Source organism: Vibrio sp. B1FLJ16, from assembly GCF_905175385.1.
In the GTDB taxonomy this organism is placed as follows: domain Bacteria; phylum Pseudomonadota; class Gammaproteobacteria; order Enterobacterales; family Vibrionaceae; genus Vibrio.
Genome location: NZ_HG992750.1, coordinates 57672 through 519044 on the forward strand (window position 1 = coordinate 57672; position 461373 = coordinate 519044).

General features: G+C 44.5%; 389 protein-coding genes, 6 tRNA genes, 3 rRNA genes, 12 pseudogenes and 1 riboswitch (1 of these 411 cut by a window edge). Of the genes and pseudogenes, 229 read left to right on the top strand and 181 right to left on the bottom strand.

The window, feature by feature from the left end; translation table 11 throughout:
• The 9 genes from KHN79_RS14355 to KHN79_RS14395 form a co-directional block, all read left to right on the top strand.
• Positions 1 to 338 carry the end of a methyl-accepting chemotaxis protein gene (locus tag KHN79_RS14355; protein WP_182010560.1) on the top strand. Its footprint begins 1669 nt before the window's first position, so only the last 338 of its 2007 coding nucleotides appear in the window; the start codon falls outside the window, past its left edge; it ends in the stop codon at positions 336 to 338.
• 229 nt (positions 339 to 567) lie between these two features.
• Positions 568 to 1572, top strand: coding sequence for a LacI family DNA-binding transcriptional regulator (locus tag KHN79_RS14360; protein WP_182010561.1), 1005 nt, complete (start codon positions 568 to 570; stop codon positions 1570 to 1572).
• 23 nt (positions 1573 to 1595) lie between these two features.
• A complete protein-coding gene (locus KHN79_RS14365) occupies positions 1596 to 2843 on the top strand; it encodes an extracellular solute-binding protein (RefSeq protein WP_182010562.1) in 1248 nt (415 codons plus the stop codon).
• A gap of 64 nt (positions 2844 to 2907) precedes the next feature.
• Entirely contained in the window at positions 2908 to 3897 is a 990-nt protein-coding gene (locus KHN79_RS14370; RefSeq protein WP_182010563.1) for a sugar ABC transporter permease, read from the top strand.
• Position 3898: 1 nt separating this feature from the next.
• Positions 3899 to 4783 carry a carbohydrate ABC transporter permease gene (locus KHN79_RS14375; RefSeq protein ID WP_182010564.1) on the top strand — a complete coding sequence of 295 codons (885 nt, stop codon included), beginning with the start codon at positions 3899 to 3901 and terminating at the stop codon, positions 4781 to 4783.
• A gap of 23 nt (positions 4784 to 4806) precedes the next feature.
• Positions 4807 to 6156 (top strand): GH1 family beta-glucosidase, encoded by a 1350-nt coding sequence (locus KHN79_RS14380; RefSeq protein ID WP_182010565.1) that lies wholly within the window; start codon positions 4807 to 4809, stop codon positions 6154 to 6156.
• Positions 6156 to 7250, top strand: a complete 1095-nt coding sequence (gene ugpC, locus KHN79_RS14385; RefSeq protein WP_182010566.1) for a sn-glycerol-3-phosphate ABC transporter ATP-binding protein UgpC — start codon at positions 6156 to 6158, stop codon at positions 7248 to 7250. The genes KHN79_RS14380 and ugpC (KHN79_RS14385) overlap by 1 nt, the downstream gene beginning before the upstream one ends.
• A gap of 160 nt (positions 7251 to 7410) precedes the next feature.
• On the top strand, positions 7411 to 8400 hold the full coding sequence (locus KHN79_RS14390; RefSeq protein ID WP_211907311.1) for a substrate-binding domain-containing protein: 990 nt from the start codon (positions 7411 to 7413) through the stop codon (positions 8398 to 8400).
• A 185-nt stretch (positions 8401 to 8585) separates the two neighbouring features.
• Positions 8586 to 9926 (top strand): MATE family efflux transporter, encoded by a 1341-nt coding sequence (locus KHN79_RS14395; protein ID WP_182010568.1) that lies wholly within the window; start codon positions 8586 to 8588, stop codon positions 9924 to 9926.
• A gap of 88 nt (positions 9927 to 10014) precedes the next feature.
• On the opposite strand, the gene KHN79_RS14400 is transcribed toward KHN79_RS14395, so the two are convergent.
• A complete protein-coding gene (locus tag KHN79_RS14400) occupies positions 10015 to 11694 on the bottom strand; it encodes an RluA family pseudouridine synthase (protein ID WP_182010569.1) in 1680 nt (559 codons plus the stop codon).
• Positions 11695 to 11843: 149 nt separating this feature from the next.
• On the opposite strand from KHN79_RS14400, the gene KHN79_RS14405 reads away from it, so the two are divergent.
• Positions 11844 to 12644, top strand: coding sequence for an HAD family hydrolase (locus tag KHN79_RS14405; RefSeq protein WP_182010570.1), 801 nt, complete (start codon positions 11844 to 11846; stop codon positions 12642 to 12644).
• A gap of 96 nt (positions 12645 to 12740) precedes the next feature.
• Here KHN79_RS14405 and KHN79_RS14410 read toward each other — a convergent pair whose 3' ends face one another.
• The 4 genes from KHN79_RS14410 to KHN79_RS14425 form a co-directional block, all read right to left on the bottom strand.
• A complete protein-coding gene (locus KHN79_RS14410) occupies positions 12741 to 13838 on the bottom strand; it encodes a GGDEF domain-containing protein (RefSeq protein ID WP_182010571.1) in 1098 nt (365 codons plus the stop codon).
• Positions 13838 to 14299 (bottom strand): oxidoreductase, encoded by a 462-nt coding sequence (locus KHN79_RS14415; protein ID WP_182010626.1) that lies wholly within the window; start codon positions 14297 to 14299, stop codon positions 13838 to 13840. Before KHN79_RS14415 ends, KHN79_RS14410 begins: the two co-directional genes overlap by 1 nt.
• Before the next feature lie 656 nt (positions 14300 to 14955).
• A complete protein-coding gene (fghA, locus tag KHN79_RS14420; protein ID WP_182010572.1) occupies positions 14956 to 15795 on the bottom strand; it encodes an S-formylglutathione hydrolase in 840 nt (279 codons plus the stop codon).
• A gap of 79 nt (positions 15796 to 15874) precedes the next feature.
• A complete protein-coding gene (locus KHN79_RS14425) occupies positions 15875 to 17023 on the bottom strand; it encodes an S-(hydroxymethyl)glutathione dehydrogenase/class III alcohol dehydrogenase (RefSeq protein WP_182010573.1) in 1149 nt (382 codons plus the stop codon).
• Between the two features lie 434 nt (positions 17024 to 17457).
• Here KHN79_RS14425 and kduI point away from each other — a divergent pair, with 434 nt between their 5' ends.
• From kduI to KHN79_RS14460, 7 genes are all read left to right on the top strand, one after another.
• Positions 17458 to 18300 carry a 5-dehydro-4-deoxy-D-glucuronate isomerase gene (kduI, locus tag KHN79_RS14430; RefSeq protein WP_182010574.1) on the top strand — a complete coding sequence of 281 codons (843 nt, stop codon included), beginning with the start codon at positions 17458 to 17460 and terminating at the stop codon, positions 18298 to 18300.
• 322 nt (positions 18301 to 18622) lie between these two features.
• Positions 18623 to 19606 carry a TRAP transporter substrate-binding protein gene (locus tag KHN79_RS14435; protein WP_182010575.1) on the top strand — a complete coding sequence of 328 codons (984 nt, stop codon included), beginning with the start codon at positions 18623 to 18625 and terminating at the stop codon, positions 19604 to 19606.
• Between the two features lie 51 nt (positions 19607 to 19657).
• Positions 19658 to 20197 (top strand): TRAP transporter small permease, encoded by a 540-nt coding sequence (locus tag KHN79_RS14440; RefSeq protein WP_211907295.1) that lies wholly within the window; start codon positions 19658 to 19660, stop codon positions 20195 to 20197.
• A 1-nt stretch (position 20198) separates the two neighbouring features.
• Positions 20199 to 21506: a TRAP transporter large permease gene (locus KHN79_RS14445; protein ID WP_182010576.1), complete on the top strand. Its 1308-nt coding sequence runs from the start codon at positions 20199 to 20201 to the stop codon at positions 21504 to 21506.
• Positions 21507 to 21572: 66 nt separating this feature from the next.
• A complete protein-coding gene (locus KHN79_RS14450; protein ID WP_182010577.1) occupies positions 21573 to 22337 on the top strand; it encodes an IclR family transcriptional regulator in 765 nt (254 codons plus the stop codon).
• A 176-nt stretch (positions 22338 to 22513) separates the two neighbouring features.
• The gene (locus KHN79_RS14455; RefSeq protein WP_182010578.1) at positions 22514 to 23257 is read left to right on the top strand and encodes a dienelactone hydrolase family protein; all 744 of its coding nucleotides are present in this window, start codon (positions 22514 to 22516) and stop codon (positions 23255 to 23257) included.
• Positions 23258 to 23422: 165 nt separating this feature from the next.
• Positions 23423 to 24292, top strand: a complete 870-nt coding sequence (locus KHN79_RS14460) for a LysR family transcriptional regulator (protein WP_182010579.1) — start codon at positions 23423 to 23425, stop codon at positions 24290 to 24292.
• A gap of 58 nt (positions 24293 to 24350) precedes the next feature.
• Here the strand turns inward: KHN79_RS14460 and KHN79_RS14465 are convergent, their stop codons facing one another.
• The 3 genes from KHN79_RS14465 to kdgR form a co-directional block, all read right to left on the bottom strand.
• The gene (locus KHN79_RS14465; RefSeq protein WP_182010580.1) at positions 24351 to 25061 is read right to left on the bottom strand and encodes an exonuclease domain-containing protein; all 711 of its coding nucleotides are present in this window, start codon (positions 25059 to 25061) and stop codon (positions 24351 to 24353) included.
• A gap of 3 nt (positions 25062 to 25064) precedes the next feature.
• Positions 25065 to 26927, bottom strand: coding sequence for a DUF294 nucleotidyltransferase-like domain-containing protein (locus KHN79_RS14470; RefSeq protein ID WP_182010581.1), 1863 nt, complete (start codon positions 26925 to 26927; stop codon positions 25065 to 25067).
• 79 nt (positions 26928 to 27006) lie between these two features.
• Positions 27007 to 27789, bottom strand: coding sequence for a DNA-binding transcriptional regulator KdgR (kdgR, locus tag KHN79_RS14475; RefSeq protein WP_182010582.1), 783 nt, complete (start codon positions 27787 to 27789; stop codon positions 27007 to 27009).
• Between the two features lie 255 nt (positions 27790 to 28044).
• Here kdgR and kduD point away from each other — a divergent pair, with 255 nt between their 5' ends.
• From kduD to KHN79_RS14510, 7 genes and pseudogenes are all read left to right on the top strand, one after another.
• Entirely contained in the window at positions 28045 to 28806 is a 762-nt protein-coding gene (gene kduD / locus KHN79_RS14480) for a 2-dehydro-3-deoxy-D-gluconate 5-dehydrogenase KduD (protein WP_182010628.1), read from the top strand.
• Between the two features lie 15 nt (positions 28807 to 28821).
• Positions 28822 to 29349 carry a YgjV family protein gene (locus KHN79_RS14485; protein ID WP_182010583.1) on the top strand — a complete coding sequence of 176 codons (528 nt, stop codon included), beginning with the start codon at positions 28822 to 28824 and terminating at the stop codon, positions 29347 to 29349.
• A gap of 7 nt (positions 29350 to 29356) precedes the next feature.
• A pseudogene (locus KHN79_RS14490) lies at positions 29357 to 29678 on the top strand (cupin domain-containing protein).
• Positions 29679 to 29718: 40 nt separating this feature from the next.
• Positions 29719 to 30354, top strand: a complete 636-nt coding sequence (locus KHN79_RS14495) for an RpiB/LacA/LacB family sugar-phosphate isomerase (protein WP_182010585.1) — start codon at positions 29719 to 29721, stop codon at positions 30352 to 30354.
• Positions 30355 to 30429: 75 nt separating this feature from the next.
• Complete coding sequence (locus KHN79_RS14500; RefSeq protein WP_182010586.1) at positions 30430 to 31335, top strand: alpha/beta hydrolase; 906 nt, start codon at positions 30430 to 30432, stop codon at positions 31333 to 31335.
• Between the two features lie 98 nt (positions 31336 to 31433).
• Entirely contained in the window at positions 31434 to 32363 is a 930-nt protein-coding gene (locus KHN79_RS14505) for a sugar kinase (RefSeq protein ID WP_182010587.1), read from the top strand.
• Positions 32364 to 32374: 11 nt separating this feature from the next.
• Positions 32375 to 32998 (top strand): bifunctional 4-hydroxy-2-oxoglutarate aldolase/2-dehydro-3-deoxy-phosphogluconate aldolase, encoded by a 624-nt coding sequence (locus KHN79_RS14510; protein ID WP_182010588.1) that lies wholly within the window; start codon positions 32375 to 32377, stop codon positions 32996 to 32998.
• A gap of 301 nt (positions 32999 to 33299) precedes the next feature.
• On the opposite strand, the gene KHN79_RS14515 is transcribed toward KHN79_RS14510, so the two are convergent.
• A complete protein-coding gene (locus KHN79_RS14515; protein WP_182010589.1) occupies positions 33300 to 35027 on the bottom strand; it encodes a transporter in 1728 nt (575 codons plus the stop codon).
• A gap of 131 nt (positions 35028 to 35158) precedes the next feature.
• On the opposite strand from KHN79_RS14515, the gene KHN79_RS14520 reads away from it, so the two are divergent.
• From KHN79_RS14520 to KHN79_RS14530, 3 genes are all read left to right on the top strand, one after another.
• Entirely contained in the window at positions 35159 to 35833 is a 675-nt protein-coding gene (locus KHN79_RS14520) for an oligogalacturonate-specific porin KdgM family protein (RefSeq protein ID WP_182010590.1), read from the top strand.
• A gap of 467 nt (positions 35834 to 36300) precedes the next feature.
• Positions 36301 to 38070, top strand: coding sequence for a sodium:solute symporter family protein (locus KHN79_RS14525; protein ID WP_182010591.1), 1770 nt, complete (start codon positions 36301 to 36303; stop codon positions 38068 to 38070).
• A 67-nt stretch (positions 38071 to 38137) separates the two neighbouring features.
• Positions 38138 to 39304: an oligogalacturonate lyase family protein gene (locus tag KHN79_RS14530; RefSeq protein WP_182010592.1), complete on the top strand. Its 1167-nt coding sequence runs from the start codon at positions 38138 to 38140 to the stop codon at positions 39302 to 39304.
• A gap of 60 nt (positions 39305 to 39364) precedes the next feature.
• Here KHN79_RS14530 and KHN79_RS14535 read toward each other — a convergent pair whose 3' ends face one another.
• A complete protein-coding gene (locus KHN79_RS14535; protein ID WP_182010593.1) occupies positions 39365 to 40138 on the bottom strand; it encodes a siderophore-interacting protein in 774 nt (257 codons plus the stop codon).
• A 129-nt stretch (positions 40139 to 40267) separates the two neighbouring features.
• Positions 40268 to 40852: a LysE family translocator gene (locus tag KHN79_RS14540; RefSeq protein WP_182010594.1), complete on the bottom strand. Its 585-nt coding sequence runs from the start codon at positions 40850 to 40852 to the stop codon at positions 40268 to 40270.
• Between the two features lie 125 nt (positions 40853 to 40977).
• Between KHN79_RS14540 and KHN79_RS14545 the strand changes: the two genes are divergently transcribed.
• Both KHN79_RS14545 and KHN79_RS14550 read left to right on the top strand, forming a co-directional pair.
• Positions 40978 to 41418 carry an Lrp/AsnC family transcriptional regulator gene (locus KHN79_RS14545; protein ID WP_182010595.1) on the top strand — a complete coding sequence of 147 codons (441 nt, stop codon included), beginning with the start codon at positions 40978 to 40980 and terminating at the stop codon, positions 41416 to 41418.
• 205 nt (positions 41419 to 41623) lie between these two features.
• Entirely contained in the window at positions 41624 to 42802 is a 1179-nt protein-coding gene (locus tag KHN79_RS14550) for a lytic polysaccharide monooxygenase (protein WP_182010596.1), read from the top strand.
• Positions 42803 to 42846: 44 nt separating this feature from the next.
• Here KHN79_RS14550 and KHN79_RS14555 read toward each other — a convergent pair whose 3' ends face one another.
• Entirely contained in the window at positions 42847 to 43158 is a 312-nt protein-coding gene (locus KHN79_RS14555; protein WP_182010597.1) for a cupin domain-containing protein, read from the bottom strand.
• A gap of 356 nt (positions 43159 to 43514) precedes the next feature.
• On the opposite strand from KHN79_RS14555, the gene ompW reads away from it, so the two are divergent.
• Positions 43515 to 44159, top strand: coding sequence for an outer membrane protein OmpW (ompW, locus tag KHN79_RS14560; RefSeq protein WP_182010598.1), 645 nt, complete (start codon positions 43515 to 43517; stop codon positions 44157 to 44159).
• Between the two features lie 154 nt (positions 44160 to 44313).
• Here ompW and KHN79_RS14565 read toward each other — a convergent pair whose 3' ends face one another.
• The 3 genes from KHN79_RS14565 to KHN79_RS14575 form a co-directional block, all read right to left on the bottom strand.
• Positions 44314 to 44559, bottom strand: coding sequence for a Rho-binding antiterminator (locus KHN79_RS14565; protein WP_182010599.1), 246 nt, complete (start codon positions 44557 to 44559; stop codon positions 44314 to 44316).
• Positions 44560 to 44644: 85 nt separating this feature from the next.
• Entirely contained in the window at positions 44645 to 45160 is a 516-nt protein-coding gene (locus tag KHN79_RS14570; RefSeq protein WP_182010600.1) for a macro domain-containing protein, read from the bottom strand.
• A 38-nt stretch (positions 45161 to 45198) separates the two neighbouring features.
• Positions 45199 to 45627 carry a VOC family protein gene (locus tag KHN79_RS14575; RefSeq protein WP_182010601.1) on the bottom strand — a complete coding sequence of 143 codons (429 nt, stop codon included), beginning with the start codon at positions 45625 to 45627 and terminating at the stop codon, positions 45199 to 45201.
• A gap of 214 nt (positions 45628 to 45841) precedes the next feature.
• Here KHN79_RS14575 and KHN79_RS14580 point away from each other — a divergent pair, with 214 nt between their 5' ends.
• The 3 genes from KHN79_RS14580 (at position 45842) to KHN79_RS14590 (ending at position 52079) form a co-directional block, all read left to right on the top strand.
• The gene (locus tag KHN79_RS14580) at positions 45842 to 46936 is read left to right on the top strand and encodes a methyl-accepting chemotaxis protein (protein WP_182010602.1); all 1095 of its coding nucleotides are present in this window, start codon (positions 45842 to 45844) and stop codon (positions 46934 to 46936) included.
• A 456-nt stretch (positions 46937 to 47392) separates the two neighbouring features.
• Positions 47393 to 48424 (top strand): OmpA family protein, encoded by a 1032-nt coding sequence (locus tag KHN79_RS14585; protein ID WP_182010603.1) that lies wholly within the window; start codon positions 47393 to 47395, stop codon positions 48422 to 48424.
• A gap of 31 nt (positions 48425 to 48455) precedes the next feature.
• Positions 48456 to 52079: an Ig-like domain-containing protein gene (locus KHN79_RS14590; RefSeq protein WP_182010604.1), complete on the top strand. Its 3624-nt coding sequence runs from the start codon at positions 48456 to 48458 to the stop codon at positions 52077 to 52079.
• 107 nt (positions 52080 to 52186) lie between these two features.
• Here the strand turns inward: KHN79_RS14590 and KHN79_RS14595 are convergent, their stop codons facing one another.
• The 3 genes from KHN79_RS14595 to KHN79_RS14605 are packed head-to-tail and all read right to left on the bottom strand — an operon-like array spanning position 52187 to position 54980.
• Positions 52187 to 52519 carry a DUF4144 family protein gene (locus KHN79_RS14595; protein ID WP_182010605.1) on the bottom strand — a complete coding sequence of 111 codons (333 nt, stop codon included), beginning with the start codon at positions 52517 to 52519 and terminating at the stop codon, positions 52187 to 52189.
• Positions 52520 to 52544: 25 nt separating this feature from the next.
• Positions 52545 to 53081: a DUF924 family protein gene (locus KHN79_RS14600; protein ID WP_182010606.1), complete on the bottom strand. Its 537-nt coding sequence runs from the start codon at positions 53079 to 53081 to the stop codon at positions 52545 to 52547.
• 51 nt (positions 53082 to 53132) lie between these two features.
• The gene (locus tag KHN79_RS14605) at positions 53133 to 54980 is read right to left on the bottom strand and encodes a M3 family metallopeptidase (RefSeq protein ID WP_182010607.1); all 1848 of its coding nucleotides are present in this window, start codon (positions 54978 to 54980) and stop codon (positions 53133 to 53135) included.
• Between the two features lie 320 nt (positions 54981 to 55300).
• On the opposite strand from KHN79_RS14605, the gene KHN79_RS14610 reads away from it, so the two are divergent.
• The gene (locus KHN79_RS14610) at positions 55301 to 55666 is read left to right on the top strand and encodes a hypothetical protein (RefSeq protein WP_182010608.1); all 366 of its coding nucleotides are present in this window, start codon (positions 55301 to 55303) and stop codon (positions 55664 to 55666) included.
• A 53-nt stretch (positions 55667 to 55719) separates the two neighbouring features.
• Here KHN79_RS14610 and KHN79_RS14615 read toward each other — a convergent pair whose 3' ends face one another.
• The 3 genes from KHN79_RS14615 to KHN79_RS14625 form a co-directional block, all read right to left on the bottom strand.
• Positions 55720 to 55956 carry a hypothetical protein gene (locus KHN79_RS14615; RefSeq protein WP_182010632.1) on the bottom strand — a complete coding sequence of 79 codons (237 nt, stop codon included), beginning with the start codon at positions 55954 to 55956 and terminating at the stop codon, positions 55720 to 55722.
• Positions 55957 to 56369: 413 nt separating this feature from the next.
• Positions 56370 to 56834, bottom strand: coding sequence for an HAD family hydrolase (locus tag KHN79_RS14620; protein WP_182010629.1), 465 nt, complete (start codon positions 56832 to 56834; stop codon positions 56370 to 56372).
• A gap of 25 nt (positions 56835 to 56859) precedes the next feature.
• Complete coding sequence (locus KHN79_RS14625) at positions 56860 to 57378, bottom strand: GNAT family protein (protein ID WP_182010609.1); 519 nt, start codon at positions 57376 to 57378, stop codon at positions 56860 to 56862.
• Positions 57379 to 57646: 268 nt separating this feature from the next.
• Here KHN79_RS14625 and KHN79_RS14630 point away from each other — a divergent pair, with 268 nt between their 5' ends.
• Positions 57647 to 58741: a NapC/NirT family cytochrome c gene (locus KHN79_RS14630; RefSeq protein WP_182010630.1), complete on the top strand. Its 1095-nt coding sequence runs from the start codon at positions 57647 to 57649 to the stop codon at positions 58739 to 58741.
• A 22-nt stretch (positions 58742 to 58763) separates the two neighbouring features.
• The gene (locus KHN79_RS14635) at positions 58764 to 61211 is read left to right on the top strand and encodes a molybdopterin guanine dinucleotide-containing S/N-oxide reductase (protein ID WP_182010610.1); all 2448 of its coding nucleotides are present in this window, start codon (positions 58764 to 58766) and stop codon (positions 61209 to 61211) included.
• A 50-nt stretch (positions 61212 to 61261) separates the two neighbouring features.
• Here the strand turns inward: KHN79_RS14635 and thiE are convergent, their stop codons facing one another.
• The 7 genes from thiE to thiD form a co-directional block, all read right to left on the bottom strand.
• Complete coding sequence (thiE, locus tag KHN79_RS14640) at positions 61262 to 61876, bottom strand: thiamine phosphate synthase (RefSeq protein WP_182010611.1); 615 nt, start codon at positions 61874 to 61876, stop codon at positions 61262 to 61264.
• Between the two features lie 64 nt (positions 61877 to 61940).
• A complete protein-coding gene (gene thiM / locus KHN79_RS14645; RefSeq protein ID WP_182010612.1) occupies positions 61941 to 62738 on the bottom strand; it encodes a hydroxyethylthiazole kinase in 798 nt (265 codons plus the stop codon).
• 13 nt (positions 62739 to 62751) lie between these two features.
• Positions 62752 to 63420 (bottom strand): thiaminase II, encoded by a 669-nt coding sequence (gene tenA, locus KHN79_RS14650; protein WP_182010613.1) that lies wholly within the window; start codon positions 63418 to 63420, stop codon positions 62752 to 62754.
• 18 nt (positions 63421 to 63438) lie between these two features.
• Positions 63439 to 64389 (bottom strand): ABC transporter substrate-binding protein, encoded by a 951-nt coding sequence (locus tag KHN79_RS14655; RefSeq protein WP_182010614.1) that lies wholly within the window; start codon positions 64387 to 64389, stop codon positions 63439 to 63441.
• A gap of 23 nt (positions 64390 to 64412) precedes the next feature.
• Complete coding sequence (locus tag KHN79_RS14660) at positions 64413 to 65213, bottom strand: ABC transporter permease (RefSeq protein ID WP_182010615.1); 801 nt, start codon at positions 65211 to 65213, stop codon at positions 64413 to 64415.
• Positions 65206 to 65964: an ABC transporter ATP-binding protein gene (locus KHN79_RS14665; RefSeq protein WP_182010616.1), complete on the bottom strand. Its 759-nt coding sequence runs from the start codon at positions 65962 to 65964 to the stop codon at positions 65206 to 65208. The genes KHN79_RS14660 and KHN79_RS14665 overlap by 8 nt, the downstream gene beginning before the upstream one ends.
• The gene (gene thiD / locus KHN79_RS14670) at positions 65954 to 66823 is read right to left on the bottom strand and encodes a bifunctional hydroxymethylpyrimidine kinase/phosphomethylpyrimidine kinase (protein ID WP_182010617.1); all 870 of its coding nucleotides are present in this window, start codon (positions 66821 to 66823) and stop codon (positions 65954 to 65956) included. Before thiD ends, KHN79_RS14665 begins: the two co-directional genes overlap by 11 nt.
• A 97-nt stretch (positions 66824 to 66920) precedes the next feature.
• A riboswitch (TPP riboswitch) is annotated at positions 66921 to 67028 on the bottom strand.
• A 373-nt stretch (positions 67029 to 67401) separates the two neighbouring features.
• Between thiD and KHN79_RS14675 the strand changes: the two genes are divergently transcribed.
• Together KHN79_RS14675 and KHN79_RS14680 are read left to right on the top strand one after the other, a co-directional pair.
• A complete protein-coding gene (locus KHN79_RS14675) occupies positions 67402 to 68787 on the top strand; it encodes a TldD/PmbA family protein (RefSeq protein WP_182010618.1) in 1386 nt (461 codons plus the stop codon).
• A complete protein-coding gene (locus KHN79_RS14680) occupies positions 68787 to 70130 on the top strand; it encodes a TldD/PmbA family protein (RefSeq protein WP_182010619.1) in 1344 nt (447 codons plus the stop codon). Before KHN79_RS14675 ends, KHN79_RS14680 begins: the two co-directional genes overlap by 1 nt.
• A gap of 83 nt (positions 70131 to 70213) precedes the next feature.
• Here the strand turns inward: KHN79_RS14680 and trmY are convergent, their stop codons facing one another.
• Positions 70214 to 70813: a tRNA (pseudouridine(54)-N(1))-methyltransferase TrmY gene (trmY, locus tag KHN79_RS14685; RefSeq protein WP_182010620.1), complete on the bottom strand. Its 600-nt coding sequence runs from the start codon at positions 70811 to 70813 to the stop codon at positions 70214 to 70216.
• A 158-nt stretch (positions 70814 to 70971) separates the two neighbouring features.
• Between trmY and KHN79_RS14690 the strand changes: the two genes are divergently transcribed.
• The 9 genes from KHN79_RS14690 to KHN79_RS14730 all read left to right on the top strand — a co-directional run bounded on the left by KHN79_RS14690 (position 70972) and on the right by KHN79_RS14730 (position 77588).
• Positions 70972 to 71496 carry a DUF3087 domain-containing protein gene (locus KHN79_RS14690; protein ID WP_182010621.1) on the top strand — a complete coding sequence of 175 codons (525 nt, stop codon included), beginning with the start codon at positions 70972 to 70974 and terminating at the stop codon, positions 71494 to 71496.
• Between the two features lie 506 nt (positions 71497 to 72002).
• Positions 72003 to 73555: ribosomal RNA gene (locus tag KHN79_RS14695) — 16S ribosomal RNA — on the top strand.
• Positions 73556 to 73645: 90 nt separating this feature from the next.
• Positions 73646 to 73721, top strand: a tRNA-Glu gene (locus KHN79_RS14700).
• 2 nt (positions 73722 to 73723) lie between these two features.
• Positions 73724 to 73799: transfer RNA gene (locus tag KHN79_RS14705), tRNA-Lys, on the top strand.
• A gap of 32 nt (positions 73800 to 73831) precedes the next feature.
• Positions 73832 to 73907, top strand: a tRNA-Ala gene (locus tag KHN79_RS14710).
• A gap of 14 nt (positions 73908 to 73921) precedes the next feature.
• Positions 73922 to 73997: transfer RNA gene (locus KHN79_RS14715), tRNA-Val, on the top strand.
• A gap of 310 nt (positions 73998 to 74307) precedes the next feature.
• Positions 74308 to 77199, top strand: a 23S ribosomal RNA gene (locus KHN79_RS14720).
• Between the two features lie 94 nt (positions 77200 to 77293).
• Positions 77294 to 77409, top strand: a 5S ribosomal RNA gene (rrf, locus tag KHN79_RS14725).
• The 16S, 23S and 5S rRNA genes sit together here with 5 tRNA genes alongside, the layout of an rRNA operon.
• Before the next feature lie 88 nt (positions 77410 to 77497).
• Positions 77498 to 77588 (top strand) — tRNA-Ser (locus tag KHN79_RS14730).
• A 388-nt stretch (positions 77589 to 77976) separates the two neighbouring features.
• Here KHN79_RS14730 and KHN79_RS14735 read toward each other — a convergent pair.
• Entirely contained in the window at positions 77977 to 78333 is a 357-nt protein-coding gene (locus tag KHN79_RS14735) for a YibL family ribosome-associated protein (RefSeq protein WP_182010307.1), read from the bottom strand.
• Between the two features lie 90 nt (positions 78334 to 78423).
• Positions 78424 to 79419: a 2-hydroxyacid dehydrogenase gene (locus tag KHN79_RS14740; RefSeq protein WP_182010306.1), complete on the bottom strand. Its 996-nt coding sequence runs from the start codon at positions 79417 to 79419 to the stop codon at positions 78424 to 78426.
• A 212-nt stretch (positions 79420 to 79631) separates the two neighbouring features.
• Here KHN79_RS14740 and KHN79_RS14745 point away from each other — a divergent pair, with 212 nt between their 5' ends.
• The gene (locus tag KHN79_RS14745; protein WP_182010305.1) at positions 79632 to 80114 is read left to right on the top strand and encodes a L,D-transpeptidase family protein; all 483 of its coding nucleotides are present in this window, start codon (positions 79632 to 79634) and stop codon (positions 80112 to 80114) included.
• A gap of 38 nt (positions 80115 to 80152) precedes the next feature.
• On the opposite strand, the gene KHN79_RS14750 is transcribed toward KHN79_RS14745, so the two are convergent.
• Positions 80153 to 80863, bottom strand: coding sequence for a glycerophosphodiester phosphodiesterase family protein (locus tag KHN79_RS14750; RefSeq protein WP_182010304.1), 711 nt, complete (start codon positions 80861 to 80863; stop codon positions 80153 to 80155).
• Between the two features lie 315 nt (positions 80864 to 81178).
• Between KHN79_RS14750 and KHN79_RS14755 the strand changes: the two genes are divergently transcribed.
• The 8 genes from KHN79_RS14755 to KHN79_RS14790 all read left to right on the top strand — a co-directional run bounded on the left by KHN79_RS14755 (position 81179) and on the right by KHN79_RS14790 (position 88922).
• Entirely contained in the window at positions 81179 to 82132 is a 954-nt protein-coding gene (locus tag KHN79_RS14755; RefSeq protein ID WP_182010303.1) for an L-lactate dehydrogenase, read from the top strand.
• A 477-nt stretch (positions 82133 to 82609) separates the two neighbouring features.
• The gene (locus KHN79_RS14760; protein WP_182010302.1) at positions 82610 to 83377 is read left to right on the top strand and encodes a DUF3450 domain-containing protein; all 768 of its coding nucleotides are present in this window, start codon (positions 82610 to 82612) and stop codon (positions 83375 to 83377) included.
• Entirely contained in the window at positions 83378 to 84745 is a 1368-nt protein-coding gene (locus tag KHN79_RS14765; protein WP_182010301.1) for a MotA/TolQ/ExbB proton channel family protein, read from the top strand. It begins immediately after the preceding gene.
• A complete protein-coding gene (locus KHN79_RS14770; RefSeq protein WP_182010300.1) occupies positions 84745 to 85299 on the top strand; it encodes a MotA/TolQ/ExbB proton channel family protein in 555 nt (184 codons plus the stop codon). The genes KHN79_RS14765 and KHN79_RS14770 overlap by 1 nt, the downstream gene beginning before the upstream one ends.
• The gene (locus KHN79_RS14775) at positions 85296 to 85700 is read left to right on the top strand and encodes a biopolymer transporter ExbD (RefSeq protein ID WP_182010299.1); all 405 of its coding nucleotides are present in this window, start codon (positions 85296 to 85298) and stop codon (positions 85698 to 85700) included. The genes KHN79_RS14770 and KHN79_RS14775 overlap by 4 nt, the downstream gene beginning before the upstream one ends.
• Entirely contained in the window at positions 85700 to 86320 is a 621-nt protein-coding gene (locus KHN79_RS14780) for an energy transducer TonB (protein ID WP_182010298.1), read from the top strand. Before KHN79_RS14775 ends, KHN79_RS14780 begins: the two co-directional genes overlap by 1 nt.
• Complete coding sequence (locus tag KHN79_RS14785; protein ID WP_182010297.1) at positions 86317 to 87480, top strand: tetratricopeptide repeat protein; 1164 nt, start codon at positions 86317 to 86319, stop codon at positions 87478 to 87480. Before KHN79_RS14780 ends, KHN79_RS14785 begins: the two co-directional genes overlap by 4 nt.
• A gap of 467 nt (positions 87481 to 87947) precedes the next feature.
• Complete coding sequence (locus tag KHN79_RS14790; protein WP_182010296.1) at positions 87948 to 88922, top strand: porin; 975 nt, start codon at positions 87948 to 87950, stop codon at positions 88920 to 88922.
• A 166-nt stretch (positions 88923 to 89088) separates the two neighbouring features.
• Here the strand turns inward: KHN79_RS14790 and KHN79_RS14795 are convergent, their stop codons facing one another.
• From KHN79_RS14795 to speA, 3 genes are all read right to left on the bottom strand, one after another.
• Positions 89089 to 91254: a S9 family peptidase gene (locus KHN79_RS14795; RefSeq protein WP_182010295.1), complete on the bottom strand. Its 2166-nt coding sequence runs from the start codon at positions 91252 to 91254 to the stop codon at positions 89089 to 89091.
• A gap of 247 nt (positions 91255 to 91501) precedes the next feature.
• Complete coding sequence (gene speB / locus KHN79_RS14800; RefSeq protein ID WP_182010294.1) at positions 91502 to 92422, bottom strand: agmatinase; 921 nt, start codon at positions 92420 to 92422, stop codon at positions 91502 to 91504.
• A gap of 1 nt (position 92423) precedes the next feature.
• The gene (speA, locus tag KHN79_RS14805) at positions 92424 to 94334 is read right to left on the bottom strand and encodes an arginine decarboxylase (RefSeq protein ID WP_182010293.1); all 1911 of its coding nucleotides are present in this window, start codon (positions 94332 to 94334) and stop codon (positions 92424 to 92426) included.
• A 438-nt stretch (positions 94335 to 94772) separates the two neighbouring features.
• Here speA and KHN79_RS14810 point away from each other — a divergent pair, with 438 nt between their 5' ends.
• Positions 94773 to 95528 (top strand): MBL fold metallo-hydrolase, encoded by a 756-nt coding sequence (locus tag KHN79_RS14810; RefSeq protein WP_182010318.1) that lies wholly within the window; start codon positions 94773 to 94775, stop codon positions 95526 to 95528.
• A 48-nt stretch (positions 95529 to 95576) separates the two neighbouring features.
• Here the strand turns inward: KHN79_RS14810 and KHN79_RS14815 are convergent, their stop codons facing one another.
• The 3 genes from KHN79_RS14815 to KHN79_RS14825 form a co-directional block, all read right to left on the bottom strand.
• Positions 95577 to 96005: a RimK/LysX family protein gene (locus KHN79_RS14815; RefSeq protein ID WP_182010292.1), complete on the bottom strand. Its 429-nt coding sequence runs from the start codon at positions 96003 to 96005 to the stop codon at positions 95577 to 95579.
• 242 nt (positions 96006 to 96247) lie between these two features.
• Complete coding sequence (gene rimK, locus KHN79_RS14820) at positions 96248 to 97153, bottom strand: 30S ribosomal protein S6--L-glutamate ligase (protein ID WP_182010291.1); 906 nt, start codon at positions 97151 to 97153, stop codon at positions 96248 to 96250.
• A 1746-nt stretch (positions 97154 to 98899) separates the two neighbouring features.
• Complete coding sequence (locus KHN79_RS14825) at positions 98900 to 99238, bottom strand: 50S ribosome-binding protein YggL (RefSeq protein WP_182010290.1); 339 nt, start codon at positions 99236 to 99238, stop codon at positions 98900 to 98902.
• Between the two features lie 315 nt (positions 99239 to 99553).
• Here KHN79_RS14825 and KHN79_RS14830 point away from each other — a divergent pair, with 315 nt between their 5' ends.
• Both KHN79_RS14830 and lhgO read left to right on the top strand, forming a co-directional pair.
• Positions 99554 to 101596, top strand: coding sequence for a PhoX family phosphatase (locus tag KHN79_RS14830; RefSeq protein WP_182010289.1), 2043 nt, complete (start codon positions 99554 to 99556; stop codon positions 101594 to 101596).
• Positions 101597 to 101998: 402 nt separating this feature from the next.
• Positions 101999 to 103240 carry an L-2-hydroxyglutarate oxidase gene (gene lhgO / locus KHN79_RS14835; protein WP_182010288.1) on the top strand — a complete coding sequence of 414 codons (1242 nt, stop codon included), beginning with the start codon at positions 101999 to 102001 and terminating at the stop codon, positions 103238 to 103240.
• 41 nt (positions 103241 to 103281) lie between these two features.
• Here lhgO and KHN79_RS14840 read toward each other — a convergent pair whose 3' ends face one another.
• The 4 genes from KHN79_RS14840 to KHN79_RS14855 all read right to left on the bottom strand — a co-directional run bounded on the left by KHN79_RS14840 (position 103282) and on the right by KHN79_RS14855 (position 105982).
• Positions 103282 to 103893 carry a DUF2913 family protein gene (locus tag KHN79_RS14840; protein WP_182010287.1) on the bottom strand — a complete coding sequence of 204 codons (612 nt, stop codon included), beginning with the start codon at positions 103891 to 103893 and terminating at the stop codon, positions 103282 to 103284.
• Between the two features lie 32 nt (positions 103894 to 103925).
• Positions 103926 to 104009: transfer RNA gene (locus tag KHN79_RS14845), tRNA-Leu, on the bottom strand.
• Between the two features lie 225 nt (positions 104010 to 104234).
• Complete coding sequence (locus tag KHN79_RS14850) at positions 104235 to 105332, bottom strand: DUF3541 domain-containing protein (RefSeq protein WP_182010286.1); 1098 nt, start codon at positions 105330 to 105332, stop codon at positions 104235 to 104237.
• A 41-nt stretch (positions 105333 to 105373) separates the two neighbouring features.
• Positions 105374 to 105982: an alpha-ketoglutarate-dependent dioxygenase AlkB gene (locus KHN79_RS14855; protein ID WP_182010285.1), complete on the bottom strand. Its 609-nt coding sequence runs from the start codon at positions 105980 to 105982 to the stop codon at positions 105374 to 105376.
• Between the two features lie 128 nt (positions 105983 to 106110).
• Here KHN79_RS14855 and KHN79_RS14860 point away from each other — a divergent pair, with 128 nt between their 5' ends.
• A complete protein-coding gene (locus tag KHN79_RS14860; RefSeq protein WP_182010284.1) occupies positions 106111 to 107493 on the top strand; it encodes a diguanylate cyclase in 1383 nt (460 codons plus the stop codon).
• 351 nt (positions 107494 to 107844) lie between these two features.
• On the opposite strand, the gene KHN79_RS14865 is transcribed toward KHN79_RS14860, so the two are convergent.
• Entirely contained in the window at positions 107845 to 109401 is a 1557-nt protein-coding gene (locus KHN79_RS14865) for a DUF3612 domain-containing protein (RefSeq protein WP_182010283.1), read from the bottom strand.
• Between the two features lie 174 nt (positions 109402 to 109575).
• Here KHN79_RS14865 and KHN79_RS14870 point away from each other — a divergent pair, with 174 nt between their 5' ends.
• Complete coding sequence (locus KHN79_RS14870) at positions 109576 to 110154, top strand: hypothetical protein (RefSeq protein WP_182010282.1); 579 nt, start codon at positions 109576 to 109578, stop codon at positions 110152 to 110154.
• Between the two features lie 103 nt (positions 110155 to 110257).
• On the opposite strand, the gene KHN79_RS14875 is transcribed toward KHN79_RS14870, so the two are convergent.
• Positions 110258 to 111271, bottom strand: coding sequence for a diguanylate cyclase (locus KHN79_RS14875; RefSeq protein ID WP_182010317.1), 1014 nt, complete (start codon positions 111269 to 111271; stop codon positions 110258 to 110260).
• A gap of 170 nt (positions 111272 to 111441) precedes the next feature.
• Here KHN79_RS14875 and KHN79_RS14880 point away from each other — a divergent pair, with 170 nt between their 5' ends.
• Both KHN79_RS14880 and KHN79_RS14885 read left to right on the top strand, forming a co-directional pair.
• Positions 111442 to 112986 (top strand): cryptochrome/photolyase family protein, encoded by a 1545-nt coding sequence (locus tag KHN79_RS14880; protein WP_182010281.1) that lies wholly within the window; start codon positions 111442 to 111444, stop codon positions 112984 to 112986.
• Complete coding sequence (locus KHN79_RS14885) at positions 112986 to 113693, top strand: SDR family oxidoreductase (RefSeq protein WP_182010280.1); 708 nt, start codon at positions 112986 to 112988, stop codon at positions 113691 to 113693. Before KHN79_RS14880 ends, KHN79_RS14885 begins: the two co-directional genes overlap by 1 nt.
• A 6-nt stretch (positions 113694 to 113699) precedes the next feature.
• Here the strand turns inward: KHN79_RS14885 and KHN79_RS14890 are convergent, their stop codons facing one another.
• Together KHN79_RS14890 and msrB are read right to left on the bottom strand one after the other, a co-directional pair.
• Positions 113700 to 113852: a DUF2256 domain-containing protein gene (locus tag KHN79_RS14890; RefSeq protein WP_182010279.1), complete on the bottom strand. Its 153-nt coding sequence runs from the start codon at positions 113850 to 113852 to the stop codon at positions 113700 to 113702.
• A 271-nt stretch (positions 113853 to 114123) separates the two neighbouring features.
• Positions 114124 to 115263, bottom strand: coding sequence for a peptide-methionine (R)-S-oxide reductase MsrB (gene msrB / locus KHN79_RS14895; protein ID WP_182010278.1), 1140 nt, complete (start codon positions 115261 to 115263; stop codon positions 114124 to 114126).
• 224 nt (positions 115264 to 115487) lie between these two features.
• Here msrB and KHN79_RS14900 point away from each other — a divergent pair, with 224 nt between their 5' ends.
• The 4 genes and pseudogenes from KHN79_RS14900 (at position 115488) to KHN79_RS14915 (ending at position 117744) form a co-directional block, all read left to right on the top strand.
• Positions 115488 to 115886, top strand: coding sequence for an OsmC family protein (locus tag KHN79_RS14900; protein ID WP_182010277.1), 399 nt, complete (start codon positions 115488 to 115490; stop codon positions 115884 to 115886).
• Positions 115887 to 116019: 133 nt separating this feature from the next.
• A complete protein-coding gene (locus KHN79_RS14905; protein ID WP_182010276.1) occupies positions 116020 to 116574 on the top strand; it encodes a sugar O-acetyltransferase in 555 nt (184 codons plus the stop codon).
• A 307-nt stretch (positions 116575 to 116881) separates the two neighbouring features.
• Positions 116882 to 117245 (top strand): annotated as a pseudogene (locus KHN79_RS14910) (DUF805 domain-containing protein).
• A 22-nt stretch (positions 117246 to 117267) separates the two neighbouring features.
• Positions 117268 to 117744, top strand: coding sequence for a GNAT family N-acetyltransferase (locus KHN79_RS14915; RefSeq protein WP_182010274.1), 477 nt, complete (start codon positions 117268 to 117270; stop codon positions 117742 to 117744).
• A gap of 120 nt (positions 117745 to 117864) precedes the next feature.
• Here the strand turns inward: KHN79_RS14915 and KHN79_RS14920 are convergent, their stop codons facing one another.
• The gene (locus KHN79_RS14920; protein ID WP_182010273.1) at positions 117865 to 118269 is read right to left on the bottom strand and encodes a nuclear transport factor 2 family protein; all 405 of its coding nucleotides are present in this window, start codon (positions 118267 to 118269) and stop codon (positions 117865 to 117867) included.
• A gap of 163 nt (positions 118270 to 118432) precedes the next feature.
• On the opposite strand from KHN79_RS14920, the gene KHN79_RS14925 reads away from it, so the two are divergent.
• From KHN79_RS14925 to KHN79_RS14940, 5 genes and pseudogenes are all read left to right on the top strand, one after another.
• Complete coding sequence (locus tag KHN79_RS14925) at positions 118433 to 119617, top strand: ABC transporter substrate-binding protein (RefSeq protein ID WP_211907297.1); 1185 nt, start codon at positions 118433 to 118435, stop codon at positions 119615 to 119617.
• A 47-nt stretch (positions 119618 to 119664) separates the two neighbouring features.
• Positions 119665 to 120534 carry a branched-chain amino acid ABC transporter permease gene (locus KHN79_RS14930; RefSeq protein ID WP_182010272.1) on the top strand — a complete coding sequence of 290 codons (870 nt, stop codon included), beginning with the start codon at positions 119665 to 119667 and terminating at the stop codon, positions 120532 to 120534.
• A gap of 2 nt (positions 120535 to 120536) precedes the next feature.
• Positions 120537 to 122245 (top strand): annotated as a pseudogene (locus KHN79_RS14935) (branched-chain amino acid ABC transporter ATP-binding protein/permease); the annotation flags it as partial.
• Between the two features lie 64 nt (positions 122246 to 122309).
• Positions 122310 to 123014, top strand: a complete 705-nt coding sequence (locus tag KHN79_RS21810) for an ABC transporter ATP-binding protein (protein ID WP_310648668.1) — start codon at positions 122310 to 122312, stop codon at positions 123012 to 123014.
• On the top strand, positions 123014 to 124288 hold the full coding sequence (locus KHN79_RS14940) for an amidohydrolase family protein (protein ID WP_182010270.1): 1275 nt from the start codon (positions 123014 to 123016) through the stop codon (positions 124286 to 124288). The genes KHN79_RS21810 and KHN79_RS14940 overlap by 1 nt, the downstream gene beginning before the upstream one ends.
• Positions 124289 to 124362: 74 nt before the next feature.
• Here the strand turns inward: KHN79_RS14940 and KHN79_RS14945 are convergent, their stop codons facing one another.
• Positions 124363 to 125064 carry a GntR family transcriptional regulator gene (locus tag KHN79_RS14945; protein ID WP_182010269.1) on the bottom strand — a complete coding sequence of 234 codons (702 nt, stop codon included), beginning with the start codon at positions 125062 to 125064 and terminating at the stop codon, positions 124363 to 124365.
• A 169-nt stretch (positions 125065 to 125233) separates the two neighbouring features.
• Positions 125234 to 126139: a LysR family transcriptional regulator gene (locus tag KHN79_RS14950; protein WP_182010268.1), complete on the bottom strand. Its 906-nt coding sequence runs from the start codon at positions 126137 to 126139 to the stop codon at positions 125234 to 125236.
• A gap of 125 nt (positions 126140 to 126264) precedes the next feature.
• On the opposite strand from KHN79_RS14950, the gene yjjG reads away from it, so the two are divergent.
• Entirely contained in the window at positions 126265 to 126939 is a 675-nt protein-coding gene (gene yjjG, locus KHN79_RS14955) for a pyrimidine 5'-nucleotidase (RefSeq protein ID WP_182010267.1), read from the top strand.
• A 58-nt stretch (positions 126940 to 126997) separates the two neighbouring features.
• Here the strand turns inward: yjjG and KHN79_RS14960 are convergent, their stop codons facing one another.
• Positions 126998 to 128977, bottom strand: coding sequence for a hypothetical protein (locus tag KHN79_RS14960; protein WP_182010266.1), 1980 nt, complete (start codon positions 128975 to 128977; stop codon positions 126998 to 127000).
• A gap of 265 nt (positions 128978 to 129242) precedes the next feature.
• Between KHN79_RS14960 and KHN79_RS14965 the strand changes: the two genes are divergently transcribed.
• Positions 129243 to 129782 (top strand): NUDIX hydrolase, encoded by a 540-nt coding sequence (locus KHN79_RS14965; RefSeq protein WP_182010265.1) that lies wholly within the window; start codon positions 129243 to 129245, stop codon positions 129780 to 129782.
• Between the two features lie 93 nt (positions 129783 to 129875).
• Here KHN79_RS14965 and KHN79_RS14970 read toward each other — a convergent pair whose 3' ends face one another.
• The 3 genes from KHN79_RS14970 to KHN79_RS14980 form a co-directional block, all read right to left on the bottom strand.
• On the bottom strand, positions 129876 to 130268 hold the full coding sequence (locus tag KHN79_RS14970; protein ID WP_182010264.1) for a hypothetical protein: 393 nt from the start codon (positions 130266 to 130268) through the stop codon (positions 129876 to 129878).
• A complete protein-coding gene (locus tag KHN79_RS14975) occupies positions 130259 to 131326 on the bottom strand; it encodes a LysM peptidoglycan-binding domain-containing protein (protein ID WP_244812733.1) in 1068 nt (355 codons plus the stop codon). The genes KHN79_RS14970 and KHN79_RS14975 overlap by 10 nt, the downstream gene beginning before the upstream one ends.
• A 319-nt stretch (positions 131327 to 131645) precedes the next feature.
• The gene (locus KHN79_RS14980) at positions 131646 to 132080 is read right to left on the bottom strand and encodes a hypothetical protein (protein ID WP_182010263.1); all 435 of its coding nucleotides are present in this window, start codon (positions 132078 to 132080) and stop codon (positions 131646 to 131648) included.
• 316 nt (positions 132081 to 132396) lie between these two features.
• Here KHN79_RS14980 and macA point away from each other — a divergent pair, with 316 nt between their 5' ends.
• From macA to KHN79_RS14995, 3 genes are read left to right on the top strand one after another with little or no spacing between them, the layout of a single operon-like run.
• Positions 132397 to 133569, top strand: a complete 1173-nt coding sequence (macA, locus tag KHN79_RS14985; RefSeq protein WP_182010262.1) for a macrolide transporter subunit MacA — start codon at positions 132397 to 132399, stop codon at positions 133567 to 133569.
• A gap of 1 nt (position 133570) precedes the next feature.
• Positions 133571 to 135520, top strand: coding sequence for a MacB family efflux pump subunit (locus KHN79_RS14990; protein ID WP_182010261.1), 1950 nt, complete (start codon positions 133571 to 133573; stop codon positions 135518 to 135520).
• Between the two features lies 1 nt (position 135521).
• Positions 135522 to 136913: an efflux transporter outer membrane subunit gene (locus tag KHN79_RS14995; protein ID WP_182010260.1), complete on the top strand. Its 1392-nt coding sequence runs from the start codon at positions 135522 to 135524 to the stop codon at positions 136911 to 136913.
• 86 nt (positions 136914 to 136999) lie between these two features.
• On the opposite strand, the gene phnX is transcribed toward KHN79_RS14995, so the two are convergent.
• The 3 genes from phnX to phnW are packed head-to-tail and all read right to left on the bottom strand — an operon-like array spanning position 137000 to position 140399.
• Positions 137000 to 137815 carry a phosphonoacetaldehyde hydrolase gene (phnX, locus tag KHN79_RS15000; RefSeq protein ID WP_182010259.1) on the bottom strand — a complete coding sequence of 272 codons (816 nt, stop codon included), beginning with the start codon at positions 137813 to 137815 and terminating at the stop codon, positions 137000 to 137002.
• 54 nt (positions 137816 to 137869) lie between these two features.
• Positions 137870 to 139264 (bottom strand): aspartate aminotransferase family protein, encoded by a 1395-nt coding sequence (locus tag KHN79_RS15005; RefSeq protein WP_182010258.1) that lies wholly within the window; start codon positions 139262 to 139264, stop codon positions 137870 to 137872.
• A 10-nt stretch (positions 139265 to 139274) separates the two neighbouring features.
• On the bottom strand, positions 139275 to 140399 hold the full coding sequence (phnW, locus tag KHN79_RS15010) for a 2-aminoethylphosphonate--pyruvate transaminase (protein WP_182010257.1): 1125 nt from the start codon (positions 140397 to 140399) through the stop codon (positions 139275 to 139277).
• A gap of 266 nt (positions 140400 to 140665) precedes the next feature.
• Between phnW and KHN79_RS15015 the strand changes: the two genes are divergently transcribed.
• The 9 genes from KHN79_RS15015 to KHN79_RS15055 all read left to right on the top strand — a co-directional run bounded on the left by KHN79_RS15015 (position 140666) and on the right by KHN79_RS15055 (position 150958).
• Complete coding sequence (locus tag KHN79_RS15015) at positions 140666 to 141676, top strand: putative 2-aminoethylphosphonate ABC transporter substrate-binding protein (RefSeq protein ID WP_182010314.1); 1011 nt, start codon at positions 140666 to 140668, stop codon at positions 141674 to 141676.
• A gap of 209 nt (positions 141677 to 141885) precedes the next feature.
• Positions 141886 to 143004, top strand: coding sequence for a putative 2-aminoethylphosphonate ABC transporter ATP-binding protein (locus KHN79_RS15020; protein ID WP_182010256.1), 1119 nt, complete (start codon positions 141886 to 141888; stop codon positions 143002 to 143004).
• An 8-nt stretch (positions 143005 to 143012) separates the two neighbouring features.
• Complete coding sequence (locus KHN79_RS15025) at positions 143013 to 144737, top strand: putative 2-aminoethylphosphonate ABC transporter permease subunit (RefSeq protein WP_182010255.1); 1725 nt, start codon at positions 143013 to 143015, stop codon at positions 144735 to 144737.
• A 9-nt stretch (positions 144738 to 144746) separates the two neighbouring features.
• Positions 144747 to 145451 (top strand): phosphonate utilization transcriptional regulator PhnR, encoded by a 705-nt coding sequence (phnR, locus tag KHN79_RS15030; RefSeq protein WP_182010254.1) that lies wholly within the window; start codon positions 144747 to 144749, stop codon positions 145449 to 145451.
• A 67-nt stretch (positions 145452 to 145518) separates the two neighbouring features.
• Complete coding sequence (locus KHN79_RS15035; protein WP_182010253.1) at positions 145519 to 146421, top strand: multidrug transporter; 903 nt, start codon at positions 145519 to 145521, stop codon at positions 146419 to 146421.
• Positions 146422 to 146694: 273 nt separating this feature from the next.
• Positions 146695 to 147051, top strand: coding sequence for a DUF3316 domain-containing protein (locus tag KHN79_RS15040; protein WP_182010252.1), 357 nt, complete (start codon positions 146695 to 146697; stop codon positions 147049 to 147051).
• A 235-nt stretch (positions 147052 to 147286) separates the two neighbouring features.
• Entirely contained in the window at positions 147287 to 148687 is a 1401-nt protein-coding gene (locus tag KHN79_RS15045) for an FAD-dependent oxidoreductase (protein ID WP_182010251.1), read from the top strand.
• A gap of 112 nt (positions 148688 to 148799) precedes the next feature.
• A complete protein-coding gene (locus KHN79_RS15050; RefSeq protein WP_182010250.1) occupies positions 148800 to 149924 on the top strand; it encodes a carboxypeptidase family protein in 1125 nt (374 codons plus the stop codon).
• Between the two features lie 164 nt (positions 149925 to 150088).
• Entirely contained in the window at positions 150089 to 150958 is an 870-nt protein-coding gene (locus KHN79_RS15055; protein ID WP_182010249.1) for a LysR substrate-binding domain-containing protein, read from the top strand.
• 69 nt (positions 150959 to 151027) lie between these two features.
• Here the strand turns inward: KHN79_RS15055 and KHN79_RS15060 are convergent, their stop codons facing one another.
• Entirely contained in the window at positions 151028 to 152398 is a 1371-nt protein-coding gene (locus tag KHN79_RS15060; RefSeq protein ID WP_182010248.1) for an L-serine ammonia-lyase, read from the bottom strand.
• A 147-nt stretch (positions 152399 to 152545) separates the two neighbouring features.
• Here KHN79_RS15060 and KHN79_RS15065 point away from each other — a divergent pair, with 147 nt between their 5' ends.
• Positions 152546 to 153394 carry a YdcF family protein gene (locus KHN79_RS15065; RefSeq protein ID WP_182010313.1) on the top strand — a complete coding sequence of 283 codons (849 nt, stop codon included), beginning with the start codon at positions 152546 to 152548 and terminating at the stop codon, positions 153392 to 153394.
• On the opposite strand, the gene KHN79_RS15070 is transcribed toward KHN79_RS15065, so the two are convergent.
• Together KHN79_RS15070 and KHN79_RS15075 are read right to left on the bottom strand one after the other, a co-directional pair.
• The gene (locus KHN79_RS15070) at positions 153360 to 154040 is read right to left on the bottom strand and encodes a hypothetical protein (RefSeq protein ID WP_182010247.1); all 681 of its coding nucleotides are present in this window, start codon (positions 154038 to 154040) and stop codon (positions 153360 to 153362) included. The two genes, KHN79_RS15065 and KHN79_RS15070, sit on opposite strands and share 35 nt — an antisense overlap.
• Positions 154041 to 154257: 217 nt before the next feature.
• Positions 154258 to 154503, bottom strand: a complete 246-nt coding sequence (locus KHN79_RS15075; protein WP_182010246.1) for a DUF333 domain-containing protein — start codon at positions 154501 to 154503, stop codon at positions 154258 to 154260.
• A gap of 251 nt (positions 154504 to 154754) precedes the next feature.
• Between KHN79_RS15075 and KHN79_RS15080 the strand changes: the two genes are divergently transcribed.
• Positions 154755 to 155273 (top strand): NUDIX hydrolase, encoded by a 519-nt coding sequence (locus tag KHN79_RS15080; protein ID WP_182010245.1) that lies wholly within the window; start codon positions 154755 to 154757, stop codon positions 155271 to 155273.
• A gap of 402 nt (positions 155274 to 155675) precedes the next feature.
• Here the strand turns inward: KHN79_RS15080 and KHN79_RS15085 are convergent, their stop codons facing one another.
• A complete protein-coding gene (locus KHN79_RS15085) occupies positions 155676 to 156338 on the bottom strand; it encodes a lytic transglycosylase domain-containing protein (RefSeq protein WP_182010312.1) in 663 nt (220 codons plus the stop codon).
• 348 nt (positions 156339 to 156686) lie between these two features.
• Between KHN79_RS15085 and KHN79_RS15090 the strand changes: the two genes are divergently transcribed.
• On the top strand, positions 156687 to 158477 hold the full coding sequence (locus KHN79_RS15090; RefSeq protein ID WP_182010244.1) for a sodium:proton antiporter: 1791 nt from the start codon (positions 156687 to 156689) through the stop codon (positions 158475 to 158477).
• A 15-nt stretch (positions 158478 to 158492) separates the two neighbouring features.
• Here KHN79_RS15090 and KHN79_RS15095 read toward each other — a convergent pair whose 3' ends face one another.
• On the bottom strand, positions 158493 to 159296 hold the full coding sequence (locus tag KHN79_RS15095) for a DUF4886 domain-containing protein (protein WP_211907298.1): 804 nt from the start codon (positions 159294 to 159296) through the stop codon (positions 158493 to 158495).
• Between the two features lie 654 nt (positions 159297 to 159950).
• Between KHN79_RS15095 and fni the strand changes: the two genes are divergently transcribed.
• Both fni and KHN79_RS15105 read left to right on the top strand, forming a co-directional pair.
• Positions 159951 to 160988: a type 2 isopentenyl-diphosphate Delta-isomerase gene (fni, locus tag KHN79_RS15100; RefSeq protein WP_182010243.1), complete on the top strand. Its 1038-nt coding sequence runs from the start codon at positions 159951 to 159953 to the stop codon at positions 160986 to 160988.
• A gap of 183 nt (positions 160989 to 161171) precedes the next feature.
• On the top strand, positions 161172 to 161435 hold the full coding sequence (locus KHN79_RS15105; protein ID WP_182010242.1) for a DUF3012 domain-containing protein: 264 nt from the start codon (positions 161172 to 161174) through the stop codon (positions 161433 to 161435).
• Between the two features lie 74 nt (positions 161436 to 161509).
• On the opposite strand, the gene KHN79_RS15110 is transcribed toward KHN79_RS15105, so the two are convergent.
• Entirely contained in the window at positions 161510 to 161860 is a 351-nt protein-coding gene (locus tag KHN79_RS15110) for a rhodanese-like domain-containing protein (protein WP_182010241.1), read from the bottom strand.
• Positions 161861 to 161973: 113 nt separating this feature from the next.
• Between KHN79_RS15110 and KHN79_RS15115 the strand changes: the two genes are divergently transcribed.
• Positions 161974 to 162336 carry a VOC family protein gene (locus tag KHN79_RS15115; RefSeq protein WP_182010240.1) on the top strand — a complete coding sequence of 121 codons (363 nt, stop codon included), beginning with the start codon at positions 161974 to 161976 and terminating at the stop codon, positions 162334 to 162336.
• Between the two features lie 73 nt (positions 162337 to 162409).
• Here KHN79_RS15115 and KHN79_RS15120 read toward each other — a convergent pair whose 3' ends face one another.
• Positions 162410 to 163372 carry a helix-turn-helix domain-containing protein gene (locus KHN79_RS15120; RefSeq protein WP_182010239.1) on the bottom strand — a complete coding sequence of 321 codons (963 nt, stop codon included), beginning with the start codon at positions 163370 to 163372 and terminating at the stop codon, positions 162410 to 162412.
• A gap of 183 nt (positions 163373 to 163555) precedes the next feature.
• Here KHN79_RS15120 and KHN79_RS15125 point away from each other — a divergent pair, with 183 nt between their 5' ends.
• The 3 genes and pseudogenes from KHN79_RS15125 (at position 163556) to eat (ending at position 167266) form a co-directional block, all read left to right on the top strand.
• Positions 163556 to 164968, top strand: coding sequence for an ethanolamine ammonia-lyase subunit EutB (locus KHN79_RS15125; RefSeq protein ID WP_182010238.1), 1413 nt, complete (start codon positions 163556 to 163558; stop codon positions 164966 to 164968).
• Complete coding sequence (gene eutC, locus KHN79_RS15130) at positions 164961 to 165830, top strand: ethanolamine ammonia-lyase subunit EutC (RefSeq protein ID WP_182010237.1); 870 nt, start codon at positions 164961 to 164963, stop codon at positions 165828 to 165830. The genes KHN79_RS15125 and eutC overlap by 8 nt, the downstream gene beginning before the upstream one ends.
• 31 nt (positions 165831 to 165861) lie before the next feature.
• Positions 165862 to 167266, top strand: a pseudogene (eat, locus tag KHN79_RS15135) (ethanolamine permease).
• A gap of 105 nt (positions 167267 to 167371) precedes the next feature.
• On the opposite strand, the gene KHN79_RS15140 reads toward eat, so the two are convergent.
• The 4 genes from KHN79_RS15140 to KHN79_RS15155 form a co-directional block, all read right to left on the bottom strand.
• Positions 167372 to 167848: a peptide-methionine (S)-S-oxide reductase gene (locus KHN79_RS15140; RefSeq protein ID WP_182010235.1), complete on the bottom strand. Its 477-nt coding sequence runs from the start codon at positions 167846 to 167848 to the stop codon at positions 167372 to 167374.
• 105 nt (positions 167849 to 167953) lie between these two features.
• Positions 167954 to 168310, bottom strand: a complete 357-nt coding sequence (locus KHN79_RS15145; protein ID WP_182010234.1) for a VOC family protein — start codon at positions 168308 to 168310, stop codon at positions 167954 to 167956.
• A gap of 29 nt (positions 168311 to 168339) precedes the next feature.
• Positions 168340 to 168993, bottom strand: a complete 654-nt coding sequence (locus tag KHN79_RS15150; protein ID WP_182010233.1) for a nicotinamidase — start codon at positions 168991 to 168993, stop codon at positions 168340 to 168342.
• A gap of 32 nt (positions 168994 to 169025) precedes the next feature.
• A complete protein-coding gene (locus KHN79_RS15155; RefSeq protein ID WP_182010232.1) occupies positions 169026 to 169751 on the bottom strand; it encodes an NUDIX domain-containing protein in 726 nt (241 codons plus the stop codon).
• A gap of 299 nt (positions 169752 to 170050) precedes the next feature.
• Here KHN79_RS15155 and pncB point away from each other — a divergent pair, with 299 nt between their 5' ends.
• The 3 genes from pncB (at position 170051) to KHN79_RS15170 (ending at position 172685) form a co-directional block, all read left to right on the top strand.
• Positions 170051 to 171361, top strand: coding sequence for a nicotinate phosphoribosyltransferase (gene pncB / locus KHN79_RS15160; RefSeq protein ID WP_182010231.1), 1311 nt, complete (start codon positions 170051 to 170053; stop codon positions 171359 to 171361).
• Positions 171362 to 171594: 233 nt separating this feature from the next.
• The gene (locus KHN79_RS15165; RefSeq protein WP_182010230.1) at positions 171595 to 171954 is read left to right on the top strand and encodes an acyl-CoA synthetase; all 360 of its coding nucleotides are present in this window, start codon (positions 171595 to 171597) and stop codon (positions 171952 to 171954) included.
• 212 nt (positions 171955 to 172166) lie between these two features.
• Positions 172167 to 172685 carry a glycine zipper 2TM domain-containing protein gene (locus KHN79_RS15170; RefSeq protein WP_182010229.1) on the top strand — a complete coding sequence of 173 codons (519 nt, stop codon included), beginning with the start codon at positions 172167 to 172169 and terminating at the stop codon, positions 172683 to 172685.
• Positions 172686 to 172738: 53 nt separating this feature from the next.
• On the opposite strand, the gene KHN79_RS15175 is transcribed toward KHN79_RS15170, so the two are convergent.
• Complete coding sequence (locus KHN79_RS15175) at positions 172739 to 173647, bottom strand: DMT family transporter (protein WP_182010228.1); 909 nt, start codon at positions 173645 to 173647, stop codon at positions 172739 to 172741.
• A 92-nt stretch (positions 173648 to 173739) separates the two neighbouring features.
• Here KHN79_RS15175 and KHN79_RS15180 point away from each other — a divergent pair, with 92 nt between their 5' ends.
• On the top strand, positions 173740 to 174624 hold the full coding sequence (locus KHN79_RS15180) for a LysR family transcriptional regulator (RefSeq protein ID WP_182010227.1): 885 nt from the start codon (positions 173740 to 173742) through the stop codon (positions 174622 to 174624).
• A 118-nt stretch (positions 174625 to 174742) separates the two neighbouring features.
• On the opposite strand, the gene KHN79_RS15185 is transcribed toward KHN79_RS15180, so the two are convergent.
• Entirely contained in the window at positions 174743 to 175273 is a 531-nt protein-coding gene (locus KHN79_RS15185) for a copper resistance protein NlpE (protein ID WP_182010226.1), read from the bottom strand.
• Between the two features lie 211 nt (positions 175274 to 175484).
• Between KHN79_RS15185 and KHN79_RS15190 the strand changes: the two genes are divergently transcribed.
• Complete coding sequence (locus KHN79_RS15190) at positions 175485 to 175679, top strand: hypothetical protein (protein WP_182010225.1); 195 nt, start codon at positions 175485 to 175487, stop codon at positions 175677 to 175679.
• 114 nt (positions 175680 to 175793) lie between these two features.
• Here the strand turns inward: KHN79_RS15190 and fusA are convergent, their stop codons facing one another.
• Entirely contained in the window at positions 175794 to 177818 is a 2025-nt protein-coding gene (gene fusA, locus KHN79_RS15195; protein WP_182010224.1) for an elongation factor G, read from the bottom strand.
• Positions 177819 to 178159: 341 nt separating this feature from the next.
• Positions 178160 to 179371 (bottom strand): MFS transporter, encoded by a 1212-nt coding sequence (locus KHN79_RS15200; protein ID WP_182010223.1) that lies wholly within the window; start codon positions 179369 to 179371, stop codon positions 178160 to 178162.
• 95 nt (positions 179372 to 179466) lie between these two features.
• Here KHN79_RS15200 and soxR point away from each other — a divergent pair, with 95 nt between their 5' ends.
• A complete protein-coding gene (gene soxR / locus KHN79_RS15205) occupies positions 179467 to 179898 on the top strand; it encodes a redox-sensitive transcriptional activator SoxR (RefSeq protein ID WP_182010222.1) in 432 nt (143 codons plus the stop codon).
• Positions 179899 to 179905: 7 nt separating this feature from the next.
• Here the strand turns inward: soxR and KHN79_RS15210 are convergent, their stop codons facing one another.
• Both KHN79_RS15210 and KHN79_RS15215 read right to left on the bottom strand, forming a co-directional pair.
• On the bottom strand, positions 179906 to 180301 hold the full coding sequence (locus KHN79_RS15210; protein ID WP_182010310.1) for a DUF2391 family protein: 396 nt from the start codon (positions 180299 to 180301) through the stop codon (positions 179906 to 179908).
• Between the two features lie 5 nt (positions 180302 to 180306).
• Positions 180307 to 181158 (bottom strand): hypothetical protein, encoded by an 852-nt coding sequence (locus tag KHN79_RS15215; protein WP_182010221.1) that lies wholly within the window; start codon positions 181156 to 181158, stop codon positions 180307 to 180309.
• Positions 181159 to 181395: 237 nt separating this feature from the next.
• On the opposite strand from KHN79_RS15215, the gene KHN79_RS15220 reads away from it, so the two are divergent.
• A complete protein-coding gene (locus KHN79_RS15220) occupies positions 181396 to 181866 on the top strand; it encodes an ASCH domain-containing protein (RefSeq protein WP_182010220.1) in 471 nt (156 codons plus the stop codon).
• A gap of 49 nt (positions 181867 to 181915) precedes the next feature.
• Here the strand turns inward: KHN79_RS15220 and KHN79_RS15225 are convergent, their stop codons facing one another.
• Positions 181916 to 183424, bottom strand: a complete 1509-nt coding sequence (locus KHN79_RS15225) for a phospholipase D family protein (RefSeq protein ID WP_182010309.1) — start codon at positions 183422 to 183424, stop codon at positions 181916 to 181918.
• A gap of 730 nt (positions 183425 to 184154) precedes the next feature.
• On the opposite strand from KHN79_RS15225, the gene KHN79_RS15230 reads away from it, so the two are divergent.
• From KHN79_RS15230 to KHN79_RS15245, 4 genes are all read left to right on the top strand, one after another.
• Positions 184155 to 185312: an efflux RND transporter periplasmic adaptor subunit gene (locus KHN79_RS15230; RefSeq protein ID WP_182010219.1), complete on the top strand. Its 1158-nt coding sequence runs from the start codon at positions 184155 to 184157 to the stop codon at positions 185310 to 185312.
• A gap of 13 nt (positions 185313 to 185325) precedes the next feature.
• Positions 185326 to 188484: an efflux RND transporter permease subunit gene (locus tag KHN79_RS15235; RefSeq protein WP_182010218.1), complete on the top strand. Its 3159-nt coding sequence runs from the start codon at positions 185326 to 185328 to the stop codon at positions 188482 to 188484.
• Positions 188485 to 188780: 296 nt separating this feature from the next.
• The gene (locus KHN79_RS15240) at positions 188781 to 189047 is read left to right on the top strand and encodes a hypothetical protein (protein WP_182010217.1); all 267 of its coding nucleotides are present in this window, start codon (positions 188781 to 188783) and stop codon (positions 189045 to 189047) included.
• 685 nt (positions 189048 to 189732) lie between these two features.
• Positions 189733 to 190437 (top strand): PEP-CTERM sorting domain-containing protein, encoded by a 705-nt coding sequence (locus KHN79_RS15245; protein WP_182010216.1) that lies wholly within the window; start codon positions 189733 to 189735, stop codon positions 190435 to 190437.
• Between the two features lie 103 nt (positions 190438 to 190540).
• On the opposite strand, the gene KHN79_RS15250 is transcribed toward KHN79_RS15245, so the two are convergent.
• The 3 genes from KHN79_RS15250 to KHN79_RS15260 form a co-directional block, all read right to left on the bottom strand.
• Positions 190541 to 191200, bottom strand: a complete 660-nt coding sequence (locus KHN79_RS15250; RefSeq protein ID WP_182010215.1) for an HAD family hydrolase — start codon at positions 191198 to 191200, stop codon at positions 190541 to 190543.
• A 241-nt stretch (positions 191201 to 191441) separates the two neighbouring features.
• On the bottom strand, positions 191442 to 193025 hold the full coding sequence (locus KHN79_RS15255; RefSeq protein WP_182010214.1) for a BCCT family transporter: 1584 nt from the start codon (positions 193023 to 193025) through the stop codon (positions 191442 to 191444).
• A 246-nt stretch (positions 193026 to 193271) separates the two neighbouring features.
• Positions 193272 to 193526 (bottom strand): hypothetical protein, encoded by a 255-nt coding sequence (locus tag KHN79_RS15260; RefSeq protein WP_182010213.1) that lies wholly within the window; start codon positions 193524 to 193526, stop codon positions 193272 to 193274.
• A 227-nt stretch (positions 193527 to 193753) separates the two neighbouring features.
• Between KHN79_RS15260 and KHN79_RS15265 the strand changes: the two genes are divergently transcribed.
• Complete coding sequence (locus KHN79_RS15265) at positions 193754 to 194788, top strand: spermidine/putrescine ABC transporter substrate-binding protein (protein ID WP_182010212.1); 1035 nt, start codon at positions 193754 to 193756, stop codon at positions 194786 to 194788.
• Between the two features lie 93 nt (positions 194789 to 194881).
• Here the strand turns inward: KHN79_RS15265 and KHN79_RS15270 are convergent, their stop codons facing one another.
• Both KHN79_RS15270 and ppsA read right to left on the bottom strand, forming a co-directional pair.
• Positions 194882 to 195661 carry a hypothetical protein gene (locus KHN79_RS15270; protein ID WP_182010211.1) on the bottom strand — a complete coding sequence of 260 codons (780 nt, stop codon included), beginning with the start codon at positions 195659 to 195661 and terminating at the stop codon, positions 194882 to 194884.
• Positions 195662 to 195852: 191 nt separating this feature from the next.
• Positions 195853 to 198222: a phosphoenolpyruvate synthase gene (ppsA, locus tag KHN79_RS15275; protein ID WP_182010210.1), complete on the bottom strand. Its 2370-nt coding sequence runs from the start codon at positions 198220 to 198222 to the stop codon at positions 195853 to 195855.
• 340 nt (positions 198223 to 198562) lie between these two features.
• On the opposite strand from ppsA, the gene KHN79_RS15280 reads away from it, so the two are divergent.
• Positions 198563 to 199396, top strand: a complete 834-nt coding sequence (locus tag KHN79_RS15280; protein WP_182010209.1) for a pyruvate, water dikinase regulatory protein — start codon at positions 198563 to 198565, stop codon at positions 199394 to 199396.
• Positions 199397 to 199494: 98 nt separating this feature from the next.
• On the opposite strand, the gene KHN79_RS15285 is transcribed toward KHN79_RS15280, so the two are convergent.
• A complete protein-coding gene (locus tag KHN79_RS15285; RefSeq protein ID WP_182010208.1) occupies positions 199495 to 200148 on the bottom strand; it encodes a DsbA family oxidoreductase in 654 nt (217 codons plus the stop codon).
• 144 nt (positions 200149 to 200292) lie between these two features.
• Between KHN79_RS15285 and KHN79_RS15290 the strand changes: the two genes are divergently transcribed.
• Entirely contained in the window at positions 200293 to 200967 is a 675-nt protein-coding gene (locus tag KHN79_RS15290; RefSeq protein ID WP_182010207.1) for a haloacid dehalogenase type II, read from the top strand.
• A gap of 127 nt (positions 200968 to 201094) precedes the next feature.
• Here the strand turns inward: KHN79_RS15290 and KHN79_RS15295 are convergent, their stop codons facing one another.
• Positions 201095 to 202351 (bottom strand): adenylosuccinate synthase, encoded by a 1257-nt coding sequence (locus KHN79_RS15295; RefSeq protein ID WP_182010206.1) that lies wholly within the window; start codon positions 202349 to 202351, stop codon positions 201095 to 201097.
• Positions 202352 to 202457: 106 nt separating this feature from the next.
• Between KHN79_RS15295 and KHN79_RS15300 the strand changes: the two genes are divergently transcribed.
• Positions 202458 to 203324, top strand: a complete 867-nt coding sequence (locus KHN79_RS15300) for a LysR family transcriptional regulator (RefSeq protein ID WP_182010205.1) — start codon at positions 202458 to 202460, stop codon at positions 203322 to 203324.
• Positions 203325 to 203670: 346 nt separating this feature from the next.
• Positions 203671 to 205203, top strand: a complete 1533-nt coding sequence (pelA, locus tag KHN79_RS15305; RefSeq protein ID WP_182010204.1) for a pectate lyase — start codon at positions 203671 to 203673, stop codon at positions 205201 to 205203.
• Positions 205204 to 205311: 108 nt separating this feature from the next.
• On the opposite strand, the gene KHN79_RS15310 is transcribed toward pelA, so the two are convergent.
• The gene (locus KHN79_RS15310; RefSeq protein WP_182010203.1) at positions 205312 to 206217 is read right to left on the bottom strand and encodes a LysR substrate-binding domain-containing protein; all 906 of its coding nucleotides are present in this window, start codon (positions 206215 to 206217) and stop codon (positions 205312 to 205314) included.
• A 152-nt stretch (positions 206218 to 206369) separates the two neighbouring features.
• Between KHN79_RS15310 and hisC the strand changes: the two are divergent.
• The 3 genes and pseudogenes from hisC to KHN79_RS15325 all read left to right on the top strand — a co-directional run bounded on the left by hisC (position 206370) and on the right by KHN79_RS15325 (position 208823).
• Positions 206370 to 207466 (top strand): annotated as a pseudogene (hisC, locus tag KHN79_RS15315) (histidinol-phosphate transaminase).
• A gap of 14 nt (positions 207467 to 207480) precedes the next feature.
• A complete protein-coding gene (locus KHN79_RS15320) occupies positions 207481 to 208254 on the top strand; it encodes an ABC transporter substrate-binding protein (RefSeq protein WP_182010201.1) in 774 nt (257 codons plus the stop codon).
• 176 nt (positions 208255 to 208430) lie between these two features.
• Complete coding sequence (locus KHN79_RS15325; protein WP_182010200.1) at positions 208431 to 208823, top strand: ribosome recycling factor family protein; 393 nt, start codon at positions 208431 to 208433, stop codon at positions 208821 to 208823.
• 124 nt (positions 208824 to 208947) lie between these two features.
• Here KHN79_RS15325 and KHN79_RS15330 read toward each other — a convergent pair whose 3' ends face one another.
• The 7 genes from KHN79_RS15330 to xdhA form a co-directional block, all read right to left on the bottom strand.
• Entirely contained in the window at positions 208948 to 210339 is a 1392-nt protein-coding gene (locus KHN79_RS15330) for a nucleobase:cation symporter-2 family protein (RefSeq protein WP_182010199.1), read from the bottom strand.
• 361 nt (positions 210340 to 210700) lie between these two features.
• The gene (locus KHN79_RS15335; protein ID WP_182010198.1) at positions 210701 to 211930 is read right to left on the bottom strand and encodes a urate hydroxylase PuuD; all 1230 of its coding nucleotides are present in this window, start codon (positions 211928 to 211930) and stop codon (positions 210701 to 210703) included.
• A gap of 146 nt (positions 211931 to 212076) precedes the next feature.
• Positions 212077 to 212400 carry a hydroxyisourate hydrolase gene (uraH, locus tag KHN79_RS15340; protein WP_182010197.1) on the bottom strand — a complete coding sequence of 108 codons (324 nt, stop codon included), beginning with the start codon at positions 212398 to 212400 and terminating at the stop codon, positions 212077 to 212079.
• The gene (locus tag KHN79_RS15345) at positions 212397 to 212888 is read right to left on the bottom strand and encodes a 2-oxo-4-hydroxy-4-carboxy-5-ureidoimidazoline decarboxylase (protein ID WP_182010196.1); all 492 of its coding nucleotides are present in this window, start codon (positions 212886 to 212888) and stop codon (positions 212397 to 212399) included. The genes uraH and KHN79_RS15345 overlap by 4 nt, the downstream gene beginning before the upstream one ends.
• On the bottom strand, positions 212888 to 213781 hold the full coding sequence (gene xdhC, locus KHN79_RS15350) for a xanthine dehydrogenase accessory protein XdhC (protein ID WP_182010195.1): 894 nt from the start codon (positions 213779 to 213781) through the stop codon (positions 212888 to 212890). The genes KHN79_RS15345 and xdhC overlap by 1 nt, the downstream gene beginning before the upstream one ends.
• The gene (gene xdhB, locus KHN79_RS15355) at positions 213765 to 216161 is read right to left on the bottom strand and encodes a xanthine dehydrogenase molybdopterin binding subunit (RefSeq protein ID WP_182010194.1); all 2397 of its coding nucleotides are present in this window, start codon (positions 216159 to 216161) and stop codon (positions 213765 to 213767) included. The genes xdhC and xdhB overlap by 17 nt, the downstream gene beginning before the upstream one ends.
• Positions 216154 to 217566: a xanthine dehydrogenase small subunit gene (xdhA, locus tag KHN79_RS15360; protein WP_182010193.1), complete on the bottom strand. Its 1413-nt coding sequence runs from the start codon at positions 217564 to 217566 to the stop codon at positions 216154 to 216156. The genes xdhB and xdhA overlap by 8 nt, the downstream gene beginning before the upstream one ends.
• A 556-nt stretch (positions 217567 to 218122) precedes the next feature.
• On the opposite strand from xdhA, the gene KHN79_RS15365 reads away from it, so the two are divergent.
• The 3 genes from KHN79_RS15365 (at position 218123) to KHN79_RS15375 (ending at position 222668) form a co-directional block, all read left to right on the top strand.
• Positions 218123 to 218764 carry a TetR/AcrR family transcriptional regulator gene (locus tag KHN79_RS15365; protein WP_182010192.1) on the top strand — a complete coding sequence of 214 codons (642 nt, stop codon included), beginning with the start codon at positions 218123 to 218125 and terminating at the stop codon, positions 218762 to 218764.
• Between the two features lie 413 nt (positions 218765 to 219177).
• Complete coding sequence (locus KHN79_RS15370) at positions 219178 to 221217, top strand: EAL domain-containing protein (protein ID WP_182010191.1); 2040 nt, start codon at positions 219178 to 219180, stop codon at positions 221215 to 221217.
• A 23-nt stretch (positions 221218 to 221240) separates the two neighbouring features.
• Positions 221241 to 222668, top strand: coding sequence for a GGDEF domain-containing protein (locus KHN79_RS15375; protein WP_182010190.1), 1428 nt, complete (start codon positions 221241 to 221243; stop codon positions 222666 to 222668).
• 203 nt (positions 222669 to 222871) lie between these two features.
• On the opposite strand, the gene KHN79_RS15380 is transcribed toward KHN79_RS15375, so the two are convergent.
• Entirely contained in the window at positions 222872 to 223678 is an 807-nt protein-coding gene (locus tag KHN79_RS15380) for a hypothetical protein (RefSeq protein WP_182010189.1), read from the bottom strand.
• Between the two features lie 656 nt (positions 223679 to 224334).
• On the bottom strand, positions 224335 to 225237 hold the full coding sequence (locus KHN79_RS15385; RefSeq protein ID WP_182010188.1) for a LysR family transcriptional regulator: 903 nt from the start codon (positions 225235 to 225237) through the stop codon (positions 224335 to 224337).
• A 255-nt stretch (positions 225238 to 225492) separates the two neighbouring features.
• Between KHN79_RS15385 and hutH the strand changes: the two genes are divergently transcribed.
• The 7 genes from hutH (at position 225493) to KHN79_RS15425 (ending at position 235242) form a co-directional block, all read left to right on the top strand.
• Complete coding sequence (gene hutH / locus KHN79_RS15390) at positions 225493 to 226986, top strand: histidine ammonia-lyase (protein ID WP_182010187.1); 1494 nt, start codon at positions 225493 to 225495, stop codon at positions 226984 to 226986.
• A 5-nt stretch (positions 226987 to 226991) separates the two neighbouring features.
• Entirely contained in the window at positions 226992 to 229004 is a 2013-nt protein-coding gene (locus KHN79_RS15395; RefSeq protein ID WP_182010186.1) for a urocanate hydratase, read from the top strand.
• A gap of 336 nt (positions 229005 to 229340) precedes the next feature.
• Positions 229341 to 230147 (top strand): PEP-CTERM sorting domain-containing protein, encoded by an 807-nt coding sequence (locus KHN79_RS15400; protein ID WP_182010185.1) that lies wholly within the window; start codon positions 229341 to 229343, stop codon positions 230145 to 230147.
• Positions 230148 to 230574: 427 nt separating this feature from the next.
• Positions 230575 to 231393, top strand: coding sequence for a PEP-CTERM sorting domain-containing protein (locus KHN79_RS15405; protein WP_182010184.1), 819 nt, complete (start codon positions 230575 to 230577; stop codon positions 231391 to 231393).
• Between the two features lie 460 nt (positions 231394 to 231853).
• Entirely contained in the window at positions 231854 to 232666 is an 813-nt protein-coding gene (locus KHN79_RS15410) for a PEP-CTERM sorting domain-containing protein (protein ID WP_182010183.1), read from the top strand.
• 614 nt (positions 232667 to 233280) lie between these two features.
• A complete protein-coding gene (locus KHN79_RS15415) occupies positions 233281 to 233781 on the top strand; it encodes a hypothetical protein (protein WP_211907299.1) in 501 nt (166 codons plus the stop codon).
• Between the two features lie 660 nt (positions 233782 to 234441).
• Positions 234442 to 235242 carry a PEP-CTERM sorting domain-containing protein gene (locus tag KHN79_RS15425; protein ID WP_182010181.1) on the top strand — a complete coding sequence of 267 codons (801 nt, stop codon included), beginning with the start codon at positions 234442 to 234444 and terminating at the stop codon, positions 235240 to 235242.
• A 249-nt stretch (positions 235243 to 235491) separates the two neighbouring features.
• On the opposite strand, the gene KHN79_RS15430 is transcribed toward KHN79_RS15425, so the two are convergent.
• Positions 235492 to 235959, bottom strand: a complete 468-nt coding sequence (locus KHN79_RS15430; protein ID WP_182010180.1) for a hypothetical protein — start codon at positions 235957 to 235959, stop codon at positions 235492 to 235494.
• A 338-nt stretch (positions 235960 to 236297) separates the two neighbouring features.
• Positions 236298 to 236735 carry a DUF3859 domain-containing protein gene (locus KHN79_RS15435; protein WP_182010179.1) on the bottom strand — a complete coding sequence of 146 codons (438 nt, stop codon included), beginning with the start codon at positions 236733 to 236735 and terminating at the stop codon, positions 236298 to 236300.
• Between the two features lie 279 nt (positions 236736 to 237014).
• Here KHN79_RS15435 and KHN79_RS15440 point away from each other — a divergent pair, with 279 nt between their 5' ends.
• Positions 237015 to 237731: a carbonic anhydrase gene (locus KHN79_RS15440; protein ID WP_182010178.1), complete on the top strand. Its 717-nt coding sequence runs from the start codon at positions 237015 to 237017 to the stop codon at positions 237729 to 237731.
• 82 nt (positions 237732 to 237813) lie between these two features.
• Here the strand turns inward: KHN79_RS15440 and KHN79_RS15445 are convergent, their stop codons facing one another.
• A complete protein-coding gene (locus KHN79_RS15445) occupies positions 237814 to 238917 on the bottom strand; it encodes a mechanosensitive ion channel family protein (RefSeq protein WP_182010177.1) in 1104 nt (367 codons plus the stop codon).
• 217 nt (positions 238918 to 239134) lie between these two features.
• Here KHN79_RS15445 and KHN79_RS15450 point away from each other — a divergent pair, with 217 nt between their 5' ends.
• A complete protein-coding gene (locus KHN79_RS15450) occupies positions 239135 to 239482 on the top strand; it encodes an XRE family transcriptional regulator (protein WP_182010176.1) in 348 nt (115 codons plus the stop codon).
• A 125-nt stretch (positions 239483 to 239607) separates the two neighbouring features.
• On the opposite strand, the gene lldD is transcribed toward KHN79_RS15450, so the two are convergent.
• Together lldD and KHN79_RS15460 are read right to left on the bottom strand one after the other, a co-directional pair.
• Positions 239608 to 240747, bottom strand: a complete 1140-nt coding sequence (lldD, locus tag KHN79_RS15455; RefSeq protein ID WP_182010175.1) for an FMN-dependent L-lactate dehydrogenase LldD — start codon at positions 240745 to 240747, stop codon at positions 239608 to 239610.
• Positions 240748 to 241048: 301 nt separating this feature from the next.
• Entirely contained in the window at positions 241049 to 242740 is a 1692-nt protein-coding gene (locus KHN79_RS15460; protein ID WP_182010174.1) for an L-lactate permease, read from the bottom strand.
• Between the two features lie 174 nt (positions 242741 to 242914).
• On the opposite strand from KHN79_RS15460, the gene KHN79_RS15465 reads away from it, so the two are divergent.
• Entirely contained in the window at positions 242915 to 243814 is a 900-nt protein-coding gene (locus tag KHN79_RS15465; RefSeq protein WP_182010173.1) for a LysR family transcriptional regulator, read from the top strand.
• 128 nt (positions 243815 to 243942) lie between these two features.
• Complete coding sequence (locus tag KHN79_RS15470) at positions 243943 to 245976, top strand: prolyl oligopeptidase family serine peptidase (protein WP_182010172.1); 2034 nt, start codon at positions 243943 to 243945, stop codon at positions 245974 to 245976.
• A gap of 325 nt (positions 245977 to 246301) precedes the next feature.
• Here the strand turns inward: KHN79_RS15470 and KHN79_RS15475 are convergent, their stop codons facing one another.
• Entirely contained in the window at positions 246302 to 246799 is a 498-nt protein-coding gene (locus KHN79_RS15475; RefSeq protein ID WP_182010171.1) for a hypothetical protein, read from the bottom strand.
• 194 nt (positions 246800 to 246993) lie between these two features.
• Here KHN79_RS15475 and KHN79_RS15480 point away from each other — a divergent pair, with 194 nt between their 5' ends.
• Complete coding sequence (locus KHN79_RS15480) at positions 246994 to 249357, top strand: ATP-binding protein (RefSeq protein ID WP_182010170.1); 2364 nt, start codon at positions 246994 to 246996, stop codon at positions 249355 to 249357.
• A gap of 106 nt (positions 249358 to 249463) precedes the next feature.
• Here KHN79_RS15480 and KHN79_RS15485 read toward each other — a convergent pair whose 3' ends face one another.
• Positions 249464 to 250207 carry a flagellar brake protein gene (locus tag KHN79_RS15485; protein ID WP_182010169.1) on the bottom strand — a complete coding sequence of 248 codons (744 nt, stop codon included), beginning with the start codon at positions 250205 to 250207 and terminating at the stop codon, positions 249464 to 249466.
• A 116-nt stretch (positions 250208 to 250323) separates the two neighbouring features.
• Between KHN79_RS15485 and KHN79_RS15490 the strand changes: the two genes are divergently transcribed.
• Both KHN79_RS15490 and KHN79_RS15495 read left to right on the top strand, forming a co-directional pair.
• Positions 250324 to 250599: a GNAT family N-acetyltransferase gene (locus KHN79_RS15490; RefSeq protein WP_182010168.1), complete on the top strand. Its 276-nt coding sequence runs from the start codon at positions 250324 to 250326 to the stop codon at positions 250597 to 250599.
• A 9-nt stretch (positions 250600 to 250608) separates the two neighbouring features.
• Positions 250609 to 251598, top strand: coding sequence for a phosphotransferase (locus KHN79_RS15495; protein ID WP_182010308.1), 990 nt, complete (start codon positions 250609 to 250611; stop codon positions 251596 to 251598).
• A gap of 24 nt (positions 251599 to 251622) precedes the next feature.
• Here the strand turns inward: KHN79_RS15495 and KHN79_RS15500 are convergent, their stop codons facing one another.
• The gene (locus KHN79_RS15500; protein WP_182010167.1) at positions 251623 to 252123 is read right to left on the bottom strand and encodes a GNAT family N-acetyltransferase; all 501 of its coding nucleotides are present in this window, start codon (positions 252121 to 252123) and stop codon (positions 251623 to 251625) included.
• A 397-nt stretch (positions 252124 to 252520) separates the two neighbouring features.
• Here KHN79_RS15500 and napG point away from each other — a divergent pair, with 397 nt between their 5' ends.
• The 3 genes from napG (at position 252521) to KHN79_RS15515 (ending at position 255470) form a co-directional block, all read left to right on the top strand.
• Positions 252521 to 253291: a ferredoxin-type protein NapG gene (gene napG, locus KHN79_RS15505; protein ID WP_182010166.1), complete on the top strand. Its 771-nt coding sequence runs from the start codon at positions 252521 to 252523 to the stop codon at positions 253289 to 253291.
• Entirely contained in the window at positions 253291 to 254145 is an 855-nt protein-coding gene (gene napH / locus KHN79_RS15510) for a quinol dehydrogenase ferredoxin subunit NapH (RefSeq protein WP_182010165.1), read from the top strand. The genes napG and napH overlap by 1 nt, the downstream gene beginning before the upstream one ends.
• A gap of 143 nt (positions 254146 to 254288) precedes the next feature.
• A complete protein-coding gene (locus KHN79_RS15515; protein WP_182010164.1) occupies positions 254289 to 255470 on the top strand; it encodes an MFS transporter in 1182 nt (393 codons plus the stop codon).
• An 86-nt stretch (positions 255471 to 255556) separates the two neighbouring features.
• Here the strand turns inward: KHN79_RS15515 and KHN79_RS15520 are convergent, their stop codons facing one another.
• Both KHN79_RS15520 and KHN79_RS15525 read right to left on the bottom strand, forming a co-directional pair.
• Entirely contained in the window at positions 255557 to 256690 is a 1134-nt protein-coding gene (locus KHN79_RS15520; RefSeq protein WP_182010163.1) for an HlyD family secretion protein, read from the bottom strand.
• On the bottom strand, positions 256690 to 257070 hold the full coding sequence (locus KHN79_RS15525) for a DUF3302 domain-containing protein (protein ID WP_182010162.1): 381 nt from the start codon (positions 257068 to 257070) through the stop codon (positions 256690 to 256692). The genes KHN79_RS15520 and KHN79_RS15525 overlap by 1 nt, the downstream gene beginning before the upstream one ends.
• Before the next feature lie 297 nt (positions 257071 to 257367).
• Here KHN79_RS15525 and KHN79_RS15530 point away from each other — a divergent pair, with 297 nt between their 5' ends.
• Positions 257368 to 258255, top strand: a complete 888-nt coding sequence (locus tag KHN79_RS15530) for a DMT family transporter (protein WP_182010161.1) — start codon at positions 257368 to 257370, stop codon at positions 258253 to 258255.
• Positions 258256 to 258290: 35 nt separating this feature from the next.
• Here KHN79_RS15530 and KHN79_RS15535 read toward each other — a convergent pair whose 3' ends face one another.
• From KHN79_RS15535 to deoD, 4 genes and pseudogenes are all read right to left on the bottom strand, one after another.
• Positions 258291 to 259874 (bottom strand): GGDEF domain-containing protein, encoded by a 1584-nt coding sequence (locus tag KHN79_RS15535; protein ID WP_182010160.1) that lies wholly within the window; start codon positions 259872 to 259874, stop codon positions 258291 to 258293.
• Between the two features lie 200 nt (positions 259875 to 260074).
• Complete coding sequence (locus tag KHN79_RS15540; RefSeq protein ID WP_182010159.1) at positions 260075 to 261607, bottom strand: hypothetical protein; 1533 nt, start codon at positions 261605 to 261607, stop codon at positions 260075 to 260077.
• Between the two features lie 162 nt (positions 261608 to 261769).
• A pseudogene (locus KHN79_RS15545) lies at positions 261770 to 263256 on the bottom strand (lactate dehydrogenase).
• 52 nt (positions 263257 to 263308) lie between these two features.
• Positions 263309 to 264019: a purine-nucleoside phosphorylase gene (gene deoD / locus KHN79_RS15550; protein WP_182010157.1), complete on the bottom strand. Its 711-nt coding sequence runs from the start codon at positions 264017 to 264019 to the stop codon at positions 263309 to 263311.
• 395 nt (positions 264020 to 264414) lie between these two features.
• On the opposite strand from deoD, the gene KHN79_RS15555 reads away from it, so the two are divergent.
• From KHN79_RS15555 to KHN79_RS15570, 4 genes are read left to right on the top strand one after another with little or no spacing between them, the layout of a single operon-like run.
• Complete coding sequence (locus tag KHN79_RS15555) at positions 264415 to 265365, top strand: DUF523 and DUF1722 domain-containing protein (protein ID WP_182010156.1); 951 nt, start codon at positions 264415 to 264417, stop codon at positions 265363 to 265365.
• On the top strand, positions 265355 to 266161 hold the full coding sequence (locus KHN79_RS15560) for a MerR family transcriptional regulator (protein WP_182010155.1): 807 nt from the start codon (positions 265355 to 265357) through the stop codon (positions 266159 to 266161). The genes KHN79_RS15555 and KHN79_RS15560 overlap by 11 nt, the downstream gene beginning before the upstream one ends.
• A 9-nt stretch (positions 266162 to 266170) precedes the next feature.
• Entirely contained in the window at positions 266171 to 267586 is a 1416-nt protein-coding gene (gene phrB / locus KHN79_RS15565) for a deoxyribodipyrimidine photo-lyase (protein ID WP_182010154.1), read from the top strand.
• Between the two features lie 6 nt (positions 267587 to 267592).
• Complete coding sequence (locus KHN79_RS15570; RefSeq protein WP_182010153.1) at positions 267593 to 268519, top strand: L,D-transpeptidase family protein; 927 nt, start codon at positions 267593 to 267595, stop codon at positions 268517 to 268519.
• A gap of 36 nt (positions 268520 to 268555) precedes the next feature.
• On the opposite strand, the gene KHN79_RS15575 is transcribed toward KHN79_RS15570, so the two are convergent.
• On the bottom strand, positions 268556 to 268801 hold the full coding sequence (locus KHN79_RS15575; protein WP_182010152.1) for an Lpp/OprI family alanine-zipper lipoprotein: 246 nt from the start codon (positions 268799 to 268801) through the stop codon (positions 268556 to 268558).
• Positions 268802 to 269346: 545 nt separating this feature from the next.
• Here KHN79_RS15575 and KHN79_RS15580 point away from each other — a divergent pair.
• Positions 269347 to 270678: a DEAD/DEAH box helicase gene (locus tag KHN79_RS15580; RefSeq protein ID WP_182010151.1), complete on the top strand. Its 1332-nt coding sequence runs from the start codon at positions 269347 to 269349 to the stop codon at positions 270676 to 270678.
• Between the two features lie 72 nt (positions 270679 to 270750).
• Here the strand turns inward: KHN79_RS15580 and KHN79_RS15585 are convergent, their stop codons facing one another.
• Positions 270751 to 272394, bottom strand: coding sequence for a methyl-accepting chemotaxis protein (locus KHN79_RS15585; RefSeq protein ID WP_182010150.1), 1644 nt, complete (start codon positions 272392 to 272394; stop codon positions 270751 to 270753).
• 340 nt (positions 272395 to 272734) lie between these two features.
• On the opposite strand from KHN79_RS15585, the gene KHN79_RS15590 reads away from it, so the two are divergent.
• The 4 genes from KHN79_RS15590 to pstB all read left to right on the top strand — a co-directional run bounded on the left by KHN79_RS15590 (position 272735) and on the right by pstB (position 276284).
• Positions 272735 to 273556, top strand: coding sequence for a phosphate ABC transporter substrate-binding protein (locus KHN79_RS15590; protein ID WP_182010149.1), 822 nt, complete (start codon positions 272735 to 272737; stop codon positions 273554 to 273556).
• 99 nt (positions 273557 to 273655) lie between these two features.
• Positions 273656 to 274588, top strand: a complete 933-nt coding sequence (pstC, locus tag KHN79_RS15595; RefSeq protein WP_182010148.1) for a phosphate ABC transporter permease subunit PstC — start codon at positions 273656 to 273658, stop codon at positions 274586 to 274588.
• A gap of 22 nt (positions 274589 to 274610) precedes the next feature.
• Complete coding sequence (pstA, locus tag KHN79_RS15600) at positions 274611 to 275474, top strand: phosphate ABC transporter permease PstA (RefSeq protein WP_182010147.1); 864 nt, start codon at positions 274611 to 274613, stop codon at positions 275472 to 275474.
• 60 nt (positions 275475 to 275534) lie between these two features.
• Entirely contained in the window at positions 275535 to 276284 is a 750-nt protein-coding gene (pstB, locus tag KHN79_RS15605) for a phosphate ABC transporter ATP-binding protein PstB (protein ID WP_182010146.1), read from the top strand.
• A 78-nt stretch (positions 276285 to 276362) separates the two neighbouring features.
• Here pstB and KHN79_RS15610 read toward each other — a convergent pair whose 3' ends face one another.
• The 6 genes and pseudogenes from KHN79_RS15610 to KHN79_RS15635 form a co-directional block, all read right to left on the bottom strand.
• Positions 276363 to 278009: a BatD family protein gene (locus KHN79_RS15610; RefSeq protein ID WP_182010145.1), complete on the bottom strand. Its 1647-nt coding sequence runs from the start codon at positions 278007 to 278009 to the stop codon at positions 276363 to 276365.
• A 4-nt stretch (positions 278010 to 278013) separates the two neighbouring features.
• A complete protein-coding gene (locus KHN79_RS15615) occupies positions 278014 to 279762 on the bottom strand; it encodes a VWA domain-containing protein (RefSeq protein WP_211907301.1) in 1749 nt (582 codons plus the stop codon).
• The gene (locus KHN79_RS15620) at positions 279755 to 280759 is read right to left on the bottom strand and encodes a VWA domain-containing protein (protein WP_182010756.1); all 1005 of its coding nucleotides are present in this window, start codon (positions 280757 to 280759) and stop codon (positions 279755 to 279757) included. Before KHN79_RS15620 ends, KHN79_RS15615 begins: the two co-directional genes overlap by 8 nt.
• Positions 280752 to 281229, bottom strand: a pseudogene (locus KHN79_RS15625) (DUF4381 domain-containing protein). Before KHN79_RS15625 ends, KHN79_RS15620 begins: the two are co-directional and overlap by 8 nt.
• A gap of 29 nt (positions 281230 to 281258) precedes the next feature.
• Positions 281259 to 282184, bottom strand: a pseudogene (locus tag KHN79_RS15630) (DUF58 domain-containing protein).
• 14 nt (positions 282185 to 282198) lie between these two features.
• Positions 282199 to 283155: a MoxR family ATPase gene (locus tag KHN79_RS15635; protein ID WP_182010755.1), complete on the bottom strand. Its 957-nt coding sequence runs from the start codon at positions 283153 to 283155 to the stop codon at positions 282199 to 282201.
• A 377-nt stretch (positions 283156 to 283532) separates the two neighbouring features.
• Between KHN79_RS15635 and KHN79_RS15640 the strand changes: the two genes are divergently transcribed.
• The 7 genes from KHN79_RS15640 to KHN79_RS15670 all read left to right on the top strand — a co-directional run bounded on the left by KHN79_RS15640 (position 283533) and on the right by KHN79_RS15670 (position 290525).
• Positions 283533 to 283733: a restriction endonuclease subunit S gene (locus tag KHN79_RS15640; RefSeq protein WP_182010754.1), complete on the top strand. Its 201-nt coding sequence runs from the start codon at positions 283533 to 283535 to the stop codon at positions 283731 to 283733.
• 173 nt (positions 283734 to 283906) lie between these two features.
• A complete protein-coding gene (locus KHN79_RS15645) occupies positions 283907 to 284575 on the top strand; it encodes a LuxR C-terminal-related transcriptional regulator (RefSeq protein ID WP_182010753.1) in 669 nt (222 codons plus the stop codon).
• A 322-nt stretch (positions 284576 to 284897) separates the two neighbouring features.
• Complete coding sequence (locus tag KHN79_RS15650) at positions 284898 to 285554, top strand: LuxR C-terminal-related transcriptional regulator (protein ID WP_182010752.1); 657 nt, start codon at positions 284898 to 284900, stop codon at positions 285552 to 285554.
• A 215-nt stretch (positions 285555 to 285769) separates the two neighbouring features.
• The gene (locus tag KHN79_RS15655) at positions 285770 to 286366 is read left to right on the top strand and encodes a calcium-binding protein (RefSeq protein WP_182010751.1); all 597 of its coding nucleotides are present in this window, start codon (positions 285770 to 285772) and stop codon (positions 286364 to 286366) included.
• 62 nt (positions 286367 to 286428) lie between these two features.
• Positions 286429 to 288150: a type I secretion system permease/ATPase gene (locus KHN79_RS15660; RefSeq protein WP_182010750.1), complete on the top strand. Its 1722-nt coding sequence runs from the start codon at positions 286429 to 286431 to the stop codon at positions 288148 to 288150.
• Positions 288122 to 289462 carry an HlyD family type I secretion periplasmic adaptor subunit gene (locus KHN79_RS15665; RefSeq protein WP_182010749.1) on the top strand — a complete coding sequence of 447 codons (1341 nt, stop codon included), beginning with the start codon at positions 288122 to 288124 and terminating at the stop codon, positions 289460 to 289462. Before KHN79_RS15660 ends, KHN79_RS15665 begins: the two co-directional genes overlap by 29 nt.
• A gap of 217 nt (positions 289463 to 289679) precedes the next feature.
• Positions 289680 to 290525: a mechanosensitive ion channel family protein gene (locus tag KHN79_RS15670; protein ID WP_182010748.1), complete on the top strand. Its 846-nt coding sequence runs from the start codon at positions 289680 to 289682 to the stop codon at positions 290523 to 290525.
• A gap of 64 nt (positions 290526 to 290589) precedes the next feature.
• Here KHN79_RS15670 and fhuB read toward each other — a convergent pair whose 3' ends face one another.
• The 4 genes from fhuB to KHN79_RS15690 are packed head-to-tail and all read right to left on the bottom strand — an operon-like array spanning position 290590 to position 296410.
• Positions 290590 to 292557 carry a Fe(3+)-hydroxamate ABC transporter permease FhuB gene (fhuB, locus tag KHN79_RS15675; RefSeq protein WP_182010747.1) on the bottom strand — a complete coding sequence of 656 codons (1968 nt, stop codon included), beginning with the start codon at positions 292555 to 292557 and terminating at the stop codon, positions 290590 to 290592.
• Positions 292554 to 293483, bottom strand: coding sequence for an iron-siderophore ABC transporter substrate-binding protein (locus KHN79_RS15680; protein ID WP_182010746.1), 930 nt, complete (start codon positions 293481 to 293483; stop codon positions 292554 to 292556). Before KHN79_RS15680 ends, fhuB begins: the two co-directional genes overlap by 4 nt.
• Positions 293474 to 294259, bottom strand: a complete 786-nt coding sequence (locus KHN79_RS15685; RefSeq protein WP_182010745.1) for an ABC transporter ATP-binding protein — start codon at positions 294257 to 294259, stop codon at positions 293474 to 293476. The genes KHN79_RS15680 and KHN79_RS15685 overlap by 10 nt, the downstream gene beginning before the upstream one ends.
• Before the next feature lie 54 nt (positions 294260 to 294313).
• The gene (locus KHN79_RS15690) at positions 294314 to 296410 is read right to left on the bottom strand and encodes a TonB-dependent siderophore receptor (RefSeq protein ID WP_182010744.1); all 2097 of its coding nucleotides are present in this window, start codon (positions 296408 to 296410) and stop codon (positions 294314 to 294316) included.
• A gap of 140 nt (positions 296411 to 296550) precedes the next feature.
• Between KHN79_RS15690 and KHN79_RS15695 the strand changes: the two genes are divergently transcribed.
• The gene (locus KHN79_RS15695; RefSeq protein WP_182010743.1) at positions 296551 to 298377 is read left to right on the top strand and encodes an ABC transporter ATP-binding protein; all 1827 of its coding nucleotides are present in this window, start codon (positions 296551 to 296553) and stop codon (positions 298375 to 298377) included.
• Between the two features lie 127 nt (positions 298378 to 298504).
• Here KHN79_RS15695 and azu read toward each other — a convergent pair whose 3' ends face one another.
• Both azu and KHN79_RS15705 read right to left on the bottom strand, forming a co-directional pair.
• Positions 298505 to 298957: an azurin gene (azu, locus tag KHN79_RS15700; protein WP_182010742.1), complete on the bottom strand. Its 453-nt coding sequence runs from the start codon at positions 298955 to 298957 to the stop codon at positions 298505 to 298507.
• 288 nt (positions 298958 to 299245) lie between these two features.
• Positions 299246 to 299896 (bottom strand): HAD family phosphatase, encoded by a 651-nt coding sequence (locus tag KHN79_RS15705; RefSeq protein ID WP_182010763.1) that lies wholly within the window; start codon positions 299894 to 299896, stop codon positions 299246 to 299248.
• Positions 299897 to 300098: 202 nt separating this feature from the next.
• Here KHN79_RS15705 and KHN79_RS15710 point away from each other — a divergent pair, with 202 nt between their 5' ends.
• A complete protein-coding gene (locus KHN79_RS15710) occupies positions 300099 to 300974 on the top strand; it encodes an NAD(P)-dependent oxidoreductase (protein WP_182010741.1) in 876 nt (291 codons plus the stop codon).
• Between the two features lie 274 nt (positions 300975 to 301248).
• Here the strand turns inward: KHN79_RS15710 and yqfB are convergent, their stop codons facing one another.
• The 12 genes from yqfB to malK all read right to left on the bottom strand — a co-directional run bounded on the left by yqfB (position 301249) and on the right by malK (position 314474).
• Positions 301249 to 301578, bottom strand: coding sequence for a N(4)-acetylcytidine aminohydrolase (yqfB, locus tag KHN79_RS15715; protein WP_182010740.1), 330 nt, complete (start codon positions 301576 to 301578; stop codon positions 301249 to 301251).
• 65 nt (positions 301579 to 301643) lie between these two features.
• Positions 301644 to 302039 carry a VanZ family protein gene (locus KHN79_RS15720; protein WP_182010739.1) on the bottom strand — a complete coding sequence of 132 codons (396 nt, stop codon included), beginning with the start codon at positions 302037 to 302039 and terminating at the stop codon, positions 301644 to 301646.
• Positions 302040 to 302041: 2 nt separating this feature from the next.
• A complete protein-coding gene (locus KHN79_RS15725) occupies positions 302042 to 303349 on the bottom strand; it encodes an oligosaccharide flippase family protein (RefSeq protein ID WP_182010738.1) in 1308 nt (435 codons plus the stop codon).
• A 24-nt stretch (positions 303350 to 303373) separates the two neighbouring features.
• Complete coding sequence (locus tag KHN79_RS15730; protein ID WP_211907302.1) at positions 303374 to 304405, bottom strand: glycosyltransferase; 1032 nt, start codon at positions 304403 to 304405, stop codon at positions 303374 to 303376.
• A complete protein-coding gene (locus KHN79_RS15735; protein WP_182010737.1) occupies positions 304402 to 305235 on the bottom strand; it encodes a putative capsular polysaccharide synthesis family protein in 834 nt (277 codons plus the stop codon). The genes KHN79_RS15730 and KHN79_RS15735 overlap by 4 nt, the downstream gene beginning before the upstream one ends.
• Entirely contained in the window at positions 305232 to 306485 is a 1254-nt protein-coding gene (locus KHN79_RS15740; protein ID WP_182010736.1) for an O-antigen ligase family protein, read from the bottom strand. Before KHN79_RS15740 ends, KHN79_RS15735 begins: the two co-directional genes overlap by 4 nt.
• On the bottom strand, positions 306451 to 307503 hold the full coding sequence (locus tag KHN79_RS15745) for a glycosyltransferase (protein WP_182010735.1): 1053 nt from the start codon (positions 307501 to 307503) through the stop codon (positions 306451 to 306453). The genes KHN79_RS15740 and KHN79_RS15745 overlap by 35 nt, the downstream gene beginning before the upstream one ends.
• 43 nt (positions 307504 to 307546) lie before the next feature.
• Entirely contained in the window at positions 307547 to 309727 is a 2181-nt protein-coding gene (locus KHN79_RS15750) for a polysaccharide biosynthesis tyrosine autokinase (protein ID WP_182010734.1), read from the bottom strand.
• 15 nt (positions 309728 to 309742) lie between these two features.
• Positions 309743 to 310276: a polysaccharide biosynthesis/export family protein gene (locus tag KHN79_RS15755; RefSeq protein ID WP_182010733.1), complete on the bottom strand. Its 534-nt coding sequence runs from the start codon at positions 310274 to 310276 to the stop codon at positions 309743 to 309745.
• A 12-nt stretch (positions 310277 to 310288) separates the two neighbouring features.
• Entirely contained in the window at positions 310289 to 311509 is a 1221-nt protein-coding gene (locus tag KHN79_RS15760; RefSeq protein WP_182010762.1) for an outer membrane beta-barrel protein, read from the bottom strand.
• Positions 311510 to 311521: 12 nt separating this feature from the next.
• Positions 311522 to 312922 carry an undecaprenyl-phosphate glucose phosphotransferase gene (locus KHN79_RS15765; RefSeq protein ID WP_182010732.1) on the bottom strand — a complete coding sequence of 467 codons (1401 nt, stop codon included), beginning with the start codon at positions 312920 to 312922 and terminating at the stop codon, positions 311522 to 311524.
• A 436-nt stretch (positions 312923 to 313358) separates the two neighbouring features.
• Positions 313359 to 314474 (bottom strand): maltose/maltodextrin ABC transporter ATP-binding protein MalK, encoded by a 1116-nt coding sequence (malK, locus tag KHN79_RS15770; RefSeq protein WP_182010731.1) that lies wholly within the window; start codon positions 314472 to 314474, stop codon positions 313359 to 313361.
• 674 nt (positions 314475 to 315148) lie between these two features.
• Between malK and malE the strand changes: the two genes are divergently transcribed.
• The 3 genes from malE (at position 315149) to malG (ending at position 318883) form a co-directional block, all read left to right on the top strand.
• Positions 315149 to 316327 (top strand): maltose/maltodextrin ABC transporter substrate-binding protein MalE, encoded by a 1179-nt coding sequence (gene malE, locus KHN79_RS15775; RefSeq protein WP_182010730.1) that lies wholly within the window; start codon positions 315149 to 315151, stop codon positions 316325 to 316327.
• A gap of 78 nt (positions 316328 to 316405) precedes the next feature.
• Positions 316406 to 317980, top strand: a complete 1575-nt coding sequence (gene malF, locus KHN79_RS15780; RefSeq protein WP_182010729.1) for a maltose ABC transporter permease MalF — start codon at positions 316406 to 316408, stop codon at positions 317978 to 317980.
• A 12-nt stretch (positions 317981 to 317992) separates the two neighbouring features.
• Positions 317993 to 318883, top strand: a complete 891-nt coding sequence (malG, locus tag KHN79_RS15785) for a maltose ABC transporter permease MalG (protein ID WP_182010728.1) — start codon at positions 317993 to 317995, stop codon at positions 318881 to 318883.
• Between the two features lie 452 nt (positions 318884 to 319335).
• On the opposite strand, the gene KHN79_RS15790 is transcribed toward malG, so the two are convergent.
• Positions 319336 to 319581 (bottom strand): hypothetical protein, encoded by a 246-nt coding sequence (locus KHN79_RS15790; protein ID WP_182010727.1) that lies wholly within the window; start codon positions 319579 to 319581, stop codon positions 319336 to 319338.
• A gap of 159 nt (positions 319582 to 319740) precedes the next feature.
• On the bottom strand, positions 319741 to 320226 hold the full coding sequence (locus tag KHN79_RS15795; protein WP_182010726.1) for an acyl-CoA thioesterase: 486 nt from the start codon (positions 320224 to 320226) through the stop codon (positions 319741 to 319743).
• 483 nt (positions 320227 to 320709) lie between these two features.
• Here KHN79_RS15795 and KHN79_RS15800 point away from each other — a divergent pair, with 483 nt between their 5' ends.
• A complete protein-coding gene (locus tag KHN79_RS15800; RefSeq protein ID WP_182010725.1) occupies positions 320710 to 321594 on the top strand; it encodes a DMT family transporter in 885 nt (294 codons plus the stop codon).
• Between the two features lie 165 nt (positions 321595 to 321759).
• Here KHN79_RS15800 and KHN79_RS15805 read toward each other — a convergent pair whose 3' ends face one another.
• Entirely contained in the window at positions 321760 to 322074 is a 315-nt protein-coding gene (locus KHN79_RS15805) for a DUF496 family protein (RefSeq protein WP_182010724.1), read from the bottom strand.
• A 217-nt stretch (positions 322075 to 322291) separates the two neighbouring features.
• Here KHN79_RS15805 and KHN79_RS15810 point away from each other — a divergent pair, with 217 nt between their 5' ends.
• From KHN79_RS15810 to KHN79_RS15845, 8 genes are all read left to right on the top strand, one after another.
• Positions 322292 to 322507, top strand: coding sequence for a hypothetical protein (locus KHN79_RS15810; RefSeq protein WP_182010761.1), 216 nt, complete (start codon positions 322292 to 322294; stop codon positions 322505 to 322507).
• A gap of 91 nt (positions 322508 to 322598) precedes the next feature.
• Positions 322599 to 323246 carry a YceH family protein gene (locus KHN79_RS15815; RefSeq protein WP_182010723.1) on the top strand — a complete coding sequence of 216 codons (648 nt, stop codon included), beginning with the start codon at positions 322599 to 322601 and terminating at the stop codon, positions 323244 to 323246.
• Positions 323243 to 323554 (top strand): GIY-YIG nuclease family protein, encoded by a 312-nt coding sequence (locus KHN79_RS15820; RefSeq protein WP_182010722.1) that lies wholly within the window; start codon positions 323243 to 323245, stop codon positions 323552 to 323554. The genes KHN79_RS15815 and KHN79_RS15820 overlap by 4 nt, the downstream gene beginning before the upstream one ends.
• Positions 323555 to 323798: 244 nt before the next feature.
• The gene (locus KHN79_RS15825) at positions 323799 to 324896 is read left to right on the top strand and encodes an autoinducer 2-binding periplasmic protein LuxP (protein ID WP_182010721.1); all 1098 of its coding nucleotides are present in this window, start codon (positions 323799 to 323801) and stop codon (positions 324894 to 324896) included.
• Positions 324896 to 327463 carry a quorum-sensing autoinducer 2 sensor kinase/phosphatase LuxQ gene (gene luxQ, locus KHN79_RS15830; RefSeq protein WP_182010720.1) on the top strand — a complete coding sequence of 856 codons (2568 nt, stop codon included), beginning with the start codon at positions 324896 to 324898 and terminating at the stop codon, positions 327461 to 327463. The genes KHN79_RS15825 and luxQ overlap by 1 nt, the downstream gene beginning before the upstream one ends.
• Before the next feature lie 210 nt (positions 327464 to 327673).
• On the top strand, positions 327674 to 328129 hold the full coding sequence (locus KHN79_RS15835; RefSeq protein ID WP_182010719.1) for a MarR family transcriptional regulator: 456 nt from the start codon (positions 327674 to 327676) through the stop codon (positions 328127 to 328129).
• A 33-nt stretch (positions 328130 to 328162) separates the two neighbouring features.
• Entirely contained in the window at positions 328163 to 329221 is a 1059-nt protein-coding gene (locus tag KHN79_RS15840) for an HlyD family secretion protein (RefSeq protein ID WP_182010718.1), read from the top strand.
• 12 nt (positions 329222 to 329233) lie between these two features.
• Positions 329234 to 330271, top strand: coding sequence for a DUF2955 domain-containing protein (locus KHN79_RS15845; protein ID WP_182010717.1), 1038 nt, complete (start codon positions 329234 to 329236; stop codon positions 330269 to 330271).
• An 81-nt stretch (positions 330272 to 330352) separates the two neighbouring features.
• Here the strand turns inward: KHN79_RS15845 and KHN79_RS15850 are convergent, their stop codons facing one another.
• A complete protein-coding gene (locus KHN79_RS15850; protein WP_182010716.1) occupies positions 330353 to 331279 on the bottom strand; it encodes a DMT family transporter in 927 nt (308 codons plus the stop codon).
• A gap of 148 nt (positions 331280 to 331427) precedes the next feature.
• Here KHN79_RS15850 and KHN79_RS15855 point away from each other — a divergent pair, with 148 nt between their 5' ends.
• Complete coding sequence (locus KHN79_RS15855) at positions 331428 to 331883, top strand: Lrp/AsnC family transcriptional regulator (protein WP_182010715.1); 456 nt, start codon at positions 331428 to 331430, stop codon at positions 331881 to 331883.
• A gap of 106 nt (positions 331884 to 331989) precedes the next feature.
• On the opposite strand, the gene KHN79_RS21815 is transcribed toward KHN79_RS15855, so the two are convergent.
• Both KHN79_RS21815 and KHN79_RS15860 read right to left on the bottom strand, forming a co-directional pair.
• The gene (locus KHN79_RS21815; protein ID WP_310648671.1) at positions 331990 to 332223 is read right to left on the bottom strand and encodes a hypothetical protein; all 234 of its coding nucleotides are present in this window, start codon (positions 332221 to 332223) and stop codon (positions 331990 to 331992) included.
• A gap of 155 nt (positions 332224 to 332378) precedes the next feature.
• Positions 332379 to 332936: an ATPase gene (locus KHN79_RS15860; RefSeq protein WP_182010714.1), complete on the bottom strand. Its 558-nt coding sequence runs from the start codon at positions 332934 to 332936 to the stop codon at positions 332379 to 332381.
• 104 nt (positions 332937 to 333040) lie between these two features.
• On the opposite strand from KHN79_RS15860, the gene KHN79_RS15865 reads away from it, so the two are divergent.
• From KHN79_RS15865 to secF, 4 genes are all read left to right on the top strand, one after another.
• Positions 333041 to 333709 (top strand): SH3 domain-containing protein, encoded by a 669-nt coding sequence (locus tag KHN79_RS15865; RefSeq protein WP_182010713.1) that lies wholly within the window; start codon positions 333041 to 333043, stop codon positions 333707 to 333709.
• Between the two features lie 134 nt (positions 333710 to 333843).
• The gene (locus KHN79_RS15870; protein WP_182010712.1) at positions 333844 to 334323 is read left to right on the top strand and encodes a hypothetical protein; all 480 of its coding nucleotides are present in this window, start codon (positions 333844 to 333846) and stop codon (positions 334321 to 334323) included.
• Between the two features lie 333 nt (positions 334324 to 334656).
• Entirely contained in the window at positions 334657 to 336495 is a 1839-nt protein-coding gene (gene secD / locus KHN79_RS15875; protein WP_182010711.1) for a protein translocase subunit SecD, read from the top strand.
• 2 nt (positions 336496 to 336497) lie between these two features.
• Positions 336498 to 337400: a protein translocase subunit SecF gene (gene secF, locus KHN79_RS15880; protein WP_182010710.1), complete on the top strand. Its 903-nt coding sequence runs from the start codon at positions 336498 to 336500 to the stop codon at positions 337398 to 337400.
• 148 nt (positions 337401 to 337548) lie between these two features.
• Here the strand turns inward: secF and KHN79_RS15885 are convergent, their stop codons facing one another.
• Entirely contained in the window at positions 337549 to 338169 is a 621-nt protein-coding gene (locus KHN79_RS15885) for a LysE family translocator (RefSeq protein ID WP_182010709.1), read from the bottom strand.
• Positions 338170 to 338893: 724 nt separating this feature from the next.
• On the opposite strand from KHN79_RS15885, the gene KHN79_RS15890 reads away from it, so the two are divergent.
• The 6 genes from KHN79_RS15890 to KHN79_RS15915 all read left to right on the top strand — a co-directional run bounded on the left by KHN79_RS15890 (position 338894) and on the right by KHN79_RS15915 (position 345707).
• The gene (locus tag KHN79_RS15890; protein WP_182010708.1) at positions 338894 to 339634 is read left to right on the top strand and encodes an SDR family oxidoreductase; all 741 of its coding nucleotides are present in this window, start codon (positions 338894 to 338896) and stop codon (positions 339632 to 339634) included.
• Positions 339635 to 339645: 11 nt separating this feature from the next.
• Complete coding sequence (locus KHN79_RS15895; RefSeq protein ID WP_182010707.1) at positions 339646 to 340854, top strand: acetyl-CoA C-acetyltransferase; 1209 nt, start codon at positions 339646 to 339648, stop codon at positions 340852 to 340854.
• A gap of 45 nt (positions 340855 to 340899) precedes the next feature.
• A complete protein-coding gene (locus tag KHN79_RS15900; protein WP_182010706.1) occupies positions 340900 to 341247 on the top strand; it encodes a phasin family protein in 348 nt (115 codons plus the stop codon).
• 77 nt (positions 341248 to 341324) lie between these two features.
• Positions 341325 to 343094, top strand: a complete 1770-nt coding sequence (gene phaC, locus KHN79_RS15905; protein ID WP_182010705.1) for a class I poly(R)-hydroxyalkanoic acid synthase — start codon at positions 341325 to 341327, stop codon at positions 343092 to 343094.
• 474 nt (positions 343095 to 343568) lie between these two features.
• On the top strand, positions 343569 to 344486 hold the full coding sequence (locus tag KHN79_RS15910) for a hypothetical protein (RefSeq protein ID WP_182010704.1): 918 nt from the start codon (positions 343569 to 343571) through the stop codon (positions 344484 to 344486).
• 111 nt (positions 344487 to 344597) lie between these two features.
• Positions 344598 to 345707 carry a GGDEF domain-containing protein gene (locus KHN79_RS15915; protein WP_182010703.1) on the top strand — a complete coding sequence of 370 codons (1110 nt, stop codon included), beginning with the start codon at positions 344598 to 344600 and terminating at the stop codon, positions 345705 to 345707.
• 452 nt (positions 345708 to 346159) lie between these two features.
• On the opposite strand, the gene KHN79_RS15920 is transcribed toward KHN79_RS15915, so the two are convergent.
• The 6 genes from KHN79_RS15920 to napF all read right to left on the bottom strand — a co-directional run bounded on the left by KHN79_RS15920 (position 346160) and on the right by napF (position 350760).
• Positions 346160 to 346294, bottom strand: a complete 135-nt coding sequence (locus KHN79_RS15920; protein WP_182010702.1) for a TIGR02808 family protein — start codon at positions 346292 to 346294, stop codon at positions 346160 to 346162.
• Between the two features lie 12 nt (positions 346295 to 346306).
• The gene (locus tag KHN79_RS15925; protein ID WP_182010701.1) at positions 346307 to 346885 is read right to left on the bottom strand and encodes a NapC/NirT family cytochrome c; all 579 of its coding nucleotides are present in this window, start codon (positions 346883 to 346885) and stop codon (positions 346307 to 346309) included.
• Positions 346886 to 346913: 28 nt separating this feature from the next.
• Positions 346914 to 347369, bottom strand: coding sequence for a nitrate reductase cytochrome c-type subunit (locus KHN79_RS15930; RefSeq protein ID WP_182010700.1), 456 nt, complete (start codon positions 347367 to 347369; stop codon positions 346914 to 346916).
• Positions 347370 to 347447: 78 nt separating this feature from the next.
• Entirely contained in the window at positions 347448 to 349937 is a 2490-nt protein-coding gene (gene napA / locus KHN79_RS15935; RefSeq protein WP_182010699.1) for a periplasmic nitrate reductase subunit alpha, read from the bottom strand.
• The gene (locus KHN79_RS15940; protein ID WP_182010698.1) at positions 349934 to 350242 is read right to left on the bottom strand and encodes a chaperone NapD; all 309 of its coding nucleotides are present in this window, start codon (positions 350240 to 350242) and stop codon (positions 349934 to 349936) included. The genes napA and KHN79_RS15940 overlap by 4 nt, the downstream gene beginning before the upstream one ends.
• 32 nt (positions 350243 to 350274) lie before the next feature.
• Positions 350275 to 350760, bottom strand: a complete 486-nt coding sequence (gene napF / locus KHN79_RS15945) for a ferredoxin-type protein NapF (RefSeq protein WP_182010697.1) — start codon at positions 350758 to 350760, stop codon at positions 350275 to 350277.
• A 265-nt stretch (positions 350761 to 351025) separates the two neighbouring features.
• Here napF and narQ point away from each other — a divergent pair, with 265 nt between their 5' ends.
• Both narQ and KHN79_RS15955 read left to right on the top strand, forming a co-directional pair.
• A complete protein-coding gene (narQ, locus tag KHN79_RS15950; protein WP_182010696.1) occupies positions 351026 to 352762 on the top strand; it encodes a nitrate/nitrite two-component system sensor histidine kinase NarQ in 1737 nt (578 codons plus the stop codon).
• Positions 352749 to 353381 (top strand): response regulator, encoded by a 633-nt coding sequence (locus KHN79_RS15955; protein WP_182010695.1) that lies wholly within the window; start codon positions 352749 to 352751, stop codon positions 353379 to 353381. Before narQ ends, KHN79_RS15955 begins: the two co-directional genes overlap by 14 nt.
• A 42-nt stretch (positions 353382 to 353423) precedes the next feature.
• Here the strand turns inward: KHN79_RS15955 and KHN79_RS15960 are convergent, their stop codons facing one another.
• On the bottom strand, positions 353424 to 353597 hold the full coding sequence (locus tag KHN79_RS15960; protein ID WP_182010694.1) for an RNA helicase: 174 nt from the start codon (positions 353595 to 353597) through the stop codon (positions 353424 to 353426).
• 518 nt (positions 353598 to 354115) lie between these two features.
• Here KHN79_RS15960 and KHN79_RS15965 point away from each other — a divergent pair.
• Positions 354116 to 354979, top strand: a complete 864-nt coding sequence (locus KHN79_RS15965) for a DUF6279 family lipoprotein (RefSeq protein ID WP_182010693.1) — start codon at positions 354116 to 354118, stop codon at positions 354977 to 354979.
• 123 nt (positions 354980 to 355102) lie between these two features.
• The gene (gene pepT / locus KHN79_RS15970; protein WP_182010692.1) at positions 355103 to 356332 is read left to right on the top strand and encodes a peptidase T; all 1230 of its coding nucleotides are present in this window, start codon (positions 355103 to 355105) and stop codon (positions 356330 to 356332) included.
• 90 nt (positions 356333 to 356422) lie between these two features.
• Here pepT and KHN79_RS15975 read toward each other — a convergent pair whose 3' ends face one another.
• A complete protein-coding gene (locus tag KHN79_RS15975) occupies positions 356423 to 356887 on the bottom strand; it encodes a cytidine/deoxycytidylate deaminase family protein (RefSeq protein ID WP_182010691.1) in 465 nt (154 codons plus the stop codon).
• A 389-nt stretch (positions 356888 to 357276) separates the two neighbouring features.
• On the opposite strand from KHN79_RS15975, the gene vmeY reads away from it, so the two are divergent.
• Positions 357277 to 358404 carry a multidrug efflux RND transporter periplasmic adaptor subunit VmeY gene (gene vmeY / locus KHN79_RS15980; protein ID WP_182010690.1) on the top strand — a complete coding sequence of 376 codons (1128 nt, stop codon included), beginning with the start codon at positions 357277 to 357279 and terminating at the stop codon, positions 358402 to 358404.
• 8 nt (positions 358405 to 358412) lie between these two features.
• Positions 358413 to 361566 (top strand): annotated as a pseudogene (vmeZ, locus tag KHN79_RS15985) (multidrug efflux RND transporter permease subunit VmeZ).
• Positions 361567 to 361672: 106 nt separating this feature from the next.
• Here vmeZ and KHN79_RS15990 read toward each other — a convergent pair.
• Positions 361673 to 363442: a methyl-accepting chemotaxis protein gene (locus KHN79_RS15990; protein WP_182010688.1), complete on the bottom strand. Its 1770-nt coding sequence runs from the start codon at positions 363440 to 363442 to the stop codon at positions 361673 to 361675.
• Positions 363443 to 363487: 45 nt separating this feature from the next.
• On the bottom strand, positions 363488 to 363901 hold the full coding sequence (gene arfB / locus KHN79_RS15995; RefSeq protein ID WP_182010687.1) for an alternative ribosome rescue aminoacyl-tRNA hydrolase ArfB: 414 nt from the start codon (positions 363899 to 363901) through the stop codon (positions 363488 to 363490).
• 76 nt (positions 363902 to 363977) lie between these two features.
• On the opposite strand from arfB, the gene KHN79_RS16000 reads away from it, so the two are divergent.
• On the top strand, positions 363978 to 364580 hold the full coding sequence (locus KHN79_RS16000; protein WP_182010686.1) for a beta-phosphoglucomutase family hydrolase: 603 nt from the start codon (positions 363978 to 363980) through the stop codon (positions 364578 to 364580).
• A 121-nt stretch (positions 364581 to 364701) separates the two neighbouring features.
• Here the strand turns inward: KHN79_RS16000 and KHN79_RS16005 are convergent, their stop codons facing one another.
• Together KHN79_RS16005 and KHN79_RS16010 are read right to left on the bottom strand one after the other, a co-directional pair.
• On the bottom strand, positions 364702 to 365925 hold the full coding sequence (locus KHN79_RS16005) for a response regulator (RefSeq protein ID WP_182010685.1): 1224 nt from the start codon (positions 365923 to 365925) through the stop codon (positions 364702 to 364704).
• A gap of 284 nt (positions 365926 to 366209) precedes the next feature.
• The gene (locus tag KHN79_RS16010; protein ID WP_182010684.1) at positions 366210 to 367184 is read right to left on the bottom strand and encodes an OmpA family protein; all 975 of its coding nucleotides are present in this window, start codon (positions 367182 to 367184) and stop codon (positions 366210 to 366212) included.
• Between the two features lie 450 nt (positions 367185 to 367634).
• On the opposite strand from KHN79_RS16010, the gene aroG reads away from it, so the two are divergent.
• The 3 genes from aroG (at position 367635) to KHN79_RS16025 (ending at position 371770) form a co-directional block, all read left to right on the top strand.
• Positions 367635 to 368687, top strand: coding sequence for a 3-deoxy-7-phosphoheptulonate synthase AroG (gene aroG / locus KHN79_RS16015; protein WP_182010760.1), 1053 nt, complete (start codon positions 367635 to 367637; stop codon positions 368685 to 368687).
• Between the two features lie 129 nt (positions 368688 to 368816).
• Positions 368817 to 369989 (top strand): MFS transporter, encoded by a 1173-nt coding sequence (locus KHN79_RS16020; protein ID WP_182010683.1) that lies wholly within the window; start codon positions 368817 to 368819, stop codon positions 369987 to 369989.
• A 212-nt stretch (positions 369990 to 370201) separates the two neighbouring features.
• Positions 370202 to 371770 (top strand): PAS domain-containing methyl-accepting chemotaxis protein, encoded by a 1569-nt coding sequence (locus tag KHN79_RS16025; RefSeq protein ID WP_182010682.1) that lies wholly within the window; start codon positions 370202 to 370204, stop codon positions 371768 to 371770.
• A gap of 121 nt (positions 371771 to 371891) precedes the next feature.
• Here KHN79_RS16025 and tkt read toward each other — a convergent pair whose 3' ends face one another.
• Together tkt and tal are read right to left on the bottom strand one after the other, a co-directional pair.
• Positions 371892 to 373883, bottom strand: a complete 1992-nt coding sequence (gene tkt / locus KHN79_RS16030; RefSeq protein ID WP_182010681.1) for a transketolase — start codon at positions 373881 to 373883, stop codon at positions 371892 to 371894.
• 82 nt (positions 373884 to 373965) lie between these two features.
• The gene (gene tal, locus KHN79_RS16035) at positions 373966 to 374916 is read right to left on the bottom strand and encodes a transaldolase (RefSeq protein WP_182010680.1); all 951 of its coding nucleotides are present in this window, start codon (positions 374914 to 374916) and stop codon (positions 373966 to 373968) included.
• A 464-nt stretch (positions 374917 to 375380) separates the two neighbouring features.
• On the opposite strand from tal, the gene KHN79_RS16040 reads away from it, so the two are divergent.
• The 4 genes from KHN79_RS16040 (at position 375381) to KHN79_RS16055 (ending at position 380824) form a co-directional block, all read left to right on the top strand.
• Positions 375381 to 376382, top strand: a complete 1002-nt coding sequence (locus tag KHN79_RS16040) for a sugar-binding transcriptional regulator (RefSeq protein ID WP_182010679.1) — start codon at positions 375381 to 375383, stop codon at positions 376380 to 376382.
• A 126-nt stretch (positions 376383 to 376508) separates the two neighbouring features.
• Positions 376509 to 377804 (top strand): glycoside hydrolase family 18 protein, encoded by a 1296-nt coding sequence (locus KHN79_RS16045; protein WP_182010678.1) that lies wholly within the window; start codon positions 376509 to 376511, stop codon positions 377802 to 377804.
• Between the two features lie 170 nt (positions 377805 to 377974).
• Positions 377975 to 378904, top strand: coding sequence for a TAXI family TRAP transporter solute-binding subunit (locus KHN79_RS16050; protein ID WP_182010677.1), 930 nt, complete (start codon positions 377975 to 377977; stop codon positions 378902 to 378904).
• A 27-nt stretch (positions 378905 to 378931) separates the two neighbouring features.
• Positions 378932 to 380824 carry a TRAP transporter fused permease subunit gene (locus KHN79_RS16055; protein ID WP_182010676.1) on the top strand — a complete coding sequence of 631 codons (1893 nt, stop codon included), beginning with the start codon at positions 378932 to 378934 and terminating at the stop codon, positions 380822 to 380824.
• A gap of 107 nt (positions 380825 to 380931) precedes the next feature.
• On the opposite strand, the gene KHN79_RS16060 is transcribed toward KHN79_RS16055, so the two are convergent.
• From KHN79_RS16060 to moeA, 3 genes are read right to left on the bottom strand one after another with little or no spacing between them, the layout of a single operon-like run.
• A complete protein-coding gene (locus KHN79_RS16060; RefSeq protein ID WP_182010675.1) occupies positions 380932 to 381762 on the bottom strand; it encodes a sulfurtransferase in 831 nt (276 codons plus the stop codon).
• 40 nt (positions 381763 to 381802) lie between these two features.
• Positions 381803 to 382552, bottom strand: coding sequence for a molybdopterin-synthase adenylyltransferase MoeB (gene moeB / locus KHN79_RS16065; RefSeq protein ID WP_182010674.1), 750 nt, complete (start codon positions 382550 to 382552; stop codon positions 381803 to 381805).
• Positions 382553 to 382561: 9 nt separating this feature from the next.
• On the bottom strand, positions 382562 to 383797 hold the full coding sequence (gene moeA, locus KHN79_RS16070; protein WP_182010673.1) for a molybdopterin molybdotransferase MoeA: 1236 nt from the start codon (positions 383795 to 383797) through the stop codon (positions 382562 to 382564).
• Positions 383798 to 384141: 344 nt separating this feature from the next.
• Between moeA and folE the strand changes: the two are divergent.
• Together folE and KHN79_RS16080 are read left to right on the top strand one after the other, a co-directional pair.
• A pseudogene (gene folE, locus KHN79_RS16075) lies at positions 384142 to 384795 on the top strand (GTP cyclohydrolase I FolE).
• Positions 384796 to 385043: 248 nt separating this feature from the next.
• Positions 385044 to 386282, top strand: a complete 1239-nt coding sequence (locus tag KHN79_RS16080; protein WP_182010672.1) for an NRAMP family divalent metal transporter — start codon at positions 385044 to 385046, stop codon at positions 386280 to 386282.
• Between the two features lie 46 nt (positions 386283 to 386328).
• Here KHN79_RS16080 and KHN79_RS16085 read toward each other — a convergent pair whose 3' ends face one another.
• Together KHN79_RS16085 and clcA are read right to left on the bottom strand one after the other, a co-directional pair.
• Entirely contained in the window at positions 386329 to 387294 is a 966-nt protein-coding gene (locus KHN79_RS16085) for a TDT family transporter (RefSeq protein WP_182010671.1), read from the bottom strand.
• 243 nt (positions 387295 to 387537) lie between these two features.
• Complete coding sequence (clcA, locus tag KHN79_RS16090; protein WP_182010670.1) at positions 387538 to 388941, bottom strand: H(+)/Cl(-) exchange transporter ClcA; 1404 nt, start codon at positions 388939 to 388941, stop codon at positions 387538 to 387540.
• A 525-nt stretch (positions 388942 to 389466) separates the two neighbouring features.
• Between clcA and KHN79_RS16095 the strand changes: the two genes are divergently transcribed.
• Positions 389467 to 390003 (top strand): hypothetical protein, encoded by a 537-nt coding sequence (locus tag KHN79_RS16095; RefSeq protein WP_244812739.1) that lies wholly within the window; start codon positions 389467 to 389469, stop codon positions 390001 to 390003.
• On the opposite strand, the gene KHN79_RS16100 is transcribed toward KHN79_RS16095, so the two are convergent.
• Positions 389990 to 390415: a helix-turn-helix transcriptional regulator gene (locus KHN79_RS16100; protein WP_182010669.1), complete on the bottom strand. Its 426-nt coding sequence runs from the start codon at positions 390413 to 390415 to the stop codon at positions 389990 to 389992. The two genes, KHN79_RS16095 and KHN79_RS16100, sit on opposite strands and share 14 nt — an antisense overlap.
• 95 nt (positions 390416 to 390510) lie before the next feature.
• On the opposite strand from KHN79_RS16100, the gene KHN79_RS16105 reads away from it, so the two are divergent.
• The 4 genes from KHN79_RS16105 to KHN79_RS16120 all read left to right on the top strand — a co-directional run bounded on the left by KHN79_RS16105 (position 390511) and on the right by KHN79_RS16120 (position 396589).
• Positions 390511 to 391419 (top strand): aldo/keto reductase family oxidoreductase, encoded by a 909-nt coding sequence (locus KHN79_RS16105; RefSeq protein WP_182010668.1) that lies wholly within the window; start codon positions 390511 to 390513, stop codon positions 391417 to 391419.
• A gap of 168 nt (positions 391420 to 391587) precedes the next feature.
• Complete coding sequence (locus KHN79_RS16110) at positions 391588 to 393114, top strand: NAD(P)H-hydrate dehydratase (RefSeq protein ID WP_182010667.1); 1527 nt, start codon at positions 391588 to 391590, stop codon at positions 393112 to 393114.
• 399 nt (positions 393115 to 393513) lie between these two features.
• Positions 393514 to 394557 (top strand): GMP reductase, encoded by a 1044-nt coding sequence (locus tag KHN79_RS16115; protein ID WP_182010666.1) that lies wholly within the window; start codon positions 393514 to 393516, stop codon positions 394555 to 394557.
• A gap of 574 nt (positions 394558 to 395131) precedes the next feature.
• Entirely contained in the window at positions 395132 to 396589 is a 1458-nt protein-coding gene (locus KHN79_RS16120) for a DUF3360 domain-containing protein (protein WP_182010665.1), read from the top strand.
• Between the two features lie 202 nt (positions 396590 to 396791).
• Here the strand turns inward: KHN79_RS16120 and KHN79_RS16125 are convergent, their stop codons facing one another.
• A complete protein-coding gene (locus tag KHN79_RS16125; RefSeq protein ID WP_182010664.1) occupies positions 396792 to 397283 on the bottom strand; it encodes a VOC family protein in 492 nt (163 codons plus the stop codon).
• 449 nt (positions 397284 to 397732) lie between these two features.
• On the opposite strand from KHN79_RS16125, the gene KHN79_RS16130 reads away from it, so the two are divergent.
• Positions 397733 to 398863 carry an AI-2E family transporter gene (locus KHN79_RS16130; RefSeq protein ID WP_182010663.1) on the top strand — a complete coding sequence of 377 codons (1131 nt, stop codon included), beginning with the start codon at positions 397733 to 397735 and terminating at the stop codon, positions 398861 to 398863.
• 95 nt (positions 398864 to 398958) lie between these two features.
• Here the strand turns inward: KHN79_RS16130 and KHN79_RS16135 are convergent, their stop codons facing one another.
• Positions 398959 to 399420 (bottom strand): hypothetical protein, encoded by a 462-nt coding sequence (locus KHN79_RS16135; RefSeq protein WP_182010662.1) that lies wholly within the window; start codon positions 399418 to 399420, stop codon positions 398959 to 398961.
• Positions 399421 to 399428: 8 nt separating this feature from the next.
• On the bottom strand, positions 399429 to 401354 hold the full coding sequence (locus tag KHN79_RS16140; RefSeq protein WP_244812780.1) for an alkyl sulfatase dimerization domain-containing protein: 1926 nt from the start codon (positions 401352 to 401354) through the stop codon (positions 399429 to 399431).
• Between the two features lie 448 nt (positions 401355 to 401802).
• On the opposite strand from KHN79_RS16140, the gene KHN79_RS16145 reads away from it, so the two are divergent.
• Entirely contained in the window at positions 401803 to 402816 is a 1014-nt protein-coding gene (locus tag KHN79_RS16145) for an aldo/keto reductase (RefSeq protein ID WP_182010660.1), read from the top strand.
• A gap of 120 nt (positions 402817 to 402936) precedes the next feature.
• On the opposite strand, the gene KHN79_RS16150 is transcribed toward KHN79_RS16145, so the two are convergent.
• The 3 genes from KHN79_RS16150 to ugpC (KHN79_RS16160) form a co-directional block, all read right to left on the bottom strand.
• Positions 402937 to 403935 carry a glycosyl hydrolase 53 family protein gene (locus tag KHN79_RS16150; RefSeq protein WP_182010659.1) on the bottom strand — a complete coding sequence of 333 codons (999 nt, stop codon included), beginning with the start codon at positions 403933 to 403935 and terminating at the stop codon, positions 402937 to 402939.
• A gap of 241 nt (positions 403936 to 404176) precedes the next feature.
• Entirely contained in the window at positions 404177 to 405184 is a 1008-nt protein-coding gene (locus KHN79_RS16155; RefSeq protein WP_182010658.1) for a LacI family DNA-binding transcriptional regulator, read from the bottom strand.
• 92 nt (positions 405185 to 405276) lie between these two features.
• Positions 405277 to 406380 (bottom strand): sn-glycerol-3-phosphate ABC transporter ATP-binding protein UgpC, encoded by a 1104-nt coding sequence (ugpC, locus tag KHN79_RS16160; RefSeq protein ID WP_182010657.1) that lies wholly within the window; start codon positions 406378 to 406380, stop codon positions 405277 to 405279.
• A gap of 218 nt (positions 406381 to 406598) precedes the next feature.
• Between ugpC (KHN79_RS16160) and KHN79_RS16165 the strand changes: the two genes are divergently transcribed.
• The 8 genes and pseudogenes from KHN79_RS16165 (at position 406599) to KHN79_RS16200 (ending at position 420008) form a co-directional block, all read left to right on the top strand.
• The gene (locus tag KHN79_RS16165; protein ID WP_182010656.1) at positions 406599 to 407834 is read left to right on the top strand and encodes an extracellular solute-binding protein; all 1236 of its coding nucleotides are present in this window, start codon (positions 406599 to 406601) and stop codon (positions 407832 to 407834) included.
• A gap of 98 nt (positions 407835 to 407932) precedes the next feature.
• Positions 407933 to 409237 (top strand): sugar ABC transporter permease, encoded by a 1305-nt coding sequence (locus tag KHN79_RS16170; protein ID WP_280519669.1) that lies wholly within the window; start codon positions 407933 to 407935, stop codon positions 409235 to 409237.
• A gap of 4 nt (positions 409238 to 409241) precedes the next feature.
• Entirely contained in the window at positions 409242 to 410084 is an 843-nt protein-coding gene (locus KHN79_RS16175) for a sugar ABC transporter permease (protein ID WP_025789580.1), read from the top strand.
• Positions 410085 to 410271: 187 nt separating this feature from the next.
• Positions 410272 to 411332 (top strand): annotated as a pseudogene (locus tag KHN79_RS16180) (glycosyl hydrolase 53 family protein).
• A complete protein-coding gene (locus KHN79_RS16185; RefSeq protein ID WP_182010654.1) occupies positions 411332 to 413398 on the top strand; it encodes a beta-galactosidase in 2067 nt (688 codons plus the stop codon). The pseudogene KHN79_RS16180 and the gene KHN79_RS16185 overlap by 1 nt, the downstream one beginning before the upstream one ends.
• Before the next feature lie 156 nt (positions 413399 to 413554).
• Positions 413555 to 414817, top strand: a complete 1263-nt coding sequence (locus tag KHN79_RS16190; RefSeq protein WP_182010653.1) for a maltoporin — start codon at positions 413555 to 413557, stop codon at positions 414815 to 414817.
• 175 nt (positions 414818 to 414992) lie between these two features.
• The gene (locus tag KHN79_RS16195) at positions 414993 to 416726 is read left to right on the top strand and encodes a methyl-accepting chemotaxis protein (RefSeq protein WP_182010652.1); all 1734 of its coding nucleotides are present in this window, start codon (positions 414993 to 414995) and stop codon (positions 416724 to 416726) included.
• A 249-nt stretch (positions 416727 to 416975) separates the two neighbouring features.
• The gene (locus tag KHN79_RS16200) at positions 416976 to 420008 is read left to right on the top strand and encodes an EAL domain-containing protein (protein ID WP_182010651.1); all 3033 of its coding nucleotides are present in this window, start codon (positions 416976 to 416978) and stop codon (positions 420006 to 420008) included.
• A 31-nt stretch (positions 420009 to 420039) separates the two neighbouring features.
• Here KHN79_RS16200 and KHN79_RS16205 read toward each other — a convergent pair whose 3' ends face one another.
• Positions 420040 to 420954: an EamA family transporter gene (locus tag KHN79_RS16205; protein WP_182010650.1), complete on the bottom strand. Its 915-nt coding sequence runs from the start codon at positions 420952 to 420954 to the stop codon at positions 420040 to 420042.
• Positions 420955 to 421051: 97 nt separating this feature from the next.
• Here KHN79_RS16205 and KHN79_RS16210 point away from each other — a divergent pair, with 97 nt between their 5' ends.
• The gene (locus tag KHN79_RS16210; protein WP_244812742.1) at positions 421052 to 421975 is read left to right on the top strand and encodes a LysR family transcriptional regulator; all 924 of its coding nucleotides are present in this window, start codon (positions 421052 to 421054) and stop codon (positions 421973 to 421975) included.
• 52 nt (positions 421976 to 422027) lie between these two features.
• On the opposite strand, the gene KHN79_RS16215 is transcribed toward KHN79_RS16210, so the two are convergent.
• From KHN79_RS16215 to KHN79_RS16260, 10 genes are all read right to left on the bottom strand, one after another.
• Positions 422028 to 422348 carry a DUF1840 domain-containing protein gene (locus KHN79_RS16215; RefSeq protein WP_182010648.1) on the bottom strand — a complete coding sequence of 107 codons (321 nt, stop codon included), beginning with the start codon at positions 422346 to 422348 and terminating at the stop codon, positions 422028 to 422030.
• A gap of 264 nt (positions 422349 to 422612) precedes the next feature.
• Positions 422613 to 423644, bottom strand: a complete 1032-nt coding sequence (locus KHN79_RS16220; RefSeq protein WP_182010647.1) for an aldo/keto reductase — start codon at positions 423642 to 423644, stop codon at positions 422613 to 422615.
• 166 nt (positions 423645 to 423810) lie between these two features.
• Entirely contained in the window at positions 423811 to 425070 is a 1260-nt protein-coding gene (locus KHN79_RS16225) for a gallate dioxygenase (protein ID WP_182010646.1), read from the bottom strand.
• A gap of 40 nt (positions 425071 to 425110) precedes the next feature.
• Positions 425111 to 426355 carry a 4-hydroxybenzoate 3-monooxygenase gene (gene pobA / locus KHN79_RS16230; protein WP_182010645.1) on the bottom strand — a complete coding sequence of 415 codons (1245 nt, stop codon included), beginning with the start codon at positions 426353 to 426355 and terminating at the stop codon, positions 425111 to 425113.
• Positions 426356 to 426366: 11 nt separating this feature from the next.
• Positions 426367 to 427665, bottom strand: coding sequence for a TRAP transporter large permease (locus KHN79_RS16235; RefSeq protein WP_182010644.1), 1299 nt, complete (start codon positions 427663 to 427665; stop codon positions 426367 to 426369).
• Positions 427665 to 427976, bottom strand: a complete 312-nt coding sequence (locus KHN79_RS21620) for a TRAP transporter small permease subunit (RefSeq protein ID WP_244812744.1) — start codon at positions 427974 to 427976, stop codon at positions 427665 to 427667. The genes KHN79_RS16235 and KHN79_RS21620 overlap by 1 nt, the downstream gene beginning before the upstream one ends.
• Positions 427977 to 428260: 284 nt before the next feature.
• A complete protein-coding gene (locus KHN79_RS16245; protein ID WP_182010643.1) occupies positions 428261 to 429295 on the bottom strand; it encodes a TRAP transporter substrate-binding protein in 1035 nt (344 codons plus the stop codon).
• Between the two features lie 135 nt (positions 429296 to 429430).
• Positions 429431 to 430381 carry a Gfo/Idh/MocA family oxidoreductase gene (locus KHN79_RS16250; protein ID WP_182010642.1) on the bottom strand — a complete coding sequence of 317 codons (951 nt, stop codon included), beginning with the start codon at positions 430379 to 430381 and terminating at the stop codon, positions 429431 to 429433.
• Positions 430382 to 430413: 32 nt separating this feature from the next.
• The gene (locus tag KHN79_RS16255; RefSeq protein WP_182010641.1) at positions 430414 to 430908 is read right to left on the bottom strand and encodes a hypothetical protein; all 495 of its coding nucleotides are present in this window, start codon (positions 430906 to 430908) and stop codon (positions 430414 to 430416) included.
• A gap of 149 nt (positions 430909 to 431057) precedes the next feature.
• Positions 431058 to 432278 (bottom strand): LysR family transcriptional regulator, encoded by a 1221-nt coding sequence (locus KHN79_RS16260; protein WP_182010640.1) that lies wholly within the window; start codon positions 432276 to 432278, stop codon positions 431058 to 431060.
• 153 nt (positions 432279 to 432431) lie between these two features.
• On the opposite strand from KHN79_RS16260, the gene KHN79_RS16265 reads away from it, so the two are divergent.
• The 6 genes from KHN79_RS16265 to KHN79_RS16290 all read left to right on the top strand — a co-directional run bounded on the left by KHN79_RS16265 (position 432432) and on the right by KHN79_RS16290 (position 437362).
• Positions 432432 to 433457 (top strand): amidohydrolase family protein, encoded by a 1026-nt coding sequence (locus tag KHN79_RS16265; RefSeq protein WP_182010639.1) that lies wholly within the window; start codon positions 432432 to 432434, stop codon positions 433455 to 433457.
• A gap of 19 nt (positions 433458 to 433476) precedes the next feature.
• Complete coding sequence (locus tag KHN79_RS16270; RefSeq protein WP_182010638.1) at positions 433477 to 434151, top strand: 4-carboxy-4-hydroxy-2-oxoadipate aldolase/oxaloacetate decarboxylase; 675 nt, start codon at positions 433477 to 433479, stop codon at positions 434149 to 434151.
• A complete protein-coding gene (locus tag KHN79_RS16275) occupies positions 434144 to 435211 on the top strand; it encodes a 4-oxalomesaconate tautomerase (RefSeq protein ID WP_182010637.1) in 1068 nt (355 codons plus the stop codon). Before KHN79_RS16270 ends, KHN79_RS16275 begins: the two co-directional genes overlap by 8 nt.
• A gap of 72 nt (positions 435212 to 435283) precedes the next feature.
• Complete coding sequence (locus KHN79_RS16280; RefSeq protein ID WP_182010636.1) at positions 435284 to 436153, top strand: amidohydrolase family protein; 870 nt, start codon at positions 435284 to 435286, stop codon at positions 436151 to 436153.
• Positions 436154 to 436164: 11 nt separating this feature from the next.
• Positions 436165 to 436518 (top strand): protocatechuate 4,5-dioxygenase subunit alpha, encoded by a 354-nt coding sequence (locus tag KHN79_RS16285; protein WP_182010635.1) that lies wholly within the window; start codon positions 436165 to 436167, stop codon positions 436516 to 436518.
• Positions 436519 to 436522: 4 nt separating this feature from the next.
• Complete coding sequence (locus tag KHN79_RS16290) at positions 436523 to 437362, top strand: class III extradiol dioxygenase family protein (protein WP_182010634.1); 840 nt, start codon at positions 436523 to 436525, stop codon at positions 437360 to 437362.
• A gap of 470 nt (positions 437363 to 437832) precedes the next feature.
• On the opposite strand, the gene KHN79_RS16295 is transcribed toward KHN79_RS16290, so the two are convergent.
• Positions 437833 to 438435, bottom strand: a complete 603-nt coding sequence (locus KHN79_RS16295; protein ID WP_182011722.1) for a PEP-CTERM sorting domain-containing protein — start codon at positions 438433 to 438435, stop codon at positions 437833 to 437835.
• A 202-nt stretch (positions 438436 to 438637) separates the two neighbouring features.
• Positions 438638 to 440716, bottom strand: coding sequence for an EAL domain-containing protein (locus KHN79_RS16300; protein ID WP_182011723.1), 2079 nt, complete (start codon positions 440714 to 440716; stop codon positions 438638 to 438640).
• Between the two features lie 462 nt (positions 440717 to 441178).
• Here KHN79_RS16300 and KHN79_RS16305 point away from each other — a divergent pair, with 462 nt between their 5' ends.
• From KHN79_RS16305 to KHN79_RS16370, 14 genes are all read left to right on the top strand, one after another.
• A complete protein-coding gene (locus KHN79_RS16305; RefSeq protein ID WP_182011724.1) occupies positions 441179 to 442153 on the top strand; it encodes a DUF1852 domain-containing protein in 975 nt (324 codons plus the stop codon).
• A gap of 31 nt (positions 442154 to 442184) precedes the next feature.
• Positions 442185 to 443216, top strand: coding sequence for a methionine synthase (locus tag KHN79_RS16310; RefSeq protein WP_182011725.1), 1032 nt, complete (start codon positions 442185 to 442187; stop codon positions 443214 to 443216).
• A gap of 549 nt (positions 443217 to 443765) precedes the next feature.
• Positions 443766 to 444290, top strand: a complete 525-nt coding sequence (locus KHN79_RS16315) for an acyltransferase family protein (RefSeq protein WP_211907303.1) — start codon at positions 443766 to 443768, stop codon at positions 444288 to 444290.
• Between the two features lie 699 nt (positions 444291 to 444989).
• Positions 444990 to 445547: an SOS response-associated peptidase family protein gene (locus KHN79_RS16320; protein WP_182011727.1), complete on the top strand. Its 558-nt coding sequence runs from the start codon at positions 444990 to 444992 to the stop codon at positions 445545 to 445547.
• Between the two features lie 136 nt (positions 445548 to 445683).
• Entirely contained in the window at positions 445684 to 445968 is a 285-nt protein-coding gene (locus KHN79_RS16325) for a PepSY domain-containing protein (RefSeq protein ID WP_182011728.1), read from the top strand.
• Positions 445961 to 446476, top strand: coding sequence for a cytochrome b/b6 domain-containing protein (locus KHN79_RS16330; protein ID WP_182011729.1), 516 nt, complete (start codon positions 445961 to 445963; stop codon positions 446474 to 446476). The genes KHN79_RS16325 and KHN79_RS16330 overlap by 8 nt, the downstream gene beginning before the upstream one ends.
• A gap of 182 nt (positions 446477 to 446658) precedes the next feature.
• Positions 446659 to 447135, top strand: a complete 477-nt coding sequence (locus KHN79_RS16335) for a PaaI family thioesterase (protein WP_182011730.1) — start codon at positions 446659 to 446661, stop codon at positions 447133 to 447135.
• Positions 447136 to 447363: 228 nt separating this feature from the next.
• Positions 447364 to 447786 (top strand): GNAT family N-acetyltransferase, encoded by a 423-nt coding sequence (locus KHN79_RS16340; RefSeq protein ID WP_182011731.1) that lies wholly within the window; start codon positions 447364 to 447366, stop codon positions 447784 to 447786.
• 302 nt (positions 447787 to 448088) lie between these two features.
• Positions 448089 to 448619, top strand: a complete 531-nt coding sequence (locus tag KHN79_RS16345; protein ID WP_244812749.1) for a GNAT family N-acetyltransferase — start codon at positions 448089 to 448091, stop codon at positions 448617 to 448619.
• Between the two features lie 48 nt (positions 448620 to 448667).
• Complete coding sequence (locus KHN79_RS16350; protein WP_244812751.1) at positions 448668 to 449156, top strand: c-type cytochrome; 489 nt, start codon at positions 448668 to 448670, stop codon at positions 449154 to 449156.
• Positions 449157 to 449314: 158 nt separating this feature from the next.
• Positions 449315 to 450067: an SDR family oxidoreductase gene (locus tag KHN79_RS16355; RefSeq protein WP_182011732.1), complete on the top strand. Its 753-nt coding sequence runs from the start codon at positions 449315 to 449317 to the stop codon at positions 450065 to 450067.
• Between the two features lie 74 nt (positions 450068 to 450141).
• On the top strand, positions 450142 to 450372 hold the full coding sequence (locus tag KHN79_RS16360; RefSeq protein ID WP_211907304.1) for a cysteine-rich CWC family protein: 231 nt from the start codon (positions 450142 to 450144) through the stop codon (positions 450370 to 450372).
• A gap of 63 nt (positions 450373 to 450435) precedes the next feature.
• On the top strand, positions 450436 to 450948 hold the full coding sequence (locus tag KHN79_RS16365) for a GNAT family N-acetyltransferase (RefSeq protein WP_182011733.1): 513 nt from the start codon (positions 450436 to 450438) through the stop codon (positions 450946 to 450948).
• A gap of 5 nt (positions 450949 to 450953) precedes the next feature.
• The gene (locus KHN79_RS16370) at positions 450954 to 451232 is read left to right on the top strand and encodes an antibiotic biosynthesis monooxygenase (RefSeq protein ID WP_182011734.1); all 279 of its coding nucleotides are present in this window, start codon (positions 450954 to 450956) and stop codon (positions 451230 to 451232) included.
• On the opposite strand, the gene KHN79_RS16375 is transcribed toward KHN79_RS16370, so the two are convergent.
• A complete protein-coding gene (locus KHN79_RS16375; protein WP_182011735.1) occupies positions 451229 to 452113 on the bottom strand; it encodes a LysR family transcriptional regulator in 885 nt (294 codons plus the stop codon). The genes KHN79_RS16370 and KHN79_RS16375 overlap by 4 nt on opposite strands.
• A 147-nt stretch (positions 452114 to 452260) precedes the next feature.
• On the opposite strand from KHN79_RS16375, the gene KHN79_RS16380 reads away from it, so the two are divergent.
• Complete coding sequence (locus KHN79_RS16380) at positions 452261 to 453205, top strand: carbon-nitrogen hydrolase family protein (RefSeq protein WP_182011736.1); 945 nt, start codon at positions 452261 to 452263, stop codon at positions 453203 to 453205.
• A 58-nt stretch (positions 453206 to 453263) separates the two neighbouring features.
• Here KHN79_RS16380 and guaD read toward each other — a convergent pair.
• The 3 genes and pseudogenes from guaD to KHN79_RS16395 all read right to left on the bottom strand — a co-directional run bounded on the left by guaD (position 453264) and on the right by KHN79_RS16395 (position 460837).
• Positions 453264 to 454590: pseudogene (gene guaD, locus KHN79_RS16385) on the bottom strand (guanine deaminase).
• 874 nt (positions 454591 to 455464) lie between these two features.
• Complete coding sequence (locus KHN79_RS16390; RefSeq protein ID WP_211907305.1) at positions 455465 to 457987, bottom strand: sensor domain-containing diguanylate cyclase; 2523 nt, start codon at positions 457985 to 457987, stop codon at positions 455465 to 455467.
• A 327-nt stretch (positions 457988 to 458314) separates the two neighbouring features.
• Positions 458315 to 460837, bottom strand: coding sequence for a sensor domain-containing diguanylate cyclase (locus KHN79_RS16395; RefSeq protein ID WP_211907306.1), 2523 nt, complete (start codon positions 460835 to 460837; stop codon positions 458315 to 458317).
• Between the last annotated feature and the right edge of the window lie 536 nt (positions 460838 to 461373).

Sequence of the window (461373 nt, forward strand, 5' to 3'; positions counted from 1 at the left end):
TGCAACATTGTTCCAAACAAGCTGTTTTACAAATTACCCAGTGTGTGGACGATATGTCTAGTTTTGTCGATCAAACACATAGAGTAAATGAGTCGTTGGTGGATGTTCATACTCTCTTAAATCAAATTGAAGATCGCAGTCATCAAATTGCTTCAGCTACAACAGAACATCAGTCTGTAGCTTCTGAAGTTACCGCCAATGTTAGTCGGATTCACAGCTTGGCAGAACAGAACTTGTTACGTTCAGAGCAGTTGGCTTTGCAGGGGCAGCAGCTCGAAAATATGGCATTGCGACAATCTAATCTTACTGAGGAGTTTAAATTGAAAGGAAATCATTAAGTGAAGAAATAAAGCAGTTTCATGAAACAGTTTCATGGAATGAAACGAAACTGCTGACCGCTTCATTCTTTCTGATATTGCCCGAATTTAAAGGGGTTTCGGTGTGATTTCTCTCACGATAACACTTCAGTAGATAAGAAATACTACCTGTCATGAAAGCGGTTTCGGGAGTGTTGTCTGTTCCCAGAAGCAGAATTGAATTTTGAGGCTTAGGCAAAAGAGGTTTCTTGTGGCGACGATTAAAGATGTATCTGAATACGCAGGGGTTTCTCAGGCTACGGTTTCTCGGGTGATCAACGGCACTAGCCGCGTGAGTCACGATAAGAAACTGAAGGTGGAGAAAGCGATTCAAGAACTTGGTTATCGCCCGAATTCCATTGCTCAAGCTTTAGCGTCCAGCCGTACCGGTAGTATTGGTATCATCGTACCGGAGCTCGGGGGACCGTTTTACTCAGGTATTTTGCACAGCATTGAAGAACGTCTGCGTCGTTTCGGCTATCACGTTGTCGTCACGGCGGGTTCTAATTCAGAGCAAAGTCAGCGTGAATCTGTGGAGTTCCTGTTAGGACGTCGTGTGGACGCAATGATTTTGCACACACAAAACCTGACGGATGACTATCTAATCGATCTGCAGGAAAAAGGTGTTCCAGTTGTATTGGTGAACCGCTTTATTCCTGAAATGGCACAAAGCTGCATTGAGATCGATAACGAATTTGGTGGCCAGCTGGCGACCGAATATTTGTTGCGAATGGGGCATCGCAACATCGCGTGTATCACCGGCCCTCTGGACAAATCCGATGCACGGGGGCGTCTGCAAGGTTACCGCAAGGCTCTTGAAGAGGCGGGAATCGAGTATGACGAAGCATTGGTTTCAGAGGCCGGTTTTACCGAAGAGTCCGGAGAAAGCGCAATGCGCAAGCTGTTAAAGCGCGACTGTCATTTTACTGCTGTCTTTGCCTGTAACGATCACATGGCTTTTGGAGCTTATGAAGTACTGAAAGCCCATGGTATTGATGTTCCTGCACAGGTTTCGCTGGTGGGATTCGATGACATTCTGTTTGCGCGTTATCTTACGCCAGCCCTGACGACAGTTAACTTCCCTATTGAGCTAATGAGTGCAGAAGCAGTCCAGCTCGTAATTCAAATTCTCAATAAAAACAAAAGAGATGTGAACTTCAAGCTGTCACCAAATCTGGTGGCGAGAAGTTCAGTCAAAGAACTGCATACCCTATAAAACGATAATTAAGGACAACAACAATGAAACTGAAAACTTTGACGCTTGCGGTGACCGCTGCTTTAAGTTTTGCTGCAACGGCAAATGCCGCTGAGGAATCTAAAATTCGCTTCGATGGTTTTCCGGATTTCGACAGCAGTCTGAAAGTTCTGCTGCCAGATTTCGAGAAAGAAACGGGCATTAAGGTTGATTATCTGATGAATAACCACGGTGATCACCATACTAAGCTGACAACCAACTTGGCAACGGGCTCTGGCGCAGGTGATGTGATTGTTGTTGACGTAGAAAAAATCGGTCCGTTCGTCGCATCCGGAGGCTTGGTGAACCTGTCTGAACAGTACGGCGCAGACAAATACGCAGAAAGCTTCGCACCTTATGCATGGGCGCAAGGCAAAGGAGCGGATGGTGATGTGTATGGTATGCCAGTCGACCTGGGCCCTGGTGTTATGTATTACCGCACCGACATCTTTGGCAAAGCAGGCATTGATATTAACGAAGCGATCAAAGATTGGGACTCATACATTGCAGCTGGTGAAAAACTAAAGCAGCAAAATATCCAGTTAATTGCTTCTGCTGCTGACGTAGCGCAAGCGATTATCTTCACTACCGTACCGGAAGGCGAAGGTTTGTATTTCGATAAAGACGGTAACCCAGTAGTAACCTCTGAGCGCTTTGTCCACGCGTTTGAAGTGGCGAAAGAGATCCGTGATAAAGGTCTGGATGGCCGTATCCTAGCATGGTCAAACGAATGGTATGAAGGCTTCCGTAATGGCACGTTTGCAACTCAGCTTTCCGGTGCTTGGTTACTTGGTCACCTGAATAACTGGATTGCTCCTGAAACGGCAGGAAGCTGGGGCGTATCGCACCTTCCTGACGGTATCTACGGTAGCTGGGGTGGTTCTTTCCTATCAATCCCGACTCAGTCAAAGCACCAGGATGACGCGTGGAAGTTGATCGAATACATGACGACGCGCCGTGAGATTCAGCTTAAACACTTTGAAACTATCGCTGCATTCCCTGCGAACACCACGACTTATGATGACAAATTGTTCGAAGAGAAAGTGGACTTCCTTGGTGGTCAGAAAGCTCGTTTGCTGTTTGCCGACGTAGCGAAAAATATCAAGCCAGTCGCGCCTGCAAAAGGAGACCACGTTGCTCGCTCAATCATTCTAGAGAACGCACTGATGGAAGTGCTGGACGAAGGCAAAGACATCAAAACGGCACTGAAAGATGCAGAGCGCATGATCAAACGCCGTACCCGTAACATGTAAGCAATTCGTTATTTGGTAAGCAAGGAGGGAGGGCACTATGCCCTCCTGATTAGAGGTCGTTACTATGAATCAGACAGCGAGCAAGGTTATGGAGACATCGCAGCGTGAGGGCATTTTTTCTCGCCTGAATTTGAAAGCGCTTACACCGTATGGCTTCCTACTGCCGTTTTTGATTATTTTTTCTGTTTTCGGGATTTTCCCTTTACTGTTTTCAATTTTTCTTTCTTTCCATGAGTGGAACCCTGTTGAGGGGCTGGGCGCGATGGATTACGTCGGGCTGGAAAACTACCACATTGCCCTGACTGACCCGTGGTTATGGCGTTCATTGAAAAACACGTTGTGGCTGGCTATCACATCAGGTGTGGCGCAGCACTTAGTGGCACTGCCTGTCGCGTACATTTTAGTATCACTGGGTGACCGTTTCCGTCACTGGCTGACGTCGGCTTACTTTCTGCCATTTATCACTTCGACGGTGGCAGCATCACTGATCTTCTTCAACATGTACTCGCCAAACTCAGGCATCATCAACCAAAGCCTGATGGCGCTGGCTGACAGCACACTGTTTGGCTGGGCATTCTCTTGGGTTAACGATTTTCAGCCAATCCGCTGGCTGGATGACGCGACGTTGGTGAAACCTTCTATCGCCATCATGGTGTTCTGGAAATACACCGGCTTTAACATCGTGCTCTACACCACGGGCCTGATGACGATTCCTAAAGACATTCTGGAAGCAGCACGTATGGACGGTGCGAACGCGTGGCGTCGATTCTGGAGTATTTCATTGCCAATGATTCGTCCGTTTATCTTCTTCGCGGTCACCATGACCATCATCGGTAACTTGCAGCTGTTCGAAGAACCGTTTGTTCTAACGCGCGGTACCGGTGGTACGGGGCAGTCTGGTTTAACCATCTCTATGTACCTCTACAAAGTGGGTTGGGAATGGTTAGAGATGGGCACAGCATCAGCGATTTCATGGCTGCTATTTATCTTGATTGCAGGCTGTACAGCGGTTCAATTCTTCTTCTTTGGTAAGAAAGGTTTAGGGGAGCAATAAGATGAGTACAAATACGTTACCTGCGGCGCAGCGTTGGCGCCCCAGCGACCGCAGCATAGAGATTTTCACCAAAGTACTGATGGTACTGCTCGGCTTAATCCTGATTGTTTCTGCCATCATGACCGTGTTCCCGTTTATCTGGTCAGCACTGCTTTCAACCCGAGACCGCACGGAGATCTTCGGTACTGGTATCAGCTTTGCTATTGGTGACAGCCTGGCGGTGAACTACGCCAAGTTATTAGAAATCATGCCTTTCTGGCAGGCGATGTTTAACTCTATCTACATCGCGTTTCTGGGCACTGCGATTTCATTACTGTTCTGTAGCATGGGCGGCTATGCGTTCGCGGTATACAAATTTAAAGGTAAAGGCGTGTTGTTTGGCATGCTGGTGGGCTCAATGATGATTCCGCCGGTACTGAGCCTGATTCCATACTTCATGATCGTGAAGTTTCTGGGGCTGCTCGATAACCATTTAGCGGTTTGGCTGCCATTTACTACCACACCATTTGGTATTTTCCTGATGCGTCAGCATGTGGTCGCATCGATTCCTAAAGAGCTGTTAGAAGCGGCGAAGCTGGATGGTGCTGGTGAATTTCGTACTTACTGGAGTGTGGTTCTTCCTTTGATGAAGCCCGCGCTTGCCACACTCGCTATCGTGCAGTTTGTCTTCTTCTGGAACATGTTCATGCAACCTCTTGTGGTTCTGACAACACCAGAGAACTACGTGATTACACAGGCACTGCGAAGCGTACAGGGCATTCCGAATACACCGTGGGGAGCGGTGATGCTGGGAACAACAATTTCAATTTTACCGTTAGTGATTACTTACTTATTTGCCTCAAAGCAGATGATCAGTGGGTTAACCTCTGGTGCGGTTAAAGGTTAAGCAAAATAAAAGGTTTTAGAATAATGAATAAATACCAACTACCACAAGATTCAAAATTACGTAGCCCGGAATTCCTGTTTGGTGTCGCAACCTCTTCTTATCAGATTGAAGGTGGCGCGCAATTAGGCGGACGCACACCGTCTATCTGGGACACTTTCTGTAATAAACCAGGTGCGGTTGATAATGCTGACAACGGTGATGTCGCGTGTGATCACTACCATTTATGGAAACAAGACATCGAGATGATTCAAGATCTCGGTGTGGGTGCATACCGCCTGTCGATGGCATGGCCGCGTATTCTCCCTGAAGACGGCAAGGTGAATGAAGAAGGCCTGAAGTTTTACGAGCAAATCATCGATGAGTGTCATGCCCGCGGTTTAAAAGTATTTGTCACTCTTTACCACTGGGATTTACCGCAATACCTTGAAGACAAGGGCGGCTGGCTAAACCGTGAAACAGCATACAAATTTGCAGAGTATGCAGATGTAGTTAGTGCTTACTTCGGTGATAAGATTGATTCATACGCAACATTGAACGAACCTTTCTGTTCATCTTATTTAGGTTACCGCTGGGGTGAGCATGCACCGGGTTTGAAAGGGGAACGTGAGGGCTTCTTATCTGCCCATCACTTGATGCTTGGTCACGGCCTGGCGATTCCACATATGCGTAAGAACGCGCCAAATGCGATGCACGGTTGTGTATTTAATGCGACGCCAGCTTACCCGTACAGCGAAGCGGATCAGGGAGCAGCTGACTACAGTGATGCGGAAGGTTTCCACTGGTTTATGGATCCGGTATTAAAAGGTGAATACCCGCAGCTGGTACTTGACCGTCAGTCACATAATATGCCAATGATTCTGGAAGGCGATCTAGACATCATCCGTACTGACCTCGACTTTATCGGTGTTAACTTCTACACCCGATGTGTGGTGCGTTACAACGAGCACGGTGATATCGAAACTGTTCCTCAGCCGGATCAGGAGCACACCTTCATTGGCTGGGAAATTCATCCTCAGGCTCTGACCGATCTGTTGCTTCGATTAAACAACCGTTATCCAAACCTGCCGCCGCTGTATATCACGGAAAACGGTGCTGCCGGAGAAGATAAGTTAGTGGATGGTGAAGTGAATGATGAGCAGCGTGTTCGTTACTTCCAGTCGCATTTAGAAGCTGTCGATACTGCAATTAAAGCAGGCGTGGTGGTTGACGGTTACTTCGCCTGGAGCCTGATGGATAACTTCGAGTGGGCATACGGTTATAAGCAGCGTTTCGGTATCGTACACGTTGATTACCAAACGCAGAAACGTACGTTAAAAGCGAGTGCGATTGCTTACCGTAACATGCTGTTGGAGCGAGCAGAGGAAAACAAGTAATGGCAAAAGTCGAATTCAAAAACATCAAGAAATCCTATGATGACGTTGAAGTCGTAAAGCATTTTGACTTCACCGTCGAAGACGGGGAGTTCGTGGTTTTCCTTGGTCCGTCTGGCTGCGGTAAATCGACGACACTGCGTATGCTTGCAGGCCTGGAAAGTATCACCTCTGGCGAGATTTACGTTGGCGATAAGCTGATGAACAAGATCGACGCCAAAGATCGCGATCTGGCGATGGTGTTTCAGAGCTACGCTTTGTACCCGCATATGACGGTTTACGAAAACATTGCGTTTGCGCTTAAGCTGAAAGGCATGCCGAAAGATCAAATTGATACTGAGGTTCGTAAGGCTACGAAAATGCTGGAGTTAGATGCGCTGCTTGATCGCAAACCTAAGGAGCTTTCCGGTGGTCAGCGTCAGCGTGTAGCCATGGGCCGAGCGATGGTACGCACGCCGAAAGTGTTCCTGTTTGATGAACCATTATCGAACCTGGATGCCAAGTTACGCGGTGTGATGCGCGAAGAGATCAAGCAGCTTCATCGCGAGCTTAAAACGACCACGATCTACGTTACACATGATCAGATCGAGGCGATGACACTTGCCGATCGTATCGTAATTCTGAAAGACGGTTATGTGGCGCAGGTTGGTACGCCAACGGAAGTGTTCCAGCGTCCTGCCAATAAGTTTGTGGCACAGTTCATCGGCAACCCGTCGATGAACATGCTCGATGCAAAACTGGTCGGTGATGCAGGTAACTGGGAAGTGGAGTTGGGCGATGTTCGAATTCCGCTGCCAGAACGCTTTAAAGCTCACGCTTCAAAGAATCTTGCACTGCATTTTGGTGTGCGTCCGACCGACATTCATCTGCGTGCAGAGCAAGTGGATCACGATCGCGTGTTGCCGTTCCCGGTCAAAATCAAAGATAAGGAACTGCTTGGCGCGAGCATCCTGCTTAAAACTGAAATCGCAAGCCAGCCGCTGATGGTGGAAACACAGGCAGCTGAAGTGGATGTGGACACACTCACCCTGTACTTAGATTTGGATGCTATCCATCTGTTTGATGCTTTAAGTGAGAATTCGCTGGCGTCCTTTTAATCAAAAACAGGTTAAAGCCAGTGCGATTACGCACTGGCTGACCGCTGGGCTCTCAATTCCTGCGCGCGAACGTTGTCGGTCATGTCGCTACAATTTATATTTTTGTTCTTAGCAGTCGGAAAATTCCTACAATGAAAAAAAACAAAAAAAAGCGACGTCTATCTATGATGTAGCCAGATTAGCCAAAGTTTCTCCCAGTACAGTCTCTCGTTTTTTAAATCGGACCACGTTTGTTTCTGATGATAAAAGCAAGCAAATAGAAAAGGCGATCAAGTCGCTGGGCTATAAGCCTAACTATCAAATGAATCAGGGCAACAATACTCGGTCAATGACCATAGGTGTTCTGGTACAAAATCCGGAAAGCCCTCACACCAGCCGAGTACTCAATGATATGGAGAAAGTGCTTATTGCTCAGGGCTATTCGCTCGTAATAGCAACGGGTCACTGGCAAAAAACTCTGGAATCTCATGCGCTGGAATACCTAGCAAAAAGTAATGTGGACGGTGTGATCATTATTACTGGCAGCTTAAGTGAAGAGCAGATCCTTGAATATGCCAAGAGGATTCCTGTCGTTGCGGTAGGCTATAGTTTTGCGGGAGAAAATGTCCGGACGATTAATGTCGATAATGTTCTTGGTGGTTACATGGCAACCTTGCACCTGATGCAACAGGGCCACGTCAACATTGCTCACGTTAAAGGGTTATTAAACCAGCCTGATGCAGTTGCGCGTTTTGTCGGGTACAAAAAAGCACTGCAGGAAGCCGGGGTAAAAGTTCTGCCTAAGTTGATCAAGCAAGGCGATTTCAGCAGCGAATCCGGATATCAGAGAACGGTAGAACTGATTGAATCAAAGGTTCATTTCTCCGCACTGTTCGCAGCCAATGACCAAACGGCTTACGGTGCGATTAAGGCATTACACGACCATGGTATTCGAGTACCCGAAGATGTGTCTGTTATCGGTTTCGATGACTTACCGACATCTCAGTACTTCACGCCAGCGCTTACTACTATGCGTCAGCCAATTGAAGAGATTGGAGCGGTTTGCGCGGAGTCAATACTGAACTTACTGAGTGGAGAAAAACATGAAGTTCGCCTCCCTCCTATTGATTTGATCGTGCGTCAGTCGACGCTCTCTAAGTTTCGTCAGTGAATGAGGTTCTAGGGGAAACTATTTTTGTTTTCCTGACGAAAATTTGTTGCTGAAGAGACCTTGATACGAATAGAATTTACGCAGTTTCGCAATTTTACGGTCAGTTCAAGACCTAATTATTAATTTTCAAAGCTGCCTCACAGTTTACTGTGAGGCAGTTTTTAATTGTGTGAAGGTTTACAAGCATGCCTAACAGCCAGACCATCAATCAGCGTATGTCGATTGTGACATTAGCATGGCCGATACTTGTGGAAATTTTGCTAAGGACGGCGTTAGGAACCAGTGATGTGTTCATGTTGAGTGGATACTCAGACAAAGCGGTATCGGCGGTTGGGGTGATTACCCAGCTGACGTTTTTTCTCATCATCATCTCAACGTTTGTCAGCAGCGGGACCGGTATCTTAATTGCCCAGTACAACGGAGCAGGCCGGGATAAAGATTCTGTGCATGTTGGCGTTGCCAGCGTGGCGCTGTCAGTGATCATTGGTGTGTTACTCAGCGTTATAGCGGTCTTTATTGCGCTGTACTTCTTGCCCTATTACGGGCTGGAGGCTCAGGTCGAGCTTTATGCTCGCAATTACTTGCTGATCAGTGGTGTAATGACGTTCAACGTCACGATCGGTATTGTGCTGACTACGATTTTACGCAGCCATGGCTATTCGCGCTCGCCTATGGTCGTTAACCTGATTAGCGGTGTTTTCAATGTCATTGGTAACTATATTGCTTTGTACCAGCCATTTGGATTACCGGTTTACGGCGTCGAGGGCGTGGCGGTTGCAACAGTTGTTAGCCAGGTGATTGGTACATTGATGCTGTTGGTGGTTTTGGCTCGTTCTAACATTGCTCTGCCGATGTCGACCATGAAACAAGTGCCAGCTGATATTTACAAGAAAATCCTGAAAATCGGCGGTATGAATGCAGGTGAAGTTCTGTCTTATAACATAGCGCAAATCTGTATTGTCTACTTTGTGGTGCAGATGGGGACTGCATCGCTGGCGGCATTTACTTATGCGCAGAATATTGCCCGTTTCTCATTTGCCTTTGCGTTGGCAATTGGTCAGGCTGCTCAGATTCAGACCGGCTATTACATCGGTAAAGGCTGGGTGAGCAGTATTTTAAAGCGCGTGCAGATCTATTTCTTAGTGGGTTTTGTCGCTTCTACTATCGCTACTATGATGATCTATTTTTTCCGGGAAGATATTCTCCGGTTGTTTACAGACCAGCCCGAAATTCTGGCTCTGGCAGGGTCACTGGTGATGGGGTCGATCCTGCTGGAAGGCGGACGCGTTTTCAACCTGATCTTCATTGCGGGTTTAAAAGGTGCGGGTGACATTAAGTTCCCGGTGCAGATTGGCATAGTGAGTATGTGGGGGTTAGGCGTGCTGTTTTCCTATATCTTAGGTATTCACCTGGGCTACGGCGTGATCGGTGCCTGGATGGCAATCGCGATGGATGAATGGGTGCGTGGCATCATCATGGCAAGACGCTGGCGCTCTCAGGTGTGGACCAAGTTTAAAGTGAGTTAGCCTCACCTCAAAGAAAGTAACCTGATTAATGGGTTAAATAGGCACTGTCCCTGCTATCGGGTAAGAACAGTGCCTTTTTTATGCCTATTTAAAACTCACAATCCGCATGGAAGCTCATTCGCTGTTTGCTGTATGGATGGTCAAGTTCCAGCATTTTTGCGTGCAGGTGCAGACGATCAGCTTTCTCGCCATACAGGCCGTCGCCTACCATCGGCATGTTTAACCCCATATGGTGCGCACTGTGAACCCTAAGTTGGTGGGTTCGACCGGTTTTGGGGTACATGTATACCTTGCTGCGCCCGTTTTTTACTTCAATCAGCTGCCAGTATGTCTCGGCAGGCTTACCATGTTCGAAACAAACCAACTGACGCGGGCGATCTTCTGGGTCACCCCGCATTGGTAATGATATGTCACCTTCTGGCTCAGTAATCTCGCCTTCCAATAGAGCCATATAGCGCTTTTGTACGCCGCGGGTAATGAACTGTTTCTGCAAGCTTTTATTGGCACGTTTCGTTAATGCAAATACCAAAATACCGGATGTCGCCATGTCCAGGCGGTGAATGACAAATGGCCCTTCTACGTCCGGAAACATGGCTTGCAGTCTGGTGTAAGCGGAATCTTTGATGGTTTTGCCCGGTACAGAGAGTAACCCTGATGGCTTATTGACGACGACCATAGCCTCATCTTGGAACAGAATTTCCAGCTCTTTGTCTTCCGCCCAGTTTTCTGCGAGCGGGTTTGGTTCGACGTTGAGACCGTGCATCATGTGGCCGAGAATGGGTTGGCATTTACTGTTGCACGACGGGTAGAACTTTTTGTGCTGGCGGATTTCGGACTTGGGGGATTCTCCCCACCAGAATTCAGCCAGTGCCAGGGGCTTAAAGCCATGTTTAAAGGCGTATTGCAGTAATTTCGGCGCGGCACACTCGCCAGCTCCTGCTGGTGGCACTGGATTTGTGGTGCCGGCGAAGATATCCACGAGATCACGTTCTTTGCCGAGGATATTGAGAAAACGATATTGCCTGTGCAGTTTGTGCTGCAGTGCATTAGAAAGCGTTTTACGGCGCTGTTTTAGCTCAGATAAATGAAGTTTAAGCTCGCTTAAACGTTGTTCCTTGATTGCCAGTTTCTCATCCCACGCCATCTTGAGGTATTTGAGGATGTTTTTCTCGGCGACGCTTTGCTTACCCAACTCATCCAGCAAGGTGGTCAATTCTTCAGGGCTCAGCGTTTGTTCACCTTGTTTCCTTTGCTGCTTACGCTTAGCGCGCCCTTCAATCATAACCTGGCGGTGGGCTTGTTCCTCTTGCAGGTAAGCTTCGCGATCCGCTTTAATCTCTGCTTTCAGTTCAGCCAGCTCCGGATTAGCCAAGAACTGCTTGTATTCGGCATTAATTACGTTGATAGCGTCGGTTTCTGCGCGGAAAAAACCTTCATCTGTCAGCATGTCGTACACAGGAGGAACAAATCCTGGTAGTAAATTCTGGTCAGCGATTTTTCCGGAGAAGGCACTGAGATAGCCTATCTCACCCAGTGAACTTTGCACCAAAAGCACCCCGAACATTTTTCCGCGACCCGCCTGCTTATCATCCAGCCCAAAGTCATGATCAAAGTCGGTCTGCGTGAGTAAGTGCTGCTGTAATTGTTCAGCGGCTAAAACGCAAAGTGGATGGGGCGTGTAGTAGAACGGAAACGTAAACTGCTCTGGCAGGGTATAACCAGATATATCGGCAGCAAAACGAGAAAAGCATTGTTCAGGCGAGTGCATGGCGTGTATCTGTGCAGGTAAAAAATCGAGCAGGGATTGTACCTGTTTGATTCAGGATTGCTATATTGTCAGCATCACTTGAGATTCATTCTGGATCCTGTACCTTAACAGAAATCTCAATTTTCCTGTTTTATTTAGAGTCTTAGTTCATGTCACTAGCTAGCATAAAATTTATCGCCTCCGATATGGATGGCACGTTACTCGATCAGTATGGTCGTCTGGATCCCGAGTTCTTTGATCTGTTTTTACAACTGGAAGAAAAAGGCATCTTGTTTTCAGCTGCATCCGGTCGTCAGTATTATAGCTTGCACGATACTTTTGCTCCGATCCAGGATCGCATTCTGTACGTGGCAGAAAACGGCACTCTGGTGATGCACAAAGACAAAGAACTTTACAGTTGTACCATTCCTAAACCTGAGGTTGCAGAGATCGTCAAAGCTGCACGTGCTATCGAAGGGGCACACATTGTCCTGTGTGGTAAGCACTCGGCTTACATCGAAGTGCAAGGTCAGAAGACTCTGGAAGAATTTCAGAAGTACTATCACCGCTGCAAATACGTGGACGACTTGCTAGAGGTTGACGATGAGTTCCTAAAAGTCGCTATCTGTCACTTTGACGGCTCTGAAGAGTTGCTGTTCCCGGGCATAAACAGCCAGTTTGGTGACTCGCATAAAGTCGTGGTGAGTGCCAAAATCTGGTTGGATGTGATGAACGCGCAAGCGTCAAAAGGCGCGGCAATCCAGCATCTTCAGCAAACTATGAATTTTACACCCGCAGAGACGATGACGTTTGGTGATTACCTGAATGATCTGGAAATGCTGCAGGTAAGTGAGCATTCCTATGCGGTCGCTAATGCTCATGAAGAGATTAAAAAGATTGCCCGTTTTTCTGCCCCGAGCAACCAGGAGGCCGGTGTTCTGACTGTGTTGAAGGCACTGCTTGCTGAGTAAGTTTGTTTTTCGGCCTTAATAAACCGCAAAGCCCCGCATCAGTGCGGGGCTTTGCGTATCAGTTGCCAGCTCAACAGACCCTAATACAGATGCCTTTTAGCGTTGAAACTTCATCTCGTACATGCGCTTATCTGCGATGTTGATGAGCAGGTCTACATTGTCGCTATCGATGGGATATTTTGCTATGCCTATGCTTGTGGAAAGCGAAGCCGCATTTTTATCCCCGAGTACCGGCGTATCAAAAACCGCATTGATATGACGCTTTATCTCGTCTTCTTTAATGCTTCTGTCTTCTGTGACCAGTGCAAATTCGTCTCCGCCCATGCGATATACAGAAAAGCTGTTCATCTCCATAGACTTCAGTCTGTCGGCTACAACTCGTAAAACCTTGTCACCCGCAAGGTGTCCGAGAGTGTCATTAATCTCTTTGAACCCATTTAAATCCATAATGGATAACGAGAAGCTCGTGTTGTTGAGCGTATGTTTTGTCAGAGTTTCAAACAACGCATTGCGGTTACCCAGTTTGGTCAGAGGGTCGCTTAGCGCAAGTTTTCTGTGGAATCGGGATTCCCGATAAAAAAAGTAAATCAAAGACAATGTTGATAAAACAAACGTCGCAAACAGAGCGTATTGCGCTTGTACCAGCCGTTGTGTTTCACCTTTTTGCGCTTCATATACTTTGTCGGTTATACGAAAGTTTTGGTTAACGAAGTCTACTAAATCAAGGTTGATTGCCTGTGCTGCAAGATAAAACTGGGCAGCAGCCTGGTGGTTGCCCTTTTGGGCTTCTATCAGCAGGGGTTCCAGCTGTTTAAATTGTTGAAAGAGATCGACAAAATACTGCTGAATATTGTTGCGTGAGAAGAAAGTGTAAGCATCATCACTATTGATTAGAACATCAAAACGGCTCCAGGCGAGTTCATATTGCAGCTCTGTCGCTTCAAAATTCGATATATTTTCATCTAGTCGGCGAGCCTCGCTATCCAGCTCGGTGAGTTCCTTGGAAAGTTGGAATAAAAACCATGTTGCCTGTTTCTGCTCGTTAGTGAAACTCTGAGTTAATGTGCGGGCTTGTTGAAGTAAGATAATGTTTGCAAGTAATAAAGACAGAGCGAAAACCCAAAGTAACAATTTACTTGTATTGGTTTTGCGCCACTTTTTGGTGGCTATTGTATTAGCTTCTGATAACTTCATTATTCTTGAACTAATGTAATTTCATTGACCTGCCATACCATCTGAGCATGATATTTTGTTCGGTTGAGTTCTGGGTAGAGGTTTAACGGATAAACCACCCAGTAAGGGCCTTTATTTCGGACTTTTACATAGTGCTTGTCTTTTTTATAGGCCAATATTGGTTGATAGTTGATAATATCTTCGCGAGAGATGTTGGAGTGATAATTATTGAGACCTTTGATATCGATTAGTTCGGGAATACTGCCATAAGCCTCAGTTAACAGGGTGCTAAGCTTTATACCGGTAAATTCAGATTTTTCCTTAAGCCAAGGTAACTTTGTTATGTATGTTGTTTCTGGCAAAGATTGAATATCTTCTAACGTCAGGGATATCACCGGCTGTTTCGGAGCACTAAATAAGAGTGGGTGTGCAGAAACAAGCGGCGCAAAAAACAGCAAGCCTAATACAAGTATCTTTTTCATTTTATTCATTGTTGAATTTTCATTCTCTAATACAGTTCGCGTAAAAGCTGCTAGCAATCGCTTATTTATAATAGTGATAACTTAAGTACGTGAGCTGGTTGGTAAAAAATATATTGTGCTTGAAAAATAACCTTACGTTAACTTTTCGTCAAGACTCTTCGCTTGCTTGTTTTATAAAAGCCGTCAGAAATAGCGGAAATGTGGATGTTTATAGGAAATTAACGTGCGTTCAATGCATAATAGATATTATTGTCAATTAATTGTGTTCTATCTTGTATCCTAGTTCGTTGTAATTTTTTAAATCTTTGTATATGTATTCTATTTGGGTAAGTATTCAAGAAATAAAACCACTAAAATTGAGTGGCTTTATTTCCTGTGAGTATATATACCCAAGTGACTTCAAGATGCAGAATTCAGAGCAATGCCACTGATTCAAGTTCAAGAAAAACGATGCTGTGTAATAGCGAGCTCTTTCCAAGTCGTTTGACGATGAAATTGTTTCAGTGGCATGCTCCCAAAGGGCGAGTTGCCTTGGCTTACATACTTTGTTAACGATTTTTGATTTAGAACCACTAGATCATCAAATCGTTGCCTCGTCTGTAAGCCAAGTCATTCTCGCTGAACCGGGCATCTTGAGGTTACTTGGGTATAACTATTTATTCGAATAAGTACTTGGCGTGAAAGTTCAGGTGATCGTCTATAAAACTCGATATGAAGTAATAGCTGTGATCGTAACCCGGTTGCATACGCAGTTTCAATTCTGATTCATGCACTTTAGCGGCTGCGGTTAACGCATCAGGCTTAAGCTGTTCGCTCAAAAAACCGTCTGCATCGCCTTGATCGACCAAAATAGGTAACGGTGAACGGCTTTGCTTTAGCAATTCACTCGCATCGTACTGCTTCCAGTTTTCGATATCCGTACCCAGATAAGCAGTAAATGCTTTCTGACCCCAAGGACATTGCATTGGATTACTGATAGGGCTGAATGCAGAGATAGAGCGGTACTGATCAGCATTTTTCAAACCTATGGTTAAGGCTCCATGGCCACCCATACTGTGACCGGAAATAGACTTCACATCACTGACCGGGAAGTTACTCTCAATAATTGCCGGCAGTTCCCGGGTGATGTAGTCGTACATAGAGTAATGCAGTGACCATGGCGTTTGCGTCGCATTGAGGTAAAAGCCGGCACCCTGACCAAGATCGTAATTTTCATCGTCTGCAACACCTTCTCCGCGCGGGCTGGTATCCGGGGCAATGATTGCTATGCCGAGTTCGGCAGCCATGCGAAATGCGCCTGCCTTCTGCATAAAGTTTTCGTCAGTGCAAGTCAGACCGGATAACCAGTACAGCACAGGCACTGGGTTTGATTTTGTTGCGTTTGGTGGCAGGAAAATAGCGAAGCGCATCGTGCAGTTAAGCGATGTGGATTCGTGGGTGTATTGTTTGTGCCAGCCGCCAAACACTTTGGCCTGACTCACGTTTTCAATCATCATGAAAAAACTCTCAAAAAGTAGAAACGGCAAAGGGCCGTAAATGAATCAGGCTCCCCAAAGGAGAGCCTGTGACTGACAATTATTTGTCCATGTGAATAACGCTACGGATGCTCTTACCTTCGTGCATAAGATCAAATGCTTTATTCACGTCTTCAAGTCCCATTGTGTGAGTAATGAACTCTTGCAGACCGAACTCACCTGCCATGTATTTTTCTACAATCTCAGGAAGCTCAGAGCGGCCTTTTACGCCACCAAATGCGCTACCACGCCATACACGACCTGTAACCAATTGGAACGGACGAGTAGAGATCTCCTGGCCAGCGCCTGCTACACCAATGATTACCGATTCGCCCCAGCCTTTATGGCAACATTCAAGTGCCTGACGCATCACGTTAACGTTGCCGATACATTCGAATGAGAAGTCAACGCCGCCATCTGTCATTTCTACAATGACTTCCTGAATTGGCTTGTCGAATTTCTGTGGGTTAATCACATCAGTCGCACCAAGCTGTTTCGCAAGATCAAATTTGCTCTCATTGATATCGATACCAATGATGCGGCTTGCACCCGCCATACGTGCGCCGATGATCGCAGACAGACCGATACCACCCAGACCGAAGATAGCGACGGTATCGCCTTTCTGAACTTTCGCTGTGTTCAGTACCGCACCCATACCCGTTGTTACACCACAACCAAGCAGGCACACTTCTTCAAGCGGTGCTTCTTTGTTTACTTTTGCCAGTGAAATTTCCGGAAGTACTGTGTATTCAGAGAAAGTAGAACAACCCATGTAGTGGAAAATGGTTTCGCCGTTGATAGAGAAGCGGCTGGTACCGTCAGGCATTAAGCCTTTGCCCTGAGTCTCACGCACAGCTTGGCACAGGTTCGTTTTGCCTGATGTACAGAATTTACACTCACCACATTCTGCGGTGTAAAGAGGAATAACGTGATCGCCTACTTCGACGCTGGTTACACCTTCGCCGACCATCTCAACGATACCGCCACCTTCGTGACCTAAAATTGCAGGGAAGATGCCTTCCGGATCGTCACCAGACAGGGTGAATGCGTCAGTGTGACAAACGCCAGTTGCCACGATACGTACTAAAACTTCGCCTTTTTTAGGCAGTTGTACGTCGACTTCTTCCATTTTTAATGGCTCGCCTGCCGCCCACGCGACTGCCGCTTTAGATTTAATTGATGTTTGACCTGGTTTGATTTCAAGTGCCATTGGACTTTCCTTATCTAATCAATAGGTAGGCTGAGTAATTCAATAGGTAGGATTAGTTATTAAGCCTAGCTGAGCTTGGATTTTTCGCCTGTTGTTTTCTTATGTTTCATTCTATCTATTTCAGTAAGATTGATAATCCGTCCATTTTGAAAATCATTTTTACATATGCGTAATAATTGGTTGTCTTCAGAGTAGGAGGGGCAATTTATCGCATTGTTCATATTTTTAAATTAAACATGCCAAATAAATGAAACGTCGTTTCAAGATCTAACTTTTGAGCCTATTTCAGCCTTAAAAAACGCCTGATGTCACATTTAATTCGGTTTTGACCAGATGCTCATTGCCGGAGATCTCAATTCAATTTAAATCAAATTTGAACGATATTGATCATATATGAACAATCGATACACTTATCTCAAACAAAGGAGAGATAGATGTATACCAATTACAACAGCAATCCGCTGGACGCGAAGCAGTACGATACGCAGCGTTTGCGCGACGAATTTCTCAATGAAAATTTATTTGTTGAAGACAAAATAACCCTGCTTTACAGCCACATCGATCGCGTGGTTGCTCTGGGTGTCTGCCCGAGCTCGAAGCCCCTGAGTCTGGACGAATACATTGATAATGATGTGTTTGGTACTGACTATTTTTTGCAGCGCCGTGAGCTGGGTATGGTGAACCTTGGTCAGGCTCCAATCGAAGTAAGCACAGCAAACAACACCTATAAGCTTGAACATCTTGATGCGCTGTATTTGGGCAAAGATGAGCAGAACGTTACTTTTACGTCATTGAATTCTGAGCAAGAAGCGGTGATGTACTGTCTGAGTGCGCCTGCACATCATGTTTATCCGTCTCGCCTGATCACACGCCAAGACGCAAAAGTGGTTGAGCTTGGCTCGATCGAAACCGCGAACCAGCGCGTGATTAACCAATATCTACATCCTGATGTTCTGCCAACATGCCAGCTGTGCATGGGCGTGACGCATCTCGCGACGGGCAGCGTGTGGAATACCATGCCGGCTCATACTCACGAGCGTCGTATGGAGGCTTACCTCTATTTCAATGTTAAAGCGGATCAGGTGGTTTTCCATTTCATGGGAGAGCCGACAGAGACAAGACATATTGTGGTGCGTGACAAGCAGTTAGTTTTGTCGCCTAGCTGGTCTATTCACTCTGGCTGCGGAACGAGCAATTACAGCTTTGTCTGGGGCATGCTTGGCGAAAACCAGACCTTTGATGACATGGATTTCGTCGATATGAACGCGATCCGATAAAAACAGAACAATCCAAATAAAGAGGGTCTGTTGACCTTTCGAGCTGATTTTTGCTGCAGTTTGTGGGTTCTTGATACAAGGCAGAGGCTTTGAAATGTAGTTGGCCTACCTGATAAGCCGATAACGCAGTAGAAAGGAGCCACAAACGCAGCCCGAAGGGTTCGGCTAAAAGCGTTTTACTCTTTGTTGAGAGGTGTTTGCTTAGAGTGACTAGGCTACAAACCTCTCGTCGCGATTAAAACGCTTTTATCTCGAACAAAAATTAACCACGAAAGATAAACAGACCCTGTACCCTACAAAAATTTTCACAAGGATTTTAGATATGAAAAAAGTACTGAAATTAGCAACGCTGTCTGCTTTGGTAAGTGTTGGTCTGGGCGCAACTTCAATGGCGCAAGCAGCAACTGAAATTAAAGCGGCGTTTAACCAGTCTGATAACCACCCTCAGTATCATGCGCTTCAGGAGTTCGGCAAAAAGCTGAACGAGCAAACAGACGGTCGTTACAAACTGTCTATCTATGCTAACGAACTGCTTGGTGACCAGCGTGCTGCACTTGAACTTGTGCAGAACGGTGCGATTCAAATGGCAGTGGTAGCAAACCCTCTGATTGAAAACTACGACGCTACTTTCCGTGTGATCGGTATGCCTTACGTTTACACAGGTCCTAAGCACCAGGAAGCGGTATTTACTTCGGGTGAACTAGACGATCTGTTTGCTTCAACTCAACGTTTCGGCTTTGAGGTTCTAACGGCTTACACAGCTGGCGCACGTAGCATGTACACCAAGAGCGGGCCGGTAGAAAAAGTTGCAGACATGAAAGGCAACAAGATTCGTGTAATGCAGTCAGAAACTATGATTAAGATGCTTTCCTGTATGGGTGGTACGGGCGTTCCTATGAGTCAGGGTGAGGTTTATACCGCGATTCAACAGGGCGTGCTGGACGGTGCTGAGAACAACGAAATTACTTATGCTGACCTTAAGCAGTATGAAGTAGCGCCTTATTTCTCATCTACCCGCCACCTGATGGTTCCGGATTTAGTGGTTGCCAGCAGCTACTTCATCAACTCAATGTCGAAAGAAGACCAGGCTACTTTCCGTCGCTTAGCGAAAGAAAGCACGCCTGAGCAGTTCAAGATGTGGAATGAGCGCGTAAGTACAGCAATGGAAACAGCGAAGTCACACGGTGCTACTTTCAATGAAGTTGACATCAAACCTTTCCAGGACAGCTGTCAGCCACTACAAAAAGTTCTGACTGAATCTCCTGCTCAGAAAAAGCTATTCGAAAAAATCTCTGCTCTGAGATAAGAGTCAATGTTTTAGGGAGCCAGCGTGCTGGCTCCTTTTTGGATCGTCGTTATGCAAAAAACAAAACTCCAAACGTTATTGTCTGGAATGACAGTGGTTAAACAGTGGGTGGATAAGCTTCTCTCACTGATTTTGATCGTTATTGTGGGCACCATGACCGCTTTAGTGACTTATCAGGTAGCGTCACGTTATTTATTCAACAGTCCGAGTGCCGTCAGTGAAGTGCTTTCCCGTTACTTGTTTATTTGGTTAATTCTATTTGGTAGTGCTTACGTATTTGGTTTACGTGAACATATGGCAATTAGCTTTATCAAAGATAAATTCAAAGCTAAATATCGCTTATGTGCAGAGATGTTCATTGAACTCGTCACTGCAAGCTTCGCTTATGCCATCATGATTACCGGTGGTTACAACAGTGCACTGCGCCAGATGTGGCAGCTTGACTCAGCGCTGCAAATTCCGATGGGTGTCATCTACTCCGCAATTCCTATTTCTGGTGCGCTGATCCTGTTTTATTTCATCTACAACGAATTAAATCTGGTTAATCAGTTCAAGTCACTTAAACACAGCTCAACAGCAGGAGAGGTTTAATATGGATATGGCACTTACAGCCTCACTCGTTATGTTTGCTGGGGCGATATTCTTACTGGTGATTGGTGCGCCGATTGCTATCAGCGTCGGTGCAGCTTCGTTTGCTGCAATGACGGTGATTCTGCCATTTCAGGGTGCGATGACCACATCCGCTCAGCGTATGTTTGTTGGTCTCGACTCGTTTGCACTTCTCGCTATCCCATTTTTCATTCTGGCCGGTAACATTATGAATAACGGCGGAATAGCGATTCGATTGATCAACTTCTCCAAGATCATCAGTGGCTTTTTTCCTGGTTCGTTAGCTCAGACCAACGTTGTGTCTAACATGCTTTTCGGATCGATCAGCGGATCTGGCGTTGCTTCAGCCGCTGCTGTTGGTGGCATTATGTCACCGATCCAAAAGAAAGAAGGCTACGATCCGGCGTTCAGTACGGCGGTTAATATCGCATCTGCACCGACAGGAATGCTGATCCCGCCAAGCAACACGCTTATTGTTTACGCGACTGTAGCGGGCAGTGTGTCTGTTTCGGCTCTGTTTGTTGGTGGTTATATCCCTGGTATTTTATGGGGATTGAGCGTGATGGTGATTGCGGGCTTCATGGCTAAGCGTCGTGGCTATATTGCTAAGCACTCAATGACGCTTAAAGACTGCGCGAATGTGACCTTGCAGGCCGTTCCGAGCTTGTCTCTGATTGTCGTTGTAATTGGTGGTATTCTTGGCGGTGTATTTACTGCGACAGAGGCTTCAGCAATTGCGGTGGTTTACTCGCTGTTTCTGACCTCGTGTTATCGATCCCTGAAGATCAGTGCTCTGCCACAGATTTTCCTGAACACAGCGAAAATGTCAGCGATTGTTATCTTTATGCTGGCAACATCGTCAATCATGTCATGGGTAATGGCGTTTACGCAGATACCGGGAATGATCGCGGACTCTTTACTGTCGCTGACAGACAATCCGTTTTTGATCCTGCTTATCATTAACTTAGTATTGCTGTTTGTTGGTACCTTTATGGACCCGACTCCGGCAGTATTGATCTTTACTCCTATTTTCCTGCCAATCTGTACGTCTCTTGGTATGGATCCGGTGCAGTTCGGTATCTTGCTAGTGTTCAACCTGTCGCTCGGTACTATCACGCCGCCGGTTGGCCCGATTCTGTTTACCGGATGTAAAGTGAGCGGGATCAGCATCGACAGCGTTATCCGCACCTTGTTACCGTTCTTCGTGATGGTGTTTGGTGTACTGATGCTGGTCACTTACGTACCTGCTATTTCACTGACTATTCCGCAATGGATGGGCTTGATTCGCTAAGTAGCACTTTAAAGGAAAATCACATGCTGTCATACTGTTACGCGTGTATGACAGCATCATTCAACCATGACTACGACTAAAAAAAATGAGTATCGGGCACCCGCATTAGAGAAAGGCCTCGATATTTTAGAACTCCTCGCAGCTTCAACCGTTCCCTTAACGAAAAAACAGATTGCTGAAAAACTCGATCGCAGTATCAGCGAGATTTTTCGTATGCTGTCGGTGCTTGTTGAAAGGCAGTATATCGAGTTTGATTCAGACCAGTCGACTTACGCTCTGAGCCTGAGAATGTTTGTACTGTCGAACCAGCACCCACCTGTCGCTCAAATGCTTAAACGCGCAACGCCTATGATGGAAGATCTGTGCTTAAAGGTGAATCAGTCCTGTCATCTCAGCCAGTACAAGCATGGGGAACTGGTGGTAATCAGTGTGCAGGAAAGCCCGTACAAGATGGGATTTGGCTTGCGCTTAGGTGCAACTTTGGATGTCTGCTCTTCAGGTTCTGGTATCGTCCTGCTGGCGTTCTCCAGTGATGAACAGCGCGAGAAAATCCTCAAACAGTCCGGTGCCACAGATGTTGAAATTCAGCATGCGCTTACCAACATTGCTAAAACTCAGAGTGATGGTTATTACCTGGGAGCGAGTCCGCAGATTTCTGGGGTTACCAATATCAGCTTTCCGATCTTTGGCGCGCTGGGTGAACTGATGGCAATCATGACGGTGCCGTACATGACATTAAATTCCCGAACTGTGCATCATCACATTGAAGATATTGAGCAGACCAGGCAAGAGCTTTCTTACGTTGCTAAGTATCTCAGTATGTTTGAATAACTGCCTTACCTGACCGGTTCCCGCTTTATCTCTACTAATCGCGGCAGCGACCTGCCGCGAGACTCTTCTGTCGGTTAACATAATCGAACATTTTTCACAGTGAATTTTTCTGCTCCTTTTGGCCTATGTACTAAGCTTCCTGCGTACCCCTTCAAAAAATACAAAAAGGAATTACTATGAAAATCAAGCTCATTGGACTGGCACTTTTATCAGCTATTGGCTGTTCATCTGCTCTTGCCGGTGAAAATATTCTTTATCAGGTAGACGGTAACTCCTATGAAGGTTATTGGGCGAAAGTGGATGACAGCGCCCCGTTAGTCCTTCTGGTTCATGACTGGGATGGTTTGACCGATTATGAAGAACAACGCGCGGATATGCTAAACAAAATGGGCTACAACGTATTCGCTGTTGATCTGTTTGGTGAGGGTGTCAGACCTACCAAGATGGAAGACAAACGTCAGCACACCGGCGCACTTTATCAAGACCGGACCAAATTAAGACGACTCATGGTTGGCGGGATGGATGTCGCCGGAAAACTCGGTGGTAACTTAGATAACACGGTAGTTATGGGCTACTGTTTTGGCGGCGCTGCGGTGTTGGAATCAGTGCGTGCGGGCATGAAAGCCAAGGGATTTGTTACTTTCCATGGCGGGTTACAGACCCCTGAAGGGCAAAGTTACGGTATGAGTAAGTCGCCGTTGTTAATTCTGCACGGCACAGCCGATGACGCCGTGACGATGCAAGATTTTGCGCAACTGGCCAGTGAACTGGAATCACAAAAGATCCCGCATGAAATGATTACTTACGGCGGCGCGCCGCATGCGTTCACGGTTTGGGGTTCTGACCGCTACCGTAAAGATGCCGATGAGAAGTCCTGGCAGGCGTTCTCGAACTTTTTAGCTGAAAATACCAAATCTTAGTTAGCGTACTCTAAAACTTAAGTGGCCATCTTTATGAGAAAGATGGCCTTTTTAATTTATTCTTCGTTCGATAAGTTTTGATTTGCCATGGTCTACAGAGAAGTTTCTCCCAAACTGGGTTTGTGTGACAATGTTGTCAATACATAGACTTACGGAAATAGAGTAATGGCGAATTGGGAAGGGGTTACTGAGTTTGTCGCAGTGGCAGAAACAAACAGTTTCACAGGTGCTGCCAGTAAACTGAAAACATCGGTTGCGCAGATCAGTCGCCGGGTTTCTGCACTTGAACAGCGCTTAGCAGTAAAGCTGTTACATCGTACAACGCGAAAAGTTTCTCTTTCCGAGGCTGGGCAGCTTTACTATCAGCAATGCAAAAACCTGCTGGAAGGGTTAGAACTGGCCGAGCTGGCGGTGACTCAAATGCAGGCGGAGCCTAAAGGTGTACTGAAAGTCACTGCGCCGGTTACTTATGGCGAAATGAATCTTGCACCGTTACTGCACCAGTTTCTGGAAAAGCACCCACAGGTGAATCTGGACTTGGTTCTGACTAATCAGAGGCTTGATCTGATTGAGCAGGGGGTGGATGTTGCTATTCGTCTTGGTCGCCTGCAAGACTCTAGTATGATTGCTAAACGCCTCTCTTCCCGTCAAATGCATGTTTGCGCCAGTCCCGGTTATTTAGAGCGGTTTGGCGAGCCTCATACGCTCTCAGAGCTTGGACGTCATCAATGTCTGGTGGGGTCCGTCGATTACTGGCATTTCAAAGAGCAGAAAAGGGAAAAGTCCTTGCGGGTTTCGGGGCGAATTAAATGCAACAGCGGATTTGCCCTGGTAGATGCGGCTAAACGCGGACTGGGTCTGGTACAGCTACCGGATTATTACGTTCAGGAAGCATTAGACTGTGGAGAACTGGTCGAAGTACTTGCTGACTACCGTGATGATCGGGAGGGTATTTGGGCACTGTACCCGCCAAGTCACAATCTTTCGCCAAAAGTGAGATTGCTCATCGACTTTTTGGCGAAAGAGTTAGCTTGACCTGAACTAGCGAATCCGACTGCGCTGATTGGTTTTGACTATTTCGGGGTGAGGTGAATTACCGCATTAACTGGCGAAGCGTAACATAAGGTAGCGCAGAGAGCTTTTTACTCTGTACTAAAAACAGCTCCGCACAGGCTAATGCATCACTGGCGGCAGAGTGAGAGTGGTAACCGGGTAGATTATAATGGCTGCGTAAATCATCGAGCTGATAGCTGGTATGAGCGCCAGTTTTACCAGCGTAGCTGAACTGCTTTTCTATCTGCAAGGTGTCGATGTAATAAGTCGGCAGTTCGTCCAGTTGATAGCGGGTAGCAAAATAATGCTGAATAAACGCCTCTTCAATACAGCAGCCATGCGCAAGAACAATTTTGCCTTTAATCCGCTCAAGAAGATGGCTCATACCCTCATCAATCGCTAAGCCATGCGCTAAGTCTTTTGGGGTTAAGCCGTTTATTTCTGCACTTTCTGGTTTGATGAACTGTCCGTGACAAATAAACCATTCTTTTGCACTGGCTATATCAATGCCTTCGAGCGTGAGGTCGACCACGCCAATGGATAATATCTTATCGCCTTTTGCGTCAACACCTGTTGTCTCAAAGTCCAGAGCGACGAAGCTGAGCTCATTCATCGGGGTTTCCCAGTCAATCAACGGGTGCTTTAAGTAACTTTGCAAGGCGCTCGGCCAGGTGTCGATAATATCTATTGCCTGACGTTTTTGTTCCGGACACTGCGGAGCTTCCAACCGTTTAAATAAGCGCTTAATCATGGTTTATCCTTTGAGATACTTCAGTTTCGCTACATCCTGCAGTTCGCTGATGATCTTAAACGCATCTTTGAGGTGTTTACGTTCAAAGCTGCTGAAATCATCAGGTGCAATATGGTTGTCGGGTGTCGAGCCGTTCAGAATGGCGTTCAACTGATGGCGAAAACGTACCTGAGTAATAAACCGGTATGCGCCGATGATGTTTTCCACGCTGTCTTTCGACAGTGTTCCGTGCTCGGCCGAGTAACGAAAACGCTCTTCAGTCCCCGTTAAAGAGCCGCCGGCAGAAAGACTAAAGATGCGGGCCAAATCGATGATCAGATTTAATGCGTATTTTTTGATGTTTAAGGTATTGCTGTTTTCACCGCCTTTTTCCAATACTAAGTGATTGAAAATGCCCAGTGGCGGTTGAGTGTCAATGGCATCGCGTACTAGAGCAGGGATAAAGTTTGGACTTTTCTGGATGCATTGATGCAGGTGTTGCTGGATCTGGTCAACAAATTCGCGGTTACCGTGAATCGCGCGTACCTCTAAAAACACACTGATGCTTAGCAGTTTGTTGTATTCCGGGCTGGCTACCCATTTCTGATAGTACTCTTTCCACACGCGTACAGGCTGACACCACTGAGGCGAGGCGGCCATATACTTACCATCACACAGTGGATAGCCACAGGCGGCTAAACCATTACAAACACGCATCGCAAGATGTTTGAAGTAAAGTTTATCTTCTTTTGTTGCGTCATCGGAAAGGACAATCGCGCTGTCCTGATCTGACAGCATGTGAACTTCATTGCGCGCGTGAGAGCCTGCAACAATCCACGCATAGTCGCACGGTGGAGGACCGAGTAACTCCTCGCTCAGCTGAATGATACGTCGGTTAAAGGCGTCCATGATCATTGACATTACACGCCCCTGGATTTCTGCGCTGACTCCGCTTTCGACCAAGGCCTGGAATATCGTTTGCTTTTCTTCCCGTAGCGAAGCCAGCGCGTTGATGGACTGCGCATATTTGATTTTTTCGATCAAAAATAGCGACTGCGTTTTGTGGTTATGAACCAAATGGGTTGTGGTCAAAAGTCCGGTCACTTGACCATTTTTTAACACTGGCAGACAGCGGACGTTATATTGCAGCATCAGCGAGATCGCCTGCATGACTTTGTCATCGCTTTGCACCAGTACCGGTGAAGTATTCATCACCTCAGAAATAGGCCTGTTGGTATCGATTTCTTTTGCCACCACACTTTTGGTCATATCGCGGTCAGTGACCATCCCTGCTATTTCACCGTTTCGCATCACAACGGCGCACGAGCTACGTTGCTTACCACACATGTTTTGCGCGACACTGCGGATTGAATCATTTACATCAACAATCGCGATATTTTCACTGGCGATCTCACCTACAGGGCGGAAGAAAAGCCCTTTATCCTCTTTACTGACGTACTTCACTGCCGAGCTTAAACGCAGGTTGGCTTGCGCGGCGAAATAGTCAGCGAACTCCGGATGTTCTTCGCTGATGAGTTTGAGCTCTGAGTGCGGGATCAGGTAGAGCAGGGAATCTTCAATCGCTTCGGCCTGATAGCCATCTTCCGCGTTTTGCAGTGGTTCGAGAAATGTAAAACCAAACTGGTCGTCGTGACCGAGACGAGAGCGAAGTTTGCCGTCTGAGGTTCGTTGCTCAATGGCACCGGTTCGGATGATATAGAGGTATCGCTGGTCGCATAGCGCGCTAAAGCTGATGGTTTCACCTTTAACCAGATACTTCACTTTGACTGAGTTAGAGATGCTTTTAACCACGGAGTCTGGCAATTTATCAAAGGGGTCAATTTTGATTAAAAAGTCAAAGATGTTCGGAGTGACGGAAGTGCCCATGGTTAACCTCTAAAATGAACCGGTGTTTCACATTTGTTATGATTGTCAAAAAAAACAGCCTGCTGGCTGCTTTTTCAGATTATGCCGGGTAGTTGTTGTAACCCAACTGCTCAGAGATGTTTTTACCTGCCTGATGCAGCAATCCAACGTACTCTTCCATTCTCTCTTCTTCAAAACGAATAATCGGGAATGAAATAGAAAGTCCTGCAATGATTTGACCGAAACGATCATATATCGGCGCAGCGATACAGCGAAGGCCGGGTTCTTGCTCTTCATTATCTTCTGCATAGTGGAAATCACGAACTTTAGCCAGTTCTTCTAGCACTTGATCGGTGTTTTCCAGTGTTTTCGCTGTGTGTTTAACAAACTCAACATCGCTTAACACTTCACGGACAAAGCTTTCGTCGCGTTCAGAAAGCAGTACTTTGCCAATAGCAGTACTATAAAGAGGGTTGCGACGGCCAATGCGTGACTGCATACGAAGGTTGTAGCCAGAATCGATTTTGTGGATGTAAATGATCGCATTTTCATCCAAGGCTCCCAGGTGCAGAGCTTCATTAGTCAGCTCTGAGATGTGGCGCATCTCTTTGTCCGCCAGTTCAATCAGATCAACATACTCTAACGATTTTGCACCTAGCTCAAATAGCTTAAGAGTCAGGGAGTACTTGTCGTCTTCACCTTCCTGAGAAACATAGCCTAAAGATTTCATTGTTTGCAGAAAACGATAGGTTGTCGCTTTTGACATCATCAGTCGTTGTGAAAGCTCTGAAACACCGATGGACTTTTGTTCACCCAGCGCCTGAAGAATGTGAAACACTTTCAATACTGATGAAACTGCTTCAGGTTGTGTCGACTTTTCCATTGTTACCCCTTTGTTCGTTAGTTTGTTGCATTATATCGTCTAAAATATTTAGAACCAGTTTTTTTAAAATGCCTTTTCAAAAATTTGAAACCGCGCAATAGCGAACCACCAAAAAATAAGATCGCAATCAATATTTTTGAAACGCTTTTTCAAAAATATTTGCCAATGGTTTCTTTTTGGTTCAGTATGAATGCATACAAAGTGACATGGCTAAGTCGCCAAATCACAACATTACCGACTACTGAGGAAAACGACATGATTCTTGATTCATTTAACCTTGAAGGCAAAGTAGCCATTGTTACTGGTTGTGACACTGGCCTTGGTCAAGGTATGGCACTTGGTCTAGCTGCAGCAGGCTGTAGCGTTGTTGGCGTTAACTATGTTGAACCAGCAGAAACGATCGAAAAAATGAATGCAGCAGGTTACAAGTTCCTGGACGTTCGCGCTAACCTACTAAAACAAGACGATATTCCTAGCATCATCGATAGCACTGTGACTGAGTTCGGTAAAGTGGATATCCTGGTAAACAACGCAGGTATCATCCGTCGTGAAGATGCAATCGAATTCTCAGAGCAAAACTGGGATGACGTAATGAACATCAACTCTAAAACGGTTTACTTCATGTCTCAGGCTGTTGCGAAACAGTTCATTGCTCAAGGCACTGGCGGTAAGATCATCAACATTGCTTCTATGCTTTCTTTCCAGGGCGGTATCCGTGTACCTTCTTACACTGCATCTAAGAGTGCGGTTATGGGTATCACTCGCGCAATGGCAAATGAATGGGCTCGTCACAACATCAACGTGAACGCAATCGCACCGGGTTACATGGCTACTAACAACACTGAAGCACTACGTGCTGACGCTGACCGTAACAAAGCTATCCTAGAGCGTATCCCTGCTGACCGTTGGGGTACTCCAGAAGACGTTGCTGGTCCATGTGTGTTCCTAGCTTCTGATGCAGCTTCTTACATCAACGGCTACACTGTTGCAGTTGACGGTGGCTGGTTAGCTCGCTAATCCACTTGTGAGAAGGTGATTGTGGATACCACTTTATTGGCGCAAGCATTAGGGTTTATTAGTTTTGGTTTAGGGATCTCCGTCTTCTACCAGAAAAATGACAGGCTCTTAAAAATCTTAATGCTGGTTTTTAACCTCAATCACCTTCTTCACTTTTTATTACTCGGTTCGATGGTTTCTGCGCTCAGCGCATTGCTGTCGGCACTGAGAACGACCACGGCGATATTTGTCTCGTCGAAACGAGTTGCTGCTGTCTTTATTGCAATCAGTTTAGTCAGCGGTTTTTGGGTCGCAGAGCAATGGCGTGACCTATGGCCTATTCTTGGAACAGTCATAGGTACCTATTCCGTGTTCTGTTTATCCGGTATTCAGATGCGAATCGGCTTTTTACTGGGCGCATCATGCTGGTTAACCAACAATATTCTGGTAGGTTCTATTGGTGGAACTTTACTGGAAATGACCGTGATCGTAATGAATTCTCTGACGATATACCGTTTATATCGTCAGCAATCAGAGTCAATGATTAATCAATCAAGTTATTAGGTGAACCATGTTCGTATTTAACCAAGACATTCCCATGGAAGATCTCGGCGAAGGGATTTCACGCAAAGTACTAGCACACAGCGACAACATGATGTCAGTCGAAGTGCACTTTGAAGAAGGCGCAATCGGCCCAATGCACTCACACCCACATGAGCAGTTAACATACGTGCTGTCCGGTGAATTTGAATTCACCATCGGTGATGAGAAAAAAAATCGTCAAAGCTGGCGACACTATGTACAAACAGCCAGACATCGAGCACGGCTGTGTATGTCTGAAAGCGGGTGTTCTTATCGATACATTCACCCCAATGCGTAAAGATTTTGTTTAAGAATTGATTTTTGAATGCGGTTTATCCGCTGGAGTTATACATGAAAATTGCACTAATGATGGAAAACAGCCAGGCACCTAAAAATGCGATGGTTGCAGCTGAACTTAACACTGTTGCTGGTGGCCTTGGTCACGATGTATTCAACGTAGGTATGACTGACGAAAACGATCATCACCTAACTTACATCCACCTGGGTATTATGGCGAGCATCCTGCTTAACTCTAAAGCAGTAGACTTCGTAGTGACTGGTTGTGGTACTGGTCAAGGCGCTCTAATGTCAAGCAACATGCACCCTGGTGTAGTTTGTGGTTACTGCCTGGAGCCATCTGATGCATTCCTATTCAACCAAATCAACAACGGCAACGCTATCTCTCTTGCATTCGCTAAAGGTTTTGGCTGGGCTGGCGAACTGAACGTTCGTTACATCTTCGAAAAAGCATTCACAGGCGCACGTGGCGAAGGTTACCCAATCGAGCGTGCTGCTCCTCAGCAAGCTAACGCAGCGATCCTTAACGACGTGAAAGCAGCAGTTTCTAAAGATGTGCTAGAAGGTCTGCGTGCAATCGACCAAGAGCTAGTGAAAACAGCGGTAGGCAGCGCACACTTCCAAGAGTGCTTCTTCTCTAACTGCCAAGTGCCAGAAATTGCAGAATACGTGAAGTCTCTACTAGACTAATCACTCATTTATCGGGAAATATGTCAAAGCCAGCCGTTGTGCTGGCTTTTTTCGTTTTAGAGACGGAGATAGTTCATGCAGACAGCGCCGATCACCTCATTACAAACCTGGTTTCCAGGGAAGCAGGTTTTGCCCTTGTGGCCGAATTCCCAGTTATCTTCTCATATACAGCAATGCTACCAAGACAGGAGCGTTAATGCCGGCCTTTCAGATCGCGCGGTGTTTCAGGTAACCAATCCGGAAATCGTGGTGTTTGAGCCTGAAAAACCAAATGGCATCGGTATATTATTACTGCCGGGAGGCGGTTATCGACTTGTCTCTGTTGACAAAGAGGGAGTAGACAGTGCGCGCGTTCTCAATCAAGCCGGTTTTACGGTGTTTGTGATGACCTATCGCATGCCGGACGAAGGGCATGAGTTTGGTTCGATGACGACGCTAGCAGATGCTCAGCGAGGGTTGCGATTAGCCCGTCAACTAGCGCCCGATTTATCATCTGTTGGAGTACTGGGCTTTTCGGCAGGTGGTCACGCAGCCGCAAGCCTAGCGACGGGACACCAACAGGTAATTTATCCTTACCAGGACGAAGCCGACAGGTTATCTGCAAGGCCTGACTTTTGCGCCTTGATGTACCCGGTGATCAGTATGGACAAAAGCATTGCTCATATGGGCTCGCGCACCGAGCTGATTGGTCAATCACCATGCGAATCAGACATCATCCGGTTCTCGATGGAAAAGCAAGTAACGCTGGATATGCCCCCGTGCTTTTTACTCCATGCCAGTGACGATTCTGCTGTGAGCGTTGAAAACAGTGTCGTGTTCTGGCAAGCCCTACGCCAGTATGGCATTGCTACCGAAATGCACTTATTTGAAAAAGGCCAGCATGGTTTTGGTATTCGTGGTGCACAGGGATTACCTGTCTTGGTTTGGCCACAACTTCTCTCGGCGTGGTTACTGAACCTTACTCAGCAATACGTCAGATAGATCAAGCTCACGAAATAAATGAACCATTGTTTTATTTTTATTGTTTAGTGGTTTTGTAATTGCGATAATAGCGACATCAAATACTGAGGAGACCTTCCATGAACCCAATCAGTCGTGTTGCCATCATCGGTGAATGCATGGTGGAGCTGAAGAAAAATGACGGCGCACTAGAGCAAGGCTTTGGTGGCGATACACTAAACACTGCTGTTTACCTGTCACGTTTAACGAAACAACACGGGGTAGAAACCTCTTACGTTACGGGCTTAGGTCAGGACCCGTTTAGCCGTGAAATGCTGGCGGCGTGGCAGGACGAAGGTATCAATACGGATATGGTCTACCTTTCAGAAGACAAGGTCCCTGGTATTTATGCGATTGAAACCGCAGACGATGGTGAGCGTAGTTTCTTCTACTGGCGCAACGATGCGGCAGCAAAATACTGGCTGCGTGATCGCGCGCTGTTGTCATTAGTTAAAGAGCTTTGCCAGCACCAAATGATTTATCTGAGTGGTATCAGCCTGGCGATCATCTCCGATGATACACGTGAGATGTTAATTGAACTGTTGAAGCTGTGCCGTAAAGAAGGCGTGAAAATCGCATTTGATAACAACTTCCGCCCTAAATTGTGGCCAAGTATCGAACAAGCCCGCGAATTCTACTCTAAAATTCTGAGCGTAACAGACATGGCATTTTTGACTTACGATGACGAAGTCATGCTATGGGGCGACAAGCACGAAGACGAAGCAATTAGCCGCACGAAAAACTTTGGTGTTAAAGAGATCATTGTTAAGCGTGGCGCGGACGATTGTTTTGTCGTGACTGAAGACGAACAGCATACCGTTGCAGCAACAAAAGTCGATTCTGTAGTCGATACGACAGCGGCAGGCGACTCTTTCAGTGCAGGTTATCTTGCAAAACGTATTTTAGGCGGAGACATGTCAGAGTCTGCGCTGGCCGGACACAAAGTGGCTGGCACCGTTATTCAACATCGCGGCGCAATCATTCCAAGCGACGTGATGCCTACTATTTAAGGAACGATGAAATGAAAGACCTTAATCAACAACTTTCTGAAATTAAAGTAGTGCCTGTTATTGCTATCAAAGATGCAAACAAGGCAGTAAAACTGGCTCAGGTACTGATTGAAAACGGCCTGCCATGTGCTGAAGTAACATTCCGTACTGAAGATGCCGTACAAGCGATCAAAAACATGCGTCAGGCATACCCTGAGATGCTGATCGGTGCTGGTACAGTACTGACAAGTGCACAAGTTGATGACGCGATTGATGCTGGTGTTGATTTTATCGTTAGCCCTGGTTTTAACCCGACAACAGTAAAGTACTGTCAGCAGCGCAATATCGCGATTGTTCCTGGGGTAAATAACCCTAGCTTAGTTGAGCAAGCGATGGAAATGGGTCTACGTACTCTTAAGTTTTTCCCTGCAGAGCCATCAGGAGGCACGGCAATGCTTAAAGCACTAACTGCTGTATACCCGGTTAAATTCATGCCTACAGGTGGCGTGAGCCCGAGTAACGTCAAAGATTACTTGGCAATACCTTCAGTCTTAGCGTGTGGTGGTACCTGGATGGTTCCTGGCGATTTGATTGACAACGAGCAATGGGAAGAGCTGGCGAAGCTGGTTCGTGAAGTTGCAGGAATTATTGAATAATTCCTACCCCGGTTAGCACCGAAAAACTATCTCTGATAGTCGAACGATCTTTTGGGCAAATTGCCAACGCCTGCGCTCCACGCAGGCGTTTTTTTATTCTTAGTCATCCGCACCCATCCCCACTTTTCCTATCTAATCCCTTAGATACAATAACTCTGAACCCTTATTCCACGTTGACAGCTCAAAAAGCCTTGCGTGATATTGATTAATGCTTACCGCTTAATGTTCATTATCGGGGCAATACAGCGCAGTGATTTACAGAGCGCGACGATAATATCACGCTCTATAAGTGTCTGATTTATTATCGCTGCCAGACTCGTCTGGACTGTTTGGCAGGCTTGAGCAAGAACAAGCTGAACAGTAAAACGATACAGCCTATCGCGACAAAAATCGTTTGTGATGATTCGGCCAGTATGAATCCCGCTAGTATCAACAGTGTTCCGGCCGCTGCAGTAATTGAGCCCACATACAGGCCTTGTTTGTGATTGATCGGCGCTTGCTCTTCTTCACTGATAGGGGTTGCTAACTTTTGTCGGAGTGTGTTTCGGCTTTCTAAGACTGTCTCTGGTTCTTTGGAATAAAAGAGTCCGGTAAGTAAGAAGAAACCGCCCGTGACGATAATGTGGAGTGCAAGCGTCAGCACAATCGTCAGATCTTTGGTTTCCCGTGATGTCAGCGGCTCGGAAAACAGCCAGTTGACATCGAACACAAACATCATAAACAGTGATACCAAACATCCTACAATCACGGTTGCCCATCCAGACCAGTTCGGCGTTTTTATTGTGACAAGCGCCAGCAGGGAAGGGATGTTTATCGGCATTTGTATAAATGCCGCGAAGAAAATCATCATTTCAAACAGACTGTAAGATTTGACCGAGGCGAGCAACAAAGCGGTTACGGTGGCTAATAATCCCGATAATAAAGTCGCGACTTTGCCTACAATCAACTGCTGACGGCTGTCTGCATGCGGGTTAATCCAGACCTGGTAGAGGCTTTTCACCACGATCCCGGCGTTGCGGTTATGAGCAGATGAAAGCGGCGCTATTGTTGCTGCAACCAAGGCAACCATCACCAGTCCCAGAATTCCCTGCGGCATGTAGTTCTGAATGTAATAAAGGTAGGCAGCGGTATTGGCACTTTCTCCTAGAGCAGGATAAACGGCGAACAGATCGATTTGCTGCGCAGCTACGAACCAGGCCGGCATGAACCAGAGTACCGGAGCAACAATAAACAGTGCACCAGCGACGAATGCCGCTTTGGTGGCGTCTTTGTCATTTGCGGTAGTAAGAAAGCGATAACAGCTAAGCGTGTGATTGTTGTTCATTGTTTGCTGCAGCAACATTGCGATTGCCCACATGACAAAAAGAAACGGAATATTCATGTTCTGGCCATAAACAGGGTTTACGTGATCAAATATGGCCGCAGGCGTTTCAAAACGTTGTAAAGCTGTATAACCGATGACTAAGGTGATGGCTATCAGCAACACCAACTGAATGACATTGGTCACCGAAACTGTCCACGCACCACCGCTTACAGCAATCAAGGTGACGATCACACCCATAGCGATAATCGTGGTCGAGACGTCAATAGCAAAGACGGCAGAAAAAAATGAGGCCAGTCCGTTCATCCAGATTGCGCAGGCAATCAGGGTCAAGGGAAAGTTTAATAGCGTGAACAGTTGTTCTGATGCATGACCAAAGCGCACCCGAATCACTTCCATTGCGGTTTCAACCCGTAATCTTCGGTATCTGCGCGCAAAAAAGGCGGCCGCTAGGAAAAAGCCCAGGGGATTACCCCAAAAAATAAACATCACACTGATGCCGTCTTCATAGGCTTTGGCCGCAGCACCAGTAAAGGTCCATGCGGAAAACTGAGTCATAAAAGCGGTCGCTCCAGCCATCCACCACATCATGGTTCCTCCGCCCTGAAGGAAGTCATTTGACGAGTTAGAAAACCGGCGAAACACCCATGCAGCGATCGCAATGAAGAGCAGATAGATCATTACGATCATCGAATCTAATAAAGTCATGTGGCACAGCTCACGAAAAAATTAAAACACCGTTTCAAAGATCACAAAAAAATCCATAACCACTTTATTGGTATGTGTTTAAAGGTATATTAAAACAACATTCAGTATAAAATAAAATGGCGTTTCAAAAAATGAAAATTAAATACCTTACCTCTGCACTCCTATTAGCTATGGCCTCTGGTTTAGCCGGCGCTGCTACTATTGACGTTCGACATGAATTTGTGCCAGACCGTGATGGCGATGAGCATCGCGACCGTATTTACGTTTCTCACCGTTTTGCGAACCAGATTGGTTTCAGCGTGGAAGCGAAATGGAACTACAAAAACAGTGGCATGGCTGACGCCGGTCACGAAACGGGTTTAAGTTACCGTTACAAAGTAAACGACGCGTTCTCATTGACTCCGAGTATGTCAGTTGATGCCGGCTCATCTAGCTCAACCTTCAAATACAACCTGAGTGGTTCTTACAACCTGACGGATGAGTGGAACGTTGGTGCTCGTGTTCGCCACGGTTACAAAAACTCAGACGATTCTCGTTACAACCAGCTAAACCTGTACGTAAACCGTAAGTTCGACTGGGGCAAACTTGGCCTGGATATGGAATACAAAGATCTGCACGGCGGTGACGGCGGCTGGGAAAACAAAGGTCACGATCAGTTAATCGACTTCAAAGGTGAGTACAACAAGCTGGAAAGTGGCTTCATCCCGTTCTTTGCTGTCGCGGCGATTACAAACAAAGGTGACGGTTCAGATTACAAAGATGAGTACATCCCTCGTTTCCGCGTTGGTGTGAAATACAACTTCTGATCAGGAACCAGAGTCTGAGAACCACATTTTAGCTCTGTCTTTGTACGCCATTTGAGCGCCAGAGATAAACGCGACCGGTATGTACTTTGGCTCCATTAACCTGATATTTATTAACCAGATAACGGTTAATGACCAAGCGAGTCAGCTTATAGAACTCATCTAATAACACTAAACGAAGGGCTCGTGGGAGCCCTTTTTATTGGCTAAAAATTACTCGACAACGATCACGCTTTCATACTTCCGGACTTGTATGTGACATACCACTTTGTGATTAGTCTCAAACTATGTCCTTTCAAATATTGTGGTTAATAGGGGTTGGTTATTTACAAGCTACCCATTGTTGATCTCAGTCATGTTTGGGCGCAAAAGTTGAAAATTGAACCGTTGTTTTGATTTTTGTCTCAGTTCGTTTTGTTTTTTGAAAATATAATTTATCTAAATTAAAACAGCGTTTCGAGGATTCTATTATGGAATACGATTACTTAGTAATAGCAGGCTACTTTGCCCTGATGGTGGCAATCAGCCTGCTGTTCAAAAAGATGGCAAGTAACAGTACCAGTGATTACTTCCGCGGGGGCGGTAAGATGCTGTGGTGGATGGTTGGTGCTACAGCCTTCATGACACAGTTCTCTGCATGGACCTTTACAGGTGCAGCCGGTAAAGCATTTAATGACGGTTTTGCCGTTCTGGCGGTATTCGTAGGTAACATGGTTGCTTACGTGTTCGCTTACTTCTACTTCGCTCGTCGCTTCCGCCAGATGCGTGTCGATACGCCTACAGAAGGTGTACGTCGTCGTTTTGGTTCGACTAACGAGCAGTTCTTCACTTGGGTAATCATTCCGCTAAGCGTTATTAACGCTGGTGTATGGCTAAACGGTCTGGGCGTGTTCGCTTCAGCTGTATTTAATGCTGACATCATAACCACTATTTATGTAACGGGTGCGGCGGTACTGCTTATCTCACTACTATCTGGTGCATGGGGTGTGGTTGCGTCTGACTTTATCCAGACTCTGATTGTTGCGGTTATCTCTATCGCGTGTGCAATCGTTGCATTGGTTTATGTTGGCGGTCCTGGTGAGATCATCAGTAAGTTTGACCATGGTAATGGCTTCTTCGTTGGTCCGGATATGAACTACCCACTACTTATTGTTGGTTCGTTCTTCTTCTTCATCGTTAAGCAGCTTCAGTCTATCAACAACATGCAAGAGTCTTACCGTTTCCTTAACGCGAAAGATTCAAACAACGCAAGCAAAGCAGCGCTACTTGCACTTGGTATGATGATGGTTGGTGCAATCATTTGGTTCATCCCACCATGGGCAACTAACGTTCTAGTTCCAGATGCAGCAGAAGCTTACCCAGCACTTGGTGCTAAAGCTCGTGACGCGGTGTACCTAGTGTTCGCTCGTGAGTTCATGCCTGTTGGTACTATCGGTCTACTAATGGCTGGTCTGTTCGCAGCAACCATGTCTTCAATGGACTCAGCGCTTAACCGTAACTCTGGTATCTTTGTACGTAGCTTCTACGCACCTATCATGCGTAAAGGTGAAGCGACAGATAAAGAGCAGCTACGCGCAGGTCAAATCGCTTGTGTGGTTAACGGTATCCTAGTTATCTTGATGGCTCAGTTCTTCAACTCACTGAAGCACCTAAGCTTGTTCGACCTAATGATGCAAGTAGCGACGCTACTACAATCTCCAATCCTAGTTCCATTGTTCCTGGGTATCCTGATTCGTCGTACGCCGAAATGGGCTCCGTGGGCAACAGTTGTAGTTGGTATGTTCGTATCTTGGTCTGTAGTTAACTACTTCACTCCAGCGCGCGTTGGCGAGTGGTTCGGTATGGAAAACCTGACAGGTCGTGAAATGGGTGAGATGAAAACGATGATCACCATCGCAGCGCACCTATTCTTCACAGCTGGTTTCTTCTGCTTGACGACTCTGTTCTACAAAGAAGAAAAAGATCCGTACATCGAAGGTACTAAAGAGTTCTTCAACGATGTGGACACTGAGTGTGTTGCTGAAGAAGGTCAAGACATCGTTGACCGTATGCAACGCAACAAACTAGGTTCACTAGTAATGCTAATGGCTGGTGGTCTGACACTGATGGTACTGATTCCAAACCCACTATGGGGGCGTGCATTGTTCCTGGGTTGTGCGGCTGTCATCTTCACGGTTGGTTTCGCTCTGAAGAAGAGCTCAGGTCTAGAGTCTAACGAAGCATTAACTGCGACTCGATAAGCAAGAAATATAATACTATCCACTGCCAACGGTTTACGTTGGCAGTGTCATTGCGGAGAATTGAAATATGGCCAAAGGCGATATCATCCAACTATCTTTTGAAACTTTCACTGATAGCGATACGAACGTAAAAGTGACGCGTTTAACGCCGACTGACGTGATTTGTCACCGTAACTACTTCTACCAGAAGTGCTTTACTCAGGATGGAACAAAGCTGTTATTCGCAGGTGATTTTGACGGAAACCGAAACTACTACCTGCTAAACCTCGAAACGCAACAAGCGGTCCAACTGACAGAAGGTAAAGGTGACAATACCTTTGGTGGTTTCATTTCAACTGATGAGCGCTCGTTCTTCTACGTGAAAAATGAACTGAACCTGATGAAAGTTGATTTAGAAACGTTGGAAGAAACGGCCATCTACACCGTTGATGAAGAGTGGAAAGGCTACGGCACTTGGGTTGCAAACTCAGACTGCACTAAGTTAGTGGGTATAGAAATCCTGAAACGTGACTGGCAACCGCTGACGTCTTGGGAGAAATTTGCAGAGTTCTACCATACCAATCCGACTTGCCGCTTAATCAAAGTTGATATTGAAACTGGCGACCTGGAAGTGGTTCACCAAGACACTGCATGGCTAGGCCACCCGATTTACCGTCCATTTGACGATTCTACTGTTGGCTTCTGTCATGAAGGTCCGCATGATTTGGTTGATGCTCGTATGTGGCTGGTTAATGAAGACGGTAGTAACGTTCGTAAGATCAAAGAGCACGCAGAAGGTGAATCCTGCACGCACGAATTCTGGATCCCAGACGGTAGCGCAATGGCTTACGTTTCTTACTTTAAAGGCCAGACGGATCGCGTGATCTACAAAGCGAATCCAGAAACGCTGGAAAATGAAGAAGTGATGGTAATGCCACCTTGTTCACACCTGATGAGTAACTTCGATGGTTCTTTGATGGTTGGTGATGGTTGTGATGCGCCTGTGGATGTTGCAGACGCAGAAAGCTACGACATTGAGAACGACCCGTTCTTGTACGTGCTGAACACCAAAGCTAAGACAGCTCAGAAGCTTTGTAAGCACAGCACTTCCTGGGATGTTCTTGACGGCGACCGTCAGATCACTCACCCGCATCCGTCATTTACACCAAATGATGACGGTGTGTTGTTTACTAGTGACTTTGAAGGTGTACCAGCGATTTACATTGCTGAAGTGCCTGAATCTTACAAGCACTAATTAAACTGTAAACTCCTAACAAAAAAACGCCCAGAAAAATCTGGCGTTTTTTATTGATTATTAATCATTAGATTCTGCGTCTTCACGCTTAATCACTTTATGGCCGTCCTCGGAAACACCTTGTTTCCAGTAGCTGCTGATATAGATGTTATCTCGCTCAACTTCCTTTTCATTTCGGAAGTACTGACGCAGAGCACGCATCGAGTCGAATTCACACGCACACCAAACTGCTGGTTCGCCATCTAACCATTCCAGTTCACGGACCGCTTCTGCCAGAGTCTGTCCTTCCGTCAGCCAAATCAGCTCCATACTCGCCGGTGCGTGCAGTGGTTGAATGTCTGCTGCTGAGATGACGCTAATAACTGCATAGCCTCTTGCTTCCTCCGGCAAAGAACGGATTTTTGCTGATAAGGCTGGGAGTGCGGTCATATCGGCCGCCATAAAAAACCAGTCAGCATCGGTATTTAAGTTAGAGATCGTACCCGGGCCGACGATGTTAATTGTATCACCGTTTTGTACCGTCATTGCCCAGCGCGCAGCGAAACCGGATTGCAGATCTTGTGTTTCGTGACGGACAAAATCCACTTCGATGCTCGATGTTTCAGGATGGAAACGACGAATGGTATAGGTACGCATCAAAGGTCGACTTTCTTCTGAGAGTGGCTGAAGTTCTGTACCGCCAGTCTCGTTAAACAGCAGCTTAATATAGCCACCTTCACAGTCTTCGGGGAACTTACTCAGCGCGTCACCTTGTAAGGTAAGGCGCTGCATATTTGGCGTAATGGTTTCGCTGTTTATGACGACAACTTGTTTTGGTTGAGGTTTCTTTTTCATCTTTGCTTTCTCGATAATTATTCTCGTTTTCATTTGAGAATATCAATAACTCTCTTGAGAGAGTAGTGTCTTTAAACAAATTTACACTGTGAATTGAGAATGAAACTTCTGTGTAAGCACAACGTAATGTTAAATCATGGGTATTGTCGACAATAGAAGCAAAGCGGCCATGCCATAGTTAAAGCCCCTGACACGCTTGGGTGTGGTCAACCAGCGCTGAAGCTGCATACCTGCCGCTGTCCAAAATGTCACAGAGGGTAGGTTAGCTAAACAGAAGATGCCTGCAATAAAAGTGAGTTCCAACCATGCGGCTCCTGTGCTGTAAACGGTGACGGCCATGAGTGCCATTGACCATCCTTTTGGATTTACCCACTGGAATAAGGCTGCACCGATAAAGGACATCGGCTTAAAATCATTTTTTGTTTCTGCTTTATCACTGGTCGCGATCTTGTAAGTCAGATAAAGCAAGTAGCTCAGGCTGAGTGCCTTTAAGACCGAGTGGGTAACCGGATAGGCATGAAACAGACTCATTAAGCCAATACCTACCAAGATCAGCATCGCCCCAAAGCCTAATGTAATGCCTAGCATATGTGGAATAGTGCGCTTAAAGCCGACGTTCGCACCGGATGTCATCAGCATAATATTGTTCGGGCCCGGAGTGAATGTCGATACAAAAGCAAATAGCGCCAGTGCGCCTAATTGGTGGTATTCCATAGTACGTTCCTTAAACCAAAAATCGCCCTGTAGGCATCGTCTGAACAACAACTATAAGTAGAAACGCCATCAATATTGTGTTTTTATTGAGCTCAACCACTTTAAATCAGCAACAAAAATTCACCATGGATAGATTTGACGAAAGAATATTGCAAGAGCTCAAACTGGACGGAAGAATCTCCAACGTCGAGCTGTCTGAGCGGGTCGGATTGTCACCTTCTGCGACGCTGCGCCGGGTACAGGAATTAGAGCGCAAAGGCGTGATAAAAGGCTATCGGACAGTTCTGGACAGTCAGCAACTCGGTGTCGGTTTTGTTGCCTATGTTTCGATTGGTTTAGCCTCACACTCAAAACAGGCACAGCATGCTTTTGAGGAGCATGTGCGTTTTGTGAAAGAGGTAGTGGAATGCCACAACATTACAGGTGCTACCGAATATTTGTTACGAGTAGAAACGCGAGATTTAGCGTCTTATAAAGCGTTTCATGCGAATGTTCTCGGTGAGTGTGAACACGTTAAGGGGATCACGACCATGGTAGTGATGGATACACCAAAAGATGAACGATGAAGTTTTAATATTTGAAGTAAGTGAATTTGAAGTGACTCGAAAGAGTCAGTCGAGTATGAGATTGGCGAACAATTAATGATGGAAAGGGGATAGCACTCTTACAAATCATGTGTCGATTTGTAACATCTGGACAAATTCATCCTGCTAATTTTGTTAACACCCGCTGTGTTAGTGAGCGGAGTGTCAGCTAATTTAAGGATGAAAAATGAAATTATCGATATCTTTACCTCTTTTGAGCTTAAGTGCTGTTGCCGTGCTGAGCTCATGTAATGTCAGTGCTCATGGCTGGGTTGAGTTTCCAAGTGCACGTCAGCATACCTGTTATGAAGATGGTGGATTCTGGACTGATGAAATCCCGAATCAGGCGTGTCAGGCAGCTTATGATGAGTCCGGCGCTTTTCCATTTGTGCAGCGCAGTGAAATCTCGGCTAACGTGGCAAACTATCGTGATATGGCACATGTTCAGGCGGTGGTTCGTGATGGTGAGTTGTGTTCGGCAGGTGATGCCTCCAAAAAAGGTTTGAACATCCCTTCACCATACTGGCAGCGCACCAGTGTGACTCCGGATGCGAACAATCAGATTGAGCTGGTGTTCTACGCAAAGGCCGCACATAATCCGTCATACTGGGAGTTTTACCTCACTAAGCCAACCTACGATGCAACTCAGCCGCTTACCTGGAGTGATTTAGAACTGATAGATACCGCAGGTGATGTGTATGCTGATGCAGAAAAGATGTACCGCATTCCGGTCACGTTCCCAGCAGACCGCAGCGGTGATGCGGTTCTTTATGCCCGCTGGCAGCGTATTGATGCCGCTGGTGAAGGTTTTTATAACTGTAGTGATATCAACCTGAACGGTTCAGGAACCACAACGCCAACAGACCCCGTAGAGCCGACTGATCCGGTAAATAACCTGACATCGCTGGGTTATTTTGTTGAGCAAGGCTTCGGTCCGGTAGAGTCGGGCGATACGGTTCGCTTTAGAACATTTACTGCAACAGGTAGTGAAATTGTCGATATCTCTTTACCGATTAGCGCGAACAATACGACGACGTGGGCTGCTGAGCTGGCTGATCAGTTCAACGCACAGCAAACCGGTGAGTGGTATGTGGGCATCTGGCATCAGGAGATGAGCCACTACATGTTTAACAGTAGTAATATTTACGCGAACCAGGTACTGGCACCTAGCACAGACTTCAGCTATGCCTTGTCTCTGATTAAAGCAGACGTAACACCACCAGTAGAACCAAGCAACTTGTGGGATAAAGGCCTAGTTTACACTCAGGGTGATGTGGTGACACATGACGGTCAGGAGTGGACAGCACAATGGTGGACGAAAGGTGAAGAGCCTGGAACCACTGGCGAATGGGGCGTGTGGCGGTAGTTCTCAAAAAAAGACAAACCCTTCTCAGGTGAGAGGGGTTTTTGTTATTGATAAAATACCGCTAACCAAATCGTTGCCTGACCGGGATCAGTCCAGCTTACTTTGTGTTTGGTATGTGCGGGGATGTTAATATGATCGCCTGCTTCAAGATGTTTAATAGCGCCGTTTTCGAAGGTGAGTTCACCTGCTCCTTTTAACACAAGTACCCATTCGTGTTCTTTTTGATCGTACCAACCTTCTGCTGGTGAAGTTTGCCCGTGAGAGACGATGCGTTCAATGCGCAGTGTATCGTGACACAACAGATCTTCAAACGTTTCTTCAGTTATATCATCAGGTAAGTTTGCAAACAGGTTCATCGTATTTCCCACAGAACAAATAGTATTAAGATAATAGACGAGCTGTTGCTGTTCGACGTCACTGAGTCATCAGGCTGTACATTGAACAGGTCTTCTCACACGCACATTTTGCATTACAAGATTGTAGGTCTTTTGCATGATTTGTTGATCAAATGGGCGTTTTCTTCTACAAAATCGCTAAATTTTTTACAAATTGATTTCCATCAAAATAGTAGGGTTTCTATGTGCTAGATTGCGCGCAGTTAAAAAATACAGATAACCGAGTGCGCTAACACACTGACTTTAATCTGGATCTTTTCAGAGAGTGACAAGCTCATCATCGGATACAAAACGAAGCCCTACAAAAAGGAAATAAAATGAAAAAAACAATCTGCAGTTTAGCAGTGGTTGCTGCCCTTGTGTCACCAAGTGTTTTCGCTCATAAGCAAGGTGACTTCGTTCTTCGTGTTGGGGCGGCATCTGTCGTGCCTAATGACAGCAGCGATAAAATTCTTGGTTCTCAGGAAGAGCTGAAGGTGGACGATAATACTCAGCTTGGCCTGACTATAGGTTACATGTTCACCGACAATATCAGTTTTGAAGTGCTGGCAGCCACGCCATTTAGCCATAACATCTCAACTGACCTATTAGGTCTGGGTGACATCGCAGATACTAAACACTTGCCACCAACCTTCATGGTTCAATATTACTTCGGCGAGCCAGAAAGCAAGATCCGACCTTATGTGGGTGCAGGTCTGAACTACACCATCTTCTTTGATGAAGGCTTTAATAAGAAAGCGAAAAATGTTGGCTTGTCTGATCTTAAACTGGACGACTCTATTGGTCTGGCCGCTAACGTTGGTGTGGATTACATGATCAATGATCAGTGGTTCCTGGGCGCGTCTGCTTGGTATGCAAATATTGAAACAGAAGCAACCTACAAGTTTAGTGGTGCGAAGCAAAAAACCGACGTAGAGATCAATCCTTGGGTATTTATGATCAGCGGCGGTTACAAGTTTTAATTAGTCACTGTATGACCGGTAGTTTCTTGGGTCTGTTGACCCGATTAGTAATAATTAAACGCTAAAACTCTTAGCATTTATGATTTTGGCATGGCTTTAGGGGCGGTTTTACGGGGACTGCCCCTCTTTTTTATGCTTATTTAATGGTAACGGTTTAATCAAACGTGACTTCAGAGAAATGTGGGTTCGCCTTAAGTGCCCGCATCGCGACGAGATGTTCGGTCGGAAACGCAATGTGCTCGCCATCGATGTCCAGAAACAGGCACTCTTGTCTTTGCAAATCAAAGCCGGTATCGAATGCACTTCCCTGATGGGTTTCGCCATTTTTCAGAGTAATTTCAACTGGCAGCTTAAACATACAGGCTATTTCAATAAAATCGTATTGGTTGCAGGTCACCATCGTTTTTCTCCTAATCGACGAATGCGCTCTCTAATGTACCTGGTGTTGTTAAGAGTTTAACGCATAAATAAACAGCGGAGCTGAGTTATTGATAAGTGGCGAGAGCTTGCTGCCATGTTTTCAGCATTTCATCACCAAACAGGTAAAAGTGCATGCTAAGTGGTTGGTATTCAGGGCGCTGGCAGACAGACAATGCGACTTCAGCGGCTTCTAGTGCAGGGTAGCCATAAACACCGCATGAGATAGCGGGTAGTGCGACCGTTTTGCAGTCGTTTTCTAGTGCTAAATCCAACGCACATTTGTACGTGGACTCCAGTACTGCGCGAGGGGCGGAAAATTTATTATAGATCGGTCCAACGGCATGAATGACGAAACGAGCACTTAAGTCCCCAGCCGTGGTAATGCGGGCATTTCCAAACGGGCAGCGGATTCCGTTTACTTCGTTAACTTCATAGCATGCTTGGATCAGAGCTGTGCCTGCCGCGCGGTGAATAGCGCCATCGACACCTCCTCCTCCCAGCATTTTCGGATTGGCGGCATTCACGATAGCGTCCACCTCCGCTGTGGTTATATCTCCCTGTATTAATGCGATATCGTTCATATCAGTTAGCCTTTACACCTTGGTTATAAATGAGCTGGTCACTTATCTTTGACTACCTGAGGCTTCAACTCAACAACGTTTCCCTCGGGATCATTAATATACAGAGACCGCCCGAAGCCTTGTGCTCCGTAACGTTCAGCGAATTCCTCAGCCTGAATATCGTGCGAGTTCAGATACTCAATGAGTTCACTTTCTACAAAAGGGCTTAGTTGCAGGCAGAAGTGATCAATGTTCCTACCATTTTGCTGCGGAGGTTCTCCACCCAGTTGTCCTAACTCGCTCTCCACCGTGACCACATCAATCAACGCCGTTCCAGCTCTGAGCTGGGTCAAGCCCAGTTCAGTGAGCTCTCTTTCCACAGGGCAACCCAGAATGTCGCGATAGAAGTGCAGCATGGCATCGAGATTACTGGTTCTTAATACCACATGGTCAAGTGCTTTAATTTCTATGGGGTTACTGCTTGGCATCCGTTCCTCCTTTTTACTTGCTATGAGACTAGTATAGTCAGCGAGCTGTGTATTTTAACCTCTAAACGAGTTTAAGTGACGAACAACTCAGCCCAGCCAAAAGTACTAAATCACGCGAGTCCAACTTATAAACTTTGTTACGCTCAGCAGGGAATAAACGACGGGATATATATATAATGGTGTGACAATATGCTTGCTGAAAATGAGATAAATAATGCTTTGGCAGAATAAATTAAAACAAGAAAATCAAGAGCTAAGAGAAGAGGTTGCTGCTCTTCAGAAAAAGTATGACCGTGATATGCAATCTATGCGGCAGCAGCTGGAATCTTCAGCACAAGAAATCGAGTCCTACAAACAAACGATAAAATTAAATAAGCAAGTGACGCTGTCTAGCCTCGAAGGGAGCGTTATGCTGGAAGCGATCAGAACCCAAATGGTGGTAAGTGCTGAAAATCTGCAAGCAGAAAATGAGGAGCTGAAGCTGCTTGATGATATGTTCGCACAGACTCATCAGGCCCTAGCGCGTTTAGAAGATCGGGCCGAGAAAATCAGTCATCATGCTAATAGCAGTATGGCTGTGGCACAAAACTTAGATAGTACCGCTAGTTCTATTAATCAGTTTGTATCAACCATTAAGGAAATCTCAGATCAAACTAACTTACTGGCACTTAATGCTGCGATAGAAGCCGCTAGGGCTGGGGAATCGGGCAGAGGTTTCGCCGTGGTTGCGGATGAAGTACGTGGATTAGCCGGAAAAGCACATGAGACGAGTGAGAAAATTGACCAGTTGGTTCAACAAATCGTCTCTCAAGTTCAGGCCATCAAACAAGCCATTACAGAGAATCAGACTTGTGCTGAGGAAGTTTCGGCATCCTCTTCTCAAATAGGCTGCATCGTGAATGAGGTGGTCGTTAAATCTGAACATATGCAAGAAGTGATTTTTCTCGCTTCGACCCGATCATTTTTGGATACCGTTAAACTGGATCACGCTGTCTGGAAGCAAAGCCTGTATAAGTTGGTTGAAGCCGAAGCCTTCGAGGAGAAAGTGTCTGAGCATACCGTGTGCCGTTTAGGGAACTGGTATTACAAAGGAGCGGGTACTCAGTATAAAGGGCTGCGCAGTTTTGCTCTGTTGGACGAGCCTCATAAACAGGTTCATGAGTACGGGAAAAATGCCCTTCAGTGTGGTAAGTCATCTGATACTTTTGCAATGATCGATGCTATTAAAGCGATGGAGAAGGCAAGTTGCAAGGTGGTTTATCAGCTTGACTGCTTAATGGAAGACATTAAAGCGGCTAAGTTCAGCTAAATTGGCAAAGTCACAGCAACGTTTCTTTTCGATGCTTTTGCCATCTAAACGTTAATAGTTCCTCTCATACTTAAGGTCATCTTGTCATCAAAGACAAATGGCCTTTGACTCGCTAGTTCTCGATTTGGTTACAAGCCTAATTTGTCCCCGATTCATTAAACTGAATAACTAAAGTCAGTTACTCTCCTCGTCATTAGAAATTTTACCGGTATACACCTACACTTTTTCAGAAAGTTATGACTAACGATGGAGAACATTCCCTCTTTAAAGGCAATAGCCTATTCCATATTATGCCCGACCATTTTTTAGTGGTTCATAACAAGTCTTTATTATCTAAATAACTAATTGATAACGGCTTGCTTTTGTCTGTTTGGATAGCTGGTAATCATAGAACATCACCGTCTGGCATCCGATCTGATTTTAAATTTTTAAGGTGATCATTATTTTGGAGAGTCAATGAGATTCATCACTGTTTGTTTTCTTTTGATTATTAGCATTGGCTCGTCTCTGGCTGATGATGTCGACTATTTATATAAAAGTGCCGAACAGCAAGTGTCATCTGAATTTGAAGGATATCCCTATTTAGGTGGCAATATTGGTTGGGGTTACTTTCAAGATGCTTGTGGGACGTCTGTAAAAGACTGTACTGATGATGCGCTAAGTTATGGCGTTTATGCCGGCTATCAGTTTACTACTTATTTTGCACTGGAAGCGGCAATTAATTCCTATGGCAGTTTAAAAGCGAACGATTCGAGCGATAAGAGTTCGGTTGATATTTGGGAGGGTGATCTGGCGATGGTTTTCACGTTGCCCGTCTCTGCCAAGGCAAGTCTGTATTCAAAGCTTGGCGGTGCATACACCAGCGTTGACAAAGAAATTAACAGTGTTGGCTTTGCAAGCGCAGATGAATGGGATGTAGTGGCTGCATTGGGTGTTAACTATCGTCTGTCACAAAACTGGGCTCTGCGCGGAGAATATAAGTTTATCGATGGCGTGGGCAATACCAGTACAGGTCAGGCCGACTTACATTCAGCGATGCTTGGTTTGACTTACAACTTTGTACGAGCCAAATCCCCTATAGCGGAAATCGCAGAGCCAAATGAGTATGAGCAACAAAGCGAAGTTTCTGTTTCTGAAGAGGTCTCTTTGAACTCACAGGCATTATTTGAGTTTGATTCCGCCACTCTTAAATACAATAAGAATCTAGAGAAATACGTCGAAAAATTAACGTATTACCGTGACGGTAAAATAAAAATAATCGGTTACACCGACTCAATGGGTGCAAGTGAATATAACCAGCGTTTATCTGAATTACGTGCTCAATCTGTAGCTGATTACTTTAAAAGAATGGGCATAAACCAATCTCGAATTGAAGCAGAAGGCCGAGGGGAAGAGAACTTTAAAGCATCGAACGATACGGAAACTGGTCGCGCACAAAACCGCAGAGTTGAAATTAACTTCACAACCCAAGTCGAATCAACCAAATAACATTTAGAGTTATCTTTCAGTGAAAAATACGATGAATAAATTAATACTGTCCATCCTTTCTCTAATGAGCCTGTTACTTGTCGGCTGTAATAATGGTGACGGTGGACTCTTGGATCCTCCGACGTCCACGATCAGTACGTTCACCGTTGAATCTCAGCAATCGTCGGTTCCTGTGGGGTTTTCTGTGCAAATCACAGCAGAAGCCATTTTTAAGAGCGGTACCGTCGTTGACGTGACGGAAGCGGATGCTATTACGTGGCATAGTAGTGATCCTACGATTGCCTCGGTGAGTAATGAACCGGGTTCTCGGGGCCAGGTTTCTGCTCTGGATTCTGGCACCGTCACGATCACCGCATCGTTAGAATCTGATGGTGAACTTTTCGAAGCATCGGCGGAACTTGAAGTGACGAATGCCATCGTAACAGAGCTTGTTTTGCTCTCGGCCTCTGAATCACTCCCGGTTGGCTTAGGCCAACAGTATTATGCTCAGGCATTGCTTTCTGATAATCAGGTGTTGGACGTAACGCAGGAATCTGCTGTCACCTGGCAAAGTAGTGATACCAGTATTGCCACAGTAAGCAACGATCCTGAGTCGAGAGGTCAGGTTACGGCTCTAAAAGCCGGCGAGGTGGTTATCAGTGCATCAGGCACGGCTAACGGTCAGACTTTTGAAGCGTCTTTGACGTTAACCGTAACCGATGCAGTGGTGACACAGTTAATCGTAGAACCTGTGGTCACTACGTTGCCGGTTGGACTTGAACAGCAGTACCGCGCAACGGTTGTGTTGTCAGATAATCAAACCTTAGATGTCACGAGTGACAATGCGATTAGCTGGCAAACAAGTGACACTGGTATTGCGACGGTAAGCAACCGCGCTAATACAAAAGGTTTAGTTACCGCCTGGCAGGAAGGTGTGGTTACGATTACTGCTTCCGGTAGTGCGAACGGGAGAACGTTTGAAGCGTCTGCGACGTTAACCGTGACCGATGCTGTGGTAAGTCAGTTGCTGGTTAAGCCCGAAACTCGCTCGTTACCTGTCGGGTTCGGACAACAATACCAGGCGGAAGTGATTCTTTCCGACAATCAGGTGCTCGATGTTACCCGGGATACCGCAATTAGCTGGCAAAGCAGCGACTCAAGTATAGCGTCAGTAAGTAATGCTACTGGCACAAAAGGTCAGGTGACAGCACACAGTGTGGGTGAAGTTACTATCACGGCATCTGGTACGGCAAACGGCAAAGCGTTCGAAGCATCTGCATCTTTGAGTGTTACTAATGCGGTGGTAACCGCACTTTATGTGGAACCTGAAATCAAGTCGTTACCTGTTGGCCTAGAGCAGCAATACCGAGCGAAAGTGAAGTTTTCTGATGATCGTACACTGGACGTTACTCAGGATTCAGCGATCAACTGGCGAGTCAGCGATGCGAACATTGCATCGGTAAGCAATAGCACGGGTGCAAAAGGACTAGTAAAAGCGTTGCTGGTGGGAGAAGTGACGATCACTGCTTCAGGGACGGCGAATGGTCAGGACTTTGAAGCATCAGCGACGTTAAATGTTACGGATGCGGTCGTCTCGGAGTTGCTAGTCGAACCTGTGATTAGTACGTTGCCAGTAGGGCTTGAGCAACAGTACCGAGCTCAGGTCATTCTTTCCGATAACCAAGTGCTGGATGTTACTCAGGATTCCGCAATCAGCTGGAGTACGAGTGATTCAAACATCGCCACAGTAAGTAATAGTGCCGGGACCAGTGGCCTAGTGACGGCTTTGGATGAGGGCAATGTCACGGTAATGGCATCCGGTAGTGCAAATGGTCAGGTCTTCAGTGCTTCGGTAAACCTGATGGTGACGGATGCTGTGGTCACTCAGTTATTAGTCGAGCCGTCAAACAGTTCACTACCCGTAGGTTTAGAACAGCAATACATTGCTAAAGTGGTGTTGTCAGATAAGCAAGTATTAGATGTGACCCAAGACACCGCAATTAGCTGGCAAACCAGTGACTCAAGCATTGCATCCATTAGCAACAATACCGGTGCTAAAGGCCTGCTGGAAGCACGGGAAGAGGGGGCCGTCACTGTCACGGCTTCAGGTATTGCTAACGGACAACGATTTGAAGCAAATACTACGCTAACAGTTACTGACGCGATTGTGACCGCCCTACAAGTCATACCATTAAATGCCAATGTACCGGAAGGTTCATTAGACGGCGTAGCGATTCCGGTTGGGCTGAGTCAGTCGTATCAGGCCGTGGCGACGATGTCAGATGGTTCTACGCTGGATGTGACAAACAGCTCGGCGTTAAGTTGGAGCAGTGATAATCCAGCGGTTGCGAGTGTTACCAGTAACTTATCTTCAGGTAATGGTGTAGCTGAAGGCTTAGCAAGCGGATTCGCGACTATTTCTGCTTCAGGAGAAGCAAACGGGCAATCTTTTGCTGCGTATGCGCAGCTTGAGGTAACCGAAGCGGTGGTTATCGGTCTGGAAATTTCACCGTCGGATATTTCTGTACCTGTTGGCCTGACCCAACAATTTACGGCAGTAGCCACGCTTTCCGATGACTCAACGTTAGATGTGACGACAAATGCAGCCCTAAACTGGAGTAGTGATAATTCAGGTGTTGCGATTATCAACCCAAGTACCGGCCTTGCTACTGGTATCGCGACTGGTGTGGCTACAATCACCGCGACTGGTGTCGCTAACGAGCAGTCCTTTACCGCTAGTGTCACACTAAATGTGACGACTGCGATAGTGACGAGCCTTGAGATCACGCCGAGTGAAGCCTCTATTCCTAGGGGACAAACTCAGCAGTTTGTCGCTACCGCAATGTTGTCCGACGGTAGTGAGTTAACTGTGACGAATAACTCTGCATTAAGCTGGGTTAGCAGCGCCCCTCAGGTTGCTGAAATTACCAGTAACTTATCTGAGAACAACGGTGTGGCAAAAGGTTTGACGATTGGTGTCACTGAGATAACAGCGACAGCTATGGTCAACGGTACTTTGTACAGTACAAGCGCTGATTTAGAAGTGACTGATAAAGACGTGAGTGCCTTGCGGATCGAAGGCGCGGCGAGTATTCCGGTCTATAACTATCTCGGTTCCCTGACGCGAACCTACCAGGTTATTGCGGAATACTCAGATGGTGAAATCATCGAGTATCCTGGAGAACTGGAATGGACGACAGAGATTACCACTCCGGGTTTAGCGACATTTGATACTGAAACACAGTCAATTACGACGTTTCCTCCAGAAGATGAAGTCTCAGGAGATGTGACTCTTACGGCATGTACCAGCCAGGGTGTTTGTTCGTCAAAACGCGTTGTTTTGTTTACTCGTATCATTCAGGTGTTGGAGGGCGTCGTCGGAGGCACAGATAAGACTTGTGAAGACATTGGTTATGGTTCCATCACAATAGAAGCTTTTGAAGAAATATTTAATTCTGAATACCGACCAGAAGACGTAGTTAACTGGTCCTATCGAAGAGGTACCTGGAGTTATGGCCTTGTAGCGAATGTGTATGGACGGATTCAGCCCAATACAGACAAGTACATCAATAAAGCGGCTTACATTGTCACGGGAGCAGCTGAGTATGAAACTGGTACGTACGATATCTTAAGTACCAGTTACCCGCCTAATCACTTGATTTGTAAGATTGATTAGAGTGCTGCTATGTTTTTATAGTTACTTTAAATAGATTGCTAAGTACAAAGCCACCTTTGAATTCCAAGGTGGCTTTTTGTTTTTACACAGTCGTTGAAGAGCGTTGTTTAACCTGCCAAAGCTGAAACTGCCTGCTGTACGGTTGTGAACTGAATCTTAATTATGCACCTCTGCGCCTGACTGAACTCATGCGACTGAATGAGTGTAGTTACTTCTTCAACAGACAATATTTTATCCCTAGTGTGCAGTGTTATTTTCTTATCTGCGCCATACTGCAACCCGAAAGTATGTCCATGAGAGTCCACTACGTAATCTTCTTGTCCCCATATAAGCGACCGGCATTCTGCCAGTAAGTCTGAATCGGCGTTCAGATAAATAAGCTCGTCATCGCCTTCGAGTTTCAATAAACAGGGCCACAATATGGTGGTATTTAGTATCATTCTATCGTCTCATTAAAAAGTGAGGTCAGAAGCCGGAGTTGGGTGTTTTTAAAAACTCGACTTCTTCTGGTGTACTTTCTCTTCCCAAAATCTCGTTGCGATGCGGGTAGCGTCCAAATCGGTCAATGATGGCTTTGTGTTTTAGCTCAAAGTCGTAGTTATTTTCAAGCCCCGGTGCCCGAAACAGTTTTTCCGCTTCAATGTGGATGAGGCGAGATTCACTGTGCATAAACGGCATGTATAAAAAGCTGCGCTGTTCAGGGGGTAGTTCATTATCGAGATTTAGCCGGATGGCTTCCTGTGCTAACGAGAGGGCAAGTGGATCCTGCATGAACGCTTTCGGTGTATTGCGGTACACATTACGCGAGAACTGATCGAGTACTATGATTTCGGCCAGTCTTCCTTGTGCGCTGTTACGCCAGCTGAACAGTTCGCATTGAGCGGCTTGTTCTAGTACGGAAGAAAACCGAGATTCGATTTGTTTGTCCAGCTCCGGATTATTTTCAAACCAATTCTGAGGTGTCAGTTCTTCAAACCAGAACCTGATGATCGACTGGTACATGTTATCCCCGCAAGTAAAAAGCCAGAAGCATGGCTTCTGGCTTTTAGATTGTTATCGGCCGTAAGTTTCGGTGATGTAACGTTCAAAGTCATCGCACATCTGTTCGTCAGAGATAGCGTTGCTTGCCAGCTCCTTACTGCCGTCTACCACTTTAATCGCCGCGTTAAGTGAAGCCACTGGTGCGCGTTCACGCGTTGCAAGTGCTGAAATTTTCTGTTGCTGAACTTCCCATGCCTGTTCCGGCGATAGGTTACATACATCAGCTAGGTACTTGGCATTGAAGCCTTCGCCTGTCAGGCTGACAATGGTTTCGTTATGCGACAGATTATTGCCTGCATGCCAGTAGTGTTTGGCTAGCAGCGGACCAATTTCCGGGTTATCTGTCAGGTAGCCAAACTTATCTAAGAAATAAGCGCGGGTTTGGTAAACGGCCATGTGTGCGAGCAGGTAACCTTGGTATGCACAAGCTGCTTCATCCGATAGCAGATGCGGAATGGCCATTAACGGGCGAGGACTGCATTCCAGACCAAGGATCTGCTTCTCACAATCACGAGCCAGATTGGTGATTCGCTCTGGCGTTAATTCTTCATCGCTGAGCTGATACAGCGCTCGTTCAAAATATGGCACGACCAGGATGCTACGCTCTTCATAGGCTTTGAATGGCTGGCGGCTGTTGATCATCGTCTGAATGATTTCATCAGGAACCGGATTGCCTTCATCATCCAGCGCGTACTGTTTCAGCCAGTCGGCATCGGTCAGCAGGCTGTCACAGAACATTGATTGAGTTTCTGCATAAGCCATTGAGGTTGGTGAAAACTCCTGAGAAAAACAAGGCGCGTTCATTTTTACGTTGGCAAAGTGCGCAGCATGGCCACCTTCGTGGAACAGCGTATTAATACCATCGTAGCCGCTGCCTACCTGGTCAGGTTTAGCATTACTGGTGAAGTTAACCTGAGCCGCCACCCATTCGCTCTGGTTGTAAAAGGAAGGGATAGGACCGTGGCAGAATCCATTCGGGTATTTGCCTTTGCGATCCAGCAAATCCAGAGTCAGCGTTGCACCTGAGTAGTCAATGTTCAGGCGACCAAATGACTCTACCCAGCGTCTCAGCGATTTTGAGAAAGGCACATACGGGTCAAGATCACGCATCACGTCACCCGCGAATGAGTAGACAAAGTTGTGACCACTTAGTGCAGGCTGGCCTTTCTCTTTCGCCAGGTTTTCTAAGCTGTTCAGGTGAGCGTCTCGCGTGCGCTGCTCAAAATCATCCAGAATGCTGAACAACTGCTGCGAGGTCATCTTTTCAGTTTTTTGAACCGAGTAGTCAAAGAAAGTGGCATACCCAAGTGAGCGGGCAAATTGATTGCGTAGCTTAATCAGCTCGATAAAGCCATTCTGCAGCAGCCATTGTTCAAGGTCCAGTAATGCCTGGTGTGCAGACTGTCGCACTGGTTCGTGATTGTTGGTACGAATGGTAGAACTTAATACCGGCAGTGAACCTTCGACCTGCTTGCCATGTTCATCGGTAAAAGTCTGCACATGGTTCTGCTTTTTCTCGAACAGTTCAGCTTCAAACGCAATGAGCTGATTTTTAAGTACTCGTGCATTCTCACCTTCAATAGCGTGCGATTCAAACATCGCTAACCAGCCTGACAAACCCGTTATCGTTTGTTGCTTTTCTTGCGGATCATTAATGGAGGCCGCCGCTTCTAGCTGTTGTTTGATCGCTGTAATCTGCTCCGCGTTGCTTAAAAAGCTTGTCCATGCAGTTTGAGCCTGAGTCGAGCCGTCATGGTCATCGCTGATCCCCATGTAAGTTTCCCAAAAGAAGTCTTCTTTGGTGCGGTGAATAGCAAGGTAGCGCTGGTTCAGGTCGTTGAGGTAATCCGTTGCGGTCATGTTGATCCTTAAAATATTTGGGTTGTGCCATCATTAATTATTACACAGCTTATACCCAAATAACCTCATGATGCCAGGTTTCAGCGAGAATGACTTATTTTTGTATCACGTAAACTGGCTTTTACTATTTTTTTATATTTTAATGGCTTAGTGAATTGCTTATTTATTATGCGTGACAAATTAATGGTACGTTATTCCAAATCTCACTTTTTATATTTAGTTCTATTATTGATCACGCTGTTTTACTTTAAAGTCGTACAGAGTATGCATTTAGGCTTATAGTTTATATATCGCGCTCAGCAGGAATAGGTGAAATAGAAGTGATAACAAAGAAAAAAATTACGTTACTGACACTGGTATTGGTGCTCGCAGGATGCGCTTCGGATACATCGCCGCCAAAAAAGGATACGATGACGAGTGTTCAGAAAAAGTGCGCTGTGATACTCAGCAGCCATTTGCCAGAAGAGCAGCACTGGCCGGACTATGATAGCTTGTTGCAAGAGTATTATACCCATAAGGTGAGCAACCAGGCTTCGCGTGATCGTTTCAATGCTTTTATGGAGGCCGTGCAAAAGGATGAAACTAAACAGTTAATGACGGAGTTAATGGAAGTAACCGACTGGGGATGTGCAAACGGTAATTATCTCGAAGAAATGGACTTGTTTATCCGCGAAGTACAAAAATAAACAAACCGAGCGTGAGCGCGCTCGGTTTGTTAGTCGGTTTACTATAAGAAGGCTTAGTCTTCAGGGTACTCACCTTTGCTTTGATTATCCGCGTCTGCTTTCCAGTGTTCACTTGGGTCATTGGCTTCATCGCATAAATCAACGGTATAACCCATTTCAGTAATTTCTTTCAGGGTGAGGTTGTCGGCAACTTTCGCAATATCACCCGCTTTGTTACGTAGTTCCATGATATGTCCTCCGTTACGGTCAGCTTTCAGCCACGTGACTTCAACTTGCTGGGTTAAGCGCATCGAAGTACCTTGCTTTAAGTATATACCCCATAGCCAGTAGCGGTGGATTTAACCTTACTTATATACCCAAACAACCTCAAGATGCTCGGTTCAGCGAGAATGGCTTGGTTCTCAGTCGCGGCAACGATTTGAAGCTCTAGTCATTCTAAATCAAAAATCGTTAACAAAGGCTGTGAGCAAAGCCAACTCGCCCTTCGGGAGCGTGTCACAGGCACGATTTCAGCGTCAAATAACTTGGAAAGATCTCGCTATTCCCTACGTTATTTTCCTTGAACTTGTGCCAGTGACAACGCTCTGAATCCTGCATCTTGAAGTCGTTTGGGGATAGTGTGATTAATTTGTTCGCGATAACGATGCGCTTGTTATATACACAAATTAGCTGAATGCGAACGTTGGAATAGGTGTAAGGGGCTTTATACAAGCTCCGACAAGCAGCGAATTTGCTGACAGATGGGGTTACCCGGAGCAGGCTCACCAGCTGCGTTAAACCAGATGACATTTAATCCGGCTTCCATCGCTGGGTAGATATCTTTGTTGGGTAAGTCGCCAATCATGGTCAGTTCGTTTTCCCTGACACCAAGTTTTTTCGCTACTGCTCGATAGAATTCGGCTCGGTTTTTTTCAATGCCGATATTAGCAAAACAGAAATATCCACTAATGTATTGATCTAAACCAACACGCATAAATGCGCGCTGAACATCTTCCATGCCAGAGTCTGATGCACTGGTTGCAATGTAAATCTGATGCTTTTGGGACAGGGCTGCCAGTGTCTCTGTGGCTTGCGGGACAGCTTCTACATGTTCCCATTCACACATTTTTCCCTGAGCGTGAGGAAAGTCGACCATCAGCGTGTTTCCCCAGTCGAATAGATAAATCACGTTGTCGTCTCTGTCCGTTTTGTTTTCAATTGTGCTGTAGAGAGTAGATTTTGTCGGCGTACCGCTTTCCGCTAATTTCATAAGCATCCGGTATAATGCGCTTTAAAGAGAAGCCACATTTTTCCAATACGCGTTCAGAGGCGATGTTTCCTTCTGTAACCGTTGCAGAAAACTGGCGTATCTGATGTTGTATATGCGCCCAATTAATCACGGCTTTGAGAGTCTCGGTACCTAATTGTTTGCCATGAAACTCTGGCAGAAGTAAATAGCCAACTTCTGCGACACCGTTTTGGAGAGAATATCCAGTAATACCTATGGGTTGATTTGTTATTGAATCTCGAATTACCAAACATAGCCATTGCTCATCATCAGGAGTCCAAATTGGTAAGCGTGAAGCAAACTTTTCCTTTAACTGCTGTGCGTCAGGTGCATCGAAACAGAGAGCAATGATGTCTGGTTCGGTGTGTAGGCGCTGAAATAGTGGCCAATCACACTCGTTAATTGGCGTCATTTTGGTTCTGGTTGTAGTTAAGTAAATTGACATTCGCATCCCTATTGAACTGTTTGATAGTTCAGTTTCTCACTCTCTAATCTAAATAATCAAATAGGCAAAATGAAAACAGATATTAATTTTTAAAATACTTAATTGCGCTAAGTATTTGTACTGGCTATTTATTAATTAGGTGCGTGTGTCGACATTTAAATCTTCTGGTATGAGTGTAGGTTAATAATGATGTGGTTCATAAGTGACTTACCCACAAAGTATTAATTCACAACCTATAATTACATTTTGTGAGTAAGTGCTGCGAGTTATTAACATGAAAAAACGATATATTATTTTGCTTTTAGCTGTTGGCCTAGGACTAGGCTGGCTGACCCTAGGGGGAACGGCAGCTGTGATGCACTACACTTCGTCCACGGAGTTTTGTGTCTCTTGTCATACCATGGAAACCCCTCTTAAAGAGTATCAAGGCTCTGTTCACTTCAGCAACGCAAAAGGGATTCGAGCAGAATGTGCAGACTGCCACATTCCTCATGAGCCTCTGGATTACCTGTACACCAAAATTCGTGCGTCCAAAGACATCTACCACGAATTCATAAGCGGTAAGATTGATACCCCGGAGAAGTACGAAGCACATCGCACAGAATTGGCTGAAATGGTTTGGGAACAGTTCCGAAAAAATGATTCTGCGACGTGCCGTTCGTGCCATGAACTTGACGCGATGGAACCATTTGAGCAGTCACGCGATGCTGCGAAAATGCATGAATACGGGCTGGCAAACAATCAAACTTGTATTGACTGTCACAAAGGTGTCGCTCACTTTGCTCCGGAAGCGGAGTTAGATAGCAAAGCGTTTGATACCTTGATGAGTTTTACCAACAGAACCTCACCAAATGCGGAAGTCGTTTATCCAGTGACCACCATTACTATGGGTGAAATGGGTACGATTAATCCAACAACTCAATTGGAAGTTGTGAAATTAGAAGGCGATACTCGTACCGTTAAATTGAATGCATACCAAATGAAAGGTGCAGAACAAGTGCTCTATATGGGTGAGGGTCAACGCGCGATAGTTGCAACGTTATCGGAGCAAGGTTTGCAAGCCCTTGAAGGTGGTGAATTTACCGCCGATGCTTATGGTAATGAATGGCGTTCTGTGACTTTAACTAGCACGATTGACTCTCCAGTTGTCGATACACTTGAGCCAGTATGGTCATACGCAGAAGAGTTGGACAACGTTTACTGTTCGACTTGTCATGCGAAGATTCCTTCAAATCACTTTACGGTGAATGCATGGGGACCTGTAGCGAAGAGCATGGGCGCTCGAACTGATATTACAGACGAGAACCTAGAAATTCTTACCAAGTTCTTCCAGCACCACGCAAAAGATGTGGTTGGTCACTAACAGTAAATAGAAGGATAAGATTATGACTAATATGACCCGCCGCGGATTTCTGAAAGGCACTGGTATGGCGGCTGGTGCGATGGCATTCACTTCGTTCGCGCCCTTGTCGGCTGCGTCTTCTAATGAACGCGGGAAAGGTATTCTCACCGCAGGTCGCATGGGCCCGATGCTGTGTGAAGTACAAGATGGCAAGCTGGTTTCTACAACAAATGCTCTGCCTCAGACTGTACCTAACAGCCTGCAAAGCACAGGGCCTGACCAGGTGCATACTAAGGCTCGTGTAAAATACCCAATGGTGCGAAAAGGTTACCTGGCTAACCCATCTGCACCTGAGGGTGTGCGTGGTAGTGATGAGTTTGAGCGAGTTTCCTGGGATGAGGTTTATAAGCTGATTCATCAGCAGCATATGCGAATTCGCAAAACTTACGGACCGGCCTCTGTCTTCGCTGGGTCTTATGGTTGGCGTTCTAGTGGTGTACTACACAAAGCACAAACGTTGCTACAAAGGTACATGAGCATGGCTGGTGGCTACTCAGGTCACTTGGGTGATTACTCAACAGGTGCAGCTCAGATCATCATGCCGCACGTTGTCGGCTCTATAGAAGTGTACGAGCAACAAACCACTTACCCTGTCATTCTTGAACACAGTGATGTGGTGGTGCTTTGGGGCCTAAACCCGATTAACACCTTAAAAATTGCCTGGAGCTCAACCGACTGTGCTGGTTTAGAGTTCTTTCACCAATTGAAAAAGTCAGGTAAAACCATTATTGCGATTGACCCTATACGCTCTGAAACCATTGAGTTCTTTGGTGATAATGCAGAGTGGGTTGCACCACACCCGATGACAGATGTGGCAATGATGATGGGTATCGCACACACCTTGGTTAAACAAGGTAAGCACGACAAAGCCTTCCTCGATAAATACACCACGGGTTATGACGTGTTCGAAGCTTATTTGTTTGGTGAGGAAGATGGTATTGAGAAGTCTGCTGAATGGGCTTCTGGCATTTGTGGCGTCCCTGCGAAGCAGCTGGAGCTGTTGGCTGATATCTTCAGTAAAAACCGCACCATGCTTATGTCTGGTTGGGGCATGCAGCGTCAGCAATACGGCGAGCAACGTCACTGGATGCTGGTTACCCTTGCATCTATGCTGGGGCAGATTGGCTTGCCGGGCGGTGGCTTTGGATTATCTTACCACTACTCAAATGGCGGTAACCCTGCGCGTGATGCGGGTGTACTTCCTGCAATCTCGGCTTCATTAGGCGGAGGTTCTTCGGCTGGTAACGACTGGGCAGTATCCGGTGCGGTACAAAGCTTCCCTGTTGCTCGAATTGTCGAGGCACTGGAAAATCCAGGTCAGACTTATCATCATAATGGTCATGAACTCACATTTCCTGAGATTAAAATGATCTGGTGGGCTGGCGGTGCTAACTTTACTCACCATCAGGACACTAACCGTCTGATCAGAGCGTGGCAAAAGCCGGAACTGATCGTAATCTCAGAACCTTATTGGACTGCTGCTGCGAAGCACGCAGATATCGTATTGCCAATTACTACGTCTTTTGAACGTAATGATATGACGATGACAGGTGACTACAGTAACCAGCACCTTGTGCCGATGAAGCAGGTGGTTGATCCACAGGGTGAAGCGCGTAACGACTTCGATGTTTTCGCAGATTTAGCTGAGATGATTGCTCCGGGTGGGCGTGACGTTTACACCGAAGAGAAAACCGAAATGGAATGGCTGTATGGGTTCTACAAAGTGGCGCAACAAGGCGGTCGTGGCTCTCGTGTAGCAATGCCAAACTTCAGTAAGTTCTGGGAAGACAACCAGCTGATCGAGATGAAGTGGAACGAGAAGAACGCACAGTTTGTTCGTTATGCTGATTTCCGGGAAGATCCGGTATTGAACCCGCTGGGTACGCCGAGCGGTAAGATTGAAATCTTCTCGAAAACGATCGAAGGCTATCAGCTGGAAGATTGTCTGCCGCACCCGGCTTGGTTCGAACCAACAGAATATACCGGTAATGCGCAAAGCGGTGAACTGCAGTTAATGACCGCGCACGCTGCGCACCGTTTGCACAGTCAGTTTAACTACGCGAAGATCCGTGACGAGTATGCGATTGCAAACCGTGAACCAATTTGGATTCACCCTGAAGACGCTAAATCCCGTGGCATTAATACCGGTGATCTGGTGCGGGCGTTTAACAACCGTGGTCAGGTGCTGGTAGGGGCAGAAGTAACTGACCGAATCAAACAAGGATCTGTGTGTATTCACGAGGGGGGCTGGCCCGACTTAGATACGAATACCGGTATCTGTAAAAACGGCGGCTGTAACGTCTTGACGCTGGATATTCCGACATCGAGACTAGCCAACGGCTGCGCGGCGAACTCAGCACTGGTACGTATTGAAAAATACACGGGACCAGAGTTAGAACTCACAGCGTTTGAGCCACCGAAAAACGGTTAGAAAATAGCATTAGAAAGCAAGAAGCCAGCGATTCGCTGGCTTCTTTTTTATCACTGCATTAATCCAAGCAAGTACTCACATGCTCTCTTTGGGTCGTCCGCATGACAGATTGCCGATACCAGAGCTAAGCCGTGTACGCCAGTCGCGCTGAGTTCTGGAATATTACTTTCGTTGATGCCACCAATCGCGACAATGGGAAGAGAAGTGGATCTGAGTGCCAGCTTCAATCCTTCAATCCCCCAGTGTTTTTTAGTATTGGTTTTTGTCGGTGTCGCATAGATGGCACTTAATCCTATGTAATCTATAGGTAGGGCATCAACTTCTGCAAGCTGCTGTTCATTTTCGATAGATAAGCCGAGGATTTTGTGCGAGCCAATCAGTTTGCGGGCAATATTTGCAGGCATGTCAGATTGACCGAGATGGACACCATCAGCATCGACAGCGAGCGCAACGTCAACCCGGTCGTTGATGATTAACGGGACATTGGTGCCCTGGAGGATCTCTTTTACTGCTTGCGCTCGCTCGATGAAAGCACGTACGTCACCATGTTTTTCGCGCACTTGTACCATGGTTACGCCACCTTCGACTGCTCTGCGAACCACATGCTTCAACGTAGCGAGATCTTGTTGGTCATCGGTGACCAGATAAAGGCGATAGGCGTTCATATTATTTCCTTTGTGCCTCTGTCCATTTTATGAGCCAGAGGCATCTTTCTTTAAATATTCGTTTTTAGTCTTCGATGGCTTGCAGTTTCAGTCGTGTCGCCAAAGTTTGGCTATCAAGCTGATACAGTTCATCAAGTAATGCTAACTGTAAGCTGCCTGGCCCGCGCGCTTGCTCGGCGGCGATTTCACCCGCTACGCCAAGTACAGCCGCGGCGGCTAAACCCGTCTGGTCACCAACGGCTGCAAACGCACCAGTTAGTGCAGTCAGCGTACAGCCCATTCCTGTTACGTATGGCATCATCTCGTGGCCATTGTTGAGTGTTACGGTTTGGGATTTCGTCACTATATAATCCGTCTCGCCAGAAATAACAACGTTTGCACCGTACTCTGCAACGAGGAACTGAGCGGCACCTAACGCGGCATCACTGCTGTCCAGAGCATCAACACCTTTGCTCTGAGCTTGCTCTCCGGCCAGCGCAATGATTTCCGACGCATTACCACGAATGATGAGTTTGTCAGCCAGGCGTGCAATCTGGCGGGATGATTCAGTGCGTAGCGCGCTTGCTCCGCAGCCGACAGGGTCGAGGACGACGATTTTACTATTGGCATTGGCTTGCTCAACAGCAAAGAGCATTCGTGGTATCCAGACACTGTCTAGTGTGCCAATGTTGATAACCAGTGCTCCAGCAAATGACATCATCTCTGTCATCTCTTGTTGGGAGTGAGCCATGATCGGCGAGGCTCCAGTTGCCAGCAGTGCATTGGCGGTGTTGTTCATTACTACGTAGTTAGTGATGCTAACCACTAATGGCTTTTGTTGGCGTACTGAGTTTAACGCTTGAGTGATTTGTTCAATTAACATATCGATTCTCCGATTAACTTTGCAGAGCATTCAGGCCTTGTTGCCAGAAAGCGATTTCCATACGTGTAGCAGTTTTAAATACCTGAATCAGGTTTTGACCGCGTTGGCTGTTGATGTCGATTTCATCTAACAGCTCATTAAAGTGCTCTGCACCGTTGGCAACGCCAGACTGGAATTCTTCACCGCCATAGAGGGTAATCCAGCTAGCGTAAGGATTGCCTTCAATAACAGTACTTTTATCTTCTAACAGCATTTTCCCAATGACCGCGTAGCCTATAGAGCAAGGCGCAAGCGCTGCATATAAGTCAACTAAATCCCCCGTCATGCCTGCATCTAATACATATCGTGTGTAGGCGACAGTGCCGAAATCTTCTGGCTCGTTTTCAAGATCGGACTCTGTTAATCCCCATTGAGCGCAATAAGTCACATGATGAGAAATCTCAGAATCTAATAGCGCATGAACACTAGGTAGTGCACGGCGCATATCATCCAACGTGCGTGCTTTATAAATCGCTAACGCATAAGCACGAGCGTATTGCTTCAGAAACAAAAAGTCCTGTTTCAGATAATGAAGAAAACAAGGCTGTGCGAGCGTGCCTTTCGCCAGTTGCTGAACGAAGAGGTGTTGTGTGTATGCCTGCCAATCTTGATGGCAAGCGTCGATCAAATCTTGATATTTCATAATGGGGTAACCTCAGGATCAGTCAAAGCTGGGTACGTAATCTTTAGCTTTTGGTAGCGTTTCAATGATTTTTTGCGTGTACATAAACTCGGCGTAATCGTCGTAGCGTTTTAGATCAATGGCAGATGGACGAAGTGCGAAACGGGTTAAAGTGTCGTTCCAGGCGCGTTGGTTGAGTTCGTTGTTCAGTGTGTCCGGTGAGTAGGCAACAAACTCTTTCCAGGATGTTTTTGGGTGGTTGACGATGTAAGTCGTTGCTTGTTCTAGCGCTTTATTGAAGGCTTTAATCGCCTCTTTATCGTAGGAATTTGCATTTGCGACGAAGACCAGTTCGTCATAGGCAGGCACGCCGTGTTCTTCTGGGAAAAATGCTTTGGCTTTGTAACCTTCCAGTGCTAGTTGATTGTTTTCGAAATTGCGTAAGCCACCCCAAATGGCATCTACTTTTCCTGATGCAAGGGAAGAGGAGAGAGCCCAACCTACGTTAATTAGTTGCACGTCTGATAGTTTAATGTTCTCCTGCGCGAGCATAGTACCAATAGTGGCTTCTTCAGTGCCTGCAATAGCAATACCAATTTTCTTGCCTTTAAGATCGCGTAAGTTGTCGTGTTTACCGTTATCCAGCACCATTAAGGTATTGAGCGGGGTGGCAATGAGCGTTGCTGAGCGAATAAGTGGCAGACCAGCTGCAACATCAATCGTTAGGTTTGGTTGGTAGGAAATCGCCATATCTACTTTGCCGGCGGCGACCAGTTTAGGTGGCGTGCTTGGGTCAGCTGGCTCTTGAATATTGACCTTCAAGTCTTGCTCTTTGAAGTAGCCTCGCTCCTTTGCAATAACGATGGGGCCATGGTTCGGGTTGACGAACCAATCTAACATCAGTGTTATCTCTTTTTCCGCTGCAAGTGCGTTAGTTGAAACGATTGAAGCGAGAAGCACGCTAGTGCTGATTAGTTTAATTTTATTCACGGGGTTCTTCCTTTTTTATTTCCCTATTTGTTTTCCCAGGGAATGGCTTTTTTCAGTAGTTTGTCAGTAGTGAAATACAGTGAGATGGATAGCATGGCGAGGATAAGTAGTGCTGCAAACATCTCGTCGATGATCATGCGCGCGTTAGCTTGCAGCATCAGATAACCCAAGCCCTCACTTGAACCGACCCACTCACCGACGACCGCGCCAATCGGGGCGATAACTACCGCGACACGAATGCCAGAGGCGAGTGTGGGTAATGCCGCAGGCAGTTGAATATGGCGGAGAAGTTGCCATTTTGATGCGCCCATCGTTTTGGCCAGATCCAGATACCCGCTTGGGGTATTGCGTAAACCGTCGTAACAACACGTCGTAACAGGGAAAAAGATGATGATTGCTGCCATGACGACTTTTGAAGCGATGCCGTAACCCAGCCAGAGCATTAAGACAGGTGCGATGGCAAAAACCGGAATTGCTTGGCTTGCAATCAGAATTGGCAACAGCCAGCGTTTTAGCGGTTCGAACAGCAACATTTGCAGCGCAAACAGCAAGCCCATCGATAAACCGAGTCCAAGACCAAGCAGGATCTCTTGCGCGGTTACCCAGGTGTGTACGAGCAATACGTCGTAGCGGGAGAGCAGTCTATTAAGTACATCAACAGGTGCTGGCAAAATGAAACTCGGCATATTGAATGCGACAACTATCAATTGCCACAGACCTAAAATCACAGCGGTACTGATCATCAATCTCAGCACAGGATGAGTGACTCGATCTTTCTTATTGGTGCGTGTCGAGATGGAGTTGTATTGAGTCATATCACTCATAATCTTTTTCCAACTGTTCTAAGATTTCTTGCTGCAACGTGGCAGATTCGCCATTCAGTATGCGAGGTGGTAGAGAGTCAGGAACGATGAGAGATTGAGCCCGTGCTGGCGTACCTTGCAGAATATACAATTGGTGGGCAAGACGAACCGCTTCTTGTGGATCATGAGTAATCAGCACTACAGTTTTTTCTTTGAGCAGAGTGGCGGATAACGTCTGTAGCTTGTGTCTGGTCACAGCGTCGAGCGCAGAGAAGGGCTCGTCCATCAAAACCACGGGTTTGTCTTGCATTAAAGTGCGGGCAAGGGCGACACGCTGGCGCATACCTCCGGAAAGCTGATCGGGTTTCGCAAACACGTAGTCAGCTAAGCCAACTTGTTTCAACAATTGACTAGCGCGCTTACTCTGAGCTGCTGAATTTGAGTTGGGATGAGAAAAGCGAGAACTCAGACAGACGTTATCCGAAACACTGAGCCATGGCAGCAGTAAATCTTGCTGCGCCATGTAGGCGATACGTTGGTGAAGAGCTAACCCATCGGTTGTTGTTAGCTCGCCTTGCCACTCAACTTGGTCATCTAGCAAGCCAGCCAGATAACGCAAAATAGTGGTTTTACCGCAGCCACTGCGCCCTAATATTACTGTCCACTGACCCGAAGGGATCGTCATGTTTAACCTCGCCAGCGTTGGTATCTCGCTGTTGTTGTATCGCAGGCTGACATTAACAAGCTGAATTCCGGCCGTATTAGCAAACATCTTTATCTTTCCCGCAATTAGAGCTTGCGAAGAAGTGGTGAACCGGGCCGTGACCTTTGCCGACATCGAGTTCATCTGCATGGGCGATCGCTTGACAGATATACTGTTTAGCCAAATACACGGCTTTCGGCAGGTCGTATCCTTGTCCAAGGTAAGAAGCAATCGCAGAAGAGAGGGTACAACCTGTGCCATGTGTATTTTGAGTAGGGAAACGCTTGGCGCTAATGAGCTCTGAAGAGTCTTGCATGATCAGTAGGTCGCTACTGTTTTCGTCTTTCTCTAGATGACCACCTTTAAGTAATACTGCTTTAGCGCCCAGCGCACGCAGATCCGCAATCATGTCACTCATTTCATCTTCGGATGTAGGTACAGGCTTTCCTGTTAATGCGGAACCTTCAGGGAGATTGGGGGTGATGATGTCAGCGAGCGGAATGAGCTCGTGTTTTAATGTGTCGATCGCGGAGTGCTCGAGGAGTAAATCTCCGCTGGTGGCCACCATTACCGGATCAATGACTAGATGCTTCGGCTGGTATTGTTTAATTTTGTTCGCAACGACTTTGATTATATTTGCGTCTGCTAGCATGCCGATTTTAACCGCCACGATATTAAGGTCGGTAAACACCGCATCGAGTTGGCTTTCTACGTGCTCAAGTGGGATAGGAAAAATGGCGGAAACGCCTTGAGTATTTTGCGAAGTGATGGCGGTAATGACAGAACAAGCAAAACTGCCTGTCGCAGACATGGCTTTGATGTCTGCCTGAATACCCGCACCACCGCCACTGTCTGATCCTGCGATCGTTAACACGATGGGAACTAGTGAGGATGGCGTCTTGTCTGAATAAGGCTGTGATTGTGTCATGGTCGCTCCTATTACAAGACGTATAGGAACTGACTTTGACCCTTGTAGACAGATCGGTTTTCGGACCCGCTATTGCTAACCTAGGAAATTAGGTGAAGGCTAAGTGCTCATAGTTCCCTACGTCAGTGCTAACTGAATCAGGTTCAACGGGTCTCGAATTTCGATCTCAGCCGACGCGTACTGCGTGGCCCCCCGACTATTTCGCTAGGATGATAGCAGGACAGTTACTCAAGGGGTATGCTTTTTTGAGGGTAATTATTCTTGTGCGTTCATTTATGCGATGCGAGTGTTAGAGTAAGCTTATACCTGATTTGTAACGCACAAATCCTCAGTGCAACCCACTGACGAAAGCGTAGAAACTGGAATTTTTGATAATTAATCGTGGTCTCATTTAGCAAGGATTAGCACAAAACAAGGTTAAAAAACTGTTAAGATTTTACACGTTGCCAATATAACTTTACTGAATTAACAGTGAGTTATTTAACCTGGGCTTAGGTTAAGGAAGTCGGTAAATGTTTGACTATTTCGAGAACAGGTTAATTTGGAAGGCTAAGACGATCATCGAGCAAGGAGACTTCATGCTTAATTCTGTAACAGCGAAGTCAGTGATCGATCATGCTCTATTTTTAGGAGCTGATTTCGCTGAGTTATTCGTTGAACATCATCAAACTAACACCGTCCAGATCGCTTCTGGTGAGGTGGACAAGGTGAATTCAGGTATCGATTTTGGTATCGGGATTCGCCTCTTTTTCGGCCATAAAGTGCTTTATGGCTACACCAACAGCACAGACGAAGCGGAACTTAAACGCGTCACGTCATTGCTCGCTGCGAAAGATAAACGTGAGCAAATTGCATCAGCGGGTGCGCTTAATTTGAATCGCTACCCAGTTCAGCACAGTAGCCGCTTGCCTCTCAGCCAAGACGCTAATCTGGATTCTAAAATCGCGTTCTTGTTGAAAGTTGACCAAGCTGCGCGCGCAGAAAGTGAGTATATCAGCCAGTTTATCGGTAGTGTGCTTCAAAGAGAACAACAGGTAACTATTTTCAATTCAGAAGGCTTACATGTTGACGATACACGTCACTATGTTCGCGTTGCCGGTAACACCGTTGCGCAAAAAGGCAATGAACAATCTTCAGGAATGGAAGGTCCGGGCGCTCTAGCTGGCTGGGAGTTCAGTGAACAGCTGGATGCTAAAGAGCTAGGTCAGACTATCGCACAACAAGCTTTGGTTAAGCTTGGCGCGGATGCGTGTCCATCAGGTGAAATGCCAGTGGTAATTGGTAATGGCTTTGGTGGCGTTATCTTCCATGAAGCGTGCGGTCACTTGCTCGAAACCACATCGGTTGCGAAGAAAGCATCCGTATTCCACGACAAAATGGGCGAAATGATTGCTCATAGCGCGGTGAATGCGGTCGATGATGGCACCATGACAAATGAGTGGGGTTCAATCCATATTGATGATGAAGGTATGCCGACTCAGCGTACTCAACTAATTAAAGACGGTAAGTTAACCAGCTTTATGGTCGACAAAATGGGTGGCATGAAAACGGGATATGAACCAACTGGCTCTGGTCGTCGTCAGAACTACAAATTTGCTCCGACTTCGCGTATGCGTAACACCTTTATTGAAGAAGGCGAACATACACTTGATGACATGCTGGCAGGTGTAGAACGTGGTATTTACGCTAAGAAGATGGGCGGCGGCTCTGTTCAGCCGGGTACAGGTGAGTTCAACTTTGCAGTACGTGAAGCTTACTTGATCGAAAACGGCAAAATCACTAAGCCTCTTAAAACTGCGACCCTAATCAGTACTGGCCCTAAAGTTCTGAAAGAAATCAGTATGGTGGGTAAAGACATGGCGCTTGCTCCTGGTATGTGCGGATCAATAAGTGGCGCAGTACCAACAACGGTAGGCCAGCCTTCGCTGAAAGTAGACAACATTCTGGTAGGAGGTGGTAACTAATGAGCCAAGAACAACAACTTCTTAATGCTGTTGATTACATCCTGTCAGAAGCAAAACGCCAAGGCGCAGAAGCGGATGTGATTGTTAATCGCAATAGCAGCTTCTCTTTGAAAGCAAACCAAGGCAAGTTGGATGAGTACAAAGTAAGTTCAAGCCAAGTATTGGGCGTTCGTGTGGTGAAAGATGCACGTGTTGCGACCAGCTACTCTGAGTCTTTGGAATTACCAAGTTTAGATTTGATGCTGACTAATGCGTTGCAGAGTGCGCGCTTCTCCAAGCAGGACGAGCATCAAACCATTAGCTGCGTAAACAGTCACATCACCACTGATGTAGCGGAAATCGCTCAGGAAGATACCACGCCTGTTGATGAGAAAATCGAGCTATCTCTCGCGCTTGAGCAAGGTGTGGTTAGTCTGCCTCACGCATCAAGTTCTCCTTACAATGGTTACAGTGATGGTGAAACTCAGTTGATCATCGCTAATACGCAAGGCTCTTTGTGTCAGCACTTTGAACGCAGTTTCAACTGTTATGCGTATACGCTGTTTGAGAAAGACGGTAAACAGTCTATGGCGGGTAAGATGTCCGTCGGTCGCCGTTTTGATGAATTGAGTTCGTCGTTCTGTATTGAAGAAGGTTACAACCTAGCTCGTGACCTTCTTGATGGTGCACCAGTCGCGACAGGTAATTACTCGGTAATCTTCGATATTGATGCCCTAAGCAGTTTGTTAGGCGCGTTCGGTAGTGCTTTCTCTGGCGTGAGTGCGGTGAAAGGCATTACGCCACTGGGTAACAAGATTGGTCAAAGTATTGCCAGTGACTTGATTACCTTTACTGACACTGCGTACATGGCGAATGGTATGGCTATTTGCGGCTTTGATAGCGAAGGTTTTGCTACTCAGGACAACGTGTTAATTGCTAGTGGACAGCTAAATACTTTATTACACAATAGCCACACTGCAAGTTACTTAGGTGCAGTTTCAACAGCAAGTGCTGCTCGCGGAGCGAAATCAAGCTTAGATGTTGCGGCGAACCATAAAGTCATTGCAACGGGTAACAGCAGTGTCGCTGACGTAAAATCTGGTGAGTACCTAGAGCTTGTTGAGTTGCAGGGTGTTCACTCTGGCGCAGATCCGGTCAGTGGTGATTTCTCGTTTGGTGCAAGTGGCTTCTTGTGTCGAGATGGTCAGCGAGTTCAGCCAGTACGTGGTATCACGGTTGCGGGTAACTTCTACAAAATGCTACAAGAAGTAGAAGCGGTTGGAGATACTCAGTTGATTAATGACAGCCGAACCTTTTTTGCGCCAGATGTGCGGTTTGCACGCCTGAGCATTGGTGGTAAATAGGCCCATCATCAGAAAGTCAGAATCAAAAAGAGGACTCAGCGAGTCCTCTTTTTTTTTATCTAGCTATACCAATACAAGTAGAGTTAGAACTCACGGATATCCAGTTCATTGTGGATTAATACCACACACTGAGAAGCAAACAGCATCTTAGGGCCTAAGCTTATCTTTTCCGTACCAAGACGTTTCAGACTGTTGAATGACTTCTTCGGCATTGGAATATGATCAGTCAATAAGAAGCAAGGGTTTGAACCGATTTCTGAATCGCGAACGAATTCGCCTTTTTTATCTAACATATACAGCTGGTGGTCTTCGGCCAGTCCCTGAACCAAACGTTCGAAGCTGATTGTACGAACCGTAATGCCCGGCTCGACCTCACGACTCTGCTCTTTACCCATTCCAACTGAAGCATCCAAAGCACGCGCGACAGCGGAGATCAACGTCGATTCGTGGAAACCACCAATATTAGTAATATCGTTAGAACGAATGGTAATCGTTCGGGAGTAATCTTTAGTGCTCTCAAGAACCAAGTGTACAACCACATCTTCTCGGTGTGACTGAGCGACGAACATGGTGTTCATCATGGTATGAGCAAGAATCTCGGTATGCGCTTCATTACCAACACCTTCTAATAGTGCTTTGCTGGTGGTTGGTGCTGCGCGAGCTCGTAAAACAAAAGAGCGCATGAATTTAGCCTCTATATAGGAAGAGTGAATGCGCGGAAGTATATACCTAAGCGGGGAAGGGATGCGAGTTTAATAGCAATTATGAACTTACTTACAAAGCTTCGATTGTGGTGCTAAAACTTGCAGTTAAAATAGGAGCGACCTTTTAGGAGTAGTAAATGGAAATTCAAAAAATAAATAAAGAAATCTACAGGAAGAAAGTCAACTTGGTTATTGGCGGCTTTGTAGTATTACTTGCTGTGTCATCATTGGCATTCAGTACACTATTGATTAGTCTTTTTGGAAATACCAATATTCAGCCGGAGCAATCGACGGGTAATTTTCATTGGAATCTGATCGGCGTACTTCTCTCGCTCGCTACATCTCTCTCTTTACTTAATCAGTTTAAAACTCGCCCGTACATGAAAGAAGTGCATTACGTTTGGAAACTAAAACAGGTACATAACAAAATTTACCGCAAGCTAAAAAGTATTAAAACAGCCGCGAGCTGTGATGACCTGCAAGCGCTGACTATTCTTAAATTCTACTACACCACACAAAAGCAAGTGTTTGAGTTGGATAACAACACACTTACCATGAGCAGCGTTAATAAAGAACTAGAAGCAATTGAAAAAATTGAAGTGAGTGAATCGCTATCACTTGATGTTGCCAGTTTTGAAGAAGCCTGGCTGGATACATATTGATTGCGTCTTTGCTACCTGATATTAACAAATGAGTGCTAAAAATAAGCGCTTGAGTGAGAATTCATCACTCGGCGCTTTTTTTTTGAATTTTTTTCTTCAAAAGGGTTGCCAAGAAAAATCATCTCCCTATAATGCGCCTCCGTTGTCAGGGCAAAGCGGAAACGTGAAAGCAACTGGCGACAAGGCGAAATAAAAGCTTCTAAAAATTAATTTAAAAAGTGTTTGACACTGAGAGTTAGTTCATTAGAATACGCCTCCGCTTTGAGAGAAAAGTTTCTCGAAAAGCAAGCTCTTTAACAATATAGACCTATCAATCTGTGTGGGCACTCGTTGATGATAATCCAATTCGAAACTTCGGTTTCAAATTAGGTTTCAATGATACGAAGTGACCATTGAATCTTCGGATTCAGCACAGTCAATTCATTATCGTTCTGTTGGAACGATAATAGCTTTAAAATTACTTTTGTAGTTTTGAAGTCAGTATTCATTGAGCCGAACAAAATCTTAAATTGAAGAGTTTGATCATGGCTCAGATTGAACGCTGGCGGCAGGCCTAACACATGCAAGTCGAGCGGAAACGAGTTATCTGAACCTTCGGGGAACGATAACGGCGTCGAGCGGCGGACGGGTGAGTAATGCCTAGGAAATTGCCCTGATGTGGGGGATAACCATTGGAAACGATGGCTAATACCGCATGATGCCTTCGGGCCAAAGAGGGGGACCTTCGGGCCTCTCGCGTCAGGATATGCCTAGGTGGGATTAGCTAGTTGGTGAGGTAAGGGCTCACCAAGGCGACGATCCCTAGCTGGTCTGAGAGGATGATCAGCCACACTGGAACTGAGACACGGTCCAGACTCCTACGGGAGGCAGCAGTGGGGAATATTGCACAATGGGCGCAAGCCTGATGCAGCCATGCCGCGTGTGTGAAGAAGGCCTTCGGGTTGTAAAGCACTTTCAGTCGTGAGGAAGGTAGTGTAGTTAATAGCTGCATTATTTGACGTTAGCGACAGAAGAAGCACCGGCTAACTCCGTGCCAGCAGCCGCGGTAATACGGAGGGTGCGAGCGTTAATCGGAATTACTGGGCGTAAAGCGCATGCAGGTGGTTTGTTAAGTCAGATGTGAAAGCCCGGGGCTCAACCTCGGAATTGCATTTGAAACTGGCAGACTAGAGTACTGTAGAGGGGGGTAGAATTTCAGGTGTAGCGGTGAAATGCGTAGAGATCTGAAGGAATACCGGTGGCGAAGGCGGCCCCCTGGACAGATACTGACACTCAGATGCGAAAGCGTGGGGAGCAAACAGGATTAGATACCCTGGTAGTCCACGCCGTAAACGATGTCTACTTGGAGGTTGTGGCCTTGAGCCGTGGCTTTCGGAGCTAACGCGTTAAGTAGACCGCCTGGGGAGTACGGTCGCAAGATTAAAACTCAAATGAATTGACGGGGGCCCGCACAAGCGGTGGAGCATGTGGTTTAATTCGATGCAACGCGAAGAACCTTACCTACTCTTGACATCCAGAGAACTTTCCAGAGATGGATTGGTGCCTTCGGGAACTCTGAGACAGGTGCTGCATGGCTGTCGTCAGCTCGTGTTGTGAAATGTTGGGTTAAGTCCCGCAACGAGCGCAACCCTTATCCTTGTTTGCCAGCGAGTAATGTCGGGAACTCCAGGGAGACTGCCGGTGATAAACCGGAGGAAGGTGGGGACGACGTCAAGTCATCATGGCCCTTACGAGTAGGGCTACACACGTGCTACAATGGCGCATACAGAGGGCGGCCAACTTGCGAAAGTGAGCGAATCCCAAAAAGTGCGTCGTAGTCCGGATTGGAGTCTGCAACTCGACTCCATGAAGTCGGAATCGCTAGTAATCGTGGATCAGAATGCCACGGTGAATACGTTCCCGGGCCTTGTACACACCGCCCGTCACACCATGGGAGTGGGCTGCAAAAGAAGTAGGTAGTTTAACCTTCGGGGGGACGCTTACCACTTTGTGGTTCATGACTGGGGTGAAGTCGTAACAAGGTAGCGCTAGGGGAACCTGGCGCTGGATCACCTCCTTATACGATGATTACTCACGATGAGTGTCCACACAGATTGATACGGTTTATGAACTTTAAGAGATAGAACATCCCCCAAGATGTTCACTTAGTGTCCCGTTCGTCTAGAGGCCTAGGACACCGCCCTTTCACGGCGGTAACAGGGGTTCGACTCCCCTACGGGATACCATTGGGTCGTTAGCTCAGTTGGTAGAGCAGTTGACTTTTAATCAATTGGTCGCAGGTTCGAATCCTGCACGACCCACCATTCCTTCCATTAGGAATTAAAACTCAAAATATGGGGCTATAGCTCAGCTGGGAGAGCGCCTGCCTTGCACGCAGGAGGTCTGCGGTTCGATCCCGCATAGCTCCACCATGTTTTGAAATAATGGGCGATTAGCTCAGTTGGGAGAGCACCTGCCTTACAAGCAGGGGGTCACTGGTTCGAGCCCGGTATCGCCCACCATCTTTAAGCACATTTGCTTAAGTGTTCTTAAAAATGGTTTCTTTCTTTAAATAGAAAGTTAAATCTAGCTCTTTAACAATTTGGAAAGCTGACAAATCAAACTTTTTAAGTTTGATTGTAAAGTTCTCAAAGTATTCCTGATGGAATACAACTAAAAACACATTCAAGTGTTCTTGGAATTTGAGTCCGGCAAAATCGAAAGCTGTCTCGCTCATTCAAATAATGAGACAGCAACTTTGGTTGTTTGACCGTTTGATTTCACTTTTCAAAGTGAAGACAAAGTGCAATTCGAAACTCCTTCGGGTTGTATGGTTAAGTGACTAAGCGTACACGGTGGATGCCTTGGCAGTCAGAGGCGATGAAGGACGTATTAACTTGCGATAAGCCCAGATTAGGCAGTAAAAGCCACTTGAGTCTGGGATTTCCGAATGGGGAAACCCACTAGCATAAGCTAGTATCGCTGCGTGAATACATAGCGCAGCGAGGCGAACCGGGGGAACTGAAACATCTAAGTACCCCGAGGAAAAGAAATCAACCGAGATTCCGAAAGTAGCGGCGAGCGAAATTGGACTAGCCCTTAAGCTTTATATGCGTTAGACGAACGGTCTGGAAAGTCCGGCGATACAGGGTGATAGCCCCGTAGTTGACAACGCACATTCAGTGAAATCGAGTAGGGCGGGACACGTGATATCCTGTCTGAATATGGGGGGACCATCCTCCAAGGCTAAATACTACTGACTGACCGATAGTGAACCAGTACCGTGAGGGAAAGGCGAAAAGAACCCCTGTGAGGGGAGTGAAATAGAACCTGAAACCGTGTACGTACAAGCAGTAGGAGCAGGCTTTGTCCTGTGACTGCGTACCTTTTGTATAATGGGTCAGCGACTTATATTCAGTGGCAAGGTTAACCATCTAGGGGAGCCGTAGGGAAACCGAGTCTTAACTGGGCGTTTTAGTCTCTGGATATAGACCCGAAACCAGGTGATCTAGCCATGGGCAGGTTGAAGGTTGAGTAACATCAACTGGAGGACCGAACCGACTAATGTTGAAAAATTAGCGGATGACTTGTGGCTAGGGGTGAAAGGCCAATCAAACCTGGAGATAGCTGGTTCTCCCCGAAAGCTATTTAGGTAGCGCCTCGGACGAATACTACTGGGGGTAGAGCACTGTTAAGGCTAGGGGGTCATCCCGACTTACCAACCCTTTGCAAACTCCGAATACCAGTAAGTACTATCCGGGAGACACACGGCGGGTGCTAACGTCCGTCGTGGAGAGGGAAACAACCCAGACCGCCAGCTAAGGTCCCAAATTACTACTAAGTGGGAAACGATGTGGGAAGGCTCAGACAGCCAGGATGTTGGCTTAGAAGCAGCCATCATTTAAAGAAAGCGTAATAGCTCACTGGTCGAGTCGGCCTGCGCGGAAGATGTAACGGGGCTAAGTAGTAAACCGAAGCTGCGGCAATATACTTTTGTATATTGGGTAGGGGAGCGTTCTGTAAGCGGTTGAAGGTGTGTGGTAACGCATGCTGGACGTATCAGAAGTGCGAATGCTGACATGAGTAACGATAAAGGGGGTGAAAAACCTCCTCGCCGGAAGACCAAGGGTTCCTGTCCAACGTTAATCGGGGCAGGGTAAGTCGACCCCTAAGGCGAGGCCGAAAGGCGTAGTCGATGGGAAACGGGTTAATATTCCCGTACTTCTTACAATTGCGATGGGGGGACGGAGAAGGCTAGGTGGGCCTGGCGACGGTTGTCCAGGTTCAAGTGCGTAGGCTTAAGAGTTAGGTAAATCCGGCTCTTTTTAAGGCTGAGACACGACGTCGAGCTGCTACGGCAGTGAAGTCATTGATGCCATGCTTCCAGGAAAAGCCTCTAAGCTTCAGATTGTAAGGAATCGTACCCCAAACCGACACAGGTGGTCGGGTAGAGAATACCAAGGCGCTTGAGAGAACTCGGGTGAAGGAACTAGGCAAAATGGTACCGTAACTTCGGGAGAAGGTACGCTCTCGACGGTGAAGTCCCTCGCGGATGGAGCTATTGAGAGTCGCAGATACCAGGTGGCTGCAACTGTTTATTAAAAACACAGCACTGTGCAAAATCGTAAGATGACGTATACGGTGTGACGCCTGCCCGGTGCCGGAAGGTTAATTGATGGGGTTAGACTTCGGTCGAAGCTCTTGATCGAAGCCCCGGTAAACGGCGGCCGTAACTATAACGGTCCTAAGGTAGCGAAATTCCTTGTCGGGTAAGTTCCGACCTGCACGAATGGCGTAATGATGGCCACGCTGTCTCCACCCGAGACTCAGTGAAATTGAAATCGCTGTGAAGATGCAGTGTACCCGCGGCTAGACGGAAAGACCCCGTGAACCTTTACTACAGCTTGGCACTGAACATTGACCCTACATGTGTAGGATAGGTGGGAGGCTTTGAAGACGGTACGCCAGTATCGTTGGAGCCGTCCTTGAAATACCACCCTTGTAGTGTTGATGTTCTAACGTTGACCCCTTATCGGGGTTACGGACAGTGCCTGGTGGGTAGTTTGACTGGGGCGGTCTCCTCCCAAAGAGTAACGGAGGAGCACGAAGGTGGGCTAATCACGGTTGGACATCGTGAGGTTAGTGCAATGGCATAAGCCCGCTTGACTGCGAGAATGACAATTCGAGCAGGTGCGAAAGCAGGTCATAGTGATCCGGTGGTTCTGAATGGAAGGGCCATCGCTCAACGGATAAAAGGTACTCCGGGGATAACAGGCTGATACCGCCCAAGAGTTCATATCGACGGCGGTGTTTGGCACCTCGATGTCGGCTCATCACATCCTGGGGCTGAAGTCGGTCCCAAGGGTATGGCTGTTCGCCATTTAAAGTGGTACGCGAGCTGGGTTTAGAACGTCGTGAGACAGTTCGGTCCCTATCTGCCGTGGGCGTTGGAGAATTGAAAGGGGCTGCTCCTAGTACGAGAGGACCGGAGTGGACGAACCTCTGGTGTTCGGGTTGTGTCGCCAGACGCATTGCCCGGTAGCTAAGTTCGGAATTGATAACCGCTGAAAGCATCTAAGCGGGAAGCAAGCCTTGAGATGAGTTCTCCCTGATACTTTAAGTATCCTAAAGGGTTGTCGTAGACTACGACGTTGATAGGCAGGGTGTGTAAGCGTTGTGAGGCGTTGAGCTAACCTGTACTAATTGCCCGTGAGGCTTAACCATACAACACCCAAGGGGTTTTGATGGACTCAATAAAAGAACATTGAATGTGTAAGAACGAGAATTAAAAAAACAGCTTTCCAGATTAAAGAATTTGCTTGGCGGCCATAGCGTTTTGGACCCACCTGATTCCATTCCGAACTCAGAAGTGAAACAAAACAGCGCCGATGGTAGTGTGGGGTTTCCCCATGTGAGAGTAGGACATCGCCAGGCTTTAATTAGGTCTTCATCTTTTGAATAGATGAAAACCAAACTAAAAATTAGCATTATTAAGTAAGACTAAGTTTTAGTAACAATTTGTGGAGAGATGGCTGAGTGGTTGAAAGCACCGGTCTTGAAAACCGGCATACGTTAATAGCGTATCTAGGGTTCAAATCCCTATCTCTCCGCCACTATACAGAAAGCCTGCAAAGAAATTTGCAGGCTTTCGTCGTTTCTGGTGATTGGAAATTATTAGAGATTCATATCAACTTCACCAACCTCGACTCTAAAAGAACCCTCACCATAGCGAGGCTTATTTCATTTAAATGGCCCGTCCTGAAATGCTCTGACTATTCATAACACAGGCATTTGTTGTTTCAGCGTATAAAAATGAGGGTAGAGAGCGACTCAAACCGCCAGTTTCTTCTTGCTACTTTGTTCACAGAATTGCGGAATGCTTTCTTATAATGAGTGACGATGTTTTGCAATTTAGGTTTCTCGAATACATCTCTTTTCTCTGAGACGTAAAAAAGCCCAAGTGGTGTACTTGGGCTCTCTATTTAACGCTTTTTGAGCTTATTAAAACTCTTTAGGTGCAAAGCCTGTCATCACATCTAAACGCAGCTCTTTACCGATTTTTGTCATTGGGTGAACAATAACGAGCCCACGAACACGTTTTTTAAGCTTTCCGATATCTGCTTGTTCAGCCTTGGTAATTTCGCGAGAAAATGGCATATCAAGTAAGCTCTTACGTTCTTTGTTCATCTCATAACTTTGTTTGTGCTTAAGCTGATTTAGCTTTTTAGTTAATTGCTCAACTTCATCGGTAAACTTAGAAATCATTTCGTGATCACCACGAGAACGAGCTGCATCGAGCTTACGTTGGCAGTTATCTACACGGTTATGCAGCTTTTGAATATCAGTTTTAATGCTCATGGTAGTTAGACTCTAATTTTATTTGGCCGAGGAGTATAGCATAGCTGAAATCAGGCTCTCTACTATTACTCAAGAACTCTACTCTTTACTTTAATTAATCAGTTCATTGCCAGATTCTTTTCCTGAGAAAAATGTTTCAATGCTTTTCAGGGTCACTGCTGCAATGTTGTTTAGTGCTTCGTGAGTGAGGAATGCCTGGTGGCCGGTGAACAGGACATTGTGGCAGGCAGATAAGCGTCGGAAGACATCATCTACGATGACATCATTGGACTTGTCCTGAAAGAACAGCTCTTTCTCATTGTCATAAACATCCAGGCCTAGTGCGCCAATTTTTCCTTGTTTGAGGGCTTCGATCGCCGCTAACGAGTCTAATAGTTCTCCTCTGCTTGTATTGATGATCATGACGCCATCTTTCATTTTCGCGAATGAGTTAGCGTTGAGCAGGTGGTAATTTTCTTTACTCATTGGGCAGTGCAAAGTGATGATATCTGCGTTGGTATAAATATCTTCAAGTGAGCAGTAACGAGCGCCCAGCTCAGTGGCAAGTGGATTTTCATAAGGGTCAAAGCACAGGATTTCCATTCCTAAGCCTTTGAAAATTCTCATTGCAGCTATACCAATTTTACCAGTACCAATTACACCAATAGTTTTACCGAAAAAGTTAAAGCCTACTAAGCCTTCCAGAGAGAAGTTGGCATCTCTGGTTCTCTGATATGCTTTGTGTAGACGACGATTCAGACACATCATTAAGCCGACGGTGTGCTCAGCGACGGCTTCAGGTGAATAGGCAGGTACACGAACTACTTGTAAGCCGAGCGCTTTAGCTGATTGTAAGTCGACTTTATCAAAGCCGGCACATCGCATTGCAATTAGCTTTGTGCCTCCTAAAGCCAACTTTTTCAGTACTGGCTCAGACAGGTCATCGTTAACAAAGGCGCATACGACTTCACAATCGTGAGCCATCTTAGCTGTCTTCTCAGTCAATCTAAAATCGTGGTAGTGGAACTCAAAGTCCTGATTATTTTTTATTTTGTTGAAAGAGTCTTCGTCGTAGGATTTTGCACTGAAAAAAGCAATATTAATCATAATTACCTCTAAAACTTGCTGGGGTTAAACATATACTTATAAAGTAATGTACTTTGGCGACGAACTACAGATAAACCTGAAGTCATTCTCGGTGCTATTAACACTCAATCTTTTACGTGTTGACACTATATTCTGATTGCTTTGTAACCATCAACTGACTAGCATAGCGCCTCTTCTTTTTCTTGTAGGCTTTTTTGTTAGGCGTTCTTCTGATGTTTGTAAGATGGTGCTCTTTATTTTTGTGCTGCGTGTTTGTTTCAGGTGCGCAGGCAGCAATCGATCTCGTCAGCGTTGATAAGTCCAAACGTCGGATGTTCTTAATGGAAGGTGGGGTTGTCATAAAAGAATATCGTATTGCTCTGGGAGCTAACCCTAAAGGCCATAAACAACAAGAAGGGGATAATCGTACTCCGGAAGGCAATTACACCCTGGATTACATCATTCATGATTCCGCTTTTTACCGTTCGGTGCATATCAGCTACCCTGACGCTATTGATACCCTTGAGGCTCATCGCCTGGGCGTAGACCCTGGCGGGGATATCAAGATACATGGTTTAAAAAATGATGAAACGGGAAAGCCGAACTTCATCCAGAGCTTTGATTGGACGAATGGTTGTATCGCCATCACAAACGAAGAAATGGATGAGTTTATTCAGTTGGTGCCAATGGGAACCCCGATTACGATTGAATGGTAACTTTAGATCTTTGCCTCCTTCTTAGTTTACGAAAGTCTTTATTGCATAAACCGGATTGGATGATCGGTAAAAATGCCATCTAACTGTGGTAGATGCCTGAGCTTATGTGGATTATTAACGGTATAGCACATCACTTTATAACCATCGCGCTGTAGCTTCTTTATTTGTCGAGCTCTTACCCAATTGATGTTTAAGTTGCAGCTGTACGCTTGAACTTCATCTGCCAATAAACGATCTTTCCTAGTCAGGAAGTCGCTCAATACACCCAGGCGATAGCCTTTACAATGTTTGAAGAGAGCTCGTATCACGTTGTGGCTAAAGCTTGAGAGCAAAACGCTTTCTTCAGAGAGACGGCTATTGGCAAGTGCTTGTGCTACTAACAGGGCAACTTGTTCACCTGGATGGCGATCGACTTTAACTTCGATATTCAGTTTGAGATCGTTATTAGCGGCCAGCTCAAGAAGTTCGTCGAGTGTCATGATTGTTTCACCGGTAAACTCTTTCCCCAGCCAACTACCAAAATCTAACTTTTTGAGTTCAGCTAAGGTTAACTCATCGACTCTTCCCTGCCCGTTACTGCAGCGATTAACCGTGTGATCATGGCAGACTACCAAAATGTTATCTTTGGTTGGCTGAACATCGACTTCTACCCACTTCAGGTCAAGGTTTATCGCTGCCTGAACACTTATCCTAGTGTTTTCCGGGTGTGTGCCCGCAACACCACGGTGGCCAATTAACAATGTTTCCATTTGATCGCTCTTCTGAATTAAGTTGAACAAGATTGTACTCGATTTTTTACCAGACAATAGTGGTAAGTACCTAATCACACGAGTGAAAATTTTTCGTTCGGCATTGCATTCAAATGATATAAATGTGTTGGACATTTATTCTATTCAAGCTCATTTTTAAGTTAGTGAGCAACCTGACATCAGTGGGAAAGTGCCTAGGCACCGTGTGTACATAGGGCGAAACGAGTAGCTTATATACATGGTAACAAAGAAAAATTCAGATAGATTTGGTTCCTGCACTTTGCTGTGGACTAGAAATATATCAGGGAGAGAACAATGAAAATCGGTGTCATCGGAGCCGGTGCTGTTGGCGTTGGAGTTTGTAACTATTTACTGACTATGGGTAGTTTCAGCGAGCTGGTTTTATTAGATCAAAATTTAGAACGCGCAGAAGGGGAAGTTTTCGACTTTCGCCACACTTCGGCGCTAACCTTTTCCAAAAATACCCGTATTATCCCTTCAAACGACTATCTGGACCTTTTAGGAGCTGACATCGTGGTGGTCACTGCCGGGGCACAGATTAAGCAGGGACAGACTCGCCTGGATATTGCAGAAATAAACGCCAGAATTGGGGTTGATATAGCTCGTAATATTGAGCGTGTAGCGCCCAAAGCAATTCTTATCGTCGTGACTAATCCTTGTGATATCGTCACTCACTTTATTGTTGCTAATACTGGATTTGAAGCGCGTAAGGTAATCAGCAGTGGTTGTGTTATCGATACAGCACGCTTAATGAGTATTGTGGCTAATCGCGTCGATCTCGATCCAAAAAATGTCTTCGGTTACGTACTAGGTGAACATGGAAGTTACTGCTTTACCCCAAAAAGCTTACTTTCAATTGCCGGACAACCGGCTGACTACTATTGTGATACACATAATCTTAAGCGTATTGATGCCGACGAGTTACTCGAGTCGGTAAAACAGGCGGGCTATGAAATTTTCCGCCGTAAACACAATACGGTTCATGGCATTGCGGCGAGTGTGTTCCGGATTATTCAGGCAGTGATCGTCAACGAACGTTCAGTGTTGCCTGTCGGGACCATGATGTCGGGACAATATGGTTTGAATGGTGTCGTTTTAAGCTTACCGACGGTGGTGGGTAAAAAGGGAGCGGAATCTGTTTTGATGCATCCTTTCAGTGGCGAAGAGCTGAAAACGCTGCGAGCAATCAGTGAGAACCTACGCGTAATAGTTGAGAACGTAGCCCACTCTACGGGTTTGAAGTGTTAACTCAGAAAGAGAGGTAGACTCGGTTTGTTCTGTGAGCCTGCTACGAAGCAGGCTTTTTCTGGCCTTATACCTAAAGAGTTGTGATTTCAACTTATCAGTCAGAGTGCTTGTATCAATTGTTCTAATGAGATTGGTTGAGTAATGAAACCTGATGTTTTTGAGTGTAATTACGTGATCTCGATCATATTAAGTTTCTTTATTGTCACTGAGTGCTTTACAAACTTTCGCTAATGCCAAAAATATACCCATAATGCAAATAATAATAGTTATCACTTATATTCATTTGTGAAATGATTCAACGGAATCTCATTGATATAGTGATGCGATTCTAATCGGGCCTGTATGAGCAGTGTTATGGCTATGAGAATATCAAATGATGGTAAGGACTCAGTTCAGGCACTGATAACAATCTGATTTACGAAGGGGAAGAGCAGTCTTCCCCTTTAGTCGTTTTTAGGAAATAGTATTTAAACTCGTATGAATCTAATCAAATCAAGTATCGCTTTGTTGATCTCATCGGTTTTAATTCCCGTTCACGCGGAGAATCTTAACGATGCACAAGCAGTGCAAAGCAAAACCAACCAAGCATCCGCGGTCAGTCAAAAGCGCATAGATACAAGTGCAGAAAAGGCTCTGAGTCTAGAGGCAGAAATTGAACAGTTACAGGAAGAAGTAAGTAACTTAAAAATTTATCGCGACCACCTGACAAGCCTTGTAGAGAGCCAGAACCAAGAAGTTGACAATCTGAATGAACAAATTGAACAGGTAGCCCAAACTCGTCAAGGTGTTGTCCCATTGATGTACCACATGTTGGATGGGCTGAAAGTCATCGTGGCAAACGACAAGCCGATTCGTAAAGCACAACGTGAAGAGCGTGTTGCCAAACTTGATGCAATGATGACTCGGGCAGATGTCGCCGATGCTGAGAAATTTCGTCGTATCCTGGAAGCGTACCAAATTGAAATGGATTACGGCACCCGACTCGGCGTATATCAGGGCAAAATTGAATTATCCGCAAACGAGCAAATTAAAGCGGATGTCCTCTACCTGGGAAGAGTATCGTTAGTTGCCCGCAGCTTGTCTGGTGAGACGTTCTGGAGCTGGTCGCAACAGGATAAGTCGTGGCAGTTGCTTGGTTCTGAACGAAAAACAGAACTGGACAAAGCGTTTGCGATGGCAAACAAACAAATCGCACCGAGCATGTTAACTCTGCCAGTGTCCCTTACTGTTGCGGAGGGCAAATAAATGTTCAAGAAATGGTTATCGGTGGCGGCAATCTCAAGCGCCGTATTAATGCCTCACGCTACGTTTGCCAGCGATACGTTATTGCAAAAAGCAAAGCAAGAAAATCAGCAGCAGCAGTCACACAATGCTGCGCGTGAGAGTGGTTTTAAGCAATCAGAGCAAGAGCTTCAGAGCCTTAAAAACCAACTGGCAGTAGAGCGTGCAGCTTTGCAGGCTGAAGCAGATTCACTGAGCGCAACCTTCAGCGAAAATGAAGCTGAGCTGGCACAGTTAGAAGAGAAACTGCGTTTAGAAACAGGCAGTCTTGGTGAGCTGTTTGGCGTAGTGCGTCAGAATGCCAAGGAGTTGGAATCTGAACTTAAACACTCTGTGACAGGTGTGGATGGTAACACTTACGAGAAAGATATCGAGGATATCGTTGCTGCGACGTCATTACCTACATTACCTCAACTGCGTGCGATGTGGCGTAGTATGGAAGAGCAAGTCAGGGCAAGTGGTGAGTTAGCAAATGTCTCTTTTACGCTGTTAGATGGCGAGGGGCGTGAGCAGACCGTTACAGGTACTCGTCTTGGCGCGATGGCGCTACTGGATGATAACGGTTACCTGAAGTGGAACGGTCAACGCGGCGATGCGGTGAATTACCTTCGTCAGCCAGAAAACGGGCCAACCGCCAGCAGCTTAACTTCAGGTAATCTGGATAGCGTGGTTATTGACCCTTCACGTGGAATCCTTCTTGAGCAGCTCGCTAACTCACCGACATTTAAAGACCGTCTTAATGCCGGCGGTGTTGTTGGTAAGATCATCCTTGGTTTACTTGCAATCGGCCTGATTATTGCGATCGTCCGTGGTGTCTCTCTGATGATTGCTCGTCAGAAGATCGCCAAGCAACTAAAAAGCCCAGCCCAGCCAGCTGATAATCCATTGGGCCGCGTTTTAGCGGTATACCAGAAAGACAAAGACCGCAGTGTAGAAGCCTTAGAATTGCGTCTTCTTGAAGCGGTTGTTGATGAGCAGACGCATCTGGAAAAAGGCTTATCAATGCTAAAACTGCTGGCCGCATTGGCTCCAATGTTGGGTCTGCTCGGAACCGTAACGGGTATGATCGAAACCTTCCAGGTGATCACGCAATTTGGTAATGGTGACCCGAAAGTGATGGCGGGTGGTATTTCAATGGCACTGGTGACGACAGTACTTGGTCTTGTCGCTGCTATGCCACTATTACTGGCGCATAACATATTGAGCTCTCAGGCTGAAAATATTCGCATTATTCTTGAGAAGCAGGGTATTGGCCTAGTCGCAGAACAAGCTGAGCGCGATACGACGAAAAGCAACCATACAAGTAGAGCATTAGCGGAGAGCGTAGCGTAATGGAGCAGATCTTACTCAACACATTGGGTTTGATCAGCGAAGATTGGGCCACAACCTTGCTGAGCTTTATGCAGCAAGGCGGTCAAATCTTGTGGTGGCTGGCCGCTGTCGTAGCTGTGTGCTGGTTACTGGTAATGGAACGGGTTATTTATCTGACGACTGTTTTTCCAAAGGTAAAAGCACAGCTCCGTGACCAGTGGCTGGCTAGGTCAGAGCATCACTCTTGGTACGCCCATCAAATCCGCGATGGATGGATTGCAAAAGTGCAAATTGAATTGCGCCAGAACCTGTCAACAATCAAGCTGCTCGTAGCGATTTGCCCAATGCTTGGCTTGCTAGGGACAGTGACCGGCATGATCACGGTATTTGACGTGATGGCTTCGCAGGGCAGCAGTAACCCTAAACTGATGGCATCTGGCATCTCTTTAGCGACGTTGCCTACCATGGCAGGAATGGTCGCCGCGTTGGCGGGTATGTTCATTCATGCACGCTTGAGTAAAGTGTGTGAGCGCAAAGCCATTCAGTTAGAACAATCTTTAAGGAGTCAGAAGTGAGACTCGGACGCAGACCTACTCAACAGGACGAAGCACAAGTCGATTTAACATCCATGCTTGATATCGTTTTTATCATGTTGATTTTCTTTATTGTCACTAGTTCATTTGTTCGTGAGTCAGGGGTGGAAGTAAATCGCCCGCAAGCCTCAAATGTAGTGAGTCAGAAAGACGCTGGTATTTTTATTGCCGTGACAGCAGCAAATGATGTGTATATCGATAAACGTTTAGTGGATATTGAACGTGTAGAAGCATCTATAGAGCATTTGTTGCTTGACCAGCCAGATGCATCGTTAGTTATTCAGGCAGACGAACACGCATACAACGGCACTGTGGTCAAAGTGATGGACGCCGCGAAAGGGGCCGGAGTTAAGAACATCGCATTGGCGGCGGAGAAACCTTAATGGGCAGGCTGTTACTCGCGCTACCAATATCGTTATTGATTTCAGTCAGTTTGTTCAGCTTTATGGCGTGGATGGTAGATAACGGAAACCAACGTGCTCCAAAGCCTTCTGAAGCTGTACGCTTTGATATGGTAATGGTAGAAAACGATGCGGATGTTCAGCGTCGGCAACGCTCCGTGCCAAAGCAGCTAGAGCCACCAAAAGCGCCGGAGCCAATGGACCTTTCTCAAGCGGATACCCAAGTGGAACCAATGAGCCAAGTGACACCAACCAGTGCTCTTGGTTTGAATACCGCGTTAGATGGTATTGCGATCAGCGCGCCTGACCTCAAAGGTACGATGGGTAACCAGCAAGCGTTGCCGTTGTACCGTGTAGAGCCTCGCTATCCGAGCAAAGCGTTAGAACGCAAAGTCGAAGGTTACGTTATTATGCGTTTTACTATCGATGAGACTGGCCGCCCGAAAGATATTGAAGTTATCGAAGCTGAGCCAAGTCGGATGTTTGAGCGTGAGGCGATTAGAGCACTCAGAAACTGGAAGTATCAGCCTAAGGTTGAGAATGGTGTATCGAGTGAGCAGTTCGGACAAACGGTAAGGCTGGAGTTCAAGTTAAGTAAATGATGAAGAAATTTCTAATCGGAACCGTGCTGAGCCTGAGCGTGTTTGCAACAACTGCAAGTGAGTTGAGCCAGTATACAGCTGCGCGTGTCCAAAAAGCTCACAGTATGGCACAGGAAGATAAGCTTAAAGAGGCGATATCAACGCTTGAAGCCTTAGATCTTTCTCGTGGCTATGACCAGGCGTTTGTCGCGCGTATGCTGGGTATTTTCTACTGGCAAAATCAGCAAGTAAATCAGGCAATCCAAAAGCTTGAGCTCGCAGTTAACAGTGGTTTGCTGCAGGATGAACAAGCGTGGCAAACACGTAAGATGCTGGCAGATATGTTGCTTAACGAGCAGGAGTTTACTAAAGCGCTCACGCATTATTATGCTTTAAGTAAATCTGTACCAAAAAACCAGAAAGCGCATGAAGTGTGGCTGCGTATCGCGCAATCTCATTATCAGCTTAATGAATGGAACAAAGTGCTTTCGGCGATGGGACGCTACGAGCAGTTTGGCCAGGCCGATGAGTTAGCTCCGCTATCAATTAAGTTATCTGCTGAACTTGAGCTTAAAAAGTGGAAGCCAGCCATTGTCACGATAAAGCGATTGATCGCAATTGAACCTGCGCGCATGGAATGGTGGCGCCAGCTGGTTGCACTCCATTTGCGTGTTGACGACAATAAACGGGCTCTGGACTCTCTGGCGCTTGCTAATCTACAGGGCGTAAAACTGAGCCAGGATGATCTGAAGCTGCTGGCTCAACTATACGCAAACCGCGGCATCCCCGAACGCGCTGCATTAGTTTTAAGCGAACTTGACGACATTGACTCGGACAGCAAGTTTAAAGCTCAGCAAGCGACGTACTGGCAAATGGCCAAAGAGTGGGAAAAATCGATTGATAGCTGGCGTGTAGCCGCGAAGCTCGATTCTCAGTACAACTGGAACTTGTCCCAGCTACTGGTGCAAGAGGGGCATTATCAGCAGGCACTGGCTGTGTTGGATAAGGTTTCCGGCCAGCAAGCGGAAGTCATGCTTGTCAAAGCCCGCGTATATCACAAGCTGAAACGTTTTGATGATGCGCTGGCGAATGCTAAACGCTCTAATGAAATTAAACCTTCAGAACAGGCGAAAAGTTGGGTGACGTACCTATCTCAATTGCGCAGAGCTAAGTCCGGTTGATGTGTTCTTTGAGAAGTGATTACAGAAGGCTCGGGGTACTATCCGAGCCTTTTTGTTTTTCGGTAACATTCACAAGTACAGAGTTTTAATAAGGCGGAACCTGCGTTGAATATAATCTCTGTATCATATTGTTCTACTAAGATTCTCCCAATATTTTTCGATAACCAGATCGCATACTGCAATTTTCTTTATTGATTGTTTATATAGTAAGGAACGTAAATCTGTTTAGTATTCGTATTGTTGGAGATATAACACGCAAAAAAACACAAATTTTATGCATAAAAATGAAAAGTTCACTATTTCTTTGTGATTTAGTTCAAAAAATGACCACAAATGGAATGGGTTGCATAATAAAGTGTTTGTTTCGTTTCGTTTTCATTATTACCTTGTTATCTGTTCGTTGCATTTGATTCAGGGAATTTCTGTTTCTTAGCAAGCCAGCACAAACAACTATATGGATGTTAACAATGAAAATGAAAGCTCTAGCCGTAGCAGTGGCGGCACTTACATGTGGTACACAAGCATTCGCAGCAGAAGTTTACAACAGCGCTGACGGTACTTCTTTATCAATCGGTGGTCACGTATCAGTGGGTGTTGGTGAGTACTTCGACGAAGATGTAAAAGTTCACCAAGTATCTCCACGTCTTAACGTTGCGGGTAAAAAAGATATCGGCAATGGTGTAACAGTTGACGCGAAAGGCGAATGGGCACTTAACTACCTTAACGGTGGTGGTAACTCATTCTCAACTCGTCTTGGTTACATCGGTGCAACGCATGAACAACTTGGTCGTTTAGTTGTTGGTACACAATGGACACCGTACTACGATGTGGGTGGTGTTGCGGATATGCCAATCGCATTTGCTAACGACTTCTTATATTCAAGCCACTACCAACTTGGTTCAGGTCGTGGTGAAAAAATGGTTAGCTACCGTAAAGGATTCCAGTTCGGTGAAGGCTTCGCGTTCAACCTAGGTCTAGGCTGGCAAGGTGACAACGGCGACTACGATCAGCGTGGTCAAATCGCTCTTAGCACTGAACTAGCAGGCTTCGGTCTAGGCTACGCATACAGTGGCGGTGATGTACACTTTGGTTCTCCAGTTGGTACTGAGAATGCAAGCTCACACATCTTTTCTGCTAACTACGGCTCGTACGGCTCTGGCCTATACGCAGCCCTTGTATTCGGTATGAATGAATACTTCTTCGGCGGGTTAGAAGAAACAACTCAGCTAGAAGGTCTTGTGGCGTACGGCGTTAACGACTGGACATTCAGCTTGAACTACGAGTCGGTTGAAGATGATGATGCAAGCAATACATTGTACGAAGAAATGGCTGTACAAGCTGAGTACGCTGTTACGTCATCTTTCTACACGTTTGCTGGCTACCAGTTGGATCTTGAAGATGATAATGACTACTGGACAATCGGTGCTCGTTACTACTTCTAATAAATAGGACAGTTTCTACTGCCTAAACACATTTATTGTGTTAACGCCTGCTCATTGTGAGCAGGCGTTTTTTCTTTCTGGACACAATCAATATGAAAGTGCAGAGTTTAAACGTAACAATGCCCGCAATTGCGGGCATTGTTTTAGTCCGGATAGCGTTATAGCCTCACTTTTCCTCAAGTAGGTCGAGGAAAAAGGCGTATTCCAGAGCATCTTCTTTTAAGCGTTTGAAACGGCCAGAAGCGCCACCGTGTCCTGCTTCCATGTCGGTTTTAAATACAAGTACGTTGTTATCCGTTTTCATCTCGCGTAGCTTAGCGACCCATTTCATTGGTTCGAAGTATTGAACCTGGGAATCATGCAGCCCGGTGGTGACGAGCATATTCGGGTAATCTCGCGCTTTGATGTTGTCGTAAGGCGAATAACTCAGCATATAGTCGTAATAAGTTTTGTTATTTGGGTTACCCCACTCATCGTACTCATTGGTCGTCAATGGTATGGATTCGTCCAGCATAGTTGTTACGACATCAACAAACGGCACATGTGCACCAATGCCGCGATAAAGTTCTGGCGCCTGGTTAATCACTGCGCCCATCAACAAACCACCTGCAGAACCACCAACCGCAAATACTTTGTCTTTTGCACCATAGCCTTGTTCTACCAAGTCTTTAGTCACATCAATAAAATCATTAAAGGTATTTTGCTTGGTGAGCTTTTTACCATCTTCATACCATGGCCGACCGAGCATTTCAGAGCCACGGATATGTGCAATCGCGTAAACAAAGCCACGATCCAACAGGCTTAAACGAGTAGAGCTGAATGTTGGTTCAATGGTTGCTCCGTAAGATCCGTAACCATACTGGTAAATTGGATTAGTGCCGTCTTTTTTGAATCTATCTTTGCGATAAACCAGAGAAACAGGCACCGATTTACCGTCACGTGCTTTAACCATGATTCGCTCGGACTGATAGTTATCTGCATCGAAATCACCAAGGACTGGTGTTTGCTTCATGACTTCTGATTCTCCGGTAATAAGATCGAAATCGTAGTAGGTACCCGGTGTGGTTAAGCTGCTGTAGTAAATACGAACTTTATTGTTATCTAACTCGTAGTTGCCGGTCAGGTAGGCTGCAAATGCACTGTCCTGGAATTTGAGTGGGAATTCTGTTCCATTAGACAACTGGCGCACAGTGACGGTTGCTAAGCCATTTGAGCGTTGCTCATAAACCAGATGGTCATTGAATAACTCAAAGTCCACTAGCTGTGTATTGTCGTCTACAGGAATGACATCCTGCCACTTAGAGCGATCGTGCCTGCTGTCTTTATGCACTTTCATCAGGCGGAAGTTAATGGCTTGGTAATTTGTATAGATATAGTACCAGTCACGAAGTTTTGCGATGCTGTACTCGATACCTGTTTCACGCGGAAAAAATGGCTTTGCTTTAGCGCTTGGATCGTTGGCATCCAGAACAGACACACCACTGGTTTCGGTACTCGAATGCCAAATGTAAACTTCTTCCCCGTCTTTGCTCTCGCTGATGGAGGTGTAATATTCGCTATCGGTTTCTTCGAAGATGAGTGCGTCTTGATTTTGCGGGGTACCTAACACATGTCGATAGACCTGATAACCTAGCAGGGTTTGTGGGTCTTTCTTTATGTAGTAAAACGCTTGATTATCTTTTTGCCATGCGATGCTATTTGATGCGCCCTTAATCTCATCTTTAAGGTATTCACCGGTCGTCAGGTCTTTGATCTTAATGGTATAAATACGGCGGCTTAAGGTGTCTTCTCCATAAGCCAACAGGTTTTCATTTGGGCTGACGTACAAGCCGCCAATACTGAAAAACTCATGCTCTTTCGCCAGTTCGTTGACGTCCAGCAGTACTGTTTTATCCGTTCCGGCGAAGTCTTTAGCCCTTAGGTGCACTTCGTATTCGTTGTCACCAGAGACTTCATGTGAATAAAAGTAGTTACCCTTACGCACCGGAACTGAGTTGTCGTCTTTGGCAATCCGTCCTTTAATTTCTTCGAACAGCTGTTGCTGAAGATCTTCGGTATGCTTTAAGACAGTTTGTGCGTACTGATTTTCTTGTTCAAGATGCTGCAAGACCTCCGGATCTTTACGTTCATCGTCACGCATCCAGTAATAGTTGTCTACACGGGTATCACCATGAATAGTCATCGTGTGGGGGACTTTCTTTGCTATTGGCGCTTGGGTCTGCTGAGCAACGAGCTGCGATTGAGAATATTGAGTCATTGATGAAGTTCCTTGATTACTGCATCCGGTTAAAAGTGAGAGCGATACAGCTAACGTTGTGAGAGTGAAGCGCATCTATTTATCCTTGTATTTTATACTCACGAGACCAATTGGATTGAAATCTAATTTAATAAGCGTTGAGATTGCTTTTAGGTTTGGTAGCGGAGTTATTGATCTTCCTGTGATCGATGGGAAACTTAATTGTGTAACTAGTAGGCCTATTAAGCAAACTGACTTTTGGAATATGAGAATGCAGTTGAACTAAATGATGTGGATAAAAAAAGGGAGCCGGAGCTCCCTATGACATCTGTTAGTTTATTGGTTACTCGCGACCAGCGGCGTAGGCATACAGTAGCTCCAGTGCGATAGTAGCGCCTGCTAAAGCCGTGACATCACTCTGGTCATAAGGTGGTGACACCTCGACCACATCCATTCCGACGATATTCATACCAGCCAAGCCGCGGATGATTTTAAGCGCTTTGTCGGTGTTGAGACCACCACAAACTGGCGTACCCGTGCCAGGTGCAAACGCTGGATCAAGACAGTCAATATCAAAAGTCACGTACACTGGCTTACCTGCAACAGTACGGCGAATTTCATCCAGAATCTCGTTCACTGACATGTCATTAGCCTGCATCGCATTAATAACATTAAAGCCATGATCCTGCTGTTTGTATTCAGTACGAATGCCAATCTGCACCGAGTTCTTCGCAGAGATCAAACCCTCTTTCGGCGCATGGTAGAACATCGTGCCGTGGTCGTATGAACTGCCATTTGCGTAAGTGTCGGTATGAGCGTCAAAGTGAATCAGAGCCATTTCACCGTAGTGTTTGGCGTATGCACGCAGAATAGGTAGCGTGATGAAGTGATCACCACCTAAACCGAGCATCGTCTTTTCGCTTTTCAGAATTTCGCTTGTTGCCGCTTCTAGACGGTAAGTAAAATCTTCAGCATCTCCGCAATCGAACACTAAATCGCCAGCGTCGATAACTTTTAACTTATCAAATACGTTGAAATCCCAAGGGAATTTTTTACCTTCCCAAGCTAAGTTTACTGAGGCTCGACGGATAGCATCCGGTCCCATACGCGCGCCTGAGCGACCAGACGTTGCCATGTCGAGTGGAACGCCAAGTACGACAACGTCAGCCTCAACGTCGATCGGATTTCTGATGTACGGCAGGCGCAGAAACGACATAGAGTTGGAGTAAAGCGAATAATCAGTTTTAGTAAACAAATCATTCATATCAGAAGTCCTCTAAATAAGTGTATCCCACTAAGCCTTGTTCCAGCTCAGCAAGAATTTGAGTTTGTTCACCGGCTTCAACACGCTCGGAAACCAGTTGTTTGTAATTATCGCGAATCGCATCAACATCGATATGCACGTAGCGCATCATATCTTCGACGCTGTCACCTTCATTGATATAGCTGATTTCAAACTCACCGTTCTCTTCTACGTTTACAACCACGCTATGGGTGTCGCCAAACAAGTTGTGCATGTCACCAAGAATTTCCTGGTATGCACCAACTAAGAAGAAGCCAAGCAGGTAAGGCTTGTCTTTGCTCCATGCAGGAACAGGCAGTGTGCTTTCAATACCTTGACCATCAACGTAAAGATCAATCGCGCCATCCGAGTCACAAGTAATGTCTAACATCACAGCGCGACGTTCTTCAGCATCGCCCAGACCGGAAAGCGGCAGAACAGGGAACACCTGATCAATCCCCCAAGCATCTGGCAGAGATTGGAACAGCGAGAAGTTAACAAAGAACTTATCTGCAAGACGCTCGCTCAACTCATCCAGAATTGGACGGTGGAAGCGGTTCTTCGTGCTCATCTTACGGCTCAGTTCGAAGTAGATGCGTAGTGACAATTGTTCTGCCCATGCACGCTGCTCAAGGTTAATCACACCAGTCGCAAAATTAGAGTGCGCTTCTGCCAAATCACTTTGGGTATCGTTGTAAATCTCAATCAGTGCGCGTGCATCGGTACCGTTTTGCAAGTTTTCCCAATTGCGCCACATGTTTTGCAGCAGCAGGGGCGCTTCATCAACTGGCGCGAATACTTCTTCCGGTTGGTACGCTTCTGTACCAATAACATTGGATACCAACACCGCATGGTGAGCCGTCAGTGAGCGGCCAGATTCAGAAATAATCACAGGCATTGGCTGTTCATATTGCTTACAAACGTCACCGACAGTGCTGACAATATTACGTGCGTACTCAGCAAGGCCATAGTTCATCGAGTTAGAAGACTGGCTGCGTGTCCCATCATAATCCACGGCTAAACCGCCTCCCACATCGAAGTAATTGATGCTTGCACCCATTGCACGTAATTCACAGTAAAAACGAGCTGACTCGTTGACGCCGTTACGCACATCGCGAATGTTCGCCATTTGTGAGCCAAGGTGGAAATGCACCAGTTGCAGCGCATCCAGATTGCCACCATTTTTTAGGCGGTTAATTACGCTTAATACTTGCGACGCAGACAGACCAAACTTCGACTTCTCACCACCGCTGGACTGCCATTTACCCGCACCTTGAGATGCAAGACGTATACGCAGACCTAAACGCGGTTTTACGCCCAGGCTTTCAGCTTCCTGAAGCACAAGATCAAGCTCTGAAAGCTTCTCTAATACGATAAAAACTTTATGGCCGAGCTTTTCACCAATTAAGGCAAGGCGGACATATTCACGGTCTTTGTAGCCGTTACACACAATTACGGAGCTCGCTTGCTGAGCTAAAGCCAGCACCGCCAGAAGTTCAGGCTTACTACCAGCCTCAAGACCCAGTTGCTTGGTTTCTAGTTCTGCTTGACTGGCCAGTATTTCATCAACCACTTCACGTTGCTGGTTTACTTTAATCGGGTATACCAACAAGTATTTATTCGGGTAGTTATATTCTTCAATCGCTTGGTTGAAAGCGTCACAAAGACCATGTACACGTTGATGCACGATCTGTGGGAAGCGTACCAGGACAGGCAGATTCAGCTGTTTCGCTTCTAGCTCTTTTACAATGGCACTGAAAGGGATTTGATGTGCACGATCACTACGAGGAGATACGTATACCTCGCCTTGGTTATCGATACCGTAGAAGCCTTGGCTCCAGTAGTGAACGTTGTAGTCCGCGCGAATGCGGTCTAATTTAGTTGCTTTTTCCAACTTAATTCTCACAAAAATGTACTTAAACCTTTTATTTATTTGAAGGAAAAGTACCAAAAAGCAAATCATGAGGTGTTAACCTCATACCCTGACACGAACTCCGTGTGCGCGCATTAACGGACAAAAGTGACCTGGAGTCTAGTGATTAAAATCTATCTTTTCGATTAAGCTTTATTGTCGAATTAGGGGGTAAATAAATCGTCAAAGATGATGGGGAAATGTTAATTTTCCGCCGCACCTGACACTGTAAATTAAGCAGTTTTCCAACTAACGGGTGAGTGTTTTAACTTCATGAATACATACTGAGCAACATATATTTAACAAACTTTCTGTTTAGCTGTTATAGTTGGTCTGACCAGAAAAATTCTTGATTAGATAACAGCTCAGGCATAAGGATATGTTTTGCAACTGCACAGAATTCAGGGATACATACAAACCATTTATCTCGCCGAGTACGCGGATAAGCTCATGTTGCTAGACGGTGCAAGTAGAGCTGATGTTCCGCACCTTAAGGAGTTTATTGAGTATCAGCTTAAGCGACCCTTTACTGACTTAAAGCTGGTGGTCGTAACCCATATGCATCCTGATCACGCAGGAGCCGCACATAAGCTGAGAACACTGACAGGGTGTAAAGTGCTGGCGGCTAAACGTGAGGTTCAGTGGTATAGCGGTGTTGATGGCTGGCTGATGCATTTAACTGATTTGGTTTTAGCGCGATGGATGGCAAATAGGATGCGTAAACCAAAGCGCAACCTTTGGTACTCACGTAAGTTGAGACCAGATATTGAATTGCTTGATGGTGAGAGTATTCCAGGCTTTGAAGACTGGAAGGTGCTGGAAACGTTTGGTCATACCGACCGTGATTTATCGGTGTATCACGCAGAGCAGAGCGTACTGTATGTGGCGGATCTGATGGTAAAAGTAAAAAAGCACCTGATTGCACCGTTTCCTGTTTTTCATCCAAATCAATATCGTCTTTCTGTTAAACGGGTTTTTGAACTACAGCCGAACTGTTTACTGCTTGCGCATGGAGGAGAAGTCGTTCTGGATGAAAAAGCTTATCAGCATATTCTGGATACTGCGCCAACCAAGCCGCAAACGCATTGGCGAGCGACCAAGATAAAAACGAAAGGTCTGCTGCTTTCAAGAAAGAAACTATTGCTAGAAAAGATACAGGGACGAAACAAGAGGTGAGACGAGTGACATCTGCAATCGATAGTCACTCATCTGAGACGACAGCGGTTACGGAGCCAGTAAGTGGGATTGGCTCGGGTCGACCAAGACTTTGTCAGCCATAGCCTGACGGCCCATTAACATCATGTAAGTCATGCTTTCACGATTGGTGAGCGTGATGTCGATTGGCCACTGTAAGTCGCCTAAACGCAGCATGGTAGTGATTACGCAGCGATGTTCAAAAGTACCATTTGACGATTTCACTTTGCGGTTCGCTTTTAGCGGTGCAGTACAGCGCACGACTTGCTCTAAGTGGTAAACGTCTGGGTGTAGATCGAACTCGACGTACGAGCGTCCGTCTTTTTCAAAGCACTCAAGATTGTCTACGTGCAGAGAAGAAGTCTGTGCACCAGTATCAATTCGTGCTTCAAGGTGGGTAATCCCTAACTCTGGTAAGCAAATAGCTTCGGCATTCCCAATGATCAGTTTCTGATTCATAGTGTCATCCTAGCGACGAGCAACATAGAAAGGCAAAGTTGCCTTTCTAATGCTAGTAATACCAATCGTAGTAAATAACTGGTCATTCTAGCTGGTTAAAACACTTGATAACTTCGTTGCATTTTTCGTTTCAAAGTAAGTTGACTGTAGAATAACTACTTATCTAAAAATTGCGACTTGTTCTCAAGCATTTTTCCTGCGTTATTTTTGAACATTTAACTACTGTGATTGGTATAAAGTCATTAACCTCTACCGCGAGTGCGGTTAGCGTTTGGCTTAGCGTTCTTTTCTATAAAGTCGAAAATCATATCCGCAATATTTTTATTGGTTGCGATTTCAATGCCTTCAAGACCTGGAGATGAGTTAACTTCCATCACAACAGGACCATTTTTCGATTGTAGGATATCTACACCACACAGGTTTAAACCCATAACACGCGCAGCGTTAACTGCTGTTGCGCGTTCTTCTTTGCTCAATCTTACTAACTGTGCCGAACCACCACGGTGAAGGTTAGAGCGGAACTCACCTTCTTTAGCCTGACGCTTCATAGCCGCGATGACTTTATTGCCAACGACAAAGCAGCGAATATCGGCACCTTTAGCTTCTTCAATGAACTCCTGAACCATGATGTTCGCTTTCAAGCCCATGAATGCTTCAATTACACTTTCTGCTGCTTTATTCGTCTCAGCAAGTACAACACCGATGCCCTGAGTGCCTTCTAGTAGTTTAATCACCAAAGGTGCGCCGCCAACATTTTTTATCACATCCTGAATGTTGTCAGGGTGGTGAGCAAAGCCAGTACGTGGCAGGCCAATCCCTTTACGTGATAAAAGCTGTAGTGAACGTAGTTTGTCACGAGAACGGCTGATAGCTACTGATTCGTTTACACAAAATGTGCCCATCATTTCAAACTGACGCACAACAGCGGTGCCGTAGAAGGTGATTGATGCTCCAATACGTGGAATAACCGCATCGTATTGTGGCAACTCTTCCCCCATATAACGAATCTTAGGGTTATTACTCGTAATGTCCATGTAGCAGTGCAGAGTGTCGATAACATCAACCTGATGTCCACGCTCTTCACCAGCCTGCTTAAGGCGCATGGTTGAATATAAATTCTCATTACGAGAGAGAATAGCAATACGCATGGCTGTTCCTTTGTAAGTCAGTACCAAATTAAATATATGTATAGAGTATAGGATGCAGTAGGTTGATGATATTGATATGACATAACCTACATACTTCAACGATTTAGAATAGTGGTTGGACAACCACATCGTTGAGGGTGTGCACCTTAGTTTTTTTCGCTCTCATATGAAAACTAAAAAAACTCATCGATACGACAAAATTATTTTATCGACTTGTTGCACTTTTAGTTAGTGCTTTAACCGGAAGATCGCGCGTGGTGAACACATTAAAAAGCAGCAGATAAAATAAAACCCCGCCTGATTTCTCAGACGGGGCTTATTCTTTTTCGCAGCAATCCGGCTACTAAATAGGTGCTCCCTGCATCTATCCTTGATTGTGGTTAAGTCCTTTAACCGAGTTCCCTGTTCATCGCCTTCCTAGCGGTGTCCATTCTTGCCTATCATCCTGACGGGCGAACTCTATCCCAGAGCATAACTACATCCTTGCTGACAACTCATCCTAAGTTATCAAATCTTCTTCCTGAAGATACCTAATCCTTTAGGCTTTTCCTGTTCCTGCCAACATCCTGTCGACACACTCAGTATTGATGTTTTACCGTTCTGACTCAATTAGCGATTTGAAATTATTTTTGCAATCGATTGCATTGGTTTTATTGAAGTTTAATAAATTCAATAGTTTATGTTGACTTATGACGTTATTGCTAGAAGCTAAAAGTCAATTGGCTTACATGCTATGTAAGAGATCTCGCACAAGGTGGTGGGTCAATGTCGTATTCTGGAAGGTGAGCTGAAGTTTATCGGTTTGCTCTCGCTGATAAACCCGTCTATATATGTTGAGGGGCGATATTCTTGTTTACTCTTTGTTTTTACTCATTTACTCGTGGAAGTTAAACTGCTGTAAGTATTTTTACGACAGACGACAAAATAATCGCGTGAACAGCTCTGCAATAGTTTACGCCATTAATTTTTATTAAGGTTCGATGACAATTTGAAGTGGGAACTTGGTTGCCATTTTTCTGTCATATCTCGTGAGTAAGTTGACTGAGTACGGAAGAGAATATTCGGTTTTCTACGTCAAGAACGGCTGCAACAAAACCATATTCATCATTATATTGTGAATTAGGTCACGGTTAATTATTTGATTCCCATATAGATTCGATGGAGTCATTAACCTTAGACAATAAGCTTATGATGAGCGTTACTTATATTATATGAGGGAGATTGCTTTGAAAAAGATGAGAAGAGCTCAGCTACATCGCGTTCGTATTCAATACTGGAAAGAAGCGAAAGAAGCGCCGGCTAAAAAATCATAGTTAAAATTTTTACACGTCATTGGGCTGGCATCGGAACATCGATTTTCCACCAATTGCCAGCTCCAAAAAACCTTCCAACACTACTTTCACCAAAGCTAAAATATAAAAAAAGCCGATCAAAGGGCCTGTTGCTCTTTCGCGGTTAATTTTTGTTCGAGATAAAAGTGTTTTAATCGCGGCAAGTGGCGGACGGCTAGTCGTTTGTAGCCTAGTCATTCTAAGCAAAATACTTCTCAACAAAGAGTAAAACGCTGTTAGCCGAACCCTTCGGGCAGAGTTTGTGGGGCCTTTCTACTGCGTTATCGGCTTATCAGGTAGAATAACTACATTTCAAAGCCTCTGCCTTGTATAAAAACCCCACAAACTGCTGCAAAAATCAGCTCGAAAGAACAACAGGCCCTAAACCAGCTTTAAACGTACTTTTACGTTTGCTTTATAATTGGTTTGCGTCAACCAGTTCACCAGCTTGTGCGCTTTTAACTTCCGGGCGAGCTTCTAACCAAGCAAGCACTTGCGCTTTCTGTTCTTCCGTTGCGTTACCGTAACGTTCCGTTGAACACAGGAAGCCTTCAAACAGTTCCAGACCACCGCCGCCAAAGCACAGACCTAAACCATCGATGTAATCAACAAAGTCATCAACGAATGCATCGTAGCGGTCGAAGTCGTTGATGTCTGTTTCACAACTGATCTCGAAGCCCAGAATTGCGAACTCCCCTAGAAACAGCTTCTTACGGATACGACGGCTTTTGTTATCGATTTTATCTAATTTCATTACTATTTCTCGTGGATGGATTTATAACTAACACGTTATACCTTTTATCAGACTATATCCCAAGCAAAATTCTAATGACGTGTTACGGTTGGCTACTACGTGTTCAGCCTTTTATTTGTTCTTCTTAGTAGCTACCGGTGTTGTTTTCTTTGGAGTTATTCAAGTCATATTAGTCATATTCAAGCAACATAACTTTCATCACTTTTAATTATTTCTGTCATGTTTTTTCTCCAAACTTCCTCACGCTCAATGACTTATAACATTCAAATTTAAACTCAAACTTTAATAGAAAGCTAACAGCGGGGAAGTGACACCATGAGTAAGGAAACGTTTGACGCAACGCGTTACAACCACAGCAAGAACAAACCATTTGAAGAAGTTCTGGAATCGAGCTTGTCTCGCCGCAGTATTCTCAAAGGTGGTCTGGGCATCAGTGCGATGACTGCGTTTGGAGCCTTTGGATTAGCTGGTTGTAACTCGTCAGGGTCAAGCTCAGGTGCAGGAACCAGTGCTGCTTCTGGCGTATCACAAGCGGTACTTAATTTTGAATCGATCCCGGGCTCGTTAACGGATGCAGTTTCGGTTCCTTCAGGCTATACAGCACAAGTATTAGTGCCTTGGGGTACACCATTAAACGCTCAGGGCAATGCCTGGTTAAGTGATGGCACAAACACCAGTACCGATCAGCTAAATGCACTTGGTATGCACCATGACGGTATGCATTTCTTTCCATTGAATGACAGTACAACGGACGGTCTGTTGTGTATCAACCACGAATACATCGATACAGATGCGCTGCATCCAAATGGCCCGACTGTGGAAAACGATGTCCGTACTGTTGTTGATGAAGTACGTAAAGAGATTAATGCTCACGGTGTTTCTGTTGTTCGTATCCAGCTAGAAGATAACGTATGGAAACTGGTTGATACTGATCCACTCAACCGCCGCTACACTGGCGCGACAGTCATGGACTTATCTGGTCCTGTTGCAAACTCAGCAATGACGGTAACCCGCTTTTCTCCGGACGGAAGCCAGGCTCGTGGTACCCTGAATAACTGTGGTAACGGCTATACACCTTGGGGTACGTACTTAACGTGTGAGGAGAACTGGCCCGGTTATTTTGTAAATGCAGGCGAACGTACTGAAGAGCAGGATCGTATTGGTATTGAATCAGCAAGCACCCGCTATCTGTGGGAAACCCTGGCCGGAAACTCTGAAGAACGTTTAGATGAGTTCACTCGTTTTAACTTAGCGCCTACTGGTAGCAGTTCATCAGATGACTACCGTAACGAAGCCAACGGCCATGGTTATATTGTTGAAATTGACCCATACACACAAAACTCTCGCGCGAAAAAGCGTACTGCACTGGGTCGCTTCCGCCATGAAGGTTGCACATTCGGTAAGCTAGAAGAAGGTAAACCAGTTGTATTCTATTCTGGTCACGACTCTCGATTTGAATACCTTTACAAATTTGAATCAGCAGCGGCTTGGGATCCGGCTGATGCGAGTCCATCTAGTCGTCTGACAACGGGTGACAAGTACATGGATGAAGGGACGCTTTATGTGGCTCTGTTCAATGAAGACAGCACGGGTACATGGTTACCACTCACCCTAGACAGCTTAACGACATCTGGCGGTACCCTGGCAGACCATTTTAGCTCTCTGGCTGAAATCATTCTGAATACGGCTGGAGCGGCTGATCTCGTCGGCGCAACACCGATGGACCGCCCGGAGTGGTGTAGTGTTGATCCGTTTACCGGCTCGGTATACCTGACGCTGACGAACAATACTAAGCGAACTGACGATACAAACCCTGCAAACCCACGCTTAAATAATAAGTTTGGTCACGTTATTCGTTGGGATGAAGGTGAGTCTGCAACTGAGTTTACCTGGGATATCTTCGTATTTGGTTCGCCAGCGAACGGTGACGCAGACACTAACCGTTCAAGCCTGACGGAACTGAACCAGTTTGCTAGCCCGGATGGCTTGGCATTTGATGCTCGCGGTATCTTATGGATTCAAACAGACAACGGTGCGGATGAGGTGACTTCATACACCAACGACCAGATGCTGGCTGTTGTACCGTCAAAACTGACAGATGAAAACGGTGATCAACTTACTATAGGGGCAGACAACCAAGCGGAGCTAAAACGCTTCTTTGTTGGTCCGAATGGTTCTGAAGTTACTGGCTTTACCATTAGCCCGGACTACAAGTCACTGTTTGTAAACATCCAGCATCCAGCTAACTGGCCATACAGTGACGATGCGACTGAAGAAACACCAGCAGGTACAACGGTTCGTCCGCGTTCTTCAACGGTTGTGATTCGCCGTGAAGACGGTGGTGAAATCGCAGTATAATTTCTGTTTCTTTCATAAGCTAAAACGAAGCCCTGCTGATGCAGGGCTTTCTGTTTTAGATCTCTAGAGTACGAAAGAATAGATATCTGCCACTTGCGCTGCGTAAAAATTACTTTAGTTGGTTAGCCAAAACTGTTTCGTGCGGTAGACTGCGCGTTAATTTCTAACAAATTTGTTTATAGTGGTCGCAATATATACCCAAATAACCTCAAGATGCTAGGTTCAGCTAAAGTGACTTGGTATGCAGGCAAGGCAACGATTTGAAGATCTAGTGGTTTTAAATCGAAAATCGTTAACAAAGTCTGTAAGTCAAGGCAACTCGCCCTTTGCTCTGAATCCTGCATCTTGAAGTCATTTGGATATAACGGTAACAATCCCACTTTCGGTTTTATCAGAGGTCGTATGAAATCAGTCTATGACTACGTTGTAGCCGGCGGCGGCATCGTCGGAGTATCTACTGCCTGGCAGTTACAAAAGCGCAATCCCGGGCTTTCTATATTGCTGGTGGAGAAAGAGGATGGATTCGCAAAACATCAGACTGGACACAACAGTGGTGTGATTCACGCCGGCGTCTATTATGAGCCGGGTAGCCTGAAAGCTGATTTTTGTAAACGTGGTGTTGAGAGTACCATCGCGTTCTGTTCTGAACATGGTATTCCCGTTGATAATTGTGGAAAGTTACTAGTAGCAACAAATACTCAGGAAGTTGAGCGCATGAATGTGCTGTACGAGCGATGTCATATTAATGGAATCGAAGTTGAGCTACTTGATCAGGCACAGTTAAAGCTGGCGGAGCCAAACATCTCAGGGCTGGGGGCGATTTATGTTAAAGCCACCAGCATTGTTGACTATCGGTTGGTTACTCAGCAGATGGTAAAAGAGTTCCAAAAGATCGGCGGACTGATCAGCCTACGTACTGAAGTGGTTGCAATAGAAGAAAAAGACGAAGAAGTACAGCTTACCTGTATAACGGATGGCCAGTCGATGCAGTTGAACTGCAAGATGTTAATGACGTGCAGTGGTTTAATGGCCGATCGCATGACCAAGATGATGGGTATTAAGACCGACTTTCAAATCATTCCGTATCGCGGTGAATATTATCGTTTAGATAGTAAACACAACAATGTAGTTAATCATCTGATCTATCCGATTCCTGATCCGGACTTACCTTTCTTGGGAGTACACCTTACCCGAATGATCGATGGTTCTGTGACGGTTGGGCCTAATGCGGTGCAAGGGTGGAAGCGAGAAGGCTATGGTAAGGTGAATTTCAGCTTCAGAGATACATGGCGAATGCTGCGTTTTTCTGGTTTTTGGAAAGTCACACACAAACACCTAAAAACCGGGTTGGAAGAGCTGGTTAACTCTTGGTCGAAACCCGGATACTTAAAACTGGTCAATAAATATTGTCCTGCTATCCAAGTTGATGATCTCAAACCTTATCCGGCTGGTATTCGTGCCCAGGCTGTGTTGACGGATGGCACGTTAGTCCATGACTTTCTATTTGCGGAAACCGCAAGAAGCCTTCATGTCTGCAATGCGCCATCGCCTGCTGCGACATCAGCAATTCCAATAGGGGAGTACATTTGTGACAAAATTGATGCCAAAGTCATGGCGAAAGTGGTGCTCCCTAAGAAGCTTTAGAGCCGATCAGATAACTATTAGATGAGAAGTCGATGGTTGAATTACGCCAACTCTAGCGTGATTCGTACGAACTGCTCGTCTTGATACTGAACTTCGTAATTAAAGGTGTTACTGGCGTAAATGCTGCCTAAAAACAGCGAGCGCTGACTCATTGGACCGCGGAAAAGCATCGAGATAGGGGCAACTAAGGCATTATTGTCGTCGAAATGCTGATTCAGGTTCTCAGATAATACGCACAATAAACAACCGTGTTGTTCATGTGAAAGATCGACGTCTTCCGGACGAGAGAGAAGTACAGTAGTACCGAGTTTTTTCTCAATTTCGTTGATCAGTAGTAAGTAGCTATCCAAATGTGGCTGAGGACTACTTGGTTTATCAGCACCAACGCATCGTTCAAGCAAGGCTTCAAGATTACCATTTTCTCCTTTTGCCTGCTGAGTCAGAGTCTTTAACGGCTTTTTAATCAGCTTGTAGCGATTACTTTTCAGTTTTGGCTTAAGCCACTTTTGAAGCAAATCATTACGTTCTTTTACGGGAAGGGGACGAGAGGATGTCAGGATCTTGAAGTGCAGATGCAGTAAAGCATGCACAGCAAGTTCGCTCAGAAGTTGGTTAGCATCTGCGGATTGTCTTGCCTGCTTAGAACTTTGCATTACACTCATACGAAATCTAAAAAGAAGGATAATGGTGCCGAGAGAGGGACTCGAACCCTCACACCAAAGGCACTAGCACCTCATGCTAGCGTGTCTACCAATTTCACCATCTCGGCATCATGAAGCTCTGCGTTCACTCTAAAGCTACTTAGTCTAAAGCTAACAGTACAGAGGCTTCGAAAGAAGCGAATCAGATTGTATAACCAAATTCCATCTGTTGGCGAGAGCAAAGTTACTCATTTTTAGCCTTTCGGGTTTGATTGCACATTTATTGGCCGTTTTAACCACTGTAGCGTGAAGTAATTACCTTAATTTCCTTGTTTTTTATAGGTGAAATGGGTTTATGACTCTGGCTTTTTAGGCACTAAGCCATAGGGTATAGATTGGAACGACTTTTCCAGTGTCTGATAGTCCGGCCCCTTGTTCACTCCTCGCCAGTCTAATAACATGATCGCGAGTATATTCCGGTGTTCACCTGAGTTCAGATCAAACTTTCTGTCTGTAGAAGGAATCATACCTTGCTCTGAGTCGATGGCGGCGCGTATCGCGTGACGGGTTTTTTCGACAACCGGATCGTGATTCAGCCCTGCTAGAAGGAATGCGATGCCAACTTCAGCAATGACATCCTCTTTGCAGCGGCGCAGGATATTGTCGATATTTTGGCGCAGGTAGTCGTAGATCCACTGGTGTTCCTCTTCACTGACTTGTCGTTGATAATATTGAGAGTCGGCAAAAATGATGTGGGTAAGACCGTAAATTTTGTTCCAGTACTGCTTGGTTGATAGCCTCTTGTCGTTATCATCCGGGTAGGTGGTTTTAAATGCACTTGTGAAATCATCAACCAGGTCTTGCTCACCCAATTGGCGAAGCCAGTAGACCTGATTGGCAAGCTGCGCAGCCCACGCTTCGATCATCTCTTTATCCGTTACGTAATGAGTGAAGTCATATCGTCGAATGATCTCTCGGAGAATGTCGTCATTTATATGCTTTAACCCGTACTCATCTGCTCTGGCCATCGCACTCAACAGTTCTACTCCAAGATACAAATATTCAGGATGATGCTTACTCACCGTATAACGAAGCTGGCTTCGTTCTGTGTCCTTACTTTGATAGTGGGCCAGACGCTGGGATGAATACAAAATGATATCTTCTGGTTTGGCGACTTCGTTGGCGAATCGGTTTAGCTGGCTCGCAACTTGCGCCATATCGCTCCAAATCGCGGGCAGATACTTTTTGTCTTGGGTTTGACGGTACATACGTAAACCAAAGTGGCTTTCTGCTGAAGGGGAAAGCGTAAAGAGTTTGCGTTCATAGGAGTCACGGATAAGTTGTGCAGATTGAGCATAGCTGGAGGGAGGAGAGTCAGCCTGAGTTGTTAGGGCAGTGAATATCACAGCGCAAAGAAGGAGAATTGTTAAACTAACAGGCTTAATACGCATAAGTTCATTCCATGGACGGGTTGTAACTAGAGTATAAATCCTTAATCAACATTCAAAATATGCCTGAACGTAAGGTTAATACGTTCACCTTTAGGCTTGGATGTTTTTGGGACTCCATGTCTCCAGTGATGTTGCAGCTCGCCAGCCATAATTAACAGAGCACCATGAGACAGTTCATATTCTATCTGAGTTTTACAATGTAAATTTCTTAATACAAAGCGCCTGGTTTCGCCCAAATTCAAAGAGGCAATCACAGGGTTTCTGCCTAGTTCCGGTTCATTGTCCTGATGCCATCCCATCGAGTCCTGTCCGTCACGATATAAATTGGCCAGTACCGAATTAAACCTCACTCCGGCGATGGCTTCACAACGTTGTTTTAGAGCCATCAGCTCTGGTGTCCACGAATGAGGGGACATTGTCAGTCCGGAATAAGTATAGCTGGCGTCACCGTGCCAACTTTGCAGGCGTGGCTGAAGTACCGATTTTCCAAAGAGGTTAATACGTTCTTGCTGCCACGGTAGTGTCGTTCTTAACCGGGAAAAAAATTCATCCGCCTCAGTGGATCGGAGGAAGTGAGGGGAATAGTAAAGCCTTCCCTGCTGAACTTCTTGCCAGTAGGCGTTTCCAAATAAATCACCTTGCTGTTGCATGCCTTGCACCAATTAATAAAAAACTCAGATAACAGTTATCTTTATGATAGCTATTGGGTATTATTTCAATAAGAATTCTAACAATATTTAAACGAGTCTCGAGGTGGTATCGAGGCAGTGGAAAGCGGATGCACTATTTCTCTAAAAAGCAGTATTATTTTTCCCTTTTCTTCCTCACTTTCTTTGTTCTATGTGTTGGGATTATTGAGTTAACTCAACAGAGTCATCGAGAACTCAACCGGGAACAGTTGCAAATTGAAGCTAAAGTGCAACTGTCTATTCTCCGCTCCAATCTGGAAGCTGAGCTCATGGCTGACATCTATAAAGCCAGCACGTTAGGTACCCTAGTGACACTACTACCGAAGAGCAATAAGAAAGAGCTGAGTATCGCCGCTGACAGAGTCGTCAACAAAAGTAAAAATATTACAGCTATTGGGGTTGCAGAAAACGACGTACTGAACTTTATTTTTCCCGCTAAAGGTAACGAAGATGTTCTCGGCCTAGACTATCGCACAGTGCCTGAACAGTGGGTTCAAGTACAGAAAGCCAGAGAAATTCAGGAGATATTCATAGCAGGTCCGGTTTCTCTGGTACAGGGGGGACTAGGACTTATTGTACGTGTTCCTGTTTTTCGCGACCCTCCGCTTAATAGTGATTACTGGGGAGTTATCAGTGCTGTTATCGACTTTGATAGTCTGTTAAAAGCGACTGGTGTGATCGACTTTTCTCAGCGTTATCCGCTAATGATACGTGGCTATGACAGTGAAGGTGAATCAGGCGGAGTCTTCTTCGGCACGAAGAGCACATCAAAGCCGCAATTTGCTCAAGAAACGGTACATTTTCCACACGGCAGCTGGAGTTTAACCGTGTTCCCCGGCGGGATTCCAGAACATCAACTCCCTTGGTACTCATTTCATATGGTTAGGATGATTGGTTATCCTGCACTCTTGGTATTGAGTATCGCGCTTTTCGCTATTTATCGTTTGTATATTATTGCTGATACCAGGGCTCTGCACGATGAGCTGACACAGCTACCAAATCGTCGCTATTTTATGAAATCTTATAAGCGGCAGTTTGCAGACGCTAAGCGACATAATCATCGTGATAGTTTTGCCTTGATCAACATTGATCTCAACCGGTTTAAATACATTAATGATACTTATGGTCATGATGCTGGAGATAAAGTACTGCGGGCGACGGCACTTCGTATAAAAAGTAGTCTCAAGAGCACTGACATGCTTGCGCGGGTGGGCGGCGATGAGTTCTTGGCTGTGGTAAATAACCCAACGTCAGAAGCGCATTTGTTTGCTGTTTTAGAGAAACTGAGACAATCCTTGAGCTCAACTCCTGTTGTGTACGAAAAAGAGTCATTTTATGTAAGTGTGAGTATTGGATATGCGATGTTTGATCCGACTATCGATTCTCCGGAACAAATGATGAAAATTGCCGATCAAAAAATGTATCAGCAGAAACATAGTAGCAGTCAAAATGTTCAGAAGGTGTGGGGATAATCTTTATTGCGCACTTTTATGGCAAGCTTTTAATATAAAAAACCGCACATTGTTCTGAATGGGATTGAATGTCTTTTTGAGAAAGTAATTAGTAGCAATGCGGCAGATGGCATATTCGGAAGTGATTGCACTTTGCAATTGCAAAACGCGAAAATACTGCCTAATAAAGCAACGATATGCATCTAAGTTGGCCATAAACTGGCTTTTTTAAAGTTGGCACACATAATGCTTATATTTAAGCGACCCTTATTAAGCCGAGGGTCACCTAGCCAACTGACGTTGTTAGTGAATAGAATTTGTTCACAAGTATATATCGCCAATCACGATTGTTGTGATTGGCGTTTTTTCTTTCTAGAGATTGAGAATGTCGACGTTATTGCATCCTTCTTCCGCCTCGCCACACTTACTGTAACAGCTTGGTTGTCTTGGGCAGACTGCTCCTCTTGAACAAATTAGCCTTGCCTGGGTTTGGATTCCACGCTCTATCCAGTTGATATTCAGAATCTTAGCGATGGTCGTTAAGTCCTTTTTAATATGCGCCGGAATCATGCTGCTTCCGCCGGAAGCAACACACAGTGATTTCAGTTCCTCTGCAATAGAAACAGCATCACCACCTTGTGCAGAGATTGCCGGGTTCAAATCGATACCGGCACACAAAACACGATTATTTCCCGCAGGGTCAAATACATTGACTGATTCACAGCAGTAAATACGGGGCTCGTCACCCACATTCAGAATTGAGATTTGCGCTGAGCTGGTATCTAGTGGTTGAGATAAGCGGCGAAATACTGCCCAGTGCTGACAAGGATCGTTGACTTTACGCATGTTGCCCCACGGCAGCGGAATGCCGTTGCCTCTGTAAACTGCTTTAAGTTTTCCCGGACCGTAGGCGTCAAAATAGTGCCAGTGCGGGTAAGGCGACACGACGGTCATCCGACGCATCGCAACGGAAGGGGAAACCCCTGCTTTTTTGTGTACATCGATTTCGTAGCCAGAACGGTCTAACAACTGGCGGAATGGAACTTTAGGACATAGGAGCGCACCGGCAAAGAAACTGGACTCAAAATCGCGCCATGCCTGTAAAATGTCTTGCGAGTTCAGCCCTGAGTTCGTGGTCAGACTGTCTGATTGATCCCAGCTGTCCTGGTGTCCGATAGAAAGCACGTTGTTCATCGCATCACTGCTGTGCAGTACGCGGTGGCCAATGTATACCGCTAAGTCGTACTTCAGCCTCGTCGGATAATCGCGCATCCGTTTGTTGAGATAAATCGTTCCTGGTGCCTCCATAAACGAAGTTATCAATTGTTTTGCACTTACTCCCAGTTCATCAATGACATCCTGAGGAGCACGATCAATCCAGCGAATATCCAGCCCCATGCTTTTTGCAATATCGATTAAATCTTCCACTGAAAGGTTCAGACGCTTTAGCCCGACTTCTTCTGCAGCACGCTCCAAGTCAGGGAAGTGATTCTGATGACTTTCCTGGTGTGCGCGAATGAGCAGGTGGGCGAACTGACGTCCGGTGATGCCCGTCTGGGAAAGCATTTCAGGAATCGCAATTTGCAAAATGTCATTGGAAAACAAAAAGCTAGGTTCTAATGCCATACCACTAATGCCGCCACGGTTGCCTTTATTCGGCGTAATGGCTTGAAGCTCTGGTTCATCATCTAAAAACCACGCCGGATTTTTTTGAAAAACTTCTGCGATTACCTCAAGCATATCGATACTTGGAACACGTTTACCGCGTTCAATCATGGAAAGGTAAGAAACCGAAGGTGCGTACTCTGGATTGATCCTCACGCAGCGTGCAGAAAGGTCTTCCATAGTTAAATGGTTGTTTTTTCTTAGGTTACGTATTTTAGTACCAAGAAAATGAGACTGACGAATTAAGCTTTTTGACACAGACATTTTGTAAAATTCACATTGTAAAATTTTTGTTGTGAAATTGTAGTAAATATTTCGCTAATCTACATAGTGAGCAGGCAAGGAAATTAACCATTAACTTCACAGAATTGCCTGAAACTTAAACAACAGTATGAAGTGTGTAGTCGAGAACGAGTTTTACAGTGTGAGGATATGACGATGAATATGCTGAACTTCGATAAAAAAGAAATGCAAAAACAACAACGCCCATTTATCGCTGAAGCCGTATTTGCCGTCGAAGCGGTGAGTGCAGAGCAACAGAGTGAGAAACAAGTTAAAGCTAAACAACTACTTGACCGTATGTTCCCACTGGAAAACGGATCTCACGAGGATGTATCAAGTTACGTAATCGACTACCGTCATGTATTGGCTTACTTCAAAGACGGTACACACAGCGGAATGAAGTGTCCGAAGCACTTTGTCGCTTACACCGGCGAGAAGGAAGATCCTAAATCCATTCTGCTAAAAGATGAATCAGGAAACCATGTGGAAGTAATGTTTGGTTGCCACAAGGGCACAGGTAGCGTTGAGCTGATGGATATCGATGATATTCAGCTGGAAACCCGCACAACATTCAGCCCTGAGCTTACAGGTAATGCACCAACTGCCATGCGCCATTGGATCAGCTTAGTGAAGGGTGATACAAAAGGTAAGCCGATGGCATGCAGTGAAGATAAAGAATACACCGCTAAAAATGGTGAAGACTACAACCTGAGCTACTGCTACAACGTGGATTAATTTCAGCATCCGTAATCCAACAGCCAAGAAGACAAAACCCTGCACAGTATGCAGGGTTTGTTATTTTTCCGATGTAACCAGTATTGGTTACTGCTCCTGGAAGTTAAAGAGGCATCACTCGGTTGCGTCCCAATTGCTTTGCATCATAAAGCTGTTTATCCGCTTTATAGACCAGACAGTCAGCCGTGTCGCCAGGTTCAAATTCTGCAACACCAAAAGAGGCGGTAATATTGTCCACTGGCTTGCCGGTACGTTTATCTTTTACCCGCAATTTCTCGATCATACGGCGTAAACTATCGGCATACTGACGGGCCATACGTAGTGACTTATTCGGCAATATTAAAGCGAACTCTTCGCCTCCAAAACGATAGGCACAAGCTCCCTCACGACAACCTTGTTGCAATCGGCGAGCGATGGCTTTAAGAACGTTGTCACCAAAGAGATGGCCGTAGCTGTCGTTAAATTCTTTAAAATGGTCAATATCAATCATAACAAGGCTCATCGTCTGATTTGCTTCAACCAAAGAAGCCAGATCTCCGTCAAAAGCGCGACGGTTGTACAGACCAGACAGGCCGTCAAACAACGCGTCTTTTTGTACATCAGCTAATTGATCTTTCAGACGAGCAATCTCTTTACTCGCGTTAGTGAGCTGATAATTTAAGAATTTAGTGGAATGACGAATTTCGTGAGAATCCGCAACAAGCTGACGAACAACACTCATTACTTCTTCGATACTCAAGTTACTGTCTTGAACTTTTTCTAGTTTGCTAAAGCTCTTATCGACCATATCGGAAAATGATGAAGTATCAGAAAGGGTATCACTCATCGAACTGGATACTTCATTCAGCAGAACTTCTATGTTGGTTCTGAGATCGTCTAAGCTGGTTTCTGCTTTGTTCGCCACGTAGCGCTTATACAGGTGGTCAGTACTTGTCGGAGGGAAAGTTTCATAGTTGTCCAACACGGTATCCATTTCCAGATTAAGATCTGGAATCGTATGATCTACGTATGCATACCAAAGCGCATAGTTGGCTGGGGTGGCAGCTACCTGATTCTTGAACATCAGCGGTACTGCTTTTTTTAAGTTCTCGGCGGATTTTTTTAACTCGTCGGTCATTTGTGCATGAAAGTAGCAAAATGGAATTGTGGGTAGAGTAGCGGAAATTGGTGCATACCGCTTTATTTTTTTCATTAGATTTAGGTTAAATACAGGATTTCAATCGATTCTGGGCTTAATGTCCACGGTGAGTGATTTGAAATGTGAATTATTAGTGAGTGAAATTAATTGTGCATTATGAAACGGTGAGGCTAATACTTGGTGACCAGCTCAACAGCGAGCATTCATGGTTTGATCAAGTGGATGAGAATGTACTTTACCTGATAGCTGAACTCAGGCAAGAAAATACCTATGTAACCCACCACATTCAAAAAGTGTGTGCATTTTTTGCGGCGATGGCGCAGTTTGCCAGAGAAAGGCAAGAAGAAGGTCATCATGTGCTGTACCTGTCCCTTGATAATACTCAACCTTTTGAGAGCCTCGGTGAAGTGTTGAAACATTATGTCACTGATACAGGTGCAATTAAATTTGAATATCAGAGGCCGGATGAATACCGGCTACTGGAACAGTTAGCCAACCTTAAAATTGACGGTGTCGTAACGCGTTGCGTAGATACTGAGCATTTCCTGTTACCTTTCGAAGAAATTGAACGAAACTTCCCGCAGGGTAAACACATTACGATGGAGCACTTTTACCGCCGTATGCGTAAGCGCTTCAATATCTTGATGCAGGAAGATAAACCATTTGGCGGGAAATGGAATTATGACGCCAATAATCGTAATAAGCTCAAAGCAAAAGATATCGAACAACTGCCCAAGCCATTAATGTTCAGCTTAAATGTGAATGAAATTAGAGAGCGGCTCAAACGGCACAACATTCAAACCATCGGCAAGCTAAATGGCGATTTGCTATGGCCTGTAAACCGAAATCAAAGTTTGTCTCTGTTAGCCCATTTTTGTCAGGTTTGTTTGCCGCAATTCGGACGCTTTCAGGACGCGATGACGGCTGAGCATAACGCCCAGTGGAGTCTGTACCACAGCCGGTTGTCTTTCTCGATGAACAGCAAGTTACTGCATCCTAAAGAAGTCATTGATGATGCTCTTAGCGCATTCCACGCTAACCCGGATATTGATGTCAGTCAGGTAGAAGGTTTCATCCGTCAAATATTAGGCTGGCGAGAGTACATACGCGGCGTTTACTGGGCGAACATGCCACAGTATCCGAAACATAATGAGCTTGGAGCATCACGTCAGTTACCCGGTTACTTCTGGAGCGGGGAAACGAAAATGGCGTGTATGCGCAATGCGATTGGACAGTCACTCGATTATGCCTATGCACACCACATTCAGCGTTTGATGGTCACAGGTAATTTTTGTTTGCTCACTGAGATCGATCCTGACCAGGTGGAACAATGGTATCTCGGTATTTATGTTGATGCGATTGAGTGGGTAGAAATGCCGAATACAAGAGGCATGGCACTGTTTGCCGACGGCGGAATTGTCGGCACTAAGCCCTATGCGGCCAGTGGCTCCTACATTAATAAGATGAGTGATTACTGCAAAAACTGCTCTTACGATAACAAAGCTCGTAGCGGTGAAGGTTCGTGTCCGTTTAACAGCCTGTATTGGCGATTCATGCATAAGCACGATAAGCGCTTAGCGAAAAATCCCCGCACAGGGATGATATTTCGTTCTTGGGATAATATGGAACAACCGCAGCGCCAAGCCATTCTCGATACCGCAGAGCGATATATTTCTGACTTGGAGAACCTGTAATGAAAATACTGGTTGTCGGTGGCAATGGAGGGATAGGATGGGCGATGACTCAAGAGGCGGTGAGGCGCTTTCCGACAGCAAAGATTCATGCTACCTATCATCGAGAAATTCCAGAACGCTCTCTATTAGAAGTGACTTGGCATCAAATAGATGCCACTGATGAATCGCAAGTAAAAGAGTTGAGTGTGAATGTCGGGAATGTCGACTGGGTTATTAACTGCGTTGGGATGCTACATACCAAGGAGAAGGGACCAGAAAAGAACGTGAGCTCTCTCGATGTGGACTTTTTCCTACAAACTATCTCAGTGAATACTCTGCCAACTCTACTGTTGGCGAAATACTTTACACCGGCTTTAAAGCGCAGCTATGCCCCTAAATTTGCTTCTATATCGGCAAAAGTCGGCAGCATCAATGATAATCAACTTGGTGGCTGGTACAGCTACCGATCCTCCAAAGCCGCATTAAACATGTTTCTTAAAACCTTGGCGATTGAGTGGCAACGTACTGTAAAGCATGGAGTGGTGTTAGCGTTACATCCCGGCACCACAGATACGCCGTTGTCAAAACCGTTTCAAGCGAATGTCCCACTAGACAGACTTTTTACGCCAGAACGTGTTGCGTTTGATTTGATTACGTTAATAGAAAAAGCAACCCCGCAAGATAGCGGGGCGTTTTGGGCGTATGACGGCGAGTGCTTACCTTGGTGAAGCCCGCTAAGACTGCGTTTTTTGTGAATTATTACGTCGACAGCGCTCCGAGCAGTAAACCACATCAGGCCAGTTTTTCGCCCACTTTTTTCTCCAGCAAAACGGGCGTTCGCAGGCAGGGCAAATCTTCGTTGGCAGATGTGATTTAAAGCCTTTCATATATACCCAAATAACTTCAAGGTGCCTGGTTCAGCGAGAATGCATTGGCTTACAGTCGCGGCAACTATTTGAAGGTCTAGTGGTTCTAAATCAAAAATCGTTAACAAAGGCTGTGAGCCAATGCAACTCGCCCTTTGGGAGCGTGTCACTGACACAATTTCAGCGTCAAATAACTTGGAAATAGCTTGCTATTCCGCTGCGTTACTTTCCTCGAATTTGAGCCAGTGACAACGCTCTGAATCCTGCACCTTGAAGTCATTTGGGTATACTTTTATTCAAAAAGATATAAATAGTCGTTGTAGCCCAGTTTTGCCATTTTACTTACCGGAACAAACTTCATTGCTGCCGAGTTCATGCAATAGCGTAATCCTGTTGGTTTTGGCCCGTCTTTAAATACGTGTCCCAGGTGGGAATCTCCAAATTTGCTGCGAACCTCGGTTCTTGGGTACAACAGCTTGTAATCGGTTTTCTCCACGATATAACCTGGATTGATAGGCTTGGTAAAGCTTGGCCAACCAGTGCCGGATTTATATTTATCTGTTGAGGAGAAAAGTGGTTCACCACTGACTATATCGACGTAGATACCTTCTTCTTTGTTATCCCAGTACTCATTATCAAAAGGTTTTTCCGTTCCCTCTTCCTGAGTTACGTAATACTGGATCTCAGTTAAGGTGGACTTAATCTCAGTTTGAGAAGGCTTACTGTATGCTTTCACTTTCGACAGCAGATTCTTTTCATCAATAAGCTTTCTCAGGGTTTTCGGATGCTCTGTGCGGTCATCACCAAACACTTCATCCAGATATTTATCTCGACCCGAAGCGTAGCGGTAATATTTGTATTTCAGACTGCTCTTTTTGTAATAGTCCTGATGGTACTCTTCCGCAGGATAGAATGTCTCAAACTTAATAAGCTCTGTTTTGAGTGGTTTCGGGTAGATCATCGCTTTGTCGATTTCCATCATAAACTGCTCGGCAATCTGCTTTTGCTCTGCAGTATGATAAAAAATCGCCGGGCGATACTGAGGACCACGGTCTACAAACGAGCCTTTATCGTCCGTTGGGTCTATGTGTCTGAAAAAGTAATCCAGTACCTGCTCGTAGCTCACCACTTCCGGATTATATTTCACCTCAATCACTTCAATATGGCCGCTTTTACCTGAGGACACTTGTTTGTACGTTGGGTTTTTAACGTGACCGCCTGAGTAACCGGATACAACGTCCAATACGCCGGGCAGTTGTTCTAGATCTGATTCCGTACACCAAAAACAGCCACCTGCGAGTGTGGTGACTTCAGTGTTAGCTGATGTATTAGTTTTGGGCATTGTATCCGCGAGAGCGGTTTTACTCAGCAATAGAAACAAGACCGGAAGCGCGAAAGAGAATCCGATTAGTCGCTTAGATAACATTTTCATAGCATCCTCTATGATTATTTTTTCAACTGTTACGTAAGTAGAAAGGTAACAGAGCGAAAAAATTGCATTGTTTTTAAAATATACGTTGTCCTTTTTTCTGGCAAAGATAGAGTATCGCCATGTAATACACCCAAGTTATTCTCGCTGAACCGAGTATCTTGAGGCTACTTGGGTATACTCCGCTTATGTTTAGAATGAGCCGGCAAAGAAATATGAGGAAAACCATGCAAGCAGAAGTTAAATGGGTCGAAGATTTTAAGTTCCTGGGCCAGTCTCAGTCCGGTCACTCAGTTGTGATGGACGGCAATGGTGGTGCAACCGCCCCAAGCCCTATGGAAATGGTTCTGATGGCTGCTGGTGGTTGTAGCTCTGTGGATGTTGTAGATGGGTTGAAATCGGCAGATCAAAAGGTAACCGCAGTTAACGCTAGGTTAACCACAGAGCGCCGCGAAACAGCACCACGCATTTTTACTCAGGTAAACATCCATTTCGAAGTGTCTGGCGAAGATCTTGACTCAGAGATCGTGGCAAAAGTAGCCGCTGATTCACTGGAAAAATACTGCTCAGTCTGCTTAATGCTCGGTCAGGGTGTTGAGATGACTCACAGCTGGGAAATTGTGTAGGTCTCGCAGAACTTAAAAATTCAGAAAACAGGAAAGAGAAAAGCGCTGGCTTTTCTCTTTTTTTATTCCTCAGATCACGTACTGTAAACGCGATAAATTCTCGCTGAACAAGCTAAAGTAGTAAGGTTTTTCGATGACAGAACTAGAAAAAATGATGTCTGGTCAAGTGTTTAATGGTATGGATGAATCAATTGATACCATTAGGACTCATGCCACGCATGCATTACGTGCACTTAACAACAATACCGATGAGAGTAAACGTTTCGAGTTGCAAAAGGAGCTGTTTGGTAAAGCGGGTTTGTGTATTGTTCAGGCTCCGTTTCATTGTGAGTTTGGTAAAACGATTGAAATTGGCGAAGAGACTTTTATCAACATGAATGTGGTAATGCTCGATGGCGCAAAAATTACCATTGGCAACAATGTGCTGATCGGTCCAAGCGCTCAGTTTTACACCGCTTCACATTCTCTGGATTATCGCAGTCGTCGTCGCTGGGAAACCTTTTGTAAACCTATCACTATTGAAGACGATGTATGGATTGGCGGGAACTCTGTTATCAACCAAGGTGTTACGATTGGTGCGCGCTCCGTTATTGCTGCTAACTCTGTGGTGAACAGTGACGTACCGCCAGACTGTCTGTATGGTGGCACACCAGCGAAATTAATACGTCGTTTGGATGAAGAGTCTTAAGCTGCTAAGTAAAAAGATATTCACCGATAACAGGTTGGGTTGGTAGTCACCTGACCTGCTATTTATGTTCCTTCAAATTGTCCGTTCCGTGCCTCAACAAGATATTTACTCCTGCACTCCCTATCCTTCGTTAAATATTTTTAAATAATGCGGTCTGGTCGACTTTGATGATTCTGCTGTCTCACTCCCGAACTAAGTTGCTGATTGTAAAGTACGCTAAAATGTATGGGTTGTATTTATTATTGTGCAAAAAGCCTATGCGCCAAAACTGCGCTTAGACGAATTTATAAGTTCTGGAGAGAAGAGTATGGAATGGTATTTAGCCGTCCTAAAAAAAATATGCAGTATTTACAGGGAGAGCAAGGCGAAAAGAGTATTGGATGTTTTTTCTTTTCAATATTCTTATCACTATTGTTTTAGAGTTCTTGGACGGATTATTAGGCACGACGTTTATCGGTGCTGTGTACGGCCTAGCAGTGTTAATTCCCGGTATAGCGGTTACCGTTCGTCGATTACACGATATTGGACGTACGGGTTGGTGGGCGTTAATTGGGTTGATACCGGTGATTGGTTTTATCGTACTGATTATATTTGCGGCGACTGACGGTGATAAAGGCAGTAACGAATATGGTCTTGACCCGAAAGAGACAGGTGAACCATTTGTCTCATAACTCTCTTTGAACAAGGATTGGAATGAAGCCAGATTTATACGGTGATCGCGTCATTTTAAGAACGATTCGAGCCGATGATGCTTACGATCTGTTTGAGATTTATGGTCATGAACAGACCATGCAATTTGCCTCAGACCCAACATTTACGAGTTTGGACATGATTCACCAGATGCTGGAGAGCGTGGTGCTGTTAGAAAAACTCAATCAGTCTCTGGAATGGGCGATAGTTGAAAGAACGTCAGACAAAGTGATTGGTGTTTGTGGCTTACATGCGTTCAGTGCGTGCCGTACTTCTTGTGAGGTTGGGTGTCTTCTTAACGTTAGTTACTGGAAGCACGACTTTATGTCTGAAGCTTTGGGTTTGTTGTTCTTACACGCTAAGTCATTAGGTATAAATCAGCTAATTGCTGATATCGATAAAGGTAACTTCCGTTCTCAGGCTATGTTTGAAAAACTGGGGTTCGTACCCCAAGATGGGCTTTATTATTACTCGTTGTGAGAATTTACAAACTCATTTGGTTCGTTTCAGGTGTTCACTGAGCTCAAGGCTAAAGGCCTGCAAACAAGTCGTTCGCAGGCCTTTTTTATTTGCAATTAGCTGGCTGAATATGAAGTTTAGTTAGGCTTGTTCGCGGTTGATTTCCGGCGAGAGGATCCACTCAGCACTATCATTGAGTACATCCATCTTGGTGATTTTCCCGTTACGTACCTCAAAACGGTCGGTGTAGCGGTTACCGTCAAAGTGACGACCATCTTTCCATTGCCCATACAAGTAGCCGATGGAATAAACCACACAATGATCCTCTTTCTGCATCGCATCGTACTGGACGATATTCTTTTTTACCCACTCATATCGTTGCTGATTAAATGCCGTGATTGCCTGGGCATTTTCCATCTCTCTGCGTCCGGTGAACGTAATTTTTACGTCGCTATCCATGTACGTAGCAGCGGTGTCCGGATCTGGAATCATTGACGCTTCTAAAAACTTACTCACGACTTCTATTGCTTTATCTACTTCTGTCATATCTATGTCCTTGTTGTATACATTTGGTGCAAACTTATCCACTTTGGATCATTTTTGTGCACATTTTTACGCTAATTCACCGAAAATCAGGGCTTTTCGTCTGGCATCTTAATTGCTAGCAATAATTGTGCAATAGCTAGCAATTAATGAGAGGAGGGATTTTATGAAGCGTTTAACAATGAAGAAATTGGTGAACAAAGGATTAAAGGTTGGGGTTGGCACGGTGCTTTCGTTAAGTGCTATCTCTGCTTATGCCGTTGAGCCTATCAAAGTGGGTCTGGTAGCCGCACTCTCCGGACAGTCTGCAAAGTCAGGGGAGGCGATAACACGAGGCTTAGAGGTTGCGATTGATGAAATTAACTCGGCTGGTGGCGTACTTGGACGTCCGTTAGAGCTTGTGCGTCGTGACGATGAAAGTAATCCGTCTAAAGGTTTACTGGCCGCCCGCGAACTGATTCAGAAGGAAGATGTGGCTGTGTTGTTTGGCGGGCTGGATACGCCAGTTTCATTAGCCATTGTTCCTGTCGCCAATAAGATGAAAATGCCTTTCATGGGCGTATGGGCTGCCGGGACACCGATTACGAAAAATGGCGCGAAAGAGAACTATGTTTTCCGTGTTTCTGCGGTTGATGAAGTCGTCGACGAAGCCTTAGTGCAGTACGCCATCGACAAATACGAAATGAAAAAGCCGGGCATGCTACTGATTAATAACCCGTGGGGCGAATCTAATGAGAAAGGGTTTCGTCTCGCGCTTGAAGCTCGCGGTATGGAATACACCGGTATCGAACGAATTGAATCTGGTGACGTAGATTTGGTTCCACAGTTAACCCGACTAAAAGAGAAAGGCACTGACACCTTGTTGATGGTCGCTAACGTAGCCCCTTCAGCTCAGGTAGTTAAGTCGCTTGAGCGTATGGGCTGGGACGTACCTGTGGTTTCACACTGGGGACCTGCTGGCGGTCGTTTTGGCGAACTTGCTGGACCAACCGCTGATCGTGTGCACTTTATTCAAACCTTTACGTTTACCGATACTAAATCAGGAAAAGGCGGTGACGTGTTTGCCAAGCTGCAGGCTAAGTTCCCGGAAATTAAAACCGTTGCTGACGTGACACCAGCAGTGGGAATTGCCAATGCCTATGATGCGATGCATCTGACAGCGATGGCGATTGAAAATGCCGGTTCGACAAAAGGCAGTGATATTCGTTCGGGTTACTACCGTATCGATGACTACAAGGGCTTGATCAAGGACTTCAAACGCCCATTCAGTGAAACACAACATGATGCGATCGGCGCGAAAGATTATGTGTTCACTCACTTCGTAAACGACCAAATTGTACCTGTGCAATAAAGCAAAGCAGTAAGTCACTAGGTCAATGATAAGGAGAGCGTGAAACAATGTTAACCGCTGCAGTCATTACCGGGCTAGGTTTGGGAAGCATGTATGCTCTCCTTGCTCTCGGGTTTCATATCACTTACATCGTTAGTAAGACGGTCAACTTTTCTCAGGGCAGCGCTATGATGCTCGGAGCGGTACTGTCGTATACCTTGTGTATCACTTGGGGAATGCCCTACTGGATAGCGTTTTGTGTCACCTTGATGTTGAGTGCGCTATACGGTCTGGTTATTGAAAGATTCCTCGTCCGTCCGTTTGCCAGTAAAGGATCGGACGCCTGGCTGATGGCGACTGTGGCGGGAGGCATTCTGATTGATAACGCCGTCATGTTTACATTTGGTAAAGAGCCTCGCCAGTTCAGCAATGCATTTGCGACGACCAGCGTTGATTTGTTTGGTAGTGGTGTTTATGCCTTACAAATCATCATTCCTGTCGTTGGTGTCATTATCGCTTTGCTGCTTGCCTTTGCCGTGCGTCATACCCGCTTGGGGAAAGTACTGCAGGCTTGTGTGCAAAACCCGAACTCAGCACAGCTAATGGGTATTAATGTTGGCCGCGTGGTTGCAGCAAGTTTTGCGGTGTCCACCGTGCTTGCAGCCATTGCCGGAATTTTGATCGCCCCTTTGTATGCCGTTCATTCGGATATGGGAACCTTGTTTGGCCTGAAAGCATTTGCGGTCGCGATTTTGGGCGGCATTACCAGTGCTTCTGGCGTGTTTACCGCCGGGATTATTTTTGGCTTGGTAGAAGCAATTGTCACTGTTTATCTTGGCTCTGCATTTACACAGATAATCACCTTTACTCTCGTCATTTTTGCCCTGGCTGTGAAACCTAATGGATTGTTTGTCAGAGGCCAGGAGATCAAAGTATGAGTATGACAGGAACAAAATCGTGGTTATTAGTCGCAGTCGCCACGTTAGTAGGTTCGCTCTTGTGTTTCTTACTCGACAGTTACTCGCTATTGGTGTTTACCTTATGTGTCATCACTGCTTTAGTAGGCGTCGGACTGAACATTTTAATGGGTATGAGCGGCCAGATAAGTTTTGGCCACATTGCCTTTTATGCCATAGGCGCTTACATCAGTGCGCTCCTGCTATTAAATGATGTGCCGTTTGGATTAGCCGTGCTGTCTGCCGCTTTGGTTTGTGGTGTTATTGGCGCCTTGTTAGCGATACCGGCCATGCGTGTGAGTGGCCCTTATTTAGCTATGATCACTATCGCTTTTGCTTTTGTGGTTCATCATGGCCTGATGGAGTGGCGTGATGTTACCGGGGGAGCCAACGGCTTAATGGGCATCCCTATGCCTGAACTCGGTGATTTGGAAGCAGAGCGATTACTTGCATTGATCGGCGTGACGATTTTAGGAGTGTCTTTACTGGTCTACCAACATCTCTATTCGAGCGGATGGGGAAAAGCAATGCGAGCGGTAAAATCGAGCCCGATCGCAGCACGTTCGCTTGGTTTTAATCCAGTGCAGACACAAACGCTCGCCTTTGCCATCTCGGCGCTGTTCGCCGGTCTTGCTGGCGCCATGATCCCACCGCTGATGATGTATATCAGCCCAAGTACTTTTCCTTTTACTCAGTCGATTTTGTTCGTTTTGGTGGTGATCCTTGGTGGGGTGGGCACACTGTGGGGCCCCGTCATTGGTGCAGCGATTGTCGTTTTGTTGCCAGAACTTCTTGCTCCGCTGGCAGAGTACCGTCTGCTTATCTTCGCAGTACTTTTACTTGCCGTACTTTGGGGTGCACCTAGAGGACTACTTGGTGAGATCAGCGCGAAGTTTCGCCGTACTGCAACACAACTGCCACCTAAATCAGTGAATCGTCACCTGATTGGTACATTTTATGACCGAGCTGATAACGGAGTCAGTGGCTTATTGGTCGACGATATCAGTATCAGCTTTGGTGGTGTTGCTGCGGCACAAGGCGTCAGCTTTGAAGCGCCTCTGGGTAAAGTCACCAGTATTATTGGTCCAAATGGTGCTGGTAAGACAACGGTACTCAATATGATCAGTGGTTTCTACAAACCGGATCAAGGTAGTGTGCAGCTCAATCAAGAGTTGGCTGGCCTGAGTGCGCATAAAATTGCTCGTTGTGGCATTTCCCGTACTTACCAAACCAGCCAGTTGTTTGACAGTATGTCGGTGTTGGAAAATCTCCTCGCGGCAATGCAACAAGGCAGCATCGGGCATCCGTTTTACGCCGAACAAGCGGGGCAACGCGAACTTACCTTAAACCTGCTTGCGCTGGTGGGTTATCGAGGTTCGATTAACACTCCGGCTCAGGATTTACCTCATGTTGACCGACGTCTGGTTGAAATAGCTCGTTCACTAGCGACCTGTCCCTGGGTTCTGCTGCTGGATGAACCTGCCGCGGGGTTAAGCCGTGAAGATACCGATCAGCTGGCTGGGCTTATCAAGTCCATTGCAGGCTTTGGTATTGCGGTCATTCTGGTTGAACATGACATGAAACTCGTGATGGGGGTGAGTGACCAAATTCTGGTGTTAGACGCTGGAAAACCGATCGCGTTGGGTGAACCTAAACAGATTCAGAACAATGAGAAGGTCATTGCTGCCTATCTTGGCGCGACCAATTATGAGGCTCCGCAACGAGCTGAAAAATGGCGAGCCACCAGAGAGTCAGTACTGTTCACCAAAGGCTTGACCATAGATTATGGCGCGTCACCTGTGGTTGAAGGTGTCGATGTTGAAGTCAATCCGGGCGAGTGTGTGGCGATTTTAGGGGCGAATGGCGCTGGTAAAAGCAGCATCTTGCAAGCGATGGCTGGTCTGAAAAAAGCGGGAGCAGGAACCATCGGCTTAGACGATAGCTATATTCATGAGCTTAATGCCAATCAAATCGCTAAACGCGGCTTAGCATTGGTGCCGGAAGGTCGTCAGTTATTTGGTGAATTGTCCGTGAAAGACAACCTACTGATGGGGGCTTACTCAAGACAGGACAATCTCGATCCTGAGTCTGAAATTGAAGCTATTTTGCAGCGTTTTCCTCGCTTACGGGACAGAATCGACAGCCCAGCAGGACTGCTGTCTGGTGGTGAACAGCAGATGGTTGCTGTCGGCCGCGCCCTTATGGCCAAGCCGAGAATTTTGCTGTTGGATGAACCTTCACTTGGCTTAGCTCCTTCTATGATCGGTGAACTGTATGATGCACTGGCGCAGCTTCGTGATGACGGAGTCACCATTCTGTTAGTCGATCAAATGGCTAACTTAGCGTTACAGATTGCCGATCGTGCCTACGTTCTCGAAACCGGGAAAGTCGTGCAATCAGGCACTGCGGAGCAGCTATTGTCCGATTCTGAATTAGAAAAAGCATACATGGGGGCAGGTTAATGAAAGCAGATACCGCGGTGATTAACTTCCGTTTAGAAGGACAAGATGCTTTACATACTGCGCTGATAAAGCAGGGATATTTTATTCAGTTTCTGTCTCAAGATGAAGTCGACGTTTCTGGTTTGAAAGTAGATAACGTGATTGATGCTAACGGAAAACTGATGCTTCCGGGGCTAATAGAGACTCATGTCCATCTTGATAAAGCGTGTACCGTCTCACGTTGTCAGTTACACCAGGGAACACTCAAAGAAGCGATTGAACAGACCGCTGCGCTGAAGCAAGCATTCACTTACGATGATGTGTATCAGCGAGGAAAGCGAGTACTGGAACAAGCGATCACACAAGGCACGAGCTACATGCGAACGCATGTGGAAATTGATCCGGTCATCGGATTGAGAGGTTTTGATGCGATTAAGCAGTTAAAAGAAGACTACGCTTGGTCAATTACACTTGAAATATGCGTTTTTCCTCAGGAAGGGCTACACAATAATCCGGGTACCTACGAGCTGTTAGTCTCGGCACTCGAACAGGGGGCAGACCTATTGGGAGGGTGTCCCTACACAGACTCTGATCCTGAGCAGCAAATTAAAACGTTATTTGCTTTGGCTGCCAAGTACGATGTTGATTTGGATTTTCATCTCGACTTTGATCTGGACAGCTCAAGAATGTCGTTACCTTATGTAATGGAGATGACTAGAGAGTTCGGATATCAACAGCGTGTTACTGTCGGACATGTAACCAAACTCTCCGCACTAAAGCCTGATTCTCTGGCGGAGGTGGCGAAGGAAATGGCAAGTGCTGGTGTGCGACTAACGGCTCTGCCGAGCACGGACTTGTTTTTGAATGGAAGAGAGTATGATCATTTAGTGCCAAGAGGGGTTGCTCCGCTTTTGCCATTGAGTGCTCATGGTGTCTGTTGTTCTGTTTCAAGCAATAATATTGAGAACCCATTTACCCCCTACGGAGATGCATCCCAGGTCAGGCAGGCAAATTTATACGCAAACATAGCGCAGCTGGGTACCCCGAATGAGCTTAGTCAGTGCTTTGAATGGATTTCTGCTGAGTCGGCCAAAATCATGGGCTTAGCTGATTATGGAATTGGGGTAGGAAAAGTAGCGGATGTAGTGTTTTTTGATGCCAGATCTAAAGCGGAAGTGGTGGGGACCATTCAAGCGCCGGGGATGGGGCTTAAGCGCGGAGTAGTGACCTTTACTCACCAGAAGGCGATGCTAAAGCCCCCTCAGTCTACAGTTACAGACACGATAGCGAGCTAATAACAGCTTGATTTCGATCTATATAGAAAAAGGGAAGGTGTTACCTTCCCTTTATTTTTAAGTACTAAGAACAACTAACCACGAAGCGCTTCGTTGAGCTCCAGTTCCTGATCTTTGCCGCTACTCAATACCAGTTCGGCCTCTAAGTGGTCTAAATGAGCGATCATGACTGAAGTTGCTTGCTCAGTATTGCCGGACTTTAATGCGTCAATGAGCGATTGGTGTTCGTCATGCTGACATGACGGTACGTCGTTGCGTTGGTACAGGGCGACGATCAGTGAACTGCGGACCATCAGGTTGTCGAACATCTCGATCAATATTCGGTTTCCACACATATCTGCGAGCATTCGATGAAACTTGGTTAATGCACTGACAATGGCGCGGCGGTCATTGGTTTTAATCGCCTCTTGCTCTGCGAGCATATGTGCTTCTATCTCTGACCAGCGCTCTTCAATGGTTTGAGGTGAAATGCTTTCAACAATGCCTCTTTCAATCACTCGCCTTGCAGCGAATACTTCTCGGGCTTCTTCTTCACTTGGTTGTGAAACCAAAGCCCCTCGGTTTGGCTCTATGGTCACGATGTGCTGCAGTGCCAAGCGTTGTAGCGCTGTCTGGACATGGTTTCGATTCGCATCCAATGCCGCAACGATTTGAGCTTCAACAAGGCGTTGGCCTGGCTTAAGCTTGTGCTGGGCAATGGCTTTGGACAAGGAACCCATAATGCGTTGCACTTCTTGTTGTTTATGAGTCGAAGCTTTAGAGCGCGACGTAACCATACTTTCTTATTACCCCATTTTTCAAAGACAACTTCAGCTGTTTTTAGTCTTTGCTTTATCTTTAATTCTTAATGCTTTTTCTAACTTCTGAGCGTTGCTCCTACTATATCAGAACAGCGCACTAGATTTGAAACTTCAGTGCTGATGAATAGGTTAGCGTAAACCTTGTTTAGCGATCCCAATAGGGCATATCAGTGCCCAGTTTCTCACTGATAAAGTCAATAAATACCCTAACTTTTAATGGCATATGTTTTCTTTCCGGGAAAACTGCGTAAATAGCGTGTTCCGGTAATGCGTAGTCTTGCAGTACCACCATTAGATTGCCAGCCGCAACATCTCTTGATGCGATAAATGTCGGCAATTGCGCGATGCCTGAACCCCGCAGGAGAAGTTGCCGAATGGCTTCGCTGTTATTTACCACAAAATTACCTTTTGGCAGTACCCTGTATTCTGTTCCATTGTTCTGGAACACCCATTCGACGCCGCCTCGGAAGTAAGAATAGAGTAGGCAGTTATGCGTAACTAAATCCCCCGGTTTTTGTGGTGAACCATGCTGGGAGAGATAGTCGGGCGACGCGCAGAGTATGCTTTTACAAGGCGCCAGACGCTTGGCGACCAAATTGGATGAGGCTAACTCTCCGATCCGAATACCCAAATCAAAGCCGTCTTTTACCAAGTCGACCATTTTATCTTCGAGGTTTAAGTCCACTTCAATTTTAGGATAGCGGGAAAGAAACTCGCTTATCAGCGGGGCAATGTGCAACACACCAAACGACATCGGTACGGTGATTTTGAGTCTGCCTTGTGGCGTACCTTGCAGCTCAGTAACGGCGTCGACACCTTGCTGGGCGAGATTGACCGCCTGAGAGGCATATTCAAAATAGCGTCGTCCCGCTTCGGTAAGACTTAGTTTCCGGGTTGTGCGGTTAAGTAAGCGGATGCCGAGGTCGTCTTCCAGCTGATTAATGCGTTTGCTGATAGCAGACTTAGTCAGGTTGAGCTGTTTGGCCGCAAGGGAAAAGCTGCCACATTCCACCACGGCTACAAACACGGGCAGGGAGGCTATCGCATTCACATCAAGTTCCTTCTAATTGTTGATTACAGGGATACAATTAATTTCCAATTATAGTGATTATCTTCCATAAGAAAACAATCTAGACTATGCACCAGTATTACGACCTTAAATTTTGGGATGATGAAATGAAGTACGATTGGATCCTGTTTGATGCTGACGAAACCTTGTTCCACTTTGATGCTTTCAAAGGTTTGCAGCTGATGTTCTCTCGCAAAGGCGTAGATTTTACGGAGCATGACTATGCTTACTACCAAACGGTGAACAAACCGCTGTGGGTAGATTACCAAGACGGTAAAGTAACAGCGGATGAGCTGAAACATAAACGTTTTACCGAATGGGCTGAAAAGCTCAATACCACTACCGCTGAATTAAACAGTGCATTCTTAGAAGCCATGGCCGATATTTGTAGTTTGCTGCCGGGCGCGAAAGAGCTAATGGAAGCGCTGCAAGGTAAAGCAAAAATGGGCATCATTACCAATGGTTTTACTGAGTTACAGTCTATCCGTCTTGAGCGCACGGGCATGACCGAATTCTTTGAACAGGTAGTGATCTCTGAGCAAGTTGGCGTAGCAAAACCGGATTTAGGCATTTTCGAATACGCGATGCAGCAAATGGGCCACCCGTGTAAAACGCGTGTATTAATGGTGGGTGATAATCTACACTCAGATATTCTGGGCGGTAACAACTTCGGTATTGAGACCTGTTGGTTGAACACCACTGGTGCAAGTGTGGATGAGCGAATTTCGCCAAGCTATACCGTCGAATCTTTGAGTGAGCTGAAGAATATTCTCATTGCCTAATAATAACTTTCAATATAAAAACACCACCACTACTATCGGTGGTGTTTTTATATTGGACTTAGTCATCCGCTGTTAACGAATCGAGGTTTCCCCATGGCTCCAAAGCGATGTCTTGTGCGCCATTCCAAATGATAATCGGCAGCGGTTCTGGCTTAACATATTCTGCAAAGGTCGTATCACGGATAAGGTCAGACGGTTTAGCTTCAAAGACTAACAGGTCAGCAAACATTACCTGACGATCATATTTCAGTATGTCGGCCACTTTTCCCCAATAAACAAAGTCATTGGCTTCCATCCAAGTTGTGGTTGGCTTAGTTTTAAGTAATTGGGAGGCTGGCGGGTAACTTATATCGACCTCTAGCTCAATATCTTCTTCACTATCCACTAAACTGACTTGAATGCCCGTCTCGGCACTTTCACTATAGGTAAACTGCTCCGATGGTGGCTCGATTAATTGTGCAAGAGTTTCGGGATCCGAAAAATCCATTCCAGGAATATAACGTTCTAATGCAACAATAGGATCAAACCCACCGACGTTAGTTTGTGCTTCTAGAACGCTAAACCTAGGCTTGGGATCATCCTCGGCTGGATTAATTACATAGGTCGACCATTCTGCTCGATAACCATTCAGGTTTTGTCCAGTCGATTGGTATATATTTAACGAGATAGCATATACCGCTTTTCTTTGCTCTGGATAAAAGCGCATTTTTGCCATTCTAAACTGCTCGGGCAGGAAAGTGTCTTCAAATTCTTTTACTTTCTTTGCTGCGATTTCAAAGTTGATAAATATTGTCTTAGGCGATTCCAACAACGAGAAAAAGAGTTTAGGTTTCTCAATGCCAGATATTACCCCAATCCCCTGATATAAATCTAATAATGCGAAATATAAGGTAGGTAAATTGGCTGGTGACAACACTTGCGGCTGTGATTGAGCAACGGTAAATAGAGTGGCAAACACTGACTCAGGCGGTGTTCCGGTTAGTGCACAACCGATGAGGTTGGCAAATAACGCAGAACCATTTTCTGAGAGCATTACTTGGGTACAGTTGCCAACGCCAGTAGAGGTTACTTGAATAGGAGTACTAATTGGTTGAACTAAAAACTCACTTTTCTCTGAGAATATAAAAATATTTGGTTTGTTGGCGACAAATTCTCCCCATTCAAACGAGTTTGTTACTTCAATTGTTTTAGGTTTAGTTGCGATAAATTTAGCACTTACCGAGCTGCCATCGTAATAGTAACGAGCCGATGACCCCATGGGACCAAATACTCTTTCGCTAGCATTCAGATACCATTGAGACAAGTATTGGAACTTGTTAACCCTTGGTTGATTCGCTCCGTTAACTTTTAGATCTACCGTCCAAGATAGGCTACCTTCGTTTGTTGATAGTTGTCCTGACCATTTCTGTGGTGTTGCTTCCATTGCAATGTTTGCTGGGGATAGGTTGAACAGTTGTAGTAAGTCTGTTCCTGGGTGGCTCTTGTAACTGGCAAAGCGGTATAACTGTATTGTGGCTCCTGGGCGTTTTACAAACGTCTTAAACTCTATTTTAGCCCCTTGCTCAGCCCGACTGGTATTGCCTATGTCTGCGATGACATAGAATTTTTTGGGGAACAGGAGTTGTTTTAGATTTCTCAAACCGCTGCTTTCGATAAAAGCCAGAAATTGGGACACATTGGTGGGCGAGTCGTTGACTACCAGAGGCTCTACTTTAGCTAGGGTATATGAAGGAAATATACCGACGCTAGAAGCAAAGAGCTGAACTTGTTCTGGATCCAGTTCCCAAACAATGATACCGCGATTTTCTATTTCGTAAGGGAAAATTGGAGGCACTTCGCCGTTAAGCGTCGCTTGACGAAATGCTGCATCAAGTCTTGCTCCGCCAAACACATTGTTTCTAATCAGCATCAGTAACTGTTTTTCTTGTGATGAAATACTAAGGGCAGGGTTTGGTTTTGCAAAGGCTTGTGAAACCGTAAATGAAAAGCTCATCAGGCATAAAACTATCGAGCATCGAATTATTGATAAGACGTTCATTTTTCGTACTCCGTTTAATCTATTGGTGTATTGCAGTACGCCTCATTCCTGTCTAACACACCAGAAGAGGGTGTTTAACACAAAGTATAGTTAACCTGAGTTTGGAATAATGAAAGTCAGTCTGCGCAATGGCATTTGCTATCAAACCATCCTAAAATTACGACACAGGAACGCAATTTTGGGTAAGTGTATGAAAGATTGAGATATTTGGAGTTTTTTGCTGAGCTGAAATGTTAGAGAATACTAGGATGACTAAAGGGGAAATATGCAGGATATCAAGCAACTAGATAGTAAAGTGGTCTACCAAAATAAATGGATGACCGTTCGTGAAGACAAAATATTACGTCGGAGCGGAGCCGAAGGAATCTATGGTGTGGTGGATAAACCGGATTGTGCGGTAATTATTGCTATCGATAACGGCATGATTCATCTGGTTCAGCAATATCGCTATACCATAGGTCAGCGTTGCTGGGAGCTTCCACAAGGTGCTTGGGAATCAAACCCTGATAGCGATCCTTTAGAGCTGGCAACAGGCGAGTTACGTGAAGAAACTGGCATGCTAGCTGCTTCTATGGAGTATGTTGGTCCGCAGTTTATCGCTTATGGATTTTTAAATCAGACATGCCATGTTTACTTCGCTAGCAATCTTACTGAAGTCGGGAATCAGCTCGACAGTGAAGAAGAGGATTTGATCACCCAAGCTTTCAAAGTTGATGAGTTCGAGCAGATGCTGATAAATGGCACAATCAAAGACAGTGTCACTATTGCTGCATATGGATTAGCGAAGCTGAAAGGTTTGGTTTAACGATTACTTCCTGCTGTTACACAGCGGCTATTCTCCGCTGTGTAAAGTGTAACTGTTTGTCTAAGATTGCTGGGGCTAGTATTAGTCACATTATCAGGTGTTAAGATAATCCATTAACATCAAAATGCCTGTAACAGAGAAGACAATCGCTAACATGGATGAATTTATGATAATTATTCCAAGTAATAATTGGGATAGATGACGATACCATCTCGGAACTTCGCTTGAGATATCAGGTAACTTGCGTTTTTTTCCTGAGCTAGGTTGAACAATGAGACGAACAAACATCAATGTCCTGAAAAAAGCATAGGGCCAACCTGTAAATAGTGCTAGTTCAAAAGTATTAAAGTAAGGTGCTTTAAAGTAGCGATTCACGACGTTCTTTGGTATTAAAACATGCATTATCCCTATAAATACGGTTTGGAAAATTATTACTAAAAGTCCTGAAAATAATAGATAGCCAAGAATGTTCCAAATCAATTGCATATTGTATCCAAGTTTGTATTTGATACAAAATTTGGTTGTGAACCAAAGTTATTATATAGAAGTACAGCTCCTTTACCGCTTGCATAGCCTAAAGCTGTCGTACCGGTTGCTAATACAAGTGCGGTTCCCCAACCAATTGGATTAGAAACTAAAAATATGCCGATTAGTGCGCCTGACCCCATACCTACGAGAGTGCTCGTAATGGATTCAACAAAAATTTCATTTTTTTCATGTTGATCTTGTGTGTTGGCGATTTGAAGGCATGACGCGGTCAAACCGACGCCAACTAATACGTGTCCACCAACTTTCGATGCATGAGCTATTTTATTTAGTTTTTCAGCGTGCTTGGCGATATGAGCATTGGCAGGTAACCCTCCTTTTCGAGCTATACGAATAGATTGATGAGTTGTTTTATTGCCAAATAATAGCTTTTCCATTGGACCAATATTTTTCTTAAGTAGATCTAGATATTTTTTACGTCGTCCATCATATTGCCCTTTGCTAATATTGCCATTTTTATAACTGGCGTAAAGGTCATTTATATCTTCAATAAGCTTTATGTTCCCTTTACTCATTAAGTTTCCAGTTGCTCCCACTAAGGTTCCTCCGGGAATAGTAATCATATTGGCATTGTTCTCTAACCAAGCTAATGCCCAGAACATGTCTGCATGTTGTGGTGCAACTTGAGTTGAAATCGATTTTGGCGGCTGGTTGTGATTGAGAATTTTGGGAGGTAATACTTGATATTTATTAGCCACAGAGCTGCTAGGCTTAGGTGCTGGGTAAGTGGTTGATCTTGCTATGCTTTTAGGAGGTGATGTGTTTCTATTTGATTTACTTTGCTGTGAAGTTGACTTTGTTGAGCTTGGCAGACTGGTAAGCCAAATAATGTCACCAGCCTTGATTCTGTTAGGGTCTGAGATATGTTTATTCAGTGTCATTATGTGAGTAAGTATCATCTGATAATCCTTACTCCCATATGGAGCTCCATACATATTTAATATAATTGATGATAAGTTATCGTGAGTTTTTATTTTGTATTCAAGTAGCCCAGACAAGGAATTTCTCCATAACAATAGTTAACAATTGAGAGAGATTATCAAAGTTAAAAAAACTTAGTTGTTTGATATTTTATATTTGGGCCCATATATCAAAAATATTAAACTCAATGAAATACTGATATTGATGTTATTAAATGCAGTTGGATTATATCATATTATTGTGTGATTGCTCCGGCTGATGTCTGTCGGAGTATTAGATAGTAAGAAAGAGGGTTTCATCATGCAGGCATTCCTGTGGATGAGTTCGAAAAAATGCCTATTTATGGCACAATCAAAGACAGCGGCATGGAGCCGCTGTTTAAATTAGAGGTATCGACTAGTCGTCGACTTTCTTACCTAAGATCTCCACATGTGCTTTTTTGGTCACGCCTGTGACTTGCAACGCTGTATTACCTACCGATTCATAATGCAGTTTGATCTTATCCAGTTTCGCTTCATCTTTTGTCGGTAAACTCAGGTTGCGGGAAGACATGCCATTGGTCAGCACACCTAAACTGTCGAAGCTCTTCTCCTGACCGTCTTTCATGATTACGGTAATGCTTTTCAGATTCACCGTGCCCTGAGTGCATTTGATTTTGATGTGGCTGAAGCGAGTATTCGCAAATGGTGTCAGAGGGTTTACCGTGTCTGTTTCAGATTTAAAGCTCACGATTTTTTCAGCAATTTTGTCCCAGTCACTGTCGCTGGCGAAGGAATGAAAAGAGGTAAAGGCAACGAGTAGGGAGAGTATGACGGCTTTGAACAGTTTCATGTATTTTCCTCGCGGTGATTTTAGACAGGTTTATCAATTAGAGCTATTTTGTTCCTGATTGAGTAAGGGCTCGTTTGCTCTCTGAAATTGAACACAGCCATTTTGATACTCCATGGCTGCTGTTTAGTCTTAATTGTGTCAATCCTTAGCTAAGTTTAGTACAGAATAAGCATCTAACTTGCTAATTTAGGTAGGGTATTTTGCTGATGACTTCCGCCATCTTGACGTTACTTTACTTATCTTTACGCCTTGTTGCCTGTACCTGCAAATCAAATCCCAGTATAAAATAACCACGATCACTTACTTCACATCTTTTATGAAACTCAAGAAAAAATGGCTCGTACTTTGTGGCGTTATTCTCGCTGGTGCGGCTGGAGCGTATTTTTTCCAACCTCCGGAAAAGCCCTCATCGTACGCCACTGAAACGGTACGTAAAGGAAACATCGAAAAAGCAGTGTTAGCTAATGGCATGTTGCAGGCCTCTAAGCTGGTTAATGTTGGTGCACAGGTTTCCGGACAAATACAAAGCCTAGCCGTCAGCCTTGGTGACGAAATAAAACAGGGTGATCTTATTGCTCAGATCGACAGTCTGACTCAACAGAATAGCCTAAAAGAAGCACAAGCATCACTGAATAGTCTCAATGCTCAGTACAAAGCCAAACAGGCGCAAATCAAGCAGGCGAACTCCGAATATGTGCGCCAAAAAGGTATGTTAGCGGCGAAAGCAAGCTCAAGATCGGATTTTGAAAATGCAGAAGCGTCACTGGCAATCTATAAAGCAGAATTAGCCCAGCTTGACGCAGAGATCGAAAAAGCCAAGATCAATGTCGACAGTGCTAACGTCGACCTCGGCTATACGACTATCAATGCTCCCATGGACGGTACAGTGGTTTACACGTCTGTAGAAGAAGGTCAGACCGTCAACGCTAACCAGACTACTCCAACCATTATTGAGCTGGCTAAGTTAGATACCATGACGGTAAAGGCTGAGATTTCTGAAGCTGACGTTATTTTTGTTCATCGTGGTCAAACGGCGGTGTTTACAATTCTGGGGCAGCCCAATAAACAGTATCAAGGTACGCTGCGTGCAATTGAGCCGGGTCCGACCATTATGGATGGCGATGACAGCGATTTGACCATCTCTGACAGTGATGCGATCTACTACAACGCCGTGTTTGATGTGGTTAACCCGGAAGGCATTTTACGCATTGGTATGACGGCTCAGGTCTCGATAGTTCTGGAAGAATCTCAGGATACACTCCTCATTCCGGCGCAAGTTCTGCAGAGAGCTGGTGGCAAAAATGCTTATACGGTTCCGGTTCTGGAAAACGGTCAGGTAGTGCAAAAGCCGGTTGAGGTTGGTATTAACAACAAAGTGAATGTTGAAATTCTATCAGGGCTGAAAGAAGGCGATCAGGTTGTATTAGGTTCGGCTATGGCTGGTGATTCGTCAAGTAACAGACGTCCTGGTCCTCCGATGGGGTTATAAGATGAGTCAGGTTCTATTAAAAGTAGAGGACTTAACCCGAAGCTTTGTCTCCGGTGATGAGTCACTTACGGTACTTAATCATATCAACTTAGAGATTAAGCGCGGTGAGATGGTCGCTATCGTTGGTGCCTCTGGTTCTGGTAAGTCGACACTGATGAATGTCTTAGGCTGTCTGGATCAACCTACAAGCGGTCGCTATTTCATTAATGGTCAGGATGTCTCAACCCTTGAGTCTGATGAGCTGGCACAGCTAAGACGTGAGTACTTCGGTTTTATCTTTCAGCGCTACCATTTGCTGAGTGATTTAACGGCAGTAGGTAACGTAGAGGTTCCTGCTGTGTATGCTGGTGTTTCTTATCGCCAGCGTGAAGAGCGTGCTGAAGCGCTGTTGACACGGTTAGGACTTGGCGAGCGCCTGACTCACAAGCCGAGTCAGCTAAGTGGTGGTCAGCAGCAGCGTGTCAGTGTTGCGCGTGCTTTGATGAATGGCGGAGAGGTGATTCTGGCGGATGAACCTACCGGTGCACTGGACAGCCACAGCGGCGAAGAAATGATGGCACTGCTCAGGGAGCTACACCAGCTTGGTCATACCATCATCTTAGTGACTCATGATATGAACGTCGCGAATTTTGCTGACCGGATTATCGAAATCAAAGACGGCGAAATCATCGCTGATAAACATAACGCCAGTGAAGCTAAAAAGGATCAGGCAGAGTTAAACAAACAACCACAGCAAGACGCCAGTAAATGGTGGAAGTGGGACAGTTTCGTCGATGCGTTAAAAATGGCGCTGCTGGCTATGTCTAGTCATCGAATGCGTACGTTTCTGACCATGCTCGGGATTATTATTGGTATTGCATCGGTGGTATCAGTGGTGGCCCTTGGTAACGGAACTCAGCAGCAAATCTTATCGAATATTGCCTCGATGGGGACTAATACCATTGATATCAGGCCCGGCAGCGGCTTTGGCGACAGGCGATCCGGAAGAGTCCGGACTTTAACTGCAGCCGATGCAGAGTCATTAAAGAGCTTGCCGTTCATTGACAGTGTCACGCCTTCAATATCGAACAGCTTGACGGTGAGGTATGCCAATCAGGATGCATCAGCATCAATTGAAGGCGTGGGTGAAGATTACTTCCGGGTACGGGGCTATGAGATCGCACAGGGTCAGTTTTGGGATGCAGACAGCGTTGCTTCGCTGGCACAGGAAGCCGTGATTGATGACAACACCAGAAAAGAGATGTTCGCTGATCGAAGCCCGATTGGCGAAGTGATTTTTCTTGGCTCACTGCCGGTGCGAATTGTTGGTGTTACGCAGAAGAAAGACGATGCTTTTGGCAACAGTGAAGCACTGAAAATCTGGGTGCCGTACACTACTATGTCCGGTCGGATGATGGGGCAGAGACACCTGAATGGCATCACCGTACGAATTGATGAGAAAGCCCCAAGTAGTGCTGCTGAGCAAAGCATTATCAGCTTGCTAAAAATGCGTCATGGCACGCAGGATTTCTTTACCATCAATACTGATACGATTCGTCAAAATATCGAGAAAACGACGGCAACCATGACCTTGCTTATCTCTGCAATTGCGGTCATTTCACTGATCGTTGGTGGTATCGGGGTAATGAATATCATGTTGGTGTCAGTGACCGAACGTACTAAAGAGATTGGTGTAAGAATGGCGGTTGGCGCAAGACAGGCTGATATCCTCAGGCAGTTCTTGATAGAAGCGGTATTGGTTTGTCTGTGTGGTGGTATCACCGGGATTGGTCTGGCGTTTTTGATTGGCTTTGCGTTTAGTTCGTCAGGCAGCAGTTTCCAGATGATCTACTCGATGAACTCAATCATCTGGGCATTCATCTGCTCAACTCTAATTGGTATTGCGTTTGGCTTTTTACCGGCACGCAACGCTGCAAAACTAGACCCGATTGAAGCATTAGCGAGAGACTAACATGACCAAGACAACCCAATTCAAAACTCGCTTTGTTGCCGTGGCGTTAGGCGTTGCCTTGCTGTCTGGTTGTAGCACGATGCGCACTGAATATCAGGCTCCGGAAGTTAATGTGCCGAATAACTGGCAGCAGGTTCATATAGCTGGTGATGTCAACATTGACCCGTGGTGGCTGGCGTTTAATGATCCCAGCCTGACCAGTTACATCAACAAGGTACTGCAAGAAAACAACGATCTGGAAGTCGCGACGCTGACGCTTAAAAAAGCGCGTTTTCAGCTAGGCTTAGCGAAAGACGATCTGTTCCCTACCTTCAGTTCGTCCACTTCTGCACAAGTGAACAAATGGCTGGATAGCGGCGAATCAAGCGACAGTTACAGCACAAATTTATCGGTCGGTTATGAGTTAGATTTGTGGGGTAAAGTTTCTGCAGATATTGATCAGGCAAAATGGGCAGCAATGGCGAGCAAAGAAGATCGCGAAGCCACCGCGCAAAGCTTAGTCGCGACCACCGCTTCGTTGTACTGGCAAATTGGTTACCTTAAGCAGCGCTTGCACCTTGGTCTAAACAACATTAACGATGCTCAGCAAACGCTGAATCTCATTCAGAAGCAGTATGAGCTGGGTGCGGTAGATCAGCTTGATGTACTGGAGGCGAAGAGTTCACTGGCGAGCCTGCAAGCGCAGCAGAGTGAGTTTGAACAGAGTTTGCTAGAAGCGAATAACGCCTTTGCGATCCTGTTCAATCAGCCGCCTCAGAATATGAGTGAAAATATTCGCATGCTGCCTGATGGAAGCATTCCGTCACTGAATGTTGGTGTGCCTGCTGATCTGTTGATTCGTCGACCGGATGTCAAAGCTGCAATTTATGATGTGAAGTCAGCGTTGGCAAACAAAGATGCCGCCGATCTGGATTATTTACCTGAGCTGACGTTAACCGGAGCGTTAGGTGGATCTTCAGAGGCGTTAAAAGATTTGTTATCTAACCCGCTTGGCACGTTAGGCGCAGATATCACGCTGCCGTTTTTGCAGTGGAACGAAATGCAAAACAACAAGGCGATAGCCAGTGTCGAGTATCAGACCGCGATTGCTAACTACCGTCAGGTGCTGTATACCGCATTCCAGGATGTTGAAAACGCACTGTCAGCGCGTGAAAAGCTGATGTATCAGTCTGCGCGTTTGCAGGAGCAATATGATGCAACTAGTGCAGCAGAGAAGATCTATGCAGCGCGATATCAGTATGGTTCAACGTCGATAATGGATTACTTAGATGCACAGGAAAATACCAGAAACGCCGAAGCCTCTTTGCTTGAGAATCGATACAACCAGTTCATTACTCAGGTGACCTTGTATCAGTCGCTAGGTGGTACAGACATCGCGCCAGAAGAAATCTAGATTGTTGGATCAGGTTTAAATCTGTAAAAAGTAAAACGCCCCGCACGATAAAGTGTGGGGCGTTTTTTCTATCCAAAATATCTTTTCTACGGGCGTTCACCAGATTCAAGGCGTCGCTCGATATCTGCAATTACCTCTGGCAGATCGGCGATAGTGTCAATCAGGTAATGTGGTGAACTCTTGATAAACTTCGCGCGTGCTTTTTCACGGGCGCTATCTAGTGTTGCTTTATCAGCCGCTTGGTATTCTTCAAATGTAAGGCCGGCTTCGTTGCCAGAAAGCAGCAGACCCACCGTCCACATACCTGCATTATGACCTTCAAAGATACCAGGTGCAGAATCGTCCACTTTGACGCATGCTTTTACGTCTGTCACGCCAAGCTCAATCACGTTTTTCAGTGCCATGAAGGGGGCTGGACGTCCGCCTTGTGGCAGATCATCGGTTGCGATAACGCAATCAGGTTGGTAACCGTAATCTGCTGCCACCGGGATGAGCACGTTCATCACTTCACGCGGGTAGCCAGAACAAGAACCAATTTTAATGCCCTGTGCTTTCAGGCCATTCACTACGTCAACCGCATTGAGGATCGGTTCGGCGTGGTCAGCGACTTTGGCAATTTGAAGTGGCATAAATGCCGCGTAGATCGCACCTATGTCTTCACTGGTCATTGAACGACCGAACTTTTCGTTCCAGCGTTTATCAACCGCAGGAATACGACCGACGGCCTGGATGTGCTCCCACTTGCCAAGGCCCATAGGTTCGCGCGCTTCTTCAAGGTTGATGTCAAAATTAAAACCCTGTTTAAAGGCTTCAACAAAGATGCTGGTGGGTGCGAATGAACCGAAGTCGACGATAGTGCCAGCCCAATCAAAGATGACGGCTTGAATTGGTGAGTTGCTCATGTTTAATCCTTTTATTACATGTCAGAGCACAAGAGGTACTCCGGTTAAATTGGGTTACGAGTAGTTAAAGTCTTTACATACTTTGGCAATGGCATCTTCAAAGATCGCCAGAGCTTGAGTGAGTTGTTCGCGGGTGATGATCAGCGGTGGACTGAGCTGAATCACGTTGCCTTGTGATACTTTAAAGCTCACGCCGTTATTCAGGCACTGGTACAACACAGCTTCTGCCTCATCAAACGCGCGCTGTTTGGTTTCACGGTCAGTGACCAGCTCAACTCCCCACAACATGCCGATGCCGCGGATATCACCAATTACCGGGTACTTTGCTTTCATCGTCAGTAGTTTTTCATGAATGAATTCGCCGTCGGCTTTGGCTTTATCCAGCAGGTTTTCTTGCTCGATGACTTCCATGGTCGCAAGTGCTGCGGCACAACCAATAGGGCTTTTCTCATGGGTGTAGTGCCCCATCGAGATTTGCTCGGCAGTGTTGTATTTGTCTTTGGTAACCATAGCCGCAATGGGAACTAATCCACCACCGAGACCTTTACCGATACATAAAATGTCCGGCTCAATATCGTAAGCTTGGTAAGTAAACCACTCACCGCTGCGACCCATACCATTTGGAATGTCGTCGATGATCAGCATGACATTGTGTTTATCACAGATTTCACGAATGCGTTTCCAGTAGGCTTTACTTGGCACTTGCACATCGGTGTTGCGCACCGCTTCCGCGATGAATGCACCAATGCCGCCTTCTTTCTCAATTACGTATTCCAAATAATCGGCGTAGTGGACATCGCTATCATCGTTAACAGCGTTTTTATTCAAGGGAAACGCCCCTCGATAAGATACCGCTGGAGGAATGCGTTCAACGCCCGCCATCAGTGGTCCCATACCATGACGAAAACAGGCTTCACCTCCAACTGAAATGGCATCCAGTGACGCCCCGTGGAATGAATCCCACAGCGACACCACTTTGTAGTTACCTGTAATATGACGCGCGAGTTTTAGTGCCATACCGACTGTTGATGTCCCGCCCGGTGCAAACAATACGCGGTTTAGTTCTCCGCCACAGATTTGCGTGAGCTTTTCAGCACACTCAATCGCGGTTTCGTTGGTAAAGCGACGAGGCGAAAACGGTAACTTAGCGATTTGCTCCTGCACCCGTTTAATCACATGCGGATGACCGTAACCAAGCTGGTGGACGTTATTGCCATGGAAGTCCATGTACTTTTTGCCCGTCGCATCCTGTATATAGATACCTTCCGCTGCTTCCAACGTGTCAAGGCACGGCGTAGACATAGCTTGATGCAGGAAAACGTCTGAATCTCGCTGCAATAAGTTTTGTGTGCGATCATCATCCATTGAGGTATTCCATGCCTGGCGAGCGGGCGTCGTATTGACGTCCCCCTCGCTGCGAAAATGGGGCGGTTTTACATTCTGAGTCATGATGCTTACCTCAGTTTGTCAGCTCTTGCTCTTGTACTTCTTGCCAGTACATTGCGTTTTTCACTGCACCGATCAGACGCTCAATATCAGCCGGATAAACTTCTCCAATGTTGCCTATACGGAAACAGTCAGCGTTGGATACTTTGCCCGGGTAGATCACGAAGCCTTGCTCTTTCAGACGTGTATAGAAGGTTTTGAACTGGTAATCGCTGTGCACTGGTGAGTAAAAAGAAGTGATGATCGGCGAATGTAGCTCATCATTAAGTAGCGGCTCGAAACCAAGAGAGCGCATGCCCGCAACCAGAGTTTTCTGGTTAGTTTGGTATCGCTGATGACGTGCTTCAATCCCACCTTCTTGTTCCAGTTCAAGCAGAGCCTGATAAAACGCACGAACCGTGTGAGTTGGTGAAGTAAAACGCCATTTACCGTGGTTTACTTCCATACAGTGCCACTGGTCGTAAAGATCCAGGCTGAGTGAACGTGCCTGCCCTTTACACTTTTCCAGTTCACTCTGTTTTGCAATCACAAAGCCAAAGCCCGGTACGCCTTGAATACACTTGTTCGCAGAGCTGATCAGAAAGTCGATATTGAGATCAGAAATATCCATCGGAATACCGCCGAAGCTCGACATAGCATCCAATATCACGACTTTTCCGTGAGCTTTCGCGACAGATGCAACATCTGCAATCGGGTTTAACATGCCTGTGGTTGTCTCACAGTGAACAATAGCTACATGAGTAATTATAGGATCCGATGCCAATGCAGCTTCCACCTCGTTCAAGTGTGGCTGTGATGTTTCACCAGGGGAGACGACATGGCACGGGATGTTAAGATATTCAGCAAGTTGCGCGATGCGCGCACCGTAGGCGCCATTATCGACGACAAGTAGTTTGCCTTCTTTACCAATAGCGCTGCCAATAGTTGCTTCTACTGAAGCGGTGCCGCTGCCTTGCATTAAAACACTGGTGTAGCCGTCTTGTTTGGTTGCTAGTTTCACCAGTTTCGAGCGGATCACTTCTACGATGCCTTTATTGTAATCGTCATCCCATGTACACCAGTCTTTCAGCATTGCTTCGCGGACAGTTTCAGAAGTGGATAATGGGCCAGGAGTTAGTAGTAGGTATTCGTTTTTCATCTCTATTTCCATTAGAATTTGCATTTGGTATATACCAATAATATAGACTAACTTTAGCAAAGATGAAAAAGTTTCGTAAATAGTGGATTAATGAATTTCATAAAACTTTCATATCCAAAAATAGAGCGACTAAAAAGTCCAACTTAACGAGAACTTTCGCAAAAGAGCCATTTAACAGACATGAATTTGTCATATTGACTAACTAGAGTAATAGGTGTTAACTGGTACAGACCAAAATGGAAATTTGGCCAAATCAACAGGAGAAGATGATGAAAAACTGTTTTATGAAAGGATCGTTGGCTACGCTTGTATCTTTGCTCGCTACAGGTGCAATGGCTGCACAGGAAGTGACGGTTTACACTGCTTTCGAAACTGACATTCTTGCTAAATACAAATCTGCATTTGAGAAAGACAACCCTGATATTGAGGTTAAATGGGTTCGTGATTCTACTGGTATTATGACTGCTAAGTTACTGGCAGAAAAGAATAACCCGCAAGCAGAAGTCGTATGGGGACTTGCCGGCTCGTCAATGGCACTGCTCAAGGAAGAAGGTCTGTTAAAGGCTTATACGCCTAAAGGTGTTGAAGCGCTTAATGCGAACCTGAATGACCCTCAATCCAATCAGGCCTGGTTCGGTAACGATGCATTCTTTAATGCGGTTTGTTTCAACGAAGTGGTAGCAAAACAGCTAAATCTGCCTAAGCCAACGTCATGGGAAGACCTGACTAAACCGGTTTACAAAGGCCACATTGCAATGCCTAACCCAGCATCGTCTGGCACTGGCTACATGCAGGTTTCTGCCTGGTTGCAAAACATGGGTGAAGATAAAGCATGGAACTACATGCGTGATCTGGACAAGAACATCGCACACTACACGCATTCTGGCTCTAAGCCTTGTGTGCAGGCTGGCATGGGCGAAGTGGCTATCGGTATCTCTATGGCGAGCCGTGGCGCGAAGCTGAAAACTCAGGGCGCACCTTTGGCTGTTATCACGCCTAAGGGGATCGGCTGGGAATCTGAAGCGGTTGGCCTAGTGAAAGAATCTGACGCCGCGAAGCGTGTGGTTGACTGGTCTATCTCGAAAGCTGCTAATGAGCTTTATGTAGAAATGTACCCGGTAGTGGCTCACAAAGAGGTGAAAGCTACGGTATCTAACTTCCCTAATGTTCAAGACAACATGGCGCAGATGGACTTTGCGCAAATGGGCAGTAAGCGAGCAGAAATCCTTGCGACATGGTCTGAGAAATTCGACGCGAAATCAGAGCCAAAGTCATAATAATCATCTTAAACATCATTCCTGAAGGAGAGCAGCAGCTCTCCTTTTTTTCATTCTGTGAAAAGTGAAAACACTGGGTTGGTGTGATACTTGCTTTCGCTTAATCGTTAGAAGGGATTCATCTATTTGTCATCTGGTGACTATAAATTTGTCATTGAGCCGTAATAAACTAGAATTAAAGTTGGTATATACCAAATGGAGAGTGTGTTATGTCAACTAACCAACCTTATCTGAACATTGAAAATGCAGTGAAACAATTCGGAACGTTCACTGCGTTAAAGCAAATCTCGCTGGCTATTCAAAAGGGAGAGTTTGTTTGTTTTTTAGGCCCATCTGGATGCGGTAAAACAACCCTGCTTCGTGCAATCGCCGGTCTAGATTTACCAACCTCAGGCGCGATTTTTCAAGACGGTCAGGAGATTACCTTTCTGCCACCAGAAAAGCGTGATTTTGGTATTGTGTTCCAGTCTTATGCGCTGTTCCCGAATCTGACGGTTCAGGAAAACATAGCTATTGGTTTAAAGAACCAGGGCATGACAACTAATGAAGCATTAGAGAAAGTTGACCAGTGGCTGGAAACGATTGGTTTACCGACCTCAGGCCAGAAGTTCCCGAACCAGCTTTCTGGCGGTCAGCAGCAGCGTGTCGCTTTAGCGCGTGCGCTTGCTTTATCTCCGGGGCTTCTCCTTTTAGATGAACCATTATCAGCACTTGACGCAAAAGTGCGTGTTCACTTACGTGATGAGATTTGTAAGTTGCAACGTAAATTAGGTATTACCACCGTCATGGTGACGCATGATCAGGATGAGGCACTATCCATGGCCGACAGAATTGTGGTGATGAATCATGGTGTGATAGAGCAGGTCGGCACACCGCAAGAAATTTACCAAAAACCGGCTACGCGCTTTGTGGCAGAGTTTGTCGGCAGCATGAACTTTATTGAAACGTCAGTAGTAACAGAGTCTCAGGTACGTATTGCAGAGACGCTGTTACCTGCGCCAGGTTTAACTAACCGTAAGATTCAACGTGGCGAATGCTTTGACTTGGCCGTTCGTCCGGAGAGCATCAAATTTGTTGAGAACTACCGCGATTCGCTGCCTGTCAGAGTTACGGCAACTGAGTTTTTAGGTGCGTTTTTCCGCGTGGATTGCGAGTTGCAAAATGACAGTCAAGCGAAGCCTGTTATTGTTGATGTACCGGTAGATACGGTGCAGAACCTCAATATTCGAGTCGGCGATGTTCGTTATATCCAGTTTGCTGAAACGGGTTTACACGGCTATGTCACCCCTGCAACGGGTAAAGCTTTCAAGAAAGCGTTAGCGGCATAGGTGCAAACATGGATGCGAAAATAATGACGATAAACAGTCTTATTAATCAAGACAAAGCAAAATCTGTTCTGGGGCGTATCAGCCGTGACAACCTCGTGTTGTTTGGTTTATTAGCTGGCCTGTCGAGCCTGATGGTATTGTTCATTCTGATGCCACTGTGGGCAATGCTGACCAAAAGTGTACAAAATAGCGATGGTGAGTTCGTCGGGCTGGCCAACTTTGTCACTTACTTTTCTTCCTCAAGCTTGTGGGTGTCAGTAGGTAATACATTTACTCTGGGTGTGGTTGTGACTCTGGTGGTTGGCATACTGGCATTTGGTTATGCTTACGCTCTGACTCGCTCATGTATGCCGTTTAAAGGTTTGTTTCAAATCTTAGGGACAGCACCGATTCTTGCGCCTTCTCTTCTTCCTGCTATCAGTTTGATCTTTCTGTTTGGTAATCAAGGCGTGGCGAAAGATTTGCTTGGCGAGCATTCTGTGTACGGCGTTATCGGTATCTCAATGGGGCTTATTTTCTGGACTTTTCCCCACGCACTGATGATCCTCACCACATCGCTGCGTACTTCTGACGCGCGTCTTTATGAAGCCGCTCGTGCACTGAAAACCTCACCGATGAAAACGTTCTTTATGGTGACTTTACCTGCGGCAAAATACGGTTTAATCAGTACGCTGATTGTTGTGTTTACTCTGGTGATCACTGATTTCGGTGTACCGAAAGTGATCGGTGGTAGCTACAACGTTCTGGCGACGGATATCTTCAAACAAGTCGTAGGTCAGCAGAACTTTTCCATGGGGGCGGTGACCAGCATCATGCTGCTTTTCCCTGCGGTGATGGCATTTGGTGCTGATTGCTGGGTTCAAAAAAAGCAAAAGAGTTTGTTTGATACCCGCTCGGTCGCTTACCAACCGGAACCAAATAAAACTCGTGACGGAGTGTGCTTTTTATACTGTTCGCTGATTTCTGTCGCGGTACTGGCTGTACTCGGCATGGCGGTTTACGGCTCATTGGTGACTTTCTGGCCATGGAACAAAGCGCTGACGCTGAATAATTACAACTTTGCAGAAATGAGTACCTATGGGTGGAGTCCGTTCTTTAACTCACTCACTTTGGCTGGTTGGACAGCGGTTATCGGTACTGCTGTGATTTTCATCGGTGCTTACTGCATCGAGAAAGGCCGCGCGTTTGGTCCGGTCCGTCAGGCAATGCAAATGCTGAGTGTGGTTCCGATGGCGGTACCTGGTATGGTCCTGGGTTTGGGGTACATCTTTTATTTTAACGATGTAAATAACCCGTTGAATGTGCTTTACGGTACGATGGCGTTTCTGGTTATAAACACTGTGGTGCACTATTACACCGTTGGTCACATGACAGCGTTAACCTCCCTGAAGCAACTTCCTTCAGAATTAGAAGCGACGGCGGCGTCGGTCAACCTGCCTCAGTACAAGTTATTTTTTAAAGTAACCTTACCGGTTTGTATGCCTGCGATTTTGGACATTGCGACCTACCTGTTTGTTAATGCATTGACCACCACTTCTGCGGTAGTATTCCTGTACTCAACCGATACTATTCCTGCTTCAGTATCGATACTGAATATGGATGATGCAGGTCAGACGGGAGCCGCTGCTGCGATGGCGGTGATGATCATGATGTCTGCCGCAATCGCGAAGATCGTTCAGATGACGTTGGGTAAGTTGTTAGAAAATCGCACACAGGCTTGGCGTAAGAGATAAGGACAATTCGTGCAGTACGTAAAAATTAAAGATTCGATTGTTGAACAGATTGAGGCGGGCATGTTGTCGCCACGTCAGAAGCTGCCTGCGGAACGTAAACTGGCGGAGTCTTTCGACACGACACGGGTTACGTTACGTGAAGCCTTGTCGTTACTAGAAGCGGAAGGGCGTATTTATCGTGAAGATCGCAGAGGCTGGTTTATCTCTCCGGAGCCACTGCGCTACGACCCTACTCAAACGCTGAATTTTCCAAACATGGCGAAAGCGCAGAACCGCGTACCAAAAACAGAGCTGATTGGTGCAAAGGGCACGCTGGCGAATAAGCAGTCTGCACGTTTGCTCCAACTGCAGCCGTTTTCGGATGTCTATCGTGTTGACCGTGTTCGTTATTTAGAAGACAGACCCGTAGTGTATGTGACGAACTATATTCGTCCGGAGTTGTTTCCGAATTTGCTGAGCTTTGATCTCACCAACTCGCTTACCGATATTTATCGCGAGCACTTTGGTGTTGTGTATCAAAAGACGCGTTACCGAATTTCTACCAGCTCTCTGTTAGGTGACGTGGCTCAGGCTCTGCGAGCTACATCAGGTACGCCTGCAATGGTTGTTGAGCGCACTAACTACAATCAGCACGGAGAATTGATTGACTGCGATATCGAGTATTGGCGACATGATGCAATTAGTATCGAGTCGGTGGCAGAACTCAATCACTAATATTCATTTATATCAACGTTAAAGGCTCCATCCCGGAGTCTTTATTTTTTCCGGCAGGATAAAACAAATGGATTTCTTGGCGATTGCATTAGTCGTATTTTCCGCGGTTTTGCATGCGGGCTGGAATATCTTAGGCAAAAGTAACTCGGGCTCTGGGCTGGCATTTACCATGGCTGCAAGCCTATCCGCCTGCGGAGTTCTCACACCGTATCTGATTTGGTATCTGACTACAATTGGCTGGATGTCATTACCAACAGAGTTTTGGGCGATGCTGGCCTTTAGCGGGTTAGCACAAATTGTTTATCTCATTGGCCTAGTTGTTGCCTACAAACAGGCCGATGTTGGTGTGATTTACCCGATTGCCAGAGCGCTGCCAGTGATGATGGTCGGCGCAGTCAGTGTTGCGTTAGGCCATGAGCTTTCGCTACAGCAATGGATCGGTTTTGCGTTGATCACCTGCGGCTGTATTTTGGTGCCCTTGACTCAACTGCGTCAGGTGACGGTAGCAGCTTACCTGAATGTTGGTGTCTTCTGGGCGTTTATCGCAGCACTTGGTACAACGGGTTACTCTGTGGTGGACAAAGAAGCTCTGAGCCTGATCTCGCAGCAAGTGTCTGTAACCCTGAGTGATAAATACAGTGCAATCTTTTATCTTGGTGCCCAGTTCTGGGCGATTGGCTTACCGGTGCTGATGTGGTGTTTGTGCACTGGTAACCTTCACGAGATTAACACGGCTTGGCAAATCAGAAAAAGCGCGGGTATGGCAGGCGTTATGATGGCAACGACTTACGGTATGGTGCTGTTTGCGATGACGATGACAGAAAACGTCAGCCTGGTGGTTGCGTTACGTCAAATTAGTATTGTCTTCGGTTTGCTGATGGGGATATGGCTGCTCTCTGAGAAGTGGTATTTCACCCGGGTAGGTGGGGTAGTACTAATACTTTCGGGACTGATCCTTACTTTTACTTAAGAGTTTTTGGTTATATTTAATTCGTTAAAGCTATAAAAAGGACGCTAGATATTTTGAGTTGTAACACGTTTTTTTTTGTAAATGCGGGTAATGCTCAGATCCGGCAGAAATTTTTTTCCTGCATAAAATAAGCCTGGATTATGCCTGATTATCCGGCTGAAAATTCTCGTTTGTTACTTCGAAATTAAATCTGACCAATTTCGCTCTCTCTACGTATGTTTAAGAGGACGGGTAGTAATCTGCCCGACAATTAAGGTAAGTAAGGAGAGGTATATGAAACGCTTAATTACTTTAGCAAGTATTATCGCTTTAACTGCTGCACCTACTTTTGTAACAGCAGGTGGGTATGAATGGACACACGAAACAGAAACCGTACTCGGTGATGTCGTGGCTAGTGAAGACATGGCTTACAACATGGGCCGTGAAATGATGCAAGACTACCAAAGTATGACTCCTGGCGAGTTGCGTGATGAATTCACTAACAAAGCTAAATATGTTGATCGCAAATCAGTCTCTATTACAGAGTCTACAGTAACCATCGAGGAGTTTCTGCAATCTAACGGTCAGATGGGGTACCAGCCTGTATTGAATTTGGAAGTATCATATCGCATGCACGAAGGTAGGTATTAACCCATCCAATTGAATCCAACAGAAAGAATTAGTTTGACTACCTAAACTTTCATGACATGGCGGGGGATGATATCCCCCGTTTTCCTGCCCCAAACAGCATTCAATATTCCACTGTTAGGTAACGCTTTCTATCGCACTGAGTTAGATTTTCTTGCTCGTTGAAAATACGCATCGTTTGTAAAGTGGACACAAAGCTTATTTATTCGCCTCTACTACTGATAGCAAAGGATTCGTAATGTCTCACCCTTCATTCTGGTTTAAGCAAGCGCTTGAAAGCGAAAAACCTCAACCTGCTGCCGCGCTACACAATGATATAGATACTGATGTTTTAATTGTTGGAGGGGGATTCACTGGACTCTGGACTGCCATCATGCTCAGGCAACAATCACCGGAAAAGCGTATTACCGTGATAGAAAAAGGTTTGTGTGGGAGCGGGGCTTCGGGCGCGAATGGTGGTTGTATGCTGACCTGGTCGACCAAGTTTCCGACCCTAAAGCGTCTTTTTGGCGAACAACAAGCTGCCTGGTTAGTCAAAGAATCAGAGCAGGCTGTACTGGAAATTGACGAATTTTGTCGATGTCATGATATTGATGCTCAGTTGTCGCTGAAAGGAGTGTACTACACGGCGACTAACCAGGCCCAGGCAGGCGTGATGCAGCCTGTGGTCGATGAGTTAACACGGCTAGGCGTGAATAGCTGGCGTCAGTGCCGCGCGAATGAGTTACTTGAGAATACGGGGTCTGAGCGCAATTTAGAAGGCTTCCACTCACCTGTTGCAGCCAGTGTTCAGCCAGCACTGCTCGCCAGAGGTTTACGCCGAGTCGCTTTGGATATGGGGGTTGAGATATACGAAAATACACCAATGGTAAAGCTGGAATACGGACAGCCAGCAAAGGTTGTCACACCTAAAGCAAACATTAAGGCAAGTCAGGTCGTCTTGGCGCTGAATGCCTGGATGGTTGAGCAGTTTAAGCAGTTCAGGAACAGCATCGTGGTGGTTTCTTCTGATATGGTGATCACCAAACCTTTGGGCTGTGCGTTGGAGCAATCCGGTTGGAAAACTGGTTCTAGTGTTCTGGATTCGCGTGTTTTCGTTCATTACTATCGTGATACACCCGATGGCCGCCTGATGCTCGGAAAAGGCGGTAACCAGTTTTCCTTTAATAACCGGGTCGACACTATGTTTGGTAAGCCGACTCATTATCAAAGCCTGCTGCGGAAGTCTTTCGACAAGCTATTTCCTCGTCTCAAGGGAAGCGAGTTTGATTACTCATGGACCGGAGGATCTGACCGCTCTGCAACCGGCTTTCCGTTTTTTGGCCTGCTGGATAACCAGGCTAATATTTTTTATGGATTTGGTTATTCTGGTAATGGCGTTGCTCAGACACGGATGGGCGGGAAAATACTGTCTTCAATGGTGCTTGGTCTAGACAATAACTGGACCCGCAGCGGTTTGGCTAAAGGCCCGCTGGGCCATTTTCCGCCAGAACCTTTACGTTGGATTGGCGCTATGACAGTGCGTAATGCAGTTCGGCGTAAAGAAGCTGCCGAAGATGACGAGCAGAATGCCTGGATATGGGACAGGTGGCTGGCAAAACTTGCAGGACCAGCTGGCAAGGCTGATAAGCTCGATTAAACTGATTAATTTAGCCACAACTAATTAAGTTTAATGTGAAAGTAATAGGGTGCCTTCTGGCCTTGTGTTAGCCTTTATCTTTCAAGCTCAGATTCAAAAGGTGAATAACAGAATGAAAATATTCAGCAACTTCGACAGCGGTAGCATTCACGTAGTAAAAGCGGATGATAAAAACGACATCCAACTTAAAATTCCTAACGACAACATGTCGGAATTCTACCAATGGTTCCACTTTCGTTTAGAAACCGAAGCCGAGCAGTCGCACACCATCAAACTGCTGGAACTGGCCAAATCTGCTTACCCAGAGGGGTGGCAAGGCTACGATGTGGTTGCGTCTTACGATCGTGAAGAATGGTTCCGTATCCCTGCTGAGTTTGATGGCGATACATTAACGTTTACTGTTATTCCGGAGCGCAGTTCTATCTACTTTGCTTACTTTGCGCCTTACACGTATGACCGCCATCTTGACCTTTTACACATGGCACAAAGTGCGCATCATTGTCAGCTGGAAACACTGGGTCACACCATTGATGGGCATGACATGAGCTTGCTGATTTTTGGTGAGCCAGAAGAAGGTAAAAAGAAGATCTGGATGATTGCTCGTCAACACCCGGGTGAGACCATGGCAGAGTGGTTCATGGAAGGCATGATTCAGCGTTTGCTGGATGAAAATGATACGGTAGCACGTGCCCTTTTAGAGAAAGCAGTGCTTTACGTTGTACCGAACATGAACCCGGACGGTGGTGTTCGAGGCCATTTACGTACCAACGCGGTGGGTGTAAACCTGAACCGTGAGTGGCAGACTCCGTCAATGGAAAAAAGCCCGGAAGTATTCTTAGTTCGTCAGCGCATGCTGGAAACTGGTGTCGATATGTTCCTGGATGTACATGGTGATGAAGCGCTTCCGTATAACTTTGTCGCGGGCTCAGAAGGTATTCCTTCTTACAACGAGGAACTGGCCGCATTAGAGAATGCTTTCAAGCAGGCACTACTGACCATTACGCCAGAGTTTCAGGACGAAGTCGGTTACGATAAAGATGAGCCGGGCAAAGCGAACCTAACGGTTGGCTCTAATTGGGTTGCGGAGCAGTTTAAGTGTTTGTCTTACACGATTGAGATGCCATTTAAAGACAATAACAACCATCCGGATCCGCTGTACGGATGGTCGCCTGAACGCAGTGTTTTATTTGGTCAGGACATGTTGGCAGCAACTTTAGCGGTTACGGACAAGATTTAAAACTTCCTTAAATCTAAAATGTTTAGTCAGATTATAAGCAGCCCATCAATGATGGGCTGCTTTTTTGATTATTTGTCTGTCTAATTGGAGTATTCGGCAGTCTTTCCATTAACTTGTCATGGTTTTTTCATACTATCATTGACTAAAGTTAACCGGAGATTGCTATGCAAAACCTGCCACCCTTAAACTCTCTTAAAGCATTTGAGGCTACCGCCAGACTGCTCAGCTTTACGAAAGCCGCAGAAGAGCTGAATGTCACCCGAGCCGCAGTCAGTCAGCAGGTTAAATCTCTGGAAGCTCAACTTGGCGCAACGTTATTTGAGCGTAAGGGCACCCAACTCCTTTTAACCCAAGCCGCCAAAGAATATTTACCCGTTGTCAGCCATGTTTTTCAGACATTGTCTGCTGCTACGCAACATCTGTTTGCTCAGCAAACACCGGCTCTGCTTAATTTGCATGTTGCCCACAGTTTTTGCTCACAATGGTTGATACCCAGGTTGGCAGATTTTCATCGCCAGTATCCTGACGTGAGATTAAAAATATCAACAACGGCGAGTGTGGTACCGAATGCCAGCGCTGTTGCAGATGTGGAAGTCATTAATGGTTACGGGGACTGGCATTCCCAGGACTCAATTCAGTTAACCAAAGAAAATTGGATTGTTGTGGCTAGCCCTGGTTTTCTCCAGCTAAATTCCATTACTGAGCTGGCTGATCTTGCTCTCGTACCTAAACTCTGCACCGGTGGATATCACGAAACGTGGCTAACATGGTTTGAATATCAAGGCTATCAGGGAAAGGTCATCAAGCCTGTTGCTGTGTTTGAGCACTCATTACTTGCGATTCAGGCTGCGGTTAATCAATTGGGTGTGCTTTTGGTGAGAGATTTTCTGGTAGAGGACGAACTGGAGCAAGGGACACTAGTACCAATCGGCAGTTGGAGTATGCCAAGTCAGGGAGCGCACAGGATGATTGTAAGAAACGGAGAGAAGCCGCACGTGCGCGCTTTTACTCAGTGGCTCATTCAAAGCCTCTGAGTAAAAAGGTTCCAATATGAAAAATACCGCGACCAGCGCGGTATTTTAGGATCAGAGGATGAACTGAGTTTATTCACATGGTGGTGCCATATGGATCAGCGCCAAGCCGCCCAGTGAGGTTTCACGGTATTTTCTGTTCATGTCTTTACCCGTTTGATACATGGTGTCGATAACTTTATCAAGAGAAATTAGGCACTTACTGGTTCTCTTTAACGCCATGCGCGAAGCATTTATTGCTTTCATTGCACCCATTGCGTTTCTTTCGATACAAGGTACCTGAACCAACCCGCCAATCGGGTCACAAGTCATACCGAGCGAGTGTTCCATTGCAATCTCAGCCGCGATACAAATTTGCTCATTACTACCGCCACGCAAAGCCGTTAAGCCCGCAGCAGCCATCGAAGAAGATACGCCTACCTCGCCCTGGCAACCAACCTCAGCGCCGGATATAGAAGCATTGGTTTTGTACAAAATACCGATTGCTCCCGCCACAGCAATAAAGTCTTTGAGTTGCTTTATATCGAGCTCTTTTATAAAGCGGTGGTAGTACATCAATACTGCAGGTATAACGCCAGCCGCGCCGTTTGTCGGCGAGGTAACCACTTGCCCGCCTGCCGCATTTTCTTCACTCACGGCAAAAGCGAACAGGTTAATCCAGTCCATGATCTCCATCGGATCATTTTCAATAGCGGCATTTGCTTCGAGTTTTTTCAACAGGTTCGGGGCACGGCGAGTTACATTAAGTCCGCCTTCCAGAATACCTTCAGTATCAAACCCGCGCTGCATGCACAGTGACATGACTTTCCAGATCTGCTCGGCTCTCTGGTTGATCTCTTCTTCTTCACGGAAGGCTAATTCGTTCTGAAGGATCATCCCCCCCAGACTAAAACCATTCGCTTCCGCTTTTTCAAGCATTTCGTCCGCAGAAGAGAACGGATAAGGAACATCAACTTCTGTTTGTTGAGTGCCATTTTCTAATTCGTCTGCTGTCGCAATAAAGCCACCGCCGATAGAATAATAAATCTCAAAAGCGATGGTTTCTCCGGATTCATCCAGTGCGGTAATCGTCATGCCGTTTTCATGCAAAGGAAGGTTGTCGCTGTGGAAAACGATATCATGATCGTAGCTAAAGGTAATTTCACGCGTACCCGCTAACAACAGGGTATGGTTCTCAATAGTATGCTGTAGTGCGCTCTTCGCGCTGGTCATTTTGATGGTGTCGGGTTTATTGCCCATCAGACCCAGAACGGTCGCTCTGTCCGTATGGTGACCTCTGCCCGTCAACGATAACGAGCCATACAGATCGACTTGCACCCTATGTACTTTCGCCATAGAGTCCTGAAGTAATTGAGTAAAGTTGAACCCGGCGAGCATCGGACCGTTGGTGTGGGAACTTGAAGGACCAACACCGACCTTAAATATATCGAAAATCGACAGCATAATTAACTTCCTTTAGTACTGGACCTTTTTATAGGTCTCTAGAGTATGGCTGTTAAGTAGATGTTAAAGCCTGGAAGGCGCTTGGCAAAGAAGATTTTTATTTATTTGCCAACCCACACGCTATGCAGCCAATGGAGAGAATTTGGTATGACGTTAGACAATGTGGTCATTGTCCTTGGCAAAAGGCTTATAAACAATCACTTAAGTAACGAAGGTACTTCGAGGGTGGGCGCTCTGGCAGATGCTCTTGAATCAATGCCTGTGAACAATACTGCAATTGTTTTCTGTGGAGGTAAGACAGAGGGACAAAGCATTGCTGAAGCGGATGCCATGTTTCGTTATTTCAGAACACTTAATGCATCGTTGCGGAAGCCATTTCCCGAAAATCGTATTTTGCTCGAAAACCGCTCTCTCAACACGATTCAAAACATGCAGAATACCGCTGAAATATTGTGTAATAGCAGCTTGTTTCAATCCTCATTGCCCTCTCAAACACCGGTTAATGTGACACTGCTTTCCAATGATTACCATCTGGAGAGAATCATCGAAATTCAAACCTTAATGGATGAACAAGGTTTGTTAAGAGTACTTAAATCACGCTGCGCTTTGATGGGGCTTGAGCTTAGTATTCCATTAGATATTGGTCAACATATCAGCGTTCCATACCCTCACAAGGGAGCATTAGCGGAGGCGTTTTTGCAGCTTGATGAACTGACGACTTACCGGGTCTATTTGGAAGGTGTGACCAATGGCGTGTTCAGGCGAGATTTAACCGGTGTAAAAGCGCAATCTTTACGTATTGCTCAGAGTGCAATAGATCAACTGCAGATGCTACCTCTGGAGATAGAAATTCAGCAGCAAATAGAGGAAATGAAAGAGGCCATCACAATGACGGCCTCTGATAACAGTGTGGACTTGGCGAAACAAGCGCTGGACAGACTACATCCTGTATTGACTTTGCTTAACCGAGCTGTTGATCCTGACGGTTTACTTTGATCTCACGGCGGGTACGGAAAGCACTCAATGCGATTAAGCTGTAGCAAAGTAGCTCAATACCTTCTTCCGAAATGTTTTTGACGTCACGGATGTAGCTTTCGTCCATAACATGGCGCCAGAAGCTACCCATGCCGTAAAGACGCGAGAAAACAAGCAATAGCACCACTGAGCCTATTAAAAGCTTCATATGTGGAACACGTAAGATGTCTGCCATCTCATTTACTGTTCCTTTACCACCCTGATACGCTTTAGCACAAGCCAGGGCTGTTACCGTAAGAGCCGGGAACACCCAGGAGCCATGATGAATCATATCCATCCAGTAATCCATTTCCCGGATCATTAGTACGGCAAAAAAGCCTGAGATTAAGACTGCAGCGTGTTTTACTTCAGAAACTTGTTTTGCAAGGCTGAAAAAAGACCAGGCTGCAATAGCCAGCATGGTTAATTGCAGGGTTTCAGTTATTGATGTTTCACCAAGGTTTGAGCCGAGAACAACGTAGTCGATACGGATACTCAGATTAACGACGATACTGATGGCGACAATCATTAAAGCACTTAAGCAAGCTCGGTAGATGATCTGCTTTGATTCATCTGCGATGACGTTCGTTTGTGTCGATTCAGTTTCTTTGACTGTTTGTACTTTCATCTTGACCACCTGCTCCAGAAATGTGGAAAAACCGTGAATTTATGTGATATTGGTCTCGGATTTTATTGTCCAGTTGGAAAGTTATGTCATGGAAATGTCAGGAGTGTCAAAGGGTCTACACTGAATGGATAATAAACAGGCAACGACAAAAACAAAAAAAGGAGCCATTAGTCAGGCTCCTTGTTCGCAAAATATTAGCGCGAAAGGTCAACAGACCCTAGTAATCTTCACCTTCCTGGTGGTTGTCACGGTAGTATTGCCACTGTTCAACACGTTCGTCTTCAGAGAATACACAGTAAGTCACGCGGCCACCGTTTTCTGTAAAGGTTTCGAGTTCACCACCTTGCTGTACACAGTAAACAGAAGCTGGATTAGCTGCGGAGGTGTACTCAGTATCGTATGAGGAACAACCAGAAAGTACTGCTGTCACTGCCATAGCCATCATTAAATTTGTCTTTTTCATTCTAAATCTCCGCATCGGGTGGGCGAGTATTGTATTGATTATAGGTAACTTTCGCGGAACATTGTTTTACCAATGTCAAAACTATGAAGAGCGTATAGATTCATATAATCACTCCCTTTGTTAGTTAGGTTAACCAGGGTTGTGTTACCAGCCGTTTATTGGTAACAGTTGAACATAACGAATGTACTCAGATTTCTATTAAACTCTTATTTCGGTATGATTCGCGCAAAGCACCTGTAACGGAATTCTCGATGAGACACTTAAAATCAACTATTCATCCGGATATCGACCATTTAGACGACAAAATTATTTTCAAGCGTAATGCTACGCGTGCCATTGTACTGGACGGAGAAGATGTGTTGCTGCTCTATACTGAGCGATACCATGATTACACATTACCCGGCGGTGGTATTGATGATGGTGAGGATGTGATTGCCGGATTGGTCCGGGAGCTAGAAGAAGAAACCGGAGCAAAGAACATCCACGGTATCAAGCCATTTGGTCTTTTTGAAGAGTTTCGTCCCTGGTACAAAGATGACGCTGATGTGATGCATATGATCTCGTACTGCTATACCTGTAAAATAGATCGTGATTTAGGTGAGACTGCCTATGAAGATTACGAAGTAAAAAACGGTATGCGTCCAGTGTGGATGAATATCCATGATGCGATTGCTCATAACGAGAAAACGATGGCTGAAAGCCCGAAAAAAGGGATGAGCATTGAGAGGGAAACCTTTTTATTGCACCTGATCGCCAAAGAGCTGATGTGATTTTTATATAAAAAGCTCACCAAAGTTTCTTTTATAAAAAAGTCATAAAAAAAGTCCGAGCTCCCCCCCGGAACTCGGACTTACTCCAGACGCGCAAGCGAAGCGTCATCTCGATATTTTTAATTTGTCTTCAAATTAGTAGAACAATAGCCGTTTTATCTTTGGTGTGTAAATGATTATTTGGTCTAATTGTTGTTTTTCACCTGTGTTGAGATGCATATCTATCCAATAGCAAGTACAAATTGGATAACTATCAGTAAACCACTGCTCTTTCTTAACTTTGAGATAGAATACCTGAATTTTTATGCACAAGATTGTATCAAGATCACGAGTTTTTAAATTTTTTGAGGTTAACTTACGAAATTGAAGGTGTTATGACATTTTGGCTTTTATTTCTTTTTGTCATAGATTTACCAGCGGCGGAAGTCGACTAAAGTCGATGAGCGGTTTGGGGTTATGATTTTCATTAGCAAACAAGAAACGCGGCTGGAATGAATTCCCATTGGACTTAAAGTTAGGTTTAGGCATATCTATTAACTGCAACAATGCATGAAAGCGGTTGACGTACTGCCGAGTCTCCTGGGGTAACCTGAGCTGCTGGAAATTACTTGTTCCTGCTTTTTTAATAGCACGGGCCACACGTCCTTCACCTGCATTGTACGCAGCAAGAGTGAGAGAAATATTTTGATCAAATTTCTTGTATAAAAATGACAGGTAGTCCAATGCCGCTCCTGTACTTGCTTTTGTGTCAAAGCGTTCATCTTTATTTGAGTCTACCTTCAATCCGAACCGAACGGCTGTGGCGGGAATCAGTTGCCACAGGCCAGCCGCATTCGCGTGTGAAACCGCCTGCGGGTTGTAAGAGGACTCCAGCATAGGTACCAAAATGAGGCTGTTAGGTAGCGATCTCTGCTTTAACTGTTGTGATATATGATCCAGAGTCGGGCTGACAGAGTCGAGACGCTTAGCGATCTGAGTTTTGTATGGCGCTAAAACCTGATATTGCTGCTGAATATCTTTATTGCTAGGTTTCGCCTGACAAAATGACGACAAGAAAAGCAACATTACCGTAATAAGCAGAAGTCCCGTTGCACGTTGGCGGGGCGGAATCTGACGATGTGCAGAATGTGAAGATATAACTTGGTTGGCGGACGTCATAATTGCGAGATACAGTACTTCTGTTGATTGAACACGGCGGGAATGCGTCAAAGGTTCTACTTTTGTTCAATACTTCGCCATTGAGCCGCAAATATAAAATGTTTTTCATCCTTAACAAAGTAAGGCTTTTCTGAAAAGCGCAGCAGCTTTTAGATGTTTTTTGTTTTGGTTACCAACAGAGTATACGAGAACTCAACTATATTAATAATTTCAAGAACGTTGTTGGTAGCACAACGAAAATAATAGGTAGCCTGCATGCAAGTTGGTAATGAAGCTCTGGTGTTGTCAGCGGTTGGGGTTATTGGCTTAGGATGCCAGTGGTTAGCCTGGCGGCTGCGTTTGCCCGCGATACTTTTTTTACTTTTGGCCGGAATAATTATCGGGCCTTTTATGCAATGGCTAAAGCCAGACGAAGTATTAGGCAGCTTACTTTTTCCTCTGGTTTCTCTTGCAGTAGCGGTCATTCTGTTTGAAGGCAGCTTAACGCTAAATCTCAAAGAAATCCGTGGAGTAAGTGGAACCGTGTGGAGTATTGTCTCCATTGGGGCAATTGTTTCCTGGTTAGTTACGAGTGCTGCGACGCATTATTTTTTGGACTTTACGTGGGAGCTGGCCATGCTGTTTGGCAGTTTAACGGTTGTTACGGGACCGACGGTAATTGTACCCCTGCTCAGAACGGTAAGACCAAAAAGCGCTCTGGCCAACATACTGCGTTGGGAAGGCATCCTGATTGATCCGCTTGGTGCCTTGTTCGTTGTGATGGTTTACGAATTCATCGTATCTCACAGTGCGGTAAATAGTGTCGAAGTATTCGCTAAGATTATTGGCATTGGTATTATTCTCGGTGTCGCATCGGGAGTTGCGGTTTCTGCCGTGTTGCGCCGGGGCTGGTTACCGGAATATTTACAGCCGTTTTCCGTTTTGATGGTCGTGCTTGGCGTATTCTCTGTTTCAAATCATTTAGAGTCTGAAGCAGGATTGCTCACCGTGACGGTAATGGGGATGTGGCTTGCCAACGCGAAAGAGATCAATATTCAGCAGATTTTACATTTCAAAGAACACCTTACTATTCTGCTTATCACTGGCTTGTTTATCTTTTTAGCCGCCCGAATTAGTCTGGATGACTTTGCGGCATTGGGTACTGGCGCTATGATGCTGTTTGTATTTATGCAGTTGGTTTCGCGTCCGCTATCTATATTCATATCTACGATACGCAGTAATTTAGAGTTTAAAGACAAGTTATTTCTCTCGTGGGTAGCGCCACGAGGTATTGTTGCAGCCTCCATTTCTTCTCTGTTTGCTATTAAATTAATTGAGTATGGTGTGAATGGGGCGAGTTTACTTGTCCCCATGACCTTTATGGTGATCATCGGCACGGTTGTTTTACAAAGTGTAACGGCTCGCCCGGTTGCGGTTGCACTGGGTGTGGCAGAGTCTGCACCAAGAGGTTTCTTATTGATTGGTGCTAATCGGGTAGCAAGAGAGATAGGTCAGGCATTAGCGCGTTATGACAGACGCGTATTGATGACTGACTCAAACTGGGAATACATCAGCCAGGTCCGTATGCTTGGCCTGGACTCATATTACGGAAACCCAATCTCCAGCCATGCAGATGATAACCTGAACTTGATTGGTATTGGTCAGGTGGTTGCGCTGACATCCGATCAGCACTTTAACATTATGGCTTGTATGCGATTTGTTGACGATTTCGGTGAAGATAAGGTGCATTGTCTGCGTAAAACGAAGGCAAATGGCAGTGAAAAACATTCAGTCGCCGAAGAGTATCATGGCAGGTTATTGTTGGGGGGGAATGTTAGCTATAGTCAACTTGCTAGCTTGTTCAGTCGCGGCGCTGAAATTAAACATACCAGGCTGAGTGATAGTTTCACCTATCAAGATTATCAGGTGCATCACAAGAATAACTTGGTCATTCCTCTCTTTTATGTAGAAGAAAAAGGCAGAATCTATTTCTGTGACGAACCAGAAGAATTTGCACCAGATGCCAACAGTACGGTCGTTTCTTTGCTTATGCTGGAAAAGAGCTAGTTTTATCTTTTACGGTTAATTCTTGGTTAGAGTGTTAGCTGTATTTGCCTGAAAGCGCTGAACGGTTTCCCATGCGACTATTTGTAATCTCCTTGCGGTTTTATCTGACATATTGGTACCAACGGGGACTGCGCCCCCTAGAGGAGACCGATTGTAAAGGGTCGTAAAAAATACGGCTGCCGCAAGGTAGGTGCCTGCTTGTGTTGGATGTTTTCCATCGCGGCGATAAAGCTCGATCTCTGGGTACCTTTTGATGCTTTCTGCAAATGCCAAGCCGACTGGTGCAACGTAACCGCCAGTTTCCTTCGCTATATCTTGATATGCTTTCGAAATCTCTTGGGTTTGTTCAGGATGGGTTTTTCGCGCCCAGGTCATGAAGTAAACGACTTTAGAACCCGCCCGATGCGCAATTTTAGCCATGGTTTTTGCAGACTTCTCGAAGTTCTCACGAGTCGATTCTTGTGGCGATATAGGTTCCATTGAATGACCTTGGAAGACGACAACATCCCAAAGTTGTAGCGTGTTTTGGTAATGTAGTTGTTTTTGATGTAAGGCCAAATGAGCGGTTGACTTAGTAACAGCTTGGAACGTGTAACCTTCTGCGTTGTTACGTAGTATGGAGCTTGTTAAATCACGCAGTCGCTTAGGCAGTCCTTTGTTGGAATAGGTAAACGAGTTCCCATACATCACAACCGATTTGTTCTCACCGTCCATTTTCGCTGTTGGTGATGGAGCAATGATGGTTTCGGCGTTTACTGTAAAACAACCAAGTGTTAGAGCTGCTATTAATAGGAAAGTTTTAAATATCCTTTTCGACATAATTTCTTGAACCTCGTAATGTAGAGGAGTGATAGCATCGTCACTGATTTCTGTATTGTTGCTTAAATATTAGTTTTATCTATAAGAAACCGTAGCAGTTTACTTGGATTCCTCAAGTACGCTTTGAGAGCAGAGCAAAGCGATGAACTTTATACCCAAACAACCTCGAGATGCTAGGTTCAGCGAGAATGGCTTGGTTCTCAGTCGCGGCAACGATTTGAAGATCTAGTCATTCTAAATCAAAAATCGTTAACAAAGGCTGTGAGCCAAGACAGCTCGCCCTTCGGGAGCGTGTCACTGACACGATTTCAGCGTCAAATAACTTGGAAATAGCTCGCTATTCCCTACGTTATTTTCCTTGAACTTGTGCCAGTGACAACGCTCTGAATCCTGCATCTTGAAGTCGTTTGGGTATATACTCTTTATCGACTTATGAGTTGTCTTTAAATGTTAATTGGCGCCCTGTACGTTTATTGCCCAAAATTATAGAAATCTCTAACTTTACGCGCTTTAAAATGCGGAGTTAGCATGAGCGAGAGTAAAGCGTAAGGGCAGTAGACTTGGGTAAATAATGTGATCAATTCAGTGATTTGGCGTTGACGTAACTGATAAGTATCGCAATACTGCGCGCCTGTTTTACTTTAGGGTGACATTATGGCATCGCAAACCAACCGAAAAGACTTGCACCTGGATGCAGTTTTACATCATGACATGAACATGAAGTTCAAAACTGCAGGCTTCGAGTCTGTTGAGTTTGAGCATTGTGCGTTGCCAGAATGTGACTTTAACGCCATTGACCTGTCGACTGAATTTTTAGGAAAAAGACTGGCGCTGCCTTTTTTAATCAGTTCAATGACCGGCGGGGCAAAAGACGCGGAAGCGATCAATTGTCGATTAGCTGAAGCGGCAAGTGAACTGGGCATCGCAATGGGAGTCGGTTCACAGCGTATCAGTCTGGAACAAAGCCAGCACTCGGGCTTGGGTAAGACCATTCGAGATTTAGCGAAAGATGTACCACTATATTCCAACCTGGGCGCAGCACAGCTACGCGATAAAGCGAACTTAGATAATGCACAACGAGCGGTAGACGCCATTGCTGCCGACGCCCTGATTGTCCACCTGAATCCTATGCAAGAAGCCTTTCAGGCTAATGGCGACCATAACTGGATTGGTGTGATACATGCCATTGAGAAACTAAAGTCGCGCGTGAATGTTCCGATCATCATTAAAGAAGTTGGCTTTGGTATCAGCGGGGCAATGGCAACGAGACTGGTCGATGCGGGTGTCAATGCCATCGATGTCGCCGGAGCAGGCGGTACCAGCTGGTCCGCAGTCGAAGGATTTTGTCAGGACAACGCCCGTATGAAACGAGCGGCGGAACTGTTTCGTGACTGGGGCATATCAACTGCGCGTTGCCTTGAACAAATTCACACCCAATACCCGACACTGCCTTTAATTGCATCTGGTGGCGTGCACAATGGGCTGGAAGCTGCGAAAGCTATTCACTTGGGCGCTAACTTAGTCGGTCAGGCTGGTGCTGTACTTAAAGCTGCAACACTAAGTACCGAAGAGGTTATCGAACACTTTGAACAGCTGGCACTTGAGCTGCGATTAGCCTGTTTTGGAACCGGGTCGGCGAACCTCATCTCATTGGTGAATGCCAAGCGTTTATACCCAAGTCATTCTCGTTGAACCGAGCATCTTGATGTTACTTGGGTATATAAGCCTTTTTGTCGTGTGGCTCCAGATTAATTTTCGGTGTCTTAACACGTAGGCTGATAATTTCGTTATAGTTTATAAAATTTTACATCAAGATACAGAGTCTGAGAACGCTGATTCTGTGATGATGCTTAGCTAGTATGGAACCTAAATCTTATGAAAAAACTGGTAATGTTACTGTTGGCGTCTGCAGCTTTAACCGCTTGTAGCGATGAGGTTGGCACTGAAAAATGGTGCAACGACCTTCGAGACAAACCAAAAACGGAATGGACAACAGATATTGCCGTGGACTTTGCTAAACACTGTGTCCTTCAAGATAGTGTAGGTAGCGAACAGTGGTGTAAGGATCTGAAAGAAAAACCAAAAGGTGACTGGACGGCTAACGAAGTCTCAAGCTTTACCAAGCACTGTATTTTCTAATTGAGCCTTGTGTGCAATTGACTCCTTTAAAAGGGCCAAGCGAATGCTTGGCTTTTTTGTGTATTCATTAGCTTTTACTGCACGTGCTTAAACTCTTCAAAGCCACCTGCGTTGTGTAAGTTGGTGAAGCCTTGCGATTGTAAATATTGGTAGGCTTTTCCCGAACGGTTGCCACTGCGGCAATACAGTACAATCATTTTGTTTTTATCGATGTCTTTAAAATGCTTATCTAGCTCTGAAAGCGGAAAGTTAAGCGCGTTGTCTATATGGCCTTCTGCGTATTCTTGAAGAGTGCGGACATCGACGACCAATGCACCTTGTTCAATTAACTGCCAACCCTGTTCTGCACGCTCAGATGCTATTGTTGTCGGAACTACCAAATAGGTCACAACTAGCGTGATCAAAAGAGAAATTGATTTGTTCATTACCGTACGATCCTTATATTTCAGTATATATTCCAATACTAAAACCAATAGTTGGTCACGTCAGTAGCGTAAAGTAAATTGGTTAATAGAGTAAACCAATACGGAAATAGGAAATGGAAAACCTGAATATTGTAGAAATAAAGTCGTTTGTTCCTGCCAGGGATTATGAACTTTCGAAAGGTTTTTATCAGGAAATAGGCTTTGAAATGGCGTCAGATGTTGGCGATGTTGCCTACTTCTTTCGCGGGGATTGCTCATTCCTTTTGCAAAACTTTTATGAGCCCGAGCACTGCAATAACTTTATGATGCACTTGCTGGTGGAAGATGTCGAAAGCTGGCACCAACATCTATCACACGTTAATCATGAGAAGTTTGGTTCCCGTCTTACTGAACTGGTTGATCAGCCGTGGGGAATGCGTGAGTGTTGCCTGTTCGATCCAAGTGGTGTTTTGTGGCGTATCGCTCAGAACATCTAACATCATTCGAAAAGTCCAACTCACAGCTACAAGCGACGAAGTGGTCACTTACTTTTTTAAAATGTGGCACTAACTAGATCTTTTGCCTTGTTTCCGTCGGAGATTCACCAAAGAGTTTTCTATAGCTTTGGCCAAACTGGCCTAGATGGAAAAAGCCGAAGTCAAAAGCTATCTCTGCGATATTGCGGCTGTCTTGTGGATCTTGAAGAGTCCGGCGTACCTGATTTAGCCGCATTCTTTGAATGAACTGTTTAGGAGAAGTATCGCAGCACGCTTCAAAGGTATATTGCAATGTTCTGCGGCTCACATGCACAGCGTCGCAGAGTTCAGTGACCGTAATCGGTGAGCGGTAATCCTGATTTTCCAGATATTGCTGAACGCGGTTCATGACTACTTGTCGCTGATTGCCAGCGTTAGGCGTAGCTTTTAATGGTGAGCTACTACTAGTTTGTAAATTCAGAGAAAAGAGCTCTGTCAGGACATCCTTGACGACAGACTGATGTGTTTCACACGACCATCTTGTCTGACTGGGTTCAAGCAGTATCCCTAAGTAATATTTCAGCTGCCGGATATGGTGTTCATTTAAGCCAGATAAGTACAGCTCTTGCCCTTTAAAGTCATCGAGTTCGAGCTGCTCTTTGAGCTGTTGAACAAAGTCTTGTTTTAGCACCATGCCATAAATCGAAAACGCTTCTGGTGTAATTAACTCGAAGTCCACGCCTCCTTGACGAACCAAGAGCTTATCAGCGCCCAGTTGTGAGTGGTTGATATGCAGTGATTTATTCTCAACGCTTATTCCAAGCCAAACTCCACCTTCTTCTACACGGCATTGCTGCTTAAGTGCGCGGTTGCTGTCTTCCCGAAACACATGAACACTAGAAAACCGCCGCTCTCTGATTTGTCCGAGGAAGCGGCCATTACTGATTTGGTCGTATTCCTGCTGCCAATTGACAAGGCTTGCCGCTTGCTGGTTTGCATCTTTTGTGGGATGCGTGCACAAATGTGGTGCAATGTGACACGTTCCATCATTGACCATACTTTCTTCCCGTGTTCTTGCAGTGAATCATTTTAGAGCAAATGGTAAATAACCATCTGTTTATTCGCTGATTTTTAGTTTTGCCGATTTTTGATAACGCTCTGGAATACATTTGGCAATACTTTTAAAAATGCTTATTGATAGTTCAGCAAAAAGAGCGCCAAGTCGCAAGGAGGGTGATGCATGACGGCAACTTATCGTCGGCAACAGGGAAGTAAGGTGTATACCTTTGAGTCATTGGCGGACTTGATGGCTAAAGCAACGCCGGAACGTTCTGGCGATGCGTTGGCGGGAGTTTGCGCCGAATCAGCGGCAGAGCGTGTGGTAGCGCAAATGACCTTGTCTGAATTGCCACTAAAAACGTTTCTCAATGAAGTGGTCATCCCTTATGAGAGTGACGAAATCACACGATTAATCATCGACACTCATGACCGTGAAGCATTTCAGCCGATAGAGCACTTGACGGTTGGAGACTTTCGTAACTGGTTGTTAAGTGATCAGGCGGATAGTGTCACTCTCGCCAGAGTTCGTCCCGGTTTAACCCCGGAAATGGTGGCTGCTGTCAGTAAAATTATGCGCAACCAAGATCTGATTCTTGTCGCAAAAAAGTGTGAGGTGTTGACAGCTTTTCGTAACACAATTGGCTTGCCGAGCCGTTTATCTACTCGCTTGCAGCCAAATCATCCGACGGATTCTCTAAACGGCATCGCCGCGACGATTTTTGATGGCCTGATGTACGGCAATGGTGATGCAGTAATTGGCATCAACCCCGCGACTGACAACGTACCTCAGGCCGTCAAACTGATGAAATTGATGGATGAGGTTATCCAGCATTATCAGATCCCAACCCAGTCCTGTGTCCTGACTCATGTGACTAACACGATTGAGGCGATTGAGATGGGCGCGCCGGTCGATTTGGTTTTTCAGTCAATAGGCGGAACACAAGGTACCAATGACACCTTTGGTATTAATCTGGCCGTCTTAAAAGAGGCCCACGAAGCGGCGTTGTCACTTAACCGGGGCACGGTTGGTAACAACGTAATGTACTTCGAGACAGGTCAGGGCACCGCATTGTCGGCTAACGCCTTTCATGGTGTTGATCAGCAAACCTGTGAGACACGGGCGTATGCTGTGGCAAGGCAGTTTGACCCGTTATTGGTCAATACGGTCGTGGGCTTCATCGGCCCAGAATACTTATTCGACGGTAAACAAATCATTCGTGCAGGTCTGGAAGATCACTTCTGTGGCAAGCTGCTTGGGCTGCCGATGGGCTGTGATATCTGTTACACCAACCATGCTTATGCGGATCAGAACGATATGGATAATCTACTCACGCTGTTAGGCGTTGCTGAGTGCTCTTTCATCATGGGGATCCCTGGTTCAGATGACATCATGCTTAACTATCAAACCACTTCGTTCCATGACGCTTTATACGCGAGAAAGGTACTAGGGTTAAAGCCTGCGCCTGAATTCGAGCAGTGGCTTACGGACATGCAGATTTTCGAAAACGTAAGTGAGGTTCGTTTGAACGACCAGATTTCCAGCTCGTTTTCCGGAGCCATTGCACAACTGAATAAGGATCGTTCTCATGGGTAAAGTGATTTCTATTTCAGATGGCTCGCCAGAAAAAGTGGTGACGCGTAATCCCTGGGACAAACTGCGTGAGTTTACATCTGCACGCATCGCGTTAGGTCGCAGCGGTAACAGCGTACCGACCGATGAGTTGCTCTCTTTTCAGTTGGATCACGCGCAAGCTATGGATGCAGTGCACTGTTCTTTGAACGTCGACGCGTTGGTCGCGCAGTTATCCGATTCCTACTCAGTTCTCGAACAGACGCTTGAACCGCCTGTAGTGGTTACGAGCAAGGTAACAGACAGGTTCATGTATTTGCAGCGCCCGGATTTAGGACGCCAGCTTGATGAAACCTCCTGGCAGAAGCTTGAGGTTATTAGCGCGGAGCATAACGCAGAACTGGACTTGGCTATTGTCATTGCCGACGGACTTTCTTCCATCGCAATACAAAACCACGCCGTACCGGTTATTACTCGCCTGGTCTCCTTGTTCACTGAGGATGACCATCGGTGGAATCTGGCACCGATTACTGTGGTTAAGCAGGGGAGAGTTGCTGTCGGTGATGATGTCGGCCAGTGCTTTAATGCTAAAGCCGTGCTGGTTCTGATTGGAGAAAGACCGGGGCTCACGTCGCCTGACAGTATGGGTATGTACCTTACCTGGGGGGCGAAGCATGGCTCTAAGGACTCTGACCGAAACTGTATATCTAATGTGCGACCACAAGGCCTCAATTATGACGATGCCTGTCAGCGTGCATTCTATTTACTTAAAGAGGCAAGAAGACTCCAGCTTTCAGGCGTGAACTTAAAAGACCGTTCAAGCATTGATGAAGAGAATGGCTCTAACCTCGATGACAAACACAACAACAATTTCTTAATTTCCTAATTTTTATTTTATTAATGTAGAGGGATTTACTATGTCTAACCATCAGGAATATCTGGCTAAAAGACAGTTAAAAAGAGGCACCGCAGGATGGATTCTGCTTGCAGGGCTGGGGGTATCGTACGTTATCTCAGGTGACTTTGCAGGGTGGAACTTTGGTATTGGTCAGGCAGGGTGGGGCGGTTTCCTTATCGCGGCGATTGCAATGGCGGTCATGTACTTCACCCTAGTTCTCTCCCTGGCCGAAATGTCCGCGGCGATTCCAGCTGCTGGTGGCGGATACAGTTTTGCACGTCAGGCGATGGGGCCGACTGGTGGCTTCTTTACAGGCTTATCAGTACTTATTGAATACGCGCTTGCCCCAGCTGCAATCGTGATATTCATAGGCTCGGCAGTGAATGAACTCGTTGGTATTGATGGCCCTGTTGTTTACGCACTTTTTTTATGCTGTCTTTATCGGGATTCATATGGCTGGTGTAGGAGAAGCGCTTAAGGTGATGATGGTCATCAGTGGCTTGGCTGTGCTAGCGATATTAGTGACCGCAGGTGTACTGGTTGGCGAGTTTGACATGAATAATCTGTTTGATATCGCTCCAACAACGGCTCAGGCTACAGAGATGCTGCCTTTCGGTTGGTATGGTGTTTGGGCCGCATTACCATTTGCAATGTGGTTGTTCCTCGCTGTTGAAGGGGTACCATTAGCGGCAGAAGAAGCGAAAAACCCAGCGAAAGACGTACCCAAAGGTATTATCGGTGCAATGTTGTTCCTGCTGATAACTGCGGCGCTTGTTGTTGTGCTTCTGGCCGGTGCCGTTGGTTCACAGGTCATTGGTGATAGCGCGGTACCATTGGTTGACGCTCTTAAACTGACAGGTAACCCGACGATCGCGACTGCGGTAAACGTACTTGGGTTAGCGGGCCTGATTGCCTCTTTCTTCTCTATTATTTACGGTTACAGCCGTTTGGTGTTCGCGCTTTCTCGTGCGGGCTACCTGCCACAAAGCTTGTCGCTGACTACCGAGAAAAAAGTCCCTTCAAGAGCACTTTTTGTTCCGGGAGTGTTTGGCTTCCTAGTTTCACTAACTGGTGAAGGCGATCTCATTCTGGCGATGGCTGTTGTCGGCGCAACGGTATCGTACGCCTTGATGTCACTGAGTCACATCTTACTTCGCATCAAGCAACCAGAATTGCATCGCCCATACAAAACTCCGGGCGGAGTTTTCACTTCCGGTATTTCGCTGGTGCTTTCTCTTATCGCGATGACCGGGGTTTACGCTTTTGACCCTTCCGCATTCTTTATGACAATGGGACTGTTTGTTATCGGTGGTGCCTATTACGGGCTTTATAGCCGCAACAAACTGGTTGCGAAGACTGCCGAAGAAGAGTTTGCGATGTTGTCAGTGGCGGAGCAGGAGTTAGAAACGGAAGGTGCGCGTTAGTTTGTACGCAATAGCTATAGAATAAGCATTGAAGCAGATAACAAAAAGGGAGCCGTGTGCTCCCTTTACTGTTTTAATTCAGTCTGAATCATCTTATGAAGGCGGTTAGCTGTTCTTATACTTATGCAGTAAGTCCAATGGGATGTGACAGTAATCATTCGGAAAGTGGGTCAGTCTGTCCTGATGCACTTCATCACTTGGCACATAGTTAGTTAACTCAAGCACTTCCACCGCGATTTTGTCGGCATCTTCTCTTGCTGAGATGTAACTTTTTACGATCTCTAGATGCTGCGGGTTTTGACTATAGACACCAGTTCGGTATTTCTCTCCGACGTCCTCACCTTGTTTGTTTACACTGTAAGGGTCGATGATTTCGAAGAAGTAGTTCATCAGATCTTCCAGCGAAACCAGAGTAGGGTCGAACTGCGTTCTAACACATTCGGCGTAACCATCGTAGTCCGTTAAGGTAGAGTTTGTAGCTCCGTTAGCGCGGCCAGCCTCGGTTTTGATAACACCCGGAAGGTGGCGCATAAACTCTTGCACGCCCCAGAGGCAGCCGCCGGCAAAGTAAATCTCTTGCATAAATCTGTTCACTTGATTGTTTGGCGCATTATGGCGTTGCTGAAGTAAAGAGTGCAAGGCGCGACTTGCTACTCAGACCACCGGATTGCTTCCATGGCTATGGAACTAGTGACTTTCTGACCAGACCGCAAACTCATTGCCGCTTGGTTCGGCAAAGTGGAATCGGCAACCACCGGGAAATTCAAAAATCGGGCGTAGAATATGCCCACCATGTTTTTCCACTTTACCTAATGTGGCGTGAATGTCGGAGCTGTAAAAGACCAGCAGAGCTGCGCCGTTTGATGTACTGCTGACAAGTTCTGATTTAAAGAATCCACCGTCTAACCCCTGGCCGGAAAATGCGCTGTAATCCGGCCCGTAATCGACGAACGTCCAGCCAAATACTTGTTCGAAAAATTGTTTGGTAGCAGTTAAATCGGTGCTACCAAATTCAACGTAGTTTAACTTTTCGTGCTGATGCATGGTGATATCCCTATTCTTACTCTGTTCAATCAGGCAAAATTTTCAACAATGATCTCTTCGGCATTGTCGACAAATATCGCGCCTTTTTCTTTCATTTCGGCGATAACGCTTTCAACATTATCTGGCAAAACCGCACGGGTTGAAGCCAGGTTGACGATGACCTTATAGCCTAGTTCTAACGCCTGCATTACGGATTTTTTCACACAGAAATCTAGGGCTAATCCGCCTACGATAAGAGTATCGATATCGTTGCATTTCAGGAACTCATTTGCGCCGGTTGTTTTGGTATCGGCGACATCATGAAAGAAAACACCGTAGGGGTGGGCATCCGGATCCATGCCTTTGTTGACCTGGAAGTCATACTCCAAAACGGGCGGTAAACCGTCTAGCAGTTCAACACCTGTTGTGCCGAGTACGCAGTGGCGATTCCATTTCACGTCTACATTTGGTAAGCCAACAGGCTCAAGCATATTGGCTGGCGTTTCAGCATCCCACGCCGCTTTGGGTGGGTGTAAGTCCCTGCTTACCAGTTTTAAGCGGCCTTTAGCGTGGTTTTTAAGCAGCTCCGGCACAATCTCCAGTGCGCCAGCTACTGGCAGTTCTTCGGGACAAAGTTCACTGAATCCTTTCTCAGGATCGACATCGAACACCGCGGTGGTCTGATAGTTAACTCGAACAGTCATGGCAGACTCCTTGTCTGTCTGGTTGCCTGCGTTTATCCACGCAAGCAGTTTTGAAAAAAGGTCACTTCGTCGCTGGTGAGGGTATATACCATAGCGGGCTTACCGCCTTTACCTCTGTTGGTGGATGCGACTTTATTGGTTGGCTTCAGTACGCCGGAATCGATCAAACGACGTTTGATGGTCATACGGCTGATGTCGATGCCAAACTCCTGATAGGCCGAGATGATATCGGCGACCAAAAACTCTTTATCTAACGCAAACAGCAACACTGATGTGTACTCGATAGAAGCACGCAGCTTTTGCCATGCTTTTTCAATAGTTTTCTGATGGTCGAATGCCAGAGTCTCTTCACCATTTAGGATCGCCTGAAGCGGGAACCATTTTAGATGGCAATCAGGCACCCCGGCATTATTGATTTGCTCAACATTATTACGGTCAACCAAAGCATAGTGGGTGATATTCAAGCTCCAGTCATCCGGATCTCGTTTGGGATCACCGTCAACAAAAGCTTCGCTGAAGTGGCGGGGGTAGGTATGGATTTTTTCGCGGCAAATTCGGCGTCGCGCTGCTTCGAAGTTTTCATCCGCAGGACGCCCGCCTTCACTGGTTAGATCTTTATCGAAGACAAATCCACCCGGCAATGCCCATACGCCGTGGTAAGGCCGTTTCGGATTCGAGCGCTTAATCAGTAACACTTCCAATCCTCTATCGGCACAGCCAGAGAGCCTGAACGGAATAATGTCGACAGTTACGATCATGCTTGGTTCCTAATAATGATTTGTAAGTAATCTAGCGCATAATTAGAGCTCAATCAATGGGTAAGTAACGTATTGTTATTAACTTGGTGTTGTTTGAAAGTAGCTAATGTTAAGCATGACAGTGCCTATGATTAATAGTTATTCACAGGTGGGTTTAAATTTTCAACCATAAAAACTTTAAAGAAAAGAGTAGTTAGTAACAAAAGTTGACAAACTAACGGTGGGTGTTTATTGTTTACGCAAATTAGTTAGTAACAAAAAGTTATTTACTCGGTAAAGGGTATGTGGAAGGGCTCCTGATGACAACCAACCTATTTTCTTCTCGCATCATTCAAAGCGCGCTGGACTTTGATGTTTACAAAGTGAACATGATGAGTGCTGTTGCCGCGCTCTATCCTGATGTGATGGTGTCATACAAATTTATCGTGCGAAGCGAAGAAGATTTGTCGGAAATGCTTCCCGTAGTACAAGCAGAAATCCTGAAGCTACAAGATATTCGCTTTACCGAAGACGAAATTGAGTACATGAAGTGCGTTGCGCCATACCTCAAACCTGCATTTGTCGATGCGCTGCGTCACTTCCGTTTTAATCCCCGAAATGATGTCGATTTGCATAATAAAATTATGCCTGACGGTACCAGCCAACTGCGCATCACTATCAGTGGGTTGTGGAAAGAGACAATTCTGTACGAAACCATCATCATGAGCATCGTTTCCGAAGTTCGTAGTCGTCAGCGCTGGGCTGATATTCCGTTCGCGCAATTTCAGACGGTGCTAGAAGATAAAGTCCGTTATCTGAAATCTGAGCTGAAACGACGCAATATCACCAACTTTAAATTTTCCGATATGTCGACCCGCCGCCGTTTCTCTTTCAAGGCTCAAAAAGCCATGCTGGAATATTTGTGTAAGGAGTTGCCAGATTGTCTTACAGGAACCAGCAACTATCATTTGGCGCGTGAGCTAAACCTGACGCCAATTGGTACGGTCGCGCATGAATGGTTTATGGGGCATCAGGCGTTGGTTAGCGTACGCGACTCACAAAAAATTGCGTTGCAACGCTGGCAAGAGATGTTTAATGGTGCGTTAGGTATAGCATTAACAGACACTATCGGGATTGATGCCTTCCTGAAAGACTTTGATGAAGACCTGAGTAATGCCTACTTCGGCGTACGTCATGACAGTGGTTGCCCTTTTGCCTGGGGCGAAAAAATGATTAAGCACTATCAGTCACTGAATATCGATCCTATGACCAAGACCCTGGTGTTTACCGATGGGCTGAACTTTGAGCAAGCGCTGAATATTTGCGAGCACTTCCAGGGCAGAGTTCAGGTGAGCTTTGGTATCGGTACTTTCCTTGCCAATGACATGGGCGATTATGTTAATGACAAAGGAGAGGTATATCAGCCACTTTCTATGGTGATTAAACTTGTTTCCTGTAATGACTCTCCTGTCGCAAAGATCAGTGATGAGCCAGAAAAAGCGATGTGTGAAGATATCTTCTTTCTGATGAATCTGAAGCGCCGATTTGAGCAACCGTTGGATTTAGACGAGTGCCGGGATCTCATTGACCGTCTTGAAAATGAAGGGCAAAACTACCTGATTGATGCCTGAATTCTACCTGTCTTTACCAAGTTGATAATATCCATCTATCGTATCGATAAAAATTAGTTGGGTAACGGTAGAGGGGGATTTCGCTATAGTACCAATACCCAACGTTGCGGTACTGTGGACGGTGTGCATACACTGGAAACTCATTTCAGCCTGACCCTCTGGCTAAACTGTGCGTCTAACTGCTTCTTGATGACTTTGGGCTTCAGCATATTAGCTTGAATCGGGAGTGTAAGATGAATTTAGTTGTACATTTGCAAAAGAAAGCAATAAGAAAATACGGCTATGAACTGGCGACCCGTCAGGCATGGAAGTGTGGGATCAAAGCTAATCTGGTAAGGCGTGTTATTGGTCTGTTTAAAGGTCAAATTGTATGTGTTGTGGAAGGATGCCGCGCCGAGCTTTCTACGCCAATCAACAACCAGCTTCACGATGATGACAAGCAAGGTCGCTATGTTTTTGTCGGGGGTGTTTGCTGGGAGCCAAACAATATCATCGCTCCGGGTTTTCCTGATTTTATGTTTATGCATCTGCGTAACATGAGCCATCGACATAAATACATATCGGATGATGAGCTTTTTCTCAGCCTGGCGTAATTGCTCTGACGTTATCTATTGACCAATAGGACTCTGCTTGATAAGTCGAGTTCAGCCAAAAGCTGTGGTACAAACCCTATTCATTCGACATTTCTTTAAAAACACTATTTTTTTACTTTTTAATTACAAAGGGCTTATTTCCTCTTGATGTGAATGCTTTTTTACCACTTAGTATACCGCGCATAGAAAAACATGATGATAGGATGTAAATCGTGAATATCAAATCTTGTGCAACTGTGGCGGTGGTTGTTGCAGTGTTAGCAGGTTGTAAAGTAGGCGAGCCATCGGCTCCAACGCAAGCAAATATCACTCTGATTGAGGCGGTGACCGAAACGGTCAAGAATCCTCAACAAGTGTGTAAAGATGTGGTAGTGACACAGCAAGTTGAACCGACTGACGGCAATAAGCTCCTGGGCACTATCGGTGGCGCAGCGGCAGGGGCTGCACTGGGTAATCAGATTGGAGGTGGCTCTGGGAAAGTCATTGCTACAGCCGCTGGGACGATTGCGGGCGCATTAACTGGTCGTCAAATCCAGGAAAATGTACAACAAGGTGATGTGGTCACGACTACGAAACAGCAGTGTCACACAGAGTACACAACGTCTGAAAAAGTTGTCGGATATGATGTCACTTATGAAGTCGCGGGAGCTCCAACAACAGTCCGTCTTGCGAGCAAGCCGGCGACCAGGAGTTTTCCGGTTCAAGACGGTAACGTAGTACTACCCCAGTAATGGATTTAAACTGAAAAGCCCTTTTGTATTTAGCAAAAAGGCTTTTTTGGGTTTTAGGTAATGTGCACCCCTTGCGGGTCCTGCTCTTTGTGTACATGGATTTGAGCTTGTTGCTTCTGAATGCGGCGCTCTCTTTTTGATAGCCAAATTAATGGTACGACTATCATGGCGGTACCGATGGCCATGAAAATATCAGGCACTTCGTCAAACCAAATAAATCCAATTACAGCTGCGCCTATTAGGCCACTGTATTCTGCACTGGCAATCTTATTACTTTCGATTGAACGATAGGCGAGTACACAAGTCGCTGCGTATATCATGATAAAAAGACTTGAACCCGCAGCGACCGGAAAAGCGCTCCAAACCCAAGGCTCTGCCTCAATAAACACCAGTAAAAGCGCGACTGGAATGCCAGCTAAGTTAGTCATCAGTAATGTGTGTATTACGGATTGCTCTCTTGGTACTTTGCGAATCAATAAGTTATTGATGGCCAGACAGACAGCGACGATAAATGCTGAAATAGCTGCCCAGCCGATTTGATCCGGACGAATGATTACCAGAACACCTAAAAATCCCATGATGGCTGCAGCAACTGACTGTTTTGAAAGCTGTTCATTAAAAAATAGTGCAGCGATAGGTAGCATAATCAGTGGCGCGGCATAGAAAATTGCGTTCGCTGTCGCGAGTGGTAGTGAGGTTATCGCAACCACCATGAACACCGCGCCAAGTAACCAGATATGGGCTCGAATCGCGTGCCACTTGAATCCTTCCATGAAATGAGTTGGTCGATTCAGTAAGCAAAAAGGTAGCAAAAACAGTACAGCCGAAACTTGTCGAAATAACACGAACTGGAACACAGGCACTTCATTACCGACGCTTTTAATCAAAGAGTCTGAAATTATCGCGATTAGGTTTCCAACAACTAATAGCAGCATAGCTGCTCCGACAGATGTGACTTTCACTTTTTATCTCCTCATTCTTTGCGCAAGAGTAGGTGATGTCATAGGATGAAGTGAAGTGATATTTATTAGTTTAAATATGAGATTTTTAGATAATGAAATTACCTCCTCTAAGAGCGGTTCACTGTTTTGAAGCAGTAGCGAGAAATCTGAGTTTTTCTCTTGCCGCAGAAGAGCTCAATGTGACTCAAAGTGCGGTGAGCCATCAGATCCGTTTGCTGGAAGATTATTTAGGTGAGTCGCTGTTTATCCGCCAGGGACGAAAGCTCTCGTTATCTGACACCGGAGCGAGATACCTGGAAGACATCAGCCCTGCGATAAGCAGCATTGCGATGGCAAGTCAGAAGGTGCGCGAAGGTGAAAAGGGCAGTATTCGTTTAGCGATTTACAGTTCGCTGGCCGTGAAATGGCTGATTCCACGCTTGTCTGATTTTAAGCGCTTGTATCCGGAAATCGAACTCACTCTTAATATGGTTTCTGGCGATCCGGAACAAACGGATAGTGTCGGCGATTGTTTCATTACCGTGCAGAAACCGAAACGAAACTACATGTCTGTCCATCTGTACGAAGATATCTTGTATCCCGTCTGTAGTCATAAAATCTGGAAAGAGATGCAAGACAGCCCGATGCCACAAGCACTTTGGCAGTATCCACTGCTTTCAACCGACTCTATTTATCGTGAAAGGGGAAGGGACTGGGCGGAGTGGTGTAAAGAAGGCGGATTTGCTTTACCCGGGAATGCGGATATTCAGCACTTCAGCCACATGCTACTGGCGATAGAAGCTGCGCGTTACGATCAAGGCATCGCCTTTGCGAATGACTTTATGCTAAATGAACGCGATATCGCGCATGATCTGGTTTATATCCCATCCCACGGCTTGGATACGGGGGATAGCTTTTACTTTGTACATAAAAAGAGCCGCGCCAAGCAAACTGAGATAATAAAGTTAACCAATTGGCTGAAGCAGCAGTGTATGTAAAAAGAGTGGTTTTGCTATTCTGCTTGAGCAGTACTGCGGAAAAATTAGGTACGTTTATAGCTCCCGAACAGATACAAAAAACCGATCGGGGAACTTCGATTTTCAGATAATGAAGCGCTTACTCTTCTTTGAACAGGTTGTAGTTAGCGGAGAGTTCTCCTGTCACAATTTCACCATGCATATCTAGTTTCATCAGTACGTCCTCACCGACAAAGTATTGGTTAGGAACTTGTTCATTTGTCAGTGTTATGGTGTCTTTGCTCTCATTCCAGATGAACTGACCCTCTGAGGTTAGCGGAGCAGTATCTCTATCCTGGTAGGTCTGCTCAAGCTTGTATGTGCCGTCTTGATTCAAAGTGATGCTGATATCTATTCCGGGACAGTCAGCACACGGAATCGTACCCAGGTAAGTGCCGCTCCAGTCTAGTGCATTGTTTTCGTTGTGCTCATTGTCCACAAAGGTTTCTGTGGAAATACCTTGTCCATCAGCAGCCTGTTTTTCCGGAACTAACATAGCGTCAGAAACTTCAACGAGCTGATTATCTTCTATTATCGGAGTTTCTGTTGCGGTCGCCTCCGCTGGCTTTTCGTCTTGGCAGCCTACAAGGAAGGTAACGGCAGTCAGTAATGCACATATTGCTTTTTTCATTTCAACCCTCTTTAAATCCGTATTTTCTATGAAGATAATGTTTTGCCCGCATATTAAATTTACATCATAAGAAAGGGAGTGATCTTGTTTTATCCATAAAACTGATGTCTTGCATAAAATTGTTGCAGTTATCTAAATTTTGCACTGCAGTTTGGTTGGTCTTCAGATTTCGTTCTACGCTTATAATTCGTCATAAGAAAGGAGAACCAATATGGCTGTAATGAAGCAGGATATTCCACATCGTGTCACGGTTTATCATGACAATATCGATCAAGAGAAAGAGTTGAAAAATGCCATGCTGCCGGAGAAACCACGCTACTTCAACGGTTCACCGACCTACAAAGCAGAAAGCATTGAAGAGTTTGAACAGAAAATCAGTCAAATTGGATTGTCGTTAGATAAATAGAGAACAGTCTATTTTCTGCCAGATGACGGAACGTGAGTTCTTTGCTGGCAGATAATGAAAGAAAGCGCCCTCCACATGAGGGCGTTTTGATTTTAAAGTACTGTTTTACTAAGGTTAGTTCTGTTGAGTGCTGCTTTGACACACTTGCTTTTGAACCGCTGGAGGAGCCGGCTCATAGTGGCTTAACGTCATACTGAAACTGCCTTCCCCGCCGGTGATTGCTCTTAATCTGCGAGCGTAGTCTTGCAGTTCATTCACTGGTGACTTAGCTCTGATCAGAGTAAAGTTATTATCAATTGGCTCGGTACCCTCTATCAATCCTCGGTTCCCGGACAGGTCGCCTGATACATCCCCGACGTTAGCCGTTGGAATGTGCAGCTCCAGTTGAATTATTGGTTCAAGAACGATCGGGTCGGCATTGTTTATTGCATCCAGAAATGCCTTTTTACCTGCGATGACAAAGGCTATCTCTTTTGAATCGACTGAATGATATTTACCATCATAGACCGTCACCTCTACATCTTTGATAGGGTTACCCGAGATTGCCCCTTCTTCCAATGCTTGTAAGATCCCTTTCTCTACAGCGGGGATTAACGCGGTGGGAATAGAACCACCGACGACTTTATTGATGAACTGGAATCCTGTACCGCGTTCGAGAGGACGTACCCGAAGCTGAACTTCCCCGAACTGGCCAGCGCCGCCACTCTGTTTTTTGTGTCGGTAGTGGCCTTCTGCGGGCTTAGTGATGGTTTCATAATACTCGACGCTCGGTTGGCAGGTTTCTACTTCCAACTTATAGATGCTTGCCATTTTTTCTAACGCCACTTTCAGGTGAAACTCCCCCTGACCGCTGATGATGGTTTCATTGGTTCTGGCGCGGTGTTCAATGCGCAGTGAAGGGTCTTCGCTGGAAATTTTATTGAGTACATCGCCCAGTTTTTGTTCGTCGCCGCGTTTTAGTGGTTTTAAGCACAAAGAGTACATTGAGTCAGGGAAGTTGAGTGTTTTAAGCTCGACGCCATCCTCATCATGGGAATCATGGACAATTGAGTCAAACTCAAGATCATCTACTTTGGCGAGCACACAAAAATCACCTGCCAGCGCTCGCGGAATTTCCATCCGCTCTTTACCTTGCAGTTGGTACAGATGTCCCACTTTGAACGCTTTGTTGCTCTCTCCGATATATAGCTGGCTGCCTGCGTTGATTTCGCCCTGGTAAACGCGTAGATAAGCGAGCTTACCCATGTAAGGATCGACGCTGATCTTATAAACGTGAGCCACGGTATGATCTAACGTTTCACAGTTTACTTTGATCTTTTTACCGTTCTTCTCAAGCAGTGGTGGGTTACCCTCGTTTGGCATCGGCATGATTTCCGCCATGGTACGTAGCAGGAGCTCAATACCCGCTCCGGTCTGTGCGGAGACAAAGCAGATTGGGATTACATGTCCGGTTCTTAAGGCCTCTTCAAACGGGTCATGCAGCTGTTCAGCCGTTAGCTCCGAGCCTTGCTCCAAATAGAGCTCCATTAACTCTTCATCGACTTCGATTACCTGGTCAATCAGGGTTTCATGGGCTTCAGAGACTTTTGCAAGTAAGGTGTCACTCTCTAATTCGGGCTCAAAGTAGCAATCCACCACGGATTGACCGTCGGCAGAAGGTAAGTTGATGGGCAAGCATTTGTCGCCAAAATGCGAGACGATGTTATCCATCAAAAGTTGTAGCTGATTACCGTGATTATCGAGCTTGTTAATGATGATCATCTGACATTTTTGTTGCTCCTTGGCAAATGCAAACAAGCGATCAGACGTTTGATTAAGAGGTGTTTGCGGATCGATGATAAGTGCTGAGGTTTCAACTGCCGGAAAGACACTGATAGTTCGACCTAGCAACTCACTTTGCCCCGGCGTGTCGATAATATTGAGTCGATGGTTATTCCAGCTTAAGGCGACAGGGGTTGCCTCAATGCTGTGCTGATACTGAATAGACTGTGGATCGAAATCGGTTACGGTATCGCCTTTTTCTACGCTGCCGAGGTGATGAGTCGCGTCGCAGGTAAAGAGCAGTTTTTCGACGAGCGTGGTTTTACCGGTTCCGGTCTGACCGACAAAAGCGATGTTGCGGATTTTATTGATAGGCATAAAGCCTCCTTGCATGGTGACATTAGGAAACCGCAGTTTCCAGATAAACCTGTTATCAGGTCACGAACTGCATTGGAGTCGGCGGGTTTACCGCCTATTCGTCTTCCATGTCATTTTCCGGATGACTTTATGCATATAACCGCCTTGCTGAGAAAGCAGATTAAAGGGTTATTACGATATTAGAAGTTGTTGATCTATTTTGATCATTTTTTGTAGGCAACGAATATATTTATCGCCACCAAAATCATTTTATTTGGTCTTTCAGTAACAGCATGGCGCAAAAACCATAAAGTCGGTGTGATTTGTCTCATGCTGTTATCCTTTTCTGTTTCCTCATGATCTTAGATACTTTGTTTAGTTTGAAGAGGTGTTTCGTTACAGGGAGTGAGTTGACGATACAGTCCCCACATTGTACCGACTGCTACCAGCATCACTCCGGCTGCAAATAAAAAACCATAACGGGTCATCTCATAGTGACTTAGCAACGCAATCACAACGTAGCTTAGCGATTGCACCGTGGTACTAAACATACTTAGCCCACCGTCTATGCGTCCACGCTGATGAACGGGGACGGTATGATGCATCCAGTTTGTTCGTGCAATTCGGTTTAAGGCATTAAAAACGCCAAACAGAGCGATTAACGTTAGAATGCCAATAGGGTGCACTGAGAAACTCATACCGACCAGAGTTAAGGAAAGTACCGCCATCGATGCGAATATAATGCTGGCGTGCGGCAGGCGATTAAGGACGGTCGTGACGACAAGCCCGGTAAACAGGGACCCTAGCCCAAAGCTGATGTTAAAGCCTGCGAACCAATCACCAGTAATGCCCTGTTCGGAAAACCAAATCGGCACTAGCTTGCTCAAATAGGTCAATACAGGATAGGTAAGGCTAGAAAGTAAAATAAATCCGTAAAAGACCGGCTTTTGGCTAAATAAATGTTTGCTTTCTATCACTTGCTTCAAGAAAGGCACTGTGTGTGATTCCCTTAGTTGGCGAGTGTAAGGCGTAGCCATGTAAAAAATCGCAGCCAATGCTGAAGCTGCTGCAGCGAACAGCGCGAATTCTTTCATCCCCCACTGTTCCAGTAATACAACTCCAAGCGCGCCAGCACCAAGCGTGGTTGATTGCATCACAATCTCCTGCTGGCTGGAGATTCTGGCGTATTCATGCTGCTGGTAGTTTTCCTGAGTAAACGCATTGTTCGTTGCCCAGGCAAAATTACTCGATACCCAATACACCAACTGAGCGAATGCTAATAGCCATTGAGAGTCCATCCCCAGCCAATAGACACTGAATACCACTGACGCCATCCAAGCCTGAAGCCATTGATTCCCAACCAACAGTGCCTTGCGCGAATGTCGGTCAATTAAAGTAGAAAACAAAGGGGTGACCAGGAAAGAGACCGCGGTACAAGTCAAAGATACCACAGCAACGAAGGTACCCATTCCTGGGGTGGATAACATGATCCAGGGCAGAGCCATCATAAATAACCCTGACGATATACTGTCGAAAAACCTTCCGACCAAGTAAGGCTGAGTTTTGTTGTTCATATTATTTCCTCAGTAATTAGTTTGGTTTAACTCTAAAACCTCAAGTAAACTTGAGGTAAAGTACTTTTTAACTTTTAAGATGAAAGGAATCAGGGATGGATATCAGCGTAGGTGAAGTGGCGAAGCGCTCTGGAGTAAAAGTTTCGGCGCTGCATTTTTATGAACAAAAAGGATTGATTTCGAGCTGGCGTAATCAGGGTAACCAACGCCGCTATCATCGAAGTGTATTACGCCGTGTCGCGGTTATAAAAGCAGCGCAGCAGGTTGGGCTTTCTTTAGAAGAGATAAAACAGGCGCTGGATAATTTACCAAAACATCAAGCGCCCAATAAAGCACAGTGGGAAAGGATGGCGAGCCAATGGCACGAGCAACTAGAACATAAAATTCAGCAGCTCCAAGCACTGCAAAATGACTTAGGTGGCTGTATTGGTTGTGGTTGTTTATCGCTTGAAACTTGTGCTTTGCGTAATCCAGAAGATGTATTAGGTAAAGAGCATTCTGGCTCTAATTTAACGTTGGACGAGTAAGGTCGGTTTATTCTTTATCGAAACTGTCGACCACAATAGCGCCCATAGAGGCAGGCATGGTGATGACAATTACACGCTTGAGCGCGACCAATGGTTCGGTTAGTAGGGGAAGCTTATCCAGGCAAAGTAATACCAATGCGACGACGACCGCCGCGATGGAGTAAGCGATAAAAACGCGGAAAATGAAAATCGAGACACGGTGCCGGATCCGGCTTTGAAACACACTCTGATAAGCAAAAAAACTCAGGAAAATGACCGAGAGACTTAACAACATAAGCAGGTTGGTCATTGGAAGGCTTTCTCCTAAACGCCACGCTTCTTCGGAGAACGAAATCGGCACCGCGAGGGCGAAAGCGCCAACCAGTACCTGGCTGGCATCTTCTAAATTAAAGTGTCGGCTTATGTTGATCATTCGTTAGGCTGGCCGAGTTGTAACAGCTTCTCAAATCGTTCGTTACCGTGCAGTAATTCAAGATCGCGCTCTTCTGCCAGCAAGTCACGAATCGAAGGGCTGTACTCAATCGCACGTTCCAGATCTTCAATTGCTTGTTCTTCGACACCTAGTCGAGAGTATGCACAAGCACGCTGGTAGAGCGCAGGACCGTTAGTGTAATCCACTTCTAAAACTCGGTTACATAAGCTCAGAGCCCAATGGTATTCGTTAATTTCCATTGCAGCGTCAGCCTTGTAAGTCAGGGCTTCTAAATCACCAGGGCGGATAACCAGAATTTCATCATAGATCTCAATACGCTGCTCTGGTGTTTGTGAGCTTTGTGCACGAAGCCATAAATTGTGGATTTCGTTGATCTTCTCAATTTCTTTGTTGTTTTCACTGATGATGCGGGTTTTGCGTTTTAAGTCTCTTTCCAGAGCCACAAACTTCTTCTCATATTCGCGTGCGATCTTATCTAGTCGCTTATCGGCCATCTCTTTAGTGTTATGTTTGAACTCTCTTAGTGATTGCCAGCCAACAAAAGCGATCAGTGATGCTACCCCCGCTATGATGTAGAAAAAGTAGGTAACGGTCACGTTGGCGTAGTTCAGTGATTTGTCAGCGACGCTCAGTTCACGGTCAGTGATTTCAGTGATTGTGCGCTTCTCCAGGCTCTGGAAGTCCTGACGCAGTGCTTTGAGTTCATCTAATATATAGCGCTCCATAAGAGGTCTATCTAATAGGTCTGATTCTGAATATTTTTCTTCAGATGCCAAGGCTGGCAGCGAAAGAATCAGGGAGAAAAAAATACCAATGAATAAGCGCATAAAACGTCCTTTTGCGTTAAGAATACAGATAGACCATGCAACAATAACAAATCGCACAAACGTTTACCAAAGTGGATGCTAAAGAAATAGTAGATTCTTTTCTTGTTATCTACCCGATATCGTAGAAGTTTTTTAGTCAACAGGCGATGAGAACTAAACGCTTTAGCTTGTAATCTTGTCCTTCATTATCCGAGTCGTTATGCTTGTTTCTACTTATTGATTTTTGGCGCTATTTTCATGGATGCAAGATCTAAAAACTACCTTAACCAATACCTTTCATTGCTTTCCGTTCAGCAAAGAGAAGCCATACCATCGGTAAGTGCTGACTATTATTGTGCGGACGAATTTAACGCGAATACATGTGCAGAGTTGGTTCGTACAGGACAAAAAACTGCATCATGCAGTATGGAGCTTTGGTACAGCGAACACGGAGAGGTAATGCCTGAAGTCGGGCACTTACAAGTTGTGACAAATTGGGATGGGGAGCCCGTCTGCGTGATTGAGATTACCGATGTGCGCACTTGCCCCTACAATGAAGTGAGAGAAGATTTTGCTCAGGCAGAAGGAGAGGGAGATAGTAGTTTACTATGGTGGCGTGAAGCCCATACCAGGTTTTTCCGGGCGGAGTGTGATGAACTGGGTATTGATTGGCATGAGCAGCGCTTATTAGTGCTTGAAAGGTTTAAAGTCGTCTATCCGTTGGGATAAAAATAATGAAAACAGCGCCTGCTCAGGCGCTGTTTTCATTAATAAGAAGTTAAAGTTGCTTTTCTATTGGCAGTATACCTGCGAACCAGGAACCGAATCTGCGCAGCATTCCGGCTTCCGGCTCGGAGTGGTATATCTGTCCGGTTTTACTGTCAGTCCAGATAATGTCATCGTCTTCGAGGCTGAGGCGGTAGCCATTGTTATTCAGTGCTTCAGGTAAGGTTGCGAGAAAACTTTGCACATATTCAGGCTGTTCTATGACCACTGCCATCTCGGTGTTAAGTTTTGCTGAACGCGGATCCCAGTTCATGGAGCCGACAAAAAGGGTTTTATTATCTATCATCATCGCTTTGGCATGTAAACTGGCCTTGCTGCTGCCTGTTAGGCTCCATTTACTCTTTAGTTTCGCGCTCGCTTTCATTTCCCATATTTCTATACCGGATTCGAGCAGCGCTTTCCTGTATTTTGAGTACCAACCGTGAACGGCAAAGACATCATTAGATGCCAGACTGTTGGTGATGATCGTGATGTCGATACCTCTTCTGGCAGCTTTGATAAGCGCTTTTGTCCCTGCCTCAGTTGGAACGAAATAGGGCGAAATAAGCACGAATGAGTGCTCTACATTGCTAAATAGCTCGGATAAGTTGCCCACTAGCTGACTCTCATGTGTCGCTATTTTATCTGGTAAGTCGAACCATACTTCACCTTTGCCCCAATAAAGGTTGAGCTTGTTCTTAGCTATCTCTTGGTACAACTCCAGATCTGTGAAGTCGTAACGACCTTTAGAGAATTTCTCCTCTAGTTTCAGTTCATGGACGCGTTGGTTAATATCTGCATCTGTGACTTGATCTGCATCCGGGAAGATCCACTCCATTGGCACGGCGTAAATGCTGTTCCAGTAAAGGTCAAACTGGTCGGCAGTTTGTTGCACAGCTTCTCCGTAGAGTAACAGGTCGAAGTCACCAAAAGAGACAGTAGACTCATAAGAGAAGTACTCGTTGCCAATGTTTCTCCCACCAACAACAGCCGCAACGCTGTCGGCGATTAAAGATTTGTTGTGCATACGGCGATTCAGCCTGTCGAAATTCGTCGCGAATCCGAATAATCGTGCAGAACGGTACTGGTGAGGGTTGAACAAGCGGATTTCGATGTTTGGATGCGTGTTAATTGCAGCCATGACGTTATCGTTACGTTTTTGCATGTCATCAAGCAGCACACGTATTCGGACGCCCCGCTTGGCTGCTTCATACAAACGCCAGGTGAGGAACGTACTGGTTTCGTCGCCGCGATAGATATAGTACTGAAGATCTAAGCTTTTTTGTGCGGACTCTATCAGCGAGGTTCGGGCGAGGAACGCATCATGCCCCTGGTTGAGGGGATAAAATCCGGTATCTGTGGTCGGGTCTTTTCCATAAGCTTCAAAGTACAGCGAAATTGCCGAGTCTGTCTGGTAGCCGTACTGGAACGTAGTGGATTTCTCACTAGGATCCCTGTACTCGATTGAAGAGCAGGCAGGCAGACAAGCAAACATGCAAGTCAGAATGAGCTTTGTAAACATATGGTGCAATGAGCATATCCTTGTATTACAGATAGTTACTTATAGAGTATAGACCTAAGTAACTGGTTGTGGTGCAGTTTTCAAAGTTTAGGAGCCAGTGTTGCACCAAGAAGTTCGTGTTGTGAGAGCGGCGTACCGAGATCAGGTATTTTGGGAAGTTTTGTCCTCGGGATTTCTTTGTTCTAGCTCTAGTTTTTAGGCGAACATTATCATTTATTTAATTAATGCTTTTACTCTAATTGGTTGGAATCACTAAGATATAGCGATTCTAACCAATACATAACTACCCCAGTAAACTTACCATCATTAACTTATTGAAATGAAAGAGTTTAGTTTGTGGCATGTTGTTTGCGTGTAAAAAGTGGAAGTAAAGTAACGCTACTTGCGAAGTGAGTTAAACATTTGTTAATTTTATGAGCTTTTCAGGATAATTCTTCGCGGTTTATGGTCGTAATTATCCGTAAGCGTTGCTTTCTAACTTAGCCCAAGTAGCGATCATGGCTTAGCCGCTTTTGTTATTTGGCGAAGAACACAATGGTCTATTTCAGATGCAATACCAATCTGGATAAGTGGATTACCTATAAATTATTCAGATTGGGATAACTACCTCACCGTTTGCTCATGGAAGTAACGGCCGGACTGATGGAACTTGATGCCTCAACAGTGGCTTTGAGTACCGGTAGTCAGCCGTGAGAAAAACAGTGAATAAAAAAATAAAAAGGATTTTTTGATGTTATCAAAACCCGTGTTACGTTGGCTTTTACCGTTTGTTGTTGCTGGTGGCTCTTATGCCGGGTACGCTGCAATAGCAGCGACAGCACCAGAAAAAGAGTCGGTCAAAGACCCAATCACAGAACCTACCGTTCAAGCCTCTTCTCTATTTCCTACCGATCATAAAGTGGTAATTACCAGCCACGGTGAATTGGTTCCTTTTGAGAAAACACATCTTTCTGCGCAAGTTAGTGGTGAAGTTATTAGCTGGCATGAGAACTTTGTTACCGGTGGTATTGTTAAGCGTGGTGAAGTGTTATTCACCATTGAAAGTGATAACTACGAAGCTGCGGTACTCCAGGCGGAAGCCGCATTGGCCAGTGCTCGTGCTGAACTGATCGAGGAACAAGCAAAAGCGGAAGTTGCCAAGCGTCAGGCAAAGAAGTTAAGTGATAAGCAAGTCACTGATTTGTACCTGCGTAAACCGCATGTGCTGAGTGCCCAGGCGCAAGTAAAGTCCGCTCAGGCAGCTCTGAAACGCGCCAAACGTGATCTGGAAAACTGCAAAGTGGTTGCTCCGTATGATGCGCTGGTTGTGGAACGCGATATCGGTGTTGGCCAGTACATCACGTCCGGCTCTCGCGTCGCCACTCTTAACAATATAGAAGTCGCAGAAATTCATGTCCCAATAGCGGGTTTTGATAGTGCATTTTTGCCGCAATCTATGCAAGACCTTAAAGCAACCGTGACTCAGCAAGGCATTCTGTCAACAACTCGCGAAGGTAAAGTCGTTCGCGACCTGGGGATGATTGATAGCGCGACCCGAATGATCAACATGGTCATTCAGGTTGAAGATCCTTACGGCATCGATCAAGAGAAACCGCCAATCAAGTTTGGCTCTTTTGTTGAAGTCAGCTTTGTTGGTAAGGAGCTCAAACACATTTATCGTCTCCCTCAGGAGCTGGTTAAAAACCGCACTGTCTGGGTGGTGAATGATGACAATGAACTACAGCCACGAACGGTGACAGTACTTCGGGCTGAAGGTGAGTTCATGCTGGTGGCCGATGGTCTAGAGCAGAGTGACAAACTGGTTCTGACTCTGCCTGAATACCCGCAAAAAGGCATGGCGGTGCAAATCGCAAAAAAGAGTGACGACTCCGAAACCGTCGTACAGTAAGTAGGAGTTAGTCATGGAAGATACTAATCAAAAGGGCTTAATTGCTTATTTTGCTAATAACCCTGTAGCCGCAAACCTGCTGATGGTGTTCATCATCATCATGGGTATCGTGAGCTACCTGTTTATTCAAAGGCAGATGTTTCCTAACGTTGAAGTAAACTACATTGACGTACGAGCAACCTACCCAGGAGCATCGCCGCAAGAAATAGAAGAAAGCATCCTGGTTAAAGTCGAAGAGTCGATCAAAGACGTTACCGGGCTCAAAAAAGTCGTTTCGCGAGCCTCCCGTGGTAGTGCATATGTCTCCATCGAAGTGGATGTGAATGCTGACATTAAACGAGTTCTCGATGATGTTAACCAGCGTATTGATACGTTATCTAATTTGCCTGCGGGCATGGAGCCAATCAACGTCTATCAGGTTGAGTGGCGTCAGGACGTTATCGAAATGGGGCTTGTTGGCGACAGGCCACTAGAAGAGCTGAAACCGATTGCCAAGCAAATTGAAGATGAGCTTCTGCAGTTAAAAAACGTCATGCTGGTGTATTTGAGTGCGCCTGAAGAAGAGATCGCGATTGAAGTCGATCCTCTTGTTCTTCGTAAGTATGATCTTACTTTAAATGATGTCAGCGATGCTATTCGTCGTTACTCCGCGAACTATTCTGCCGGTGAAGTAAAAACAAATTCCGGAATGATTGCGGTACGCATTGAGAACCAGTATTACCACGGAGATGAGTTCAGAAATATTCCAGTAAAGCTTGGTGCTAACGGCGCAAAAGTTTTGCTGCAGGATATAGCGACTATTAAAGATGGTTTTACCGAACAAGAGCGTTACTTTGAGTACTCTGGACAAAACGCAATTTACATGTCGGTAGAAGCGACGCGCGACCAAAATATTATTCCCGTCGCGGAGTCAGTTCATAAGTACATTGAAGCAAAAAACAAAACATTACCGAGTGATGTTCAGCTCAAGGTTCTGGTGGACATGACTTATTACCTGAATGGCCGCCTGGACATGATGCTGAAAAACCTGTTACAGGGTGCTGCGCTGGTCGCCATCATGTTGACGATCTTCTTACGGTTCCGATTGGCTATGTGGGTAATGATTGGTTTACCGGTCTGTTTCCTCGGCGCGGTAATGCTCATGCCTGCTTTGGGAATCACAGTGAACATCGTTTCGCTATTCGCCTTTATTATGGTGCTGGGTATCGTCGTTGATGATGCCATTGTCATGGGTGAAAGTGCTTACAGCGAAATAGAAGAAAAAGGCGGTGGTGTCGACAACGTTGTTCGTGGCGTCAAGCGCGTAGCAACACCAGCAACATTTGGTGTGTTGACGACCATTGCTGTATTTGCTCCTTTCTTACTTTCTAGTGGTATTGATAGTGCATTCTTCTACGGTATCGCGGGCGTCGTGATTTTATGTTTAATCTTCAGTCTGATTGAATCGAAGTTAATCCTTCCTGCTCACCTTGCACATACCAACTTTAAACCAATCAAGCCTGGTGGCTGGCGTGATCGCTTTAATCAACGCTTTTTTGGTTTCGTAAATGGCACGTATCGTAACTTAGTAACCAAGTGTACACACTGGCGCTGGACTGTTTTCGCCGTATTCTGTGGTTTACTGGCTATCAGCGCGGCTTTGGTTAACTCGAACTATGTTCGCGTTATCCCGAACCCGAAAGTACCGACGGATTACCCGGCTATCACCATTGAAATGAATGATACCGTATCGAGCGAACAAACCATTGAAGCACTCAAAACTATTGAGCGCGTAATGCAGGAAGTCGAATCTCAAACCATTGAAGAGCATGGTCAGGGAATGATTCGCGACGTGCTTTCTTACAACCGAAGCCGTACCGAAGGTCGCGTGTTGGTTCCTCTAGTCGATGAGGATCTGCGTCCTTTCAATACCTTTGAACTTGCACGACGCTGGCGTGAAGCTATGCCGACTATTCCCGGGATGAAGAGCATTAAGATTCGCGAACAAAGCGCGGGTGGCGGTGACAGGGACGAGTTCGGCTATCTACTATTTGGCTCAAATATCAATGAGCTGAATGAAGCAGGCCGTTACCTGATTGATCGCTTACAGCAGCAGGAAGGTCTTTACGATATATCCTCTTCCATTGACTCTGGTAGCAAAGAAGTACTTCTGTCCCTTGCACCTGTAGCTTACGATCTCGGTTTGGATCTCACCATGATTGCGCAGCAAGTCGGCGGCAGTTTTTATGGCGGGGAAGCACAGCGTATTATCCGTGACGGTGAAGAAATTAAGGTTATGGTGCGTTATCCTCAGCTAACGCGTGAAGCTTTCTCATCTCTGCGCTATGCCGTAATTACAACGCCAGCGGGCAAGAAAGTTATGCTGGGTGATGTTGTGCAGATCAATGAGCAACCAGGTGTGAGCACCATTCGCCGTGAGGGTGGTTATCAAACCGTGTATGTATACGGTTCTATTGACGAAGAGCTTATCGAGCCAGAAGAAGTGGTGAAAATCATTGATGATAGCATCTTGCCTGATATGAAGACGCAGTATCCAAGTGTTAAGACTGAGCTAGGTGGTGATATTGAAGAACAAGCCGCTCAGCGTAACGAACAGATTCTGTTCTTTATTGCCGGTATGATCATCGTTTACATCCTGCTCGCGGTTCCTCTGAAGAGTTACACACAGCCATTGATTGTGATGTCCGTAATTCCATTCAGCTTAACTGGCGCGATTTGGGGGCATTTCTGGCTGGGGTTAGACATCAGTATGATGTCGACATTTGGTCTTATTGCTGCTGCGGGCGTGGTCATCAATGACTCGCTTGTTATGACAGACTATGTAAACCAAGTCAGAGAAAAAGGTATGGGCATCAAGCAAGCGGTTGTTGAGGCCGGGTGCGCGCGCTTCCGAGCGATTACCCTAACATCAATTACTACGTTTGCTGGCGTTCTGCCGATTATGTTTGAGACAAGTTTACAGGCTCGCTTCGTTATTCCGATGGCGGTGGCTTTAGGCTTTGCTGTTTTGTATGCGACGGTACTGACGTTAGTCTTAGTCCCATGCCTGTACTTGATGCTTGAGGATATTAAGAATATTTTCAGAGCGATAAAACGTTTCTTCGCTCGTTTTATCGGTCGGTTCAGAAAGCAGAGTGAGGGAACTGAAGTTTGTGTAAATGCATCGAACTAAAGTAGATATAACCTGAGTTTAAAAAGCAGCCTTTCGGCTGCTTTTTTTGTTCGAACGGGAAGCAACAGTAAAAGTTAATTAGAGGCTACCTGACACATAATTTCTTCGAATAATATGAGGAGATAAATAGCTTTGGTTAATTTAACACTCAGTGTGCGAAATTTACCTCTGACTTGCTTATAAAGAAAATGCCCATCCACATAAGTTATTGATTATAAAAGAATTAAAACTTGGCATCCTACGTGCAATATATAAAGCGTACCCTAACTAAACTGCTAATCGTCAAGGAGCTTGCTATGAAAAGCGTATTTCTTTCTACTCTGGGTCTTATTGCTGTAATGTCATCACCAATCGCTGCTGCTAACACTTTAGACAAGGAAGAGTGGAGCTCAGATTTACGTCAGGATTTTTCTGAGATGAAGCAAGAAGCGATAATAGATATTCAGCAGATGAACATAGATGATATCGAAGCGCAAGACGCACGAATCGTGAAACGTATAAAAGAAGAACAGGCACAACTGGTAAAGATCCTGTGTCAAAAAACAAATGTGACTAAATCATAACGCCTGATTCACTTCTAAAACGAGAGCGGCGCTAGTTAGCAGTCGGCGTTGCCTTTGTTACTCTACTTGCCAGCTTTAGTAGCTGGCTTTTTTGTGTCCGTTTGAAAATTTCAGACAGAAAAATGCCCACAAAGAACTACCTTTGTGGGCGAAATAAAGGGCACCAAATTGGGTGTCTATTCATTATGGAGATGGTCGAATATCCTTATCAAACTGACAATAGCTTGGTGAGAGGCTTACCACCAGCGCGACCAACTGAGCTAAAGTTAACATTGCTGTAACGATTGTGAAAATGTTAATTTTTCAATCAATGATTTCATTATTGTTACTTTTCAATGTCATTTTGTTGCAGATGTGTTTTGCGTGTGCGGGAAATATGTTTTTAAAAGCCTACTAAGTACCATTCCAGCACTACCCAATTTTTAATACTTAGATATGAGAAACTGACCTGCCACATACGGCATTTTGAATCTTTTTTATTGCGGAAAATGGATGAGGTGCATTCGGATTTGTTGTGTTTACCTATAGTAAACCGAGGGGAAAACGTCAGGTTTTTTTACATTAAATCAAAGAGTTAAGTATAACTATTTGATTTTATTTGGTTTATTTGTTGGTGTAATTCTTGCTTTTATATGGATGAATGATCATGGTGTGATTATTCTTTGTTTGTTAAGGAGTTACATTAATGATAAAAAAACTTTTGGTTGTATCTATTCTTGGTTCCTCTGCTTTATTTGCTACTCAAACAAATGCTGGTCTTGTTATTGATAAAATAGCCGATGCAGTACCTTACTATTCACTAACGAGTGTCATCTCAGGAACCTATAGCAATACACAGGTAACGAATACCGATAATATCTTTGGCTGGACAGGAGCGAACGTACGATTCGATTCTACTAATACTGGTCCATACAATCTTTCCTTTACCTACCTTGGTTCTGAATCGAGTAAATACAACTTTTTATTCGAATATGAATCACCTTTAATCGACAACCCTATAGTGTTGAGTGAATCTAATAGCATTGGAGATAGTGTTACCGAAACGTTCTATCACAATGATGAAGAGTATTTACCATTTGGCTTCGGTTGTGACCTCTTCTGCGGGGTGTTTAATGGGTATAACGCTGATGTTGAGGAAAACTTTTTCTTAGGCTTCGATGTGAACGACTTAAGCACTGCTTACCTGTTCTTTAATGATGGCGGCGCTGGCGAAGACGCAGATTTCGATGACTTTGTTGTTGCTGTCACGGTTGAAGGCCAGGGTACAAACCCGTTTGGTTTCGAATCGCCAGTTGCGGTGCCAGAACCTTCCTCGCTGGCAATATTAGGCTTTGGGTTGTTCGGTGCAGGGTTGTTACGTCGCAGGCAAAGTAAGAAGTATTCAGACTAACTTACAGGCTTTACTCCCGATACACTTTCTCACCTTAACTAAAAAGAGCAGCTTTTATCGTTGCTCTTTTACAGTCTTCTCCATAACGGTCAATAACTCTTAATTAATCCCAACTTAGCACCGTCCAGTTTGGCTGATTCGAATGCTCTTTCAAGCGGGGGCATGGGTTGACCAAATAGGCAAAGTCCGCGCGCTGGCAGAGCGGTAAATCATTGATGGAATCAGTATAGAAATGGATTTCTGAGTATGATTCTGGCTGTGCCTCTAACCATTGTTGCAGTCTGGTGACCTTTCCTTCTCTGTAGCTTGGAATCCCGGAGATTTCAGCACTGTAACTACCTTGTTGTTCAACTAAGTCGATCCCGAGGGCCGTTGGAATTCCAAGACGTTGACCAACTGCTTCAACTAAGAAAGTCACGCTAGCGGAAATGATCACCATATCGATGCCATCGCGAGTGAGTTGCTCAATCAAAGTTATGGATTGCCTAAATTGTTTAGGAAGAATTTGCTTGTCTACACATTCCGTAACCAGTGTTTTTACTTGCTCAACAGGAATGTCAGACAGCGGCGCCATAGAAAACGTAAGGTAATCTTCCATATCCATTTTGCCTTCAGCATAGAGTTTCATCAGACGTTGGTCTTCTTCAATGAAGTTAGGCTCCGTTGCTATGCCTTTCTCCACCAAAAATTCATTCCAAATCATCGCGCAGTCAGCGTTGATTAAGGTTTCATCCATATCAAACACGTACAAAGGTTTGGACATTTTATGCTCTCACTGATTGAATTTTATTTATGTCAAAGAGTAGCTTGAGGTGTCTGCTACTCCTTTGATAGTGACCCAGAATTACATTAATGCAAAGCTCGTAGTTCGGCTTTTCTTCTGAGACCGGCCTCATGATATCTTAGGAGAGGAATATGACAATTTAGAGTAGACAATTAGAAACGGAGAAGTAAGAAACTCCCGATAATGGATATACCATTACCGAGAGTCATAGTTCGAGTGACTATACTAAGCCCTGATCTTTTGCCATCTGTTTCGCTATATTTGGCGCTTTCCAAATACTTGGTAAGATGATTAAAGACACTGGTACAGCGGTAATTACGATAAACGATTGCAAGGCAGAAATACCACCTGAACCCATTGAGATGAGCGCAATAGCAACGACACCCATCATTAATCCCCAGAAGGTGCGAATTACTGCGTTGGGTTCCGTAGAGCCAGTCATGACCACACTGATAGTGTACGTCATCGAGTCTCCGGTAGTGACAATGAAGGTTGTAGTTAAGATCAGGAAAAACACTGAAATAACCATCGGGAATGGCAGTTCCGAGGTGATTGCAAGCAATACCGCCGGGAGATTAAAACCTTCAAAGGCGGATGAAATTAAGCCAGGATTATCCAGCTCAAATGACAGACCACTCCCGCCAACAATGCTAAACCAAAAACAGGTAATGAGAGGAGCAGCGATACTAATAGACATAATCAGCTGGCGGATTGTTCGACCGCGAGAAATACGTGCGATAAAGATCGCCATCATTGGACCATAACCAATGAACCAACCCCAGAAGAACACCGTCCACCAGCTAAGCCAGTCTGTATCACCACGGTAAAGTGCCATTGGTATAAAGTTATCGACCATGCGGCCAACACCCTGAATATAGCCGTCAATGATAAAGCTAGTTGGACCAACAACCAAAATGTACCCAATCAAAAGTACGGCTAGCACAATGTTATAGCGGCTGACTATTTGAATACCTTTACTTACACCACTAAGAGCTGAAAGGGTATACAGTAAAATTGCTGCAACAATAACGCCGCTTTGAGTAACAAAGGTATCTGGTAATCCAAACAGGGAATTCAGTGCGTAGCTGATTTGCAGACCAAGAAAACCGATAGGGCCAATTGTGCCTGCTGCGACTGCGAGGATACTGCAAGCATCCGCGATGTGACCAATCCAGCCATTGATGGCCTTATCACCAAAAACAGGGTAAAGCAGAGTGCGCGGCTTTAGGGGAAGGCCTTTGTCATAGTGAAGGTGCATTAATACTATTGAAGACAGACCACCAAGGATGGCCCAGGCTAAGAATCCCCAGTGCATAAAAGACTGAGATAAGGCATTGATTGCTAGTTTTTTTGCTGGAGCTTCTCCAAAGAGTGGTGGAGCAGTAACAAAGTGAGCAATAGGCTCTGCTGCTGCCCAGAAGACACCACCACCGGCAAGTAGGGTACAGAGGACGATTGATAACCACTTGAAGTTATCAATATCAGGTTCTGCTAGGCGACCTAAACGAACGTGACCAGTTCGTCCAAAGGCCAAAGCCAAACCAATAAGGAAATTGAGAAGAAGTAATACTTGCCAGTATGAGCCAAAATATTTTGTGGCAAAACTGAAGCCAGTGTTAACCATTGCGGTCAGAGAGTTGGTATTTGTGAGAGCAAGCAGGACGAACAGGGTCAGTAAACTACCACTTAACCAAAATACGGGGTTAGCCAGTTCGAGTCGCTTTACTAGAGATGGAGGGTGAATTGCAGCATAGTCTGCTTCCTGAATAGGAGCATGAGAGACGGTATTCGTCATATTCGACATAAGTACTTCGCTTTTTAGGGCTCGAAAGCCGTGTATTTCCCTAACATCAAATCAGTGAAAAGTGTGAGGGTGTTCAAAAAACCGGTGATACTAACACGTCGAGAAAACGAATATAACCTTAGATTCAGAGCCTCTGTTTTCTTCTTAATCAAACTCTTGATTTACAGTAGATGAGAAGGCGAAGCTATAGCGTAAACAGGAGTGATTACTGCACATTCATGCTCATCGCGTGGAGCCATTTAAGGGTTACTTAAGTTTTCGATGAATACGATACCCAAAAACATAGCCAATATAGAACATTGCTGTAAGAGTAATTAACGCAACAGCATAAGAAAGAACTTTGTTCAGCCCGAGTCCAAAAGCGAAGATGAAAGCAATCCCGTTGATGGCTTCTACGGGAAATTGATACCACGCAGTATGGACGGAAGATCCAAAAAGCAGCAATGTAATGAGTAAAAAGATCATGCCGCCTAGTAAGCCGAACCATCTGCTATTGTTCATTTTTAATCTCAAGTGTTACCTAAGTAACGTAACAAAATATTTCAAAATAGAGATTATATACCTAAATGACTTCGAGACGCCCGTGTTTTGGACGTTTAGAAAGTCGTAGGATTCAATAAATATTTTTGCTTTTAAAGATTAATTAATTTTTCTTTTAATTGTTTAATTATTAACTAATTATGCACCCGAATCCCAGCGCGTCGCTGGACTGGTTTGGACTACATACCATGAAATTTATCATCAAAGGATTGGGGCTGAGTGCACTTGTTCTCAGCATGTTTTCTCATGCAGAAAGCAAAACATTGAACGTTTATGCATGGGGCGGCTATTTGCCGGAAGCGTCATTAAAAGCATTTGAGAAACAAGAAGGTGTGACGGTTAACTATTCGACCTTTGAGAATAATGAATCAATGTACACCAAGCTAAAACTAGTCAAAGGCACTGGTTATGACGTTGTGTTTGCTTCTGCCTATTTCATTGAAAAAATGGGAAGAGAAGGGTTACTTGCTCAGATCAACCATGCTCAGGTCTCAAACATGCAAGACACGATGCAAGGTTTGTTAGGGCAAGCTCACGATCCTAAAAATGACTACTCGCTGCCGTACATTTGGGGTGTTACCGGGATCAGTTACAACGAATCCATGGTAGAGCAACCAGTCACAAAATGGGCTGACTTATGGGATGCGCAGTACGAGCAACAAGTGATGTTAATTGATGATATTCGCGACGTGTTCGGTATGGCTTTGAAAATGAACGGTCATAGTGTGAACAGCAAAAATGAAGCGGAAATCAAACAGGCATATGAGTCGTTAGTGGCGTTGAAAAATAACGTATTGTTGTACAACTCTGATGCACCGCAAGTTCCATATGTGTCTGGCGAAACGTCTGCCGGAATGCAGTGGAACGGTAATGCTTTTCAAGGGCAGGTAGAAATGCCCGAGCTGAAGTTTGTCATGCCGGAAGAAGGTGCAGTGCTGTGGATGGATAACTTCACTATTCCGTCAGGCAGTAAAAATAAGGCGTTAGCGCATAAGTTTATTAACTTCATGTACCAGCCTGAAAATCAGGCTGAAATCGTTAACAGCCTTGGGTACGCTTCTGCAACCAATGCGGGACGTAATTTGTTGCCGGATGAACTGAAAAATAATCTGACTATTTTCCCTTCCGAAGACGATATGAGAAAAGGCGAGTTTATTAATGATGTCGGCGCTGAAACGTTGGCGATTTACGAGACTTACTGGCAACGACTACGAAATCAATAATGCCTTGTGGGAGCTGGACTCCGTTGGCTGGCTAATGTGCCAGTCAACGGCTAACTCAGATACCCGGCGTCAAGTGAATTACGAAGTTGTGTATTACTGCGAACTAGTCAACTCTTCAATGACCCAGTATTTAGAACCTGACACGTTTGCATCAAAAAGCAAACCTTTGGAGTTCAGTTGATAAACGGCGACATTGTTATTGATATGTGCAGCGAGCTCATCGGCTTGCTCCCCTGCAACCGCAGAGGCTTTACTGGAAGCGTCCCAGCCGTCACTAATGAAAGCGTCGAAATCTTCTTTATTCTCGAATAGGACGACCTGCTGGTAGAACTTGCCCCCAAGACCAAGTGCTACTCCCATGCCAAACATATTCATGTACGTGCGTTTTCCGGTCTCTTTATTGACAGCAACACCGGAGCCAGAATCAGCATGGAACAATAAAGATAGCGCTCGCGAGTCAAACACAGCATAACCATAGGCGCGATCATAGATTGCTTTGGATTCTGGTTGCTCGTTAAATAGTTTGAAAAGGGTACTGTCAGCCATTAAATCGACCGCTTGACGAGCCTCTTCCGGTGTATCGCCTTCCATTAGTTCATCAATTTTTTTGTCTGCAATATCAATCCATTCTTTACTTTTTTCAATACTCGCGTCTGTCCATTCACCAGCCGTGTTTATCGCTTCTTCTGACCAGTTCATGAAATCTTGCCAAGCTTGTTTGGAAAACGTTTTAGTGCTGTCCCATGCCTCTTGCGCACCTTCTGCAACCGCTTCTCCCAGCTCGGACATTTTTTCGGAAATCTTATCCCAGTCGGCGTGGGCGGGAGAGCTGAGGAACAGTAATGTAGTTAGGAGAGCAACTGGTTTTTTCATTAACTTCAATCTCTTGAGACATGGATGTCTTAACATTTTAGGTGAAATTGAGCAGAGGGAAAATTACATATCACTAAAGGTTGAGAATGTTGTCACGATTTGAATTAATATTGACATAAAGCTTTGTTGCTGAATACAAAAAGCCCCCAAATCTAGGTTTGAGGGCTTCTATTGATTCAGTTTCTAACGGGTTACTTGCTAACTTTACCTAACTGTAACCAGGTATCGATAACCGTGTCCGGGTTAAGAGATACAGAGCTGATGCCTTGCTCCATCAACCATTCCGCTAGGTCTTCATGGTCAGAAGGGCCCTGGCCACAAATGCCTACGTATTTACCTGCTTTGGTTGCTGCGTCGATCGCCATTTTCAGCATCACTTTGACGGCTGCGTTACGCTCATCAAACAGGTGAGCTACGTCGCCGGAGTCACGATCCAGACCAAGTGTAAGCTGAGTCATGTCGTTTGAGCCAATAGAGAAACCATCGAAGTACTTCAGGAACTCATCAGCCAAAACAGCGTTCGAAGGAAGTTCACACATCATGATGACTTTAAGACCCTGGTCGCCACGGCGCAGATCAAACTTAGCTAACAGATCGATAACCGACGCTGCTTCGCTTGGAGTACGAACGAATGGGATCATGATTTCTACGTTTTTCAGCCCCATTTCGTTACGAACGCGTTTGATTGCCTGAGTTTCCAGTTCGAAACAGTCTTCAAACACCGGTGAGATGTAACGAGATGCACCGCGGAAGCCCAGCATAGGGTTCTCTTCATGTGGTTCGTAAGCTTTTCCGCCAACCAAGTTACTGTATTCGTTCGACTTAAAGTCAGACATACGAACGATAACGCGTTTTGGCCAGAATGCAGAAGCGATAGTTGCGATACCTTCTGTCAGCTTACTTACGTAGAAGTCGATAGGATCTTTGTATCCACGGATGCGATCAGTGATTTCAGCTTTCAGCTCATCGCTTTGAGCGTCAAAGTTCAGTAGCGCTTTAGGGTGAATACCAATCATCTTGTTGATGATGAATTCAAGACGCGCAAGGCCAACACCTTCGTTCGGAATCTGAGCAAAGTCGAACGCGCGGTCTGGGTTACCGACGTTCATCATTACTTTAGTCGGCAGAAGTGGCAGCTCGTCTACTGAAGAACGTTTAACTTCAAACTCCAGATCGCCTTGGTAAACGTAACCCGTTTCACCTTCGGCGCAAGATACGGTTACTTCGATACCGTCTGTCAACTTGCTGGTGGCATCGCCACAGCCAACGATTGCTGGGATACCAAGCTCACGTGCGATGATCGCTGCGTGACAGGTACGGCCGCCACGGTTGGTTACGATAGCTGACGCTTTCTTCATTACTGGTTCCCAGTCCGGGTCAGTCATGTCGGTAACCAGAACGTCACCGTCTTGAACCAGTGACATTTGATCCAGAGAATCAACCAAACGTACTGTGCCTTTACCGATGCGCTGACCGATTGCACGACCTTCAATCAAAACGTCTGCTTTGTTGTTTAGCTCGTAACGCTCAATTACGTTCTTCTCGCTTTGAGAACATACCGTCTCTGGGCGTGCCTGAACGATGTAAAGCTTGCCGTCGATACCATCTTTCGCCCACTCAATGTCCATTGGACGCTGGTAGTGCTTCTCGATGATCATCGCTTGTTTTGCAAGCTCTTTAATTTCTTCGTCATTCAAAGAGAAGTGGTTACGTTCTTCATCTGACGTGTCAATAATGTCTACTTGTTTACCGATCTCTTGGTTGTTTGAGTAGATCATTTTGATCTGCTTAGATCCAAACGTTTTCTTAACGATCGGGTGCTCACCAGCCTCTAATAGTGGCTTATGAACGTAGAACTCGTCCGGGTTAACTGCGCCCTGAACAACCATCTCGCCCAGACCCCAAGAAGAAGTGATGAATACTACTTGGTCGAAGCCAGATTCTGTGTCCAGAGTGAACATAACACCAGAAGACGCTTTGTCTGAACGCACCATGCGCTGGATACCCGCTGAAAGCGAGATACCGCGGTGGTCGAAGCCTTGGTGTACACGGTATGAGATAGCACGGTCATTAAACAGAGAGGCATAAACGTGCTTAGTTGCTTCCAGTACAGCGTCAATACCTTTCACGTTAAGGAACGTTTCTTGCTGGCCTGCAAAGGATGCATCCGGAAGGTCTTCCGCTGTCGCAGAAGAGCGAACTGCGACTGAAAGTTCAGGGTTACCTTCAATCAGTTCTTGATAGTTTTCGCGGATGTCTTGTTCAAGATCTGCCGGGAAAGGGGCATCTAATACCCATTGACGGATGGCTGCACCTGTCTTACGCAGGGCTTCTACATCTTCGACATCCAGTTCATCGAGTAATTGGTGGATACGCTCATCTAATCCTTCGTGGTCAAGGAACTTATTGAACGCATAGGAAGTTGTCGCAAAACCGTTTGGAACCGAAACGCCAACGTTAGCCAGGTTAGAAACCATTTCACCAAGCGAAGCGTTCTTACCGCCGACTTTGTCGACATCATTCATGGATAGGCCATTGAACCAGAGGGTGTTCTTTTGCATGTCTTTCTCCAGAAACATTGCAGCTTTTGTAGGGGGACTTAAGTCAATCTAAACAAATGCTTACTCGTTATTGCTCGTTAAAAGTACTGCTGGCTTTTTTATAAATTGAGTAATCATATTAATGAGTTACAACAAACTATAATTGGCTATGAGCGACTTTTCCTGTGCAATTTTCGACTATTGATTTGTTCAGGTTGATTTCAAAGGCAATCGATTACGTTCCAGCCCAAAAAAACTCAACGAATTTTCAAAGCTGTGGTGAACCTAACTGAAAGCCAAATTGATTTATTAATATTATGTTTACCATCCTACTCAAATGATTTTGAAATATTAAACAAAAATGCAAACAAATACCCAAAGTCGTGATGTGTTCTATGTTTCTGATGGTACGGCAATAACATGTGAGACATTAGGCCATGTTGTTCTCGGTCAATTTCCGTTCACTCCTAATCAAAAAACCTTTCCTTTTGTTGAAACGCCGAGCAAAGCTTTGGATGTGGTCAGAGAAATTGATACTTCCTACCGCCGAAATGGGGTCAAACCTTTGGTGTTTTTCTCGATTGTTGTCCCAGAAGTCCGTGAAATGCTCTTAGCTGCACCAGCTTTCAGCTACGATGTGCTTGAAAGCATTGTACAAAAAGTTCAGGATGATACTCAGATGGCGCCAGTACCAAAGTTGCAACGTTCCCGTAGTGTGGGGCGGGACTCGGATACTTACTTCGATCGTATCGCTGCGATTGAATACACGCTGGCACATGATGATGGCATCACATTAAAAGGCTTAGATCAGGCCGATATCATCCTGCTTGGTGTATCGCGCAGTGGCAAAACCCCGACCAGTTTATACATGGCGATGCAGTTTGGTTTAAGAGTTGTGAACTATCCGTTTATTGCCGAAGACGTGAAAATGCTGCGTTTGCTGCCGGAGTTTGAAGTACACCGCCACAAGCTGTTTGGATTGACGATCACTCCGGAGCGTTTGAATGAAATTCGTGAGAACCGCTTATCGGGCAGTGATTACGCCAGTGAAGAGCAGTGCAAACTGGAACTGAATACGGTTGAATCCTTGTTCAGAAGAGAGGCGATTCCTTACATCAATACATCTTCGCTTTCGGTTGAGGAAATTTCGACACGCATTCTTGAAAGAGCAGGTATGAAGCGTCGCATGTTTTAAGTGTTAGCTGTTGACGCTGTTGCGTCAACGCTGTTGTGCTCGATCGTAGAGTGAGTGTTAGGGCTCTACGATCGAATTGGTCAGAGGAGCGATGCAGCCTAAGATTGTGCTTCCTGAAGTAACTCCTTCAAAACTCTTTTGTAGCTTTCCTGAGGATGCGCTCCGGTTAGTGCCGTTTTTCTATTGAAAATGACCGTTGGAACACTTGAGATACCCATTTGATACCACTGTGCCTCTGTGCTTCTTATCTTCTCTCGTATAGCGGTATCCGACAGTGCCTGCATTACTTCTTGTTTAAACATTCCGACTTTTTCTGCTTCGTCGAGCAGTGTATTCAAATCTGAAATATCTTTTCTTTCGCTAAAGAATGCGGAGAATAATCGCAGCTTAAGTTCCGTTTGTTTTCCTTGGTCGCGCGCTAAGTCAAGCAGGACATGTGCATCGAGCGTGTTAACCATTTTCATTTCATCAAAGTAGTTAAACTCAAACCCATACTTCGCACCTTGTTCAGTAATATTCGCTTGTGTCTTGTCACTGTCTTGTTTGGATGCACCATACTTGCGTGCAATGTGCTCGCGCAGCCCCTCTCCCTCTGCTGGCATATCTGGATTCAGTTCAAAAGGTTGCCACTCAATGTCAACTTTATCTTGTATGCCTAACTCATCAATAGCAGCCATGAGGTGTTTATAACCTATTACACACCATGGACAAACGACATCGGAGATAATGTCTAATTTAATTCTGTTGTTCATTCTTTACCTTAACCGGGAAAAGTCTCTCTACTAAAATGTTCTAGATTAATAATGACTATTTATTTTTGACCAAGCACATTGTTCAATCATCATAACAGCCGAGCTCGCTTTACACAGATAGCATTTTTAACTAGGTGGAAATTTATGAAGCAAGAAACGATACTTTTTGACATCAATGAAACCGTGCTAAACCTGCATGTATTGAAACCAAAGTTTAAGCAATATTTTGGCGACGACAAATACATGCTGACTTGGTTTTCCATGCTGCTTCACTCTTCTACGGTATGTTTGACTACCGAGGTCAAAACCAGTTTCGCAGAGTTAGCAAAATCCGCACTTCTTTCTTTAGCTGGTAAATGCCGAATCACGTTAACCGAAGATCAGGTAGATGATGTTCTGGGACTTTTCGCTAACCTTGAAGCGCACTCAGATATTAAACCGTCGTTTGCACTACTGAAAGAAAATGGATTTCGGCTTGTTGCATTATCTAACTCCTCACAAGCACTATTGGAAAAACAAATTATGAATGCGGGTTTAGAGGATTACTTTGATGACATTATATCGGTTGAAAATGTCGGCACTTTTAAACCGTCGCCGTTAGCGTATCAGCATGCAGCTGAGGTGTTATTGAAATCACCTGAAGAGTTAAGGCTCGTAGCGACACATGACTGGGATACGCACGGTGCATTAAATGCCGGTCTGAAAGCGGCTTACATTGATAGAAGTGGAGCGCCATATCACCCGCTGTATCTTAAGCCAGATGTAGTCGGTGTTGATATGTTAGATATCGCAAGAGAGATTGTTATTTTAAACCAATAGGTTGGTGGACATTAATTTTTTGAGGTAAGGCAGTGTTCCGATTATTGTTAGTAGAATGGAAATTAAAAAAAGCGGCTTTACCCCGGAAAAGATAAAGCCGCTGCCAACTGACGTGTTAGATCACGCCTTATCGCATAATCATTTGTTCGCGGCCAGGACCAACAGAGACCATTTTCACTGGTACACCCATCAGTTCTTCAATACGTAATACGTATTTCTGTGCCGCGATTGGTAGCTCTTCAAACTTACGGCATCCAGTAATGTCTTCGCTCCAGCTTTCCATTTTTTCGTAGATTGGGGCTAGTGCTGCTGTCTGAGGCCAGATCGGGTTTTCACTGTGGTCGCCTTCGTAGCCAACACAGATTTTCAGATCGTTAAGTCCAGTCAGGCAGTCTACCTTGGTAAGCGCTATCTCAGTCGCTGCTTGCAGTTCAACGCCGTTTTTCGTCGCAACTGCGTCGAAGTAACCCATGTCACGCGGGCGGCCGGTTGTTGCACCGAACTCACCTGCCAGTTCTCGGAAGGCATCTTGCTCTTCCATGGCTGTAATCAGCGTGCCGGTGCCAACAGATGAACTGAATGCTTTTGCTACTGCAATCACGCGTTCAGGTCGAAGTGCCGGAAGACCACTGCCGATACCCGCGTACATCGATACGACGTTAGAAGACGTTGTCCAAGGGTACTCACCGTAAACAAGGTCACGACCCGCCCCAAGTTGCGCTTCGAACAATAGTGTTTTGTCTTTTGCTTGTAGCTCTTTTAGAGGCAGCGTTACGTTGCAAATTGAATCGCGCCAAGGTGCAGACACTTCTAGCAGCCAGTTCGCCAGTTCTTCAGCGGTTTGTTCAAATTCGAACGTTGGGTAAAGCGCACGCAGTTGCGGCAGTTTCCAGTCCATCATGAATTGAAGGCGTTCAACCAATACTTCTGGTTGCTTCAACCAACCAACAAGGATGCCTTTCTTCATTACGCGGTCACCGTAGGCAGGTGCAATTCCTTGACGAGTTGAGCCGTATGCTTTGTCGCCTAAACGTTGTTCTTCTAGCGTATCTTCTAGGGCGTGTAGAGGTAGACACATTGTTGCGCGATCAGAGATGCACATATTCACTTTTACGCCTGCTTCTTCTACTTCCGCAATTTCTTGAGACAGAGACGCTGGGCTGATAACCATACCCGGACCTAATACTGCAATACAATCTGGGTTGAATACGCCACTTGGAAGTTGGTGTAGCTTAAACGTACCCAGATCGTTAACCACGGTATGACCCGCATTGTTACCACCTTGGAAACGAATACTCGCAGAAGCTTGCTCTGCCAAAAAGTCAACGATGCGGCCTTTGCCTTCATCACCCCAGTTTGCACCCACAACAACAATAGACGACATAATTTGTTCTCCAGTAACAGACCGGAAAATCTTATGTTGTTCGCGACAATAAGAGAAATTAATTATACTGATTAGCTTGATAAGAATCTCATATCGGATGGTGAGCATGTTGGATTTGAACTGGCTGAGAACATTTGTCACCTTGGCGGAAATAAAACATTTCGGTAAAACAGCAACAGAGCTGCATATGACTCAACCGAATGTCAGCTTACACATAAAGCAGCTGGAGCAAGTGACACGCACTAAGTTAATTGAACGAAACCCGGTGCAGCTTACTCAGGCCGGAAAACGGTTATTAGCTACCGCGCAGCATATGCTTAACGAGTTGCAGATCTGTCAGTCGGATCTCAACGCGATCAATGATCTCACTCAGGGGACACTTTCGATTGCAGCCAGCGATATCGTCTCGCGCTTGTTACTTATCAAACCATTTCAGCAATTTAAAAATGAGTATCCGGGCATCGACTTAGCGCTGTTTAATACAACATCTTCGCAAGCCGTGGACCTAGTTAAGCGCGCTCGCGCAGATATCGGTTTTGTGATTGCGCAGAAAGAGAGCCAGCCACTGCACTTTACGCCGCTGACGCAAATTCACTGGTGTGCTTTCGGGGACAATATATTTAACTGGCAAGAGAACAAACAAGAAAGCCAGACGCTTATTCTGTTGGGGCATGATACCCGTACACGTGAACTGATTGATGCTTCATTGCCAGAGTTAAATTTACCAAAGCACCGGGTAATGGAAGTAGGCAGTGTCGAAGCACAAATTGACTGGGCAGAAGCAGGCTTTGGTACCGCAATCGTACCCGACTTTTCAATCGATCCAAGGCTAAAGCTATCCAGAGTAGTTACACCTTTACCCAGTTTCCCCAATACCGATTTTGGCTACATCGTGCGCCAGAACCAGGTGTTATCCAAAGCGGCTAAGCAATTACTGACTTGGGTAGGAGAGAACGTCTCTGAGGTTAGCTAATCCAAGTCGGGCGCATGTAAGTTCGCTATTACAGGTGTATCTGCCACCTGCCGTCTCATTTGTAATTGTCAAATTTTGCGTTCACTTTGATTTGTATTGGTTAAGAAGTATCGCCGAAAATGTATCTAAAAGTTGGCATTTTTGGTTATTTCCCTCTTACAACTAAGAGCTGGGTAACGTTTTACAATATTAAAGTGCATTTGCCGTGACCTAACTCTTATCTCCCCTCACTGATCACTACTTCTCCGTCTCCGGTTGTGTAAAATCACCTCAGTTTCAAAAATATTGATTATCTAAAATAAATAATGAAATGGTGGTTTGATTTAAAATCTCCCGGAGACATCAAATGAAAATGCTTAAAAAAACCTACATTGCTGCTGCATTAACTGTTGCTTGTTTTTCAGGCGCTATCCACGCTCAAGAGTTAACCTGGGATAACGCTAACCTTCACACTGTTTCGCTGATGATGAGCGAGCCGATGATGAAAGTGGATGGAAGCTACCACGAACTGCTTGATTCTCATTACTTCAAGCCAATGATGACAAAAGATAAAGTAGTGATGGCACCACTTGATGACATCATTGATGAACTTAACGGCGTAACTAAGGTTGATGGCAAAAAGATCGAATTCACTCTAAATGGTAAAACCGTTGTGATGAAAGATGGCTCGTCGGATGCAACTGTTAACGGTAAAAAAGTAAAAGCGCCAGCGGCTGCAAAACTGGTTGACGGTGCGATGTATGTGCCTTTTAAATTTGTCTTTGAGCAGTTCAATGGCAAATACAGCTGGAACTCTTCACGTAACCTTGCAGAAGTTACGCTGCTTCGCCCTGAAGGCACTATCTTCAAAGCTGAAAAAGGCAATATTTCTCTTAAAACCCTCGGCGATCAGAAAGATGAGTGGTACGGCAGTGCAGAAGCACAAACAGTTGCTGATGCAATGGTTAAAAACCAAAATGCAGACGGCGGTTGGTTTAAAATCGGTAGCTCCAACTCACTTGCGCAAGTTTACGATCGCGATACATTCCCGACTTATCGTCAAAAATCGACGATTGATAACGACGCCACTTATACCCAGATCATGACGCTGGCGAAAGTTTACCAGCACACTAATAAAGCGGAATATAAAGATGCGGCAATTCGCGGTGTTGAGTACCTATTGGATGGTCAATACAAAAACGGCGGGTGGCCACAATTCTTCCCGAACTCTACAGGTTATCACCGTCATGTGACGTTCAATGATAATGCGATTGCAAATACATTGAATGTGATGCGTGACGTGGCCAGCCAGAAGAATGAATTTGCTTTCGTCTCTGATAAATTAGCGAAACGCGCACAGGCTTCTATGGACAAAGGTTTGCGCCTTGTTCTTGATAGCCAGGTTGTGTCAAATGGCCAGAAGACCGGTTGGTGTGCGCAGTACAACATAGATACACTTGCTTGTGAGCGAGGCCGTTCTTATGAACTTGCTTCTATCAGTGGTGATGAAAGTGTTAATGTTATTCAGTTCCTTATGAGCATCGACAATCCTTCAGCTGAAGTCGTGGATTCGGTCAACAGTGCGGTGTCTTTCCTGAAGAGCAAGGAAATCACAGGCAAGAAAATGATCAGAACGCCTGACGATACCATGGAGTTTGGTGTTAACCGTGTGGTTATCGACCAGGAAGGCAGCAGTGTGTGGCCACGCTTCATTAATATCGAAAATCTACAGCCACTATTCTCGAACCGTCAGGGTGACAAACTTGATACATTTGAAGAGGTGAGTTATGAGCGTCGTGTGAAGTACACATGGCTGGTGACAACACCTAATAAGATGCTGAAAAATGAATACCCTCAGTGGCAGGAAAAATACTCGCCATCGGTAAATGCTCTGAATTAAGCGTCAAAGATACAATTTCCCCATGAAAAAGTGCCCAAGATAGGGCGCTTTTGTCATTTTAAGCAATACGTTAATAGACCATAAATCTCTTTGTTCGTAGTTGTGCTGCTAATGGCCTGTAGTGCTTTGTTCCGCTAACCAGTTCACCAGCTTACCAACCATGGCGTTGCCTTCGTGTTTCGGGTTGAGCAGATGATAGCCATTGCCAGAGGCGACATAGCTGTTAAATGGCCGGATTAAGCGTTTTGACTTCAAGTCCTGCTCAGCCAGCGTGATATCACCAATCGCCATTCCAAACCCTTGCTGAGCGGCGTTCACCGCCTGATCGAGCGTAGCAAAAGTTTGGTTACCTCTACCCTGAATATTGCGATACCCTCGTGATGCCAGCCACATTGACCAGTCAGACTGCTCCGTGTTTGCGTGCAGCCAGGTGCATCGCTTGAGCAGACTTAATTCGTCTGGCTCTTTTTCTAAGTTTTGCTGGGCCATCTTATCCCATAATTGTGGTGCGCATACCGGAGCCAGGATCTCATCGAACAACACTACCTGATCGATGGTTTTACTGCGAATCGGCTTACCGTAAGAGATCACCAAGTCGAAACTATCGAAGTTAGGAACGGCCTGATGCTTGGTGGTCGAGGTCAGCTCGACATTCACATCAGGATAGTCTTGCTGAAAATTGGCGATATGACCTAACAGCCATGAAGTAATACAACTTGGTGCGTTAAGCTTGATACGGTTTGCGCTGTCGACTACTTCTCGAATAGAAGCTTGCAAACGCTGGATAATCTCTTCTGCCAACGGAATAAACTTTGCGCCCTCGGGCGTGAGAGCAAGACCTCGTGCCTGACGATAAAATAGCGCAACGCCCATCAGGCTCTCTATCGATTGGATCTGACGGCTAATCGCACCCTGTGTCATGTTCAGAGCCTCTGCGGCATGAGTAAAATTGAGGTGCTGCGCTGTGGCTAAAAACGCTTGCAGGTTTTTTGTTGAAGGGAGTCTGTTCTGCATGTCATCTATCCATGATTTTTTTGCATGTCTAGTATGCCTTTATTTCGATTTAACCAGAAGCGATTCTTGACTAATTTATTACCAATAAGGAAATTTAATTTAATTTAATCGGTTAAAACTGATTAGGTATTCATTTAGGGATAATAAAAACTATGTCATTAGCTGAGAAGTTAGCTCCTGAGAGCATAAAAAAAGTTAATACCATATCAATCAGCAAGACGCATTGGTGGTTCAGGAAGATTGTGGCTAAACGCGAACGAGCTAGAAGAGCCGTTGCTATACAAAGAGCACCAGTCTCCGTTGCACCGTTATCCGGACTTTCTTCCTCACGACATTGCCTCAGCGTATCAGGCTTATTGCTCAACTTCACAGCCAACTCTAGCAGTGCGCGGTGCAGATGAAGCGATTGATTTGCTTATTCGTACCTTCTGTCAGCCGGGAACAGACAGCATCGCAATATGTAGCCCGACCTATGCAATGTATGAGTTCTGTGCTGAATCATTAGCGATCAATGTTATTGATTGCCCGTTATTACTGCCGAAATTTGAACTGGATGTTGAGAGCGTTGTTCAGGCGGCTGACAAGGCGAACCTTGTTTTCTTATGCTCTCCTAACAACCCAACCGGTCAGCTATTAAGTTACCAGAAGGTCGTTGATGTATTAGAGCAAACTCAGCACAGTGCAATTGTAGTTGTTGATGAGGCGTACATTGAGTTTGAACTTGATCAAAGCGTTGTCGAACTGATTGACCGTTATCCAAACCTTGTGGTGATTCGCACTCTGTCGAAAGCCTTTGGTCTTGCAGCGGTACGATGCGGGTTTATCATCGCCCAGCAATCAGTAATGGACTTTGTATGTAAGCTGATCCCACCGTACCCGATGCCGGATAGTTCAGCAGAAATCGTTCTGCAAGCATTAAGTTCAGAAGGGTTAGCAAAGGTAGCGGAGCATACCCGTACCTTGGTTGAGTCCCGCCAGCGCTTTATTGAACGTATCTCAGGTCTTGATTGGATAGAGACTATTTATCCGTCAGCGACTAACTTTGTACTGATTCGCACTAAGCCGAACGTCAATCTTTTTGAATACTTACGTGAGCAAGGCATTGTGACGCGTAACCAAACTCATGAGCCAAGCCTGCAGAACTGTGTTCGAATTACCATCGGTTCGGAAAAAAGTATGCAGGAAGTGGCGGACACCATATGTAACTTGCAACTAGAGCAATCTACTGACACCATCAATTAAAAAATAATAAGGATATTACACATGAATAAAATGCTGAGCGCGTTAGCTTGCACCGCTGCACTACTTTCTACCCCTTTGATGGCAAAGGAAGTCCGTCTGGCTTCTGACTTTACTTACCCACCGTTTAACTACAAGGATGCAAGTGGTACACCGGTTGGTTTTGATATCGAAATTGCTGATGCCTTATGTGCGGAAGCAAAGCTAGACTGTACATGGGTCTCTCAGGGATGGGATTCTCTGATTCCTAGTCTGCTAGCGCGTAAGTCAGACGTGATCATGGCTTCAATGCGTATCACTGATGATCGTAAAAAACGCGTGCTGTTTACCGACAAGTACTACCAAACGCCGGCGCGCTTTGTTGCTAAAGCGGGCAGCAATATTGAAATCAGCAAAAATGGCCTGAAAGACAAAGTGATTGGTGTTCAAAGCGGCACAATTCACGACATGTACGTGACGGATAAATTTGGCTCAGTTGCAACTATCAAACGTTATTCTGGTCAGGACGAAGTGTACCTTGATATGGCGAACGGTCGCTTGGACGCTACCTTCGGTAACTCAGATCAGCTTGCTCTGGCTTTCCTGGATAAAGAGATTGGCAAGGGCCATGAGTTTGTAGGTGAAGCTGTGACGGATAAAGCGTACATCGGTGAAGGCACGGCTCTGGCGCTGCGTAAGAATGATGAAGAATTGGCTGAGAAGTTTAACCAGGCAATCAAGACCATTCGTGCAAACGGCACTTACGATAAAATTGCTGCAAAATACTTCTCTTTCGATATCTACGGCGAAGAACTTTAATTTCAAACTTTTTTAGATATTGATAAAACACAAGGCCTACCTCGCTCAGCAAGGTAGGCCTTTTGCATTATCGGCTCGTCAATGTAATTCGTTAATGTTTTAACGTGTCTATATGATGAAAATTAAAGCTGTCGAGTTTAAAATGTTCACCTGTTTCTGATGTTCTTAACCTCTTTATGAAATCAACAAAAATCACCATTTCATTGCCTTCGCTAATTCACCGTATTGGCGGGGAACACGCTAAACACGCAAAAGCAGTCGCGATGGAAATAGGCTGTGAGTTGAAGCGAGTTAGGCGCTCCCGAAACTGGCAGGTTTCTGGTGAGGCACTGGATTTGAAGAGATTTCAAGAGCACATCAAAGCTGAAGAATCAGAAGAGCTCAGGTTCCTGATAAATAAGCTAGAAGTAGGACTTACGGCGCATCAGGATAAGTTAGAGCCGTTGGAGGCTAAACTGGTACGGTTAGTCCTTCAGAGTCCAAATGTCACTTTGGCGGAACTTATGGCAGAAACCAATTGTAGTGTTGCTCAAGCTAGAACGGCTCGCTTTGAGGCAGAGATGTTGTAACGCGATTGTATTGATGTCGCTGGCTAACTTTGATTCAAGCCACCACTCCGAATTATGGAATAGTATCGGAGTGGCGGCTTTGCTTTTACTTACGTAAGTTCCAATTACGTAGGTTTCTAGGGTCTTATTTCTCTAGCGCTGGATTGGATAACCCTTTTTTGCTCGCTTGCTCCGCGTCCTCTTGTGAAGTCTCTGGTAGCACTAAAGTCATCACAATTGCTGCAATACCGCTGGTGGTCACCGGAGAACCGAAAACGCTTTGCAGGATTTTTGGCATTCCTTCAAGAACTTCAGGTACTAGCATTACGCCAAGCCCGATACCGAATGAAACCGCGAGAATCATTAAGTTTCTTCGGTCTAATTCTTCGTTTGCAATGATCTTTATACCCGCCGCCGCAACCGTACCAAACATGACCAGTGTTGCGCCGCCAATCACTGGTTTTGGGATGGTAGTCAGAATGGCTCCGAGTAGTGGGAATAGCCCCAGAGCGACTAAAATAAGAGCAACAAAGTAGCCCACAAAGCGGCTTGCTATACCGGTCAGTTGAATTACGCTGTTGTTCTGGCTGAAGGTGGTGTTTGGAAAGGTGTTAAAGACTGCCGCAATGAGTGAGTTTACGCCGTCACCAAGTATACCGGCCTTAATGCGTTTCAGGTATTGAGGACCGGATACCGCTTGCTTGGTGATGATGCAGTTCGCGGTGATATCACCCGCAGACTCAATGGCGGTAATGGCATAGATAACCGCGATAGGTAAAAACGCATACCAGTCGAAATCAAACCCGTACTTAAACGGAACAGGGATACTCACCAAAGGCTGATTGAATGCGCCTTCGACGTTTACCATACCCATCATTGCAGCTAGGACATAACCTAAAACCATACCGATTAGGATTGATGACAATCGTACCATCAGGTTTTTAGAGCGATTCAAAACAATAATGGTGGTTAAGACAACCGTCCCCAGTAGGAGGTTATTCCATGAGCCGAAATCAGGCGCATTGAATCCGCCAGCAAGGTCAGTCATACCTACTTTGATAAGAGAAATACCGATCGTCGTCACTACGATACCCGCGACGACTGGTGTGATAATGCGTTTGAGCTTACTGATAAACTGCGAAAGAATGATTTCTATAAAGGCACCAACAAAGCACACACCGAATATCATTGCCAGAATATCTTCCGGACCGCCACCTTGTGATTTAACGATGAAGCCTGCCGCCAGTACTGAGCTAAGAAAAGCAAAGCTTGTGCCCTGAACGCAGACCAAACCAGCCCCAATAGGACCAATGCGACGAGCCTGAATAAAGGTACCAACCCCCGAAACGATTAACGCCATACTGATGAGATAAGGGATATGCTCGCCTAGTCCCAGTACACCACCGATGATTAGAGTTGGGGTAATGATTCCGACAAAACTTGCGAGGACATGTTGCAGACCTGCGTAAAGCGCTGCTCCGACGTTGGGCTTGTCTTCCAACCCGTAAATGAGGTCCTGGGCTTGCTGTTGAGACATACTGACTTCCTTGTATTCATTATTGTGTACGATTCTAAGAACACAATAGAGCAAGCTCTGTGCCACAAGGTTCTTGACTATTTAGTCAAGTTATTCCAAGGGTTTAGCCGAGACTGGATTTCAGAATTAGAAAAAAGTTGAGTCGTGTTGGTGCAAATGTGATCAATTCAGTGCATATGTGCGTCATTGAAGGGTGAGGACAGTAACAATAGAGCCACCTGTTAAGACTAAAATGCCACTCGCTTAACAACGAGTGGCATATCTTGATATCCAGTCATCCTGAACAGCGACGAAGGCTCGCTGGAATGACCCGGTAAAGACGTTAATTGCGTGGAATTAACCTGTTATTGTGGTGAAGGCATCAATTCAGAACTTCTTTTAAGCGTTGGCGCTCTTCGTCGGTCATTTTGGTTTTATTCAAAAATGGCATGTCTGCGCTTTCGACTGAGCGAACCAGAATACGCGCTTTCCAACGTTCAATGTCCTGCCAGCTATCGAATACCGCACCGCTTGGCGCAACTTTGAATACATCATCCGTGGGTGTTGAGCTGTGGCACTGAGTGCAGCGTTCATCAATGATTTGTTTTGCAATCATCTGATTTTCTGTCAGTGATGCAGAGCCAGCAATGGCCTCATGATGACTGTCTGTGTTTGCCATAGTATCTGCTGCCGCGCTACGAAATGTGGACTGCCAGCTTACCAGCACTGCTAAAACCAGCATTGCACAAGCACCACTGATGATCACACTCGGCTTATTCTGTCCGACATGTTTGAGGTTAAAGTAATGACGGATGTAGGCACTGATGATCAGGACAAAGAAGCCAATCAACCAGTTCAGCGGGTGTTGATAGATCATCGGATAGTGATTGCTGATCATCAAAAATATGACTGGCAGAGTAAAGTAGTTGTTATGAATAGAGCGGCGTTTACCTTCAAGGCCTGGTGCAGGGTCGACGGTTTCACCTGCAATTACCTGTGCTACCATTTTACGCTGACCCGGAATGATCTTGTGGAAGACGTTATTAACCATAATTGAACCGATGAGTGCGCCCATATGGATAAAGGCACCGCGTCCACTGAACAGTTGGGTAAAACCATAGAAAAACAGTGCGCCAAACGCCAGTAACGCGGCACTAAACATCACGGTATTGCGGCCAAGAGGCGAGCGCATCAGGGCTTCATAAACCGCCACTCCGAGAAAAATACCGCCAACGCCAACGCCGACAGCTTGCAGTGAGGTTAGCTCCATGATCCGTGGATCAATCAGGTAAGCTTGTGCGTTGAAGTAGTACATCCAAATCATCAATGCGGAGCCGGTCAGCCATGTGGCATAAGCTTCCCATTTAAACCAGTGCAGTTTTTCCGGGATTTTCTCCGGACCGGCCTGATACTTAGCGACTTCGTAAAAACCACCACCATGTACTGCCCACAGGTCGCCTTTGATGCCTTTATCTTTCTTCCATTTTGGCGGAGTCTCTAGATTGTTATCCAGCCAGGCAAAGTAAAAGCTTGCTCCAATCCATGCGATGCCACAGATCACATGAAACCATTTAATAAACAGCGCTAGCCATTCATACAGTTGTGGCCACATCGTAATATCCTTATCTATGATACCAACCTAAGTAGGCACTTACTTATTTAGATTGGTATGAATCCTTGAACATGCGTTTTGTTAAAGATTGTGCTTTGAGAGGGGTTTTGCCTCATTACCTCACTAAAGCACAATCGTATCTGCTATTAACTTCCCCGGTAGCTTGAATAAGAGAACGGAGATAACAGCAGAGGAATGTGGTAGTTACCCTCGTCATACACGTTGAAATTCACGTCTATAAGAGGAAAGAAAGCACTGCCAAATTGTGCGTCACAATATGGGGCGACAAGAAAACGCAGCGTATAACCTTGCTTTTCCAAAATGACTTCCGGAAATCTGGCGCGCCCGTCTTGATCGGTAATCGCCTCAGCAAGACAGGTTTGATCGCTGAGGCTAAATAACTGCACCTGAATACCGGCTGCAGGCTTGCCGTTCGCCGTATCTAAAACGTGGCAACTGAGTTGTTTCATAAAAAAGCTTCCATTCTGATTTTGCTGATTTTTTGCTGTTCTATTGCTGCTTGCTCTAACTCTTCATCACGAGAGCGATTTATGCGGGCCTTAAGTAAGCTGAGCATTTCTTCGGCACTCTTGTTGGTCGCACATACGATAAAAATGAATCCAAATTTGTCGAGGTACTCGCGGTTGAGTGTAAGCAGCTCATGCAACACATCGTTTGTCGCTTGCTTAACACTCTGCTGCTCTTTTTCACTCAGATCTTTGCCCTGTGAATATTTCTTTTTCAGGCTATTAAGATCGCCAATCATCGGGTGACCCGAAAACGCTTCGAGCCAATCGTTTTCTTTTAATTTAGTAAAAGCAATCTCGGCGCTGCGAAGTAAAGAGTCTGCTGAGTCAAACGGCATACGGATGTTCATTTCCTGCTGCCAACGCTGACTGGTACAAATTCTTTCGAGCTGCTCATCATTCAGACTTAAAGCTTGGTTTACTGCCCCCATTAATGACTCTCCTTGATATTTCTACGAGCATCATTGGCTTGTCGCCACTGTTCTTCGTTGTGATGCTTTTCATCTGCAAGCGCTGACGGTTTATTGCTTTGAAACAGGTTCATCAGTTGAGCAGAGACAGAGACTGCAACTTCCATCGGTAACTTGCCGGTGACATCAGGATGTCCGATAGGGCAGGTGAGTTGGCCGAGCAAGTTAATGTCAGTCAGTTGTTCTTTAAGACGGAATCTGAAACGCTGGCTTTTACCTTGCGAGCCAATTAAGCCAACATAAGCGAAGCGCTGGCTTTCGAGTGCTCGCTTAGTGATCTCAAAATCCAGAGCGTGATCTTGCGTCATGATCAAGACAAACGTTTTGTCTCGCAGAGTTTCAATCGCATCAGTCGGGTCAGCATACAGTTCAGTCTCTATCCCTTTTTGCGATAATGGCTCTAGCCATTCGGGTCGGCTGTCGATAACTTTTACACGGCAAGGTAATTCACTGAGAATACTGGTGATCGCTTGGCATACATGACCTGCACCGAAGATCGCCACTTGTGGCGTTTGTGTCTGAAAGAACTCGAACATAACCTGTACTGCTCCACCGCAGCACTGCCCGAGATCGGCAGATAATGCAAAACGCTCGATTAATGGCTCACTAAGCTGCTGTGAGAGGCTTTCACGTGCTTTTGCGATTACCTGATATTCCAGATTACCGCCACCAAGCGTATCAAACTGGCTTTGAGCAGAAATCACCATCTTTGCACCGCTGGAGCGTGGCACTGAACCGACATAAGCCAGAACGGTTGCGATACAGTACGCCTGACCTTGCTGCTCAAGCTGCTGGCAGGCGTCTAACCAGTTCATTCCAGGGTTAGACAAGTAAGTATCATTCTTCGACGACATAGGATTCCTCCTGCACTGATTGCTCTGCGAGCCACTGCTGCTGGTGCTCACAGGCATTGAGGATTTCTTCGCCTGTTGCTGGTGCGTTTAGAGTTGGTCTGTATTGATGCTGGCTGATAGAGGCCACGGCATCGTAAATCGCACACCACACACTGTTGGCATGCATAAATGGCGGTTCTCCCACGGCTTTCGAACGGTAAATGCTGTATTCCGGATTTGCCTGGTCGTACAGGGCTACGTGCATCTGTTTCGGGTAATCACCAATGGTCGGGATTTTGTAGTTCATCGGGCTGTTACTAAGCAGATGACCATTTTCACCCCAAACCAGTTCTTCGGTTGTTAACCACCCCATGCCCTGGATGAAAGCTCCTTCAATTTGCCCTTTATCTATCGCCGGATTGAGGCTGTTACCGACATCATGAAGGATGTCGACGTTATCGACGCGCATTTCGCCGGTCAGGGTGTCTATTGTGACTTCTGAGCAGGAGGCTCCGAGTGCGAAATAGAAGAACGGACGCCCCGTCGCAGTACTTCTGTCGTAGCCAATTTTCGGCGTCTGATAGAATCCGCTGGCAGAGAGGGAAATCCGGTTCAGATACGCTAGCTGAATCAGTTCCGCCCAGCTTACTGGCTGTTGGTATTTCGGAGAGGATTCAATACCAGTCAATTCGCCGTTGACGATATCAACCTGCTCCACTTGGTAATGGTCACTAGCGAAATCAAGCAAGCGTTGTTTGATTTCGATTGCGGCATTATGCGCCGCCATACCGTTCAGGTCGGCTCCAGAAGAAGCAGCAGTCGGTGAGGTGTTTGGCACTTTATCGGTACGGGTTGAGGTGACAAGTACCTTTTCCATATCAATACCGAACGATTGAGCGACAATTTGCTGAATCTTGGTGTGCAGACCTTGTCCCATCTCTGTACCACCATGTGACACCTGAAGTGTGCCATCGGTGTAGACGTGAATCAGAGCGCCTGCCTGGTTAAGGTGTGTTGCAGTAAATGCGATACCAAATTTAAGCGGTGTCAGCGCTAAGCCTTTTTTAAGCACAGGGTTATTTTGGTTCCACTTATTGACGGCTTCGCGGCGAGCGCGGTAGTCAGCTTGTTTTTCTAGCTGGCGCATGATGTCGAGCATGGCGCCATGTTGTTCGACTTCCATACCGTAAGGCGTGGTGGTTGCGCCATCGCGGTAGAGGTTTTTGTAACGAACATCGAGTGAATCTTGACCGACGTGAAGTGCTAAATCCTGCATCGCTTTTTCAATCGCCAGCATGCCTTGCGGACCCCCGAATCCACGGAATGCGGTGTGGGAAACCATATCGGTTTTAAGTCTGTTCCCGATCACACAGGCTTGCCCCAGCGAGTAAGCGTTATCCGCATGGAACATCGCACGATCGACAATGGCATCTGACAGATCAGGGGAGTGACCACATAATCCGTTTACTTCAACATTCGCAGCTATAATTAGACCTTGCTCATCTGCTGCAATCTGATAGCGGTTGTAGAAGGGGTGACGCTTGCCAGTGGCTGTCATATCTATTGAGCGAGGGAGCCTTATTTTTACCGCGCGTTTCGTATGATGAGCACCAAGTGAAGCCAGACATGCCCATTGTGCGGCCTGACTCTCTTTACCGCCAAAACCGCCGCCCATACGGCGCATGTCAACTGTGACGCGGTTGAAATCTATATCTAATACCTCTGCCACCAGTTTCTGCACTTCAGAAGGGTTTTGGGTTGAAGAGCGTACGAAGATACCGCCATCTTCGGTTAATTCGGCAAGGCTTACCTGACCTTCTAGATAGAAGTGCTCCTGACCGCCGACATGTATATCACCGTGAATATAAACTGGAGCTTCGTCGAAGACGGGCTGCTCATTTTTTTTGCCCATCTGATGAGGAGGCAGCAGCGGATCTTGTGCCACGGCTTTTGGGTAGGTCAGAGTGAGATCATCCGCTTCCTCGTACTCTACTTTAGCCTCCGTTGCTGCTTTCCAGGCAAGGTCGTGTGTTGTTGCCAGAATCAGAGCAATAGGTTGTCCGAAGTACTTTATCTCGTGGTTCAATGCCAGCAGGGGATCGCCTTTAAGGATCGTACCGATATCTTTTTCGCCGGGAATGGATGACTCAGTCAGTACTTTAACGACGCCTTCTGCGCCCTCAACCGTTGATAAATCAAGCTGGGTAATGCTTCCTTTCGCTATCGTACTGGTGACAACAGCAGCATGTAAGCAACCTGCCGGAGTTGCGTAGTCGTCGACAAAAAGGGCTTCACCACTGACTTGTTTGTCGGCGCTCTCGTGCTTATAAGATTTTCCCACGATTTGCTGGGATTCCGGGAGTATGGTTTGTCCGGATTCAACCTGAGTTAACTTACGCATCTTGCACCAACCTTGTCTCAATGCTCTGAGACTCCAGATAAAAACGTTTAAGCAGGTTCTGAACCAGCTTGACTCGGTAGATATTGGTACCTCGGACATCGCTCAACGGTTGGATTAACTGAGGTACCATTTCCTGTGCTTGCTGTACGACAGAGAGCGACAATGGCTTGCCTATGAAGAGGGCTTCCAGCTCCGCAAGGCGTATGGACTTCGCGGCAACACCGCCAGCGGAGATAATGCAGTTCGTCACAAGTTGATTACTGTCGAATGCCATGTTGAGACCTAATGTGACCGTCGCGATGTCATCTTCGTAGCGTTTACTGACTTTATAAATGGCGTGACGTTCGTTACTCGCCAGTTGAGGTAAGTGAATCGCGCTTATCCATTGATTTGGTTGGAGTGCGGTCTGGCGGTAGCCTGTGATGTACTCTTCCGGAGCCAGGAGTACTCTTTCCTTCCCATCGTCTAGCTCAATCAGGCCATGTAGGCTAATAAGCAGAGGAGCAATGTCGCCAATGGGAGAGGCATGACCCAAACTGCCACCAAGCGTTGCTCTGTGACGGATAGTCAGGCTTCCTAAGCGCTCAATCACTTCATCAGCCGTTGGAAAATACTGTTTAACGAATTTGTGAACCTGTGTCATCGGTACTGCTGCACCAATGCGCCAACCAGCAGACGTTTCGCTGATGGTCAGCAAATCATCGACATGAGACAAATCGATAAGCTGCGCCAGAGGTTTATGTTGTTGGGTTACCTCTAGCGATAAATCGGTACCGCCCGCAATCAGTTTTGCTTGTGGCATATCTTTGAGTGCCTGCGCAAGTTGCTGACGATTTTGTGGACGAGCATAGTCTGGTTCGTCTGTTGTGCTTACCGAGGCCATCCATGTTTTTACTTCAGGCTCATAGGCACTGAGCGGATCTTCAACTTCACTTGCCGCAATGGTGTTGGCGGCTTCAATCAGGGGGCCGTAACCTGTGCAGCGACACAAATTACCAGACAAAAAGTTGGTTGGATCTTGTGGTGCTTGCTCTTGTTTAGAAAGAGCGTAGAGCGACATAACAATACCCGGTGTACAAAATCCACATTGCGAGCCGTGATGATCAACCACAGTCTGTTGTACAGGGTGAAGCTGATTATTTTGTTTGAGGTGCTCGACGGTAATGATCTGTTTACCGTGCAGAGCGTGAATTGGTGTGATGCAGGCGTTAATTTGTTGGTAGTTCAGTTTTTGTCGATCATCAATATCAACCATTACCACAGTACAAGCGCCACAGTCCCCACTGGCACACCCTTCTTTAGAGCCAGTCATCTGTTTTTGTTCACGCAAGTAATTCAAAAGCATCGTGTCTGCTTTTGCTGATGTCACTTGAACGACATCATTGTTAATCATGAGCTCTAACATAACTTCCTCTGTTTATTCTATTTACGTTAAAAACCTGTCCATGCGGTCAACTCAAGAGCCCTAAATAGCCCGTGCAGTCGTGGTGAAAGCACAAGCTAACGTTCAATCTGCTAATGGTTTTATCCATGAACGAATTAGCAAATTTCCGGTAGGTAACAGCACTAAAGCAAAAACCTGACCAATTGGTCGTATTTTTGAAAATAACTTCTATTTTTAGTTTGAGGGCTTATATAACAAGCATAATAGGCGTGCCAGAAAACCCCAATATTGCGAGGGATCTGGTGGTCTGACAGGATTGTGTACAATTTTGGTGCCGCGTCTTGTATACATTGCACTTAATTGATGCAAGTTTACTTCGCTGAAAGACGGTGAAGGTTGATATCCGAGGCTAGATGAGCAATCTACGAGTTGGCGCGTATCTTGTAATGCGTACCTTTTAATTAAATTCGGTAAGCTTATAAAGACGTTTGGTGAGTAAGAGACTTAACCGTCTTTATTAAAATTAAAGTATTGTCGATTTAGCCAAGGACAAAGCATCGAAAGATAAGGAGTCAACTTGACTGTTGAAGCTGGGCAAAAGAAACGAACAAATGCTGGTGGGATCAGACGACGCAATGAAGAGTTAATATTACAGGCAGCTGCAGATGAATTCGTCAAGCATGGCTATAAAGGCACGTCTGTTCAGGCAATTGCAGATCGAGTGAATTTACCCAAAGCGAATCTACTTTATTACTTCAAGTCGAAAACTGGTATCTATAAAGCGCTATTGAAAGACATACTCACGTTATGGAACGATGGTTTTTCAGAGCAAGCTGCAACGTTGCCTCCTGAAGTTGTGCTGCGAAATTACATCATCGGTAAGATGCAATACAGTCGTACTCATCCCAAAGAATCTAAGATTTTCGCACAAGAGATCATCCAGGGTGCACCAATAATTGCTGATTCTGTCCAGTTCCCGATGGTTAACTGGGCTGCAGGCAAAGCAACTATCATTCAAACTTGGATAGAGCAGGGGCTGATTCGCCCCGTCGAGCCTTTACACTTGCTATTTCTGATCTGGGGAGCTACCCAGTTTTATGCTGACTTTGATACTGAAATCGAGTTAATCATAGGTGAGCCTTTGTCGGAACAAGAGTTCGAAAGCGCTCAGGAATTCATCGTTGATATGGTTTTACGAGGCTTGAAAGTGGCGGTTTAGTCTTGAGATTTCCGCTCTCATTATCTAAAGCTAAAAAACCTTTAATCGCTAACTTCTAGAGCTATTCTGGGATAGTTATGTTGGTTTCTAGCATCTACCAGTAATTCGCAACTACGTACACAACACAAACAACCAATGCATGTTAAAGTGGGGTGATATTATAAAAATTTTGTATTTCGTAGCGTATATATATCAATGGTCTGATTTTACACAACATTTTTTAAACAGTTTGTTGTCATAAAGAAATTTAAAACTAAGAAGGCAAATGCAAATAATCTCCAGAAGGATTTCTCCTACAGCCAACCAAGAATAGTCCTACATTCATTCTCTTCCTCATATGTAATATGTGTCATTCAAAGTCACATATTGTGACTTTGCTTCAAAAAATAGACTCATTGAAGGAGTGGGTAGTCATGAGTATGGCGGCCAATAACACCAATTACTTGAACAAAATAACAAAAATCATGTATGCCTTTGTTGGTATAGTCGTTGTCTCGTTATTAATTAATTTGCTTTACATTTCTAATAAGGTAATAAAGCCATCTAATGAAATAATAAAAAATGAATATATAGAAATTCAAAAAGAAGAAATATATAAAGAAGTGGAATTTGTTCTAAAAGCATTAGAAATATTAAAGGTAGATTATAATATTACAAGTTCATATATACCTGACAGAGTAAAGGATAAAGCTATATCAATTATAAATGAATATAATAAGAATAACGATAATTTTATATTTGCTTTGGATGAAGGATGGAATCTTATAATCCATCCGGACTCCAGCGTACTCAATTATTATAATGAAAACTATGGGCATATTATCTACGAGATAAAAAATGCGATAGATTCGGGTAATAATTGGGTAAGTTATGACAATAGCCCCAAAGGTGAGTTCGGTCATGATAAAAATTTGAAATATAGTTATGTTATCTATTTGCCTGAATGGGAAATGACGATTGGAAGTGGGTATTTATATGGTAGAATAAATAGTAACGCCGATAAGTTTATTCATAAAGTAAATATACTTGTTAATGATAATAAATTAAACATACTATTCATAAATCTGTTTCTTATTTTTATTACTGTTTTATTTTCTGTAGTTTCAAGCTTAGGGATAAGGCAAGAGATTGATGAGTATAATGAAGATATTTTACAGGGGAATGAGAAAATTCACAGAATGCTTTCTATTCTTGATAGTCATACAAATAGAGATCCTATTACTAATATCCCTAATAAAAAGTCCGCCGTTAATTTTTTAGATACAGTTAAGGAAATATCAAAAAACTTTAACTACTATGTTCATATTTTTGAAATAGATGGTTTTAACCATAAAAATTTGATATCAGGATGTAATTCTAGAGAGTCTATCTTAAAAGAATTCTCGATATCTTTAAAAGAAATAAAGCTGGATAATCAAAAGCTCTTCCATATTGAGTATGACAGGTTCGTTTTACTAACAGAAAATATTAAAGGTGGTACAGAAGAAACGCAGAGTATTATCGATAAATTAGATGAGAGCTTAAGTAATGTTTTACTTTGTGGAAACGTGAGTAAAATATCATTTGTTAGTGCGAACGTTAAGTTTGATAATAAGAATGAAAATTTCGACAGTATACTAGAGAAGGGAGAGTATGCTCTACGATATGCAAAATCTAATAAGTTAAATTATCTACACTACTCTGATGAAATTGAAGAAATTCGCGATAGAGAGGTTGGGTTATCCTTTGAGTTGATGTCAGCAATTCAAAAAGGTGAGTTATATGTGCATTATCAACCTCAGTTTTGTTCTAATAGTAATCAAGTTATAGGATTAGAAGCTCTCGTTAGGTGGAATAATAAAAACTACGGAGAAGTATCACCCGCAGAGTTTATCCCTTTAGCTGAAAATAAAGGTCAAATACATGATATTGGTAATTTTGTAATACGTAGTGCTTTAATTGATATGAAAAAAATTGGTGGCTTGGCAATGACTATCAATATATTGCCTGTTGAGTTGTTGTCCCCTAATTTTGAGAGCTTTATAAAATCAACGGTAAAAGACCTTAAGGTCGATACTAGTAAGTTGATTTTTGATATTACAAAACAGATTCTTGTAAATGATATAAATAAAGCATCAAAGGTGATGCATAACCTTAAAGATTTAGGCATTCGTTTTTCTATCAGTTCGGTTGGTATAGGACAATCATCTTTCAAGTACCTATGCGAACTCCCGATAGATGAAATAAAAATACCTTTAGAAATAGTTAAGAAAATTGACAGTCACAATAAATATCAGTCCTTCATTAAATCAGCTATTTATTTTGCTAACTTAACAGGGGTAAGAATTGTTCTCGAAGGTGTTGAAACGGAAAGTCAACATAAACATATTGCGGGTTTAACTAATGCTTATGTTCAAGGCTTTAATTTATCTAAAGCAAAGCCTTTAGATGAAATAGTTAAAAATATAAAATGAGAACGATATAGGATTAGGTGACAATGTCAAACCAAAGCATTAATAAAATGGTCATTGTTGGTAACAGTATCATTGCAGTTACCTTGATATTGTTGTTCATTATGCAGCATGCATCTATTGTTCTAGAGCAAAATGACTTGGACGCACGTTTGCAAGCTAGGGAATTAACCAAGGCCACATTAGCTATACAAAAAATGTCTGATGACATTACAAATATGACCCGCTCGTATGTGTTTACTGGTGATAAAAAATATAAGGACATACTATTCAGCATCTATAATTTCATATCTCCAGAAAACTCATGGCCAGTTAACTATCACTTCTACTTATCTCAGATGGAAGCTAACCTAAACTATAAAGTAAAGAGTAGTGATATTTTTGACATCGTTAAACACTTTGAAGACCTTGGTGTAAATGAATATGAGCTAAACTTATTAGTTGAAAGTAAGGATATTAGGCGTGATTTATATACATTTGAAATGGATGTCATTGCAATTTATGACTCTGGTAGTATTGAGCACGCGAAATCAATGGTGAACAGCAACTTTTATCTGATCGGGAAGAGAGAACTATCAAAGAAGTTATCGAGGCTAAACTCAATAATTAATTACAGGATTGAGCTGCAAAGTGAGTCAAAGAAATATACACAAAATATATTGAGTATATCATCATGCATGCTACTACTAGTTTTAATGACATTTTTTATAGCTTTTTTTAATAAAACTAAAAAACTTATAAGTTTTAATATTAATTCTATAGAATTATGGAGTGATAAAATATCTAAAGGTCAATACAATTTAGCGTTAAATACAAAAGTGCTGAAAGAATTTGTCCCTTTAACCAATTCGATAAAAAGTTTGTCGAAAAATACGGCCACTTTAGTTCATAAACTGCAAGATATTGCAGAGCGGGACGAGTTAACTGGGATGCCAAACAGGCGTGCTGCGATAGACTTTTTAAAGCAAAAACAAAAAGAAGTTGCTCGCTATTATTCACTGTGCAGTATTATTCTTATAGATATCGATTATTTTAAGCGAATCAATGATACCTACGGGCATCCAGTGGGGGATGAAATTTTGATTAATGTGGGGCGCTTGATATCAAAATATTCACGCGATTCTGACTGCGCTGCTCGTCTGGGTGGGGAAGAGTTCATGGTTATCGCGCCACAAACCGATCTCAATTCTGCTTATATACTGGCTAATAAACTCAAAACAAAAATTGAAAGTTACATACATCATTGTGGCCAACATCAAATTAAAGTCACAATAAGTAGTGGGGTTTCAATACTCGTCGCTGCTGGTAGTGTTGAGCAGACCTACAAACAAGCTGATGATGCATTGTATCTCGCTAAAAAACTCGGTCGAAACAATGTTCAGGTTTATTCTTCTTCGAGCGATTCAGATAGCGTTGTTAGCGCCACTAATGAGGGGATTAAGGCTAGGGAATGAGTAAAGTCACCGTTGAGGCGGTAAAATAAGTTAGCCGGTCAAATAAAAAGGCGAGACTGTTAAACAATCTCGCCTTTTTCAAGAAATAATGTAACGCATGCGGCTGGCAAAGTCGTTACGGCTTGCAAAAGCTTGTGCTAACTCCGCATCACAAACGTGGCAAGCGTAAAGCAAACTGCATCACTAAGCAGAAGAATCAGTGTTTACTGATTTCTTCTGCGTCTATACCCCATAAGACCTAGCATTAACATACCAGCACCGAATGTGGATAGTGCTGCAGGCTCAGGTACCTCAACCGTTGTTACACGAGACAGACTTAAGTCGACGCTGATTTCACTATTCTCAATATCGCCTGTGCTGTCTAAGTTAAAGATTGCCTGAAATGCCCCAACGCTTGCCCAGTTGATATCTTCATAATCATCGAACCAAGCGATTGGGATAATGGCATCGTACAAGCCACCGTCATTGATGTCACCAAATGTACCAAAATCAAGCACATGCTTGACGAAGACTCCGTTCATTGCATCATCCGTCCAGACAATTAACTGAACAGGTGCAATAATATCATTGGAAACATCTTCAAACAGAATTCCTGTCGTACCTGACCAGTCAGCACCCCCTAAGCCGTCGACGTCAACCCCTGTTGCCCAGTTACTGCCGACACTGTTCATACCATCATAGGTTACGACTGCGAAGCCTTTAACAAGATCATCAAGTGTCGCACTGAATCGTCCGTTGGATACCTGAACATGAATCCCAAGAGAATCATCATCCTCTACGTCTTCTACACCGTTATCAACTTCCTCGACGTAGATATCTCTATAGCCGCCTAAGATATCAGTACCACCAGTACTGATTTGGCTGGCAGCGCCACCCCCACCTACAACGTTGTCAAAGACAGGGCCTTGATTAGTAGAAAAATCATCTATTAAGATTTCCGCAGCCTGTGCATTAACATGCAAAGCCAAAGCACATGCCATAACGGACAACGCTCTAATAAATTTAAACATATATATCCCTCTATATCTTATCTTCATCTTATTTAGAGAATGCAAAGTAACGTATGCTTTGCCAGCCTGGTGCAACAGGATGCTTACTTTGTGCCAGGTAGAGGGGGTTCTATTTATTATCTATAAATAGCAACTGGTTATGGTTGATTTGGTTTTGGGTTGGTAAGTGTTTGATTTTATGGTATGGCATACAGTGTTAAATAATCTGACACTCATCCTCAGTTGCTTTTTACGCTTTGTCGAATTCCTTTACACCGCATGACCGAGGAATTTAGGTACACATATATTGTGTAGGGAGGGGGAAGGTATACCCAATATGCAGGTTAGTTGACCTAGCATACAGGGTATCAGAGGAGAGGGGCGAGTTAAGCGCGACAATCTTGGTTGGGTGTTACATTCGTTCATATACTTTGTTTGCTGGTAACTTCCATCACCTTTAACTTTGATAAAGTGGAATAAAAATATCGGCGTTTCTATTTTGCCCACATGCAGAATCACACGATTTTCCATGTAATTGAGAATAAACAACCCGGGCAGAAGCAATAATGAGAGCGTACGTAAATGTCACTCTCGATTATGCCGACGTATTCAGTGAGTAACCTCTATGGCCTGGAGTTCAGGACTGTATTTCTGCTGGCAGATGTGATGTTGCCAAATTACATTTCGGGAGTATGGCAGCGTTTAATCTCTTCAATCAGTGCGTTAGCCAATGGTGTCGCTGAGCTGTTCTTTAAGGTGATTAGCATCACCGGAATCTGATACGTATATTTTTCGGGCAGGATAGGTTTAAGCAGCCCTTTACTAACCCAACTGCTGGCGTAGTGCTCGGGCAGATAGCCGATAAACTCACCCGATAAAATCAAATGAGCAATACCCTCATCGTGATAAGCGATGGCACTGTTCTGGTAGTTCAGTTCATCGTTACGCGTCTCTTTATCTCGCGTATAGTTACTGGTGATCACTTCAGCTTGTTGCAGAAGCGTGTCAGTTTTAGCTGGATCACAGTCGAACAACGGGTGGCCTTTGCCACAATATAAATAGTTAGTTTCATTGTGCAGCGGGTGGTAATCGAGTCCTCTTAACTGGTGACGGCTGACGCCTATACCAACCAGCGAGCGGCCATTTACCACTGATGTTTCTACTTCGCGAGCCTCACACACGTTAATGTCGAATTGTAAATTATTGCTCTTGTTTTTTAACGCAGAAATCACCTCTGCTAAATGACAGCGAGGGTCGTTAATTAAGGTGTCGATTATGGCGATCGTCACCCGGCCTGAGAGTTCGTTTTTGGAAGTTGCTACTGTCGCTGCAAAGGCTTCACACTGCTGGAGTAGCTCCAGTGACGCCTGATAGGTTACGCGCCCGGCTTCAGTTACCTCAAAGCCGCTCCTGCCTCGCTTACAAAGCTTGAGTCCAAGACGTAATTCCAAATCCGATAAATGAGAACTAATCGTTGAGCGACCTATGTTTAAACGGGATTCAGCAGCAGATAACCCTCCGCACTCGACGATAGCAACGAATATTCTAAGCATACGTAAATCAACATCTTGAACCTGCATGGCCTTCCATCACCTGTATAGTTTTAATCTTTAGTTCGAAAAAATCGGAATAAACTACGAACATTATGCTTTTATAAAACATCCAGAGCAAGTTAGCATACCCGCATAAGTAACCTAAGATATCCCGATAACATAGAAAGAGTTGGCTATTCCACTGAGTTATTTCCCTTGGACTTGCGCTCGAGACAGCTTTCTGAATCCTTCATCCTGAAGTTTTTTGGGTATCATCATTTAGCAGTAAGTTAGGAGAACAAAATGACGTTTAGATATGGTGTAGACCGACTAAACCTTGATATTGTAAATGGAATCGCTGACGGCAGTATCAAAGCCGAACTGTGTGAAGAAGCTTTAGATAAAATTAATACCAGCCGTCGCAATGTTGACGTGATGGCTGCTTCAGACAAAGCGGTGTACGGCATCAATACCGGTTTTGGTCCTTTATGTGATACTCAAATCTCACCTGAAGAGACGCATCTGCTACAAAAAAACCTCCTTATTACTCATGCGGTTGGTGTCGGTGAGCCGATTGCTAAACCAATCTCTAAGCTAATGCTGATCACTAAGGTTCACGCGTTAAGCCAGGGTTTCTCAGGTATTCGCCTGGAAGTCGTTGAACGTATGTTGGCGTTTATCGAACTTGATCTTATTCCTGTTGTACCAGAGCAAGGTTCTGTAGGTGCATCGGGTGACTTAGCACCGCTTTCTCATCTGTTCTTACCACTAATTGGTGAAGGTGAGTTCTGGCAGGGCGACAGTATCGTTCCTGCTGCTGAGGCGCTACGTGAACACGGCCTTGAGCCGCTTGAGCTGCACGCGAAAGAAGGTCTGGCGCTTATCAACGGCACACAGTTCATTCTGTCTCACGCTATTACTGGTCTAACCAAAATGCGCTATCTGCTTGATCTGGCAGACCTGGCTGGTGCGATGAGTATTGAAGGTATGCAGGGCAGCAGCTCTCCATTCCGTGAAGAGCTTCACCTGACTCGTGCTTTTGCTGGTAACCTTGAAGTTGCAGCTCGTATGCGCCGATTCTTCAAAGACTCTGAAAACATGGCTTCACACACTGATTGTGATCGTGTGCAAGACCCATATTCACTGCGTTGTATTCCACAAGTACACGGTGCGTCTCGCAACGCATACAATCACCTGAAAGAACTTGCTGAAATCGAAATGAACTCTGTAACTGATAACCCGATTGTTATCAGCTCAGAAGAAGCGATTTCTGGTGGTAGTTTCCACGGCCAACCACTGGCGATGGTACTGGACTACGCATCAATTGCAGCAGCAGAACTTGGTAACATTGCAGACCGTCGCTGTTACCTGTTGCTTGAGGGTTTACATGGCCTGCCGCGTCTTCTGACGAGTTCAGGTGGTCTTAATTCAGGCATGATGATCCCGCAGTATGCGACTGCAGCGTTAGTAACTGAAAACAAATCACTTTGTTTCCCGCCTTCTGCTGATAGCGTGCCAACCTCTATGGGTCAGGAAGACCACGTTTCGATGGGTAGCATCTCTGGACGTAAACTTAACCAGATTCTAGGTAACCTGGAAAAGATCTTCGCTATCGAACTGATGTATGCTGCACAAGCTATCGACTTCAGACGTCCGAACAAATGTTCAGACCTGATTGAAGAAAACTTCCAGATTATCCGTGAGAAGGTTGCCAAGCTTGAAGAAGACCGACTGCTGAAGCCTGACATCGACGCGATGATCAAACTTGTTAAAACACAAGCATTTAATGTGAACTAAGGGAGATGGTAACAGTGTTAAATTTTCAAGAACAGATTAAGCAAGGCATCCCTGGCACACTGCCGGAAGCAAGACCGTATCCGGCTGGTGTAAACCGTGCGCCAAAGCGTAAAGACATTTTATCTCCTGAAGAAAAGCAATTAGCTATTCGTAACGCATTGCGCTATTTCCCGAAAGAGTGGCATCAGGAACTGGCTGCCGAGTTCGCTCAAGAGCTGAAAGATTTCGGCCGTATCTACATGTACCGTTTCAAGCCGAACTACGACCTGAAAGCGCGCTCTATCGCTGATTACCCAGCAAAATGTGAGCAAGCAGCGGCTATCATGCTAATGATCGACAACAACTTAGATCCAGCAGTAGCGCAGCACCCAGAAGAGTTAATCACTTACGGTGGTAACGGTGCGGTATTCCAGAACTGGGCACAATACCTGCTGACAATGAAATATCTGAGTGAGATGGAAAGCGATCAAACGCTACACCTGTACTCTGGTCACCCAATGGGTCTGTTCCCGTCTTCAGAAGAAGCGCCTCGTGTTGTTGTAACTAACGGCATGATGATCCCGAACTACTCTAAGCCAGATGATTGGGAAAAATTCAACGCGCTAGGCGTGACTCAATACGGTCAGATGACGGCGGGTTCGTTCATGTACATCGGTCCACAGGGCATCGTACACGGCACGACAATCACAGTAATGAACGCATTCCGTAAGGTACTGGAAAAAGATCAAAGCCCGAAAGGTAAGATCTTCCTGACTGCGGGTCTGGGCGGTATGAGTGGTGCTCAGCCTAAAGCAGGTAACATCGCTAACTGTATTACTGTTTGTGCAGAAGTGAACCCGAAAGCGGCGATCAAGCGCCACGAGCAAGGTTGGGTTGATGAGCTTGTTGATAACATGGACGCGCTAGTAGAGCGTGTTCGCGAAGCTCAAGCTAACGAAGAAGTAGTTTCTATTGCCTTCATCGGTAACGTGGTTGAAGTATGGGAAACTTTCTACGAGAAAGACATTTTCGTACACCTAGGCTCTGACCAAACGTCACTACATAACCCTTGGTCAGGCGGTTACTACCCAGTAGAGATCAGCTACGAAGAGTCGAACCGTCTTATCCGTGAAGAGCCAGAAGTGTTCAAGGTAAAAGTACAGGAAACTCTGAAGCGTCACGCTGATGCAGTCAACAAGCACACTGCTCGTGGTACTTACTTCTTTGACTACGGTAACGCATTCTTGCTTGAAGCCTCTCGCGCTGGTGGCGATGTGATGGCTGAAAACGGCATCGACTTTAAGTACCCGTCATACGTACAGGACATTCTTGGTCCTATGTGTTTTGACTATGGTTTTGGTCCATTCCGTTGGGTTTGTACTTCAGGTAAACCAGAAGATCTAGATCGTACTGATGAGATTGCTGCAGAAGTGCTAAGCAAGATCATGCAAGAGTCGCCAGAAGAAATTCAACAGCAGATGCAAGACAACATCACTTGGATCAAAGATGCGAAGCAGAACAAACTGGTAGTTGGTTCTCAAGCTCGTATCCTTTACGCTGACGCGCAAGGTCGTATGGAAATCGCGAAAGCATTTAACGATGCGATCAACCGCGGCGAAATCGGTCCTGTGGTACTTGGTCGTGACCACCACGACGTAAGTGGTACAGATTCACCGTTCCGTGAAACGTCAAACATCTACGATGGCAGCCGCTTTACTGCTGACATGGCGATCCACAACGTGATTGGCGACGGCTTCCGCGGCGCTACTTGGGTTTCTATTCATAACGGCGGCGGTGTAGGCTGGGGTGAAGTAATCAACGGCGGCTTTGGTATGCTGCTTGATGGTAGTGACAATGCAGAGCGCAGACTGAAGTCTATGCTGTTGTTCGATGTGAACAATGGTATCGCACGTCGTAGTTGGGCTCGTAACAAAGAAGCGAACTTCGCTATCAAACGCGAAATGGAAAGAACACCTAAGCTAAAAGTAACGTTAGCTAACCAGGTTGACGATGACATCATCGATAACTTGTCGTTCTAAGTAATCCAAAAGCTGGCTCGAATAACGGGTCAGTACAGCGATTCTAAACATCAAAAAGGCAGCGAAATTTTTCGCTGCCTTTTTGGTTTGTATTGTTGTGAGAACACATCGTAAGAGAAGCTATGAAAAGTGTCAGTGCACTTTACATTACGCCGTATTCTATAAGTGCGAGCATTTTCTAATTAATTAACACTCCCTGCCTAATTAACTGTATTTCGGCGACAAAAAATAACGAGTATGCCATCTGGCATGAAATAAGCATTTCGTTGCAATGAGTTGGTTGGCGTACGTCGTTTTGTATTAACAGATACAAGGTAAAGATATAGAGGGAAATATATGAAATTAGTTAAAACGTTAGCTGTTATGGCTTGTGGCTTACTTTTGCATGCGAATGCGCAGGCAGACGAGATATTGATTGATGATTTTTCTACCCTTCAGGGGCCAGTTAGTGACTTAGTCGTTGGTGGTGGAGGGGCTTCCAATCAAATCAGCTCTGTTGGTGGTGACATACTAGGTGGTTATCGTGATATCTATGTTGAAGAAGTCGATAACGGTATTGATACGGGGGACGACGCTTCTCTGGGGATTCATGTCCAGGTTTCTAACGGTCGATTTAGTGCCACACTTGATGACCTTGTTAAAGGTTATGCTGTCATCACCTATGATGGCGCGAATGAGGTAGGTAGCAACTGGGAAGGAAATGTAGATACTAACGGCTTAGGTAGTCAGGACTGGTCTGACACCGCTTACTTCTCATTTGAAGAAATCTCTAATGACATCATCGCCCCCGTTCAGTTAATCGTCTGGACCAATGACAACGAAGATGGAGTGACTTTTGTTAAGCACATTGCTGACCTTACAACCGACGGTGATATCAATGATGGCGGTTTATACGACTCACAAACCTCTCTTAGCGAGTTTGCGGACGCCGGCAGTATCAACTGGGCGAGTGTAGGGGCGTTTCAGGCCGTATTTAACCTAGACAGTACCGGAAACCTTGACAACAGTGAAATAAGTGTCGATTTAAGTTTGTCTCGCGCGGTGCTGGTAACTGAGGTACCAGAGCCAGCTGCGCTATCCATGTTTGGTGCGGGCATGCTGATGTTAGGTTTTGTGGGATACAGACGCAGGAAGAATCAGTAAACACATTGATTCTTTCAGTTAGAAGTGCAGTTTGCTTTATGCTTGCTATGCGTTGAGCGAAGTTAGTACTAGCTGTAGCGAACCGAAACGACTATGCCAGCCGCTTTTGATATTGTTTATGAAAAACGGTGAGACTGAATGACAGTCTCACCGTTTTTAATTCATTCAAGCCCTTCCCCTCCACCCAACACGAGTCATCAACTTGTCTGAACAGTGTCAGGCTATTTTACATTGCACGTTTATTTTTTAGCTAAAGCACACTCTAGTTAAAGGCGAGCTCAGCCTAATTAATTGTTATTAAGACACAAATAAAAAATAACCAACACTTGGTATGAAATAAGCATCAGCTTGCACTGGAGTTGTCTGTATGTATTGGTTTCTTTGAATTCACTTAAACAAGATGAAGATAAGATATAGAGGGATATATATGAAAATTATTAGAGCGTTATCTGTTATGACTTGTGCAGTGCTTTTGCATGCGAATGCACAGGCAGCGGAAATCTTGATTGATGATTTTTCTACCAATCAAGGCCCTGTAAGCGACTTAGTTGTTGGTGGTGGTGGGAATTTTAATCAAATCAGTTCTGGTGGTGGTGACATACTTGGCGATTATCGTGATATCTACGTCGAGGAAGTTGATAACGGCATTGATCCGACTAAGGCGGCGGATGATCCTTCTTTAGGGATTCATGTCCAGGTATCAAATGGACGATTTAGCGCCACACTCGATGACCTTGTTAAAGCTTATGCGGTCGTAACTTACGATGGCTCGAACGAGGTTGGCAGCGATTGGGAAGCCGGTGTCGATGTTGATGGTTTAGGTGGTGTGGATTGGACAGGTACGACCGGATTCCAGTTTGATTCTGTTTCTAATGACATTGTTGCGCCCGTTCAGTTGATTATCTGGACGAACGACAGTGGGGATGGGGTTACATTTGTTAAGCACGTCATGGACTATGACACCCTTGGTGATATCAATGATGGTGGTTTATACGATGCCTTTTTCTCTGTAAACGGGTTCGCTAACGCAAGTAGCATCAACTGGGCTAGTGTGGGGGCATTCCAAGCTATATTTAATTTAGACACTACTGGGGACATTACTCATAGTAAAGTAGCCGTCGATTTAAGCTTAGCTCGTGCGACGGCGGTTCAAGTACCCGAGCCAGCTGCGCTGTCCATGTTTAGTGCTGGTGTGCTAATGCTCGGTTTTGTGGGTTACAGACGCAGAAAAATCAGTAAACGCTGATTTATACTCAGTAATGCAGTGTATTACGTTTGTAATGCTTTTGAAGCGAAGTTAGCACAAGCTTTGAAACTATAGCGACTTTGCCAAGCGCTTTCACTAAACATTTATGAAGAAGGGCGAGACTGTGTGGCAGTCTCGCCCGTTTTGTATATGCGGCAAATTCACCCGAATCAACAATTATCAATCCTATCCAACTGTCCTCACAGCATCATAGCGAGCATAAAGCACAGCATAAACAGCCTGGCTTATTGTCGATTTATTTTACATTGTACGGTATATGTTGAAGGTAAAGACTCGCCAATTAGAGAGTATCCCCATCCTAATCGATTGTTATTAAGTAACAAAGGCTAATCAGAATGCCATCTGGCACAGAATAAGCATTACCTTGCATTGAGTTGGTTGGCATAAATTTCTTTGAATTCACTGAAACAAGATGAAGATAAGATATAGAGGGATATATATGAAAATTATTAGAGCTTTATCCGTTATGACGTGTGCTTTGCTGCTCCATGCAAATGGGCAGGCAGAGGAAATTTTGATTGATGACTTTTCTACTAATCAAGGCCCGGTTAGTGATTTAGTCGTGGGTGGTGGTGGCAGTTCCAGTCAGATCATTTCTGGCGGTGGTGACATACTAGGCGAGTATCGTGATATCTACGTTGAGGAAGTCGATAATGGTGTCGATCCAACTAAGGCAGCGGATGATCCTACTTTAGGAATTCATGTCCAGGTATCCAGCGGGCGATTCAGCGCGACACTTGATGACCTTGTTAAAGCCTATGCAGTGGTAACCTATGATGGCGCGAATGAGGTGGGTGGTAACTGGCAGACGGGTGTAGATGTTGACGGCTTAGGCGGAGACGACTGGACCGGTACGATTGGATTCCAGTTTGAAGCTGTCTCTAATGACATCGTTGCGCCTGTTCAGCTAATCGTATGGACGAATGATAGTGGGGATGGGGTTACGTTTGTTAAACATGTCATGGACTACGACACTCTGGGCGACATTAACGGTGACGGTTTATATGACGCGTTTTTCTCTGTTGACGGGTTCGCTGACGCCGGCAGTATTAACTGGGCCAGTGTGGGGGCATTTCAGGCAGTATTTAATTTGGATACGACCGGCGATCTTTCTCATAGCAAAGTCAGCGTTGATTTAAGTCTCGCTCGTGCGACGGCGGTACAAGCTCCTGAGCCAGCTGCGCTATCTATGTTCGGTGCAGGTGTGTTAATGCTTGGTTTTGTAGGATACAGGCGTAGAAAAGATCAGTAGACGCTGATTTTTTTACTCAGTTATGCAGTTTGTTTGGCGCTTACCATTCTTATGTAGTGAAGTAAGCACAAGCTTCTGCAAAACGTAACAATTTTGCCAGCCGATTTCATTTCTCATTTATGAATAAGGGCGGGACTTTATGACAGTCTCGCCCTTTTTATTTTTGCAATAAATTCAGCTATCTCAATAGCTGTTAGCCCAACAGGACTGTCCCGCAAAGTATGTTAGTACCAAAGCGTTTTTTCAGGATTACAAAACCAGTCAAATAGAGTGTCAGGCTATTTTACATTGTACGGCATATCGCCAAGGTAAATCCTTTATTAATCAAATAGAAAATAACCCTAATCAATTGTTATTCATAAATAAAGTTCAAACGGAATAGTGTTCGGCCTGAAATGTGCATTATGTTGCATGGTTGGCAAATAAAACCCTACTTAGCATTAATCAAAAATAAGATGAAAATAAGATATAGAGGGATATATATGAAAATTATTAGAGCTTTATCTGTTATGACTTGTGCTTTTCTTTTGCATGCAAATGCACAAGCATCAGAAATATTAATTGACGACTTTTCTACTAATCAAGGTCCGGTAAGCGACACAATAGTAGATGATATGGGTAGTTCCAACCAAGTCAGTACTGCTGGTAATGACATAGTTGGCGGCTATCGTGATATCTACGTCGAGGAGGTTGAGAATGGTGTCTTAAATAAAGAAGGTGATGCATTAGGTGATGATCCTACTTTAGGTATCCATACTCAGGTATCGAATGGCCGATTCAGTGCGACACTTGATGATCTAGTTAAAGCCTATGCAGTGGTAACCTATGATGGCGCAAATGAAGTAGGTAGTAACTGGGAAACCGGCGTGGATGTTGACGGTTTAGGTGGAGAGGACTGGACAGGTACTAGTGGCTTCAAGTTTGAAGATACTTCAAATGATATCGTTGCTCCCGTTCAGTTAATTGTCTGGACGATGATGCAATGGACGGAGTCTTCGTTAAGCATATCCTTGATTTCGGAACCTTTGGTGACGTTAATGATGGCGGTTTATATGATGCTATCATCCCTATCGTTTGGTTTGATGACTATGAAGATATCAACTGGGCGAGCGTAGGTGCGTTTCAGGCAGTATTTAACTTAGACAGTACTGGTAACATTGATAATAGTGAAATCAGTGTCGACTTAAGTATCTCTCGTGCAGTGGCAGTTGATATACCTGAACCAGCAGCGCTATCTATGTTCGGTGCAGGTGTGTTAATGCTTGGTTTTGTGGGATACAGACGCAGAAAAGATCAGTAGACGTTGATTCTTTTTCTCATTATGCAGTTTGCTTGATGCTTAAGAAGGTTGTGCAGCGACGTTAGTACAAGCCACTGCATACCATGAAGACTTTGCCAACCATTTTCATTCTATTATTAGCTAAAACGGCGAGATTGTATGGCAGTCTCGTCGTTTTTATTTGTATCGTTCGGACCTGTGGAGCTCATTCACGCAATAGGCTCATATCGTTTTTTAGTGAGTATTAAACCGAGTTGATAGGAACGTAATAATAACTCATTGAAGTGTCAGCATTTTTTACATTTTACGGTATGAGGTAAGAATAAATACCTTTCAGTCAACCGATGAGGCCTACTTAAGCCACTGTTATTTAATAATAAAAGTTAAACGGAATCCCATCTGGCTTGAAGTATGCATCTGGTTGCATTGGCTGGTAAATAATACCCTATTTTGCATTAACTAAAACAAGATGAATATAAGATATAAAGGAATATATATGTTGAAATTCGTTAAAGCGTTATCTGTTATGACTTGTGCTTTACTTTTGCATTCGAACGCACAAGCAGGGGACATATTAATTGATGATTTTTCTACCAACCAAGGTCCTGTAAGTGACCTAGTCGTGGATGATATGGGCAGCTCCAACCAAGGTTTTACGAGTGGTAGTATCGGAGGATATCGTGATATCTATGTTGAAGAAGTGGATAACGGCATAGGCACTGGTGATGATGATTCCCTGGGAATTCATGTTCAGGTATCAAACGGTCGCTTTAGTGCGACGCTCGATGATCTCGTTAAAGGGTTTGCTGTCGTAACCTATGACGGTGCAAATGAAGTCGGCAGCGACTGGGAGACTGGTGTAGATACCAATGGTTTAATGAGTCAGGACTGGTCAGGCACGACTGGATTCCTGTTCGAAGACATTTCTAATGACGTTATTGCGCCGGTTCAGTTAGTTGTCTGGACAAATGACAGCATGGACGGAGTAACATTCGTTAAGCATATTCTCGATTTTGCAACTTTTGGTAATATCAACGATGGCGGATTATATGATGCGATTATCCCTGTAGCCTGGTTTGATAACCATGAAAACATCAATTGGGCGAGTGTAGGTGCGTTCCAGGCTATCTTTAACTTAGATAGCACTCAGGATCTCGATAATAGTGAAATAAGCGTCGACTTAAGTCTGTCTCGTGCCGTTGCAGTTGAAGTGCCAGAGCCTGCAGCTCTATCCATGTTTGGTGCTGGTATTTTAATGTTAGGTTTTGTGGGATCCAGACGCAGAAAAAATCAGTAAATACAGGCTCTTCTATTTTATTTAACTAATGCAGTGTGCTTGGTGCTTGGCATACGCTTCTGAAGTGAAGCTAGCACAAGCTTTTGGGAACTATAGCAACTTTACCAGCCAATTTCGTTACGCCACTAATGACAACGGCGGGATTCTCTAAGAATCTCGCCGTTTATATTTGTGTAACTAATTTTTGCCTTCTTTAATTGTGAGAATATTTTTATTCTTAAAATTAGAAAGTTGTTTGTATTTGATTGGTTAGTGTTCTGAGCACAATTGCGAATCGAAGGTATTCTTGTCGATGGCAGGCATTTTGTCGATCTGCTGGAAACCCCAAATAACTACCGCTAAAAAAAGTAGAGGGAAGGCGAGATGGAACATTGCTGTTATTCGAGCAATGGCACCTGTCTTAACTCGTGTTGGTCTATAAACTTTCACGTTACTTGGCGGGAATCGACCCTCTTTGAGACTTGTAATACCTTTGGGTATCAGGGCAAACGCTGTAAATAGAAAGAGAAGTGCTGGCATAGCAATGAATATGATATGCCAAAGGTAATCGGCACCATTGAGGCCAAACAACTCATAGCAATGAGGGCGTTTACCAAAATCTTTCATCATTGGGTCTAGCCACTGTACTGAGAGAACGAAGCCAGGTAAAGCAAGCAGGATAGCCAGTAAGATCCGGATGGTCTTTTCTTTCTTTGTGTATCCTTGTGCGTATTCCAATCTCTGGTGTCCTTTGCTGTAAAGAGTTCCGACATTTTCTCAGAGCACTCTTTATGACATCTAGTCATTTTGGCCTTTAACAACGCTCATCATGCAATCTGCCTAGTGAAATAACAAAATTAAATCAGAGAGTTAACTCGCATATTAGTTTCGTAATTGGAAAGGTATAACCTGGTTCTCGGGGAAAATCACACCCTGTACTACGCTTGTCTTTGGAAAGAATAGGTATGATAGGTAGGTGTCGTAGGAAGGATGTTTCGGTTGTATTGCTTGTTTGGCGTTTTCAGAGTCGTAACGCCACTATTACTGAAATTGGTGGCGTTAATATTGTCGAGCGATTAAAAACCTCGGTTTTTCCAGAACTGCCCTTCGTCACGTGCGATAACTTTGAATGTTTTCTCAGCGATGGTTTTACCTTGCATCTCTAGTGTCATTCGCCATTCACCTAAGTTACTTTCCAGTCCGTTAATTGGGCACAGTAGCTGAATAGTGTCACCAAGATAAAAGTGCCAATCATTGCTACGTACATACACTTCACCGTCAAAAGGCGCCAGTATTTTCCCTTTTTTGTTAACGATACCCGGGTGATGAATACAAAACTCTAAAAGCTGTCCTTTCGCTTTTTTAATGTTAACGGTAAATCCAAATTCAACCCCTTCATCGGCAGTAACGACTTGAGTGAACTCTTTAATTCGAGGTAACTCTTTGGCTTTTGCATCCCAATGGGAATAAATTCCATAGGACGTCATTTCTATAACTGGAGTACGTTTGGCCACACTGGTTCTCGCTAATGAATTCTGCAGTGATTCTACCAAATACATTTCGGGCTTGAAACAGAACTCAGTTATGCCTGTTGCTTTGGTGAGAAATTCCGATGTCGCGGTTTTAGTGACCTTGTGTGAAATTGGCGGGTGGTGGGCGAAATATCAATTACAACGCTAGTAGCGCTACTATCAAAATTTTATGCAATCATAGTTTTCAGGGTGTTCCTACCCGATCCGCAGGGATTAGTATAGCGAGGCTTAATACTTAACTTGATGGAATAAGGTAAAACTATGAATAAGTCTCTCGCAGCTATTGGGTTATCACTGGCAATGTTTGGTTCCGCGCATGCAGCAAACTGGGGATATGAAGGTAATCATGGTCCTGAGCATTGGGGCGAGTTTGCATCTGAATGTGCGCTAGGTAAAAACCAAAGCCCGATTAATATCCAGTCAGCAACGCAAGCAGAGTTAGCTAAACTGCAATTGGACTATAAAGGCAAAGTGGTTGCACTGACGAACAATGGTCATACACTGCAAACCAGTTTAGAGGGTGAAAATAGTCTGTTGGTCGATGGCAAGCAATTCACTCTTAAGCAATTTCATTTCCACACGCCGTCAGAAAACCATGTAGATGGTAGGTCCTATCCTCTAGAGGCGCATTACGTTCATGCAGACAAACAAGGGAACCTAGCGGTTGTTGCGGTATTCTTCGAACAAGGTGACGCAAACCCTGCACTTGCTAGCTTGCTGGAGAATGTCCCAGAGAAAGACAATAACGTGACTATCCGCGCGCCATTTGATGCGAGTGCACTAATACCTGCCGACAAAGATTACTACCGTTTCAATGGTTCATTAACCACACCGCCTTGTTCTGAAGGTGTTCGTTGGTTAGTGATCCAAGAGCCGCAAACTATCTCTGCGACTCAGATTGAAAAGTTTGAAAAAGCAATGGGCGAGAACAACCGTCCGGTTCAGCCATTGAATGCACGTATGATTTTGTCTAAGTAGTGAAATTTTTTAAATAACAATGTCACTAACCAGAGTTTAAGTGAAATAGCCCACTGATAGTGGGCTATTTTTTATGTAGCGTTTAATAATTGTCGTCGTTTTGATCTACAGAGTTGGCCATTTGAATTGGGTCCAACTTAAGGGTCTGAGTCGGGAAGGCGATGTCTGCATCGTGCTCTTTAATGATATTCACGACCTGCAGTAATACATCTTGTTTTACTTCGTGGTAACGTACCCAGTTCACTGTTTTAGTGAAGGTGTAGATAAAGAAGTTTAGCGAGGAATCCCCGAAGGAATCGAAGTTTACAATTAGGGTTTGGCGCGCATCGATATCTTTATGATTCTTCAGCATCTCTTTGATTGCATGAATAACTTCCGGTATTTTTTCTGCATCGTCATAACGAAGACCGATTTTTTCATAGATTCGTCGGTTCAGCATTCTTGATGGATTTTCCACAACGATGTTACTGAATACCGAGTTAGGTACGTATAGTGGGCGCTTGTCAAAGGTACGGATAATGGTCATGCGCCAGCCGATACGTTCAACCGTACCTTCTATCTCGCGGTCAGGCGAGCGAATCCAGTCACCGACTTTAAACGGGCGGTCGAAGTAAATCATCAAACCACCAAAAAAGTTAGACAATAAATCCTTAGCGGCTAAACCTACGATCAAACCGCCGACACCACCGAATGTCAGCAGACCTGACAGAGACAAGCCAAAGGCCTGCATGATGGTAAGGATACCTAACGTGATAAAGAACAAACGTGCGACTTTTGCGATGGCCTGTACAGTGGTTTCGTCACGATTGTTCTTCTTAAGAACGTAATCCTCGACATTGCTGATGAGTCTCATCAAGGTCCAGATGAGAACGCTGATGATCAAAATAAGCTTTAGTGTGCTCAGCCAGTCTATTTTATCGTTCAGTTCGCTCTCAAGGATGATGCCGAGAGAGACTGTCGCGGGCCAACACCAGATCAATGTACTCACTGGCGCTTTTAACGCTTCGAGTAACATATCATCCCAATGAAATTGTGTTTTTTCGACAAGAATAGCGAGACGGGAATGGATGATTCGCCAAGCGATCCAAGCGATTAAGCTCGCAAGTGTGATGAAAAGAACACTGCTGCTCCACTCCTCACTATGGGCGAGAATGTAGCTTTGTAAACTGATAAACCATTGTGTCATAAGTAACTTTGTTTTTTATAAACTGTGAGGGGAAAGGTAGCAGAAATTAAACCTGTACCCCAGTTAAACCTTATTTAACTTGTGAGTTAGAGATTAGATTTGGATAACATTACCTTGCGTACGTGGAACCGTTAATTATAAACTCTTTGACTTATTGCTAACACTAAGTGCAAGCAATTATGAGAGGGTATGGCCACTTAAATTAGCGGAGCCAGATATGGAATTTACAGAGCAGGATCGAAACGCGCTCTACGACACTTGGATGTCACAGAAAGCCAAAATGCACATTACTCAAATGGACATGGCAAAACGTCTCGGTTTGAACCTACATGAGTTTTCAGGATTATTACGCGGGAATTCGCACCTGACATTAGGTTTTGTTCAACAGCTGTGCGAACAACTGCATGTGCGTCCAAATCAAGTGATTCCGTCTTTAATGGAGCGAGATATGGCTGCTATCGGATCGGTGCTATTGCAAAATAGGGTAACGGTGGATGGCGATATCAGCAATGTGTTTATCGACGGTAATCAGGTTGTGATCGAATACGTTCACCAAGTTAGCTAATCGCATACAGGCTGTATGGCGCAAATAGTGCCCGACCCGAGTGGTTGCTAATTCGCGTGGTATGAAGAGCAATAAAAAACGAGCCCTGGAGCTCGTTTTTGCTTTTCTGCATTGCTGCGGGGTGTCTATGGCATTTTCACTAGAGAGTCTTGTGAAAGATCTGCAATAGTTTTTGCCCCAGTCAATGTCATGGCAACGCGCATTTCTTTGTCGTATAGATCAAGCAAGTTCTCAACTCCAGCGCCACCTTGTGCCGCCAAAGCATAGACGAATGAACGCCCCAGAAGCGTACAGTCAGCACCAAGTGCCAGCATACGAACCACATCTAAGCCTGTACGGATCCCTGAGTCAGCGAAGATCTTCAGATCGCCTTTTACTGCGTCTGCGATGCTTGGCAGTGCTTTAGCGGTAGAAAGAACACCGTCTAACTGGCGACCACCGTGGTTAGATACCACGATGCCATCGGCACCGAAACGTACCGCATCTTTTGCATCTTCTTCATCCAGAATACCTTTGATCACCATCGGGCCATCCCAGAAGTCGCGAATCCATTCCAGATCTTTCCATGAGATTGAAGGGTCAAAGTTTGCACCTAGCCAGCCGATGTAATCTTCCAGCTTAGTCGGTTCACCACGGTAAGTAGAGATATTACCCAAATCGTGTGGCTTACCAAGCATGCCCACGTCCAGCGCCCAGCTAGGGTGACGCATAGACTGGAATACACGGCGCATCGCTGCGTTCGGGCCACTCATACCTGAGTGCATGTCACGGTAACGTGCGCCCGGAACCGGCATGTCAACGGTAAACACCAGTGTTGTCACACCCGCTGCTTTTGCGCGCTCCAGAACGTTTTTCATAAAGCCACGATCTTTCAGTACGTATAGCTGGAACCACATTGGACGGTCAATAGCAGGAGCTACTTCTTCAATTGGACAAACTGAAACGGTAGACATGGTGAATGGAATACCTTTCTTCTCTGCTGCCTTTGCCGCCTGAACTTCGCCGCGGCGCGCATACATGCCTGTTAAGCCAACAGGAGCAAGTGCAATAGGCATTGCCAGTTTCTCACCAAAGATCTCTGTTTCAAGGCTCAAATCAGCCATGTCACGCAGGACGCGTTGACGCAGTGCTACATCGCCTAAATCGTCAGTGTTGCGCTTCAGGGTACGTTCATCGTAAGAGCCGCCATCAATATAGTGGAACAAAAATGGAGGTAGCTTAGCTTTAGCGGCTGCGCGGTAATCGGTTGAAGCAGATATAATCATAATTGTGTCCTAGCGTTTATTCTAAGCAAAGTTGTGGAGCGTTTTTCTCATCGCGACGGCGTCGCTGACGACATCAGAATATTGAGAGTTACCAGTGAATTACGACGACCAGATAACGTCATTCAAGTAATCTATTTACATAACTGATTGAACAATCGTGGCGCAATTATTCAATCAGTTAGGCAAAATGATTGAAAGCGACACAGTTACAGGGGGCTTTGAAAGCTAAACTAACTTTCGGGGTGGTTCTGTTGATAACTGTGCCAAAACAGTGCAGGGCGGTGAGGCCCTGCGTCTTCATTTATTTCATTAGTACATCTGTAGTCTGGAGTCCGTAAATCAGAGCGAGACCAATAATGCCTGTCATAACAAGGTAGTAGAATGTCGGGATAACGGTTTTACGTAGAGTTGCACCCTCGCGCCCTAACAAACCGACCGTTGCTGAAGCAGCAACAACGTTATGGATCGCTATCATATTACCTGCTGCGGCACCAACAGCTTGCAGGGATACAACCACCACACTAGATATAGACAGCGTCTGGGCCACCTCAAACTGGAACTGGCTGAACATCATGTTCGATACCGTGTTCGAACCGGCGATAAATGCGCCCAGCGCACCAATAGTTGCACTCAGTGCCGGGAACGCAGAGCCAACAAGGTCAGAGGCAAAGTTCGCGGTTGTAACGGGCATACTTGCAAGGTCAGCAGCGTTCACACCAGAGTTGATGAAGATACGTACCATTGGAATTGTGAATACCAGTACGAAGCCTGCACCAATCAGTGTTTTGCTTGACTCACCAAATGCTTCACGGAGTGGTTTAGCGCTGCCGCTTTGTAGCACGGCTGCAAGCAGAGCGACAAATACCAGGATGCCACCAGGCAGGTATAGCGGTTGAATAGCCGCGCTGACACCTGCTTCACCCAGAATGTTGCTGAATGAAACGCTGATGCTTTGCAGGAAGCCCTTAAACTCTGTGCTAACACGGCTAGCGACTAGAATCACGGCCAGCATTACGTATGGTACCCAGGCTTTCACAAGGCTCATTGGCTTACCGTAGTTCTCTTGCATGTTCATTTTAAGAGAGCCTAACCACTCTGCTGGCCATTTGTCCTCGCTTTCAAAATCCCATGTTGTTTTTGGTACCAGGAAGCCTTTCTTAGCGGCAGTTACGACAATTGCAAGACCAACCAGACCACCAATCAGAGACGGGAACTCAGCGCCCAGGAAAATACCTGTTAACGCGTAAGGAATCGTGAATGATATACCCGCAAACAATGCGAATGGCAGAATATCCAGGCCTTCAGTCCAGCTTCGTTTCTTACCGAAGAATCGGGTTAGCATCACTGCCATCAATACAGGAATCAAGGTACCTACTACTGCGTGAATTACCGCGACGTGTGAAGTGATATCTTGCAGGTATGCTTCCCATGTCGATCCACCAGCTACCAGTGTCTCCGTAATGTTGTGTGAATCCAGACCTTTATTTACACCAACAATGATTGGTGTACCTACAGCACCGAATGATACGGGAGTAGACTGAATCATCATGCCCATTAGTACAGCTGCCATCGCCGGGAAGCCAATAGCGACTAATAATGGTGCTGCAATTGCTGCTGGTGTACCGAAGCCAGATGCACCTTCGATGAACGAACCAAAACACCATGCGATGATGATCGTTTGAATACGGCGGTCAGCAGATATATCCGTAAATCCGTTACGGATAGTGGTGATCGCTCCGGTGTGTTTTAAAGTGTTGAGCAAGAAGATAGCGCCAAACACGATCCAGAGAACAGATACAGTAATTCCTAGACCTTGGAATACTGACGCCAGCACACGAGTAGCTGACATATCCCAAAAGAAAAGGGCAATAGCGACGGTCATACCGAACGCGACAGGCATGGCTTTTTTTGCGGGCCAGTTGAGACCAACCAGTAAAATGGCGGCCATAACGATTGGCGAAAATGCCACAAGGGCAAGTAGGGTTTCACTCATTTGTACATCCTTCGTTCGCTAACTTCTCGAACGGGGTATTCCGTTGTAGAGGCGACTTTTGTTGTAATGTTTTTGTTGTGATCGTTTTGTTAACTGGGCGTGAATTTACTCCTTTATTTTTTCTTGATATAGGGAAATAATGAAAATAATTAATTCCAAAAATGACATAATGAGATGCGAGCAGACGATTTAATCCTATTTTCTCAAGTAATCGAACTGGGTAGTTTTAGCAAGGTTGCAGAGGCAAATAACCTTACAAATTCGGTAGTTAGTAAAAGAATGGCGAGATTGGAAGAAGAAATCGGCGCTCAGCTATTATATCGAACAACGCGTAAATTGACCCTGACAGAAGCAGGAAAGGTGTTACTGAACAGTGCTAAAAATGTGAAGCAAGCCACTCAGGAAGCTATGGATGCGGTTGCAGGCTTTGGAGAGAACATCACCGGCCATATCAAAATGTCTGTGCCATCCATATCTGGAGACTTGATTCTAGCTGATGCAGTCGCGGAGTTTTGTAACCTTCATCCGGGGTTAACTGTCGACATGTCACTGGATAATCGCTTTGTTGATCTCGTGGCTGACGGCTATGATCTTGTCATTCGCACTGGTTACCTGGAAGACTCTAGTTTAATTGCGCGACACATTCTTGATTCTCAATGGGTCGTATGTGCCTCGCCTTCGTATATAGCAAAAAATGGTAAGCCAATCGAACCGATAGATTTAACGCGTCACAACTGCTTCCAATATGCCTACCAAACCACAGGCGCTTCGGACTGGGAGTTCAAGAGTGATGAAGGCAACTATATAGTCAGAGTATCAGGTAGTTTTTCAACCGATAACGCCACCGCGCTTCGTAAAGCCGCATTAGGCGGGCACGGTATCGCCTATGTGCCTCGCTGCCTGGTCTATCATGATATTCGCAATGGTCAGCTGGTTGATATTCTCCCTGAGTTAGTTGGCAAAAAGCTGGGCATCTACGCGGTATATCCGTTTACCCGGCAGCCCCCAAACAAAGTGAAGCTGTTGATCGAGCACATCCGAGATCGCTACCTGACCATTTCTCATTACTTCTAGGTGCCTCATGGATTTTATAAATGTTTCATTCTGCTGGTTGAAATCAGGTCTCGCTGCCCTAAGGTATGTGTTGAGAATTACTCTCAATTACAATCAAGATAATAGATAAACGGAGCAACACGGACGTTATGCATTACCCAAAAACTCGTAAAGATTCTGTCGTGGACAGCTATTTTGGCCATGATATCGTCGATACTTATCGTTGGTTAGAAGATGACCGCAGTGAAGAAACAGCCAACTGGGTTTCTACCCAGAACTCAGTAACTTTTGACTTCCTTGGACAAGTTCCTTACCGCCAGAAAATCCGTGACTTGGTGGCAAACAGTCAGAACTACGAAAAATATTCACAGCCATTTGTTCGCGGCGATTACACCTATTTCTATAAAAATGATGGCTTGCAGAATCAAAGCGTCCTTTACCGACATAAAGGAGAAGGTGAGGCAGAAGTATTCCTGGATCCAAATACTTTCTCTGAAGACGGTACGACATCGCTCGGAGAGGTGAGTTTTTCAAAAGATAACCATTTAGTCGCGTACTCCATCTCTGAAGGCGGCAGTGACTGGCGTAAGATTTTTGTGATTGACGCAGAAACCAAACAACAGTTAGAGCCTGAAATCATCGACGCAAAATTTACCTCGATTTCGTGGCTGGGCAGTAAAGGCTTCTACTACTCAAGTTACGATAAGCCGAAGGGGAGTGAGTTGTCTGCTCGTACTGAGCAGCACAAACTTTATTATCATCAGCTGGGTACAGCACAGTCGCAAGACACAGTCATTTTTGGTGCGTCAGATGACCAAAAGCATCGCTATGTTTCTGGTACGACAACGACGGATGACCGTTACCTGATTATTTCCGGTGCCGAGTCTACCTCTGGTAACCGTCTGTTCTATATCGACTTGAGCTCTGAAGCCCAAGAGGTAGTAATGTTGCGTGATACAACCGACGGTGACACTTACCTAGTTGATAACCAGGATGATACGCTGCTGTTTTACACCAACCTCGAAGCGCCAAACGGCAAAGTAGTGAGCTATAACACTCGGACGTCACAATGGGCAGATGTTATCACTGAGCAAGAGCAGCCGTTAGAAGTCGGCAAAGGCGGTGGTTACTTGTTCGCGACTTACATGGTTGATGTTTTATCGAGAGTGCAACAGTTCAACTATCAGGGGGAGTGGATTCGTGATGTTAAGTTGCCCGGTGAAGGTACGGCCTATGGCTTAGCGGGTAAGAAAGAAGAATCGACGCTTTATTACACATTCACGAATTACGTAACCCCTCCGACAATTTTTTCTTTTGATGTCGAAACGGGTGAGTCGAAACTTTATCAAGAATCCAAAGCACCTTTTGATCGCAGTGAGTATGAGTCAAAACAGGTTTTCTACACATCAAAAGACGGTACCAAAGTACCGATGATCGTCTCATACAAAAAGGGTATTAAGTTTGATGGCAGTGCGCCAACCATACTGTACGGTTATGGTGGTTTTAATATCAGCCTGACACCGATGTTCTCAGGTAATGTAGCCAATTGGCTGGAACTGGGTGGTATCTATGTCGTCGCAAATATGCGAGGAGGCGGCGAGTACGGAAAAGCTTGGCATAACGCTGGTACTCAGCAACAAAAGCAGAACGTGTTTGATGATTTTATTGCAGCGGCGGAATACCTGATTGAGAACAACTACACCAGCTCTGAGCGTCTGGCTATTCGTGGTGGCTCGAATGGTGGGTTGCTGGTGGGTGCATGCATGACTCAGCGACCTGAGTTATTCCAAGTGGCACTGCCTGCGGTTGGTGTACTTGATATGCTGCGTTATCACACATTCACTTCTGGTGAAGGCTGGAAATATGACTATGGCACTTCCGAGCAAAATGAGGAGATGTTCAAGTATCTGCTTGGTTATTCACCAGTGCACAATGTCAAACAGGGCGTGCAATACCCAGCAACGCTCGTAACAACAGCTGATCATGATGATCGCGTTGTACCGGCTCACTCCTATAAGTTTATTGCAGAGCTGCAAGAGAAACATCAGGGTGAGAATCCGGTACTAATCCGTATTGATGTAAATGCCGGTCATGGAGCAGGTATGCCGCTAAGTAAGCAAATTGATCTCACCACCGATGTATATGCGTTTACGCTCTACAATATGGGGATTCAAAACGTATAGTGTATAAAAAATGCCGCGAATGAATCGCGGCATTTTTCATGGTTGGGAGCAAATCAAACTACATCAAGTTTAGGGTGATATAGCTAGGTCAACAGACCCTAATCAGGTTGACTAAGCCTGACTATTTGAACCCAGCCAGTGTCGGCGGCCAAACCGAAAGGCAGCTACGCCTATTTTCGAAGAGATACGAAGTTTTGTTTATCTCGAGCTGAGGTTATTTAAGCCTAGTTCAAAACAATGACACTGCGATGAACTTAGGCAGCTTCATATTGATTTTCATGGTTTTCATTTCTAAATGTGGCGTCAATCTACTAGTACATACGGATTAGTTATAAAGGCGTGCAGTCGCGGTCTCTCCGGATGCCATCGCCTGTAACTGTAGAAACTGCTCGTGGGCGTGCGAGACACGATCCAACTCAAGCATCCATTCTGCATTACGTTGCGCGGAACAAAACGCTGCTATTTTCGCAAGTAAGTCTTCACTTTGTTGGGCGAGTAAATCCTTCAACCTTACTATGAGGTCGTGCCTTTCTAGCTGTAAGAACTGGAACAGCGCATAGGCTTGATTCAGCACGGAAAACGCGTCCCGATGTTGTCCCAGTCTGTTAAGAATCTCAGATTGTGCGATGCTGGCATCACGTAAGCCACTGATCAAGCATACAAACTGGCAAGGCTTTGTTTGGTTGTTTTCTAACGCCTTCTGGATATGACAAGGCAAATGATTGAGTACCTCCTCGTATAAACGATGAGCTTCAGGCCAGTGACCTTGTTGCATTAATTGCCCTGCTTTTATGTAGCGCATCCAACATTGCTCAATATCCATATCCATCTCTGCAAAATTTGATTTACCGAAATATTAAATGAAAATAATTATCAATTGCAAGGGTGTTGTTTTGAATTTTGTATTGTGTTGCTGTTTATAAAGTGTTCAACTGAATCGCGATGGAACGTAAATCACTTAAAATTAAACAAATAATCTCTACACTCAAGTGACGACAATAAGAAAAGGAAGTGGATATGGCAATACTGAGATTGGAATCCAAGGAACTGTATTCTGTAGCTGATCTAGAGAATATGCCATGTAAGTCTACCAAGGAACTTCCTCCGATTGATGAAATCGTGGGACAAGAGCGCGCTCAGAAGGCGGTTGAGTTTGCCATGTCCATCAAGGAGAAAGGGTACAATATTTACGCGATTGGTCAGAACGGGCTAGGTAAACGTACCATGATTCTGCGTTATCTGAACCGTCATCAACACGATGTGGAAGCTTTGTTTGACTGGTGTTATGTCGCGAACTTTGAAGACACCCGTACGCCAAAGGTATTAAAACTACCTTGTGGCATCGGTAATAAACTACGTCTAGATATCGAAGCTTTAATGGGCAAATTGCTTAATGCCTTACCACTGGCTTTTGATAATGAAATGTACTTTAGCCGGGCGGATCGTTTAAAAAACCAACTTGCTAACAAGCAGCAAAATGAGTTGGATCGCATCAGTAAGGAAGCGAAAGACAAAGGCATTAGCCTGACAATTACGACTCAAGGTGATTACCAGTTTGTAGCAATGAATGGTGAAGAGGAGTTGCATACTGAAGAGTCTTTTGATGCTTTGAGTAAAAAAGAGCAGGAACAGTTCAGTGATGCAATTGATGAACTCGAAGTAGCATTGCGTTCTATGGTGCGCGAGCTGACTGAATGGGAAGAAACCTACAGTGACAAAATTCAGAAGCTCAATGATGAAGTGACTCTGGATGTGATCACTCATTTCATCAAAACGCTTAAGCTTGACTACTCACAATACTCAGAAATTAAAACCTACTTGACTGATCTGCAGAAAGACATCGTCGAGAATGCTGATATTTTTCTGGATCAAACTGGTGAACAAGGCGAAATTGCTACGGCTTCACTTGATAAGAAATTACCACGTCGTTACAAAGTCAATGTGCTGGTTAGTCGCTGTAACAGTGACTTCCCGATTGTGGTCGAAGAGAATCCGAATTATCACTCTCTGTTTGGTTCTATTGAAACGGCGACGTTTAAAGGCACCGTATTTACTGACTTTTCACTTATCCGTGCGGGCAGTCTGCATAAAGCCAATGGTGGTGTGCTCCTGATGGATGCGCAGAAAGTTCTGGAACAACCCTATGTATGGGATGGTTTGAAGCGCGCGATTCGTTCGCGTCAGCTTAGTTTCACCTCGCTAGAGAAAGAAGTGACGTTGACTGGCGCGGTATCACTCGATCCGGAACCTATTCCTTTAGATATAAAGATCATTCTGTTTGGTGACTACCGAACTTATCAGCTGTTACAACATTATGATCCGGAGTTTAGTGAACTGTTCCGCGTAACGGCCGACTTTGAAGATGAAATGCCGCGCACGCCGGAGTCTGAACTGCATTACGCACGCTTTATCTCCAGTGTCGTCAATGATAACAACATGCTGCATTGCGACCGAAAAGCCATTGCGCGCATTATTGAGTACAGTTCACGCTTGTCTGGCGACCAAACCAAGTTGTCACTTCATTCTGCGAATATTGCCAACCTACTTCGCGAGTCCAATTACGTTGCCCGCCAGGCTAACTCGAATATGATCCGGACCGGTCACGTTCAGGAAGCGATGAAGAATCAGGAAATGCGTGTTAGTCGATTACGTGACAGTGTAATGGAAACCTATGTAAACGGGACGACCTTGATACGAACAGAAGGTTCGGCAGTGGGTCAGGTCAATGCGCTCTCCGTATTAAGTACCAGCGACTATATGTTTGGTGCACCAAACCGCATTACAGCGACTACCTGCTACGGTGACGGCGATGTGATTGATATCGAGCGCAGCGTTGATCTAGGTGGCAGCCTCCACTCCAAAGGGGTAATGATCTTATCTGCGTATTTGTCGTCGGTGTTTGGTAAAACGGCGAGAGTACCTCTTACAACCACCATCACCTTTGAGCAGTCTTACGGCGGCGTAGATGGGGACAGTGCCAGTATGGCAGAGCTTTGTGCGGTTGCGTCTGCGTTCTCCAAGCAGCCGAACCGTCAGGATATTGCCATTACAGGTTCGATGAATCAGTTTGGCGAAGCGCAGCCAATTGGTGGCGTTAATGAAAAGATTGAAGGCTTTTACGACGTGTGTGAGATTAAAGGTCGTCATGACGGACAAGGCGTTATTATTCCGGCTTCTAACGTTCACAATTTGATGCTGCGTGCTGATATCGTCAAGGCGGTAGAAAAAGGAGAGTTCAACATATGGGCTATCGATCATGTTACCGAAGCGATCGAACTGTTTACCGGAAAAGTAGCCGGCGAGCCAACTGAAGAAGGCTCTTACCCGATAGATACCATCTTTGGTATTGCTCAGGCTAAGCTTAATGCTCTTAGAAAATAATCATCACCATAAGAGCTGAGCTTATCATTGCGTAAAACGAGAAAAGGCACTTTAGAGTGCCTTTTTCTTTTTTGCATTCTGCTCTGCAAGAATACTATCTAAGCGATTACTTCAACTTCAGTTTAGTACCATCGAACTTAAGGTGGCTGAGTAAACTCTTGGCGTTTTCTTTCCCTATATCGTCGAACTCCATGCCGTAACGGGAGTAGTGCGTCGATTTTTGAAGGTTGCAGACCCGGCCTTTAAGCGGAGCGAGTAAGCGGTTGCCTCCGGGCATCGCAAGATCGAGTGATATTTCATCACCAACATGGAGCGGTCTGCTCATTGGCGATGTGACAAAGCGACAACCACTACGTGATAAATCACGGATCTCACATTCATTACGATACCCGCTAAGGTGTACGTAAGCTTTTAAATTTACCTCGTAGCGTACTTCCTTTCTGAGCTGGAATACCTGCATTGTCCTTGGCAAATCGAGCACCAATAACGGGTAGGGCTCATCTAAGCGATGGATCAACTGTGCCCGAAAAGGAATTATTGCTCCTTCGCCTCGCTGCGAATAGGCTTTTACGTTTAGCCAGAACCCCTCTTGAAAGTAGTACTTTAGATCTTCATCTGAAATATGTGGTACTTCAATAAGTGCGGTATGGTTCGAATGACAACCAATAAAAGTGCTGGTTGTCATAAATTTGGTGCCTACTGGTGTTGTTACACTTAGGGTAACTTCACTGCCATGTTCTACCATGGCCATCGCATCGGTACTGTTTAATATACTGGACTGGCGTTCTGGTTCTTTCTTGGTTTTTGAAGGTGACGTGCTCTCTCTGGCACTGGTTAGAGTATTTTTCATTATTATTGTCGTACCTGAACGATGACTGATATAACTTTGCTTCCTAGCGAGGTTATGATTTTATTCAGTCACATAGTTCAATTCAATAAATTAGCATCAAAAAAAGTGAGGAAATTGTGAAAAAGGTGATACACGATGTCGAAAGTGGCGTTTTTTTAGTGGATCTTGAGCAAGGATTTAACGCAAGAGTGGTTTATCAAATTCAAGATGGTGTGATGCACATAACGTCAACGGTGGTTCCTGCAGAACTTAGAGGCAAAGGCTGCGGAAAATTGATGATGGAAGCGGTGTTGCCTGAAATTGAATCACTTGGCTATAAAGTGGTACCTGTTTGTCCTTATGTGGCGTACTACATTGATAAAAATAAGCAGTGGGCACACCTTTTGGCATAGGAGGGGTGAATTATTAATTCTTTATACCAAAACATTGGTAATGATCTGAATCTCGGCAATCTTGTCACTGCTGAAGTGATTCAATCTCTGTGGGGAGGCTATGGTGAACTGGTTCGGCTTGTGTTTCCCGAACGCTCAGTCATCGTGAAACATGTGACCCTTCCCAAACCATCAGAACATCCACGCGGCTGGAACACGGATCTTTCACACCAGCGTAAGCTACATTCCTATCAGGTTGAAGTGAGTTGGTACGATAAATTCAGCCACATACCGGATGAGCACTGCCGATTTCCGCAAGGCTTGAAATGCTTTCAAACTGACAACGAATGGCTGATAGTGATGGAAGATCTTGCGCAAGCGGGGTTTCCCAAACTGATCACTAAGGCATCTCCAATTCATCTGCGGGCTTGCCTCTCCTGGTTAGCACATTTCCATGCCCGTTACATTGGCGTTCAAAGTTCGCAGCTTTGGAAAAGCGGCACTTATTGGCATTTGGCGACGCGTCCCGATGAACTGAAAGCGTTAGAGGACAGCGAATTAAAACAGGTCGCGACCTTGATTGATCGCAAGTTGACTCACGCAAAATACCAAACCATCGTCCATGGAGACGCCAAACTGGCGAACTTCTGTTTCGACCAAGCTGAATCATCGGTTGCTGCGGTGGATTTTCAGTATGTTGGCCATGGCTGTGCCATGAAGGACGTAGCACTTTTTATGAGTAGTGCCGTCGAGCCAAAGGCCTACTCAGAAATGGAAAGCTGGGTACTCGATACCTATTTCGCAGAGTTATCGCGAGCGCTGCAAATCTACCAACCACATATTGATCCTGAAGATGTTGAGCGAGAGTGGCATCCTTTATTTGCAGTCGCGTGGGCTGATTTTCAGCGTTTTGTGAAAGGCTGGAGCCCGGGGCATTGGAAAATTAATCCATACACAGAAGCGCTAACGGCAAGAGCTATTGCATCGCTAAAAGGAAGTTTAAAGAAGTTGAAAGAATAAAGCCTCCGGTTTGGAGGCTGGACTTTAGTTTTTATTAGGTCTTATGCGGGCCATGTAATAGGTATTGATGAACTCTCCATTACGGAAGGAGCCATCTACCGCTTCACCTTCTACTTCAAAGCCGTGCTTTTTGTATAGTCCGATGGCGGCTTCGTTGTCGGTGTTCACCTCTATTTGAATTCGTCGTACATTCAGCCAGTTGTCTGCTAACTCGATTACAGTCTCTATCAGTTTACTGCCGACGCCAATTCCGTGAAAACTATCGTGAACCCCGAGACCAAATGAACCGGTATGTGAGGTTCTTGGTCTCTGAGAGTGCTGAAAACCAATATTTCCAACTACTTTGCCATCTACCTCAGCAACATAACTATACATACCAACTGGCAAGTTCGATAGCTTGTTCACCCACATAGCGACAGAGGGGTTAGGGAGTTGCAGGGTTTCACGCTGTGCTTTGGGCTGTGAATAGATTTCAACCAGCGCGGCTGCGTCTTCAACCGTGGTTGGACGTACGATTATTTCCATGCTTCTCTCCTGTGGCTTTTTTTATGTGATTAACGTTAATCTAACCACTAAATTTGAGCTTGAATAGGATTTTTAAAAGCATTCATCATTAAGGCCTTTTAAATTAGTTGGTTACGCAGTCTTGATTTTAAGTTTTATTAGAGGTTTATAGCTGAAATTGTCGAACTGATTGCTGTTATGTTGAATTTTTATACTGGCTGTTGTTTGTTATTCAGGTATTTGTGGCGAATTCTCTCTTAGCCATTTTAGACAAGGCTTCAAAGTGTGAAGTGAGTGGTCACGTACAGTTGATTTGAATCAATAGAGGATTGAGTTACCTCTTATGAGGTATGGGGAAGATGAACGTTTCGGGCTATTTATGCTTAACTTAATTAAGGAGCTTTTTTGAGGAAAAGTGATGAAATCCTCCACGTCAAAAATATCCCAAAGTCGTCGTCGATTTTTGCGTGATACTGCTCGAACTGCCATGGGTGTTGGTGCTGCTGCCTGTGTATTAGGGCTACAGTCCTTACAAAGCCAGGCTCGAGAAACCAAAGGCGTCCCAATTCGACCGCCAGGTGCGCTCCCAGAAGGTGATTTTGAATCTGCCTGTGTTCGTTGTGGGTTGTGTGTACAAGCGTGTCCTTACGATACGTTAAAACTGGCTACTTTATTATCGCCGGTCGCTACCGGCTCACCGTATTTCAATGCCCGCGATATCCCTTGCGAAATGTGTGATGATATTCCTTGTGTAGTTGCGTGTCCGAGTGGTGCGCTTGATCCAGAGCTAACCAATATCGATGATGCAAGGATGGGTACAGCAGTTCTTATCGACCATGAAACCTGTCTCAACTGGCAAGGTCTGCGCTGTGATGTTTGTTATCGAGTTTGTCCTCTCATCGATGAAGCGATTACGTTAGAGAAAATTCACAATGACCGTACGGGTTACCACGCTAAGCTGATCCCAACGGTTAATACAGATATTTGTACAGGTTGTGGCAAGTGTGAACAGGCATGTGTACTGGATGTATCTGCGATAAAAATCGTGCCGACAGACCTGGCAAAAGGCAAGGTTGGCAGCCATTACAATTTCGGCTGGCAAGAGATAGATAAGCCTTTAGAGAATGTGCTTCCGGGAGAGAACTCAGTACCATCTGGTGCACTAGAGTCTCTTAAAGGAGGCAGATGATGGCTAAAAATTTAGCACAAGATGCCGGAAAAGAGGCGATTGATAAGCTTGGCTGGTGGCGGGCACACCGATTTCTTATTTTACGCAGACTGTGTCAGCTAACCATTATTGGTTTGTTCATGGTTGGGCCAACAATCGGCGTTTTTAGCGGTAATCTTTCCTCTAGTATGCTGCTGGATACTGTCCCGATGAGTGACCCGCTTATCGTACTGCAGGCTTTGGCTACCGGACACATTCCAGAGTTTAATGTTTTGCTCGGGGTCACGATTGTTGTTGTGTTTTATGCGGTTTTAGCACCGCGCGCTTTTTGCGCGTGGGTGTGTCCTTTGAATGTGGTTACGGACTTCGCAGCGTGGCTGCGCAGAAAACTGAATATTAAGGCAAGTTATCGTTGGTCTCCGTCTATTCGCTACTGGTTAATACCGGTTCTAATGCTAGGTAGTGCCGTATCTGGCACGATTCTATGGACATGGATAGATCCGGTAGCTGCGTTACATCGCGGGCTCGTGTTTGGCATGGGCGCAGGGTGGATACTTATCGTACTTGTCTTTGTCCTGGATCTTTTACTGGTTGAGCATGGCTGGTGTGGTCACTTGTGTCCCTTAGGGGCCACTTACGGTGTCATTGGAAAACAGAGCCTAATTCGGGTAACAGCGATTCGTCGTGAAAGCTGCACTAAGTGTATGGACTGTTTTTATGTCTGTCCTGAGCCAGAGGTACTGAGGCAGCCGTTGAAAGAGGGTGACCGCCGAGTGATGGATAAAAACTGCATCAGTTGCGGCCGTTGTCTGGATGTGTGTCCGGAACAGGTTTTTGAGTTTAAAAACCGCCTCACAGTTAAAAATATCGAATAAGGCTTTTAATTTTCCCTCTAATGGCTAGTTGCGTTTGAAGAGTATTTTTGCTTTTCAGACGCGCTAAACCTTGCGCGATATTGATATTGTGAATTTGTTACAATTGGCGCTATGATGATTCCTTCATATCTCAAGGATGCATCATGAACATCTCATCTCAAGGCTGGAGAACGCCGCAAAATTTTCTTTTACTCGTTTCTATCATCGTGCCTATCGCTTTTTCTACCTGGATGGCATTACTAAACAACTTCGTTATTGAAAAAGCCAGTTTTGATGGTTCAGACATCGGCCTGCTACAAAGTGTCCGTGAAGTGCCGGGATTCTTGTCGTTTACTGCGGTATTTGTATTGCTCTTTGTTCGTGAACAGCGCTTTATGCTGATTTCACTTGCGATGCTGACACTAGGCACCGCGTTAACAGGTTACTTTCCCACTTTGTATGGCTTACTTTTTACAACCTTGTTGATGTCTACCGGTTTCCACTATTTCGAAACACTGAAGCAGTCCCTTTCTCTGCAGTGGCTGTCTAAGGACGAAGCGCCCGAAATGCTGGGTAAATTCATCTCGGTTGGTGCGCTCGCCTCGCTGATTACTTATGGTGCTTTGTGGCTGATGCTGGAGCAACTCAAACTGGATTTCAAAACTGTTTACCTAATTGCAGGAGGAATCGGTTTTGTGCTGATTCTTGTTATGGCGTTTGCTTTCCCTCAGTTTAAATCCACAGTACCGCAAAATAAGAAATTGGTACTGCGTAAACGTTATTGGTTGTATTACGCATTGACCTTTATGAGTGGCGCTCGCCGTCAAATCTTTACTGTTTTTGCTGGGTTCCTGATGGTTGAGAAGTTTGGTTATTCGGCAGCAGATATAACTTTATTGTTTCTGATTAACTACCTGTTTAACTTCTTGTTTGCTAAACGCATTGGTCGCTTTATTGGCGTTGTCGGGGAACGTAAGGCGCTGATGTTCGAATACGTTGGCCTTATTTTTGTGTTTGTTGGTTACGGGTTAGTACAGACCGCGGAATGGGCAGCTGCGCTTTATGTTGTTGACCATCTGTTCTTTGCTCTGGCGCTGGCGATTAAAACGTACTTCCAGAAAATTGCTGATCCTGCGGATATGGCCTCGACAGCAGGTGTGGCGTTCACTATCAATCATATTGCGGCAGTTGTCATTCCGGTAACATTCGGTGTGATTTGGTTGGTGTCGCCTTCGAGCGTTTTCTACATTGGAGCAGGCATGGCGGCGGTCAGCTTGCTGTTCTCGTTGAACATTCCTGCTAAGCCAGAAGAAGGGAATGAAACCCGTGTGTTGAAATGGAGTTAGTGCCTGTCAGTTTATATCTGATCTGGAAATAATAAAGGAGCTGAAATCAGCTCCTTTTTCGTTTTTCTGTTTAACTCGTCAGCATATTAATGGTCCAGATATAGGTAGTTTTGCCAGCTTGTCATACGGATCAGTACTTTACGCATAATAGCAACGTGGTGGAAGCTATCAGAATAGACCGCGACTTCGACCGCTGTACCCATAGGTAGATTGAATTCGCTCAGATCATCTGTGATTTTGAGTTTCACGAAAACACGTCCATTTGTACGAAGTGCATCTGTACCTAACAGTGTTCCGCGTGCTTGGAATTGGCTTTCACCAATGGCTGGTAGAACCTCAACTACTTCGCCTTTAAATACTCTGCCGGGAATGGCTCGGAACAGAAACTCAGCTTCAAATCCAGGCTCAAGTCTTTGTAGAGAGTTTTGTCTGAAGGCTGCAGTGTAGTACTGCATGTCTTCAGTGTGGACAAAAGTCAATGCTGGGGCTAGTGGTAACGGTACAGCCATCACACCAGGGCGTAAAGCTAGCTGAGTTACGTAGCCATTAGTCGGCGCACGAACTACAGTCTGCTCTAAGTTGAACTCAGCTTTACGTAATTCTGCAAGTAGTTGTGCAACCTGAGTATTCTCACCACCGACTTCCGAGTCGAGCGCGAGTTCGGCTTGTTCTTGTTGTTGTAAGGCAACTTCAAGCGTTGCTTCTGCCGCTTTGTATGCCTGACGTCGGGTATCGAGATCTTGTTCAGTGAACGCGCCACGATTGAATCCGCTTTGGTAACGCGCAAATTCCCGTTGTGCTTTATCTCTTTCAGCCTGCGCCTTGATCACGCCCGCTTTCGCTTCTTGCAAGCCAGATTCCAGCCCCAGAGCGCCTTGGCTCGCTTCTTTGACTTTTGCTTTTAGGCGAGTCACCTCTGCTTCAAAAGGCGTTGGATCAATTTTAAACAGTACATCACCCGTTTTTAAAGGCTGGTTGGGTTGTACCGGAACTTCAATCACACGTCCACGAACGCCTGATACAATAGGCGTTGTCGGGTAGACTTGATTACCAATTTGGGTGAAGGGATGGTTGTAGTTCATGAGCAGCACTAGTGTGCCAATCAATACAACGCCACCTAATACAGCAGTTGGTACAGACCATTTGTTCAAAGGAATTTTAAAAATTTTGAAAACCGCTATACAGAAGGCTGTGTAAGTCAGGATCAGCAATAAATCCATTATTTTTCCTCTTTACTTAGGTCGTCAGCGGTTGGGTTTTGCTGAGTTTGTTGCTTCAATACCGAAACTTCGTTTTTTAGCTCGGTCACTTCGTCTATAAGCTCTTCAAGACGATGGTGGATGTCGTGTGTTTCTTGTTCTAGTTGTTTAAAGCCCCAACCACGCTCTTTGCGCCACAATGTTGCCCAAATCCACAGGAACGGCCAAAGGGCATGCAGTGTGAACAAACTTACCCAACCAGCGTAATGAATCGCGTCTTGGTGAGGATGGTCGCGTTCTTTGGCAATTTCATAGGGAATATCGTGAATAACGATGATTCCGTAGAAAATGACCAAAGCAACGAAAATGAGTATCCCAAGTGCAAAATAATCTAGAAACATCTTACTTACCCGTGCTTGTTGCTATATGAAAAAAGTCATGTAAATTAGTTGCTTAAGTATTTGTTACAAACATAAATGGATCAAGTGTTTTTGGCCTTGTACCCAGTTAACCTAAAGATACTTTGTTCCAGCGCAAAGGGTGGCCATAAAGACGTGGCGACAACCGGAAAATTAGGCCAGCCATAGTTGTAACGCGGTTAGAAAGTTTAGGTTTAAGCATTTGGAACATTCAAACCGTATCTTGAAGCCGCCGGATATATAAATTAATAGACCTTTATTGGAAGAAAGGGAAACAGATTGCAGTACTTAGGTGAGATTGCAGCTATAAGCGCTGCCGTTGTTTGGGCTATAGCGACCTGGATATACAGTCAGTTCAGTCATCGATTTTCGGCCCTTCAACTGAATGTTGTTAAGGGTGTTGTGGCGTCATTTATGATGCTGGCCGTCATGCCATTATCTTCTAAACAGATACCAAACCATATTGAGCCTGTGCATTTAGTCGTTCTGGCTATCTCCGGAGTGATTGGTATTGCAATAGGGGACTCTGCCTACTTTGCCTCGCTGAAACGTATTGGTCCGAATAAAACGCTTTTACTAGAATCTCTTGCCCCACCTCTGTCTGGTATTTTGGCTCTGATGTTCTTGGGTTCTGAACTGACTTTACAAAGCTGGCTCGGGGTGTTGGTCACGACTGCAGCTGTAACGTTTGTTGTGTTTCAACCTTCCTCTGGAGAAAGAACGAACTGGAGCGGGATCGCTTTTGGTCTGCTTGCGAGTGTTTGCCAAGCATCGGGTGTCGTGATTTCTCACTATGCGCTGGTGGCGGGAGATTTGCCGCCGATACTTGGTGCGTTTATCCGTTTAAGTATCGGTGTGCTTGCAGTATGTGTTGTGATCAAGTTTTTTGAAAGAGCGCCTTTTGCTGGTATTAAACAGCACCTGTTCGGGATGGGAACAAAAGCGCTGAGTTGGCTTTTTCTTGCCATTTTTGTCGGAACTTTTCTCGCACTATGGCTCCAGCAAGTAGCGCTAAAGAACGCAAACCCAGCCATCGCTCAGACACTGATTGCGACCAGCCCTCTGTTTATCCTAATTATTTACATAATTAAAGGAGATCGCATAGGAATAAAAAGTATCTTAGGAACGGTAACCGCTCTGCTAGGTATTTCTTTGTTCTTCCTGTAGCGCGAGACTCAGCTGTAGACGCTTTGGTAAAACGTTTACAGCTCGGTACAAATTTGGTTTCGGCCATTAGCTTTGGCCCGATATAGTGCTTTGTCGGCCCGGTAGAATGTACGCTGGGTATTTTCACCCTCACGATGAGCGGTGATACCAACGGATACCGTTAACCCTCGCTCTCCGAGAATTTCGCTCCAGTTATGTTGGTATATGCGCTTCCGGTAGTTTTCTGCGTGAAGCTCTGCGTCTTCTATATTGCAGTTTTCCAGAATGACGAGAAACTCCTCGCCTCCGAAGCGAACACACGAAGCTCCTTCAAACTTAAAGTAGTTAGCTAATTGTCTGGACACTCTCTTTATTGCTTTATCGCCGATCAAATGGCTCAGCTCGTCATTAATAGACTTGAAGTGATCAATGTCGATTACCATCAGAGTAAATGGCGTATCGTGGAGCAGCAGATCTTTAAGTTTTACTTCCAACCAACGGCGGTTGTTCAGTAATGTCAGCGGATCGGTGAGCACATCCTGTTGCAGTTGAGCGACCGTATTTTTGTGTTGTTGCGATCTCTCTTTGAGCTCTTTGTTTTCAATTTCGGACAAGATCAGTTTGAGCTGCAATTCAAACCGTGACAGGCGGCGAAGTTGAGCTGAACCCAGCTCGCTGATAGGTATATTTTTTATTAAGTTAGATTCAATATTGAACGCGCGTTTTTCGCTGTCTAGCGCTACTTCAAACTGCCCTTGGGATGCGCTAATTTTGCTCTTAGCATTGTAAAAGTGCCGGGCAAGAATCGAAGACGTGTGACGCTGAATACGTTTTTCTACCGATGACAGTACTAAGTTGGCTAAGGGGACATTGCCGGTGTTATTAAGGCAGTAGGCGGTTTCAATTTTGACCATTGTAGATAACCAGAACGTTGTGCAACTTCCGGTCGTGTACTGAACGTTAGAAAGAGACTGCAGCGCTTTCCAGTCGTCATTTTGCAACTTATAGAGCTTTGCCCGGTAAAGGTGGATTTGTCCTGCGAGGTTTTTATCACTAACTAGGATACTGAGCTCTTCACACTCATTTAGTAGGTTAGTCGCTTCAGCGGTTCGCTTGAGATTGATAAAGCATGCAAGCATATACAGTTTATAACGTAAGCGAAGCGCGCGGCTACTGATAGAGTGATCAACTGACTCAATTTTTTTGTAGTAGCGTAATGCGCGTTCATGATCGCCATAAGCATCGCACAGGTGTCCCATGCCGACGACAGCGATAACATACTCATCGATAAAACCGTACTCCACTGCAATATTGGTCGATTTGATATATTCAGCCAATGCTGACTGAAAATCTCCGGTTTCGACCAACCTGTCGCATAAGCTCGACTTAACCAATAAAATGTCTTCAACATGATCAGGAAGAGTAAGAGAATCCAGAGCTTGCCTTAACTCAGAGATGCTTTCGTTTAGCTGGTTTAATTCACGACGAAATTCGGCACTGATGATTAGGCAGTGTGCCTTTTCGCGCTGGTTTGATGCAATGTTAAGCCTGATATGTTCCCAGAGCCTGATAGCGTCTTCACCGGTTACGGAGGACGGGTCTATGTCTGCATCCGTTACTTTATTAAGCAATCTTTCCATTTTTCATTACCTCTATACCCAATTGACCTCAAGATGCTAGGTTCAGCGAGAATGACTTGGTTTACAGACGAGGCAACGATTTGAAGATCTAGTGGTTCTAAATCAAAAATCGTTAACAAAGACTGTGAGCCAAGGCAACTCGCCCTTCGGGAGCGTGTCACTGACACAATTTCTACGTCAAATAACTTGGAAAGAGCGAGCTATTCCGCTGCGCTATTTTCCTGGAACTTGAGCCAGTGACAACGCTCTGAATCCTGTATCTTGAAGTCATTTGGGTATACATGACTTTCTTCCAATTGCTCTAAAGTGAACGGGAAAGTAAGAATGTCTTGCAAATATAATATTGGTTTCGGCCCTATTAGCCCACGTCGCTCCCATGGGTAAATACTGATCATCGTTTTGACTGTCTCATACAGCTTTTCGGCAGCCAGACCTTTGTCTGCAATAATCATCGCGAGCCTGTTACTGGAAATTCGGGAAATGAGGTCATTTGACGTAGTTAGAGAGTGGACAAGCTCGGTACATGCATCCAGAAAAGCGGGTTCTGAATGGCTTATCATTATCACGGCGTGATTGGACTGGCTTAGCTCACTTTTAAATAGGACGAGTTGCTCCCACCAGTACGTTTCGGAGACGACATTAGAAAGCTGCTTCTCTGGATTATATTCATGATGAGAGCGAATATGGTTGATGAGTTTCCGCGCTCGTTGTTCCAGCTTACGTTTCGAGCCGTGAGCTTTATCCCGACTAACTTGGAATCTTTGCTCTTTAAGCATTTTCAGCGCGTATTGACGATACTTTTGGAAGGCGTTGAAAGCAGCTTCAAAATCGCCTTGCTGTTCAGCTACCTGTGACTGCTGGAAGCAGATTTGGCTGAGTAATTCTCCGTTATCGAAGCTGCGTGCGGACTCTTCAGCAGCAAGCAATAACTTCGTTGCACACTCTGTATCTTTGCGCAAAAGCTCCAGACGAGCCCTGCTGATGAACGAGTGCGCTTTCATCCACGTAAGATCATGTTCAACTGCAAGCTGATACGCTTTTTGTGTTGCTACTTCTGCGGCATCTAAACGCTCTAGTCCGAGCAGAGCTAAACCTTTAAAGTCCCAAATTTCAGCTTGCCAGGTTGAGTCTTCATGCTCTTTGAGAACTTCTGTTGCGCCATCAAGAACCGTTAGCATATTGACAAAATCTTTTAGCAGATAGTAATCCCATGCCAATAAGATACGGGCTTTACCTTCTAACCGCGCGATCCTGACGTTATTTGCCACCTTAACGGCTAACTCATGAGTAGATGCGGCAAGTTGGTGGTCATTGGTGATGCGCCAGACATTACCCAAACCGATAAGTGACTCTATCTGAATATCGATGTTATCGACAAGGGAGGATTGCTCCAGAGCGTTGATCCAGTATTGCTGGGCTGAGTAATACTTGGCTTGTCCCCAGTACTGCAATGCGAAAATGTGAAGAATTTCTGGAAGGTGATCATCTGTATCAAGCTGAATCTGTATGTCGTAGGCAGCTTTTATGAGCTTTAGCCCCTGACGGTAGTTCATTAAACACCAGTAGCAGTGCGACATGATCAGCAAGGCTTTGATTTCTCCTTCAGCAAACAAGATTTGTTCCGCTTTTACGCGGCACGCCTCTGCTTTGCGAAGAGTAGATTCAGGCTGAGCAGTAATCTGCTCTTTAAGCAATGTCAGCTCGTCTTCTAGCTGAATTTGGCTTCTATCCAAGGTTTATTACACCTATGACTGTCGAACTGGAACTTACACCTAAATACAATCCGTTAGATGTGCATTTCATTACGAGAGCAGATCAAGTACTACTTCATAACTTTTCAGGAGGCTTCACTATAGCACCAGCCTCCAGATTGCAATATCAGAGGTGTCCAAAAATCAGGACAGGAGCTGTTTAATAGTCAAAGGAGCATCAGTAACTTCTAGTCTTTGAGCTGCGGTGAGACCTTCTTTATCTTGATAGCACAAATTATGCCAAGCTCTGAAGATATCTAAAAGAGGTAATATACCACCGGGTCTCAATTTGCGACGTGGCTCGTTTATGAAGCTTTCAAAAAGTAGCTGGAATCGACTTTGATAAAACTGTATTTGACGTGTTGTCGCGACATTGAACCATTTTTGGGGTTCGTTATTATCACCAGCAAGGTAACAGATCCCTTTGGTACTCTCTGCCTGGCCTGTAACGTCTGCCTGGCTTGAAATTGCCCAGCGGTCACGCCACCAACTCATGTAAACAATATCAACTTTGCCAAATGGCGAGTTCATGTTCCATGACGGTTCTTCTTCCACGTACATTAAGTCGACATTTTTTCCTTGATGCGTGAAAGGCAAACGCTCAACGCCGCCGATCGCAACAGTGGATCCTGAGGCATGTAGATAGATACCCGCTTGTTTGGATTACACATATCAAGGACATGCAAATAATGAGCGTACGAGGTGTACGGAGGGCGAATAAGTGCGCCCTTGGACGGGTAATGGAATACCGAAAGGTTTCCTAGCGGATCTTCCACATTTCCGCGTGCTAAGATGGTCTGGTACTTCTGATCGATGCGCTCTCGAAGTTTGCTAGAGGGCTCAGCTGGAGATTCGCTGGCTTCGGCAGTGTACTCTTGAGATACGAAGCGAGAGACGGGATCGTAGGGATTATGGTCAAGCGGGCCAAGTGGTTCTTCATCAGCAGAGTAATTGACGTGCTGGCAAAGAATATAACCGGAGCGCGCTTCTCCGGAAACGATCCAATACACACCATTATTACTCTTTGGCTGCAGAGCTACATAGTTTGATGATAACTCATACTGGTTAGCGTGATTCACCCACCGGGCATCAATAGTCGCGAGTTTCCGGCGACAGCGACTCGCGATATGGTCGACATGGTCATAAAAGGTTTTAGGATTGATATCGAGCTTACGACAAATCTCGCGCACGGAATATCCTGTAAACAATAAAGCCATTAAGTTTTCCTGAAACTGAAGCTTTTTGTTTGCACCGGACCATTTATCGACGAAAGTACTCTGGCATGCTTTACAACGGTAACGTTGGCGATCGCCACTGTAACCAAAGGCATGGTATAGATGTTTATGGGTGTGGACAGAGAGTCCGAAGTTGTCACAGTCTTCATTACGACAAGCTGGCAGGCCATCGCTATGGACATGACGCAGACGATGAAGTTCGTTCACCACATCGGAGTTGTTTAGTAAAGGGGGGAAAGCTCCACATTCACGGCAGACCATCGCAGGACGCTTAGGGTTCGCATGTTGCAGAACGTAACGTTTTGCATCGCTCAATCCAAAGTTGTCACACGCCAATGTTTTACAAAAGTTGAGTTGTAAACCATCTGCATCTTTTGGCAGTTCGCCGTTAGACACGATCGCCCCCTCTGGGTAATTAGGGCAGCCGGTCAGGAACCGGCTGCAAACATTACATGTTGATTGCTGTTTCTAGTGCAACAGTCATCATCTCGTTGAACGATTTTTGACGTTCTTCAGAGCTTAGTTTTTCACCACGGATGATGTGGTCAGAAACAGTCAGAATTGTCAGTGCTTTTGCACCTAGGTCAGCAGCTACGCCGTAGATACCTGCAGCTTCCATATCTACACCTAGGATGCCTAGTTTTTCCATTTTTCCGAATAGATCCGCTTCAGGTGTGTAGAACAGGTCTGCAGAGAATACGTTACCCACTTTAACTGGTACTTCTTGCAGACGTGCTTGTTTTACTGCTTCTTCAAGAAGTTCGAAGTCAGCAATCGCTGCGAAGTCGTGGTTGTTGAAACGGATACGGTTAACTTTTGAGTCTGTCGATGCGCCCATACCGATAACAACGTCCATCAGTTTTACGTCGTCACGTACAGCACCACAGCTACCTACACGGATAACGTTTTTCACGCCGTACTCAGCGATCAGTTCGTGTACGTAGATACAGCATGAAGGGATACCCATACCGTGACCCATTACTGATACTTTCTTGCCTTTGTAAGTACCTGTGTAGCCAAACATGTTACGAACGTCACAAACTTGCTTCACGTCATCCAGGAATGTTTCAGCGATGTATTTAGCTCGCAAAGGGTCACCCGGCATTAGAACTGTTTCAGCGAAATCACCTGGTTGTGCGTTGATGTGTGGGGTTGCCATAGTGCTCTCCAAAGTATTTTTTGATAAAACGCATCTAGTATAGATGGCTATTACCAATTCTGTTGAATCGGTTCGTTTTCGTTAAGGCAATAATAACGGGGAGTACACCAATCACTTGAGATCTTCATCACAAAAAACACCCTTATAGAAACTAATGGCATGCATTATAACTAATTTTGTTGAAAGGCAAAAGGCAATCGATTTGCTGCGCAAAAACGTGCTAATGACGAACACTAAATCAATAGGTAAGGCGCAAAAAAAAATTTTGTTGCTGATGATCTGACCTTCTTTCCTCTGAGTAAAATGGTTAATTGTACAGTTTAATTTCTTGTACAATCTAAGTGGTCTTGCTATAAGTTATACAACAAAACCTTTTGTATAGGGATGGCGTCATTATGGAATCTTTAATCAAAGTCGGTATCAGTTCTTGCGTACTCGGTGAACGTGTTCGTTTCGATTCAGGTCATAAGGTCAGTAATTTTGTCACGAAAGAGCTCAGTAATTACTTCGATTTTGTTTCTGTCTGTCCTGAGGTAGGAGTAGGTATGCCAGTACCCAGACCGACAATCCGTCTTATTTCCAATGAAGAGCGCATAGCTCTGGTTGAAACGAAGAATCCGGAGAACGACCACACTGATAAAATGCTGGCCTATTCAGCGAGCAAAGTCGCAGAGCTGCAAAATCAGGAATTGTGCGGGTATATCGTGTGTGCGAAGTCACCAACCTGCGGCATGGAGCGTGTCAAGGTATACAGTAAGAATAATGCTGCTAAAGAAGGGGTAGGTCTGTACACACAAACTCTAATGAATAATATGCCGTGGCTACCTGTCGAGGAAGATGGCCGCCTGAATGACCCGGTACTTAAAGAGAATTTTATTACTCGTGTATATTGTCTTAACGACTTCTATCAATCCATGTCAGGAGAACCTACTCGTGGCAAGATCATTGATTTCCACTCGCGTTATAAACTGACGCTAATGGCTCATCACCCGGAATCATATCGGGCATTGGGCCGCTTAGTCGCTGATGTTGCAAGCTATGAGATTGAAGACTTTTTTGCCGAATATCGTTTGGGGTTGATGAACGCACTTGCAAACCGTGCGAGCCGAAAAAATAACACCAATGTGTTGATGCACCTGCAAGGCTACTTTAAACGTGCATTAACAAGAGACGAAAAAGAAGAGTTAGCGACAGTAATTCATGATTACCGTACTGGTTTGTTGCCGTTGCTTGCACCGATAACACTGATAAAACATTATCTAAAGACTTATCCGGACGAGTATTTGCAGAAGCAAAAGTACTTAGAGCCGCACCCTCAGGAGATGAGATTACGTTATGGTTTGTAGTTCAGAAGAAAAACTGTACGCAATTAGAGATGTCGCTGATTTGACGGGCGTGAAGCCCGTCACTCTCAGAGCCTGGCAGAGAAGATACAACCTTATCCAACCTAAACGGACAGAAAAAGGTCATCGTTTATATCGTCAGCAGGATCTCGATACAATAAAAGAAATACAAAGCTGGCTGGCGAAAGGCATAGCCATCGGTAAAGTGAAAGGTTTGCTGGGCAGAACCGATGATGTAGAAGTTAGCTCAGAACCTCATGCATTAGAAGAGGTAGGGTCGGTGCTTTCAGCACTGGCCGAACTTAATCACGCTAAGACTGAAAGCTTGCTGTCTTCGGTGATGAAAGAGTATCCCCTCAATATTGTTATTGAGCAGTTCATTGACCCTGTATTTGACGCACTGGAACTGGTCAAGGTTTCCTTACGTTCGTTACAGATGGGGCTTTTCCAGACCTGCCTTATTAAGCGTCTTGCTCTCGTGATTGATTCTGAAAATAAGGCATCGACAAAAGGTAAGTGTTTACTAATCAGCTTTGAACAGCCTCGGGAAGCAGAAAGCTGGATTCAAGCGGCAAAGCTTTGTGAACAGGGTTTCCATATTACTTTAATTGACAAAGTAAATGACATCTCAGGTTTAATTGAACATCAGATCATGGAACGCTTTCAGCGCGTATTTCTGTTTTCTAATAAAGCGCTGCCAGTTAAGCAAGTTGAAACATTAAAAGCGTTACTGGATCAGTTTCCAAATCAAGTTCAGTGCTCTGAGGTGATAGAAAAACTTCATCTCAGCCAAGAGTAAGGGGGTCTCATGGTATTGGTCTGGTTCAGACGAGATTTAAGAACGTTAGACCACTCGGCATTACAAGCCGCCATAGAAACTGGTCAGCCGGTAGTTGCATGCTTTATCGCAACACCAGAGCAGTGGCGAGAGCACCATATGGCCCCAATTCAGGCAGATCTTATTGCACGCCGGTTAGAGCATCTGGAGCATGAGCTCACTGAGTTGAATATTCCGTTTCTGTATAAAGAAGTAGAAAAGTTCAGTGGCTGTGTTGATGTAATCTCCGAATGGGCAAGATTGTTAAACGTGAACAGTGTAATGGCAAACATTCACTATGAAGTGAATGAGCAAGCCCTTGATCGTGAGGTTTCTAAGGCGTTAAATCAATCTGACGTTGGCTTTAAGCTGTTTCATGACAAATGTGTCCATGCTCCGACTACGGTTCTGAACAAGCAGGGTGATTACTTTAAGGTATTTACTCCTTTTAAACGCGCCTGGTTGCAAAAATTTCAAATGCCATCTGTTTTCAAGCCTCAGGCTCAACAAGCTCTTTCAGGCGAGGTTTTATCCCTTTTAGAGGGTATGACCTTCAATGACAATTTCACTTTTAGTTATCCCCGCGAATCCAGTGATAACTGGCGTGCTTCAACGAATGATATTTTGAATCAGCTAAGATTGTTCGCTCGCGAGCGTAGTGATAATTACAAGGTGGAACGTGATTTTCCTGCTGTTGACGGAACCAGTCAGTTGTCTCCTTATCTGGCGATCGGTGCGTTGTCTCCGAGACAGTGTATTGCAAGGTTGTTTGCTGAGAATGAGCAACCGGATTTGCCGGAAGGAAAGGCGACATGGCTAAGTGAGATCATCTGGCGCGAATTCTACCAACACTTGCTGGTTTTTGAGCCAAAACTGGTTAAAGGAAAAGCATTCATCGAGTGGGAGGAAAATATTCAATGGTCTTACGACGAGCAAGCATTTGAGCGATGGAAAACCGGGACAACCGGCTATCCTATCGTCGATGCTGCAATGCGTCAGCTCAATCAGACCGGATGGATGCACAACCGCTTAAGAATGATTGTGGCGAGCTTTTTAACCAAAGATTTGCACATTGACTGGCGCTGGGGCGAATCCTACTTTATGAGCAAACTCGTGGATGGTGATTTTGCAGCCAATAATGGAGGATGGCAGTGGTCTGCATCGACGGGATGTGACGGTCAGCCTTATTTCCGCATTTTTAATCCGGTCAGCCAGGGTGAAAAGTTTGATGCTGATGGAAGCTTTGTACGCCATTGGGTACCGGAAATTAAGACGGTTCCAAATAAGTTTGTTCATAAACCATGGAATTGGGAAGGTTTTTCTTTACTGGATTATCACACTCCGATGGTTGATCATAAAGTGGAAAGAGAGATAACCTTACGGCTCTTTAAAAGTGCCAAGGAATAAACTTAAATGCTTAGCAAAATGCGACCGATGAGTTTCGCAAAACGAACCCTGTTATCTGTATCATTGTCATTAGTCAGCGGATTGTCATTTGCTAAGATGTACGAGCTACCTACAGATAGCAGTCGTGTTATTGGTCGCAATGAAAACCATGTTGTGCAAGATGGCGAAACGATGGCTAATATCGCTAAGCTCTATGATGTCGGCATGCTTGCTCTGATGGCAGCAAACAAAGGTGTTGATCCTTTTCTCCCTCAATCAGGACGTGTTCTGACTGTTCCTTCTCAGCTTATTCTTCCTGAGGTGCCAAGAGAAGGTATCGTCATTAACCTGGCAGAGCTGCGTTTGTACTATTTTCCGTCAGAAGGTGAAGTCGTTCATGTGTTCCCGGTTGGGATTGGTCGTATCGGGCGAGATACTCCTGTTATGACAACCAGCGTAAGCCAGAAACGTCCTAACCCTACCTGGACTCCTCCAAGCTCAATTCGCGCGGAATACAGAGCAAAAGGTATTGATTTACCAGCTGTTGTTCCTGCTGGTCCTGATAATCCTCTGGGTATGTTTGCTCTTCGCCTGGCATACGGAAGGGGAGAGTATTTGATTCATGGTACGAATAAGGATTTTGGTATCGGTATGCGTGTTAGTGCCGGTTGTATCCGTATGGATCCGAGTGACATTGAATGGCTATTTGACAAAGTTCAGCGTGGAGAAAAAGTAAGAATTATCAACCAGCCGGTTAAAGTAGCATTAGAACCAGACAGAAGTGTCTTTGTTGAAGCGCATGAACCATTGACACGTAGCAATGGTAAGAAAGATGATCTCGAATTACCTAAAGAGCTAGGCTGGTGGCTGAGTGAATTTGGAATTAAAGATGTTAAGGCAAAAGCAGTGATCACCGCTCAGAATGGTGTTCCGGTAGAAATTACCGCGCCCTAAGGCGCGGTATAATACTAGTATTCAAACAACTAGAGCTTACTTAGTGTAAGATTGAGCGATGTTGTCAATACGCTCGTTAGCACGTGCTGCTTCTTCTTGAGCAGACATTGCTGCGTCTTTTGACATTTGTACGTCAGATCTTAAAGAATCTACGTCTTGGCTCAGCATATCAACTTTGTTACTTAGTTCGTCTAGTTTTGCTGTAGTAGCATTATCAGAAGAAGCACAACCCGCTAGTAGAAGTACTGAAGTGGCTGCAGCTGCGATCAACGTTTTGTTCATATAAGAACTCCTTGCTTATAGTGAATGTCTCGCTCCTTAACTTTTTTTTTTGTGAAGCGAGGTTAATGTAGACACATTATATCAGTACATGATGTCGCAAAAGTCAAAAAAATCCAAGAATTTCATGGACTACCCGACGTTAACTTTTACCTGAGCCTAACAAAAGACCACATTTCAGCTTTCATTTACCTCATAGCAGGTATTTTGGCCACGTTCCTGATATCAATAATTTAGACGATATGGACGCAAATGTAAGCTTCTCTGCATATATAACCGCGATATGCTTCGATAAGTCTGATTATTTGCGTTATCGACACGGCAGCTAGTATTTACGTGATTAAGTTTAGGACATAGATCACAACTTTGCTTTTTCAAGTGAATTTACTGCTAATAACAGGTCTATTTCATCTTCAACAATTAGTTTGTGTGATCTCTATCTATACTCCTATGATCTGCGGTATTATATGTGGCTTTTAATTTTTGCCACGTTAGAGCGGAAACGACATCACAGAACGCTCATACCGACTGATTTATTGGAGAATACTTTGCAATTTAAAGATCTCGGCCTAGACAACCGATTGTTGAAGAACCTAAAACACTACGATTTCAAAAAAGCGACTGACATTCAGAAGCAGGCAATTCCTGTTGCGATTGCAGGCAAGGATCTATTAGCGTCTTCGAAAACGGGTTCAGGCAAGACTTTGGCGTTTGTATTGCCAATGCTTCACAAGTCACTTAAGACCAAGTCGTTTTCAGCAAAAGACCCGCGTGCTGTGATTCTGGCACCTACGCGTGAGCTGGCTAAACAGGTGTATGGTGAACTTCGCTCAATGCTGGCCGGTCTTTCTTACGAGGCTGCTCTGATTCTCGGTGGTGAGAACTTCAACGACCAGGTAAAAGCACTGCGTCGTTACCCAAAATTTATTGTAGCTACGCCTGGGCGTTTAGCTGACCACCTGGAGCACCGTTCTCTGTACCTTGATGGTTTGGAAACGTTAATCCTTGATGAAGCAGACCGAATGTTGGACCTTGGTTTTGCGCCAGAACTACGTCGTATTCACAACGCGGCTAAACACCGTCGCCGCCAGACACTGATGTTCTCGGCAACGTTGGATCATGCTGAGGTTAATTCGATTGCCTCTGAGATGCTGAATGCACCAAAACGTATTGCGATTGGTGTTTCTAACGAAGAACACAAAGACATCACTCAAAAATTCTACTTGTGTGATCATCTAGATCATAAAGAAGCGATTCTTGACCGCGTACTCGCGGAAGCAGAATACCGTCAGGTGATCATCTTTACTGCAACCCGTGATGATACAGAGCGCCTGACAGCAAAACTCAACGAGAAAAAGCTAAAGGCTGTCGCACTGAGCGGTAACTTAAACCAGACTCAACGAAATACCATTATGAGTCAGTTTGAGCGCGCGGTGTTTAAGATTCTTGTTACCACGGATGTCGCTTCACGTGGCTTGGATATCGCAACAGTTACGCACGTTATTAACTTTGATATGCCAAAGCATACAGAAGAATATGTACACCGAGTAGGTCGTACAGGACGTGCTGGTAACAAAGGTGATGCAGTATCTCTTGTTGGTCCGAAAGACTGGGATAGCTTTAAACGTGTTGAGGCATACTTACAGCAAGACCTAGCGTTTTCAGTCTTTGAAGATCTGAAAGGCAAATTTAAAGGTATCAAGCCACGTAAACCAGATTTCCGCAACAATAAGAAGGTTGTTGCTAAGAAAGCGCGTCCTCAGAAGAAAGTTGCTAAGAAGCCAGTTAATCGCGATAAGAGCTTCTACAAAAACGTATCTGTGGGCGATGATGTCTTCATCCCTAAGAAGAAACCTGTGGCGCCAAGCTCAGAAGATTAATTTCGTCATCATTACCAATGAAAAAGCTCCGCAATTGCGGAGCTTTTCTTTTTATAGCATTACAAGAGTTTCCTAGATACGGAACTGCTTCAGTTCTTGCTGTTGTGTTTCTGCTAAGCCTGAAAGCTCTTGAGCGGCCGCCGCAGATTGAGTGATACCAGTAACGTTCTGGCTCACTAACTGGTAAATATTAGAAAGGTTGTTATTGATATCCGTAGTCACCTGTTTCTGTTCTTCCGAAGCAGTAGCGACTTGTGCATTGATTGCATTCAGGTTGGAAATCGCCTGATTGATGTTGTTGAGTGATTGACTCACTTCCTCAGCCATCGCCTGGTTACTCGTCAACATGTCTAAGCTCGAATGCATGCTTTCGTTTGCAGAGCCTGATTGTTGTTGAAGCTCTTCAATGATGGTTTGAATCTCTTTGGTAGACTCCTGAGTTCTTGCGGCCAGCATACGCACCTCATCAGCGACGACTGCAAAACCGCGTCCGCTTTCACCTGCGCGTGCAGCTTCTATCGCGGCGTTTAAGGCCAGTAAGTTGGTTTGCTCTGAGATTCCTTGAATGACTTCAATAACTCGCCCAATTTGTTCTGACTGTTCCTTCAGCGAAGTAACTACAATAGCGGCTTCGTTAAGTTGCTCTGCCATTTTATTGCCTGCTCGAGTGCTCTCTTCAAACATCTTCAGGCTACTTTCTGTAAGCTGGCGAGCTTCAGCAGATGCGCTATCTGCCATTTGTGCATTGTTGGAAACTTCTGCTGCCGTAGACTCCATCTGGTTGATTGCAGAAGCGACTTGTTCTACTTCTTGCTTTTCTTGATCGGAATTGACACTGCTTTGCGTCATTACTGTAGCGAGTTCTGTTGAAGCGGATGCCACATCTTCACTAATGCGTACTAAAGAACCTACTGTATGGCGAAGCTGCTCTATGGTCTGGTTCACATCATTAGCGAGTTGAGATACTTCGTTTTTGCCCATTTCTTCTGCCTTCACTGACAGGTTACCTTTAGCCACTTCGCGCATAGTGCTCTGTAGGTTACGGATAGGTTCAACAATGTAATTTGCCAGCACCCAGCTGATGAATGAAGCTACGAGTAAAATTAGGGCGATCGAAATAGCAATGTTCCTCAAGGTGCTGGAATGCTCCTCACCGTTTGCCTTTACATCGTTTATTACCGTTTGATTTAGCTTATCGGACAGATTATCGATCGCGGTAATCATCTCTTCACCGGCAACACGATAGTCTGCCATCGCAGCATCAAATTTTTGGTTAAATGTGGAAGTCGTGTATTCGGCTGCGTGCTTTTGATTAAGCAGAGGGGTCATAGTAGTGCGTGTGAAATCAACGTAGTGGTTCATTGCTTTACGCATTGCTTCTACTTCGGCTTCTACGCCGGATAGATCATTAATGGAATCTAAGAATGCACGGTTTTCAGTCTGTCGCTGGGATAATTCGCTATTTAGTGACTGGATATCTTCTGCGCGAAACAGACTGTAGATGGCTTTGATGCGCATTGCATAAGTGTTATCGACAATGGCACTGAGTTCGTCTTTATGTACGATTAGACTGTGGGTTGATTCTGAAACTTTGTTAAATGCCTGATTTAGCTTACTTATTCCGAGGCTTAATCCAATGGTGATTAAAACGACGGTAAACAATACGGGTAAAAAAATCTGTAACTTAACAGATAGCGTACTAAAAAATTGACGCATAATAGACCTCAAAAATTAATGATTAATTATAGATATATTTTTAGCCATAAATTTAAATGGTTCTGTCTTGTAAATCAAATGGTTAGGCATGGTTATTTATACCCAAAAGTTACAAAAGGTATTTGATTGTTATTTCATTGCTTAAGTTGTGAGCAAGATGCGATAGGTTGGGTAAAAATAAATCGAAAACATTGTGTTAACGGATTAATTTCTATAGACAGATTAGATACGTGTCATAGAGGCTTCAATTAAGTGAAACACAACTGTCACATTCGAGTTCTAAAGTGAGCACCGTTCAAGTGAAACACAACGGCAATAATGCCACTTAAAGGAAATTGTGATGAAAAAGACAGTTATCGGTGCAATCGCACTTCTAGGCGCAATGGCAGTGACTCCTGTTTCTGCTAAAGAAACTATCTCTGCAGTGGGCTCTAGCAGCGTAACTCCACTGATGGAAGTTTTCTCTGAAACATATATGAAGACAAACCCAAATGTATTTATTGAAGTACAAGGTCCTGGCTCTTCTGCTGGTGTTAAAGCAGCGAAAAACGGCTCTGCTGACCTAGGTATGTCTTCTCGTAATCTGAAGGATTCAGAAAAAGAACCAACTCTTATTGAAGAAGTGGTTGCGCGTGACGGTATCGCAGTTGTTGTTAACCCACAAAATAAACTAAAAGGCTTAACCGCTGAACAAGTTACTGCAATTTACAAAGGCGAAGTATCAAACTGGAAAGACGTTGGTGGTGAAGACAAGCCAATCGTAGCAATCACTCGTGATACCGCTTCTGGTACTCGTGGCGCATTTGAAGACATTATGTCTCTGAAAATGAAAATTTCTGGTAAGAAAGTTTCTGCTATCTCTCAACGTGCTCAAGTTGCTAACGGTAACGGCGCACTAAAAACTATGGTTGCTTCTAACCCATACGCAATCGGCTACATCTCTCTTGGCACGGTAGACAACACAGTTCACGCGCTTGCAATTGACAGTGTTGATGCAACCGTTGCTAACGTTAAGAACGGCTCTTACAAAGTTGCTCGTCCATTCCTTGTTCTTTACAAAGAGGGCAAGCCATCTGCTGAAACGAAAAAATTCCTAGACTGGATGCTAACTGCAGATGCACAAAATCTGGTTGACCAAAACGGTTACATCTCAGTTCACTAATCCTATCGGGATTTTTAAATTTGCTCAGCCCGCTATTTAGGGCTGAGCCTTTTCATCATAGTGTTCACTGGCGAAAGCCCGGAACCGTGAGATTTTAATATGACCATCGCAACAAATAGTGAAAAGCTTATGAATACTGACGCCAAAGCTATCAGCAAGCCAGGCCTACGCGAGAAACGCCGCGTTGACTGGAAAGAGCGCATCTTCCACGGCTTGTTCCTGACCAGTGCCGTTATCGGCATTGTATCGTTAGCAGTAATTGCTTACTTCATCGTTAAAGAGAGTATTCCTGCGTTTCAGGAAGCTGGGGTTTCAGGAATTGTACTAGGCCAAAACTGGCTCCCGCCAGCGCTTTACGGCGTTGCAACTATGATCGTGGCTTCTGTAGTTTCTACAGCAGGCGCAGTTATGGTTGGTGTACCTGTTGGTGTCCTGACTGCAATCTTTATCGCTGAAATCGCGCCAAAGCGTTTAGCGGATGTAATTCGTCCCGCGGTTGAACTGCTAGCTGGTATCCCTTCGGTGGTATACGGCTTCTTTGGTCTGGTAATCATCGTCCCTTTGATTCAAGACATCTTTAACGTACCAGCAGGTAATACCATCCTAGCGGGTATCATCGTACTGGGTGTCATGATTCTGCCGACCGTGATTACGGTATCAGAAACCTCTATCCGCGCTGTACCTCGTACGTACAAAGAAGGTTCGCTGGCACTGGGCGCTTCAAAAATCTATACAATCTTCAAACTGCTCGTTCCTGCGGCTCGTTCAGGCATTATGACTGGTGTCATTCTTGGCATCGGTCGTGCTCTGGGTGAAACAATGGCAATCATCATGGTGATGGGTAACGCACCAGCGATGCCGGAAGGCATTCTAGATTCAGCACGTACGCTGACTGCGAACATCGCGATTGAAATGTCTTACGCAAGTGGTGTTCACGCGAATGCTCTTTACGCTACTGGTGTAGTACTGCTGGTCTTCATCATGTCGTTGAATGCTGTACTTCTTTACCTAAACCGAGAAAAAGCGAAGTAATCGCTCGTTAAAGGTGACTATTATGGATCGCGCAAAATTAAAACAAGCCCGCCAGTTCAAAGATAACGTCTTTAACGTTTTGGTTTGGATTTCGGCTGGATTAACGGTAGGGTTCTTGTTCTGGATTATCTGGTACATCCTATCAAACGGTCTACAGCACGTAGACTGGAACTTCATCACTGATAACTACACGCGTACCGGCGATGAGCACGGTATCTTCCCAATGATTGTGTCAACCATTTACATGGTTATCGCATCCATCGCAGTTGCAGCGCCGTTGGGGATTATGACGGCAATTTACCTGACTGAATACGCAAAAGTGGGCAGCCGTTTGGTGAAAGTAATTCGATTCTGTACCGAATCTCTGGCAGGTATCCCGTCGATCATCTTCGGTCTGTTTGGTATGACTTTCTTCGTGGCTATCCTTGGTCTTGGTTTCTCGATTCTGTCGGGGGCGCTGACACTGAGTATTCTGATCCTGCCGGTTATCATCCGTACAACGGAAGAGGCTTTGATGGCAGTACCACAAACGTACCGTGAAGGCTCATATGGTCTTGGCGCTTCAAAAATTTACACTATCTGGCGTTTGATTCTTCCGAGCGCAATGCCAGGTATCTTAACCTCGGTCATTCTTAGTATTGGTCGTGTCATTGGTGAGTCTGCTCCGGTATTCCTGACAGCAGGCATGGTAGCGCGTATCCCTGATTCTCTGCTCGATTCAGGTCGTACTCTAACCGTTCACCTTTACAAACTGACTACCGAACTGTTCACCGTTGAGGAATGGAATCAGGCTTACGGTACCGCAACAGTGCTTATTGTCGTTGTTCTTTTGATCAACATGGTGACTAAACTGATTGCAAGACGTTTTAACACCGCAACTTACTAACAACACAAATTAAGAACGCACGTTAAAAGACACGAATTCAAGAATTAAGAGATTAAGAACATGAACAAATTTGATATTAAAAACCTAGACCTGTTTTACGGTGACAATCAAGCACTGAAATCAATCAACCTGCCTATTCCAGTTCGTCAGGTAACGGCTCTTATCGGTCCGTCAGGTTGTGGTAAATCAACGTTGTTACGTTGCCTGAACCGTATGAACGACCTTATTGAAGGGGTGACGATCAAGGGCAAACTGACGATGGATGGTGAAGACATCTACGGCAACATCGATGTCGCAGACCTTCGTATTAAAGTTGGTATGGTATTCCAAAAGCCAAACCCATTCCCAATGAGCATTTATGAGAACGTTGCTTACGGCTTACGTGCTCAGGGCGTCAAAGACAAAAAGACAATTGATGAAGTGGTGGAGCGATCACTGCGCGGCGCAGCACTTTGGGATGAAGTGAAAGATCGTCTGAAATCGCATGCTTTTGGTCTTTCTGGTGGTCAGCAACAGCGTCTTTGTATTGCGCGTACAATCGCGATGGAACCAGACGTTATCCTGATGGATGAACCAACTTCGGCACTAGACCCGATTGCAACGCACAAAATTGAAGAACTGATGGAAGAGCTGAAGAAGAACTACACCATCGTTATCGTTACTCACTCAATGCAGCAAGCGCGTCGTATCTCTGACCGCACTGCGTTCTTCCTGATGGGAGAGTTGGTTGAGCACAATGATACTCAGGTGATCTTCAGCAGCCCGCAAGACGATCGTACTCAAGGCTACGTTAACGGTGACTTCGGTTAATCAACAACATTTACTGGCATAAATACATAACTATAAGCGATGGTAACTTTGCCCCTCTATATGAGGGGCTTTTTTTGCTTATAGCTTTTCAAGCTGGTGGCTTGCGTGAGCTGGTTTTACCTTTGTCAGATTACTGACATTCGCTAACAGGGAATCGGAACTCCAAGGCTGCTGCTTTGCACTGAAACGTGCATGGTTCATTACTTCAAGATCGCATTTAACCGCTTTCACCGCATCTGGACTTAATGAGCTGCGGTTGGCATACAGGTATTCGCTAACGACTCTTTCAATTTTTGCCGGATCCCCCTGCTTTATTGTTGCTTTAAGGCTTTCAATGCTATGCGGATTTTCAGTTAAGTCATTACGGTCTTTGTGCACAGCAGGACGTTTTTTCCAGATCACCACCGTGATTAGGGATGTCATCACCCACAACCCTGCAAAGGCAAATGTGAGGTACTGCCATATCTCATCAACACCAGTTTGATCCGATGCGTTTGCACTGACTGCCGGCGCTTGAGACAGTGAAGTTTCAGGCAGTGTTATTATACCCATATCACTTTGCTCAACATCCAGCGTGATGCCATCGAGAGCTGTTGATTTCGCTTCGTCCCGACTACTGTTCCACCAGTTAAGCTTAAAGCCTGGTAAAGTAAACGAGCCGGATTCGGTAGGTATGATAACTTGCTTGACGGTCATGACGATCATACCGTCTTTCGTTGTTTCAAAGCTTGGTTGCTCAGGATATACGCGCAGTGAGCTAGGATACTCGATGGCAATTCTGGGTAAGAATTCTGCTTGGGTTCCCCTAGCTTTGATCTGAATCGTGCGAGTGAGCGATGAGCCTTGTTTTACCTTATTTGCGCTATCAGACGATAATTTCTGTCCTTTGTCGTCTTGCCAGCTTTGTGTCATTTCTAAAGCCGATGCTGGTAACCATTTGCCGCGAAATTCGGCCGGAATGGTTTTCACTGTAATTGGCATCTGTTCAACTTTAGTGCTGATTGGCATGATCTTGGTTGACCCGGTCAGGCTATCACCATAAATATAAGATCCCGTAAGTTGCGGGCCGTTTAGGGTGTAAGATCCGGCTTGCTCTGCGGTTAGACGAAAAGACTGTTCTACAACCGTTACTTCAAGGCCATCCATAACTCGCTGACCTTGCTGCATTTCACCAACGGGATCGAGTTTCATACCTTCAATCGTAGGAGGAAGGATTCTGGGGTTGTCCAGACGTCGTGTGTCCGCCTTAATGATGAGCTGCATCCTCAGATTCGCGGACTGCTTCGGGTAGAAGGTATGATTGTCAACGCTCATTGAGAAGTTGAAAAGATCATCGAGATCAGGCTCGGCTTGGTTTGCATTTACACGAAGCTTTATGGGCTCGGTTTTCATTCCTTCAGCCGAAAAGCTTGGAATGGTTAGAATCCCTTCTTTCATCGGTGCAATGGCAATACTCCACTCGGTACGCAAAAACTTATGACCGTTTATGTAATTGCTGGATCGTCCGTAGCGCGGCTGTCCTAAGAAAAAGTCCTTTTCTAACACTTTAAAGTCAATGGCATCGGAGTCCAGTTCTGTATCTGCCATGATCCTCAGGTTAATCACTTCGTTTTTTACAGCCTGAGTTTTATTGACGCTTGCTTCGAGACTTTTAGCCATTACTGAGACGCTGGCTAACAGGCCGGTTACAAGAACAAAGACCAGTTTTACGACTTTTTTCATCACTGGCTTACCACTCCTTTCGAGATTGCTGCGGACGTTGTTTTTGTTTGGCTTGCAACTGCATTTGTGCGCGAATCAAATAACTTGGATCCCGGGCACTTTCCACGGCCTCCAAACGACGAAATTCAGGGTCATCACGATGCGATTGCTCTTGCTGTTCCTGAGCTTTTAACGCTTGGTGTTTTTGCTCATCAGATTCCCCGTCATCTTTCGTAGCAACATTAGGTTCTGTTTGATGGGGTTCTTTTTTATTTTCAGAATCTTGCTGGTTTTGTGATTCTTGCCCTTGCTCTTTCTTCTCGTCATTTTGAGACTGTTGCTGTTGCTGTTGCTGTTGCTGTTGCTGTTGCTGTTGCTGTTGCTGTTGCTGTTGCTGTTGCTGTTGCTGTTGCTGTTGCTGTTGCTGTTGCTGTTGCTGTTGCTTCAGTTTCTCCTCTACGGCTGAAAGGTTTTTCTTCGCGGCATCAAAATCTGGTCTTTCTTTGAGTACGTCTTTATACAGCTCTGCTGCTTCTTCGAGTTGGCCATTCTGTGCAAGAGCGTTGGCAAGGTTGTATCGCCCTTCAAATGATGGATTGTCTGAAAAGGCTTTAATTGCAGTTTCATAGTCTCCGGCCTGATAACTTGCTGCACCCTTCCAGTTAGGGTCACTAAACAGGCGTTGTGCTTGCTCAAAATCGCCTTGTTGATAAAGCTCTAACCCTTGTTGGTTTGCATTTAAGAATGGGTTCGCTTCAACGTGAGTTGTCCATGTCATTGGAGTGATTCCTGCGATTAATATCCAAACTGCGCCACGGCGAAACAGCAGAGCCGCAGGAAGTAGTAATAGTGGTAGTAACCAAAAACCACCGTTCATTCTCGTTCCAGTTTTCACTTCGTTGTTTTGTTTTGCAGCAAAGCTAGTGCCGGAATCATTAGTAAAGGCAGCCAGGGTTCCGACATCACGGTTATTGTATTGAATCGGTACAAATCGTCCGCCGGTTTCATGAGCTAACCTTTGCAAGTTTTTAAGGTGCGTTTTAGCAATCACAGTCGTACCTTGCTGAGTCTTAAGCAGGGAGCCATCTGGCAATGCTATCGGTGCGCCATTTGTTGTGCCGATTGCGAGCACTGAAACTCGAAACTGTTTACCTTTTAATAACTTGAGAGAATGATTCAGTTCAGAGTCGTCAAGATCATCTGCCAACAGAATAATATCGCCCTGATTGGTGCCTGCCTGAGAAAACTGATTTAATGCCAACTCAATTGCCGAGGGCAGGTTTGAACCCTGAAAAGGCATCAACTCAGGAGTTAGGTTTTCTATTATGCCCGCTAACGTACTGGAGTCTGTGGTGAGAGGACTTAGGCTGTAAGCATCACCAGCGTAAGCGATAAGACCCGTTGCACCTTCTTTCCAGTCAGGCAATAGGTCGAGCGCTTTGTAGCGTGTCTGTGCCAGTCGGTTTGGCTTAATATCGGTGGCGTACATTGAGCGCGACATATCGAGTAACAGTATACGGTTTTTACTCAGCTCAAAGCTTGGACGTTCATTGGATTGCCAGCTTGGTCCTGCCAGTGCAATACAGGCAATTGCCCATGCGATACCCCAAACCGTAAAGTAGTGTTTGGATTGCACCGAATGCCCTAGTATTTTCGCCAGATGAGGTGCAATCAGTGCAGATTTCTTTGCGGTAAACTTTTTATTTAAAGCGAGACCGATTGGTGTCGCGATAAGCCCAATGAGCCAATATGGATTGAGGAAAACAAACTCAGCCATGTTTTCTCCTTAGGAAGAACAACAATACAGAAAGTAATAGAGCACCACTCAATGGATAGGGAAACCATTCGGATTGAGGACGCCAGGTCTTAGTATCACTGGATACGGGTTCTAACTGGTTAATGGTGTCGTAGATGTTTTTAAGTTGCTCTGCATCTCTGGCGCGGAAATATTGCCCTCCGGTTAACTCGGCAATCTGGCTCAAGGTTCTTTCGTCAAGATCCGCAGCAGTATTGACTTTTCTCGTGATAAAAAACTCTTTCACCATCATTTCGCCAGCGCCGACACCGACGGTATAAATGGTTGCGTGATATTTTTTTGCAATTTCTGCTGCTTCAATCGGGTCAAGAACGCCAGCGGTGTTACTACCGTCACTCAGTAAAATCATGACACGCTGAGGAGCGTTGCTATCGATAAAGGTTTTGGTGCCTAAGCCAATACCATCGCCCATTGCGGTTCGTTGACCAACCAGGCCAATAACGGTCTGATTGATTTGCTGTATAACGGTCTTCCTGTCTGCTGTTAGCGGTGTTTGTAAATAGGCGTGGTCGCCAAATAGTACAACACCTAAGCGATCACCTTTGCGCTGCTCTACAAAGTCGGAGAGGACTCTTTTCACGGCGGTGAGTCGGTCGGTATAGTCACCGTCTACGTTCATGTCTTCTTGCTGCATTGAACCTGAGAGGTCAACCACCAACATTAGGTCACGGTATTTAGGCTGAAATTCAACAGGTTCGCCGAACCAAACTGGACGTGCACAAGCGATAACCAGCAAAGTCCAGATACCAATGGACAGTGTCTTTTGAACTAACTGTCTAGGTTTACGATGGTGAGTATTCTCAGGTAGGTAGGCCAGCTTAATCTCTGCTTGCTGGCTTTCCTGTGGCATCAGTTTATAAACAAGCAGTGGTACGGGCAGCAAAAACAGTGCCCACCACCAGACAAACTCGATACTCCACCACTGGTTTAAGTCTGTCATGATTGTTGCCTCAGTCACGAGTATTGGCCTTTTTCTTTGGTGGCAAAGCGTGACTAACCCAGAAAACACAATCATCAATGAGATCCTGATGTTGTTCCTGTGGTGACTTCTGATACAGAGTCGCTTGCCACTGTTGCTGTTTATCTGCGAATCGGGTTTCGTTCGTGTGGCTGTCAAGAAACTCGTACCATGCGGAACCAGTCAGCGGAGCGATCTCTGTACGAGGAAAGTAACTTAAAGCCGCCTGACGTAAAATTTCCATAGCGGAAGAGGGCGTATGCGGAGGAACCGAATGAGTGAGTAATTTTAAAGCAGTTTTTTTTTGCACGTAAGCGCTTAGTACGCCATTTAAAAAAAAGGGCTAAGCCCAAAACGGCAATAATAATACCGGCTAAAAATGCCCACCATCCCCAGGCTAGCGGGAACCAGTCGGGCTGATTAGGTAAAATTAAAGGTTCAAGATTTAGACTTTGGTTTTCTGTTGTCATTGTGATTACTGCTTAATTATTACAGCTTGCTAGCTTAATTGTTGAATTAACGGAGAGCCACTTGAGAGGCTGTTAAATGGAATCGCCATCGAATGACATAGATTTTTGATAGATGTCTGGTGATTTGTAAAGTGAGATTCCAGTTCTTTCCTTTGTCCTTTTGAGCCGAAATTGAACCACTGGCTACGATAGCCATCAGACGCTTTGACTTGTCCCCGGAAGTCGGTCTCCCCTTGTTCCAATGGGTCATGAAACTGGACTGCTCTTACGTTGTTATGTTGCTTGAGGCGACGCAAATGGGATAACTCTTTTTCGCTTGTTTGGGAAAATCGCTGAGTAATACCAGCTCACTTCCTTTTGGTGTCAGCGTATTTAGAGTTTCAAACACCTCGGAATAGGACATTGAGCGAATGTTGTTGTTTTCAAAACGGGATAATTGCTTGTTATGTGCGCTGATTATCGCATTGAGAATACGAAGTCCCTGCTTTTGCAATGATGAAGGCCTGAACTCTAAACATTGATTACCATCATCGATGACAGCGCCGATACGGTCTTTCTTGGCTAGAGTAAGCCAGATTAACACACTGGCAAAATGAGCAAGCTGCACAGACTTGAGAACATACCGCGAACCAAAGTGGAGACTGGAACTGAGATCGATATACAAAATCACAGCCTGCTCTTTATCTTCGGCAAACAGTTTAGTGTGTGCTTTCCCAGTGCGGGCGGTGACTCGCCAGTCAATACTACGAATATCATCTCCGGCCTGGTATTGGCGCACTTCCATAAAGTCCATACCACGTCCTTTTTGTCGGCTGGTATGGTTACCACTCATCTGTGACCAGATGCTTTGCGCAGGCGGTAACCAATGCACCGACTGAGTCCGGTAATGCAGCAGTTCTTCGAGGGTTAACGTCACCCCATTTGCATGAGGTGGCAATGAATGGGTTACAGACATATCACGAACCTGTTCTATGCGCTTCCAACAAGGTTAAGCAACTTGTCGATGACCTGATTTGCGGTAATGCCTTCAGCTTGTGCGTGATAACTTAATAACAAGCGATGACGCAGAACAGGGTATGCCATCGCTTGTACGTCTTCCGGGGAAACAAAATCACGCCCTTTTAACCATGCATGAGCGCGGGCACATCGGTCTAAGGCAATAGTTGCGCGAGGGCTTACACCCATTGCCAGCCATTTATCTAGCTCATTGTCGTACTCACTCGCCTGGCGTGTAGCCATAACAAGGCGAACTATGTACTGTTCGATCGTTTCCGCCATATGAATATCGAGCACTTCCTGTCGGGCTGTAAAAATATCTTGCTGGCTGATGCTTGGTCGTTCAGGGATTTCTTGTCCTTTTGCCTCGCCTCGATTGATGCGCAAAATCGCTAACTCATGCTCGGCGTCCGGGTAGTTTACTTCTAAGTGCAGTAAGAATCGGTCTAACTGGGCTTCTGGGAGTGGATAAGTACCTTCTTGCTCAATAGGATTCTGAGTTGCCATCACTAAGAATAAATCAGGTAATGGGTAGGTATGGCGTCCTGCAGTTACCTGTTTTTCAGCCATGGCTTCAAGCATCGCTGCTTGTACCTTAGCAGGTGCACGGTTTATTTCATCGGCGAGAATAAGCGAGTTGAAAATAGGACCAGCCTGAAACGTAAACTCGCCGGTTTCTGGTCGGAAAATATCGGTGCCGGTTAAATCGGCAGGCAATAAATCCGGCGTAAATTGTATGCGGTGGAAATCGCCTTCCACACAGTCTGACAATGATTTGACGGCACGGGTTTTTGCAAGCCCTGGAGGGCCTTCTACCAAAATATGCCCGTCAGCTAGCAGGGCAATCAACAATTGCTTGACCAGATCCTGCTGGCCAATAATTTGAGACTCTAGGTATTGCTGAAGAGTTTCGAAGTTAGATTTATGCATGTTGCGGACTCTCGGTATCCATTTGATTTTGCTTTTGGTTGCCAGTATTGGTCAATCGCATACAGGAAAAAGTTCCGGTATAAGGTTGAAATTTATCTTTTCAATATTGGGTCGTAGAAACGGATTACAACCCGGCATTTAAGATGAATCGACTTAGGTGTGCTAAGTGTCGTTTTCTTTTACCGAATGAGGAGTGATACCCCCCTGAAATACCATTGCCGTAAGGAAGTTGAATATGGCTGGTGAAAACGAATCGACCGTTCATGAGAGTAAGTGACTGATTAACCGTAATCGTAAAGGCTGATGTAGATTCAAGCCCCGGACTTGGCTAAAATAGACAGAGTTAAGAGATCCATAATTATGATTAGGTAAGTATTATGAATGACTTCGAACAAGAGCTAGAGCAAATTTCGCAGGAAGTAGCTCAAGAGGAAGAAGTAAAACTCCCTTCCATTGAAGAACAAAAAGCGATTGTAGCAGAACTGAAAAAACTAGAAGCAGAAGGTAAGCTTACTCCGGAGGTTTTAGAGCAGCACTTCGGTAAGTTTAATCAGAAGAACGCAACTCCAATTCATTGATAAAAGGGAGTATTTACTCCCTTTATTTATATTTATTACATACGGTAAAAGTAAAAATAGGATTCATATCAACAATTTAACGCCAGTATTAGTTATTTTCATACTTGACAATAGTAGCGCTCTAACCAACTCTATTAGGCAGTGTAATTAAAACGTAAAGGAATACTAGCGGGATGGTCCAACATAATATAAGGGATATCATTTTAATTACTGAGGGAAGTTTGCAATCCTCTCTTTTGAAGGAAGTATTGGAAACGAAACTTAGTATCAACGTTACCCTGATAACTCCAGAAAATCTTGCTTGTCAAAACATCAAAGAACAATCCATTTCCGCTATTATATTAGATTTCAGTATCGTTACTGAAGATACCTTAACGCGTTATAGGGAATTTAAAGAGTCTCAACTTAAGGCGACTCGAGAAATCCTAATCAATTGTGATAAGTCTATTTCGTCGGATGACCTTTTTATCTGGCGAACACTCGCTGGTATATTTTATACCTCCGATGATATACAAACTTTACAGAGTGGTATCGACAAGATTCTCCGCGGAGAAATGTGGTTCAGCCGTAAGTTTTCTCAGCAGTACATCAATCATTTACGACAGAATAGCAAACCGGTAAGCAACAACGTCCCAACGATTCTGACAAAAAGAGAGCAGCAGATCATTACTTTCCTTTCGATGGGGGCGTCAAACCAGCAAATCGCTGAACAGCTGTTTGTTAGTGAGAATACTGTCAAAACTCACTTACATAATATTTTTAAGAAGATTGATGTTAAAAATAGAGTTCAAGCGCTTATCTGGGCTAAGGAAAATATTTCAGAATATTCAATGCCCATATAAACTTTAATATTATCTCTTTCCTAATTTAGTTATTTCTTATGTTTTTGTATATTGATTTTCTAAATTAGTTGCTTCTTATGTTTTGTTTGAGTGGTTTTCTAAATTAGTAGATTCTTATATTTTGGACTGTTGATTTACTCAGTAGTCAATTATTGGATTTATTCAAGTAAATGTAATGAAAAAGTGTTTCTTTTATGAGAAACACTTTTTTTGTTTTGATTTTTAATTATTTTGGGTTTTTAATATCAGAAAAATAACTTTACTCTATTTCACCTGATCTAATGATTAACTACTAATTCGTAATTATTGAGCCCGTGAAAGTATGAGAATTATTATGGACCCGCATATGGAAAAGCCTGAAGTTGTAATGCTTACTAAACAAAGCTTACAGAGTGAAAATTTCAAGCAAATGCTTTCAAAAGATACGGAAATAAACATCACGATTCTAGACTCAAAGGACCCGAACGGTCACTGCGGGATACCGGACAATTATTTCTTGTTGGTAGATTTTTCTGTGGAGACACCGTCTGAAACTTTAGTTTATCTTAAGAATAGTAACAAAGTACTTGGAACTATCATGCTCAACCTAGGCCATGACCTTGATACTGAGGAACTGGCATCTTGGCCGGATGTTAAAGGCATATTTGGCCCTAAAGATCCTATGGATAAAGTGTGCAAGGGTTTAAGCGCAATTGTTAAAGGGGATAACTGGCTTCCGCGTCGATTACTTGAGCAATTGGTCACTTATTACAAAGTGAAAGAAAGGGCTCCTGTTACAGAACCTGTTATAGATATCGAGTTGACAAGACGAGAGATGCAAGTATTAAAAGTGTTGAAAGACGGTGGTTCGAACATGGAAATTGCCGACTCACTCTTTATCAGTGAGCACACTATTAAATCTCATCTTTATAATATCTTTAGAAAACTGGAAGTGAAAAACCGGAATCAAGCAACGAGTTGGGCTAAAAGGAACTTATAGTATTAAAAACGACCTGATGATATTTGCTTAGAATTTGTAATGATAGAGTACTTAGTTTTTGTTTAACTAAATTAGTATTAGATATAAATATCAATCCTTATTCAAACTTACGCAAATTCACTTGCCTATTAGACTTCCATTGTCTGTTAATCACTTAATCAGGCAATCAACAAAAGGTTTTATCTATTATATGGCCAATAACAAGGGAGTTTAAAATGAGCGCAAGTGACAAAACGGTTGAAACAACTTATCTAAGTGCACAAGACAACCTATTTGCTAACTTCGAAGGAACGGATGACGTAATTGTCGGTTTAGCTGGTAACGACACTATCATCGGTGGTGGTGGTGATGACCTCATCATTGGTGGTGCCGGAGATGATCGTTTGGTTGGTGGTGCTGGCGATGACGTGCTTAGAGCTGGTACAGGAAATGATTACCTTGGCGGAGGTAGTGGCGACGACATCCTTTTGGGACTGCTCGGCGATAACAAATTAAATGGCGGTGTTGGTAATGACACTCTCATTGTCGGCAGTGGCGATAACGTTCTAGTTGGTGGCAGTGGCAGCGATAAATTTATCTTTACTGATAAATTTGGTGAAGGCCATGGTGAAGCGAAAGTCGTCGACTTTACGATTGGCGAAGATTCACTATATATCTCTAGCAGTTCAGTGAGCGACTTCAGTGATCTGGAATTTAGCTATGATGCTGCAGGTAACGCAGTGTTTACTGATGGTGCAGACTTAACAGTGAAGCTTATCGGCATCACTGAGGCAGATATCAACACTTACGGCGCTGATTTATTTGTTATCTAATAAGTGACGCAGAGTGCTAGAACTACTAGCACTCTGTATTTTCGATATAAACGGAAGTTATTGTGCCGGAAAATGTTTTGAGAGACGTTAGTCAAAAGCTCTATACGCTTTTGTGTCTGCTAATAGGATTTAGTCTGTTCATTAACCTGTTAGTTTTGTCTATCCCCTTGTATATGTTGCAAGTATACAACCGGGTGATCTCTTCTTACTCTACAGATACTCTTTTGCTTCTCACTATCATCGTGATTGCAGCCCTATTCACTATGTCGATCATTGACATTGCTCGTGCTCAAATGAGTAAATCTTTTGGTTATTGGATGGATGCAAAACTCTCGGCATTCATGCTTAAACGCAGTATCCAGTACCACTCCCGATCTGGCAGAAGTTACACATCACAAGTACTCAGAGATATACAAAATATAAAAGGCTTTTTGAGTAGCCAGGCTCCGTACCCTATCCTCGATGCGCCGTGGACACCTCTCTTTATATTTTTCGTATATTTATTACATCCTCTGCTTGGACATATCGCTCTCTTTGGTTCGGTCATACTGTTTAGCTTGGGTTTGCTTAACGAGCTAATGACCCGAAAAACATTGCAAGAGTCTGAGGTTCGAACTAGCTCCCACATTAATAGTGCTGAGCTGGCCACGCAAAATGCAAACTCAATTCTCGCTATGGGAATGATGAATGCTTTTTTAGAAAAGTGGCAATCCCGCGTTACTGACATGAGTTTGCTGGAAGAAAAAGTGGCAGGTAAATCCATCTATATGGCCAACTTTTCTAAATTTGTCCGCGGGGCATTACAGATAGCTTTGTTGGGCGGTGGAGCCTGGTTGGTTATTCAGCATGAAATTACCGCAGGGGCAATGATCGCTAGTTCAATTCTGATGAGCAGAGCTCTGTCACCTATGGAGCAAGCGATAGGGACGTGGCGCAGTGCTATGTCTGCAAGAGGTGCCTTTAAGCGTTTAAAAGAGATCGACTCTGTCGTACGCCAGGATGAATCCGACATGCCATTACCTAGACCTAAAGGACATTATGAGCTGGCAGGTTTAGCTTACCGCTATCCGGGCGCTTCCGAACCAGTCATTTCATCGATTACGTTCTCAGTGCCCTCCGGGGTTGCTCTTGGGCTCATAGGGCCTTCTGGTACAGGTAAGTCGACGTTAGCAAGCCTGTTACTTGGCAACTTAAAACCAACTGTCGGCAAAGTTAAACTCGATGGTATGGAAATCTCTACCTGGGCTTCCGAGGACAGAGGTGAGCATTTTGGTTACCTGGCCCAAGAGGTAGAGCTGTTCCCCGGGACCATTCGCGAGAACATTGCCCGATTCAAAGAGGAAGACCCTACTAAGGTGATCAAGGCAGCTCAGCTTGCGGGATGTCATGATCTGATTCTCAAAAAGAACAAAGGTTATGATTTTGTCATTGGTGATAACGGGCGCGGACTGTCGGGGGGAGAGCGTCAAAGAATAGCCTTAGCTAGAGCCGTTTATGGTGACCCGTCTATCGTAGTCTTCGATGAAGGTAATGCGAATCTCGATGGTGAAGGAGAAATGGCTTATCAAAGCCTTATTGCACATCTGAAAACACAAGGCGTAACTATTATTGTTATTGCCCACAATCCGAGCACACTCAGGCAGATGGACAGGTTACTCTACTTGGCTGATGGACAGGTGAAGCTTTATGGCGCGAGAGATGAAGTGCTGAGACGTTTAATGGGTAAAGACAAAACCGATATACCGAGAGTGAAAAATGAGCAATCAACTGCCAACCGTCGATGACTTTCCATATCAAACCGTGTATCGATTTAGCCCTAAAGCAAGCCTGAGTTTTCGAAAGCCGATGCTGCTCGGGATTATAGCGTTAAGTATCTTTATCGGAGGCCTTGGTTACTGGGCTGCTACTGCAAAACTGGAAAGTGCGGCAATAGCATATGGTGACTTATCTGTGTTGAGTAAGCGGCAAGCTATTCAGCATCTTGAAGGTGGGATCATCGAGAAGCTATATGTGCAAGAAGGTGACTTAGTTGAGAAAGGACAGCCACTTATTCAGCTCTTTAAACGGCAAGCTATGGCTAAGCTGGATTCAGTCAGTGGCCAGTTTATTCATACGTTAGCCAAAGAGAGCCGTCTGGTTGCAGAGCTCGATGAGCTGCCTTCTATTGTCTGGTCAAATGATCTTATTGAAGTGCCTCGTGTTGATATCGTTCAAGAAGCGCAGTTAGTACAGGGTAAAATTTTTGAAGCCAGAAAACGGTTCTTCGATAGCAAGCTGATGATCATCGAGCAAAGTATCTCGGGTGCAAGGCTAGAGTTAGAAAACCTGGGGCAGACTAAAGTCATCGAAAGAGAAAGGTTGGAATTTATTGAAGAAGAAATAGCCAGCAACCAGGCTCTGGTGCAAAAAGGCTACTCTGGGAAATCTACCTTGCTTCAACTGAAGCGTCTTGCTGCCGAGGTTAGGAGTACACTGAGCCAGTTGGATAGACAATCTCTGACGGTAAGCAAAAGGCTAGAAGAAAATCAGGCAAAAGTTGAAGAATTGAAACTGGAAAGGCTCAATGAGGTTGTTGCAGAGTTGAGGAACACAAAGAAGGAGATTGTGTCTATCAGAGAAGAATACCGTTCTGCTCAGGATGTCGTGTCTAGAACTTCTATCAATGCCCCTATCTCGGGCCGGGTGGTTAATATGCAAGTATTTACCGAAAAAGGCGTGATCGGTTCAGGAGAAACCTTGCTAGAGCTTGTACCGCAAAAGGATAAATTGCTGGTGGAAGCGAGGGTTAACCCTCAGGATATCGATCTAGTCAGTGCAGGGCAGCAGGCACATATTCGATTAACAGCACTCAACGCTCGTACGTTAGCACCATTAGATGGCACTGTTCTCACTATATCAGCAGATAAACTCTCACAACAAAACCAGGAAGACTATTATCTTGCCAGAATTGAAATCTCTCAAGAAGATGTCGCCAAGTATCATCTGACCTCAGGAATGAATGCCGAAGTTCTGATTCTGTCAGAGCCCAGAACACCTTTGAGTTATCTCGTTAAACCTTTGACTGAAAGTATGAATCGAGCTTTCAGAGAAGAATAATCTGGAGGGGGTTCTTCCCCTCCATTTCCTTTACACTTTCCGTTCATACTTTGTTTGCCACTTTCATAATTACTTTCTACATCCGTTCTGATCTCATTTAGGGATATATTTCGCTAATTTAAAGTGAGTTAGCACGGACAACCAGTAAGATAATTTGCTATGGTTGCGTCCTCCGCTAGTCAAAGCAAAATAATCTAATCAGAAAGGGAGCTGGGTAATGGAGAAAGTACAGTTGGTCGTCGATTTTCTGCTCGCCCATAAAATGCTATTTACCGCGTTAATACTCATTGCTGCGTGGCTGGCACGCCGGTCCATACTGGCTATGATCCGTGGTGATCACACGCTGCTGTCCGAAAAACAGCGTAGTTGGATGTCGAGAACAAAAAACGGAACCTTTACCATAACTCTGTTGATTCTGTTTATTCTCTGGCAATCTGAAATCAGTGAGTTTGCGTTAAGTGTTACTGCAATTGCAGTCGCTATTGTCGTCGCTTCGAAAGAGATTATTCTCTGTTTTACAGGCTCTATTCAGCGTGCCAGTTCACGATCTTTTCGGGTGGGTGACTGGATTGAAGTGGGTAAATTGTGTGGTGAAGTGATTGACCACAACATGATGGCAACGGTTATACAGGAAATCGATCTTCATCATGGTCAGTATCATTTCACAGGCAAAACCGCGACGCTACCGAACAGCATGTTTTTTACTTACCCGGTAAAGAACCTCAATTTTATGAAGCGTTACGTCTACCACAATTTTTCTGTCGTAGTCGGTGACTTCGTAAACTTGTATCCTTTGGTAACGCCGTTAACTGAGAAGATTGAGGAGCACTGCAGCTACTTTAGTGATGTTGCCCATCGCTACAATGCCATGATTGAAAAGCATGCGGGTGTCGATCTGCCGGGTGCAGAACCACATATTCACATTTCGAGTACACCGACAGGCGAGCAAAATGTTCACGTCATGATTTTCTGTCCAACCGATAAAGCAAATCACCTGGAGCATCTGATTCGCAAAGATTTTATGGATCTTTATGAGCAACGCTTTCCACGTGACGCAGAATAGTATGAATTAACTGATAACCCGTACACTAAAAATGAAAACCCGCATTGCAGCGGGTTTTGTTTATCTAGTTGAATTTACTCTTTAGCATCAGGAACAAGAAGTAAGTACTGCCAAGTATCGCTACCAGAGTGCCGGCGGCAATCTGGCTCGGGTACATGGCGATCTGACCGAGCCAGTCGGCCCAAAGCATCAGAGTCGCACCTATTAAGCTGCCAACTAAAAGTTGCTCTTTTACTTTCCTTGCCCCTAACATCATTGCCATATGGGGAGCAACTAAACCTACGAAGGAGATCGGGCCTACGGTTGCGGTTGAAAATGCACACATCAAGGCGACAATAGTCAATAATACGGTGTTAGCCATAAAAGGGTTTAAACCTCTGGCATCAGAAAACGCACGCCCAATAGAAATCAGAGTCAGCCACCGGGATATAGCAAATACACCGGCGAGGAGGATCAATACTGAAGTAGCCAACATGACCGCATTGTGGGCAGTAACTCGATAAATAGATCCCGTTAGCCACAATAAAATCTTATAGCTCTCGCCTGTGCCTTGGGCCAAAGCAAATTGAACCAGAGCATCAAGCAGGGCAGAAAGCGCAATACCGGACAAGATGAAGTTAGAAGGGTTAAACTGACTTCGTTTACCAATAACAAGTAAGAGTACTAATACGGTTAAGCTGCCTGTAAATGCAACGCCCCAACCAAAGGAAGAGAGCAGCGAACTGGCAACAACTCCAGTGAAAATAATGGCGAATGTTGCACCCGAAGATACGCCTAGAATATCGGGACTCGCTAATGGGTTATAGACAATTCGCTGTAAAATGATTCCCGCTACGGAAAGGGCAACACCAACAGAGAGGGCCGTTATCATACGTGGCCATCGTAACTGCCATTGAAAATCACCAGGAAGTGAAATTTCGATTCCGCTAGCCCCGTGAGTTATCAGCGTATAAGTCAGTAAGCCGGCAATACCAATAAAGATGATTCCCCATACTGTGAGTTTTGAAAGCTGTTTTTTGCCCTGACTCATAGACAGGTTGAGCTGATCTGTCGCGGTAAGCTTTTTGCGTGTAAACCAAATTAATGCAGGCGCGCCAATTGCGGCTGCGGCAACACCACTAGGGATTGTTTCTTCGAGCCACAAGCTTAGGGATATAGCGACTGAATCTGTCACGACCATTAGCACTGAGCCAAGTAGTAAGCTGCTTAACAACTCATCTCGCGGTGTTCGAGCTCCCATTGCACGGGCAATATTAGGAGTAAGTAGACCGACAAAACTGATGATACCAACCGCAGTAATGGATGCGGAAACCAGCCAGATTCCCATCACCATAAGTATGCCGAATGCAGGTAGCACTGATAATCCTCTTGCTGCTGCACCGTCCTGTCCAAGCTTTAACAGCATCAGTATGCGCGGAGCAAAGATTAAAATTATCAGGGCGATAAACGAACGTGGCAGTAACCAGTTAAACCATTCCCAACTGTACTGTGATAAGTCACCGGCACCCCACATGAAGATGTTCTGCGCGAACTGTGCGTTTAGAATGATGATGGCTGTGGCGATTGAGCCAAGCAGAATGTTGATCACCATACCTGATACGACCAGGGGTAAACCGGTCATATTGCGGATGCCAGCGATAGAGATGATTAACCCGAACGCGATGATTGCGCCGGCCATTGCAGCTAAAGCAGAGTAATCAGAAACCCAGTCAACAAACCATAGATTAACCACAACTAAAGCAAGCCAGGCACCGGAAGAGGTACCCAAAGTAAGGGGAGAGGTCAGGTTGTTCTGCGTTAATTGCTGCATCAGACTGCCAGTAAGACCTAGTATTCCACCTACCAGTAGCGCAATGCACAGTCTGGGTAACTGAGACTGAATGAAGAAAATATCACGAAATTCACTGGCCAGTTGTTGTTGTGTTATTAGCTGCCATTGCTCGGGTATGGATAAACTCGTATCAAGTTGCAAACTAAAAACGCTGAGCAACAAAATCAGCGCGAGGTAACCGGTGTATTGCTTTATTCTCATTGCTCTGGTGCCAACTCAATTAAACTGTCTGTAATAGCTTCTGCCATGTATTGCAGAGACATCGCACCACCATAAGCCCAAACGGCTCTTACTGAATTAACTCGTTGTTTTTCAACAAAAGGCATCGCCTGCCATAATGGTGAATCTTTCAATTTATTTTCTTGTGGAAAAGGTTGAACATATAGGATATAGCTATTTTCAAGGTATTGAAGACGATTTATTCGATCTTGTTTTACTCCCCACGCGCGAGCAGATTCTTTGATTGGGCTTGTTAACCCTAGCTGTTCAACCACATAGGCAGTCGTTGAGTTTTCTGTTGCGAGAAACACCGAGTTAGGCGTAGAGAAACGCATCACCAGCACTTCCAGTGGATCGGTATAATGCTGGTGGATTCGCATGCGCATTTGTTCAAATGAATGGCTTAGAGCGGCTAATTTTTCTTCTGCGAAATCCTGCTTATTAAATAGCTTTCCGAGCGTACGAAAATGGCGAATAGCAGTTTCAGCCGCTTTCTCATTTTGTGAAAAGTTCGGCAAATAGATCACCGGCGCAATTTGCTTTAGCAGCGGGATTAAATCCTGTTGTGGAGAAGCAGCAATTATGATATCTGGATTCAAGCTGGCGATTTTCTCTAAGTTAGGCTCAGCACGTGTACCTATGTCTTCAATTGACTCAGCAGCATATGGATTTACTACCCACTGACGGTACCCTGCTAGGTTTGGTCCGGCGACGGGCTCTATCTCTAGGGCGAGCACCTGTTCGAGCACATCCCAGTTTAATGCGACCACTCGTTGAGGAACCTGCTCGAATGTCTGTGTGCCATAAGGATCTGTTATCGTAATTTGAGCGAGAGCTGGCGAGAGTGCTGCGCAAAAAACGAGTGTTGTACACGCTAAGTTTTTCAGAAGGCGATCAATTAAGCGCATACAACGGCAACCTTATGACTCGCCAAGGTACCTGCTGGAGCAGGGTGGTCAATCAATGTAATCGGAGATTCATAAAGAGCAGACAAACGGGCTTCATCGAGCAGCATGTCCGCATTACCCTCAAAAGCGATTTGGCCTTTCTTGAGTGCGACGATATGGGTCGCATAGCGGAGCGCTAAGTTGAGGTCGTGAAGAATAACTATGATTCCGACATTCTCAGTTTTATTGAGTTCAGCGAGCAGTGCCATCAGTTGAAATTGATGGTGCACGTCGAGTGCCGACGTTGGTTCATCTAAGATTAGAATTGGCGACTGCTGTGCAAGCAGCATAGAAACCCATGCACGCTGTCGCTCACCACCGGATAAATCATCAGCAAGAGACTGAGAAAACGGCGTAACACCAGTGCGCTCCATTGCTTGTTCGATGATCTGTTTATCTTCTGAATTCCAACGACCAAGAGCACCGCGCCACGGAAAGCGTCCGAGGCGTACTAGTTCCTGAACGGTTAGGCCTGCTGAAGAAGGAAGTTTTTGCGGTAGATAGGCGATTTGCTTTGCTAGCTCTTTGGTTTTTAGTGATGAGAGGGATTGGCCGTTAAGTTCAACAGTGCCTTTGTCTGGTGCCATTTGCCCTGAAAGCAAATTAACCAGAGTGGATTTCCCAGAGCCATTGTGACCAAGCACTACTGTTAGCTCATTGGTTGGGATATTGAGTTGATTGATACCGAGGATTTGACGTCCACCCCGAACAATCTGAATATTAGATAGTTGAAACATGGATAGGTCTCAAGAGAATACTCCCCTCATTGAAGAGGGGAGTAGGAAGAACAATTACCAGCGGTAGTTAGCGTTTAGCATCACAGAGCGAGACTGACCGTAGTAACAGTAGTAATCGCAGCCAGAGATAAACTCTTTGTCCAGAATGTTGTTCATATTCAGCTGTGCTTGCCATTGTGGTGTGATGTCATAGGTTGCAGAGGCATCCCATAGTGTCACAGAGGGAACAGTCAAATCTGAGCTTGCTGGGTTGTCTTTAGATTCACCCACGTAGCGCACACCAGTACCAATATTCAGCCCTGGAATTAAGGTGTATGCGCTGTAGTCCAGCCATGCTGAAGCCTGATGTTCAGGAATCAGGCCTGCTTGTTGAGTGCCTTTACCGTAAGTCTCGTCAGTTTCCGCTTTAGTGTATGTGTAACTTGCCAATAGCTTAAGATCATCAGTAAGCTGAGTTACACCTTCTATTTCCACACCAGTTGATGTTACCTCACCTGTTTGGGTTGCAACCCAAGTTGATGGGTTCGTTACTAGTGCATTTTTCTGCGTAATGTCGAACCATGCAACGTTGATGAAGCCATCCATAAAGCTTGGCTCATACTTAACACCCACTTCTACCTGCTCACCGTCTAGTGGCTTGTAAAGTTTGTTTGTCGCGGCATCGATCGTGCTAATAACTTCAAATGATTGTGAGTAATTAGCGTATGGAGAGAGGCCGTTGTCTGCTAGGTACATCACGCCAGCACTCAGTGATAACTCGCCATCATCACGAGACTCATTTTGATCTATGCTTGTGCCTTTACCACTGTTCTCCGTTTTCACCCAGTCGTAGCGAGCCCCAATATTACCAATCCATTGCTCGTTAAACTTAAGTTGGTACTGTGAGTACAAACTTGCCTGAGATTTTTCGATCTCACGCTTAATGTTGTTAGCAGGGTCTAGAGGCGTGTAGTTACCGTAGCTAGGATTATATGGGTTGACGATTCCGAATGAGTAGTTGTCTTGCTCATCACCCTCTGTTTTGTGATATTGCAGATCCACACCAACAAGTACGGTGTGTTCAGCATTATTCGTTACCCAGTTACCAACGGTATTATTATCGAAAGTAAAACTTTGATTTTTGCCGTCACGGAATACGATTCCACGATAGTAAAGAGAATCGTCGTTTAAGTCCCAGCCCGGAGATGGCATGCTGTACACACTACGCAGGAATAACTCGTTATAGCCATAATTAAGGTTTTGCGAGAAAGTCCAAGTATCGTTAATTTCATGTTCAAGCAAGTAACCTAGCGAAACCTGAGTGCGCTCATACTTATCGTAGTCTGGTTCACCCAAGTTAGTTGAAGGATCGATCTTGCCGTATTCAGAGTCAACTAGCGTACCTGCAGCTGGGAAGAATGGGTTAGTTGGTACACCATCATCTTTAAGATAAGTGCCCATAATAGTTAGCATAGTTCGGTCTGAAATATCTAGCTCTAGGCTCGGTGCGATGTAAAAACGCTCATTTTCCGTATTGTCCAGTTCACCATCTTGACTCGTCATCAAGCCAACAAGACGGTAGCGCATCGTACCTGTGTCATTCGCTTCATCAGCGATATCGAAACCAACCGATTGACGGTTGTTGGTTCCTACTTCAATTTTCACTTCGCCTTGTGGCGTAAAGGTTGGTTTTTTCTGTACGGCATTGACGACACCACCCGGTGCAGATTCACCAAACAGAATCGCTGACGGGCCTTTTACCACTTCTACAGACTCTAGGCCATATGGTTCGATTAACCATGTGTAGTAACCGTCGCGAAATAGGCGATTGCCGTTTAGATAAGTCGCAGCATCAAATCCACGTACTTTAAACCAATCCGTATCATTGTCAGCTCCATACGGCTGCGCTGTTACGCCAGATGTGTAGCGTAATGCTTCATCTAACTTTTGCGGTGCACGAACTCGAAGTTCTTCTTCAGAGATGATAGAAACGCTGCGTGGTGTCTCTGCTGCTGGAGTCTCAACCTTTAGCGCTTGCGCCGTAACTGTAATGGTTTCCATTTCAGTCACGTCATCCTGTGCTTGTGCCATAAACGATACCACTGCAGCGGGTGCGATAGCACAAACCAACGCTTTACGAATCGCGATGGTTAAAAAGTTATGATTTGTCATAAATACATTCCCGACAATTATAAGTAATGAAAAACTTAATTGTAATTATTATCATTTGATTCTTTTGTTGGTGTATTTTACTGACTTTTTCTTCAAAAGATAGTAAAACGTCCCCAAATTTCTCGTTCTGCAGAGTAGATATGTTCAATTGGTTTGAAAAACTAACCCAACCTTTTCCCCAGAATGAAACAGAAAAACCACCTCAATCGTTATTTGGTTTTTGTCGTTTCTATACTCGAGGGTTTGAAGTGCCGCTTATTGTTATGGCGGTATTTAGCGCACTCATTGCGATAACTGAAGTAGCCTTATTGAAATACATGGGTGAGCTTGTCGATATCTTGTCGAATCAGGATCGAGCAACTTTCTGGCAAGATCAGGGCGATCAAATGTTGATGATGGTGTTCCTGGTTGTTGTTGTCATGCCATTCCTTGGTTTTGTCCATTCGATGGTTATGCACCAGACGCTGCTCGGCAACTATCCGATGTCGATTCGTTGGCTCATCCACCGTTATCTGCTTAAGCAGGCTGTTGGTTTTTTCCAGCGAGATTTTGCAGGTCGTGTTGCGACTAAAGTAATGCAAAGTGCTTTGGCAGTTAGAGAAACGGTAATGAAGTTGCTGGATGTTTTGGTCTACATCAGCGTTTATTTTCTTTCGATGATATGGATGATGGCGGATGCCGACGGTCTGTTGATGTTACCGATCGTTATCTGGCTTGGTCTATATGTATTGATTCAGTTCTACTTTATCCCAAAAATGAAAAAAGTCGCGACAGACCAGGCAGATGCACGCTCTGTGATGACAGGTCGTATTGTTGATTCTTACACCAATATCTCAACGGTTAAGTTATTCGCTCATTCTCAGCGTGAACTAGAGTACGCGGAAAGCAGCATGAAGCAGTTTCTGGTTACCGTTTACCGCCAGATGCGCATGGTGACCTGTTTGCTGTTTAGTGTCGACGCGATTAACTACTTACTGCTGCTTTCACTTGGTGTTATCTCTGTCTATCTCTGGCTAGATGCTGCGGTGACGATAGGGGCGATTGCAATTGCAATCAGTATTGCACTGCGTGTTCAAGGGATGTCGAAGTGGATCATGTGGGAAGTGAGTGCCTTGTTTGAAAACATTGGTACTGTTGTTGATGGTATCAGCACGATTTCTAACGATGTTGAAGTAAAAGATGTACCTAATGCTAAACCTCTGGAAATTAAAAAGGGTGGTATTTGCTTCGATCAGGTTGGCTTTAACTACAGCGAAGAAAAGGCAGTATTTGAACAGCTTAACCTGGATATTAAACCGGGTGAAAAAGTAGGTATTGTCGGTCGCTCCGGTGCGGGTAAATCAACCTTGGTTAACCTGCTGCTTCGTTTCTACGACGTACATTCAGGTAAAATCTGTATCGACGGACAGGATATCTCGCAGGTTGAACAGGAGTCTTTGCGTCAACATATCGGTATGATCACACAAGACACCTCGCTACTGCATCGTTCTATTAAGGAAAACATCCTGTATGGTGACCCGGACGCGTCGATGGAGGATGTGATTGCCGCTGCGGAGAAAGCACACGCTCACGACTTCATTCAAACGCTGAAAGATGAGCAAGGCAATGTCGGTTATGACGTAGAAGTGGGTGAGCGCGGCGTAAAACTGTCTGGTGGTCAGCGTCAGCGTGTGGCTATTGCGCGCGTACTTCTTAAAAATGCGCCGATCCTGATCATGGATGAAGCAACATCAGCGTTAGACTCGGAAGTTGAATCGGCGATTCAGGAAAACCTTGAAGTACTGATGGAAGGAAAGACTGTAATTGCGATTGCTCACCGCTTATCAACCATTGCTGCAATGGATCGCTTGATTGTAATGGATGATGGTAAAGTCATCGAGCAAGGCTCTCATCAAGAGCTGCTTAGACTTGACGGTATTTATGCGCAGCTGTGGAAACATCAGACAGGTGGTTTCCTAACTGACTAATCGCAAGTGGATAACGGTTTCTTCGTAGTAACGAGCGGGCCGTTCTACTGATTGACAGTGAACAATTAACCGAGAAAAGGGAAGCTATTGCTTCCCTTTTTTATATCAAGAGCAGCACTTTGGCTGTTTATTTGAACTCGAACTTACCTTGCATAACAGCCCAGTGTCCTGGGAAAGAGCAGAAGAAGGAGTAGTCACCTCCTGCGGTCATTTTTTCTGTGCTAAAGGTAACGCTGGTACTTTCGCCACCACCAATGACATCAGTGTGAGCATAAACGCGGCTGTCATCAGGCTTTATGTAGTTATTCTCAATGCCAGCAGACATACCGTCAGTACCGATGGCTTGAATATTAGCAGTATCTGCAATGACAACATTGTGCCCCATTGACTGAGCTGGCAGTTTGCCAGTGTGGTGTAGCGTCAGTTTTACTTCAGTACAGGTGGCTGGGACGCTTAGCGTTTTAGTTGAAAACTGCATCATATCGTTAGCATCGATAGACACTTCACACTCTGTACTTGCTTGTGCATTAAAGCTGATTCCAACAAGGGCACAGGTTACTGCTAGTATACGTAATGTCATGTTCCACACTCCATTCAATTTATTAGGCTGGTACGTTTTTAATTTTAATCTAACCGCCAACATAACTTTCTAGCCACGAAACGGCATGGCTGCGGTATGTTGAAAGTGTTGTTGAAAAATTATACTGATTCGTTTCTCTGCTTGATCACTTAAAGGATGAGAGTGTTGATGAGGCAATCAAAAGAGAGACCCATTTAAAATAGCAGCAGATTTGGGCGTTGGGTTGGAATAAACCTGAAATAAAAAAGCCCAACCAACTAGTTGAGCTTGTATCAGTAGTGTTGAATCTTATCGCTTATTCTTAAGTTCGCTTAAAACATCATGCAGCGATGGCACGATGGTATGACCAAATTGGCGCACTTCTTCACATGGTTCGACTAAGTCAGGTATTTGGAATGTCGGCATATTAGCGGCTACCGCTGCTTTTACTCCATTATTGGAGTCTTCAAAAGCTAAACATTTGGTCGGTTCAATGTTTAAACGGTTTGCTGCAAGCAGATAGATTTCCGGGTCTGGCTTACCATTGCTAACTTCACATCCAGTCGTGATGTTATCGAAGTATTTACTTAACCCTGCTAACTCCAGCTTAATCTTCGCCACCTCTTTTGCGGTTGATGTGGCTACGGCAGTGGGTAAATTTTGCTCTTTCAACCATTCTAGCAGCTCAACAACGCCGTTTTTCACTGGAATAGCCTCATGCATGACTACCGCGTTATAGCGAGTACGCCACTCTTGATGTAAGCGATCCAGTTCGTTTCCATACGCTTTACGGAAAATAGCTTCGATACCTGCCGCATTACGTCCAATGATTGACAGATAAACATCTTCGTAGAAGGGCAGTTTTTGCACTTCACAGGCTTCCTGGAATACACGCATGCAGACACGTTCAGTATCCAGCAGTAAACCGTCCATATCGAAAATAGCAGCTTGGTAATTCATGACTATACAGATTGTTGAGTGAGGAGGGCATTGTGACATAAGAGGCCTCTCATTGCTTGTGAAATTCACGACCTGTGGCTTCGAATATCTCTATTGATAACGCTAGGATAGGTTGCTCTAAATCTAGATAAATAACGAGTAATGATAAGAGTTCTTTAGTAGCATGGTATCAGAACAAAACAGTGAGTTAGGGAAGTCAGCAATGGAAAAATTACGTGTAGCATTTATTGGTTTGGGTGTAATGGGTTACCCGATGGCAGGCTATTTAAGTAAAGCCGGCTATGAAACCAAGGTTTACAACCGAACAAAAGCAAAAGCGGAAAAGTGGGCGCAGGAGTACAGTGGCGTCGCATGTGATACACCAAGCGAAGCTGCCGAAGGTTGCGATATTGTTTTTACCTGTGTCGGCAATGATGATGATGTACGCAGTGTGGTTTATGGCGAAGAAGGGGTCCTTGTCGGATTAAAGGCAGGAGCGGTTTTAGTTGACCACACGACAACCTCTGCTGACTTGGCTATAGAACTTGCTGACGCGTGTACTAAGATGGGTAACCATTTTGTTGATGCCCCGGTATCCGGCGGACAAGCAGGCGCAGAAAATGGCGTGCTAACTATCATGTGTGGCGGTGAACCAAGCATTTACGAGAAGGTCGCTCCAGTTATGGACGTATATGCCAAACAGATAACTTTGCTCGGTGAGAATGGGCAGGGACAGCGCTGTAAAATGGTTAACCAAATCTGTATTGCCGGCGTGTTACAAGGCTTAAGTGAAGCTTTGTTACTCGCTCAGAAATCGGGCTTAGATATTGAACAAGTGGTTGATACACTCAAACACGGCGCTGCTGGCTCATGGCAAATGGAAAATCGCGCCACGACTATGGCGCAGGATAAATTTGATTTCGGTTTTGCCATCGATTGGATGCGCAAAGACCTTGGTTTCTGCCTGAAAGAAGCAGAGCGTGTTGGGCTGGATTTGCCTTTAACCAAAAAGGTAGATGAGCAATATGCAGACCTGCAACGCGATGGCTTGGGACGCATGGATACTTCAGTATTGATTAAAGCAGTATCTAAAAATTAATAGTAGATAAACAGTTCTTTGGTATCGAATAGTTTAAAAAAGTCGAAGCTAATCATACCTATCTCCTTCAAAACCAGAGGTGCGTTCTGCACCTCTTTTTATTTGTCTTGGCTAGGGAGTAGGTTCGATTCTGTCGTACGTATTCCCTCTAAAGCCGTTTTATATATAAGAGCTCTGAAGAAAGATTATTACGGAACTAATTAGCCGGGAAGTTGATAATACTTATTATACCGATAGATATTGACTATATATCAGGCGCAAAGCCAGTCAACGCTCAGTTGGTTTTTTCTAGCAGTCTATATTCGATGACAAAGAGAGTATCTGTATCCGGGTAAATTTCGCGGATAAGTTGTTTTAACTCTGGTAATTCAATCGCTTCTTGCTCAGCATGAAACTCATTGATTTCATCGAAATGGATAGGCTCTACGGACAATATCTTGATGTCGCAGACTTTACGGTCAGTTTCTAATGTAAATACTTCCACTTCCGTGCCGGGGACATAATGACTTTCTGATTCATCTCTAATTGTGATGATCTTTTTTCCTGATGTAATCAACGGAGTCAGAAACTCAAAAAAGGTGATTTTTGTTGGGTGAGATGACATGGCGAACTCATTTATCAAGGTTATCTGGCAAGATTATAAACCCAAACAACCTTGATGTGTGAGGTTCAGTAGCTCTCTTGGCGTAAAAGTTTAAATACCTTAGCTGAAAAGTAGCCAAGCATCATGCCCGTCCAGTTGGTGCTTAAGTCATCGAAGCTAAATGTACGGTTAGTGATAAACAGTTGACTAAATTCCTCCAGGGAAATGACCAAGAGAAGGCATAGTAACAGGCGAATACCAAACGCGTCCGATTTGGTCGGACTTGCGACGTGAGGAAAAGTAAATACTGCAAAAAAGCCAATCATAACGCTAAAGGTAAAATGGAGAGTTGTTGAACCACCTATGTAATTCTCCATCTTGAGATAAGTAACGTGGCTTATCTCCGAACTCTTCCATAAAGAAAGAGTAATAGTCAGAAGCGAAACTAAACAGAAACTAATGCGTGCAAATTTTAACGACATACTTAACCTACCGGAAAGAAACCTAGATAACGTTTAACAAAGTAAAGAGCGGCGAGGTTTTGTATTGCCATGCCGATTGCCATTGCCCAAGCTGCACCTAGTACGCCGTGGCTTTGACATAGAATAATCAGCAAAATTATCGCAATCGTTCCAGAGCAAATGGTGATGTATTTCATCGTGCGCTCATGACCACTCATTAATAGCAAGAAGCCGACTGAACCTGTTGCTACGTTAATCAACTGACCAATAGATAGAGCAACTAAAAGTGGGGCTGCAGCAATAAATTCTTCACCAAAGAACTGCATCACAAATGCAGGGAACAGCGTACAGATTAAAACTGGGACGAGCGCTATGGCGAGGTTCAGTCGGCAGGCTAATTGGCTGAGGTTACGTAGTTTGTCCATTTCTCCTTCTTTGTAGAGTGACGCAAACATAGGCGCGACGACAAAGTTAATAGTTATGAGCACAAAGCCAATTAGCAGAGAGGTTCGTTGAGCAGCAGCTAATAAGCCCAACTCTGAGGTTGAGATAAAGAAACCGGCAATAACTAAACTTCCCCACTGGAGAATATTGCTAAAGATACTACCGAACCAGATTTCTTTAGCGGATGCCATCAGCTTCAGATTAGGCTTTGGGGTAGGCTTTCGATACTGATCTGAGGAACACCAACTATAGGTTGATGAAACAGCAACAATGACACATGCCAATAGCAGCGCGGCTATTAAGTGATCGATGCTTTTTGTGCCCAATGTATCCAGCGCTGCAACAAAGAAAAACGTCAGCATGGCAACACCCAACTGCAAAGCAAAAAGAGAAGATACCACCCTTTTACTTGTCTGAAGTACCCGGCTGTTGGTTTGTCCGAGTACTAATAAAGGGACACAGAGCAGAGCAAGTGCCACTGTGAACATCGGGGTGTTTGTCTGATTAATGATGTTCGGGAAGCAATAGAACGCAGTAAATATAACGAATCCAGAAACGATACAGAATGCCATACTCCTTGATAGCGCGGTTCTGTAGTTGTCACTTTGATCCTGTATATCTGCACTGTTAAATGCAATGGCATTGTAGCGCACCAAAGCCACATCAAAACCTAGCTGCGAAATAATAGCGATGAGTGAGACCAGGTTAAACAAGAAAAAAAATTGCCCCGCGATTGAGGCATCTGTAGTGCGAGAAACGATGACCGTAAGGAGAAATGCAAACAGCGCACTGAAAACCCTTGTTATTGCAGTTTTTAACCCCAGAGATAGCAAACTGTTTTGGCCGCGCGGTGTTGACTGCAGCTTTTGTTGAATGGCTTGAAACATGTAATTTCTCTACCTGTAAATGCTCTAACTGTAAATGCTGTTCAAAGCGAGGCGCTGTTTTTCTTCGCTGAAAGTATTGTTGAGTTCGGTGGTATATTGGCGGAAGTTAATATCGTGATAATGGTTAATGCAGTGCGTTAACTGTTTAGCCATCTCCACGGGTGTCTGGGCTAAAAATGGATAGTCTAGATCTTTAGTTGCGCCAATAGAGCGAATAACCATAGGCAGGTGTAGCTTCGAGGCTTCCAGAATAGTTAAAGGCATACCTTCCCAAGCTGCGGTATGAAGGTAGATGTCCGATGTTTTTAACTGTTTAACCACTTCATCACGCGGCAGCATACCAGTTACGGTCACTCCGGCGGCTTTTAACTGCTTTTCAAGAACCTCGTCTCCGCCCCCGATCCAAATGATCTCCAGCTTATGGTTCAGTGTCGTCAGGTTAAGATTCTCTAACGTATTAATCAGAAACTGGGGGTCTTTTTGGGGAGCTACGCGACCAAGCACGACTATCTTCAATAGTTCCTGCTTATCGCGAGGTTCACGCTCTTCACTCTGATAAGTTACGTAGTTATTTAGAAGCTCGGCACGTTTTGCCCCAATGCTGATCGCCAAGTCGCATTCGCGTTGACTGCAACCGGCCACGACATCAACCTTACTTAGCAAGACTTTCTCTAACGTCTTATAGATCTGGCGCGCAAAAGAAGAAATATCCTCACGTTCGAATGCATAGCAGTGAGGGGTATACACTAAGCGCGCGTGACCGGTATTTAAAAAACGTCCCAGAAAGCCTGCTTTACTGGAATGCAGGTGAATGATATCTGGCTGAGTATCAGCGATCATCTGGTTGGCATCCCGCATAAGCTGTAGCAAGCCGCCTTCTACCCATCGTGCTTGTACAAATACATTATGGTTGCTGTCATTGGTCAGATCTTTTTTACGTGCTCTTGCTAGCAACAAATGCTGATAAGATTCATGTCGGGAAGAGTGGGCGTAGCTGTACAAGGCCGTCTGAACGCCACCACCAAAGGATTCAGTTATATGGAGTACTTTTTTCATGATGACTTGGTTCCCGGAGTTTGCTGCCATTTGGATTTAAAGGTCTCTCTCTCCTCCACGGAGTAAAGGTGCTGGTAAAGTGGTAAGTCATACATGTAGAAAAGCTTGGAAAAGTCGTAGTGCTGTTTAAAGTACTGATGCACATTGGAATACCATTTGTTCTTCGCTTCGTTACTGTTTTTCAGAACGAAATCATCCAGCTTCAGAAACTCACCTATTTCTTTGTCCAGAGAACTAAGGTGTTCACATTTGATAAGAATGACCTCCGCTTGCTCATTGCTGAATGTGAAGAAAGGCTGGCTGCTGTCTAAATCCTGACGCATGATATCAATATTAAAATTACGCTTTAGTTCGTTATCGAACCAACCTGTAAAATAGTTAAGGTTGATGTAATTATCGAAGCAGTGCTCCAGATGTTTGTATGTGATTGCCATGTCACGGTGAATGGCATCATTCTTCTTTCCTTCGATAAACTGCAAATGAAGATCCTGGAAAAAGCGTGACAGAACGGTAGCGATAGGGTCGCGGACTAAAGTGACGATTTTAATTTGTTCACGTTTTTGCAGAATACGTTTTCTTTGGTTGAGCACAAGGCGATAGATTGCACGGTTCTTGAAATCGAAGAATTTGCTCACATCTTTTTTGTTGTGATACATGTAGAACTCTTCGTGATCATCGAAGGTGTGAATGTGGTAACTAGGAATGTTACGTTCACTCAAGGTGTGTTCGATGGATGATGAGCCGACTTTACCCATCTGGTACACCAAAACGAAGTTGTCTGCCCTAAGTTCTTGGTTCTTTTCAAATTGTCGGGCGATTGAATATTTCATTTATCAATTCCTTGAGTAATAAAAGTCTTGGTTTTATCTGCATTGAGTGACGGAGTTATGGTGTACGATTCTGTCTCGTGTCTTTGGCTAATGATCACTGGTAGCAGAAGTATCAGAATAATGGTGGTGTTAACGGCGACGAAAAAGACCATGATGAGTGCGTATAACGCGAGCAAGAGACTTTTTCTGTTCTCATCGAGGCTACGAAAACAAAATTTAATAAAGAGAAAGTACCCGCCAAAAAGTAGTGCAATTCCCACTAATCCGTATTCGATTGCGGTATCAAGAACAAAGTTGTGAGTGTAAATTGCCAGCTGTTCGTAAGTGAAATAGCTGAGCATGAAGCTAGGGAGCATCTTGGCTCCCACACCTAGGATTGGATATTGCTGTAGGATGTCCATTCCGTTTGCAAGCAGAATCTTACGGTGCAAATTCGATACCCATCTGGCTTCGCTCTGATTGGCGAACACAATATCTTCTTGTGTAATTTCCAGTTTATCTGCCAGTACATCAAAACCCACATAGAAGGTGCTTGATATCGTTGCTATAACAACGAAACAGAGACCAAAAAATATGGTCCAGATATAAGTTTCTCTTAGTGATTTTTTGATCAGGTTTTTAATGAAAAGCTGGTCAAGGGTAAACAGCAGACAGAATCCGAGCAGCGCTTTACGCTCTTGCGATAAGATCAGTAAAGCTAATGAGATAAGCATAAGAACATGGAAAGCTCGAATTTTATCCCGGTACAGATAGAGTAAAGAGCAGAGTACTCCAAATCCATACTTACTCACGCCAAGCAGTTTAAACCCGCTTTGATAGCCTTGAGCAAAGTGCCATGCAGCGACCAGACTACAAATGATGAACAGTAGGTAAGTAAAGTACACCATTACTCGGTCGTCGTTGAATGCTCCATAGGCGTATAGCAAACTCAGCAAGCATAAAATAGCCAGCCACTGCATGGTTTCTGTGATAAGTGGAGAAAATGGTACTCGGTTAATCAGACCATTGATAAATATATAGCCAGTAAACAGCATCAAAAATCCGATACACGGATGCAACAGCTTATTCGAGTTTCCTTCCAGTATGACAAGTGCAACCAGGCCGACAGACAGTAAACTGACGATATCGGAGGGAGCAAGATACATTCCGCCTGCTGCAAATTTTACCGGCAAAAAGAATAGTGCCAGTGTAAACGCAGCTAGCAATGGTATCCGGTTACTTACTGGCGCAGAGCTGTTGGTAGAGACCATAGTAACCCTCTCTAAATTTATCGATAGTGTAGAGTTTGGCGCGATTTACCGAGTATTCAGTCGAATTATCATAAAGTTCACTGTCTTCAATCAGGCTCTGGACTTTATCAGCCAGCTGAGTGCTGTCTCCGACATTAAATAAGAATTCATCTCGTCCCGTTACTTCATCAAGGCCTGGCACATTGGATGATAAAACAGGTAATCCGGCAGCCATGGCTTCGACGGCTGCCAAACCAAAGCCTTCTACATGTGAAGATTGAACATATATATCCATTTCACTGAGAAAGAGGGGGATATTGGAAACTACACCATGAAACTGAACTCTCTGAGTCACATTGAGTCTTTGAGCTAACGCTTGCAGAGCTGACTTTTTTTCTCCCTCACCGGCTAAATGAAGGTGGTAATTGTCAGGCAACGCAGCAAGTGCATGGATAAGGGTTTCATGATCTTTGTGCCCATGAAGACGGCCCACCATAGCAATGTCAACAGTTGGCTTATGACTGAAGTCACGGGCCTTTTTAGGGACCATTGAAAAGCGACTTAAATCTACACCGTTATGCACCACATGATATTTGCTCTGGTAACGTGGCATAAATTTGACTAGCTCATCCTGGACTTTTTCACTGATGCTGACAGTGAGATCGTGACCCCGGTATAAAAGATGTTCCATGAATTTAAATAGCGGGTAATCTCTGCGACGGTTGTGCGAACAGTGTTCGGTTTGTATGCGCTTTTTTCCAACAGCGAGCAGCGCTAGGTAGATAGAAGGATACAGATGTCCGTGCACCAAATCGGGCCAGCGTAGTAACGACCATTTTTGGGTGAGTGAGAGTGCTTGCCAGTTGAAACACTCTATACCTTGTTCGGAGAGTAACTCTAAATAGTCATTATCATCACACAAGACCAGAACTTTTATCTCGTAATCTGGCTTGTGGTTCAACACTAGATCCACCAGGAATTTTTGTGCCCCGCCATTTTGGGATAAGTCATTAATAATATGTAGAATCTTTGTCTTCATCATTAACCCGTCAGATACTGATGTTTGAACTGTTCGAAATCGCTTAATAGGCGTATTTCTGGACATACAGAGTTTCTCCATCTTTATACTTTCCTTGCGTGATGAGAACGCCAAGAGACGGTACAGAATGCTGTATTTGCTTGGATAACGCGATGTTAACCAGGGGCGCTTTTGTGGATTCTGAACGAATCACAGTGATAAGCCCATTTGTGTACTGGCCAATTATCAAGGCATCGCTGATTGAAATAAGTGGCGGGGTGTCAATGATGATTCGGTCATACTTTTCTTGAAAATGTTCCAGTAACTTTTTGAATCGACTTGACGCTAATAACTCCTGAGGGTTTGGCGGAATTAAACCTGTCGGAAGTACATCCAAATTGGCTTCCTCCACTCTCACTAAGCAGTCTTTGATCGCAGTATCCATGGAAAGTATGTTTGTTAGTCCCGGTTGAGATTCAGGAATATTGAATCGTTTTGCCAGTGACGGCCTGCGAAGGTCACAGTCAATAATCAACACTTTCTCCATCTTTGAAAAAGACGCCGCCATATTGATACTGGTTGAGGTTTTGCCTTCTTCCGGAATACTCGAAGTGAAAGCTAAGATTTTCTGTTGGCTATTGGTTAGCTTTAGCAGCAGAGACGTTCTCACCGAGCGACATGCTTCACTAAATAGTTTCTCATCTTTGTCCAGGTAGGCGGTATAGGTCACGCCACCTTTGCGTAAGCGGCGATTTTTAACCATAGGAATGGTTCCTAGACACGTCATACCAAGTTTTTCCTCGACGTCCGAAGCCGTTCTTATCACGTCGCGAAGTGTCTCTAGAATGATGATGAGTGCGCAGGCGATTGCAAAGCCAAAAAAAGCAGCAGTAAGCACCAATTTCATCCTTTGCGGAGCAACTGGAAACAGAGGAATGATGGCTTTATCGGTAAAACGAGCAGTAACGTTCCTATAATCGCTGGTTGCACTGGTTTCCTTTTCTCTGTTTAGGAATGTTTCGTACAGATCCTTATTTGATTCAACCTCTCGTTTTAGTTGTTCAAAGCGCGTTTTCTGTGAGCCTAGAGATTGGAAATCCACTTTTTTGTTATTCAGCTCTGTGCGAAGCATCTCTTCCTGTGCCTTAGCCGCAAGTAAGTCCTGCTGTTTGCTAAAAGAGATTTCACGAATCAGCTGCTCTGTTCGTTGTTGAATCGACCTCAATTGTGCTTGGGCTTGTATCATTCGGTCATGTTTCGGACCGTAACGCTGAGATAGTTCAGAGACACTTTTCTCGGCTTGGGCTTCAGATAGCTTGAGATCGCGGATCTGTGCCTGGTTGGCGAACTCATCAATTGATAGCAGGCTATCCAGATTTTGCGATGACTTACTCTTGAGTAGCTCAATTAAGGTTTGAGCTTCTATGCGATTATTGACGGCAGTATTGAGCTTGCGGCTCAACTCTTCTAACTCGTTGGCATAGATGTCATCGATGCCATTGATATCGATTAACCCTTCCTGAAGCAGGAACTCTTGTAACGCTTGCTCAGAGTTTCTTAACCTTTCTTCCAGTTTTTGTGCATTGTTGGTCAGCCAAGTAGAGGCATTTTGGGTTACGACTAACTTAGCTTCAAAATTTGCATCGATGTAAGCCTGACCAACTGCGTTTGCAATTTTAGTTGCAAGTACCGGGTCAGCAGATCTGAAGCGAATCTTAACTAACTGTGTATTTCTTACAGGATCAATATCCAGCTTATTTTTGAAAATCTGCAACGTTTGATAATAAGAACGTGAGAACTGAGATGTCTCTTTTGGGCTCGGAGCAACATTCAGTAAATCTTGAATTAACGGGATTGATTTAATCGCATCAATCTTCGCTTTAAGTCCTTTGCTACTTGTAAATTCCGGTAATTCGGTCAGATTTAACTCTCTGATGACTTTGTCTGCGATATGATTCGACTGCAGAATCGCAATTTGCGTTTGATAGTATTCTTTTTTAGTAGTATCCACGCCATACACTTCTTCAATAGACAGAGCGCTCTTTTGCTCGTCTTGAATCAATAATGTGGCTGTCGCTTGGTAAACAGACTTTTTGGAATATATAAACCAAGTGCAAGTTAATGAAAAAATCAAAGTGAAAGCGACAATGCTTAGCCAATTTTTTTTAAGCGTTTTAAAGTGATGTCCAAAGCGAATAAGTTCGCCTTTGTTCATCTGAAGGCTGTTTGGAGGGGTTCCGTTCATTTTAATTCCTGTCACTTAGAAGAAGCTTTGATCGATAAAAACAATGTCTCCGGGTTCAACAGCGCGATGCATGCTGACACCCTCAACGGTAGTCCCGGTATTGTGCCTGGTAAGATTGATACTTTTGCGTGAGGCTCTGTCTGTCAGGCCTCCAGCGAGCGCAATGGCTTTTTCAATCGTCAGTCCCGGCTTGTACTCAAACCCTCCAGGTTTACGAACCTCGCCATTTACGTAAAAAAGGCGAAAATTGTTTATCGTCACCATGACTTTAGGGTTAATCAGGTAGTCGCCTTTTAAGCCAGTTTCAATCTCATATTTTAGTTGTTTTGGCGTCTTACTAATGGCCTTGATTCGGCCAAGATAGGGATAATCAAAGTAACCATCTGATGTAATGAGAATATTTTTTATGGAAAGATCTTCCTCGCCATAGACTTGAATCGAAATGGTGTCACCAGTATCAAGTTGGTAAGTTTGTTCACTTGAACTGGCGTTGGCGAAGGTACTTAGCAGCAATAGCGTGAAGCTAATCAATTTAAATAATGGATTCATTATATTTCCTTGTTATAGCGAAAATTGAGCGCTCAATGTCCAGATATTTTGGTTGAACCCATAACCTGGGTTATTTGATTTTTTATCCTGATATTGCCAGTCTGCTTTGAGTTGAACCCAGCGTCTGATTTGATAATCAATGCCGGCAGTAACGGTGTAACGGTCGTCAACTCGAGGTTCGTTGAAATTTGAAGTGCCGGCATAATCGTCTTGTTGATAGATGCCTCCGATATGAGTTGCGAAGTAACTATTCCAGTTATGCATCACGCCGAGCTCATAGCGGGTACGCAAATCGTAATCCCCGTCTTGATCGGGATTGATGGCAGCTTGGGTAGTTTTTACTGTCAACAGTGTATGTTCTTGAGGTTGCCATTCGAGGCCAATATCCCAGCTGAAACCTTCGAATGTTTCTCTTTGATCACTTTCAAAATCTTTTACCTGATAGCCGAATCTGGCAATTCCCTGGGTTTTTCCGGTTACTTCCCACTGAGCCCCTGTGTAATAAAATCCGGCAGTGTTGTCTTTGGAAGCAGAATTGGGTTTTTGATGCTGATATTCGGTGAGGACTTGTCTCGTGCCTATCAACCAATACGTTTTGGGTGTGGCTCGTAAATAAAACTCAAAATGTGCATTTGGTGAACGAAAGTCGTTGTACTTGGTTTTCTCAATGGAAGTACCAAATGTCTCGTCGCGATAATTTTGGTAGGTTTTATCGCTGTAGCCAATGCCAAATTCAAAACGACCCTGAGCGCCAGCGGCACCAAAGATGTAGTTAGTTTTTAAGTCATTACGAAAAAACTCTATCGGAGTCTTAAGTTGGTCACCTTTACCTTCGGTAATGTTTTCGCCTCGGAGCTCGTGCAGAGCCTGAAAACGGTAGTCAACAACCAAGTGGTGGCGGTGATTGAACTCAAAGAAGTTAGTCAGTTGAACAGTGTGATCATCGTAATCATTTTGGTCATCAGATGAGAAACCTGCTTTCAACTTGTATACCAGTTGCGCTTGATATTGGTTTCTTTCTATCTTTGTCAGCAGGCTTGGTTCTATTCCCCAAGTATTTACAGAATTAATACCTTTGGCATCTTCCGTTTTACTGATGTTGTCGTTTCCTTCGTAAAACGTTTTGACCTGGGGGATAAACTCTATACCTGAGTCGGTCGTATAGGACATCGGCTCTGCAAAGACATAAGCAGGTATAAGCAAACAAGTGAGCAAAGAGACTGTACTTTTCATCATATTTTGGTCTTAATAAGCATTCGAGCCGGTGAAGCCTTTAAAAACGGTAGCGAAGATAATTTTGATATCCATCCAAACAGACCAGTGATGGATATAATCCAAATCAAATTCAACTCGTTTTTCCATCTTATCTAAAGTGTCGGTCTCACCTCGGTAGCCATTGACCTGAGCCCATCCCGTAATGCCCGGTTTAACTTTGTGTCGCAGCATGTAACGGTCGACAATCTGACGATACTCTTCGTTGTGAGCAACTGCATGAGGTCGTGGGCCTACAATGGACATAGTGCCCTGTAACACGTTAAAAAATTGTGGCAATTCATCCAGAGAAGTGCGACGCAGAAAGCCGCCAAACGGAGTAATGCGAGGATCGTTCTTTGTCGCTTGCTTGACGACAGAGCCTTTGTCCATAGTGGTCATAGACCGGAATTTCCATACGTTTATCTTGCGTCCGTCTAAGCCGTAGCGAGGCTGTTTGAAAATGACAGGGCCTTTTGATGTCAGTTTGATACCGACTGAGATAGCAATAAGGACAGGGGAGATTAACAGTAAGATAAGGCTAGACAGCACAATATCTTCCAGGCGTTTTATCCAGGATGAAATTCCGGCAAATGGCGTATCGTAAACACTCAGGGTTTGCACACGCCCGATTTGATCCCAGCGTGAATGTAGTAGATTGTAGGTAAAGAAATCTGGAATTAAGTAAGTATTAGCGGTCGTATCAGAAAAGTGATTGAGAAGTGAGGCAATACGCTCTTTGGCATGCATTGGCATTGCAATATACACGTAATCTACTTCGCCACGCTTTGCACGCTCCAAAGCTTGAGTGACCGTACCTTTGACAGGGTGTTCTGAACTCGGCAATCTATCTGACGAACGTTCATCGTAGAATCCATCAAAGAGGACTCCGTTTTCAGTATGGTTTTGAATTTCGCTCGCCAGAGTGATGCCATGAGGCGTTTTACCAATAATGATAGCTGTACGCGTGTTAAAGCCCATTTTTCTTAACGAGGCTAAACTGGTGCGGAAAGCGATTCTCCAAGACAGAAGCAGAATCGGAGTAATGGTTACCCATAAAGCTAAAGTGCTACGTTCAAACGTTGGGTAGACTTCTGAGAAATAAAGAACCACAAACAGTAATGCGACAGTAATGAGCCAGGACATACTTGTGATAAGAACTTGTTCTCTGAACGAGCTGGTTCTCCAAGAGCGATATAGATTTCCGCTTTCAGCCATAATCAGGAATGAAATCCCGCCAACGGAAGACAACAGGAGGTAGTCCTTGCTGATAAAGGTATCCATCTTTTCAAATACCAAAAAAAGCATTAAAGAGACTATGACAGCAAGATCCGCGATTCGGTATAAAAAAGCGAACTCCGTCCCATGAGAACGGATAAGTCCTTTGTGTTTCATTACCTAGATTCCCTTCTGACACGCTACCGCCATTGGGATTATTGCCCAATAGCGCTTTAGCAAACGTTTTAATTAATGAGCAGATGCCCCAACGAACTTTTTTTGTGTTTCTGTACTACATAAATTCCGAGCTAAGTTTAAAAATTCATCTTCTGGAGGTAAGTGGAAATAAGAATGAAATTTTGACGTAGCGCAAAGTTTCGTGTTTAGGAAGAATTTGGTACTTAAAGGCAGAGACTGAGGTAAAGTGCTATTTAGTTCGACTAAGCATATCGACTAAGGTTTAGCTGGGTGGTGGCCTAACGGATTATTTTTTATGTAGAAATATAATGGGTTAGTAGTGGATGTGTAGAATCGGGTGTGATATTTGCTGAAATAAAAAATCCCTCTCGGCTGAGAGGGATTGATTGGAAAAGAAGTTTGAGTGAGTAGATTCTTAGATGTCTACACCGTTTTCTTTGTGCAGTCGGCGGCACGCTCGGCCATCACTGTGGAACAAATGACAACGGTATGCAGGAATACCAATTTCTAACTTGTCACCAGTGTCTACTGCAAGGGTATCTGGCTGACGGAAAATAACATCTGCATCTGCGCCTTCAAGGTTCAGGTAAACCTGAGTTTCGTTACCTAGCTTCTCTACAATCATCACTTCACCGTGAATACTTGCATCTGCTTCGGAAGCTGAGAGCAGGTGCTCAGGGCGAATACCCAAAGACATACGATCTCCACGGTTAACGGTTGTGCCGTCTACCGGAATCCAGAAAGATACGCCATTAGATAGCTGAACTTTAACGCGTTCTGCTTCTACTTCATCAATGAATACGCTCATGAAGTTCATTTTCGGAGAACCGATGAAACCAGCGACGAAACGGTTTTCTGGGTAGTGGTACAGCTCCAGAGGTTTACCTACCTGGGATACGTAACCACCGTCCAGTACAACAATTTTGTCAGCCATCGTCATTGCTTCTACCTGATCGTGCGTAACGTAGATCATGGTACAGCCCAGTTGACGTTGTAGTTTGGTGATTTGAGCACGCATGTTTACACGCAGTGCGGCATCAAGGTTAGATAAAGGTTCATCCAGAAGGAATACGTCTGGCTGTGAAACTAATGTACGACCAATCGCTACACGCTGGCGCTGACCACCTGAAAGTGCCTTTGGCTGGCGCTCCAGAAGGTGACCAAGTTGCAGGATTTCAGCTGCGTGCTCAACACGTTTGTCGATTTCAGATTTATCAGCTTTTGCCAGCTTCAGGCCAAATGACATGTTGTCATAAAGGTTTAAGTGCGGGTAAAGAGCATAAGACTGGAAAACCATACCAACACCACGTTTGGATGGTTCTACGTCATTCATGCGCTCGTCACCAATATACAAATCACCTGAAGTAATGTCTTCAAGACCGGCAATACAACGTAGCAGGGTAGATTTACCACAACCTGACGGACCTACGAAAACAACGAACTCACCTTCGTTAATTTCCAGGTCTACGTTTTTAGAAATCAGTACGTCGCCATACGCTTTACAAACATTTTTTAACGTGACACTCGCCATGTAGCTCGTCCTCGATCAAATTTTTATTATTCACCACTCATCATTATATGAATTATCTAGCGAGCAGTAACAGTAGGAATCGGTAAGTTAAGGCGGTTGATAAGAAAAGTAGGGTAGCACTTCAACAAACTGTCCTGAGAAGTGCCACCCATCATAGCCAAGTACGAGCTTCTTTCCCCCACATTAATCGCGCTGTCTCCCCCGTGAAATAATTACCACAAACAACGCTAATCAATGTCATTCCACTCGTATGGCAATGCAAAACCAGCAAATAAATAGTTAATTGAAACTCAAAAGCTGCTGGGAAAGGGTTCTTACCATCCACTCTTGGATGAGTGCAGTTTCTAAGATCGTACCTGTTCTCACATCCTCCTAATTTAATTAATTACAGGGGGAGTAGATGGGGAGGAGTGAAAAAGGATGAGTAATGAATGAGTTGGGCGGAAATCACATTATTACTCCCCCTTAAGTTGAAGTTGATCACGACAAAAGCTTGTTTTGTGACTTAAGTCTCCTATACATGGAGATGAAGATCACGAAAATGCGCCATAATTGTTAGGGCGTAGGGATTAGGAGGATGAGGCATATAGGATTATTTCAGATGATATATGTCGAAAAACGGCTGAACCTCAATGGACTAGCCCTACATCAAAAATATAAAAAAGGATACGAACATGAAAAAGTTAAGCGCTGTTGCACTTGGTACTCTTGTTGCTTTGGGGTCATTTGGTGCACAAGCTGCCATCGAAGAAGGTCAACTAACTATCTGGATCAACGGTGACAAAGGTTACAACGGTCTGGCTGAAGTTGGTAAGAAGTTTGAAGAAGAGACTGGTATTAAAGTAACAGTCGCTCACCCAGACGGCCTTCAAGATCGATTCCCTCAAACTGCAGCGACAGGCGACGGTCCTGATATCGTATTCTGGGCTCACGACCGTTTCGGTGGTTACGCAGAAGCTGGTCTTCTTGCTGAAATCAAACCTTCTAAAGAAATTCAGGAAGGCATCGTTGATTTCGCATGGGACGCAGTACGTTATGAAGGTAAGCTAATCGGTTACCCTGTAGCGGTTGAGTCTCTATCTCTAATCTACAACAAAGATCTCGTTCCAAACCCACCTAAGACTTGGGAAGAAGTAGCAGATCTTAACGCGAAGCTTAAGAAGGAAGGTAAATCTGCAATCATGTGGAACCTGAAAGAACCGTACTTCACATGGCCACTAATGGCGGCTGATGGCGGCTACGCGTTCAAATACACATCTGAAGGCTACGACGTTAAAGACGCTGGTATCGCGAAGAAAGGCGTTAAAGATGCAATGACTTTCGTTAAAGGTCTTGTAGACAAGGGCGTAATCTCTCCAGATATGGATTACTCAGTATCTGAGTCTGCGTTCAACCAAGGCGAGACTGCGATGACTATCAACGGTCCATGGTCTTGGGGCAACATCGAGAAGTCTGGTATCAACTACGGTGTAACTACGCTTCCTAAATTCCAGGGGCAATCATCTAAGCCTTTCGTTGGAGTACTAACCGCAGGTATCAGCACAGCGTCACCTAACAAAGATCTAGCAGTTGAGTTCCTTGAGAACTACCTACTGACGAACGAAGGTCTGCGTAAAGTGAACGATGACAAGCCACTAGGTGCTGTAGCGCTTAACTCATTCCAGCGTGAGCTAGATTCAGATGCACGAATCGCAGCGACTATGGATAACGCTATGAACGGCGAAATCATGCCAAACATCCCACAAATGAACGCATTCTGGGGGGCGGCTAAGAACGCAATCATCAACGTTGTTGACGGTCGCCAAACTGTAGACGCAGCGCTTGCGGATGCAGAAAAACAAATGACTAAATAATTCGGTAATACCTTTTTAAGGAGGGGGTAACTCCTCCTTACTTTTCTATTTTTTTCTTTATTCGCTAGCAGGTTCCCTATGCAGTCAGTTCAAGGTACAAAAGCTATGACAGCACCAGCAGCCAACCTTCCGAGCAGCAAAAAAGTGTTTATTAAATGGGCGCTTTTAGGCACAGTCGGCATTCTTAATGGTTACGCAACAATTCTTATGTATTCGCGCGGTGAGATTGCGTTCGCACTACTTACGCTTATTCTTACTGCTTTAGCGCTGTACATTTTTGGTAGTAAAAAGACTTACGCTCACCGTTACATTTACCCTGGTATCGCAGGGATGATTTTGTTCATCCTTTTCCCTTTAGCGTATACCGTAGGTCTGGCATTTACTAACTACAGCGCGAAAAACCAACTCTCTTTTGAGCGTGCTCAAACTGTACTTTTGGACAGAACGTATCAGAGCGGTGACAGTTATCCGTTCACGTTGTACAAAACTGAGCAAGGCCATCAAATTGTGGTCGAGAAAGATGGTGAGTTACTGGCAACGCCAACTTTCCAGCTGCAAGGTTTCTCTGCAACGGATTTAGATCTGACGCCAATCCAGGAAGCGACTGGTGAAAAAGAACAAATCAAGACTATCGTTGGTAACCGATCTGCTCTAAGTGGTGTCGATCTTCATCTACCAAACGGTGATGACATCCGTATGAGTGGTCTGCGTAAGTTCGCAGCGGTAGTACCTTTGTACACTCTACAAGATGATGGTGAGACACTATTTAACAACCGTACCCAGGAAACCCTGCGTCCAAATATGGAAACGGGTTACTACCAGCCAGTAAGTGAAACTGGTCAGTTTGTTGGTAATACAGTATCACCAGGTTTTGTTGTAGGTATCGGTACGCACAACTTTGAACGTGTATGGAAAGATGAGGGTATTAAAGAGCCGTTTATCAGTATCTTTATCTGGACTATCGTCTTCTCTGCACTAACCGTACTGTTCACTTTGGTCATCGGCCTTGTGCTTGCGAGCGTGGTTCAGTGGGAGGAGCTGAAAGGCCGTTCTGTTTACCGTCTTCTACTGATTCTGCCTTATGCGGTACCAGCGTTTATCTCAATCCTAATCTTTAAAGGTTTGTTTAACCAAAGTTTTGGTGAGATTAACATGCTGCTTGAAGGTCTGTTCGGTATCAGCCCAGCATGGTTCTCTGACCCATTCATGGCGAAAACCATGATTCTGATAGTAAACACCTGGTTAGGTTTCCCTTACATGATGATTTTATGTATGGGCTTGCTTAAAGCGATTCCGGATGACCTTTACGAAGCGTCTGCTATCGATGGTGCTAACTTCATCTCTAACTTTACTCGCATCACGCTACCAATGATGCTTAAGCCACTGACTCCGCTGTTGATTGCAAGCTTCGCATTTAACTTCAACAACTTCGTACTTATTCAGTTGTTGACAGGTGGTGGTCCAAACATGATTGGTACATCAGAACCCGCGGGTTACACAGACCTATTGGTAAGCTACACCTACCGTATCGCATTTGAAGGTGCTGGTGGTCAGGACTTCGGTCTGGCAAGTGCTGTAGCAACACTTATCTTCCTATTGGTTGGCGCGTTGGCTCTATTAAACCTACGTGTAACTAAAGTAGCTCAAGACTAAGGAGACATTACAATGGCAATGGTACAAGGTCAGTCATTAAAGTATCGTGTTTGGGCTACTCATATTGCAATGTGGGCATTCTTAGCACTGATTATTTTCCCTTTGCTGATGATCATCGCAATCTCGTTCCGTGAAGGTAACTTCGCAACAGGTAGCTTGATCCCAGATAACCCGACACTGGATCACTGGAAGCTAGCTCTGGGATTCTCTGTTACGAATGCAGACGGCACCGTAACCCCACCTCCATTCCCGGTAATGACTTGGTTGTGGAACTCAGTAAAAGTGGGTGGTATCTCTGCAATCCTAATCGTAGCTCTATCAACAACTTCTGCTTACGCGTTTGCTCGTATGAAGTTCAAGGGTAAGAACACCATCCTTCAAGCGATGATGATCTTCCAGATGTTCCCTGCAGTATTGGCACTGGTTGCTTTATACGCTCTGTTTGACAAACTTGGTCAGTATATTCCGTTCCTTGGTTTGAACACTCACGGCGGCCTGATCTTCGCTTATCTGGGGGGGATTGCACTGCACGTATGGACGATTAAGGGTTACTTTGAAAGTATCGATTCATCTCTGGAAGAGGCTGCTGCACTGGACGGTGCTACGCCATGGCAAGCGTTCCGTTTGGTGTTACTGCCACTGTCTGTACCAATCCTGGCGGTAGTGTTTATCCTATCGTTCATCATGGTAATCGGTGAAGTTCCTGTAGCATCGCTCCTACTTTCTGATGTAAACTCTTACACACTTGCAGTAGGTATGCAGCAATATCTATACCCACAAAACTACTTGTGGGGCGACTTCGCAGCTGCTGCAGTACTTTCAGCAGTGCCAATCACTGCAGTATTCTTACTTGCTCAACGCTGGTTGGTTGGTGGTCTAACCGCTGGTGGTGTGAAAGGATAATCTCATTTGGTCTTTGAGATTGACAAGAATAACTAGAAAAGGGCGACCATATGGTCGCCCTTATATTTGGCATTGATATTACGCTTTTGGTTTGGCCGCCGATCAGTAATATTTTGTGCCCTTATTGGCGTTACGCATAGCTGGCTGTTAGCTTAGTTCCTTACGACTCAATCACTAACAGTTCCTTGTAACCATAACCTGAGTTTAGACTCAGGTTTTTTTATATCTGTACTTTAGTGCCCGTTCCCAGCATGACAATCAGGTAAGAACACTAACCAGAATGGAGCGCTATGATGATTTGGCACGAGGAAAGGTTTGCTAATTGATAATCGGAACAAGAGTAACGATTTTGTAATGGATTACATAGGTGCGCAGAATTGTGGTGCGTAGCACTTCACATAAATAGCAGGTGATACCGAAACCTGAAGAGAAATAAGGTTATTAAGTCGGGTTTAAAACTCCCGACTGGAAGGTGCACAACCAACATACTGGAGTAGGGTATATAGGCTTTCCTGTTGCAGCGCAACGCGGCGAAATAAATTAGCGAACGTAACATCGCCGCCAAAGCAGGTTTGAATGTAGTGGTTAATTTCCGTCTCGTTATAGCCTTCGACGTACATTGTCCTCACCCATTGATATTCAACTGCCTTTAGATTAGTCAGTGTTTCTTCACTTAAGGTGGTTTTTACTGGTGGCAAGATCCAAACTCATCCATTTCTAAATTTGTTCAGGGATTTAAGCAAAGCAAGGTGAAGAATTTATGACAAAGTGAGTTGAGTGTGAAACAAATGGCGAAATAATGACATTGCTTCACACATCAAAAGGGAGAGTGGTTTTATTAAGTGCTGCGAACCGGGCTATTTAAGGTATTTGACGTGCGCTTCCATCTCTTCGCCGATTTCCTTACGCATGTTCATCAGTGCGATAGCAGAGCGCTCCAATGCTTTATCTTCCTCCGATTCTGGTATCCACTTAGGAACGTCTGTTGGTTTACCATCTTCATCCACGGCCACCATGATCACAATACAGTGAGTCGTTAAACGGTTTTTCATCTCTTTAGGGTCGCTCGCTTGTACATCAATGGCGATATGCATAGAAGTTCGGCCTGTATAGATAACTTTAGCGTTGACTTCGACCAGGTTACCTACGTGAATAGGGGAAACAAAACGAATACCGCCAGCATAAGCGGTAATACAGTACTTTCCGCTCCAGGCTGCAGAACATGCGTAAGCTGCTAAGTCGATCCATTTCATTACTGCGCCACCGTGGACTTTGCCACCAAAATTCACGTCGCCAGGTTCTGCTAGAAAGCGAAGGGTAATATCTCTTTGACCACTACTCATATGTCATTCCTTTGATTGGTTTGTTAATACAATTCATAAAATGGTTGTATCAACAAAGTGTTACTTCAACTAGGCTATTTACAATGTTTCAAAGCATACCATGCTTTTGAATGTTTACTGCATGATAAGTACTTGTTATGGATGTGTGTTTTAAATAACTTGAAAGAGGCACGGTCGGTGAGGACAAACGTTGTTCACAGTCCGCGCCGACTGTTTGGGGTTAGCCGACCTTGTTCAGTACATAATTTATAGAAAGTCAGTGATAAAATGCGGTAAAATCCTCTTCCGATCAATCCGATGTGACACTTTCCGGTACAAGAGCAAATTATGAAACATCAGCCGAGAACGGCCATAATTCGCTGGCAGATGCTGTTGCTACCGCTTAACAATAAATGGCTAAATAAATCCACATCACTCCTTACTAAAAGACGACATTTGACGCTCTTTATTGTCTTGAGTATTTAAATCAAAAAGCACTCCACTATGAAAAATTCTGACGTTTCCACCGCGATATTTCTTTTAGTCGCGGCGAATCTTATTGCGTCGTTATCAGACGTCTCTTTGAAAATGTTGAATGGAGAAGTTCCCACTTTTCAGTACGTTTTCATTCGACAATTGATCAGCTTATTAATTTTGCTGCCAATTTGGCTGCGATTAGAGAAGCCTCAACGCCATATGGGCTGTGATTGGATCACGTTCTGGAGGGCACAGCTTATTCTGCTTGGCAGTGCATGTGCAATGGTAGCGATCACTCACTTACCCTTGGCGACAGCGAATGCTATTTTTTACGTTGGACCATTATTAGTGTTACCTCTATCGGTCATTTTTTTAGGTGAAAAACCTTCAAAAGGTAAAGTGCTGGGTACCATACTTGGTTTTGTCGGCGTTCTTATCGTATTGCGTCCAGAACACTTTCATTGGGCGGCAATCATTGCTCTGGGCTGTGCCTTAGCACTGGGAGTCGGAAATATTCTGATTCGCCGCATGCCGAAAGAGCAACCATTAGTCGGAACATTGTTCTGGACAACATTAATGACCTTACCCGTTGCGTTATTACTGGCCTACCCGCAATGGATAGCAATCACCTGGCAACATTTAATGTGGATTATTGCTATTAACTTATTTGTTCTGAGTTACCATGCGTTAGTGGTCAAAGCCTTCAAGCGCGCACCAGCCAGCCAGATTGCCCTGGCTGAATATTCTGGACTTGCATTTGTAACGCTATTTGGCGTGATGTGGTTTGACGAGATCCCAGATCTTTTTACTGCCGTGGGAATCGTATTGATTGTTCTTCCCATGATGCCGATAAACTGGAAAAAGCTTTTGAGAAGAAAAATAGGCAAGCGTGAGTACGTTACAGAAAGCTAGTGTAATTTGTGCAGATAGCCAGTTTGTAACGCTGGCAATCCTGTCATCGTGACGAACAGTGTCAGAAGTTAGACGCTCAGCTAAGGCTGTTCAGGGTTTGATTAAAGTAGCCAGAAATAAAAAGCGAGCTAATCAGCTCGCTTTTTAATTGTTGTACTAACAGGCTTATTTTTTGCCAGTAGATTGCTTGTCTTCTTCTGTCAGCTCGCGGATACGACGGCTGATTTCGCGACGAGATTTAGAGATTTCTGCCGTTTTGATGATGTAGTCATCTACGCGATCTTCATAGTCGGCTTTCATGTTTTTGATGATTGCTAACATTTCATCGTGAGTCATTTCTGGCTTGATATAATCAAGAAGGTTATCCAGCAGGTCTACGCGTTTACGGTTATCACGAACTTTTCTCTCGATATCAAGAAGCTCACGTTTTAGTTTGTTTTTACGACGAGCTTGGCTAACGATCTCAAATACGCTATTCATAGTTCCCTTTCCTAATTTGTGAATACTTCTTCGATTAAAGCACAACACTCGGTAGCATAACAGTCTTAAGATCAATAGCGGGGTTGAGTTGAACACTTCTCAACCGACGACTCTGTGCTGCGGCTACAAAAGTGTGGTCACTTTAGGATTACAGCTAATGGATACGTTGTCATGACTTAACCTTCGCTATATTATCTCGGACATTAAATACAAAATGATGACACTTGATATGGACTCTCGTAGTACTGCTGAAAAAGTCGACAGTCAAGATAGTGAACAAATCACGATTTCTTTGGCTGAGAAGTTAAAAACGGCATACATTGAAGCGCGTAATCAACTTGAAATTACTGAGGTTGAACTTAACCGTTCGAAAATCATGATGATTGATGAGGACGGAAATATGAGAAAAGTGCCGATCCTCTCTGAACATTGAGACCGAACCCGATTCAAAAAAGGTGTCAAGTCTTACGCTATGCTTTAGCCTGACAACCTTTTTCAAATGCGAAAATAATAAGGAATGCATTATGAAAGTTGAGCTAACGGCAATTGAAGCACGAGTAATTGGTTGCTTGATTGAAAAAGAAGTGACGACTCCAGATCTGTACCCTCTCAGTCTGAATGCACTAACTAACGCCTGTAATCAAAAAAGCAATCGCGAGCCAGTGATGGCATTGTCTGAATCCGAAGTGCTTGATGCTGTCGATGCCCTGATTGAGCGCCGTTTGGTCAGCGATGAAAGCGCATTTAATAGTCGAGTCAGCAAGTATCAGCACCGTTTTTGTAATACCGAGTTTGGCGATCTGAAACTTACCGAGCAAGAGAAAGGCATCGTGTGTTGTATGTTGTTGCGCGGAGCACAAACGCCGGGAGAGGTACGTACCCGAACTAACCGTCTTACCACTTTCCACGATGTTAAAGAGGTTGAAACTGTTCTCGAGCATCTGGCAAGTGAAGATAAAGGACCTTTAGTCGTAAAACTTCCGCGTGAAGCTGGTAAACGTGAGTCTCGTTACATGCATTTATTCTGCGGTGAAGTTGACATAACAGCACCAGTTCCAGCTGCAACTTCTTCTCATGATTCAGACCGCGTGAGTCAGCTTGAACAGGAAGTTGCACAGTTGCGTGAGGAACTTGATGCGCTTAAAGAGCAGGTTGAATCTTTACTTTCATGAGTGAAAGTGACTTGCAGGCCTGGAGTGTCTATCTGATACGAAATAATCGCAATGCCCTGTATTGCGGTGTAACCAATGATGTCGAGCGCAGGCTTAAGCAGCATCAGGAAGGTAAAGGTGCGAAAGCGCTGAAAGGTAAAGGGCCGCTGACTCTGGAATGGACGATGAGTTTTGACTCTAAAGTTATTGCGATGAGAGCAGAGTATTTCATTAAGCGTTTAACGAAGTACAAAAAAGAGTTGTTAGTAGAGTCAAAAGCGTTCATCGGTATTGAAGAAAACCAGAGTTTGATTTTTATACCAAAGTAGTTTGCAGGTACTTAAATTATTTGCTCGGCGTGAAAGAACAATAAACCGCCGCTTGAGGCGGTTTTTTAAAACTCAGCGTTGAAATACAAGCTAATATTAGTTTGTTGTGTAGGATTAATCTTGCGCATAATGATAAAAAGAAAAAGAGATTGTAACTAGGACTCAGTGGAAGGTAGATTACGTCAGGATGACTCGGTTAGATAATAAGCTAAAGTAAGCTCAATAAAAACTACAAGAGCGAAAGATGAAAAAAACATTCGTATTCTCCCTTATTTTAATGGCCGGTATTGCCCCTGCTTCAAATGCTTCCCAAGTCCTGAATGGATATTGGGAGTATCAGGAATTTTTGGATGAGTTTCCCCAGCAGCAGAAACTCACCGACGCACTTGCTGCCGCTGTTCGTGAAAAACCTGCTCCGATTCTGCCGGAGAAAAAGCGTGAACTAAAAATTTCTGTCGTTTACCCGGGGCAGCAGATATCTGATTACTGGATCAGAAATATTGATGCATTTGAAAAGCGCTTAGATAAACTGAATATAGATTATCAGTTAAATCAGGTCTTCACCCGACCAAACGCGGATATCAAGCAACAAAGTCTTTCCCTCATGGAAGCTCTCAAAAGTAATTCGGACTATCTTATCTTTACTCTCGATACCACGAGACATCGTAAATTTATCGAGCATGTACTGGATTCAAAGAAAACCAAACTCATCTTACAGAACATCACTACACCAGTAAGAGATTGGGAGAAACATCAGCCGTTTCTCTACGTCGGTTTTGATCATGCAGAGGGCAGCCGGAAGCTGGCGACAGAGTTTAGTCAGCGTTTTCCAAAACACAGTCGTTACAGTGTTCTTTATTTTTCTGAGGGATACATTAGCGATGTGCGTGGTAACACCTTTATTCATAAGGTGAATCAGGACAGTAATTTTGAACTGCAATCTGCTTATTACACTAAGGCAACGAAGCAGTCAGGCTATGAAGCGGCGAAAGCGAGTCTCGAAAAATACCCTGATGTGGAGTTCATTTATGCTTGCTCAACAGATGTCGCGTTAGGTGCGGTAGAAGCGCTAAAGGAGCTTGACCGTGATGATATTATGATTAACGGCTGGGGAGGTGGCTCTGCAGAGCTTGATGCTATTGTGAACGGAGAAATAGATATTACCGTTATGCGAATGAACGATGATACTGGCATCGCAATGGCAGAGGCAATCAAGTGGGATTTAGAAGGGAAGTCAGTACCGATCGTATATTCTGGCGATTATGAAGTCGTGACGACATCCGATTCTCCGGAAAGAATACAAGCTTTAAAAAAGCGCGCATTTAGATACTCAGATAATTGATGACAAATACATCAAGTAGTAAACGTCGCTCATTGTCGACGCTCATAACTAAAATTATTATTCTCGTTCTTGCTCCGATTATTTTAGGCATATTCGTTCAGAGTTATTACTTCTCCAAACAGATCATCTGGCAAGAAGTTGACAGGACTAAACAACAGACGTCAGCTCTGATCCTGAATATTTTTGACAGTCATTTCGCTGCTATTCAGATCCATCACGACAGCAACTCGAAAAGTGATGTGGTACTTAACTTTTATAGTGAGCGAGATGAAGAAGCCTTAAATTTCTTTTTTCTTAGCATTGACCAGAGTGATCCTGCCCACACGCCTGAAATTCGCTTCCTCGCGGATCACCAAGGTATCCTTTGGGAGGATGGAAACGCACATTTTTACGGTATCAATGACTCGCTACTCGATAACATCGCTCGCAGTGTTACTTTTACCAATAATTGGTATTACATGACTTCGCATACCCCAATGGGCGCTCGTCATCTGCTGGTCAGAAGAGTACCTGTTATGGAACCAGAGAGTGGTGAAGTCATGGGCTACTCCTACAATATCATTGTTCTGGATAATAACTTTGCTTTAATGGAGAGACTCAAGAAAGAGGGTAATGTCAACAATGTTGTACTGGTATCGGGTGAGTTACCACTCGCGAACTCATTGACGGGCGATGAATCGTATAAGGTATCAGACGTTCTGCAAAGGAAAGAATCTCAGCATAAGCTTGATCAGCTTTTGATCATCAAAACACCAATCGAATTAAATTCAGCTGATACGGACTTGTCTCTGCTCACTGTGCAAGATAATCAGAGTGTTGTTACTCTACAGGTTCAGCACCTTTTAGCTATGTTGGCTTCGGTGATTGGTATGATTTTGATAGCCTTTCTCACCAAAGAGTGGATTGCCGAAAAAGTAGCACAACAACTGAGCTCTTTGATGTCTTACACACGTTCTGCCCGTGAAGAAAAAGGGTTTGAGCGTTTTGAGGGTTCTGATATTGAAGAGTTCGATGATATCGGCAAGACATTAGAAAATACATTCGAAGAGCTAGAGGCGCAGAAACGCTCTTTCCGGGACCTGTTTAACTTTGCGTTATCACCGATGATGGTGTGGTCAGAGTCGGGCATTCTTGTACAAATCAATCCGGCAGCAAGAAAGGAACTGGTTCTTGAAAATTCAACCGAAACCATGCATCCGATTTTCAGTAACTTTAAAGAAAAGCTGCTTCCACATCTCCACATGGCATCTCAGGGGGCGACGTTAACGGGAGTCAATGTGCCTATCGGTGATAAAGTGTACCGCTGGAACCTGTCGCCTATTCTTGTGGATGGTGATCTCAGTGGCATCATTGTCCAAGGGCAAGATATTACGACGCTCATTGAGGCAGAAGAACAGAGTAATTTAGCCAGAAAAGAAGCAGAAAAATCGGCTCAGGTTCGAGCGGACTTTTTAGCTAAGATGAGCCATGAGATCCGCACTCCGATAAATGGAATTTTAGGCGTCGCGCAACTGCTTAAAGGGTCTGTCAAATCGGTAGAGCAGAGCAATCAAATCGATGTACTTCGTCACAGCGGTGAGCACTTACTTGCTGTCCTGAATGATATTTTAGATTTCTCCAAAATCGAGCAAGGGAAGTTTAACATTCAGAAACATTCCTTCTCGTTTACGGATACCATCCGAACCTTAGAGAATATTTATCGGCCAATTTGCGATAGCAAAGGTGTAAAGTTGGTTATTGAAAACCAGCTAGATCCGCGTGTCGAGCTCTTTACTGATCAGGTTCGCTTGAATCAAATTATGTTTAACCTCCTTAGTAATGCTGTCAAGTTTACACCTTCAGGCAGTGTGCGAATGAGTGCTACTCTGGAGCAATTTGATGGCGCAGAGAATAGTGTGCTGGTGGTTGAAATTGCCGATACAGGTATTGGTATTGAACCTGACAAACTCGATCAAATGTTTGAGCCATTTGTGCAAGAAGAGGAAACCACAACACGTGAGTACGGTGGTAGTGGTCTTGGACTGACGATTGTCAAAAGTTTAGTCGATATGCTGGAAGGGGATGTACAAGTCCGCAGCCAGAAAGGTTGTGGTACGACTTTTATTGTAACCTTGCCAGTGAAAGATCGTGAACGCTTGGCAACGGATTCAGAGTTTACTCAACGCATAAAACCTAATGAGTTGTTTAATGAGACGCTAAACGTTCTGCTTGTCGAAGACAATCACACCAACGCCTTTATTTTAAAAGCGTTTTGCAACAAGTATAAAATGCAGGTTGAGTGGGCAAAGGATGGGCTTGAGGCAATGGAGTATCTAAAGAACCATACTTACGATTTAATCCTGATGGATAATCAACTTCCTCATTTAGGCGGAATCGAGACCACCAAAGAAATTCGTCGCAAGCTTAAACTCGGCACGCCAATTTATGCTTGTACGGCGGATACAGCAAAAGAAACGGGCGTGGCATTTATGGAGGCAGGAGCAAATTACATTTTGCTTAAACCAATCAAGGAACATGCATTTCATAAAGCGCTACTCGACTACAAACAACGATTTGTTATCGGTTAAAGCAAGTTGTGCAGTTTGCATTGACACAATTTAGGGAGACTTAAGTTGTGTCTTTTTGTTTTTATACAGACCAAGTAACGGTTAAGTACTTCACCGCAGCAACACTTCTCCTTTCAATGGACTATTTAATGTGACAATTATCACAAAGCATTTACTTAGCACGCTAACTAATTTATATTGCTTAGCATGCTAAGTAACTGAGTGATTCTAATGATTCAAAGTACTGATATTCTGAGAGAGCTTTCCGTTGCGGAAAAACTATCTCGCGTCGCTCGTCTATGGAAAATGGTTGCAGACCGAGAGCTGGAGCCACTTAATCTGACCTATCCGCGCTGGACTGCTTTATGGAAGCTACATCGTATGGGAGACCACGTAAGTCAGAAGCAGTTGGCGGAAGCATTAGAGATTGAATTAGCGTCCTTAATGCGTACCTTAAAGCTACTTGAGGAGCAGTCTCTGGTAACAAGACATTGCTGCGAGAGTGACAAACGAGCTCGGATCGTCAGCTTGACGCAAGAGGGGCAAGCTCTCATTACTCAGTTGGAGAGCCGAATCCTTGAGGTTCGTAAAAAACTACTCTCTGAGATCAACGACGAAGATTTAAAGACCATGGGCCTAGTCCTAGAACAAATGGCAAGTAATGCACTCGGTACACTTAGCAAATAAGTCAGAAAACCTAATCAAGAGAAGTTGAAATCTATGACTCCAGACCAAAAATTCGCGCGCTGGATTAAATATTCATGCGTAGTGTTTGTCCTTGTCTTTGCTTATTTTTTAATTGCAGATCTGGCAATGCCCCTCACTCCTCAGGCAATGGCAACTCGTTCTGTAACTAAAGTAGCGCCGCGAGTAAGTGGCCAAATCACAGAAATTTACGTGAACAACAATCAGAAAATTAATAAGGGTGACGTGTTGTTCCAGATTGACCCGTTGCCCTATCAGCTGGCGGTTGAGCGGGCTCAGCTCAACTTAGATCAGGTGATTCAAAATAATGATCAGCTAGACGCTTCGATCATTGCAGCGAAAGCAGATGTAGAAGCAAGCAAGATTGTGGCAGAGCAAAAGGTTCGTGAAGCCGCACGTTTAAATAAGCTGTTTCATCGTAACGGCACATCTCAGCAGCAACTTGATGATGCGCAGAGTAGTGCCACTGCAGCGAAAGCAAACCTTTTGGCTGCACGCGCCCGCCTTAAAGAGCTCGAAGTCAGCCGTGGTGATATTAGTGAAGCAAACGTAAGCGTACGTGTGGCTCAAAACCAGCTTAAGCAAGCAGAGCTTAATTTGTCATATACACGAGTGACGGCTGAACATGATGGTGTGGTTGCAAACCTTCAGCTTGAAGTCGGTGCATACGCCTCTACCGCAAGTCCTCTAGTTGCGCTGGTATCAGACGACGTCGATATCATTGCTGATTTTCGTGAAAAGAGCCTCCGTCATTTCAGCCGGGACAGCCGTGCATTGGTGGCATTTGATAGCTTGCCTGGTGAAGTTTTCGAAGCTCGAATCACAAGTATTGACGCAGGGGTAAGCTCTGGTCAGTTTGATGCAGATGGCCGACTTGCCACGCCAACGGTAACTAACCGCTGGGTGAGGGATGCACAGCGAATGCGTTTGCATCTGGCAATCGACGATCAAGAACAACATTCGTTCCCTGCGGGAGCGCGTGCGACAGTTCAGCTGTTACCTGACAATTTGGTCTCTGGGTGGTTTAGCAACCTGCAGATCCATTTCCTGAGTGCTCTACATTATATCTATTAAGAGGGAGGTGGTATGAAGTTATGGAACCACCCCATGTCGGAGAACGATCTGCGGCAGTGTTTGCGAATAGCGACCGGAGCTACAATTGGTTTCACCTTGTGTAAGCTTTTCGGCTGGAATTACGGCGTATTTTACACTGTGACGCCGATGCTTTTACTCGGTATGGTACCAGTAATGAGCTTGCATGCCGCTCGTCAGATGATAGCCGTAGCAGTTGTCTGTGGCCTTGAGGTCGCTATTCTTGGCGGGCTCTTTGGCGGTCATCCGTTCATGATGACCATGATTACGTTTGGTTTGTTTCTCTACAAATTTGCCTGCATGTCCAAAGGAAGCTTGTTCTTGTTTGGCGCAAGTAGTGTCCTGAACTTAAGTATTATGCTGCACTTTTCCAGTTATGACAGTACTGATCTGAATAATCTGATTTTCAGTAACCTGGAAGCTACGGTCATTTCAGTCGTTGTTGCTTACCTGGTCACGTTTCTGATTCCAGATGCAGAACCGCGTCAACCACCAGCAAGGCCATCGGAGCCAAAGAAAAACCATCGTATGCGTCATGAAGCGCTGATGGGAGCAAGCATTGCCACGATGTCATTTCTGGTTTTTCAAATCTTTGACTTGAATGACTCTCTGTCGGCCCAGGCGACTACGATATTGTTGTTATTTCCTATGCATTGGAATGGTGCCCTAGGGTATGCACGAAAAAGAGCTATGGGTACGTTACTGGGAGTAACGTTTGGAATTATCAGTCAGCTGGTACTTTATGACTGGTCTGATACTTTATTGTTCGTTGTTCCTTTGCTTTGGATTGGCGCAATGATGTTTAGTTATATGCACGTTAAAGAGTCCAGCGGTTCGGGGGCCGGTTTCGGTGGGTTAACTACGTTAGGGATTTTGTTCGGTCAGTATTTAAGCCCTGGCGGCGATTTGATCTTCAGCGCGCTTTATCGGGTGAGTAGTATACTGTTTGCAATCGTTGCTACGCTTTTAATAACGTATGTAATACATCGAATACTCAATAACATTGAGGCTACTCGTTTTGCCGAACAATAGCCGTTACTTTCAGTTCTAGTGTTCTACGTTGCCGGATCAGTAAAGATGGTTCTGGCAACGTAGAGCTCAGTTGCTGATTGATTAGCGATGTACTGGAGGACGATAGCTTTGGCTGGCACTACTTTTACTCAATACCTGGCTGGCGAGAACACTGCCGAATGTCACTAGAAACAGGGCCAGACAGGTAGCTGTATCAGGTTGCTCTTTAAAGATAGGGATTGCAAACAGTGTCGCGACTACCGGTGTTAAAGAGCCAAACGCCGCACTGGTTTCTGCGCCTATGATTTTGATGGCGTACATAAAAGTGTATGAAGCAATTAATCCCGCACCCACACCCTGAATCATTGCATGGCCAAATAACTCTTCCCATGGCCAGTATTTTATTGGCGTAACGACCAAATAGCTTTCTATCCAGCCAAAACCGACAGCCATAATAAGCAGTGCAAGCGACATCAGTGACACGAAGCCTGCACATAGATGTGGATTTAGGTCAGCGACACGCGCACTTATAGTAAATACTGCCCACATTATACTGCCAGTAAGGAATAACAGGTGTCCGTGCAGTTGCTCCCGGTTGTACTCAGTTCCGGAGTTTGAAAGCAGGAAGACAACTACACCCAATAGCACAGTAGCAAGGCCGAAAAGCCGGTGCTGGCTCAATTGCTGTCGGTAGAAAATAACGGCAATCGCTGAGACAAAGAGAGGTAGTGTTCCCGGTACTAATGCGCTGCCGTGAGCAACCGGAGCCCACTGCATTGCGTTCCCGACCACCAGTAAGTAAGGAAGTCCGCTGCCCACGACGATACCGGCTAAATACTTGTTAGGAACCGCGCGGAGCGCTTTTTTATGCTTCAAAACAAACGGGAGTAAAACTAAGCCAGGGATGAGAAATCGCACTAAGGCTATATCTGCAGGTTGCAGTTCGGATATTGCTCCTCCTTTCAGAGAAAGAAAAAAACCAGACCAGAGAAGTAAAGTCACAAATATAGCCGCATACCCTAAAATCATGCCCGACGTTTCCGTTAGTTAGCGAAGTATTAATTGTCGAATAAAACCCGCGCTTAAAGGTGGCAAAATGTGGCTTAGTTTGCATTGATGTTAGTGATATTATGTTTGTAATTACTATATTTTGATGAATATTTGCAGAGTAATGAAAATGGATAGGATAGACAGGCAATTGGTTAATCTGGTTCAGAAAGACGCTACACTAACGACTGCCGAGCTTGCTGATCAAGTCGGACTTTCACCTTCTCCCTGCGCAAGACGCATAAAGCGTTTGGAGCAAGAAGGTGTGATTAGTGGCTATCGTGCAATAGTATCTCGCAGTACTGTCGGGATAGCGATGACAGTATTTGTTGAAGTGAGTCTGAATAATCACCAAGCGTCTTCAGTTGATGAATTTGAGTGCGCCGTCTCAGAAATGGATGAAGTGATCTCTTGTCACGTTGTGTCAGGTGCCTACGACTACTTACTTGAAGTTGTGAGTAAAGATCTTGCTGGCTATGAGAGCTTCACAAGAAAATTACAGATTTTGGAGAACGTAAAAGACATGCATACTCATTTAGCGATCAGGCAAGTAAAAGGAAATGGAAGTTTGCCTATTTATGCATGATTAAGAGATAGGGGTAGATCAAAATGATCTTCTTGCCATGATCAAAAAAGCAAAGTCAGGAAACTGACTTTGCTCTATAAATTCTTACTTATAAAACCGTTATGAGTTAATGGCGGTTCTTGTACTGCGAAATTTCACAATTCCCTGTGTTTCTATCAACTTTAAACGAGAAAGCAGCTGAATGGTATTCCCTCCCATCACACCAGATTGTTTCTCCGAAGATTTTACATAGATCCAATTCACTGATTGAACCAAACCGTTTTACATGCCTAACTACTGATAAAAATTTAGCTTTAGTCGTATTAGGCTGTGTCCTGTGACTTAATCGATTGATAACCATTTGTGTAGCATCATCTCCAGTCAATTGTGACTATTTGTTAAACGTTATTAATGGTTAAAGTAACTAATAACGGGTCACAAGTAAAGCATTATTGTGACCAATGTCTCTATATAGGGGACTTTTGTGTGAAACTGGTTTTCTATTCTACTGATTGCTCAGTTGGCAGATGCTTCTTCTTTCTGAGACAGTATTAATATGTTCGCTTCCTTGTCATAAAGGCTCGCTAAGCCAAGGAACTGCGAGGAGAGATTGTTGTAGTCGTCAGCAAGTTGATTTGCGGTAATGTGGTACCACTCTGCAGTAATCTGATTTGCCATTTCGTCCGCATTTTTACAACTTTGGGCTAATTTTTCCCACTCATTGGCCGACAAGATAGATTGTGTACCGAGTTTGCTTAGCTCTTCTGCATTCTTGCTTAACTGTTCGCGATGTTTTATGGACGTCTCTAATTGGGTCTGTAGTAGATCTCTTCTCGATCTTATATGCCAAAGTATCGCGAGTTCGTCGCGATCAAACTCCTTCGACAACAGAGGTCGTTGTTTGTGGTCAGCAAGGAGTGCGTTGAAAACTTTAACGTACTTATTGTAACTTAACTCCAATTGTTTGAATTGGTTAAGATTTACATTCCATGAAGCCGGATTGCAAGGTTCAGCGGAGTGGGCAGTAAAAGGGAACAGAAAAAGTATCAGTATCCATTTAGTCTTATTGATCATTGTTTTTCACGTTATTTAAGCGACTCTTTTATCAATAGTTTATTGTTGTCGGATTATAATCAAGCATCTTTTGGGATATTTTCCCAAAGTAAAAGGAAACACATATGAAGAAAGCACTTATCGCAATAGTCGTTATGTTGTTGCTTGGAGGCGTTGGTGCTGGTATCTACTTCTTTTTCATCCCAAATGACCAGCAAGAACGAGTACTGGAAGAGGCTTCACCAGAACCTCAAGTGCAGGAAGAAACGCCAAAACCGATTATGGATTTGGAAGCTTTACCACCTGAAGTTACAGAATACTACGTCATCGACCGCCAGCTCAGTGTGTACAATAAGCCTAATCACAATGCGTTAGTCGTCGACACACTTTATAAAGGCGAAAAAGTCGCTGTGCTGGAAAAAACGAGCGGCTGGTATCGTATATCCAATTATTTGGTATATAAAGAAGGCGGCGAGGAAACGGCTGAATGGTTAAACGCAAATGGGCTGTCTGATGCAGAGCCGGTGATACAAGAGCAGGAGCGTCTGGAAATTCTCGACGGTTATCTACAGAAGTCAGACGATTTAGTGGTGCATCTCGATATGTTCCGAAACAAGACACAGAAGTTATTAGACGATAAGACATGCGATCCCAATGACTTCGAAGAGCTTGGCGGGTGGATTCGTTCAGTGACTTATAAAGGGCGTAATGTCTACTTCGTATACTGTGGCGGATTAGAGCAAGAGAATAAAATTTATCTGGACGTTGATAGCGGAGAGATATTTTATCGTTGAATCACAACAATAGTTGTGGCGCAAAGTTGGGATGTGAGATTTAGATCTTTTTAGTTGTTAAGCCCGACTAATAGGCATAGTATCGACCATGTCGAGTTTGCAGGCTCGGCTTTGTCTTCTTTTAGTGAGTTCTCATGCCTCTGATCTATATGCGAAAATTGCTTTTATTGTTGCTTGCAATGGTATTATTACCAATGCAGGTTTCGGCTGAGCAAGTAGATCAAACTCTTTATTTACCACACTTCTCTAAACTGCAACCATTTGTTGCTGGTAGTACGACCGCGAACGCTGATGTTGATTTTTCTGTAGTATCAGAGCAATCAACGCAAGTCCCCGTATCTGAAGGTCATAACACCTCAGATACATTGGCGATTATTGATCCTCAACGTAGGGCTTCTTATTTACGTGAAGGGCTGGATGAAGGAGATGTCGACTCTATTGGCGATCTCAACTCGTCCTTCTGCGCGACCGTGGAGTACACATATCGTTTAGTCGCAATAAATTGGCGTCAAAATCAGTCTGTATTCTGTCATCTCAATAGTGAGCATCGTATTTCTGGCTGGAAAGAAACCAATGCGATGTATGTTGCACTCAATAGCCAGTTTTCTGCTTAACCCCTCCTGACTATGCACATTATGTGCAAACTTGATCCGATGCCTGTATTCATCAGAGTGGCTTAACATTCAGATCACTCTGTACCCGAAATGTATTCCGGGCAGAAGTCATCGTGTCTCATACCAATCACAGTAAATAAGTAATCAGAAATCGCGTAGTAAAAATGCTTGAGAACAAGGCGGAAATTTTCGATAAGTAGTTACTCTACAATCAAAATTGACAACGCAGTTATCGAGTATTTTGGCCAGCTAGAATGACCAGTTATTTACTACGATTGGTATTGCTCCTCCCAAATTAAGAACTTCACTAACTGGTGAAGAGATGACGTTTATATGAAAAACACACTAAGACCTCCGAAAAGCAGGAAACTGCTTAACCACTATTCGGCATGGAAGTACGTCGTGCTGATCGCGACAGTCATGATACTGACCCTGAGTGCTATTCCAACCTGGTTTGGTGAACAACCAGCAATACAGGTGACATTTTCCGAACAAAGTGATGGCAAGTTGTCTGTTGTACAGCTCAGTCAACTGCTGAAAACCAATCATATCCCAACTGATAAAATCATTGAAAAAGATGGAAAAACAACCATTGTTTTTGCCAGTGAATCTGACCAAAGCAAAGCCAGAACGTTACTTAACAATGTGCTGGACAAAGAGGACAACATTACATTTTCATATGTATCCGTTGCACCAGATTGGCTGAATGAAATCGGTTTTAACCCAATCAAGCTTGGTCTTGATCTTCGCGGCGGCGTTCAATTTTTGTTGAACGTTGATGTGAACAAAGCGTTCGAAGAGCAGCGAGTTGCATTAATCGATGAGATCAAATCTGACTTACGTGAGCAACGTGTACGTGGCGTTCAGGTTCGGGCAGAAAGCGGTAATCGTATTTCTGTTGTCAGTGAAAGTGATCAGGCACTTGCCGGAGTGAACCAATTTCTGCAGCAAAACTATCCAAGCTGGGTTGCAAAGAGTTCTTCACGTGGGCTTGTTCTTGAACCAAGTGAACAGAACATCCAGGAATTTCAGTCAACCACATTAGAGCAAAACCTGAAGATCATGCGCGGTCGTATCGAAGAATTGGGTATCACAGAAGCTTTGGTTCAGCGTCAGGGTAAAGAGGGTATCCGCATTGAATTACCTGGCGTACAAGATCCAGCACAAGCCAAAAATGTGATTGGTGCAACGGCCAGCCTGGCTTTCTACGAAGTCAAAGACGCAAGCAAAGCGCACAGCAGTCAGGATTTGGTACTAAAGGATAACGAAGGCCGTACCGTGACGCTGAGCAAACGTCCGGTATTAACAGGAGAACATATTGTTAATGCTCGTGCCGGTGCCGACAAAATGGGTATGTCGGAGGTTAACATCTCGCTTGACCATGCTGGCGGCAAGAAAATGAGTGATTTCTCTGCAACTCATATCGGTAAGCCAATGGCGACGGTATACCGCGAGTACAAGACAAATGAACGGGGCGTTACTGAACGTAGTGAGCGAGTCATTAGTGTTGCGACTATCCAGTCTCAGCTTGGCAGTCAGTTCCGTATAACTGGGGCTGGCAGCATGGATGAAGCACAGCAACTGGCACTTTTACTCCGTGCAGGCTCTCTGACAGCGCCTGTCACAATTGTTGAAGAACGTACAATCGGAGCTTCTCTTGGTGCTGAGAATATTCAAAACGGCTTTGCCGCACTCTCCCTGGGTATGGGACTAACCCTGGTATTTATGGCGCTTTGGTATCGCCGTTTAGGCTGGGTCGCAAACGTAGCTTTGTGTGCCAACATGCTGTGTTTACTGGGGCTTATTGCATTGCTGCCGGGCGCAGTACTTACTTTACCCGGCATCGCGGGTTTGGTGCTCACCGTTGGTATGGCTGTCGACACCAACGTGATTATCTTTGAACGTATTAAAGACAAAATGCGCGAAGGCCGAAGTTTCGCACAGGCTATCGACCTTGGCTTTGACAGCGCATTTGCCACCATCCTTGATGCCAACATTACCACCATGATTACCGCTGTGATCTTGTACGCCATCGGTAACGGCCCGATCCAGGGCTTTGCATTAACGTTAGGTTTAGGTTTGTTAACCAGTATGTTTACCGGCGTATTTGCCTCGCGAGCAATGATCAACTTAATTTGGGGTCGCGACACCCGTCGTGATGTGAGGGTTTAATCATGGTTAAAACAATACAAAAACATATTCGTAAAGTGCGTTATTTCACTACGCTGGTTTCTGTCATTTTGACCGTAATCGCGATTGCAGCGCTAGGGATGAGAGGTTTAAATCTGGGTCTCGATTTTACCGGAGGCATGGTAACCGAGGTCAAAATAGATGAGCAGTTAACCAGCCAGGATTTGCTAAGCGCACTACAGCCAAAACGCGGAGAGTCAACATCTGTGACGCGTTCAGGAGAGGATGGGCGCTGGGTTATTCGTTATGCTGCGTCGGAACAAAGCCAGGCTCTGCCAAGTGTCGCGGATGTTCTGAAGTCGATCTCACACCGAGTTGATGTCGTGAGTAACAGCATCGTTGGCGCACAGGTAGGCCAGGATTTGTTTGAGCAAGGTGGCTTAGCTCTGCTTATTTCAGTACTAACTATCCTGGCGTACTTATGTTTCCGCTTTGAATGGCGTTTAGCCAGTGGCTCGTTGTTCGCTCTCGCACATGATGTCGTGCTTGTATTAGGTTTCTTTGCCATTACCCAGATGGAGTTTAACCTCACAGTCTTTGCAGCAATTTTGGCAATTCTTGGCTACTCCCTGAATGACTCAATTATTATCTCTGACCGGATTAGAGAATTACTGATTGCCAAGCAGAGTTGGAAAACAGAAGAGATCAATGATCAGGCAGTGATTGCAACATTTTCCCGCACCATGGTGACTTCAGGTACCACTCTGATCACTGTAGGCGCATTGTGGATGATGGGTGGAGCTGCATTGGCTGGTTTCTCTACTGCAATGTTTATAGGGGTGCTTTCTGGTACCTGGTCTTCTATTTCAATCGGTACGGTATTGCCAGAGCGTTTGAAACTCGAACCGAAACATTACCTTGCGGTTGAAGTTGATACTGCACCATAGCAGAATGAACATTAATCGATGATATAAAACTGCCACTCTAAATGAGTGGCAGTTTTGTTTTTTGCTCTGGGAATAATGGTTATTACTCAAGGAAAAATTAATCATTGAGATGGGTAATGGAGTGCTGAAGAAACCCTATTTTTCACCATTAACTCATTAATAACCAGACACCCACGCCCATCATTAACGTACCGGCGATGCGATTCATTAAACGTACGTTTTCAGTATGTCCCAGGATTCGTTTTAACCCTTTTCCCCCGGTTGCGTAAAGTGACATACAAAGGAATTCAAACATCAGGATGATAGAAATTAAAACAACCAATTGAGGGCCAAGGGCGGCATTTTGGTCAATGAATGGTGGAAGAAGCGATATCATAAAAGCCCAACCTTTCGGGTTGGCAATCGCAGTAACAAAACCTTGTACAACTAGGTTCCAATTGCCTTTAGGCAGTGCTTCTTGAGTCTCGATGCTGATAGCGAGTTTGCCACGTGAACGCCACATTTCTATGCCTAAATACAGCAGATAGGCACCACCAATAAACTTTAGCGCAACAAACAACCAAGGGTAGTTTAGCATAACTGCAGCTATACCTATTACCGCCGATATTGATACCAGTGCAACTCCGGCTAGCTCTCCGATCATCATCCATAATGTACGGCGATAACCGACACTCATTCCTAATGTGAGCGCGAGAGTCATACACATCCCCGGAGTGATTGAAACAAAAAAGAAGGTCGGGATGAACATACTGAGCAGTGTCATATTCATGGGTGTAATTATCAAGTAGTAGAAGATGACTCACAAAGATAGTGCAATCTGGTGGATGATGCTACTGCAAACTTGTTGTTATTTTTACTTTTATTAATTGAATTCTATTAAATATATTAAAAAACAATTCATCATAATTTAATTTCTGCGTCATGTTAGTGCGTCCGCACCAGATGAGCGCAATATTAATATCATAAAATTAAATAAACAAAACGTTAATTAAGAAGATAATAATAATTCTCTTTTACAATTCTATCAGGAGCTAATTAATAATGGCTCGTATTGTTTTAAACAAAATTTATTAAACAGAATAACAGACGCTAATTTGGAATTTTTGCTCTAATTTTTAGTGTTTGAAATATATTGATAATACGAAATATGACTTTAAATCACGAGTGTGTGCAATATTGGTGCAATTCTTCAAATTATTGATTTTAAAGTTAATTTGTTGAGGTTTAGTTAGTGGTCAGACAAGGTAAAGCCTTTCAAAAACAAGTGTTTAATTAAGTTTAACAAAAAATTAACATTACATTTTAAATGAGATCTATATCAACCTTATAAGAAGAGCATATCTTTTTATTTGAAATGTAATATTTTTGAGTTAACTTAAATAAAGGCACTAAAGGAATTGTGCGGAATGAATAAATAAACAGGTCAGTTTGTTTAATAGGTATTTTTATAGTCAAATGGTTTTTATCCCCATTAAGTAAGAATGGAGTCTTCAATGAATAAAGTCGCGTTGATTACTGGATCAAAAGGCGGAATTGGTTCTGCTATTTCCTCTCAATTAGTAAATGATGGCTATCGCGTTATTGCCACTTACAGCACAGGGAAGCATGAAAGTGCGTTGGAATGGTTTAACAGCAAAGGGTTTACCAAAGATCAGGTTCGCCTTTTGGAGCTGGATGTAACTGACACTGCACAATGTGCTGAAAAGTTAGCTCTCTTACTTGAGGAAGAAGGTACTATCGATGTGGTTGTCAACAATGCGGGTATCACACGTGATGGTCAGTTTAAGAAGATGACCGCACAGGCCTGGAATGACGTTATTAATACTAACCTAAATAGTTTGTTTAATGTGACTCAACCACTTTTTGCTGTGATGTGTGAAAAAGGTGGCGGTCGCATAATTAATATCTCTTCTGTTAACGGTATAAAAGGCCAGTTTGGACAGGCTAACTACTCTGCTGCTAAAGCGGGCATGATCGGTTTTTCGAAAGCACTTGCTTACGAGGGTGCGCGTTCTGGTGTAACGGTTAACGTTATTGCTCCGGGTTATACGAGCACTCCGATGGTCGAGCAAATGAAGCCTGAAATCCTGAGCTCTATTACCGATCAAGTACCTATGAAACGTTTGGCAACACCAGAGGAAATTGCTGCTTCTGTCAGCTTCTTAGTGAGTGATGCCGGTGCGTATATTACCGGAGAAACGCTGTCGGTGAACGGCGGCCTTTACATGCACTAAGGATTGTGATGATGGAAAAAGTTTATATCGTTGCTGCAAAGCGCACGCCAATTGGCGCATTTGGTGGCAGCCTGAAAGACACGCCTGCCGGTGAACTTGCGGCAGTTGCTATTAAAGGCGCACTTCAATCTGCAAATCTGGACGGCGAAAAAATTGATGAAGTAATTGTCGGTAATGTCGTTAGTGCAGGTCAGGGCATGGGCGTGGGCCGTCAGGCAGCATTATATGCCGGAATTCCAGAGTCGGTTCCTGCCTATGGCGTTAACATGGTTTGTGGCAGCGGGATGAAAACCGTAATGGACGCGGTTACTCATATCCGAAGTGGTGACGCACAAGTTGTCGTTGCTGCGGGCGTTGAAGTCATGTCTCAAATTCCATTTACGGTGCCGAGTAGCGTTCGTGATGGCAATAAAATGGGTAACATGGAGCTTAAAGATCTGCTCATTGCCGATGGCTTAACGGATGTATTTAACCAGTACCACATGGGCGTAACTGCCGAAAATGTTGCGAAGCAAGTTGGCATCACGCGAGAGCAACAAGACGAGTATGCGTTATACAGCCAGCAGAAAGCTGTTGCGGCGATTGAAGCAGGTAAATTCAAAGACGAAATCGTGCCAGTGGAAGTGAAACTGCGCCGTGAAACGATAGTCTTTGATACTGATGAATATCCAAAGGCAAACGCAACGCTGGAAGGTTTAAGCAAGCTTCGCCCAGCATTTGACCGCGAAGGTACAGTTACAGCGGGTAATGCTTCCGGTATTAACGACGGTGCAAGTGCTATCGTTGTAGCCTCAGAAAGTGCAGTCCAAGCATACGGCCTGACGCCTCTGGCAGAGGTTGTCAGCTATGCTCAGTCAGGTATTGATCCGAAAGTCATGGGCTTGGGCCCGGTAGAGTCGGTCAATAAAGCCCTGCAAAAAGCGGATTTAACCATCGAGGATATCGATGTATACGAATTGAATGAGGCTTTTGCTGCGCAAGCATTAGGCGTTATTCATCAGCTGGCTGAAACGAACAAGGTTTCAGTAAGTTCAATTCAAGAAAAAGCGAACTTTAATGGCGGTGCCATCGCGTTAGGCCATCCGCTTGGCGCATCAGGTAACCGTATTTTGGTTACTCTAGTTCACGAACTTCATAAACAAAACGGTCAATACGGCGTTGCTTCGCTTTGTGTGGGCGGTGGTATGGGTACGGCTGTTATTTTAAAAACAGTTAACTAGTTTATTAAAACGGACATTTTAAATTTTTTATCTAGGAGATAAGACATGTACACTGATTTCTTTAAAACATTCAGCAACCAAACTGAAAAAACTCTAGAACCTTACTTGAAGTTCAACAAACTGGTAACTAAGAACGTAGAAGTTCTGACTGAGCTACAACTTAATGCTATGCGTACATACAGTGAAATGGGCATTAATCAAATGAAAGCGGCGTCAGAGATCAAAGATGTAACTACTCTTACTGCATTCAGCAGCCAGCAATTGAGCGTACTTACCAAGCTTTCTCAGCAGATGACAGATGACAGCAACAAGCTGCAAGCCATCGCTCAAGAGTTTAAAGACGACGTTGAGAAACTCACTTCGGAAAATCTAAAGACAGTTACTCCTGCGTAATTTGTCTTAATATCGCCGCCCAAGTTAGATATCTATACATGGGCGGCGTTGTTTTATCCGAATATAGGAGTATGTCTATGTTTCAACACTTCTTTTCGGACTATCTTGTTAAGCTTCAGGAAACCAATCAGCAATGGTGGCATAATTTTGAAGCAAACAAGGCAGCCGTGAATTCTCCTTTGAACAAGGCTATGCAAGAAGTGAACTTTGAGGATGCTGCCAAACTGTTTGAACAAGCTGCCAACCAACCTGCTGCTATTCTTAAGCTGCAAGCAGAGTGGTGGGAGCAACAGCTACAGATATGGCAGAACGTCGTTTTAGCAGGCAACCAGAAGCAAATCATAGAAGCCGAACAGGGTGACAAGCGCTTTTCTCATGAGGATTGGCAAAATGAAGCGATGTACAGCTTCATAAAGCAATCCTATCTTTTGTTTAGTAAAACCTATTTGGAAACCATCGAGTCTTTAGAAGGGCTGGATGAGAAGGCAAAAGAGAGAATTATTTTCTTTTCGCGCCAAGCCATAAACGCCCTTTCTCCTTCTAATTTTATCGCGACGAACCCAGAGCTATTAAAGCTGACACTGGAGCAAAACGGTCAAAATTTGTTAGCGGGTTTGGAGCAGTTGAAAGAAGACGTTGAGTCGAGTGCGGACATTCTGAAAATCCGTATGACGAATAACAATGCTTTCCGTGTTGGTGAAGATGTTGCAACCACCGCGGGCGATGTGGTTTTCAAAAATGAGCTGTTCGAACTGATCCAATACCGTCCGTTGACTGAGAAGGTAAACGCAACACCATTGTTGCTTGTTCCTCCTTTTATCAACAAGTATTACATCATGGATATGACGGCTAAGAATTCAATGGTGCACTGGTTGCTAGAGCAGGGACACAGTGTATTCATGATCTCTTGGCGCAATCCGGGTAAAGAGCAAGCTAATGTCGAGTACGGTGACTACGTAACGGAAGGGGTGGTCAAAGCGGTCTCAGCAATAGAAGACATTACTGGTCAAGATCAAATTAATGCCGCAGGTTACTGTATTGGCGGTACTTTGCTCGCGACTACTATTGCATATTACGCCGCGAAGCGTATGAAAAAGCGTATTAAGTCCGCCACTTTCTTTACTACGCTGCTCGATTTTTCTCAGCCGGGAGAAGTGGGTGCTTACATCAACGAAGCCATCATCAGTGCAATCGAAGCTCAGAACAACGCAAAAGGGTATATGGACGGTCGCTCATTAAGTGTGACTTTCAGCTTGTTGCGTGAAAACAGCCTGTACTGGAATTACTACGTGGACAACTACCTGAAAGGGAATAGTCCGGTAGATTTTGATTTGTTGTATTGGAATAGTGACAGCACCAACATCAGTGCGGCGTGCCACAATTTCATGCTTCGAGAGTTTTACCTAGAGAACAAGTTAGTTCAGGATAAGGGCGTAAAAATCGGTGGTGTGTGGATAGACCTCAATAAGATCAAAATCCCGAGCTATTTCGTGTCTGCGAAAGAAGACCATATTGCTCTGTGGCAAGGGACTTACCGAGGTGCTCTCAATACTGGCGGTAACAAGACGTTTGTACTGGGTGAATCGGGCCATATAGCCGGTATCATTAATCCACCAGCTAAAAACAAATATGGCTTTTGGGTGAACGATACATTAGAAGACTCGGCGGATGAATGGCTAAGTAATGCAGAGCATAAAGAGGGTTCTTGGTGGAGCCACTGGAATGACTGGTTACTACAGTTCAACCAGAAAGAGCAGGTTGCACCATTCCCTGTTGGCTCTGACAACAATCCAGTGATTGATCAAGCGCCGGGCGTCTACGTCAAACAGGTGTTGCCTGTGGAATAACACCCTTCGGTTAGGGCTTTTAGTATTAAAAATAGCGACCTATATGGTCGCTTTTCTTTTTAGCAATCGCAGTTCTCGCTGCTTTTAAAAATTGCAGATTCCTGGAGCTAAACCGTATAAAAGTTGCACTACGCACTTGCCTTGTTAACGATTCTTGAACTTACTATCCCTGATAGGATTTGAAGCTTGCCTGTGGAAACAATTTCCGGATCGTATGATGTCATTTAGAGATTTATCTTACATAAATTCTTTTGATGAAAATGTAACATAAATACTTTTATAACAATGATTTACCATTGCCTTTATGTGAGGCTAGGTATAACTCACGTTACTAATCTATCTATTAATAACAACCATCACTTCGCTCTTTATTTTACATGTGGAGATAACTAGATGAATGTAAAAACCCTACACAAAAGCTACTTAGGCGTTATGCTTTAATATGAAAAAATATCGACCTCGATCCGGAACTATTTGTTTGCAATCTGTTTGATTCCAGTGATTTTCAATCTGGCTCTCAGCGGGTTGTTTCTGTATAAGAAACATTTTGAATATACTTTTGAATGGTTAGAAAATCAGAATAAAATCTTTGAAACATTCGTAAGAGGTTATTTTAAAGAAAGAGAAGCAGATATTAATACGCTGACATCGAATATCTCTCTGATATCTAACCTGGTCTCTGATGACAGAGACAAACAAGATGCATTCTTACACACGTTTTTAACTAACTACGGTTACCAGTCCTTACTTGTTCTCGATGAAGATAAAGAGAAACTCTATTACGAGTTTGATTATGGTAATCATGACCAAGGAGATTTTTTACGTCACGCAAAATTCATCTCCAATAGAATGGATAATAAAGAAACTGGTAATGTTACGTTCGACTATTTTACCGTTGATAGTACGCTATTTGGTATTGTGGCGAAAAAGTCTACCCTGCGGAACGGCAAGTCACTGTACTTCTTCTTAACGGTTAATAATGAGCACCTAAACAATGTCCTTTTTTCCTCTTCATTTTATGTTGATGGTGCAATTTCTTACTTGGTTAATAAAAACGCGAATGGCGCTTACTTTTTCTTAACTGACGTCGTTCAGGACGGACAAACATTTAAGTATGGTGATAAAGCCTCACGTGTCCCTCTTTATTGGACCTATGCCGATCAGAATGTCACAAGAGACTCGTTTGTTTACGATGATTTGTCTGGTGAAAGTTCGTTGGTTTCCTATTCGTTGTTAACCGAGCTTGATGAAAATTTTATTTTAATTTCTAAAATTCAATCTAAATTCATAGTCGATCCATTACTTGAATCATCTTATTACATCTCCGTTGGCGTCATCATTGTCTTCCTGGTTGTTCTTTTCTTTTCAAATAAATTAAAGATTATGATGTAAACAGATCTGAATAGCATCATTACCTTTTGTTCAGACTTGATAGCTGGTGAAAAGAAACGAAAGCTAAACGTTAGTGATTATTATGAGACTAATGCGATTAAAGAAAGCTTGATGGAAGTCTCTGAACACTTGGATGAAGATAAAATCAGAAAAGGCTATGAGATAAAAATTGAGAAAGATCTCAGGCTATCTAAAGACCTCAAAGAATTCTCGAGAAAGTCGATTCTTATCATCAGAGAAATGTTTGATGTCAACTTTGCCGCTTTTTACTACAAGACAGAAGATGAATTTAAACTATTAAGCCAGTATTTTTCTTCTATGGATAAATCAATACCGTTAGAAGACGGCGTTGTTGGTCAGTGCTATGAACTAAACAAAGTTCTTCAGGTAAAAGGTTCGGTTTTTGATAAAAATGAGTTCCTTAAAGGGGCTTTCTTAGATGTGGGGTCTCAAGCGTTGTACCCGCAGTACTATATTTTTATACCCGTGATTGCATCTAAAGAATCTCTCGCTTCAGGTATTCTTGTTGGCGCACTAAACCATAAGTTAAATAGCTCTCAATTGGAGTTTCTGGAGAAGACAAGGGTTAACCTTGCCCTGATTATGTCTTTTGTGGCACAGAGAGAAAACTTGAATACGTTGTTTGAGCAAACAAAGCGCAGAGAGGAAGAACTGGACCAGCTCAATGAAGAACTGACGTTTTTGTCCCGAAATGACTCTCTGACAGGAATTTCCAACCGTTTCTACGGGGAGTATTTGCTTGAGAAAACGCTGAAAAATAAAGAAGTTTCAACACGACCACTATCGGTACTCATGTTCGATGTTGATCATTTCAAATCCTACAATGACACTTACGGGCATGTGGCTGGTGATAAATGCTTACAGCAGATTGCGCAGTGCCTTGGTGACATGGGATTCAGAAATGACGATTTCTTCTTTCGATTTGGTGGTGAAGAGTTTGTGGTCGTCTTACCTAATACTTCAACAAAGAATGCGGTGCAGGTTGCTGAGAAGTTGAGAAAATCTATTCAAGATCTGGCGATACTTCATGAAAGCAGCCCCACGTCCGATGTCGTCACTATCAGCGCCGGGGTATTTACTTTAACTCAAGAGGCGACACATATTGATAGCGTTACGCAGCTAATCCAGAAAGTCGATGAGAATCTATATTTGGCCAAGAATAAGCGTAATTCAGTTTGCTGCGGAGAGGTTGAATCATAACGGGACAAACCAGTAAGCGGTAATATTGTTTTCGGAACGTTCCTCCAAGAACGAATAGCACCGAAAGGCTGACGATGCTCCTCTTGTCAGCCTTTTTTGTATTCTGAGGCTTCAAAATCATAGCAATTGAACGCTTGTGAATGGTCGTAGATGTTGCCGTATCAGTTTTACTAAGCTGCAAGTTGCTCTACTGACAAATTGCCTTGCTATTAGGCTTGGCCTGTCTTGGTTGTCACTAATGGCTCAGCGACAGTTACAGGCCACTTCACCTTTTTATATTCCTTTAATGTGAATTAGTGACATTCTCTGAATCCTGCATTTTGCTGGTATTTGATTAACAATTTAATTGAGCACAAAACAAAAAAGCGCTGAGTAAACACTCAGCGCTTTTCATTATTAAAGCATGAACAAAACAGGGTTTGTCGATGTTTTAATCCGAGTAATGGTTCTGGCTACATCTTTTTATCTTTGCCTAACGATAATATCCATAGCGAGATTGCTGCTACGCCAATAAAGCCGGACAGAATGATAACCGGCATTGCACTGTAGCCGAGGATATGCCAAATCACAGATTCTAATGTACTCACAATCGGTTCTCCTTATTGCCAACCTTCAACGCCGTGCATGTCAGGCAGTTTGTGTGCGATACCTTTATGGCAGTCTACACAGGTTTTGTCGCCCGAAGCCAAGGCTGTTGAGTGTTGATTTGCTGCACGTGAGCCCTGTTGGGAGTAGTCCATGAAATCGAACTCATGACAGTTACGACATTCCAGAGAATCATTTTTCTTCATACGAGCCCATTCGCGCTCCGCCAGGTGTCCACGGCGTTCCTGAAACTTCTCTGGGGTGTCAATGGTGCGCAGAACGTAGTGAGCAAATAACTCTTTTGATGCCTGAACTTTACGTACAATCTTGTCTGTCCATTCGTGAGGAACGTGACAGTCAGAACAGATAGCACGCACGCCAGAGCGGTTAGAGTAGTGGATTGTCTCTTTAATCTCAGCAACGATTGGAGCATGACAGCCAGAACAGAACTCTTCTGTATTGGTTGCTTCCATCCCCGTGTTAAATGCGCCCCAAAACAGCAGACCACCAGCAAAACCGAGGAATAAAACCAAACCTGCTGCTGCTTTACTCGGGCTCTTCAGTCTGTTCCAAAACGCTTTAAGTATTTTCATAAGTAACCTCTTAGCACTCGCGTTTCAATTACTGAAGTGAATCTACAGATTTGAATTCATTTTCCACTAATGGCTTGGCATTGGTTTGTGGAACATGGCATTGCAAACAGAAGAAGCGACGAGGTGATACGTCGGCAAGCACCGCATCCTGACGGTTAACGTAATGCGTTACGCTGATTTTTGTTGCGCCTGAAGCTTTTGCATTTTTCCAGCTATGGCAGGCGAGACATTTGTTAGCATTCAGCGATACTTCATAGTTACGGATGCTATGAGGGATCAATGGTGGCTGATAGACAAAGCTGTCCTCAACGATCTGATCTTTAGGGAAGTCTTTAAACTCGTCAGCAGGTCGAGTGTCTTCCAGTTGAGACATACCGCGCAGAGATTCTAATCCACCTATGCCACCGGGGTTGTCTAGTTCAGCTTGTGCAATGCCTGTCATTAAAGCACCTATTGATAAAAGTGCGACAAGTAATTTTTTCATCGTTTTTTCTCCGCCTCTAAGGCTTTAATTCTTTTCAGGCCGCCGCGCGGGCGGCCGTTTTATTCGATATCTGAAGATTTAAGCGATCTTAGTGATTTTGACAGGACACTTTTTGAAGTCTGTCTGTTTAGACAGTGGGTCAGTCGCGTCAAGGATTAACTTATTAATCAAAATACGAGCATCAAAGAACGGTACGAATACCAGGCCTTTTGGCGGGCGGTTACGGCCACGTGTTTCGACACGTACACGCACTTCACCTCGTTTATTGGCAATGAGCACTTCTTCACCGCGACGAACATTGCGCGCTTTGGCGTCTTCCGGGTGCATGTAACACACTGCATCAGGAACGGCTTTATACAGTTCAGGCACGCGGCGAGTCATCGTACCGGTATGCCAGTGTTCAAGTACACGACCTGTACATAACCATAAGTCGTATTCTGCATCAGGCACTTCCGGTGGCGCTTCATATGGCGCTGAAATGATCTTCGCTTTGCCATCTGCATTACCGTAGAAGTCCCAGCCAGACCCGGCTTTTGCGTAAGGATCCGAACCTTCTTTAAAGCGCCATTGTGTTTCTTTACCGTCAACCACCGGCCAGCGTAGGCCGCGAACAGTATGGTATACATCGTAAGGTGCTAAGTCGTGACCGTGACCACGTCCAAATTCAGCGTATTCTTCAAACAGGCCTTTCTGAACGTAGTAGCCGAAGTGATGCGAATCGTCGTTCAGTTCACGAGACTCTTCTACAGGGAACTTGTCGACCTGGCCGTTCGCGAACAGAACGTCGTACATGGTTTTACCACGGTATTCCGGCGCTTTAGCCAGCAGTTCTTCTGGCCACACTTCTTCGATTTTGAAGCGTTTTGAGAATTCCATTACCTGCCAAAGGTCTGACTTCGCTTCACCGACTGTACCTACTTGTTGATACCAAACCTGAGTACGGCGTTCAGCGTTACCGTAAGCACCTTCTTTTTCAATCCACATTGCGGTTGGAAGAACCAGGTCCGCGGCTTGTGCAGTAGCTGTTGGATATGGGTCAGAGACAATAATGAAGTTGTCAGGATTACGGTAGCCAGGCAGACGTTCATTGTTGATGTTCGGACCGGCTTGCATGTTGTTGTTACATTGAACCCAGTAACAGTTTAATACACCATCATTAAGCATACGGTCTTGTAAAACAGCGTGGAAGCCCGGTTTTGGTGGGATGGTGCCTTCAGGTAATTTCCAGATTTCCTCTGCGATTGCACGGTGTTTAGGGTTTGCTACTACCATGTCGGCAGGCAGACGGTGCGCAAATGTACCCACTTCACGAGCCGTACCACAAGCGGAAGGCTGGCCAGTCAGTGAGAATGGGCTGTTGCCCGGAGTTGCGATCTTACCCGTTAGCAGGTGGATGTTGTAAACCAGGTTGTTCATCCATACACCACGGGTATGTTGGTTCATACCCATGGTCCAAAGTGACATAACTTTGGTGTTTGGATCGGCGTATTGCTTAGCCAGCTCGATCAGTTTTTCTTTCTCAACACCAGAGATCTCTGAAGCTTTCTCTACGGTGTAAGGAGCGACAGACTCTTTGTACTGTTCGAAAGTGATAGAAGTCAGCTTGCCTGAGTTTGGATTCTTCGCGGATTTTTGCAGTGGGTCATCATCACGCAGTCCGTAACCGATATCCGTATCTGCTTGAGTAAAGTTGGTGTGTTTATTAACGAAGTCCCAGTTTACTGCATCGTTTTCGATGATGTAGTTAGCGATGAAGTTTGCAATCGCAAGGTCAGACTGAGGCTTAAAAATGTAACCATGATCTGCAAGCTCAAAAGAGCGGTGATAGTAGGTAGAAAGTACATTGACTTTAACGTGAGGTTGACTTAAGCGACGGTCAGTAATTCGAGTCCATAGAACTGGGTGCATCTCAGCCATGTTAGAACCCCAGAGAACAAATGCGTCAGCATTTTCGAAGTCGTCATAACAGCCCATTGGTTCATCAATACCAAAAGCACGCATGAAGCCAACTACCGCAGATGCCATGCAGTGACGAGCGTTAGGGTCGATATTGTTAGAACGAAAACCTGCTTTCATCATCTTGGCCGCAGCGTAACCTTCCATTACGGTCCATTGGCCTGAGCCAAACATACCAACACTAGTAGGGCCTTTTTTCTCCAGAGATGCTTTCCATTTTTCTGCCATGGTATCAAACGCGACGTCCCACGAAACCGGCGTAAAGTCACCGTCTTTATGGTATTTGCCATCTTTCATACGCAACATAGGCTGAGTTAAGCGGTCCTGGCCGTACATGATCTTCGACAGGAAGTAACCTTTAATACAGTTCAGGCCCTTATTTACAGGGGCTTCTGGGTCACCCTGTGTAGCAACGACTTTACCGTTTTGGGTACCAACAAGAACAGAACAGCCTGTACCACAAAAACGACAAGGCGCTTTGTCCCATGTAATAGTGCTTTGATCAGAGCTTGCTATCAGATTAGCAGCGGTTGCTGGTAGTGTAATACCTGCGACAGCAGCAGCTGATGCAGCTGCGTTTGCTTTCACAAACGCACGTCTTGTCATTTTCATACTTCACCCTCGATTTGGGAATCCTGTGTTCCAGTGTCTTGTTCGTCCGCTTGCCCAAGCTCAGTCTCAATTTGGTGGTAAACCAAGGCTGCGTTTAAGACATGTGGTAAATTGTTAATTGCATCTATCGTGTCGGTGATGAAGCCTTGATTCTTGGTCTCAAGCACCACTACGATCTTACCTTCCGGACTGTCACCGTAGATCTCCGCGTTTTTAAACGTTTCAATCTGGGTCTTAACTTCATCCAGATGCTCTGGCAGCACGTGTACTACCAAACTTGAAATATGCACTTCGTTTAGTGACATATCGCTCTCTCAGTTATTGCCTTATATACGGTTCAGGCTGTTATATTGCTCACATTGATGGATGAAGTCGGGCACACAGAAACACACGCGCCACAGCCATTACATTCATCAAGGTTTATATTAGGTTGTGCTACTTTTCCCAGCTCCAATTTGAACTGAATTGCCATCGGGTCGCACACATCCCCACAAGTTCGGCATTCGATATTCTGTTTTGCCAAGCAGGTGTGATTAATTTGCGCTTTGGCTTTCCAAGGTTGTTCTGTCATTGGCAAAAATAGAGATTCAGGGCAAGCGTTGGCACACTGATAACAGAACGTGCATTCATCAATAGCAAAATCGACAGAAGGGAAGCCCCCATCATTTTTGGTTATGATTTTAGTTTCGCAGGCATCAATACACTTTCCACAGCGAGTACAGTCATCTGTGAAATCTTCGGGTTGGGATAACCAGGGTAGCCGAATTGTATCGTTACCCTGTGCTTTTCTGGCGAAGAGTCTTCTTTTGGATAGATCGACCACGTAGCAACCTCGACTCGTTCTTCATCTCAATCAAACTTGGCGTCTAAACTAAGCTTAGCCCACAATTTTCATTAATAAACTGTCATTAACACTCATGAAATTGTAGTTTTTGACATATTCGTATAAATACCCCCAAGGGGTTAAACACGGTGGGTTGTTGTTTTAGATCAATAAATTCCGGCGCGAGTGATCACATATTGAGGACTTTGAAAAAGCTTTGGGTTCACTGCAAGAACAAATTACGAACAAAAGCGAGGAGCTCAAGTTGCTTAACAATGTGAAAAAGTCGGTTACAGGCACAATTGCTTCAGCGTTATTGGTTATTTTGCTGCTATCAATTGCAACCACTGGCTTCGCTATTTTTACGCTCGCATCTAGTCTGAATGATGCGGAGGCCGTCAATGTTGCGGGCTCTATGAGGATGCAAAGTTATCGCTTAGCGAACGACATCCAGATCAACTCTGAAGACTTTTCAGAGCATATTGACTCCTTCGAGCGCTCTATATACTCGCCTTCGATGAAAGCGCTTCAGAACTGGGCGGTGCCTGAGGATATTATCCAAGACTATTACGGTTTAATTTCTCGTTGGCATGAGCTTAAGTCGGTTCTTGAGGGAGATGATCCTAATCAATACCAAGAGTTAGTCGCTGGATTTGTTCATCAGATTCATGCGTTTGTATTTAAGTTACAAAGTTACTCCGAACAAAAGTTGATTAACCTAGCGTGGATTGGTGGATTAGGACTCGGTGGGATATTGTGCGCCAGCGTATTTGTCGTGATTTTCGTTCGTCGTGAAGTTGTTAAGCCACTACGATCTCTAGTGCTGGCGAGTGAGCAGATTCAAAACCGTTCTTTTGATATATCGCTAGAGACGCCAAGCGATAATGAAATGGGTATACTTACGCGTACTTTTAATCGTATGGCCACAGACCTCGGAAAACTGTATCGAGGCTTAGAAGAGGCTGTAGATGAAAAGACTCGCAAATTGCAGCAAGCCAATCAAACGCTTGAAGTTCTCTATGATTCTTCGAAAGAGCTGACTGCTTCAAGGATTAGCCAAGACAACTTCCAGGCGATTTTACAGCACATTGCCAGCCTAGAAGGCATTAGGGCGGTAAAGTTAGAAATCGAACAAATGGGTGAACCAAACTGGGTTCTCACTGATGGGGAAGAGTGTTGCCATGAATGTGACGACGAATGCCATGCCTTACCGCTAGCACTAGATGGCGAGCATCTTGGTTACCTGTACTGGAAAGCGGGATTACCTTGCCCGAATGACTCTTTGATCGACAACTTTGTACAAATTCTTTCAAGGGCGGTGTATTACAATCGTGCGCAGCGTCAGGCCGAGCAGATATTGCTAATGGAAGAGCGTGGAACCATCGCCCGGGAGTTGCATGATTCTTTGGCACAGTCGCTTTCATACTTGAAAATTCAGGTAACCTTGCTGAAAAGAAGTGTGAAAAATTTACCGGATGAACGGGCAATAGCACAGGCAAATCAGGTTATTGCTGAGCTTGATACAGGTTTGTCCGCCGCCTACACCCAGTTGCGAGAGTTGCTCACCACATTTCGTTTAACGATAAAAGAGGGCAGCTTTGGACAAGCGCTGCAAGAAATGGTCGCAACCTTGGATGAGCAAACCAATGCTAAGATAACTCTAGACAATAGTCTTTCTTCTACAGAGCTAGATGCGCATCAGCAGGTGCATTTACTACAGTTAATCAGAGAAGCGACACTCAATGCAATGAAACATGCACAAGCTGACAATATCGTTATAAAGTGCCTTGAGAGTGACGGAAATATCAGAGTAACCATAGAAGATAACGGAGTAGGCTTTGAGCATCAGGATGAAAAAATTAATCATTACGGTATGAGTATCATGCAAGAGCGAGCAAAAAGGCTGCATTCTGATCTTCATGTGGAAGCATCGAAAGATAATGGCTGTACCGTAACACTTGAATTCCAACATAGTAAGGAAGTAAACATTGACAGTCTGTAAAGTAATGCTGGTGGATGATCATCCACTCATGCGACGAGGCATCCAACAACTTTTAAGTTTCGAACCTGAGTTTGACGTTGTTGCTGACGTGAGCAACGGGGCTGATGCGGTTGCTAAAGCACATGAACTGGAACTGGATTTGGTGCTTCTCGATCTCAATATGAAAGGGATGTCTGGTTTGGATACGTTAAAAGCGTTACGCGCTGACGGATGTGAGGCTCGTATTGTGATTCTGACGGTATCCGACAGCCCTGCGGATATCGATGCGATTGTGCGCAGTGGAGCAGATGGATACTTACTAAAAGATACCGAGCCAGATGAGTTGGTAGAGCTCCTGAAGCAGGCTGATCACGGCGATAAAGCCTACAGCCGAGAGGTACTGAAATATCTGCGTGAACGAGGCGATCAGGAAGATGTTTTTGAATCACTGACTGATCGCGAAAGTCAAATATTGAAAGAAGTGGCAAGAGGTTTTCGCAACAAGCAAATCGCTGATCGACTTTTCATCTCAGAGTCGACAGTAAAAGTACACATGAAGAGCTTGCTGAAAAAACTCAGAGTCCCGTCTCGTACCGCCGCGACCATTCTTTACCTGGAACGCTTTGGCGATATCAAGTAGCGATATTAATTTCCACACCACCTCTGCAAAGAGGTGGTTCTATCAACGGTCCGGGCGGATAGAGTACAGGTCACAAATGCGTTTTCCACACCCGATATAAAACTGATAAGCCGAGTCTTTGTTCTCTGCATCTACCATCATTCGAAACATTTTTCCCTGTTCAAAATATAGAATCTCATACTCTACATCTGTATCAAGTTGCTCAACGGCAGCCATACCTAGCCTCCATAGACTATCCTAGAATTACTTAAGCAGGACCTGTGCCCTCTAACGGAGCACTCCTAGTATAAAACTTAGCGTATAAATACACTTGTTTGCGGATTATTTTGATTAAAAAGTTATCTACTTACTCTAATGGTTAGCAAAAAGTATTTGTCACTTAAAAGTAAGTTTGCCGCAATATTAAGTTATATACCCAAGTAACCTCAAGATGCTCGGTTCAGCGAGAATGGCTTGGTTCGCAGTCGCGGCAACGATTAGAAGATCTGGTCATTCTAAATCAAAAATCGTTAACAAAGGCTGTGAGCCAAGCCAACTCGCCCTTCGGGAGCGTGTCACAGGCACTATTTCAGCGTCAAATAACTTGGAAAGAGCTTGCTATTCCACTGCGTTACTTACTTTGTGAATAAGCCTTGAACTAGCACCAGTGACAACGCTCTGAACCCTGCATCTTGAAGTCACTTGGGTATACAGCAGATTTTAGAGTGTGATTTGGAAGAAGGGGAAACTGATAAGTGAATCGATTCGATAATGTATCCAGTAATGTGCTTCGCTACAGTCTGATATTTTTTTCTGTCTTGATTTTGGCGGGTTGTACGAAGACGTTTTTATACAACAATCTCGACTGGTTTGTTCGCGAATATTTGGACGATTATGTCACGCTTAATGAAGAGCAGGAAAACTTGCTGCAGGAACGGTTGGTATCGTTATCTGAGTGGCATAAGAAAAAAGAATTACCACGATATATCGTTCACCTGAAAGAGTGGGAAGCCATAAAAAAGAGCGATGTTACATTGAGTTACCTGCAACTGAACCGGGACAGGATTCGTGAGCATTATGAGCGCATTGTTACAAAAGTTGCCCCCGATATGTTCTCGCTTAGTTTACAGTTATCTGAGCAACAGCAACGTGAGTTTTTACTCAATCTGCAAAAGGATTATAAAAAGAGAAACGCTAAGTATGCCGATAAAACAGAAGAGGAAGTGAGGGAAATTGTTTTTGATAATACAGAAGAGTGGGCGAATGAGTGGATAGGAGATTTAAGCAAGCAACAACAAGCTTATGTGAAGCAGTTTTCCAATCAGGTTGTTCTTAATAGTCCATTGTGGCGTGATTATCGTTCTTCAATATATCAGGAGATCGAATACTTATTTGAGAATAAGTCTAATAGTGTTATTTATCAGCAGCTGTTCATGCAGCTATTATTTGAGCCTGAAAGCTTTTACAGTGAACAGTTAGCTGAAAACATTGACCATAATATTGCGCTGGCAGATAAGCTTACCTTATCAATGGCTGAATCAATGACAGAAAAGCAATGGGACCACTTTCGCGGCGTCGCTAAAGATTGGCGTGTCTTAGCACAAGAGCTTTTAGATTAATTAAATGGCTAAGTTCAGCAACCCCGATATCCTGGGGATTTTTGATTAGAAAATGATTCAAAGCAAGTTCTTATTCTACTGTAGGCGTAACATGCAAAAATCCCTAGAGCAATGAGAATAATTATGAAGCATTTAGTTGAACGATTTCTTCGCTACGTCACGTTTGATACCCAGTCTAATCCCAAGGTTGCCAGCTGTCCAAGCAGTCCTGGTCAACTTATTTTCGCCGAGCTGTTAAAACGGGAAATGTTAGACCTCGGATTAAGTAATGTGACGTTAACTGATAACGGCTATCTGATGGCTAAGTTGCCATCTAATGTGAATTACGAAGTGCCGCCGATTGGTTTTATTGCTCATATGGATACCGCACCAGATGCGTCAGGCAAGAATGTTTCTCCTCAGTTTGTTGAAAACTACCAGGGTGGTGATATTGCTCTTGGTGTGGGTGACGAGGTGCTTTCTCCTGTTCAGTATCCGGATCTACATCATCTTCATGGCCATAACCTGATCACTACAGATGGCACAACACTTCTTGGTGCTGACAACAAAGCAGGCATTGCGGAAATTCTCTCAGCTGTCGCGATGCTGATTGAAAATCCAGACATTCCGCACGGTGATATTTGTATTGGATTTACTCCCGATGAAGAGATCGGACGCGGTGCAGATCTGTTTGATGTTGATAAATTTGGTGCGAAGTGGGCATACACTGTCGATGGCGGACCTCAAGGAGAGTTGGAGTACGAGAACTTTAACGCTGCAAGTGCAGACGTGATTTTCCACGGTGTCAGCGTTCACCCCGGGACAGCAAAAGGTAAAATGGTTAATGCAATGAACCTAGCTGCCAAGTTTCAGGTTCAGATGCCAGAAGATCAGACACCAGAGACTAGCGAAGGTTATGAAGGTTTTTATCATCTGGGGGCAGGAAGTCTTGGTATTGCCCGAAGTGAACTGAGCTATATCATTCGCGACTTTGATCGAGAAGGCTTGGAAAACAGAAAAGCATTCATACGTGAGTTAGTGGATAAGATGAACGCAGATCTAAAGCATGGCTCCGTAGAACTCAACATCAAAGACAGCTACTACAATATGCGCGAGATGGTTGAACCGTTTCCGCATGTTATTGAGCTTGCGAAACAAGCTATGCAAGAGTGTGATGTCGAGCCGCTGATTAAACCTATCCGCGGTGGTACGGATGGGGCTCGTTTGTCATTTATGGGATTGCCGTGCCCTAATATCTTCACAGGAGGATACAATTTCCACGGTATCCATGAATTCATTTCTGTAGAGATGATGGAGAAGGCGGTGTTAGTTATTGCCAAAGTAGCAGAGCTTACCGCGAAGAAATATCAATAATTTCTCTGACCATTATTACCAGAAATAGTACAGCCCGGACATTGTCCGGGCTGTACTATTTTTATTTAAGAGTAATTGCCAAAAGAAAGATTAACGAACGTCTTTGTCGTCAATATCTATCTCTTCCAAGGGCAACCAGTTTACCTCTACGCCCGCTTGATCGAACATATCCTGGCTGACTTGGGTTTTCTCACCCCAGCGAGATAAAAAGTCTTCTGACTGCTCCGGGCAATGTACGCGGGAAATACCTGTCTGGATGATTTTGGCCGCGCAGTTCGGGCACGGGAAATGTGTTACCCAGATATCACAACCGTCCAGATCTCGCTTGGAAAACAGAATTGCGTTTTCTTCAGCATGCAGAGTTTTTAAGTATTTAAGCTCTCGCTCATCGGTATCTACGCTATCGGAAACACCATGTGGGTAGCCGTTAAAGCCAACAGAAACGATACGGTTTTGCTTTGTGATCACCGCACCTACCTGCGTCGATGGATCTTTACTCCAAGATGCCACCAGCTCTGCCATTTGGTAAAAACGTTTCGCCCATTTAGAAACCATGCTCATCCTCTTGATTGAAGGCTTTGAATTATCGGAATGATAACCGATTTTGTTTAAAAAAATAGCTAAAATACGTAGTTTGACGATGAAATGCTCAATTTTGTCAGTGAAACTAATAGAGGAGATTGAAAGGGGAAATTACAGGGCTCTGAACTAGTCGCTCGGACTTTAGTTGAACCATATACCAAGGTGATGAATTGTTGCTTGTTATGTCACTAAGTGAATAGCGATGTTAAAAAAGTTTCATTTGTGTCACGTTAACTCGAGTTGGTTTCATTTGATTACAATTCTAAAGGTTTTACCTGTTTTTTGTAGGGGAGTTCTTACGCAGTAAGCGGTAAGGTTGATCAGTTTTCAACAATATCCTGTTCCATAAAAACGGTAAATACATGCAAAAGAAACCACTCGTCGCATTAATAGCGGCATCAACGATTCTTGCAGGATGCGGAGAAGTAAATAATACCCAGAGCGGAGCTCAGGCACCTCTCGTTGTGACTCAGGATGTCACTGTCATCGACTACCAACCGAGTAAGTCTTACATCGGTCGCATTGAAGCGGTAGAAGATACCAACATAACCGCTCAAATTTCTGGCTATCTGAAAACCAGACACTTTGAGGAGGGGCAGATGGTAGAAAAAGATCAGCTCCTTTACTCCATAGAGCCCTCTTCGTTCGAAGCGCAGGTAGCGAGTGCGAAAGCAACATTGGCTCAGGCGAAAGCCGCACTTAAAAAAGCGGAACTGGATCATCAACGCGGTAAAAATCTGCTTCCGCGAGGCAGCATTTCTCAATCAGAATTTGATGCGCTGACGGCCGCTCTTCTTGGTGCAAAAGCTGAACTTGAAGCAGCAAATGCACAGCTTAAGCTTGCGGACGTTAATCTGTCATACACGCAGATACGTGCGCCTTTCAGCGGTCGTATTGGTAGTACTAAAGTGAGCACAGGTGATCTTGTTTCTCCATCATCTGGCGTTTTGACCACGCTGGTAAGCTTAGATCCGGTTCACACTTCATTTAGTGTCAGCGAGCGCGAGCGTCTGGCGATGGGTATGGACCAAATGAAAGGAGATGGCTCGGCGGATTCGAGCAGAGTAGAAGTGCAACTGGAGCTGGAAAACGGTGAGTTCTTCGAGCATCTGGGACAGCTTGACTTTTTAGGCAACCGAATTGATACCAAGACAGGCACAATCGCTATGAGAGCGATCGTTGACAACCCAGAGCATAAGCTGTTGCCGGGTCAGCACATCAGAGTAAATTTGCGCGATAAGAATACAAGCGATGTGATCGTCGTACCTCGCCGCGCAGTGCAAACGGATCTGGAAGGTAACTTTGTGATGGTAACCACTGAAGGCAATATCGCTGAGCGCCGCAATGTCGAGCTGGGATCTCAAGTGGAGCAAGGAATCATTATTCGTGAAGGTCTTGAACAAAACGACTCTGTTATCACGCAGGGCTTACAGCGTATTCGTAATGGTGTTGAAGTAAACATTCAAACTCCGACTGAAGATAAACAGTAGGGGGTGGTATGCTAAGTCGTTTCTTTATACAAAGACCTAAATTCGCCCTGGTGATATCGATCATTCTGACGTTGGCCGGTGCCATCTCATTGGCGATCCTGCCAGTGGCGGAATACCCACAAATAAGTCCTCCTTCAGTTAGTGTTACGGCGTATTACACAGGTGCGAGTGCAGAAGTTGTTGAACAGGCCATTGCCGACCCGATAGAAACCTCGGTTAACGGTGTAGAAGACATGATCTACATGTCTTCGAAAAGCGCGAATGATGGCTCATACAGCCTGAATGTTACCTTTGATGTCGGAACTGATCCTGATATGGCTCAGGTCAACGTACAGAACCGTGTGTCACAGATTGAGTCAAAGCTTCCTCAGGAAGTGCGTATGGTTGGCGTTACGGTTAAAAAAACGCTCGCCAGATATCCTGATGGTTCTGAACTTCTACTCGCCTGATGGTAAGTATGACGACCAGTTTCTGATCAACTACATTAACCTGAATGTGAAAGACCAGCTGGCTCGTACAAAAGGTATCAGTGAAGTTAATGTTATCGGTGGCGGTGAGTACGCGATGCGTGTCTGGTTGGATCCTGAAAAAATGGCCAACCTTAAACTTACAACATCAGATGTGTATGCGGCACTGGCTGAGCAAAACGTTCAGGTAGCTGCGGGTAAAATAGGTTCTGCACCCTACAATAATCCACAAGAAGTACAGTTTAACCTGGTGACGAAAGGGCGCCTGGAGAGTGCGAGCGAGTTTGAAAATGTGGTGCTGCGCGCCAATCCAGACGGTTCTACGGTTTACTTAAAAGATGTCGCTCGCGTGGAACTGGGTAAAAAGTTCTACGATGGTAACGGTAAGTTCCGTGGTCAAGATGCCTCGATTGTTGCCTTGTCGCTTCAGTCTGACGCAAACGCGCTGGAAAGTGGTAAAGCGGTCATGGATCTGCTTGAGCGCTTGAGTGAGAACTTCCCTGAAGGTATGGCTTATGAGACCAGTTATGATACCACTTTATTTGTTTCTGAATCGATCAAAGGGGTTGTCAAAACGCTGATTGAAGCGATCTTATTGGTTATTGCTGTTACCTATCTGTTCTTGGGAAGTGCGCGTGCAACCCTGATTCCGGTGGTCGCAATTCCAGTATCATTGATTGGTACGTTCGCAATCATGCAGGTCACTGGCTTTACCATTAATACAGTCACCTTGTTCGGTTTGATTCTTGCTATCGGTATCGTAGTGGATGATGCAATTCTGGTTATCGAAAACGTCGATACTACGATGGCAAAGGATCCGACCATTTCACCGCGTAAAGCGACTCTGCTAGCGATGAAAGAGGTAACCGGGCCGATCATCACATCAACCCTGGTACTTCTTGCTGTGTTCCTTCCGGTGGCCATGCTCCCGGGTATTACTGGCATCATGTACCGGCAGTTTGCCCTGACTATCTGTATCTCAGTGGTAATTTCATCAATTAACGCACTGACGCTGTCTCCGGCGTTGTGTTCATTGGTGCTGAAGCAGGGAGGTGGCAACACTTCTAATTGGTTCAAGGTGTTTAACCGTGGTTTAGACAGTGTGACTAAGGGCTATGGCAAGGTTGCTGGTTTTCTGGTTAAGAAATCACTGTTGCTCGTAACTTTCTTTATTGTTGCGGTTGCTGCGGTATCTTTCTTTGCCAAGACGACATCATCAGCTTTTGTTCCTCAGGAAGATAAAGGTATCTTGCTGGTGAATGTTCAGTTGCCTGACTCCGCTTCTTTATCTCGTACTGAGGAAGTCACGAGTGAGCTGATTGACGTTATTCAGCAAGAGCCAGGTGTTGATGGTGTGACTGTCGCGAACGGTTTTTCATTCATGACTGGTGCTGCGGCTTCGAATGGCGCGTCTTTGTTCATTAAACTGCATGACTGGGAAATGCGAAATGGGCTAGACGGTGACCACTCAGCGAATGCGATTGCTAACCGTATAAACGGCCGCGCTGCGATGAAACTGCCTCAGGCTGTGGTGTTTGCGATGGGGCCACCTGCGGTTCCGGGGATGGGGGCTGCTTCGGGTTTTGAGTTTGTACTGGAAGATACTCTGGGACGAAGTCGTACTGATTTATCGATGGTTATGGGCGAGATGATTCAGGCCGCAAACCAGGCGCCGGAAATCGCGTATACCTTCAGTACTTTCCGTGCAAACGTACCGCATTACTACGTCGATATCGATCGAGAAAAAGCTCAGCAACTGGGTATTTCTCTGTCTTCGATCTTCCAAACGCTGCAAGGTAACTTAGGCTCCTTGTATGTAAATGACTTTACGATGTTTGGTAAGAACTTCCGTGTGACCATGCAGGCAGACAGTCAATATCGTAGCAGTATGGAGGATTTAGCGCGCTTCCATGTACGTTCGGCTGGTGGAGAAATGGTGCCACTGAGCACATTAGTCAGCTATGAACAGGTATTTGAGCCCGATGTTGCATGGAGATACAACATGTACCGCAGTGCAATCATTCAGGGCCAACCAGCTCCGGGTTACTCAAGTGGTGATGCGATTGCTGCGATGGAACGGGTGGCGGCAGAGGTTTTACCTCAGGGTTATACCTATGAGTGGACTGGCATGGCATATCAGGAAGTACTTGCCGGTAATCAGGCTATTTATGCGTTCGCACTGGCGCTGATTTTCATCTACTTGTTCATGGTGGCGCAGTATGAAAGCTGGAGTATCCCACTAGCGATTATTCTTGTGGTGCCTGTGGCGACGCTAGGTTCTTTCCTTGCACTGAATCTGACAGGAACGCCTCTGAACTTGTATGCACAGATTGGTCTTGTACTCCTTATCGCGTTAGCAGCCAAAAACGCTATCTTGATTGTAGAGTTTGCTAAGCAAGAGCGTGAAGAGAAAGACGTGGATATCGACAGTGCGGCAGTTAAGGGCGGTACGTTGCGTTTCCGTGCGGTGAACATGACGTCCTGGTCATTCATTCTGGGTATCTTCCCATTGATATTCGCTTCGGGTGCAGGGCATGTCAGCCAGAACTCATTAGGTATTTCCCTGATCGGCGGTCTGTTATGTGTGCTCCTAGCAGGTACTTTCTTGATCCCGGGCTTCTACGCTTTGGTACAAAGGCAGCGTGAGAAGATTCATGGTGGGAACACAAAGCTTGTCCCTCTAGATGACGAGTAACAATATCTTCTTTGAATTAAACGTTACTCATTAGATAGAAAAAGCCCGAAGCTATTATTGCTTCGGGCTTTTTAATTCTTGGTTCGCGAAATAAAAGCGTACCGGTTTACTTAGCCCGGGTTTTAAACTCCGCAACAGCTGCATCCATGTCGTGTGCTTGAGCAGAAACGGAATCCACTTCCTGTAAACACTCTTGTGCTGATTGCATGTTGTTTTCCGAAATCACATTGAGCTCATTGATAGAGTCACTTACCTGATTCATCACGATCCCTTGCTCTTCGATTGCAGAGGCAATGCGTTCAGAGTTACCCTGAATAGTGTGCATGTCAGCGATGATTTGTTGTAGACTCGCATCCAATTGTTCAGATGCGCCAAGGGTTTGCTGGCCTTGTGCATTACATTGCTCAATGTCGGATACGACGGTCGACATTTGGGATTGAATATCCGTCACCACGCGGGTGATCTCTTCTGTAGATTGGTGAGTCCGACTTGCCAGTGCTCGAACTTCATCGGCTACTACCGCAAAACCTCGACCTTGCTCACCCGCACGAGCAGCTTCGATAGCAGCGTTCAGGGCAAGTAAGTTTGTCTGTTCAGCGATTTCCTGAATAATATTTACTGCACCACCAATTTTATCAACATGCTGATTCAAAGAGCCGATAGATCGCTGACTGCTTGATAAGATATTGCTTAACTGACCAATACTTGTAACGGTTGTTTCGACAACAGTACGGCCTTGTTCTGCATTATTTGCCGCTTGATGAACGCCTTCAACCGCGACCGATGTGCTTTCTGAGATCTCTCCGATTGTTGCAACCATCTGCTGAACTGCCGTAGCCATTGATGATGTATGATCAGTTTGAGCGTGGAACTGTTCCATCACGCCCTCAAGCTCTCGGTGCATATTTTGGGTGCTACCGGTAAGCTGCATCGATTTCTCTTGAGTGCTCTGGATTAAGCGTTCGAGTTTCTCCAACAGGTCATTCAGGTGGTGGCTGATATCGAAAAGCTCATCTTTGCCCTCTAGATCGGAACGCAGCGCCATATTATTGCTTTCGCTGATGCTCTTTATTGTCGTTAGCAGGCTACCTACGCGGACATTAATTGAACGAGAAATTTGCCAGATAAGCGCAAAAATCAAAACCAATACCAAAGCAGTGATCACTTGCTTAATCGTTGCCATGCTTTCTTCACGCTCAATCGTGGCTTTAGTCAGCATTGAAGAAAAAGTATCGAATTGCTCCTCGACGGTATGAGATAGTGATCGAGTTTCCCCTAGTAATCCTTTGTTGTAAGCCACACCGATTAACTGTTTTTGACTGGCCACCTGTTGGGCGCTTTTTAATAACTCAGGTGCGTTGATACCTCGTAACAGATCTGAATCGATCAGTCCGGCTTTTACCGCGTTATCAAAGTGGATAAGGGACAATATCTGCTGGTGGTCTGCAACTTTTTTAGCGTCAAGTAACAGGGGGTCGTACCGGGCCAGAAGGCCGCTTTCACTATTAAGACCATATTTCTGATAAGCGGCGACGAGTGACTGAAAGCCTTTCTGATAATCCAGTAAGTCTTTCTTCAACTGTTGACTGGAAGGAAGATCAAAATCGGTAAGTATTTCTGCCAACTCCTCTTCGAGTTGAAGGAAAAGTTCCGCGTTGTCATTGAATTTGTCCAAGTATTTGACATCACTGCGAAGCAAAAAGTCCTTTTCATTACGGCGTAAGTTTAGCAAACGAATTTCTAAATCACCCACATGTTTAATGGCGTGATTAAGTTCGTTACTCTGATTGGCAAAATGAGATGAGCTGCCCAAAAGGGTCACAATACCTAAAATGGCGACAGCTCCGAGGAAGTAGAGTTTTTGCCGAATAGTCATATCGTTGTTTCCTAAAAGAGTGGGGGGAGAATTTAGTGCCTGTTTCTAATACAGCACTTTTTTTCGCTGTTGTTTTTTAGTGCCCTGCTTGTTTTTATTGTCAAGCCGACGACGTTGCGAAGCGCGAGTTGGTTTTGTTTTTATCCGCTTCTTTCTTTGTAAGGTGACAGATGCAATCAACTCTTGAAGCCTGTTAAGAGCATCTTCTTTATTTTGTTCCTGCGTCCGAAATTGTTGTGCTTTGATAATAACCACACCATCCTTAGATATACGGCTGTCCGAAAGAGCAAGTAATCGCTCTTTAAAGATTACGGGTATACTTGAATGATGTATGTCAAAGCGCAGATGAATTGCAGTCGCTACTTTATTAACGTTCTGCCCGCCATTTCCTTGAGCTCTTATAGGGGATAACTGAACTTCCCATTCCTGAATTGTGATCGTATTTCCAATTTTTAGCATGATAAATGAATGAGAGTCAGGGTAATTGAGAGAGCTGATAAATTAACATTACAGATGTAGAAATAGAAGAAAAGAGATGAGTGCAATAGATTTTAGGCCGTATGAGGGATTCATATTCGATATGGATGGCACCTTGTTAGATACCATGCCAGCCCACCTTGCTGCCTGGCAAGCGACTGCCGAGCGATTCGAGTTCCCTTTTAGCCAGGAATGGCTACACAGTTTAGGTGGAATGCCGAGTTTCAAAATAGTCGTTGAAATAAACAATTTACACGGACTCTCCCTCGATCCGAAAACGGTAGCAAAGTTTAAGATGGAAACGTTCGCAGCGATGGAGTTACATGGTGACATCATTCCTTGCACGAACAATGTCTTGGAAGAGTATTTAGGTCAAAAGAAAATAGCGGTAGGGACGGGAAGCCAGCGTGAAAGCGCAATGCGTCTATTGAGTCACTCGGGCTTGTTGGATAAGTTAGACGCTGTGGTTACTGCCAGTGATGTGGTTAATCATAAGCCGATGCCCGATACATTTTTAGTGGCAGCTGAACAGTTGGGCTTAGATGCTGCGGAATGTCTGGTATTTGAAGATACTGAGTTAGGTAAGCGTGCTGCGCATGCAGCAGGAATGGACTGCGTTATGGTCGATGGTGAAGCGTTGGTCTTTTTCCCTAAGCCATAATGCTAGGAAAGTTTGTGTTTAAAAAGGTTTATCGGTGGGATAAACCTTTTTGTGCTGAACTGATGTGGCTTTTGGAGATGATGTACATCGCCTGGTTAGTTTTAATTGTTGAGAGGACAGGTTAAAAGTTGATCAGTTGGTTGCGGCCAGCCTTTTTAGCATTGTACAGTCTGGTGTCGGCAATTTTTATCTGTTCGTCTAACGTACCGTCGTTACATGCAGCGCCAATACTAATCGTGTACTTAATGGTTTGTCCCTGATGTTCAACACGGTCGGCTTCGATAGCCGAGCGCATCGTATCCAGTTTTGTGCAGAACTCTTCAAATGGACCGTTATAGTGGATGCAGAACTCCTCACCACCAAACCTGGCCACGACCTGATCACCAAAGTTTTCTTTTAGCATTGCTGAAATATGAGTAAGAGCGGCATCACCACCGTCATGACCGTACTGGTCATTCACTTTCTTAAAAAAGTCTATATCCATCATGGCGATACAGCGTGTTGCTTTAGATGTTCCCGCGGTATCAAACAGGTAACGGCGGTTCCAAAGCCCGGTTAAAGCATCTTGGTTTGCTAATTTGAACAACTCTTTGTTTGCTTCTTGCATGTTCAGCAACTGGTTCACACGACAGAACAGTTCTTCTTGGTTAAATGGCTTGTGCAGGAAGTCATTGGCACCTGCTTTCAAGTACTGCGCCGTCATCGTTTTGTCTTCAGAACTTGATAGGCCGAGGATAGAAATATCGCCGTATGTCGCCTGACGCCTGATCTCATGGATCATTTCTAGGCCAGTTTTTTCTGGCATATAGTTATCACTGATGATGAGTGTGATATCAGGATTTTGGGCTAAGAGCTGTAAGGCTTCTTCACCGTTCGTTGCCTGAGTCGTGCGAATGTATTGTGATTCCAATAAGCTGCAAATGTTACGACGGATCATCGAGCTGTCATCAACCACCAGGGCATGGTGATATTGGTTGTTCTTTATTCGTTTAGCAAATGGAATTACGTATTGGACTGAGCTAAGACTATCTTTAAGGATATAATCCATGACGCCTTTTCTCATAAGCTCTTGTCGTGTTTGCTGCTCAAACTTTGCAGTAAGAACAACGACTTTCAGCTTTTCCTCAAGCAGTAGGTCAATAACTTCGCCATCTTCCGCATCCTGCAAACGGTAGCAAGATACAACAAAAGCGAAGTCACAGCGCTGATTTAGAATACTCTTAGTTTCAGACAGATCTTTAGCAAGCGATACTTCAAAGCCCAGGTCTGAAAGTTGTGTGTTCAGATAGTTCCGGAAAATACGGCTTCCATCTATAACTAATACAGAATTGCTTGAACGATTCACTATTGCTTTACCTTAAACAAAATCGACGTTGACTAACGTTTTTACAGGGAGCTTTTTATACACTAGTTCAGAGAGATTGTTTGTAGGAATAAGATGAATTGTTGTCGGATGGTGGTGGTTTTTTGTCGGCGCTTGTATTTTGACTGATAAGAATCGTTAACTACTGATTTAGATTAGTATTGTTCAATCGGATACACAGGAATAAATAGAACAGAAGTGGGTTATTGCTAAACAAAAGGGGTGCTTTTGCACCCCAGTCATTTTATTTAGTGAGATAATTTAGCTTATGGCTGAACTAGCTCTTCATATTGGAACTCAGGAACACGAACTTCAACTCGACGGTTTAGAGCACGGCCTTCGTGAGTACCGTTGTCTGCAACTGGGTTTTCTTCACCCATGCCCGATACAGTTAGACGACCAGCATCAATACCACCAGCTACTAGGTAATCCGCAACAGACTGTGCACGGCGCTCAGACAGTTTTTGGTTGTAAGCTGCAGGACCAGAGCTATCTGTGTAACCTGTGATCTCGACAACAGATTGTGGGTATTCATTTAGGAAGTTAATGAAATTATCCAGACGTTCTTTCGCACTGTTAGTCAGGTCATAGCTGTCGAACTCAAACGTACCAGCACCGTACTCTTCTTTGTGAGTCTTGGTCATTAGTACTGGTTCTGGCTCCGGCTCAACCACAGCCGCTACGATAGGAGCTGCAGCGAATTTGTAGTTAACACCGACGCTGAAGAAGTTTGCGTCCATACTATCCAAAACGTCATCATCGATGTCTTGGTAGCGTTGATACTCGGCACGTAGGCTCCAGTTTCTGTCGAGGGTGTATTCTGCACCTAAAGAACCGGTTCCGACGAAGTCTTCTTCGTCACCAGACATCATGTAGGCACCACCTAGCTTACCAAACAAGCTGAAAGAGTCAGATAGAGGTAGGTTAAGTTTTGGTGCAAGAGTCACTGCCCATAGGTCGCCATCGATAGTATTAACTAGACCATCACCTGCGTAAAAGTTCGCTTTGTAATCACCTAGGTAGTCAACTCCGTACTCAAGGTCAAAGTAATCGTTAAAGCCATAACCTACATGCATCCCGGCCGCGAATGCATCATCATCACAAGGGCTATTTAGATAGCAAGCATCGTCCAGAGTACTCATGCCCACTTTGCCCCCGATATACCATTCAGCTTGAGCAGAGTTTAGAAGAGCGCTACTACCAACTACCACTGCTGCTACTGCAATTGCTACTTTGTTCATAATGTTTCCTTGTATTGATTGCATATAAATTTATACGTCGTGTTATCAAATTGAAGAAAAAACCTGCTTTTATAAGATATTAGTTTAATAGGCAACTATGTTCACATCAAGCAACAAAAACTTAGAACTAGATAAACTTTTTTGGATTCAAGACCTCACAAACTTCTGATATTTCTTACATTGTAGTAAAGATTTTTAGAGGCATAGCAAAATATGAGATAAATTAGAAGTTTTTGTGTACATCTAAATTTACACTGTGTTTTGTAATTAACAGCGCTGGATTGTTTGCATTTATTTGCAAAAAGTGATTGAAAGTCTACGTCTAAGCCGATAAGTTATTTGCATCGATAGAAAGAAATGAACCACAGCCCCTGTTGCATAAAGCTTTATGATTGCAAGACAGACAGTTGGCAGCAGTGGGTGAGTAATAACAACCAGGATGTAGAAGCCATGTTTCAAACTGATGATGTAAGAATAAACAGAGTAAAAGAGCTGTTACCACCAGTAGCAGTTTTAGAGAAGTACCCAGCCACTGAAACTGCTTCTTCAACTACTTTCGATTGTCGTAATGCGATACACAACATTTTAGAAGGGAAGGATGATCGATTATTAGTAATCGTTGGCCCTTGCTCTATTCATGATGCAGAAGCGGCTGTTGAGTATGGCAAAAAACTAAAAGTATTGCGTGATGAGCTAGGTGAACAACTAGAAGTAGTAATGCGAGTCTACTTTGAAAAACCGCGTACTACTGTGGGCTGGAAAGGTCTTATCAATGACCCGTACCTCGATGATACATTTAAGCTGAATGACGGCTTGCGAATGGGACGCAAACTTCTTCTGGACCTCACTGACATGGGGCTACCTACGGCAAGTGAATTTTTGGATATGATTACGCCACAGTACCTTGCCGATCTTATCAGCTGGGGCGCTATTGGTGCTCGTACTACAGAATCTCAGGTACACCGTGAGCTGGCATCAGGTTTATCTTGTCCGGTAGGTTTCAAGAACGGAACCGACGGTAACATAAAGATTGCAAGTGATGCGATACGTTCGGCAAGCTCGTCTCACCATTTCTTATCGGTAACCAAATATGGTCATTCAGCGATTGTTGAAACCGCAGGTAACCCAGACTGCCATATTATTCTGCGTGGTGGTAAGGAGCCAAACTACAGTGCGGCTCACGTAGCTCAAATTAAAGATGAGCTCGAAGCTGCTGGTCTTCCTCAAAAAGTCATGATCGATTTCAGTCACGCGAACAGCTCAAAACAGTTTAAGCGTCAGATGTTAGTGTCTGATGATGTTTCAGAGCAGCTTGCTGGTGGAGAACAAGCGATTTTTGGTGTGATGATTGAGTCTCACCTTGTTGAAGGCCGACAAGATCTTGTTGACGGTAAGGCTGCTGTTTATGGTCAGTCAATTACAGATGCGTGTATCAGCTGGGAAGACACTGAAACAGTATTGCGCCAGCTTTCAGATGCTGTGAAAGCGCGCCGAAATAAGTAAAGCAATCTTAGCTAAATAAAAAGAGCCAGAGGTGTTTGCCTCTGGCTCTTTTTATTTATCTCGTCTCTTTCTATCAATCTGCCTTTCATTTATGTTATCCGCAGGGAATTTTAAGAAAGGAATAACAAATTGAATCGTAATGTATGGTTGTTGTCACTTTGCCAAGCGCTTTTAATGACCGGAAATATACTCCTGATTTCCGTGGTGGGGCTTATTGGGAAAACACTCGCGCCTTCTGCAAGCCTTATTACTCTCCCAGTAGCGATTCAGTTTCTTGGCTTAATGTCTGCGACCATTCCCGCTTCATTAATTATGGGGAAATTGGGTAGACGTTTGGGTTTCAGTCTGGGAAATATCATAGGTATTATCGGGGCGACGCTGGCAACCTATGCTTTGACTCAACAACACTTTTATCTTTTCTGTCTTTCTACTTTCTTGTTGGGTGTAGGAATTGGCTTTGGAACACTGTATCGCTTTGCCGCAATAGAGGTGTGTGAAGAGTCGGCCAGACACAGAGCGATTTCAATATCCATGGCGGGAGGCGTGTTAGCAGCAATGCTTGGACCTAATTTAGCGGTTTATTCGCAACAGTGGTCTAGTGATGGCCTATACATCAGTGCTTTTTCCGTGTTGATCGTTCTTTATATAACCGCATTGGTTTTGCTACAAACGATTCGTTTTCCTTCTGCTCACGCCCAACTGTCTCATTCAAAAGCAGATAAGTTAGCTGATGTTATTCGCAAACCCAATTTCATGGTAGCAGTCATAGCGGCAATGGTTGCTTATGCGGTAATGAACATTCTGATGACAGCAACGCCTTTAGCTATGATCGGCTGCGGTTTTCATTTTGAAAAGGCGGCGGGTGTCATAGAGTGGCATGTGCTTGGAATGTTTGCACCTGCGTTTTTTACCGGACGTTTGATTGAACGCTTTGGCTCAAAAAATATGATACTTGCGGGTGGTTTGTTATTTATTGCGTGTATTGCAATTAACATTCACGGCGTATCTATCTGGCACTTTAGTTTAGCGTTGGTGCTGTTGGGTGTGGGCTGGAACTTTATGTTTATCGCAGCAACAGGTTTGTTTAGCCAGTGTTATGAGGCTAAGAACCGAAGTAAAGCGCAGGCGTTCAATGAGTTTTTGGTGTTTGGTTGCGTTACGGTTACCGCATTGCTTTCTGGCTGGCTTGAATCGACGGTTGGATGGCAGAATCTAAACCTATTTGTACTTCCTGTTGTTTTATTGGTTGTCGTGATCTTCTTTACTAAAGGGCTTAATAAAAAGTCATCTCAGGTCGCCTGATTTCCATATAAACGAAAGTAAAGATTTAAGGTAGTGGTCAGATCTCTTTATGCGTAACGTATCGAAATTTATAGTTATTTACAGTTTAAAGGATGTGGGTTAGGGGGATTAACCGCTACCCTCTGCCAGTTGTTGACTAATTCTTTTGTATTAGTTTTAACAATCCTGTATATAACAAACTGAATGTAACAAAATATAACAGAAGCTCAACTATGTCAGCTAATAATAATTACAAAGCTAAAGAGACTCTCGTTGGAGAGTTCGAAGAACTGGTTTCTACGACAAATTTGCAAGGTGTTATTACTTACTGTAACGAGGCGTTTTGTCGCGTTGCAGAATATACACATGAAGAGTTGGTAGGTAAAAACCATAATGTTGTTCGTCACAACGATATGCCGAAAGGGGCATTCGGTGACATGTGGGCGCGCCTCAAGAAAGGTAACGCGTGGCGCGGTATGGTGAAAAACAGCACTAAGTCTGGCGGGTATTATTGGGTCGATGCTTATGTGACACCAATATACGAACACAACCAGATCGTTGGTTATCAGTCTGTCCGCGTTAAGCCAAAACACGAATGGGTCGATATCGCAGATAAAGCTTATAAGACAATGAAAGCGGCAGAACAGTCTGGTCGCACCTGGTCTCTTAAAATAAACGAAACGCTGCGTTACGCTATATTACTCGGTGCATTAACCGCTCCAGCAGCCGCTTATGCGTTATCTGCTCAAGGGCCATTGGCATGGTTAGCCAGCGCGTTACCAGCTGGTATATTAGCGCTGCTATTCCGTCAGGAACTGATAGATACCCCGAAACAACTTAAAAAGCTACAAAAGCAATATGACAGCGTAAGTCGTTTGATTTATTCCGGAGACAGCGCATTTTCTATTGCAGACTTCCATATCAAAATGCTTTCGGCTCGTATCCGCACCGTACTGGGGCGTATGACAGATTCAGCTTTACCGTTGCAAGACTGTGCCGCTGCTCTTAGCCAGACAACGGCGGAAGTGCATGACGCGCTGAATCAGCAAAATATAGACATTCGAAGAGTACGAGATGCAATGCAGGAAGTCGAAACATCGGCTACTTCCGCATCTTCGGCTACTAACGATGCGCACCTGCTTATTGATGACACGCTTAAGTCGTGTCTGATGGCAAAAGAAACCATTATTCAGACTCATGACAATTTGGCTCAATTGAGCCTTCAGGCAGAGAAAGCAACCGAAACAACATACCAGCTCAGTGATCAGGCTCAGAAAGTAAATAGCTTGATGGACGAGATCGGCGGTATTGCTGAGCAAACTAATTTACTCGCTTTAAACGCTGCAATTGAAGCGGCAAGGGCAGGTGAGCAAGGTCGAGGTTTCGCCGTGGTTGCGGACGAAGTAAGGGCGTTATCTGGCCGTACATCCAATGCAACTGAGCAGATTCAGGCGTCGCTTTCTACTATGTTGTCTACGATTCAGAGCTGGCAGAAAGACATCCTAGCGAATAAAGATCAAACGGATGCTTGTTCTGAAGTTGCTGAACAAAGTACACGCCGTTTGTCGGAAGTCGAGCAAATGATGCAAACCATGAGTGGTTTAATGGTTGATGTTGCGCAGACAGCAGATAATCAGCTTAAACTAGCCAGTGATGTCAATCTGCATGTTCAGTCTATTGCCTCAACGGCAGAGCAAAACTTAGCAGCGACACATTCTGTTGAACAAAATAGTCTTCAGTTGAAAGAACAAGTCAAAGATTTCTATCAGTTAGCGCTTCGATTCGAAGATAAACAGTCTTAGATAACCTTCATTTGCCGTCAGTGGGAAGTACATTGTTCGGCTAGACAAGTTGGAAAAGAAAAGCCCCGCTGTGTAAGCGGGGCTTTGTTTATTAAACAAGTGCTTGAAAGCTAATCGTTGATTAAGCTAGAAGCTCTTTTGCTGTGTTCACTACATTTTCAGTCGTAAAACCAAACATCTTGAACAGTTCGCCTGCTGGTGCAGATTCACCGAAAGTAGTCATACCGATGATCTTGCCGCCAAAGCCCACGTACTTGTACCAGAAGTCTGCGATGCCCGCTTCAATAGCGATACGTGCAGTGACATCTGATGGTAGTACTGCTTCACGGTAAGCTGCGTCTTGCTTGTCGAATGCATCCGTTGATGGCATTGAAACAACGCGTACTTTCTTACCTTCTGCTGTTAGTTGTGCTGCTGCTTCTACCGCTAGCTCAACTTCAGAACCTGTTGCGATTAGGATAAGCTCTGGCTTGCCTTCGCAATCTTTCAGGATGTAAGCACCTTTAGCGATGTCTGCAACTTGCTCAGCTGTACGCTCTTGTTGTGCTAGGTTCTGACGAGAGAAGATAAGCGCAGTTGGCGCGTCTTTACGCTCAATTGCCAGTTTCCAAGCTACAGCAGATTCAACCTGGTCACATGGACGCCATGTGCTCATGTTCGGAGTCAGACGTAGAGAAGCCATTTGCTCAACTGGTTGGTGAGTTGGGCCATCTTCGCCAAGACCGATAGAGTCGTGCGTGTAAACCTGGATGTTCTGGATCTTCATCAGAGCAGCCATGCGCATTGCGTTACGAGCGTATTCCATGAACATTAGGAAAGTTGCACCGTAAGGAACGAAACCGCCGTGTAGTGCGATACCGTTCATGATCGCTGTCATACCGAATTCACGCACACCGTAGTGGATGTAGTTACCTGAGAAGTCAGTTGCTTCTAGAGACTTAGAACCAGACCACATAGTTAGGTTAGAAGGCGCTAGGTCAGCAGAGCCGCCCATGAATTCTGGTAGAAGCGCACCAAACGCTTCTAGTGCGTTTTGCGATGCTTTACGCGATGCAATGTTAGCTGGATTCGCTTGAAGATCAGCAATGATTTGGCTTGCTTTCTCTTCCCACTGAGCAGGTAGCTCGCCGTTTACGCGGCGTTTAAATTCAGCTGCCAGCTCAGGGTATGCTGCTTCATAAGCTGCAAATTTCTCGTTCCACGCTGCTTCCTTAGCTGCGCCTGCTTCTTTCGCTGACCATTCTGCGTAGACTTCCTGCGGAATTTCAAAAGGACCGTGCTCCCAACCTAGTTCTTTACGAGTTGCTGCAATTTCTTCTGCGCCAAGTGGTGCACCGTGACAGTCGTGAGAACCAGACTTGTTAGGAGAACCGAAACCGATGATAGTCTTAGTACAGATTAGAGTAGGACGAGGGTCTGCTTTAGCTGCTTCAATTGCTGCGTTGATTGCTGCAGAGTCGTGACCATCTACTGCTGGGATTACGTGCCAGCCGTACGCTTCAAAACGCTTAGGTGTATCGTCAGAGAACCAGCCTTCAACATGACCATCGATAGAGATGCCGTTGTCATCCCAGAATGCAATCAGTTTACCTAGGCCAAGAGTACCCGCCAGAGAACATGCCTCGTGTGAGATACCTTCCATCAGACAGCCATCACCCATGAATGCGTAAGTGAAGTGGTCAACGATGTCGTGGCCTTCTTTGTTGAACTGAGCCGCTAGCGCTTTTTCAGCCATCGCCATACCAACAGCGTTAGTAATACCTTGACCTAGAGGGCCTGTAGTTGTTTCGATACCTGGTGCGTAGCCGTACTCAGGGTGACCTGGAGTCTTAGAGTGAAGCTGACGGAAGTTTTTCAGATCATCAATTGATAGCTCGTAGCCTGCTAGGTGCAGCAGAGAGTAGATCAGCATTGAGCCGTGGCCGTTTGACAGTACAAAACGGTCGCGGTCAGCCCATTCTGGGTTAGTTGGGTTGTGGTTTAGGTGAGAGCGCCAAAGAACTTCAGCGATATCAGCCATACCCATAGGTGCACCTGGGTGGCCTGAGTTAGCTTGTTGAACACCGTCCATGCTTAGCGCACGGATTGCATTTGCTAGATATTTGCGATCCATAATAATTACCGAATATGTTTAATTCTAGGAAAGGAAAATTAGCAGGGGAACGCAATCGTTCCCCTGTTGTGATTCTGTGTGATTACAGCTTAGCTGCGATCATGTCTTCTAGTTTACCCTGGTCAATCGCGAAGTTGCGGATACCTTCAGCAAGCTTCTCTACAGCCATTGGGTCTTGGTTGTGATCCCATAGGAACTCTGAGTGAGTCATTGGAGCCGGACGCTCTTTCGCGCCTTTAGAGTCGATAAGCTTCTCAACTACTTCGCCTTCAGCTGCTTCTAGTTCTGCAAGAAGAGCAGGAGCGATAGTCAGACGGTCACAACCAGCAAGCTCTAGGATCTCGCCGATGTTACGGAAGCTCGCGCCCATAACAACCGTGTTGTAGCCGTACTCTTTGTAGTAGTTGTAGATAGAAGTTACAGATAGTACACCTGGATCTTCTTGAGCTTCGAAGTCACGACCTTCTTTTGCCTTGTACCAGTCCATGATACGACCAACGAATGGTGAAATCAGGAATACGCCAGCTTCAGCACAAGCACGCGCCTGAGCGAATGAGAATAGAAGAGTCAGGTTACAGTTGATGCCTTCTTTTTCTAGGATTTCTGCAGCGCGGATACCTTCCCAAGTAGAAGCCAGTTTGATAAGGATGCGATCGTTAGTGATACCTGCATCGTTGTACATCTTAACTAGCTGACGTGCTTTCGCTACGCTGCCTTCCATATCGTAAGAAAGACGAGCATCAACTTCTGTTGAGATACGGCCTGGGATAGTTTTAAGGATTTCTTTACCAATGTTTACAGCAAGCATGTCACAAGTGTCTTGAACTTGTTGAGCTTTGTCGTCGCTTTGCTCTTTTGCGTAAGCAATTGAAGCGTCGATCAGAGGTGCATACTCAGCAATTTGAGCGGCTTTCAGAATCAGAGAAGGGTTAGTTGTTGCGTCTTCTGGTTGGTATTTTTTGATTGCGTCAATTTCACCAGTGTCAGCTACTACAGTCGTTAGTTTACGAAGTTGCTCTAATTTGTTGCTCATTACGATCATCCTATTTCATGGGGTCTCATACTTTGCTGTAAGCATGAAGAGTGCAGTTACAAGCGCATTAGCAGATAGAAGTTGATATTTGTTCCACCAGCTAACTTTTAACTTTTCAGCGTTTGAACAACTGTTATGAGCATTTGATCAAACGTTGAGTAAATGATGCCTCCATAATTATCTTATCTGCACCGAAAGTCAATTGTTGATCTGAAGGTAAGGTGACTTTAATCAATTATTTTTTTAGTTGTTAACCTGCTGTTGCATGAATAAACGTTTGCCTAGGCTATACATAGCTTATCGCATTACTTATTGGTAGAAATTTTAGGGTGAGAAATTGTTTTTGTGATGAGCAAATGTTGAAGTGATGTGCGTGTGTGACATATGCTACGCATGTGAGCGCTTGTAAAGGTGCTGAGTATTTGCCCGTGTAAACGGAACAGCTATATATAAATCAGGTGATTATGAGTAAATCCATTAACGATGTATCTGATGAAGGCACTGATCTTCTGACTGAAATTTCTGTTGCTTACTATCAAGATGGAGCGACACAGGAAGAGATCTCGAAAAAGTTTGCCGTATCCCGCGCTAAGGTGGGACGTATGCTGAAGCAGGCAAGAGACGAAGGTATTGTTGAGATTACAGTTAAATACCATCCGGTGTTCAGCGCTAAGATTGAGCAGCGTCTTATTGAACGTTTTGGTGTAAAGCGGGCTTTGGTTGCATTGGATCAGCCGAGTGAAGAACAGCAGAGACTTCAGGTTGCGGGGCTGGTGTCGAAGTACATGGCCAGCACATTGCAAAATGGCACAGTCGTAACGGTCGGCCAGGGCCGTAATGTGTCAGCAGTCGCGCACCACGTCGGTGTAATTCCCCAGAAAGACGTGAAATTTGTTTGCGGAATCGGTGGTATACACCCTCGTGGCGGCATGTTTAACGCAGACCATATTTGCCGTCAGTTTGCGAAAAGCTACGGCGGAACTTCAGAGACCTTATACGCTCCTGCATATGCGGAAAACCGGGAGCAGAAACTGGCTTTCATGCAAAACGCGACGGTGAAACAGACCTTGGACCTTGCACGTAAAGCAGATGTCGCACTGGTCGGAATTGGCGATATGAGTGAAAACAGCTATATGGTGGATCTAGGCTGGTTCACCGCAGAAGAGGTCGTTCAGTCTCGTATGTTGCAGGGTGTGGTTGGAGATTTCGCGGGGTACGACTTCTTTGATATTAATGGCGAATCAGCGAAGACCGTGATGAGTGACCGGATCATTGGCTTAGGTATTGATGAATTTCGTTCGGTTTCAGAAGTGATCGCAATTGCAGCAGAAAACAGTAAGCCACTAGCCTTATTAGGTGCACTGAGAACGGGGGCAATTGATGTCATCGCGACGAGCGTAAGTAACGCATTAACTGTACTCAACCTCGATGAACAGATGAATGGTAAAGCTACATCGGAGATTTAGCACAAATTATGTGCAATCAATGTAATATGGTTGTGAGTATTTATAAATCACTCGCAGCCTGATTTCGTTTCCGAGTTAAAACTAATCCTCCAGAGTACTTTGTAATTTCTTACTCCGGAGGAAATTATGAAAAAAACACTTCTCACCACCGCACTATTAGCAAGTTTTTCAACATTCGCTAACGCAGAGCCAAAAGTCGTCGCTGGTTATTTTGCGGACTGGCAATATGCCAATGCGGACAACCCTTATACAGTAAAAGATATTCCTGCCGACAAACTCACACACGTTATTTACGCGTTTTTGAGTATGTGTGGTCCACACACCGGGGCATCCGAAACGGTGCAAAAATTGGTGGAAGAGCAATGTAAAGGGAAAGAACCGTATACGGCCATTGTTGTCGATACGGAAGCTGCGCTTGAAAAAGAGTTCGGTCCCGTCTCGGTCGCTGTTCCTTACAATGGCCATTTCGCTCAACTGGCGGAGTTAAAGAAGCTGAATCCAGAACTGAAAATACTTCCTTCTTTCGGAGGGTGGACCATGTCTGAGCCCTTTCACACCATGGTAAAAGATAAAACTGCCATGGATCAGTTCTCTAAAACTGCAGTTGAGTTGATTGCTCAATATGACTTCTTCGACGGCATCGACCTCGATTGGGAATACCCAGGAGGTGGAGGCTTAACGACATCTCCATGGAATCCGGAGACTAAATTATCTGATGAGCAGAAATCTTCAGAACGCGATGCCTTTACCTATCTGGTCAAAACTCTGCGTTCTGAACTTGATGGATTGGAGAAAAAGACCAAGCGCGAATATGAACTTTCAACAGCGGTTGGAGTAGGTCCTAAAGCGGCAAGCATCGACTGGAAATCGGCGCAACCTTATCTAACCAACATGTTTGCGATGACTTACGACTTTTTAGGCGGCTGGGGACAGCAAACCGGACACACGACGAATCTGCATGCGACTGAACGAAGCTGGTGGGGGATGGGCGCAGATGTGTTTATTAACCAGATGATCGAGCTGGGAATACCGAGTGAAAAACTGGTGATTGGCGCTGCCTTTTATGGACGAGGATGGCAAGGCACTAAAGATTTTTCTGGTGGCTTACCAACGCAGGATTTGTTGTCAGAGCAAGGTGCACAGTTTGGTACGGGTGAAAACGGGTACTTCATGTTTTGGGACTTAATGAAGAACTACAGTGCTAAACAAGGCTACGAATACAAATATGATGAGCAGTCACAGGCACCATACTTGTGGCACCCTGAAAAGAAAGTGTTTATCTCGTTTGAAGACGAGCGCTCTATTAAAGCAAAAGCGAACTGGGCGAAACAATCTAACCTGGGTGGCATATTTACCTGGGAATTGTCGGGTGATCCGAAAGGCGAGTTGGTCGACGTAATGTATAAAGAGATGCAGAACTAAAGTTATTGCGCTTACACCTGCCTCACTCTGCATTTTTTATTCATTTATCAATATGCAGAGTGAGATAGCGCACAAAGCGTTCATTTCCTCTCACTCTCGTTTGCTATTTCCGCTTCTGCAAACCATAACTATATGGAATAACAATCAATTTAAAAGAACAAGGAGCGTTTATGTACCAGGCACTAAGGAATGGGCTAGTGGCACTTGCTGTCGTATTTTCAGCATCAACGATGGCTGAAAATTACACTATCGGTACCGGTAGTCAGAGTGGTACTTATTATCCGCTGGGCGGTATGCTGGCCAAAATTTGGAGTGAGAATTTACCAGACTTCAACATGCGTGCGGAAGTGACCGCAGCCTCTGTTGAAAATACCATTAAAGTGTCGACTAACAAGCAACTCGTCGGAATTGCGCAGGGTAATGTGGTATTGCAGGCTTACGAAGGGACTGACCCGTTCCCGCGTAAGATGGACGTAGCGGTGTTGTTTGCTCTTTATCCAAATGCAGTGCAGTTCATTGTGCCAGCTGACTCTGATATCAAATCTATCACTGATCTAAAAGGCAAACGCGTTTCTCTCGGTGCTCCGGGCTCAGGTACGCGTGTAAGCGCTGTTAATATTCTCAATACGTTAGGTGTTTCTGAAGACGATATTAAAGCTCAGTCTCTTAACTACACCGCAACAACCAGTGCGATTGCTAACAACCAGATTGATGCGGGTATCATCGTTGGTAGTGTTGGTGTAGGCGCAATTACTGAACTGGCTCTGACTCGTGATATTCGCGTGTTGAGTTTCAGTGACGAAGAGCTTAATAAAATTGCTCAGGCCTATCCTTCCTATCTAGAACTTGATGTACCGGCTGATGCGTACAACAAGGTACCTGCGTTTAAGGTACCAGCGGTCTGGAATGTTTTGGTTGTGAATAAAAACATGAGCGAAGATATGGCTTATCAACTAACCAAAACGACTTTCGACCACATCGAGGACATTCGTCAGGTGCTGGGTGTTACTAAGTTCACCACTATCGAGAATATGACCAAGTTAGAAGGCGCGCCACTGCATCCTGGTGCGGCGAAATACCTGCAGGAACAAACAAAGTAGATCGTTTAAAGTTACATGGAGTAAGCGATGAGTGAGATTCATCCGAGTAACCAGAAAATTACAGACGTGATACTTTCGATAGCCGCCGTTGCGGCTATCGCTTTATCTGTCTTTCAAGTCTGGCAGGGAATTGTCGCCACCCTGTCTGCACCAGTATTTCGCCCGATTCATGTTAGCTGGGTGCTAGCCATTGCTTTTTTGGTCTATCCGACTTTCAAAGCCAGAAGCTCGTTTCCGTTGTATCTGACAGGTCGAATCATCGATTTCATTCTTGTCGCCTTAACTTGTTGGGCGTCGGTGATCATTGCCAGGTTTGATTATGACGACATCAGTTTTTTGCTCGACGGTTTAGGTTCGGTTGAACAAACTGCCGGCGTCGTCTTAATCGTGATGTTGCTTGAAGCTACCAGGCGAACCGTCGGGTTAGTAATGGTAGTGATTGCTGCGGTATTCTTGGCTTATGCCATGTTCGGGGATGTGTTACCGGATAATATTGCGAGTAAAGGTTTTTCCGCGGAAGAGATTGTGCGCTTTCATATCTATTCCACTAACGGGGTTTACGGAGCACCACTGGCAATTGCTGCGGGCGTAGTCTTTATCTTTGTTTTGTTCGGAGCATTCTTGCAGGTAACAGGGGCGGGTCAGTTCTTTATAGATATGGCGTTTGCGCTGGCAGGTAAGTACCGTGGCGGTCCGGCGAAAGCGAGTGTTGTTGCTTCAGCTGCACTTGGTTCTATTTCCGGCTCGGCGATTGCTAACACCGTGACTACAGGTGCACTGACGATACCAATGATGAAAAAGCTCGGCTATAAGCCTGAGCAGGCTGCCGGTATCGAAGCCGCTGCTTCAACAGGTGGGCAAATCATGCCTCCGGTTATGGGGGCAGGGGCGTTTGTTATGGCGCAATTTACTGGGATTCCATACAGCGACATTTTATTGGTCTCGATTGCTCCGGCGATTTTGTATTTTGCCTGCACTCTGCTTTATGTTCACTTGATGGCCTGTAAACTTGGCTTGCAGGGAATGACCATAACTGAGCAAATATCTAAAGTGCTGAAAGACGGCTGGCATTATCTGGTTCCGCTGATTTTAATCACGGCACTTTTGATGATGAGTTATTCTCCGGTGCTTGTTGGTGTGATTGGGTGTGTGGCGATACTGCTTGCTGCGATGACGCGTAAACACAGCCGTATTTCGGTGAAGCTGTTTATTGAAGGTCTGCGTGAAGGTGCGTTTCTCGCCATTCCTATCTCAGTCGCTTGTGCAACAGCCGGTATTGTCGTCGGTGTGGTTGGTCAGACGGGCATCGGGCTTCAGTTTACCCAGTTCCTTATCGCAATGTCAGGTGGCCACTTGTGGTCGGCATTAGCTTTAATCGCCGTTGCCGCAGTGGTACTCGGAATGGGACTGCCTGTAACGGCAGCCTATATCGTGTTATCCATTATGGCGGTTCCAGCGCTAATGGAATTTGGGCTTGGGCTACTAACCGCGCACATGATCGTGTTCTGGCTATCGCAAACGTCAAACGTAACCCCACCTATTGCATTAGCGGCGTTTGCAGGAGCAGGAATTGCGAATGCGTCACCGATGCGCTCAGCAGTGCAGGCCTTTAAACTCGCACAGGGCTTTTTCCTTATTCCGGCCATGATGGCCTTTTCTGGCTTGATCTGGATAGATGGCGAACCGATGCATTTTGTGATTGGCGTGATTTCGACTATAAGCCTATTTGTCGCATTTGCTGGTGGCATAGAGGGACGTTTGTTCTCTCCATTACAGCAGTGGCAGCGCGCAGTGTTACTTGTGATGGCATTAGGTGTGTTATTTATGTCTGATATCTACCGACTGGTTGCTTTAGTGGTGATAGTTGCGGTATGCCTGCTTAACTATCGTCAACCAGATAAGTCTGCTTCACAAGCTTGATGATGAGTCAATTAGGATAAAGTCCCATAGTAGATTAAACGAAAAAACGGCCTTTGATTGAAGGCCGTTTTTGTTTCTGATTGGGGATGGGGAAACAGAGCTTTCTATTAAACTTCAATAGGAAGATGATGGCTCGAACCCCACTCAGTCCACGATCCGTCATAGACAGACACATTGCGTTGCCCCAATTGGTGTGCCGCCAACAATAAGATACAAGCGGTGACTCCGGAACCACAGCTGAAAATTAAGGGTTTATCTTCGTGTATTGTTAGTTCTCGGAATACTTGTTCCAGTTCAGAAATCGGTTTGATGTGTCCATCAGCCATAAGCTCTTGAAACGGTAGGCAGATTGAGTTTGGAATGTGTCCGCTGCGAAGACCAGCTCGCGGCTCGGGAACTTCTCCTAAGAAGCGAGCGATAGAGCGCGCATCGAGAATATTGGCGCTTTGGCCAATTGCATGATCGAGTACGGTCTGCGCATCTAAGAAGGCATGTCTAGACAAAGTACCGGAAAATGAGCCTTGTTGGGTGGGTGTACTCAGTGTGTCGACAACAGGTAAATTTGCCGCTATCCATGCAGGCAAACCACCGTTAAGGACTCGAACATTATTGTGTCCCATCGCTTTGAACATCCACCAGGCTCTCGGAGAGGCCAGGGTTCCTGAGTTATCGTAAACCACAACCAAGTCGTCTTTGTGCAGTCCCAGGTTTTGTGCACTGCGATTAAATCCTTCTTCTGTCGGCATCATGTGCGGAAGAGGACTGTCTGGCAGACAAAAGTCATTGTCGTAATCAAAACGCAGAGAGCCGGGAATCCATGTATCTGTGATTTTCTCTCCCTCTGACGGGATCTGAAAGCTTATGCTGGCGTCCAGAATTTTCACGTTCGGCTCTCTTAACAGAGCACTTAGTTCATCGACGTTAATCAATGTATTCATCGTTAAGTCCTTTTATTTAGTGACATTGCCTGTTTTCTGATTAGCTACATACCGGACAGGTTGGCATCTTCATCAAATTCATTTCACGCCATGACATACTGAGCGCATCAAGAATCAGGATTTTGCCTTTTTTCGGCTGACCATAATTCGCAATGACTTTGATTGCTTCCATCGCTTGTACCGCACCCACAATTCCGACCACAGGAGCCATTACTCCGGCCTCGACACAGCTTAATGCCTCACTGCCAAACAACGCACTTAAACACTGGTAACACGGCTGTTCCGGGTCATCATAAGTGAAGACGCTAATTTGCCCCTCCATACGAATGGCTGCACCAGATACCAGCGGTGTTTTTGTCTCAAAACACAATCGGTTGAGTTGATTGCGCGTCTCAACGTTGTCCGAAGCGTCCACAACGAGGGTATGTTGCTCGATAAGGGCTTTCAGCTCTGCATCATCAAGGCGCGTCGCAATTGTCGTTACTTCGGTATACGGATTAAGCTCACGCAAAGAATCAGCGGCGGATTCGACTTTTTTACGGCCGATGTCTGCATCATGGTGTAATACCTGACGCTGAAGATTGGAAAGCTCAACAATGTCATCATCAATCAATGTGAGCTTACCAACGCCGGCAGTTGCAAGGTACTGACTCGATGCACAGCCCAAACCGCCCGCGCCGAGAATTAAAACCGAGCTTTGCTTAAGCGCCTCCTGTCCATCAAAATCAAACTGACGAAGAATGATCTGACGGTTGTAGCGCAGCATTTCTTGATCAGACAGAATATCCACGGCGCGTTCCTAGTAAAGTGTCGAGTTGAATAGTTGGATGTTGACGGTTTCGCCAATTTCAACACGGCCACGTTCTCGTTCCAATACCACAAAGCAGTTCGCTAAACTCATCGAACGAAATGCGCCTGAGCTTTGGTTGCCAGTGGTTTCGACAACGAATTTACCATCTTCAAGTGAGTAGATACCGCGCTGGTAATCTGCACGCCCCGGCACTTTCTTGAAAGCCGTCTTTGTCACTGCAGGAATAGATTCAGGCTCTTGCCATTCCGTATGACCGGCTAATTTCGCCAGCATCGGCTGAACCAGCACGTACATTGTCATCATTGCAGAAACCGGATTACCAGGCAGACCGCAGAACCACGCTGTTGAAAGCTTACCAAAAGCGAATGGTTTTCCAGGCTTAATCGCCAGTTTCCAGAAGCCGATTTCGCCAAGCTCTTCCAGAATGTCTTTCGTGTAGTCAGCTTCACCTACGCTCACACCACCTGATGTCACAACCACATCAGCTAGCGTTTGCGCTTGCTCGAAGGTTGCTTTCAGTGCATTCGGGCAGTCAGGGACGATGCCTAAGTCTACAGGTTCACAACCGAAGTTTTCGATAAGCGGTTTAATACCGTAACGGTTGCTGTCATAAATCTGACCTTCTTGCAGCTTTTCTCCAAGTGGCTTAAGTTCGTCGCCGGTAGAGAAAAATGCCACTTTTGGCTTGCGTACCACAGTCACGTGGCTAACACCTAGTGAAGCAATCATAGGAATGTCACGAGGGGTTAAACGTGCGCCTTTAGCCAATACGATGTCACCCTGCTTAATGTCATCTCCTGTTGGGCGAATGTTGTTTTGTGGCTCTACGTCTGTTTGGTTAAACTTGACTCCGGCGTCAATCACTTCGGTATTTTCCTGCATGATGACCGCATCGCACCCTTCAGGAATCTTTGCACCAGTCATGATACGGACACACGTACCTTGCTCCCATTCACCTTCAAACGGCTGACCTGCGAATGATTTACCGGCCAGTGGCAGAACAGAGGATGACTCCAGGTCTTTTATACGGATCGCGTAACCGTCCATTGCTGAGTTATCGAAAGGCGGTACATGGATTGGAGACAATATGTCTTCAGCAAGTACAAAGCCCAACGCTTCAGCAAGCGGGAGAGAAAGTGTGGTTTGGATCGGTTTGATTCGCGATAGCATTTTTTCCATCGCTTCTTCAATTGGCATCAAGCCAGGTGCGTCGCAGCAGCCCATTGAGTTAATCCTATGTTCTTATGTTTGTAGAAACTTTATCATAAAAGAGTCATTGATATACCCACACCGTAAAATTACCTTTAAACCTTGTGAATCAGTCATCTTGGCGTCATTTGGGTATGGGAATATCCTCCTATAAAATATGGGTGTAATTATTCAAAATTCCGAGTATCCTTGTCACCCATCCAAAAGGGGTAAAAACCTTGTGGATCTAGAGTAAAGCGCTCAGTGATTTATGATATTTGTCTTTGTGAATGAAGCATTTAACTGAGTTAATGAAACGCTAACGGAATGAAATCTACAATTTTTCATGACGTGAGCGGTAGTTATAAAGAGGAAGTGTAATGTCAGGTCTTAGCGAGTCAGCGAAGTTAGTAAAAGAAGCGCTAGAGCAACGCGGATTAGAAACGCCTATGCGTCCTAATAACGTTAGCCGTGAAGAGAAAAAGGAAAAGATCGAGTACCACATGCGTGAGATCTTAGGCCTGCTTCAGCTTGACTTAACAGATGACAGTCTTGAAGAAACGCCGCACCGCATTGCAAAAATGTATGTAGACGAAATTTTCTCTGGTCTGGATTACTCTAACTTCCCGAAAATCACTGTCATAAGAAAACAAGATGAACGTGAGTGAATGGTACGTGTGAAAGACATCACCGTGACCAGCACTTGTGAACACCACCTTGTCACGATTGATGGTAAAGCTGCCGTCGCTTACATTCCGCGTGGAAAAATCATCGGCTTGTCGAAAATCAACCGCATTGTTCGCTTCTTTGCTCAGCGTCCACAGGTTCAAGAGCGCATGACGCAACAGATTCTGATTGCTCTGCAAACATTGCTGGAGTCGGATGATGTCGCAGTAACGATTGATGCAACGCACTACTGCGTAAAATCACGTGGTGTCATGGATGCAACCAGTGAAACAACGACAACAGCTTTGGGTGGTATCTTCAAGAGCAACCCGGCAACTCGCGCCGAATTTCTGCATGGTTTACGATAAAAAGAATTGAATATGAAGGATGGCCAAGGCCATCCTTTTTTATGCATGATATATCTGTCGCAACAAAAAATATTTGTACCATTCTGTGTTGACAGTCACAAAAGATACTCTTAGTATATGCGCCCAATGAATGGCTACAGTTTGTAATCATTTGTTTTAAAAGAAGTATCCCCTCAAATTCAGCTGATCTCGGTCAGTTGTGTTTCTATTTTTCTAATAATAGGAAGACAACAAAATTGAGACTTGGCATGACGACACAAAGCACCATCAGTACAAATCCTCTATCTGCTCCGAGTACAGATACCAGTTGGCAAAAGAAAGCGATGTTAAGCGTCGCGTTTTTGATGGCAACCACATCCGTAGGTCCCGGTTTCCTTACCCAAACTGCAGTTTTCACTAATATCTACAAAGTGGATATGGCATTCCCTGTATTGGCCTCCATTTTTATCACCTTTGGTATTGTGATGAACCTTTGGCGTATTGTTGGCGTTTCTGGCATGCGTATCCAAGATATCGCGAACAAAGTTGCACCGGGTATGGGGTACGCTGTTGGTGTCCTGCTTGCCCTTGGCGCGGTCGCATTTAACTTTGGTAACGTTAGTGGTGCGGCATTGGGTATCAATGTACTGACGGGTGTGGATACAACTTGGGGAGCACTGTTTACAGGCATGGTTGGCTGCTTGTTGTTTGTGGTTCACAACGCATCTAAGCGAATGGATCAAATGGCGCGTTACCTCGGGTTGTTTATGATCATATTGATTGCGTATGTGGCAATGACGAGTCTGCCCCCGATGGGAGAAACTTTGACCGCAGCATTAATGCCTTCTGAGGTGAGCAGTCTTCTGCTACCGACGCTGACTATCGTTGGTGGTGCGGTAGGCGGTTATTATACCGGTGCACAACGTCTGGTTGATATTGGTCTGAAGGGTAAAGAAAACATCCCGTCAATCAAGAAAACAGCGTGGGCAGGAATCTCAATCGCTGTGGTCATCCGTATTCTGCTTTTCTTGGCGGTGTTTGGTGTTATTGCCACGGGCGCAACGTTGGATGCTTCTAATCCGGCAGCAGATGCTTTCCGCCAGGGGGCTGGTGAGTTGGGTTACTTTATTTTTGGCTTGGTGCTGTTTGTTGCCTCTATCACTTCCGTAGTGGGTAACTCTTACATGGCAATATCACTCATTAAGACGCTGTTCCCAGTGGTTGCACGCAATGAAAAAGCATGGTGTGTCGGTTTTATCATCATAACTTCGCTAGGTACAGTCACAATGAATATGCCGATCCTCCTGTTGATGCTCGCAGGTCTGGTTAACAGCATCATTCTTCCAATCGTATTAGGAACAGTTCTCGTAGCAACAAAGAAAAAAGAGATCGTGGGTGATTATCAGCATCCGAAGTATCTCACGTTGACTGGTATCGCGATCGTGGTCGTGATGGCTGGAGCGAGTTTGACTAATATCGGTAACTTTATGGCGAAGTTTGCCGGGTAGTGAAATTTGTTGATTCGATAAAAAACGGCCTCATTGGAGGCGTTTTTTATGCTTGCTTAGAGTGCGATCTGACAACCTCCGGCCAGTACATTTTTACATATCCTGCCGATACCCAAACCACTAAGAAGGTCGCGATGCTGAGCTCTAAAAAGCCAAAGTCGTGCAGCCAGTTCCACCGGGGATGTGATTCAGCGAAGAACGTGGTTAATCGGTGCATTGCGATAGCACTGATGACGGACGGAAACGTTACCGCGGCAATCGAAGGCTGAAACTTCAAACGTAACAGACGGAAATAGCACAGGTAGATGAGCAATGTCATCGTGATAGCGATACCTGATAAAGCTCCGGTCAGAATAGGATCTGGCTCGGGAAAGTTAACCAGATAGGCGGCGAGCGATAAGTTTACAGGTGCCGCCATTATGGCAAGAGTTGGTCGGGCTCTTCTTGGCAGAGAGCCGAAGAATACTAATCGATATAAGACAAGTGGCAACATAAAGAAATAGATGCCAATACACATGAGCGCAAGGGTTTGAGAGAATAGGTTGTGTCCGAACTGAGAGCCTGCTAATGAACTGCTGATTAATCCCACTGGATACAGAAACCAGCTTGGGACTATATTCGACATCTTGAAGTTTCTTAGCTGGAAGCTGAAAAACAGCACCATCATAGAAAAATGAAGCAAAAGCGCAAGAAACCACAGTGGATGAGCAATAAGAGGCGCGACGGTAGCAAGGTAATCGGTGAGGATTAGTAATGCCATGCTCATCGGTGCCATTAAACTGCCGCTCAACGGATGTCGGATATCAGCCATGAATAAACGTGGGCTGGTCGCGTACTTTAGTAGTACTGGGGTCAGCAATAATGCGCCGAGTAACGAGAGAAATGGTCGTATTGGCTCTCCAATAGCGGGGACATACAACGCCCAAGCCTGGCCTAATCCAATAATACCCAATGCCAACGCAGCCTGAGAGGGCGGGACACTATAAAACTGTACAAGTCTTCTCCAGTTCAAATCTACTCCGAAATGATTTTACCCGAACGAAATGATAATACTAATTGTGGCTTTATGAGGCGCGAATACTAGCAAGTTTTAACAGCAGTTACTCTTAAAGCAGGCGAGGAATGATTAAAGAATAGCAACTTTGTGAGTTTGGTATCGAATATTTGGGAAAAGATGTAAAAGTAGAGGCTTAACCGCTCCAAACAACCTGAATAATAACAAGATTGTTTGGAACATTGAATTAGACTATCCATTTTAACTTGTTTGATTCTCAGGAAGATCTTGCTGACGCAGTTTTTCGTTTTTGATTGTTCGACGAAGTAATTGGCTGTATATCGGCTGGCCGCCCAGCATTTGAGCAATAATTACCGCACCCAGACAAGTAATGATCAACGGCAGGATTAAATAGTAGTTATTGGTCATCTCTATCACGAGCAGGATCCCAGTGATTGGCGCGCGAACAGTCGCGGCGAATAAAGCCCCCATTCCCGCTATAGCAAACATGCCTGGTTCGATATCAAGTACAGGCAATAATAGTTCCGCACTCGCCCCAAATGCATAACCAAACAGAGTTCCTAAAGCGAGCATTGGAGCAAAAATACCACCAGGTGCGCCCGAGCCGAAGCAAAGCAGAGTCGTTACTACACGTCCAACGAACAACATCACTAACAGTGAAATAGAGTAATTCCCGTTAGTCACATCAGGTATAAGGGTTATCCCGCCCCCAGTTAATTGCGGGACGTATAAAAGCAGTAAACCGAACACCCCGCCTAAAATGGAGCCTGTTATGAGGTAGCGCTTGCGGTCGTTTTTGTGAATGGCGACAAAACTGTCCTGAGCGACAGTGATGAGCTTATTGAAAAGAACGCCGAATACACCAAATAGGGCACCCAGTAACAGAAACAACCAAAGTGATTGTAGCGCTGGTGGCTGATACTGAGGCATGGTTATTACGGCATCTTGGCCATTAATACTGCGAAATACAATGTTTGCCATGATGGCAGAGATGATCACCGCACGAATGGAGATCAAAGAGTAGCGGAACTGAGGCCGCATTTCCTCAACGACAAACATGATACCGGCTAACGGCGCGTTAAACGCTGCTGCTAAACCGCCCGCGGCTCCGGAAGCGAGCAGTGAATGACGAGCGTCGTCATCCTTTACGCGAAATATGTCTGTGACCATTCGGCCAACAGCACCGCCCATCTGTACTGTTGGACCTTCTCGCCCTAAAACCATACCGGAGCCAAGAGCACCCATACCACCGAAAAACTTAACAGGAAGCACTCTCCACCAACGAACAGGGCGAATATTGTCCATGGCTCCTTCTATTTCGGGAATCCCAGAGCCAGCCGCCTCTGGTGCGAAGCGGTGAACAAGAAAATATCCGATAAAAGCCAGCAGAGCACTGATTAACACCGCAGCCAGCCACAGAGGCAGGGCGCTGCCGATTTCACCTCTTAACCATTCAGTTCGGGTTTCAGAAACAAAGTGAACAGCAAGCTCAAAGTAGGTACCAACTATACCCGCGACTACTCCTACGATGGCAGCCATAACTAGAACAGATACCGGTGTTGACCCTCGAGAGATAAACTGGTTAATCGCATCTTTGGGTACGTGCGCTAACACAGACTTCACAATTCTCTCTCGTTTGGTCATTAAAAATCTCCGGTATTTAATCGCATGCGGGACGTAAAGTATACGCTTGGAAGAGTCTAGACCTAATCAGTAAAGTTGCAATTTAGCTTTGCACAAATATTGGGTTGAAGGATTCAGGAAAATACGCCTTCGAGTGATGTACTATCAGATGCGTAATTGTTGCTACTTTTTTACTGGTAGAACTTGTTTTCTGAGAAAAATGAACCATGCTTTAAGTGTAAAGCAACATGACTGCTTCAGAAGGAGGGACGTGAAGTTTTACTCACAATTTGGATGGAATCAAACCCTACAGTAATTCCTCGTTTTTAGTTTGGGATGCATCAACAGACTTCCCGATTCGCACACTCACGATTGAGTAACGAGGTAGAGGCGCACGCAACTGTGCGCCTTCTTAATGGGCGCTAATAAATTGTATTTCCTTCTTGCTAATTTTCTGTCTCAGGTTATTGTCGTAGCCACCTGTTTCTGACGTCTACACATATGATGCCCCTGTACTTACGATATATACTGCCTGTTTGTTTTGCTGTGTTTTCAAGTGCTGTATTTGCGCTGGATAATTGGTGGCAAACGGTATTGTCTGAACAACCTTACCCGAAGATTCAGAACGCGGTAGAGAGTGGGGGAAACTGGTATCATTGTGAGACAGATTTGAGTGGTTCCGACCCATCTGCTAAAGCTCTGTGCTTAGATGATTTTCATTACTATCATCAGCACCTGTACGGTGAAGTCACCTTAGGTGATGACATCGCTCATTTCGTCTTTTTAAGCCAATACCAGTGGCAAAACTGGAACGACTTGATCCTCAACCTAAGAAAAGATGGATTCGTCATGCGCCGCCTGCAGTTCGATGATGCTGAATATGATGTGCTGAATTCGCTAAAACAGAAATCTGCAGAAGCCGTAGATAAGGAAGTTATCTTAATGATGAACCGTTATCCGCCTGAAGCAAGACGAATAACAGAGTGGGTAAGGCCAAATGAGTTTGATTCAATTTCACCTAGCCTTAAAGTGATGCTCGAAAGTGACGGGGATATCATCAAAATGCACGTTACTCGCTTTTAGCTTCATGATCGCTTTTATTTTCATGATGCAAAGAGAGGAACGTTGCCATTGCGGATTCATCTAAAAATCCATCAGCCTTTTTATGCGAGCGAAGATACTGATAGCCTGCTATCAGTTTGCGGTGCAGATCTTCACTCTCCTCAGACAGCGGATTATTCATCACATACTGAAAAGAGAGTTTATAGGCTTCCATATCGACTACTTCTGCGCGGCGATAAAGGTAACCGCAACCGGTCGCTAGCCATTCAAGAGAACAGTTGGCTCGCATCGCAATTTGATTGGCTTTTGTCAGGCTCGGCTCACTGCCTTTTAAGTATTTTCTAATTAACGCTTCTGATACATCAACTCGTCGCGCAAAGCCGCTGATGCTTTCTTCGCCGATTAAAGTAGACAAACGTTGGGCAAAAGACATATTTCGTACTCCAGTTCGAATTGCGGGAGTTTACCCGTTGAGACCGTGCGAAAACAAGACTAGGATGAAAGCAGATCAAATAAAGGAGAGAACCCATGGTGGCAAAAGTTGTAACTGCACCGAGTGGCCCGGAATTTTCAGAACTGGTTCAAGGATATTGGCGTGCAGCAGATTGGGGAATGACGGCGCAAGAGCGTTTAACATTCCTTAAGCAACATATCGAACTAGGTATTACGACGGTAGACCATGCAGACATCTATGGTAATTACGAATGTGAATCGCTGTTTGGTGAGGCGTTAAAGCTGGATAACAGTGTTCGCGAGCAAATCCAGATCGTAACCAAGTGCGATATCAACTTGTGTGGGGATAAAACCCCGGAGCGTAAAATTAACCATTACGACACGAGTGCGGCGCACATTTATCAATCAGTGAACAACTCTCTTGAGCGTTTAAATGTTGATGAAATCGACGTCCTGCTTATCCACCGTCCAGATGTATTAATGGACGCTGATGAAGTTGCGGAAGCTTTCTCTGAGTTACATAAGGTAGGTAAGGTCAAACATTTCGGTGTGTCGAACTTTACGCCACGTCAGTTTGAGTTGCTGCAGTCACGAATGAATAAACCACTTGTGACAAACCAGGTCGAGATCAACCCGCTTAACTTTGAAGTCGCGCACGATGGCACATTAGATCAGTTACAAATGCTGCGTGTTCGCCCTATGGCGTGGTCTTGCTTAGGTGGCGGATCTATTTTCAGTGGCGACAGTGAACAAGCAGTTCGCGTACGTAATGAGCTGGAAGCGATTCGAGTGGAAGTAGGTGCAAGCAGTATTGATCAAGTGATCTATGCTTGGGTCCGTCGACTGCCATCTCAGCCAATTCCAATTATTGGTTCCGGTAAAATTGAGCGTGTTCAAACCGCTGTTGATGCACTGAGCATCGAGCTGACTCGTGAGCAATGGTACCGAGTTTGGGTCGCGTCTAAAGGCCACGGTGTGCCATAGAACCTGAACTAACATAAGAAATTGTACTAAGCACCCTTTTACTCAGCCAGTAAAAGGGTGCTTTTTTGTTTTGACGCACTTTTTAACCACGTCATTTATACAGAGCCGACCATAACGGGGTTATTCACATATACTTATTATGTGAACTTCTCTACGCAGAATATGGTTATGGACTTTAATCTTGCTTTAAAACTGTATACAGCAGAACAAGTTAAAAATGGTGAAGTTAGCGCCGCACAGATAGCGGGTGTCTCAATGTTTGGTCTGATGCAACGCGCAGGTATGGCGGTGTATGAACGTTTTCTTCATCTTTATCCGAGAGCTAAAAATGTCTTAGTTGTATGTGGTAAAGGAAACAATGGCGGTGATGGCTATATTTTTGCCACTTTGGCCAAGCAAGCACAGCTCAAAGTCAGTGTGTTCCAGTTTGGGGATACTTCGTCGCTTACCGGCGATGCCCTATGTGCTTACGAGGGTTGGCAAGCTGTTGGTGGTCAGAATAGCAGTTGGGATAACTGGAACACCGCGCTGCTCGAGGCGGAAGTCATCATTGATGCCATGCTGGGAACCGGTTTAAGTGGTGAAGTACGAAGTGAGTACCGCCGCTGTATTGAGCAAATTAACCAAATACATTGTCCGGTAATCGCAGTTGATATTCCTTCCGGATTAAGTGCTAACACTGGCGCTGTACTCGGTGCTGCGATATGTGCAAATCACACTGTGACTTTTATCGGTGTCAAGCAAGGTCTGTGTACCGCGCGAGCGAGAGACCACGTTGGTGAACTGCATTATTTTGGTTTGGGCGTGAATGTAGAGTTTGACTCTGTCGAGGAAGAGAGTGCACTGGGCATCGATCACCAAGTGATCCGGCGACTGTTACCTCCACAACAACCGACAGCGCATAAAGGTGATAACGGTAAATTGTTGTGCGTCGGAGGCAATCTCGGTATGTCCGGGGCGATTCGTTTTTCCTCTTCAGCTGCGGCGCGCACTGGTTCTGGTTTGACTGCGGGAATTACACATCCTGATAGTTTGATAGCACTGCAAGTTGCTTGTCCTGAAGTCATGAGTCAAAGCATTACCGCTGATGAGTTACGAGATACAGAGAATGAACTGACTAGGCGCATCCGATGGGCAGACGCATTAGTTTTTGGACCCGGATTTGGAGATGATGAATGGGCTTATCAGGCATATCAGTATTTGTCACAGCAAGACAAACCGAAAGTCGTTGATGCTGATGGGTTAAATATATTGGCAATGCTCAGCCAGCGCAGTAGTGAAACCTTTGTATGTGACAATAAACGTGTGATTACACCGCATCCGGGTGAAGCTGCTCGTCTGTTAAATGTCACCACGCAGGAAGTCGAACGCGATCGCTATTCTGCCGCAAGGCAGTTACAAGAGCGTTTTGGTGGAGTTGTGGTGCTGAAAGGGGCGGGCACACTAATTTACGATGGCGCACGAATGTATGTCTGCCTCGCTGGTAATCCTGGGATGGCAAGCGGAGGAATGGGGGACGTGTTGTCTGGTGTGATTGGTGCTTTGCTGGCTAAAGGTATACCGATTGCTATCGCAGCCAGATTAGGCGTGATGATCCATAGTCATGCAGCTGATCTTAACGCGACTCAAAATGGAGAGCGCGGATTGTTGGCAAGTGATGTTGTCAGCACACTTCGGTGTGTGTTGAACCCTTAAAAATTTGAAAAATTTTCATTTTGGAGTGGGTGTCAGGGCTTCAAAAGGAAGTGCTGTGCACAAATTTGAGAACTGGAGCGTTTGAATTTTAACCATCTCGCGCAAAGGTTTGCGCAATCGACAAAGATAACTGCGTTATTAACTTGTTGAATTTGTTGGGTTATAAAATAACTTAATGGTTTGGAAGGTGTTTTTGATATGCGATTATCAAGATGGTAACACAAAAAAATTTTAAATATCAGACTTGTAGGAAATAAATCACAACCTATAATGCTGAAAACCGGAGCGTCTGCCAACGCTCCGGTTTTTTTGTGTCCGAAGAACAGTGAACTCGTCTGCCAACGATTTCACTACGCACTCTGAAACGACACATATACATATGAATCAAGGAATTACACAATGCGTATCGAACAAGAACTTAAGTTAGGTTTTAAAGATGTACTGTTTCGCCCGAAACGTTCTACCCTTAAGAGCCGTTCTCAAGTAAATTTAACCCGCGAGTTTACATTCAAGCATAGTGGTCGTCAATGGTCTGGTGTGCCAGTAATTGCAGCGAATATGGATTCGGTTGGTAGCTTTGAAATGGCCGCAGCGTTGGCTGAACATGGTGTAATGACCGCTGTCCATAAACACTACACAGTAGAAGACTGGGCAGAGTTCGCTAAATCGGCGAACAAAACCACGCTAAACAACGTGATGGTGTCGACAGGTACGTCTGATGCAGACTTCCAAAAAACCAAAGACATCATGGCACTTTCTGATGAGTTCATCTTTATCTGTGTTGATATCGCGAACGGTTACTCAGAACACTTAGTCGAGTATGTAGAGCGTGTACGCGCGGCGTTCCCGGATAAAGTCATTTCTGCGGGTAACGTCGTGACGGGCGATATGTGTGAAGAGCTGATTCTTGCTGGCGCCGATATTGTTAAAGTGGGTATTGGCCCTGGTTCAGTATGTACGACTCGTGTTAAAACAGGTGTGGGCTATCCGCAGCTTTCTGCAATCATCGAATGTGGTGATGCGGCACACGGCCTTGGTGGCGTGATCATCGGTGACGGTGGTTGTTCATGTGCCGGAGATGTGGCTAAAGCGTTCGGTGGCGGTGCAGATTTCGTGATGCTTGGCGGTATGCTGGCTGGTCACGAAGAGTCAGGTGGTGAAGTCATCGAAAAAGATGGTGAAACCTTCATGAAGTTCTATGGCATGTCTTCTAAGAGTGCAATGGATAAGCACTCTGGCGGTGTCGCAGGCTACCGCGCTGCAGAGGGTAAAACGGTACTATTGCCATACCGTGGAAGTGTTCACGGAACTATCCAGGATATCCTTGGCGGTGTTCGTTCAACGTGTACCTATGTAGGTGCAGCAAAGCTTAAAGAGCTAACTAAGCGCACGACGTTCATCCGTGTACAAGAGCAAGAGAACAACGTGTTCGGTAAAGAGTAAGCCGACAGAATAATTAAAATCGAATAATTGAGAGCCGCATTATGCGGCTCTTTTTTTTGCCTGAATTTTGTGGACAACGATGAGTTGTAAATAAATCGTGGACGGATTTAACGATACGGCTCTGATGTATTGTCCACTAAAACACAGAGGTGCCCGAAATCATTTGGAGTGAAAACACTCTTTAATTTCTCTCGTACGTATTTTCTTTCAAAAATCACTCGCGAAAGATCAACGCATCTTTACGTCATGTTAAATTTTTGTTCAATAAGTGAGATTTTTGTTGTTCTTTTACTAATGTCTAATGTTCCTACCGATAGCAATAAAGGCTTAATAAGCTCAAATCAAAATTAGCCCCATACCTCTTTCTAGTATGGCCTCGATGTTTGATGTGGATGTTTGGCTAGATACCTATTCAGCTTTCTTGTTTTCATGAACGAATCAAATCCATTTTTCTTCATTTATGAAATCAATAAAGGTTCTCGGTAGCACCTAGGATGTATTGGTCGAAGGTCAGGACACCAAGCGAAACTCAGTTGACAGAGTTCAACTTCGAAACATAACAAAGGAAAACTCAATGTCTGGCACAGGTAAGACCTTTTACAGGGATATGCGCAAAAAACCGCATGAATTTCAAAACCGAGAAGACTTTCTTAACCATGATTTAACCATCATGAGCTTTCGTCGCTGGGGTATTCATTTGCCATCACGTGATTACAGTATTGAAATCGAAGACTGGGTACCCGCATTAGCGGCAACCATTGGTAAAGTGGTTATGGTAACCGCCATGGTTTCTGCCTTTGCCGCTCAGTTTGGTTTATCTCCGGAGTTCGTTGCGGAAAACGTGCGTTACGAACTGCTTATTGCGGGCGCACTGTTCGTTATCCTGTTTTCTGCAATTCTAAACCCGAACGCAAACTTAGCCGGTACCCACGGTCCAATGATACCGCTGATTCCAATGATTGCAGCAGCAGGTGGGCATCCACTGGCTCTCGGCTTGATGGTATGTGCGTTTGGTTTAATTCTCGCTTTTACTAAAGGTGGTTCTAAACTCATGACCCTGACTGGAATTGGAGTTCGAGGTGGGTTGCTGATCTACCTCGGCGCAGTGGGGTTGATCGGACAGATTAATAAGACTGAGGCGTGGGCTGCAAGTACGGACCAAGGTTATATCTCGTTTGTAGTCATTGGCCTAACGGTTATGGTTTATGCCTACTTAGCCAAGATAAACAAACGTTGGCTGGCTATCCCACTGTGTTCTGCATTAGCGGGTATTGTCGCTTATGTGATGGGCGCTGAGTTTGCTTTTACCACTGAGCCAGGGCTGCCTAATTTCAGTCCGTCCTACTGGTGGGGTGAAAATACTGGCTGGCAACTAGGCTGGCCAACCCTGGAGCACTTTATTGCCGTGACTCCGTTTGCTCTACTCGCCGTTGCTATGTGGTCTCCTGACTACCTCGGTCATCGTGTTTTTCAAGAACTTAACTACCCGAAAGAAGCGAAAGGCGTCCTAATGGATGTCGACGACACTATGGTCGGAGCGTCTGTTCGTCAGGGAGTTGGCTCACTATTAGGTGGTGGTAACCTAGCTTCTTCTTGGGGTACGTATATGATTCCTGCCGCAATTGCCAAACGTCCTATTCCGGGCGGCGCGCTGTTAACTGGTTTAATGTGTATTGCCGCGGCAGTAATTGGTTATCCAATGGATCTAGCGATGTGGGAGCCTGTTTTACGCGTTGCGCTGATTGTCGGTGTATTCTTACCACTTCTTGAAGCGGGTATGCAGATGATCCATAAGCACAAAGATTCACTCAGTGCAGGTATCTGTATTTTTGCCTGTGCATTCGTTAACCCAGTTTTTGGTTGGGCAATAACCATGCTGCTGGATAACCTCGGACTTATTGGCGATCATGAGCGTGCAAACGAGCTATCAAGAAAAGACAAATACCTGATTCCTGGTGTTGCTTTTATCGTTTGTGCTGGTTCCCTTGCCGTCGTGGGTCAGTTGCCGGGTATTCCTGCTCTGATCGGTTAATCGAATCTTGCTCTATAGGCATAGATGGTCACCAACTATGCCTCTTCTCATTCCTGTTCCTTTGTGACTCAGTGCTGAAATTTATTCACATCCTGTCAATGCGAGTTTACGAAGATAATGGTGCTTAGAAATTGGAACAAAAATGCCCGCTAGATCAAATAACTATTGGGCATCGAAAATTACGACTTAGCGAGTGAGTGCATTACTCGTAGTCAGAAGCGTATGTATCTTCGTAAGAGTGTGAGTAAAACTCGAATAGGTTACCAAACGGGTCTTCTAGATAAACCATTTGCGCTTGTTTAGAGTCATCTTCTGGGTGGTAGCGCATGATGTCCATGCGAACCTTACCACCAAACTCTTCAACTCGCTTGATTGCTGATTCAAACTGCTCTTTTGGTAGCTGTAGACAGAAGTGGAAAATACCTAGGCGTGAGAAGTCAACGTTATGACGCTCTTCACGGTCGACCATTTCGAACAGCTCTACACCGATACCGTCAGTTGTTACCAGGTGAGCGATGTTGAAGCCTTTAAAGCCCTCACCAAATACCGCAATACACATACGGCCGATTGCAGATTCGCGTTCCTCGAGAACTTTAGTGTTGTTCATTACAACGCGAAGGCCTAGCGCTTTAGTGTAGAACTCTACCGCTTTGTCCATATCGCCAACCATGATACCAACGTGATTCATTTTCATAACTATCTCCAAAAGCTGATTTGATTATTTGTTTCGTGTCTCGTTTCGATGTGGAGAAGTATAGGCATGAGGCTATGAAACATGAAATTATCGATAATTATAAAAATAATAATATAAATTTATTGAAAGGTGCATCTAGCTCTTGTGCAAACAAGTCTAAGTTGGACTTACTTATGTCTAATCTTGAGTTGGCTGCCGTGGCTGACAACACTTCATGCAGCTAATTGGTCGCTTCCCCCTGAGTAATTGAAAATTAAATTAGTTTGATGATTAATATGAGGAAATACTAATTGAAAGCCGAATAGCGCTCTATACTGATGGTATCGGTGCGCTGTTAGCGGCTTCTCTTTCTCTCTTTATGGCATTGAACTTATGTCGCGAAGGAATGAGAAATCCCATCGAATTCTTTACTCATTAATAAGAATATGAGGAATAAAGGGGAACCAGAAGTGAGTATTTCAAATGAAAACCTAGAAAAAGTCTTAGAGAAGGCGTTCAGTACTTCACTGATAAAATTTTCTGTCATTACGCTTATTGTGATTGTCTGTTGGTGGGCGTTTTCACCATTTCTTCCTATCTTACTCTGGGCGCTTGTGCTGGCTATTGCGCTTTATCCCCTCGCACTCAGAATTGAGGAGAAACTTGGTTTGAGTACTGCCCGAACAGCGACATTGGTAGCGGTTGTAGGTGTACTCGTTCTTGGAGTGCCTACTGCTGTGGTCGGTAACTCATTCGCCAACAAAACTTTGAGTACCATAGAGTCTTATCGTGACGGAACTTTAGTTGTATCCAAACCTGCTGACAGTGTGAAAGACTGGCCATTAGTGGGGGAGCAGGTATACGTAGCCTGGGATGAAGCGGCTGATGACCTGACAAATTTTGTCGAGAAGCGTCAACCGCAGATAAAAAGTATAGTGAGCTGGTTCGTTAATAGTGCTACCGGCATGGCAAAAAGCGTACTCATGTTGATTGGCGCGGTCATTATTGCAGGGATAATGCTTGCTTGGGCAAAACCTGCTGCAAAGTCCTTACGAAAGATCTTCATCAGCTTTACTGACGAGGTTAAAGGTTCAGAGCTTCATGCTCTCACCACCGCAACGATCAGACAGGTCGCTATCGGCATAATCGGGATCGCATTCTTAACCGCAATTATATTTGGTGCAGTGGTCGCTTTGTCAGGAGTTCCAGCCGCGGCATTGTTTACGTTGTTGGCGTTGGTTTTCGCGATTGTACAGCTTCCTGTTACGGTCATTGCTCTTATCCCTATCGCAATTTTGTGGTCGGGTGATGGTGGAACCGTACACAATGTGATCTTCACTGTATTACTGCTTGCCGCGAGTCTGGTAGACAACTTTTTGAAACCAATCATTCTTGGAAGAGGATTAGCGGTACCCATGCCAATCATACTCATCGGTGCCGTCGGCGGTATGATATCGGGCGGCATACTTGGTATGTTTGTCGGCGCAGCTTTCCTCGCAGCAGGCTATCAGGTCTTTATGCAGTGGGTAGATTCAGAAACCCAACATGTTGAAGAAGTAATAGAAAGCGCAGAAATGAAAAATAGTGAGCCTAAAGAGTGAAAACTTAAGCGGGTTGCATACTGAGGAAGTGCTCACATTGTTAACGGTATTAGGGGTTAGTGTCGACAGTCGAGCGATGAACCTTATATATCGTTTTAAGTCTCTTTTAATACTCCTAGCTGACGCGCTTGATCCAAAGTTATGTGGTTAGATATCAGATTGTGAAGTGCGGCTTCCGAAAGTTGCAGGACTGGCGCACTGTCACTTGGAGGGGGCACATGAACTTCAATCGAATTATCTTTCTCACTGATACGTGACCATAACTGACGGTCAACTATGTAAACATAAGAACCTGAAGAGAGCTCTGGGTGGGCCTTAACCATTAAAGTTAGCCACCAACTGGTTCTGCGTAGTCCTGCTTTACCGTCAATGACCTCAAGAGGCTGCATCGACTTAGAACGAATTGCTAATTGAGTGGCAATCGATACATCCAATGCTCCGGGGTAGCTTTCGCTAAATGGGTTTTTAAACAACCCATCGTAAGAGCAAGCCCAGCTATTTGGGCTTGCTAAAGCGATAATGCCAGAAGCAATGCATGTTATTACACGCTTCGTCATGAGTTCTCCTAAGGTGTTACTATATTGAACCAGAAGTTGAAGTTATCCAGCATACCGACAAAGTCTTTCAACACGTTAAGATCACCATCGATCTTGATTGTTCCATCTGCAATCGCCTTCTCTAAGGTAATGTTACCAAGCTGGACATCATCTAACGCCTCTTTAGTCAACTCCAGTGTTGCATCAGGCTTTTCTGCGAGCTTTTTCGTGTGGTTAAGCACTGAGTTTTCAACATACAAAGAGTATTTTTCATCAAGGTCAGTGAAGTTGAGGTTCATCACAAATGATTTACCAGCAGCTTTATCCGGTAAGATCCGCACGGCAAGGTAATCGAACAACATTTCTGGTGGCATGTTTTTAATAACGTCAGGCGAAGCAACATTAGTACCACCCGCGCTAGGTGTTCCGTTTCTCAACTCGTAAGCACCTTGCAAGTACACTGAGCGCCAAGGGCCTGATTCAGCCTGATAGCCCATTTGCTCATAAGCATCAGCTAACAACTCTTTGCCGTTCACACTATCTGGGTTAGCAAAGACAACATGTTTCATCACTTCAGCTACCCAGCGGTAATTACCTATATCAAAATCGGCTTGCGCTTTCTTAATCGCCTCAGCTTCACCGCCAATATACTCGACATATTTAACCGCTGCGTCGACAGGTGGCAGGTTGTTCAGATCAGACGGGTTGCCGTCGTACCAGCCCATGTAACGCTGATACACTGCGCGGCTGTTATGACGTAACGTTCCGTAGTAGCCTCTTGAGCTCCAGCTCTTGCCAATCTCATCCGGAAACTCAATCATCTCTGAAATTTCCGAACCGATGTAACCCTGGTTCATCAAGCGGACAGTCTGGTCGTGAGTGTATTTGTACATGTCACGTTGTTTTTTAAAGTATTTGACGATGTCCTCTTGTCCCCACATCGGCCAGTGGTGACTTTGGAACTTCACTTCAACGTCATCGCCCCACATATCAATGGTTTCTTGTAAGTAGCTTGACCACTTCAATGCATCTCGAACCTGGGCACCACGAAGGGTTAAAATGTTGTGCATTGTGTTAGTGGTATTTTCTGCCATCCACAGAGCTTTTTTATCTGGGAACCAGATGTTCATTTCAGTTGGTGCTTCTGTCCCCGGCGTGTATTGGAAAACCATTTTCACGCCATCAATCGTACGTTCTTCGCCAGTTTTCTCGATGATATCTGTTGGCTTAATCATTGTGGCTACACCGGTTGAGGTTGTTTGTCCCAAACCTCCGTTTACACCGCCTTTTTCGTTCCTTGGCAGTAGAGCGCCATACATGTAAACCGCTCGTCGTCCCATCGCGTTACCCGCAATCACGTTTTCGGAGACTGCATGCTCGGTGAAACCATGGGAGGCTACGATAGGAACCTTGCCTGCAATAACGTCTTTTTCGTCAACAATTCCCCGAACTCCACCAAAATGGTCAATGTGGCTGTGGCTGTAGAAAACGCCGGTTACCGGTCTTTCACCGAGTTGCTGATTAATAAAATCAAGTGCAGCTTTCGCCGTTTCTTTAGAGATAAGCGGGTCAAAAACAATCCAGCCAGTGTCGCCTTTGATAAAGGTGATATTGGAGAGATCATATCCGCGTACTTGGTATATACCGTCGGTCACTTCAAACAGGCCATTAATCATGTTTAATTGGGCGTTACGCCATAAGCTTGGATTGACTGAATCAGGTGCGGGCTTGTCTGAGCTGATGTATTTTTTATATGCTTCTAGATCCCAGACAACATCACCGTTGTCATTTTTGATGGTTACGACATCTTGTTTAGCGATAAATCCTTTTTGGGCATCATCAAAGTCCTTTTTGTCACTAAACGGCAAATCTTCTTTTACTTGGTTGTTTACATCTATTGTGGCTTGCGTTGCGTTTTTTGGATCGGATGCGTTAGCACTAAGCACAACTAGCATAGTCAACCCCAACGTCCCTAGCTGTTTCATGTAATTACTCCTTATAAGCAATTTGCTTAATAAGCATAGTGTAAGGCTAGTGTTGTGCAATGTTAGAAGTGGTAAAAATATTGATTTAAAGAATAGGACTAATAATCTTTATCCTTTTATTTTTATTGTTGAGCTACGGACATTTGCCGACTTACGTCAGTTACCTGAAAGATGTATACAGTAAAGATGTCGGGAAACGATGCTTATCCGAATCGTGTTTGTAATCGTTATCACAGATTTACGTGGTGGAAAACAGAGTCAACTCAAATTAGGTTATGGTGGCATCCTACATCTTGATGTCGTTATATATTATGCTGTTTATAGTTGACTTGGATGCCAAGAATATCCTCTCGTAGTAAGACATAATTGACGATGTTGAGTCCCTGAACTGTCATCAATATGGATTAAGAGAGATATCATGAACATTAATGATCATGCTCCAATTGCCCCTTATCAGGCAAATGAAATGCGTTACGACTCAATGCCATATAGACGTTGTGGAAACAGTGGTTTGCTTCTGCCAGCGCTGTCTTTAGGCCTATGGCACAACTTTGGCGAATATGACTCGTATGCGAATGCGCGTTTGACCCTTCGTAAGGCATTTGATCTTGGTATTACTCATTTTGACCTGGCGAATAACTACGGACCGCCGTATGGTTCTGCTGAAGAAACACTGGGCCGAGTTCTAAATCAGGACTTACAGCGTTATCGTGATGAACTGATTATCTCTACTAAGGCTGGATATGATATGTGGCCAGGGCCTTATGGTGTAGGGGGATCTCGTAAGTATCTGGTATCGAGTCTGGATAAGTCACTAAAACGGATGAACCTAGATTATGTAGATATCTTTTACCATCATACTCCTGATCCAGATACCCCATTGAAAGAAACAATATCTACTCTGGACATGTTGGTTCGTCAGGGTAAAGCGCTGTATGTCGGCCTGTCGAATTACTCACCAGATCAAACTCAACAAGCACTGAAATTGTTTGAACAGTTAGGTACGCCATGCCTTATCCACCAAGCAAGATACTCAATGTTCGATCGTCATGTAGAAGAAGGCTTGCTTGATACACTCGATCAGGCGGGAGTAGGTATGATTGCATTTTCGCCCTTGGCACAAGGACTATTGTCGGAGAAGTACTTGAACGGTATTCCCAAGGGATCACGCGCGGATAATCAACGCTCTTATCTGGAACCTCATTTGGTAGAGCAATATCAACCTAAGATTGAAGCGCTGTCGAATATTGCGACAGAGAGAGGACAGTCTCTTTCACAAATGGCGCTCGCTTGGTTACTAAATGATCGCCGTGTTTCTTCAGTATTGATTGGTGCCAGTTCTCCTGAGCAATTATGTGAAAATGTGGCCGCTGTGAAGAGTTTAGAGTTTTCGGAATCAGAGAAAGAACGGATTCAAAGTATTCTTCTTTGAAATGAAAATATAGATAGTTATTAAAATAGAGAAATGGTTAATTCGAACTATAACTATGTTGCTTCTTTTTAATTATGCCCCTCTAGTCATAGAGGGGCATGGGTTAAATGCAGCTTTTAATTATTCAAGGAAAGCATCAAGAGCTTGAGTAGGTTGGCGTGTATTAGGATCCCATGCGCCTAAAGTGTAGCCTTGCCAACTGTATGCCTGAGGCTCCCAGTATAATATCCCAATGCCTTTGCTTTGATTGACACTACGTACTTTTTTGATCATATCCGCGATAATAGTCTTTGCCTGGGGTTCATCCCAAGGGACGCCAATTTCAGTGATCATCACTTCGGTGCCGTAGCGCTCGACCATATCGTTAAGGTTTGAGAGACATTGAGTGTTTGCTTCTTGCCAAGTGAGGCCTGTAGCGTTCTTAGGATAAGAAGAAGCGCCAATCACATCCCACCAAGCGCTGTTGGATTGTAAGCCATCAAAAATCCAACGGAAATTTGCATTGTCGTGGCAGTTTGCTAAATGGACAATAACTTTAGCATCAGGGAAAACTTCTTTAGCAGCGTTGCGTCCACTATTAACTAGCCATGCGTAATTGCGCATGTTGCTTGAAGCCATTCCATCATTCCACAACATCCCGTTGTTGGTTTCATTACCAATTTGAATCCATTTTGGCGTGATACCTGCGGCTTTTAAGGTGTTGAGTGAATCTCTAGTGTAAGACCATACTTGTCCCATTAAATCTTCGAAGCTTAGTTGCTGCCACGCTGCAGGTTTCCATTGGTTGCCTGGATCGGCCCAAGTGTCGCTATAATGGAAATCAATCATCACATCCATATTCGCGTCTTTAGCCCACTGAGCTTTGACGATTACATCATCTAATGAGCTGTAATAACCATCACTTGGGTTAACCCAAACACGAAGGCGCACTGCGTTCATACCATGGTCGCGTAATATTGAGAGGACATCTTGTCGATAGCCCCAATCGTTATAGAATTCGTAGCCACTGTCTTCCATCTGAGTTATCCAACTAATATCAGCGCCTTTAATAAATGCGTGAGAATAGCTCGATACTACTAATGAGCTGAAGATAGCTAGTGTTTTTAGGGTATTATTCATTGTTTCACCATTTTTATATATTCACGTTATCGTAATTTTAATAACGTAAACAATATAGCAACGGAGTTTTGTATTGATGTGATATATAAAATGATTGGTGAATGTTTTATAAGGTATTTTTCGTGGTTGTGATTGTGGGTAAATTACTTCAGTAAATTTACTTAGATAATTGTGATTATGATCTTTCTACAATTTTACTGATTTAATTTCATTCTTCCAACGAATTGTAGAAAGATCGATGTTAGTTAAGATTAAAACTGTCTCGCCATACAAACTCATGACCAAACAAAACTGTTTTCTTATATTTTCTACCTTCCATTTTCTCAATGAACATATCGATTGCTACTTCTCCCATTTCAAACGGAAACAGGCGCATTGTTGTAAGGCTCGGACTCATATGTCGTGCCGACGATATATCATTGGTTCCGATGACTTGTATATCGGTTGGAATGCTTAATCCTGCCTCATAAATGGCCCGGTAAACACCGACTGCTACCATATCGGTCGCAGCGTAGACTACATCAGGAAGTTCATCGAGTTGCAGCATTTCCTTCATGGCTTGATATCCAGATTCGATGCAATACTCTTTACTCACTTTACATAGTGCTTCGTGGTATAAGCCATTTTCTTTGGTTACTTTGCGAAAAGCATGCAAGCGTTCTTCGTTATTGCCAATAAAAGCGGGGCGTTTACAGTTACTTTTCAATACATTTTCCATAACGTCTTGTGATAACGCCAATCGGTCAATTAAGACTGCATCTGTTTTACTACCCAAGGGGTTGGAATCGACAAAAATAATATTTTGGTTAGCCTGATACAAGGTATCTACGACTTGCTTAGAAAAATGTCCGACAGCAATGACAGCAGGAGCATTTGCTATTAAATTTAGATTTGTATCGATTTGATCTAAATGAAGTGTTCTCAATACAACGCCTTTATCTAGGCAACGATTTTGAATACCCGCACGAATAGAGGTGAAATAAGGGTCGTCGATTTCTTGAGTGGGAGTCAAAAAGTTCACCATGACAACATCACGCAGTTCAATTGGTTCATCAGTTCTTACTACTTGTTGATGAACAAATTGCTTTTTGCTACGTTTCGGTGACTGATAACCCAAGCTCTCTACGGCTTCCAAAATGGCGCGTTTCTTGTCTTCACTAACAGACAAAGTAGGGTCTTCGTTAAGAAATCGCGAAATAGTAGATGTTGAAATATTCGCTTTTTTTGCAATATCTTTGAGTGTAGCCAAAAGATTACCTTCTTTTATCTTTATCAGACTGTTTAATTATGCCAAAGAGCGAGTTTACTGCTCTTTGGCATATAGTTTTATCGATGCAAGTACTAATGCGTTAATTCTACAGAATCAAAATTTACGGTGTTTCCATCAGGTTCAAAAATATGTAGATGGGAAGGTGACGTAAATAACGAAATTGATTCTCCTGGTTGTACTTGCGTATCTCCGTGGTGAAGGTACTTAAAGTCATCAACGCCGCCACACTGGCCAAAGATATACGTCATGCCTCCCAGTCTCTCAACTACTTCACATTGAAACTCGAGTGGGATCATATCTGGAGTCGTTGTGAGGTGTTCAGGCCTGATGCCTATCGTCAGTGTTTTGCCTGGTTCAATTTGTGCCGTTTTAATCGGTAGGGTAACTGAGCTGCCCACATCCAGACTCACAGTTAAGCTGCTTTCGTCCCATGCTTCTACGGTACAAGACAGGAAGTTCATTTTCGGTGAGCCAATGAACCCCGCAACGAATTTGTTAATAGGGTTATGGTACAGATCCATTGGTGAACCAACTTGTTCAACTTTGCCATCACGAAGTACGACGATTTTATCGGCCAGAGTCATTGCTTCGACCTGATCGTGCGTTACGTAGATCATTGTTGACTTAAGTTCTTGATGCAGCTTAGCAATATGCAGACGCATATCGACACGTAACTCTGCGTCAAGGTTTGAGAGAGGCTCATCGAAAAGAAACACTTTCGGGTCTCGAACGATGGCACGGCCGATGGCAACACGCTGACGCTGACCACCTGAAAGTTGGGCGGGTTTACGATCCAGAAGATGCTCTAGTTGAAGTGCTTTCCCGACCAACTGCACTTTTTTGTCGCGCTCATCTTTTGGCACTTTGTTTACTTTTAGTGAGTAACCCATGTTTTCTGCAACAGTCATATGCGGGTAGAGAGCGTAAGACTGGAACACCATTGCAACTCCACGCTCTGAAGGTGGTGTGTCGTTAACGACATTTCCGGAGATAGAGATAGAACCATCGCTGATATCTTCCAGACCGGCAATCATACGTAAGAGAGTTGATTTACCACAGCCAGACGGACCAACAAATACGACAAATTCCCCTTCTTCAATCGATAAGTTTACGTTGTGAATGGTCTGAGTATCGTCAAAGCGTTTTACGACATTGGATAATTGAATCGAAGACATTTCAAATTCCTCTTAAATGAAAAATAAATAAAGTGTGTGATCTAATTCGTCTTTTATTTAGTAAATTTTATTTTCACTTGTTTGTTTTATCACAGTAACTGTTAGTTAAAGTGATTGATATCACATCAATGAATCACCTGTATGGAAAAAATAACACAAAGGAGCATATTTGCACCATAAATTTTATTTTTTACCAAAAACGAAAGGCGTGAAATTTTATGGATAATAATAAATTTAGTAAAAAACTATCTGCTCTCGCAGTTACTGCTCTATTTTGTTCGCCAATGGCATTGGCACAACAGTCGCTATTAGTCTGGGAAGACATTCAAAAGTCTTTTGGTAATGAAGAAGCAGTGGCTGCGTTTGAAAAAGAACACAATGTAAAAGTGAATGTTCTTGAAATGCCATACGGTGGCCAGGTTGAATCTTTACGTATGGATGGCCCGGCAGGTACTGGCCCAGACGTTATCCTTATTCCCCATGATCAAATTGGTGGCGCGGTAATACAAGGTTTACTTGCTCCGCTAAAAATTGATAAAGCGGTTACTGATACGTTTAGTCAGTCTTCAATTGACGCATTAACCTACAATGGTGTGCTCTACGGTCTGCCAAAATCTGTTGAAACTGTATTTATGGTTTACAACAAAGACCTTATTCCTGAATTACCTGAAACGTTAGATGAAATATTCGAACTTTCTAAGAAATTCCGCGAGGAAGGTAAATACGGCTTACTGGCAAAATGGGACGAGCTTTATTACACCTACGGTATTTTAAATGGTATGGGTGGTGATGTTTTTGCTAAAAAAGCGGACGGCTCATACGATCCAGAAAAAGTATTACTGAATACTCCGGGAGCGGTAGAAGGCGCAAAATATATCCAGAAGTTCTACGAATCTAAAGTATTCCCAACCGGTATTGTTGGTAACAATGGTTTGAATGCTATCGACTCTTTATTTACTTCAAATAAAGCGGCGATTGTTCAGACAGGTCCGTGGGCACTTCAGCCATATAAAGAAGCGGGCGTTAATTATGGTGTAGCACCTCTACCTAAACTGCCATCTGGTGAGCAAATGGGCTCTTTCATGGGTGTTAAGAGCTACAGCGTTTCGACCTTCTCGAAAAATAAACCACTGGCGCAAGAATTTATTACGTTCGTCAATAATTATGACAACGCTAAGCGTCGTTTTGAGTTGACTGGTGAAGTTCCGGCTGTGACAAAACTGGTTGATGATCCTGCCATCAAAAACGATCCGGGCGCACGTGCGGTTGCAATGCAATCTATTCACGCAACGTCTATGCCTTCAATTCCTGAAATGAATGAAGTGTGGGGTCCAGCGAACAGCGCGCTTCAGCTAATCGCGACCAACAAACAAGATGCGAAAAGTGCACTGGACTCTGCGGTAGACAGCATCAATATGCAAATCGAAGCTAACCACGCAATGATGGGTCAATAATTCTAAGATATTGTTCCGGCTGAAATTGTCAGCCCAATCTGCCAGTTGTAGCTTGGGCTGACAGACGCCGGAAGTTTTCCGAAATGGAGTTGTAAGTGATGTCTGATATGAGTGAACATTTAGAGCATAACTCGGGGTTATATCGATCCCACCGGTTTACTGCCTCCTTACTCGCGTTGATTCCTGGTTTTGGCCAGTTCTATAACCGACAGTTTGTAAAAGGCGCGATGTTCTTCATTTTGCTAACCAGCTTTTATGCAGTAACCCGTGATTTTATTTCCCACGGTATGTGGGGGTTGGTAACACTAGGTGAAAACCTACCTGAAGATAACTCGGTCTTCCTGTTGGCAGAAGGTATTATCGCCTCTTTAGTTGTTGTATTCGGCTTAGTGGTTTACGCACTTAGCATTAGTGATGCTTATAAAAACGGCCAACTTCTTGATGAAGGTCGTCCGCTGAACTCACTGCGCGTTCAGTACCGCAATGTTATCAATGCTGGCTTTCCATATTTGATGATAAGCCCGGGGTTCATCCTCTTAGTCTTTGTGGTTGTGTTTCCAATTATCTTCGGTTTTGCCATAGGTTTTACCAACTACAACCTATATAACTCGCCACCGGCGAAACTGGTGGATTGGGTTGGATTGAAGAATTTCTTTAATATTTTCCAAATTAACTTGTGGCGTAACACCTTTATCGACGTATTGCAGTGGACTGTCGTCTGGACGCTAGTCGCATCAACATTGCAATGTACAGTAGGGGTTCTGTTAGCGATTCTTGTTAACCAGAAAGACCTTAAATTTAAGCCACTTATTCGTACTATTTTTATTCTTCCTTGGGCGGTGCCGGGTTTTGTCACCATCCTTATTTTTACCGGGATGTTTAACGACAGCTTTGGTGTGATTAACAATGTAATTCTCGACTTCTTTGGTATCGAACCAAAAGCTTGGTTGACCGATCCGTTCTGGACGAAAGTTGCGTTAATCATGATCCAAACCTGGCTCGGTTTCCCATTTGTATTCGCTATGACGACAGGGGTTCTACAAGCGATTCCAAATGATCTTTATGAAGCAGCGACGATGGATGGTGCGAGTAAATTCCAGCAGTTAAGAACCATCACATTACCGTTAGTGCTGTATTCAATCGCGCCGATTCTGATTACTCAGTACACGTTTAACTTCAATAACTTCAATATTATTTATCTCTTTAACAATGGTGGCCCTGCGGTCATTGGCAGTAACGCTGGTGGTACCGACATTCTGGTGTCATGGATTTACAAACTGACGATGTCTTCATCGCAATACGGTATTGCATCTGCAATTACCTTATTACTGTCGATTTTTGTGGTGGGTATTGCCCTGTGGCAATTCCGTATGACCAAGTCATTCAAAGAAGAAGCGAGATAACAATATGAGTATTAAACGAAGTAATCGCATCCGATTGACGTTGAGTTACGGCTTGATCCTGCTGGTTTCAGTGATCATTATCTACCCGCTAGTGTGGACAGTTGGCGCGTCATTTTATCCAGGCAACAGCATCATGGGGGAGTCCATTTTCCCGGATAACCCGACATTAAGTCACTACGCAACTTTGTTTGCGAACGACAAAGTGGCTTACCTGACCTGGTTCTGGAACAGTCTGAAAATCAGCTTTCTGACCATGGTACTCACGCTTATTAGCGTGTCATGTACGTCATATGCGTTCTCACGATTTCGCTTTAAGGGCAGAAAAAATGGCTTAATGCTGTTCCTTCTGCTGCAGATGATCCCTCAGTTTTCAGCATTGATCGCTATCTTCGTACTGGCTCAGATGTTGGGACTGATTAATAGCCACCTAGCATTGGTACTTGTTTACGTCGGTGGGATGATTCCTATGAACACGTATTTAATGAAAGGCTATTTAGACGCGATACCGAAAGACCTTGATGAATCGGCAAAAATGGATGGCGCAAGTAATATACGTATTTTCTTGGAAATTATATTACCAATTTCAAAACCAATTATTGCAGTAGTGGCATTATTCTCTTTCACCGGGCCACTAGGCGACTTTATTCTCGCGACAACGATATTAAGAACGCCTGAAAATTATACTTTGCCTATCGGTTTATATAATTTGGTCGTAGAGAAAATGGGTGCAAGTTATACCACATATGCAGCAGGTGCTGTGCTTATATCAATACCTGTAGCCCTTCTTTATTTATCACTACAAAAATACTTTGTATCTGGCTTAACGGCAGGTAGTACTAAAGGCTAATAATAGAGAGAAAGATATGAACACAAAATTTAAGGTTGCACTTATTAGTGCGGCAGTGGCTTTGGCTGGCTGTCAATCTGTAAACTCTTCAAATAGTAATAGCGCTGATATTAATACTGGCTCGGATAATGTTGTTATAACTGCTCCACAATTAAGATCAGACTTTATCCGTGGAATGGATATTTCAATGCTACCTGAAATAGAAAAGCTAGGTGGTAAATATTATGAAGATGGTGCTGAAAAAGACCTGGTTAAAATATTAAAAGATAATGGTGTGAATTCTATTCGCGCACGTTTGTGGGTAGACCCGACGTCAGCCACTGGAGATGTATTCGGCGGTGGTAACAATACCTTAGAGCGCTCAATTGAGTTGGTAAACGTGCACAAGAAAGCGGCATGTCTTTCCTGCTTGATATCCATTACAGCGATTTTTGGGCTGACCCTAAAAAGCAACAAAAGCCAAAAGAGTGGGACGAACTGACGTTCGAGAACTTAACTCAGAAAGTTTATGACTACACAGCAGATGTTATGAAGGCGCATCAAGCTGCGGGTGTCGTGCCGGACATGGTTCAGGTTGGTAATGAATTGAATGGCGGAATGCTTTGGCCTGATGGCAAAAGCTGGGGTCAGGATGGTAAGGAGTTCGATCGTTTATCTCTTCTGTTAAATGCGGGTATTCAAGCGGTCCACGACAATGATAGCGATAAAGATATTCAGATCATGTTGCACCTGGCTGAAGCCGGCGACAACGGTCTGTTCCGCTGGTGGTTTGACGAGATAACTAAGCGCGGTGTCGATTTCGATGTGATTGGTATGTCTTACTACCCATGGTGGCACGGTCCGATGGATAAAGTAAAAGCCAACATGAATGACGTTATCAGCCGCTACAACAAGCCTATCGTACTGGTGGAAACCTCTTTCCCGTTTACTAGTGAAAACGGAGATGCACTTGGTAACAGCTATTCAGAAGCTGGTCCTATCGAAGGTTACAGTGTTTCAGTCGACGGTCAGGCGCAATATCTGGCTGACATCATGACTCTGATGAATGATCTGCCTAATGAACAAGGTTTGGGTATCTACTACTGGGAGCCTGCCTGGTTACCAATTGATGGTGCAACCTGGTCCACAGAAGCGGGTATGGAATACAGTGGCGATAAATGGGACATGGGTAACTCATGGGACAACCAGGCATTGTTTGATTTTGAAGGTAACGCTTTACCATCACTGAAAGTATTTAAAGGCCAATAATGAATAATAAAAAATACATCCTACCCAAGAAAAAAGGCCTGCTTCACGGAGCAGATTACAACCCGGAGCAATGGTTAGACAGACCGGATATTTTAGAAAAAGACATCGAGTTGATGAAGCAGACACAATGTAACGTAATGTCTGTCGGTATTTTCAGCTGGTCTGCTCTTGAACCTGCTGAAGGCGAGTTCCAGTTCGAGTGGCTTGATAGCGTACTTGATAACTTGGCAACCAATGGCATCTCTGTATTCTTGGCAACGCCAAGTGGTGCGCGTCCTGCCTGGTTGTCAGAAAAGTACCCAGATGTCCTTCGGGTTAACAGTGCGCGTGTTAAGCAACTACACGGAGAGCGTCACAACCACTGTTACAGCTCGCCAAATTACCGCGAAAAAGTAACGATCATGAACGCTAAACTGGCTGAACGTTACAGTCAGCACCCGGCAGTGATTGGCTGGCACGTCTCTAACGAATATGGCGGTGATTGTCACTGTCATTACTGTCAGGATGAGTTCCGCTCTTGGCTAAAAGACAAGTACGGTTCTCTGGAGAATCTGAACAAACTGTGGTGGAGCGCTTTCTGGAGTCACACCTATACCAGTTGGGAGCAAATTGAGTCGCCATCTCCGATCGGAGAAAACTCCGTTCACGGTCTTAAGCTGGACTGGAAACGTTTCTGTACTGACCGTGTTGCGAATTTCTGTGAGCATGAGATTGCACCGCTTAAAGCGATTAATCCAGAGTTGCCGACAACAGCAAACTTTATGGAGTACTTCTACGACTACAACTATTGGGAGCTCGCGAAGTCGATTGATTTTGTCTCCTGGGACAGCTACCCGCTTTGGCATCGTGATGGTGATGAAGTCGCGCTCGCTTGTTATACGGGTATGTACCATGACCTGATGCGTACGCTGAAAAATCAGCCGTTTTTGCTGATGGAATCCACACCAAGCCAGACTAACTGGCAGCCAATTACTAAGCTGAAAAAAGATGGCGTTCATCTGCTTTCTTCACTTCAAGCAGTGGCTCATGGTTCTGATTCTGTTCAGTACTTCCAGTGGCGTAAAAGTCGCGGTTCGGTTGAGAAGTTTCATGGCGCGGTGATTGATCATGTTGGTCATGCAGATACCCGTACAGGCCGAGAAGTGGCTGCAGTAGGTGAGTACCTAAAACAGATCGATGATGTTGCTGGAACAGGCACGCAGTCTGAAGTCGCGATCATCTTTGACTGGGAAAACCGCTGGGCACTGGATGATGCATCTGGCCCGCGCAACGAAGGCATGCACTATGAACAAACCGTGTGTGATCATTATCGCGGCTTCTGGCAGCAGGGCATCAGCTGCGACATCATAGAACAGCTGTGTGACTTTACGCCTTACAAAGTCATTGTCGCGCCTATGTTGTACCTTATAAAACCTGGCGTTGCAGAGCGTTTGGAAGCGTTTGTTGAGCAGGGCGGAACGTTGGTGGCAACCTACTGGAGTGGCATCGTTGATCAGAATGATCTCTGCTTCCTGGGTGGTTTCCCTGGTGGAGAGGGCAGCCCATTACGCCGCACTCTGGGCATTTGGGCAGAAGAGATTGATTCACTCTACGATCATGAACGCGTGACTTTTGAAATGGAAACGCATTCCGGTTTTGGTTTTAGTGGTGAATTTAAGGCCAAGCACCTTATGGAGCATATTCACTTAGAAACAGCAGAAGCATTGGCTTATTACCGTGAGGATCTATTTGATGGTTGTCCTGCCATCACGAAGAACCAACATGGCAAAGGCTGTGCTTATTACATAGCGGCGCGCACGGAGACTGAGTTTAACGAGTTATTCTACATATCTCTTGTTAATTTACATGGCATTAGTAAACCAATCGAGAATATACCTTACGGGGTGTCAGTAACAACTCGTGAAGATGAACAGTCACGTTACTTATTCATTATGAACTTTATGAATGAAGCACGTGAGGTGAAATGCCCGCAAGGTCACTGGGTAAATGAAAAATCGGGAGATCAAGTTCAAGAGAATATTATCGCGAAACCTTATCAAGTTCTCGTGATAAAAACTAACAAATAGTAATCAATTATCCCGCCTAATTAATTAATCGGGAATATAACAACAATATTTAAAAAATGAGACGAAATTCGTCTTACGGGTAAGTATTGCCTGAATAAACACTTAGGCAATATTTTCCCGACCAATAACTCAAAAGTAATACAAAAGGAAATTAAAATGAAAAAAGCAACATTGGCAGTCGCTATTTTAGGTTCTTTATTCGCCACTCAAGTTTCAGCAGTTGATTTTCATGGTTATGTGCGTGCTGGTCTGGGCGCTAGTGCTGATGGCGGTGGTACTAAAGGTGGGGATGAATTTAACAAAACCACTCTGGGTCGCTTAGGCAACGAATTCGACACTTATTCAGAAATTGGCCTTGGTCAAGAGATGTTTAATTCTGATGGTCGCTCTATGTATTTCGAAAGTATGTTTGAAATGTCATCTGCTGGTAACCTTGAGAATGAAAAGAGCACAGATGACAGCGCTAATTTCGCGATCAAGCAGTTGAACGTTCAAGCCAAAGGTTATATTCCTGCTTCACCTGATGCGGTTGTCTGGGCGGGTAAACGCTTCTACCAACGTCATGACATTCATATTATCGATACTAAATACTGGAACGTCTCTGGTTACGGTGTCGGTATCGAAAACATCAAGCTAAACACTGGCGCTATTTCGGCAGCAGTAATCCGAGCTGATAACGAGTTGGCAGAGTGGGACGACACTGGTGCTAAAACAAGTTACGGCGATCTGAATACTTACTTCTTAGATTTACGTTACGCAGGTTTGAGCCCATGGGAAGGCACTTGGACTGAGTTCGGTGTCGATTATGCAATGGTGAATCCAACGGATAGTCAGGAAGATGCAGCAGAAAACTTTGACAATGGATTGATGTTAACGGCAGAACTTAGTCAGAGCTTCTCACTGGGTTACAATAAGTTCGTATTTCAGTACATGGACAAGGGTCTAGCACAGAACGCAATCTCACAAGGTGGCGGCTGGTATGACATCTGGAGTGGCGATGTCAGCGATGCTAAAGGTTTCCGCTTTATCAGTACCGGTGATTTAAACTTCGGTGAGAATGTAGTGGTTAACCACGTGTTAACTTACGGCAGCGTACAAGACCATGGTGACTGGCTGGATAAAGAAGAGTTGTTCTCGTTTGTGGCTCGCCCAACGTACAACTGGTCGCCTTACAACAAAACAATCCTTGAAGTCGGCTACTTTAACCAAGAAAAAACTTGGGATTCAGGCGCAGAAGATAAGGCAAGCGGTACTAAATTCACTATCGCACATGCTATCTCAACAGGTGAGTCTTTCTTCGCCCGTCCTGAAATCCGATTCTTCGCGACTTACCTGACAGATGGTGAAGGCAACTCTTTTGATAACAACAAGAGTGATGACACCATCAACTACGGTGTACAAATCGAAGCTTGGTGGTAATTTCCTGAAATTGTGAGTTGATTCTCTAGACAGGCCAGTGTAACTCCATTCTGGCCTGTCACATGGGAATGGAATCCTTTGTCATTTGCTCTTGAAGTGGGTCATATTCAGCCGGAGGGGGCGGAAAATATGTCTGTTATTTCCATTTCAAGAGCCTTTTTATATGGACTGATGCATGAAATCTCTGTCGTTAAAGAATAAGATTATCACCCTGTTCGGGATATCATTAATCATTACTATCGTGACTGCTTACTTTAGCGTTAAGTATGTTATTGGTGATTATATTAATAACTCTTACGACAGTCGTATGGCTAGCAACGTAAGTCTGATTAGCAGTGAAATTAAACAGTCACTTGAGCGCGATATATCGGTGATAGAGAGCCTTGATTTTGGCGTAATTGGTATTCGCGACACGAAGCAAAAGCTTGGTTACGAACAAGTGGTAAAGCTTATTAATAAGACGGCATTGAGCGATAAAGGAAGCCTGGATAAAGAGCAGGCTCAGTACTATATAGATTTGGCTCGTGACCACCAAGAAGGAATTAAAGTTACGCAGGTTTTTTCTGAAAGTGGTCAGGCAAAAGTGATTGTCTCTAAAAAGAAAAATGGCGTAGTGGACTTTTTTACTATCGATCTGGGCTTAATTGGAGAACTGATACAGCGCTATAGTGTGCCAGGTGTTTACTTTGAACTACTGGATCAACAGGACAACTCCATTTACTCAACGGGCAAACTCAATCTAGAGTTAAAGCAGACTGATGTTGTTACAGTCGCTGACTCAAACTGGTATCTACGCTCGTATATCGACACTGGCTATATCAAAAACATCATTGATAACATAAACCAAGATATTACCAAGTACATGTCACTGTGTGCTTTTATCATGCTAGCTTTTAGTTTGATTATTCTGAATGTGCAATTAGATCCGCTAACTAAGTTAAAGACGCTGGTGGAAAGTTTGGCCGGCAGTGATGCGGACTTAACTCAACGAATTAATCTTAGTCGCCAAGATGAAATTGGTGATATTTCTAAGTCGGTAAATAGCTTTATAGACAATTTACAGGCTTTATTTCAAAACATCTCTCGCTCAAACCAAGCGTTGAATGACGCCAGAGAAGAGCTCGATGTGCAGATTGGACGAAATATCTCTACCGTGGCCAGCTACAATACACAAAATGAAAGTTTGTCTGACGCTATAAATGACATGCGCCAATCATCTCTGGATATCCAGCAACAAACTCATCAGGCCATGGTTCTCGCCGAGCAAGTCAATCTTCAGGTTTCTGAAGCGGCTGAAAAAGGCGGTATTGCAGAAAACACGGTGCTCACCTTAGGAGAGAATACCGCGCAAATATCTTCGTCAATTGGCGTGATGGATACTGTCTCGCAGGGAATCAGCAGCATTCTTAGTTCTATTCAGAAAATCGCCGATCAAACGGATTTGTTGGCGCTAAATGCTTCCATAGAGGCGGCACGAGCCGGAGAGTCAGGTAGGGGATTTGCTGTTGTAGCTGAAGAAGTTCGAGTACTCGCGTCAAAAACTCGAAGCAGTACCATAGAGATTGATCAGTTTCTGGTTCAGTTTTCTAACTCATCAGAACAACTCATCGGGCAAATGTCTCAAGTACTGGAGAGTAGCGAGTTAAGCCGAAACAGTACGCTAGAAGTGATTAACCAGATTCAATTAATTGAGAAAGCTGTTGGTGAAATAAATAACATTAACTCAAGTATATCCAAAGCATCTGATATTCAGTGTTCGATGATGAAGAAGTTGAATTCAGAGATTGAGCTATCTAACTCTTTAAGCGATGAAATTACTCATAGCGCTAACGCAATCGTGAGTGTACACGGTGATATAAGCCGCGTATCCACGGCCTTAACGGAAGATGTAGCTATTTTCAAAGTTTAAATATCGGTTTATTTTCATTATAACCATCTGGGGACGTACCGGTTTTAAGCGAATCAGGCTAATAAAATGGCTGCATTTTAGTTAAACCGATTTATTGTCCCCTACCAAATGTGCTCCTATTATCATTTCTAATAATTACGTCTTTTTTTTGAAACTTTAGCCATTAATGTGTAGATGGAGCTAGCCGCTTACTCTATGTATTGACGGGACTTTTTACTTTTTTAAGCTTTACTCGACCTAAAAACTCAGATGAATAGACGTGTTTATGATAAACGCCCGACGATTGGTGTCATTATGCCGATGTTGAGCGGTTTTTACATGGGAGAACTTAACGCCACGTTCCGCCAGATGGCTAAGGAACATGGAGTTAATTTGATTTTCATTCGCAGCGGAGACCGGCGAGAGTTCGACTTACCTGTCGCTTTGCATCATCTGGATGCTTTGGTGATAGTTCTGCACTCTGCAGCTGATCATTTGGTGCAAAAAGCACTGAGTAACGGTATTCCTGTATTGTCTCTGGGAGCAAGTTATTCTCCGCTGGAGGTCGAGCAGTTCACTAGTGTACAAAGTGATGGTGTTGCAGCTCTCTATCGATGGCTCTTAGATTTGGGTCATACGAGAATAGGTTTCTGTGGTGATTTATCCGTTAATGATGTGCGCTCACGCTTCAAAGCCTTTCAGCATGCTGTTAATGAACATAGTGTGACGTTTAACCCCGATGATTTCTTTTGTGTTAGCAACTGCTCTTTAGCTGGTGGCAGGGAAGCCGCTGTAGAACTCGTTCAGAGAAATTCGCAGTGCACAGCGGTGATTTGTGCAACGGATCATAACGCGATCGGTATGATAGAGCAGCTGAAGCATTTACAGGTGTCGGTACCAGGGCAAGTTGCCGTCGTTGGTATAGATAACGTGTTCTTTGGTCAGCAAACACAACCGCCATTGACGTCTGCTGACCAACAATTGGAAGTATTAGCTCGTCAAGCATTTGCGAGAGCGTTGGAGCGGATAGAAGGCGCTACGTTTTCTGGTCGCATAAATCAGGTGCCTCAAAAAATTGTTATCAGGCAATCATGTGGCAACCGCAACCCTACTTATGAGTCAACGGAGTGTCCGGACTCTATACGACACGCATTATTAGATGCTGAAGGCCGTTCTCCGATAGAGATTTTCGAAAACTTCTATTCGCAAGCTCAAAATGGTTTCAATTCGATTCTTGACGCACAGAGTCTTTATGGCAATAACCTGGATTGGGCTTGTCTCGCGACTTGCAACCAGGAAAGATATCATGTGGAAAGCTGGGTAGAGCAAGGCATGACTCAGCCTACAACGGTAATAGAGAGAACTGGTGGAGACATTCGGGACTTCCCGACTCTTGATATCTGTGATCACTTTGTCGCGACGGTAATGCCTGTTACAACTGGGCAGAAGAGTCAGTGGAAACTTGTAGCTTTAGTGGACTTTCAGAGCAATCTGCAAAGTATTGGTACTCAGTCTGTATTCAATAATTACTTAGATATGCTGTCGTTATTTATCGAGCGCGATGCTTTGCTTAACACTAGCAATCAGCGCCAAAAGAACTCCCAGCAACTGCTTCAGCAACTTAAAGTGGTTTCTAACAGCTCGAATGACGGTATTTGGGACTGGGATTTGTTGAACAATCAACTTCGCTGGAACAGTCGCTTAGTGAATATGTTGGGCAGCCAAAACTTATCCGATGAGCAATCTATTGATTGTGACCAGCTATTTCAGTTTATCCATCCTGAAGATATTGAAAGGCTTGAAAATAATATCCATGCGCACCTGATAGATGATATTCCGTTCAAGACCGAATTCCGTATTCGCAGATACGACGATCGCTACATTTGGGTACAGGCAAATGGCTCCGCAGTACGTAATGCGAAGGGCAAAGCAGTACGCTTTATCGGCTCGATGACGGATGTGACAGAGCAGAGAGAAAGCGCAGCTAAAATTCATCACATGGCTTACTTCGACTCTCTGACCGGTGTTGCTAACCGTCGTAAAGTCATGGAAGACATTGTTGAGCATATTCGTACCAATCCGGGCAGACCACGAGCGATCATGTTGATGGATCTCAACCGGTTCAAAATGATCAATGATTCATTTGGGCATCATGTCGGCGATGCGCTTTTGTGTCACATTACCAGAGAGCTTGAAAGTGTGTTGTCTGAACCACATACCATCGCTCGCCTTGGCGGGGATGAGTTTCTGTTCTTTTGTGATATCAGTAATGTAGAGCAGGCTAACCAAATCGCCAGCATTATACTTCGCACGATAGAAAAGCCGATGATTCATGACGAAATCGAGTTGGTAGGACAAGGCAGTTTAGGTATCTCATTCTACCCGTTCGATGGCACTAGCCCTGAAGAATTAGTCAAAAAAGCTGATATTGCTATGTATCAGGCGAAGCAAGATGGTGGGCGCAAAGTGGTGCTTTATAACAACACCATGGAAGTCGAAACGCAAAGTTTGATGAAGTTTGAACACCATTTAAACCGCGCGATAGAGCAACAAGAAATCGAAGTTTTCTACCAGCCACTGATCTGTAACAGAACTCAGCAGGTGATTGGAGTAGAAGCGCTTGCCCGCTGGCATTCTGATGAACTGGGGTATGTGCCAGCTGATCAGTTCATACAAGTCGCTGAAGGGTCGGGGATGATCACTCAGCTTGGTGAGCATATTTTTAACCGGGTTTGTCGTGATGTGCAGCAATCATCCTGGCTACGTTCGATGAGCCATATCTCGGTAAACATTAGTGCAAAACAGTTGGTACGCCGTTGTTTCGCCGATGAAGTTATTCAGACGATCCTCAACCATCGTTTGCCGCTTTCTATGTTTTGTATGGAGATTACTGAAACAGCGCTGATTACTGATTACCATTTGTGTGTGCAGTCATTAAATAAACTCAGAGTGGCTGGTATTACTATTTCTCTGGACGATTTTGGGACCGGTTATTCCTCTCTATCGTTATTGAAAAAACTGCCATTGAGTGAAGTAAAAATCGATCGATCGTTTATTGCTGATATTGTCAAAGACCAATCCAGCCTGGACTTTGTCTCGACCATGATTCAGATGATAAGAAGCTTGGGCTATCGTGTCGTCGCAGAAGGTGTAGAGACTTCCGAGCATGCTCATTGCTTGGATGAACTCGGTGTCGATTTGCTGCAAGGTTATTATTTCAATAAGCCTCAACCCGTAGCGTGGTTAGAACAGTACTACCAGTCAGAGGCTTGTTCTGATGAGTGTATGGAAATGCCAAGCTGAGTTCTCGGTTCTACTTATTTAACTTTGAGGCTCAGGTTATTTCATCACCGACTTTGCTCACAGATGCGTTTAGTACTGCGATAAGAAGAATGGCTGCTCCCAACCATTGGACGCTGGTTAATGCCTCATTCAACCAAAGTATTGAGAATATAGCGCCAAACAGAGGTTCGCTGCCCATTAGTAACGATGCTTTCGTCGGAGAAATTTTACGAACCGCATAATTTTGGGCGTAGAAAGCGAACAGGGTGCAGAACAGCACCAGAAAAGACGTGATGAGCCAAAAGTCCTTCGATTGTGGGAGCAAGAGCTGAGAAGGCTCAGAAATTACGATGCTGATTAGGAAGGCGTTAAGTGCAACAACCAAAGACTGTATACAAGTTAAAGTGGTATTTGAGATCGCTTTGCCATGAGTCAGTTTTTTAGTCGTAATTACCATGACTGCCCGCAAAGCGGCTGCACACAGAATGCATATATCCCCGCCGTTAAGTGCAATGCTGAAGTTTTGGTTATAAGTCAGCAGGAGCACACCGATAGTACTGAATAATGACAACCAGATGAGTTCGCGGTTTGGCTTTCTGCGACCAACCAAGGTTTCCAGAACCAGCGTAAAAATCACATTTAAGCTGATGAGGAACGCGGCGTTAGAAGCGGTTGTCTGACTGACACCATAGACTTCGAAAAAGAAAATAGCAGACAGAATAAGCCCTGTTGGCAGCGCTACTGGCCAGTCTCTGTTTTTATTCGCACGGAAATCTCTGACCATCACAGGGAGTAAAAGTAAAAACGTCCATCCAAAGCGGATAGTGAGAAAAATCGATACGGTTGTATAGGCAATCGCACTCTTAGTGAGTCCATAGCTCGCTCCCCATACGATAGCGACCAGCAGGAGCAGCAGCTCGGGCAATTTAATCAATGAAAGTCTTTTTCTGAGAGCAACACTCGCCACATCTTTTCCTTATTAAATGGTTCCTGAATTGACTCAGTTAATATCCACTAGTACGTTAAACGAAACAATGTATGTATTTGGAAAGGACTTTTGCGCTGTGGACACAAATAAGCTCATCACTTTACTACCGGAGATGGCGGTTTTCGTTGTGGTTATCGAAGAGGGCAGTTTTTCAAAAGCGGCAGAAAGACTTGGTGTAGCCCCTTCATCTGTAAGTCGCTCTATCGCCAAGCTGGAAGATGCGTTGTCTCAAAAGCTCCTTGAGCGTACTACCCGAAATATGAGGTTGAGCATCGCGGGAGAAGAGATTCATGGTTTGTGTGTAGACATGCTGAAATCTGCACGCTTAGCGACTGACGCGGCTTTTTCATCTCAAAACGAAGTTGCCGGGGAAGTCAGGATTGCAGCTCCGAGAGCTTTTGCTAACCAGGTACTTTCACCTTTGATTTTGGACTTTTTGCAAGAGTATCCAAAAGTCTCTGTTCACTTTGTTGTAGAAGACCATTTTATTGATCCTGTCGGACATGAAGTAGACTTGGTCATACATATCACCGATAAGCCCGTGGAGGGCTTAGTCTCTAAGGTGTTAGGGACTAACCGATTACGTATTTGCGCCACTTCTGATTATCTGGAAACATTCGGTTATCCGAATTACCCGGGGGAGCTGTCTGCACATCAATGTATACGGTTAGGGGAGAGCCCAAGCGACAGGAAATGGACGTTTAATCAAAAGGGCGATGTACATTCCGTGAATATTGATAGTCGTCTTGCGGTTAATCATACCGAGATCCGTAAAGATGCTGTTTTAAGAGGAATGGGTATATCAATTTTTCCTGAGTTTACGATTGTTGATTTGATTAAATCAGGCGCTGTTGTTGAGCTACTTCCTGACTGGGAAGTTGAAGGAAGTTATCAGGGAAAGATTGTCGCTCAGTATCCCCAATCTCGGTTTATCCCTCGTCAGCTAAAAGTGCTGGTGGATTACCTTCACAGCAGGCTGAGTGAAACAAACCTTTATTAAACAGAAGTTTCTTTTGTGCCTGCTGGGTATGCTTTTGAGCTAGTGATACCGTTTACTGACTGTCCCACATGACGTCGCATTGGTCTTTGATGGCTGATTGAAGCATCTCAACCAACGGCATCGCTCTGTGTCCTACGGATACAACAGGCTCTGACTGCTCGTCATCATCGACGACGTCCTGTGCAGTGTTTTTCTCCAGCTCTGCTGCTTTGTTCAGTGAAGCGGTCAATTTGTCGAGGGCTTCAGGTATATCCTGAGCAATGATCGCTCCGGGAACGGTACCACTGTGTCCCATCATTTTTATCAAATTGAGGGCAACTTCGCCGAACATAATGATATTAGCATGGCTTTTACTGCGAAATGTAATCAGCATGATTTACTCCGGTTTTTCTAGTTCCTATGAGCATATACCTAAATGACTTCAAGGTGCAGGTTTTTACCGGGTCATTCCAGCGAGCCATAGCGAGACTAGGAATCTAATACCAGCGCGCTGAAAAGAGATAGGAACAGCTTTGACAACAACGCGATTGGATAGAAGATCCTGAATCACGCTCCTTCGTCGCTGTTCAGGATGACAGTTAGCATTCCTAAGTGAGTGACATTGAATGAAGCGTGGGCTTGCGAAAGTCATTGAAGATTATGCAGTTAATGCAGCGTTGTTACTAAACTCTTCGGTGTCGATTTCTAGCTGCTGAGCTTCGTTATAGCGAGTACCGGATACGCTATTGCTGTTGATAAGCTGCCCCATTTGCTCTAACAGGTCACTAGATAAATTTACAGAAGTCGCAGATATGTTCTCTGCAAGGTGAGTAAGGCTGGTCGTGCCCGGAATCACATGAATATTATCTTGCTGATCCAGAACCCAACGCAGAACAATACTAGCCAGACTTGCCTTGCTCAGCTCTGAATCTGATTCTTGCTCAATCAACTGCGCAAGCTTAGTAACCAGGTGTTGGTTGTGTGCGAAATGTTCACTATCGAAGCGAGGCATATTACGACGGATATCTTTAGGCGTAAAATTAGCCGGCGAATCGATCTTACCTGTCAAGATCCCGCGCCCCAGAGGACTAAACGCAACAAAAGCAGTGCCGAGCGTTTTGCACGCTTCAAGTACTTTGATTTCTGGGTTGCGTGTCCAGAGTGAGTACTCCGACTGTACTGCAGCAATAGGGTGAACTTTGGCTGCTTGTGTCAGTGTCTTGGCAGATACTTCAGACAAACCGATTTCGCGTATTTTGCCTTCTTCGACCAGCCTGCTTAGCTCACCAACACTGTCTTCCACAGGGATGGTTTTATCCCAGCGATGAAGGTAATAAAGGTCAATAACGTCCGTATTGAGGCGCTGCAAACTATTCTCAATATTTTTACGCAGTGCTTCGGGACGGCCATTGATCTCTTTTTTACCCTGCGCATTAATGAACATGCCGCACTTACTGGCTAACACATATTCATCTCTTCTATGCCCAACGGCTTTGGCGACAAGTTTTTCATTGGCACCATCACCATAAAGCGTTGCGGTATCAAGGTGGTTGTATTCGAGATCTAATGCCTGATTCAGTAAATGAATACTCTGTTTCTCATCTGGTGGCGTTCCATACGCGTGAGAGAGGTTCATACATCCCAGACCAACCGGATTACACTCAAACTGGCCAATTTTCCGTTGTTGCATAGTAAGATTCCGTAGCTGTGTTGTTCTAAATTGAGCTGTATTCGGTTGTTTCACCAGTAAGTTCTTTCTAAATTTCTCGGCCCGTAGGCTCCTGGCCCAGTTGACCGGAGCCTATAGTGCACACAGTTCAATTAAACTAATCTGTGTTTGGGTTTTTAGCTAATGTTTACTTTCCGCCAGATACAGAGTAGTTCATAGAAACATTACGGGATTTCTGGAATGTTTCTATGTCTTCACCGCGCATTGAGGCGTAGATATGTGGGTTAGGAACACCTGCAACAGCTCCGAGTTTTTCAAGCATGAAGAAACTCACTCCGTAGCGGATCATTTCTATCCATTGCAGCTCTTTCACCATGGTTTGTTCTTCGGCTGTTAGAGAGAACTCTTCAAACAAAGCTTGAGGTTCAGATTTGAAGCGCTCTCTATGTTCAGGTTCGATTAAACGGTGTAAGAAGTCGTTAAGACGATATGCATTATGAGCACGTTCCAGATCAAACGGGTAGGTACCTTCAAGTTTCTCAACTCCAACAAGCTCATGATTTACATGTTTGAGATACTGTTCTACCTCACTTTCGGTCGGAGTATCACCAAGATCTTCATAGATAACTGTAGCGATATTAGTCATGGAAGGAAGATAAGAAGCACTATGCACCTTATTTACTTTGTCCGACAACGCCCCGCGCATAATTAGCCACATTATTACTTCAGCACCTTCCATACCACCAAGTTCTGCATACTCAGCTAAGCGCATCTGAACAAGTTCTTCAGGAGCGTGCTCTAAAAGTTCTAAGAAACGTTGATCCCACTCTATGTTATTAAAGCCGCAGCGTTCGCCATGAACTTGGTGTGACAAGCCTCCAGTTGCGACTACAGCGACTCTTAAGTCCGGGTCTGGAAAGCTTTGAATGGCTTTACGAAGACTCTTGCCTAACTTGTAGCAACGTTTAGCGTTAGGGATCGGAAACTGTAATACGCCTACTTGAAGGGGTACGATTGTTCCATTCCAACCATCCGCTTGTGGGGAAATCATTGACAGGGGAGAAAAGCAGCCATGATCTAATGGTTTTTTCTGAAACACAGACATATCAAACTCATCCGCAACCAGAGATTGTGCAATATGACGTGACAACTCTACATGGCCTTTTACCGCTGGGTAGTTACGAGCACCGCCACCTTCATCAGCAGGTCGATATTCGTCGTCTACGCCTAGTGCAAAGGGTGAATAATGGTCGAAGAAGAAAGAAGTGATATGGTCGTTAAAAATCATGAAAAGCACGTCAACTTGTTGCTTTTCAACCCATTCCTGAACGACTTGAAAACCAGTAAAGATTGGCTTCCAGCCTGGGTCATTATCTTTATTGTTATCCTTGGCGTAACCAATAGTCGGTGAATGTGAGGCTCCAATGCCTCCGATCAATTTGGCCATGTTGTAGGGTCCTTTTATGTATTTTATAGGTTTTCTTGGGCTATTTTATTGCATCATCATATGCATTGTGTTGGGTAGATAATTTTATTTGCTCGTAGGGTAGTCCTACGTATTGTTCGGCGATAAGTTTCATTCCCGCTTCATTTTGCAAGTAGAATTCGAGTTCAGAATCCGCCATTTTTTCAACGAATGCGCGTTGGAATTTGTTTTCATCGTCGAAGTGGTGAAGCATGTTCGTCATCCACCATGAAAACCGTTCAGCATTCCAAATCCGGCGTAAACAAACTTCAGAGTACTGGTTGAGGACTTCACGCGGTTGTCCTCCATAGAAGGCCGTTAGCACCTGATAAAGTGCTGCCACGTCAGAAGCAGCCAGGTTTAAGCCTTTTGCACCTGTCGGTGGAACAATGTGAGCAGCGTCACCGACTAAAAATAACTGTCGGTATTGCATTGGTTCACAAACAAACGAGCGTAGTGGCGCTATACTTTTCTCTAGACTTGGACCGGTTTGTAACTTTTGTGCTTCTTCTTCTGGTAGTCGGCGTTTTAATTCTTCCCAGAACTTTTCGTCGCTCCAGTTTTCTACTTTCTCCGTGTTAGGTACTTGAAGGTAGTAGCGAGAACGAGTCTCAGAGCGCTGGCTTGCTAAGGCGAAACCACGCGAGTGTTTACAATAAATCAGTTCATCACAAACCGGCGGTGTATCTGCTAACAGACCTAACCAGCCAAATGAGTACACGCGCTCATATTCGGTACGGATTTCCGATGGAATACTCGGACGAGACACTCCGTGGAAACCATCACAGCCGGCAATAAAATCACAATCGATCTGGTAAGCTTCACCATCATGTTCAAAATATACCGAAGCCTTTCCTTCGGCTGGGTTATCAATTTCACTGACTGGGCAAGAGTAGAAACTTTGCTGGCCCGATGCTTTGCGAGCTTCCATCAAATCTCTGGTGACTTCGGTTTGGCCGTAACAAGCTACAACTTGGCCTTCTGTCAGAGATTTTATATCTATGTAGCTTTTATTGCCTTCAACACTGATGTAGAAACCGTGATGGACGATTCCTTCATCATCTAAGCGTTGGTTGCAACCAGATTCACGAAGTAAATCAACAAAACCTTGTTCCAGAATTCCAGCACGAATTCGTCCCAATACATGGTCTGCTGAGGTACGTTCAATGATGATGTTATCGATACCTTGTTTGGCCAGAAGCTGACCGAGCAGAAGTCCGGAAGGGCCAGCACCGATGATAGCAACTTGAGTAGAAAGTATTTTCATGCGCTATGCTCCTAGAAATGATGTGGAATGAAAGCTAGTGCAAGTGATGGGAAAGCGATCAACAGCCCTAGACGAACAACATCAGACAAAACAAACGGGATAACGCCTTTGAATATTTCTCCGATATTGAGGTCTTTATCTAACGACTTAATGACGAATACATTCATACCAACTGGTGGGGTAATCAGTCCCACTTCAACAGTAATTACCGCAACGATACCAAACCAAATAGGGTCAAAACCAGCAGCCTGAATCAGTGGGAACACGACAGGAACAGTAAGTAGTAGCATTGCAATACTGTCCATTACACAACCCAGTAGAATAAACAGCATGAGAACAGCAAAGAGCACCATGTAAGGCGAAAGATTTAAGCTATTAACGAAATCGACCAGTGAATAGGAAATACGTGAAACAGATAAGAAGAAGCCAAAGATTTCAGCACCGACGATCATAAAGAAAATCATCGCAGAGATTGATAAGGTTTCATTCACAGCTTCTTTAAACATTTCCCATGTCATACCGCGAGCAAAGGCGATGAACATGGTCAGTGACGCACCAATTGCTGCTGCTTCCGTGGGAGTAAAGAAGCCAGCATAAATACCTGTAATGATTGAAACAAAAATCAGACTAAATGGCAGAAGGCCTTTTAAACCAACGATTTTTTGCTTCAATGTCGTTTTCTCGCCAGGTGTCGCAAGTTGAGGGAATAACCAAACGGTTACAGCAACTGCAACGCAGTATAGTGCTAAACCCAGAAGACCTGGAATGACACCCGCGATAAACATATCACCTACAGATTGCTCAGTGATCAATGCGTATAGAAGTAGCGCAATTGAAGGCGGAATCATGATGCCCAAAGTACCGCCTGCAGCGAGTGTGCCTGCAGCGAGTCCTGCAGAATATCCGTTCTTTTTCATTTCCGGCAGAGCAACGCGAGACATACTTGCAGCCGTTGCCAGAGATGAACCTGAAATTGCCGAGAAAATACCACAAGATGTTACTGCTGCAAGTGCCATCCCTCCACGCCATGAACCAAACATAGTTTTAGCACCATGGAATAGTTCTTGAGACATACGTGCTTTTGAAGCAAATACTCCCATCAGAATAAACATAGGAATAGGGCTGAAGCTGTAGTTTGATAATGCATCAAATGGTGCACTATCCAATATTGCAACCGCAGGTTGGAACGCTACGATGGAGGTAAACCCGATGAAACCTGTTGCCGCCATTGAAAGGGCAATTGGGGCTCTAAAAGCAATCAGAATCAGCATGACTGCAATACAAATAAAGCCGATCATTGAAGCGTCCATTACGCCACCTCTTTACGTTGCTGATGGGAATTTTGTGATGAAGAAGGTTTGTTGGGTTTTCCTTCTTCTGTTTGATGATGGTTGCGGATGAGATCCCAAGTTAAGATCAGGCAACGTAGCGTTAGCATAGCAGTAGCGAGAACAACGACTCGATAAATCCAAGGCATTGGAATCATTAAGTCTTGTGTTGTTTCGCCGCTAAGAACCGCGCCCTCTATGGCTTGATAAAAACGATAGGTCATACCTGCACCAAGTAGTGCAAAACCAAGCAAGTAGAAAGACTCTAGATAGACTTTGGTTCTCTCAGACATCTGCTCGGTAAAGAGGTCAACGATAACCTGAGAGTCACCGACAGACTGGGCAAAGTAAAAAGTACAGTAAATAGTAGCCCATACTTAATTAGCTCTACACCACCTATAAAAGTGAAGGCGATGTTGCCGTCACTTAAACCATATAGTGTACGTGTCACTACATCTACTAATGTGACTAACATCATTCCAATCAGCAGTACTCCACTGCACGTATGCATGGTGTATGAAATTCGATTGATGAAGTTTTTGAGTACAGTCATAAGGTAACTCCCAACATCATACGTTTAAGCAGGGTTTGCACATGTTGAGCCGGATAGCTCCATAGCGCGGTCGTAAACTTTTTGTGCCGGGAGGCCCTTGCTTTCCAGATTACTGATGTATTCTTTTGTTACTTCATCCAGCATTGGTTTCCAGTTAGCTTTAATATCTGCATCACTAACTTCAACAATGTCATGACCTAATTTCTGGGCTTCAGCCAAACCTTTTTCGTCTAGGCGATCAAAAGATTGACCTGATTTAATAGACCACTCCATACCAGAGTTTTTGTCGATCGCGGCTTTTAACTCAGCATCTAGGCCGTTATAGACGTTTTTGTTCATGGTTACGATGAAAGAAAGAGAGTAAAGTCCACCGATATCGGTATGGTTATCAGCAAGCTCATTGATCTTAAATACAGTTGCGCCTTCCCAAGGAAGAGCGACGCCATCGATTACACCACGTTGCATTGATTGGTATGAACTTGGCGCTGGCATACCAACTGGTAGAGCTTTTGATTTCTCAAGCAGGCTTGCTACTACGGAGGTAGGACGGCGGATACGCAGGTTTGCTAAATCTTCAGGTTTTTCAACTCTTTTACCTTTGGTGTGCAGCATGCCCGGACCATGAGTAAATAAGAACAGAGGTTTAGTATCTTTGTACTCAGATGAAATCAAACCTTCGTTATAAAGTGTTTGAATCACACAAGAACCTTGTGCGGCATTTTTAACCACTCCCGGAAGCTCAACGACTTGTGTCAGTGGGAAGCGGTTTGCTGTATAGCCTTGTACTGTTGCTGTAACATCGATAATTTGGTGAGTTACTGCGTCGTATTGCGCTGGTGGCTTAGCCAGCATAGCGCTCGCGTAAATTTCTACATTAATGCGGTCGTTTGAATCTTTCTTTACCTGGTTAGCCCAGTTTTCAAAGATATCTTTTTGTGCAGCGGAGACCGCTGGCCAAAAGTGACCGAATCGAAGGGTTACATCTGCAGCAGAAGCTGCTCCAGCAGATAGCATTGCACCAAGTGCGCATGCGTAGGCAAGCGTGTTCATCTTTTTCATGTTCGTATCCGTACTTTGTTACTGATGTATTTTCCAACCTGGACAAGGGGGTTACTTGTACCGGGTTGGCTGCATTTTTGTTTCAGTTGTTTATAAATTGTTATTCATAGCCAGCGTTGTAGGGGGAGCTAGCAACTATTTACTTTCTAATAGTTGTTCTAATTTGTGTAATGTTTCCATAGCCCCCAAACATTGAGCTACGGAAGAGTTTGGTTCACGAGCTTCCTTAATTGCTGAAATAAATTCACGATCGATCAGTTCAATACCATTGTTTGAAACCGCCACATCAGACAGGTCAATTTGGTTATCATAGCCATCAAACAGGTCATCATATCTTGCGATATAAGTGCCTTCTTCACAGATATAGCGGAAGAAAGTACCCAATGGACCATCGTTGTTAAAGGATAAAGATAAAGTACAAATAGCACCTGAAGGCACTTTCATACCAATACTCATATCCATTGCGATTCCGAGATCTGGATGAATAGGGCCTTGCAATGCTTGCAACTGGCTGGATTCTTCTCCGGTTTGATACTGGAAAAGGTCAACGGTATGACAAGCATGGTGCCAAAGCAGATGGTCAGTCCATGTGCGAGGTTCACCTTTGGCGTTAGTATTTGTTCTGCGGAAGAAATAAGTTTGAACGTCCATCTGTTGGATATGGAGCTCACCCGCCTTTATTTTGTTATGAATCCACTGGTGGCTAGGGTTGAAACGACGAGTATGTCCAGCCATCGCAATTAGTCCCGTGCGCTGTTGTGTCTCCACTAAACGGCGAGAATCTTCAATGTTATCTGCCATAGGGATTTCAACTAATACGTGTTTACCCGCTTCTAAACATTCAATGCCCTGGCTGGCATGTAACTGAGTTGGGGTCGCAAGGATGACGGCTTCAACAGTATCAAGCTGCAATGCTTCGCTTAAACTATGGCAGATAGCCGCATTTGGATATTGTTCGCCTAGCACAGCCATTTTGTCAGCTTCTGCTCCAACCAAGGCCGTAACCGTGACGTCATTAATCTGTTTAAGAGCGTCGAGGTGTTTATTACCAAATGCGCCAGTGGCTCCTACCACACAAATATTCATAACGTTTCCTTTTGTTTACTGAGTTCTGCTAGTCAGTTTGATTCATTTAAGATCATGTTACTTGGAAAGAAATCCAGTGATTTAAAAATATCTTTGAGTGTAGACATTTGTTTGCTATCGATAGAGAATCTGTTGTTTTCTCTGCTCAACACCCCTTCTATATAGATTCCTTTTAAGTTTTCCACTCCGTCTTTTAGTCGCTTCTTTGCTTTATCTGGTGTTCTTAAGTCTGCGATTATTTGTCCTGGTTTAATAAGTTGTTCTAACTCGTTAACCCATGGATTTAAATCTGTACTACTGTCTGAAATCAAAACCAAGTGAGCGCTATTAACAGCATCTGATACAGATAAACAACCTTGAACCCCACACACGATGTATCTCTCTAATTGTTCTTTACATGTTTTCGCCTCTAATGCCAAAGGATCAAATGCTGTTATAACCCTATCTGGCCGGTTAAGCCCCAACCCAAGTATTGACTGTGCTGTATAGCCAAAACCGATAAAAGCAAGTCTTGAAATCTTTGGCATACATGTCCCTTATTTCAGAGTTTGTTTTAATTGCTTGTAAATTTTTGCTAACAAAACATTAGCAAGATGATTGAGATAGGGAAAATTAGAATTTAATATTGGCTATTCAAAATTTGAATAGCCAAAGTTCAATTGGCTATATATTTTTATTATATCTCTGTTAGAGATAACCCTATTTTTCTTATGGTAGAAATGAAGGCTTCCTGAGGTGTCGTACCCTGCCAGCTTTTACGAATAGTAATACCGATGGCACGCTTATTTTGATTGGAATCGTAGTCAACAATATCAAATAGCTGCTCGCTAAGTTCACGGTGCACTTGGTGCTTAGGAAGCATCGTTAACTTATTGCTGCCTATTAGAATTTCGCGAACCAGCATTTGTGAACTGGCTTCAATTATTTGAACTGGTAATGGGTGTTCCTTGCTCGCAAATATCTGCTCGAACATGGTTCTTCCCGGTGTATTCATTCGCGATATTACCCAGCCATACTGGCTCAAATCATCTAGTGTGACAGGTGTTTTCATTTTACAAAGAGGGTGGTCTTTTCTGGCGAGAATAACGTTTGATGTAAAGAATAACGTTTCTTGGTGTATGTCGTAAGAGGGGACGGGAAATCTTAGTGCTCCAACAAGAACGTCTATCTCTCCCTTTCTCAAGTGATCGAGAAGATCTTCATAAAGGCCATCAATAACACTGACGTTAAAGTCAGGGTATTCTTCAGTGAATTCGTTTATAGCCTGAGGAAGAATACACGTCCTTGCAAGCGGTAAACTACCAACGATAATGCTACCTGAGCTGATGTTATTGTTGGCATTGATGTCCGCAATACCTTGATTAATTTCATTAAAAGCAAGCTTCACATCTCTACTTAAGTTTTGGGCTGTTTTACTTGGGCTGACACCCAAACTGGTTTTTTCAAACAGTACGGTACCTAAGTATTGTTCGAGATCTTTACATGCTCTGTATAAAGAAGATTGAGATGTACCAATATTTCTGCCGGCAGCTGAATAATTTTGTGCCTCAGATACAGCGACTAATGCTGTAAGTTGAGTGATAGTAATTGCAAACAAACTTGCAGTTTGAGAGCTGGAAGTCTTCTTATCTAGGTTATAACTACGCTTAACCGCTTGGCCTAAGATGTTTAACGCTCGTTCAACGCGGAAGTGAAATATCTCTCCCTCTTTAGTCAGACTCATACCGTCGGTCTTTCTCTCAAACAATGCTGTTTTTAGCTGCTTTTCAATTTTAGCCAATGCTTGAGTGATGGCTGGTTGTGATAGGAAGATATTCTCTGAAGCTTTATTTATGCTGCCATGTTTAACCACAGCTACGAAAGCAACCAGGTGTCTTAAGTTTGGTATTTTTTTCATGGTATGCGCAAAATTATTGATTTGGTGTTATTGACTATATCAAAACCCAATAGCATTGTTTCAAAATGAAATGGCAAAAAGTTAACTCAATGTAAATACTGTGACCCTACGCATTAAAGTTTGAATGGATCAGAAACAAGGGACGATTAAAGTATGATCATTGATTGCCATGGACACTACACAACGACACCTCCACAAGTTGGGGAATACAGAGATAACCAAAAAGCCGCTTTGATGAACGACCCGACTCACAAAGGTGAGAAAGGCGTTATGCATATCAGTGACGATGAAATTCGCGAAAGTATTGATAATAATCAGCTACGCTTACAGCGTGATCGCGGTACCGATTTAACTATTTTCTCTCCACGTGCGAGTTGGATGGGACACCATATCGGTAATGAACATACTAGCCGTTACTGGACAGAGCACCAAAATGAGTTAATTCGTCGTGTGTGTGATCTTTATCCTAATAATTTTGCTCCGGTTGCTCAGCTTCCTCAGTCTCCGGGTGTGACACCAAGCAAGTCTATTCCTGAATTAGTTCGCTGTGTTGAAGAAATGGGGTTCATCGGTTGCAATCTAAACCCGGATACCACAGGTGGCTTCTGGAAAGATGCCTCTTTAGCCGATCGTAGCTTTTACCCACTTTATGAAAAATTGGTCGAGCTTGATGTTCCTGCCATGATTCACGTAAGTGCTGCATGTAATAGCTGTTTCCATACGACTAGTTCTCATTATTTAGGTGCTGATACCACCGCCTTTTCTCAACTTTTAATGTCTGATGTATTTAAAGACTTCCCAGAACTAAAAATCATTATCCCTCATGGAGGTGGCGCGGTGCCTTACCACTGGGGACGTTTCCGTGGCATTGCGCAAGATATGGGATTACCACCATTAGAAGAATCAGTGCTGAATAACATTTACTTCGATACCTGTGTTTATCATCAAAAGGGAATCGACTTGCTACTTGATTTGTTGCCGGTGAAAAACATTCTGTTTGCTTCAGAAATGATCGGTGCTGTTCGAGGAATCGATCCAGAAACTGGTCACTATTTTGATGACACCAAACGTTATATCGATGCGAACACTAAGTTGAATGATAAAGAAAAACAACAAATTTTCTCAGGCAATGCTCGCCGAGTATTCAGCCGCTTAGATTCGTTACTCAATCAAGCTTAAAACAAACAGGAAATTTGAAATGAAAAATGTAGTCGTACAAAACATCGAGCGAGTAGATGAAGAAACCATAAAGGGTTTAGCTGAATGTGGTGTTGCAACCGTCCATGAAGCCCAGGGTCGTAAGGGGTTACTTGCAGATTACATGCGCCCAATTTATAGCGACGTTGCTGTAGCAGGTTCTGCTGTCACGATTTCGGGTGCTGCGGGCGATAACTGGATGATTCACGTAGCGATTGAACAATGTAAGCCGGGAGATATTCTGGTGTTTGCACCAACGTCTCCTTCCAATCATGGTTTCTTTGGTGATCTGCTTGCCACTTCAGCACAAGCTCGTGGTGTTGTCGGTTTGATCATCGATGGTGGTGTTCGCGACGTCAGAGTTCTGAAAGAAATGAACTTCCCAGTGTGGTCAAAACACATTTTTGCTCAAGGCACGATTAAAGCAACGCTTGGCTCAGTTAATGTTTCGATTGTGTGTGCGGATGAAGTTGTCAATGCTGGTGATGTGATTGTCGCGGATGACGATGGAGTATGCGTTGTTCGTCGTGAAGAAGCGGTTGAAGTGTTAAAAGCGGCACGTGCTCGCGAAGCGTTTGAAGAAACTAAGCGTGTACGTTTTGCTAATGGCGAACTTGGACTTGATGTTTACGACATGCGAGGACGACTAGAGAAGGAAGGGCTCAAGTATGTCTGATTATCCGCTATCTGCACCTTGTTTATGGATGCGTGGAGGCACCTCAAAAGGTGGTTATTTCCTCAATTCAGACTTACCTCAATTATCAACTGAGCGTGATGAATTCTTGCTGGAAGTGATGGGCTCGCCAGATGTAAAACAGATTGATGGTTTAGGAGGAGCTAATCCATTGACTTCTAAAGTTGCTGTGGTGAAGCCTTCACAAAGAGAAGGTGCAGATGTGGATTATCTGTTTTTGCAGGTGTTTGTTGATCAGGCTACTGTCACTGATAAGCAAAACTGCGGAAACATCCTGGCTGGTGTTGGTCCATTTGCGATTGAAAAAGGTTTGGTAGATATCACTGGAGATCTTACTGAAGTAACTGTCTACATGGAAAACACCGGGCAACTTGCCGTTTGTCGCGTTCCAACTCAAAACGGCAAAGTTAATTACCGCGGTGATGCTCGAATTGATGGCGTACCGGGAACTGCAAGTCCGATAGAAATTGAGTTTAAAGATACCGCTGGCTCCAGTTGTGGTGCTTTACTTCCAACAGGTAATGCTGTTGATCAAATAAACGGATTGAATGTGACCTTGATTGATAACGGCATGCCTGTCGTCGTGATAGCGGCAGAAGAACTCGGAATAAAAGGTGATGAAAGTCCTCAGGAGTTAGAAGATAACCGTGAGTTACGTGATCAACTGGAAAAACTTCGTTTGGAAGCAGGAAGCCTGATGAACTTAGGTGATGTCACCGCGTTATCCGTTCCTAAAATGAGCATTGTCAGTAAAGCAGCTAAGGGCGGAGTACTGAATACGCGTACTTTTATTCCCCACCGCTGTCATGATGCTATAGGTGTTTTGGGCGCGGTAAGTGTGGCAACTGCTTGTTTGTTAGAAGGCTCGCCAGCTAACCGATATGTCGATTTTTCTTTAAGTCCCAAAATGACATTAAGTGTAGAGCATCCAACAGGAGAGCTAAGTGTTGTGATGCAACTAGACGAAAACAATAACGTGAAAAGCGCAGCAATATTACGCACCGCACGTAAATTATTCGATGGTGTTGTATTTGGGCATTGAGCTCATGGCGTAGTACTTCAACTCCCAATAATTATAAAAAATTTACAATTATAGAACTGAAGGATTAAGAACATGGATAAAGATTACTTACCTTTCCATCCGAAACCGAGTAGGCCAAAGTTTTCTGCACCTGAGGGAGCTGTCGATGCGCATTGCCATGTGTTTGGGCCGGGTGAGCAATTCCCTTATTCACCTAAACGAAAATACACCCCGTGTGATGCATCTAAGCATCAATTATTTGCGTTGCGTGATCATTTAGGTTTTAGCCGTAACGTTATTGTTCAGGCATCATGTCACGGAACTGACAATGCAGCCTTAATTGATGCACTTGAATATGCAGGTGATCTTGCTCGTGGTGTTGCGGTTGTATCACCAGACATTACAGAGCAAGATCTGAAGCAGATGCATGAAGCGGGCGTTCGTGCTGTGCGATTTAACTTTGTTAAACGCTTAGTTGATGTCACGCCAAAAGAAGTTTTCTTAAGTATTGCAGAGAAAATCAAACCTCTTGGATGGCATATCGTAGTGTATTTTGAAGCCGCTGATTTTGATGATATCACTCCTTTCTTACTTGAACTGGATACACAGATTGTTATTGACCATATGGGGCGTCCAGACGTTGCTTTAGGTGTTGAACATCCGAATTTCCAAAAGTTTGTTAAGTTGCTGGCAGATAACCCTCAAATCTGGACTAAAGTAAGCTGCCCTGAACGTTTGACTCAAACTCCACCAGATTACAGTGACGTTGTGCCTTTCGCTAAGGTCTTGGTTGAGAATTTCCCACGTCAGGTGCTTTGGGGTACCGACTGGCCACACCCAAATATGAAATCACACATGCCTGATGATGGACATTTAGTCGATGTCATTCCATTGATAGCACCGACACCAGAACTTCAGTACGCATTGCTAGTTGAAAACCCAATGAAACTTTATTGGGAATAAGGGGGACGAGTATGGCTTACGTAAAAAACGAAGTACCAGTTGAAGGAACAATATTCTTCGACGGAGACATGGCCCGTAAAGGTTACGGTTTGAACAAAATGTGTTTCTCCTTTAATGAAGCCAAAGCAAGGGAAGAGTTCGTCGAAGATGAAATGGCATACTGCGATCGTTTTGGTCTGACAGAGGCACAAAAGAAAGCGGTACATGATCGTGACGTCTTAAAGCTTATTGAAGAAGGTGGAAACATCTACTATCTCGCGAAGTTTGCAGGATTGCTTGGGATGAATATGCAGGACATTGGTGCTCTACAAACAGGGATGAGTTTAGAAGAGTTTAAGCAAAAGCTCGTGGACGCAGGGAGATAAGTCGATGGCACAGATTTTGGGTGGTATCACCACTTCACACATACCTGCCATAGGCAGAGCAATTGATGAAGGGTTAGAACAAACGCCGTACTGGAAATCTTTTTTTGATGCATATCCTCCGGTCCGTCAGTGGTTAAATGAAAAACAGCCAGATGTTGCGATTATCTTTTATAACGATCATGGATTGGAATTCTTTATTGATAAAAAGCCAACTTTTGCTATTGGTGTTGCGGAGGAGTACCACAACTCCGATGAAGGGTGGGGGATCAAGCCCATTCCAACTATTCGTGGTGAGTCAGAAATGGCCTGGCATATTTGTAACGAGTTAGTTGATAACGAGTTCGATATTACAATTTGCCAGGAGATGAAAGTTGATCACGGTTTAACAGTGCCCATGCAGCTTATGTGGCCTGGTAATCACTATGATCATATGAAGATTATCCCTGTATGTATTAACGTTGAGCAGCACCCAATGCCTTCACCAAAACGTTGTTATGATTTGGGCAAAGCGATTGGTGATGCGGTTCGTAGTTATGATAAAGACCTCAAAGTGGTTGTACTCGGGACGGGTGGCCTGTCACATCAATTGGATGGAGAACGAGCCGGCTTTATCAATAAAGAATTTGATCTGTATTGTATGGATAAAATTGTCAATGAGCCTGAAGATCTAACTAAGCTGACAATTCGTGATTTGGTTGAAAAAGCTGGCTCTCAGGGGCCAGAACTCATAATGTGGCTTGGCATGCGCGGAACATTGCAGGGGGAGCTAAATGTCCTGCAAAGAAGCTACCACGCGCCAATCTCCAACACTGGGTCAGGCATTATGCTAATTGAATCAAAGTAGCTGATTGAACTAATACCATAAAATAGTCGCCAGACGATTTGTTTATTACTTCCTTATAAAGCGATCCAATTGGATCGCTTTGTTTTTTGCTTTATTTAACGTTAGTTCGTTTGTTGCTCAAACTTAATTGTTATAGCTTTGAAGCTCACAGTGAACACTAACAACTTAAGGTATGACAACGTCAAGCTGCGAAAGGTGATATGTTATACCCAAACAACCTCGAGATGCTAGGTTCAGCGAGAATGGCTTGGTTCTCAGTCGCGGCAACGATTTGAAGATCTAGTCATTCTAAATCAAAAATCGTTAACAAAGGCTGTGAGCCAAGACAACTCGCCCTTCGGGAGCGTGTCACTGACACGATTTCAGCGTCAAATAACTTGGAAAGAGCTCGCTATTCCCTACGTTATTTTCCTTGAACTTGTGCCAGTGACAACGCTCTGAATCCTGCATCTTGAAGTCGTTTGGGTATATTAGGTTTTTATTTTGGACTGACTACGGCGCCATGCGCCTAGACCAAATACCCCTAACATAAACAAAGACAAAGATGATGGTTCTGGAACTTCTACACTAGATGGATCTGCAACATCATAACTAAAGCCTAGCCATACAAAGTCAGGGTCGACTAGGCTAAGTGGATCAACAGATATATCATTTTGAACATTAGCGGTAATCATCCCGTCATCAATAATTGTACTTAACAGAATGTCAGACATGTTAAATATCCAACTTAGCTCTCTATCGCTATCCGCAAACGACTCTACCGTATAAGTGTTTAAAGTTAAGCCGGTTATCGTATTAGAAATGATGCCATTATCACCAGCACCAAGGTCAAGAATTCCTCCTGCGAAATCAATACTAACCATAGACGATTCGGTGTCAGACCCGGAATAATCCCCGTTTAATGTGATCGAAAATTGACCATTAGATCCCGGAGTTGGGACATCAAGGAACTCAAAGGAAAAGCTTTGACCAATTCTCTCAATAGCTTGTTGTTCGTTTACTGTGAATAAAGTAGCGTGTGCGAAATTGCTTATTAAAGTAAAGAAAATAGTGATTAAAGTAGTTAAACGCATAATGCTCTCCTTGCATGTATGAATTTATATTAACTTAGGTTGTGTTAATCTAGTTGCATATCAAATGTATGCGCAAGCAATTTCTATGCCTCCATTAATAATCAAAATGTTAGCGTAATATTATGATCTTACGTGTAAAAATCTCTGACACTGATAGTAAGTGTCAGAGATTGTTCTTGTAGTGAGGTTTAAGGAGAGGCTGTTATGATTTCGTTTTTAAGTTTTCTCTGATTTTTTTCGATAAGTTTTCAAGATCTACCGGTCTGGAGAAGTAGTAGCCTTGTAACAGGTGGCAAGCCAGGTCAGATAATATCTTCGACTGTTCTTTAGTTTCGACCCCTTCAGCAACAATCGTCAGCTGTTTGATACTTGCTACAGCCAAGATACTCTTGACCAAACTGTATGCATCTTCATCTTCGACTAAGTCGTTAATAAAGCTTTTATCAATTTTCAGTTCATCAACTGGCAGTTTGGACAGATAGCTGAGAGATGAATAACCTGTACCAAAATCATCAATCGAGAAGCGAATACCTATTGCTTTGAGCTGCTCGATGACAGCAACTGTCCCCGGAATATCGTTTAAGAATGTACCTTCTGTTATCTCAAAAACGACGCGGTTCGAATCAATACCAGTTGCTTGGATAATTGAAATTGTATTTTCAACGAAGCCTTTGCTCATGAGCTGGTTTGGTGAAATATTCACAGATAACGTCAATGCACCTTCACCATTGGGGCTGATTGACTGAATGTCTTTACATGCTTGGGTTATAACCAGATCACTGATTTTGCCTATAATGCCTTTCTTCTCGGCGATAGGAATAAAGTCCAGCGGCGCGACTCTACCTAATTCCACATTGTCCCAACGAACCAGTGCTTCAACGCCAATGATCTTGCCGTTTAATGTGCTCACTTGTGGCTGATAGTGCACGTAGAACTCTTGGTTTTCGACCGCTAAATCCAACAGGTTAGAAATCTTAAAGTGACGCTCTGAACTTTTAGACATGAACGGTGAATAGATTACGTTAAACAGATTACTTGCCTTCGCGTACTTCATGGCCAACTCGCCATTGCGTACGATGATGGAACCGAGAATATTTCGGTTTTTGAAGTTTACGACAGCGTTACGAACGCGTAGCGATATCATCTCGCCACATATATCAAACTTCTCAAAGGTCTCAGTTTGCTTTTCGAAGTCGATACACGAGCCCGCTGATTTTTGACAGATCACCACAAACTGGTCGGCTGAAACGTGACCCACAAACATGGTCTCGTCTTTAAGCTCTTCCAGTGCGCTGGTTACCTGGCGCAGTACGCGATCACCCACTGAAAAACCGTATTGATTATTCACTTTCTGGAAGTCTACGATATCGATCAGCTGTAACTGGTACTCTTCACCTTTGTCCAAGAGGCACAGGTTATCAATATAATCAGACGTGGCTTTTCTATTCGGTAATCCTGTCACATCGTTGTAAAGAGAGCGGAAAGCAATTTCTTTATCTTTTTGTTTAATTTGAATCAGCTTTTCTTCAATTGTCGATTTATATGCGTAGAGCTTTTTCGCTGTGATAGAACGCAGGTAATAAATGATCCCGGCAAAAACGATGAAGACTAAAATATGAAACAGGTTCTGGTTAGATTTTTGATCAAGGATCAAACCCTTGACCATTTTTGCTTCAGATTCGGAGTAGTTCTTGATGTTATTGAGAAGTTCACCACTGCCTAAGACAATATCCCAATCTCCAACGTAGCGAATGTGGGTGATTTTTTGCGCGTCGGAGTCACTACTGCGTTTATTGAATGCTTTATCACTGTATTCAACCCAGGACACACCGTTTATTGCGCTTTGATAGATATAGTGGACTAAATCATTATCAACATTATTTTTGAATAAATTATCTGAGTTTCTGTGTACAACGAATTCTTTGTTTCGATCGATGACAAATATGTACTCATCATTACCTTCATTGAGCAACTGGAATGAAGCCATTGTTTTGTCGAAAAGCGCTTCTGGTATGGCATCATCTTCAGCCAGTTCGTTTCCTTGGCGAATCACATCCAGCATTTTTAGTGTTGTTTCAACACGTTCTTCGACTTCGACTTTTCTCATCGCAATGTATTGATCTTCAATACCGCTGATAACAGAAGCGATTAAGCTTTTTGAGAACAAATGTTGGTTAATAAAAGAGGTTCCAACGGCGCATACCATAAGTACACCTGGTAACCAGAGTAAGTATCTTTTCAACACTTTGTCGGTCATGTTCGCGAGTTCTTTCCGTTTCATTTTGTTGTTTATTCAAAAGTTTGTGCCCCTATGATACAGGTGGGAAATGAGCAGGATAGATATCGAGAGCTGATAAAAATGTAGGGAAAGTCTTACCAATACTGCGAGTTGTTTCAAATTTATAATTAGAAAATTGTTTTACTTTACTCGGGGAACTTTAGTTGACCGGAAATGAGTAAGTAACATGAGCCGGGCACCATTTCATCGTCAAACAACTTGGACAGTTCTCGCTATTCCACTGCGCTATTCTTTTGAAACGAAGGCCTTGTAGTTGAATCAGTGACAACGCTCTGAAACCTGCATCTTGAAGTCACTTGGGGATAGTCCAGTTTAAAATGAATTTTTTTCATATTGAACATCAAGTAATTGCGTTATTGTTTTTTTAGCACGTCAGTTACAAATGAGTCATGAACTAACGAAAGATGGATTTGATTTCATCTTAAGTACATTGAGATAACGCTCATGACTCAGAATATTACGTTTACTATTAAAAAGACTTGTCTTGATGAAAATTATCATCCATCAGACAACACTCGTATCACGACTAACTTTGCGAACCTGGCTCGCGGCGAGCACCGTCAACAAAACTTACGCAACGCCTTAAACATGATTGACCGCCGTTTCAACGAATTGGCTTTCTGGGATAACCCAACGGGCGCGCGTTATACGGTGGAGCTGGAAATCATCTCTGCTGATATCAAGATGGAAAACGCGAGCGAAGAGATTCCATCCATTGAAGTGTTAAAAACCTATATCGTTGATCGCAAAACAAATCAACGAATTGAAGGCATTGTAGGTAACAACTTCTCTTCTTATGTGCGTGATTACGACTTTAGCGTGCGTTTACTGGAGCACAATAAAGGTAAATCACACTTCTCGGTACCGGAAGATTTCGGCCTTTTGCACGGTAACATATTCAAGTCTTTCATAAATTCAGATAGTTACAAACAGAATTTTACCAAGGCACCAGTGATTTGTCTGAGCGTTTCAGACAGTAAAGTGTATCACCGTACCGACAACGAACACCCTGTTCTTGGTGTGGAATACGAGCCGAATGAATCGTCGTTAACCGAGCAATACTTCCAGAAGATGGGCCTACAAGTTCGTTACTTTATGCCGAAAAACAGCGTAGCGCCGTTTGCATTCTACTTCTTTGGCGATCTGTTAAATGATTACACCAACCTGGAGCTGATCAGTACCATCAGCACCATGGAAACATTCCAGAAGATTTACCGCCCTGAAATCTATTTTGCCGACATAGCAGCAGGGGAGTGTTATCAAGCGAACTTGAAGAGTGATGCCCATTCTTTAACTGACATTGTTTATGACCGCGAAGAGCGTACCCGATTAGCGATTGAACAGGGCAAGTTTGCTGAAGAAGTCTTCATCAAACCTTATCAATCGGCTCTTGAGCAATGGTCCGCTCAATATGCTTAATCCTTAACGAGACAACAGAACAGCCAATATTATGAAAAAATTATTCCCGATTTCGACGGCAGGTAGTCTGCCTAAGCCGACTTGGCTAGCTCAACCAGAAGTACTTTGGTCTCCCTGGAAACTGGAAGGACAAGAGCTGATTGACGGTAAACACGATGCGCTACGTGTAGCACTACAGGAACAATTACGCTCAGGAGTAGACATCGTGAGCGACGGCGAGCAGACTCGTCAGCACTTTGTAACCACCTTTATTGAACACTTAAACGGCGTTGATTTTGAAAATCGTCAGACAGTGAAAATCCGCGACCGCTATGAAGCCAGGGTGCCAAGTGTTGTGGGGCCAGTCTCCCGACAAAAAGCGGTGTTTGTTGAAGATGCAAAGTTTCTGCGCTCACAGACAGACAAACCGATTAAATGGGCGCTACCCGGTCCTATGACCATGGTGGATACACTTTACGATGCGCACTATAAATCCCGTAAAGAACTCGCCCTAGAGTTCGCTAAAATTCTGAACGAAGAAGCGAAGGAGCTTGTAGCGGCCGGTGTGGACATCATCCAGTTTGATGAGCCAGCGTTCAATGTTTTCTTTGATGAAGTGAATGACTGGGGGATAGAGGCTCTGGAGCTCGCAATCGAAGGTCTGAAATGTGAAACCGCAGTGCATATTTGTTACGGCTACGGAATCAAAGCCAATACAGATTGGAAAAAGACGTTGGGTAGCGAATGGCGTCAATACGAAGAAGTATTCCCTAAACTGCAACAATCGAACATCGACATTATCTCTCTGGAGTGCCATAACTCGCATGTACCAGTAGAACTGCTTGAACTTGTGCGCGGTAAAAAAGTGATGGTTGGTGCTATTGATGTAGCAACTAACTCCATTGAAACGCCAGAAGCGGTAGCAGCGACACTTCGTGAAGCGCTGAAATATGTTGATGCAGACAAGCTCTACCCATGTACTAACTGTGGTATGGCTCCACTTTCCCGAGAAATTGCTCGCGGAAAACTCAATGCACTAAGTGCCGGTGCTGAGATTGTGAGAAATGAGATTCTAGCGAAATAACAAAGGTTATTTACATGTACATATCAAGGTTACTGGATATTAGTTCGGTAACCTTTTTTGTATTTGGCTCTTACAACCAGTTTTTTAGCTATCTAACTAATCACAATTCGAGACATGTTCTTATGACAGAGCCTTGGACAAAAAGTGTTTAGTGTTGTGGCTTAAATTATAAAATTCGAATAATGTCAATTATGAGAAACTCGCTAAATATCTAGTCGGTACTGTACAGCTCAGCTAACCGCTTTTTTGTCTAACCATATCCTCTAAGAATTAATGATATCCACATTAAAACAAATAGTTATGTATTAGAGGATAAAACATCTCAGATATACTTCTGATTTGAAAAGTAAGTTAATATCTCTATCTATCGCTATTTCAAACTCTATTTCGTTATTATTTTATCCTTGTGTAGATGCTTTTTTATGCATTTTGTCTATTCTTAATCTTAAGCTCGGCTCACGTGTGACAAATTGAATGCCTTGCTGCCTCATAAAAATATAGAGGCACTTTGTTCGTAATTTGAAGATATTACCTTAGGTAAGATTGAGTATGAAGAGTGAACGCATTGCACACATTGATGTAGCTAAAGGGATAAGTATATTACTTGTTGTGCTATTACACACGGAGATTAAGGAGCTTTGGATAGAAATATTTGATTATATGGGTTTAGTTAGACTTCCGTTGTTTTTTATTCTGTCTGGTGTTTTTTATAAATACAATAAATTTACCTATGTATTATCCAGAAAATCCAGTTCCTTATTGAAACCTTATTTTTTTACACTTTTAAGTGTTAGTTTTATTGCCATAGTACTAAATGGAGATAAAGAGTTATGGCAGTTAAAAGGTGTGTTATACGGTACAGGGGTTCTCTTACCTCGAATGTGGTATCAAAATTGGTATTTACCACATCTGTGGTTGGTTTTTATATCAGCAACAATTCTGTTAAAAGTTATACATATAGATAAAAATGAAAAAATAAAAGGGATAATCATCTCAATCATGCTCATGTTTTTGGTTATAACCTATTCAATTCATTGTGGAATGTTGATCTTCAAATATTTAATAAAAGTATAACGATTCCAGGGCTTCCGTTTAATGCTGACGTAATCTTTTCAAGTCTGGGATTGTTTTTGTTAGGTTTTATACTTAAGGATGCTATAAAGAATCATATTCCTAATACAGCGCTAACTTTAGTTTTTCTTATTGTATTTGTATTTTGCGTAAGCATGGGGGCTAAAGCAAGTATATATTCCAGAGAAGTACAGTTACCACTTTTGGTGGTGTTTGGTTCTCTTTCTGGAGTTTATTTGATTATTACAATGTCATTTTATATAGCTAAATATACTAATTACATTAAAAAGTCATTTATTTATCTTGGCCAATCAAGTTTAATAATTCTAATCTTTCACGTCTTTTATTATATGATTTCAAAAAGTATACTTGATTCATTATTCCCTAATTCTAATAATGAAAGTATAATTATTGCAAGTGTCACTTGTATATATTTGTCATTATTAACCAAGAAGCTTGTCGATAACAATGATTTATTAAGTTTTTTTTACTACGTGAATGATTCGAAATCATCTCGAGAAAATAAAATATAATCACATTGTTTTTTATTTATTTAACCTTAAATGTTGTGGCTAGTGGATTTTTGTCGTTAATCCTATCTGGTATTAGCTCTTGAGCAATACTGCCTGTAAAGTTCAAAAAATGATGAGTGATAAAGTAACTATAATTGGTGTTATTTATCTTGATTCATAGGGGTGAGATATGTGTGGCAGGTTAAATGTTATTAATGAACCGCTTTGCCGAATTGTTTCAGAGCAGCTTGGGATCAGTTTTAAAACCGAAACCAATCAGGATCTCAGACCGACTCAAATCGTTTCCACCATTGGTATACAAAATGGTGAGTTAAAACAGCTCGATTTACCCTGGGGAATACAGCCAGAATGGGCAAATAACCTGATCATTAACGCTAAAGCCGAAACGGTTGCAGTTAAAGCAACGTTCGCTCACGCGTTTGAGTTCAACCGTGTCATCGTACCTTGCTCTGGTTGGTATGAGTGGCGGGAAGAGGGAGACAGAAAGGTCAGGTATTTATTTAGCCGAGGCGAGAGCAATGTTTTATACATGGCAGGCATTGCTTTAGAGGGCGGAAAAGAGCTTGTCACTTTAACTACAGAACCCAATAAGCAGTGCAGCGAGTTTCATCATCGCATGCCGCTGTTAATCCCTGACGAAGAAGTCATGAACTGGATAAGCGGAAGCGGCGAACATGTTTATAAGCTATTAGAAAACCAGTTTAATCAAGCGTTAACGATTAAATGAAGTACTTACCTCTAGGGTTTTGTTATCCAACAAGTATCTTCTACTGGCCGCCATTATCTTAAGCGGTTCTTAAGTCATGAAGATTAATGTTAGTGGTGAGCTTCAAACTTTCTTACTGCTAACAGGAATAATACATATGGAACGCAAAACGCTTTTAGGTTCAACAATGATGATCATAGGAATGATTTCGCTCAGCGCTTACGCTGGAGATCCTACTTGTACCAAAGAAAGCAAGAATAATTGGATGCCAATCGAATCCGCTCAGAAAATGGTGGAATCGAAAGGTTATAGAGTTAAGACGTTTAAACAAACTCGCACCGGGTGCTATGAACTATACGGTTATGACCAGAGCGGAAAACGGGTTGAAATATACTATAACCCTGTCGACATGACAGTCGTAAAAGAGGAAATCGATGACTAACAAAGCGCCTTGGGATCGGGTTGTACAGTTTACCCACTGGGTGGTTGCCACTCTCTTTCTGGTCAATTATTTCATTACCGAGGAAGGAAGTACGATACACCAGTGGGTCGGTTATATCGTGATTGGGGGCGTTGTGATAAGGCTAGCATGGGGCTGTGTAGCAAAACCACCGGCACGTTTATCTTCTTTTCGGCCTTCTATCCCTGGCGCCATTCAACATTTAAAAGAGGTATACCAGACACGGCAAGATGATCACCAAGGACATAACCCCGCAGGCGCGATCATGATCTGGTGTATATGGTCTGGTTTGATAGTCGCTGGTATTTCCGGGTATATGATGGAAACTGACCTATTCTGGGGTGAAGATTGGATTGAAGCCGTTCATGAGTCAGCAGTCAATATCACCTTCTTTTGTGTATGCATCCACATCGCTGCAGTAGTCGTTATGAGCCGAATTACCGGGCACTCTTATCTGAAAAATATGCTTCCGCGTAAGCTGAGAAAATAACTCCCTTTAAATATAGAATATAGAATATAGAAAGTGACAAATTGCTGTCGCTTTCTTTTTGATCGCTCACTAAAAAACGAATCGTGTCTTGAGATAAAAATACCGCACTTGTTTACGCTGTAATTCGATGCCATTCTGGTTGAACATCCGCCGATATAAAGAGTTTTATTTCAGGAGTAGATATGCAGCAGGGAAAAGCGTTTCAAGATCTGATTCCAGATAACCACTGTTTTGGCTGCGGCCCGAATAATACATCCGGCTTACAGATAAAAAGCCATTGGATAGAAGAAAATAAGTCCGCCTGCACATTTGTACCATCTTCACATCACTGTGCCGGACCTACTCAGTTTTTAAATGGTGGGATCATTTCGACTATTATTGACTGTCATTGTATTTGCACCGCAATAGCGAAAGGGTATCAGTTACAGGGACAAGAAGTTGGATCGGGCGAGGTTATCTGGTACGCGACAGGAAAACAGGAAGTTAACTATTTAAAACCGGTACGAATAGATCAAAATGTAGAACTAGTCGCCGTCATTGAAAGTGTTAATGAAAATAAGATGACGGTAAGCTGCGAATTGTATTCTGGTGACGAATTATGTTGTACCAGCCAAGTGATTGCAGTCAAAGTTCCTAATAGTTGGTTTACTTCAGATTGATGAAAGGTCTTGTTTGCAGGTAGTGATTTTTTCCCCGAACCTAAGTTGCCTTTATCTTCATCAGATATCAAAAAATAAAAACTTTGTGGAACTGAGTAACGTTTAAGTGTGTTAGTTTCGATGTTCTTAACACATGTTGTAACTTGTTATGAAGTATTTAAGAGGGTATATGGAAGTAAGACGCATTGTCCCAACGGATTTGGATAGTTTTTATCTCTCTGGCAAAGCGTGTTTGATGAAGGTGATTTCTTCGCTAGCCCGCCTCCTCCAAAAGAGCGTATTAAGTCCGTTCTGAAAAAGAGTGAACGTGAACAGTTTCCGCAATACGTTGCAATCATCGACGATATGATAGTCGGCGCGGCGGAGGCGCTTCCTTGTCGTGATAGTGAGTATGTGGGCTATATTGGTACTCAAGTCCATCGATTGTTTAGAGGGCAAGGTATAGCGCAGGAATTATTGTCTCGCGTAATTGAAGATAGCCGACGCTTTGGATATAAAGAGTTAAAGCTAGAAGTTTATGATTTTAATTCGCCTGCTCGTAACTTGTACGAGAACTTTGGCTTTTCTGTGGATGGCTCGGGCGCACAAGATACATTACCTACGGGTAGAGAAGTAACTATTGTAAAAATGTCGCTCTCTATACCCAAGTAACCTCAAGATGCCCGGTTCAGCGAGAATGACTTGGCTTACAGATGAGGCAACGATTTGATGATCTAGTGGTTCTAAATCAAAAATCGTTAACAAAGTATGTAAGCCAAGGCCCCGTGGTTGATTAATTAGGGCCCTTTGGGAGCATGTCACTGAAACAATTTCATCGTCAAACAACTTGGAAATAACTCGCTATTACACAGCGTCGTATTCCTTGAACTTGAATCAGTGGCATTGCTCTGAATCCTGCATCTTGAAGTCACTTGGGTATATAGCTTAATTTTAAAAAGATTAAGTAGGACTTAATGATGATTATCGAAGCAACGGAACATTCCGATTTAGCCGCGGTAGCCGAACTGGTGGCTAGAGTCTCTGAGGCGAGTATTTTTCCATACTTTAGTGAAGAGGGGCGCTCTCTCTTTGCTGCTAAGGTGCTGCCTGATGTTCAAACCGCTTTCGACAGGGAACATTTTCAGAGCTTTAAAGTTACACAAGGCAACCAAGTGATTGGTTTTGGTGCGATAAGAGAGAGAAGTTACATTACTCATCTGTTTGTAGACACCAGTTATCAAGGGAAAGGTTTAGGTAAATTGTTACTAAAACAACTGCTGGCACTAGGAACTGCAAAGGAAATACGATTAAGAGCCTCAGTAAATGCGGTAAACTTTATCAGTCACAAGGCTTTGTTGCGTCTGACTCTGAACAAGAAATCAATGGCATCCGCTTTGTTCCGATGGTCTGGAAACGTGAGGAGTATAAGAGCTAACGTTTCCAAACAGTTTTCGAATTTTGTCTCAATGGTGATAATTAATAATATTATCATCCTCAACCACTAGTCCCTTTATTAACAGAACTATAATTAGCCTGTTTGCAATGGTACAGGCATGCTAATTATGTTGATGAGAAAGACATACACCTCACTATTATTGATGGCGATTATTTTCACTCCTGTGGTTTTCTCAGAGGATATGGGAGGAGAATATGCGAAAGGAAAGTACCTCGTCCAAATTGGTGGCTGTAACGATTGTCATACTGCAGGATATGCTCCCAGCGGTGGAACGACACCAGAGTCGCAATGGCTTATGGGCGATCAGATGGGTTTCAGAGGTCCGTGGGGAACTACTTACCCTGTTAACTTACGTGAGTATGTTGGTAACTTATCTGAAGCTGAATGGATAGCAAAAGCCAAAGTAATTAAAACCAGACCACCTATGCCTTGGTGGGCGCTAAACGAAATGAAAGAAGAAGATTTGAGCGCCGTCTATCAGTACATAAAGAGCTTAGGTAGCGCGGAGAACGCTGTCCCGTCCTTTGTACCTCCGGAGGAAGAACCCAAAACGCCGTACATTCAATGGCCGCAACCTCCAAAATAGCTCAGGTTCTTTGACCACGTCACCCTCGCTGACTTTAGCATCTAGCGGTTATTTGGTTATAAGACTTGTGATCGTGGCGCATTACTCTATCCTGTTGATCTTGTGGGTCTTTACCAGGACTGGTGAGACGAAGCATGTTCTGTATAAAAGGAAGTTTAATGAACAGACAAAAAGTGGCAATCATTACTGGTGGCGGTCGAGGTATAGGCGCTGCGACAGCGCAACTTTTTGCGAATAATGGTTATGCGGTATGCATTAACTATAAATCCAATTCAGAAGCAGCAAGTAAGCTGGCTGAAACGATCACCCGTAATGGCGGTAAATGTATTACGGTCCAGGCAGATGTATCTCGCGAGGAAGATGTCGAACGACTGTTTTCTGTGGTTGACCGAGAACTAGGGACACTGTCTGTTCTGGTTAATAACGCTGGTATCTTAAAAAGACAAATGCGCTTAGAGGATATGACTGCCGACAGAATTAACGCGATACTTTCAAACAATGTGACCAGTTACTTTTTATGTTGCCGCGAAGCCGTCAAGCGTATGTCAACTCGTCATGGCGGAGTGGGTGGTGTTATTGTCAATGTCTCTTCCGGAGCGGCTCGTTCTGGCTCACCTAACGAGTACATCGATTATGCGGCGTCAAAAGGTGCAATAGATACCTTAACGAAAGGTTTGTCGTTAGAAGTTGCGTCTGAGGGAATCCGTGTCAACTGTGTCAGACCCGGTTTAATTCATACTGATATGCATGCCGATGGTGGCGAGCCTGAGCGTATTGAAAGGCTAAAGAGTGTTATCCCTTTGCAAAGAGGCGGGAAGCCAGAAGAAGTTGCTGAGGCGATTTATTGGTTAGCGTCAGAGAAGTCATCATTTTCGACTGGAAATTATCTGGACTTGGCTGGTGGACTTTAATACATGCCTAGTAGTTGGGTTCATTTTATTCATCCATGTTGTTTAAGTAAGCGTTACGTAATGCGAGGTTTAGTGTGAAAATCAGAACAGTCACTCCAGATCCGCTTGCTTGCCCTTTATGCGGGCAGGCGAACGCTTGTGTCAATTTAGGTGATAAAGACGTCACCAAATCGTGTTGGTGTAATGACCCATCCATCAAGTTTCCCGAAGCACTTCTTTCTCAGATGCCTGCAGAAAAACGAAGAAAGGCATGTATTTGTAAGGCATGTGCTTTAAAGTATCAGAACAGTAACAAAGGTAGTTAGTTCAATTGGATAGCTCGGGTAGTTAAGCGAACTGAGTATGATTATTTAAACAAGGAAAGTTAAGTGGAAATAAAAGAAGTAAATTCGGTCTCAGGTGTGCTTGTTCAATTGCATGATCTGCTTAACGATTGCGTCGAAAGTGGTGCCTCTGTGGGATTTTTAACACCGGTAGACGGTAGTGAAATTGAAGCTTACTGGCAATCAGTAGAATCTGATCTTCAAGCTGGATCGAGAAAGCTTTTTCTAGCTTACGACAACAATACCGTCGTTGGTGCGGTTCAACTTTCTCTGTGCTCGAAAGCCAATGGTTCGCACCGGGGAGAAGTCGAAAAACTTATGGTTAAAACCAGTGCACGAGGGAAGGGCGTAAGTAAAAAACTGATGTCACTGATGGAAAGTACGGCTGCAGAAATCGGTTTGTCGTTACTGGTACTCGATACACGACTTGGTGATATCGCTTCTACGTTGTACCGCTCAATTGGTTATACGGAAGCCGGGCAAATCCCTCAATTTGCGCGCAGTTCAAGTGGCGAGTTGGAAGCCACGGTATATTTCTTTAAGTTATTGAGTGAATAAGTGGTATGCCGAAAGTTACACTGAAGGGCTATATTTTGGTGCCGGAATCAGAGTTAGAGCTGGTAAAAAGTGAACTGGAAAACCATACGCGCCTGACGTTGCAAGAACCTGGCTGTATTACGTTTCGCGTTACTGAGAGTGCACATAACCCAGTGCGGTTTGATGTATATGAAGAGTTCTGCGACGAGGTGGCTTTTGACGCACATCAGAAAAGGGTGAAAGAGTCATACTGGGGTAAAGTGACGGTTAACGTCGAACGTCATTATGAAATATTGCACGATTAAAGTGCTGTTAACCTGCCTTCCAATTTGTCACGCTGCTGTTCAATTTCTTCAATGACAAAGTTGCGAAACGCTCGTACGCGCTCTGTGTGCCTTAGATCTTCGTGGAGCAGCATCCATAAATCTAAACCGTAAAAAGCGGAGAACTTAACATCTTCATATCGAGCTATATCGTCATCAAAATCACCGATAAAACAGGGCAGGAAAGAGAGTCCGACACCTTGTTTTATCGCCATATGCGCTAAACCCGTGTCATCAATTGTGAAGTTGTGTATTCCTTCTGGGCAAACCTCTTTCGTCCATGCGCGGTGGAAGTCACAGCATTCCGTACCAATCCAGTTAGGCTTCTCGCCCGTTTGCCTTAAATGTTCTAAATAGGTTTTACTTCCATAAATCGCAGACGCAAATGTAATTAACTTTTTCCCGATCAGTACTTCAGCGGGGTTGTTCGTGACCCTTAGTGCAACGTCTGCTTCACGATGCGGCATACTCAAGTAAGTATTAGAAGATTGTATCTCCAGTTCTATATCCGGAAATTGTTCATGGAATCTGGCGAAGATCGGGAGGAATAAAGAGTAGGCAATGTGGTGAACGACAGTAACTCTTAGCATACCTTTTAAAAGCTTGTCCTGACCAAGCAAGCTATCTTGAGCGTTAAGTACTTCTCTCTCAACATGTTCTGCAGTCGTTCGGAGTTTCTCACCAGCAAGTGTCAAACCATAGCCGCCTTGAATTCGCTCAACTAAACGTACGCCGAGCTTTTCTTCCATCGCCCGAAGACGCCTTGAAACTGTGGAGTGCTGTACGCCAAGGTCAACACTTGCACCACTCACTGAGCCACGTCGGGCAACAGCCAAGAATATTTTTAGATCATCCCAGTTCATACAAACAGTCCTTGTGTGCAATTTTGCACAGCCAATGGGCACTTTTAGAGGTAACGCTTTAATTTTTGCACACCTAAACTGATCTTGCACATCAAGAGACTTGTTCGTGGAATAAGAATAAAACCGAGTTTTAGAGGAGGTGTTGTCATGAAAAAGTTAGCGGTAGTACAACGAGCGTCTGCTTTTTTAGATAAACAACGTAGTATTGCGCTGGCGGTTGAAAGTATTCAATCTGCTGCTGACAATGGCGCTGAATTAGTTGTGTTTACTGAAGCCTTTATTCCTGGCTATCCAGTCTGGTTATGGCGTCTACGGCCTGGCAAAGACTGGGGAACAACAGACAACCTTTATCAACGTTTAATGAGCAATGCTGTAGATTTAAGCTCAGAGGACTTAGTTCCGATTTATGAAGCTGCAAAGCGACATCATGTCACCGTTGTGTGTGGTATCAATGAGCGTGACTCAAGTGCCAGTCGTACTACTTTATACAATACGTACATTACGGTGTGCCACGAGGGTAACCTGATTAATGTGCATCGCAAGCTGATGCCGACCAACCCAGAGAGAATGGTATGGGGATTTGGTGATGCCAGTGGGTTGCGGGTAATAGACACACCAGTAGGTAGAATAGGTGCACTGGTTTGTTGGGAGAATTATATGCCGCTGGCTCGTTATGCGCTGTACGCCCAAGGTGTCGAAATTTATGTTGCGCCTACTTATGATAGTGGTTCGGATTGGACAGAAAGCTTGCGTCATATTGCAAGAGAGGGCAGGTGTTATGTGGTCGGTAGCGGTAACCTGTTGAGAGTCAGTGATTTGCCCGATGACTTCCCTGAAAAAGAAACCCTCTATCCGGATAAAGAAGAATGGATTAATGGCGGGGACTCCACAATCATTGCACCAGGCGGTGAAACATTAGTTACACCGCTGCATCAGGAAGAAGGAATTATATATTGTGATATTGATACCGATAAAGTGGCTGCGGCCAGACGCTCTTTCGATGTTGCAGGCCATTACTCTCGTCCTGATATTTTCACACTCAACGTAAACAAAGCACCTCAAACGTCTATCCGTATCAGGGAAGCAGAATAACAATCTTCCCCCAATAATAAGATTGGGGGAAGATTGTTATTAGCTAGATACCAGATACTCAGACCAATGAAGTTACTAGGTGATCGGCTGAGGTGTAGACCAGCTTACCATCAACGTAGGTCGCCTCTATGTTTCGGTCATCAGCCATCATCATTAATGCAAAGAGCTTATCTTCTAGACTTTTCGTATGTTGATGGCGGAGCTTTTGCAAATCTGTGGGTGCCCAGTTTAAGACCACAAAGTCGGCTTCTTTGCCTGTTTTAAAGTTACCTACTTTGTCGTCGATACTGAGAGCGCGAGCACCGCCTAGCGTCGCAAGGTACAAACCTTGAAATGCCGACAGCTTTTCGCCTTGTAATTGCATCACTTTATAGGCTTCATTTAACGTCTGGAAAGGACTAAAGCTGGTACCCGCACCCACGTCAGTGCCCAGACCGACACGAATATTTTTTTTGTTCGGCTCTTTTTAAGTCGAACAGCCCGCTGCCGAGAAACAGGTTTGAGGTAGGGCAGAATGCGATAACCGAATCTGTGCGCTCAAAAGCGTTCCACTCCCGGTCGGAGAGGTGAATCGAATGGGCAAACACGGAACGATCACCAACTAATCCGTAATGCTGGTAGACCGCAAGGTAATCCTCGTGTTCGGGGAAAAGAGCGCTTACCCATTCAATTTCATTCTTGTTCTCAGCCAGATGTGTTTGCACATAGACATCAGGAAACTCGGCTTTGAGTTTACCTGCAGCTGCCAGTTGTTCGCGCGATGAAGTCGGGGCAAATCTTGGAGTGATAGCGTATTGAAGTCGTTTGTGATTATGCCACTTCTCGATTAACGCTTTGCTATCCTGATAGCTGGACTCTGGTGTGTCGAGTAAATAGTCCGGAGCATTACGATCCATCATGACTTTACCGGCGATGATACGCATGTTTTTCTCAAGTGCCTCTTCAAACAGAGCATCGATAGATTCCGGATGAACTGTACCAAACACTAAAGCGCTGGTGGTACCGTTTTTTAGTAGCTCATTGATGAAGAATCGTGAGATCATTTTCGCATGTGCTTTGTCTTCAAACTGTTTTTCTGTCGGGAAAGTGTAATTCTCTAGCCACTCAAGTAGCTGTTCGCCATAGGATGCAATCATCTCTGTCTGAGGGTAGTGGATGTGTGTGTCAATAAAGCCCGGTACAATAAGTCTGCCTCGGTAATCCACGATCTCACTATACTGTGCGGTGTCAGATTCACTAAACGCCTTTACTGCTTTAATCAGTCCGTCTTCGATAACCAACAGTCCGTCTTCGAAGTATTGAAACGCTTGCTTGAGGTCGGTTACCTTGGCGGGATCGTCGAGAAAGTGGAGCAAGCTCGCACGTATTACCATCGTTTTTGGCATCGTGTGAGAAGAAAATTTTTCCGTGTTCTTTATGTATAGAACGTCCGTTTTGTTGTTCATGAGTCACTCCATTGAATAAGTTTGATACCCATGGTTTTTGACTTATTTCCGCAAGCCCTTGTCAATAGAGTAGTTTATGTAACAACCGAAAACCAAGAAAAGCAAAGTGATCAAGCCAGAACTGTGCCAGATTAGTAAACCGGCGAATTTTGGGTTAACGAACTGATTTTATGGGATGTTTTTAGTTATTGGGTATGAGCCTTAACCAGACTGGTGAGGATTCGAGGAGATTTGACCTGAAGTAGTGCAGCTATTTTCGTGCGTTAACAATGAAATCATGCTGTTACCTCCTTTGTATAGTTATACCCAAACAACCTCGAGATGCTAGGTTCAGCGAGAATGGCTTGGTTCTCAGTCGCGGCAACGATTTGAAGATCTAGTCATTCTAAATCAAAAATCGTTAACAAAGGCTGTGAGCCAAGACAACTCGCCCTTCGGGAGCGTGTCACTGACACGATTTCAGCGTCAAATAACTTGGAAAGAGCTCGCTATTCCACTGCGTTACTTACTTTGTGAATAAGCCTTGAACTTGTGCCAGTGACAACGCTCTGAATCCTGCATCTTGAAGTCGTTTGGGTATATCACTGAACTTAGTGTTTGGTAAAGGTGGTACTACTATTAACCCTCTCTACCAATCGTTATGTCTGCTGTTGTTATCATTTCGGTAAAAATCCAGCGTGGCATAAAACGCTTTAGCATCAACTGCATAGTAATGGGAACAATATATAAATTAAAAGCCCCATATTGTTGTTCGCAATATGGGGCTTTTTACTGAAGAGTTACCTTATCTCTTTATGGTAAAACAAAGGCAGGATCACGCTTCGACGGTTTTCAACCATGATCCGTATGAAACTGCTTTGTTTCGTCCTTGTTCTTTTGCTACATAAAGTGCTTTGTCGGCTCGAGCCAGCGCTTGTTCTTTATTTTTATCTCTACTTTTATATTCAGCTACTCCAATACAACAGGTCACTTGCTCTACCGTAGGGAATTGTGATTTTTCGACTTGTGATCTTAATTTTTCAGCTAAAATCATTGCTGAGTTCAGGTCGGTATTTGGACAGATAACAAGAAATTCTTCGCCACCCCATCGACCAACACAATCCGTTTTTCGAGTATTTTTAGTTAAAACATGGGTAAAGTGTTTTAAAACCTCATCACCAACTAAATGACCATAAGTGTCATTAATGCTCTTGAAATGATCCAAATCAATTATCAATAACGAATGCTTACTTTGTTCGTTATGCATACCTTTGATTTTAGTTTCTAGTACTTTTTCAAGGTGAAGTCGATTATTAATACCAGTAAGTTGATCGGTAATAGATAACTCTTCAGCGAGTTTTCGACCTGTGATGTCTTGGCTGATTTCTGAATAGCCAACGATACGATTGAAATCGTCGTAGATTGGTGACAATACAGAGGTTAACCAAAACGCTTGCTTCGCTTTAGTCATGTTTTTGCTTTCACCTTGCCAGACATCTTTTGTATTTAAAATTTGCCAGAATGACTGTCGTTCTGAAGTTGACAGATTCTGATGAAGAATCGTGTTACGTTTGTGACCAATTAATTCGTTTTTAGAATAACCGCATAGTTGACTAAATGCTTGTGAGACATTGGTGATAGTGCCATCAATGCTCATGGTGGTACTCAAAATGTTTTGATCAATAAGTTCCAGATAACGTTCATTTTCAATCTCTGATACACGTCGAGCAGTAATATCCTGAAGCGCACCGATAGTCTGTAGGGCAGAGGTATTAGTATCATAGAAGGTTTGTGCCATCTCATGTATGTACTTAATTCTGCCATCAGGCATTACTAAACGGAATGTGATGCTATTGAGCTTGTTTTGTGGCTCGTCAGAGTAGTTTTGTGCATTCTTGACCATTTCACGGTCATCAGGGTGTATGAAGTCTAAACTACCTAGATAAGATGGAGTATATTCATCTTTATCGACTTCAAAAAACGAATATATTTTCTCCGACCAAAACATTTCTTGGGATTGGTGATTGAGTTTCCAATAACCTAGTTCAATGATTTCCTGCACTTGTTCGAGCTGCTTGTTTAGCTCATTGATCTTAGACAGGTGATTTTGTCTCTCTGTGATATCCAGATTCGTTCCGACAATTGTTTCAATTTCACCATTTTCATTAAATAATGGTGTTGCTGAGTATTGTATGATTTTCTGTTCCCCATTGGGTGCAGACAAAATGAAATTAGATTGGAACGCTGTCTTACTTTCAACAATGTTTCTAACATCATTTATAACATTTTCTCTATGCTTGTCAGAAATTTTGTTGACCCAAAAAAAGCTGTTATTTGAAGAGTCGGAATGGTCTACTTCAAATATTTCATGCATTTGTTCATCGCAACTAGCTTCTCTGGTATATGGGTTCCATTGCCAAAACCCCATATTCGCAGACTGAGCTGCAATTTTAAGTTTTAGAGTGTCAATATCTCTTTCATGTTTGATTTTATTCAGTTCGGTTACATTTCTGGTAGAAGAATAGATAAATTCCTCACCATTAAGCGTAATGATTCGTGCACTGATTAATGCATCGAAAACGCTTCCATCTTTGCATGTTAGTTTTGTTTCAAATATAGAAACTTCATCCATGGACAACGACGAAATATTCGTTTTTATCTGTTCTTTAGATAGGTGGCAATCTAAATCAAATAAGGTTAATTGACTTAACTCTTCTTCTGCGTAACCTAACATTTCATTTGCCATCTGGCTGAACATTTTTATGCCGCCATCCATAGACAACATTATCATGCCATCAGGATTGTTTTTAATTAAGAACTGTAATTCATCATTAAGTTCGCTTAGCTGTTGTTCATTGCGTTTATTTCTTTTAAAAATGGGTAAAAATATAAGGAAGTATTCAATAGAAAGCGTTAGTAATGAGCCAATTAAAACAAATTGGCCTCGTTTCTGTAATTTATTTGTTACGTACTCAGATTCTTCTTGAAAAGCATTCACCGCAAAATCAAGCTTTAACAATAACTTAGATGCAGAATAAAAAACACTTTGTATATAAGTATCATCATCGACTGATGATTTTTTGAGAAGATTAAGGTAGTTGACCACATGTTCATTTAAGTCATACGGTGAGGAAAAATAGATTTCTTCGATATGTTCAGATGGAAGGTTAGAAATAATAAAATCATGGTCGGATTCCATATTGTGGATCAAATTATTTCTGTATTCAATTAATCCTTGCTCATTGGTATTATCAACTCGCGCAGTCATAAGTGCGAGTTTTTGCGATAACATTCTTTGCTTGCCGCTTATATTAATAAGCTCTGCATAAATACGCTGTTTTTCTATTTGGTCATTCATTACGAAGTAACCTGAAATCATCCAACATGCTAGAGATAGAAAAATCACTAGATAAGAATTTTTGAGATTGAGCAAAAGATACCTCTAAAACACTTCAGCTTAATTGTGTCTGAAATTAACGCAAAGTAAGCAAAAAATAAAAACCTGACATTATTTTACCAAATCAAACATTCAACCGTATCTCGAAGTGATGTAGGATTAATCTCATAGCGAAAGTAAGTTAATTTTAACTTCAACGTAAAAATTAAAAGCCCCTCATTGCTGTTCGCAATATGGGGCTTTTAGTTAGTCGTTACCTTATCTTTTTATGGCAAATCTAAGGCAGGATCACGCTTCGACGGTTTTTAACCATGATCCGTATGAAACTACTTTGTTTCGCCCTTGTTCTTTTGCCGCATAAAGTGCTTTGTCGGCTAGAGCCAGCGCTTGTTCTTTATTGTTATCTCCTCTTCTGAAGTCAGCTACTCCAATACAACAGGTCACTTTATCTACCGTAGGGAATTGTGATTTTTCGACTTGTGATCTTAATTTTTCAGCTAAAATCATTGCTGAGTTCAGGTCGGTATTTGGACAGATAACAAGAAATTCTTCGCCACCCCATCGACCAACACAATCCGTTTTTCGAGTATTTTCAGCTAAAACATGGGAAAAGTGTTTTAAAACCTCATCACCAACTAAATGACCATAAGTGTCATTAATGCTCTTGAAATGATCCAAATCAATTATCAATAACGAATGCTTACTGTGTTTGTTATGCATACCTTCGATTTCAGTTTCTAGTACTTTTTCAAGGTGTAGTCGATTATTAATTCCGGTAAGTTGATCGGTAATAGATAACTCTTCAGCGAGTTTTCGATCTGTGATGTCTTGGCTGATTTCTGAATAGCCAACGATACGATTGAAATCGTCATAAATTGGTGAAAAAACAGAGGTTAACCAAAACGCTTGCTCCGTTTTAGTCATGTTTTTACTTTCACCTTGCCAGACATCTTTTGTATTTAGAATTTTCCAGAATGACTGTCGTTCTGAAGTTGACAGATTCGGATGAAGAGTAATGTCGCGCTTGTGACCAATTAATTCGTTTTTAGAATAACCGCATAGTTGACTAAATGCTTGTGAGACATTAGTGATAGTGCCATCAATGCTCATGGTGGTACTCAAAATGTTTTGATCAATAAGTTCCAGATAACGTTCATTTTCTATTTCGGATACACGTCGGGCAGTAATATCCTGAAGCGCACCAATAGTCTGTAGGGCAGAAGTATTCGGATCATAGAAGGTTTGTGCCATCTCATGTATGTACTTAATTCTGCCATCAGGCATTACTAAACGGAATGTGATGCTATTGAGCTTGTTTTGTGGCTCGTCAGAGTAGTTTTGTGCATTCTTGACCATTTCACGGTCATCAGGGTGTATGAAGTCTAAACTACCTAGATAAGATGGAGTATATTCATCTTTATCGACTTCAAAAAACGAATATATTTTCTCCGACCAAAACATTTCTTGGGATTGGTGATTGAGTTTCCAATAACCTAATTCAATGATTTCCTGTACCTGCTCCAGTTGTCTGTTTAGTTCATTGATTTTAGACAGGTGATTTTGTCTATCAGTGATATCCAGATTCGTTCCAACAATGGTTTCAATGTCACCATTCTTATTAAATAACGGAGTCGCTGAAGATTGTATGATTCTCTGTTCTCCATTACAAATAGTGATAGCAAAATTTGATTGAAACGCTGTCTTACTTCTAACTATATTTTTAACTTCATTTATGATGTTTGTTCGATATTTTTCAGTGATTTTATTTAGCCAAAAATAAACATCTTTTGAAGAGTCTGTTCGATCTGCACAAAATATTTTGTGCATTTGTTCATCACAATATATTTGTCCATTCTTAGGGTTCCACTGCCAAATTCCCATATTCGCTGACTGAGCTGCAATTTTTAGTTTTAGTGTATCAATATCTCTGTAGAATTTAATTTTATTTAGCTCAGATACATCTGTCATGGAACAATAAACAAATTCACCTTTATTAAGTCTAATGATTCTAGCACTGATCAATGCATCAAAAATACTACCATTTTTACATCTTAGTTTTGTTTCAAATATAGATACATCATCCACTGAGAAAGATGTAAACTTGTCTGCTATTTGTTCTTTAGTTAGATGAGAGTCTAAATCAAATATCGTTAATTGACTCAGTTCTTCTTCTGTGTAACCCAACATTTCGTTTGTCATCTGACTGAACATTTTAACGTCACCGTTCATCGACAACATTAACATGCCGTCAGGGTTGTTTTTCATTAAAAATGTTAATTCATGATTAAGTTCTTTGAGTCGTTGTTTATTGCGTTTATTTCTCTTAAATATGGGTAAAAATATAATAAAATACTCAATAGAAAGGGTTAATAATGAGCCAATTAAAACGAACCTTCCTCTTTTTTGTAATTTATTTGTTACATATTCAGACTCTTCTTGGAAAGCATTAACTGCAAAATCAAGTTTTAATAATAAATTAGATGAAGCATAGAAAACACTTTGTATATAAGTATTATCATCTACGTATGAATTTTTGAGAAGATTAAGATAGTTTACAACTTCTTTGTTTAAATCATGCGGTGAGGAAAAGTAGACTTTTTCAATATCATCTGATGTAAGGTTAGAGATAATAAATTCATGGTCAGTCTCCATAATTTGGATTAAATCGTTTCTTTTTTCGATTAATCCTTTATCACTGTTATTGCTAATTCGCAGCGTCATTAGTGCGGTTTTTTGCGATAACATTCTTTGCTTGCCACTTTTATTGATTAGTTCTGCATAAATATGTTGTTTTTCTATTTGGTCATTCATTACAAAATAACCAGAAATAATCCAACAGGCTAGTGAAAGAAAAATCACTAGGTAAGAGTTTTTAAGACTGACCAAAAGATACCCCTAAAGAATTATTGAGATTGCGTGGCAAATTAAAGTAAAATTCTGTGTATTTTATCAAATTGATAGCATGGTGATATCTCAAAGGATTGTGAGATTAATCTTACAGTTGGTTGGTGTTTACTAATTATATTGGTAATTTCGCATATTCAGTTAATTAGACAACGCCCTACAAATTGCGTACTAGCAGGGCGCTTAATTCCTTATTACATTACTCCCGATACCAAGAAGACCTAACTAATGTAGAAACCTATACCATGCTTTAATGATTAGACTTAGTAAACATGTCTTAACGTCGGTATAAACACCTGATTACTGTTGTTCGGAAATGAGATTAGTTGGTCAATGCCATCTTGTGGAAAAAATTTGAAGAAAGCGGTGCGAGCAATTGGACCCGCCACTATAAACTGTAAAGGCAAAGCGACAACAATATTAAGCGCGAACACATTGAATAA

What these genes read in the sequence shown, in the direction of transcription:
- KHN79_RS14365 (WP_182010562.1), top strand. Translation starts at nt 1,596, where the DNA reads ATGAAACTGAAAACTTTGACGCTTGCGGTGACCGCTGCTTTAAGTTTT.
- KHN79_RS14370 (WP_182010563.1), top strand. Translation starts at nt 2,908, where the DNA reads ATGAATCAGACAGCGAGCAAGGTTATGGAGACATCGCAGCGTGAGGGC.
- KHN79_RS14375 (WP_182010564.1), top strand. Translation starts at nt 3,899, where the DNA reads ATGAGTACAAATACGTTACCTGCGGCGCAGCGTTGGCGCCCCAGCGAC.
- KHN79_RS14380 (WP_182010565.1), top strand. Translation starts at nt 4,807, where the DNA reads ATGAATAAATACCAACTACCACAAGATTCAAAATTACGTAGCCCGGAA.
- ugpC (WP_182010566.1), top strand. Translation starts at nt 6,156, where the DNA reads ATGGCAAAAGTCGAATTCAAAAACATCAAGAAATCCTATGATGACGTT.
- KHN79_RS14395 (WP_182010568.1), top strand. Translation starts at nt 8,586, where the DNA reads ATGCCTAACAGCCAGACCATCAATCAGCGTATGTCGATTGTGACATTA.
- KHN79_RS14400 (WP_182010569.1), bottom strand. Translation starts at nt 11,694, where the DNA reads ATGCACTCGCCTGAACAATGCTTTTCTCGTTTTGCTGCCGATATATCT.
- KHN79_RS14405 (WP_182010570.1), top strand. Translation starts at nt 11,844, where the DNA reads ATGTCACTAGCTAGCATAAAATTTATCGCCTCCGATATGGATGGCACG.
- KHN79_RS14410 (WP_182010571.1), bottom strand. Translation starts at nt 13,838, where the DNA reads ATGAAGTTATCAGAAGCTAATACAATAGCCACCAAAAAGTGGCGCAAA.
- KHN79_RS14415 (WP_182010626.1), bottom strand. Translation starts at nt 14,299, where the DNA reads ATGAAAAAGATACTTGTATTAGGCTTGCTGTTTTTTGCGCCGCTTGTT.
- fghA (WP_182010572.1), bottom strand. Translation starts at nt 15,795, where the DNA reads ATGATGATTGAAAACGTGAGTCAGGCCAAAGTGTTTGGCGGCTGGCAC.
- KHN79_RS14425 (WP_182010573.1), bottom strand. Translation starts at nt 17,023, where the DNA reads ATGGCACTTGAAATCAAACCAGGTCAAACATCAATTAAATCTAAAGCG.
- kduI (WP_182010574.1), top strand. Translation starts at nt 17,458, where the DNA reads ATGTATACCAATTACAACAGCAATCCGCTGGACGCGAAGCAGTACGAT.
- KHN79_RS14435 (WP_182010575.1), top strand. Translation starts at nt 18,623, where the DNA reads ATGAAAAAAGTACTGAAATTAGCAACGCTGTCTGCTTTGGTAAGTGTT.
- KHN79_RS14440 (WP_211907295.1), top strand. Translation starts at nt 19,658, where the DNA reads ATGCAAAAAACAAAACTCCAAACGTTATTGTCTGGAATGACAGTGGTT.
- KHN79_RS14445 (WP_182010576.1), top strand. Translation starts at nt 20,199, where the DNA reads ATGGATATGGCACTTACAGCCTCACTCGTTATGTTTGCTGGGGCGATA.
- KHN79_RS14450 (WP_182010577.1), top strand. Translation starts at nt 21,573, where the DNA reads ATGACTACGACTAAAAAAAATGAGTATCGGGCACCCGCATTAGAGAAA.
- KHN79_RS14455 (WP_182010578.1), top strand. Translation starts at nt 22,514, where the DNA reads ATGAAAATCAAGCTCATTGGACTGGCACTTTTATCAGCTATTGGCTGT.
- KHN79_RS14460 (WP_182010579.1), top strand. Translation starts at nt 23,423, where the DNA reads ATGGCGAATTGGGAAGGGGTTACTGAGTTTGTCGCAGTGGCAGAAACA.
- KHN79_RS14465 (WP_182010580.1), bottom strand. Translation starts at nt 25,061, where the DNA reads ATGATTAAGCGCTTATTTAAACGGTTGGAAGCTCCGCAGTGTCCGGAA.
- KHN79_RS14470 (WP_182010581.1), bottom strand. Translation starts at nt 26,927, where the DNA reads ATGGGCACTTCCGTCACTCCGAACATCTTTGACTTTTTAATCAAAATT.
- kdgR (WP_182010582.1), bottom strand. Translation starts at nt 27,789, where the DNA reads ATGGAAAAGTCGACACAACCTGAAGCAGTTTCATCAGTATTGAAAGTG.
- kduD (WP_182010628.1), top strand. Translation starts at nt 28,045, where the DNA reads ATGATTCTTGATTCATTTAACCTTGAAGGCAAAGTAGCCATTGTTACT.
- KHN79_RS14495 (WP_182010585.1), top strand. Translation starts at nt 29,719, where the DNA reads ATGAAAATTGCACTAATGATGGAAAACAGCCAGGCACCTAAAAATGCG.
- KHN79_RS14500 (WP_182010586.1), top strand. Translation starts at nt 30,430, where the DNA reads ATGCAGACAGCGCCGATCACCTCATTACAAACCTGGTTTCCAGGGAAG.
- KHN79_RS14505 (WP_182010587.1), top strand. Translation starts at nt 31,434, where the DNA reads ATGAACCCAATCAGTCGTGTTGCCATCATCGGTGAATGCATGGTGGAG.
- KHN79_RS14510 (WP_182010588.1), top strand. Translation starts at nt 32,375, where the DNA reads ATGAAAGACCTTAATCAACAACTTTCTGAAATTAAAGTAGTGCCTGTT.
- KHN79_RS14515 (WP_182010589.1), bottom strand. Translation starts at nt 35,027, where the DNA reads ATGACTTTATTAGATTCGATGATCGTAATGATCTATCTGCTCTTCATT.
- KHN79_RS14520 (WP_182010590.1), top strand. Translation starts at nt 35,159, where the DNA reads ATGAAAATTAAATACCTTACCTCTGCACTCCTATTAGCTATGGCCTCT.
- KHN79_RS14525 (WP_182010591.1), top strand. Translation starts at nt 36,301, where the DNA reads ATGGAATACGATTACTTAGTAATAGCAGGCTACTTTGCCCTGATGGTG.
- KHN79_RS14530 (WP_182010592.1), top strand. Translation starts at nt 38,138, where the DNA reads ATGGCCAAAGGCGATATCATCCAACTATCTTTTGAAACTTTCACTGAT.
- KHN79_RS14535 (WP_182010593.1), bottom strand. Translation starts at nt 40,138, where the DNA reads ATGAAAAAGAAACCTCAACCAAAACAAGTTGTCGTCATAAACAGCGAA.
- KHN79_RS14540 (WP_182010594.1), bottom strand. Translation starts at nt 40,852, where the DNA reads ATGGAATACCACCAATTAGGCGCACTGGCGCTATTTGCTTTTGTATCG.
- KHN79_RS14545 (WP_182010595.1), top strand. Translation starts at nt 40,978, where the DNA reads ATGGATAGATTTGACGAAAGAATATTGCAAGAGCTCAAACTGGACGGA.
- KHN79_RS14550 (WP_182010596.1), top strand. Translation starts at nt 41,624, where the DNA reads ATGAAATTATCGATATCTTTACCTCTTTTGAGCTTAAGTGCTGTTGCC.
- KHN79_RS14555 (WP_182010597.1), bottom strand. Translation starts at nt 43,158, where the DNA reads ATGAACCTGTTTGCAAACTTACCTGATGATATAACTGAAGAAACGTTT.
- ompW (WP_182010598.1), top strand. Translation starts at nt 43,515, where the DNA reads ATGAAAAAAACAATCTGCAGTTTAGCAGTGGTTGCTGCCCTTGTGTCA.
- KHN79_RS14565 (WP_182010599.1), bottom strand. Translation starts at nt 44,559, where the DNA reads ATGGTGACCTGCAACCAATACGATTTTATTGAAATAGCCTGTATGTTT.
- KHN79_RS14570 (WP_182010600.1), bottom strand. Translation starts at nt 45,160, where the DNA reads ATGAACGATATCGCATTAATACAGGGAGATATAACCACAGCGGAGGTG.
- KHN79_RS14575 (WP_182010601.1), bottom strand. Translation starts at nt 45,627, where the DNA reads ATGCCAAGCAGTAACCCCATAGAAATTAAAGCACTTGACCATGTGGTA.
- KHN79_RS14580 (WP_182010602.1), top strand. Translation starts at nt 45,842, where the DNA reads ATGCTTTGGCAGAATAAATTAAAACAAGAAAATCAAGAGCTAAGAGAA.
- KHN79_RS14585 (WP_182010603.1), top strand. Translation starts at nt 47,393, where the DNA reads ATGAGATTCATCACTGTTTGTTTTCTTTTGATTATTAGCATTGGCTCG.
- KHN79_RS14590 (WP_182010604.1), top strand. Translation starts at nt 48,456, where the DNA reads ATGAATAAATTAATACTGTCCATCCTTTCTCTAATGAGCCTGTTACTT.
- KHN79_RS14595 (WP_182010605.1), bottom strand. Translation starts at nt 52,519, where the DNA reads ATGATACTAAATACCACCATATTGTGGCCCTGTTTATTGAAACTCGAA.
- KHN79_RS14600 (WP_182010606.1), bottom strand. Translation starts at nt 53,081, where the DNA reads ATGTACCAGTCGATCATCAGGTTCTGGTTTGAAGAACTGACACCTCAG.
- KHN79_RS14605 (WP_182010607.1), bottom strand. Translation starts at nt 54,980, where the DNA reads ATGACCGCAACGGATTACCTCAACGACCTGAACCAGCGCTACCTTGCT.
- KHN79_RS14615 (WP_182010632.1), bottom strand. Translation starts at nt 55,956, where the DNA reads ATGCGCTTAACCCAGCAAGTTGAAGTCACGTGGCTGAAAGCTGACCGT.
- KHN79_RS14625 (WP_182010609.1), bottom strand. Translation starts at nt 57,378, where the DNA reads ATGTCAATTTACTTAACTACAACCAGAACCAAAATGACGCCAATTAAC.
- KHN79_RS14635 (WP_182010610.1), top strand. Translation starts at nt 58,764, where the DNA reads ATGACTAATATGACCCGCCGCGGATTTCTGAAAGGCACTGGTATGGCG.
- thiE (WP_182010611.1), bottom strand. Translation starts at nt 61,876, where the DNA reads ATGAACGCCTATCGCCTTTATCTGGTCACCGATGACCAACAAGATCTC.
- thiM (WP_182010612.1), bottom strand. Translation starts at nt 62,738, where the DNA reads ATGTTAATTGAACAAATCACTCAAGCGTTAAACTCAGTACGCCAACAA.
- tenA (WP_182010613.1), bottom strand. Translation starts at nt 63,420, where the DNA reads ATGAAATATCAAGATTTGATCGACGCTTGCCATCAAGATTGGCAGGCA.
- KHN79_RS14660 (WP_182010615.1), bottom strand. Translation starts at nt 65,213, where the DNA reads ATGAGTGATATGACTCAATACAACTCCATCTCGACACGCACCAATAAG.
- KHN79_RS14665 (WP_182010616.1), bottom strand. Translation starts at nt 65,964, where the DNA reads ATGTTTGCTAATACGGCCGGAATTCAGCTTGTTAATGTCAGCCTGCGA.
- thiD (WP_182010617.1), bottom strand. Translation starts at nt 66,823, where the DNA reads ATGACACAATCACAGCCTTATTCAGACAAGACGCCATCCTCACTAGTT.
- KHN79_RS14675 (WP_182010618.1), top strand. Translation starts at nt 67,402, where the DNA reads ATGCTTAATTCTGTAACAGCGAAGTCAGTGATCGATCATGCTCTATTT.
- KHN79_RS14680 (WP_182010619.1), top strand. Translation starts at nt 68,787, where the DNA reads ATGAGCCAAGAACAACAACTTCTTAATGCTGTTGATTACATCCTGTCA.
- trmY (WP_182010620.1), bottom strand. Translation starts at nt 70,813, where the DNA reads ATGCGCTCTTTTGTTTTACGAGCTCGCGCAGCACCAACCACCAGCAAA.
- KHN79_RS14690 (WP_182010621.1), top strand. Translation starts at nt 70,972, where the DNA reads ATGGAAATTCAAAAAATAAATAAAGAAATCTACAGGAAGAAAGTCAAC.
- KHN79_RS14735 (WP_182010307.1), bottom strand. Translation starts at nt 78,333, where the DNA reads ATGAGCATTAAAACTGATATTCAAAAGCTGCATAACCGTGTAGATAAC.
- KHN79_RS14740 (WP_182010306.1), bottom strand. Translation starts at nt 79,419, where the DNA reads ATGATTAATATTGCTTTTTTCAGTGCAAAATCCTACGACGAAGACTCT.
- KHN79_RS14745 (WP_182010305.1), top strand. Translation starts at nt 79,632, where the DNA reads ATGTTTGTAAGATGGTGCTCTTTATTTTTGTGCTGCGTGTTTGTTTCA.
- KHN79_RS14750 (WP_182010304.1), bottom strand. Translation starts at nt 80,863, where the DNA reads ATGGAAACATTGTTAATTGGCCACCGTGGTGTTGCGGGCACACACCCG.
- KHN79_RS14755 (WP_182010303.1), top strand. Translation starts at nt 81,179, where the DNA reads ATGAAAATCGGTGTCATCGGAGCCGGTGCTGTTGGCGTTGGAGTTTGT.
- KHN79_RS14760 (WP_182010302.1), top strand. Translation starts at nt 82,610, where the DNA reads ATGAATCTAATCAAATCAAGTATCGCTTTGTTGATCTCATCGGTTTTA.
- KHN79_RS14765 (WP_182010301.1), top strand. Translation starts at nt 83,378, where the DNA reads ATGTTCAAGAAATGGTTATCGGTGGCGGCAATCTCAAGCGCCGTATTA.
- KHN79_RS14770 (WP_182010300.1), top strand. Translation starts at nt 84,745, where the DNA reads ATGGAGCAGATCTTACTCAACACATTGGGTTTGATCAGCGAAGATTGG.
- KHN79_RS14780 (WP_182010298.1), top strand. Translation starts at nt 85,700, where the DNA reads ATGGGCAGGCTGTTACTCGCGCTACCAATATCGTTATTGATTTCAGTC.
- KHN79_RS14785 (WP_182010297.1), top strand. Translation starts at nt 86,317, where the DNA reads ATGATGAAGAAATTTCTAATCGGAACCGTGCTGAGCCTGAGCGTGTTT.
- KHN79_RS14790 (WP_182010296.1), top strand. Translation starts at nt 87,948, where the DNA reads ATGAAAATGAAAGCTCTAGCCGTAGCAGTGGCGGCACTTACATGTGGT.
- KHN79_RS14795 (WP_182010295.1), bottom strand. Translation starts at nt 91,254, where the DNA reads ATGCGCTTCACTCTCACAACGTTAGCTGTATCGCTCTCACTTTTAACC.
- speB (WP_182010294.1), bottom strand. Translation starts at nt 92,422, where the DNA reads ATGAATGATTTGTTTACTAAAACTGATTATTCGCTTTACTCCAACTCT.
- KHN79_RS14815 (WP_182010292.1), bottom strand. Translation starts at nt 96,005, where the DNA reads ATGAATCAGAAACTGATCATTGGGAATGCCGAAGCTATTTGCTTACCA.
- rimK (WP_182010291.1), bottom strand. Translation starts at nt 97,153, where the DNA reads ATGCGTATTGCTATTCTCTCTCGTAATGAGAATTTATATTCAACCATG.
- KHN79_RS14825 (WP_182010290.1), bottom strand. Translation starts at nt 99,238, where the DNA reads ATGAAATTAGATAAAATCGATAACAAAAGCCGTCGTATCCGTAAGAAG.
- KHN79_RS14830 (WP_182010289.1), top strand. Translation starts at nt 99,554, where the DNA reads ATGAGTAAGGAAACGTTTGACGCAACGCGTTACAACCACAGCAAGAAC.
- lhgO (WP_182010288.1), top strand. Translation starts at nt 101,999, where the DNA reads ATGAAATCAGTCTATGACTACGTTGTAGCCGGCGGCGGCATCGTCGGA.
- KHN79_RS14840 (WP_182010287.1), bottom strand. Translation starts at nt 103,893, where the DNA reads ATGCAAAGTTCTAAGCAGGCAAGACAATCCGCAGATGCTAACCAACTT.
- KHN79_RS14850 (WP_182010286.1), bottom strand. Translation starts at nt 105,332, where the DNA reads ATGCGTATTAAGCCTGTTAGTTTAACAATTCTCCTTCTTTGCGCTGTG.
- KHN79_RS14855 (WP_182010285.1), bottom strand. Translation starts at nt 105,982, where the DNA reads ATGCAACAGCAAGGTGATTTATTTGGAAACGCCTACTGGCAAGAAGTT.
- KHN79_RS14860 (WP_182010284.1), top strand. Translation starts at nt 106,111, where the DNA reads ATGCACTATTTCTCTAAAAAGCAGTATTATTTTTCCCTTTTCTTCCTC.
- KHN79_RS14865 (WP_182010283.1), bottom strand. Translation starts at nt 109,401, where the DNA reads ATGTCTGTGTCAAAAAGCTTAATTCGTCAGTCTCATTTTCTTGGTACT.
- KHN79_RS14870 (WP_182010282.1), top strand. Translation starts at nt 109,576, where the DNA reads ATGAATATGCTGAACTTCGATAAAAAAGAAATGCAAAAACAACAACGC.
- KHN79_RS14875 (WP_182010317.1), bottom strand. Translation starts at nt 111,271, where the DNA reads ATGACCGACGAGTTAAAAAAATCCGCCGAGAACTTAAAAAAAGCAGTA.
- KHN79_RS14885 (WP_182010280.1), top strand. Translation starts at nt 112,986, where the DNA reads ATGAAAATACTGGTTGTCGGTGGCAATGGAGGGATAGGATGGGCGATG.
- KHN79_RS14890 (WP_182010279.1), bottom strand. Translation starts at nt 113,852, where the DNA reads ATGAAAGGCTTTAAATCACATCTGCCAACGAAGATTTGCCCTGCCTGC.
- msrB (WP_182010278.1), bottom strand. Translation starts at nt 115,263, where the DNA reads ATGAAAATGTTATCTAAGCGACTAATCGGATTCTCTTTCGCGCTTCCG.
- KHN79_RS14900 (WP_182010277.1), top strand. Translation starts at nt 115,488, where the DNA reads ATGCAAGCAGAAGTTAAATGGGTCGAAGATTTTAAGTTCCTGGGCCAG.
- KHN79_RS14905 (WP_182010276.1), top strand. Translation starts at nt 116,020, where the DNA reads ATGACAGAACTAGAAAAAATGATGTCTGGTCAAGTGTTTAATGGTATG.
- KHN79_RS14915 (WP_182010274.1), top strand. Translation starts at nt 117,268, where the DNA reads ATGAAGCCAGATTTATACGGTGATCGCGTCATTTTAAGAACGATTCGA.
- KHN79_RS14920 (WP_182010273.1), bottom strand. Translation starts at nt 118,269, where the DNA reads ATGACAGAAGTAGATAAAGCAATAGAAGTCGTGAGTAAGTTTTTAGAA.
- KHN79_RS14925 (WP_211907297.1), top strand. Translation starts at nt 118,433, where the DNA reads ATGAAGCGTTTAACAATGAAGAAATTGGTGAACAAAGGATTAAAGGTT.
- KHN79_RS14930 (WP_182010272.1), top strand. Translation starts at nt 119,665, where the DNA reads ATGTTAACCGCTGCAGTCATTACCGGGCTAGGTTTGGGAAGCATGTAT.
- KHN79_RS14940 (WP_182010270.1), top strand. Translation starts at nt 123,014, where the DNA reads ATGAAAGCAGATACCGCGGTGATTAACTTCCGTTTAGAAGGACAAGAT.
- KHN79_RS14945 (WP_182010269.1), bottom strand. Translation starts at nt 125,064, where the DNA reads ATGGTTACGTCGCGCTCTAAAGCTTCGACTCATAAACAACAAGAAGTG.
- yjjG (WP_182010267.1), top strand. Translation starts at nt 126,265, where the DNA reads ATGAAGTACGATTGGATCCTGTTTGATGCTGACGAAACCTTGTTCCAC.
- KHN79_RS14960 (WP_182010266.1), bottom strand. Translation starts at nt 128,977, where the DNA reads ATGAACGTCTTATCAATAATTCGATGCTCGATAGTTTTATGCCTGATG.
- KHN79_RS14965 (WP_182010265.1), top strand. Translation starts at nt 129,243, where the DNA reads ATGCAGGATATCAAGCAACTAGATAGTAAAGTGGTCTACCAAAATAAA.
- KHN79_RS14970 (WP_182010264.1), bottom strand. Translation starts at nt 130,268, where the DNA reads ATGCAATTGATTTGGAACATTCTTGGCTATCTATTATTTTCAGGACTT.
- KHN79_RS14980 (WP_182010263.1), bottom strand. Translation starts at nt 132,080, where the DNA reads ATGAAACTGTTCAAAGCCGTCATACTCTCCCTACTCGTTGCCTTTACC.
- macA (WP_182010262.1), top strand. Translation starts at nt 132,397, where the DNA reads ATGAAACTCAAGAAAAAATGGCTCGTACTTTGTGGCGTTATTCTCGCT.
- KHN79_RS14990 (WP_182010261.1), top strand. Translation starts at nt 133,571, where the DNA reads ATGAGTCAGGTTCTATTAAAAGTAGAGGACTTAACCCGAAGCTTTGTC.
- KHN79_RS14995 (WP_182010260.1), top strand. Translation starts at nt 135,522, where the DNA reads ATGACCAAGACAACCCAATTCAAAACTCGCTTTGTTGCCGTGGCGTTA.
- phnX (WP_182010259.1), bottom strand. Translation starts at nt 137,815, where the DNA reads ATGAGCAACTCACCAATTCAAGCCGTCATCTTTGATTGGGCTGGCACT.
- KHN79_RS15005 (WP_182010258.1), bottom strand. Translation starts at nt 139,264, where the DNA reads ATGACTCAGAATGTAAAACCGCCCCATTTTCGCAGCGAGGGGGACGTC.
- phnW (WP_182010257.1), bottom strand. Translation starts at nt 140,399, where the DNA reads ATGAAAAACGAATACCTACTACTAACTCCTGGCCCATTATCCACTTCT.
- KHN79_RS15015 (WP_182010314.1), top strand. Translation starts at nt 140,666, where the DNA reads ATGATGAAAAACTGTTTTATGAAAGGATCGTTGGCTACGCTTGTATCT.
- KHN79_RS15020 (WP_182010256.1), top strand. Translation starts at nt 141,886, where the DNA reads ATGTCAACTAACCAACCTTATCTGAACATTGAAAATGCAGTGAAACAA.
- KHN79_RS15025 (WP_182010255.1), top strand. Translation starts at nt 143,013, where the DNA reads ATGGATGCGAAAATAATGACGATAAACAGTCTTATTAATCAAGACAAA.
- KHN79_RS15035 (WP_182010253.1), top strand. Translation starts at nt 145,519, where the DNA reads ATGGATTTCTTGGCGATTGCATTAGTCGTATTTTCCGCGGTTTTGCAT.
- KHN79_RS15040 (WP_182010252.1), top strand. Translation starts at nt 146,695, where the DNA reads ATGAAACGCTTAATTACTTTAGCAAGTATTATCGCTTTAACTGCTGCA.
- KHN79_RS15045 (WP_182010251.1), top strand. Translation starts at nt 147,287, where the DNA reads ATGTCTCACCCTTCATTCTGGTTTAAGCAAGCGCTTGAAAGCGAAAAA.
- KHN79_RS15050 (WP_182010250.1), top strand. Translation starts at nt 148,800, where the DNA reads ATGAAAATATTCAGCAACTTCGACAGCGGTAGCATTCACGTAGTAAAA.
- KHN79_RS15055 (WP_182010249.1), top strand. Translation starts at nt 150,089, where the DNA reads ATGCAAAACCTGCCACCCTTAAACTCTCTTAAAGCATTTGAGGCTACC.
- KHN79_RS15060 (WP_182010248.1), bottom strand. Translation starts at nt 152,398, where the DNA reads ATGCTGTCGATTTTCGATATATTTAAGGTCGGTGTTGGTCCTTCAAGT.
- KHN79_RS15065 (WP_182010313.1), top strand. Translation starts at nt 152,546, where the DNA reads ATGACGTTAGACAATGTGGTCATTGTCCTTGGCAAAAGGCTTATAAAC.
- KHN79_RS15070 (WP_182010247.1), bottom strand. Translation starts at nt 154,040, where the DNA reads ATGAAAGTACAAACAGTCAAAGAAACTGAATCGACACAAACGAACGTC.
- KHN79_RS15075 (WP_182010246.1), bottom strand. Translation starts at nt 154,503, where the DNA reads ATGAAAAAGACAAATTTAATGATGGCTATGGCAGTGACAGCAGTACTT.
- KHN79_RS15080 (WP_182010245.1), top strand. Translation starts at nt 154,755, where the DNA reads ATGAGACACTTAAAATCAACTATTCATCCGGATATCGACCATTTAGAC.
- KHN79_RS15085 (WP_182010312.1), bottom strand. Translation starts at nt 156,338, where the DNA reads ATGTTGCTTTTCTTGTCGTCATTTTGTCAGGCGAAACCTAGCAATAAA.
- KHN79_RS15090 (WP_182010244.1), top strand. Translation starts at nt 156,687, where the DNA reads ATGCAAGTTGGTAATGAAGCTCTGGTGTTGTCAGCGGTTGGGGTTATT.
- KHN79_RS15095 (WP_211907298.1), bottom strand. Translation starts at nt 159,296, where the DNA reads ATGTCGAAAAGGATATTTAAAACTTTCCTATTAATAGCAGCTCTAACA.
- fni (WP_182010243.1), top strand. Translation starts at nt 159,951, where the DNA reads ATGGCATCGCAAACCAACCGAAAAGACTTGCACCTGGATGCAGTTTTA.
- KHN79_RS15105 (WP_182010242.1), top strand. Translation starts at nt 161,172, where the DNA reads ATGAAAAAACTGGTAATGTTACTGTTGGCGTCTGCAGCTTTAACCGCT.
- KHN79_RS15110 (WP_182010241.1), bottom strand. Translation starts at nt 161,860, where the DNA reads ATGAACAAATCAATTTCTCTTTTGATCACGCTAGTTGTGACCTATTTG.
- KHN79_RS15115 (WP_182010240.1), top strand. Translation starts at nt 161,974, where the DNA reads ATGGAAAACCTGAATATTGTAGAAATAAAGTCGTTTGTTCCTGCCAGG.
- KHN79_RS15120 (WP_182010239.1), bottom strand. Translation starts at nt 163,372, where the DNA reads ATGGTCAATGATGGAACGTGTCACATTGCACCACATTTGTGCACGCAT.
- KHN79_RS15125 (WP_182010238.1), top strand. Translation starts at nt 163,556, where the DNA reads ATGACGGCAACTTATCGTCGGCAACAGGGAAGTAAGGTGTATACCTTT.
- eutC (WP_182010237.1), top strand. Translation starts at nt 164,961, where the DNA reads ATGGGTAAAGTGATTTCTATTTCAGATGGCTCGCCAGAAAAAGTGGTG.
- KHN79_RS15140 (WP_182010235.1), bottom strand. Translation starts at nt 167,848, where the DNA reads ATGCAAGAGATTTACTTTGCCGGCGGCTGCCTCTGGGGCGTGCAAGAG.
- KHN79_RS15145 (WP_182010234.1), bottom strand. Translation starts at nt 168,310, where the DNA reads ATGCATCAGCACGAAAAGTTAAACTACGTTGAATTTGGTAGCACCGAT.
- KHN79_RS15150 (WP_182010233.1), bottom strand. Translation starts at nt 168,993, where the DNA reads ATGACTGTTCGAGTTAACTATCAGACCACCGCGGTGTTCGATGTCGAT.
- KHN79_RS15155 (WP_182010232.1), bottom strand. Translation starts at nt 169,751, where the DNA reads ATGATCGTAACTGTCGACATTATTCCGTTCAGGCTCTCTGGCTGTGCC.
- pncB (WP_182010231.1), top strand. Translation starts at nt 170,051, where the DNA reads ATGACAACCAACCTATTTTCTTCTCGCATCATTCAAAGCGCGCTGGAC.
- KHN79_RS15165 (WP_182010230.1), top strand. Translation starts at nt 171,595, where the DNA reads ATGAATTTAGTTGTACATTTGCAAAAGAAAGCAATAAGAAAATACGGC.
- KHN79_RS15180 (WP_182010227.1), top strand. Translation starts at nt 173,740, where the DNA reads ATGAAATTACCTCCTCTAAGAGCGGTTCACTGTTTTGAAGCAGTAGCG.
- KHN79_RS15185 (WP_182010226.1), bottom strand. Translation starts at nt 175,273, where the DNA reads ATGAAAAAAGCAATATGTGCATTACTGACTGCCGTTACCTTCCTTGTA.
- KHN79_RS15190 (WP_182010225.1), top strand. Translation starts at nt 175,485, where the DNA reads ATGGCTGTAATGAAGCAGGATATTCCACATCGTGTCACGGTTTATCAT.
- fusA (WP_182010224.1), bottom strand. Translation starts at nt 177,818, where the DNA reads ATGCCTATCAATAAAATCCGCAACATCGCTTTTGTCGGTCAGACCGGA.
- KHN79_RS15200 (WP_182010223.1), bottom strand. Translation starts at nt 179,371, where the DNA reads ATGAACAACAAAACTCAGCCTTACTTGGTCGGAAGGTTTTTCGACAGT.
- soxR (WP_182010222.1), top strand. Translation starts at nt 179,467, where the DNA reads ATGGATATCAGCGTAGGTGAAGTGGCGAAGCGCTCTGGAGTAAAAGTT.
- KHN79_RS15215 (WP_182010221.1), bottom strand. Translation starts at nt 181,158, where the DNA reads ATGCGCTTATTCATTGGTATTTTTTTCTCCCTGATTCTTTCGCTGCCA.
- KHN79_RS15220 (WP_182010220.1), top strand. Translation starts at nt 181,396, where the DNA reads ATGGATGCAAGATCTAAAAACTACCTTAACCAATACCTTTCATTGCTT.
- KHN79_RS15225 (WP_182010309.1), bottom strand. Translation starts at nt 183,424, where the DNA reads ATGTTTACAAAGCTCATTCTGACTTGCATGTTTGCTTGTCTGCCTGCC.
- KHN79_RS15230 (WP_182010219.1), top strand. Translation starts at nt 184,155, where the DNA reads ATGTTATCAAAACCCGTGTTACGTTGGCTTTTACCGTTTGTTGTTGCT.
- KHN79_RS15235 (WP_182010218.1), top strand. Translation starts at nt 185,326, where the DNA reads ATGGAAGATACTAATCAAAAGGGCTTAATTGCTTATTTTGCTAATAAC.
- KHN79_RS15240 (WP_182010217.1), top strand. Translation starts at nt 188,781, where the DNA reads ATGAAAAGCGTATTTCTTTCTACTCTGGGTCTTATTGCTGTAATGTCA.
- KHN79_RS15245 (WP_182010216.1), top strand. Translation starts at nt 189,733, where the DNA reads ATGATAAAAAAACTTTTGGTTGTATCTATTCTTGGTTCCTCTGCTTTA.
- KHN79_RS15250 (WP_182010215.1), bottom strand. Translation starts at nt 191,200, where the DNA reads ATGTCCAAACCTTTGTACGTGTTTGATATGGATGAAACCTTAATCAAC.
- KHN79_RS15255 (WP_182010214.1), bottom strand. Translation starts at nt 193,025, where the DNA reads ATGTCGAATATGACGAATACCGTCTCTCATGCTCCTATTCAGGAAGCA.
- KHN79_RS15260 (WP_182010213.1), bottom strand. Translation starts at nt 193,526, where the DNA reads ATGAACAATAGCAGATGGTTCGGCTTACTAGGCGGCATGATCTTTTTA.
- KHN79_RS15265 (WP_182010212.1), top strand. Translation starts at nt 193,754, where the DNA reads ATGAAATTTATCATCAAAGGATTGGGGCTGAGTGCACTTGTTCTCAGC.
- KHN79_RS15270 (WP_182010211.1), bottom strand. Translation starts at nt 195,661, where the DNA reads ATGAAAAAACCAGTTGCTCTCCTAACTACATTACTGTTCCTCAGCTCT.
- ppsA (WP_182010210.1), bottom strand. Translation starts at nt 198,222, where the DNA reads ATGCAAAAGAACACCCTCTGGTTCAATGGCCTATCCATGAATGATGTC.
- KHN79_RS15280 (WP_182010209.1), top strand. Translation starts at nt 198,563, where the DNA reads ATGCAAACAAATACCCAAAGTCGTGATGTGTTCTATGTTTCTGATGGT.
- KHN79_RS15285 (WP_182010208.1), bottom strand. Translation starts at nt 200,148, where the DNA reads ATGAACAACAGAATTAAATTAGACATTATCTCCGATGTCGTTTGTCCA.
- KHN79_RS15290 (WP_182010207.1), top strand. Translation starts at nt 200,293, where the DNA reads ATGAAGCAAGAAACGATACTTTTTGACATCAATGAAACCGTGCTAAAC.
- KHN79_RS15295 (WP_182010206.1), bottom strand. Translation starts at nt 202,351, where the DNA reads ATGTCGTCTATTGTTGTTGTGGGTGCAAACTGGGGTGATGAAGGCAAA.
- KHN79_RS15300 (WP_182010205.1), top strand. Translation starts at nt 202,458, where the DNA reads ATGTTGGATTTGAACTGGCTGAGAACATTTGTCACCTTGGCGGAAATA.
- pelA (WP_182010204.1), top strand. Translation starts at nt 203,671, where the DNA reads ATGAAAATGCTTAAAAAAACCTACATTGCTGCTGCATTAACTGTTGCT.
- KHN79_RS15310 (WP_182010203.1), bottom strand. Translation starts at nt 206,217, where the DNA reads ATGCAGAACAGACTCCCTTCAACAAAAAACCTGCAAGCGTTTTTAGCC.
- KHN79_RS15320 (WP_182010201.1), top strand. Translation starts at nt 207,481, where the DNA reads ATGAATAAAATGCTGAGCGCGTTAGCTTGCACCGCTGCACTACTTTCT.
- KHN79_RS15325 (WP_182010200.1), top strand. Translation starts at nt 208,431, where the DNA reads ATGAAATCAACAAAAATCACCATTTCATTGCCTTCGCTAATTCACCGT.
- KHN79_RS15330 (WP_182010199.1), bottom strand. Translation starts at nt 210,339, where the DNA reads ATGTCTCAACAGCAAGCCCAGGACCTCATTTACGGGTTGGAAGACAAG.
- KHN79_RS15335 (WP_182010198.1), bottom strand. Translation starts at nt 211,930, where the DNA reads ATGTGGCCACAACTGTATGAATGGCTAGCGCTGTTTATTAAATGGTTT.
- uraH (WP_182010197.1), bottom strand. Translation starts at nt 212,400, where the DNA reads ATGAAACAACTCAGTTGCCACGTTTTAGATACGGCGAACGGCAAGCCT.
- KHN79_RS15345 (WP_182010196.1), bottom strand. Translation starts at nt 212,888, where the DNA reads ATGGGGGCAGTAAACCAAGCTTTAAGTCTGAATGATGAGCAGCTCGAA.
- xdhC (WP_182010195.1), bottom strand. Translation starts at nt 213,781, where the DNA reads ATGTCGTCGAAGAATGATACTTACTTGTCTAACCCTGGAATGAACTGG.
- xdhB (WP_182010194.1), bottom strand. Translation starts at nt 216,161, where the DNA reads ATGCGTAAGTTAACTCAGGTTGAATCCGGACAAACCATACTCCCGGAA.
- xdhA (WP_182010193.1), bottom strand. Translation starts at nt 217,566, where the DNA reads ATGTTAGAGCTCATGATTAACAATGATGTCGTTCAAGTGACATCAGCA.
- KHN79_RS15370 (WP_182010191.1), top strand. Translation starts at nt 219,178, where the DNA reads ATGAGTATGGCGGCCAATAACACCAATTACTTGAACAAAATAACAAAA.
- KHN79_RS15375 (WP_182010190.1), top strand. Translation starts at nt 221,241, where the DNA reads ATGTCAAACCAAAGCATTAATAAAATGGTCATTGTTGGTAACAGTATC.
- KHN79_RS15380 (WP_182010189.1), bottom strand. Translation starts at nt 223,678, where the DNA reads ATGTTTAAATTTATTAGAGCGTTGTCCGTTATGGCATGTGCTTTGGCT.
- KHN79_RS15385 (WP_182010188.1), bottom strand. Translation starts at nt 225,237, where the DNA reads ATGCAGGTTCAAGATGTTGATTTACGTATGCTTAGAATATTCGTTGCT.
- hutH (WP_182010187.1), top strand. Translation starts at nt 225,493, where the DNA reads ATGACGTTTAGATATGGTGTAGACCGACTAAACCTTGATATTGTAAAT.
- KHN79_RS15395 (WP_182010186.1), top strand. Translation starts at nt 226,992, where the DNA reads ATGGTAACAGTGTTAAATTTTCAAGAACAGATTAAGCAAGGCATCCCT.
- KHN79_RS15400 (WP_182010185.1), top strand. Translation starts at nt 229,341, where the DNA reads ATGAAATTAGTTAAAACGTTAGCTGTTATGGCTTGTGGCTTACTTTTG.
- KHN79_RS15405 (WP_182010184.1), top strand. Translation starts at nt 230,575, where the DNA reads ATGAAAATTATTAGAGCGTTATCTGTTATGACTTGTGCAGTGCTTTTG.
- KHN79_RS15410 (WP_182010183.1), top strand. Translation starts at nt 231,854, where the DNA reads ATGAAAATTATTAGAGCTTTATCCGTTATGACGTGTGCTTTGCTGCTC.
- KHN79_RS15415 (WP_211907299.1), top strand. Translation starts at nt 233,281, where the DNA reads ATGGGTAGTTCCAACCAAGTCAGTACTGCTGGTAATGACATAGTTGGC.
- KHN79_RS15425 (WP_182010181.1), top strand. Translation starts at nt 234,442, where the DNA reads ATGTTGAAATTCGTTAAAGCGTTATCTGTTATGACTTGTGCTTTACTT.
- KHN79_RS15440 (WP_182010178.1), top strand. Translation starts at nt 237,015, where the DNA reads ATGAATAAGTCTCTCGCAGCTATTGGGTTATCACTGGCAATGTTTGGT.
- KHN79_RS15445 (WP_182010177.1), bottom strand. Translation starts at nt 238,917, where the DNA reads ATGACACAATGGTTTATCAGTTTACAAAGCTACATTCTCGCCCATAGT.
- KHN79_RS15450 (WP_182010176.1), top strand. Translation starts at nt 239,135, where the DNA reads ATGGAATTTACAGAGCAGGATCGAAACGCGCTCTACGACACTTGGATG.
- lldD (WP_182010175.1), bottom strand. Translation starts at nt 240,747, where the DNA reads ATGATTATATCTGCTTCAACCGATTACCGCGCAGCCGCTAAAGCTAAG.
- KHN79_RS15460 (WP_182010174.1), bottom strand. Translation starts at nt 242,740, where the DNA reads ATGAGTGAAACCCTACTTGCCCTTGTGGCATTTTCGCCAATCGTTATG.
- KHN79_RS15465 (WP_182010173.1), top strand. Translation starts at nt 242,915, where the DNA reads ATGCGAGCAGACGATTTAATCCTATTTTCTCAAGTAATCGAACTGGGT.
- KHN79_RS15470 (WP_182010172.1), top strand. Translation starts at nt 243,943, where the DNA reads ATGCATTACCCAAAAACTCGTAAAGATTCTGTCGTGGACAGCTATTTT.
- KHN79_RS15475 (WP_182010171.1), bottom strand. Translation starts at nt 246,799, where the DNA reads ATGGATATTGAGCAATGTTGGATGCGCTACATAAAAGCAGGGCAATTA.
- KHN79_RS15480 (WP_182010170.1), top strand. Translation starts at nt 246,994, where the DNA reads ATGGCAATACTGAGATTGGAATCCAAGGAACTGTATTCTGTAGCTGAT.
- KHN79_RS15485 (WP_182010169.1), bottom strand. Translation starts at nt 250,207, where the DNA reads ATGAAAAATACTCTAACCAGTGCCAGAGAGAGCACGTCACCTTCAAAA.
- KHN79_RS15500 (WP_182010167.1), bottom strand. Translation starts at nt 252,123, where the DNA reads ATGGAAATAATCGTACGTCCAACCACGGTTGAAGACGCAGCCGCGCTG.
- napG (WP_182010166.1), top strand. Translation starts at nt 252,521, where the DNA reads ATGAAATCCTCCACGTCAAAAATATCCCAAAGTCGTCGTCGATTTTTG.
- napH (WP_182010165.1), top strand. Translation starts at nt 253,291, where the DNA reads ATGGCTAAAAATTTAGCACAAGATGCCGGAAAAGAGGCGATTGATAAG.
- KHN79_RS15515 (WP_182010164.1), top strand. Translation starts at nt 254,289, where the DNA reads ATGAACATCTCATCTCAAGGCTGGAGAACGCCGCAAAATTTTCTTTTA.
- KHN79_RS15520 (WP_182010163.1), bottom strand. Translation starts at nt 256,690, where the DNA reads ATGGATTTATTGCTGATCCTGACTTACACAGCCTTCTGTATAGCGGTT.
- KHN79_RS15525 (WP_182010162.1), bottom strand. Translation starts at nt 257,070, where the DNA reads ATGTTTCTAGATTATTTTGCACTTGGGATACTCATTTTCGTTGCTTTG.
- KHN79_RS15535 (WP_182010160.1), bottom strand. Translation starts at nt 259,874, where the DNA reads ATGGAAAGATTGCTTAATAAAGTAACGGATGCAGACATAGACCCGTCC.
- deoD (WP_182010157.1), bottom strand. Translation starts at nt 264,019, where the DNA reads ATGGCAACCCCACACATCAACGCACAACCAGGTGATTTCGCTGAAACA.
- KHN79_RS15555 (WP_182010156.1), top strand. Translation starts at nt 264,415, where the DNA reads ATGGAATCTTTAATCAAAGTCGGTATCAGTTCTTGCGTACTCGGTGAA.
- KHN79_RS15560 (WP_182010155.1), top strand. Translation starts at nt 265,355, where the DNA reads ATGGTTTGTAGTTCAGAAGAAAAACTGTACGCAATTAGAGATGTCGCT.
- phrB (WP_182010154.1), top strand. Translation starts at nt 266,171, where the DNA reads ATGGTATTGGTCTGGTTCAGACGAGATTTAAGAACGTTAGACCACTCG.
- KHN79_RS15570 (WP_182010153.1), top strand. Translation starts at nt 267,593, where the DNA reads ATGCTTAGCAAAATGCGACCGATGAGTTTCGCAAAACGAACCCTGTTA.
- KHN79_RS15575 (WP_182010152.1), bottom strand. Translation starts at nt 268,801, where the DNA reads ATGAACAAAACGTTGATCGCAGCTGCAGCCACTTCAGTACTTCTACTA.
- KHN79_RS15585 (WP_182010150.1), bottom strand. Translation starts at nt 272,394, where the DNA reads ATGCGTCAATTTTTTAGTACGCTATCTGTTAAGTTACAGATTTTTTTA.
- KHN79_RS15590 (WP_182010149.1), top strand. Translation starts at nt 272,735, where the DNA reads ATGAAAAAGACAGTTATCGGTGCAATCGCACTTCTAGGCGCAATGGCA.
- pstC (WP_182010148.1), top strand. Translation starts at nt 273,656, where the DNA reads ATGACCATCGCAACAAATAGTGAAAAGCTTATGAATACTGACGCCAAA.
- pstA (WP_182010147.1), top strand. Translation starts at nt 274,611, where the DNA reads ATGGATCGCGCAAAATTAAAACAAGCCCGCCAGTTCAAAGATAACGTC.
- pstB (WP_182010146.1), top strand. Translation starts at nt 275,535, where the DNA reads ATGAACAAATTTGATATTAAAAACCTAGACCTGTTTTACGGTGACAAT.
- KHN79_RS15615 (WP_211907301.1), bottom strand. Translation starts at nt 279,762, where the DNA reads ATGGCTGAGTTTGTTTTCCTCAATCCATATTGGCTCATTGGGCTTATC.
- KHN79_RS15635 (WP_182010755.1), bottom strand. Translation starts at nt 283,155, where the DNA reads ATGCATAAATCTAACTTCGAAACTCTTCAGCAATACCTAGAGTCTCAA.
- KHN79_RS15640 (WP_182010754.1), top strand. Translation starts at nt 283,533, where the DNA reads ATGAATGACTTCGAACAAGAGCTAGAGCAAATTTCGCAGGAAGTAGCT.
- KHN79_RS15645 (WP_182010753.1), top strand. Translation starts at nt 283,907, where the DNA reads ATGGTCCAACATAATATAAGGGATATCATTTTAATTACTGAGGGAAGT.
- KHN79_RS15650 (WP_182010752.1), top strand. Translation starts at nt 284,898, where the DNA reads ATGAGAATTATTATGGACCCGCATATGGAAAAGCCTGAAGTTGTAATG.
- KHN79_RS15655 (WP_182010751.1), top strand. Translation starts at nt 285,770, where the DNA reads ATGAGCGCAAGTGACAAAACGGTTGAAACAACTTATCTAAGTGCACAA.
- KHN79_RS15665 (WP_182010749.1), top strand. Translation starts at nt 288,122, where the DNA reads ATGAGCAATCAACTGCCAACCGTCGATGACTTTCCATATCAAACCGTG.
- KHN79_RS15670 (WP_182010748.1), top strand. Translation starts at nt 289,680, where the DNA reads ATGGAGAAAGTACAGTTGGTCGTCGATTTTCTGCTCGCCCATAAAATG.
- fhuB (WP_182010747.1), bottom strand. Translation starts at nt 292,557, where the DNA reads ATGAGAATAAAGCAATACACCGGTTACCTCGCGCTGATTTTGTTGCTC.
- KHN79_RS15680 (WP_182010746.1), bottom strand. Translation starts at nt 293,483, where the DNA reads ATGCGCTTAATTGATCGCCTTCTGAAAAACTTAGCGTGTACAACACTC.
- KHN79_RS15685 (WP_182010745.1), bottom strand. Translation starts at nt 294,259, where the DNA reads ATGTTTCAACTATCTAATATTCAGATTGTTCGGGGTGGACGTCAAATC.
- KHN79_RS15690 (WP_182010744.1), bottom strand. Translation starts at nt 296,410, where the DNA reads ATGACAAATCATAACTTTTTAACCATCGCGATTCGTAAAGCGTTGGTT.
- KHN79_RS15695 (WP_182010743.1), top strand. Translation starts at nt 296,551, where the DNA reads ATGTTCAATTGGTTTGAAAAACTAACCCAACCTTTTCCCCAGAATGAA.
- azu (WP_182010742.1), bottom strand. Translation starts at nt 298,957, where the DNA reads ATGACATTACGTATACTAGCAGTAACCTGTGCCCTTGTTGGAATCAGC.
- KHN79_RS15705 (WP_182010763.1), bottom strand. Translation starts at nt 299,896, where the DNA reads ATGAATTACCAAGCTGCTATTTTCGATATGGACGGTTTACTGCTGGAT.
- KHN79_RS15710 (WP_182010741.1), top strand. Translation starts at nt 300,099, where the DNA reads ATGGAAAAATTACGTGTAGCATTTATTGGTTTGGGTGTAATGGGTTAC.
- yqfB (WP_182010740.1), bottom strand. Translation starts at nt 301,578, where the DNA reads ATGTCATCTCACCCAACAAAAATCACCTTTTTTGAGTTTCTGACTCCG.
- KHN79_RS15720 (WP_182010739.1), bottom strand. Translation starts at nt 302,039, where the DNA reads ATGTCGTTAAAATTTGCACGCATTAGTTTCTGTTTAGTTTCGCTTCTG.
- KHN79_RS15725 (WP_182010738.1), bottom strand. Translation starts at nt 303,349, where the DNA reads ATGTTTCAAGCCATTCAACAAAAGCTGCAGTCAACACCGCGCGGCCAA.
- KHN79_RS15730 (WP_211907302.1), bottom strand. Translation starts at nt 304,405, where the DNA reads ATGAAAAAAGTACTCCATATAACTGAATCCTTTGGTGGTGGCGTTCAG.
- KHN79_RS15735 (WP_182010737.1), bottom strand. Translation starts at nt 305,235, where the DNA reads ATGAAATATTCAATCGCCCGACAATTTGAAAAGAACCAAGAACTTAGG.
- KHN79_RS15740 (WP_182010736.1), bottom strand. Translation starts at nt 306,485, where the DNA reads ATGGTCTCTACCAACAGCTCTGCGCCAGTAAGTAACCGGATACCATTG.
- KHN79_RS15745 (WP_182010735.1), bottom strand. Translation starts at nt 307,503, where the DNA reads ATGAAGACAAAGATTCTACATATTATTAATGACTTATCCCAAAATGGC.
- KHN79_RS15750 (WP_182010734.1), bottom strand. Translation starts at nt 309,727, where the DNA reads ATGAACGGAACCCCTCCAAACAGCCTTCAGATGAACAAAGGCGAACTT.
- KHN79_RS15755 (WP_182010733.1), bottom strand. Translation starts at nt 310,276, where the DNA reads ATGAATCCATTATTTAAATTGATTAGCTTCACGCTATTGCTGCTAAGT.
- KHN79_RS15760 (WP_182010762.1), bottom strand. Translation starts at nt 311,509, where the DNA reads ATGAAAAGTACAGTCTCTTTGCTCACTTGTTTGCTTATACCTGCTTAT.
- KHN79_RS15765 (WP_182010732.1), bottom strand. Translation starts at nt 312,922, where the DNA reads ATGAAACACAAAGGACTTATCCGTTCTCATGGGACGGAGTTCGCTTTT.
- malK (WP_182010731.1), bottom strand. Translation starts at nt 314,474, where the DNA reads ATGGCGAGTGTCACGTTAAAAAATGTTTGTAAAGCGTATGGCGACGTA.
- malE (WP_182010730.1), top strand. Translation starts at nt 315,149, where the DNA reads ATGAAAAAGTTAAGCGCTGTTGCACTTGGTACTCTTGTTGCTTTGGGG.
- malF (WP_182010729.1), top strand. Translation starts at nt 316,406, where the DNA reads ATGCAGTCAGTTCAAGGTACAAAAGCTATGACAGCACCAGCAGCCAAC.
- malG (WP_182010728.1), top strand. Translation starts at nt 317,993, where the DNA reads ATGGCAATGGTACAAGGTCAGTCATTAAAGTATCGTGTTTGGGCTACT.
- KHN79_RS15795 (WP_182010726.1), bottom strand. Translation starts at nt 320,226, where the DNA reads ATGAGTAGTGGTCAAAGAGATATTACCCTTCGCTTTCTAGCAGAACCT.
- KHN79_RS15800 (WP_182010725.1), top strand. Translation starts at nt 320,710, where the DNA reads ATGAAAAATTCTGACGTTTCCACCGCGATATTTCTTTTAGTCGCGGCG.
- KHN79_RS15805 (WP_182010724.1), bottom strand. Translation starts at nt 322,074, where the DNA reads ATGAATAGCGTATTTGAGATCGTTAGCCAAGCTCGTCGTAAAAACAAA.
- KHN79_RS15810 (WP_182010761.1), top strand. Translation starts at nt 322,292, where the DNA reads ATGACACTTGATATGGACTCTCGTAGTACTGCTGAAAAAGTCGACAGT.
- KHN79_RS15815 (WP_182010723.1), top strand. Translation starts at nt 322,599, where the DNA reads ATGAAAGTTGAGCTAACGGCAATTGAAGCACGAGTAATTGGTTGCTTG.
- KHN79_RS15820 (WP_182010722.1), top strand. Translation starts at nt 323,243, where the DNA reads ATGAGTGAAAGTGACTTGCAGGCCTGGAGTGTCTATCTGATACGAAAT.
- KHN79_RS15825 (WP_182010721.1), top strand. Translation starts at nt 323,799, where the DNA reads ATGAAAAAAACATTCGTATTCTCCCTTATTTTAATGGCCGGTATTGCC.
- luxQ (WP_182010720.1), top strand. Translation starts at nt 324,896, where the DNA reads ATGACAAATACATCAAGTAGTAAACGTCGCTCATTGTCGACGCTCATA.
- KHN79_RS15835 (WP_182010719.1), top strand. Translation starts at nt 327,674, where the DNA reads ATGATTCAAAGTACTGATATTCTGAGAGAGCTTTCCGTTGCGGAAAAA.
- KHN79_RS15840 (WP_182010718.1), top strand. Translation starts at nt 328,163, where the DNA reads ATGACTCCAGACCAAAAATTCGCGCGCTGGATTAAATATTCATGCGTA.
- KHN79_RS15845 (WP_182010717.1), top strand. Translation starts at nt 329,234, where the DNA reads ATGAAGTTATGGAACCACCCCATGTCGGAGAACGATCTGCGGCAGTGT.
- KHN79_RS15850 (WP_182010716.1), bottom strand. Translation starts at nt 331,279, where the DNA reads ATGATTTTAGGGTATGCGGCTATATTTGTGACTTTACTTCTCTGGTCT.
- KHN79_RS15855 (WP_182010715.1), top strand. Translation starts at nt 331,428, where the DNA reads ATGGATAGGATAGACAGGCAATTGGTTAATCTGGTTCAGAAAGACGCT.
- KHN79_RS21815 (WP_310648671.1), bottom strand. Translation starts at nt 332,223, where the DNA reads ATGGTTATCAATCGATTAAGTCACAGGACACAGCCTAATACGACTAAA.
- KHN79_RS15860 (WP_182010714.1), bottom strand. Translation starts at nt 332,936, where the DNA reads ATGATCAATAAGACTAAATGGATACTGATACTTTTTCTGTTCCCTTTT.
- KHN79_RS15865 (WP_182010713.1), top strand. Translation starts at nt 333,041, where the DNA reads ATGAAGAAAGCACTTATCGCAATAGTCGTTATGTTGTTGCTTGGAGGC.
- KHN79_RS15870 (WP_182010712.1), top strand. Translation starts at nt 333,844, where the DNA reads ATGCCTCTGATCTATATGCGAAAATTGCTTTTATTGTTGCTTGCAATG.
- secD (WP_182010711.1), top strand. Translation starts at nt 334,657, where the DNA reads ATGAAAAACACACTAAGACCTCCGAAAAGCAGGAAACTGCTTAACCAC.
- secF (WP_182010710.1), top strand. Translation starts at nt 336,498, where the DNA reads ATGGTTAAAACAATACAAAAACATATTCGTAAAGTGCGTTATTTCACT.
- KHN79_RS15885 (WP_182010709.1), bottom strand. Translation starts at nt 338,169, where the DNA reads ATGAATATGACACTGCTCAGTATGTTCATCCCGACCTTCTTTTTTGTT.
- KHN79_RS15890 (WP_182010708.1), top strand. Translation starts at nt 338,894, where the DNA reads ATGAATAAAGTCGCGTTGATTACTGGATCAAAAGGCGGAATTGGTTCT.
- KHN79_RS15895 (WP_182010707.1), top strand. Translation starts at nt 339,646, where the DNA reads ATGGAAAAAGTTTATATCGTTGCTGCAAAGCGCACGCCAATTGGCGCA.
- KHN79_RS15900 (WP_182010706.1), top strand. Translation starts at nt 340,900, where the DNA reads ATGTACACTGATTTCTTTAAAACATTCAGCAACCAAACTGAAAAAACT.
- phaC (WP_182010705.1), top strand. Translation starts at nt 341,325, where the DNA reads ATGTTTCAACACTTCTTTTCGGACTATCTTGTTAAGCTTCAGGAAACC.
- KHN79_RS15915 (WP_182010703.1), top strand. Translation starts at nt 344,598, where the DNA reads ATGGAAGTCTCTGAACACTTGGATGAAGATAAAATCAGAAAAGGCTAT.
- KHN79_RS15925 (WP_182010701.1), bottom strand. Translation starts at nt 346,885, where the DNA reads ATGAAAATACTTAAAGCGTTTTGGAACAGACTGAAGAGCCCGAGTAAA.
- KHN79_RS15930 (WP_182010700.1), bottom strand. Translation starts at nt 347,369, where the DNA reads ATGAAAAAATTACTTGTCGCACTTTTATCAATAGGTGCTTTAATGACA.
- napA (WP_182010699.1), bottom strand. Translation starts at nt 349,937, where the DNA reads ATGAAAATGACAAGACGTGCGTTTGTGAAAGCAAACGCAGCTGCATCA.
- KHN79_RS15940 (WP_182010698.1), bottom strand. Translation starts at nt 350,242, where the DNA reads ATGTCACTAAACGAAGTGCATATTTCAAGTTTGGTAGTACACGTGCTG.
- KHN79_RS15960 (WP_182010694.1), bottom strand. Translation starts at nt 353,597, where the DNA reads ATGGCTGCCGTTGAGCAACTTGATACAGATGTAGAGTATGAGATTCTA.
- pepT (WP_182010692.1), top strand. Translation starts at nt 355,103, where the DNA reads ATGAAGCATTTAGTTGAACGATTTCTTCGCTACGTCACGTTTGATACC.
- KHN79_RS15975 (WP_182010691.1), bottom strand. Translation starts at nt 356,887, where the DNA reads ATGGTTTCTAAATGGGCGAAACGTTTTTACCAAATGGCAGAGCTGGTG.
- vmeY (WP_182010690.1), top strand. Translation starts at nt 357,277, where the DNA reads ATGCAAAAGAAACCACTCGTCGCATTAATAGCGGCATCAACGATTCTT.
- KHN79_RS15990 (WP_182010688.1), bottom strand. Translation starts at nt 363,442, where the DNA reads ATGACTATTCGGCAAAAACTCTACTTCCTCGGAGCTGTCGCCATTTTA.
- arfB (WP_182010687.1), bottom strand. Translation starts at nt 363,901, where the DNA reads ATGCTAAAAATTGGAAATACGATCACAATTCAGGAATGGGAAGTTCAG.
- KHN79_RS16000 (WP_182010686.1), top strand. Translation starts at nt 363,978, where the DNA reads ATGAGTGCAATAGATTTTAGGCCGTATGAGGGATTCATATTCGATATG.
- KHN79_RS16010 (WP_182010684.1), bottom strand. Translation starts at nt 367,184, where the DNA reads ATGAACAAAGTAGCAATTGCAGTAGCAGCAGTGGTAGTTGGTAGTAGC.
- aroG (WP_182010760.1), top strand. Translation starts at nt 367,635, where the DNA reads ATGTTTCAAACTGATGATGTAAGAATAAACAGAGTAAAAGAGCTGTTA.
- KHN79_RS16025 (WP_182010682.1), top strand. Translation starts at nt 370,202, where the DNA reads ATGTCAGCTAATAATAATTACAAAGCTAAAGAGACTCTCGTTGGAGAG.
- tkt (WP_182010681.1), bottom strand. Translation starts at nt 373,883, where the DNA reads ATGGATCGCAAATATCTAGCAAATGCAATCCGTGCGCTAAGCATGGAC.
- tal (WP_182010680.1), bottom strand. Translation starts at nt 374,916, where the DNA reads ATGAGCAACAAATTAGAGCAACTTCGTAAACTAACGACTGTAGTAGCT.
- KHN79_RS16040 (WP_182010679.1), top strand. Translation starts at nt 375,381, where the DNA reads ATGAGTAAATCCATTAACGATGTATCTGATGAAGGCACTGATCTTCTG.
- KHN79_RS16045 (WP_182010678.1), top strand. Translation starts at nt 376,509, where the DNA reads ATGAAAAAAACACTTCTCACCACCGCACTATTAGCAAGTTTTTCAACA.
- KHN79_RS16050 (WP_182010677.1), top strand. Translation starts at nt 377,975, where the DNA reads ATGTACCAGGCACTAAGGAATGGGCTAGTGGCACTTGCTGTCGTATTT.
- KHN79_RS16055 (WP_182010676.1), top strand. Translation starts at nt 378,932, where the DNA reads ATGAGTGAGATTCATCCGAGTAACCAGAAAATTACAGACGTGATACTT.
- KHN79_RS16060 (WP_182010675.1), bottom strand. Translation starts at nt 381,762, where the DNA reads ATGAATACATTGATTAACGTCGATGAACTAAGTGCTCTGTTAAGAGAG.
- moeA (WP_182010673.1), bottom strand. Translation starts at nt 383,797, where the DNA reads ATGGGCTGCTGCGACGCACCTGGCTTGATGCCAATTGAAGAAGCGATG.
- KHN79_RS16080 (WP_182010672.1), top strand. Translation starts at nt 385,044, where the DNA reads ATGACGACACAAAGCACCATCAGTACAAATCCTCTATCTGCTCCGAGT.
- clcA (WP_182010670.1), bottom strand. Translation starts at nt 388,941, where the DNA reads ATGACCAAACGAGAGAGAATTGTGAAGTCTGTGTTAGCGCACGTACCC.
- KHN79_RS16100 (WP_182010669.1), bottom strand. Translation starts at nt 390,415, where the DNA reads ATGTCTTTTGCCCAACGTTTGTCTACTTTAATCGGCGAAGAAAGCATC.
- KHN79_RS16105 (WP_182010668.1), top strand. Translation starts at nt 390,511, where the DNA reads ATGGTGGCAAAAGTTGTAACTGCACCGAGTGGCCCGGAATTTTCAGAA.
- KHN79_RS16110 (WP_182010667.1), top strand. Translation starts at nt 391,588, where the DNA reads ATGGACTTTAATCTTGCTTTAAAACTGTATACAGCAGAACAAGTTAAA.
- KHN79_RS16115 (WP_182010666.1), top strand. Translation starts at nt 393,514, where the DNA reads ATGCGTATCGAACAAGAACTTAAGTTAGGTTTTAAAGATGTACTGTTT.
- KHN79_RS16120 (WP_182010665.1), top strand. Translation starts at nt 395,132, where the DNA reads ATGTCTGGCACAGGTAAGACCTTTTACAGGGATATGCGCAAAAAACCG.
- KHN79_RS16125 (WP_182010664.1), bottom strand. Translation starts at nt 397,283, where the DNA reads ATGAAAATGAATCACGTTGGTATCATGGTTGGCGATATGGACAAAGCG.
- KHN79_RS16135 (WP_182010662.1), bottom strand. Translation starts at nt 399,420, where the DNA reads ATGACGAAGCGTGTAATAACATGCATTGCTTCTGGCATTATCGCTTTA.
- KHN79_RS16140 (WP_244812780.1), bottom strand. Translation starts at nt 401,354, where the DNA reads ATGCTAGTTGTGCTTAGTGCTAACGCATCCGATCCAAAAAACGCAACG.
- KHN79_RS16145 (WP_182010660.1), top strand. Translation starts at nt 401,803, where the DNA reads ATGAACATTAATGATCATGCTCCAATTGCCCCTTATCAGGCAAATGAA.
- KHN79_RS16150 (WP_182010659.1), bottom strand. Translation starts at nt 403,935, where the DNA reads ATGAATAATACCCTAAAAACACTAGCTATCTTCAGCTCATTAGTAGTA.
- ugpC (WP_182010657.1), bottom strand. Translation starts at nt 406,380, where the DNA reads ATGTCTTCGATTCAATTATCCAATGTCGTAAAACGCTTTGACGATACT.
- KHN79_RS16165 (WP_182010656.1), top strand. Translation starts at nt 406,599, where the DNA reads ATGGATAATAATAAATTTAGTAAAAAACTATCTGCTCTCGCAGTTACT.
- KHN79_RS16170 (WP_280519669.1), top strand. Translation starts at nt 407,933, where the DNA reads ATGTCTGATATGAGTGAACATTTAGAGCATAACTCGGGGTTATATCGA.
- KHN79_RS16175 (WP_025789580.1), top strand. Translation starts at nt 409,242, where the DNA reads ATGAGTATTAAACGAAGTAATCGCATCCGATTGACGTTGAGTTACGGC.
- KHN79_RS16185 (WP_182010654.1), top strand. Translation starts at nt 411,332, where the DNA reads ATGAATAATAAAAAATACATCCTACCCAAGAAAAAAGGCCTGCTTCAC.
- KHN79_RS16190 (WP_182010653.1), top strand. Translation starts at nt 413,555, where the DNA reads ATGAAAAAAGCAACATTGGCAGTCGCTATTTTAGGTTCTTTATTCGCC.
- KHN79_RS16195 (WP_182010652.1), top strand. Translation starts at nt 414,993, where the DNA reads ATGAAATCTCTGTCGTTAAAGAATAAGATTATCACCCTGTTCGGGATA.
- KHN79_RS16200 (WP_182010651.1), top strand. Translation starts at nt 416,976, where the DNA reads ATGAATAGACGTGTTTATGATAAACGCCCGACGATTGGTGTCATTATG.
- KHN79_RS16215 (WP_182010648.1), bottom strand. Translation starts at nt 422,348, where the DNA reads ATGCTGATTACATTTCGCAGTAAAAGCCATGCTAATATCATTATGTTC.
- KHN79_RS16220 (WP_182010647.1), bottom strand. Translation starts at nt 423,644, where the DNA reads ATGCAACAACGGAAAATTGGCCAGTTTGAGTGTAATCCGGTTGGTCTG.
- KHN79_RS16225 (WP_182010646.1), bottom strand. Translation starts at nt 425,070, where the DNA reads ATGGCCAAATTGATCGGAGGCATTGGAGCCTCACATTCACCGACTATT.
- pobA (WP_182010645.1), bottom strand. Translation starts at nt 426,355, where the DNA reads ATGAAAATACTTTCTACTCAAGTTGCTATCATCGGTGCTGGCCCTTCC.
- KHN79_RS16235 (WP_182010644.1), bottom strand. Translation starts at nt 427,665, where the DNA reads ATGGACGCTTCAATGATCGGCTTTATTTGTATTGCAGTCATGCTGATT.
- KHN79_RS21620 (WP_244812744.1), bottom strand. Translation starts at nt 427,976, where the DNA reads ATGTCTGAGAGAACCAAAGTCTATCTAGAGTCTTTCTACTTGCTTGGT.
- KHN79_RS16245 (WP_182010643.1), bottom strand. Translation starts at nt 429,295, where the DNA reads ATGAAAAAGATGAACACGCTTGCCTACGCATGCGCACTTGGTGCAATG.
- KHN79_RS16250 (WP_182010642.1), bottom strand. Translation starts at nt 430,381, where the DNA reads ATGAATATTTGTGTGGTAGGAGCCACTGGCGCATTTGGTAATAAACAC.
- KHN79_RS16255 (WP_182010641.1), bottom strand. Translation starts at nt 430,908, where the DNA reads ATGCCAAAGATTTCAAGACTTGCTTTTATCGGTTTTGGCTATACAGCA.
- KHN79_RS16260 (WP_182010640.1), bottom strand. Translation starts at nt 432,278, where the DNA reads ATGAAAAAAATACCAAACTTAAGACACCTGGTTGCTTTCGTAGCTGTG.
- KHN79_RS16265 (WP_182010639.1), top strand. Translation starts at nt 432,432, where the DNA reads ATGATCATTGATTGCCATGGACACTACACAACGACACCTCCACAAGTT.
- KHN79_RS16270 (WP_182010638.1), top strand. Translation starts at nt 433,477, where the DNA reads ATGAAAAATGTAGTCGTACAAAACATCGAGCGAGTAGATGAAGAAACC.
- KHN79_RS16275 (WP_182010637.1), top strand. Translation starts at nt 434,144, where the DNA reads ATGTCTGATTATCCGCTATCTGCACCTTGTTTATGGATGCGTGGAGGC.
- KHN79_RS16280 (WP_182010636.1), top strand. Translation starts at nt 435,284, where the DNA reads ATGGATAAAGATTACTTACCTTTCCATCCGAAACCGAGTAGGCCAAAG.
- KHN79_RS16285 (WP_182010635.1), top strand. Translation starts at nt 436,165, where the DNA reads ATGGCTTACGTAAAAAACGAAGTACCAGTTGAAGGAACAATATTCTTC.
- KHN79_RS16290 (WP_182010634.1), top strand. Translation starts at nt 436,523, where the DNA reads ATGGCACAGATTTTGGGTGGTATCACCACTTCACACATACCTGCCATA.
- KHN79_RS16295 (WP_182011722.1), bottom strand. Translation starts at nt 438,435, where the DNA reads ATGCGTTTAACTACTTTAATCACTATTTTCTTTACTTTAATAAGCAAT.
- KHN79_RS16300 (WP_182011723.1), bottom strand. Translation starts at nt 440,716, where the DNA reads ATGAAACGGAAAGAACTCGCGAACATGACCGACAAAGTGTTGAAAAGA.
- KHN79_RS16305 (WP_182011724.1), top strand. Translation starts at nt 441,179, where the DNA reads ATGACTCAGAATATTACGTTTACTATTAAAAAGACTTGTCTTGATGAA.
- KHN79_RS16310 (WP_182011725.1), top strand. Translation starts at nt 442,185, where the DNA reads ATGAAAAAATTATTCCCGATTTCGACGGCAGGTAGTCTGCCTAAGCCG.
- KHN79_RS16315 (WP_211907303.1), top strand. Translation starts at nt 443,766, where the DNA reads ATGAAGAGTGAACGCATTGCACACATTGATGTAGCTAAAGGGATAAGT.
- KHN79_RS16320 (WP_182011727.1), top strand. Translation starts at nt 444,990, where the DNA reads ATGTGTGGCAGGTTAAATGTTATTAATGAACCGCTTTGCCGAATTGTT.
- KHN79_RS16325 (WP_182011728.1), top strand. Translation starts at nt 445,684, where the DNA reads ATGGAACGCAAAACGCTTTTAGGTTCAACAATGATGATCATAGGAATG.
- KHN79_RS16330 (WP_182011729.1), top strand. Translation starts at nt 445,961, where the DNA reads ATGACTAACAAAGCGCCTTGGGATCGGGTTGTACAGTTTACCCACTGG.
- KHN79_RS16335 (WP_182011730.1), top strand. Translation starts at nt 446,659, where the DNA reads ATGCAGCAGGGAAAAGCGTTTCAAGATCTGATTCCAGATAACCACTGT.
- KHN79_RS16345 (WP_244812749.1), top strand. Translation starts at nt 448,089, where the DNA reads ATGATGATTATCGAAGCAACGGAACATTCCGATTTAGCCGCGGTAGCC.
- KHN79_RS16350 (WP_244812751.1), top strand. Translation starts at nt 448,668, where the DNA reads ATGCTAATTATGTTGATGAGAAAGACATACACCTCACTATTATTGATG.
- KHN79_RS16355 (WP_182011732.1), top strand. Translation starts at nt 449,315, where the DNA reads ATGAACAGACAAAAAGTGGCAATCATTACTGGTGGCGGTCGAGGTATA.
- KHN79_RS16370 (WP_182011734.1), top strand. Translation starts at nt 450,954, where the DNA reads ATGCCGAAAGTTACACTGAAGGGCTATATTTTGGTGCCGGAATCAGAG.
- KHN79_RS16375 (WP_182011735.1), bottom strand. Translation starts at nt 452,113, where the DNA reads ATGAACTGGGATGATCTAAAAATATTCTTGGCTGTTGCCCGACGTGGC.
- KHN79_RS16380 (WP_182011736.1), top strand. Translation starts at nt 452,261, where the DNA reads ATGAAAAAGTTAGCGGTAGTACAACGAGCGTCTGCTTTTTTAGATAAA.
- KHN79_RS16390 (WP_211907305.1), bottom strand. Translation starts at nt 457,987, where the DNA reads ATGAATGACCAAATAGAAAAACAGCGTATTTATGCAGAGCTTATTAAT.
- KHN79_RS16395 (WP_211907306.1), bottom strand. Translation starts at nt 460,837, where the DNA reads ATGAATGACCAAATAGAAAAACAACATATTTATGCAGAACTAATCAAT.